Source organism: Sorangium sp. So ce834 (assembly GCF_051521425.1).
GTDB classification, from domain to species: Bacteria; Myxococcota_A; Polyangia; order Polyangiales; family Polyangiaceae; genus Sorangium; species Sorangium cellulosum_D.
Genome location: NZ_CP150351.1, coordinates 12,546,102 through 13,007,474, shown reverse-complemented (window position 1 = coordinate 13,007,474; position 461,373 = coordinate 12,546,102). Strand labels below are relative to the sequence as shown.

Genomic DNA, 461,373 nt, shown 5'->3' with positions numbered 1-461,373 from the left:
GGCGCTCGGCGTGATCGCGTCGATGCAGCCGACCCACGCGACGAGCGACATGCCGTGGGCGCCCGCGCGGCTCGGCGCCCACCGCCTGAAGGGCGCGTACGCATGGAGATCGTTGCTGGCGTCGGGCGCGCGCGTCGTGTTCGGCTCGGATTTCCCGGTGGAGGAGCCCTCGCCGCTGCTCGGCCTCTACGCGGCCGTGACCCGGCAGGATCTCTCGGGACAGCCCCCGGGCGGGTGGATGCCCGAGGAGCGGCTCGACCTCGACGAGGCGCTCCTGGCCTTCACCGCGGCGCCCGCGTACGCGGCCTGGGCCGAGGGCCAGAGGGGGCGGATCGCGCCTGGCTACGTGGCCGATCTGACGGTCCTCGGCCGGGATCTCTCGCCCGATCGCTCGCTCGTCGACACGCCGATCGAGATGGTGGTCGTGGGCGGCCGCGTGGCGCGCGCGCCGCGCGATCGGCGCGCGCCATGAGGGCGGCGCACGGACGCGGAGCGCGCCGCGGCCCCGCTGGCGGGGCGCCCAGGCGCGCCGTTGCGGCCCGCGACGGCGCTCGCCTACGCTCGCGCGAGAGGGAACCTGCGGGATGATCCAAGCCATCCTCTTCGATCTGGACAACTGCCTGAGCGCAGCGGACGAGGTGGGGAGAGAGCTCCTCGATCCGGTCTTCGCGGCGATCCGGCGGGCGAACCGGGGCAAGCTCTCCGAGGAGGCGCTCGAACAGGCATTCTCCGACTGCTGGCGCCACGCGCTGGATTTCGTCGCCCGGGAGCACGGCTTCTCCGCGGAGATGCTCGCGGCCGGCTGGGAGGCGTGCGCCCGGCTGGAGGTGAGGGCGCCGATGCGCGGCTACCCCGACCTCGGCGCGCTCGCGGAGCTGCCCGCCCTGCGCTTCCTGGTGACGTCCGGCTTTCGACGGCTCCAGGAGAGCAAGATCAGGGCGCTCGGGATCGAGCGGCTCTTCGCGGGGATCCACGTCGACGCGATCGACGAGCCGGGCAGGAAGGGGAAGCAGGGGATCTTCGAGGAGATCTTGCGGGCTCACCGCCTCGACCCTAGGGAGGCGCTCGTGGTCGGCGACAACCTGGAGTCGGAGATCGAGGCCGGAAACCGGCTCGGGATCAGGACGGCGCAGATCCTGCGGCCGGGCGTGCCTCGCGGCGAGGGCGCGACGTACACCGTTCACGGCCTGGACGAGCTGAAGGCGCTCGTGGCGCGCGAGGACGGAGGGCGAGCCCCGTGAAGCGCGAGCGGGCTCTCCAGCGCATACGAGCGTAGGAGCGGGCGCATGATCGCACGTTACCAGATCGTCCGCGGGCGCCGCCGCGACGGCGATCCGTTGCCAGAGGGCAAACGGTACGATACGCGCAAACACACGCAGCACGTCCTGCGGCCCACCCAGGAGATCGTCGAAGCGTTCCTGTCCGACCCCTCGCAAGCGGGCTTCGAGCGGTTTCGCGCCGCCTACATCGCGGTGCTCGACGAGCGGTTTGCGGAGGAAGCGTGGCGCTTCGACGCGCTGGCGCAGGAGGCCCGGCAGGGCGACGTCTTCCTCGGCTGCAACTGCCCCACGGCGCGCCAACCCGACGTCCGGCGCTGTCACACGTGGCTGTCTCTGGAGTACCTCGCCCGCAAGTACCCGGACCTGGACGTGAGGTTCGGCGCGCGGTGAGGGGTCATCCGGCGCGGTTCAGCGCCGCAGCCGAGAGCAGCAGTCGTCGGCCTCGGGCGCGGTGAGCGCGGGCCGCGCGCCGCTCGAATCGGACAGATCCTCCTGCTCGTCGGGGTAGCGGATGCGCTCGTCGCCGGCCTTGGCGCCCTGCCCGGTGTTGCGCCCCTTGGGCTCTTCCCAGTCCTCCTGGCGCCCGAGCGCGGTCAGGTCGAGGAAGTAATACGAGCCGCCCGTCGACTCCGTACCGCGCCCGTAGGTCGAGTAGGTGTGGTACACGCGCTCGCCGTCGCGCAGGAAGCAGCTCAGCCCGTGCAGGTCGAAGGGCTGCTTGCCGCCCAGATAGAAAGCGGAGCCCGCCTGCTCGTGCTCGGCGGGCGTACGGTAGTTGTATTCCACCGGCGCGACCGACTCGTCCAGCGTGACGTGATAGTCGTAGTTGAAGCGGCTGCCTTCCGACGAGTACCAGGGCACCGGCCAGCCCATGCGCGCCTTGAACGGCGCGATCTTCTCCCACGGGGCGCGCGAGATGAACGCGAACGTCGTGTCGACCGCGTGCCAGTGCCGCAGGTGGCCCTTCGAGATCTGATCGGCGAAGCCCGAGCAGCTCGGGCAGCCGCGGTCCTTGGGTTTGCCGTCCTCGAACAGCCACATGAAGTGATACACGATGAGCTGCCGCCGGCCCTCGAACAGATCGAGCAGGCGCAGCCTCCCGTGCTGTCCCGAGAGCTCGTACGGCTCGGTCACCTCGACCATCGGCAGGCGCCTGCGATCCGCGTTGAGCTTGTCGCGCGCTCGCGTCAGCTCCTTCTCGCGGGTCAGCAGCGCCTTGCGCTCCTCCAGCCACTCGGCGCGCGAGACGACGCGCGGTAGTTCGATCCGGGTCATGGGTACGTCTCCAGGGTCATCGGGGATGGGCCTCGCCCGGTGCGGGCGCTGCCGGGGGACGGGTTCTGGGGATGGACTGCCGGAGCGCGCGGATCTCATCGGCGCATTCGTCGAAAATGCGTCGATGGGTCGCCATCGCGCATATGGCATGCCGATTGCGTGTCGCGCCGATGCGAGCCGTTCCGGTGAAAATCCGGGCTAGCTCGCCGCGCCTGATCTGGGCTAGGGTGCGAAGGATGGAGCTCGCCCGCGAGCCGACCCTACCCCTGTCCGGGGTGTTCGTCGTGCTCGCGCTGAGCGCGCCGCCCAGCGACCTGGGCCCGTGACAGCGGCCCTTGGAGTCTCGACCATGAACGAACTCTCCGACTACCAAAGCGCGAGGCGCCGTCCGGGCCCTCGCTCCTGGCCCGGCGCCGATCGCGTGTCCCGGCGCCCCGCGGGCCTCGGGCCTCGGCTCGCCCTTGCCTTGCTCGTGGGCGTGAGCCTCGGCTCGGCGGCCTGCGGCGGCGTCACCGCGTTCGAAGGGGGGCGGGCGTTCACCATCGCGGGCACGCCGCCCCCGCCCCCGCCCCCGCCTCCGCCCGAGAAGAAGCGCGTGGAGGTGACGGCGAAGCAGATCGTCATCAACGAGAAGATCCTCTTCGAGCACGACAAGGCGGTGATCCGGACGGAGTCGCACAGCCTGCTCAACGAGGTCGTGGACACGATCAAGAAGCACTCGCACATCAAGAAGATCGCCATCGAGGGGCACGCGAGCTCCGATGGCGCGGACGAGCACAACCTGAAGCTCTCGGATCGCCGCGCGAAGGCGGTGATGGAGTACCTCGTCCAGCACGGGATCCCTCAGGGGATGCTCACCGCCAAGGGCTTCGGCGAGACAAAGCCCATCGCGGACAACGAGACGGAGGAGGGGCGTGAGAAGAACCGCCGGGTCGAGTTCAACATCGTCGAGCAGGACACCGCGAAGGTCGCGGCGGAGGGGCAGTAGATGATGACCCGGGGTCGATCCACGAACGCTGCTCCCGGCAAGGAGGCGCGCATGAAGCATTGGCTCTTCGGTGTTTTCGTTTTGGCCTCGTCGGGCGCGTCCACGGGCTGCTCCTTCGCGCTGCGGAGCCCGGAGATGTACCGGGACGACACGGCCGCGCTGCTCGCGACGAGAGAGGAGCAGATCCGGGCGTGCTACGACGCGGAGCTCGCCCGGAATCCCGGCGCGGAGGGCAAGGTCACCGTCAGCTTCCTCGTGCTCGAGGACAGCGGCCGGCTCGTGGACATCGCCGTCGACCCGGAGGGCACCACCGCCTCGAAGGAGGTGACGAGCTGCGTCGTCGACTCGATCGATGGGCTCGTCCTGACGCCGGCGGATGAGAACAAGGGCAAGGGGAAGTTCGTCTGGGAGTTCACGCCCCGGGCGCCCAAGGCGTAGCGCGGTTTTCAGTACAGCGCCCTCCGTCTCTCGCCTCCGGCTTCCGCCCTCCGCCCTCCGCCCTCCGCCATCCGCCCTCCGCCATCCCTCTTCCCTCTTCCGTCATCTGCGCGACGTCGGCTGTAGCCATCGACCCGAGCCGAGATCACGACGCCGGGACCACGGGCCTCGCTCGGGCGTCCGCGAGGGGCTGGAGGCGACGCCGGACATGGTCTAGCCTGGCGAGTCGTCGCTCGACCAACCGCCGCACCACCGCGGCGCCGAGGGCCGCACCAGCGCCCCGACGGCCGCCCGCGAAGAGGTCCTCCCATGCGCGTCGCCCTGATCTCCGACATTCACGGCAATGAAGTGGCGCTCAGGGCCGTGCTGGCCAGCATCCAGGCGGCCGGCGTCGATCAGGTGATCTGCCTCGGGGACGTCGCGACGCTGGGGCCGCGACCCCGGGCCATCCTGGACATGCTGCGGGAGCTCGGGTGTCCGTGCATCCTCGGCAACCACGATGAGTTCATGCTGGATCCGGGGCTGATCCGCACCTACACCGAGGCGCCCATCGTGATCGACGCGGTGGACTGGTGCCGTGATCAGCTGTCCGCGGACGACCTCGACTTCCTGCGCACGTTCCAGGCGCGCCTCACGATCCCGCTCGACGACCGCGCGACGCTCCTCCTGTTTCACGGCTCGCCCCGGTCCCACATGGAGGATCTCCTCTCGAGCACGCCGGCCGAGGAGCTGGATCGCCGCCTCGACGGCCACGTGGCGACGGTGATGGCCGGGGGGCACACGCACCTCCAGATGCTCCGCCAGCACCGCGGCGCGCTCCTCGTGAACCCGGGGAGCGTCGGGCTCCCGTTCAAGGAGTACGCGAACGGCGGGCCGCCGACGCTGCTGCACCACGCCGAGTACGCGATCGTGGAGGCGCGCGGCGGCGAGGTGAGCGTCAGCCTGCACCGGGTGCCGGTCGACCGGGACGCCCTCCGCGCGGCCGTGAGCGCGTGGGACAACCCGATGCGCGGCGCGCTGCTCCAGCAATATGCCTGAGCGCGCGCGGCCCGAGGCGAGAGGGCGCCCTCGGGCGCCGAGGGGGCGGCAGGCGTCTTGCCAGGGGCGCGTGAGGCAAATACGCTGACGGCTCTCGACGGAGGGTTCTCGTGAGCTCAAGGCCGCGCATCTTCATGCTGGCGGCCGCCACGAAGATCGCGCCGGCCACGGAGCGGGCGGAGGCGAAGGGCCCTGCGCACGTCCTGGATCCGCGAGCGCTGGAGGGCGTCTGGTACAATCCGGAGTCCAGGAACACCTACTACATGAGATTTCACGGGGGCGAGCTCCGTGGCGTCTACTGCTATCGAGGCGATCTCAGCGGGCTCGCGGAGTATTACAATCTCAGGCTGGTCGGTGATGTGATCCTCGGCCGGTTCCGCTGGCTGAAGCGCCCGCGCACGGCGGGGTACGTCTACCTGAAGCTCGAATCGAAAGACCGCCTCGTCGGCGGCTGGTGCCTTCAAAGCTACGCGCCGCCAGAAGGGCTCGAGGCGCTCCCGCACCACCCTGAATACCTGGAGCAGATGACCTGGATCCGCCAGCTCCCCGCGCCGCCGCTGCCGGAGTGGGCCGAGCGCTACTTCGACGCGCTCGCCCACGGGTGAGCCGCCGGGCCAGTCCGTGTGATCTCGAGCGCCGGCCGCTGGGTCGCTGGGCGCGCCCGCGCTCGCATGTCGCGCCCAGCGACCCAGCGGCCTCGAGCGCGCAGCTGGACGCGACACGGCGAGTGAAGCGTGAGCACATCGCGCGGCGAGCTCCGGGCGGTCCCGGAGCCGCCGCCAACGTGGACGGTCGGCGAGATCCGACGCCGCGCCGACCGTCTGGCGCGCCGCGCCCTCGGATGACGCGGCGCCGGCGGGGCCGACAGCCCCGATCTGCGTGCGGCGGGGCGCGACGTTCTGGTAGCCTCGAGGGGGCGCGCCGGAGTGAGATGGAGTCCCGATGACGAAATACGAGCAGATCAAGCTGTCCTATGAGGCGTCGAAGGCGGCGATCGGCCAGGTCGCGGAGGAGCTCCTGCAGTGGATATACGAGCTGCGGGACCACATGGCCTGGCCGCGGGACAAGTGGGCGCTCAACCGGATCGCCGGCGACGTCCATACCAACGGGCTGCTGCAGCGGTTCGTCGTCGAGAATCATCCCGGCGTCGGCGAGGTGTTGAAGTGCCAGCTGTCGCTCACCGTCGACGAGGAGCTGCCGTTCACCGTCGACTTCTTCGCGGTGGGCAGGACCGACCGGGGCCTCCTCGTCGTCCTCGTCGGCGGCGAGCAGATCACCGTCAGCAAGGCCGCCCCCGAGCCGTTCTTCGAGAAGGCCGTGGAGCACATCCGGCAGCAGGCGAGGCGCGTGGCAAAGACGCGCCGCGTGGGGGCCGTCGCCGGCACCCCCCACCGGCCGGCCTAGCCCCAGGCGCGGGGCGCCCAGGCGAGCGCCGCCGCGGCGGAGCAACTGGCAGCGCCCCTATCCAGAGGCCTCCGTGGCGGCGCCAGGAAGAGGTTCCACGGCGGCGTCACCCCGGGGAGCAGCTTCGAGCGAGCGGGCGCGTCCAGACTTCACCGACGAAACCCGCCCCGGCCAAAACGAAAGCCGAAGCCCCTCGAAGCCTGCGCAAACTCACGATATCTCGTCAGGAAGCCCCTGGCCCAGCTCCTGCTTCTACAGGACAGCGAGCGCCTGAGGGACGGTTTTCCCCCCCCAACCGTCGGACAGGCGCTCTTTTTTTTTGTGCGCGTTGCGGCCTCGGTACCGCCGCGCGCGAGTGCGGTGCCGGAGCGCCGCGTCCCGGGCAGAGGGCAGGCCTCCGCGCCGCCTCCGGGCTCCACGGAGGCACGCGCGCAGGCGGCGCACCACCTCGCGCGGCGCCGAGGGCCTGTCGTTGACCACGACGCCCGTCACCACCTGCCGCCCGCCCACGCGCTGGACGCGGCCCTTCTCCGGGTGGATGGCGAAGCCCTCCTCCGTGACGATGTGACGGACGCGGGCGAGCAACATCGCGCGGCGCTCATTCGCGCCCGGATGCTACCCAGGCGGCTCCGAGCCGGTCATGCGGCGGCGCCTGATGACGCGATGAAGGGCCGCCGCCCAGACGGCCATCAGCGCCGCCAGAGCACCCGTCGGGGCGGTTCGGCCGGCCACTCCGCAGGCGCAGCCGCCGCCATCGCCTTCTTCGCCATCGCCGTTCCATGGGTTGGAGCCGCCGCTGGACGCGGATGATCCCGCGCCGCTACCGGCGCCAGCGGCCACGCACGTACAACCGTTCGGCTGGTCGGGAGGGACGCATCCCGTGGGGCAGCTCCCGGAACCGTCGCCGTCGCATTCTTCGGGAGCCTCGATCTCGCCATTACCGCACCGGCTCGTGGCCTCGCACGACTGACCCGGGCAGGAGCAGGTCTCGGAGCAGCCCCGGAAGCTGTTCCACATGCACTCGCCCATCTCTCGTTCACGATTGCCCCCGTCCTTGTTGCTCCCATCGAGCTCGGGCACCCTCCCCGAGCCGGAGACACAATCTCCGCTCCCGTCAGGACCGTAGTCGGAGCCGTACCGGCCCCCGACGGGCGCGCAGGGATCCGGCTGTGTCAAGGCGCCGTGGTTGACCCAGCGATCCGCATAGGAGAGTATAGCGTCCTTGTTGATCGGCCACGCCGCCGCGAGCGCGGGCATGAGCCGCATGAGCAGCGCCGAGTATTTCGTCGGTTTGGCCGTGTTGTCTTGATACCATCCGCCAGGCTCGAAGCCGCCGTCGATGTACCCATAGGGGTCTCGGATCGTCCGGGTCGATCGATCGGAGAAGTCGTTCCAGTACTCCTCCTCCGTACCGACGGGCTGCCCCCACAGGGCAATGCCATTCTTGCCGGCGTAATAGCTGGCCGTTTCGAAGAACCGGTCCGCGTCGACGGCCGAGAGATCGGCCAGCATCGCCGGGTCGGCCAGCATCGTGGCCGCGAAACCATAGGCGAAGAGCTTGCCGCCGCCATTGCCGCCGCCGCCTCGGAACAGGCTGGCGCCCATCTTGTCAACGCCCCATATATCGATGCCGTGCTGCACGTAGCCGACGAGCACGGGGAATTTGGCGGCGAGATCCTCCTCGGGCGTGCAGGGCGGTGCGCCGCAGACGTCGGCGAGGTGCAGCCATGCGTAGACGTCGGTGTCGCGCGCCCAGATGTCGGTCGACCACGGCCTGCCGTCGGGGAGCGCGTCCTCCGGCGGCATCAGGTCGCACGTGACCGAATCGCTCGTGTAATCGAGGCGAAGGTGACGCGTCCACGCCAGGGCCGTCTCGAGCGAGGGTGTGTCGGCACACGCAGCCTGCAGACGGGACAAGAGCTGCGTCTGCAGCTTGGAGGTCGAGAGCACGGGCTTGTTCGTGCCCACGAAAGGAGGACGAAAGCTCGTGCTCGGGTCGGCGGGCGGCGCGTCGATCACCGTGACCACCGCCGCAAAACGCCCGCACGACTTCTCACCGCCGCCGTCGCAATCGCCCGACGGGTTGTCGGACACGTACTTCACGACGGAGCTGCCGGGCGGCACGGCGTACGGCAGGGTGATGGGCGGTGCATAGTCGTCGAGTCGGTCGTCCCACCGCTGCGGCCCGTCGGGGGAAGGGTTCACATCCACGCCGTGACGGCCGCCGGCCGCCTCGGGCGTGATGGTCGTGACTCTAGCAACGCCGTCCTCGCTCACGACGAAGTACTCGCCCGTCGCATACTGGCCGCAGGCGTAGGCCTCGTCGAAGCGGAACGTGATATCGTTGCTCGGCCCCGATGGCGCCTCGTAGCGCAGGCAGGGGCCGCTCGAATCGGACGTAATGGTGCTCGGGATCCCTGAACAACCGCAGTCCGCCCTGGCCTGTGCGTCAAGGAAGACGACCGCCGCCGAAGCAGCGAGCGCGACGGTCAGCAGGTTGAGCTTCATCGTGTACACGACCTAACACGGCGGACGCGGCGCCGCGCCCCGCGGCGGTCACGGCGAGACGCAGGGCACGCCCGGCGCGGCGTCCGGCGAGAGCAGCGGCGGCAACCACCGCCGCAGCACCAGGGGCACCATCGCGTCGTGCGGCATGGGCTCGGTCGGCTGGAGGTGCTCCAGCTCGCGGAGCACGCCGGGCGCGGCAGGGTGCGCCTCGACGCCGCGCTGGAAGGCGCGGCGGAAGTCGGCGATGGGGCGCTTCGCCCAGCTCATCGTCTGCCACGACACGACCACGTGCGTGGCCGGAGGCGACTGCGCCAGCGGGAGCGCGATGTCGACGTCCATGCACGTGTCGATCACGAGCGCCGCGTGCACGGGGATGGACGCGCGCAGGGTGGTCGCGACGCCGCCCTCCCGGTTGCAACCGCCGCCGGAGTGGCCCGCGACGATGACGCGCGTGCGGTCGATCGTTGCGACGCCGCGCAGCCGGGCGGCGGTGGCGTCGAGGAACGCGTCCAGGTCGAAGGCAGGCCAGCTCGTCCGCGCCACGGCCACCGCCGCCGGGAGCACGGCGCTCGGCGCCGCGACGAGGATCGGCGGGATCTGGCCCGCCTCCATGAGCTGCGCCGCGATCCAGCGGACGTCGCCCTCCTGGCCGCCGCCCATCCAGCGGTATTTGATCTGCGCGGCGTTGATGCCGTGCAGGAACACGAGGAGCGGCAGCGGCCGCGCGGCCTCGGCCGCCGCCAGACGGTGCACGAACGCGCGGCCCAGCCAGCGCTGCTCCGGCGGCACCGCGCCCGCAGGAGCCCCGGCCTGCGCTGCGGCCTGCTCGGCCGCGCCGCTCGCCGGCGGGCGCTCGTAGTCGTAGCTCGCGCCGTCGAGCGGCCCCGCGCGCAGCCCCGGCGCCGCCGTCGCGGCGGCCACCGGCGCGGGCCTCGGCTGCGCGCCCGCGCGCACCGGGGAGGACGCGGCCGCGAGCCCGGCCGCGAGCGCGAGCGCCGCCCGCAGCGCGACTGCGCGCCCGCGGCGCCCGGCGGCCGTCACGGCCGCTCCTGCGCCGGCGCGTCGCGGCCCGCGTCGAGCCCCGACCCCTGCCCCGCCGCGGGCGAGGCGCTCGCGTCCCGCGGGATCGTGCGCTTCCGCTCGAAGGCGCGCGTCGGGTCGACCACCTTCACGTCGCCGAAGCGGCTCAGCATCGGGCCGATCACCTGCGCGTCGCCCACCGCGACGACCACGGCGTGCGCCGACCGCACGTGGTCGGCCGCGACCTTGCCGGCCAGGGCCGGCGTGATGTCCCGGAGCTCCTTGCGGTAGCCGTCGTGGTGGTCGTCCGGCAGATCGAGCACCGAGAGCCGCGCGATCTCGTCCGCGAGCCCCGCGGCCGCCTCGACGCCGAGCCCGAGCCCGCCCGCGAGCCGCCGCGCCGCCGCGTCGACCTCCTCCTGCGACGGCGCCGTGGTCGCGAGCCGCTCGATGTGCTCGAGCATCGCCTGCGCGGCGGCGCCCGCGCGCGCCGCCGGGACGCTCGCGTGGGCCAGCAGCGGGACCGGGCCGTGCGCGACGTCGAGCGTCGTCGCGGACGCCGCGCGCGCCGCGCCGCGCGGCTCGAGGAGGTCCTGCGAGAAGCGCCCCGAGGGGCCGCCGAGCACCTCGCTCGCGACCGCGAGCGCAGGCCACTCCGGGGCGCCGCGCTCGGGGCCGAGGACGCCGAGGAAGAGCTCGGCCTCCGCGCTCTTCGGGCGATCGACGACCGTGAGCTTGAGCGACCCCGGGGGCATGGGATCGGTGAACGAGAGCGCCGGCGGCTCGTCGGCCCTCCGGTCGGTGAACGCCTTCTCGACCGCGGCGCGCGCGGCCTCGGGCGTCGTGTCGCCCGCCACCACGACCACGGTGTTCTTCGGGACGTACCACGCCGTGTGGAACGCGCGGCAGTCGGCGGCGGTGATCTTCGCGAGCTCCGCCGCGGTCGCCCCGAACGAGGCGTACGGGTGCAGCTCGGTCGGGAGCGCGTAGAGGTCGCGGAAGAGGATCATCATCGCGCCCCAGCGGCCGTCCGCGTGCGCGCGGTCCCGCGCCGCCTCGGCCGCGCGGGCCTTCAGCTTGGCGAGCTCCGCGGCGTCGAGGCGCGGCCGCTGCACGAGAAGCCCGAGCAGCTCGATCGCCTCGGCGAGGCGATCGCTGGTCGTGCGCAGGCGGATCACCGTGGCGTCGAGGCCGGTGTCCACCGACACGGAGGCGCCGAGCGACTCGAGGCGCGCGAGCAGCTCGCGGCCGGGGAGGTGGCCGGCGCCGCCGCGCAGGAGGAGCTCGCCGGTGAGCGCGGCGAGCCCCGTGCGCTCGCCGTCGGCCGCGGACCCGCCGTGGACGACGACCCGGACCTCCACGAGCGGCAGCGCGCGGTTCACCGCCGTGGCGACGCTCAGGCCGCTCGGGAGCTCGGCCCACGCGATCGGGGGCATGCGCGCGGGCCGCGCGGGGCCGGACGGCGGGGGCTGCTCCCGGCGCGCGGCCTCGGGGGGCGGCGCCTCCGCCGCGCCCTTGGCCGGCGCGGCCGCCTGCGCGGGCGGGCGCGGGGGGCGCGCGGCGGGAGCGCAGCCGCACGCCACGGCCGCGGCGAGCGCCGCGGCCCAGGAGAGATAGGGGCGCGCCGTCCGTCGCGCGCGCCGTTCGCGTCGGTGGATTCCCTCGCTCATGCCGTCACTTCTTCCTGGGTTTCGCCGTCTTCGCCGGCTTCTTCTTCGGCGCGGGCCGGGCCGCCGCGCCGCGCGCCTTCGCCGGGCCCTTGGCCGGCGTGGCCTTGTCCTGGCCCTTGCCCGGCGCGGCCGGGGCCGCGGCCCGCGGCGCGCCGGCCGACGCGCGCGGCGGCGGGGCGGCTCCCGGCATCGCGGGCGGGTAGGTCTCCACGATGGTCCGGCGCGTCGGGCCGAGGTGGTCGCGCACGGCGCGCTGCACGTCCTCCCGGGTCACCGCGAAGCAGCGGGCGAGCTCCCCGTTCAGGCGGCTCGCGTCCCCGAAGAGGAGCTCGTGCTCGGCGAGCGCCCGCGCCCGCGCGCTCGCGCCCGCGAGGCCCGACACGAACGCCGACTGGAGCTGCCGGCGCGCCCGCGAGAGCTCGGCCGCCGGCGGCCCCGCCGTCGCGAGCGTCCGGAGCTCGCCCTCGATGAGCTTCTCGACGTCCCCGACGCGGGCGCCCTCGGCGAGCCGCACGTCGATGGAGAAGAGGTCGGGCCCGCGGTGGCGGTCCATCGCGACCCGCACCGACTGCGCGGCCGCCTTGTCCCCGACGAGGAGCGCCTCGAGGCGCGAGCTCTCGCCGCCGCCGAGCAGGAAGGCCGCGAGCGAGAGCGCGGGGTGATCCGGGTGCTCGAGCGGCGGCACGGCCCACCCGTAGAGGATGGCCGGCGCGCGGGCGGCGGCGTCCCTCACGACGCCGGTGCGCTGGCTCGTCTGCTCGGGGAACGGGACGTCCTTGAAGGGCGCGGCGGAGACCGCGGGGATGCCGTCGAAGTACCGGTGCACGAGCTCCATCGCCTCGCCGGCGTCGAAGCCGCCGGCGATCGCGAGCACCGCGCGGTTCGGCCCGTAGTGGGCGGCGTGGAAGTCGCGGGCCCAGGAGAGCTCGGCGCCGGCGAGGTCGTCCGCGCCGCCGAGCGCGGGGTGCTCGTGGGGCCAGTACCCCTGGAAGACGAGCTCGCGCAGCCGGGTGGCGCCCTGGCCGTAGGCGGCGCCGAGGATCGCGCCGCGGCGCTCCTGCGCGTCCCTGCGCTGCGCCTCGAAGGACTGCGCGCTCAGATCGAGCGACCTCATGCGATCGGCCTCGAGCCACAGGGCCAGCGCGAGCTCGTTCGCGGGCAGGGTCTCCGCGTAGATGGTGCGGTCGACCTCCGTCTCGGCGTGGAGCTCGCCGCCGCGCTCGGCGACGAGGCGCAGGTGCTCGCCGTCGGCCACGTTGCGGCTGCCGCGGGCCATCAATCCCATCACGAGGCGCGCGACGCCGCTCCTGCCGTTCGGCTCGTCGCGCGAGCCGGCGTCGTAGGTGACGGCCACCGCGACCGTGGGCGAGCTCTTGTCGGGGCTCATCACGACGCGCAGCCCGTTCTGGAGCGTGGCGCGCTCGACGGGGATCGCGAGCTCGATCGGCGCTTCCGAAGGCGGCGCCGCGGCGCCCTTCGGCGAGGCCGCGGCGGCGCGCGGCGGGCGCGCGGCGGCGGGCGCCGGCCTGTGGGCGGGCTTCGCCGCGGCGGCGGGCGCCGGCTTGTGGGCGGGCTTCGCCGCGGCGGCGGGCGCCGGCTTGTGGGCGGGCTTCGCCGCGGCGGCCGGCGCGGGCTTTCCGGACGGCGGCGCCGCGGCGGCGGGACACGGCGCGCCTGCGCTCAGCAGGCCGAGCGCCGCGAGCCCGGCCGTGAGGGCGCCGCGGAGCAGGGTTCGGCTCGCGGTCGTGGACACGGAAGGGCGATAGCACGTCGCCGGCCGGGCGCGGTCGCCGCGCGACGCGGCGACCGCGCTTCACGCTGCCGGCGGTCTCGCGTAGGCTCACGCCGCAGCTTCCGAGGTCGCGACCGCGCGCCGCCCCGCGCTCAGAGAGAACCGCCGATGCCCGACGCTCAAAACCTGATGAAAGCCATAGTCGGAACGCTCGTCTTCGTGGCCCTGGGGCTGGTCGTGTTCCTGCTGGCGTTCGTGCTGATCACGAAGCTGACCCCGTTCTCCATCCGCAAGGAGATCGAGGAGGACCAGAACACGGCGCTCGCGATCGTGATCGGCTCGGTGATCCTGGGCCTCGCCTGGATCATCTCCGCGGCCATCCACGGCTGACGCGCGGGTCTCGGCGTTGGCCACGGCCGGGCCCGACCTCCTCGGCGCGCTGCCGGCCGCGCCTCCCGCCGCGGCCCGCGGCGGCTTCCTGTGGGGCCGCGGCGTCGACCTCGCGGTCTTCGGCGGCTCCGCGGCGGTCGCGCTCGCCCTCGCGGCGCTCTCCTCGGGCGGCGCGCTCCCGGCCTGGGGCTTCCTGCTGTTCGTGGTCGGCGTCGACGTGGCCCACGTGCACACGACGCTCTTCCGCACCTACCTCGATCCCGAGGAGCTCCGCCGCCACCCCGCGCTCTACGCCGCCGTGCCGCTCGCCTGCTACGCCGCCGGCGTCGCGCTGCACTTCGCCTCCGAGCTCACGTTCTGGCGCGCGCTCGCCTACGCCGCCGTGATTCACTTCGTGCGCCAGCAGATCGGGTGGGTCGCGATCTACCGCGCGCTGGCGGGCGAGCGCTCGCGCGTCGATCGCCTCCTCGACGACGCCCTCGTCTACGCGGCGACCGGGTGGCCGCTCCTCTACTGGCATGCGCACCCGCCGCGCGCGTTCGCGTGGTTCGTGGACGGCGACTTCGTGAGCTCCCCGCGGCTCGCGGCCGCGGTAGGCCCGCTCGGCGCGGTGTACGCCGCGCTCGCCGTCGCGTACGTCGCCCGCGCGCTCCACCGGGCCTGCGTCGCCCGCGCGCCGGTGAACCTCGGCAAGCACGTGGTCGTGAGCACGACCGCGGCCACGTGGTACGTCGGCATCGTCGCCACGAACAGCGACTTCCAGTTCACGGTCGCGAACGTGATCGTCCACGGGGTGCCGTACATGGCGCTCGTGTTCGCGTACGCGCGGGAGCGCGCCCGCGAGGCGCCCCGCTCGCTGCTCGCGCGGGTCCTCGCCGGCGGGCTCCTCGCCTTCCTCGGGCTCGCGCTGGCGCTCGCGTTCGTCGAGGAGATGGTCTGGGATCGGCTGGTCTGGCACGACCGGCCGGAGCTCTTCGGCGGCGCCGTGGACGAGCCGCTGCTCGGCCCGCGCGCACGGGCGCTGCTCGTGCCGCTGCTCGCGCTCCCGCAGGCGACCCATTACGCGCTCGACGCGGTGATATGGCGCCGTCGCCACACGCGCCCCGCCCAGGCGCGCGCGCTCGGGTTCCGGTCCGGCTCCGTGGAGGGCGCGGGCGGCGGGGGCGAGCGCGGCGGGGGCAACGCGGGCAGCGGGGGCGGCGGCGCCGGCGAAAGCGGCGGCGCTGGCGGCGGCAGCGGGCACGGCGGCGCTGGCGGCGGCAGCGGGCACGGCGGCGCTGGCCAGAGCGGCGGCGCTGGCGGCGGCAGCGGGCGCGGCGGCGCCGGCCAAAGCGGCGCGGCGGGCGTCGTGTCGCTGCCGGCGAGCCGAGAAGCTTGACCCGCGGCGCAACTCCCGTAACCCTCGGCGCTTCGCATGGCTTCGCTCGCGGCGCCCGCGCTCCCGCCACGCCCCTTGCCCTCCGATGGGGCGTGGAGCCGGAGCCGCCTCGCGCAGCCCGGGACCATGGATCCGGAGAAGATCCGAAGATGCTGACACCATGCAATGCGTGCGCGGCATGCGCCTGCTATCGCTTCGACATGCTCGCGCAGCCTGGGAGAGGTGACAGAAATGAGTGAACCACGGCCAACCGACGGGCCCGGCGCGACGCGCCTGACGCCGATTCCCCCGAATCCGCGCGCCCCCGTCCTCCTGGTCGACGACGACGCCGAGCTCCGCGAGATGCTCCGCGAGATGCTCGAAGCCTCGGGCTACGATGTCTACTGCGCCAGCAACGGCAGGGAGGCGCTCGATCTGCTGCACGAGGCAGATCCGCCGCCCGGGCTCATCCTGCTCGATTTGATGATGCCGGTGATGACCGGCGAGGAGATGCTCGCCGCGTTGAAGCAGGTGCACGCGCTCGCGGCCATCCCGGTGACCATCGTCTCCGGCCACGACGGCCCGCCCGAGGGCACGGCCTACCTGAAGAAGCCCGTCGACTTCGGGGCGCTGCTCGCCATCGTCCAGAAGACCTGCGGCTAGCCCGCGCGGCAGCCGAGCGCACCCAGCAGCCGAACGCCCACAGCCGAGCGCACGCGGCAGTCACGCCCTCGCAGCAGCCGAGCGCACGCGGCGGCGCGCTTCCCTCGCGACAGCCGAGCTCGCACGGTGGCACGCCTCCCTCGCAGCAGCCGAGCTCGCGCGGCGCCGTGCTCCTCCCGCGCGGCGGTCGAGCTCGACGCCGCGCCCGCGCGCGCCTCAGGCGGCCCGTGAAGCGTCGCCGTGCAGGAGGGGCGCGACGCAGACCCGATCGCCGAGCAGCGCGGCATCGGCGCCGTCCCGCTCGCCGCGCAGCGCGGGCGACGCCGGCGACCGCGGGCTCATCGCCGCGAAGGCCAGGAGGCCCACCACGGTCAGCAGCAGCGCGAGCGCGAACGCCGCTGCGAGGAACAAGATGCCGAGCGACGCGCGGTCCGTTCCGCCTTCGCCCGCGCCCTGCTCCGGGTCCTCGTCGCGTCGCTCCGGCTCATCCACGCTTCAGCCTCCAGTCGGTGGTTGTGCTTACCGCCTTGCGCCGCACGGCGCAACGGACGCAGCGAGCCCTCGCGGCTCTCGCGCGCTCGCCCGGGGGCAGCAGCGTCCCCGGCGGACCTGCTGGTCAGGACATTGTCTGTCCGGTGGACCCATCGCCGTCCGCCTCCGGCGGCGATAGGTTCGCCTCCTCGGAGGGAGTGCGAATGGCAGAGAGCCGCACCAGCGACGCTGTGGAGAAGAGCGGACAGGCGAGCTCGGATCGACTGTGGATCCTCGTCAACACAAGTTATCGTGAGTCAGCTCCAGAACGCGTGAGCGGCCGACATCCGCGCGAGACCGTGGTGGTGCGCGACGGCGACACTCTGCTCGTCAGCGTCGATGTCGGCATGGGCTCGTCGCTCGCGGTGCCCTTCGACAAGGTAGAGCTCGCCAGTCCGGAGGCGACGCTCATCGTGCGGCTCGCGGCGAGCTCCACGCCGTGCGCCCGATGCATCGACGAGCGCCTCGCCAGGGCGGCTCGGGAGCTCGGCGGGCTCGACGCGGAGAGCGTCTTCCGCGCGGTCCGCGCCGCGATCGCCGGCTGCGCGGAGCGCGCGCACGGCGAGCGGCGCGCAGGCCAGGCCAACGCCGGCGGGGCTCCGCCCGAGGCGGGGCCGCGGTCGTGCGGCGCGCTCCGCCTGGCGCCGGCCAACGCGCCTCACGTGCCGGCGGGGGCGGCGCTCCCGGGCGACGGCGATATCGATGTCATCCTGATCATCTGAGGCCGCTCTGCTGAGCTCGTGACGACGGTGCGCTCCTGCGCGACCGCATCTCGCGGCAGCAGGTCAGGATCGCGATCCTCGACATCACGGGCGTCCCGCTGGCTGGCCGCCCACTGGCGCGTTCGTCTACCGGAGCGGGCCGAACGCCGAGCAGCCCCCGGCATTGCCGCAAAAGGAGATCCAGTTGTTGCACGCCCAGGCGGCGTCACCCTGCGTATGGCCCCATCAGATGGAGACCGTGCCCACCGGGATGAGCCCCCAGACGCACTCCCATCGGGTCGTGGGTGTGATTGCAGCCGCTTGCTGCGCGGCCCCGACGGCCTCTGCCTCCCCGGGCGCGACCGCCTCTTCCGTCTCGGGATCGATCGACGCCTCCGCCTCGAGCTGGGCCTCATCATCGCCTTCGATGGGCTCCGCGCCAACACAACCGCCGAGAACGACTGCGGCCCCGATGAGCGTCAACGGAAGGACCATTCTGATGTTCAGATTCATTTTCTCTCTCCCTAGGAATTTGCTGAGACGGTTCGCGTCTCGCTCCCTCTCGATTGCTGGACACACCGCTTCGCCTCCTCTGGGCCTCGTCCGCGGCAGCCCGGCTGCCGGAGCGCTATCGCAAACGGCATGCCGCCCAGCCCCGCAAAGGCCCTTCCGGCGAAAGCGGGCGGCGCGACGAACCGAGCGCGGCGAACGAGCGGCTGCCGCGCAATCGAGCTCGCCCGCGGGCGCAACGCGCGCATGGCAGTCCTTGCCCTGCTGGCAAGGATTGCCAGCCATGAGAGGCAGAGGCACGGCAAAGATTGCCGTCGCGCCACACGCCCGCGCCCCGGACAGCGGACCGCGTGGTTGGCGAGGAAGTAGAAATGCCCCGGCGCCGGCGCCTCAGCCGCGGGTATGGGCGAGCGCGTAGGCCATGCCGCTCTGCAGCGTGCCGAGCGTCAGCAGGCCGTCGAGCCCGGCGGCGTCGCGGACGAGCAGCTGGGCCGTCTCGGGCCGCACCCCGGTGAGGATCGCCTGGGCGCCGACCAGGCGCAGCGCGCTCGCGGCCCGGACGAGGATCGCCGCCGGGGCGGCATCGAGCTGGCGCACGCCGGTGATGTCGAGGATCACCACCTGCGCGCGCGTGCGGACCGAGCCCTCGAGGGCCGTCGCCAGCACCTGCGACGCGCGGGCGTCGTCGAGCACCCCGATCAGCGGCATCACCACGATCCTCTCCGTGATGGGCAGCAGCGGCGCCGCCATGTCCGCCAGGCGCTCCTCCTGGACGCGCAAGATCTCCGCCTGCGCCGCCGACCGCTCGCGCTCGGCCCGCTCGCGCTCGCCGATCTCGCGGCGCGTCTGCGCGTGAGCCTCACGCAGCGCCTCGCCCTGGCGCACCAGGTCGGCGTTGACCGCCTGGAGCTGCTCGAGCGCGGTCTGTAGCTCGTGTGTGCGCGCCTCGACCTGCTGCTCGAGCTGCTCGCGGGCCTGGTGCACGCTGGCGTACAGCCGGGCGTTCTCGATCGCCACCGCCGCCTGCGCCGACAGCAGCTGCAGCAGCTCGACGCGCTCGGGCGCGAAGGCGTCGCGGATCGCGTTGTTCTCGACGTAGAGGATCCCCGACAGCCGGCCCTGGTGGAGCAGCGGCAGGCACAGCACCGAACGCGGGCGCTGGCTGGCGACGTAGGGGTCGCGGGCGAAGCGGGGCTCGGCGCCGGCGTCGCCGAGCAGCACGCCCTCGCGGCTGCGGGCGACGAAGCGGACCACCGAGGTCGCCAGGGCGGCGTCGTCGCGCATCGGCTGGTCGAGGCCGACGCGGACCTCGTCGGGCGCGGTGCGCATCTCGGCGGCGATCGACAGGTCCTCGCCCTGCGGCACGAGCAGGAAGCCGCGCTGGGCGCCGGCGCGGAGCATGACGATCCGCATCAGGCGGTCGAGCAGCCGGTCGAGCTCCAGCTCGCCGGCGACCGCCTGGGCGGCGCGCATCAGGCCCTCGAGGTCGAGCGAGCCGCCGAGCATGCGGGTGGTGGTCGTCGAGCGGCTCGTGCTGTGCCCGGCGCGCGCGGGCGCGGGCGGGGCGAGCAGGTCGGCGCGGGTGAGCAGCAGCTGGCTCGCCTTGGCGGCCGCGCCCCAGCGGGCGAAGCCGACGTGGGCGTCCTGCAGGTAGGCGCCGGCCAGGGCGCGACGGTTGCGGCGCAGGTGCAGCCGCGCCGCGCACTCGCTCGCCAGCGCCGCGTGGAGCACGAACCCGCGCGCCTGCGCCTCGGCGATCGCCTGCTCGTAGCCCGCGATCGCCTCGGCGTCGCGGCCGGCCAGGCGCGCCGCCTCGGCGTCGAGCAGGTGCTGGAGCGCCACGAACTGCGACGGGTTGCTCGTCGACCACGGCCGCAGGGCCGCGCGCTCGCGCTCGAGCCGTTGCGCCAGCGCCTCGCGCTCCGCCTCGCCGGCCGCGTCCCAGCGGGCCGCGGCGACCAGGCCCGAATAGGAGTACTGCTCGGGCGAGTACATGTGCCCGGCCCCGGCCCCGCTCTCGTGCAGCTCGCGGGCGCGGGCGGCGAGCTCGAGCCCGCGCTTGTACTCGCCGTACAGGTAGGCGAGGCGCAGCTTGCTGACCGCGTAGAGCCACGGCACGAGCCCCCCGGGCGGCATGTGGGCGACGAACGCGTCCTCATCGAAGCCGTCACCGCCGAGGGCGCTCGTCGCCGACTCGCCCATCAAGTTGACGGCCACGCGGCGCATGAACTCGACCACCGCCGTCGACGCGACGTCGCGGGTCTTCCGCAGGAGCGCCGTGACGTCGTCGATGCGGGCCTCGGCGCCGCGGATGTCGGCGTCGGCGATCAGCGCCAGCGCGGCCGATTGCAGGCAGTAGAACGACACGTAGGCGAAGTTGCCGACCTCGAGCGCGACGCGCCGCGCCGAATCGCGGTGCTCCTCGCCGGCCGAGTACGGCTGGCGGTAGAACACGATCGACGTGCCGAACAAAAAGTGCACCATGCAGCGGGTGCGCAGGTTGCCGGTGCGCTCGTTGAGCTTGACCCCGAGCTCGCCGAACTCGTAGGCCTTGCCGAGCTCGCCGGCGACGCCGGCGAGCAGGATGCTGTACACCGCGTAGCTGTAGTCCGACCCGTCGACGTTGCCGTGGCGCAGAGACAGGTTGACCATGTGCAGCACGATCAGGGGGAACAGCGCCGGCCTGCCGACGAACACCGGCCCCGACATCGACGCCAGGAGCCGCATCACGACCTCGACGTCCGGGTCGCGCGCCGGCGGGGCGTCGAGCAGGGCGCCGATCCGCCGCTCGCCGAGGTTCTCGTGGGCCGCCGCGAACGCGGCCGCGACGGCCTCCTGCAGCGCCGGGCCCTCATCGGGCAGGCCGAAGCCGTACATCGCCAGCGCCGCGCGCCCGGCCGCGACCACCGCCGCGAAGTCGCCCATCGCCGCGTGGAGGAGGACGCGGAGGTCGTAGACCTGCGCCCGCTCCTCGCGCGAGCGCGCCCGCGCGAGCGCCTCCTCGAACAGCGCGTCGGCCTCGGCGAACGCCCCGCACAGGTACGCGCACTCGGCCAGCTCGACGCGCAGCGCGAACCCGAGCTCGAACCAGCGCGCCCACGGGTCGGCGCCGAGGCACTCGCAGCCGGCCTGGAAGTACTGCCGCGCCGCGTGGTAGGCCGTCGCCGCGCGCGCCCGCCGGCCCGCGCGGAGGTTGAGCCGCGAAAGCTCGAGCCGCTCGTCGCCGCCGATCCGCGGCAGCGCCAGGTCGAGGTGGCCGACGACCTCGAACAGCGCCTCGTCGGGCACGCCCGCCGGGTACGCGTCGCGCAGCAGCCGGCCGACGCGCAGGTGCGTCGCCTCCCGCACCTCGCTCGCCAGCAGCGAGTCGGCGGCCTGCTGCACGCGGTCGTGGAGGAAGCGGTGGAGATCGTCGCCCTCGCCGCCGGCGAGCGGCACCACCAGGCCCTCGCGGACCAGCTCGCCGAGCGCCGCGGTCGTGTCGTCACCGTCGTCGCTGCCGACGGCCGCGAGCACGCGCCACGAGAAGCGATAGCCGACGCACGCGGCCCGCTGCAGCAGCCGCTGGGCCGCGGGGGTCAGGCGGCGGATCTTGCTGGTGACGAGGGTGACGACGTTGTCGGTGACGTCGCGCGCCTGCACCTGCGCGTCGTCCCACACCCACCGGCACGCGGCGGGGTCCCAGCGCAGGAGGCCGTCCTCGGCGAGCAGCAGCAGGAACTGGCCGATGAAGAACGGGTTGCAGTGGGTCTTCTCGCCGACGATCCGCGCCAGCGCGGCGACCTGCGGCCGCTCCATCACCAGCGTGTCCGCCAGCAGCTCCTCGACGTCGGCGACCGCCAGCGGACCGAGCGGCACGTCGCCGACCTCGACCCCCGCCGCGCGCAGATCGGCGAGCGCGGCCGGCAGCGGGTGCCCGGGGCCGACCTCGTCGTCGCGGTAAGCGCCGAGCACCAGCAGGTACCTGCATTCGGCGTCGAGCAGCATCTCTTGCAAGAGGCGCAGCGACGCCGGGTCGGCCCACTGCAGATCGTCGAACACGAGCACGAGCGGGTGGTCGGCGGCGGCGAAGACCCGCAGCAGGGCGGTGAAGATCAGGTTGAAGCGGTTCTGCGACTCGGCCGGGCCGAGCCGCGGGACCTCGGGCTGCGGGCCGACGATGAGCTCGAGCTCGGGGATCAGATCGGTGAGGAGCTTGCCGCTGCTGCCGAGGGCGGACGCGAGGGCGCGCCGCCACGCCTCGAGGACCTCGGGCGCGGCCGTCAGCAGGGTGCGGCACAGCTCGCGCAGCGCCGCGGCGATCGGGGCGTACGGCGCGCCGCGGTCGTATTGATCGCACTTGGCGGCGACGAAGAACCCGCCGCGGCGGGCGACCGGCGCCGCCAGCGTCTGGACCAGCGCCGACTTGCCGGCGCCGCCGGGCCCGCGCACGAGCAGCAGCGTGCGCGCGCCGTCGGCGACGCCGGTGGAGGTCGCGAGAAGGACGTCGATCTCCCGCTGCCGGCCGTACAGGCGCGGCGGGATCCGCGGGGTCGACGGCCGGTCGGCGCTGCCGAGCGCGAACGGCTCGATCGTCCCCGTCGCCGCCCACGCGGCGGCGCAGCGCTGCAGGTCGGCCCGCAGCCCGGCCGCGCTCTGGTAGCGATCCTCGGCCGCCTTGGCGAGCAGCTTCATGATGATGTCCGACAGCACCGGCGGCACCTTCGGCATCAGCGCCGCCGGGGCGACCGGCACGCGCGCGAGCTGGCTGTGGACCAGCGCCATCGCGTCGCCGGCCTCGAACGGCACCACCCCGGTCACCAGCTCGTAGAGCGTCACGCCGAGCGAGTACAGGTCCGAGCGCGCGTCGACCGGCCGGTTCATCCGCCCGGTCTGCTCGGGCGACATGTACGCCAGCGTGCCCGCCATCCCCGCGCCCGCATCGACGCGCGGCGCCTCGTCCTCGCCGCCGGCGAGCGCCAGGCTGAAGTCGATCAGCGTCACCTGCCCGGTCGCCGGGTCGTAGACGATGTTGTGCGGCTTGACGTCGCGGTGCAGCAGCGGATAGCGGTGCAGCAGGTCGAGCGTGCCCGCCACCTCGACGCCGATCGCCAGCACCGCCGCGAGGTCGAGGGCGCCGGCGTGGAACAGCACGTCGAGCGAGCGGCCGCCGCAGTCCTCGAGCACCAGCGCGAGCTCGTCGCCGATCGTCTCGAGCTCGTGCGCCTTGATCACCCCCGGCAGGTCGAGCGATCGCAGCACCGCGAACTCCCGCCGCAGCGCGCCGTGGATCGCCGGCGCGAGCGGCCCGCCCTTGCCGATCTTGACGACCACGCGGGCGCCGTCGCGGGCGCGGACGGCCCGATGGATCACCACGCCCGCGCTCTCGTGCAGCTTCGCGGTGAACGTGTACGCGCCCTGTTCTGCCATGATTGTGCCTCGTTACCCGTCGATCGTCGCGCCCGGCCGCCGCGCGCATCCTCGATCGCGCACCGCTTCCGAGCGTACGAGACGCGACGCGACCGGGTAAAGCATCCACGTCAGCGCATCGCCGCCTCGCCGACCGCGGCGGCGACCCGAGGCTCGCGGAGTTCGCGGACTGTACGCAGCAACACGCGCCGGCATTCACCGCGAGGACCCCCCGCGCCGGCGGACAATCACCGCACCGCGGGGTTGCGCTCGAATTCGCGTGCACCCCTGCATTCGCGCACCTCACTCGGCATGATCAGGCCTCTCCACCGCGGAGACGGGTGCCACCCGTCTTTTCTTGGAGGCACGTCCACCCGGAGACGGGTGCCACCCATCTTTTTCCTGGAGGCACGTCCACCCGGACACGGGTGCCACCCATCTTTTCCTGGCGGCACGTCCACCCGGACACGGGTACCACCCATCTTTTTCCTGGAGGCACGTCCACCGGGACACGGGTGCCACCCATCTTTTCCTGGAGGCACGTCCACCCGGAGACGGGTGCCACCCAGCCTCGTCGCACGGGTCGCCATCGCATCTCCTGCGCTCGAGGCGCCCGTGGCGAGCGCCAGGGCTGAGCGGCAGCGCCGGCGTCGAGGGCGGGCAAGGCACCTCCGTTCCGAAATTTGGCCCTCCCGCCCCCCGCATGCGAACCCGGGGCCTGGAGACCTCTGCAAGGATGACCAGCCCTCGCTCCCACGCCGAGCTCGTCACGCTGCGCAAGCTCGCGCAGGACCTCGCCGCCCAGCGCAAGGAGCGCCTGTCGAGCGTGCACCTCCTCGCCGCCATCGCCCTGAGCGGAGGCCCCGCCGCGGACCTGCTCCGCGATCGGCGGCTCGACGACGAGGCCCTGCTCAAGGCGACCCGATCGGTCGACGACGAGGGCCCCGACCCGATCGGCCGGGCCATGGGCGGCGCGCGCGACGTCGCCAAGCGCGCGACGGCCAAGGAGCCCGCGGCGCTCCACCTGCTGCTCGCGCTCCTGTCCGACCGCAGCTCCGCCGCGCACCGGGCCCTCACGCAGTCGGGCGTCGACCTCGCGCGGCTCAGGACCGCCGCGCTCCAGATCGCCCTCGGCGTGGTGCAGGCGCGGCGGACGCCCATCCGGGTGGTCCACGACGGCGGCGCGCCGGAGAAGCCGGCCGCGCCGGCCAAGGTCGCGCCGGCGCGCCGCGCCCGCGGCGAGGGCGAAGGTCCCGAGCGCACGCCGCGCCCCTCGGCCGAGCTGCGGCCGTCGAAGGCCACCGGCATCGCCGTGCCGGACCTCAGGCCCTCGAAGGGCACCGCCGTCGCCCTGCCGGACCTCAGGCCCTCGAAGGGCACCGCCATCGCCGTGCCGGAACCGCGGCCCTCGAAGGGCGCCGGCCCGGGCGTCACCGTGCCGCTGTTCCCGCCGCCGCGCCGGCCCGTCGCGGCCCCGGGCGCCGGCGAGGCCCCCCTCCCCGCCGAGCCGGCCGCCCTCGCGCTCGCGCCCCGGCGCGCCCTCACGGCGGACGACGCGGCCGCCTCGCCCGTCCCGCCCTCCGTGGCGCGGCCGCTCGCGGGGCTCTCGGCCGCCGCGAGCTCCGTCGCGGCGCGCTTCACCCTCGACCGCGCGCGCTTCCCGGCCCTCGCCTCGCTCGGCCACAACCTCTCGCTCGCCGCGGCCCAGGGCGAGCTCGAGCCGATCGTCGGGCGCGAGCACGAGATCGAGCAGGCGCTCGACGTCCTCGCCAAGCGCCACGCGAACAACCCCTGCCTCCTCGGCCCGGCGGGCGTGGGGAAGACCTCCGTCGCGCGCGGCATCGCGCACCGGCTCGCGTTCGAGGAGCGGGAGCCCCGCATCGTCGTCGAGCTCGTGCCGTCGGAGCTGCTCGCCGGCACGGGCGCCCGCGGCGCGCTGAGCGAGCGCCTGTCCGCGCTGCGGGCGGAGCTCCGCGAGGCGGGCGGACGGGTGATCCTGTTCATCGACGGCATGTCGGAGCTCTTCGGCAGCGGCGCGCTCGACGAGGCGATGGCCGAGCTCAAGCTCGCGCTCGCCCGCGGCGAGCTCACGCTCATCGGCACCGCCACGCCCGAGGAGTACCGGAAGAGCATCGAGGTCGACCCGGCGCTCGCGCGGCGCTTCACCGTCGTCGAGATCGACGAGCCCGCGGAGGACGAGGCGTTCCTGCTGCTCCAGAGCGTCGCCGTCGGGCTCGGCGCGCACCACGGGCTCGCGTTCACCGACGAGGCGCTCGCCTCGGCCGTCGCCTGGTCGGTGCGCTACCTGCCCGGCCGCGCGCTGCCCGACAAGGCGCTCTCGATCCTCGACCTCGCGGGCGCCCGCACGCGCCGGCGCGCGCGCCCGCCCGAGGGCGCCCGCGCCGAGCTCCGCGAGCCCGCGCGGCAGGTCGGGCCCGCCGAGGTCGCCGAGGTGGTCGCCGAGCTCGCCGACCTGCCGGTCGAGCGGCTGCTCGAGACCGACCGCGAGCGGATGCTCGCGCTGGAGACGCTGCTCGCCGACCGCGTCGTCGGCCACGGCGAGGCGCTCGCGCGCATCGCCCGGGTGCTGCGCCGGAACGCGGCCGGCCTGCGCGCGCGCCGCCCGATCGGATCGTTCCTCCTGCTCGGCCCGACCGGCGTCGGCAAGACCGAGACGGCGAAGGCGATCGCCGAGGCGCTGTTCCACTCGCCGGACGCGATGACGCGGCTCGATTTCTCCGAGTACGCCGAGTCGCACGCGGTCGCGCGCTTGGTCGGCGCGCCGCCCGGCTACGTCGGCCACGAGGCGGGCGGCCAGCTCACCGAGGCGGTGCGGCGGCGGCCGTACCAGGTGGTGCTGCTCGACGAGATCGAGAAGGCGCACCGCGACGTGCTCGAGGCGTTCCTGCAGGTGTTCGACGAGGGCCGCTTGACCGACGGCCGAGGCCGGCGGGTCGACTTCACCAACACCGTCCTCGTGATGACCTCGAACCTCGGCGCGGCCGAGGCCGGCGCGCTCCGGGCCGAGCGCGCCGTCGGCTTCGCGCGCGCCTCCGGGGCCGTGTCGCCCGAGCGCCTCGGCGAGGCGATGCTCTCCGCCGCCCGCGCCGCGCTGCCGCCCGAGCTCTACAACCGCATCGACGAGGTCCTCTGCTTCTCGCCGCTCACGCGGGCGGACGTCGCCGAGATCACGCGCCGCCTGCTGGGCGGCCTCGAGCGCGAGCTCGAGGCGCGCGGCGTGGAGCTCGAGGTCGAGCCGGCGGCGATCGACGCGCTGCTCGACGCGGGCGGGTTCGACCCCGAGCTCGGCGCCCGGCCGATGAAGCGCACGATCGCGCGGCTCATCGAGGCGCCGCTCGCGGAGCTCATCCTGCGCGGCCAGCTGGAGGAGGGGTCCGCGGCGCTCGTGGGCGTCGAGCAGGGCGAGATCGTGGTGGACGCGATCGCGCGGGCCGGCGAGCGGCGCTACGCCGCGTGCTCGAGCTGAAGCAGAGATCCGGTGGAGATCCGCGCGTCGGAGCGCCGCGCGGAGCACGCTCCGCGCGCGCGAAAGGGTCTCCTCCGGCCGGATCGCTCGTGTAAGCTGCCCCTCGATGAGCAGCGCGGGAGGCGGCCCCCACCGACCGGGCTCGCTGCGGGGGATCCCGAGACCCGGTGAGATCGTCGGGGGCAAGTACCGCGTCGAGCACGTCATCGGCCAGGGCGGCATGGGGGTCGTCGTCGCGGCGCGCCACACCACCCTGAAGCGGCGCGTCGCGCTGAAGTTCCTGCTCCCCGAGGAGAACCGCGATGCGCAGGACGTGGCGCGCTTCCTCCGCGAGGCGCAGGCGGCGGCCGCCATCGCGAGCCAGCACGTCGCCCACGTCATCGACGTCGGCACGACCGAGGCGGGCGTGCCGTACTTCGTCATGGAGCTCCTCCGCGGGATCACCCTCGCCGAGCTCATCGAGCGGCGCGGGCCGCTCTCGATCGAGGACGCCGTGGGCTACGTCCTCGAGGTGTGCGAGGCGATCGCCGAGGCGCACGCGCTCGGGATCGTCCACCGCGACCTGAAGCCGAGCAACATCTTCCTCGCCGAGCGGGACGACGGCTCGAGCCAGATCAAGGTGATCGACTTCGGGATCTCGAAGGCGCTGGACGCGGGCGCGCTCGGCGCGGACGGCAAGCTGACCGCGACGAGGATGGTCCTCGGCTCTCCGCCGTACATGTCGCCCGAGCACGTCCGCAGCGCGCGGAACGTCGACACCCGGACCGACATCTGGGCCATCGGCGTGATCCTCTACGAGATGCTCACGGCCAGGCGGCCGTTCGAGGCCGAGGCGGCCTCCGCGATCTTCGCGAGCATCGTGGCCGATCCGCCCGCGCCGCCGCGCAGCCACCGCGCGGACATCCCGGACGAGCTGGAGCGCGTCATCCTGAGCTGCCTGGAGAAGCGCCCGTACCTGCGCCCTCAGACCGTCGCCGATCTCGCGCGGTCGCTCGCGCCCCTCGCGCCGGAGCGCGCCCGCGCGCCCCTGGAGCGGATCCTCTGCAGCGGCCCGGGCGTGGCGACCGCCCGGACGGCCCCCGCCGGGGCCCACGAGCCCGCCAACGTCGAGGGCCCCACGCTCACGATGGAGCTCGCCGGGCGACGGGACGCGGCGGCCAGGAGCCCCGCGCCCTCGGCGCCGCGTTCGGAGCCGGGGGCCGAGCCGGCGCGCGACGCGGCGGAGCCGGACCCGCCGCGGGGGGCCGCCGCGGGGGGCGCGCCGGCGCTGCGAGCCGCGACGACGGTGAGCACGGCGAAGCTCTGGGAGAGCGCGACGCGAGCGCGGCGCGCGCCCGAGGACCAAGGCGGCGACGAGGAGCGGGCGAGCGCGACGACGCGGGGCAGGCGCCCGCGCTGGGGCGCGCGCCATGTCCTCCTCGGAGCCGCCGCCGTCGCGCTCGCGGGGCTCGGCGTCCTCGCGCTCCGGAGGCCGGGGGAGCGCGCGCCGGACCCGAAGAGCGAGCAGCACCACCGGGAGCAGCAGCGCCAGCTGGTCAGCGAGGCGTGCAAGCAGAGCCGCGTACGCCTCCAGAGCGGCGCGGCGCTCGGCCCGCTGGAAGGCGTCGGCTGGGAGGTCGATCTCTGGCTCGCCCGCGGCGGCGAGCCGGGCGCCGAGGAGCGTCCCTCGCCGGACGGCGCTGCGGAGGCGCTGGCGCGCGAGCTCGCCGGCGATGCCGCCCCGGCGGCCGGCGCGAACGCCCCGCCGCTCTCCGCCGCGTCGCTGGGCGACATCGCGGCCGGCCGGCGGCTCACGCCCGCGCTCGACGCGGCGCTGAGCCGCGTGACCGACGGGACCGTCACGGTCAAGGAGGGCGGCCCCCCGAGCTCCCGCGCCTTCAGCCACATCACGGTGACCTTCGGCGAGGGCTATGGCCGCGCCTTCTTCGACGCGCAGGTCCGGCCCAGGTTCGTCGCCGTCGCCGAGCGGCTCTATCAAACCGCCGGCGCGGAGCTCGGCGCGCTCTACGCCCGCTGCGCCGCGCTCGAGGTGCCGGACCTGGGCGTCTGGTTCCGCGGCCGCGACGCGAGCGGCGCCGCCGCCGCGCTGCTCTATCACATGGAGGTGCGCGCCGAGCCGGCGCCCCCGGCGTTCGCCGCCCTCGCCCCGCTGGACGCCGCGGGGCGGGTCCGCGCGCTCCGGGCCAGGGTGGGCGGCGCCGGTCTCGACGACAAGGCGCTCCAGGCGCTCCTCGATCGGCTGGGCGCCCATGTCGCGCCGTCGCAGACGGGGACCGCCGTGACGTTCCCGGCCGAGGCGCCGCTCCGCGCGAGGATCGTGAGCCGCGAGCTCTCGGATGCGCTCGCCTCCGCCGAGCGCCGCGCGCCCTGAGCTCCCGCGCCCGCGGCCTGCTCCGCCCGCTCCCAGGCCTCGCCCGGGGGGCCGGTATCCCTCGGCCGGGCTCGTGTATCATGCCGCGCATGGGGGAGCTCACGCGCGCAGGAGAGGAGCGGGGACGCGCGTCCTCCGGGCGGCGAGCGGGGCTTTTGTCCAGGGTCGCGCTGCGCCTCGGCGTCCTCTTCGTCGCCTTCCCGCTCGTCGTCGCCGGGGCGACGTACCATCAGGCGCGGCAGGCGGAGGCGGCCGCGCTGGCGCGGCACGGGGACGCCATCGCCGACCTCCTCAACTACAGCGCGCGGGCGCTCCTGGAGCAGGGGGCGCCGCACGCGATGCAGCGCGTGCTGGCGAACTGCGCGCTCGTCACCAGCGTGCGCCGGGTGCGCCTCACCGACCTCTCCGGCAAGATCCGCGCGAGCAGCTATCGCCCCGAGGTCGGCACGTCGAGCGCCTCTCCGCTGCTGCGCAGCTTCCTCGACGAGGGCGCCAGCAGGCCGATGGTCCAGCTGCTGGACGAGCGGAGCGAGCTGACGATCGTCCGGCCCATGTACCATAGCCCGGCGGGGGGCATCACCGCCCAGCACGTGGTCGGGGCCATCGAGCTCGTCATGCAGCGGCGGGACGTCGACGCGATCGCGACCGCCGCCGCGCTCCGGATGCTCGCGATCGCCGGCGTCGCGTCGCTCGGCCTGTTCGCGGCCGTGCTCCTCGTGCTGCGCGCCACGCTCGCGCGCCCCTCGAGCCCGCTCCTCGCCCCGGCGCGCTCGCGCGGCGGGGACCGCCTCCGGCGCCTCGCCTGCCTCGCCCTGCTCGCGCTCCTCGCGGAGGCGTGCAGCGAGCCAGCGCCCGCGCCGCTCCGCGTGGGGCTGCTCGTCTGGGTGGGATACTCGCCGCTCTACATCGCGGCCGAGCACGAGATGAACGCGCCCGTCGAGGCGGAGATCATCACCTTCAGCACCGGCGTGGACATGGAGCGCGCGTTCATCGACGGGAAGCTCGACATCGTCGCGTCGACCTTGTTCGGCGCCCTGCGGCTGGCAGACCAGGGGATCGATCTGCAGGCGGTCATGGCGCTCGACACCTCGGACGGCGCCGACGGCATCGTCGCCCGCGACGGGATCGCGAGCATGCGCGACCTGAAGGGCAAGCGCGTGGCGGCCGACCTGGCCACCATCAGCCATCTCGTGCTGATCCGGGCGCTGGACAGGGCGGGGATGTCGACGTCCGACGTGGAGATCGTCAACCTCACGCTCGAGCAGACCACCGACGCGCTCCGGACGGGAAACGTCGAAGCCGCCGTCAGCTGGGAGCCGTTCCTTTCCCAGGCCGTCGCCGACGGGGCCAAGAAGATCTTCTCGAGCGCCGAGCTCCCGAACGAGATCACGGACGTGCTCCTCATGACCAGGGAGGCCGCCGCGCGGCGCGGACAGGACACCGTCGCATTCCTGCGCGGATGGGATCGTGCGCTCGAGCTCTGGCGGGCCCGGCCGTCGGAGGCGCTCGGCCTCATGGCGCGCGCCCAGGGGATGAAGGTCGATGAGCTCGAGAGCAGCATGACGGGCCTGAGCATCCTCGACGTCGCGCGCAATCGGCAGCTCTTCGACCGATCCGCCGGGGGGCCGTCGCTCTGGGCGGCCTACGACGCGACGGCCCAGGCGATGAACAAGGCGAAGATGCTCGAGAACACCCCGGCTCCGGCGGAGGCGCGGCTGAACCCGGGGCTCGTCGCCGCCGCGCTCCAGAAGTGACGCCCTGCCGCGGAGTGACGCCCTGCCGCGGAGCGACGCCCTGCCGCCGCGCCCAGCGGCCCGATCTCGCCGGCGAGCGGGGCGGCCCCGGCCGGCGATTTCCCCCGCGCGCGGCCGGGGCCATGGCATTCCGCGGCGCGCTCCCGCGGAAGCGAGGCGTTATGCCGCGCGCCCCAGCTGGAGCCCGAGGGCCCTCGGATCGAAGTACGCCTTGAACCGTTTGATGAGACCGGCCGGGTGCTCGATGACGCTCACGCCCTCGTACGAGAACACCGCTCCATGGGCCAGCGTCCCGTGGCTCTTCCACTCGATCAGGCAGGCCCTGTCGGACTCGGCGATGCACCGGAACTCGGATCGCACCTCGCCGAAGGTGTGGCGGTAGCCGCGCCAGAACTCGCGGGCTCCGTCGGTGCCGTGGAGCGGCCTCGAGATCGTCGGGTTGCTGAGCTCGGCCTCGGGCGCGAACAGCCGCGCCATGGGCTCGACATCGCCGCTCTCCTCGAGTCGGCGCAGGGCTTCGATGAATTCGGTCGCCTTGGACATGATGCCTCCTGCAGCGCGAGCGCTTGCAAGGGGCGGACCTCGGCCCGCTCGACGAGCAGCGCTCCCGCCGCCGCCACGGCGGTACCGCCTCGATCGCCCGCTACGGCGGCCCCGCCTCGATCGCGCGCCGGTACCGCTCCCGCCGGTGCGGCTCGCGCAGGATCTCGTAGGCCTCGTCGAGCACCTCGATGACCAGCCGCACGTCGTCGAGCAGGTCCACGGTCGCGGCCGTCAGCAGGGTCGACGGCTCGAACGCCTTCCGGAGCGCGAGGTACGCACGGCGGATCTCGTAGTTCGTCGCGTCGCGCGGGATGCCGAGGATCGAGAAGTAGTCCCCGTCCTCCACCAGCGCGAGCCGCGCCCGGACGCGCTGCCGGATCGCCTCCTCGTCGAGCGGATCCTCGACCGGCGGGGGCGGCGCCTCGGTGATCGACGGCGGGATGAGGACGTCGAGCACCTCCAGGCAGACGAGCGCGTAGAGCACGCTGGCGTTCTCGGGCTCCGCCGCGTTCACGAGCTCGCCGACGCTCCGGCCGCGCGCGGTGCGCACGAGCTCCTCCTCCTCGCGCCGGAGCGCGCACTCGCCGAGCAGGTTGCGCCGGGCCCCGTCGTCGAGGCGCGCGCCGGGGCCGCCCAGGCGGCGCAGGGCGACCTCGGGGGCGATCACGCGGCGGATCGTCTCGACGAAGACCTCGGCGCCGGTCGCGCCGCCGAAGACGTTCGGCTCGGCCTTGAGGCGGCCCGGCGGCTCGGCCTCCAGATCGCACGTGCCGGCCTCGACGAGCACGACGTGGCCGATGACCCACTCGGCGTGCGCGCGCAGGACCGGCCAGAGGTCGTCCTGGCCGAGGTGGCCGTGCGCGATGAGCGCCGCGCCGGCGTGCCGGCCCGACGCGGGGAGCTTGCCCGCGAGCCGCGCGGCGACCTCGCGCTCGAGGTCGCCTCGCCCGACCAGGAAGGCGAGCAGCGTCTCCTCCGGGACGCTCGAGCCGGCCGTGACGAGATCGCCCTCGTGCAGGACGATCCGCCGCGCGCCCTCCTCGGTCGTGATCGCGAGGGAGCCGGAGGCGCGGCTGCCCACCGCGCGGGCGAGCGCGCGCGGCGCGTCGCCCGGGCCGAGCACGGTGGTCGACGAGGCGTCGCTCGAGATCGGCGCCTCGTCGACGATCTGCGGCGGCGGCGCGTGGCCGAGCGCGCCCGTGCTGACCGTGGCGGGCGCGGAGGGCACGGGCGGCATCGGCGGCGAGGGCGCGGGCGGCATCGGCGGCGCGGGCCCGCGGAAGCCCGCGCCGGAGATCGCCACGGAGGGCGGCGCCGGCAGCGGCATGCGGCCGAGCGCGCCCGGCGTGCTCGGCGGGATCGGCGGGAGGAGGCCGCGCCCGAGCGTCCCCGCGCCCGTCGTGGCGGGCCCGCCCGGGGGCGTCGGCGCGCGCGCCGCCACGGCGGCGCGGACCGGCGCGGGCGCGGGCGGCAGCGGCTCGGGCTCGGTCCCGTCGCCCGGCGGCAGCAGCGCGGTCCTCACCTCGACCGAGGGCGGCGACACGAACGCGACGCCTGGCGCAGGAGGAGGCGGCGGCGGAAAGCCGGGCGCGCGCGGGTCGCGGGCGCCGCGCGACCGGGTCGGCGGCGGCTCGGTGTAACGCTGGCGCACGCTCGGCTCGAGGCGCGCCGACGGGGCGCGCCAGTCGAGGTCCTCGCCGCGCGCGGCGGACGGCAGCGCGCGGTCCCACGCGGGCTCCTCGCGCGGCGCGGGCGAGGGCGAGCGCTCCCACGGGGCCTCGGCGCGCGGCGGCGGCGACCCGAAGCCGTGGGGCCGGCCCGCCTCGCGCGGGGTCGGCGGCGCGGCGTCGCGCCCGCCGCTCCGGCGCGCCGGGGCGCCGGGGTCGCGCTCCTCCCGCCCCGGCAGGTCGATCGAGAACGCCGCGAGCTCGAGCCCGGCGCGCTTCGTCGCGAACGGCGCGTCGAGCGACGGATCGGCGTGGAGCTCGCCGTCGCGCTCGTCCTCGCCCGGCTCGGCGAGCTCGGCGAGGAAGTCGCCGGGCCCGGTGTTCTCGGCGCGCGTGGCCGGCGGGTGCAGGGCGGCCGCGGCGCCGTGCGGATCGGAGCTGGTCCTCGGCTGCGACGCCGCGCCGGCGCCGAGCGGCGCCTGGCCCGCGCTCGCGCCGGTGTGCGGCTCGTCCTCCTCCGGATCGAGCGGCTCGTCGAGCGCCGAGAGCAGCTCCGGCGACAGCATCAGGTCGACGTCCTCCTCGGCCGCCGGGACGCTCGACGGGTGCGCCTTCGCCGTGACCCGCTGCTCGGCGGCGACGAGGATCTCCTCGAGCTCCGGGCTGATCCGCGCCGGCAGGAGCCGCGGGCCGACCGCCTCGCCGTCCTCGGGCGGCGGCAGCACCGAGCCGACGTCGAGGGGGTCGAGATCGCTGGCGAAGTCCGGGTTCGACGGGACCTCGTCGTCGATCGGGCCCGAGTAGCCCGACGGCATGCGCGCCGCGGCGGCCTGATCCCCGCGGAAGCGCCCCGGCTCCGCGACCGCGCTGACGTGCGCGGCGAGCTCGGCGATGTCGACCGGCCGCTCGAACACCTGCCCGAACAGCTGCGGATCGAGCTCCGCCGAGCGGACCGGATCGCCGACGAGGAGCACGGACGCGGCGACGCCGCCCGCGCGGAGGTAGAGGCGCTCGAGCGCCTCGATCGCGCCGGGCTCGTCGATGTCGACGATCACGACGCGCGGCGCGTCGATCGCGAGGCGCGCCTCGAGCGCGTCGATCGGCGCCGCGATCACCTCGAAGCCCCGGGCGCGCAGCGCCGCGCCGATCGCCGCCCCTTCCGCCGAGGCGTCGGCCAGGAGGATGGCGCCCGCGCGCAGGCGCGCCTGCACGGCTTCGTGGTCGTCGCGGAGCTCGGACACGGCGGTCATCTCGTGGCGGCGGCCCAGCGGAGCAGCACCCAGGCCCCCGTATCGCTTGGACTCTCAACGGTCGCAGGCGGGCTGTCAAACGGGTTCGCGGCGCCTCGGGGGTTCCCGCCGCGCAGCGGCTCTTCCGCCGCGGATCGCCGCCGCGCCGCGGGCGCGCGCTCGCGGCGCGTGGGCGCGGGCGCGCTGGCGCTCGGCCCGTCGCTCGCGGCGCGTGGGCGCGGCCCCGCCGAGCGCCGCGGGCGCCGCTCCGGCCCCGCGGCGCGCGCAGCGTGGTAGACCTCGCCACATGGTGCTCGGCGCTTCCCAGAACGAGATCGCCCTGACGGCCTTCCTGCTCATCGTGGTGCTGCTCGCCGCGAAGATCGGCCGCATCGGCGAGGCCATCGGCGCGCTGTTCGAGCGGAACGCGCCCGCGGCGGACGGAGACGCGCCCGAGGACGGCGCGGATCGCGCGGATCATCAGGAAGAGCGCCAGGAAAGCTGAGCGCGCCGCCGCGCCGGCGCCCCCGCCTGCGCTTGCGTTCTGTTTTTTTGAAATTCATAGTTTTTGATGGCTGTGAACGAGCCGGCTCCGCCGCGGCGGCCGCGGCGCGCGGCGATCGCGGCGCGGATCCCGCGCGGGTATTCCCCGGCGCTCCACCTCGCGGCGCCCACGGCGCTCGGCGCGCTCGTGCTCGCGGCGGCGGTGTGGCTCCTCGACGCCGTCGAGGCCGTCGAGCTCCTCGCGGTGCCGGCGACGCTGCTGCTCGCCTTCGCCTTCGAGTGGTGGGCGCACCGGTCGGTGCTGCACCGTCGGGCGCCGCTGCTCGGCGTCCTGTGCGAGCGGCACGAGCGCGAGCACCACCTCGCCTTCACCGCCGACGACATGGCGCTGCGGAGCGCGCGCGAGCTCTGGCTGGTGCTGACGCCGCCCTACTCGGCGCTCCTGGTCCTCGCCCTGCTGCTGCCGCTCGCCGCGGGCGCGGCGCTCCTGTTCTCGCGGGACGCGGCGCTGCTCGGGCTCGCGACGGCGATGGCGTTCTTCGTCGGCTACGAGTGGCTGCACCTCGCGTATCACCTGCCGGCGGAGAGCCCGGTGTACCGCGTCCCGGGGCTCGCGCGGCTCCGCGAGCACCACCGGCGGCACCACGATCCGCGGCTCATGAAGCGCTGGAATTTCAACGTGACCGTGCCCGTGTTCGACATCGTCCACGGGACGCGCTGGTCGCCGCCGCCGCGCACCGGGGCGTAGGCGCCGCGCGCGGCCGCCGCGCACGGGGCGCCCGCCGCGACCGTGTGCTAACGGGTCGCGCGTGCAGACGCGGACCAGAGACGGCCTCGTGCTCCTGCTCGTCGGGGTCCTCCTCGGCGGCGGGCTCGCCTGGCTGCTCGGCCGGCGGCGGGAGAGCCCCCCCGCCGCGCCCCGCGCGCTCGACGCCGTGCCGGCGGGCGCGCTGCTCGTCGCCACGCTCGATCTGCCGGCGCTGCGCGCCTCTCCCGCGTTCGCCCCGTTCCTGCGCGAGGAGCGCGAGATCCCGGGGCTCGGCAAGGTGCGCGACGTGTGCGGCTTCGACCCGGTGGCCGCGTTGACCGAGGTCGCCATCGCCATCCCGGCCGCGGGCGAGGGCGGCGACTTCGGGCTGGTCGCGGCCGGCGCCATTCAGGACCAGGCGCTGCTCGCGTGCGCCTCGAAGGTCATCGAGGCCCGCGGCGGCAAGCCCGTCGTCGCCGGGCTCGGCGGCTTCCGCGCGGTGCGGGACTCGAGCGCCGAGGGCCGCGGCGAGATCGCCGTGCGCCCCGGCGGGCCGATCCTGCTCGGCGGCGGCGCGTACCTGCGCGCCATGGTCGACGCCGTCGAGGGGCGCGCGGCGACGGTCGGCGCGAGCGCCGCGCACGACGACATCGCCCGCGCGGTCGGCGAGGGCGCGGCGCGGGTCACGGTGGTCCTCACGCCCGAGCAGCGCGCCGAGCTCGGGCGCGAGCTCGCGCTGGGCGGCGCCGGCCGGGCGCCCGCGGCGTCGATCGTCGCCGGCGGCGCCGCGGTCGCGCTCGGCCCCGAGATCGCCGTCCACGCCGCCGTCCTCTGCGACGCCGAGGCCCCCTGCGCCGAGCTCGGCGCGCAGCTGCGCGCCGCCCGCGACGCGCGCGCGGGCGACCTCGCGACGCGGCTCCTCGGCCTCGGGGGCGTGCTCGAGCGCGTCGCGATCGCCGCCGACGGCAAGGCGCTCCACGCCCGCGTCAAGCTGTCGGCCGAGGAGGCGGGCGCCCTCGTCGAGCGGCTCGCCTCGCTGCGCGGCCTCCGCCAGCCGTCGCTCGCGCCGAGGGAGCCGCCCGCGCCGGCAGAGCCGCCCGCGCTCGGGGACGCCGCCGCGCCGCGCGGGGACGCCGGTGCGCCGCCGCCCGACGCGATCATCGCGCCCCGGCAGCGGCCCAGGCCGGACGACGCCGGCGCGCCGTGACGCCGGCAGCGCGCGCGCAGATGCACCCAGATTGCAGGACAGCGGCCGCCGCGCCGCGCTGCGGCGGGGCGGTTCCGTGGTCCGCCTGACGAGCGCGCCGTTTCCGTGGCGGAGCCGCGCGGCGCGGCCGAACGCGGGCCGCACGCGCTGTCCCGAACTCCTGTACGCTGATCTCTGCCTTCGGGCGGGATCGGCGCTCCGGCCCATCCCGCCGTCCAGCAGGTGGGTGGGGGGCTTATCGCATGCAGCTGGTCGGGATCTCCGCCTTCGTGGTCGTCGGGACCCTCCTTGGGGTCGCCCTCTGGGCGCTCCGCCGGCGGCTCCTCGCCTGCGAGGGCGCCCTCGAGCGCAAGGCGCAGGAGCTCGAGGTCAGCCGGGCCGCGGAGCAGCGGCTCGGCGAGGAGCTCGTCGAGGCGCGGCGGGCCGAGGAGGAGGCGCGCAGGGCGCGAGCGGAGGCCGAGGCCGCGAGCCGGGCGAAGAGCGCGTTCCTCGCCAACATGAGCCACGAGCTCAGGACGCCGCTCAACTCGATCCTCGGCTTCGCGCAGCTCATGGAGCGCGACCTCTCGCTCGGCCACCGCCACCGCGAGAACCTCATGGTCATCTGCAAGAGCGGCGAGCACCTGCTCGGCCTCGTGAACGACATCCTCGAGATGGCGAAGATCGAGGCCGGCCGGATGACGCTCGTCGACGCCGACTTCGACCTGCACGCCCTGCTCTCGGGGCTGTCGGAGATGTTCTCGGTCGAGGCGCAGAAGCGGGGGCTCACGCTCGCGATCGAGCGGGAGCAGGACGTGCCGCAGCACGTCCACGGCGACGAGGGGAAGCTCCGGCAGGTGCTGATCAACCTGCTCGGCAACGCGCTCAAGTTCACGCCCCGGGGGTCGGTGACGCTGCGCGCCTGGGCGCGGCGCTCTACAGGAGTGCGTGAGGGCGGCGCGCACGACGGCGCGGCGGCGCGGGTGCGGGTGTCGTTCGAGGTGGTCGACACCGGCCGGGGCATGGCCAAGGAGGAGATCGAGGAGCTCTTCGAGGCGTTCGGGCAGACCGCGACCGGGCGGAGGTCCGGCGAGGGCACCGGCCTCGGCCTGCACATCAGCCGGCGCATCGTGCGGATGATGGGGGGCGACATGCAGGTCGAGAGCCAGCCCGGCCGCGGGACGACGCTCCGCTTCGACGTGCGCCTCACGCTGGCCGACGAGGGCGACGCGCGCGCGGGCGGCGAGGCGCCGCGCGCGCGGCGGGTCGTGGCGCTCTCGCCGGGGCAGCCGAGGTACCGCGTGCTCGTGGTCGACGACCGGTGGGACGTGCGCCACTGCCTGCTCAAGCTGCTCGACTCGGTGGGCGTCGAGGTGCGCAGCGCGACCAACGGCCTCGGCGCGGTGGCGCAGTGGGAGACGTGGTCGCCGCACCTCGTCCTGCTCGATCTCCGCATGCCGCTGCTCGACGGCTACGAGGCGGCGACCCGCATCAAGTCGAGCCCGCGCGGGCGGGAGACCGTCGTCGTCGCGATGACCGCGAGCGCGTTCGAGCAGAACCGGTCGCTCGCGGCCGAGGCCGGGTGCGACGATTTCCTGACCAAGCCGTTCCGCGACGCCGACATCTTCAATCTCCTGACGAAGCACCTCGGGGCCCGCTTCGAGGTCGAGGAGGGCCCCGCGGAGCGTCGGCCGGCGGGGCCGCCGGCGGTCGACCTCGCGCGCGCGGCGGCGGGGCTGCCCGCGGCGCTGCGCAAGGACCTCCGGCGGGCGGCGACGCGGCTCGACGCCAAGGCCGTGCAGGCCGCGATCGACCGGTTCCGGCCGGAGGACGCCGAGCTCGCGGGCGCGGTGGCCGAGCTCGCGCGGGGGTATCGCTTCGACAGCATCTTGGCGCTATCGAGCGCCGACGAGGAGGAGCCGTCATGACGGACACGGACGCAAAGCCGCTCGCTCGCGGGGCGGCCTCGGGCGCGCGGCCGGAGCGCCCCCGGGAGGAGCCCGCGAACATCCTGATCGTGGACGACATGCCGGCGAACCTGTCGCTCCTCACGTCGATGCTGACGGCGCAGGGGTACGAGGTGCGGGCGGCGATCAGCGGCGCGATGGCGCTGATGTCGGCGGCGGCGGTGCCGCCGGACCTCATCCTGCTCGACGTGAGCATGCCCCACATGGACGGCTACGAGGTGTGCCGGCGGCTCAAGGTGGACGCCCGGACGGCGGACATCCCGGTCATCTTCCTGAGCGCGATGACCGGCATCGGCGACAAGGTGATGGCGTTCGACGCGGGCGGCGTCGACTACGTGACGAAGCCGTTCGAGCTGCGCGAGGTGCTGGCGCGGGTGGGGACGCAGCTGCTCCTGCACCGGCAGCGCCGGGAGCTGGAGCGGCAGCGCAAGGAGCTCGAGGAGCGCTACGCGCAGGTCCGCCAGATGCACGCGGCGCTGCGCGGGTACCTCTCGGACCGGGCGTGGGAGAGCATCGAGGAGAGCGTGTCGTCGAACCGGCCGAGCGCGCCGGCGCGCGAGGTGCTGACGGTGCTGGTCAGCGACATCGAGGAGTTCGTGCGGCTCTCAGAGCAGGAGGAGCCGGGGCCGCTGCTCGCGGATCTCAGCCTGTACATGGCGACGGTGGCGCAGGTCGTCTACGACCACGACGGCGAGGTCGACAAGTACGTGGGCGACGGCATGCTCGCGTTCTTCCGGAGCGCGCCGGACGCGCTCGCGGCGGCGCAGCGGATCCAGCGGAGCATCGCGGCCTTCAACGAACACCAGCGCTCGCGGGGCCGGCCCGCCTTCCCGACGCGGCTCGGGCTCGCGACAGGGCCGGTCCTGCTCGCCAGCATCGGGTCGAGCGGCAGGCGGGAGTTCACGATCATCGGCGATCGTGTGAACACCGCGTTTCGGATTCAGGCACAGGCGAAGGCGGGTGGCCTGCTGATGGATGAGGCGACGTTCGCCGCGGCCGGGAGCCCGACAGGGGCGATGCCCGCGCTCGTCCGGATCCGGGGCAAGCAGGGAGAGGAGAAGCTCTATGCGATGGCGCCGGAGGCGATCTTGGTGAACGTTAACACGGAGCGCACCGGCGGCCGGGACGACGGCGCCTGAGGGCTCTCGCTCGCTGGGAGCCGCGCAAAGGCCGGTACTTCAAGGGGTAATCACGCGTCGCCACGCGGGATCGATCCCGTGGATCGAGCGATCTGCAAATAGCGTTCGTTCTTGAACCACGCGACGCGCTCGTGCAATAGTCGCCGCGGAGGACAGAACCGACATGAAGCTTCGACATGGCATTATCTTGCTGGGCCTGCTCGTGACGTCTGGAGTTGGCGCAGGCGCGTGCTCGGATGACGATGGCGACGGGACGACGGCGACGACCTCGACCGGCAGCGGCACGGGCGGCGGCGCTACAGGCACGGGCGGCGGCGGCACGGGCGGCGGCGGCACCGGCGGCGGCGTGACGGGCACCGGCGGCGCCGGCGCGGGCGGCGAGGGAGGCAGCGACTCGGCCTGTGCCGACGGGGCGCTGCTCTGCGACGACTTCGAGTCGTACGAGGCCCAGAGCGAGCCGAGCGGCAAGTGGACGGTTTACAAGGCCATGGCGGGATCCGCGGTGACCGTCGACACGGCGATGGCGTACAGCGGCACCAAGTCCGTCAAGGTGACCACGCCCGAGAGCTCGGGACAGGACAACTACAAGTCCGCGATGATCCAGTTCAAGGACGCGGCGGCCCTGCCCGTCGACGGGAACGTCATCCATGGACGTATGATGTTCTTCCTCGAGTCCGCGCCTGACACGGACGTGCACTGGACCATCATCGATGGCGCGGGCACCGTTCCGGGGAAGGATTTCGAGGGGATGCCCTACACGGCCGTGTACCGCTACGGCGGCCAGCATCCGATCGCGAGCGGCAGCCAGCTCATGGCGAACTACGATACGCCCGGGCAGTGGAGCAATCCGCCGACCGCGCCGGCGACGGACTGCTGGCACCACGCCGAGGGGAAGGTGGTCCCGGTGGGCAAGTGGACGTGCGTCGAGTTCACCTTCGACGGGCCGAACAACGAGATGCGCTTCTCGCTGAACGGCGCGGAGATCCCCGAGCTCACGATGTCCGGGACCGGCCAGGGCTGCGCCAACAACATCGAGAACTACGAGTGGACCGCGCCGGAGTTCACCAGCATCGGCTTCGGCTGGGAGTCCTACCAGACCGACGCGCCCCGCGCGATGTGGATCGATGACGTCGTGATCGGCACCGGGCCCATCGGCTGCCCGGCCGAGAAGTGAGCACGAGCTCGCGCCGCTGAGCTCGCCGGAGGCGCGGAGGTGGACTCCGCGCCTCGTTCAATGTCAGCGCCGGGGCCGGCGTCGGGCGCGCCCTGAATCCTCGGGTCTACGCGGGGCCAGGGCGCCGGCGGCGGCGGACGATTGTTGGGCTCGCCGATTGATCGCTCGCCGGCTCCGGCCTACGAGACGGCGGAGGTCCAACGCCTCACGAACCTGGAGGTCTCCGCTGTGATGAAACCGGCCCATCGTCTCTCGCTGCTCGCCTCGTTCGTCCTGGTCGCTGCCGCTTGCGGCGGCTCGCCCGAGCCGGCCCCTGCGGTCCCCGACGTCCCCGCCCAGCCGCAGCCCGCGCCGGAGACGACCGCGGCGCCCGCGCCCGAGCCGGCGGCCCCCGAGGCCGCGGCCACCCCGGAGGGCGGCAGCGCGGCGCCTGCGCCCGCGGCGCCTACGACCGTCGAGGTGCCCATCGAGGCGCGGAGCAAGTCGAAGCTGAAGGGCTCCGCGACCTTCACCGAGGTCGAGGACGGCGTGAAGGTCGCCGTCCAGGTCTCGGGCGCGCCCAAGGGCAAGATCGCCGTGCATGTGCACGAGACCGGCGATTGCAGCGCGCCGGACGCGAAGAGCGCGGGCGCGCACTACAACCCCGAGAACCACCAGCACGGCCTGCCCGACGGCGCGCCGCGCCACCTCGGCGACCTCGGCAACATCGAGGTCAAGGCCGATGGGACCGGGACCCACGAGATCATCGTCAAGGGGGCGAACCTCAAGCAGGGCGCGCCGAACTCCTTCCTCGGCCGCGCCATCATCGTCCACGAGAAGCAGGACGACGGCAGCCAGCCCGCCGGGAACGCGGGTGGGCGCATCGGTTGCGGCGTCATCGGGCAGAGCAAGTGAGCCGCCGCCGCGGCGCGCTCGGGATGCATTGAGTCCACCTCGCCCGCAGCCGAGGCGCCAAGGACGTCGGGAGGACTCTCAACATCCTATTCTATCTCTGCCGCTTTGGCGTTCTAGCTAGAGCACCGAAGAGGCAGAGGACCAGCTTAGTTCGACGGGCCGCGGCGCCCACCGGATCCGCCGACGCGCAAGCTGGAAGAGCACGTCACGCAGCAAGAGGAGAGACCGCAAGGGCGCAAGAGGCGCAATGGGACAGAGATGGAATTGTACTCTCCTCTTCCCCTTGCGTCCCTTGCGGTCCTCTTCCCATAAGTCGATTTTCGCCGAATTTCAGCGTGATCGGCGCTCTAGTACGTTGTCGCCCAAGTTCGTCCCTGGTTCGTCGCGGAGGGGCCGGAGCGGAGGCGGGCCACAACGGGGGCCCGCTGGAGCGCAGGCCGCGGAGCGGCGAACCAGGGAAGTCCTTCGGCAACGATTTTGTGGTGCCGAACCGTGGCGATCCGTTGCTTCCGCCGCGGTTTTGGGGACCCCAGACAACCGATCGCACACCTTCGGAGGGCATGGACCCAACCTGGGCCCAAATGCCGAGCCCTGTACCCGGGTAGCTCGCGATGGTCGATCCGTCGGCTCGGGCCGCCGTGGTCGCCTCGCTCGCCGGCACTCTGAGCCGAGCCGTCACCCTCGGGGACGCGGAGGCAGCCCGGCGGACACCAGGCTGGCGGGGACCGAGCCCCTACGACTCTGCGTGCCAAGATGCGCCCACTGCGACCGAGCGAACGGACACTAGAGATGAGGTGCTACCGTTCCACCGTAAGCGGTGCCGCTGAGCACGGCAGCCAAGCGCCGGCGACCTCGACGGAGCCGGCCGAAGACGGTCCCGATCCGGAACCCTGAGACTCCGGGCGATCTCGCTGACCTGCTCGCCCTCGCACGAGGATGAGCACCTTCCGCTCCCGGGGCTCCACCAGCCAGAGCAGTTCCAGGAGGGAGCGCGCCGCGGTCTCTCAGCAGTACGCCCCTACTGCCTGGGCACGATCTGCTATCATCGCGTCCCCTGAATACGGGCGGACCATGCGAACCAAGTTCTTCGGCTTCCTAGCGACGCTGAGTGTGGCGATCTCCTGCGGCGGCGACTCGGCTACTACTAGCAGTACGACATCCACCGGCACCCACGACGACACGAACAGCGCGAGTTCCGGCGGTCCCATGGCCTGCGTGCCCGGCCAGCAAGTCGAATGTGCTTGCATCGGCGGCGCCACGGGCGTCCAGAAATGCCTTCCCGACGGCTCCGGCTTCGAAGATTGCCAGGGCTGCCCATCAGGTACTGGTGGTGCAGGCGGCACGGATTGTTCCGCGAGCAGTACAGGTGCCGCCGGCGCAGGCACAGGTGGCGCCGGAGGCGCTTTCTGCCCATGTACCCCCGGCACTGAATTGGCGTGTAACACCGCCTGTGGAACTGTTGGCAAGGTCATCTGCACTGCTGACTGCCAGATCCCGAACAACTGCGTTCCGCCAACCGAAACGTGCAACGGTCAAGACGACGATTGCAGGAACGGTGCAGACGACATCTTCGAGTGCATCCAGGGAGCGATCATTCCCTGCTCGACGGCCTGCGGCACCATCGGAACACACACCTGCTCTGCGGCATGCACGCTCCCCATAGCATGTAATCCTCCAGCTGAAACTTGCAATGCGATCGATGACGACTGCAGCGGAGTCGCAGACGACGGGCTCCCGCTCTTTGGCGAACCTTTCTCAATCGGAGGCGCCGACGCGCGTCGACCGAAGGCAGCATATTCCGGCTCGGCCTATGGAGTTTCCTACCTGGATATCACCCCGGACTCCTGGAAGGTGAAGCTTCAGCGTTTCGACAGCGCTGGTATGCTCCTTGGGTCAGCCATCGAGGTGGACGGCGTCACGGCTGGCATTCCGGACATCTCCTGGAATGGGTCGGCCTTCGGAATCGCATGGGCTGAAACCTACACCGGGAGCGGCGTCTACTTTCGCACTTACTCGGAAAGTGGTGTGGCACTATCGCCAATATTCAAGATCGCCTCATCGAATTCGCAGTCCGGAGTGACCATGGCAGCATCCGGCACAGATTTCCTGGTTGCCTTCGATGACTACACTGGCCTTGTCAGTTCGTCCTTCAAGGTGGTCAAAGTCAACACAAGTGGCCAAACCATAGCCTCACATGATCTAACACCGCCGTCGGCGCGTGTCATGCTTACCCGGCTCGTCCCGTCCGGCGCTGCATTCAAGCTGTTTTGGAGTGACAACCGATCAGGGAAATACGCTGTTTTTGCACGCGACCTTGACGTGAACGGTATGCCTACAGGACCAGAAGTTCCGGTCACGGACGGGACCGGCGATGCCGAGGCTTGGTCCGCCACCAAGGTTCCGCTGGGTTACGTCATCGGGTACAGCAGCTTCGAAGCATCAGGCGAGTCGTTCCTACTCACCACCGATGCGACAGGCATTCCGACCGGAGAACCGGTCAATATTGGTTCTTCTGGGCAATTCCCCGAAGTTAACTGGAACGGCACATTCCTCGCGGTGCTGAACGGTGACATGTTCCGCCTGTTTGACGCACAGTTGAGACTCGTGGCGGGACCTTTCACTTTTCACTCTCCGGCTACCAATAATATTAGATATTCGAACCTGCTTTGGGCCAATGGGCGTTACTTCGCAATGGCCGGCACGGACGGTGGGCCTTCCGATCCACCTGTGGCTCGCCTTTTTGGGCCGCTTGGGTGCAATGCTCCCTGAGCGTTCCGTGGAAACCCGCAAGCGGTGAGGTAAACGCGGCCCCTTCGACGCACGGGTAGATTGTTGATAGACTATCACTTTCCAGGAGAGAGGCGGATGGCGTCAGGTTTCTTCCGTCACCGGAGAGGCCCGGATGGCGGCGTCTACCGCAAACGACGCCGGCGCTTGAGCACGTGCGCGTGATGCTTGCGGTTCAGGCGGAGCCGCGAGAACGCGATTTCGATGGGTAGCTTTAAGATCCGGGCGACCTACGAGACCTGCTCACCCTCGCCGACTGGGAGTAGGACGATGCGCTCCCGGGCCTGAACAGCCGGAGCTGGGTCAGGAGGTCGCGCGCCTAGACGGGCCCATGGGGCGGTAACGCCTGCTGCTTGGCGACGCCGTGCGGGTCGGCCGGTGCGGGTCCGCGAAGACCGCTTCCCGGCGGCGATCGGGCCTGCGTGCTACCGGCGCGAGCGCGCTTGCCGCTCCGGTACCGCTGGCAGCGCAAGCAGACGGCCTATCGCCTCGTGAACGACCCCGGCCGCCTCCTCGTCCCCGAGGGCGACGGCGCGGATGAGCGTCTCGGCGAGCGAGGCGACGACGGCGGCCCGATGCGGCGGATCGACCATCGCGAATGCCTCGTTCCCGGAGCCTGCCGTTTGGGCCCGGGTTGGGTCCATGCGCTCCGGGGGGCTGCGATCGGTCGTCACGCCCCCCCGAAATGCCGGCGCATCCCACGGGTCGCACCGGTTCGCCACCGCAAATTCGTCCTTGGGCGACGCGGTACTGGTCCGCTCCTCCGCGTCATCGAGGAGGAGCGCTGACCGGTATCCCCTGTTGCCGCGGGGACGACCCCGAAACCGGAAGGCTCCGGCTCGCAGGAAGCCCCGGCACCGCCGCGGTGCGCCCCGAGGGGTCGCGAGCCATGCGCCCGATCGGATCCCGGAGCGCCTCGCGCTGGAGGTCCGCCACCGGCCCGGACGGAGGTGGCAGGGGCGCGGAGGATGCCACGGCGGACGGGAGGGCCTGACCCGCAGCATCGGCGCCGCGCGCCTCGTGCGCAGGGGCGACCGCGGGCGTCGCACCGGAAGCGCGAGGGCCCGGCGGGGGCTCCCCGGGATGAGCGCCGCTCACGAGCAGCGCGGCGACGATCACCGCCGCCAGCGCCGCCACGACGAAGCCCGCCCGGGAGGGCGAGCGCAACCGCCGCTCCCACATCGCCGAGGAGTCCCTGCCGCGCGCGCTCGCATCGACGAGCGCCATCTCGACGTCCTCGTCGACGTCGACCCGCGTCCCGGCCGGAGCGGTGACCGCCTCGCTCGGCGCCACGACGCCGGCCGCCTGCGCGCACGACGCGGCCGGCCCCGAGGCCGCCTCGCCCGCCGCCGCCGGCGCCGCCTCGCCCTCCCCCGCCAGCGCCGCCTCCGCCCGCGCGCGCGGCGTGTCCGGCAGGGTGGCGACCTCGCTCCGCTCCTCCGACTCGACCTCTCCCCCAGGCGCCGACGGCGGTGGGACCGGCGAAGGCAGCCCCTCCACGGGCAGCGCGAACGCCGCGCCGCCCGAAGGCGGGCCGGAGCCCGTGGCCGCGGAGATCGGGCCGCGCTCCCCAGCACCCTCCCCATCCACGCCGGCGCGCACGCCGGACAGCGAGTCGCGCAGGCCCCCGCGGAGGATGCGCTGGATGCGCTCGACCAGCGGCTCCGCCGCGGGCGGCGCGAACGGGCGGAGCGCCAGCGTGAGCTCCGCCAGATCGGGCCAGCGCCTGTCGCGATCCCGCTCGAGGCACCGCATGATGATCGGATCGATCTCCGGCGTGAGCCCGCGGCGGACCTGCGACGGCAGCGGCGGCACGAACTTGCCGCCGAGCACCAGCGAGACCGTCTGCACCGAGCGGGCGTGCATCGGATACCGGCCCGTGAGCAGGACGTACAGCAGCGACCCCACCGCCCAGATGTCCGCGCGCGCGTCGACGTCGCGCTGCCCGCGCATCTGCTCCGGAGGCATGTAGTGCGGTGTCCCGAGCATCTGACCCGTGCTCGTCCGCATCTCGGAGACGCCCAGCGACGCCGCCTCCGAGACCTTGGAGATCCCGAAGTCGAGCACCTTGATGCACGGCGCGCCCTCGCGGGTATGCGTCAAGAAGAGGTTGGCCGGCTTCACGTCGCGGTGCACGAGCCCCAGCGCGTGCGCCTCCGCGAGCGCGTCGCAGGCCTGGATCACGTAGAGCGTCGCCTCCTCGACCGGCAGCGGGCCCCGCTTCTTGCGGATGACCCGGAGATCGCGGCCGTCGAGGAACTCCATCACCATGAAGGGCAGCCCGCTCGGGAGCCGCCCGACGTCGTGCACCTTGACCGCATGCTCGCTCTTCAGCCGCGCCGCGATCCGCGCCTCCCGGAGGAAACGCTCGCACATCTCCGGATCGGCCGCGGTGGCCGGGAGCAGCAGCTTGATCGCCCGGAGCTCGCCGAGATCCATGTGGGTCGCGGCGATCACCGCGCCCATCGCGCCCTTGTCCAGCAGGCGATCCACGCGGTACTTGCCGGCGATCAGCGTGCCGATCTCCAGCCCTTGGATCTCTTCCAGGCCGCGCATGTCCGAAGCCTCCGACCGAGAGCGCCGCGCCGCAATGCCCAGCATACCGCAGTCGATCCGCGGCGCGGCGACCGATGGGCCGACGGCCTCAAATTCAGCGACGCCATAGAGCGACACCGCCGCCGCGGAGCGCCGGGAGCGACACCGCCGCGGAGCGCCGGGAGCGACACCGCCGCGGAGCGCCGGCAATTCACCTCCGCGCCGCCGCCGATTCGCGCGCCGCCGCCGATTCGCCGCGCCGCCGCCGCATTCGCCGCGACGCCATTGCGGCGCTCGTCGCAATGGCCCGCTCAGCCGCCCTTCCGCGCCCCGCTCGCCTTCGTGATCGCGATCGTCCGCCGCGCGCCGGCCGACTCGACCGTGAGCTCGACCGCGGCGCCCTCCGGCAGGTTCGACAGCGAATAACGCAACGCGTCGAAGTTGGCGAGCGGCCGGCCGTTGACGGCGACCACCACGTCGCCGACGCGGACGCCCGCGGCCTGGGCGGGGCTGCGCTCGTCCACGGCCACGACGACGGCGTCGCCGCTCGTCTTCAGCTCGCCTTCGAGCAAGGGGAAGAGGGGCGCCGCGGTCAGGCCGAACGCGCTCTCCGTGCGCCGGTAGCTCTGCACGGCCGCGTCGAAGCTCTCCTTGCGCATGCGGTAGCGCGCCACGGCCATCACGGCGCCGTCGCGCTCCTGGAAGCGCGCGTCGACGCGCTCGGGGGTGGCGAACGCGCCGACCTGCTTCAGGTAGCGGTTCGCCTCGGCCTCCGCCATCCCGGGCCGCCGCGCGCCGCCGCCGCGCGCCTCGAGGAAGGCGTACGCCTGCGACCCCGCCAGCGCGGGCACGACGTTGCTCGCGAGCCGGGAGATCGCGTCGGCGCGCGCGACCGACAGCGCCGCCTCGCGGGTCTCGCCGGCGCCCTCGCCGACCACGAAGATCGCGTCGCCCTCGGCGGCGAACGGCCGCTGCATCCAGGCAGGCGTCTCGTCGGCCGGCGGCGCCGGGCGCCACCTCGCGCTCGCCGCGGGCGCCGCGCCCGGGCCGGCGACCGGGCGCGGGCGGCCCCAGCCCAGGTACGCGTAGCCCACGCTGAGGACCAGCAGCGCCGCCGCCGCCCCGACCGCCGCGAACGCCCAGCGCGACCCGGGCCCGCCGGCCGCGGCAGCGGCCCGCGCCCGCCGGCGCGCCGTCGCCGCCTCCGACGACGGCACCCCTGACGCGCCCGCCCCGGATGCCCCTGCTGCCCCGGAAGCCGGCGCCCTCGCCGCCGGCGCCCCCGCTGCCCCGGAAGCCGGCGCCGCCGACGACGCCCCCGGCGCCGCCGCCTCCGCGGCCGACACCCCCGGCACCAGCGCCTCTGCCCCCGCTGCCCCGGAAGCCTGCACCCCCGTCACCGACCCCCCTGCCCCCGGCGCCCCCGCTGCCGTGGGCGCCATCCCCGCGGAGCGCCTCGTCGCGGCGGGCGCGGGCGTGCCGGAGGGCGCTCGCGCCGGCTCCAGCGCGGCGCCGAGCCGCTTCAGCACCGGCAGGAGCGCCGCGAACGAGAGCGGCGCGTTGCACCGCTTGCACGGCATGTACGGCTCCCGGTCCTCGATCGCCGCCTGGGCGGCCTCCCGCACGTCGAGCAGCGTCTGCCGGGGCGCGCTGCACCGCGCGCAGGCGCCGTCGACGAGCGCCGAGACCACCGCCGCCCCGAGCGAGGGGCTCGCCGCGGCGAGGTGCTCGAGCAGCGCGACCGGACAGCCCTCGATCTGGATCGACGTCACCTCGTCGCCCAGCGCGCGGAGCGAGAGCGTGAGCGCCTGCGCCCCCTCGGGCGTCACCCCCGCCGCCCCCGTGAGGTCGAGGACGAGATCCCCCTCGATCCCGTCGAGCGCGCGCTTCCACCGGACGTGCGCGTCGAGCCTCCCCCGCACGCGGATGCGCGTCCCGCGCTCGTCCACCGTCTTCTCGATCGCCTCGTGGGTCCCGGCGTCGAGCCGCGCGAGCTCGTCGAGCGCGGCCCGCACGTCCTCGGGCAGCTGGATCCCCGCGTGCGCGGCCGCGAACGCGAAGTAGCTCTCGGCGTCGTCGTCGAACACCGCCGCCCCGCCGCAGCGCGGGCACGGGCTCGCGGGCGGATCGTGCGTCCTGACGAGGTGCGCGTCCCGGTCGCAGTCGAACAGCCGCTCGAACGTGGCGCCGCAGCGCTCGCACCGGTACGGGCCGTAGAACGACACGATGCGCCCGTCGCCGAAGAAGCGGCGGATCATGCTGACCTGGTTCACGATCGGCTCGGTGCAGCGGCCGACGTAGATCTCGGTCGCGTTCAGCGACACCTCGGCCAGCATCGCCATCCACTCGCGCACGCCGAACGACGTGACCCGCTGCACCCCGCCCAGATCGAAGAGCACGCGGCCAGCGATGCCCCGCGCGACCGCGAGGCCATGGAGCTCCTCGGTCATCCGCCCGGACATCGAGACGATGAGCAGGCCGCCCAGCCGGCGCTTGGTCACGGTGAGGGCCCGGGGCCCGTGCCCGTGCGCCCCCTCGGGCTCGGCCCCGGGGCCGGCGTCCACGAGCGACGGGAGCCTCCTCGAGCGCGGCGGCGGCGGGTCCGGGTCGTGCGCGGCCTCGAGCCGCGACGCCGAGAACAGCGGCGCCGACAGCTTCGTCGCGATCCCGCCGGGGCGCTCGACGCTGAGCGCGCCGTGCGGCGCCCCGCCCACGACGTCGAGATCGCCCGCGGACGAGTCGTCGCTCCGGGTCGACTCCTGCCTCTGGACGATGTGCGACAGGAGCTCCGCCTCCGAGGCGAGCGCGCCCCGCCACGCCTCGACCCGCTGGCCGAACAGCTCCGCCATGAACGACGACAGCGCGAGCGACGAGGTGGCGAGCCGCTCCTGCCGGGCGAACGCCTCGAGGTCGATCTGGAGGTCCCGCGCGGTCGCGTACCGCTTCTCCCGGTCCCGCTCCAGGCACTTGAGCACGATCCGCTCGAGCTCCGGCGGGTAGTCGTCGCACACCTGGCTCGGCGGCATCACCGGATCCTCGACGATCGCCCGCATCAGCTCGAACTCGGTGGCGCCGCGCCGGAACAGCCGGCTGCCCGTCGACATCTCGTAGAGCAGGATGCCCACCGAGTAGATGTCGCTCCGGCGATCGAGCTGCTCGCTCGTGCACTGCTCGGGCGACATGTACGGGACCTTGCCCTTGAGCGCGCCGTCGCGCGTCTCGTTGACGCGGTTCGCCGCCTTCGCGATCCCGAAGTCGAGGATCTTCACGGCCCCGTCGTACGTGACGAACACGTTGTGCGGGGACACGTCGCGGTGGACGATGTCGAGCGGCTTGCCGTCGAAGCCGACCTTCTCGTGCGCGTAATGGAGCCCGGCCGCGACGGCGGCGGCGATGGTGATCGCGTGCTCGACCGGCATCCGCCGGTTCGCCGACCGGAGCGACTTCTTGATCGTCCTGAGGTCCTCGCCGTGGAGGTACTCCATGGCGATCACCGGCACGCCGTCGACCTCCTCGATGTCGTACATCTGGACCAGGTTGGGGTGGTCCAGCGTCGCGGCGATGCGCGCCTCGTCGAGGAACATCCGCACGAACTCGGGGCTGTCGACGAGGTGCGGGAGGATCCGCTTGACGACGCAGATCTTCCTCACGCCCGAGATGCCCGCGACGGAGGCCACCCAGATCTCGGCCATCCCGCCCATGCCGATCTTCTTGAGCAGGCGGTACTTGCCGAGCGAGGCAAGGCGGCGCGACGCGGCGCTCAGGGGGCCCGCGGCGGGGCGCTCGGTCATGCGCCCGCCTCCGCGGTGGTGGCCCAATTTGCCCCGGAGTGATTCACATGAAGGCGGGAAGGCAGGAAGATCATTGATCTTTTCTTCCCGCCTTCCCGCCTTCATGTTCAAATCCGGCCACCACCGCCTCCGCCGTGCGAGCCGGCACCGTCATTTCGGAGGGAGCGCGGCGGGCGATCAGGGTGCTCATCGAGGGCCTTCGGCGTGGGGCTTCGCGAAGCTGACGCTGCGGCGCTCACCGCGCGACTCGATCTGGAGGGCCATCGTACCACCGGGCGGGGTGCGCGCCCACGCGTCCGCCGCGGCCCTGCCGAAGGCCTCGACCGAGTGGACCGGGCGCTCGTCGACCGAGAGGACGACGTCCCCCGCGACAATGCCCGGATCCGCGCCGCGCTGCGGGCGCTCCACCGCGACGACGACGAGCTCGCCGGAGGTGCGCGCGCTCGCCTCGAGCAGCGGGAAGAAGCGCGCGACGGTGAGCCCCTGGAACGTGGCCGTCTGGCGGTAGCTCGCCGCGGCCGCCTCGAAGCTCGGCCGCGTCAGCCGGTAGCGCGCGAAGGCGAGGACGCGGCCGCCCTCGCGCCGCACCACGGCGTCGACGCGCTCGGGCGTCGCGAGCGACCCGACCTGGGCGAGGTACCGCCGGGCGACGCGCTCGACGACCTCCGCGCGCTGCTCCGGGGGCTCGGCCGGCGGGTGCGCGGCGAGCAGGTGGGCCACGGGGGAGCTCGCGAGCTCGGCGGCGAGGCCGGACGCGAGGCGCTCGATCGCGCTGCTGCGCGCCTCCGCGAGCGCGTCCGCGTCGCTGGCCGCGGGGCCGCCGCGGCCGACCACGAAGACGCTGTCGGCCTCGAGGACGAACGGCCGCTCCACCCACGCGGGCGGGAGATCGTCGACGGCAGACCAGCCCGCCCGCGCCCGCGCGCTGGCGGAGGGCGCCGGCGCGCGCGCGTCCGTCGCCGGCGCCGGGACCGCGGGCGCCGCCGGGGCCGCGGGCGCCGCCGAGGCCGCGGGCGCCGGGGCCGGCGCCCGCGGCGCCTCGGCGGGGCGCGCGCCGCTGCGCCAGACCGCGAAGCCGGCGGCCACGATCGCCACCCCGGCGAGCAGCGCGACGAAGGCGGCGCTGGCGCCCGCGCCGGGCTGCGCCGCCGCGGGGGCGGCCGGCCGCGGCGGCGAGGCGCTCGCCGGGGGCAGGGCGCCCGGCTGCGGCGAGGCGCTCGCCGGCGTCGGGGCCGAGGGCGGGCGCGACGCGCGGGCGCCGAGCAGCGAGAGCAGCGCGCGGGCGCCGTCGTCGAAGGCGAGCGGCGTGTTGCAGCGCTTGCAGGCGACGCGCGGATCGGGGCCGCCGCGGAGCAGGACATCGTGCTTGCCGACCTCGACGAGCGCGGTCCGGACCGCGCCGCAGGACGCGCAGCGGCCCTCGACGACCGCGGAGGCGAGCCGCGCGAGCTCGGGCCACGAGGGGCTCGCCATGCGCTCGGCGAGCAGCCGGGGACAGCCCTCGATGCGGACCGCCTCGACGGCGCCGTCGAGCTTGCGGAGCGCCGACTCGAAGCGGGCCGCGCCGTCGGCGGTGACCCCGGGGGCGCTGCTCAGGTCGAAGACGACCTGCCCCTCGAGGCCGTCGATGATGCGGCTCCAGCGGAGCGAGGCGGTCAGCTTGCTCCCCACCTTGACCCGCGTGACGCGCCCCTCGACGGACTTCTCCACCGCGTCGCCGGCGGCCGGCTCGTCGCCCTTCTCGAGCTCGAGGAGGATCTCCCGCACCTCCGGCGGGATGGCGCCGGCGCCGTGCTGGGCGACGAACCCGAAGTAGGTCGCCGCGTCGTCGTCGAAGGCGCCGGCGCCGCGGCAGCGCGGGCACACCGCCTCGGGGGCCTTGCCCTCGGCGAGCGAGGCCGCGTCGTGGGCGCAGTCGACGAGCCGCTCGAACTGGGCGCCGCACGACTCGCAGCAGTAGGGCGCGTAGAACGAGACGACCTGCCCGCTCCCGGCGAACCTGCGGATCATGCTGAGCTGGTTGACGACCGGCTCGGAGCAGCGCGCGAGGTAGAGAGCGCGGAGGCGGGGCTCGGCCGCCTGGATCATCTGGAGCCACTCGCGCACGCCGAACGACGTGATCCGCTCGACGCCGGCGAGGTCGAGCAGGACCTTGCCGTCGAGCTCCCGGGCGAGCGCCGCCCCCTTGAACGACTCGGTCATGCGCCCGGCGAGCCGGACGACGAGGACGTCGCCGATCCTCCGCCGGTCGAACGCGAGGCTGTCGAGGCGGCCGGCGGCGCCGGCGGGCGGTACGATCCGCGTCGGCGCGGCGCGCTGCGACCAGGAGGAGTGCGACGGCCGGTCCACCGTGGTGGGCAGGCGCCCCGACGAGACCGGCCCCGAGGGCCCCCCGGCGAGCAGCGGCCCGGCGAGCAGCGGCCCCGACGGCGGCCCGGGGATGCGCGGGCGCGCCGTCCGATGGCCGTTCGGCGGCACGCGGACGGTCGGCCGCACCTCGTCGCCGAGCGGCCGCGCCTCCCCGCCGAGCGACCGCGCCTCCTCGCCGAGCGGCCGCGCCTCCTCGCCGCCGTCGCGCGCCGCGCGCAGCGTCCCCGGCGCGGCGCCGTGGCTCCGCGGCACCGGGATGAGGGCCTCAGAGAGGACGGTGAGGGTCATGGTCTGGTTGTGCAGGTCGCAGTGGCCGGCGGCGTAGGGCGAGATCTCCCCGTACGAGTAGAACCCCGTCACCTGCGTGCCCCGCGGCAGCACGTCCAGCACCGCCTCGACCTCCTCCTCGGTCCGGTCGCCCAGCACGATCCGCCGACCCACGCAGCTGATCGCGATCGCCAGCGCCCCCTCGCCCGCCGCCGCCGCGACCCTGCCCGCCTCGCTCGCCGCCCGCGCCGCCTGCTCCGCGCCCCCGATCAGCCGCTCGAAGTCCGCCTTCATCAGCTGCACGAGGTGGCCCTCCGGCACGTCCCCCGCGAACGTCATCGACTGCTGCTCGTGGTCCACCGCCAGCACCGTGCGGACCAAGAACTTCTCGTCCCGCGCCGTCGCCCGCAGCGCCAGCGGGAACAGCAGCGCCGACGCAGGCAGCTCCGCCGCCTTGTCCCCGAGATACTCCTTGTACAGCGACAGCGCCGGCTTGCCGTCGACCTCGTACAGCACGTTCCCCGCCGAGCGCGTCACCACCCGCTCCGGCCCGAACTTGTCCCACCCCCCCTTGGACCCGTGCTGGATCACCACGTGCTCGCCGTACAGCCCCACCGCCGCCACCAGCCCGCTGCGCACCGTGTCCCCGACGCACACCCACGTCCGCTGAAACCGCGTCCCGTCCCCCGACAGCCCTCCGGTCACCACCACCGACTCGGGCAGCACCGCGTTCAGCCCCGCCACGAGCTGGCTGCCGTTCACCCCGAGCCCCTCCGACAGCACCAGCACCCCGCGCAGCCCCGGCCGGTCCAGCTTGCGCGCCAGCGCCTGCCCCGCCGCGAACGACCCCGACGCGCTCGCCACCTCCACCTGCGCCGCCGACAGCGTCGTGCGCTCGAACCGCGCCACCGCCACCGACAGCGTCCCGTCGCGCACCGCCGTGCCCGCGATCTCCCCCGCGCTCGAGCACCCCACCATGTGCGACCGCGGGTACGCCCGCCGCAGCTCCCGGATCGCACCCGGGTCGTCCAGGAACTCGGGCGCGCCGAACACAAGCACCAGCGTCCGGTCGCTGTCGAGCGCGGGCAGCGCCCGCACCGACCACTTGCCCGTCGCGCGCGAGAACGAGAACGTCGCGAGCCGCATCCCGGGCGCCGCGCTCGACGCTGTCGACGGCGCGTCGAAATGGGTGTCGGACGCGATCTCGAGCTCCTCGAACTCCGCCATCCCGCCCGCCGGCTGCGCCACCACGCGGGCCGCCACGGCCGGCGTCCCCTTCGCGGCGCGCGGCCTCCGCTCCCGCGGGCCCTCGCTCCGGATGAGCAGCGGGGTGAGGGCCTCGGAGAGGACGGTGAGGGTCATGGTCTGGTTGTGCAGGTCGCAGTGACCGGCGGCGTAGGGCGAGATCTCCCCGTACGAGTAGAACCCCGTCACCTGCGTGCCCCGCGGCAGCACGTCCAGCACCGCCTCGACCTCCTCCTCGGTCCGGTCGCCCAGCACGATCCGCCGACCCACGCAGCTGATCGCGATCGCCAGCGCCCCCTCGCCCGCCGCCGCCGCCGCCCTGCCCGCCTCGCTCGCCGCCCGCGCCGCCTGCTCCGCGCCCCCGATCAGCCGCTCGAAGTCCGCCTTCATCAGCTGCACGAGGTGGCCCTCCGGCACGTCCCCCGCGAACGTCATCGACTGCTGCTCGTGGTCCACCGCCAGCACCGTGCGGACCAAGAACTTCTCGTCCCGCGCCGTCGCCCGCAGCGCCAGCGGGAACAGCAGCGCCGACGCAGGCAGCTCCGCCGCCTTGTCCCCGAGGTACTCCTTGTACAGCGACAGCGCCGGCTTGCCGTCGACCTCGTACAGCACGTTCCCCGCCGAGCGCGTCACCACCCGCTCCGGCCCGAACTTGTCCCACCCCCCCTTGGACCCGTGCTGGATCACCACGTGCTCGCCGTACAGCCCCACCGCCGCCACCAGCCCGCTGCGCACCGTGTCCCCGACGCACACCCACGTCCGCTGAAACCGCGTCCCGTCCCCCGACAGCCCTCCGGTCACCACCACCGACTCGGGCAGCACCGCGTTCAGCCCCGCCACGAGCTGGCTGCCGTTCACCCCGAGCCCCTCCGACAGCACCAGCACTCCGCGCAGCCCCGGCCGGTCCAGCTCGCGCGCCAGCGCCTGCCCCGCCGCGAACGACCCCGATGCGCTCGCCACCTCCACCTGCGCCGCCGACAGCGTCGTGCGCTCGAACCGCGCCACCGCCACCGACAGCGTCCCATCGCGCACCGCCGTGCCCGCGATCTCCCCCGCGCTCGAGCACCCCACCATGTGCGACCGCGGGTACGCCCGCCGCAGCTCCCGGATCGCACCCGGGTCGTCCAGGAACTCGGGCGCGCCGAACACAAGCACCAGCGTCCGGTCGCTGTCGAGCACGGGCAGCACCCGGACCGACCACTTCTGGGTGTCCCGATCGTAGTGGAACGTCTCGAGGATCATGGGGCTCGTCGCCCCCAGGCTACAGCACGCGGGCCACGACGAGCGTCATGTCGTCGTCGAGGGATCGCTCGCCGCGGAACCTCGAGACCGCCGCGACGATCGCGTCCCGCGCCTCCTCGGGCGCGTACGTGGCGACGCTCTGGAACAGCGCGCGCAGCCGCTTCTCGGTGAACTGCTCGCTCGACGCGTTCTCGCACTCGGTCACGCCGTCGGTGAACCAGAGGAGGGCGTCGCCGCCCTCCAGCTGCACGGTGCTCGACGCGTACTCGGCCGAGCTCGCCGCCCCGAGCGGCGAGCCGTGCGCGGTGAGCTGGCGGACAGTGTTGTTCCTCACGAGGTACGGGAACGGGTGGCCGGCGTTCGCGAGGGTCAGCGTGCGCGCCCCCGGATCGAAGATGCACGCCGCGCAGGTCATCAAGAACTTCTGCTTCCCCGCCTCGAAGATCGAGCAGTTCATGAGCCGGAGCAGCTGCGCGGCGCCGAGCTCCTCCCGCACGAACGTGCGCGCGACGTCGCACGCGGCCTTCGCCGCCCCGGTGATGATCGCCGACGAGATGCCGTGCCCGGTCACGTCGCCGATGACCGTGAGCAGCTTGCCGTCCGGCAGGTCGTGGAAGGTCCACCAGTCGCCGCCGCACTCCGCCGCGGGCTGGAAGTGGCTGGCGAGCCGCAGCGAGGGCCGCTCGATCACGTCGTCGCTCGGCACGAGCATCTGCTGGACGGCGCGCGCCACCTCGAGCTGCTTCTTCAGCGACGCCCGCTCGGCGGTGTCGTGGAGCAGCTGCACCAGCCGGTCGCCGAGCGCGACGAGCTGGACGCGGACCTCGTGGATCGCCTCGTCCGCGTCGCTCGCCGGGGGCGCGCCCGGGGCCTCGCCGCCCGGCGCCGCGCCGCTCAGGGAGAGGAGGTTGCCGAGCTTGGCCGCGAAGCGCCGCTTGGCCATCGAGATGGTCGAGTCGACGTCGAGCGGCCGCGCCGGCTCGACCTGCGAGCTCGCGGCGTCGTGGAAGATGGTCAGCGCGTCCCCGATCGCGACGACGACGCTGCGGAGGCGGTCCCGCTCGGCGAGCAGCTTGCGGTGGAGCGCGCCCATCTCGTTCGTGGAGAGGTCGAGCGAGCGGGTGAGCAGGCTCCGGTCGTCGGCGACGTGGCGGTAGTGCTCGCTGATGCGCGCGACGACCTTGTGCCAGGTCTCCCGGTCGGGCGGCTCGCTCAGGTCCTCGAGGCCGAGGCGACGGAGCTGCCGCGCGAGGAGCGGATCGATCTCAGCCATGGCGTCCGCCTCGGCCGGGCTCTGCTGCGCGCGCGGCGGGCCGGCGCGCTACCACCCGGTCCGCTCCAGCGTCTCCGCCGCCGGGGTGGTGGAGCGCTCGAAGAAGTGGATGGACGCCGGCAGGGAGCGGAACTCGCGCGGGTTCACGTCGAGGTCCCAGAACGACGTGACCAGGGTCGAGGAGGTGGGCGAGACGTCGATGACCAGCACCGCGCCGGCCGCGTAGATCTTGAGCATGCCGAGCCCGGCGCCGCCGCGCGAGGTGTCGAGCACGGCGGCGCGCGCCGCGTCCGCGCCGCGGGCGCTCAGGCCGCGCGTGATGCCCTCGAAGACGTGGTGGCGCCGGAGGCCGCCGAACGGATCGTGGGCCTGGAGCGCAATGTGGGCGCCGTCGGAGCCGAGCCGCAGCGTGGGGATCTCGTTCTCTTCGAGCACGATGTCGGACCGCCGGTCGTGCGTGTAGCGCGGGCGGCCGCGGCCATCGACGGGCGCGTCGTACATCGCGTTCATGAGCAGCTCGTGGGCGAGGGCGGCGAGCCGCTCGGCGACGCGCGCGGGGGCGCCGGCGCGCTCGGCCCAGTGCGCCACCTCGCCGACGGTGCGGTCCCGGTCCTCGCTCGTGCGGGGGCGCCATTTCACGATGGTGGCGCCCCAGGAGAGCAGGTCGGCGAGGCGGGGCGGGAGCGCGAGCGGCTTGAGGATGCGGCGGACGGCGAGCGCGATCTCCCACGGCCGGGGCATGGAGGCGAAGCTCGGCCAGCCGACGATGCTGGAGAGCCGCGGCTCCTTGAGGGCGGCCTGGAGGACCGCGTCGGTGCTGCCGGAGGTCCACACGATGAGGTGCATGCTCGGGTAGCGCTCGGCCGCCCACTCGAGCGCGAGGTCGAGGTCGGCGGCGTCGCAGCCGAGCAGCAGGGGCCGCTCGGAGAGCCGCGCGCGCAGCTCGGCCGGATCGCCGGCGACGGGCACGTCCTGCATGCCGGCCGCGGCCGACATGACGCGCGCGATCCGCTGGCCGACGACCCGGTTCCGCTCGAGCACGGCGATGGTCGCTTTCGGGGCTGAGTCGCTCAAGGGGGGCACCGCGGGGTGGTGGCCGGATTTGAACATGAAGGCGGGAAGGCGGGAAGAAAGATCAATGATCTTCCTGCCTTCCCGCCTTCATGTGAATCACTCCGGGGCAAATTGGGCCACCACCCACCGCGGGGTGGCCCTGGCAGCGGGGGCTGCGAGGGGAGGAGCAGGGGGATTACACCACGGATCCCGGGCGCGGCGAGAGGCCGGTCAGGGGCGCCATCGGCCGAGCGGCGCCTCGCCGCAGCCCCCGCCGGCGATCGCCGCGCGGCGGCGCATCGACGTAAGCCATCTTTCTTTCGGCCCACGAGGCCGTCGAGGTCGACTCGAGCACGGGCCCTTGTGTGCGAGGCGCAAGGCGCGCCATCGCCCGCGGTGTCGTGGCGAGCTCCGGATCTCGGCAAATCCGCGGTCGCCATGAACAGGAATCAGTCGCCATGAACAGGAATGAGCGCCCGATAGCGCGATGGGATCTCGGGCGCTCGACGCCTGTCGCCGCCAGCGATCTGCGCGTGAGCCGCTCACCCGATGAGACGATCATGAAATCTCTTACTTGCCCGGCAACGCGGGCCCCCATCACGTTTGGATTCACCGCGTGACGCGAGGAGTTTGAAAGGGCTTGCCATGATGACACATCTCACCACGGTGTTCGTGCTCGTCGGAGCGGCGATTCCGCTCGGCGTGGCCGCGCTCTCTTGCAGCTCGGCCGGCCGGAGCGAAGGGACAGAGCACATCGCCTCCGCCGAGGACGATCTGCCCCGCCGCCCGCGGTTCAGCGACTTCGACGCCCTCACGGAGCGAAACACAGACCAGCTGCTCCGGCGGGGCCGGGAGACCTTTCGATTCGACACCTTCGGCGACGAGCAGTTCTGGGGCGGCAAGCTGCGGTTGCACGAGAGCATCGCCAACGTGACGCCGGCTCAGGCGCTGGCGCTCGGGCTCAAGGTCGACGTGGACGCGCTCCCGCCGAGGCTGCGGGGCCAGATCGAGCGCGGCCAGGTGGACCTCGACGACGCAGCCGTCACGCTGCGCCTCCTGCGGCTCGACGCGATCCTCGGGGTGACGGGCTTCTTCGACGGCCGCGGCAGGCTCACCTCGATCGGCCTCCAGTGCGCCTTCTGCCACTCCACGGTCAACGACTCCGTGGCGCCGGGCATCGGCAAGCGCCTCGACGGCTGGGCCAACCGCGATCTGAACGTCGGCGCCATCGTCGCATCGGCCCCGACGTTGCAGCCGCTCGTCGACCTGCTGCCGAGGGTGCCCGCGGGCGTCACCGAGGAGGGCGTGAGGAACGTCCTCCTCAGCTGGGGGCCGGGCAAGTACGACGCCGAGCTGATCCTCGATGGCAAGGCGTTCCGGCCTGACGGGAAGCCCGCGGCGACCCTGCTCCCCAACGCCTTCGACATGGGTGGAATCAACGAGCACACCTGGACCGGCAACTGGGGCTCGGTCCCCTACTGGAACGCGTACGTCGCCGTGACCCAGATGCATGGGAAGGGGAATTTCTTCGATCCACGGCTCAACGACCCCGAGAAGTACCCGAACGCGGCGGCCACCGGGATCTGGAACGTGATCGTCGAACCCGAGGACGATCTCGTCACGTCGAAGCTCCCCGCGCTGCACTTCTACCAGCTCGCGCTCCCGGCGCCGAGGCCGGTGCCCGGCGTCGATTTCGACGAGGAGGCCGCCGAGCACGGCAAGAGGCTGTTCGTCGGCAAGGCGAAGTGCACGGACTGCCACAACAAGCCGCTCTGGACCGACGCCGGCTGGAACCTGCACACGCCCGAAGAGATGAGGATCGACGATTTCCAGGCGAACCGAGCGCCCGGCAACTCGTACAAGACGATGAACCTGGCGGCCCTCTTCGTCCGGGAGCGAGGGCTGTTCATGAAGCCGGCGAACAAGGGTCGCTTCTACCACGATGGCCGCTTCGCGACGCTGCTGGACGTCGTGCGGAGCTACGACGAGCGATTCGCGCTCGGGCTCGATCCCGACGAGAAGCGCGATCTCGTGGAGTACCTGAAGTCGCTCTGATCGATCCGGCGAGGGTGAAGGGCCATCGCGGTGATCGCGGAGCGGACGACTACTGCTTTCACGACAGCTGTGGCCCCCTCGGGGCGGCTCAACAGCGGGCCGGCGGCGCCTCGCCCCGCCGGCGCCGCTCGCCTCGCGCTGCTCGCGCTACTCGCAGGACCCGGTCTCGATGGAGTGAGGGCGCACCGACGTGTTCTGGATGCTGTTCGGGTCGGTCACCGCCACCTCGCGGCCCCAGCCGGTGAGCCCCGCGAACGTCCCGTCGGTCGTCATGTCGAACGGCCCGTCGTCCTTGCAGTCGTTGTTCTTGACGGCGCCCCACGACCAGGCGAGCCACCCCACCTCGAGCTCGACGCTCTTGGCGAGGAGCGTCTTGTAATCGAACGGGTGCTGGCCGCACTCGTACACGGCGTGATGCGCGAACTCCCCGACCATCAGAGGCAGGTTCAGCGCCACGGACTCGTTCAGCTCCTTCGTGATCGTGGCCCCGCTCCCGTCCGTCCACCACATGTGCACGCTGAGCATGATGTTCGGATCGTGCGCGACGAGCGCGGGGCCGACGGCCTGGAGCTGGTCGATGTTCTGCCCCCACTTGGAGGCGTCGATGATGAGCGGCACCGTGATGCCGGCGTCGCGCATCCTCGTGATGGCCTGCTTGTAGCCCGCCTCCCACGCCGCGTTGTCCACCTGGTCCCCGACCTCGTTGCCGATGTTGACGAGCAGATTCTGCTCGTGCTTCTTGATCACGGCGACGGTCTCCGGTTCCGTCCAGTAGTCGACCAGGCTCGGCAGGAGCTCCCATTTGCCCGTGGCGTCGTGCAGCTCGACGATGGGGATGAGCTTCTGCGCGAGCGCGTTCGTGATGGCCGTATCCAGGCCCGCCACGGACGTTTCGGTGTTCCACACGATCCGCACCGTGTTGGCGCCCGTCTTCGCGATCTCCGCGAACTCCGGCAGGCCGTCGGGGCCCGACGGCAGCCATACGACCATCTCGTTGATGCCCCGGAGCAGCACCTTCTCGCCGCAGCGGTCGTAGAGGAAGCGGCCGCGCACCGAGAACCCGGTCGACGGCTCGCCCCCTCCCCCGCCCCCGGCGCCCGTGCCCGAGGTGGCGCCGCTGCTTGTCGAGGCGCCGTCGCTCGTCGAGGCGCCGCCGCCGCCGGACGTGGTCGCCCCCCCGCCCGCGCCCGTCGTGCCCCCGCCCGAGCCCGTCGCGTCCTGCCCGGAGCCCTGCGGGTCGCCCGAGTCGTCGCCGCACCCCACGGCGAGGCCGAGCGCCACGAGGGCGGCTCCGGCCCAACCAGCCATCGACCGATGATTCATGTACATCATGTTATGACTTCCTCTCTCCTGATTGCAGCTGGCGCCCCAGCGGGCTGACCGACGCCGAGCGGGCGATGCCATCGAGTCATCTCGGCCGGAGCTCGGTGAGGACGAGCAGGTATTCCGGCGGGTTGTTCGGCGTCAGCTTGGCGTACGGGTCCTCCTTGGTCGGGAACCCGGTGAAGCGCTTCGTGTTGTACTCGCCCCAGGACGGGTTCTTGAAGAGCGGGATCACCGGCGCCGCCTGCACGAAGATCATCTGCAGCTCGTCGATGATGCGCTTCTGCTCGGCCGGGTCGATCGCGGCCTCGAACTCACGGAACAGCGGGTCCGCCTCCTTCGCGCCGAAGCGGTGCCAGTTGCGGGCGGAGATCTCGCCCGCCGGCTTCACCAGCTCCGCGCTCATGAGATCGCGGTAGAAATTGTAGGGGGTGGGCTCGACGGTGGTCCAGCCCATCGACATGTCGAACGTGCCCTTCTGGAGCGCCTCGAAGAACGCGCTGAAGTCGTACGTCTTGAGGGTAGCGTCGATGCCCAGCTGCTTCAGGTTCTGCGCGATGATCTGGACCGCGCGGACCCAGTCCGACCAGCCCGTGACGACGTTGATCTCGAAGCGCATCGGCTTTCCGTCCTTCGCCCGGATCCCGTCCGCGCCCTTCGCGTAGCCGGCCTCGTCGAGGAGCTGGTTCGCCCTGGTCACGTCGAGCTTCACCCAGTCGCCCGCCGCCGCCGCCTTCTCGTTGCGGAAGCGGTTGTAGGAGTCGTCGAGGCCGGTCGCGTCCGCGGGCTGCGTGTAGTTGTTCGCCGCGATCTTGACGATCTGCGCCCGGTCGATGCCCATGCTGATCGCCTTGCGCACGCGCACGTCGTCGAACGGCTTCTTCGTCGTGTTCGGGTACAGCGTGGCCGTGCCGCCGACGAGCGGGAACCAGTAATGATGGTTCGCCGGATCCTTGGCGACGAAGACCTTGTCGATGTCGGGGACGAAGGCGCCTGCCCAGTCGATCTCCCCGTTCGTGAGCGCGAGGCTGATCGGGTCGTTGCCGGGGTAGGCCGGGAAGCGCAGCCCGTCGACCGCCGGCTTGCCCGCCTGCCAGTAGTTCGGGTTCTTGCCGAGCTCGTACACCTGGTTCTGGAAGACCTTCACCTCGGTGAACGGCCCTGTCGCCACGGGGTTCTCGTTCGCGTACGTGACCGGGTCGGCGACGTCCTTCCACGTGTGCTCCGGCACGATCGGCTGGTGCCCGATGTAGCTGAGCCCCGGCACGTAGGGCCGCTTCAGCGTGAACTCGACCGTCGCGCCGTCCTTCGCCGCCACGGCGTCGATGAACTTCCACACCCCCGAGAGATCGAGCGCCGGGTGCTTCTTCAGGAGCTCGAACGTGAACGCCACGTCCTTCGCGGAGAACGGCTGTCCGTCCGACCACTGGACCTTGGGGCGGATCGTGAACGTGAGCTTCTTGTTCCCGTCGCTCCACGCGTAGCTCGTCGCGAGCCACGGCGTGTACTCGCTCTTCATCGTGTTGTAGATGAGCATCGGCTCGTAGATGCCGGCGACGGTCGGGAACCGCACGTTCCCCTCGGCGAGCAGCGGGTTGAAGTTCCGCACCCAGGAAGCCTGCTGTTCCCGCGAGATCGTGACCATCGCGGCGCCCTTGGCCGCGGGCTTCGGCGCGGGCGCCGCTGACCCCTCCGGAGCGCCGCGAGCCGCCCCGGCGCCTTCCTTGTCCTTGGAAGAGCAGCCCGCGGCGGCGCTGGCGGACAGCATCAGCGCCGACAGGAAGAAGATGCGACGCGGCATCGGTCCAGCCTTCATGACAAGCCTCTCCGCGCGGGTGACCCCGGGTTCCCGCGACGATTCGTTCCCGTGACAGCACGCGGCGCCGTGACGCGGCATACAAGAAAGAAAGTGGATCGTACGAGATCCCGGATGCCGTGCTCGACGTCGCATGGATCGCTGTACCGGTTAAGTGGTTGGATGTCAACGGACAGGGCTGGCCGTCGTCGCGCGCTCCGTCGCCGCCGTCCGACGCGGGGCAGCGGGCGGGGCGCGCGCCCGCGCGCCCTCGCCGCGCGGGCCTGGATCAGGCTCAGCCGCGCGCTGGCCCGGCCGCGGCCCGCGGCGGGGCTCCGTGGCCTCCGGGAGCCCCCCGCCGCCGGGCCGACCGTCGCCGGGGTCGGCGGCGCTGCCGGGCCACCGTGAGGCGCCGCGAGCTCCGCGTGCGGGGGCGGCCGGGCTGCGGAAAGGCGAAGCGCTCCCCGCCGAGGGTCGTGGCCCGCGCGCGCCTTCGCGCCCGCGAGAGGCCATGGCGACGGGATGCACAGGATGCATGACAGACATGCATCCTTCGATTTGGAAAATGTGTTTACAATGATCCAGATGTCCGTCGAGTCTACGCTGGGCGCCGCGTGCCCGCGGGCGAGCCGGCTCGCCGCGATGGGCCGCTCACGCCATGCGCGCGGGGCCCAGCACCTCCGAGAAAGGCAGTATGTTGGACAACAGCATCTCGTCGACGCACGTCACGTCTCGCCGCGCTCGGGGCGCCGCCCGTCACGGCCACGCTCTGGCCCTCTTGCTCCTCGGCGCCCTCGGCCCCGCCGTCGGGTGCTCCGACGACGAGCTCGCGCTCGAGACCCCGGTCGAGGCCACCGCTCAGGAGCTCACGAGCATCCCCACGATCCCGGACGAAGCTCTCCAGAAGACCCTGGCGCCCCTCCGCGCCCTCGAGGTGCCTGGCAGGGTCTACATGAAGTCCGTCGAGGAGACCTTCACCGGCTCCGGGACCTTCTCGCAGGTCGTTCACGTCTATCAACCGGACGCGACCGGAGAGACGATCCGGTTCGAGCTCGCCGCGAAGACGAGCGCGGGGCAGGTGGACACGAGCCACAGGTTCGAGTCCGTCAAGGTCACCTCGCGCCCAGGCGAGCCGGACCAGACCCAGCAAACGCAGCCGAACGCCAGCGGCCAGCGCGTGTACGACGTCCCCGGCTCACGCCAGGGCTGGTATCGCTTCGAGCTCACGTACGTCGCCCCGAACGCGGGCCGCACCCTGAGCTTCAGGGCCTACGACGCCTCCGGGAACTCCTTGAAGATCGTGTGGGTCGACCCCCCGAGCGCCGCCGCGCAGGTCCGCGCCAGGGTCGCGGTCGACAGCTCGGCGTCCCCGGTGTTCCTCAAGGGAGGCGCCTACCGGAACACCGATCCCAGCCAGTTCGCCTATGCCGACAACGTGAAGGTGAACGGGAACCTGCTCTATCGCCGCGGGTTCGATCAGGGCCAGTACAACTTCCCGCTCGGGCAGCTGAACGCGGCGGAGCATACGCTCGAGTTCTCGCTGGCCGCCAGCGGCTACAACCCCGCCAAGTTCTGGTTCGGGGTCAGCGAGAAGGGCTTCGCACCGGCGGCCGCCAAGACGAGCTGGGACCGGGTCCAGTTCCTCTACCAGGGCGCGATGCGCACGGGCGACTACGACGCCTGGCGCGAGGGCGTGGCCTTCGCGCAGGGCGCCACGGTCACGAACGGCGTCCGCCCGCCGCCCGTCCGCCGCGGCACGACGTTCTCGGTGGCCGTCGAGGACTCGAGCCTGAACGGGACCCAGAACGCGACGGTGCGGATCATCTCGGACGCCACGGGCGCCGAGGTGCCCTGGGCCAAGTCGCTGCCGGCCGACGGCGACTACCGGGGCGGGATCTTCGCGAACGGCGCGTTCTCCAGCCGGAACCGCGAGCACTGGCGGATCACCGTTCCGAGCGACGCGCCCGTCGGACGCTACGTTGCGCGCGCCTTCTCCCCCTCGGGCGCCCGCATCGGGCAGGACGTCGTGTTTTACGTGATCCACAACCCCTACCCGCTCGTCGCCAGCGGCGCCATTTCCAAGGCTGAGCTCGAGACGTATGGCTACGACGAGGACGAGGACGGCGTCAACTTGAACGGTGGGTACGGCAGCGATCAAGACAACATCCGCGACCACTTCACGGTGCTCTACGAGTGGTCGCCGCCGTATGACGTGCAGCGGAAGCTCACCGCGGCGTTCCGCCGGACGACGGACGAGTCGAAGTTCTCGTTCCTCGATCACGCGGTGGCCGCGGCGCAGGGGACCACGAGCGAGTTCGAGACCATGCGCCGGCTGTATCGCCTCGTCACGCAGCGTTACCGGTACAGTCAGGCGACCAACCTGGGCGACGTGTCGACCATCTTCCTGAGCGACGGGCTGGATCCCGCCGAATCGCTCCAGTACGCGAAGCCGGGCTCCCAGCTCGGCTGGGAGGACGGGATCGGGGGCGTCCAGTGCTACGACTACGCGCCGGTCCTGGCGGCCATCGCCCGCAGCGCGGGTGTCCTCTCCCGGGTCGTGTCCAGCGACGGCAACCTCGGCGGCTGGGGGAACCATTTCTTCACGGAGGCGTACATCCCGAGCGTGCCCCTGCACGGCGGCAAGACGCAGAACAGCAGCTCGGCCCCGAACAGCGACACAGATCCCTGGTACGCCTTCGACGCCACCAACCCGGACGCGTCGGGCAGCACCCCGTATCAATACCTCTGGGAGCGCTACTCGGAGGGGATCGCGCCGCGGGCGCAGTACGGCAGGGCGGCGTTCGTGCTCTCGGGATACAAGCCCCGCGGCACGACGACGAACACCGTCACCTGGGATCCGCTGGGCCCCACGGACGACATCGGCGCGGACGACGTCCTCTCCCTGCAGGCCGCGTACGAGTCCGGGCCGGACTTCTGGCTGACGCAGAGCGGCGTCACGGGCTATCTCGGGCGCGGCGAGAAGGACGTCTATCGCATCAGCAAGGCGACCACCGGGGCGAGGGCGGTCTCCGTCAGCACGGTGCCGGGCGGCGGGAGCACCCTGCAGCCGGTGCTCTGCGTGGGGCCTTACGTCGATCCCAACGGCCCGCCCGCCGAGAACGAGCCCGGGATGCCGCCCAGGTGGAACGTGTCGGTGCCGGCGCGCTGCGAGGATCGGGCGACGACGTATCCCCTTCCCGAGGGGGAGTCGTACGTGGTCGTCTTCCACGACCACGGTCAGCCGGATGACGCGTATCCCGACTCGGAAAACAGGCTCAAGCTGGGAGATTCGGTCCAGTACGTGCTGGAGCTCCAGTACTGAACCTGCCGAAGCCCTCCGAGCGGAGGAGCTCGACCTAGCGGCCTCGCTGAGATCGTCGAACGAGAACGAGGGCTCCAAGATCATGGGGCGACGGTCACCTTGGGTCATGAATTTCATGAAAGGATTTGTTCTATGGGTCACATTCTCGGACGACTGGCGAGCCTGAGCGTCGCGGCGGTGTTCTTGGCCGGGTGCGGCGAGGCGGGAGAGAGCTCCGACGAGATCACCGTGGAGGATCTGGGGGAAGGAGTCCTGCGGCTGCACGGGATCGGGGAGTCCAGCCTGAGCTCGGAGATCCCCGACGGAACACCTGGCGAAGAAGCCGGCAAGGCAGGCGTCGCCGCCAGGGCGCGCGATTGCGTCTACGTGGAGTGGTGCAATGAGCCGGGCAGGCGCGGCACGATTTGCCGAGCGCGGCCGGAATGCGGCTGCAGCGGCGTGATCGAATGCAATGAGGAGGTGCGCGCCATCTGCGGCGGCTTCGTGGATCCCGCCTACTTCCTGTGCCCGGGTCAGCCCTGATCCGAGCCCAGGGCGTTGACCTGACGAAGCGGTGCCGCGCGCTGCCAGACGTCGCTCCCGTCGTGTACGGCAGCGTCACGGGCTTCCTCGCACGCGGCGAGTAAGGACGTGGATCCCATCAGCGAGGCGGCCACCGGGGCAACGTCGGTCTCCGTCAGGACGCTGCCAGGCGGCGGGAACGCCCTGCAGCCGGAGCTCTGGGTGGGGCCCTGCGTCGACCCCAGCGCCCCCGCCCGTCCTGCGCGAGCCCGGTTGGCCGCGCTGCGGCACCGGCCGGGGTGTGCGGCCGGCGGCCGGCGGCCGCTGTCGGGCCCGGGCGCGGGCGCTCGGGCGATCTCCGTGAGCGCGGGGCGGTCCGTGCTACCGCAGAGACGAGGTTCCGTGCAGCGCTCGCCGGGCTCATCAGCGTCTGCTTGACAGAATCCCCCCGCGGCCCCAGACAGATCTTCTCAGATGATGATGAAGACCAGCCTGCCCGTCGTGCTCTTGACAGCCCTCGCCTTCGCAACCGCCGGTTGCGATAGCGCCAGCAGCCGCGGGCCGTCCAAGGAGCGGTGGGCGACCACCGAGAACACGAACGTCGAGCTCGACTTCGATAAGGTCAACGAGGCCTACAAGACGGCCGAGGGGCCTGAGGACTTCGAGCGGCGCGTCAACGAGATCTACCAGGGGAGCGAGGTCATCAGCGTCGCCGTCCAGGACCTGGACGCCAAGACGCAGGTCGTCACCGGGTTCTTCGACAAGAACAGCGACGGCACCGTGCAGGACCCTGAGAAGGTGTTCACCATCCGCCGCGACGTCTCGGGCGAAGGGGCCGCGCAGATCCAGACGTCCGGGTTCGGCCACTACGCCTACTACAGCTCGCCGGTGATGAGCCTTGCGTCCGGCATGCTCCTCGGCGCCATGGTGTCGTCGGCGCTGCGCCCGAATTACGTGCCGGTGTACACGCAGCCGTACACCACGCCGCCGAACCGCGCGCCGGATCTGCGGTCCCACCGCGACACCTACCGCGCCTCGAACCCGTCCGGCGTCGACCACAGCAAGTCGTCGCAGACCGGTCGGCGCTACAACAACGTCGGCAGCAGCCGCTTCGGCAGCGGCAAGTCCGGCGCCGGATCACGCTTCGGCGTCCGCCGCGGCGAGCGCGGCCGCAGGCCCGAGCGCCTCGTCGCGTAGCCGCGCAGCAGCGCGCCGCCTGCCGCGATGCAGCCCCTGCGCAGCATCTCCGAGCTCCCGTTCCGCTGCCGTCCCGCGCTGGAGCTGCTGAACCTCGAGCAGCACCGCGACGAGCCGGACGTGGAGTCCACGCAGTTCGGCTGGTGCCGGGTGGACGCGCTCTGGCTGGACGGCCGCGCGGACCGGGCGCCGGTCCGCGTGACCGACGCGCTCGTCGTGGCGGTGCACGCCGCGGACGAGCCGGAGGAGCTGGCGGACGACGTGGAGCTCGAGTTCTTCGTCGAGGAGGTCGCCAAGGACTACTCGGTGACGGTGCTGCTGTCGGCGTTCCTCGAGCGCTGGCTGCCGACCGCGTTCTCGGGCGAGCGCGCCATCGTGCTCGCCATGTGCAACCCCCACGCCGCGCGCATCCGGCGGCCGGAGGCGGCGGGGCGCACCCCCGTGCATTACGCCCACGGCGACGTCGACGCGTGGCTCGACACCGACGCAGACGGGCGCCGGCACATCCGCCTCGAGGCGGAGGCCTGGCGCATCGCGGAGTGAGAGGCGGAGTCAGATGATGTTCGATGGACGCAGACAGCCGATCGTGTCGCGCGAGCAGAAGCTGGTCTATGCCGGCATCTACGTGCTGAAGAAGATGGACCTGAAGCCCGCCGACGGAGGCATGGAGTTTCCTCTCGTGCTGCCGTCGGCGCTGAGCCCGCTGGAGGACGTCCTGCAGGAGCTCGTGAATGCGGATCTCGTCGAGGTCAACCGCCGCAAGGCGCGGTTCGAGATCACGAAGAAGGGGCTGGCCTACCTCGGCGAGATCATCGACGAGGCGGAGGCGCTGGTCGACGAGTTCGACGACGAGTCGCTCGAGGACGCGGTGGCCGAGCTGCGTGGGCGAAACGTGGACGTGCTGCGGGCCCGGTTCCTGTGGGGCTGGTACGACGGCGAGCTGGACGACCTGGTGCTGTTCCAGCAGCGCCGGGGGGTGACGCCGGTGGAGCCGTGGTGGGCGGATTATCTGATGAGCGATGCGTTTTATGAGGCGCTGAGGAGCGATTACGAGTGAGCGGCTGCGCCGCCGCGGTGCCTGGGTTCTCGCAGGTCTCCACACCGCGCCTGCGCGAGCAGGCGAGACCCCGCACCTGCGCGAGCAGGCGAGACGTCTCGACGCCATGGCGCCGCTGCCGATCACGAGGTTGATAGAGGTTGGCGACCGACCGAGGTCGGGGCGGGGAGATGCCGCGACGACGGCTTCGAATGTCCTGGTCGCAGCGCTGCGTCTGTCGGCGGAGGACCGAGCCGCCGTGGCAGCCGCGCTGATCCAGAGCCTCGACGAGCCCGAGCAGACGACCGAGGAGGTCGAGGCTGCGTGGGCCGAGGAGATCCAGCAACGTCTCGCCGACGTCGATGCCGAGGTCGTCACGCCGGTCCCTTGGCCGGAAGCCCGGCGCCGCATCCTGGCGGCTGCGAACGGCCGTCGTGAAGCTCCTTGAGGTCCTGCCAGCCGCGCTCGCGGAAGCCGAGGAGGCTGCGTCGTGGTACGCGGAACGGGATCCACGCGTAGCGGCGCGGTTCGCCGAAGAGATCGAGGCGGCATTGAACCGAATCTCGGAGGCGCCGGACCGCTGGCCCTCTTACCGTCACGGTACGCGTCGGGTTCGTTTGACACGCTTTCCCTATCTCGTCGTGTACCGAGAGGAACCAACGCGCATTCTTGTGGTGGCCATCCCACACGCAGAACAGAAGCCGGACTACTGGAGTAAAGGGGTGATGGGAGTGCCACATGCTCTCCCATCAAGCTCCGCTCGTCGGACGTCCAGTGACGCTCCAACCCAGGTTGGGCACTCGACGTCGTAGCGACAGGCCGGCTGCCGCCGGGGCTCCACCAGCCCCCGCGGTTCGCGAGGCCGCGAGCCGCCTTGGCGCCGCCACCCGGGCCGTCCCTGTCCCTGATCAGCTCCGCGCGAGCGAGCTCGTCGCGCACGAGGCCGCAAGCGACGTCCCTGCGCGCGCCCGATAGCCGAACGCGGCGCCCCCTCGAGGTTTACGCGACGGCCCTCGCGATGAGGTCGGCGGCCACGGCCGTTCCATCCCCCGCCACGGTGCCCGCGATCGCGCCCGCGCGAGCAGCGACCTGCTCATCGAGGGCGCCCCCCAGCGCCGCCCGGAGCGACTCCGCGCTCAACGCCCCACGCGCCACCGACGTCCCGATCCCGAGCGCCCGCACGCGCGAAGCCCAATACGGCTGATCCGAGAACATCGGCACGATCACCTGCGGCACCCCCGCGCGCGCCGCGGTCGTGGTCGTCCCCGCCCCGCCGTGGTGCACCACCGCGGCGATCCTCGGGAACAGCGCCTGCTGGTTGACGTCGCCGATCGCGATGCAGTCGGCGGCGTCGTCGACCAGATCGAGCTCGGCCCACCCCTGCGACAGGACGACGCGGCGCCCCGCAGCCCGCACGGCCTCGACGACGCTCCGGCCGGTCTGCGGGTCCACAGGCATGCTGCCGAAGCCGACGTAGACGGGCGGCTCGCCCGCGGCGAGGAACGCTTCCAGCTCGGGGACCAGCGGCGTCTTGTCGAGAAGGAGCCAGGCTCCCATCTGCGCGACCTCCAGGCCGGGCGTCGCCGGCAGCGGCCCGAGGACCGGGTCCGCCGCGAGCCACGGATCCTTGCCCAGGATGTGGCTGAAGGCGTCGCTCAGCGGACCCAGCCCCAGTCGCTCCCGATGCTCGTTGAGCCGCTCGAGAACCCGCTCGTTCCAGCTCCGCGATTCGTCCTGCCAGCGTCGCAGGTTGGATTCCGGGTCGCCCCCAGTCACCCCGCCGGGCGCATGATCCGGCGACGGCAGGGCCACCGGCGCGTACAGGGCGACCACGGACGGGATGCCCAGCCGTTCCGCGATGGACCGCGCGGCGTACTGGTGCGCTCCGCCGGCCACGATCGCGTCGCATCCCTCGGCGGCTGCCGCGGTCGCGTCGAACTGGTCCCTCACGAGGTGCGCGACGAGCGCGCGGACCTGCTCCGGCGTCGGTATCGCGGCCTGCGCGGCGGCGGCCCCGCTCGGCGCACGCATCGCGATGCCGATCGGGCTCGCCGTGAAGCCCATGCCGGCCACCCAGTCGATGAAGTTCGGCGGAATGCACAGCCGCACGTCGTGCCCCCGACGACGCATCTCGGCGGCCAGGGCCACCACGGGTTGCACGTCACCGCGCGTCCCCACTCCCGTCAGCAATACCCGCATCGTCTCTCTCCCTTTCACCACGCGCGCCGCGTGGATGACGGAAGACGAAATGGCACCGCAGATGCGATTTTTCATCGTATTATCGCCCGAGCTCCGGTATACATGCTGAAGCGGGAGGCGGGGGAAGACGCCCGCGACGCGGGTCATCCGTTCAGGCCGAAACGGCCGGTGGATCTCGCGCGAACCAGTACGCTTCCCCTCGTTGGCGCGCTCTCGTCGGCTTCATGCACGGCGAGAGCGTTGAGGACCGTGGTAGGTTCTTCGAGTGGGCGTTGATTTCACCGCATTGCTCGACCACTCGCTCTCCTGGGACGAGCTCTATCACCTTCCGGAGCTGCTGGATGCGCGGCTCGGCTGTCCTGCAGCAGCGCTCGATGTCCACCTCGACCTGGATGACGCGCCTCGTCCGTGGCGCTGGGACCGAGACCCACTTTACAGCAACGTCGCCGAGGAGCTGTTCGAGGAAGGACACCTTTCGCTGTCTGGTCCCGGCGGCTTCTCCGCGACTGTCTTCCGGACGGGCCTCGAGCTCACGCATCCCGCGCGATGGTGGTCATTCGTGTTCGAACCCCACGTTCGCGAGGGTCTTCGCGCGGCTGCCCGCGCCATGGCGACGATCCTTCGGAGCACGACGATCATCTACGCTCCAGACAGCTCCCATCCGACATCTGAGGGCTCCGACCTCTTGTTCGACGGCGCCTCCTTTGGAGATGTGCTGCGCTGGTTCGCCGAGCGGATCGGCCCTCCAGCGTCGGGTCCACAGGAGCTGGCTGGCGCGGAGGAGGAGACGAGCGAGATGGGCTACCTCGTCGAGCGCGTGTCGGGCTAGCGCTTCCTGCGGGACGCGCGGACGCCCGAAAGCGCCCCCGTCAGCCGCTCCGCCAGGTCGCCCCTCGGCTCCGCCCGCACGTGCTCCAGCCCCAGCCACGCGGCCATCGTCCGCAGCTCGCCCGCCAGCCGCTCCGGCGTCTGCGCGCCCGCCGATGGCTCGGCGTGGCTCGCCTGCACCATCAGCACGCCCGCCTTGCGATCGGCCTTCAGGTCCACCCGCGCGGTGATCGCGTCGCCCTCGAGGAACGGCAGCACGTAGTAGCCGTGGGTCCGCTTCGCTGCAGGGGTGTAGATCTCGAGCCGCACCCGCACGCCGAACATCCGCTCGGTGCGCTCGCGGAACCAGATCAGGTTGTCGAACGGCGAGAGCAGCGCGCAGGCCTCGATCCGCCGCGGCCGCCGGGCGGCGGGATCGAGGAAGGCCGGCTCCCGCCAGCCCGTCACGCCCACGGGGAGCAGCTCACCGGCTTCGACGAGCTCGGCGACCCGCGCCTTCGTCTCGGCGACCCCCATGCGGAAATAGTCCCGCAGGTCCCGCTCGGTCGCCACGCCCATGGCCCGGGCGGCGATGCGGATCAGCGCGCGCTGGGCGTCCTCGCGCGCGGGCGTCGGCGCCTCGAGCACCGCCCTGGGCAGCACCTTCTCCGGCAGGCCGTACACCCTCTCGAAGGTCCCCCGCCGCGTGGCGGTCGTCAGCTCGCCGGTCCAGAACAGGCACTCGGCCGCCCGCTTGGCGTCGCTCCAGCCCCACCAGCCGCCCGCCCCCTTCGCGCCGACCTCGAGCTCGGAGGCCGCCAGCGGCCCGCGCTCGCGGATCTGCGCCAGCGCCCGGTCCACCACCGGCCGGTGCTCGCGCAGGAAGCGCGCCACGCCCTTCCAAACGCCCACCCCGTCGCGCGCATCGGCCATCCGCCAGCGCAGCAGCGGTTGGGTGGCGAGCGGCAGCAGCGAGGCCTCGTGCGCCCAGTACTCGAGCAGCGGCCGCTTCCTCGCCCAGGCGAGCTCCTCCAGCATCGGCCGCGGATAGGCCCCCAGCCGCGAGAAGGCCGGCAGGTAATGCGTGCGCGAGACCACGTTGACGCTGTCGATCTGCACCACGCCCAGCCGCTCGATCAGCCGGGTCAGCTGTTGCTTCGTCGCCGCCGGCCCGGGCCGCTCCGCCCGGAAGCGCTGCGCCGCCAGCGCGATGCGCCGGGCCTCCGCCGCCGACAAGGTATCCTTCATCCGCGCCTTCCGTCCGTTCGGGCCCGCACCATAGAGCCCGAGCAAAGAAAGTACAACGCTGCGGCGCGCGCAATGGCCGGCTTCTGTTATCAGCAGGACGGTGGCAAGTTGGGCCAAAGGCCGTCGGCGGCGCGCGAGGCGGAGCCGCGCGGCGTCTCGCGAACGGTTCAAGATGCCACGAAAAGTGCGGCCTACGGGAGGGCTGGTGCTGAACCCGCCTGCGGCGCGGCAGCGCACCGCCGAGCCGTCGGGCGAATCAACCACATCGAGGGGTTTCCAGCATGGGGATGTTTGACTGGTACACGCCGGCACCGCAGCTCGCTTGCCCCAGGTGTGGGACCACGCTCGACGGCTGGCAGGGAAAGGACGGTCCCTGCGGCCTGTTCGAATGGGTGCAGGGGATGCGTTCACCACCACGGCAACACGTCGACGAGGAGTGTGCCATTCCGGCTTGCGACCGGGAGCGCTTCCGGTTGCCCGCGCGTTTCGAGATCTATACCGAGTGCGAGCGCTGCCGCGCTTGGATCGAAGCCGAGGGATCGTGTGAGGGGGACGTGTGGACTCGCATCGAGCTCGTCGAGCGCCCCGACTGACGTCGGGGTGGGCAAGCCACGGTGGGTTGTTCCAATGTGCTCCACCTCCTCCTCCCAGCTCGGCGTGCGTGTCGGCGGTGGCCGGCCCGGTGACCACGAGCTGGCTGTAGAAGCTGCAGCCCTGCGTGCCGAGGGTCAGCGTGCCCCGCAGCGCGCGGTCCATCGCCTCGTCCTCGCCGGGCAGGAGCGGCCGCGCGCAGCGCGGCAGATCGAGGCCAGCGGGACCGCGCGAAGGAATTGCAACCCCCCCCGGGATCGAGCCGGGGCGAGCCAGGTTGAGCCCCGGTCCTCCCGAGCCTATGGCCTGCCGCAGCCGCTCCGCACGCCCGGCCGGCTGGCGTATGCTCGGCGGATGGCACGTACCGCCCCGGTTCCGAACATCCCTGCCATCCCCGGCATGAACCCCGGCGTCTTCGTGATGGGGGGCGGCGGCAGTGGCGGGGGCTCCGGCGGTCGTGGCGGCAACGGCGCGGGCGACGGCCAGGGCGGCAACGGCAGCAGCGGAGGCAACGGCGCGGACGGCGGCGGCAAGGGCGCCGGCTCGTGCGGCACCGGCTCGACCGACGGCGGTGGATGCCCCAACCATCATGGCTCCGGCACGAGCGGCAGGATGTCGCGCGGTGATCCCGTCGACGTGGTGACCGGGCGCGTCTTCACCGTGCCGGCCGTCGACGTCGCCTTTCCCGGCCCTCTGCCGCTCGTCATCGAGCGCACGTACTCGAGCGGCGCGCGCGACCGCGATGTCGGCATCGGGTTCGGGTGGACCCACTCGCTCGCGTGGCAGCTCCTTCTCCGCCGCGGATCGGTCCGTATCCGCTCGTTCGACGGCATCGAGCACGACATCGGCAAGGTGCCCCCCGGGACGGGGATCATCGGCCCTCACGGCTGGATCGTCCACCGCGAAGGCACCGGGTTCCGGCTCGCTCTCCCCGATGGGCAGCACCTGATCTTCGGCGAGCGCGTCGCCTCCGACGAGGGCGAGCGGTACCTGGTGACGGTTATCGGCGACCGAGCACAGAACCGGATCGTCCTCGCCTACGATCGCGGTCTTCTCGTCGAGGCGACGGACGCCTCGGGGCGCGTCGTCCGCGTGCTGCGCGGGCGGGACGGCCGGATCGCCGCCTTTGAAGCAAAGAACACCGTCGTCCAGGGGAGGTGGGTCGCGTTCGCCCGATACACCTACGACCCACAAGGCAGGCTCATCCAGGTAGAGGACGCCGACGGACACGTCACGCGGTACACGTACGACCAGAACAATCGGCTGACGTCAACCACGGACCCAACTGAACTCATGTTCTCTTTTCGATACGATGGCGAAAGCCGATGCATCGAGACGTGGGGCGAGTACCCGGGCAAGGCAGATCCGAGCCTGACTGACGACGTCCCTGCGATGCTCGCCGATCACGTCACCAGGGCCAAGGGGATCCTGCACATCAAGCTCGAGTACTCAGGGGACGGCTACTGCGAGGTCGTCGACTCGGTGGCTCTACACCGGTACTTTGGCAACGCGCACGGGCTGGTTGACAAGGCGGTGACGCCGCTCGGCGTCTTCGACCGCACCTATGACCGGCGAGGCTTTCTCGCCTCGTTCACCGATCCCCTCGGGGCGCGGACGACCTGGAAGCGCGACGTCCTGGGGCGCGAGCTGGAGGTCGTGGACCCGCTTGGCCGTCGCACCGTGATCGAGCGCGACGCGACAGGCGAAATCACCGCGGTCATCGGACCGGACGGGGAGACTACCCGCGTCGATCGCGCCGGTGACACCCTGTTCCGGACCGATCCGATCAGCGCCACCTGCTCGGTTCGCTTCGATCCGCGAGGTCTGCCCATCGAGGTCCGCTGGCCCGATGGCAGGGGGCTCGTCTTCCGCCGCGACGCGCAGGGCAACGTCGTCGAGCACATCGATCAGGCTGGCGCGCAAACGCGGGCGCGCTACGACGCATGGGGCCGGTGCGTCGAGATCTGGGATGCGCGCGGCGGGCGGACGGCCTTCACCTACTCTGACGGCGGACGCCTCCTGTCCGTGACCTCTCCGGACGGTTCGGTCGAGCGCTACGCCTACGACGGCGCCGGCAACCTCGTGAGCATCACCGAGCCCGACGGTCAGATGACGCGAATGTACTATGGAGGGCTTCACAAGCCCGTTCGCATCGAGCGGCCGAACGGCGAAGTGACCGAGCTGAAGTACAACCGCGAAGGATGGCTCATGCGTATCACGAACGGCCGGGGCGAGCGGCACAGCTACGAGAGGAACCTCGCCGGGCTCATCGTCGGCGAGCGCACGTTCGACGGCCGCGTGCTGCAGTACGGCTACGACGCGTTGGGCAGGATGGTGTGGTCCAGGAACGGGCAAGGCGAGCGCAGCGAGTACGAACGTGATCTCGCGGGGCAGCTCACGAGACGCACCTTCGACGATGGGACAGAGGAATCCTTCGAGTACAATGGGCGCGGTGAGATCGTCTGCGCCGTAAACGCCGCGGGTCGCTTCACGTTCAACAGAAACGAACGAGGATGGATCGTCGCGGAGACACAGGACGTCGCGGGCGCTCCTGTCACGGTGCACGTCGATCATCGGATCACCGGGGAGATTGCCGCCCGCCGCACCTCGCTCGGCCATACGGCGCAGTGGTCGTACGACTTCGTGCGCCAGCAAGTCGCGCTCTTCCTCGACGGCCAGGCCGAGGCCGTGTCCGTCCGCGACTCTACGGGACGTGAGCTGACGCGCTCGCTCAAGGGTGGAGCGCGGATCGACATGGCGTACGACGCGTTCGGGCGCCTCGCTGAACGGCGGATCGTGGCGAGCGCGCCCGGCGCCGCAGGCAGGGACCTCTCCCTGGAGCCCGCCTGGATCGGGCGATTGCCGCCGGGGACGGTGTACGTCGAGGGGCGCCGGTACGCGCCGACCGGCCTCCTCCAGGAACATTGGACAGCACGCGGTGGAAGCATGCAGTACGCGTACGACCCGGTCGGCCAGCTCGCCCAGGTGCTCCGCGACAGGCGTGAGGTGGCCTCGTACCGGTATGACCTCGCGGGCAACCTACACGACGTCACGCCCGGGGCCCCCCCACGCTCGTACGCAACCGGCGGTCGGATTCAGCGCGCTGGGAGCGCCGAGTTCACGTGGGACGATGACGGTCGCCTCATCATGAGACGCAGGCGCTCGGCTTCAGGCGAGGAGGAGGTCACGAGGTATCGCTGGTCAGCGTCGGGCATGCTGGCGAGGGTCGAACGCCCCGACGGCCAGATCGTCGCATTCGAGTACGATCCGTTTGGCCGGCGCGTCGCCAAGCGGCTCCTGGCCCGCGCGGCGGACGGCTCCGAGCGGGAGCTAGAGGCGACGCGCTTCGTCTGGGATGGCGGGGCGCTCGTGCACGAGATTCGACGCAGAGCCGACGCCGCGGGCAACCCGATCGTCGACGAGCGAACGTACGTATTCGAGCACGGCAGGACCGTCCCTGTCGCGCACCGCGAAGCGCACGCCGAGGGCGGGACACGCACCGTGTCGGCGTGGTGGCATTACCTGAACGACGACTTGGGCGCGCCCGAGATACTCGTCGGATCGGATGGGCAGATCGGCTGCGAGCTCGCGCGCGACCCATGGGGCTCCGCGACGGCGCTGGAAGGCGCTCAGACGAGCACGCCGCTGCGCTTCCGGGGGCAATACGCGGACGAGGAGACCGGGCTCTCATACAACAGGTATCGCTATTACGATCCAGAGCTCGGCCGGTACATCAGCGCAGATCCTTTAGGGATCGAGGGCGGCCTCAACGTGTTCGCGTACGCGGCGAACTGCCCGACCTCGGCGGTCGACGTCGAGGGGCTGATGTACTCGGTCATCAAGGACAGAGCCGGCAACATCGTCGCCGATGGTCATAATCAGAACACGGGTCGGCCCCTTCCGCCGTCGCACAGCGCCGTTCCTGACGGCAAACCTTGCGCCGAGCGCTCGGCGCTCACCAACCTGGCGCATCGGCTAGGCCCTGGCGCCACCAAAGCGGACATCGCCAGGCTTTTCCAGGAGGAAGGCTACACGTTGGAGACGTACGAAGGCAACGCGGACAATTACAAGCGTGGAAAGCGAGTCGCAGCCAATCCCTGCCCTGCCTGCAAGGCGATGCTGAAAGAGATGGGGATCTTTCACACGTCTGTCCAGGGGCACCCTCCGACCAGACCTGGGAAAACCGCTCCCTGGAACGGGGAGTCGACCTACAATCCTGCAACGGCGAAGATTTTCAACGGATCACGATGAACACACGTACGTGCGCGGAGGGGGCGGAGAGGGCCGACGACTCGACTGGCGGTCCGGCGCTTGCTGCGAGGCGCGGTGCACTCGACTCCTTGCGCGGTCCGGAAGGAGGCTACGCGCGTTCGCATCGCGGGCTTGCCGCGTTCTGGCGGGTTATCGCGGAAGAGGTTCTCGTTCGACCGACGCCGCCGGAGATGCTCTCGTTGCTCACACAACTTGACGACTGGCTTGCCGGCGGGCCTGCCTGCGCCCTGGTGGTGAGCGCCGATCCGCGGGCACGTACGGCCCTCCTGGCGCGATGGGCCATATCGATCGTGGAGCGCAAGGCAGCCGAGGTGATCTTTGTCCCGGTAAGCCCGTGCTTTGGAACCGCAGTCGAACGCGATATGCTGAAGCTGTTCTTCGGCTTATTTCGGAGCTCAACAACGGCGGTCTTCAGTCGGCCGCGGAGCCCCGAAGAGCTGATGCTGTCGATCCGAATGGCACTGCGGGATGTCGACTCGGTCTCTTCGGTTCCCAGCGAGGAGTGTCCCCAGTTGCTCGTGATCGTGGACGGGCTCGAGCGGGCGGCAGATGGTTGGCCGCACAGGCGAATGCCCTTCCTGGGTGAAGCGTACGATGGTGCACACATCATCGCGTCCACCAGTCCGGAGAGCACTTCCGCGCGCGGTCTGGGGCTGTATGAACGCCTCGCCTGGTCTCCGGAGCAGACGAGCCTCTTCTTGCTTGCCGGCGAGATCGACTCTTCAGAAGGATCGACGCAGGCGCGGCGAACCATCGAGAGAGTTGGCGAGATTGAACCTTCGTTGGTCCGCTTCTTCGATGCACTTGGGACGGTGCTCGCTCCCGTATCGAAGGACGATCTCGTCTCGGCTATTGGCTTGGACGAGACCGGGCTTGAAGCTTTCAAGAACGGGCCACATTCTGCCCACATGCCCATCGTGCTGCGCGAAAATGAAAGATATTCCTTCCGCGATGATCCGACCCGTGCAAGCTGGACAATTGACGCGAACAAGGTAACGTCCATCGAAGACGCTATTATCGGGAGGGGGCAGGCGGCGCTCACGCGCGGAGCGGTCGTACCTGATGCGTGGCCATCCTATCTCGTAGAGTATCTGGGCGCCCACATGCAGCGGCGCTCTGTCTCGGTGTCTGAATTGATGAGCCTTGTTTCGCCCGAGTGGCTCCAGATCTGGACGAACCGCCCCGGAGGCTTGGTCGGGTTCACCACCGACGCTCGTCGCGCACGCTACGCCGCCGAGGACGCGCTTGTCTCGGCGTGCAGTCCAGAATGCACTGGAGTGGCCGAGCACGAAAGAGCAACGCTGCTCTGCGCCATTGTTCGATGCGCGCTGGTCGAAGGAGCTCTATTTGCAAAAGATGGTAGTCACGAAGAAGTAGATTATCGGACAGGCCCTTATGTTGAGTCACCGATTGATCTAAACAGGCCAGCTGGAGCTGCGCGCGAGCGTGCCGAGGCGTTGGTGACGCTAGCTTCCGTGTTGACAGGCTCGGAACAGCAGCTCGTTCAGCGGTGGGCAGCAGATGCGTGCGCAGGTCTTGGCGAGGTCTTTCCCCGACCTATCCCTTACGTGGCGACTGACCAGAGCGCAGCCGATCCCGAGCGCGCCCGTCGGATCCGCGCGGGCGCGAAGCACGAGGAGGTCGACGGGTATCTCGCGAGAGATCTGGTGATTCGGCCCACGAACCTCTCGCCCGAGGAGGCCTGGAGCCTGGCGGAGAGCCGGGAAGGGGAATCGCGGATGGTCGCCTTCGCGGGCATCCTGCCCGATCTTCCCGATGAGATGCGCGCGAAGGCCGTACGAGAGGTCATGGCCGCGTACTGGGCGCACGGTGACCGCCTGGCGCTGCGGATCCTGGCGGCGTGCGCGCCCTGGATGCCCCTTGCCGATGCAGCCAGGGTGCTCTGCAACGAGCTGGGAAACGACTGGACCGACGAATATCCCGGGATGCTGGTGGGCTTCGGCAGCCTCACCGAGCTCTCACCGCTGGTGCGACGATTGGGTGGCACAGCGGCGCTCGTGGGTGTCGCCCGCGCCATCGCCGACGTGGGCCGGTGGCTGCCCTAGTTGGCCCGTCCGCAGCCCCGGGATCACCGCGGCACGTCGCGCAGGGCTCTCGGCCCCCGGGAAGCCAGCTCCGCGAGGCGCGGGGCCTCGCCGGTCCGCTGGAGCGCATAGCCGATCCCGCGCTGGAGCGTCGCGTGGATCACGAGCCCGCCGAGATCGATGTCGAGGCTCACCAGGGCGCGAAACACCTGCGGGCGAACCCCGGTGATCACCACCTCCGCGCCGAGCAGCCGCAGCGCGGCCGCCGTCCGCAGGAGCGTCGCCGCGACGGCGCTGTCCACGACGCTCACGCCGGTGATGTCCAGGATGACCACCTGCGCCCCCGCGTCCGATACGCCACGCAGCGCCGTCTCGAGCGCCTGATTCGCGCGCTCCGCGTCGATGGTCCCGATGAACGGCATGGCCATGATGCGGTCGGTGATCGGGATGAGCGGACACGACATCTCCGCGAGCCGGTCGCGCTGAATGCGGATGAGATCGTCCTGGAGCTCGGCCCGCGCCTGCTCGACGCGCGCCCGCTCGGCGAGCTCCTCCTCCAGCCGCGCCTTCGCCGCGGAGAGCTCGGCCGTGCGCTCGGCGACCGCCGCCTCGAGCGCGTCCTTGTCGCGGCGGATGACGTCGCTCGTCGCCTGGACGCGCCCGTAGAGCAGCGCGTTCTCCAGCGCGACGGCCGCCTGCGAGGCGATGAGCTCGAGCAGATCGAGGCGGGCGGGGGAGAAGATGTCCGGCGCGGCGTTGTTCTCCGGGTACAGGATCCCCGTCAGGCGCCCCTGGCTCACCATGGGCAGGCCGAGCACGGACCTGGGCCTCCGCGCCGCGACATAGCCATCCCCCGCGAACCGCGCGTCCTGCGCGGCGTCCCCGACGAGGACGGAGCTCCTCGTCCTCGTGACGATGTCGATCACGCCGGGGGCGACAGCGCCGCTCTTGCTGACGAGCGCCGGCGGGCCCACGCGCACCTCGGCGCCGTCCTCGGCGACGGCCTCGACGCGCACCCACTCGCCGCGCTCCAGGATCAGCGCGCCCCGCTGCGCGCCGGAGCTCTCGACGGCGAAGCGCAAGAGCCGTACAGCTTCCGCCCCGGAGGTCGAACCACTGCAGAGGTCGGCTCACCGCATTACCGCAGAGGTCGCCTGCATCGCGAGCCCGTACACCGCATCGCCGGCGGCAACCCTTCTTTGGCACCGTGGGTGGAAGATTCGGTCGCTCTCGACAGTTCGTGAATTCATGCAATGTCTAGAGCCTCGCAGACGGAGCGGCCCCACCGCCTCACGGCGATTGCAAGAGATAGGAGCGAATCATCCGTGGAACATCGAGCTGTTCTGATCGCGGGTGCGAGCATCGCCGGCCCGGCGCTCGCCTTCTGGCTTGCGCGCCATGGCTTCCGACCCGTCGTCGTGGAGCGCGCCGGCGCGCTCCGGCTCGGCGGGCAGAACATCGACGTCCAGGGCGCGGCGCGGGAGGTCGTGCGCCGCATGGGGATCGAAGGCGACATCCGAGCCGCCAACACGGGGGAGCAGGGGCTCCGCTTCGTCGACGAGCGCGACGTGACCAAGGCCGAGTTCCCCGCGGCGAGCTCGGACGGCGGCGGGTTCACCCAGGAGCTCGAGATCCTTCGCGGCGACCTCGCCCAAATCCTCTACGACCGCACCCGAGACACGACGGAGTATATTTTTGGCAATCAGATCACGGGCCTCCGCGACCACGGCGACCGGGTGACGGTCTCCTTCGAGCGCGGCGCCGAGCGCGACTTCGACCTCGTGGTCGCCGCCGACGGCATCCGCTCACGAACCCGCACGCTCATCGTCGGCGATGAGCCCACGATCCGCCCGCTCGGCCTCTATGGCAGCTACTTCACGATCCCCCGCGGAGCGTCCGACACCGCGTGGGCTCGCTGGTACCACGCCCCCGGCAGCCGATCGATCCTCCTGCGTCCAGACAACGTGGGTACCACCCGGGCGTCGCTGTGGTTCCTGTCCCCCACGCGAGGCCATGAGCGGTTGAGCGCCGCCGAGCAAAAGGCGCTCATCGCGCGCGTCTTCGCCGACGCCGGCTGGGAATCGCCGCGGGTGCTCGCCGCGCTGGCCGACGCCGAGGACGTCTACTTCGACGCGGTCAGCCAGGTCATGGCCCCACGCTGGTCGCACGGTCGCGCCGCGCTCGTGGGCGACGCCGCGTACTGCCCGTCGCCGGTCAGCGGCATGGGCGCGACCCTCGCCCTCGTCGGCGCCTACGTGCTCGCGGGAGCGCTGTCGCGGCGCTCCGACCATCGAGACGCCTTCGCGGCCTATGAAAAGCGCATGCGCCCCTATGTCGACCTGGCCCAGAAGCTCCCCCCAGGCGTCCCCTGGATCGCGCACCCGAGATCGCGGCTCGGCGTTTCGCTCCTCCACACGGCCCTTCGGCTCGCGTCCAGCCCCCTGTTGCGGCGACGCGAGGGCTGGCTCGTCTCCTCGCCGGCCGGCAAGATCGAGCTCCCCGATTACCCGAACGGAGGCTGAAAGCCGCGTTCGGAGCTGCCGGGGCTCGCTCAGGCGGCGCCGGCTGCCTGGCGCGCGCAGGGCTCCGCGGCGCGACAGCGCGCCCAGGGCTGCTGGCACAGGCTGACACCACGGTCATGCGCGGCGCGCGCGGAGCCCGCGAGAACCTCGCGGCGATCGGGCGAGTCGCGGCCGGCACGACGACTGCACTCCGGCACATGCGTCCGCGCACGCCCTTGCGGAGCTGACCCGCGTCGGGCCGCTCGAGGAGGAACTTCGATGCCTTGTTCTCGTTTCGCCGCGTTGACCCTCGCCGTCATGGGAGGCCTGAGCGCTCTCTGTATCTCCCGTCCGAGCGCCGCCTGCTCGCCTCCGCCGGACGGGCGCTATGCGTCCTCGGTCCCGCGCGCCGTGCCGCTCGACGGGGTCATCGTGGCCCGGGTCAACTGCTACTACAACTGTCCGGAGAGCGCGCCCGTGCTCGTGGTCACGGACAAGGCCACGGGCGAGGTCCTCACGGGCGCCCAGGAGGAGGTCGCCGACGTGCCCGTGAGCGAGGGCGAGAGCCTGCTCGCCTTTCGCCCCGCGGCCCCGCTCGTCGACGGCCACACCTACCAGGTCACGGTGGAGCAACAGAGCATCGGCGCCGAGATCTGGGAGACCCAGGCCAGCGCCGCAGTCGATATGGACGTCGGCGCCGTCCCCGTCCAGGCCAACGTCGTCGTCGAGGAGCGCTGGCACGGCGAGACGAGCTGCTGTATCGACGATGGGTGGACCTGCGGTCCTGAAGAGGTCTGCGTGGCCAAGGAGGTGGAGCGTTACGTCAAGGTCTACCTCGATGTGAGCGGGGGGGTGGACCACGGCGTGGGCCAGTACGTGCAGACCTTCACCTTCTCGAGCCCCGACGGGGAGGAGCTCGGCAAGAAGACGGTCTGGGAAGGGTTCCTCGGCACGTCGTACGACGTCGCGGCCACGGAGTACTGTTACCAGCTCACGTACAGGAGCCTCGTCGACGGCACGACGATCGAGAAGGAGCGCACGTGCGTCCAGCACGGCGACGCGGGCGCGACGGGCGTCTTCCCGGCCGACGCGGCGACCATCGACGAGACCGTCGAGGGGTGCGCTGCTCCGCCCGAGGGCTTCGAGGAGGCCTGGTGCAGGGCGAGGGCGGCGCGCTGCGAGAGGCACCCCAGCGAATGCGCCGAGGACGACGTGAGCTCCTGCGAGGCTCCCGGCCCGGGCGCCGGCGGCGACCCTCCGGGGGACCCGGACGGCGATCACGTCAGCGTCGGCTGCTCGGCGAGCGCGGGCCGCGGCGCCTCGCGCGGCTGGGCGCTGCCCGCGATCGGGCTCGCGCTATCCCTCGCGAGCCGCGCGCGGCGGCGTCGCGACCGCCGCTGAACGATCCGAAGCGCACGTATCCGTCGCTCCGCCCGGCGCCCCACTCCCCGCCTGCCGCACAGCGCAAGCGAATGTATTTTAGTTCACCGAGCAACGCAGCACAAGATATCGACGTTCAATGGAGTTGCTTCGCGCGCCGACCGTGAGATAATTCTCGCGCCAAACTTCCTTTCTTACCGTCACCGCAACAAAACGACGGTACGACGATCATCCACGGGGCTTTCTTGCTTTGCCCGAATGGAGACGACGAGATGCGTTCTCTTGCCAAGAAACACCAAAAGAGCGACCTCGCGCTGGGGCGCCGCGTCTTCTTGAAGGCGCTCGGCGCCGGAATCGCGGCGCCGCTCGCCTTCCGGATGAGCAACCTGGCGCTGGCCGAGCCGAGCGCGGCGCCGGTCCGGCTGTTCATCTACTTCGTTCCCCATGGCATGCCCATGGAGTATGCCGAGCCGTACGGCTCCCCGGGCGCCGACTTCCTGAAGGGCTCAACGGTCCTGTCGGCGCTCGCGCCCTTCGGGAAATACGTCAATGTCTGCCGCGGGCTCGGCATCAACGGCTTCGGCAACCACGAGGCGGTCGCCGGCGTGCTCACCGGCGTGAAGGACGGCGCGGGGGCCGACTCGATCGACCATACCATCGCGCAGGCGCTCGGCGTCGAGGCCTACAACCTCGGGGCCAACCCGTACCCGAGGAACCAGGACGGGACGGGGTTCGACAAGAACTCCTACCTGATCAGGCACGGGGGCGTCTGGGTGCGCCCCATCGAGGACCCCGTGGCCGCGGCCGCGGAGATGCTCGGGGCCGTCGGCGGCGGGCAGCAGGGCGGAGGCGCGCCGGCGACGGACGAGGCGGCGTTCCGCAACGAGGCGCTCGGGCTCACCGAGCGGCAGCTCGAAAAGATGCAGCGCGCGCTCTCGGGCCTCACGAGCGAGCAGCGCAAGCTCGGGGTGCACCTCGAGTCGGTGCGCTCGCTCAAGGCCGCGGCCGACAGGCCGGTCGTGAACGCCTGCAGCGAGCGGCCGGCGCTGCCCGCGCTTGACGCGCTCTCGGGCAAGAGCGTCTTCGAGCAGGCGAACCTGCGGAGCGTCATCGACGCGCACCTCGAGGTCGCCGCCAACGCGATGGTGTGCGGCACCGCGCGCGTCGTCACGATGCAGAACCTGTGGGTCAACTGCGATCTCCCCATGAGCTTCACCGGCGGCCCCGGGAGCGCGAGCAACTATCACGGGGCGACGTCCCACTCCCGCGAGCCGCCCGGTCGCAAGGAGTTCGCGGCGGTCCAGGGCTGGTTCTTCGCGCGCCTCGCGGAGAAGCTGCTCACCGTCCTCGACCAGCCCGACCCGCTCGATCCCGGCAACACCGTCCTCCACAACTCGCTCGTCTACGTGTGCAGCGAGATCGGCGACGGCGCCGACCACAACTCCGACGTCCACGACGTCTACCTCGGGAACCAGATCGTCCACTCCTATCTCCCGGCGATCCTGATCGGCAACGCCGGCGGCCGCATCGCGAGCCGCGGCGTCGTCGACGTCGACACCGACCACGTCAACATGCTGGCCACGCTCGGCGATGCCATGGGCGTTTCCATCAAGCAGATCGGCGCGCGCAGCGCGCAGCCGATCCAGGAGCTGAAGTCATGACTCGCTGGCAAACGTGGGTGCTCGCCGGAGCGGCGTCATCGCTCCTCGCGTGCGTCGGTGACGCGGGCGGGGACGATCCCGAGAAGGGCCCTGTCGTCGACGGCAGCTCGTGCGAGCAGGCGCAGGTCGGCGCTCCGGTGCTGCGGCGGCTCTCCGCGCTGGAGCTGGAGAACAGCCTCCGCGACATCTTCCCCGAGCTCGGCGCGGCGGCGTGGTCGGGCGTCCGGCTGGGCACCGACCCGACATCGAAGCTCGGCTTCACCAACGACGCCGAGGCCCTGCAGGTCGGCGTCCAGACCGCGAAGGAGCTGCTGGGCACGGCGGAGGACGTCGCCGACATCGTGACCGCCGAGGCCGCGCTGGCCACCTCGCTCCCGTGCGCGGCGACGCAGCCTGGCCCCGAGTGCGCCGCCGAGTTCGTCACCCGGTACGGGCTGCGGCTGTTCCGCCGGCCGGTGAGCGAGGAGGAGAAGGGCGAGCTCCTGGCGCTCCACGCCTCGGTGAGCGGGAAGTCCGATTTCCGCGTCGGGCTCAAGTGGACGCTGGTCTCCATGATCCAGTCGCCCCATGCGTTCTACCGCTCGGAGATCGGCACCCCGAACGGCGGCCGCTACGAGCTGTCCCAGCACGAGCTCGCGACGGCGCTCGCCTACGACTACACAGGCACGACGCCCACGCCCGAGCTGCTCGACAAGGCGGCGCGCGGGGAGCTCGGCTCGCCGGAGGCGCTCGTCGAGGAGGCGCGCGCGCTCCTCCGCTCGCCGCGCGGCCACGAGGCGATGAGCCGCTTCCTGCAGCAGTGGCTCAGCTACGGGAAGGTGAACGGGATCGCGAAGGAGAAGCTCCCCGACTTCAGCACCTATGGGGGCTTCATGCAGGAAGAGACACGCCTCTTCCTCGAGGAGGTCCTCTACACCCGCGGCGCCGGCGTGGCCGAGCTCTTGACCGCGCCGTACACCTTCCTCAACGACCGGCTCTCGACGTTCTACGGGTACGGCAACGTCGCCGGCGCGGCCTTCCAGCGCGTGGATCGGCCGGCGGAGTGGGGCGTCGGGCTGCTCGCCCAGGGCTCCATCCTCGCGGGGAACTCGCGCATGGACGGCTCGTCACCGACCCACCGCGGACTGCTCGTCTTCGAGCGGCTCCTCTGCGGCGACGTCCCCCCGCCGCCGGAGAACATCCCGGCGATCACCAAGCCCGATCCGGGGAAGACGACGACGCGCGCGCGCTACGAGGAGATCCACATCTCCGCCGAAGCCTGCAATGGGTGCCACGCGTCGTTCGACCCGACGGGCTTCGCGCTCGAGCACTTCGACGAGACGGGGCGCTACCGCGCCGACGAGGGCGGCCTCGCCATCGACGACTCGGGCTACGTCGCCGTCGCGGGCGAGAAGCGGCCTGTCGTCGGCGCAACGGGCCTGGCCGAGACGCTCGCCGGCTCGCCCGAGGTGACCGAGTGCGTGAGCAAGCTCGGAGCGGCCTATGCCTACGGCGGGGCGCTCGGGGCCGAGTGCGCCATCAGCGAGGTCCAGCAGGGCCTCATGAACGGGCAGATCGGCCTCGTCGAATACTTCGCCCAGCTCGCGGGCACCGAGCACATGCGCGCCCGCGTCCGCCGGGAGTAGCCTGCGCGGCGCGGGCCCGCGCCGTGACGGCACGGACACGGGCCCCGGGCTATGCTGGCGCGACGCCAGCACGAGAGCTCATGACCAGCGCCACCCTCACGACCGCCTCAGCGCCGATGGGCCCCGGCGCGCCCGCCCTTCGCCCTTACCAGCGCGCCGCCATCGACGCGGTCCTCGCGGCCCGCAGGCGCGGCGTCCGACGCATGGTCGTGTGCCTCCCCACCGGCGCTGGCAAGACCGTCGTCTTCTCCCATCTCGCCCGCCTCGCCAGGCGGCAGGTCCTCGTCCTCGCCCACCGCGAAGAGCTCCTCTTCCAGGCCAAGGACAAGATCGAGCGCGCCCTCGGCGGGCAGGCCACGGTCGCCGTCGAGCAGGGCGAGCTCCGCGCCTCGGCGGACGCGCGCGTCATCGTCTGTTCGATACGCTCCCTCCACGAGAAGCGGCTCGAGCAGGTCACCCGTGGTCGCGATATCGGCCTCGTGATCTACGACGAATGCCACCACGCCCCCGCCGAGGACAACCGCCGCGTCCTCCGCCAGCTCGGCGCCTTCGACCCCGCGTGGACCGGCACCCTCCTCGGGTTCACCGCGACGACGGCCCGCGGCGACGGCAAAGGCCTCGACGACGTCTTCGAGGCGATCGTCTACAGCCGCACGCTCCCCGAGATGATCGCGGACGGCTACCTCGCCCCCCTCACCGGCTATCGCGTCGCCACCGCCACGGACCTCTCCCGCCTCGACGCGGGCGGCCTCGACTTCGCCACGGACGAGCTCGAGGAGGCCGTCGACCTGGAGGAGCGCAACGCGCTCGTCGCCCGATCCATTCAAGAGCTCGCCCGCGACCGGCGCACCATCGCGTTCTGCGTCACCGTGGCGCACGCCAGGAATCTCTCCAAGGCGCTCAACCACCTCGGCGTCCGGGCCGCCTACGTCCACGGCGACATGCCGTCCGACCTCCGCGGCCGGATCCTCGCCGATTTCCGGGAAGAGCGCGTCCAGGTGCTCACCAACGTCGCTGTCCTCACCGAGGGCTTCGACGACCCTGGCGTCTCCTGCGTCGCGATGGCCCGCCCCACCCGCTCGGAGGGGCTCTATGCCCAGTGCGTCGGGCGCGGCACCCGCCTCCATCCAGGCAAGAAGGATTGCCTCATCCTCGATTTCGTCGACCTCTCCTCGCTGAAGCTGTGCACGCTCCCCTCGCTCTTCGGCATGCCTCGCGACCTCGATCTCGAGGGCAGGGACGCCGCCGAGGCGAGCCGCTTCTACCGGCAGGTGACCTTCGATTACCCGGGGTTCGAGGTCGAGGCGGGCCGCATCACGCTGCGCGAGATCCAGGAGCGCGCCGCGCGCTTCGATCCGCTGAGCCTGCGCGTCGACCCCGAGGTGCTGGCCATCTCGCGCAATGCGTGGGTGTCGCTCGGCCGCTTCGGCCTCGCGCTCCATTTCGAGAGGAAGCCCGGAGCGATCAGCGAGGTCGCCGTCCTCGCCCGCGGCGGTCGCGGGAAGCGGTGGCACGTCCTGCTGGATGGCAAGCTCGTCGAGCGCTTCTCGACCCTCGAGGAGGCGGTGGCCGCCGTCGATTACGAGGTCGCGCGCCCCGGCCCCGCGGCCGGGGCGTCGGCGCGCCACGACGCGCCATGGCGCAGGGGAAAGCCCCCGGTGCCCCTGCCCGCCGAGCCCCCGAGGGGCCATCCCCCGCCGAGCACCATGGAACAGGCCATGATCCTCGCGGTGTGGGCGAGGGTCACCGCGCCGCGCGAGGGGCGATGAGCCGCTCGCCCCGGCGTGACGGGGCCGGCGGCGACGCGGCGGGGCGAGCCCTCGACGGACCCGCGCGCCACGTCTGCGCTTTCCAGCGTCGGGCCGCCCGGCTGTCCCGAGGTCAGCCGCGGTTCCGGCGCCGTCGCATCGCCAGGGCGGAGAGCCCCACGACGAGCGCCGCGGCCCACGAGCTCGCCGTGGCGCTGGCCCCGGCGACGGCGACCCCGCAACCTCCGTCGGAGGACCCCTCGTCCGGCGTCGTTCCGCCGCCCGCACCTCCCTCGCCCGGTGCGCCGCTGCCCACGGAGGAGGTGGCGGCCGGCGCCTCCCCGCCCGCGCCGCCCGCGGAGGAGGAGGTCGTCGTCCCCGCCCCGCCCGCGCCGCCCGCGGACGAGGAGGTCGCCGTCTCCGCCCCGCCCGCGCCGCTCGCGGAGGAGGAGGTCGTCGTCCCCGCCCCGCCCGCGCCGCCCCCGCCCGCGCCGGTGCCTGGCCCGGTGTCCTCATCGCGGGGCACAGCTCCGTTGAACCCGGTCTGCCCCTCCCGTGTCAGCGACAGCACCAGCGTGCCGTCCTTCACCGTCACGTTCCGCGGGTCGAAGTCGACGCGGTTACCGTCGAACGTCCAGTCCGCTTTGCCCCATCGCCCGCTGTCCACGGAGTCGAAATCGTCCTGCCACGCGAGCTCGAAGCTTCCATTGTTGTAACGATAGTACTTGATCCAGTTGACGAACTGGTGCTGCGGGAGGACGGAATCGTCGAACGGTCCGACCCACTCGGTGGCATCGGAGGACCACAGGTTGAAGCGCAAGGACTGGGGGTTCGTCAGGGCGGCCACCTGCGCGCCCGTCGCCTTCCGGATCTGCACCCCGTCGATGCTCCAGGAGACGTAGTCCGGCGTCCACTCCAGCGTGTAGGTGTGATAGGCGTCCGCGAGGGAGGCGGCCGCCGTGTGGACCTGCTCCGACGTCACCCTCGTGCCCATGCCGGTGATGATGTTGGACTGCCAGCTCCGGGCGTTGTCCTTTCCGAAGACCTCGATATCGATCTCCTCCCAGAACGCGCCGGACATCTCGGAGCCGTCCTTGTAGGTGAAGAAGGTCGACAGGATGCCGCTCCCGCGCGCCATGCGCATGCGCACCTCGATACGACCGTGGAGCTGGCCCTGGGTCGTGTAGAGCTCTCCTCCCTTGTAAGGCTTCGCGACCGCGGTCGAGCTCACCGCGAGCGCCAGCGAGGCAGCAGCGAGCATCGCACCCACACGGAATTTCATAAGCATGATGGAACCTCCATGAGAACGCTAACATAAGCCGGTTATGTGGGGGAAGCTGGCGCCTTGGCCGTGGTCCGTGCTAAGGTAGACCCGCCACAGGAGCTCCCCAGTCACCGCGTCGAGCGCGACCAAGCGGCCGCGTAACGCACAGCACGGATATCCGTCGTCCACCGCGGAGAGCGCCTCTCGCGAGGAGGCGCCCGCGTACACGCGGCCGCCGTCGGCAACATGCGCGAGGACACGCGCCTCGCCGCGGCGGGCAGCGACACGGTCCGGTGGTCGAGGCGGTGTTCCCGCGCTCGCCCAAGCTGCATGACGTGCTCGAGCAGCTCTACCCCGGCGCCTCGTCGTGGCCACCGCCGCGGCGGCATCCAGGCGCTGACACCGCGCCGCCCAGGACCGTCGACCCAGGAGCCGCCGGCGAGGGGTGAATGACAGTTCGTTAAAACATCTTACTATCGCGGCGATGTCCGGCGCCGCGCGAGGCGACGCTCGCAGTTGCCGTGGAGATTCAAAAAGCGCAGCGATAGTAAAGAAATTGGATGAACGAGTGAGTCATTGGAGGACAAAAGTGTTCGCGATCGATCCGTGGCGTGTGCCTGACCGGGCGGGCTCTGGTACGTTCTCCTCTCGTCGCTGTCGCGTCGCAGCGTCGTGAACCCGTGCCGGCGTCGACCCCTGTGGTCGGCGCTCGCATCAATTCGTGCCTTTCTTCGGACGCGGCGTGGAGGAGACGGTGAACCCCGAGCAACACACGCATCGCTTTCCTTTCGAGCTCACCGGCTCACGATTCAGGTACGCGGCTCCGCTCTTGCTCGCGCTCGTCGCGGCGTGCAACGGCCAGATCGGCGGGCCCGGTGAGGACACGGGGCCCGGCCCCGGGAGCGGCGGCGTGGGCGCGCCCGAGAGCGGCCAGCCCCCGGAGGACGTGCTGGCCTCGCCCTTCTGCCAGACGCCGCAGCCCGGCGCGGCGCCGCTCCGCCGCCTCAGCAACGACGAGTACACGAACACGCTGAAGGATCTCTTCGCCGGCGTCCCGGGCGTGGCCTCCACCATCGACGCGGCGGTCGCCACGTTCCCGAACGAGCCCGAGTCGCTCGGCTTCCGCAACAACGCGGGCTTCTTGACCGTCGGCTCGCTCGTCGCGCAGAAGTACCTCGACGCCGCCGAGCAGATCGCCGCCGTCGCGGCCAAGGCGCCGGGCCTGGTCTCCTGCGATCCGGCGGCGCTCGGTGAGCTCGAGTGCGCGCGCGACTTCATCCGCACCTTCGGCGCCAGGGCGTACCGGAGGCCGCTCACCGAGGCCGAGGTCCAGAGCTACGAGGAGCGCTTCACCGCGGGCGCGGACGGGTACACCTTCCAGGACGGCATCGAGTGGGTCGTCTTCAGCATGCTGCAGTCGCCCAACGTGCTCTACCGCGTCGAGCTCGGGAAGGAGAGCGCGGGGGACGTCACCGAGCCCACGCCGTACGAGATGGCCTCGCGGCTCTCGTACTTGCTCTGGCAATCGCAGCCTGACGAGGAGCTCACGCGCGCCGCGGCCGCGGACGAGCTCGGCACGCCGGACCAGATCGAGGCCCAGGTGCGGCGCATGCTGGCCGATCCAAAGGCCGATCGCCTGTTCGAGTACTTCGACCAGTGGCTCGACATCGACCTGCTGAGCGGCATGACCCGCGATCCCGCGGTGTATCCGGACCTCGTGTCCGGCCTACCCGCCCTGCTGCAAGAGGAGACGCGCACCTTCGTGATGAGCGTGTTCGCGGACCCGGGCGGCTCGTTCGGCGAGCTCCTCACCGCCGACCACAGCTTCGTGAACGGCGCGCTCGCGCGGCACTACGGCGTGGATGGGGTGAGCGGCGACGACTTCGTCAGGGTCGACATGCCCGGCCGCTCGGGCGTGCTGACCCAGGGCATGCTGCTCACGCGCGACAAGGCGACGCGCACCTCCATCGTCCGGCGCGGCCTCAAGGTGCGCACCGATCTCCTGTGCGGGCTCGTGCCGGCGCCGCCCAACAACGTGCAGCTCGATCTCGAGGGCCTCGGAGAGGGGCTCTCGCAGCGCGAGCGCCTCGAGCGCCACCGCACCGATCCGAGCTGCGCGGGGTGCCACCAGATGATGGATCCCATCGGCGTGGTGTTCGAGTCGTTCGACGCCGTGGGCCGCTTCCGCACCACGGACGAGGGCGGCAAGCCGGTCGACACCTCCAGCACCATCGCGTACACGCGCGACGTCAACGGCCCCGTCGCGAACGCCGCCGAGCTGGGCCAGCGCCTCGCAGAGAGCGAGGAGGCGCGCGCCTGCTACGTGCTGCAGAACTTCCGCTTCTTCTACGGCCGCGACCGGACCGACGCCGATCGCTGCTCGATGGCGGCGCTCTCGGTCGCCTTCCAGGAGAGCGGCTACAGCCTGTCCGAGCTCGTCGTCGCGCTCACGCGAACGGACGCCTTCCGCTACCGCCCCGTGATCCACCCGGAGAGACCATGAAACCGCTGAGCCGCCGTACCTTCCTGCGTGGCGCATCCGGAGTTGCGCTCGCGCTCCCGTTCCTCGATGCCATGCGGTCGAGCCGCGCGCGCGCCCAGCCGGCGCAGTCCCCGCGTCGCATCATGTTCGTCTTCCAGGCGAACGGCGACGAGACGGCGAAGCGCTTCAGCGCCGCCGGCGAGACGAGCTTCGAGCTCGGCGAGTTCCTCTCCCCGCTCGAGCCGTACCGCGAGGATCTCGTCTTCCTCAACAACCTGCACAAGCGCTTCTACGATCTGCCGGAGGACGCGCGGGCCGACAACCACCAGCAGGGCGGCAGCTCGCTCGCGCCGTGGAAGTCCGGCACCGGGTCGTTCCCGATCGGCGGCACCGAGAGCACCATCGGTTACGTGGAGGGGCCGAGCGCCGACCACGCGATCGGCGGCCGCGTGCTGGAAGCCGACGAGCGCGTCGCGCACCGGCACCTCGTGTTCCGCGTCGGGGACAAGTGGAACGACATCTGGAACACGCATTCTCACGCGGGGCCCGTGGGCAAGCAGACCCCGATCCCGCCGGAGACCGACCCGTACGCGGCCTACGCCCGCATCTTCGCCTTCACGTCCGACGACCAGGCCGCGCAGCAGGAGGTGCTGAGGCGCCTGGCGAAGCGGCAGTCGGCCCTCGATCTGGTGCGCGAGGAGGGCAATTCCCTGCTCACCCGGCTCGGCGCCGAGGACCGCGCCAAGATCCAGCAGCACCTCGAGTCGATCCGCGACGTCGAGCGCGCGCTCCAGACCGGCAACGGCGCGGCCGCGTGCGTGCAGACCCCGCTCGGCGAGAAGCTCAACCCCTACGCCGACGACAACCACGCGATCATCGGCGAGCTGTTCTTCAAGATCAGCGCCCTGGCGTTCGCCTGCGATCTGACGCGCGTGGTGAACTTCAACTGGAGCGGCAACACCAGCAACCGGGTCTACTCGAACCTGGGCCTCAGCGAGGGGCACCACGACATCTCGCACAACAGCGACGCCGCCGCGTTCGCCGACATCCGCAAGATCCACAAGCACCTCTGGCAGCAGAACACGAAGCTCTACGAGATCTTGAAGAGCACGAGCGACGGCGACGGCACGCTCTGGGATCACACGCTCGTCGTGCACTGGAACGAGCTCGGGCAGGGCGACACCCACAGCATCGAGGACAGCCTGGTCGTCCTCGCGGGCAAGGCGCACGACCACTTCCGGCGCGGGCGGCTGCTCGACTTCAAGGGCAAACGCTCCTTCGCCGACATGCTCGTGAGCTGCTTCCACTACATGGGCTTCGACGACATGACGAGCTTCGGCGAGGGCGTGCTGAACACCGGGGGCGCCCTGCCGCTCACCTGAGCCGGGGGACGTGTCATCTGGGGCGGCGCGTCTTCGCCGCCGCCTTCTTCACCGGTGCCTTCTTCGCCGCCGCCTTCTTCACCGGCGCCTTCTTCGTCACCGCCGTCTTCGCCGGCGCCTCGACCCGCTTTCGCCGCTCGCCCGGCACCTTCCCGATGCGCGGATCGCCCGCCCGGATGAGCGCGCACGCGCGCAGGGCGGCCTCCTCGAAATCGGGCGCGTCCGCCGGGAGCACCTGCCAGCCCGTCACCGCGCGCCCGAGCACCGCGATGCTCCGCATGTTCGGGAACTCCGCGCGCAAGGCGGCGTGGTGCTCCTCCGTCGTGGCGAGCCAGACGCCGTTGTCCTGCAACGGCGCGGGCTTGTCGCGCAGGGCGAAGACGATCTTGTCCTCGACATAGACCGCCACGCAGCCGAACATCGGCCGCGTCTCGGGCCCCAGCGGGGCCAGCGCCTCGAGCACGAACTCGTGCGGTACCGGCTTGCGCCTCCTCGCGGCGAACACCTCGTCCGCCGGCGCAGCTCGGCCGCTCCTGCTGGGCTTGATCATGGCGACCAGGATAGACGAAAGCGGCGGCCGCCCGCGGGCGGAAGCGTCTTCGTGATCGATGGCGAACGCGCGGCGAGCCCTGGGAGACGGCGTGCGCACCATCTCCTCTCACGAGCAATCATCCCCGGCTCCTTGACAAACGGAACATCGTTCCGTATTGATCTCGGCAGAAACGAAACGATGTTCCGTCTAGCTCAACCAAGACCCTCCTGCGCAACCGCGATCCTGCGGACTTGCGAGCGGGGAAGCCCACGGAGAGAGCCCATGCCCCTGAATCACTACGTCACCCTCGGCCGCTCAGGCCTCCGCGTCAGCCCCTTCTGCCTGGGCGCGATGACCTTCGGCGAAGACCTCGGCCCCGGCTTCGGCTCGAGCGTGAAGGAGTCGGAGCAGATCATCGACCGGTACCTCGAGCTCGGCGGCAACTTCATCGACACCGCCAACTTCTACACGCGCGGCCACTCCGAGAAGATCATCGGCGACCACCTGGCGCACGACCGGGAGAAGCGCGACCGGGTGGTCATCGCCACGAAGTTCAGCGGCAACCTCTACCCGGGCGACCCCAACGGCGGCGGCGCGAACCGAAAGGCGGTCGTCGCGGCCTGCGAGCAGTCCCTGCGCCGCCTGCGCACCGATTACATCGACCTCTACTACCTGCACATCTGGGACAAGCACACGCCCATCGAGGAGACCGCCGCCGCGATGCACGACCTCGTGCAGGCGGGGAAGGTCCGCTATCTCGGCATCTCGGATGCTCCGGCGTGGAAGGTCGCGCAGGCGCAGCTGCTCGCGCAGTTCCGCGGGTGGGCGCCGTTCATCGCGCTGCAGATCGAGTACTCGCTCGCCGAGCGCACCGTCGAGGGTGAGCTCATCCCCATGGCGCGGGAGCTGGGGCTGGGCGTCGTGCCGTGGTCGCCGCTGGCGAGCGGTCGGCTGAGCGGGAAGTACACCCGGGAGAACGCGGGCAAGGTGACCGGAGGCCGCGCCGCCATGGTCGCCGGACGGGTGCAGGAGAGGGACTACGAGATCGTCGATGTGCTCGCCCGCATCGCCAAGGAGCTGGACACCACGGTGCCCCGCGTGGCCCTGGCCTGGGTGCGCTCGCAGCCCGGCGTGGGGTCGACCATCATCGGAGGACGCACCATCGCGCACATCGAGGACAATTTGCAGGCGCTCGAGGTGACGCTGACGGCCGAGCAGGTCGCGGCGCTCGATGCGGCCTCCGCGCCGCAGCTGCCGTTCCCCATCCCTTTTCTGCGGCACGCGCCGGCGGTCTACGGCGGCGGGACCACGATCAATGGGGAGGCGTCGCAGCTCTCGCCGATCCTGCCGCAACGGCGCGGCGATCACTACTGAGCCGCTCCACGCGCAGGCCGGACCTCGGGAGTCGACCGTCGCGCGCGATCACGCGCGCGGCGCCCGGCGCGCCGCCGGCCAGAGCCGGACGAGGAGCGCGCCGGCCGCCGTCGACGAGGCGAGCGCCGTCACCGCGAGCCAGCCCCACTGGGCGAGGAGCGCGCTGCCCAGCGCGGCGCCGAGGGCCATGCCGACGAACATGCCGACGAAGAGCACGGCGTTGAGGCGGCTGCGCGCGCCGGGCTCGATGCCGTAAACGATGGTCTGATGCGCCACGAGCGCGGCCTGGATGCCGAAGTCGAAGGCGACGGCGCTGGCGCCGAGCAGCCACAGCCGCCCGTGCGCCGACAGCAAGGGCGACAGCGCCATGGCGGCGAAGGCCGCGACCGAGAGCGCGGCGCCCATGCGCGTCACCCGCTCGGGCCCGCGGCGGTCGGCGATGCGGCCGGCCAGCGGGGCCGCCACGGCGCCGGCCGCGCCGGCCAGGCCGAAGGCCCCCGCCGCCGCGCTGCCGAGGTGGAACGGCGCGCCGTGCAGCATCACGGCGAGCGTGGACCAGAACGCGCTGAACCCCACCGCCAGCAGCCCCTGGGCCAGCGCCGCGCGCCGCAACGCGCCGTGGCGCTTCCACAGCTCGGCCAAGGAGCCGAGCAGCGCGGCGTAGCTCAGCTGCGTGGTCGGCTGAAAGCGCGGCAGGCCGCGCCACATCGCCGCGCCGAGCAGGGCGATGCTGGCCGCGGCGGCGACGAACACCGTGCGCCAGCCGAAATGCTCCGCCACGAAGCCGCTGACCACGCGGGACAGCAGGATGCCCAGCAGCAGGCCGGTCATGACGGTGCCGACGACCTTGCCGCGGTCCGCCTCGGGGGCGACCGTCGCGGCGGCGGGCACGATGTCCTGCGCCAGGGTCGCGGTCAGGCCGGTGATCAGGCTGGCGACCAGCAGCGCGCCGATGCCGTGAGCGGCGCCGCCGAGCAGCAGCGCGGCCGCCAGCACGGCCGCCTTGGCCAGGATGATGCGCCGCCGATCGTAGCGGTCGCCGAGCGGCGCAAGCAGCAGGATGCCCAGCGCATAGCCCAGCTGGGCCAGCGTGGGCACGAGGCCGAGCGCGCGGCCGCCCGCGCCGAGGTCGGCCCCGAGCACGCCGAGCATGGGCTGGCTGTAGTAGAGCGAGGCCGCGGCCAGGCCCGCCCCGGTGGCCAGCAGCAGCACCAGGGCGGCGGGCAGGGGCGCCGCGGACGCGGCGGGCAGGGGCGCCGCGGACGCGGCGGGCAGGGGCGCCGCGGACGCGGCGGGCAGGGGCGCCGCGGACGCGGCGGGCAGGGGCGCCGCGGACGCGGCTGGCGCCGGCTGGAGCGCAGGGGTTGTATGCGTCAGCGGAATGGCTTGCATGGTGCACGCAGTATGGGAAGCGTCGTTCCGGCGCTGTAGTGGCGTGGGACGCACGATGGTTATACGCTCGACGCATGACCAGGCCGGCGCCGCCCTCCCCTTCGTCGATGGACCGCGTCGCCTTGCTGCAGACGTTCGTCAGGATCGTCGAGGCAGGGAGCCTGTCGGCCGCGGCCACCCAGCTGGGGACGACGCAGCCCACCGTGAGCCGCCGCCTGCAGGCGCTGGAGCGCTCGCTGGGCCTGCCGCTGCTGCAGCGCTCCACGCACACGATGAAGCTGACCGAGGACGGCGAGCGCTGCTTCGAGCGGGCCAAGGCGCTGCTGGCGAGCCTTGCGGCGCTCGAGTCGGACCTGCGGGGCGACCGCGACCAGCCCGACGGGACGCTGCGCGTGGTCGTGCCGCACGCCTTCGGCCAGCACCAGCTGGTCAAGCCGCTCGCCGACTACCTGCGCCGCTACCCGCGCGTCTCGGTCGAGTGGCTGCTGCGCAACGGGCAGCCGAGCTTCATCGCCGACGGCATCGACTGCGCGATCCTGGTCGGCGCGGTGGCCGATTCGGCGCTTGTGGCGATCCGCCTGGCCGAGGTGCCGCGCATCGTGGCCGCCGCGCCCTCGGTGCTGGGCCGAGCGGCGCCGCCGGCGCATCCATCGGCGCTGGCCGACATGCCTTGGCTCGCGCTGCGCACCTATTACCGCGACACGATCGCGCTGACCCATGCGTCGAGCGGCGAACGGATCGAGCTCGCGATCCGCCCGCGCATGAGCACCGACAGCCTGTACGCCCTGCACAGCGCCGCGCTGATGGGCCTCGGCGTCTGCGTGTCCTCGTCATGGCTGGTCGCCGACGACCTGGCAGCGCGGCGGCTTGTGCACCTCGCGCCGGCGTGGCAGGCGGATCCGCTGCCCGTCTACCTGGTCTACCCCCACGCGCGCTTCTATCCGGCCCGGCTGCGGCGCTTCATCGAGGCGATGCGGGCGTCCGTGCCGGCGGTGGTCGACGGCGCGGCGGCCCGGCGCGGCTGATCGGCCCGGCCCGCGCGGCGGTCGATGCGTCGTGGCGATGCACGACCCCGCGGGGTAGTCTCCGGTCCGGTCACGGCGATCGCGAAGCGTGGACTGCACGCCGAAACGTCACGAGATCCGAGCGGACCACGACGCGGAGACCTCCACTCCTTTATGCCCTCATTGACCTCACTCTGGTATCGCGTCCTCGCGGCTCTCGGCGTTCACAGGAGCACCGGAGACGTCGCGTTCGAGGAGGACCGCGTCATCTTGCGGGATCTCGAGCGCGCGAAGGTGTTCCCGCAGGAGCCGAGGGAGCCGGGCCGCAGGGAGATGGCGGCATGCGAGCGGTGCGACGGGCCGCTCCGTAAGGTCGTGTTCACGACCGCGGGCGGCGGTGATCAGGTCGAGATCTGGCGACAGTACCCGCTGGCCGTCGATGGATGGATGTGCCGACGGTGCGGGTGGTCGGCGATGCCGCGGTTCATCAGCGCCGAGGAGTCGGTGGACTACGGGCGGGTGGCGGCCGAGCACGCGTCGAGTGGGCAGTTCGACGACGCGGAGTTCTGGCTCCGACGAATCATCGGCTCATGGCCTGGCTACGCGCCTGGCTATGCCGATCTGGGCCAGCTCTCGTCGGCGCGCGCCGAGGCGGCCACCGGCCCGGAAGCGAAGGCGCGCCACCGGTCCGAGGCCGAGGGCTGGCTCCGGCGCGCGGTAGACGCCGACCCCGACCGCCGCCTCGCAGGGGTGCGCGTCCCTCTGGCGCGAGCCCTCGCGCTCACCGGCAAGGAGCGCGAGGCGTTCGAGGTGCTGGACGGGCTGCTCGGCGACCCGGCGCTTCCAGCGTCGGTCCGCGCCGAAGCGGAGGCGCTCGCGTCCGATCTCCGCGACGGGAGGGCGCTCTTCACCCGGGCTGCCGAGATGAGCGGACACCTCGCGCTCGAACCGCGGTCGAAGCCGCTGGCGGCGGCGGATCGAGACGCGCTGGAGCGAGCCCGGGCGCTGCTCCGGCAGGCCGCCGAGCGCAAGGGCGCGTTCGCGAACCTCTGGCTGCTCGGCAAGGTCGAGATGCGGCTCGGCGAGCTGGACGCGGCGCTCGCCGCCCTGCAGCACGCGCACGCGATCGATCCCGAGCAGGCGGACGGATGCCGCGAGCTCGGCGCCGTCTACCTGGAGCTCGATCGCGCGCGCGACGCCCTGCCGATCGCCCGGCGCGCGATCGAGCTTCGGCCCGAGGACGCCGGACTGCGCTGCAACCTGGCCGTGATCCTCCTGCTGACAGGAGACGTCGAGGGCGCGCTCGCCGAGGCGAACGCTGCGCTGTCCCTCGATCCCACCGACGCCATCACGCGCGGCGTGCTCGAGCTGATCGACGACGTCGTCACCGGTCGCCGCCAGCGACCGCGCTCGCTCGCGGAAGCGGAAGGCCGAAAGCGGTGAGGTGGCTGGTCCTGCCGCGCCGCAGAACACCGGCACATGAACACCTCCTCGCCGAGCGCGACCGGGCAGCGCGCGACGCATGCATTCGCGTCCGATAGGCTGCTGAGCGGCTGCGGACCGCGCAGGGGGCGCGCAGGAGGCGCGCAGCGCGCGCGTGCAACAAACGAGCAGAATCATTCCAACCCATTGGCAGGAGGTCCAGCCTGCTGGAGGCGACGCTGCACGTTGCTCTCCGGGCGCCCCCGCCGGCGTTCCGACAGCGCGCGAAGGAGGAGAGAGCATGGCATCGAGAGCGAAGAGGATCCTGGTCATCGGCAAGAGGGCCGATGTCCTCGAGCGGGGCGTGGCAGGGCTGAACCAGCAGGGGCACTCGGCCGTCGGCACGTTGAGCGAGTCGCCGGACGCGGAGTTCCACGCCGGCGACTTCGACCTCATCACCATCGGCGGCGGCGTGGACGCCGCCACCCGGGCGCGCCTCCACGCGCGCTTCAAGGAGCAGAACAAGGACGTGATGGTGCTGGACGTGTACGCCCCGATCGCGGGCCAGCAGATCGCCTGGGCGCTCAGGAGATCTTCCGTCGAGGGAGAGCTCGGGAGCGCCTTCTCGGTGACGGAGGGCGCGGGCGCGTTCGTCGCGCGCGCGACGATCGAGCGCGCATGCGCGCTGCGCCTCGAGATTTACAGCTACCCCGGCGCCGCCCTGGCGCCGAAGATCGCGCGCATCGTCGACACCTCGGTTATCCCGGGGACGCACGAGTTCAGGCTCGAGGAGGAGCTCGCGCGCAACGGGTTCATGGCGGTGCTGACCTTGAACGGCGAGGAGCACCACCTGCACCGCCTGCAGCAACGCCTGGGCTGAGCCGCGCGGCGCGGTCGAGGGCGCGGCGGCACAGCGCTGTGCGACACGACCCCCGAATCGCTTCCAAGGCTTGACATGCTGACACAAGAGCCGAGGTCAGCGCCCTCGGCGGACCGATGAAATCCATCAGCACTCGAGTCTTTCAACCGCATTCCGAAGGATGGCCACGCGTCGGTGGATTGGCGTTGACACCGGCCATGTGAACGCTCACATTGGGCCGCGGTAGCATTCTTTTGCTTTGTTCCCGCAGGCTGGCTGCGGTGTGACGGCGGTCGCGGCCACGAGCCCCGACACGCGCTCGCACATCTTCAGCATCGCCTCGGCTCCATGCCGCGTGTGGTCATCGACACAGGCATCGTGTGGCGGCTGCTCGACGGCGAAACCTTGCAGTTCGGCCGCTCCGGCCCTGGAGAACCTTCATGCGCATCACCTATTTGCTTAGCTGCATCTCCGCCTCTGTCGCGTGCTGTTCGCTCGCCTGCATCTCCGGGCTCTCTGACCACGAAGACAGCGGTTCCGTGGACTCCGCGTTGAAGAGCCCGGACGGCACGATGGAGGCGGGTCTCGCGCTGCAATCGCAGTGGGGAAGCGGGTACTGCGCGGACGTTACGGTGAAGAACACGAGCGCCAGCCCGGTCACCTCCTGGGGGGTCGTCGTCGGGCTCAACGGCTCGACGCTTGGCAACGCGTGGAACGCGCGCGTCACCGCGTCGGGCGGGCAGCTCCACGCCGCCAATGAGAACTACAACGGGACGCTGGGTCCAGGCGCCTCGGCGACGTGGGGGTTCTGCGCCAACGGCACCGGGATGCCCGCGCTCGCGTCGGTGAGCGGCAGCGGGGGCTCGGGCGCCAGCGCGAGCGCCTCCTCGAGCAGCAGCTCGAGCTCGTCCGCGAGCTCCTCGGCGAGCAGCGGCACAGGGTCGGGCGGAGGCGGGGGCGCCGGCGGCGGCGCTGGGTCGGGCGGATCCACGAGCACCGGCGCCGGCGCAGGGGGCGGCGGCGGCGCGGGGGGCAGCACGGGCTCTGGCTGCGGCGTGCCCACGAGCTTCGAATGGACGGCTTCGCCCCCGCTGATCACGCCGCCGAGCGGCTCCGTGTCGATCAAGGACCCGACCGTCCTCTACCACGACGGCAAGTGGCACGTGTACGCGACGCACTACGCCGGCGGCTACAACATGACGTATCTGAACTTCACCGACTGGAACCAGGCCGGGTCGGCGCCGAAGACGCTCTTGAGCACCAACCGCAACCTGACCGGCTACAAGTGCGCCCCGCAGCTCTTCTATTTCTCGCCGCAGAAGCTGTGGTACCTCGTCTACCAGACACAGCCGCCTGCCTACTCGACCAGCACGAACCCGAGCGACGTCAGGTCCTGGTCGGCGCCGAAGACGTTCATCGCGAGGGAGCCCGCGATCGTCACCGAGAACAAGGGCTCAGGGACATGGATCGATTTCTGGGTGATCTGCGACGATGCAAATTGCTACTTGTTCTTCTCGGATGACAACGGGCATCTCTATCGGAGCCAGACCAGCAAGTCGAGCTTCCCGAACGGCTTCGGCACGCCGGTCATCGCCCTGAGCGACTCCAGGTTCGCCTTGTTCGAGGCCGCCAACGTCTACAAGATCAAGGGCAGCAACAAGTACCTCCTGATCCACGAGGCCATCGGCGATGGCCGGTATTTCCGCTCCTGGACGGCGGACAGGCTCGACGGGGCGTGGACGCCGCTCGCGGCCACCCAGGCCAACCCCTTCGCGGGGAAGGCCAACGTCACCGGCGCCGGCTGGTCGAACGACGGGATCAGCCACGGCGAGATGCTCCGCGACAACCCCGACGAGACGATGACGATCGACACGTGCAACATGCGATATCTCTTCCAGGGCCGCACCCGGGCCGGGAGCAGCTACGACCTGAACGAGTACAGCCTCGGGTTGCTCACGGCCGTGCCGTGAGCGCGGATGCGCCCTCGAAGCCCTCATCGTGACGGGGCCGTAGAAGCCGTCGTCGGGGCCGGAGGGATGAGTCACCTCTTCCAGGAACGCGCGCTTGCGCAAAGCTGCGCTCCATGTACCTTGCTCTGATGTCCGACACGCAGTCGACGTCGCCGGGTGCCCCGGGACTGGCATTGCGGCTGTCCACCGCCGTCGGAGCGAGGCTCGTGTGCGAGGGGCGGGTGCGCCCGCTGAGCATCAACGATGTGATCGACATCTCCGAGGAGCGCCTCACGATCCATCAGGGGTGTGGGCGGCGGCCGCCCGCCGGCGTGGCGGTCGGCGCGAGGCGCCTCGAGCTGGACCACGCGACGGTCACCTGGGGCGTGCGCAGCGGTCACTGTCGGGTGTGGCGCTACGGGGACTCGAGCTTCGTCGAGGACATGAGCTCCGACAACGGGACCCACGTGCACCGCGACGGCCATTGGCGTCACATGACCCCTGGGATCCCGGCGGTCCTGGAGGTGGGGGACGAGCTGTCCGTGGGGCGCATCCGCTTCAGCGTCGTGGCCGCATGAACGAAGTATGATCCTCGAGCGAGCCCGCGCGCTCGGCCCCGGCGAGGTCGAGGACGCCTTGCTCGATCTCGACAGCGAGGCCCTTGTTCGCTGGCTCGCGGAGCCGATTCGCCCCTCGTGAGCTCCGAGCGCGGTCGGCGGGGCCATGAGCCCGCAGCGCGCGACCTGCCATCCTCACCCGAGCGACCGCCTCACCCGGCCGGCCACGCCGCTCACGGACGGCGACGAGGTCTGCCGATGGCCGGGGGACTTCCGCTCTCCGCCGGCGCGAGCCTCGCCAGCGCCGCGCACGCGAGGTCGGGCAGGGTCGCCTTCATCCACGCGGGGTCCACGGCGCCGGGCGCCGAGAAGTAGGCGCGGCAGGCCTGGTGCGCCGGGCCGAGCAGCACGACGTCGACCATCACCTCGGACGAGCGCGCCCCGGCGAGGACGCCGAGCTCCGCGAGGTGCGCCGTCATCTCCGCCTTGAGCCGCGCCTTCGTCTCCCGCAGCGCGGCGCGGTGATGCCCGTCGAGCTCCAGCGCGAGCGCCTGGTACATGAAGCGCGCCTCGGCCTCGTGGTCGAGCACCCAGGTCAAGTGCGCCGAGACCAGCGCCCGCACCGCCGAGCGCGCCGTCCTGGCAGAGCGCACGCGCGCGGTGACGTCCCCCAGCAGCCGCTCGAAGGTCCGCTCGAGCAGCGCCGCCACCAGCGCCGGGAAATCCTCGAAGAGGTGGTACACGCTCGATGGGCTCGCCCCCGCCTCCTTGCGGACGTCCTCGATGCCGGTGCGCAAGAGGCCCCGCTGCTCGAAGCAGCGGAGCGCCGCGTCGAGCAGCGCTTCCCGGCGGGCCACGCCGTTCTGTCGCGCCACGGCCACGGCCCCTCCCTACCGCAGCCCCGCGCCGCTGACCAGCGGCCCACCGCGGACTCGACTGGAAGATTCTTCCAACTTCATCGTGGAAGTTTCTTCCAGTTCGGTTACCCTCTCGTCGAAAGCGAGGTGGCGCATGAAGCTGGGGCTGGAGAACAGAGCCGCGCTGGTGACCGGCGGCTCGCAGGGGATCGGCAAGGAGGTGGCGTTGCAGCTCGCGGCCGAAGGGGCCCGCGTGGCGCTCACCTACAGGAGCGAGCGTGAGAAGGCCGCGGAGGTCGTCCAGGAGATCGAGCGGCGAGGCGGCGAGGCGCTCGCGCTGGAGCTCGATCTCGGGTCGCTCGAGTCGGTCAAGGCGGCGGTCGCGGCCACCGTGGCGCGCTTCGGGCAGATCGATGTCCTCGTCAACAACGCGGTCCGCTGGAGCGAGCGCCTGCCCTGGGAGGCGCCGCGGTTCGAGGACATCCCGCTCGAGGAGTGGCAGGGCACCCTCCACGACAACGTCGACGGCGCCTTCGCCGCCATCCAGGCCGCGGTGCCTTCCATGCGCGCCCGCGGCTGGGGCCGGATCGTCAACGTCTCCTCGGGCGTGGCGCTCGACGGCGTGGTGGGCGCCGGTCCTTACGCCGCCGCCAAGTCGGCGCTCCACGGGCTCACCGCGGTGCTGGCGCGCGAGCTCGGGCCGCACGGGATCTTGACCAACGTGGTGGTGCCGGGCTTGACCGTGACCGACCGGGTGAGCGCGCGGACGTCGCCGGAGATGCTGGCGCAGCGCGGGAAGGCGTATCCCGTGGGGCGGCTCTTGAGGCCCGAGGAGGTAGCGCCCATCATCGTCTTCCTGTGCTCGGCGGCGAACACCGCGGTCACGGGGGAGATCCTCCGCGCGAGCGGCGGCCGGCCGATGTGACGGGACTGGCGGGCTCCTCGCTCCTCTCTTCGTGCAGCGCCGCCTCGAACGCCGCGGCGAACACACGGAAACCCGGAAGGCCGGGACGCGCTCGCTTCCTCGGAGAGCCGCGCTGAACACCGCGGGAGGGGGCTCGACGTGCCCCCGGGTGACGTTAAACAACCCGTGCGGGCCGGGTGCTCGGAGCGGGATGACGCGCCGCGATCCGAGCCCGTGACCTGCGAGAGTCGGAGGGCGAGGTGACGGCATTCATCGGTATCAGCAGGGCGCTCCTCGGCGGATTCCTGGCGATCTCCTCGACGCGCGCCAGCGCCGCGCCGGAGACCGCGGACATCGGCGACGAGGGGGAGACCGCAAGCGTGTCGGACAACCCGGAGGGCGAGGTCGCCGAGGAGGCCAGGCGGGGCTCGATCAGGGTCATCGAGGCGACCTACGGGGCCAACTGCGGCATCTCGGCAGGGAACCAGACCTACAACCTGGTCCGCGCCTGCAACGGCCTCACCTACTGCGAGTACGCGATCGACCACCGTGTCATCGGAGATCCCGCGTACGGCTGCGCCAAGGAGTACTACGCCCGCTGGCAGTGTGGGCCCGGCGACTTTCGCAGCACGGCGGTCCCCGCCGAAGCGTCGGGCCGGACCGTGACGCTCCAGTGCCAGCGGTGACCGCCCTGCGACCCTCCGGCGGATCCGTCGCCACGCATCCCCGGAATCGCGCGCTTCCGGGGGCGCGCGGCGCCTCGCCGCCGCCCCCTCGCCTCATCGGGACGAGGGCTCAATTCCCCGCGCTCTGCTCCTTCGGCGCCGGCGGCAGCGGCGGCAGCCCCGGACGCGGCCGATACCCAGGCTTCCGGTACGACAGGATCGGGATCGCCTCGTTCTTGTACGGCGCGCTCTCCCCCGGCTTCGGGCACTGATCCCGCACCCAGTAGACGTCGAACGCGACGATCTCGTCGTCCGGCCGCCCGGTGCGCTCATGATACCTGAGCAGGTACTCCTGGAGGCCGGGCTTGCGGAACGGCTTGTTCCGGTCGAGCCGGATCCGGTTGAAATAGTCCTGCCGGATCTGCCCGAGCCCGAGCCCCCGCGCGTCGGAGAGGTCGAGATCGGGCGGGAGCCCCGTGAACGGATCGACGTGGCGCCCGTCGACGGTGATCGCGTCGACGCTGATCGACCCGTCCTCGGTGATCGGGTTCGGGGCGAACATGCCCCACCCCTGGAGCAGGCGCGGATACACGATCGTCGCCTGCACGATCTTCGGCTGAGCATGCTTGAGGACGGCAGGCACGCTCTTGTTCTCGTTGATGGCCTGGCTCACGGCGCAGAGCCCGAGGTACGCGACCAGCGCCTCCCGCGCGATCACCCGGCCGCGGGCGACCTTCTCCGCGAGCGGCGACGGGCCCTCCACCGCCAGAGCCCTCGCGCGCGGCGGCCGCGTCAGCCCGAAGAACCTGGCGATGGCGTCGCGCCGCCGCGACACGGCGGCGAGCAGCGCGCCGGGCGCGCCGAGGCAAAGCGCCCAGACCAGCGGGCGGGCAAAGCGACCTCCGGGGAGCGCCTGCAGGATCTCGCGCAGCGCCGCGGCGCCCCGGAACACCCGGCCATCCGACGGATCGCGCGCCTCGAAGAGCTCCGGCCGCGCCTCTACTCCCCCCACCGCCTCCCCTCCCCCCGCCGCCTCCGCCTCCGCCAAGGCCGCCGCGCGCGCCTCCTCGAACCGGAGCAGCTCGAGGTGATCGAGCCGGACCAGGAGCCGCATGATCGCGAAGGCGAGCGGCGAGCCCGCGTCGTAGACGACGACCCGGGGCGCCGCGCGGCGGCGATACCAGCGCGCGAGGGCGTCCCAGTGCTGCGATGTCGGCAGCAGGAACGACCAGCCGATCATGAACCACGAGAAGGGGCCGAGGCGCATCATCACCCCGAACGAGCCGTGCAAGGCCCACATCCCGAGCATCGCCAGCGCGCGCGTGAAGCGGCGGCCGTAGGGCGAGAGGATCCACATCACGAGCAGCGCCTCGACCATCAGGACGCCCCAGGTGAGCCCCCGCTTCGCCCAGTAAGGGATGTACTCCCGCGCGACGGCCGCGAGCCCCGTGACCATGCGGTCGAGGTGCAGCACGTAATGCACCGTCTCGCCGCGGCGCCAGATCAGGCCTGACTTGTTGACGACGTTGAAATAGTAGATGGTCGCCAGGTTGAGGATCGCGAGGAGCACGATCCCCGAGACGTACGGGCGCAGCGCCCACGCGGGGCGGCTCCGGTCCGCGAGATCCGCGGCCGTTCTCTCCTGCCGCTCGCGGTAGGAGCGGATCAGCGCGTCGACCGAGAAGCGCCTGCCGGTCGGCATGAACATCGCCCAGCAGGTGATGAGGTTCACGACGACATAGCCGCCGTTCTCGATCATGACGATCCGGTTGTCCCTGCTCGTCACGAGCAGGAAGGAGAGGATCGAGAACAGCCGCGTGTGCCAGCCGACGAAGAAGCAGAGGAAGCAGAAGAGCGAGAGCGCGAACGCGACGTGGACCTCTCCGATCGACGAGAACGCGTGATAGAGGCTGAAGTTGAATCCGCTGCTCGGGTGAAAGAGGTGGAAGTGGTTGGTGAGCACCCCGTCGTTGCTGTAGATCCAGCTCGCCTCGCCCCAGTGGCGCACGCAGTCGCTCGCCAGGAGGAAGCCGAGCACGAGCCTGAACAGGCCGAGCGTGCGGACGTCGATGGTGCAGTAATGCTCCTGGATCCATCGCCCCACGCGCCGGAGGCGCTCCCTCGCAGGCGGCCTCGGGGCTTTGGCGGCGGCTCGGAGCGGCGCGCCGTCGACGGGTGACGCGCCGTCGACGGGTGACGCGCCGTGCTCCGGCGCCGCCTCGCCAGCCCGCGCGCTCTCCTCCGGCGCCGCCTCCCCGGCCCGCGCGCTCTGCTCCGGCGCCGCCTCGCCAGCCCGCGCGCTCTCCTCCGGCGCGCCGCGATCGGCGGCGCTCGGGTCCTCGTCAGGCTCACGCATGCGAGCGCCTCAGTTCGGCTTGATCGGTCGGGCGAGGCCCGGCGCGAGGGGCGGCATGCGCTCGCCGAGCTTCCCCATGCCCCCTCGCGAGTGCGAGAACAGCTTCTCCCGCTCGAAGGCCGTGGGCGCGGGCTCGCCGGGCGCGGGGGTCGGCGCCGAGACCCAGTACGCGTCGTAGCCCGTCAGCGCCATCTCGCGCCCGCCCTCTCCCGAGAGGGGCCCGCCCTTCGCGAGGTAGTCGCGGAAGGCGCGCTGGAAATCGGACCACTCCGGCCGCCGGACGCGATCGAGGTAATCGGACCAGAGCTGGCCGAGCCTCGCCCCGGGGTGCCCGGCCGGCTGCAGCCGCGGCTCCTCCCCGGTCAGCGGATCGATCGGCTGCTGCGCGCGCGACTGGCCGTCGATCACGAGGAGCGCGTTGACCCGCGGCGGCTCGGGCGCCATCACGTCCCACCGCGCCAGCATGCGCGGCCACGTCGCCACGCCGGCCAGCACCGGCCCCTGCGGGATGGCGGCCGCGCCGGGCAACGGGTTCTCCTTCGCCGTCTGCGCCAGCATCGCGGCGAGCACCACGAGCACCGCCGCCTCGCGCAGCGACCCCAGCGCGAGGCGCGCCACCCGCACCGCCGGCGCGGGGCTCGGCGGCGCGGCGCCCTCGTCGTCGCCGTCCGCGTGGCTCTCGTCGAACAGCGGGATCCCGCACGCCTGCTTGCCGAGGAGCGTGCTGATGTGGTGCCGGCGCGTCGCGACCACCTCGTAGAGCGCGTCGAGGAGGTGCGAGATGCCCGGCAGCTTGAGCGGCCAGGCGAGCCAGCCGAACGGCAGCGCCAGGAGCGCCTCGGTCACCGCCGCGCCCTGCGTGTACACGCGCCCGTTCCGGTCGATCGCGAGCACCGTCCGCTCGACGAGCTCCGGCGTGACCTCCTTCGGCATCGGCACGCGCTCCGTGGCGCCCGTCTGGTTGCGGACGTAGAGCTCGTCGAGCGCGCCGTTGCCCTGGAAGGCCACGTGCCCGCGCAGATCGAGCCGCTTGATCAGGCGGCACAGCGTGAGGCACAGGCCGCAGTCGGCGTCGTACACGAGCGTGCGCGCCCGCCGCTCGTTCCAGGAGCGCTCGTACGCGTCCCAGAGCTCGCCGGGGATCACGAGCGGCGCGGCGGCGGCGAGCCCCCAGCCGAACAGCCCGAGATCGAAGAAGACCCCGAGGATCAGCCCGTGCACCACCATCAGCGCCGCGGCGGCCCCGCGCGTCCAGCGGAAGAGCGCGGGGACGACGATGAGCGCCGGGATCGCGAGCTGCATGGCCCACGTGCCGAACGTGAGCCCGCGCAGCGTGCCGAGCGGCAGGGCGTCGCGGAGCCAGGTGCCCGCGTCGCTCGCCAGGCGCTCGGCGTGGAGCGCGTAGTAGAACGCCGTGCCGTCGCGCCACGCCTCGCCGCGCTGCTGGAGCGCCGTACACAGGTAGATGAGCGCGAGCTGCAGCAGCACCGCCAGCGCGGCGAGCGACGTCGGCGACCACCCGGGCAGCCGCTCGGCCTCGATCTCGGCGTCCGAGGTCCGCGACCGGTCGTTCAGCTCCGTGTCGCGCTTCTCGTCCCGGAGCGCCAGCGAGGCGCGGAGGCTGTCGAGCGAGAGGCGGCCCCCGCAGGGCAGGAAGGCGGTGAACGCGAGCAGCGCGATCGCCGCGTAGTTGCCGGCGTTCTCGAGCAGGATGTTCCGCGACGTCAGGCTCACCAGCACGACGAGCGCGAGGACGTGAAAGACGCGCGTCCGGTAGCCGAGGAGGAACAGGGCGTAGACGACGAGCGCGAGCGAGAAGGCGAAGTGGGCCTCCCCCACCGTCGAGACGGCGTGGAACAGGCTGAAGACGTGCTGCTTGCCGCGGAGGTTGAAGAGGTGGTTGTGGTTCGGGAGGACGCCCTCGTTCGAGTAGAAGTCCCGCACCCACCGCCACCGCGCGAACAGGTCGGCGATGAGGACCAGCCCGAAGGTGATGCGAAACAACCCGAGCGAGCGGGCGTCGATGCGCAAGAAATGATCGCGAAGTGATTTCACGGAGAGTCCTCGACCCGGAATCCGTAATCCGATGCATGCTCGAGCTCGGGGACGCTCGGCTGTCGCAAGAGCAGGGACCGCACGGTCCAGAGATCGCCGAAGACGCGGTAGCGCAGCGCGGTCTGGTCGAGGTAGTCGACGCCCGCGGAGCCGCCCGTGCCGGTGCGCCGGCCGATCACCCGCTCGACCATCCGCGCGTGGCGCTGCCGCCAGATGAGCATGGCCTGCTCCATCTCCAGGATGCGGTCGAGCACCTCGCGCGGCCACGCGAGCCGGGGCAGATCGCGGTAGCTCTCGATGAAGACGATCGCCGCGCGGACGGCACGCCGCTTCTCGCGCGTGGCCGCGTCGGCGCCCGGGTCGTCCTCGGCGAGCAGGAACGCCTCGGCGTTCGCGTTCTCGGCCTCGTACCGCGCGCGGAGCCGCTCGACGTCCGCCGGGGTGAGCGCCTTGTCGATCGCGATCTGCACCCGGCGCTCGTTCTCGGCGCGCATCGAGCGCATGTAGTTGCGGAGGAAGCGCAGGACCGCCTCCGGCTCGCTCGAGCCGTCGAGCGGCGTCCGCGACAGCCACTCGTACAGGTAGTGCTTGAGGCTCGGCCCGCTCGCGAGCCGCGCCTCGAGCCGGCGCGTCGCGGACGACGCCGACCCGTCGGCGGTCTTGAGCGCCTCCCTGTAGCTGCCCTCGCGGCCGAGCGGGATCCGGAGCGCGTCGTCGAGCCCCAGCAGGACCTCGATCTCGCGCAGCTGCGCCGACTGGAAGCCGCTCGCGGGGATGAGGCGATCCCGAAAATCCAAGTAATCCCGCGTCGTTAGCGTCTCCATCACCCGGAAGTGCTGGATCGCCTGCTCGAAGATGGTGACGACCCGCCGGAACGAGCGCGCCGCGGAGGCGAGCTTCTGATCGGGCACGGGGTTCTGGCGGAAGAGCTCGCGCGCCGAGGTGAGCTCGCGGAGGATGAGCTTGAACCAGAGCTCGTAGATCTGGTGGACGACGATGAACAGGGCCTCGTCGTTGCTGACCTTCTGCTCGTCGTCGTCGAATCCACCCTGGAGGGCGAGCAGCTCCTCGACGTGGATGTAATCCCAGTAGTTCATGTCGGTGGCGATCGCGAGGCGGGCCGCCGGGGGAGCTCGCGCGGTGCGCCGGCTCCTCGAGCGGCGCCGGGAGTCTACTTCCCGCGACCCCGGAAACGGAAGTGCGCCGGCGCCGCGCGCACGGAAAGCGCGCCCGGTCCGGCGGGCGGTTTCACGGGCCCGCCGCGCCTTCCACCGGCGGGCCGCGCCGCGCGCTCACGGCGCGTTTTCCACCCCCGGCGCGCTCACCGCACGCCTGGCGCGCCAGGCGGCGGCTCGGCCGGCGCGCGCCGCAGGCCGTCGGGGCCCACGTCGACGGGCGGCGCGTAGCTCTTGAGCTCGGCCCGCTCGGAGCTCACGCCGCTCGCCGCCTCGATCGCCACCACGCCGACGTCCGGGCAGAACGTCGACACGAAGCGCGCCGGGCTGTCGCCGAGGCGCTCCTCGACCGTCTGCACGCACCCCGTGAACCGGCCCGCGGGCACCTCGATCGCGGCGTCGACCGCGGCGATCCGGGCGCGGCCGCCGTGCTCGCCGGTCCACGTCGTGCCGGGCGCGATCGGCTCCTTGAGCACGAAGACGCCCGTGTCGCTGCGGATCACGCCCTCGGGGGTGAACTCGAAGCGCTTCACCCCGGAGGGGAACCGGAGCTCGCCGCGGCGCTCGTCCGCGCGGTGCACGCGCGCGACGAGGAGCCCCTGCTCACCGCCCTCGCTCAGGGTCGCGTAGTGGTAGATGTGCCCGTCGACGAGCGGGAAGTAGCGCTCGGCCCGCGTGCCCGAGGAGGCGCCCTGCTGCCCGTCGGGCGCCGCGTTCCACGCCGCCGGCCGGGCCGGGCCGGGCGCGCCCCCGCAGCCGAGCAGCGCGAGCGAGAGCGCGGCGAGCCGCCGCGCGCGAGGGCGGCCGGGGGTGCGCTCGATCGCGGGGCTCACCGCCCTGCCTCCTCGGTCGTCACGGGCGGGGCCGTCGCGGGCGGGGTCGTCACGGAGACACGTGGCTGTGGGACCAGTACCAGAGCGACAGGATCGCGAGCAGCGCCGCGGCCGCGAGGAGCAGGGCGACGGCGAGCGGGTCGGGATCGATCCGGCGCAGCAGCGCCCGCGCGGCTCGGCGGACGTCCTCGCGCTCGGCCTCCTTGGCGAGCCGCCCTGCGTCCGCCCGGACGAGCGCGTAGTCGCCCCGCTCGAACGCCTCCACGAGCCGCGTGAGCTCGGGATCGCGCGGCAGGCCCTCTGCGCCGCCCTCCGCGGCCGCGGCTGCGTCGGCGCCGCGCCGCTTGGCGCGCTTCTTCGGCCGGCGCCGCGGCTCGGCGTCGGCCGCCTCGCCCGGCGGGGAGGTCGCCTCCGGCCCGGCCGGCTCGGGCCGGTCGGCGGCCGCCGGCTCCGGGCCGTCGATGTCGGCCGGCGCCCTGTCCGTCACGTGCAGCTCTCGGTGGTGATGAAGGCCATGGCCGAACCCCTGGGCGGATGATCGAGACGCGGCAGGCTACCTCGAACCCGGGCCCACGTGCCCCCCAAAAAGCCCGGAAAACCCGGGATCGGCCGCCGCGGCGCGGCCTACTGCAGGCCCCGGCCCCGGTCGACGTCCATGGGCTCGGGCCGGTCTCTCCAGGGGACGGCCGCCTCGCCCTCGCCGCTCACCACGCAGCGGAGCGCCTCGCACGCGGCCCGGTAGTACGCCTTGCGGCCGCAGCCGACGGCCTTGAACTGGCCGCCGAGCTGCTCCTCGACGCGGACGTCCTTGTCGGGGCAGTCGAGGTCGGAGGTGGCGCGCGCGCGGACCATCGGCATCGCGTTCGACGGCACGTTGGCCACGCTGCACGCGGGCGAGAGCGCGCCGGCCAGGAGGGCGGCGAAGGGGACGAGGGCAGCGGCACGGGACGGGCGCACGGCACGAGCGTAATGCACCGCTCCTCCTGAGATCCCCAGAAATGAACCTACGGCGCGGCGATCCCGGCGCCCGGGCTCCCCCCGTGGTCGAGCCCTCCCGCCTGCCCGGCGCCCGGCTCAGAACTGGAAGTACACGAACGGCACCGCGGCCGCGCTCGCCGCCTCGTGCAGCGAGACCGCGACCAGGAACAGCAGCGCGCCCTGGAGCGGCGCCGGCGCCGCGATGAAGGCGCCGCGGGCGCGCTCGTACAGGCGCTCGGGCACGTAGTGGGACAGGAGCGCGACCGCGAGGAGCGCGACAAGCACCGGCGGCAGGTTCGGGTGGAACGTCGTCAGCGTGCCGATCTGCCGCAGGATGAGCACGGCCTGCGAGAAGGTCGGCACGCGGAAGAAGATCCACGCGAGGCAGACGTAGTGGAACGTCAGCAGCACGCACAGCGCGCGGATCGGGAAGCCGGCCAGGGATGAGCGCGCGGCCCTCCCCGCGCCCTCGCCCTCCGGACGCCGGCGCTTCATGGCGCGCTGGAAGGCGCGCGTCACGGCGAGGCCGAGGCCGTGGAGGAAGCCCCAGAAGACGAAGTTCCACGACGCCCCGTGCCAGAGGCCGCCGAGCAGCATCGTGATCATCAGGTTGCGGTACGTCGCGAGCTCCGAGCCGCGGTTGCCGCCGAGCGGGATGTACAGGTAGTCGCGGAGCCACGTGGAGAGCGAGATGTGCCAGCGGCGCCAGAAATCGGCGAGGTTCTGCGCCTTGTACGGCGCGTCGAAGTTCTTCGGGAACCGCACGCCGAGCAGCAGCGCCGAGCCGATCGCGATGTCGGTGTAGCCCGAGAAGTCGCAGTAGATCTGCGCGGCGTAGCCGTAGACGCCCGCGAGGACCTCCAGCGCCGAGTAGTTCTCCGGGCGCTCGAAGACGCGGTCGACGAGGTTGAGCGCGAGCTGATCCGAGAGGACGACCTTCTTGACGAGGCCGATCGCGACGAGGAACAGCGCCTCGCCGCCCTCCTCGCGGGTGAGGCTCGGGGCGCGCTCGAACTGCGGGAGCAGGTCGCGCGGGCGCACGATGGGGCCGGCGACGAGGTGCGGGAAGAAGGCGACGAAGAGCAGGTAGCGGAGGTAGCTCCTGTGGGGCGGGAGCTCGCCCCGGTAGACGTCGATGACGTAGCTCATCGACTCGAACGTGAAGAACGAGATGCCCACCGGCGGCAGGAGCACCCGGAGCGCGTGCCCCACGCTCGCCGGCTCGCCCGTGAGCAGGGCGCGCAGCGCGGCCACGTTCTCGAGGGCGAAGTTCCAGTACTTGAAGAAGCCGAGGAACCCGAGGTTCAGCGCCACGGTGGCGATGAGCATCGCGCGCCGCGCCCGGGGCCTCGTCTCGCGGGCGATCGCGCGGGCGAGCAGGAAGTCGACGGTGGACGAGGCGAAGATGAGCGGCAGGTAGCGCCAGTCCCAGGCCGCGTAGAACCCGTAGCTCACGAGGAGCAGGAACACGACGCGCGCGCGGATGCCGGCGAACCGCACGAGCGCCCACGATCCGACGAAGACGGCGGCGAAGAACTCGGCGTAACGGAGGGTGTTGAAGAGCACGGCCGGTGGGAGCCCGGGGCAGGCTTGCGGCGAGGGGGGCGCGACGGCCGGGAGGGCCGAACGCGCGGGCTACCCGGGCGGTGGGCGCCGTCTACCACGGCGAGCGCCGCGCGGCGCAGCTGGTGGCAGCGCGGCGCCATGTTGAACGGCGCCCCGCGTCGTGCCAAGGATGGATCTGATGCTGGGTCGCCTGATCCTCGGGATTGTGAAGGGGCTCATCGTGGGGGGCTTGCTCGGGTTCGGGCTGGCGAAGCTCGGCTACGCGGCGCCCATCGCGATCGTCGCCTACGTGGCCGCGGCGCTCGCCGGGGTCCTCGTGGGGCTCGTCGCGGGCAAGCCCATCTGGGCCAAGGACGCGAAGATCGAGGCGGGGATGAAGGCCTTCGTGGGCGCGCTGCTCGGCGCGGGCCTGATGTACGCCGCGCGGCGCTGGCTGACCATGGAGGTGCCGGCGCCGCTCGGCGAGCTCGGCGGCGCGAACCTGTCGCTCGGCGAGGCCGCGGGGAGCGCGGGGACGTTCGGCGGCCTCGCGATCACGTCGCTCGCCGCGATCGCCGCCCTGCTCGGCGGCTTCTACGAGGCCGACAACGACCCCTCGGACGAGGAGAAGCCGGGCGCGAAGCCGGCGGTGAAGGCGGCGGCCGGGGGCAACAAGCGCATCGCGGCGTCCGCCGCGGCGGACGAGCTCGACGACGACCTCGAGGTCGAGCCCGAAAAGAAGCGCGCGAAGAAGTAGGCCGTGCCGGTCGCGCGAGCGCTCCTCTACGCGGCCTCGCTCGGCGCGCTCGCGCTGGTCGCGCGGTCCTTGCTCGTCGCGCCGGTGCCCTTCGCGGTCGCCGGCGCGGCGATCGTCGGGTACCTCGCGCTCGTCCTGTGCGGGGTCTTCTTCCTCGGGCTCGGCATGTTCGTGGACGTGGTGAAGCGCGGCCCGCCCGGCGCGCGGGGCGTCGCGCTGACGTTCGACGACGGGCCCAGCCCGGAGCACACGCCGCGGGTCCTCGATCTCCTCGACCAGGCGGGCGCGAAGGCGACGTTCTTCGTCATCGGCCGCAAGGCCGAGATCCACCCGGAGCTCGTCCGCGAGATCGCGGCGCGGGGCCACGCCATCGGGCTGCACAGCCACGCGCACGACCGGCTCTTTTCGCTGCGCTCGGCCCGCGCCGTCGAGCGCGATCTCCGGCGGGGCCTCGACGTCCTCGAGCGGATCACCGGCGCCCGCCCGACGCTGTTCAGGCCGCCGGTCGGCCACACGAGCCCCCGCATCGCCCGCGCCGTCGACGCGCTCGACCTCGACGTAATCGGCTGGTCGGCGCGGGGGTTCGACGGGCTCGCCGGGGCGAGCCCCGAGCGGGTGGCGGCCCGGGTCGTCCCGGGGCTCCGCGACGGGGCCATCGTGCTGCTGCACGACGCGGCCGAGCGCGACGACCACGCGCCCGCGGGGGTCGCGGCGCTCCCGCGGATCCTCGCGGCGATGAGCCAGCGCAACCTGGTCGGGGTCCGCCTCGACGCGTGGCTCGACGAAGACGGCCGGGACGACGCCCTGGCCTAGACCATTTCTCGCAGGTGGCGCTACGCTCCGTCCGATGGCTGCGCCGGTGAGTCTGACGCTCTTTGCGCATATCGCGGCGAGACCGGAGGACGAGCTCGACCTCGCCGAGGCGGCGCTCCTCATCGACGACGCCGCGTACCCGGGCCTCGACATCCCGCACTACCTCGGCGTGCTCGACCAGCTCGGCGGCGAGGCGCGCCGCGCGATCGAGCGCCCCCTGCGCGCCCCGGAGGCGACGCCCGGCAGCGGCCCGATCGAGCAGCTGCTGCGCTGGTTCTACGGCGATCTCGGGTTCCACGGGAACGCGGGCGACTACTACGACCCGAAGAACAGCTACCTGCACGAGGTCCTCGATCGCCGGACGGGCATCCCCATCACGCTGGCGGTCGTGCTCCTCGAGGTGTGCCGGCGCGCCGGCCTGGAGGCGCAGGGCGTGTCGTTCCCGGGGCATTTCCTGGTGAGGACGCCGGTCCGCGGCGGCGTGCTGCTCATCGATCCGTTCGAGGGCCGGCTGCTCGGCCGGGACGACCTGCGCGCGCTGCACACCCGCGCGACCGGCGCCACGCGCGACCCGGACCCGCGGCTCCTCGTGCCGGCGCAGAAGCGACAGATCCTGGTGCGCATGCTGAACAACCTGCGCTCGATCTACTCGAGCCGCTCGGACGCGGCGCGGCTGCGCAGCGTGCTCGAGCGGATGCAGGTGCTCGCGCCGACCGACGAGCTGCGGAAGGAGCTCGACCAGCTCGGCGGGGAGCGGCCGTGGCCGCCGCTGGGGCGCGGGCTGAACTGACGTAGCCCGATCGCCGCTCGCGCGCTGCGCGCGATGGGATACCCTCGTCGGCATGGGTCAACCTGCCGCGGCCCCCCTGACCTTCGAGGAGCTCTACCAGCGCATCCGCGCCCTTCCCGAGCACCTGACGGGCGAGATCCTGGAGCCCGGCGTCCTCCGCACGATGTCGCGGCCCGGGAAGCGCCACCGCCGCGCGGCCAGGCTCTGTCTGCACGGCCTCGTCCCGTTCGACGCGAACGTCGGCGGCGCCGGCTGGTGGATCGAGCCCGAGACCGAGATCCGCTTCCCCGGCGGCCGGCTCGTCGTGCCGGATCTGTGCGGATTCCGCGTCGAGCGGGTCCCCGAGCTGCCGGACGAGAACCCGCTGACGATCCTCCCCGACTGGTGCTGCGAGGTCCTGTCGCCCGGGACCGCGCGCGACGACCTGGCGGTGAAGCTGCCGCTCTACGCGCGCTCCGGCGTCGGCTGGAGCTGGATCGTGGACCCGATGCGCCGGCTGGTCGAGGTGTTCGAGACGGTCGGCGGAAGGCCGGCGCTCACGGCGACGGCGCAGGACGACGAGCGCGTCGTGCTGCCCCCGTTCAACGGAGAGCTCGCGGTCGCGTCGTGGTGGCTTCCCGGGACCGTCGAGGAGTGAGAGGAGCGTGAGGGCGGCGGTGCGCGCGCGATCCGTTCACTGGCTCGACCACGCCCACGCCGTCCTGTCCCGCCGCCGCCGGCTCTTCGCGGCCGGCTGGGGCGACGAGGGCGTCCTCGAGCGGGTCCCGACCATCGCGCGGTTCTCGGAGCCCCCGCGCGCCGCGGCCGTCACCTGGGGGCGGCCGCGGGCGGACGGGCCCGTCGACGTGACCGACGGCTCCTTCGCCGCCGCGCTCCCGGGCCTGCCGCCCTGCGCGGGCACGGCCTTCGTGCGCCGCATCGCGCCCAGGGCGCCCGAGCGGGGCCGCCGCCGGCCGGTCTACGTCGCGCTGGCCGCCTCCGGCGACGAGGGCTTCGCCGCGCGGACGCGGCTCTTCTGGCCGCTCGCCGCCCGCGAGGGCATCGAGGTCATCCTCCTCGAGAACGCGATGTACGGCCTCCGCCGGCCCCCCGGGCAGCGCGCCACCGCGATCCGCACCGTGGCCGAGCACCTCTTGATGAACCTCTCCACCGTCGAGGAGACGCGCGCGCTCGTCGAGCACCTCGCCCGCGAGGGACACGAGCGCATCGGCGTCGTCGGCTTCAGCATGGGCGGGACGTCGGCGGCGCTGGCCGCGGCGTTGACGGCGCGCCCGCTCGCGGTCGCGGTCTTCGGCGCGGGCCGCAGCGCCGTGCCGGTGTTCACCGAGGGGATGCTGTCCGTCAGCGTCGAGTTCGAGGCGCTCGGCGGGCCCGCGGCGGCGCGGGCGCGGCTCGGCGCCCTCTTCGGCGCCGCCGACCTCGACCGCCACCCGGCGCCGCGGCGGCTCGACGCGACCGTCCTCGTCGGCGGGCGCCGCGACGGATACGTGTTCGCCGAGCAGGTCGAGGCGCTCCACGCGCACTGGAGGCCGAGCGAGCTCCGGTGGCTCGACACCGGGCACGCCGGCGCGATCGTCTACCAGGCCGAGGCGCTCCGGCGCGCCGCCGTCGACGCGATGGCGCGGCTCGGCGCGTAGCGAGGGCGAGGCCCCTCACCCCGCGGCGCCCGGCAGCTGCACCACGAACCGCGCCCCGCCCTCGGCCCCGGCCTCGACCCCGATCGCGCCGCCCGCCGCCTCGACGAGCCCGCGGCACACCGCGAGCCCGAGCCCCGTCCCCTCGCCGACCTCCTTCGTCGTGATGAACGGCTCGAACAGCGTCTCGCGGACCGCCTCGGCGATCCCCGGCCCGTTGTCCTCGACCTCGATCCGCGCGCCCCCGCCCGCGGCCCGCGACGCGCGCACCCAGACGCGCCCGCCGGCGCGCGGCACCGCGTCGGCCGCGTTCAGGAGGAGGTTCAGGAGCACCTGCACCAGGCGGCCGTGCGACAGCTGGACGGGCGGCACGTCGGGCGCGACGTCCCGCACGAGCTCGACCGCGCGGAACGCCTTCTGCGGCGAGACCAGCGAGACGACGTCCGCGAGCGCCTCCGCGACCGAGCCGGAGGGCTCCTCCCCGGCGTCGCCCGCGCCGCGCGCCGCCGGCCGCGCGAAGTCGAGCAGGTCGCGCAAGATCTTGTGGATGCGCTCGGTCTCGCGCTTCATCCGCTCGAGGAACTCGCGCTCCTCGTCGGGCGTGAGCCCCCCGGCGAGCAGGAGCTCCTGGAAGCCGAGGATCGCCGCGATGGGGTTGCCGATCTCGTGCGCGAGCCCCGCCGCGAGCCGCCCCACGGACGCGAGGCGCTCGGAGCCGACCAGCCGCTCCTGCGCGCTCTTCAGGTCCGCCGCGTAGCGCTCGACCTCGGCGATCTTCGCCCGCAGCGACTCCTCGTCGGCCCGGAGGCGGCCCGTCATGTGCGCGAGGCTCGCCCCGAGCTCCGCGAGCTCCCGCGCGCCGGCGCGCGGCGCCTCGAGGTCGCGCGCCCCGCCGGCCACGCGGCGGGCGGCCTGCGACAGCGCGTCGACGGGCCGCACCACGAGGCGCGTCATCGCGATGTACGCGAACACGAGCAGCGCCAGCGCCACGACCCCCGTGTAGAGCGCCACGATCCGGACGAGCGGCGCGGAGGGCACCGTCGACGGGTCGGTCGGCACCAGCACGGCCACGGAGCCGACCTGCGGCGGCCGCGCGCGCGCCGCCTCCGCGCGCGCCGTGTCGGGCGCCGCCTCCGCGCGCGGCGCCGCGTCCCGCGCGTGCTCCGGGACGACGACCAGGAGCGCGCCGCCCCGCGCGGTGCGCACCGCCCTCAGCACCTCCGCGCCCGCCTCCAACGAGGCCGGCAGCGCCGCCGCCACCTCCGGCTCCCCGGCGCGGTCGACGAGCGCGCCCGCCGCGTCGTAGACGCCGATCGCCGACGCCCCGTCCGGCCCGAGCTGCGCCTCGAGCAGCGGCGAGAGCTCCGGCGCCGACCGGCTCGCCCGCGCCGCGGCGACGTGCCCGGCGATCGCGCGGCCGATCGCGCGGGCGCTCGACGCGCGCGCGCCGACCATCGTGGCCCGCGTGAGGTTCGCGACGGCGAAGAAGAGCGGCACGAACGCCAGCACGAGCAGCGCGCCGAGCGCGAACAAGAGCTGAAGCCGGATCCCGAGCCGCACGGCGTGTCCCTGCCCCTCGACGCCATCCTCGCCCAGGTCGCCCCCGATCGCACGCGGCAGACGGCGGATCCGCCGCCCGCGCGCGCCGCCAGGCGGGCCGGCGCGGCGCCGCTCGAGGGGGCTGGGCCGTCGATCGGCCCCGCCGCGACGGAGCCCCGGCGCAGGACCGGCCGTGCGCCGAGGGGAGCCGCGCGCAGGCTCGGGAGCCGTGGACCCAGCGGCGCGCTGCGGCAGCCATGCTAGCCTGACACGTGGGCTGTCCGGCGAGCGACGCGCAGGGCCAGACGGGGAGCGCACCGGGCTCAGGCCGACAGAGCCCGGCGCGCGCCGAGGACGAGCGCGACACGCCGGCCGAGGACGCGTGGGCGCCGGCGCTCCTCGGCGCGCTGGACGCGCTGATGTGGGAGGTCTCCGGCGACGCGCTCGAGCTGTCGGCGGTGCGCGCGCCGGCGAGGGAGCTGTTCGGGCACGCCGCAGAGCGCTGGGCTGCCGATGACGGCCTCTTCTGGCGGCACCAGCACCCGGAGGACCGGTCGCGGCTGCTCGCCTTGGCGCGCAAGGTCCTCGCGGAGGGGTCGACCGAGCGCATCGAGCACCGCTTCTTCGCCGCGGACGGCCGCACGGTGTGGCTGAGCAGCGAGCTCGCCCGCCGCGTGGACCCCGCCGGCAGGGGGCCCGTCGCCCGCGGCCTCTCCATGGACGTCACGCGCGCCAAGGTCGCGGAGGAGGCGCTCCGCGAGAGCGAGGAGCGGGCGCAGGCGCTGCTCGAGTCGACGGAGCAAGGGATCTACGGGCTCGATGGCGCGTGCCGGTGCACGTTCGCCAACCGGGCCTGCGCGCGGCTGCTCGGCTACCGCGACGAGGCGGAGCTCGTCGGCCGCGCGATGCACCAGCTCATCCACCACACGCGCGAGGGCGGCGCGCCGCTGCCCGAGTCGGAGTGCGGGATCTGCCGCACGGCCCGGAGCGGGGAGGCCGCGCACCTCGACGGCGAGCTGCTCTTTCGCGCGGACGGGACGAGCTTCCCCGTCGAGTACTGGTCCCGCCCCGTCCGCAGGCAAGGCGAGGTCGTCGGCGCCATCGTCACGTTCGTGGACATCACCGAGCGGAGGCAGAGCGAGCAGCTGCTCGCCGCGCAGGCGCTCATGGGCGCGCTCCGGGCCGAGGTGAGCGCGGCGCTGTCCCACCCCGGGACGATGCGCGAGCTCCTGCAGCGCTGCGCCGAGGCGATCCGGGCGCACCTCGACGCGGCGTTCGCCCGCATCTGGCTGCTCGACGAGCGCGCGCAGGTCCTGGAGCTCCGCGCGAGCGCGGGGATGTACACGCACCTCGACGGGCCCCACAGCCGCGTCCCCGTGGGCAGCTACAAGATCGGCCGCATCGCGAAGGAGCTCCGGCCGCACCTCACGAACGACGTCCTCCGCGATCCCCAGGTGAGCGAGAAGGGCTGGGCGCAGCGCGAGGGCATGGTGTCGTTCGCCGGCTACCCCCTGCTCGTCGAGGATCGGCTCATCGGCGTCATGGCGATGTTCGCGCGGCGGCCCCTGCACGAGGAGGTGCTCGACGCGCTCGGGACGATCGCGGTCACGGTGGCCCAGGGGATCGAGCGCAAGCGCGCCGAGGACGCGCTCCGGGAGAGCGAGGCGAGGCGCGCCGCCGAGCACGCGGTCCTGCGGCGCATCATCGGGCAGAGCGGCGACGGGATCGTCATGGTGGACGAGCACGGCGTCGTCCGCCTGATGAACCCGGAGGCCGAGCGGCAGCTCGGGCCGGCCACGGAGCTCACGATCGACGCGTGGGCGCGCGCGACGGGCGCCGCCCCGGCGGACGGCGCCTCGGCGCCCGCCGCGGAGACGCCGCTCCACCGCGCCCTGCGCGGGGAGAAGGTGGAGAGCGTCTGCTGGCAGGTCCAGCGGCCGGACGGCTCGGCGCGCGTCCTCTCCGCGAGCGCGTCCCCGCTGCGCCGCGCGGACGGCGCGCCCGCGGGCGCGGTGATGAACACCCGCGACGAGACCGAGCGGCTCCGGCTGGAGCAGGAGCGCGAGCGGCTCCTCCGGAGCCTCGAGGAGGCGGTCGAGGTGCGCGACGAGTTCCTCTCCATCGCGTCGCACGAGCTCAAGACGCCGCTCACGGCGCTCCTCCTCCAGGTGGAGAGCCTGCGCCGGGCGATCCGGCTCGGTCAGGCCACCCAGGACGCGGCGCGGCTCGACGCCAAGCTCTCCACCATCCACCGGAGCGTCTTCCGGCTGAGCGACCTCGTGAACGAGCTGCTCGACGTCTCCCGGATCTCGGCGCGGGGCCTGTCGCTCCGCGTCGAGGAGTTCGACCTCGTCGCGCTGCTCCGCGAGAGCGTCGAGCGGTTCGAGGAGGGGCCGCGCCGGGGCTCGTCGATCCGGCTGCTCGGGAGCGAGGAGGTCCTCGTGCGCTGGGATCGCGCCCGCATGGAGCAGGTGATCACGAACCTCCTGTCGAACGCCGTGAAATACGGCGCCGGCGCGCCCATCGACGTGCGCGTCGAGGCCGACGCCGAGCGGGTCCGGTTCGCCGTGGAGGACCGCGGCATCGGCATCGCGCCCGGCGACCAGGCGCGCATCTTCGAGCGGTTCCAGCGCGCGGCGTCGGTGATGCACTACGGCGGGTTCGGCCTCGGCCTGTGGATCGTGCGGCTCATCGTGGAGCAGCACGGGGGCGCCGTGCGGGTGGAGAGCGCGCCGGGGCGCGGCGCGACCTTCTCGGTCGAGCTGCCGCGCGCCGTCGGCGCGGGCGGCGCCCCGGCGTCAGAGGGCGGCCCGCCGGCGGCGCCCGCCGCGAGGTAGGACGCGCGCTCGTCCTCGCGCCCGGCCGCGAGCCGCCGCGCATCGAGGCGCCGCCCCCGCGTTGTCGCATCCTCACCCACCTCGCCGGCCGATCGCGCGCAGCCGAGAACTGGGCCCGGAAGATCGACCTCTGGTAGCGGCATGCGAGCCCATGGCCAACCTGGTGCTCGCCGTGCTCACCGCCCGCCGTATCGCGCGCAACGCGGCGCCGCTCGCCTGCGCGCTGGCCCTCGGGGGGCTCGTCGTCCTCGACGCGGCCGAGCCCCTGCCGAGGCTCGCGGCCGCCGCGGCGCTGATCGTGCTGGTCGCGGCGCTCGTCCAGCGGGCGCGGCGGCGCGCCGCCGCCATCGAGGCGAGCGCGCTGCTCGACCTCGAGGTCGGCGCCCTCCTCGTCGTCGCGACGTTCGCCGCGGTCCTCCGCCTCGACGGCTCGCTCGACGGCGACGCCCACGCCGCCCTCTACGTCGTCATCGCCCTCGTGAGCGCGTTCGCCCGCCCCGGGGCCTCGCTCCTCGTCGCGCTCGCCGCCGCCGCCCTCGAGCTCGCCGTCCGCTCGGCCATGGCCAAGCGCGGCGCGCCGATCGCGTGGAGCGCCGCCGCGCCGCACATCGGCTTCATGGCCGTCTTCTCGGTGCTGAACGCGGCCATCCTCCGCGCCGAGATCAGCCGCGTCCGGAAGGCCTCCAACACCCGGCTGAAGGCCGAGATCGAGCGGCTCCGCGACGATGCGCGCAGCTACCGCCTGCTCTCCGCCCCGGCCCAGGCGCGCGGCGCCGCCCAGAAGGGCGACGACGAGCGGCTCGCCCGCTCCGGCGTCGAGGAGATCCACCAGTCGGTGCTCTTCGCGCTCCGCCTCCTGCGCGAGTCGCTCGATCTCTACACCGCGATGCTCCTCTGGCAGAACGACGCCGGCACGCACCTGCGCATCAGCGAGCTCGCGAGCGACGCCCCGAACCTCTCCGAGGGCCCGTTCCTCTCGGGCGACGGCGTCTTCGGCGCGGCGATCACGCAGCGCGCGCCGGTCGTCATCGGCGGCCTCAAGCCCGGCTACAAGCTCCCCTACTACGTCGGCCCCTCCCCGGTGCGCGCCGTGTGCGCGCTGCCGGTGTTCGAGCACGGCCAGCTCCGCGGCGTGCTCGTCGTCGATCGCGTCGAGGACCGGCCGTTCTCGCCGCGGGAGCTCGAGCTCATCGACGAGGCGTGCCGCTACGCCGTGCGCGCCATCCAGAACGAGCGCGTCTTCGTCCAGCTGGAGCGCGCCAAGATCGAGCAGGGCAAGCTCTACCGCGCCGCCGAGGCGCTCGGCGCCGCCACGACCGAGCCGGGCGTCATCGAGGCGGGGGTCACGAGCGCCCGCGAGATCACGTCGGTCGATTTCGCGGCGGTCACGCTCTACGACGAGGCCCAGAAGGTCCACGAGATCCGCGCCGTGAGCGGCGACGGCGTCGGCGAGCTGACCGGGCAGCGGTTCCGCCACAACGCCGGGCTCGTCTCGATGGTGCTCCAGAACCGGCACCCGCTGCCGTACCGCGGCGAGTACGACGAGAAGCGGCAGATCGTCTTCACCCGCCGCGTCACGCCGCCGTCGATGCCGTCGATCATCGTGCTCCCGCTCGTCGTCCACGACCGGCCGCTCGGGACGCTGGTCCTCGGCTCGCGGCGGCGCGCGGCCTTCACCGACTCGGTGCGCAGCACGCTCGAGGTCCTCGCGAGCCACATGGCCGTGTCGCTCTCGAACGCGCGGATGATGCGGCGCCTGGAGGAGCTCGCGACCATGGACGGGCTCACCGGGCTGCTCAACAAGCGGGCGATGCTCGAGGTGGCCGACCAGAAGATCACGGCGGCGCGCAGGTTCTCGCGGCGGCTCTCGGTGCTCGTGACCGACATCGACCACTTCAAGAAGGTGAACGACACGTACGGCCACGACGTGGGCGACGTGATCATCAAGGGGCTCGGCGACGTGCTCCGGCGCGCCAAGCGCACGACGGACGCGGTCGCGCGCTTCGGCGGCGAGGAGTTCGTGGTGATCTGCGAGGAGACGGACGCGCGCGGCGCGATGCTGCTGGCCGAGCGCGTGCGCGAGGAGCTCGGCCGGACGACGTTCCACGCGGCCGGGAGCAGCGGCCCGGTGCAGTGCCAGGTCACCTGCTCGATCGGGATCGCCACGTACCCCGAGGCTGGCAGCACGTGGGAGGAGCTCTTCAAGGCCGCGGACGAGTCGCTCTACGTCTCGAAGCGGTCGGGCCGGAACCGCTCCACGGCGTGGTCGCCGTCGATGCGGTCCGGCAGCGGCCACCCGCCCGCGCTGGAGGCGAGCGCGCCGGCGAAGCCCGCGTCGGAGCCGCCCGCGCCGGCGAGGTCCGCGTCGGCGAAGCCCGCGTCGGAGCCGCCCGCGCCGGCGAGGTCCGCGTCGGCGAAGGCCGCGTCGGAGCCGCCCGCGCCGGCGAGGTCCGCGTCGGCCCGGCCCGCCGCGGCGGCGCCCGCGCCGCAGCGCAGGCCGCCCGCGGCGGGCGGCGGCCCGTCGCCCGCGGGGCACGACGGCGCGCCGTCCGGCGGCAAGCGCGCCGCGGCGCCCTCGCTGTCGCCGGCGCAGGGCAGGGCCGCCGGCGAGGCCGAGCCCCGGAGCAAGCCGAGGCGCCCGCCGGAGGTCGATCCGACGAGCAAGCCGAAGACCGCGGCCTGAGGGCGGCGCGCCGCGTGAGGCGCGCGGGACGTGAGGCGCGTGTGGCGGCGCGCGCCGCTTGCGGCGCCCGCGCGGCGGGAACATAAGCCACCTCGGCGAGGCGAAGCCAAGGAGGCGCGATGAGCTCGGATCCGGATCGCGACGACCCGAAGGAGGACCTCAAGCAGGGGCTGAGCCTGCTCTGGCGCGCGGCGCGCAAGACGGCGGTGGACCTGCGCAAGGACCTCGATCGCACGAGCGTCGGCAAGGCGATCGACGACGCCGGGCGCGAGCTCGTGCGGGCGGCGACCAACGTGGTCGGCCGGATCGGCGCCGAGCTGAGCAAGGGGCCGCCGGCGGCGCCGCCGCGCGAGGAGCGCCCGGACGGCAGCGCGGGGGCCGAGGCGCCCGAGGCGCGGCCCACGGGGCCCACGCCGGAGGACCCGGGGTTCCGCATCGCGGTCGACCCGGAGGACAAGGGCGAGAAGCCGCGCTGAGGGCGGGCTTCACGGCGGGCCGGCCGGACCATGGAGGCTCCGCTGAGGGCTTCACGGCGGGCCGGCCGGACCACGGGGGGCCCGCTGAGGGCCGGCTTCACGGGGATCGGCCGGGGGCCAGAGGGGTGTCCCGCTGAGGGCCGGCTTCACGGCGGGCCGGCCGGGGTCGCGGAGCGCCCTGGGCGCCGCGCGGCGATCGCCGCGGCGGTGAGCCCGTCGGCCTGCACGACGCACGCCTGCACCGGCCGGCCCAGCGAGGCGCGCCCCGCCACGGCCCCGCGCTGCGCGTCGAGGAACGCGATCCCGCCGCGCGCGTCGCACAGCGCGAAGCCGCCGGCGTAGGCCGCCCCGCCGAGGAAGTCGGCCTCTCCTGCGTGGGCCCACGCGAGCTCGCCCGAGCGCGCGTCGCGGCCGACGGCGGCCTGGTAGTACGTCGCCACGAAGCGCTCCGCCTCGACGCCGGGCGGCCCGGAGGCGCGGGGGCGGGCGTAGAGGCGCGCCCTGTCCTCGGCCGAGGCGACGGGCGCGAGCACCTCGGTCCCGTCGCTAAGCCAGATCGGCGCCCCGGGCAGCTCGCGCGCCGGCAGCCGCGCGGTCGACGCGCGCCCGGCCGGGCCGAGGCCGATGGCCGCGTCGAAGCGCGTCGCCGCCGAGCCGCCGCCAAAGAAGACGGCGCCGCCGAGCAGGAAGGCGCGGCTCACCTCGGTGCGGAGCAGCGCCCGCGCCGCCTCGCGGCCCGTCTGCAGGTCGAAGACCGTGACGTACCGCCCCTGCCACGGCAGGAACGCGTAGCGCCCCACGACGGCGGGCACGCCGATGTCGGCGTCGTCCTCGATCTGTCGCTGCACCATCCCGTCGTGGCCGATGGCGAGCACCACGCTCATGGTGCCGGTGGTCGACACGAGCGACACCACGGTGGTCTCGCCGTCGTCGCCCGCGCCGCGGAGCCTGCCGCCGGCCCTCCGCGTCCAGAGCAGCCGGCCGGTGCGCGCGTCGAGCGCGAACAGCTCGCCCTGGCCGAGCCCCACGACGACGCTCCCCGCGACGGCTGGCCGCGCGTCGAGCGGGTGCTCGAAGGTCCACGCGGGGCCGCCGCCGAGCGGCACCCCGACGAGCTCGCGCGCCCCCGTGCCGGCCACGACGCCGACGGCCACGTCGGCGCCGTGGGGGATGGGTCTCCCGGCGAAGCGCCGCTGGAAGGCCGCGATGCCGGCGCCGCCGTCGTCCTTCCAGCGCGGGTCGAAGGCCTCGCCCTGCGTCTGTCCGCCGCCGCAGGCGGCGGAGAGCGCCGCGAGCGCGCCGGCAGCCGCGAGGACGAGCGCGCGGGCGGCGGCGCGGGGCGGGCGCGGGGGTCGCATGCGAGGGGTCCTGCGGCGGTCGTAGCGCGGCTCCGGCTGGCCGAGCAAGGAAGCGTCGGGGCGGCGGGGGCGGCGCGAGCGAGGCGGGCGGCGGAGCGGAGGTGCGTGGCCTCGCGCGGCGGCGCGCGCCGCCGTCGGAGGGGGATGGGCTGGGCGTGTTCGTGGCGAAGGTGGGATTCAACCCTGATCGGTGAGCCGGTCGCCCGTGGATGATCACCGCCGCGCCCCCCCCCGCGGGACGCCATCCGCTACTCATTCGATTTATTGCGATTCTTCCTTCTATCAATGGCCAGAGCCACGATTCCAGCCGCAAGCATCACGACACCTCCCAAGACCAGCGGCGCACACAGCGCCACGCCGAGCACAATCATCTGCTTGCTCTTGACTCGGCCACCAGCAAGGACGATCGCAATACCGGCCACAGCCAGCACAGAGAACAACTTGATCCACCACTCTGGACTCGTGAGCCTATCTCGCAACATAAACCTTCAATCACCCATACCAGAGAACGCCACGAAAGGCGCAGCGGCAGCGCCATAGATGAGCAGATCAGGCCCATAAACCGCCGCATAAGGGACGAGGATCGAACCTGTCTGCGTGAACGCACCGGTGGTCATGCTGATGACACCAGGGGCTGTGAACCGCACCCCACCAGCGGCTTTCATGGCCGAATAGATGCCGATCGGGAACACCCTCTGGAAGGCCCCTGCGGCCGAGCCGGGGATCTGAACCACTCTCGCCGTCTTTGCAGGCGACAGCCCCGTGAGCAGCGCATGCGTGACAGGGCTCCTGGAAGCAGCCGATTCAGGCAGCGCAAAGACTCCGTGCTTACCGATCAGCTCTCCTGATGATTTGATCCCTGCCTCGCCAGCTTCGCTCGTAAAATGAATGAGCCCGCCTTCCCCGCTAGCGGCCGCCTTGGCTGCGAGCTTACGCGCGACCGTGCCGCGGAGAGCTTTGATTCCGAGCTTCGCCAACGAGTATCCCGCACCTCCGATGCCCACCGCATCGATCGGATCGAGGAGCGGCGCCTCGAGCGGCCTGTCTTCCTTCGCAACCTGCGCTTGGTGGAAAGCGAGCCGCTCCGCGGGACCGCCATCTACGCAGACGCCAGAGGTGCACATCGCGTCATCCGGATCGATGCTCTGTTCCGGGCTGTCCAGCGACCCCACGTAGGACTGACAACCCCCATCGACGCACTCCTCGGCCAGCCCGGTGGGGTCGACGAACCTCAGCGGGTTGTTCCGTGTGTACGTATACAGCCCCAGGTGGATTGGGCTGTAGACACCGCCGTTCGGCGCCCCCCGCATGTACTGGTCGAGGATCGGATCCGGGCTGAGCCACACCCCGAGCCGCGGCTCATAGCTCCGCGCCCCGTAGTGATAGAGCCCCGTCGACAGGTCGAGCTCCTTGCCGTTGAACAGGTACGGCTGCCGGTTCTGGAACCGCGAGTCGGTCTGGTCGGTCCACAGCTCCCCGCTGGGCAGGTACTCGACGTGCTGGCTCAGCTGCTGGTCCTGATCGGTGACGTACTGCGTGCTGCCGAGGTGGTCGGGGTGGTAGTACAACACCGGCGGCTCCTGGAACCAGTCGGCGTCGATCTTGCTCGCGATCCGCGTCTCGCCCGCGAAGATGTGCTTCGTCGCCGTCACCCCGTTGCGCACCACGAGGTGCTGGTCGACGTACGCCGTCTCCTCCTCGCCGGCCACCCCGGCGTGTACCGCTGCCGCTCGTTTTCCTGGCTCCTCCAAGCTCCAGGTCCGTGCCACCGGTTGACAGCGACATCACGTTCCTCGCGCCGATCGCTAAGGTTCCATCTGCGATGCAAGAGAATGCGCCTTCGATAGGCGTTGGATGTATTTTGTACCGCCGTCGACCCTAGTAATTTCGTCCAGCCGAAGCAGTGTCTTGTACTTGTCGAGCGTACGCACGGATCCCCATTGCCGCAAAACGACAAAATCATCATCGAGCTCCTCGGGCTCTCCGCAGAAGGCCATACTCGAATCCAAGGACTCGACGTACACCGTCGCCGCTCCATAGCGACGATGAAGAACCGTCAACGCCGCCGACAGCTCAATCAAGCAAACATCATCGAATGGCGGCGCAATCTCATGCGAATCTAGCATTTTTCCGATCATTAGAAGCTCTCGGTCCTGAGCGCGAACGCGAGTAATATCACCAGGGCGAACAGCAGTAACACCGTCGTGCTCGCACTGATCGTCAATTCGGCTCATCAGAACCACGTGTTCCGAAAAACCAACAATTCTACCCATCAACCCTTCCTTGCAGAGCCTCTCCCTGTAGACATCAACAACCAAGCGCGTCTCTGCAAATTGTTGCAACTGATCCATGAGCAACGACATCTCAGTATTCCCTTCTTTTGTCGACTTTTTCTCCGAACTGGTCGCGCCCACGTCGCGTGTCGCCCTCTTGGTGCTTCTGACGTGTGGAACCTCGAGCTCCCGACTTATGACCACCCTTGAGTTCACCTCCCGCACGATCAGCGCGGGTATCAGCGGACCCCTGTTGAACGCTTGACTTAAGCTGGTTTTCAAAATTTGCCAGCTCTTTCTTCGTGGGCTTCCTTCCGAGCTTTTCTGTGAGAATATCGGAAGGAGTCTTCGGCTTCCTCGGCGGTTCCGCCTGCGCGGGTGCAGGAGGCTTCGGAGGCTCCTTCGCCCCGCCCCCGCCCGCCGCCGGCGGCGGCGATGGCGCTGAGGTTCCCGTGGGCGTGTCCTCGGGTATGGGGAACGACTCCGGGGGCTTGGGCGGGTCTCCATTCGCGGCAGCATCATAGATCAGGTAACCCGCATAACCTATGGATCCTACGACGACAGCACCAGCAAGAAGGATCTCTCCGGCAGGCGTCGGCTCGACGAGCGCGACCGTGGTGAGCGTCGCAAGAAACTTCCGAGTCGCATCGTCGAATCTCCCGGTCGGGTCGACGAGGACCACAGGGTTGTTGGACGCATACGTGTACAGCCCCAAGTTGATCGGCCTGTACACCCCGCCGTTGATCCTGCCGGCCATGTACTCGGCAAGCACCGGATCCGGGCTGAGCCACACCCCGAGCCGCGGCTCGTAGCTCCGCGCCCCGTAGTAGTAGAGCCCCGTCGACAGGTCGAGCTCCTTGCCGTTGAACAGGTACGGCTGCCGATTCTGGAACCGCGAGTCCGTCTGGTCAGTCCACAGCTCCCCGCTCGGCAGGTACTCGACGTGCTGGCTCAGCTGCTGGTCTTGGTCGGTGACGTACTGCGTGCTGCCGAGGTGGTCGGGGTGGTAGTACAAGACCGGCGGCTCCTGGAACCAGTCCGCGTCGATCTTGCTCGCGATCCGCGTCTCACCCGCGAAGATGTGCTTCGTCGCCGTCACCCCGTTGCGCACCACGAGGTGCTGGTCGACGTACGCCGTCTCCTCCTCGCCGGCCACCCGGTGCAGGTGCACGCGCCGCTCCCCGGCGCCGTCGTACAGCGCCCGCGACAGCTCCTGCCCGTTCTCCCGCACCGACACCAGCCGGTTGTCCTCGTCCCAGCTCAGGACCCGCTGCGGGCTGCCGCGGTACTTCCACTCCTTGTGGTTGCCGTTCGCGTCGTGGAACAGCTCCCGCAGCCGCGGCTGCGACTCCGCCGGCACGAACTCGTCCACCTGATTCGCCGCGTGCGGCCTCGGCCCCGTGTAGCGGTACTCGTTGCGGTACGTCCTCTCCCGGATCGGCTGGTCGAACCGCCATTGCCCGGGGCCATTCGGCACGTAGCGCGCGACCTCCTGCCCCTTCTTCTTCACGTTCCCGAGGACGTCGTACCGGTTATGAACGTGGTGTGACCGCCGCCCCGCATTCGCTCGCGGTACATCGGTGTGCAGAAGCGGCTGTGGTGGGGACGAGCGTCGCGCGACCGGAAGCGCAGCGGCTCGGGTGGTGGTCAAGGCGGAGGAGAGCGAGCGCGCGGCTGGCAGGCTGCGCCGACTGCGGGCAACGTCTGCCGCGCGCCGGCGTCCTCGACCTACCAAACGGGGGATCCAGAGCACGTCTACCACGGCAAGATCGCAAAGCAGGGCGAGGGTCAGGCGCGCTGGATGCTGGTGCAAGCCGCCCAGCACGTCGGCACCCACCCAGGACCGCTCGACAACTTCTTTCGTCGGCTCACCAAGCGCAAGAACCGCAACGTGGCGGTGGTGGCCACCGCGCGCAAGCTGGTGACCATCGCCTATCACATGCTCAAGAACAACGAACCGTATCGCTATGCCGTGCCGCGCTCGACCGACACCAAGCTGGCCCGGATGCGGGTCAAGGCCACCGGCGAGCGGTGCCGGACCGGGCTGCCCAAGGGACAGCCGCGCCCCAAGGCGTACGGCTCGGGCGAGCGCAGCGCCCGCACCGTGCCCGCGCTCGACACGATCGGCACCCGCCCGGCGAGCGCCGGTGACAACGCCGCGGGCCATGTCCACGCAGACCCTTCGTCCCGGCCGGAGGTCGACGTGAATCGTTGTCCCGAGCTTGACACGTTCATAGGTGGTCGTAGCGCACCCGCTGGAACGCCCTCGGCAGCCGCCCCATCTGTTGCATCTGACGATGCTCGGCGATGCGGTCTTCACGCCCACGTGGAAGATCGGGCCCAGCATCGCTCGGGACGCGCCGGCTCGCCGGCGGGCCGGCGAAGAGTCTTCAGTCTGACTCGCCATCGAAACATCGTTCGATTTTCTTACCGCCGAGAGTCTTCCAGCAGCTCCATGCACAACCACTTCCCTCGATTATTGCAAATGTGAAACCGTTGCGCGGCATTCACGGATGGCAATTAGCCATTTGCGACTTCCTTTCTGGCTTTGACAAGTAGCTCCGAATAGTTTGGCGCCAGTGGCTGAACAAGTGTCCTCTCCAAGACGGCCTCCAGCTTCCACAACACCTTTTGTTCTGCGGGATCATCGTACCGCAGCGCTTCGGCATTCTCGTTTCGTGTGAGCCACTCGAACAGAACGATGGCCTCCGCCTCGGTGAGCTGTATGTGTATGCTCTTACTTGCCATGACTGAGTTTCCGGTTCTTGTCAAAATAGGCGACCAGTCGTGACGACGCGCTCAAGCTGCTCGGACGATAGGCGCCACCCGCTTACAAAATTACCCGACATGTCCTCGATCACATTAAGGCCAGTGCGCAGATCAAGGTGATGAGTCACCTCCTTCCCGAGATACCGTCCATTGATGTGTCGCACTCCTGAGCTATTGACATGTTGATGAATCACACGACTGGCATCCGCCGCGCGGCCAGGATTCCATTTCCCGGTGAGTCCGAAGTCCGCACCGTGTTTATCGAAAAATTTCTGAAGGTTCCGAGGTGTACGGAGCAAAACTTTGCTCGCTTTGCCTGCTCCTCCTGCGGCCAAGGCTTCCGCTGTTACCGCGGCTTTCCTCGCAGCCAGCTTGGCGAGCGCCTTGCCTCCGGCCTTCACCAGGGACGCGGCTGTGCCGCCGATGCCCACCGCATCGATCGGGTCGATCATCGATGTTTCTAGCGGCAGGTCTTCTCTCGCGACCTGCGCTTGGTGGAATGCAAGCCGCTCCGCGGGGCCTCCGTCCACGCAGACTCCAGAGGTACACATCGTCTTATCCGGATCGATGCTCTGTTCCGGGCTGTCCAACGGCCCCACGAACGACTGACACCCGCCATCAACGCATTCCTCGGCCAACCCGGTCGGATCGACGAACCTCAGCGGGTTGTTCCGCGTGTATGTGTACACCCCCAGATGGATCGGGTCGTACACCCCGCCGTTCGGCGCCCCCCGCAGGTACTGGTCGAGGATAGGATCCGGGCTGAGCCACACCCCGAGCCGCGGCTCGTAGCTCCGCGCCCCGTAGTAGTAGAGCCCCGTCGACAGGTCGAGCTCCTTGCCGTTGAACAGGTACGGCTGCCGATTCTGGAACCGCGAGTCCGTCTGGTCAGTCCACAGCTCCCCGCTCGGCAGGTACTCGACGTGCTGGCTCAGCTGCTGGTCTTGGTCGGTGACGTACTGCGTGCTGCCGAGGTGGTCGGGGTGGTAGTACAAGACCGGCGGCTCCTGGAACCAGTCCGCGTCGATCTTGCTCGCGATCCGCGTCTCACCCGCGAAGATGTGCTTCGTCGCCGTCACCCCGTTGCGCACCACGAGGTGCTGGTCGACGTACGCCGTCTCCTCCTCGCCGGCCACCCGGTGCAGGTGCACGCGCCGCTCCCCGGCGCCGTCGTACAGCGCCCGCGACAGCTCCTGCCCGTTCTCCCGCACCGACACCAGCCGGTTGTCCTCGTCCCAGCTCAGGACCCGCTGCGGGCTGCCGCGGTACTTCCACTCCTTGTGGTTGCCGTTCGCGTCGTGGAACAGCTCCCGCAGCCGCGGCTGCGACTCCGCCGGCACGAACTCGTCCACCTGATTCGCCGCGTGCGGCCTCGGCCCCGTGTAGCGGTACTCGTTGCGGTACGTCCTCTCCCGGATCGGCTGGTCGAACCGCCATTGCCCGGGGCCATTCGGCACGTAGCGCGCGACCTCCTGTCCCTTCTTCTTCACGTTCCCGAGGACGTCGTACGTGATGTCCAGCGTGTACCGCTGCTGCTCGTGCCCCCGCTCCTGGTAGGTCCCCGACGCCGCGGTCAGCTGGTTCAGGTCGTCGTACGCGAACCGCTGCTGCGTCGTCGCGACCATCACCGCCCCGCCCAGCGACTCGTCGAACGGCGCCACGTTGTCGAGCGCGAGCACATTGCCCACGAGGTCGTAGTCGTAGCGCAGCCGCTGGAACGCCCTCGGCGGACGGCCCATCTGCTGCATCTGCGGCGTCCGGTGATCCGCGTCCACCTCCGACAGCCGCCGCGTCGATTGGTTGTAACGGTACTTCGTCTCGACCCCGTTGCCCGCCACGACCCGCACCCGCTGGCCGAACGCGTCGTACCCGATGTGCCTCAGGTACTCCGTCGTCATCGGCTCGTCCGGGTGCTGCGGATTGACCTTCTGGTTCTCCCCGAGCGCCGACACCAAGAGGCCGCCGCGGTCGTAGCCGTAGCGCACGATCTCCTCGCCGGAGCCGGGGAAGTGGATCTCCTGCATCCGCCCCAGAGAATCGAACACGTAGCTCAGCGTTGCCTGGTACGGCCCCCGGTGCGGCTCGCGCAGCCGCGGGAACTCCGCCACGAGCTCGGCCACGTTCCCGAAGCGATCGTAGCGATAGCTCCGCGTCCCCGCCGCGCTCGTCTCCTGCGTCAGCCGCCCCGCGCGGTTGCCCTTCGCGTCGCCCGCCTCATCGGCGGCGCCGTACGTGTACACCACGTCCTGCGTCACCGGATAGTCGATCTTCGACAGCCGGTTGTAGCTGTACTCGTACCGGATCAGCTGACCGCGCAGCCCGAGCTCCGCCGTCTGCTTCGCGCGGAGGTTCCCGGCCAGGTCATACCGCCACTCCGTGCGCCCCGCGTCGGGGCTCACCAGCTCCACCATCCGGCCAACCGAGTCGTACGTCGCCGTGGTCGCGTTGTTGCGCGCGTCCGTCACCCGCACCAGCTCGCCCAGCGGGTTGTGCTCGTACCGCGTCACGATCTGCCGCGGAGCTCCGTCGACTGTGTTCCACTCCTCCACCGCCGCGATCCGCCCGCCCACGTCCCGGTAGCTGCTCCGCGACTTGCCGTTCGCGTCGATCACCGTCTCCTGGAAGAGCAGCCGCCCGTCGAACTGCACCACGTCGTACTCGATCAGCGTTCGCGCATGGCCGTCCGTCTCCGTGGCCTTCGGGTCGGGCGCCTCGACCCGCCGCGTCCGCGACAGCACGTCGTAGTGAACGTGCGTGGGCCTCAGGAGCCCCACGGCCACGAACGTCGTGTCCGGCTCCACGCTGAACACCGGCTGCCCCTGCTCTTTCACCCGGCCCAGCGCGTCGAACGCCACCGCGCCGCTCACCGTCATCCCAACCTCGGTGCCCGTGCCCGTGTCGCGCTCCAGGTCCTTCTTGGTCTGGATCACCCGCCCGAGCCCATCGGCGAACGTCACCGTCACGATCGGATCGCCCGGGTGCTCCGCGTCCTTGTGGCTCGTTTTCGCCCAGGCTGGCGGCGCCGTCGACTGATCGGGCTGGAGCGCATACTCGAACCCGACCGCTGGCTCGCCCTCTCCGTCGAGGTCTTCCTCGCTCCAGATCTTGCTCGGCGTGCATCCGACCGGAAGTGCCTGCGGCTCGGTGAGGTCGTTCGGCCCCCAGACCCCGATCAGCCGGCCGAAGGCGTCGTACCGATGGGCGATCGTGTGCCCGTTGACGTCCGTCTCCTGCGCGACCGTGCCGAACAGGGGGTTGGGCACGCTGATCGAGCGGTACCCGAAGCTGTCGGTCACGCACGTGCGGTAGCTCTGCGTCAGCGCATCGTAGCCGTAGGTCAGCTTGTAGCCGGTCGGATCGGTGAAGGTCACGAGGTTGCCGACCTCATCGTGCTCGAGGCGCCAGGTCGCCTGGTCGCCCGCATACGGCGAGCCGTCCGGCCGCTTGCCCCCGGAGATGACGTTCGTGAGCGTCTCGACCGCGCCTGTGCCCGGCCCGTACGTCGCCGTGCGCTCGCGCAGCACGCGCCCCTCCGCGTCCATCGTCTGCACCAGCCTCGGCTTCACGAAGTAGGGCGCGTCGTCCTGCTCGTACTTGATGTGGTGGTGCACGTCGTCGGCCGAGGTCCCCTCCTCGCCGTAGGAGGACACGTCGGTGAGATTGCCGTCCCCATCATAGAACCGCGTCTCCCGCGTGTGCTTGTGAACCGCCGCCGGGTCGCCCGTGGTCCCCTCATAGAACGCGCTCCTCCGCTCCGTCTCCCTCGGGAAGAACCACCCGTTCGCCGCGACCTGCTCCAGATCGGGCGCCAGGTGCTCGACCTCCTCGACCGTGTAGAGCATCCCCTCGCCGTCGCGCAGCGTCGAGCGCGCCGCGAGCCCGCGCCGGTAGACGTCCTCGTTCCGGTAATCGACCTCCTCGACCGACATCGCGGAGACCCCATCCTCATCCTGGCCCAGCGTCGTCGTCGTGACACGCCGGTACCCGAGGTCCAGCCGCTCATCGCGGTGGTACACCCCGTCCCCGTACGTGCCGATCTGCGTCCAGTACGTGTGCACCCCGTGCGCGCCGCTCACGCCCTCCACGCCGTCGCGCACGACCACGTCGCTCAGCACCCACTGGCTCGACGGCATGTCGACCACCGCCGTCCTATCGTCGATCGCCGTGCGCGCGTCATCCGCGGGCAGCCCGCTCTCGTCCACCGGCCCGTTCGTCAGGACCTCCCTCGGCACCACCAGATTGCCCTCGCGCCGGTAGTCGAGCTCCACGCTCCCGCCGAGCGGCCGGTGCACGCGCCAGAGCAGGTTCGCCTTGCCGATGGCATTTTTGCGCGCCCGCACCGCGCTGTCGCCGTCCCGCTTCAGCACGTGGTCGGCCAGCCCGTCGCCGTCGATGTCCTCGAACCCGAGCTGCGCCCCCCCGCTGCCCTCGGAGTAGTAGACCGACCCGCCAATGCAGACGAAGTAACAGACCTGGAGCGACACGCTGCCGTCGAGGCTCTCCGAGCGCCGGAAGCCCACCGCATCGCCGCTGCCCATGAACGTGTACTCCTGTGGGTCGAGGTTCACGCCCCAGGCGCCGGCCGGCCACTCTTCCTCCGCGGCGAACCGGTCGCCGAGGTTCAGCTGCACCCGGAACGACGTCTCCTCCGGATCCTTCATCACCTTGTCGGGCAGCCCGTCGCCGTTCATGTCGACGAAGTCCACGATCGTGCGCGCCGTCGTGCGCGTGTAGCCGATCCCGGCGCCCACGCTCGCGCTCACCGCGCCGCTGGAGCCGCCCGCGCTCGCCCCGAACCCGACGCTCTGCGCGCCCGTGTCCTCCAGCCGCACCGCCTCCACGCCCGCCGCGTCCGAGAAGAAGCCCAGCACCTCGCCGAGCGCGTTGTTCAGCTCGCCGGCGTCGAAGCTGGCCTTGGTGAACCCGTCCCGCTGCCACGGCACCGGCGCGGTGAACCGGTAGCCGAGGTTCAGGGCCGCCGTCATCTGCCCGCTCACGGGGTTCTGCATCACCTGGTCGACCAGCCCGTCGCCGTTGATATCGAGCAGCTCCACGTGCGCCGCCGACAGTCCGTAGCTCGTCCCGGCGCTGAAGCTCGTGCGCAGGTATCCTTGCGAGCGCCCCCGGCTGTCGGTCTTGTTGAGCGTCTGCTCCTCCTCGTCTCCCGCGCTGAACGTGAGCGACGCGAGGTCGCCCGTCAGCCGCACCGTCCGGTGCTCCACCCGCCGCAGCGCCTCCGGCAGCGAGAACGACGCGCTCGGCCCGAACCCCTTGCCCGTATTGAGCACCGCGCCCTCGCGCGTCACGCGGTCCGGGTAGCGGTCGCCGTTCAGATCGATCAGCTCCAGGTCCGTCGTCGTGCTGCCGAAGCTATAGCCTCCTCCCACGGGGCCCGCGCCCGCCGTGAGCTCCGCATTCCACGTCTCCGCGTACCGCACGCTGCCCCGGTGGCGCTGCCCCGACAGCCGCCCCACCACCGACGGCAAGACCCGATCGCCGCCCACGAACGCCTCCGACGCCGCCGCGCCCCAGATCCGCGTGCCGTCCTCCTGCGAGAGCGGCACCGCGAGCGTGAAGCCGCGCTCGGGGTCGCGCGTCGGAAACAGGATGTCCGCCTCGGAGAACGCGCGGTCTCCGTTCATGAAGCCGATCGACCAGCCGTGGAATCCACCCGCCGTCGGGTCCTGCGGCGCCCCGTCGACGAGCGCCTCGGACGCCGGATCCGGCACGAGGACGGTGAACCACACCGGCGCCCCATCGATGCTCGCGCCGATGATCGCTCCGTTGCTGTCGGCTGCGTTCGTCTGGAAGAGCGTGACGTAGATCGGCTCGCCGGCCTGGACCTCCAGGTCCACCGCCATGGTCACCGCGCTTCCGGCGCTGCTCGCAGGCACGTACAGCTGCTTGTGGAGCAGCCGGTGCACGCCTTGCACCAGCAGCGTCAGCGACGTGTTCCCCGGTACGACCACCGTCCCCTCGAGCCGCACCGTGCCCGTCTCGGTCGCGATCCAGGGCGAGCGGCGCGCCCCCGGCCTCCACCGCTGCACCGGCATCGCCACGTACGGCTGCTGCTGGATCAGCGCCATCGGAAGCGGCGCGTCCTCGGCCGTGTCGCTGTCCAGCTTGCAGCCGGCGCGGCCGTTCGGCTGGATCGCGCACTGCACCGGCCCGCACCGCCGCTCGCCCGTCTGCCGATCGGCCCGGCAGTAGGTCCGGTAGTCGACCGTCGGCGTCCACGAGACGCGCGCCGGGTCGTCCGGCACGTCCGACTTCACCCGGAACCACAGCCGATCGCCCTCCTTCACCCGCACCAGGCCGTTCTCATCGCCGTGAATGCGTCCCGCGAGCGCCAGCACCCCTGCGTCCGCGCTCACCACCTCCTCATCCATCACGCTGTGGAACGTGCCCTCGCTCTCCCGCGCGATCGAGACCCGCAGCTGATCGCTCGTCGACTCTTTCACCAGATCGCCGGTGATGCTCACGAGGCCATCGGACGACGCGACCCACGGCACCTCGGGCCGCCCCCCGAGGCGATGGTCCTGCGCGTACTCGAATCGGTGGATGGGCCGGCCGTCCGGCCCCACCTGCCCGAGCAGCTCCTCGCTGACCTCGTAGGTGATCGTCGGGCTCCACGACAGAAGGTCGGACGCCGTGTTCACCACCCGCTCCGGGTCGATCTCGGGCGCCGCGCTCACCCGGAAATAGAGACGATCGCCCGCGAGCACGTGGACCGAGAGCGGCGCGCCCCCGCAATCGCCCGCGCCGATCGCGCACGGTCCGAGCTCGTCCGGACCGAACACGTGGCCGAACAGCGGCGGCAGCTCCCCGTTGCGCACCAGCTCCACGCGCAGCCCGTCGCCGCCCGCCTCCTGTTTTTGCAGCACGCCCCCGATGCGCACGTCCCCCTCGAACGGCGCGATCCACCGCAGCATCGGGTCGGCCGGAAAGAAGTCGGCGCGCGACGCCAGCGCGAAGTCCGGGCGGCCCGACGGCGCGCTGCCGTCGACGGCCCCCCAGTCCTTCGCGCCCAGGAACCCGCCGCGCCGATCGTTGAGCGCGACCTGGAGCTGCCCGAGGTCCCCGACCGACACGAGATCGGGGAACCCGTCGCCGTTGAGATCCGAGACGACCCGCTCGTCTTCCGCCCGGCTGCGCGTGTACGCCGCCGACGCGCTGAGCGCATCGCCCACGTTGATGCCCGCGTGAACGCTCCATCCCGAGGTGTCCATCAGCCCGAGATCCTCCGGGGAGAGCCCGCTGAGGTGGAACGGATCGAAGTGATTGTTGTCGGGAAGGCGCAGCAGGTTGCGCAGCGCGTCCCCGCCGTCGCCGGCGAAGTCGGGCAATCCGTCCCCGTTCAGGTCGAGCAGGCTGGCGCGCGTCGTCTGGTCGCCGCTGTACCCGCCGCCGCCCACGCTGACGATGCCGAGGAGCCCCACCGACACGCTGCCGCCGAAGGCCGAGTCCTCCGTGCGCGACAGGCCTTTTCGAGGCCACGCCTGCCCCCAATTCTCGGCCTCGGCCGCGAACGCACCGGGCTGCCCCGACGCGGTGCGCGGCGCGCGGAAATACTCGAACGTGTGTCGATAGAGCTCCTCGCTCGTGAGCGTCCCCTCGCCGTCGCGGGTCCCCTTGCCAGAGACCGCGATCGCCTGGAGCAAGCTCTTGCCGAAGTCCCCTTCGGCGTACTCGAGCGCGTAGCTGCGGATGATCGTCTCGCCGAACCGCACGTCCACGCGCCGGAGCCGCTCGCTGGTCTGCTCCAAGAAGCCCGGCCTGCCGTTCAGCGTCACGTCGTTCCGGCCGCCCTCCGAGAGGAAGTCGACGGCATACGCCGCCTCGACGCCCTGCGACGTGTTGGCCGTGTACTCGATGCGCTCGGGGTGCACCTCGATGTGCGGCGCCGGGCCCGAGGGCTCGACCCGATGCGCGTAATGGAAGAACATCTGGTTGCCGAACGGGTCGCGGACCTCCTCCAGGTACCAGCGGAACACGTTGCTCGGCCGGTCCGGATCCGGCTCGGCGAGCCGCGCGTTTTCGCTGCGGCCGTACACATACGTCGTCCCGTCCTTGTCCGTGACCTCCCAGTGATAGCTGTCCGGTCCGGTCCCGTGGCGCCGGATCCGCGCAAAGCGCCCCTCCACCCGCTGCCGGTAGACCTGCGGCTCGACCGACACGTCGCCAGTCCGCACGAGCTCGCTTCCGTCGAGCGCATACCGCTCCTCGCCCGTCGCGTACGTCGGGACCCCGAAGCGCGTGTCGATCTCCACCCGCGACAGCCGCAGATCCCAGCCCACGCCGAGCCACCCGTTGCGGTGCTCGCTGTCGTAGCCGATGGCGAGCGACGGCTGGATTCCGTTGCGCCCCGGCGGGACCTCGATCGGGTGGCTCAGCTGCGCCGCGCCGCTCGAAGTCGCCTCCGGCGGCGCGATCAGCGCCACGCCGGCGAGCGGGCTGCCGAGCGCGAGCCCCTTGATGCTGCTCGGATCGAACGAGCGCGCCCCGGGCGCGTCGGGCATCGCCAGCGTCGCGTTGATGAAATCGGTGAAGTGATCGGTCAGGCTCGCCAGCTTGCCCTTCGCGGCCTCACCATCCCGCTCGACGCGCTGCCAGGTGCCGAGCGCCTCGTCGAAATAGAAGCCCATCACGTGCTGCGCCGTCATCCCCGGAGGAATCGCGTGCTCGTCAATCGGCAGCGTCAGCCGCACCGGCTTCTTGAACCTGAGGCCGTGCGGCCCGAAGCGGTAGGCCTTTCCGCCGGGCGTGACGTTGACCATCGCACGCCCCATCGGCCGCACCTCGCCCGCTGGCAGCGGCCGGATCGTGATCCGCACCGGCTCGTCCACCGCGCCCTGCGGGATCTCCAGGACAGCCCCCTCGAACGCCACCACCCGGGCCTGGTCGGGGAGCACCATTTCTCCATGGGGCGCCCCCACGTCCTCGACCAGCGGCGCGTCGAGACGAGGCCCCAAGAGCAGCCCCCCTGTGCCGTCGCTCGGCAGCCGCAATGGAATCGCCGAGAGCGCCACCCCGCCGCCCGGAGGCGATAAGGGCAAAAGCCGCGGCTCCGGCGGCCCGGCCAGCGCGAGGCCCTCGTGCCCCCGCCCGAGCAAGAGCACCACGGCACAAAATACCACGAGACGATACGACCAGCCCGCGTGTCGCATTCGAGATCCCCCGACGCAAGGTCCGTTGGTTGGCGCACAGGGATCCACGACAGAATGCACCGTGTCAATCTGCTCTTCGCGAAAGCAACAAATGGGCGCCGACGTCGTCTCCGAGCCCCAGCCGCCTCTTCATGAAAGCTACACACATGCCTTCCGCGATCAGCCCAAGATCGCGGCCAGGTTCGTATCGCGCTACCGGACCAGCCTGCGGCGGCGCTCCCGCGAAAAGGCCAAGCCCATCGAGCCCGTCACCGCCCCGGCGTCGAGCCCGGAGCTGACCCCGGAAGCGTAACGTCGCCCGCGGAACGCGTTCCTCTCACGCCCGCACCCGATCCTCTCACGCCCACACCCGATCCTCTCACGCCCGCGCCCGATCCTCTCAGGCCCGCGCCCGATCCTCTCCCTCCCCCACCCGATCCTCGAAGAGGCCGTGTTAGAAGGCCGCGTGCACTTCACCATCTGTCACGAGCTCGACGCCCCCCTCGACGCCGTCGAGCTCGCCGTGCTGTCGCCGGAGCTCGGCCCGCGGCTGGCCACCAAGGTCGCCTCCCTCGAGAGCGTCGTGTCCGTCGAGCACGCGCTCCGCGACGGCGAGCTCCTCCGCATCCTCCGCTTCCAGGCGAGCGCGCCGCTGCCGATCTTCAAGGACTACCCCGTCGCCAAGGACGCCATGTCCTGGGAGGAGCGCTCGACCTACCGGCTCTCCGATCACGCCTCCACGTGGCAGGTCAGCCCGAAGGAGCAGTGGCGCAGCTACTTCCGCTCCGCAGGCACCTACCGGCTCGAGCGCCTGCCCCAGGGACGCACCCGCCGCCGCGTCGACGGCGACATCGAGATCCGGCTGCGCCTGCTCGGCCCCCTCGTCGAACGCCTCGCCCTCGCCGAGGTCCAGCGGACGTACGACGCCGAAGCGGATACGCTCCGGGAGCTCGTCACCGCATGAACGACCTACCCCGCCCCGAGACCCCCGCCCGCCGCGCCCGCTTCGCCCGCCCCGCCGCCGCGCTCCTCGGCCTGTGCGCGCTCGCCGCCCACGCCGCCGCGCACGCCGCGCCGACCGACAGCCCCGCGCAGCCGATCCCCGACCCGGGCAAGCCCGTCGCCAGCAGCGACGACACCTCGGCCATCGCGGTGAACCCCGCGAACCTCTCCTTCCTGCCTGGCACGGAGCTCCGGTGGACCTGGGTCTCCACCGGCTCGGCCTCGCCGCTGCCCGCGCGCGGCCACGCGTTCGCGCTCGGCGTGCCGCTCTGGTTCGTGTCGACCGGCCTGCGCTTCGACTTCATCGACCCGCCCGGGGCCGCGCCGGCGCCGTTCGACAGCCCCTCGCGGTGGGTCCGCTGGGGGCTCGCGCTCGACACCGGCCCGGGCTTCGCGTTCGGCACGACGCTCGGCTGGGGCAGCTCCGACGCGCCGGCGCTCGACGGCTACTTCTCCCTCACGAGCGGCATCACCCTCCGGCCCTTCACCTGGCTCTCCCTCTCGGCCGTCGCGCGCGACTGGAACCGCCCCGAGAACCGCCTCGGCGAGGCCCTCGAGCGCAGCTACGATTTCGGCGTCGCGGTGCGGCCCATCTCCGGCAGGCGCGCGCTCGAGATCGGGCTCGAGACCGCCTACGCCGAGAACAGCGACCCCGACCGGAGCGGCACCTTCACGCCGCGCGCGACGCTCGGCCTGCGCGTGCCCTACGTGGGCACCCTCCGGGGCGACGTGACGCTGCGCGACCTCGCCAGAGAGGACGGCCCCGAGGTCGCCGCCATGGCCGGCCTCGACATCAACGTCGGCGAGCTCCAGGTCTCCGGCGGCGGCGTCTTCGGGAACGCCGTCACCAAGAGCGGCACCGGCTTCTACACCAGCGTCGCGCTCCGCAGCTTCTCCGAGCCGGGCGTCCGGCGGCTGCCCCGCGTCGTCCGCGTCCGACTCGACTCGACCCCGGGCGTCCGCAGGCACACGCGGCTCCTGCAGCAGCTCTGGCGCCTCGCCGAGGCCCCGGAGGTCTCCGGGGTCGCGCTCGTGCTCCGCGCCGAGCCGGCCAGCTCGCTCGCCCACGCCGAGGAGGTCGCCGACGCGATCCGCAACCTCCGGAGCCACGGCAAGAAGGTCCTCTGCCACCTCGAGGACGCCGGCGGCCGCTCGCTCCACGTGTGCTCGCACGCCGACGCCATCGCGATGAACCCCGCGGGCGGGCTGCGCTTCTCCGGCATCTCGTCGAGCTACTTCTACTTCGGCGGGCTCCTCAAGAAGCTCGGCGTGCAGGCAGATCTCGTCCGCATCGGCCCGCACAAGCTCGCCGCCGAGCAGTTCGCGCGCGAGGGCAGCACCCAGGTCGGCAAGGACGACCACCAGGCGCTGCTCGATCAGCTGAGCGGCGCCTTCCTCGACGCGGTGAGCGCCGGGCGCCGCATCCCCGTCGAGGAGCTCAAGCGGCGGCTCGCGCGCGGCCCGTTCCTCGCGCAGGAGGCGCGGCAGAGCGGCCTCGTCGACGTGCTCGCCTACGACGACGAGCTCGGCCGCGTCATCGACGAGGTGATGGGGCGCGCCTCCCGCGTCGTCGACGACGACCCGGGCGACGAGGCGCCGGAGCGCTGGGGCTACTCGCCCAAGGTCGCCCTCGTCTACCTCGACGGCGACATGATCGACGGCGAGAGCCGGTCGATCCCGCTCCTCGGCGTCAAGCTCGCGGGCTCGTACACGGTCGCCGGCGCGCTGCGCCGCGCGCGCGAGGACGGCAACGTCCGCGCCGTCGTGCTCCGCGTGGAGACCGGCGGCGGCTCGACGCTCGCGTCGGACGTCATCCTCCGCGAGGCGATCCTCACCGCGCGCGTGAAGCCGCTCATCGTCTCGATGGGCTCGCAGGCCGCGAGCGGCGGCTACTACGCCTCCGTCGCCGGCGGCCAGATCTTCGCGAACCGCTCCACCGTCACCGGCTCCATCGGCATCTTCTACGGGAAGGTCGACGTCACCGGGCTGCTCCAGAAGCTCGGCGTCGGCATCGAGACGTTCCGCTCGTCGCCGCGCGCCGACGCCGAGTCGATCTACCGGCCGTTCACCGACGACGAGCGCGAGCAGCTCGGCGTCAAGGTCAAGCAGCTCTACGACCGGTTCGTCGCCCGCGTCGCCGAGGGCCGGCGCATGCGGCCCGACGAGGTCGACGCCATCGCGCGCGGGCGCGTCTGGACCGGCGCCCAGGCCCTGGAGCGCCGGCTCGTCGATCGCGTCGGCGGGCTGCGGGAGGCGCTCGCCGAGGCGCGCCGGCTCGGCCAGCTGCCCGACGACGCGCCCGTCCTGTCCCTCCCCGAGGAGGACACGTCGCTCCTCGGCTACGCGCTCAGCCTGGTCGGCCTCTCGGCGCAGGCCCAGGGCGAGCTCGCGACGGCGACCATCCCGCCCGTCATGCTCGACGCCGCGCGCGCCCTCACGCCCTTCCTCGTGTTCGGCGCCGACAGGCCGCTCGCGCGCAGCGAGTTCGCCGGCGAGATCTCGTTCGGCGCCCCCGCCACGGCGCGCGAGGACGAGCCCGCGCCGCCGTCGCTCGAGGAGCGCTGAGCCCATGGGGGACGCCGAGGTCGCGGGCCCGCCGCTCTTCGACGCCCGCGCCGCGCGCATCGCCGTCGACGACGTCGTCGCGATCGAGGCGCTCACCGCGGCGTCGCGCGGCGACCGCGTGCTCTGCGCCGGCGACACCGGCGCGCTCTTCGCGGCGCTCACGGGCATCCCGCTGTCGGCCGTCCGCTCCGCCTCGCCGGGCGCCGCGGCGGACGACGCGCTCGACGCGGCGCCCGGCGAGGCGCGCGTCGTCGCCGGCCGGCTCGCGATCGCGGGCCGCGACGTCGCGCGCTCGGCGCACCGGGCCGCGAGCGGGGCGGCGCCGCTCGATCCGCCGCTGCCGCTCGCGTGGACCGTGGACGCCTACGTCGCCTGGGGCGCGCGGCTCGCCGGGGCCTCGCCGCGCGCGGCCGCCGAGATGGTGCCCGCCGCCCTGGCCCGGGTCGGCCTCGCGGCCGCCCAGAAGCGCGCGCTCCGGACGCTCGCGCTGCCCGAGCGCCGCGCGCTCGTCCTCGCCCAGGCGATCGCGACGGCGCCGCCCGTGCTGATCGCCGAGGATCCGCTCGTCGGCCTCGACGACGGCGCGGCCGGCTTCGTCCTCGCCGCGCTCGCGGGCGCCACCGAGGGCCGCGGCGCGCTGCTCACGGCGGCGCGGCTCGACGTCGAGGGCCCGCGGGGCGTCCTGGTCCGCGGCGCCACCGACGTGCTCGTGCTCGCCGGCGGCGAGCTCGCCTTCTCGGGCACGTTCGCGGAGGTCGCCGCCGGCGGGCGCCTCTACACGCTCACCGTCCGCAGCAACGCGGAGCTCCTCCGCGAGGAGCTCGCCGCCCGCGGCATCGCGCTGCGGGGAGGGCCGGCGCGCTTCTCGGCCGCGCTGCCCGAGGGCGCGACCCCCCGCGACGTCGTCCTGGCCGCCGCGCGCTGCCGCGCCGCGATCGTCGAGCTCACGCCCCTCTTCTGAGCGCCCTGGGTCGAGCGTCCGCCTGAGCGCAGGGCGAGCAGCGGCTGTCGCGCTCGGCGCAGCAGCCGCTCCGCGGGCGACGGTTCCGGGGCGAGACGGCGCAGCAGCCGCTCCGCGGGCGACGAGCCCGGGGCGAGACGGCGCGGCAGCCGCTCCGCGGGCGACGAGCCCGGGGCGAGACGGCGCAGCAGCCGCTCCGCGGGCGACGAGCCCGGGGCGAGACGGCGCAGCAGCCGCTCCGCGGGCGACGAGCCCGGGGCGAGACGGCGCTCGGGCCGTCAGAAAGGCGAGATCCGGCGGCGCCGGCGCCGCCGAACGCTTCGGAACGGCTGCGCCCGCGGCGACGCCCGAGGGGAACGGCTCGGAACGCGCCTCGCCGCGGGATCATCGCGTTTCTCGGCCGTGCCAGCGCGACTTCGCCGTGGCAGCGCGATGTGGGCGGCGTGGGCGCCCCTTTCAGGCTCGGCCGGCGTCAGCCGCCTTCGAGCGGAGGAGCAGGCTCGGGCGAGGCGGGCGCCTCGGGGGGCAGCGCGTCGTCCTCCTCGGCCGCGGTCCGGCCGGGCCTGCGGCCGGACGGGCGCACCTTGGCGGCCAGATCCTCGAGGCCGGCGAACGTGAAGCTCGCGGCGAGCAGCGCGGCGCCCCGGCCGAAGCTCTTGTCGCTCTTGCGCATGGCGCTCTGCTTCGCGCGCAGCGTCGCCTCCTTCTCGCGCTCCTCGGTCGCGACCTTCGCGAGCGCCTTCTTCAGCGCCGGCAGCTCGGCCGCGATCTCGTCGGCGAGCGCGGCGCGATCGAGCTTCATCGACGCGCGCCTCGGCTTCGGGAGCTTGATCTCCGCGTCCCGCAGGGCGCTCACGACCCGCTCGCCGGTCGTCGCGAGCACGGAGGGGTCCTCGGGAACGGCCCCGTCCAGCAGCAGCTTGCGCAGGCCCGCCGGCCCGAACGCCGCGTCGACGGCGGCGCGCCCGTCGACGAGCACCGAGCGCAACCGGGTGGCGGCCTCGTCGCGCGCGTCGCGGGGCGCCCCATCGTCGGAGAGCTCGCGCTCATGCGCGTCGTCGGCCGCCACGAGCGCGGCCGTGTCCGCGGCGAGCCGGCGCGCGACGAGGCGCACGAGCAACGCCACGTCGGGCATCTTCTCGCCGGACCTCAGGCAGGGCGCGAGCTCGGCCGCGATCCCCTTCGCGATCTCGTCGGCGTGCGTCTCGGCCGACGCGGCCACGGCGCGGCTGGACTTGTCCCTGTCGGTCACCAATTTCGACGCCATCTACCCCTCCTTCTCGGGGAACGCGGCCGGAACGGCCGCGACATGGCCCGGCAGGCTCGTCGACGTGCGAGCGCATCGCAAGACGCCGGCACGTTCACCGCGGGCCGGCAGCGCCCCACCGAGCCCCCCTCGCCGCGCGGGCGGGGCGCACGCAGCCCTCCGCCCGGTGAAGCACCGAGGGGCCGCGGCGCGTCGCTCGGCTTGAGCACGATGGAGGTGCGTGTCGGCCGGGCACAAATGCCCTGACGAATGCCTTGAGCTCATCATCGGCAAGGGGCATCGACTCCAGAACGGCGATTGACTCGGGCCGCAGCGCCATGGCCTCCTCGGCGTGACGGAGGCTGCGATGGCGCTCGCTTCGCGATGTGTGCCCCGGGCGATCATCCCGCTGTTGATGTTCCTCGCTTGCGTGCTCGCGCAGGGGGGGTGCCAGTGCATCTCCGGAGACCCGCCCCTGGATCCGCGTCAGGGCGTCATCGCCTGCCGGACCCAGAGCGCACACGGCCCTGTCGCGGCTCGCCCCGCGCCGGAAGTCGAGACCGTCGCCGCCGGCACCATCCCGGGGGCGTTCTCCATCACGAGCACCGGGGAGGCCGTGTACACCATGGCGCTGGCCTCCCCGCCCTCGCGCGCGGGCATGGGACCTCGGATCGAGCTCGTCTATCGCAGCGACGGCGGCGACGGCGTGCTCGGCGCCGGCTTCTCGATCGCCGGGCTGTCCGCGATCGCGCGATGTCCGAAGAGCCTCGCGCAGGACGGGGAGATCCGCGGCGTGCGGTACGACGGCGACGACGCGCTCTGCCTCGACGGCCAGCGCCTCGTCCCGGTGCGAGAGGGGCCGGGAACCATCGAGTACCGGACGTTCCCGGAGTCCTTCGTCAAGGTGGTCGGTCACTACGGTCCGGAAGGCGGTGCGCCCGCCGAAGCGCTCTTCTTCGAGGCAACCCTGCCCACCGGCCGCGTCGTCGAGTACGGGCGCACCGAGGGCAGCAAGCCGCTCGCGCGGGGCGGCGTCCCGCGCGCGTGGCTCGCGAACAAGGCCCGCGACGGCCGCGGCAACGCCATGACGTACGCGTATTGCCTCGCCGAGGCGGAGGACGGCCATGCCGCCGAGTACGCGGTGGACGAGATCCGCTACACGGCATTCGAGGGAACGCCGTCGCGCGAGCCTTCGCGTGCGGTGCGCTTCGTGTACGCGACGAAGGATCCGGCCGCCATTCGGACCGGCTACTCGGGCGGCATGGCGCTCCAGCGCTCGCTTCGCCTCGAAGAGATCCAGATGCTCGGTCCCGGCGACGCGCTGGTCCGGAGCTACGGGTTCCGCTATGAGCTCAGCCCGACGACGAGCCGTACCCTCCTGACCGAGGTCGAGGAATGCGCGAGCGACAGGGTCTGCAAGCCCCCCACGCGCTTTCAGTACAGCCACGCGAGGCCCGGATTCGAGCGGGTGACGACGGACATCGACGAGCCGGTCTCCGAGAGGGCGAGCCCGATGGTGTTCGACCTCGACGCCGACGGGCGCGACGACCTCGTGATTCCGGACATGGTCGCGGGGCTCAGCACGCCGATGAATCCGATCACCGCGTGGCGGGTGGCGCGAAACGTCGGCCCGCGCGCCTCGCCGTCCTATCTCGCTCCGGCGGAGCTCGCCTTCCTCGAAGAGTGGCCCACGGTCGCCGATCCGGTGGGACCCTCCGATCCGGCCCTCATTCAGCCCGAGCTCGGGACGGTCCTGGACTACGACGACGATGGGCGGGCGGACGTGCTGCTCCACGACGTCTACGGCGCCAAGGTCACGTGGCAGGTGCTCCTGTCCCGACCGGACTGGACCTTCGCGCTGCATGACACGGGCATCCGCAGGCCGTTCCCGCTCGGGGTCACGCCCGCGCCGCCGAGCTTGAGCAGCCCCGGCGCGTCGATGCACCTCGCCGATCTGGACGGCGACGGCGTGCCGGATCTGATCCAGTGCGAGGACCACGACCGCGAGGGGCAGGCTCCGCTCCCGCTCGCTGCCGTGTGGGCCGTCCACCCCTGGCGACCTGCGCGCGGCGCGACGCCCGCGGGCTTCGACCCCGCGGGCGAATCGATCGAGCTGCTCACCGGCTATCCCTGCGATACGGAGCTTCAACCGCTCGACATCGACGCCGACGGCAAGGTCGATCTCGTCGTGCCGTCCCTGCGGCGGTTCGGCGACGGGACGGCCCTCGTCGGATCGAGCTACGACGCGATCATGCGCCGGGGCGAGGGGCGCTGGGAGGTGATCGACACCGAGCTGCCCGTCGTGTGGCCCGGGGGCCGCGTCGTCTTTCTCGACGTGAACGGCGACGGCTTGCCCGATGCCGTCGAATCCGGCCCGGGGGACCACCAGCTCTATACCTTCTTTAACACGGGGCCGACCTTCGTGGCCTCGCCGTTTCGGACCGTGGACGCGTTCAGTTTTGGGGATCTGTTCGGTTTTCCCGATCAGGACGCGTTCTTCCGGTTCGCCGTACCGCTCGACGTCAACGGCGATGGGCGGCAGGATCTCCTCACGCCGGTTCCACCAGGCATGCTGCTGGGCGGCTCCGACGTGCTCCCGTCATGGGCCGTCCTGCTGGCGACCGGCGACCGTGCGGGGCCGCCCTTCAGGCTGGTCGACCCGGAGCTGCCGTTCGAGGCAAGCCTCGGCGAGGCGGTCACCCTCGCCGATCCGCGCGGCGCGCGCACCGGCGACGTCGACGGCGACGGCGCGCAGGACGTGATCCTGTCGCTCGGCGGCGTGTTCAACGTGTTCCGGAACCTCTCGGCCGATCAAGATCTCCTGGTCGCGGTCTCCGAGGGGATGAACGCACACGACCCGACCGAGCCGGGCTTCGTGCCCAATGTGAGCATCTCGTACGGGCATATGACGGACGCGTCGGTGGCGACGGGCGACGGCGTGGAGGATCCAGCGCGGGAGGGCCCGCTGTACGTCGCGCGTTCCGGCGCGGCGGACGACTGCGGATATCCGCGGCGCTGCGTGGTGGGGCCTCGTCGGGTGGTCAGCGCGTACGCCCTCAACAACGGGGCGGACAGACCGCGGCGCTTCGAGGTCAGCTACCGCGACGGGCGCTACCACCGGCTGGGCCGGGGATTTCTCGGCTTCGGTGAGCGGCTCGTCACCGACCTGGATACGGGCGCCGCGGCGCTCGACGCGTACGATCACGTCACCTTTGACGACGAGCTCCAGGTCTTTCCCTTCGCGGGGAGCATCCAGCGGACATGGCGCTGGGCGCCTGGGCTGGCGAGCCAGCCCAGACCGGAGCAGATCGAGCTCTCGTTCGTCGACGTGAAGCGAACGCTCGTACCGACGAACGACGGCGCGACGTACTTCACGCTACCCACCGAGCGCCGCGTGAGGCGAGCGCAAGGCGTCTATCGGACCCCAAACGGCGCGACGACAGCCATCGACGCGTACGTGCGGGAGATCGAGCGCGGCGGCGACGGCGCGATGCTGCTGCGCGACTCGGTGTCGACGGTGACGGACTTCGACACCTTCGGCAACGTGCGCGCCGAGGAGGTCGCGACGAGCAGCGTCGACCTCACGTTCAAGGTCACGCGAACGTTCAAGAACGACACCGAGCGTTGGGTCCTCGGCCAGCTCGAGACGCAGAAGGAGTGCAGCGCGGCGGCGGGGATGTCGCAGTGCCGGACCCTCAAACGAACGAATACGACCTACGGCGAGGTGGAGACCGAGTCCACCGAGAGCGACGACGGCCTGCCGGACACGAAGCTGACGATCGCCTACGTGCGCGACGACTTCGGGAACGTCACCGGCGTCACGGCGGAGGACGCCTTCGGAAACCAGCGGACATCCAGCACGGACTTCGACGACGAGGGCATGTTCCCCGAGAAGTACGTGAACGCGGCCGGGCACTCCATGCTCGTGGAGTTCGACAGCGCGCTCGGCGTGCTCCTCGAGCGGGTCGATCCGAATCAGCTCGTGACGACGTGGGCGTACGACGGCTTCGGGCGCCTCGGCGTCGAGACGCGCCCGGATGGTACGACGACGACGATCGCGCTCTCCCGCACCAAGGACGGCGGCCCAGAGCAGGACGCCTGGCGGTTGAGGCAGCGGCACACGACGACGGGCGGGGCCGACGATACGGTCGAGCTCGATGGCCTCGGCCGCCCGATCCGGTGGTGGTGGTACGGGCCCGAGCCGGAGCCGGAGCCGGCGCAGCGGGCGGGCGGTGCGAAGCGCATCCTGCAGGAGATTGGCTACGACGTACTGGGCGAGCACATCGCGCGGCGCTCGGTGCCGGTCCGCGAAGATACCCCCGAGCGCGAGAGGCTGTACGATCGCTTCGAGTACGACGCGGTAGGCCGCGAGGTGCGGCATACCGCGCCGTGGAATGCGGTCACGACGACCGAGTACGACGGCTCGCGCGTGCGCGTCACCGATGCACACGATCACGTGACCGTGACCGAGCGGGATCCGCTGGGGCGAACCGAGTCGATCACCGACGCCGCCGACGGGATCACCCGCTACAGTTACGGTCCGTTCGGCATGCTGCACACGGTCACGGATCCAGGCGGGGCGGTGACGCGCACGACGCGCGACGCGTTCGGCCGCGTCCGGCAGCTCGATGACCCCGACCGGGGCACCACGGTCTCGATCCATGACGGCTTCGGCGAGCTGGTTTCTTCGACCGATGCACTCGGGCGAGAAACCACGTGGGCGTACGACGCGCTCGGGCGACCGCGCACGCGCGTGGACCGGGACGGCGCCGAGCGCGTGACGACCACGTGGACCTGGGACACCGCGGCGCACGGGATCGGAAAGCTCCACGCGCTCGCGAGCCCTGATGCGGAGAAGACGTACGGGTACACCGATCGCGGCCAGCTCGACACGCTCTCGCTCCGCATCGACGGCGAGCGCGCTCCCCTGGAGGCGAGGCTGCGCTACGACGAGCTCGGTCGCGTCGAGGCGGTCACGTATCCGTCGCCGGCCGGCGCGGCGCCGTTCGCCGTGACCTACGACCACGACGCGCATGGCCATGTGATCGCGGTGCGCGACCGCGGAACGGGCTCCGCCTACTGGCGCTTGACGGACGTGGACGACGCGGGGCGCTTCCGGGAGGAGGTGTTCGGCAACGGCGTCGTCACCGAGCGGAGCTATTTCGCCGACAAGCAGCGCCTGAGGCACGTGGCGACGCGGAGCGGCGCGGGTGAGGTGCAGGATCTCGACTACGGGTTCGACGAACTCCTCAATCTCACGCGCCGCACCGATGCGCTCCAGCCCGAGAACACGACGGAGCGCTTCCGCTTCGATCCGCTCCAGCGGCTGACGTGCGCGTACTTCGGCGACGTCGAGAGCGCGTCGGCGCCCTGCGCGCTCCGCTACGACTACCACCCGAACGGCAATCTCACCTTCAAGTCGGATATCGGAACGCTCTCGTACGATGACCCGCTGCACCCGCACGCGGCCACCGGCGCGGGTGCGGGCACGGGCAGCTTCGCCTACGACGCCGTCGGCAATCAGATCGCGCGGCCCGGCGGCACGACCGTGCGCTATACGCCGTTCGACCTGCCGGAGCGCATCACGCAGGGCGCGACCACCATCACGTTCAGCTACGACGGCGACCAGCAGCGGATCCGCAAGACTACCCCGGAGAAGGAGACGCTCTACTTCGGCGATCTGTACGAGCGGGTGACCGAGGCGGCGTCGGGCACCGTGGAGCATCGCTATCACGTCCACTCGCCGGAGCGCGTTGTGGCGATCGTGACCCGCGGAGGCTCGGACGCCGGCACGCGGTACGTGCATGTCGATCACCTCGGCTCGGTCGATGCGCTCACCGACGAGGACGGCGACGTGATCGAGCGGCGGAGCTACGACCCGTTCGGCCAGCGCAGGAACCCCGTGTGGGGAGAGCGCCCGCCCGCGTCTTTCCCGAGCGAGACGACGCAGGGGTTCACCGGGCACGAGAGCGACGACGAGCTCGGCCTCGTGAACATGAAGGGCAGGCTGTACGATCCCAAGATCGGGCGGTTCTTGACCACGGACCCGATCGTTTCGATCCCGTCCTTCGGGCAGAGCTGGAATCCGTACAGCTACGTGCTGAACAACCCCCTCGCGTACGTCGACCCCGGCGGCTTTCAAGAAGCGCCCCCGGAGGACGGGGCTCACTCACCGCTGCCGGCCGGCGCGGAGCTCAGGTGGGAAGTGCTCGACCTGGCGCCGATCGGACTCGAGCTGCGCGTCGTCCCGTCCCCGGAGCATGAGGCGCGCGCCGACGCCGATACCAACACCACGGCTGCCAAGACGGGCGGCGCCACGCCGCCGATCGACGTCAGCGTGCTCGGGACCAGCGCGGGCTTCGTGCCCGAGCCGACGCTGTCGTCGGCGGAGGCCACGAGCCCCGCCAGCCTGGTCGGCGACACCTTGCTCGGCGCCGCCGAGGGGACGGGCGACCTGGCACTCGGCCTCGCGCAATCGCTGGTCCTGAATGCGATGACGCTCGGCGGTTACGGCGCCTACCAGCACGGCCGCGCGATGTGGGACGCCTACCAGCAAGACGGCTTCCTCGGCGCGCTCAATGCCCTCAACCCGCTCTATGAGATTGGGCGCAACGGGGCGGACACAGCCCTCGCCATCGACCGGGAGGATTATCGGGCGGCGGGCTCGGCGGGGGTGAAGGCGATCCTCCTCGGCGCGGCAACGGTGTACGGTGCGGGGAGGGGGCTGGGCGTAGCGGCGGAGGGCTCGGCGGCGGCCGGAGTCGTTAGAGGACCAACGGCGACACGCGCACTGGCGCAGCAAGTCGCGAACGTCGAGCGCGCGCCGATGAACTTCAGCCGGACGGTCACTGTCCTAGAAACCGCAGAAGGGCCAACACTCGTTGCAGGGGGCGCAAGTGATCTGTCAGCCGCTCAGATTGCGGAGGCCCATCGGCTAGGGCTGATCCCCGCGCCCCCGATGCCAGGCTTTCACGCTGAGAAGACGGCGATTGCTGGTGCTGGAGAGCTGGGCTTGACTCCGACGAGGGGAGCCACGTCCACCATCATCTGCAGTGGTCCGGGAGGGTGCGCCGACTTTCTCCGTGGGTTAGGCGCTACAGTCGGAAAGTATAGCTATGAGTTCTGAGGTCAACATCTCGATGAGCCAAGACGAGCTTATCCACGCCTTAAAACAGCGCGTCAAGGACGTGAGGACGCGCACGGACTACGCGGACCGGGACTGTCCTGAGCTAGCGCCCCCAGCATCGCCATACGCCGTGGCCCAGGCTGAGTCCGTGCTGGGCTTCCCGCTGCATCCACTCCACAGGCGGTTGCTGATCGACGTCGGTAACGGTGGCTTCGGTCCTGGTGATGGTCTCATTGGCCTTCCCGGCGGACGTTTGGATGACAATGGTCGGTCCATCGTGGAGCTTCGACACGTTCTATGGAGTGGCCCGGAGAGCGCAGGATTACCAGAAAATGTACTCGCTTTGTGCGACTGGGGCGACTCCATTTGGTCTTGCATCGACGAGGAGACAGGTACCGTGCTCACATTGGACGAAAGCGGCCTTACTGAGACACCCTGGCGCTTGCATACGTGGCTGATCGATTGGCTCCACGGGGAAAAATTGTTTGGGAAGATGTTCACATTTCACGAACGTACGATAACCAATCCGTTCACAAAGCAGCCGATGTTGGTAAGGACACCGACTGGTGCCATTGGTGCCCCATACAAGCGCGTCAAGTTCGATTGATGCATTGCCTGTCCGGTCGCACCGGGCTCACATGGAGCGGTCCATCGACCGGCGCCGTCGGCAATCAGATCGCGCAGATCGCGTGCCCGGGTGGCATGGCGGTGCGCTACACCCCATTCGTTCTGCCGGAGCGCATCACGCAGGGCGCGAGCACCATCACGTTCGGCTACGACGGCGACCAGCAGCGGATCCGCAAGACTACGCCGGAGAAGGAGACGCTCTACTTCGGCGATCTGTACGAGCGGGTCACCGATCGGGCGTCGGGCACCGTGGAGCATCGGCACCACGTCCACTCGCCGGAGCGCGTTGTCGCGATCGTGACCCGCGGAGGCTCGGACGCCGGCACCCGTTATGTGCATGTCGATCACCTCGGCTCGGTCGATGCGCTCACCGACGAGGACGGCGACGTGATCGAGCGGCGGAGCTACGACCCGTTCGGCCAGCGCAGGAACCCCGTGTGGGGAGAGACCGCGCCGGCGTCGTTCTCCAGCGAGGCGACGCAGGGGTTCACCGGGCACGAGAGCGACGACGAGATCGGGCTCGTGAACATGAAGGGTAGGCTCTACGATCCCAAGATCGGGCGGTTCTTGACCACGGACCCGATCGTTTCGATCCCGTCCTTCGGGCAGAGCTGGAATCCGTACAGCTACGTGCTGAACAACCCGCTCGCCTACGTCGACCCGGGCGGCTTTCAAGAAGCGCTCCCGGAGGACGGGGCTCGCTCACCGCAGCCGCCCGGCGCGGAGTTCCGTTGGGAAGTGCTCGACCTGTCGCCGATCAGACTCAAGCTGAGCGTCGTCCCATCCTCGGAGCACGAGGCGCGCGCCGACACCGCTACCAGCACCGTGGCTGCCGAGACGGGCGGCGCCGTGCCGCCGATCGACGTCAGCACGACCGGGAGCGCGTCCGGGCATGTGCCGCAGCCGGTGACCACGGCGCCGATCGACTGGTCGCGGAACCCGTATGTCCAGCTCGAGGAAGGGTTCATCGCCGGGCTGTTGCTCGGGGCGGTTCCCTTCGCCGGCGTGGGGCATGGGCTGCCGGACGCGGCGGGCGTGCTGGCCCATGGGACGCCGGAGGCCAGGATGGGCCTGGCCATCGGACAGCTCGTGGGAGGGAGGTCGGCGGACCGGGCCCTCATCTCCGGTCTGGCATCGGCATACAGAGATCGCCGTCGCGACGCCCTTCTCGCGGCGCGGCTACCATGACTCCCATTCCGTGGGCCCGCCCTTGCGATCAAGCGCCTTGCGCATCTTTTCGAGGAGCACATCGACGGCCTCCGGATCGCGGATCGGCTCGTCCTCGGAGGCCCTCCCGATCCTCTCCGCATGCTGGTCATCGATGAGCTTGTAGACGCAGTCGAGCGCGCCGCGCGGAGCGCGCTCGACGGCCTGCAGGAAGAGCGTGCTCGCAGACGGCACGGCGAGCGCGACGTCGAAGAGCGCGAGGAGCGCGAAGCAGCCGATGACTTGATCCTTCACGAGCTGCTCCTCGTCCCAGAGCCAGCACACGATCGGCTCGTTCACGGGTGAATCGTCGGCGGCCATCCGCACCAGCACGCCGTAGGCGGGCCGATGGCGCAGGCCTCCGAGCGCCATCGCCGTGTAGGCCCGCTCGCTCGGGCCGGCGGAGCCGAGCGCCTGGATCAGCGCTGGACCCGCGACCTCGCCCACGTCGTCGACGAGGTGCGCGACGTCGAAGGGAGTGCGCGGCGGCACCAGCTCGGAGAGCCGCCGCGCGATCGTGCGTCGGAGCTGGGGCGGGAGGCGCCCGCCGGCGACCTCGGCGCATCGGCTGGCGAGCAGCGTGGCGACCGGCGCCTCACCCCGATCCGCTTCGAGGAGCTCCCGGATGAACGCGGCCGCGTCCACCTCCGGTATGCCCGCCGCGTGAACGATGGTCTCATGGGACCACGGGTCGCCTCGCGCTTCGATGAGGGCGTCGAGCGCGCCGATCCTGACGTGATCGACCGCGTTCAGGTACGCTTGGTAGGAGAGGTCCGCGAACGAGAAGGCCCCGGGGCGTCGCTCGATCAGCAACCCCTGGTGCCCGCGGATCTCTTCGATGACGCGCTCGACCATCCCGTCGATGTCCTGCGCGAGCTCTCCGAGCTCACGGGCATCGCCGGCCGCTCCGCGCTCGAGCGGGCCGCCCTGGGGATCGCGGTCGCCGTCGCCGTCTTCATCCTCATCCATGTCTTCTTCGTCGTCTTCCTCGTCCGCCCTGCAGAGGACGAGGCGCGGCCCCTCGACCCAGCGGGCGCCGTCCAGCCGCCATCGCAGGAGCTCGGCCAGCGGCTCCACGGGGAGCTCGACGAGCCGGTCGCAGTGCATGAGCCAGGCGATCGAGCTGAAGAGGAGCCGCCGGTCGCGCAGATCGAGCGACTTCAGGATCGCGCCGGGCCTGAGCTCTTCGGCGGCGTAGCGCTCGAGCAGCGCGTCGACGGCGGAGGCGATCAAGGACGTGCGGCGCCCCGGATCCCGTCGCGCCAAGAAGTGATGCGCCGCGACCACGCGGGTGCCGGGCTGCGGCAAGAGGGTCGCGGTCACGAATCCGCGCAGCTCCACGCGAGCATAGCCCGGGATCCCCGCGCGACGCGGGCGCGTCGTGACCACCATCGGATTGCCCGGATGGGCCGCGGCGAACGCCTCGACCGACTCGGAGAGCCTCCTCGCGCCGGATCCCGCCTCATCGAGCCCGTCGACGAGCACGAGCGCGCGGCGCTCCTCGAGCGCACGGCGAAGGAGCACGACCCCGCCGATCGGCGAGAGCTTCGCGATGGCGCGTTCGTCCAAGCGAGGGTCGTCGAGGAGCGACACGAGGACGACGAACGGCACGAGCGTCCGCGTGCCCTGACGGTGGTCCGCTGCGGCCCGCGCGGCGAGCCGCGCGATGAGCGCCGTCTTCCCCGAGCCTCGCCCGCCGACGACGAGCACGCGCTCGTGGCGGGCGAGGAGCTCGGGCACGGTGCACCGCGACGGCGCATCGACCCGGCGCGGCAAGACCTCCATGTCCATCGGAACCTGCTCGTTCCGGATCAGGGCGCGAACATGGATCTGGCCGTGCTCGCTCCAGACCGAGTCCACGTGATCCCGCTCCGCGGACGAGAGGACCCCGGTCGGATCGTTCGGCGCGCTCACGGTCGCGTCGGTCCACAACCATCTGCGCAGGTCGTCGCCATCCATGGCGTGACCATGCATGGATGCGGCTGCGGGGACCATGCGGCCGCGTCGCCATCTCGCAGCCTCAACCATGGGCGGCGGCCTGGGCGTGATGTGGCTCCGCCGCTCGAGCGCGGCCCAAGGGGCGCTCGATGAACGCAGCAGCCGCTCCGCGGGCGACGATCCCGCGGCGAGGCGGCGCAGCAGCCGCTCCGCGCGCGACGATCCCGCGGCGAGGCGGCGCTGGAGCCGCTCCGCGCGCGACGATCCCGCGGCGAGGCGGCGCAGCAGCCGCTCCGCGCGCGACGATCCCGCGGCGAGGCGGCGCTGGAGCCGTCCGAAAGGCGAGATCCGACGGCGCCGGCGCCGCCGAGCGCTTCGGAACCGCCGCGCCCGCGGCGATGGCCGAGGGGAACGGCTCGGAACGCGGCTCGCCGCGGGACCATCGCGTTTCCCGGCCGTGGCAGCGCGATCCGCGGGAGCGTGGCGGGGCGCCTCCGGGCTCGCCCTCGCCCTTTCGCCGCCTCCCCTCCCCGCCGTCTCCGCCGCCCTCGCCTCGTCTCTCTCCGCCCCGCGCCGCCGTCGCCACTGTTCGCCACCCGGCGGGCGCCGTAGTACCGTGCGCCCGATGTCATCCGACGCCGCCGCGAACAAGCCGTCCGCCGCTCAGGTCACCCCGGGCGGCCCGCCTCCCGGAGGTCGACTCGCCGTGCTCACCGCGTTCGCGGTGGGCGCCTCGTGGCTCCCGGTCCCGGTCCTCCCCGATCGGATGCTCCTGCGCATCCGCGGGGCGATCGCCCAGGACACGGTGGCCCGCCACGGCCTCAGCCTCACCACCGACGCGCGCGCCCTGCTCGCCCAGCCCGGCGCGGAGCAGACCCCGCTCCGCAAGGCCGCGCAGCTCGTCACGAAGGAGGTCCTGCGGCGGCTCAACCCGGCCCTCGCGCTCGCGGCGGCCGCGCGCGGCCTCGAGGTCTACGCGCTCGGCCACCTCCTGAACCGCTACATCACGCGCTTCCGCCGGAGCAGCGCCGTCCGCATCCACGCCGACGAGGCGCGGTGGATCCGCGACGCCGTCGATCGCGCGGTGCGGCGCTCGCTGTCCCCCTCGCTCCACGCGAGCGTCACCATCCTGCCGAGCGGCGCGGAGGACCTGCGCGACGAGTTCACGCGCTGGATCGATGCGTTCCTGCTCGCCGGCGCCGCCGTCCCCGAGTACATCGAGCGCCGCCTGGACGCGGCCTTCGACGAGATCGCCGCGGCCGGCCTGCCCCATGACTGACCACGAGGAACGCACCGCCGCGAAGGGCGCCGCGGGCCGCCACGCGGAAGGCCCCGCGCCCGAGATCGATCCCGACGGCGCGCGCGCCGCGCTCAAGCGCTGCCGCCGCATCATCGTCAAGATCGGCTCGAAGAGCCTGTCCGGCGACGCCTGGGACCGGCTGGCCGTCGAGGTGGCCGCGCTCCGCGCCCGCTCCGGCCGGAACCTCGTCATCGTGTCGAGCGGCGCCATCGCCCTCGGGGTGGCCAAGCTCGGCCTCAAGGCGCGGCCGAAGGACATGGCCTGGCTCCAGGCCGCGGCCGCGGCCGGCCAGAGCGTGCTGATGCAGCGCTACGAGGAGGCCTTCGGCAAGGTCGGCCTGCTCGTAGCGCAGGTGCTCCTCACGCACGCCGATCTCGCGGACCGCACCCGCACCAACAACGCGAGGAACGCCCTCGCCGCGCTGCTCGAGGCGGGCGCCATCCCGATCATCAACGAGAACGACGCCGTCGCGGTCGAGGAGATCAAGTTCGGCGACAACGACCAGCTCGCGGCGATGGTGACCCCGCTCTGCGAGGCCGATCTCCTGATCCTCCTCTCGGACGTCGAGGGCCTGCTCGACGGCGAGGGGCGCCGCGTGCCGTTCGTGCGCAGCGTCGCCCGCGAGGCGCGGCACCTCGCCGGCGGCTCGACCTCCGGCGTCGGCACCGGCGGCATGGCCAGCAAGGTGGAGGCCGCGCGGCGCGCCACGCTCGCGGGCTCGCACGTGGTCATCGCCGCCGCGCGCGAGCCGGGCATCATCACGAGCATCCTCTCGGGCGAGGACGTCGGCACCCTCTTCGCCGCCGTTCCGCAGCGGCTCAGCGCGCGCAAGCACTGGATCGCGTACACGCTGCGCCCGCGCGGCGCGATCCTCGTCGACCGCGGCGCCGCCGAGGCGATCGCCTCGAAGAACCGGAGCATCCTCGCGGTCGGCGTCCTCGGCGTGCGCGGCACCTTCCTCCCGGGCGACGCCGTGGCCGTCTTCGACCCGGAGGGCACCGAGATCGCGCGCGGGCTCGCGCGGATGTCCGCCGGCGACGCCGCGCGCATCGCGCGGAAGAAGCGCGACGACGCCGGCGAGGACGTCGTCGTCCACCGCGACGACCTCGTGGTGCTCCCGAGCGAGTGACCCCGCCGCCGCCCAGACGCACCCTGTAGGCGCGAAGGCCACCCGACCGCGCGTTCTTCGGTGCTCGCGGGAACCTTCGCGCCGCCCGGCTGTCACTCCTCTCCATCAGCTCCTGGAGGTCGGGTGATGCGCTTCGGGTTGTTCGTCGCCAACGGCTTGGTTCTCGCGGGGGTCGCCTGGACGGTCGGGCTCGGGCCGAGCGTCCAGGCGTCGCAGCTGTTGCCGCCGCGCGCCGCGGCAGGGCTGGGTGAGCTCGCCGCGCTCGAGGCCCGCTACGCCGAGGGCCGGACGCGCGAGAGCGTCACCGCGCTCGCCGCGGCCTACCTCGATCGCGATCAGCCGGGCCTCGCCTCCTCCGCGCTCGAGGCCGCGCCCCGCGAGGTGCGCGAGCTCCCGGAGGCGGCGCACCTCTCGGCGCGCGCGCTGCTGCGCCGCGGTCGCGCCCGCGACGCGCTCGCCGCGGCCGAGCAGGCCTCGGCCGCCTGCGCCGCGGGCGGCTGTCCCGCGTGGCTCGCGGCGAAGTCCGAGCGGCAGCGCGCCTTCCTCGAGCAGCTCGTCGCCGCGGGCGTCGACGATCCGCAGGTCGACGCGACGGCCGTGCGCGCCGCCTACGAGCGCAGCGCGAGCGAGGTGCGCCTCGTTGCGATGCGCTGAACGCGGCGCGCCCAGCGCGCGTCAGGGACGATCGAGGCGCGCCGAGATCGTGCGCGCGCGCCGGAAGAGATCTGGCCAGAGCCAATCTCTTCGATCTGGCTGGACAGGAGGGGAGCTCGCCAGGAGGATCATGCGACAGCGCGGCGACGCGACCTCAGGGCCGCGGCGGGGTCGCCGATCGTCGAGGTCGTATCCAAGCTTGGAAACCCTGTCGTTGTCGAATGACGGTTACCGACTTCTGTCGTAGCCTTGGGTCTTGCTCGGCGCGTCCACACCGGGGGCGCTGTCCGATTGAACAACCGGTTGCGCTTGGGAGGGTCTCCCTCAGGTGGAACAGCCGCAAGCTCGCACGCTGGGCGCCCTGGCGACTGCCTTGACAGGGTTGTACCGACGCGCCGTCGTGGTCGCTGCAGCGCTCGGCCTCACCGCCGCCGCGGGCTGCGCGCCGCCGATCACCAACGCAGGGCTGGCGATCCCCGCCGCGAAGCCGGGCCAGGAGCAGCGCCCGGTCCGGCTGCGACCGCCGTTCGAGCTGGCGACGAACGAGGACGCGATCGTCCGGATCGTCACCGACGTGACCTGCACGGGGACGCTCATCACCGAGGATCTGGTGCTCACCGCGCACCACTGCGTCGCGGCGCGCGACGAGAACGGCAGGACGCTGCGCCGCGATCAGGATCCCGAGGCCATCTCGATCGAGCTCGGGGGCGACCACCTGCCCTGGGGCGACGTGACGGTCCGCGCGGTGGTGTCGCCGGACTGCGGGTACACGTCGGGCGAGGGCGACATCGCGATCCTCGTGCTGTCGCGCCGCCTGATCGGGATCCCGACCCTCGCGCCGCGGATCGAGGGCGAGCCCGCGCTCAAGGAGACGGTGACCCCGTACGGCTTCGGCCGCTGCGCGCTCTCGCGCGATCCGATCCACCTCGTGCCGCGGCTGGGCGGCACGATCGATCGGCTGGCCCCGGGGCACTTCGTCGCGGTCGCCTCGATCTGCCCGGGGGACTCGGGGGGGCCGGCGCGGAGCGACGCGTGGGGCGACGTCGTCGGCGTGATCTCCTCGAGCGTGATGGACGGCGACGAGCACACGACCGGCACCTCGTACTTCAGCCGCCTCGACGTGTGGCCCGAGCTCTTCTCCGCGGCCCGCGAGATCGCGGCGGGCGCGAGCCCGAGCGAGCTGCCGCCGTACCGGAGCTGCCTGCGTTGACGGGGGCGCGGCGTCCGCGGGCCTGCGTTACCCGCCGCCCGCGGCCGCCGCTGCGCTAGGCTGCGGGGCCGCGATGCGGAAGCTGTTCAACGGGCTGCTCTGGATCCTCGGGACCTTGCTGGTGATCGGCGTCGTGCTCCGCGCGCTCGTCCTCGACGTGTGGGCGGTGCCGGACGACCCGAGCCTCGGCGCCTCGATCGCGCCGAGCCTCGCCCCGGGCGATGTGGTCGTCGTGCTGACGCGGGGCACGCCCGGCTTCGGCGAGCTGGTGCGGTGCCCGGATCCCGAGGTCCCCGGCAGCCACATCGTCGGCCGGATCGCGGGCGTGCCGGGCGACACGGTCGAGGTCGACCACAGCGCCCTGGTCGTGAACGGGCAGCGCTACGAGGCCGAGGTCGCGTGCACCGAGCCGAAGCTGAGCATCGTCGACCCCGCCACGAACAACGCGGTCCAGGTCGCGTGCGACATGGTGAGGATGGGCCCCGGGCTCCACCTGCGGGCGACGGGGCGCAGGCCGCCGCTCGAGCGCCGCCACCGCGTGGAGGTGCAGCCCGACACGGTGTTCCTGCTGAGCGACAACCGGAGCTACCACGACGACTCGCGCGATTTCGGCCTCCAGCCGCGCGCCGCGTGCACCCAGCGGATCGTGTTCCGGCTCTGGGGCGCCGGGGGCTGGAGCGACGACCAGCGCCGCTTCACCTTCGTGCGCTGACACCGCCGGCGGCCCGAGGTAGCGCCAGCGGCGACGGCGGCGCCGACGGCCACGTCAGCTCGTGCTTGACCCCTCCGCTCTTCGACGTCTAGAACCGTGGTTCTCTCCACCCGGGTCGGGGATCCAGCGCGAGCAGCGGGCAGGGTCCTCCGCCACCGGGCTCGCTTCATCGGTCGGAGGTCCGCCCAGGCGGCCTTCCGCTGGCGCGGGTCGGAGAACCGCGGTCCGCGGTCCTCCAATGCACCGAGGAGACGTTTGCACACCGAGCAGCACGAGATTGGCATCGTCTGTGGCCAGTGCGACCTGTGGAGCCCGATGGGCACCGCGCGTTGTCCTGAGTGCGCGAACGACTTGGCCCTGTTCACGCCGCGCCGGGGGAACGCGCCGGCCGCGTCGGCCCGGCGCTCTCCGACGCCCGCCGCCGGCAGCCTGGGCGCGAGGGCGGAGCCCCGGCTCGACCCGACGAGCTCGCGCGGCGCGGGGCGGAGCCCCAAGACCACCTCGTCCAAGAGCGAATTTGCCGAACTCTCCCAGGAGGAGCTGATGGAGCAAGCCCGTAACTACGTCTGCCGTTCCTGCTCGAGCGGTGTTCCCTCGGGCCACAAGTTCTGCGGGAGGTGCGGAACGGCGGTCCCGCCCGAGATCCTCAACGCGCAGACGCTGTTCTTCGGGGACATGCAGAACCCGGCGAAGGCGAAGCTGATCCTCATCCGCGGCGAGGGCATGGACGGCCTCTCCTTCCACCTGAAGGCCGAGCAGCACATCGTCGGCCGCAACGGGCAGCTCGTCTTCCCGGACGATCCGTTCGTCTCGCCGAAGCACGCGAACTTCTTCTACCGCGACGGCAAGCTGGTCGTGCGCGACGAGGGCTCGCTGAACGGCGTGTACATCCGCGTGCGCGGCACGATCGACATCACGCCGGGCGACACGTTCCTCGCGGGCGAGCAGCTCTTCCGGCTCGATCCGACGCCGCGCGCCTCCGACGGCCAGGATCCGGACGGGACCTTCTTCTACTCCTCGCCCAAGCACCCGAGCCCGTTCCGCCTCACCCAGGTGCTCCAGGGCGGCGCGGTCGGCATGACCGTGTGCGCGCGCGGCAGCTCGCTGCAGATCGGGCGCGAGGGCGGCGACCTGAACTTCCCCGTCGACCTGTACATGTCGGGCTCGCACTGCCGGCTCGAGGAGCACAACGGCAAGTTCACGCTCACCGATCTCAACAGCCGCAACGGCACCTACGTGCGCATCAAGAGCGAGCGCGAGCTCGCCCACGGCGACTACCTCTTCATCGGCCGCAAGCTGCTGCGCGTCGAGCTCAACACAAACTGAGCGCCGGCCGGCCGCGCGCGGCCGAGCCGGCGCCGTCTCCGCCGGAGGAGCGATCGCCCATGACCGCCGCTCGCTGGCCGCTCGACGTCCTCCGCGCCGGACCGGTCGCCGCGGGCGCGAGGCTGTGGCGCAGCCGCGGCCAGCTCCACGTGACGCTCGTCGCGAAGGCCACCTTCGCGATGGTCGCCGGCGGCGAGGCGCGGCGGATCGAGCCGATGGAGGTGATCCGGAGCGAGGTCTACGTGCGCGGCCACCCGATGAGGCCGCTGCTCGCCGCGAGCGATCTCGCGCCCTGGCTGGAGCGCGCCGAGGTGGTGCTCACGGGGCACGCGTGGGCGCCGGGCGGGGTGCCGGTCCGGCGGATGCCGGCGCGGCTCGCGATCGTGCGCGGGGCGGCGGCGCTGGTCGACAAGCGCCTCGAGGTCGTCGGCGATCGAGCGGCCTCCGCGGCATTGCCGGATCCCGAGCCGGAGCCGTTCGTGAAGATGCCGATCGAGTACCAGCGCGCCTGGGGCGGCGCCGACGAGCCGGAGAACCCCTTCGGCGTCGGCGCGCTCGCGGACGCGGGCGGCAAGATCTCGCTGCCCAACGTGCTGCCGCCGGGCGGGAGGCGCGCGCCGATCGGCCTCGGGCCGGTCCCGGCGATCGCGCCGGCCCGGGCGCGCCTGCTCCGCGGGCTCGCGCGCAGCGAGCTGGAGGGGGTCGCGTCGATCCCGGAGGATTTCGACTGGTCGTACTTCCAGTCCGCACCGCTGGATCAGCGCTTCGACCAGGTGCTCGGCGGCGAGCAGATCGCGCTGGAGGGCCTGAGCCCGCATCACCCCGCGCTGGCCACGCGCCTGCCGGCGCTGCGGGCGCTCGCGACGATCTACCTGCCGAACGGCGCGCAGCGGTGGCTGTCGCTCTCGGGCGACACGCTGATCGTGCACGCCGACGCCGAGCGCTGCGCGGTGGTCTTCCGCGGGAGCTTCCAGGTGGCCTCGGAGGAGGCGCTCTCGGCGCTGCGCGTGGCGGTGGGCGTCGAGGTCGGGGGCGAGCCGGTGCCGTGGCCGGACCTCGCCGAGGTGCTCGCCAGGGCGCCGCTCGCGGAGGCGGCGCCGGAGACCGTGAAGCTGACGGACTGGAGCACGACGGTGACCCTCGACGACGAGGACGTCGTCGAGGCGCCGGAGAGCGCCGCGGCCGGGCGGGCGCATCCGCTCGCGGGCACGTTCCCGCTCGCGGGCACGAATCCGCTCGCGGGCACGTTCTCGCTCGACGACACGCTGCCGCCGACGGGGAGCGAGGCGCGGTCCCGCGAGGCGCAGGCCGCGCTGCCGCCCCCCGCGCGGCTCCGAGGCGAGGGTCACGACGCGGTGCACGCGCCGTTTCCGATCGCGCCTGCGGGCGTGCGCGGCGAGCGGGAGAGCGGCGAGCCCCTGGGCGCGCCGTGGTCGGCGGGCCGCGCGGCGGCGATCCCGGTGCCCGCGTCGCCGCTGGAGGGCACGGTCGAGCTGCGCGAGCCAGACGCCGCGCCGGCGCCTGAGGCCACGCCTGCGGCGGATGCCGCGCTGGAGCCGGACGCCGCGCCGTCGCCGGCGCCTGCGCTGGGGGCCGCGCCTGCGCCTGCGCTGGGTGCCGCGCCGGCGCCTGCGCTGGGTGCCGAGCCTGCGCCCGCCGCCGATGTGCCGCCCGCGCCGGAGCGCGGCCCGCAGGTCGAGCATTCGCCCGCGCCGCGTGCGCCGGCCCCGGCGCCGCCCGCGCCGAAGCAAGGGCGGCCCAGCCTCCTTGGCAGCCTGTACAAGCGCTTCCGCAAGGACTGAGCCGGAAAGAGGGGGATAATGGCCGGATCTCACCATGAAGACGGGAAGAGACGACCTGGATCTTCCCGTCTTCATGTACCCCTCTCCGGGGCAGCTCCGGCCAGCACCACAGCGAGGTTGGAGGGACCATCATGTCGGAGGTAGCCGTGGTTCGGGAGCGCGCGCCGTCCGTGCGCGTCGAGGAGTACCTGGGGCCTGCGCACGTGCTGGAGGCCCGCGGGCACGCGGTGGTGATCGAGCTGCCCGAGGGGGAGCGCGCGGAGGCGACGATGGCGCTGGCGATCCCGTACGCGCCGGCGGTGGGCGACGTGCTCCTGGTGATCGGCCGCGGCGCGCGCTTCTATGTCATCGGCGTCCTGCACGGGACGGGCAAGGTGACGCTGGAGCTCCAGGGCGACGTCGACGTCCGGGCGGCGGGCGGGGCGCTGCGGCTGTCCGGCGACCGGGGGGTGGAGCTCCGGGGGCCGGAGGTGGACCTCCACGGCGACAAGGTGCGGGTGTTCGCGGGGGCGCTGGTGCAGAAGGCGGCGTCGCTCGTGCAGCGCGTGACCGACCTGTTCAGCCTGCACGCGCGCGAGAGCCACACGGTGGTGGACGGGTCCGCGACGACGAAGGCGCACCGGGCGACGGTGCTGACCGAGGAGACGATGACGATCAACGGGAAGGAGATCCACCTGGGGTAGCTCGAGGGCATCAAGCCGTCGAGTCACCGAGGGCCTCAAGGGCTGCAGCCAGGGATCTCACTAGTAGGGAGGACCCTTCGGCCCTTTCGTCCAATCGTAGTCGTTGCCGTGCCGCTTGTTGGCCACGTCAATCACGTACGGCGTAACCGTGCCATCCGGCTCCTGGCGGTATTCGAACAGGATGCCCCCCGATCCGCCGGTAATGTGGCGGTGATACCTCATCCCTGCGCTGATGCCCTTGATGTGCTCATCTCGGAGGCAACCGTCCTCCAGGTTCTTCAGGACCAGCTCATTGCCCGGGCTCTTGGGGATATCGGCTTCGCTGAGGCCTTCCGCGAATCGTACCGGGTTGATTGTCCAGGTGTCGCGGTTGTGCCGGTCGAAGCGCGCGAGCCTGTCTCGTACCGCGTTCAGGCGTGCTTGAGCGTCATGCTCCTGTTGGCCAAGCTCGATCTGCAGCCTCTGGAGGTCCGCCCTTGTCCTCGCCTGGAAACGCCCCCAGAAGAAGTAGTCCGAGTCTACGGCTGGTCTGAGCTTTCCGAGCCTCTCCTTCGCCCAGCGGCTCAGAGCGTGGTCAGGAGAGCTCGATGCAGCCGTGAGCGCATTGATCAGTTGATGGCCCATCGCGACCAGAGCGTCATGCTCGATTTCTTCCGCCGTGCGAGCGGGCGGTGGTGGCGGCGGCGGTTGCGGCGGCAGCGGCGGTTGCGGCGGCGGCTGTGGCTGCGGTTGCGGCTGTGGCTGCGGTTGCGGCGGCGGTTGCGGCGGCGGTTGCGGCGGCGGCTGCGGCTGCGGCTGCGGCTGCGGTTGTGGCTGCGGCTGCGGCTGCGGCTGCGGCTGCGGCTGCGGCTGCGGCTGCGGCTGCGGCTGCGGCTGCGGCTGCGGAGCCTGGGAGGCTCCCCCACCCCAGTACCATCGCGCCAATGCTCCTGCGACGCCGCCTACCACCATGCCTACGCCCGCGCCGATGGGGCCGCCGACCATTGCCCCGGCGGCCGCCAGGACGGTCGCGGGGGTAGCCACGGTTGCCGCCGTCTGCGCCGAAGGGAGGTGAGCGGCGACCGAATTGACAATGGTGGGAGCGGTCCCTCTACCGGCCGTCGCTCCATGGAGCGGTATCGATGTACTGCCGGGGCTGTTTTTCTTTCTACGCTTCACCGCTCCCCCCCGCGGTGCCCACATCGCGCTCCGGTCCCACGCCCACCCCCTGCACCTCCGCCCCACCTGGCAGCGTCACCCGCACCGCCGCCGCCATCCGCGCGCCCCCCTCACCGGCGCACAGCGCCAGTCCCACCCCCTTGCCGTGGGTCCGCTCCCCCGCGATCACCGCCCGCCCGTGCGCCTTCAGGCACCCCGCGAACAGCTCCGCCGCCGACGCCGTCCCGCGGTTCACCAGGATCGTCACCGGCACCCCATACGGCGTCTCCTGCCCTGACCGATAGACCGTCTCGTCCCCGTCGCCGTCCGTCACCGTCGCCACGACGCTCCCCGCCGGCAGGAAATCCCCCGCCAGCTCCACGAACGCCCGCAGCTCGCCCCCAGGGTTGTCGCGCAGGTCGATCACGAGCTCGCGCATCCCCTCCGCCTCGAGCGCCCGCATCGCCCGGTACACCAGCGCCGGCACGTCCAGCGAGAACGCCCGGATCCGGATCACCCCGATCTCGTCGCCCAGCAGCGCGTGCGCGACGTTCTCCGGGCCCGGGAGCACCTCCTCCGGCGCCGCCGCGCACGTGTAGAACACGTTCACCGCGCTCGGCACCAGCACCGCGCCCACCGCGTTGTTCCCAGCGTTCCCGGTCGTCGGACAGGTGAGGTTGATCGCCGGCAGCCCCTCGATGATCACCTTGGAATTGCCGCTCACGTAGGCCCCGACATCCATGTAGAGCGGGTGCGCCACCCCGGGCTCCATCCCGAAGGTCATCGGGATGGTCGTGCCGAGGTTCAGCGCGTTCATCATCGATACCTTCACCTTCACCGAGAAATTCACCGCCATCGCGTTGAGCGCGAAGTTGGGATACGGAATCGGCACCACCACCGGCCCCACCGGCGTCAGGCACACGTCCGGAAACCCGATGCTCATCCCGGCGCCGTTGTTGCTCGCAGGCAGCATTCGTCCGCTCCTTCCCCCGCTGCTATCGCGGCGGCCGCGGGGGCGTGTACGCCTCCGCCTCCAGCCGATCGACGTCCGTCCGGCGCGCGCCGAGGAGGCTCGCGCCGGAGAAGCGCGCGCCCGCGTCGTGCAGGGCGTGCAGGTTGGCGCCGCCGAGATCCGCCTCGCTGAAGTCGGCGTCCTCGACCCGCGCGTGCGACAGGTTGGCGCGCTCGAGGCGCGCCGAGAGGAAGAGCGCGCCCCGCGCCGCCGCGTGGTCGAGCATGGCGTCCCGCAGATCGGCGGCGGCGAGGTTCGCGCGCTCGAGGTCCGCCCGCGTGAACGTGGCGTACCGGAGCATCGCCCGCGAGAGCTTCGCCCCGCGCAGCGAGGCGCCGCCGAAATAGGCCGCCTTCGCCGCGACCCCGGGCAGGCTCGCGCCGTCCAGCGCGGCCTCGCGGAGCCTGGCCTGCGTCAGGATGGATCCCTCGAAATCGGCGCCGCGCAGGTTCGCCCTCGAGAAATCGCTGCCCATGAAGTCACAGCCGCGCAGGCTCATCCGCTCGAGGTTCGCCTCCATGAAGGCGCAGCGGTGCACCGTGAGGCCGGAGAAGGAGACGGCGCGCAGATCCACGCCGGTGAAATCGACGCGATCGAAGATCGTCTTGTCGAGCACGGCGCCCTCCAGCGCGGCCCCGCGGAGGAGCGCCTGCTGGACCACCGCGCGCGTGAGGTTCGCGCGCGAGAGCCGCGCCCCGTCGAGGATGCACCGGACGAGGCGCGCGGCCGTGAGATCGGCCCCCTCGAGGTCGGCGTCGATGAGGATCACCGACTCCAGATCGCGGCCCGAGAGGTCCACGCCGCGGAGGATCGAGCGCGAGAGGTCGCAGCCGAGGAGGCTCGCGCCCCGGAGGTCCGCGCCGGTGAGATCGCAGTCCGAGAGGATCGAGCGCTCGAGGCGGGCGCCGCGGAGGGTCGCGCCGCGCAGGTCGGCGCCGCGCAGCGAGCAGAGCGAGAGATCCGCGCCCGCGAGATCGAGCCCGGAGAGATCCGCGCCCGCGAGGTCGGTCCCGGCGAGGTCCTTGCCCGCGAGCTCGGGCCGGCCGAGCCTCGCCTCGTCGAGGACCACGCCGCGCATGCGCCTCGGGAAGCGCGCGCCGCGGAGATCCGCCCGGACGAAGACCGCGCGATCGAGCTCCGCGCCATCGAGGTCCGCGCCGCCGAGATCGGCCCCGACGAAGGCGCAGGCCTCGACGCGGGCGCGGGCGAGGCGCGCGCCGCGGAGGTTCGCGCGGGTGAAGGAGGCGCGGGCGACGCGAGCCTCCGTGAGATCCGCGCCCTCGAGGTTCGCGAGGTCGAAGCGCGAGCCCGAGAGGGTCGCGCCGGCGAGCCGCGCGCCGGACCAGTCCGAGCCGACCGCCTCGACCTCGGTGATCGTCGCGCCGGAGAGATCGGCGCGGGCGAGGCGCTGGTAAGACAGCTTCGCCCCGGCGAGCCGCGCGCCGGCGAGCCGCGCGCCCTCGAGGTTCGAGCCGAGCACGAGCGCGCCGTCCAGCGCGCAGCCCTCGAGGTCCGCCTCCCGCAGGTCGCACTCGACGAGGTGCGCGCCCGAGAGGACGCTGCCCGCGAGCCGCGCGCCGCGCAGGTCGGCGCGGAGGAGCTTGACGCGGGAGAGGTCGAGGCCCGCGAGATCCCGGCCCGCTAGGTCGAGCCCGTCGAGCCGGGCGCCCTGGAGCGGCGCGCCGGCGCGGATGCGCTCGAAGAGCTCCGCGACCGTGGTCACGCGCGCTCCAGGCTGGAGCGCCGCAGGTTCGCCCCCGCGAAGTCGCAGCCCGCGGCGCTCGCGCCGTCGAGCCGGGCGCCGTACAGGCTGGCGCCGGCGAACGAGGCGCCGTCGAGGCGGGCCTTGCAGAGGTCGGCGCCGAAGAGGTCGGCCTGCGCGAGATCGGCGCGCTCGAGCGACGCCCGGTAGAACCGGCCCTCGCGCAGCACCGCGCAGGCGAGGCGCGCGCCCCGGGCCGAGACCCCGGAGAGGTGCGCCCAGGGGAGCGAGGCGTACCGGAGATCGGCGCCGTCGAGCTTCGCCCGGAGCAGCGCGGCGCCCTCGCCCCGCGCCTCCACGAGCGTCGCGCGCTCCAGATCGGCGTCGGCGAAGCTCGTGCGCGGCAGGGACGCGCCCGTGAGATCCGCCCCCTTCGCGGACGCGCCGGCGCACATGCACCCGACGAGCGCCGCGCCCCGCAACGAGGCGCGGTCGAGCTTCGCCGCCTGGAGGACGGCGCCCTCGAGGTGGAGCCCGTCCCCCTCGACGTCGCAGAGGTCGGCCTCGTCGAGCAGCGTCCCGCGCCCGCGCGCCCTGGCCAGGCGGGCGCGGGCGAGCGCGGCGCGGGTGAGGATCGCCTGGTCGAGCGTGGCGCCGCGGAGATCGGCGCCGGCGGCGCGCGCGCCGGTGAGGTTGGCCTGCGACAGGTCGGCGCCGGAGAGATCGGCGCCCGAGAGGTTCGCCTCGAACAGCACGGCCCGCGAGAGATCGGCGCCCGAGAGCTTGGCCCCCGAGAGGTCGGTCCCCGAGAGGAGCGCGCCGGACAGCTTCGCCCCGGAGAGATCGCGGCCGGAGAGGTCCTGCCCGGAGAGGTCCTGCCCCGAGAGATCGACGCCGGGGCCGGGCTCGGGGGGCGGCGCCGCGGCCTCGCCGGGGGGCCGGTAGCCGGGGACGATCTCGCGCAGGCGGGGGTCGCCGAGCAGGGCGTCGAGGCGCTCGACGCCCTCGAGCTGCGTCCCGCGCGCGGCCGCGTCCCGCTTGAGCTTCTCGACGCGCTCGACGAGCGCGGCGAGCGCGCCGCCCATCGGGACCCGCGGCGTCCCCGCGGGCGTGGCCGGGAGGTACGCGGCCTGCCGCTGGGCGGGCAGCCGCGCGAGCGCCTGGGCGACGCTGCGCTCGAGGTCGACGCCCTCGGGGGTGCGCAGCGTCCGGAGCTTCGCGACCAGCTGTCGCACGCGCTCCTGCTCGGGCGCGTGCAGGCCGCCGAGCCGCTCCGCGAGGAGGCGGCCCACCGGATCCGCCTCGCCCGCCGGCGCCGGCCGCGGCGCGCCGTCGCGGACGAGATCGTAGGCCTCGCGGACGTCCGGCGGGAGATCCTCGAGGCCGCGCGGATCGCGCGCGAGCTGCGCGAGCTCCTCCCGGTAGCGCTCGAGCGGCAGCGGCGCGGCCGAGAGCGGCTCGGCGCCGACGACGGCGGCGCGGAGGTCGGCGAGGTCGTCCTCGGCCACCTCGGCGTGGCCGCGCCAGGTGAGGGTCACGAGGCCGGCGTCCGGCTCGACGAGCAGCGTGTCGAGGCTCATGGCGGCGTCCTGCACGCGGCCGCGCGCGTCCTCGACGACCACGCGGATGCGCAGGCCCGGCAGGCGGAACGAGGCGGCGTCTGCGGCGGGGTGGAGGCGGAGGAGCGTGACCTCCTCGTCGCCGCGCAGGTAGCCGGGGAGGCGTTGATCCGGCGGGGCGGCCTGGAAATAGGTCCAGTCGAAGTCCTCGGCGGTCCACGGGGCGCGGGTCTTGCGGTACGAGGGGCCGTACTCCTTGCCGAGCTTCCTGCGGCGCTCGGGCGCGTCGGGGTGGAGCGGACCGAAGGGCGCGGGGATCGGCCGGCCGTCGCGCGACGCCGGGACCATCTGCGATTTCGACCACGCGCCGACCGCGAAGCCCACGGGGTGCTCGCGCTGCAGATCGCCCTCGGGCGGGCGGCATACGCCGCGGAGGAGCAGATCGGCGGCCGGCTTCCAGTCGGCGAAATCGCCGGGATAGGTGCATTCGCCCTCGCGCTCGCCGCCTTCGCCGTCGAAGGTCTCGGCCGTGAGCGCGCCCTGGGCGAGCGGGCCTTCCACCGGCGCGAGCGGCTCGCCCAGGCGGAGCGAGAAGCGGCCGCGGACGATGAGGACCGCCTCGGGCTGCGGCGGCCTGCGCGAGCAGACCTTGGTGCCGAAGAGGAACGGCGTGAGGTTCCGGGTCTGCATCAGAACAGGTTGATGACGCCGGACATCAGGTTGTACGCCCCGGTGCTCACCGACTCGGCCGACGAGACGCTGGCGCAGATGTTCTTCACGTTGGTGCGGAACTGCGAGAGCTCCTGCCGGTTCGTCAGGTTGAGCTCGGCCTTGGGGCCCATGTTGATCGACACCCCCGCGGTGAGCGAGACCTCGAGCAGGGCCGCGATGGTCAGCTCGACGAGGCCGCCTATCGTGATCTCCTCGGTGGCGCCGACGGTGATCGACGTCGCATTGCCGACGGTGACGTCGCTGGTGCTGCCGATGGTCACCGACTGGACATCTCCGATGGTGGTATCGCTGATCGTGCTCGCCGTGGTGGTGCTCGAGACGGTGCTCGCCGTGGTCTCGTCGCTGACCTCCGTGGCGGTCGTCTTGCTGGCGATGGTCTGCGCGGTGGTCTCGTCGGAGATCGAGGTCGCGGTCGTCTTGCTGGCGATCGTGACGGCCCACGTCTCGTCGAGGATCTGCGGCACCGGGCAGGCGGCGGAGCCGGTATACGACTCGAGCCGCTGCGCCCAGGTCGAGCTCAGGCAGACGGGGTTCGGGCGCTCGGCCGTGGGGGCCTCGGAGCCGGTGATGCTGGTCTGTTTGTTCCCGTAGAACCGATCGAACGTATCGCCGTGGTAGGTCGTGTCGACGTCGCCCTTCTCGGTCTTCTCGGTGACCTTCCACGTGCCGTTGTAGTTCTGGACCCATTCGATGGTGGTCGCGGCGGTCCAGAGGTCGGTGGCGTCCTGGATATGGCCGCCGGAGACGTCCCAGCCGGCGGTGTCTTCCTGCCGGCCGAGGACGAGCATGCGGTAATTGCCCTTGATGACCTCGACTTTGTCGCCGCGCGTGGTGGTGATGCGATTGCCGTCGGAGTGGTCGCGCCAGCCGCCCTTGGTGTGCAGCTTCGCGGTCTCGGCCTGGCGCTCGGCCTCGGGGATGAAGTCGGGGCAGCCGTCGCGCTTGCGGGTGTCGTCGATGAACGAGGTGACCCGGGCGGCGAGGTCCTCGCCGCTCGCCTTCGGCGCGCCCGGGTTGGCGGCGAGGCTCGGGTCCTTCACCGCGCCGAGGCGCAGATAGGAGCCCATCGCTTCGGCATCGGCCCCGGCGTTGTTGAAATTCGGGACCTCGATGAGGAGGTATTTCCCGCTGACACCTTCACCCTCGCGCGTACCCATGCGCCCTCCGCATCGGGTACGGTAACAGGCGAGCCGCGGAGGAGGCGCAAGGATGAACGGGGAGCCGACCGAAACCCTGACGTGCAGCGAGCCGAGCGCCGGCCGGCGGTGCGGCGAGCCGCTGGCCGCGACAGCGCACCGCGCGCCCAGCGCGCCGCAGGTGGGCGCGGCGTCGACCGCCGCCCGCATCCGCGAGGCGCCCGACACAGGGCCGCCGTGCACGGAGCCGAGCGCACCCGCATCGTGCCGTGCAAACGCGAGAGAGGCGCCCGCGCCGGCGGCGGAAGAATCCGCCGCCGCGCCACCTGCGAGCAACGGAGGCGTCGACGCGGCTCCGGCCCGCGCGAGCGTCGCGGGGCCGGGCGAGGTCTCGCCATCGCCGTCGAGGGCCCGCGCCGCGGGGCCGCGGGAAATTGCGCCATCCCCGAGGACGAGCGCCGCGGGGCCGGGCGAGGCCTCGCCATCGCTCGAGGCGAGCGCCTCGGGGCCGCGGGAGCTCCGGCCCTCCTCCGGCGACTGGCCGGCGCCGGATCGCCTGCCGTTCCCGGAGGTGGATGCGGTGGAGCCGGCGCTCCGCGCGGGGCGCCTCCGGCCGCCGCTCGAGCCGCTGGAGCAGGCGAAGGCCGCGCTCCGGGACCGGACACGGCAGCTCCCCGTCCTGCGCCTCGACTCCCCGGATTTCGATTGCGCCCACGTCCGGGTGCGCGAGGTGCGCGGCACCGAGGCCATCGGCCAGCTCTTCTCGTTCGACATCGACGTCGTGTGCAGCGACGGCGCCGAGCTCTCGATCGAGCAGGTGCTCGGGGCGACCGCATCGCTCGTGTTCGAGGTCGAGGGCGCGGACGAGCGGACCGTGCACGGCCTGATCGCCGCGGTGGAGGACCGGCACGAGACGGAGACCGCCCACCGCTCCTACCGGCTCCGGCTCGCGCCGCGGGCGTTCCGCGCGACGCTGGTGGAGCTCCAGCAGGTCTTCCTCGACGTCAGCGTGCCGGAGCTCATCCAGCAGAAGCTCGCGATGGTGGGGCTCGGGCCCGACGACGTGACGATGCGCCTCTACCGCGATCACCCCGCGCGGGAGATGATCGTCCAGTACAAGGAGACCGATCTGGCCTTCATCTCGCGGCTCGCCGAGCACCTCGGCATCTCCTTCTTCTTCGAGCACGAGTCCGGGCGCGACGTGATGGTGTTCACCGACGAGCAGGTGGGCTTTTCGCCGCTGCCGGGGGGCGACGCGGTGGTGTTCCGGCCGCGGGGCGAGCGGCGCGACGTGTTCGAGCTCAAGGAGCAGGCCATCGCCTTTCCCGCGACGTACGTCATGCAGGAATACAACTACCGGACGCCGAGGGTCGATCTCACGGCGACCCACGAGTCGGCGGCGGGCCTCGGGGGCGGCGTCGTCGAGTACGGCGCCCACCACAAGACGCCGGACGAGGGGCAGCAGCTGGCGCGGATCCGCGCGGAGGAGCGGGCCTCGGCGAGCCGCTACTTCGAGTGCCGGAGCGACGAGCTCCGGCTGCTCCCGGGGGCCGTCCTCGCGATCGAGGGCCACCCGCGGCTCGATGGGCAGCGGTTTCTGATCGTCGAGGTGGAGCACCGCGCGGTGCAGCCGGTGGCCATCGAGGGCGAGGGCGGGCGCGAGCAGGAGTACGTCAATCGCGCGCGGCTGGCGCGCGCCGAGCAGGCCTACCGCCCCCCGCGGGCGACGCCGCGGCCGAAGATCCACGGGGTGGTGTCGGCGCTCGTCGAGCCGCTCCCGGACGGAGAGATCGGCAAGACGTCGCCGATCGACGAGCAGGGGCGCTACAGGGTGCGCTTCCATTTCGACGCGGGGGATCCCGCCTCGCGCGCGTTTCCCTCGCGGCTCGTGCGGATGATCCAGCCGCACGCCGGGCCGAATTACGGCATCCATTTCCCGCTCAAGCCCGGGATCGAGGTGCTCCTGGTCTTCGTGGACGGAGACCCCGATCGGCCGATGATCGTGGGCGCCGCGCCCAACCCGATCACGCCGTCACCGGTGACCCGGGAGGTGAACCTGATGCACCGGATCGAGACGTCGACCGGCATCCTCATCGAGATGAGGGACTGCCCGCCGCGGAGCTGACGGCGCCTCCGCCCCCTGCGCGGCTGAGCGGCGCTCCCCGCACAGGAGACGGGCCCAGATCGGCGTTTTCGGCGCGCAGGCGCACGAAAGGGCGCTGAGCACCGAAAACGTCGAGGTGGGCCCGTCTCCGAAGCGGGGAGCGCCGCTCAGCGCTTGCGGCTGGCGCGGCTGCTCAGGCGGCTGATCGCGTCGCCGGCGGCCCAGGCGACGCGGGCGGCCGCGTTGAGGGAGCGGACCACCGCCTCGGGCACCTGCGCGATCAGCCGCTCGAGATCGACGGGGCCGTCGATCGACGGCAAGAGCTGCTCCATCAGCTCGGCGAACAGGTCGTACTTGCGCGACAGGTCGTCGAGCCGCGCGCGCATCGCGTCGGCCTCCGGGCCCTCGGCGTCGCCGAGCAGCGCGAGCGCGCGCCGCGCGAGCGCGCGCTTGTCCTGCACCACGCGGCGCAGGCGGCCGAGGTAGGCGCCGACGATGACGTCGGGGTACTTGCCGCGCAGCGCGAACGAGTCGTGCCGCGCCCCCGACTCCCGCCGGCGCTCGATGATCCCGGCCGCCTCGAGGCCGCGCAGGTTCGCGAAGATGTTGCTCTTGGAGCGGCCGAGCTCCTGGCTGAGCTCATCCATCGAGCGCGGCACATCCGCCAGGTAGAGGGCCGCGACAACCTGCCCCCCGAGCCGCGTGATGCCGGGGAACGAGGCGGCGATCTCGGCGCCGACCCCCTCGAGCAGCGCCTGCCGCGCGGCCGCGACCCGCTCGTCCGAGGCCCGCCCGTCGCCCCCCTCGCTCGCTGCGGGCGGCTGCGGCGGGTGCGCTGTCGACAACGTGGGCCTGCGGGCGGTCATGATGGGTGACTCACATAACGATCTTTCGGGAAAGCGCCAAGCGGCCAGCGCGCCCCGCGCCCCCGCCGCGCTCCTCCCTTCGCGCCCGGAACGCGCCCCCTGTACGCCCGGAGCGCGCTCGCAGCGCGCTCGCAGCGCGCTCGCAGCGCGTCTCCCTGCGCCGCTTTCCGGTGCCGCGCCGGAGCCCGCTCAGGAGTCGTCGGTGCAGAGGCCGGCGAAACCGCCGCGCGGCTGCCCCTTGTAGATCTCGACCGGGCACCCGCCCCAGCGCGAGACCATCTCGCCCACGTCGATGGCCAGGCTGCTCGACCAGTCCCGCGCCCCGTCGAAGCGGGCCCGGATGATCCCGTTCGGATCGATGATCCACGTCTCCGGGTAGAGCTGCGTGCCGTACTGGTCCAGCACGACCTTGGACTCGGGGTCGAAGAGCACCGGGAACGGCGGATCCCCGTTCAGGGCCACCTTGAGCGCGTCCCGCACGTCGTCCGGCCCCTCGTCGGTCGAGATCGTGAGGACGACGAAGTCCTTCCGCGACTGGGCGATCCGGCCGAGCTCCGCGAGCGCCGGCATCTCCTGCAGGCACGGCGCGCAGGTCTTGGTCCAGAAGTTCAAGAAGACCGTCTTGCCCCGGAACGACGACAGCCGGACCGGCTTGCCGTTCATGTCCGGCAGCTCGAAATCCGGCGCGAGCCGGTTGCGGCCGGCGTACGCGGGGCGCAGCGCGCACATGGCCTTGCAGCCGGTGCTGCGCTGGTCGTTCTGCGCCGCGTGCACGAAGCCGTACACGGCGACGGCCGCGACGAGGATGAAGAGGATCTGCGCGATGGTCGTCCACTTCACGGGAGTGGGCATAGCCTAGCGCGGCGCGGGGCGAAAGCGGGGCGAAGCGTCCCGGCGCCGCCGAAGATCACTCCTGTCGCTCCGGCCCGGCGAGCAGCCGCTCGAGCCGCCGCTCGTCGACGCGGTATTTCATGATCTTCCGCCCATCCAGCTCGACGACGGGGACCTCCCAGTCGTACAGCGCCCGCTTCTCCGGCCCGGCCTCGCGGTCCAGGTCGACCACGGCGAGCTCGAACGGGAGGCGGGCGCGCACGCGCTCGAGCGCCGCGTGGGCGTCCTCGCACAGGTGGCAGCGCTCGCGCGTGAACAGGGTCACCGTCTTCATCCGCTCCTCCGGGACGCGCGGCCCCTCCCTCACCCCGCCGCGAGCAGCGGCAGGCTCTTTTGACGCGGCGGCTCCGGGCGCTTGATCCTCTCGAACGCGCGCTCGTAATCGCGGAACGAGCCGCCCGCGTGCACCGCCTGCAGCACCGCGCGCCCCTCGGCCTCGCCGCCGGCGGCGAGCACCGCCTCGACCCACGCCCAGCGCGCGCTCGTGGCGCGCACGTCGGCGCGGCCGCGCAGCCCGCGGCGGAGCCGGTCGAGCCGCTTGTTCACGACGTCGATCCCCGCGAAGCGCGCGCCGTGGAGCGGCGTGTTGCGCTTCGGGCAGAAGGGCGCGATCCCGAGCGCGACCGGCACGATCCGGGAGAGCTCCGTGACGAACGCGACGCACTCGTCGACGTCGGCGTCGGTCTCGCCGGGGACGCCGACCATGAGGTACAGCTTGAGCCGGTTCATCCCGTGCTGCCGCGCGAGCTCGGCCGCCCGCTGGAGGTGCCTCGGCCGCGCGCGCCGCTCGAGCGTCTCCCGGACGCGCTCGCTCGTGCCATCCATCGCCGTCGTGAGCGTCTTGTAGCCCGCGAGCCGCAGCGCGCCGACGAACTCGTCGGTGAGCCGGTCCGGCCGGAGGCTGCTCAGCCCGACCTCGCAGCCCCGCTCGGCGAGCGTCCGGACCACCTCGACGATCTTCGGGTGATCGCTGACCGCGGCGCCGACAAGGCCGACGCGCCTCGCGTCCTCGGGGACGAGCCCGAGGAGGCGGTCCTTCGGGACGATGCGCATGCCGCCGTTGGTCGAGCGGCGCATCACGCAGTAGGTGCACCCGCGCGAGCAGCCCCGCTCCGCCTCGATGAGGAACATGTTCGAGAGCTCGGTCTCCTCGGCGCGGATCGGCGACCAGGCGGGCAGCAGCGCGTCGTCGCACTGGGCGACCGGGGGCATCTCCGCGCCGTGGCGCGCGGGGACGAAGACGTGGGGGACGCCCGCCAGCGCGTCGAGCGCCGCCTCGCGCGAGGGGGCGTCCCGCAGCAGGCGGAGCACCTCCACGGCCAGCGTGTCGGCCTCGCCCATGAGGATCGCGTCGGCGAACGGCGCGAGCGGCAGCGGGTTGGAGAACGTGAGCGGACCGCCCGCGAGGACGAACGGGTGGCGGCCGTCGCGCTCCTCCCGGAGCGCCGGCAGCCCGGCGAGCTCGAGCAGGCGGACGACCCCGGCGATCTCGAGCTCGTACGCCACCGAGAGCGCGATGACCGGAAAGTCGGAGAGGGGACGGAGCCCCTCGTACGTGACCGGAGCGCCCTCGGCGCCCACGCCCTCGTCGTCCGGCAGGAAGGCGCGCTCGCACGCCATGCCGGGCTCGGCCTGGATCAGCTTGTAGATCTGGAGAAAGCCGAGCGAGCTCATGCCAGCCCGGTACGGGGACGGGTAAGACAGCGCGACGCGGAAGGGCGCCTGCTTGTCGATACGACCGATCTCGCTCGCGAGCCGGCGGCGGATCGTGGTCGTCATCGCGCTACGAGACATCGCCGGAGCGTCCCTCAGGGGGCGTCCAGGCGCAAGGACACGGGCGGCGAACGGCGCCGTCCGGAGCCCGGGGCCGGGCTCGGCGGCCGGCCCGGGCGGGACCAGAGGACGCGCTCGCCGTCGGTCTCCCAGACCAGGGCGCCGCCGCGGTCCATGCGCGAGATCGCCACGCCCCGGGCCGACAGGCGGGAGAGCACCTCGGGGCTCGGGTGCCCGAAGCGGTTGCGGACGCCGCAGGACACGGCGGCGACCGAGGGGTCGACGGCCGCGAGGAGCGCCGCGCCGGTCGAGGTCCGGCTGCCGTGGTGCCCCACCTTGAGCAGATCGGCGCGGAGCGCGGCGCCGTGGCGCGAGACGAGCGCGTCCTCGGCCTCGTGCTCCGCGTCGCCCACGAGCAGCGCGGAGCGAGCCCCGTAGGTGATGCGCAGGACGAAGGAGTTGTCGTTGGCGCCCCGGTCGGGGTGGAGCTCGGGGCACGGCGCGAGCACCTCGATCGTCGCCCCCGAGAGCACCCGCGGCGTGCCGCACAGCGACGCGGGCCGCACGATGGGCACGCCGCGCCGGCGCAGGTCCGAGAGCAGCCTCGCGTAGACCGGGCCCGCGCCCTCGGCCTCGCCCTGGCCGGTGTCCCAGAGCTCGCCGACCTCCACGCCCTCGACCACGGCGGGCAGGCCGCCGAAGTGGTCCGGGTGCGGGTGCGACAGGACGATCGCGTCGAGGCGCGCGCGGCGGCGCGATCGCAGGAGCGGCCGGATGACGCGCGCCCCGGGATCGACCGGGCTGCCCACGAAGCCGCCCGCGTCGACGAGCATCGCGCCGCCCTCCGGCAGGTCGATGAGGATGGCGTCGCCCTGCCCCACGTCGAGGACGTTGACGCGCAGCACGCCGCGCGGCGCGCCAGCGCGCACGGCGACGACCTCGAGCGCGAGCCACGCGGCGGCGCCGGCCGCGAGCGCGGCGAGCCGGCGGCCGCGGCGCTCCGCGGCCCACGCGAGCGCGATCGCGGCGGCGAGCGCGGCCAGCTGGGCGGGCGACGGCTCGGGCAGGCGCAGCACCACGCCGGTCTCCGCCGAGGCGCGGGCGACGGCGCGCACCGCGAGCAGCGCGCCCGACCCGACGAGCGCGCACCCGCGCTCGACCGGCGGCGCCCACGCGAGCACGGCGTGCGCGAGGCAGAACGGGAGCGCCGCCAGCTCGCCGATCGGCGCGGCCACCACGTTCGCCGCCACGCCGAGCAGCGGGAACGTCTCGCCGTTCATGAGCAGCAGCGGCGTACACCCGAACATGGCGGCGAGCGTCGTCGCCAGCGGCTCGAGGACCTTGCGCGCGAGCGCGCGCGGCGACGCGTCGAGCGGCGCGCGCTCCACGCAGCCGCCGCCGTCGCCGCCGCCCTCCCCTCGCCCGCCGGGGACGAGCAGCGCGGCGAGCGGCCGCTGCAGCCAGAGCAGCCCGGCGGTCGCCGCCGCGGAGAGGCCGAACGAGAGATCGCACGCGATCAGCGGATCGACGGCGGCGGCGCCCGCGAGCGACAGGGCGAAGTTGCGGACGCCCACCGGGCGGAGGCCCAGGAGCCGGGCGCCCATGGCGCAGCTGAGCATCGCCGCCGCGCGCATCGCCGATCCGCCGCCGCCGGCGAAGTCGGCGTAGAGCCACGCGGCCGGCACGCACAGCGCCGCGGTGATGCGGCCCGCGTCCCACCGGGCAGCGATCGGGCCGACGCGGACGAGGAGCGCGCGCAGGACCGCGGCGAAGCCCGCCACCGCGAGGATCAGGTGCGTCCCCGAGACCGCGAGCAGGTGGGCGAGGCCGCTCTCGCGGAAGGCGTCCTGGTCCTCGGGCGTGAGGTCGGTCTCGCCGAGCACGAGCGCGCGTCCGAGCGCGGCCGCGTCGGGGTGGAACGTGGCCTCGATGCGCGCCCGCACCGCGGCCCGCGCGCGGTCGACCGCCGCCCCGATCGAGCGCCCCTCCAGCGTCCGCCGCGCGTCGACGATCGTCCCGCTCGCGACGATCCCGCTCCGCGCGATCGCGGCGGTCGCGTCCCGGAGCCCCTCGTTGCGGAACAGGTGGATCGGCGCGAGGTCGACGACGACCTCGATCCGGTCGCCCCGCGCGAGATCCAGCGGCGCTCCGTAGAGGCGCGCCCGGAGCGGCCCCGGCAGCGCTCGCCCGCCGCACGCCCCGCCGGTGAGCTCCACGTCGACGCGCGCGCTCGGCGCCTCGCCGGCCTCGTCGGAGCGCCGCTGCGCCGTCCCGACCACGACCGGCGAGCCGACGACCGCGGCCGTCACCTCGCAGCGCGCCGGCGGATGCAGCAGATCGGCGGCGCCATCGTAGAGGCCGCTCGCTCCGTCGAGCAGCGCGCGGGCGCGGAGGCCGCTGACGGCGAGCGCGACCGCGGCGGCGGCGAGCGCCGCGCGGCCGGCCCGGCGGCGGAGCGCCGCCGCGGCGAGCGCCGCGCCGAGCGCGGTGGGGATCGGGGAGAGGGCGAGCGGGGCGCCCGCGGCGAGCGCGAGCCCGAAGAGCAGGACCGGATCGATCACGGCCGCACCGCCCCGCAACACCCGGGCCGCGCGCGTTTCCGCGGCTTTTCACGATGGATACGGCCGCCAGGTCCCTGGCGCCGCCATGGCGGATCCGGGGGACGTCGGTACCTTGAGGACCCTGCAAGAGCTCCGGGACGGTCTCTCGATGTAGTGCATGCAACGAGTCGAGTCGTTCAACGCGCGTGGCGCGCGTGCATGACCGCACATTCCCCTCTAGAATCATCGGCTCGGCGCGTCGCCTCACGGCTCGCACCTACATTGCAGTACTTGGAGGCTAGCGATGTCGTTTTGGTCGCCCAGAGTCACCTTGATTCTTGCCTTGGGACTCGCTGCTACGGCGTGCAGCTCGGCCCTGGAGGAGCTCCCCGATGAGACCGGAGAGGCGCGAGATGCCATCCAGGACGGTTATCTGGACGACGGCGACAGGGCCGTCGTGGGCATCTACAACGATGAGATCGGCGCGATCTGCACCGGCAGCCTGATCGCCCCGAACGTGGTGCTGACGGCCCGGCACTGCGTATCGGACATGGCCAATGAGCTGGACGGCCAGATCACCTGCCGGAGCACGAGGTTCACGGACACGCACCTGGCGCGGCGGATCTTCGTGACGACCGACGCGGAGATCGGCAGGTCCTCGCGCTACTACAGCGGCAGCGAGATCGTGCTGCTCCCCGGCACCGGGGCGGACAGATTCTGCGGCAACGACCAGGCGATCCTGATCCTGGACGAGCTGATCCCGGAGAGCGAAGCCGTGCCGCTCGTCCCGCGCGTCGACGTGCCCCTGGAGAGGGGCGAGGAGTACTACGCCATCGGCTTCGGCGCGACGAACGACCTGAGCACCGGCGCGGGCCTGCGGCGGCGCCGCGACAACCTCTTCATCGACTGCGTGGCCGACGGCTGCCCGGCGTCCGTGGTGAAGCCGACCGAGTGGGTCGGGGACACGGGCATCTGCGAGGGGGACTCGGGCGGCCCCAGCCTCGACCTGATGCACCGCGTGATCGGCGTGACCTCGCGCGGGGCCGAGGGCTGCGAGTATCCGATTTACGGCTATGTGTACGGCTGGGCGGAATGGATTAAGGAGGCGACCCTGCATGCCGCCGACGTCGGAGGTTACACGGCGCCCCGCTGGGCGACCGGCTTCCCCACCGATCCGATCTACTCGGCGGAGATCGGGGGCGCCTGCGAGCAGCCGGAGCAGTGCTCGACGAACGCGTGCCTCGACGGCTACTGCACCCGCCCCTGCACCGAGATCGCGACGTGCCCGAGCGGCTACAGCTGCAACGACGATCTCGGCTTCTGCGCGAAGCTCCCGGAGCCGCCGCCCGAGGACGACGTCGAAGCGGACGGGGAGGACGAGGCGCCTGCCGGGTCGTGCAGCATCCAGCCACGGCCTGACCCGACGAAGCCGGTCCCCTGGCTGCTCGGCGCGGCCGGCCTGGGCGCCGTGGCGAGCCTGCGGCGGCGCCGCAGCCGGGATCGGCTTGGCTGAAGGGCGGCGCTCATCGATGCCGCGCGCCGCGCTCCCGCACGGAGCCGCGCTCCCGCACGGAGCCGCGCTCCCGCGGCGGGCCGCGCTCGCGGCGCTCGCGGCGGTCGCGCTCGCGGCGTGCGGGCGCCGGGCCCCGGCGGCGCAGGGCGGAGCGCGCGTCGTCTCCCTCTCGCCCAGCACCACCGAGGCGGTCTGCGCGATCGGCGCCGGCGCGGCGCTCGTCGGCCGCTCCCGCCACTGCGACTACCCGCCCGAGGTGCTCCGCCTGCCCAGCGTCGGCGGCTACGCCGATCCGAGCATCGAGGCGATCATCGCGCTCTCGCCGACCCTCGTCGTCGGCGCCCGCGGCCCCGCGGGGCCGGCGCTGGAAGAGGCGCTCCGCGGGCACGGGATCGCGACGTGCTTCCCCGAGACCGAGTCGCTCGCCCAGATCGAGGAGATGCTCGCGGAGCTCGGCCGGCGGCTCGACGCGGCCCCCGGCGCCGAGCAGGCGATCGCCCGGATCCGCGCCCGCCGCCAGGAGGTCGAGCAGGCCGTGAAGGGGCGACCGCGCGTCCGGGTCGCCCTGCTGTTCGACACCTCGCCCATCTTCGCCGCGGGTCCCGGCAGCTTCGCCGATGAGCTCATCCGGCTCGCCGGCGGCGAGAACGCGATCGCCCGCGGCGGCGCCTATCCGTCGATCAGCGTCGAGCACCTGCTCGCGCTGGATCCCGACGTGCTGCTCGACGGCACGGCCGGCGTCGACGGCGCCGACGGCGTCGACCCGCCGCGCGCGCAAGGCGCCCCCAGGCTGGCGATGCTCCGGGACGCGCCCGGCTGGAGATCCCTGCGCGCCGTGCGCGAGGGGCGCGTGCGCCCGCTCCGCACCGACGTCGTGCTGCGCCCGGGGCCGCGCATCGGCGACGGGCTCGCCGCGGTCGCCCGGGCGCTCCACGGCGACGCGCTCTCGCTCTCCGACGCGGCGGCTGCCCCCGCCCCGGGCGGCGGCGGGGGCCTCGCTCCCCCTTCGCCGGCGGGGGCGCCGTGACCCGCGTCCGCGCCGACGCGCTGCTCGTCGCCCGCAAGCTCGCCGCCTCGCGCACCGAGGCGCAGGCGCTGATCATGGCCGGCAAGGTCACCTCCGGGCCGCGCCGCATCGACAAGCCGGGCACGCTGCTCCCGGAGGACGCCGAGGTCCACGTCGCGTCGGGCCCCCGGTTCGTCTCGCGCGGCGGTGACAAGCTCGAGCACGCGCTCGCCGCGTTCGCGGCGCAGCACGGCCTCGACGTCGCCGGGAAGACGTGCGTCGACGTGGGCGCCTCGACCGGCGGCTTCACCGACTGCCTGCTCCAGCGCGGCGCGGCGCGGGTGTTCGCGGTCGACGTCGGCTACGGCCAGCTCGCCAGCAAGCTCCGCGCCGATCCCCGCGTCGAGGTGCGCGATCGGGTCAACGCGCGCGAGCTCCGGCGCGAGGACTTCGACTGCCCCATCGATCTCGTGGTGGTCGACGCGTCCTTCATCAGCATCTCTCGGCTCATCGAGGCGATCGCCCGCCTGCTCCGCCCCTCCGGCGATCTCGTCGCGCTGATCAAGCCGCAGTTCGAGGCGGGCCGCGAGGCCGCCGCCCGCGGGCGCGGCGTCATCCGCGACGAGGCGACCCGCCTCGCGGCGATCGCCGAGGCGCGCCAGGCCATCGAGGCCGCGGGCTTCTCCGTGGTCGGGGAGGTCGACAGCGCGGTGCGCGGGCCGAAGGGGAACGTCGAGCACTTCGTCCACGCGCGCCGCGCCGGCTAGCCGCGCCGGCTGCGCTGCGCCGGCTGCCTGCAGCGGCCCCGCGGGGCGCGGCGCCCCGGCTGGTGGGCTGCGCGCTACGCGGCGCGCCGCGGCAGCCGGCCGCGTTAGCCCCGACGCCGCGCGGGCCGGCGGCGGGCTCGACCGGCGAAATCCATGGAGAATCGAACACTTAAGAGGGCCGGCGCCGAGCGCGTCGCGGCCAGAGATAGCTGACGTGCCGCGTAGACAATGGTAGACGCGATGAGTACACGCGCTCAGGGCCGCTGCGTGGGCGGCCATGGCCACCGGCGGGCGGACCCCCACGCGAGGCGGCCCGGCGACAGGGAGGACGACAGCATGCTCGGACGACGGGGTTTGGTGAGGATGATCGCCGGGGCGCTCGCGCTGAGCGCGATGGCGCTCGGGTGCGGCAAGAAGAGCGAGGGCTCGGGCGGCGACCCGGCCAAGCACGCCAAGGACGACCCCGAGTGGAAGGTCGGCGCCTACTTCAGCCTCTCGGGCGAAGAGACGGCGTTCGGCGTCGACTCGAAGGAGGGCGTCGACCTCGCCATCGACGAGATCAACAAAGCGGGCGGGGTCAAGGGCAAGCCGATCAACGTCCTCTACGAGGACAACAAGTCGAAGCCCGAGGAGGCGACCAACAAGGTCCTGCAGCTGATCGACCGGGATCACGTGCTCGCCCTCCTCGGCGAGGTCGCCTCGTCCCGGTCGCGCGCGGGCGGCATCGTCGCGAACAAGAAGAAGGTGCCGATGATCTCGCCGTCGTCCACGAACCCGGACGTGACGAAGGTCGGCCCCTTCGTGTTCCGCGCCTGCTTCACGGACGACGTGCAGGGCCAGATGGGCGCGAAGTTCATCGTGAACACGCTCGGCAAGAAGAAGGTCGGCCTCCTCTTCGCCTCCGACGATCTCTACTCCTCGGGCCTCGCCAACGAGTTCCGCGCCGAGATGAAGCGCCTCGGCGGGGAGATCGTCATGGAGAAGAGCTTCCTCAAGAAGGAGACCAATTTCACGACGTACATCAACGAGCTCAAGTCGGCGAGCCCGGAGATGATCTACGCGCCGATCTATTACACCTCGATGGCCCCGATCGCGCGGCAGGCGAAGGCCGCGGGCGTGCCGGGCAGCATGTTCGTCGGCACCGACGGGTGGGACGCGAACGAGCTCTTGCGCGACGCCGCGGAGGAGCTCGACGGCGCGTACTTCACGAACCACTACGCGCCGGACGTCCCCTGGCCCAACTCGCAGGCGTTCGTGAAGAAGTACCAGGAGCGGTACAAGCGCACGCCGTCGAGCATGGCCGCCCAGGCCTACGACGCGGCCAGGCTGCTCGCCGACGCGATGGGCCGCGCCAAGGAGATGACGCCGGACGACATCCGCCAGGCCATCCAGGACACCAAGGGGTTCCAGGGCGCGACGGGGGTCATCACCATCGATGAGAACCGCAACGCCGACAAGCCGGTCGTGATTGTCCGGATCAAGGACAAGCAGTTTACCTACTACGCGACGGTCAACGAGAAGGCCGCGAAGCAGTAGTGGTCGTGCCGCGCGCGCGGGCTCCGCCCCGCGCGCGTGGTGAAGGGGTCTCCATGGAGAAGATCGTGAATGCCCTGATCACGGGGCTCGCCCAGGGGTCGATGATCGCCCTCGTCGCCCTCGGCTACACGATGGTTTACGGCATCCTCAAGCTCATCAACTTCGCTCATAGCGAGGTGTTCATGATGGGCGCCTTCGCCGGGCTGTTCGGGATCGCGGCGTTCGGAGGCCAGGACGCGCCGCTGTTCGCGGGCGTGGCCGGCACCCTCTGCGCGATGGCGTTCGCGGGCGTGCTCGGGGTCCTGGTCGAGCGGGTGGCGTACGCGCCGCTGCGATCCCGGGGGCGCGGCCTCGCCAACACCCGGATCACGCCGCTGGTCACGGCGCTCGGGATGAGCGTCCTCCTCCAGAACCTGGCGCAGCTCCTCTTCACCGCGCGCTACCGCGGCTATCCGCAGCTCTTGCCGATCGAGCACACGCGCAAGGTGATCTTCATCACCTCGATCGTCGTGATGATCGGCCTGGAGCTGCTCGTGCGGCGCACCTGGACGGGCAAGGCGATGCGCGCGCTCAGCGTGAACGTCGAGGCCGCCCGGCTGATGGGCATCCGCACGAACCGCATCATCGCGCTGACCTTCGTCACGGGCTCGATGCTCGCGGCGGTGGGCGCGGTGCTCTACTGCCTGGATCAGTCGCAGGTGTATCCCACGATGGGCGTGGTGATCGGCAACCGGGCCTTCGTGGCGGCGGTCATCGGCGGCATCGGCAACATCACGGGCGCGATGCTCGGGGGCATGCTGATCGGGGTCATCGGCGAGATGACGAAGCTCACGCCCTACTCGGGCTTGCAGGACGTCCTCGTGTTCGCGGTGCTGATCGGGGTGCTCCTCGTGAAGCCGACGGGGCTGCTCGGCACGACGAGAACCGAGAAGGTGTAGCGCTCGGCGAGACGGCGCCGTCGCGCCCGGCCGACGCGCCGCCGTGGCGCGCCGGCCGACAACGCCGCGCGCCGCTGCGGTATGCTCGGCGCATGCGACGCCTCGCTCTCGTCGTGCCGCTCGCGCTGCTCGCGGCGTGCACCGCGGCGCCCCCGGCCAACTGGGCCCGCGGCGGCGCGCTGCTCGACATCCCGCGCGCGCGCTGGGTGCACGGAAACCTCGCGGTCGACGTCCTGCCCGACGGCAAGATCCTCGTGAACGGCGAGCACCAGCTCAACGTGGATCGCGGCGGGCGGGTGTTCGGCCTGGAGGCCGAGCCGCTGGCGTTGCTCGAGCCGGACGGCCGGGTCATCGGCCCGAACGACGACCCGCTGGGCCAGATCGGCGTGCTGCACGCGTCGCTGCCGGGCGAGGCGAGCGCGTGGCTCACGGTCGCCCAGAGCGGCGCGGTGATCCGCTACGTCGAGGAGGGCGAGCGGGAGCCGTTCGGCGTCTGGCTGGGGTGCGGCGTGACGCCGCGCGCGCACCAGACCTGCACGCTGATCACGCACCTGCTCGGGCTGCGCATCCGCAAGCTGGAGCGGCAGACCACGACCGAGCCGGTGGGGCTGGGGTTCGGGAGCGGGCTCGGGCTCGGGTTCGGGGCGGGGACGCCGTTTCCCTGATCCCGCTCGGACATCGGCTCTCCGTGCGCCGCGCGGCGGCTCCGAGGGCCTATCGCGGGTCAGGGGATCAGGGGCGGCGTCGGATCAACGAGCTCGCGATCTCACTTCAACAACCACCCAAACAGCATTCGTTTGGTGGTGTCGCGGGCGACCGTCGCGAGCGAGTCGACCAGCGGGATCTCCTTCGGGCACACCTCGACGCAGTTCTGCGATTTGCCGCAATCGGTGATCCCGCCCTCGCCCATCACCGACTCCAGGCGCTCGCCCGCGTGCATCGCCCCGGAAGGGTGCATGTTGTAGAGCCGCACCAGGTTGATCGCGAAGGCGCCGACGAACTTCGTCCCATCATTGTACTGCGGGCACGCCTCGACGCAGCAGCCGCACGTCATGCAGCGGGAGAGCGGATACCGCTCCTCCTGCCGCTCCGGCGACTCGCGCGGACCCGGGCCGAGCTCGTGCGTGCCGTCGATGTCGATCCACGCGCGGACCCGCTTCATGTCCTCGAACATCCGGCTCCGGTCCACGAGCAGGTCGCGCACCAGCGGGAACTTGGACATCGGCTCCAGCGTGATCACCTCGCCCTTCGGCGCGATCTGATCGACGAGCGCCGAGCAGGCCTGTCGGACCCGGCCGTTGATCACCATCGTGCACGAGCCGCACACCTCCTCCAGGCACACCGCCTCCCAGACGACCGGCGCCACCTCCTTGCCGTCCACGGTCCGCGGATCCCGCTGGATCTGCTGGAGCGCGCTGATGACGTTCATCTGCGGCAGGTACGGGACCTTGAACTCCTCCCAGCGCCGCGTCTCCGGACGATCCGCGGTGTCCTGCCGCCGCACGCGCAGGTGCACCAGCCGGCCCTCGCCCCGCGCCTCGGCCGGCGCCGCCGCCCCGTTCGCCTTGTCTCCGCTCGCCTTGGCCATCCTACACGCTCTTCTGCGACAGCTTCCCCGTCGCCTGCGCGCTCGCCGCGCCCGCCTGCTCGTACTTGCGCTCCCGCGGCGCCACCAGCGACGTGTCCACCGCGTCGGTCACGTGGATCGACTGGCCGGCGCACGCGTAGTCGAACGCGCGGATGAACCTCACGGCGCCCTTCTCCTCGTGGCGCGCCAGCGTCGTGCGCTGCCACTCGGCGTCGTTCCGCGCCGGGAACTCCGGCTTGTAGTGCGCCCCGCGCGACTCGTCGCGGTTCCTCGCCCCCTGCGCAATGACCCGCGCGAGCACCAGCATGTTCTCGAGGTGCCGCACGAACTGCGCCCCCTGGTTCACCCGCGGGGCCGTGTCCGTGCTCTTGATCCGCCCCGCCCGCTCCTCGAGCTCGCCGAGCTTCTCGAGCACCCGGTCGAGCGTGGCGTTGTCGCGCTCGATCGTGCAGTCGCGCAGCATCGTCTCGCCGAGCTCCTGGTGCAGCCGGTACGCGTTCTCCGGCTGCTTCGCGTCCTGGTTCTGCGTCAGGATGCGCTGGTAGTCGGCCTCGGCGCGCTTCTCGGCCTTGTCGAAGATCGAGCGCGGCAGGTCCAGGGCGCTCCGCTTGATGCTCTTCTGATACGTCGCGACCGCAGGACCGCACACCATGCCGCCGTAGATGCACGAGAGCAGCGAGTTGGCGCCGAGCCGGTTGGCCCCGTGGTACTGGTATTCCACCTCGCCCACCGCGTAGAGGCCCGGGATGCTCGTCGCGTGGTTGCGCGGCGACCCCGCCTTGAGCGATCCCCGCGCGTCCGCCTCGTAGTCGACCCACAGGCCGCCCATCGAGTAATGGACCGCCGGGAAGACCTTCATCGGGTTCTTGTACGGGTCGGTGCCCGCGAACTTCTCGTAGATCTCGAGGATGCCCGCGAGCTTCGCCCGGAGGAACTTCTCGTCCTTGTGGGTCAGGTCGAGGTAGACCTCGTTCTCGTTCCGGCCCGTCGCGGCGCTCCAGATGCCGCGCCCCTCGTGGAAGCACGTCCGGAAGATCGCGCGCGACGCGATGTCCCGCGGGACGAGGTTGCCGTAGCCGGGGTACATCCGCTCGAGGAAGTAGTCGCGCTCCCTCTCGGGGATGTCCCGCGCGCTCCGCGTCTCGCCCTTGTCCTTCGGCACCCAGACGCGGCCGCCCTCGCCGCGCGCGCTCTCCGAGATGAGCCGCAGCTTGTCCGCGCCCGGGATCGCCGTCGGGTGCACCTGGATGAACTCGCCGTTCGCGTACACCGCGCCCTGCTGGTAGACCGCCGACGCGGCCGTCCCCGTGCAGATGACGCTCAGCGTGGAGCGGCCGAAGACGATGCCGCAGCCGCCCGTCGCGAGCACGACCGCGTCGCCGGTGAACGCGCGGATCTGCATCGTCTTCAGGTCCTGCGCGACGCAGCCGACGCACGTGCCGGAGTCGTCGAGGATCGCCTCGATGAAGTCCCAGAACTCGTGCTTCCGGACCATCTTCTCGCCCGGGATCGCCACGCCGTGCTCGTCGGTCACGTCGGCGAGCTCGAACCGCCGCACCTGCTCGTCGAGCGCGTAGAGCAGCTGCTGCCCCGTCGTCGCGCCCGCGAACGCCGTGCGGTGGTACAGCGTGCCGCCGAACCGGCGGAAGTCGAGCAGGCCCTCGGGCGTCCGGTTGAACGGCACGCCCATGCGATCGAGCATGTACACGATGCCGGGCGCGGCCTCGGCCATCCCCTTGATCGGCGGCTGGTTCGCGAGGAAATCGCCGCCGTAGGCGGTCTCCTCGAGGTGCACCTGGGGGCTGTCCCCCTCGCCCTTCGTGTTCACCGAGGCGTTGATGCCGCCCTGCGCGCACACCGAGTGCGAGCGCTTCACCGGCACGAGGGAGATCAGGTCGACCGGGACCTTCGCCTCGCACAGCTTGATCACCGTCATCAGGCCGGCGAGGCCGCCCCCGACGACGATCACGCGCCGAACCTTCCCCCCCTCGCTCCTCGTCGTGCTCTTCGCGGCCATGTTCGATCCCGATGCTCCCGCGCCGCTCCCACCCGGGCGCGGCCGATACGATGGTCAGTGCGAGGCCGGCGCGGCCAGCGCGGCGCGCCCGGGCCCGGCGGCGATCTCCGCGCACGTGCGCGCGCCCTCCGCGGCCGGGCTCGGCGTGCCGGGGAACGGCGCGCCGGTCGCGAAGTAGATCACGGTGTTGGCGCCGAGCACGAAGACCGCGAGGCCGACCGCGCCGAAGACCACCGCGGCCATCCGCTGCGCCCGGCGCGACACGGTGACCCCCCACGAGAAGCAGAAGCCCCAGAGGCCGTTGGCGAAGTGGAACACGCTCGCCGCGATGCCGAAGATGTAGACGAGCGCGATCACCGGGACGCCGCCCACGGTCGACGCCATGTCGGCGCACAGCCGCGGGTAGAACTCCTCGGGCGCCATCCGGCCCAGCCACTTCTGCGCCCAGTACTGCCAGAGGTGGAACGCGATGAACGCGAACGCGAGCACCCCCGTGACCCGCTGCATCGTGTACATCCAGTTGCGCGAGAACGTGTAGCTGCCGACGTTCGGCTTGCCCTCGAGCACCAGCTTGACCCCGTAGAGGGCGTGGAACGCGAGCGGCAGCACGACGAGCCCGATCTCGAGCACCGGCAGGTACGGCATGTGCGAGATCTCGGAGACCGCCGCGTCGAACCGCTCCTGCCCCTGGAGCGCCTTCGCGTTCGTCCAGAAGTGGAAGAGCAGGAAACCGCCCACGGGGAGGGCGCCGGTGAGAGAATGCAGCTTGCGCAGGAGAAAGGACCGGCGGCTCTTGTGGAAGAGCGATCTCGCGGGGGTTGCCTCGGACACGCTGACCTCGATGGAAGGCGGGCGCGGCGGGTGTATGGGATGCCCCGGGTGACGTCAAGGTGAACGCAGTCGACAATTCTGGCCGGTTTTCCGCTGCCTTCGGCGCGTCGACCGGCGGCGCGCCCGGGCGGCGCGCCGCGCGGCGACGGCGGCGGCTCCTCGCCGGTGTGCCGGCGATCGCTGGCGCGGCGCTGATCGCGCTCGGCGCGGCGATCGCCGGCGCCGGCTGCGGCGCGCAGGACGGCGCCGAGGCGGTGAGCCCGGCGCTCGGCGGGTCGCCCGAGGCCCAGGCCGAGCTGCGCCGCATCCTCTCGCGCTTCGCGAGCGGCGCGCGCGCCGAGCGCATCGCGCTCGAGCCGGAGCTGCTCGCCTTCCGCGGCCGCCACGCGGGCGACGGCCTCGCGCGCCTCGCGACCGCCCACCTCGCGTGGATCGCGCTGGAGCGAGGCGACCTCCGCCGCGCCGAGGCGCTCGCGGCCGAGGTCGAAGCCGAGGGGCCGGGCGCGACCGGGGACCTCGCGCGCGTGCTCCGCGGCGCGGCGCTCCGGCGCGACGGCAAGCCGAAGCCGGCCTTCGGGGTGCTGCGCCCGCTGGTGAGCAAGGTCATCGACGCGTACGTCCGCTCGCTCCTCAACGAGGAGGTCACGACCGCCGCGATGGAGGCGGGCGCGTGGACGCAGGCGATCGAGCTGATGGGCGTGTGGCTGCGCGAGGCGGACGACGACGACCGCGCCGCGATCCGGGCGCAGATCGGGGCGCTCCTGCGCAAGGTGCCGCTCGCCCACCTCGTCGCCGCGATGCGCGCCGGCGAGGCGGCCGGCGAGGTCGTGGACCCGCAGGTCGACCTGCGCTCGCTGGTCGCCGAGCGCCTCGCGATCGTCGCCCGCGAGCGGCGCGACGTGGCGCTCGCGAAGGAGCTGCTCGACCGGGCCGGCGCGCTGCTCGGCAACCAGGGCGACGCGATCTCGGAGCTCGCGGCCGGCGCGGGGACGGCGCGCGTCGAGCCGCCCACGGTGGGCCTCCTCTTGTCGACGCGCACGTCCGAGTCGCGCCGGCGGGGCGTCGAGATGGCGGCCGGCGTGGCGCACGGGCTCGGGCTGCTGAGGCCCGGGTCGGACGCGCGGCTCGTGAGCCGCGACGACGGCGGCCAGGGCAGCGTCGACGAGGCGCTGAGCAGCCTCACCGCCGAGGGCGCCGCGGTGCTGATCGCCGGCTCCGATCGCGAGCAGGCGACCGCGGTGGCGAAGTTCGCGCGGGCGAACGCGATCCCGGTGCTGCTCGTCCACCCGCCGGAGCCGGCGGCGCTCGACGGCGCGTTCGTGTTCGTCGTGGGCGAGGAGCCCGCGCGGGGCGTCGAGGTGCTGGCCGCCGCGCTCGCGGAGCGGGGCGCGAGGCCGGTGGCGCTCGTGGGCGGCGCCGCCGGCGCGCCGGCCCCGGCGCTGGCCGAGCGCGGCGTCGCGCTCGCGCTCCCGTGCGACGCGGCCTTCGATCCGCGCGCCCTCCGGCCGCCGGCGGTCCGGGGGATCATCCTGGCCGGGGACGCGCCGTGCGCGGAGCAAGCGATCCGCGCCGCGCCGCGCGCGGTGACGCTCGCGCTCGGCTTCGAGACGGCCGTGCCGCCGCCGCCCGGATCGCTCGTCGCGACGGCGGGGCTCTTCCCGCTCGTCGCGGCGCCCGCGGGCGCGCAGCGTCCGCCGGGCGCTGGCGACGCGAGCGCGCCCGCGGGCGCGCCGGGCGCGAGCGCCGCGCTCGCGGTGTGGCTCGCCACCCACCCGTCGCCGCCGAGCTTCTGGGCGGCGCTCGGGCGCGACGCCGGCGTCCTCGCCTGGGCCGGCGTGCAGCGGCTGCCGAAGACGGGCACCGAGGACCCGGCCGAGGTGAAGGCGCGGCGCCTCGCGGCGGCGAGCGCCCTGAGCAGCGCGACGGTGGAGCTCTGGACGACGTCGGCGACCGGCTTCGGCGGAAAGCGCGTGCTGCCGAGGGTGGTCGGCTACCGCGAGATCGAGAAGGCGCGATGAGCGGGGCGAGCCGCCGGACGAGCGCGCGGCCGCCGCGCGGGGCCGCGCGCCTGGCCGGCGCCTGGCCGGCGCCTGGTCGCCGCGCGTGGCGGCCCGCCTCGCCGGCGCCTTGCCGCCGTGCGGGCCGCGTGCGTGGCGTGGAGAGCGTGCCGCCGCGTCGTCCCGGGGCTGCTCCGGCGCCGCGGGGGGCGTAGCATGCGCCGCATGATCCGCCGAGCCCTCTCCTGTGCCGCCGCCGCCGCGCTGACGGCGATCGCCCCGGCCGCGCTCGCCGATCGCGTGGCGGTGCTCCCCGCGCGCGGCGGCACCGACGAGGCCGCCCGGAGCGCCGCGCAGGCCGAGGTCGCGGCCGGGCTCGCCGCCCTCGGCCACACCGCGGTGCCGGACGGCGCGGTCGCGGCCGCGCTCAAGGGCGTGGCCGACGGCGTCGCCGACACCACGGACGAGTACCGCGCCGTGAGCGCGCAAACGGGCGCGGACTGGGTCCTGAGCGGCACCGTCGAGCCGGCGGTCACGACCGCCAGGGTCGAGCTCACCGCGTACCTCGCCTCGACCGGCCGGGTCGAGTCGGTCGCGCGGGAGGTCGACCGGGACCGGTCGGCCCAGCAGACGCAGGAGATGCTTGCGGTGCTCCTCCGCCCCGAGGGCGTCGGCGTCGGCGAGCTCCCCTGGGAGCGCCCCGCGGGCGCCGCGCCGCCGCCCGCGCCCTCGTCCGCCGGCGCCACGGTGCTGCCGCCGGTGCCTGCGCCGCCGCCGGCGCCGCCCGCGGACGAGGTGCAGATGGCGTACCCGCTCGGGCCCGAGCGGGTCTGGCCTGCGTACTCGGGCGGGCGCCGCTTCGCCCTGTCCGCGTCGCTCGGGGCCGCCGTCGCGGCGGCGCGCCTCCCGGGCGCGAGCGGCAGCGCGGCCTCGCTGGTCGGGGCGGCGCGCGCGGCCTACGCGGTCGGCGATCGCGGGCTCGAGCTGTTCGCCGGCGGCGGCGGCAACCTGGTCGGGCCGTTCGCCGGCTGGATCGAGGGCGGCGCGCGCCTGATGCTGACGCCCAGCCGGACGCCCGAGGGCGGCGCGTGGCGCGCCTTCCCGCTCCACGTCGGCCCCGCGCTCCACGCCGGCGCGTTCTTCCGGTCGGGCGCGGGCGCCGTGGGCCCGGGCGGCGCGACGTACCGCGGCGACCTCGAGGTGCACCCGCTGATCGGGGCGTCGCTCGACGTCGCGCTCGCGTTGAGCCCCTCGGTGCAGCTCGAGGCGCAGCTCGGCAACCTCCGGTGGGTTCCCACGGGGGACGGCTCCCTGCTCCTGCTCGGCGCGACGCTCGGCGCGGGGGCGCGGTTCTGACGCATGCGCGTCGAGCTGCCGAGCCGCCGCAGCACCATCCGCCTCGCGCGCGCGCTCGCCGACCGCCTCGCGGGCGGCGATCTGGTGGTCCTCGCCGGCGACCTCGGCGCCGGGAAGACGTTCTTCGCCCGCGCCCTGTGCCGGGCGCTCGGCGTGCCGCCGGAGCTGCCGATCACGAGCCCGACGTTCACGCTGGTCCACGAGCACGAGGGCCGCGTCCCGATCGCGCACGCCGACGCCTACCGCCTCGGCGGCGCCTCCCCTGCGGAGGGCGCGCCCAGCGGCGCGGCCGCGGAGCTCGCTCAGCTCGGGCTGCGCGAGCGCCGCGCGGAGGGGGCGCTCGTCATCGTGGAGTGGGGCGAGCCGTTCGTGGAGGCGCTCGGCGGCGACGCGCTCCTGATCCACCTCGCCGCGCCCGAGGACGCCGCGGCGCCCGGCCGCGCCGCCGACATCCGGGCGACCGGCGCGCGGAGCGGCGAGGTGCTCGCGGCGCTCGAGGCCGCGCTGCGACGCTCCGTCGGATCGCGAGGATCCGGCCCGAGCGCTGCGTGAGGGGCGCCGAGCGGCCGGAGGCTGGAGGGAGCGGGCGGCGGCCGCTGTATCCCCGGGCGAGCTCGACGGGCGGCGCGCCGGCGCGAGCGGCGCTACGCAGCGCGGGCGAGCGGGCGCACCGGGTCAACGCGAGCCCGACCCCGTGCGCGGCGGCGTTGCGTGATACAAGAGCGCACGGTGAAGGAAGGCGCTGAGACCAGCCGGAGCGAGCTGCTCACCAAGGCGCTGGAGCCGGCCCTCGCGTTCTTCGACAACATCGGCAACATCGTCACGCTGACGTTCCAGACGCTCGTCTGGCTCGTGCGCCCGCCGTTTCGCCCCGCGCAGTTCCTGGCGGCGATGGACTTCATGGGCGCGCAGTCGGTCTTCATCGTCGGCCTGACCGGCGTCTTCAGCGGCATGGTCGTGACGCTGCAGACGTCCTACGCGCTGCGCGCGTTCAGCGCCGAGGGCCGCGTCGGCGGCCTCGTCGCGGTCTCGCTGGCCCGCGAGCTCGCGCCGGTCTTCTCGGCGATCATGGTCACCGCCCGCGCCGGCAGCGCCATGGCCGCCGAGCTCGGCAACATGCGCGTCACCGAGCAGATCGACGCGATCGCGACGATGGGCGTGAGCCCCGTGCAGTACCTGCTCTCGCCCCGCCTCTTCGCCGCGACGGTGATGCTCCCGCTCCTGTGCATCCTCTACACGAGCGTCGGCATGTGCGGCTCGTACCTCGTCGCCGTGCTCTGGCTCGGCGGCGACGAGGGCGCGTTCTTCCAGAGCATCCGCGACTTCGCCTTGCCCAAGGACATCTCGATGGGGCTCATCAAGGCGTGCGTCTTCGGCTTCATCGTCTCGTCGATCTCGTGCCGCCACGGCTTCTTCGCCTCGGGCGGCGCGCGCGGCGTCGGCGTCGCGACCACGCGCGCCGTCGTCGAGAGCTGCGTCACCGTGCTCGTCACGAACTACATCCTGACGCAGCTGCTGCTCGACATGTGAGCCGCGCGGCCCGCCCCTCCCTCACCGCGCGCTGCGCGCTCGGGGAGAGGACCCCGCTACGCTCGCCGAGCCCGGCGAGTCGATCGACGACACCGAGGCGACCGAGCCGGAGCAATCTGGCACACCGACAAGGGCTTCCGGCGCGCATCCGAGACCTTCCGGCGCGCTCCGGAAGCTTCCGTCGCCGAAACGAAGCCTTCCGGCGCGTTCGTGAGCACGACATTTCGCGCACTTGGGAGTGCCGGCCCTGCTCGCGGCGCCGTCCGGCATTCGCCGGAGCACCAATTTCCGGCGAATTTCGCGTCCCGCCCCGCGTCGGAAGCCTCCGGCCCGCGACGGAAGCCTTCGTTCCCGTGACGGAAGCCTTCGTTCCCGTGACGGAAGCCTTCGTTCCCGTGACGGAAGCCTTCGTTCCCGTGACGTTGCCTCTCCCGTGTCCACCGTAGGCCCCCGGCGAGGGTGTTCTCGGCGCGGGGCAGGGGGGTGGGGATGGGCCGATGTTTGAGCCCGAGATGTGAGCCATCCGGCTTGCCGGATGGCTCACATCTCGGGCGAGTCCGGCGGGGCCCCACCCCCCTGCCCCGCGCCGAGAACACCCTCGCCGGGGGCCGGGCCTACCGCAGCGTGCTCGGCGGATCAGGCTCCCGCAGCGCGATCAGCGCCGGCGAGAGCTGCACCGGGTACCGCGCCGGCGCCCGCAGGTGCGCCACCGCGTGCGGCAGCAGCTGCCGCGCCGCGATCGAGCGCTCGCGCCCCGCGCTCGGCGGCTCGGGCGCCTCCAGGGCGTGCCCGCCGCGCATCACCGCGCGCGCGAGCGGCGCGAGCCGCGCGGCCCCGAGCGAGCGCGGCGCCAGCATCCGCTCGTGCGCCAGGTGGATCACGTCGCAGGCCGCGCGCCCCGCCTCGTCGTAGTAGCGCGCCACCATCTTGCGCCCCGCGATCACGTCGCCGCGATCGCTCGTCCCCTGCCGCAGCGCCCACGCGCCCGCCTCCTCGAGCGCCACGAGCTCGTACCGCGCCGCGGGCGGCGCGCCCTCGGGCTCCGCGAGCCCCGTCGCGATCCAGCCGCCGGCCGTCGTCCCCACGCGCCGCGCCTCGAGGAGCAGCGCCTCCTCCTCGCGGCCCCCGAGGTCGACCATCCGATCGGCGTACCAGGGCCAGCTGCCTTCGAGCGGCGACGGCGGCGGCGCGAGCTCGCCGAGCTCGATCCCCGCCTCGCCGCGGAACGGGATCCCGAGCGCCGTGGCCGCGAGCGCGCTCGTCGTCGCCGCCGCCCCGCCCACGTGCGCCGCGCGGGCGAGCGCCAGCGCCTCCTCGGCGAACGGCACCCGCGCCGACGACCCGTCGACGATCGCGCCGCCGTCCGCCGCGATGTGGAGCCGCGCCGCCCGCGTCGCCGCGGCCGTGCCCCGGCGGAGCGCCGGCACGAGCAGCGCGCCCGCGAGGAGCGCCTCGATGAACGGCCCCTCCACCGTGACGACCGGCGTGCCCGGGAAGGCGATCGTCCCGTCGGGCATCGCGTCGATGTCGACCGAGATCGGCGCGCCGGCGAGCCGCTCCACGAGCGCGTCGCTCAGGCCGCAGGCCGCGCGCGCCGCGAAGACCGCCCCCGCGTCGAGGCGCGCGTCGTCCACCGCGAGCGCGTCGAGCGCCGCCTCGACGCCCGCGACCACGAGGAAGCCCGTGTGGGGCGGCATCGCCGTGAAGGCGAGCTCGAAGCTCGCGCGCCGGTCGGCGACCCCCGCGTGGAGCAGGCGATCGGCGTCGAGCAGCGCGCGTCCGTCGGTGAGCAGCGGGCTCGCTCGCAGCATGGCCGCCGGCATCGGCGTCGCTCAGAGCCGCGCGGCCAGCGTCCGGGTGCCGGCGACCGTCGAGGCCTCGTCGAAGAGGAACGGCAGGATCACGGTCGGCAGGTCGAGCTCGCGGCGCAGGCGGGCCAGGCTCTCGTGCTGCACCGACTCGCGCATCGCCCGCCGCGCGCCGGCCACGACGGCGCTCTCGGCGGTGTGCGCCGCGCGCGCCGGCGCCTCGATGTCGAGCCGCCCCGGATCGCCGAGGAGCGCCCGCCGCTCCTCGGGCGAGAACAGCGGCGGCAGCACGCCGTTGATGATCAGCCGGTGGACCGGCAGGCCGAGCTCGCCCCGCACCTCCGCCACGAGCTCGACGGTCTCGGTGGCCGGCATCTCCTCCGGGAGCGTCACCACGACGACCCCGCTCCGCGCGGGGTCCCTGAACATCGCCCACGCCGCCTCGGCGTCCCGGCGCAGGATGCCCGGCGGCGCCACGTCGAGGATCACCTTGGGCACGCGCAGCATGTCCACGCCGTGCCCGGTCGCGGGCGCGTCGAGCAGGACCACGTCGAAGCGGTGGGAGCCGTCCGGGAGCAGCTCGGTCGTGTGGAACCAGGCCTTGCCGAGCATCGCCCACTCGAACAGCCCCGGCACCGCGCGGAAGAAGGTGCGCGTGTACTTGTTGTCGAACACGAGATCGGCGGCGGCGCGCACCTTGAGGACCATCTCGCCGTACTCCCTGAGGGCCTTGTCCGGCGAGATGTTCACGGCCCACACGCGCTCGGCCACGTGGGTGACCTCCTGGCCGATCGGCTTCGTGCCGAGGATGGCCGAGAGCCGCTCCTTCGTGTTGCACATCGCGACGAGGACGCGCTTGCCGCGGGCGGCGAAGGCGAGGGCGAGCGCGCCGGAGATCGTCGTCTTCCCGACGCCTCCCTTGCCGGTCACGAACAGGAAGCGCCGGCCCTCGAGCTCCGGCAGATCCTGGCCGAGCCCGCCCGCTTCTGAGGCTAGATGGGCGCTGGTCATTTCCGCGGCAGCGGAGTTAGGCGCAAGCTCAGGCGAAGGCAACCCGGATCAAGGAAGCGGCCTCTGCTATGCATCGCGTATGCGCATCACCGAGCGACACCTCGAACCGCTGAACCGACGCTTCCAGGGCGCGTCGCCCGTCGAGCTCCTGAGCTTCGTCCGCGAGACCTTCGGCCCCCGCGCGGCCATCATGAGCAGCATGCAGCGGGCCGGGACCGCGCTGTGCCACGTGGCCGATCGGGCCGGGCTCTCCTTCGACGTCCTCTTCGTCGACACCGGCGTGCTCCACGCCGAGACGCTCGCCACGCGCGACGAGCTCGCGCGCACCCACCCGAACCTGCGCGTCGTCACGCTCTCGCCCGAGCGCACCTTCGCGCAGCAGACGCGCGACGAGGGGCTGCTCTACCTCTCGAAGGAGGGCCAGGAGCGGTGCTGCGACCTCCGCAAGTCGGCCCCGCTCCACGCCATCCGGGGCCGCTACGACGCGCTCGTCGCCGCGCTCCGCCGGGGCGAGGGCGGCGCCCGCGCCAAGGTCGCGCCGTTCGGCCTCGACCCCGCGAACAACGTCCTCCGCGTCCACCCGTTCGCGTCGCTGAGCGGCGAGGAGCTCGACGCGTACTTCGCGGCGCACCCGGACGCGATCGAGAACCCGCTGCACGCGATGGGCTTCCGCACCATCGGCTGCTTCCCGTGCACGACGCCCGTCTTGCCCGACGAGCCCGAGCGCGCCGGCCGCTGGCGCCACCTGGCGAGCGTCGAGTACTGCGGCATCAACCCGGTCGACCGGGGCGAGGCCGACGGCGGCGTCGACCTCGACGACCGGTACGAGCGCCTCTTCGCCGCGTGACGATCCGCCTGCGCCTCTTCGCCGCGTGACGATCCGCCTGCGAAACCCGGTTCGCGGCAGCTCGATCTTGACTCAAACGGCATGCAGGGAGATTTGCCCCGCATGCCGGCGAGCTACTTCGACGTAGACGGCACCCTGGTCACGACCAACCTCGTGCACCCGACGGTGTTCTACATGCTGAACCAGCCGACGCCGATGCACAGCCTGGCGAAGCTCGGCCGCGCCCTGGTGAAGGCGCCGTGGATGGCGATGGCGGAGCTCCAGGATCGGCGCCGCTTCAACGAGCTGCTCTTCACCTCGTTCGAGGGCGTCTCGGAGGATCGCCTGGTGGCGCTCGCCGAGGAGGCGTTCGCGAAGGTGCTCAAGCCGGCCATCTACGCCAAGGCGCGCGACCTCGTGAAGTGCAGCCTCGACAAGGGGCACGACGTCGTCCTGATCTCCGGCGCGCTGGATTTCCTGATGCAGCTGCTCGCCGATCACCTCGGCGCGACCGGCATCATCGCGAACCGCCTCGAGGTGAAGGATGGCTTCGCGACGGGCAAGCTCCTGCGCCCCGTGGTGGCCGGCCCCGAGAAGGCGCGGCTCATCCGCGAGCACGCCCACGCGCGCGGGCACAACCTCGACGAGTGCTTCGCCTACTCGGACAGCTACTCGGACGTCCCGATGCTCTCGGTCGTCGGCTACCCCGCGGCGGTGAACCCGGACCGCAAGCTCAAGCTGCTCGCGCAGGCCTACCACTGGCCGATCCTCGAACTCGCCGCATGATCTCGGCCCCTCCCGGACGGCGGCGGGAGACCCCCTTGCAGCCCAACACGCCGCACCACCTGCTCTGAAAGCCCCATGAGCCATCCTTGCGTCGTCACGCTAGACAGCCGCAGCGCCCCCCGGGTGCTCTTCTCAGGCGACCAGCTGGTCGAGGTCGACCTGCCCACCGGAACCCGGGTGCTCTACGCGAAGCCGCCCCTCGAGCCGCTGAAGGACGTCGACGCCGCGATCCGCTACGCGATCAACCACCCGTACAACTCGGAGCCGCTCTACGCGAAGCTCCGCCCGGGGATGAAGGTCACGATCGCGGTGGACGACATCTCGCTGCCGCTGCCCCCGATGAAGCGGCCCGACATCCGCGAGCGGGTGCTCACCATCGTGCTCGACCTGCTCTCGGACTACGGCGTCGACGACGTCGAGATCATCATCGCCACGAGCGTGCACCGGCGGATGAAGGACTGGGAGGTCCGCCACATCGTCGGCGACCGGATCTTCAACGCCTACTGGCCGAAGAAGCTCTACAACCACGACGCCGAGAACCTCGCCAACATGAAGTACATCGGCACGACCGACGTCGGCGAGGAGGTCGAGCTCAACAAGCGCGCGGTCGACAGCGACCTCGTGATCTACGTGAACCTGAACCTCGTGCCGATGGACGGCGGGCACAAGTCGGTCACGGTCGGCCTGTGCGGGTACCGGAGCCTGCGCGCGCACCACACCCCGCGGGTGATGCGCGACTGCTACTCGTACATGGACCCGAAGAGCTCCGCGCTGCACACGAGCGTCGAGCGCATGGGCCGGCTGGTCAACAAGAAGCTCAACGTCTTCACGATCGAGACGACGATCAACAACCGCATGTTCGATCGCCCGCTCGAGTTCCTCGCCCGGAACGAGGATGACCTGAGCGCGGGCGAGAAGAGCGCGCTGCGCGCCCTCCGCTTCACGCTGTCGAAGGTGCCGCAGCCCGCGCGCCAGGCGATCTTCCAGCGCGTCCCCTCGCCGTTCGGCGTGACCGGCGTGTTCGCCGGCGAGACCGAGGCGGTCCACGAGCACACGCTGAAGCGCAGCTTCGACCAGTACCTCGTCCCGGTCACGGGCCAGGCCGACATCCTGATCACGGGCATCCCGTACATCAGCCCGTACAACGTGAACTCGTTCCTGAACCCGCTGCTCGTGCAGGTGATGGCGAACGGCTACCTGTTCAACCTCTACCGGGGCGCGCCGATGCTCAAGAAGGGGGGGACGATGATCATCCTCCACCCCTGCACCGACCTGTTCGACAACGAGCACCACGCCCCGTACATCGAGTTCGTGCACCGGCTGCTGCCGGAGACGCGCGACGCGATGGAGCTGCACAAGCGGTACGAGAAGAAGTTCTCGGAGAACCCGGCCTACATCGAGATGTACCGCTTCGGGCACGCGTACCACCCGACCCACCCCTTCTTCATGTGGTACTGGGGCGAGGCGGGCCGGCAGCACATCGGCCGGATGATCGTGGTCGGCGCCGACAACGAGTACATCCCGCAGCTGCTCGGCTGGGAGACGGCGCGCACGATGGACGAGGCGCTCCGGATGGCGAAGCAGTCGGCCCCGCCCACGCCGGAGATCATGGCCCTGCACACGCCGCCGATCTTCATGGCCGACATGACGGCGTAGCGGGCGCGCGGCCCGCGGGAGGAGCCACCATGCGGTTGCACCTCATCGACGGCACCTACGAGCTCTTCCGCGCCCACTTCTCCAAGCGGCCCGAGCACCGCGCGCCCGGCGGCTGGGACGCGAAGGCCACGGTGGGCGTCGCGGCCTCGCTGCTCGCGCTGCTGCACCACGTGGACGAGGAGGTCACGCACCTCGCCGTCGCCTTCGACAACCCGATCCGCGCGCTGCTCTACCGCACGCTGGCGACGCTCCGGACCGACGTACCGCTCGCGGAGCGCCTCGACGACCTGCGCTTCCGCGGCGTGCCGCGCGGCCGCTTCGAGGCGTGGTGCGACGCGATGGACGTGCGCACGCTGAAGTCGCGGCCGACGCGCTGGTCAGAGGACGCCTGGCAGGAGAGCGGCCCGCGGGCCTCGGTCAGGGCTGCTTCTTCTCCTGCGCCTCGAGCTCGGCGAGCACGCGCTCGCGGATGAGCGGCAGCGGCGGCGACCCGTGCGCGAGGAGCGCGTCGTGGAATCGGCGCAGCGAGAACGCCGGGCCCAGGGCCGCCTTCGCCTCCTCGCGGAGCTTCAGGATCTGGAGCTTGCCGAGCGTGTAGGCGAAGTAGCCGGGGTCGAACGTCGCGCGCAGCGCCTGCTCCCGCGCCGTCGCGCGGTCCTGGGCGCAGTCGTCGACGAAGCGGCGCTCGGCCTCGTCGAGCCCCATGCCCTCGGCGTGCACGCCGAGCGACACGACCACCCTGCAGTTGCGCAGCAGCGCGTCCGCGAGCTGACCGAGCCGGCTCTGCGGGTCCTCCTTGCCGAACCCCTGCTCGATCATCATCTGCTCGGCGTAGTGGGCCCAGCCCTCGACGAACGAGTAGCTCTCGAACATCCGCTGCGCCTCGGTCGGCGCCCGGTTCACCCACAGGCCCTGGACGAAATGCCCCGGGTAGACCTCGTGCACGGTCGTCGAGAGCAGCGTCCCGCGCGGCATCACGTACTCCTCCTGCTCCCTCTTGGGCCAGGAGGGGTCGGGCTTCGTGATGTAGTAGAACGCCTCGAGCCCCTTCCGCTCGAACGGCCCCGGCGCGTCGAGGAACGCGGAGTTCCAGCGCATGTACGGCGGCGTCTCCTTCACGATCGCCCGCTCGTCGGACGGCAGGCTCACGATCTCCCGGTCCACGACGAACCTGCGCGACGCCTCCATCACCCGCGTCGCCTCGGCGAGGAGCTGCTCCGCCTTCGGCCGGGTGGGCTTCACCTTCCTGGCGAGCTCCTGGTAGGCCGCCTTGTTCGCCGCGAGGTCCTCCTCGCCCATCCTCTTGAACTCGGCGAGCGGCATCGAGAGCCCCTCCTGCGCGAGGAGGAGCCTCCTGTACCGCGCCTCCCCGAGCACGTGGCTCGCGTCGCCCTTCGGCAGCTCGACCTTGGCGAGGTGCTCGGCGAGCCGCTCCGCCGCGTCGGCGAGCGCGGCGTTCGTCGCCTCGAAATCGGCCTGGAACGCGGCGTCGCCCACGCCCTTCAGCAGCTTCACGACGTCGCCGCGCAGGTACTCGGCGTAGCCGCGGAAGATCTTCACGGCGACCTCGACCACCGGCTTCGGCAGCGGGCTCGCGAGGTTCTCGAGGACGCGCGGCACCTGCGCCAGCGCCGCCTTCTCGTGCTCGAGGAGGCGCCTCGCGCGCTCGGGCAGCGGCGCATACGCGCGATCGAGGTAGTGGTTCACGCCGAACAGCTCGCCGTAGAACTGCGGCCGCCGGCGCCACTCCTCGAGATCCCTGCCGTGGAAGAGCTTGAGGTCGATCTGCTGGAGCAGCAGCGCGCGGTCGAGCGCCTCGTCCGGCGAGAGCGCCGCGGCGTCGATGGCGGCGAGGGCCGCGCGATCGCGCTCGAGGCGCGCGAGCCTCCGCTCGATGGCCGCGGCGGAGTAGTCGCCGACCTTGCCGTCCTGCTCGTGCAGCCCGCGCGAGCGCGCGAACGCCGGCTCGTCCGCCGCCCACTCGCGCAGGATCCGATCGCGCAGCGCCGCGAACGGCTCCCGCGGCGCCTCCTCGGGCCGCGCGGGCGCCGCGGCCGCGGGAGGCGCCGCCGCGGGTGGGGCCGCGCCGGCGGACGGAGGCGGCGCCGAGGCGCCCCCGCTGCAGGCGACGAGCGGCGCGAGCGCCGCGGCGAGCGCCGCGAGGCGGCGCGACCGCGGGCGGCGGGCGGGCGTGGGGGCAGGTGCGGCCATGGCGGGCCGGAGCCTCTCAAACCGGCCTGGGCGGGTCAACGGCGCAGGCGGGTCACTGCTCGCGGATCGCTCGATCGATGATCGTGTCCACGTGCGAGAGCGCGTGGTCGAGGTCGAAGCAGCGCGCGAGCTCGTCCGGGGCGAGCAGCGCCGCGACGTCGGCGTCCTTGGCCAGGTTGTCGCGGAAGCGGCCCTCGCCCGCGATGGCGCGCATCGCGCAGCGCTGCACCATCTCGTAGGCCGCCTGCCGCGGCCGGCCCTTCTGCACGAGCGACAGCAGCACCGCCTCGCTGAAGAAGAGCTCGCCCGTGCGGTCGAGGTTCTCGCGCATCTTCTCGGGGTAGACGACCAGCCCGTCCACGAGCCCCGCGGCGCGATCGAGCATGAACCCGAGCGTCGACGTCGCGTCGGGGGCGATCATCCGCTCGACCGACGAGTGCGAGATGTCGCGCTCGTGCCACAGCGGCACGTTCTCGAGCGCGGGGATCACGGCCGCGCGCACGACGCGCGCGAGGCCGCACAGGTTCTCGCTGAGGATGGGGTTGCGCTTGTGGGGCATCGCGCTCGAGCCCTTCTGGCCCACGGAGAAGCGCTCCTCCGCCTCGCGGACCTCGGTGCGCTGCCAGTGCCGCACGTTGGTCGCGAGCCGCTCGATGCCCGCCGCGATGAGCGAGAGCGCGGCGAAGAACTCGGCGTGGCGGTCGCGCGCGACGATCTGCGTCGAGACCGTCTCGGGGCGCAGGCCCAGGGCGGCGAGCGCGCGCTCCTCGATGCGCGGCGACAGGTGCGCGTACGTCCCGACGGCGCCGGCGATCTTCCCGACCGCGATGGCCTGGCGCGCGGCGCGCAGGCGCGCCCGTCCGCGCTTCATCTCGGCGAGGTGGCCCGCGAGCGCCAGGCCGAACGTGATCGGCTCGGCGGCGATGCCGTGGCTCCTGCCGATCATCGGGGTGCGCCGGTGCTCGTCCGCGCGCCGCGCGAGCGCGTCGCAGAGCTTGTCGAGGCGCGCCGAGAGCAGGTCCGCCGCGCGGACGAGCAGGATCGCGAGGCTCGTGTCGAGCACGTCGCTCGAGGTCATCCCCCGGTGCAGCCACCGCGCCCCCTCGCCCGCCAGCTCCTCGACGTGGGTCAGGAAGGCGATGACGTCGTGCTTGACCGTGCGCTCGATCGACTCGATCCGCTCCGGATCCAGCGAGAGCTGCTTCGCCCGGATCCCTTTCGCGACGCCTGCGGGCACGAGGCCTTCGGCTTCCATCGCCTCGCAGGCGGCGAGCTCCACCTCGAGCCAGGTCGAGAATCGGGTGGCGGGCGACCAGAGCTCTTCGAATTCGGACGGGGTATAGCGGGGGATCATGGGCGGGACGCTGCGAAGGTCTGGAGGGTGCGTCAAGGATGGAGTGGCCCCGGACGCGCGCCGACGCTTGGAGCGCGCCGCGCGACGCTTGCGGTCGCGCGGCGCGCTCCAAACGTTGGCGCCCGATGCCTACCGAAGCACCGGCGCCCGCGCGCCCCGACCAGGGCAGGCCGATCGTCCGCCCGCCGTCCACCGAGAGCGATGCCGCGCCCGAGACCCTGCCCGCGGGGGCGAGCGAGCCGACCGGAGCCGCCAGGGCGCCGGCGGACCTCCCGCGCGAGCCCGGGCGGGGCGAGCCCGCGGGGCGCGCCGCCGCCGCCGCCCCCGCGAGCGAGCCGGCCCGCGCGAGCGCGCGCGCCGGCCGCCGCGTGAAGCCGTACATCGTCGTGGTCGCGATGGACCTGTCCGAGCCGGGCGGGCGGGCGTGGCGCTTCGCCTTCGATCTCGCGGCGCTCCGGGGCGAGACCGAGATCCACGCCGTCGTCGTCGGCCCGCGGCAGGTCGCCCCCGCCGTGCGCGACGTGACGGTCCCGGGCGCCCCGGGCGCGTCGTCGCCGCCCTCGCTCCGGGTGCTCCAGCACCGCTTCGCGGACGGCCAGGCCCGGCTCATGGCGATGCACTTCCGCACCGGCCGCCCCGACAAGGCCATCGTCTCGCTCGCCCGGGAGCTCGGCGCCGATCTCATCGTCGTGGCCACGCACCCGCAGTCGCCGCTCCAGCGGCTGTTCGGCGGCTCGACCGCCGATCGGATCGCGCGGAACGCGCCGTGCCCCGTCGTAATCGTTCGCCCCAAGGAGGGCGACGACGCCGACGCGGCCGAGTACGACCCCAGGCTGCGCTGACGGCCGGCGCACGGCCCGCCCTGCGCCGCTCTTCCCCTGGCGCGACCTGCCGCGCGCTGGACGCCCGCGCCCGACCTACCGCGCGCCGGAGGCCGGCGGCGCACTGGCCTCCGCCGCCGGGCCGAGCTTGTCGGGCGCGCTGACGCCCTCGGCCGTGCCCCCCTCGCGCGTATCGGCGTACCCCCACGCCACGCCCGCGGCGTCGACGAGGATGTTGTTCGCGTCGCCGATCGGCATCGGGTCCCGCACGACGGCGTGCCCCCGCCGCGCGAGGTCGTCGAGCGCGGCCTGCGGCGGCGGCGTCAGCCGCTCGACGCGCACCCGGTCCGGCATCCACTGGTGGTGGATGCGCGCGTGCCGGACCGCCTCGTCGATGGTCATCCCGTGATCGACCAGGTTGCGGAGCACCTGGGCCACGGTGTTCGGGATCGTGTCGCCGCCGGGCGAGCCGAGGAGGAGCGCGATCTTGCCGTCCCGGCTCACGAGCGTGGGCGTCATCGAGCTCGCCATGCGCTTGCCCGGCGCGACCGCGTTGATGCCCGTCTCCGAGAACGCGCCCATCGCGTTGCCGAGCAGGATGCCCGTCCCGGGGATCACGATCTTCGCGCCGAAGCTCGCCGACTGCGTGGTCGTGCACGAGACCGCGTTGCCCGCCGCGTCGATCACCGAGAAGTGCGTCGTCTGCGGGGACTCCGGCGCGAGGGCGTCCGGCGCGCCCGCGATGTCGCCCGCCGGCGTGGCGCGCTCCGGCTCGACGGGCGGGCTGCGGCGCATCAGGGTGCTCCCGTCGAGGAGCTTGGCGAGCAGCTGCCCCGTCGCGGGCGGGACGAAATCCGGATCGGCGCCCACCTTGCGCCGATCCGCGTACGCTCGCTTCGCCGCCTCGACGAACAGGTGCAGCGACAGCCCGGAGTCGACGGGGGCCTCGTGCGCCTTCACCCGCTCCAGCGTGAGCATGATCTCCGCGAGCGCGACGCCGCCCATCGACGGGGGCGGCATCGTGTCGACGGTGAAGCCGCGGTACGAGAACCGGAGCGGCGCGCGCCATTTCGCCTGGTACGCCCGCAGATCGTCCTCGGTGATGTGGCCGCCGCGCTCGCGCATCGCCCCGGCGATCTTCCGGGCGATCGCGCCCTCGTAGAACGCGCGAGGCCCCTCGGCGGCGAGCGTCTCCAGGGTGCGGGCGAGATCGAGCTGGCGCACCAGCTCGCCCTGGGCGAGCGGCCCCTTGCCCCGCCCCCAGATGGCGCTCGCGGCGCGGTCGGCCTTCAGCCGCGGCCACGCCCAGCGCAGCGTCAGCGCCTGCCGCGCGCCGAGGCGGTGCCCCTTGCGCGCCAGGGAGATCGCGGGCGCCAGGAGCTCGGCGAACGGCCGCGTGCCGAACCGCTCGTGCGCCAGGGCGAGGCCGGCGACCGAGCCCGGCACGCCGGCGGACGCGTAGCCGTGCGCGCCGGCGCGCACCATGGCCATGTTCGACGCGGTGGTCACCGACGCGGGCGCGGCCTCGCGGAAGTCGATCGCCTGCGTCTCGCCGTTCGCGAGGCGGACCATCATGAAGCCGCCGCCGCCGATGTTGCCCGCGCTCGGGTGGGTGACCGCCAGCGCGAACGCGACGGCCACCGCCGCGTCGATCGCGTTTCCCCCGCGCCGCAGCACGTCCGCGCCGGCGCGCGTCGCGTGCTCCTCGACCGAGGTCACGAGCCCCGCGTCGCCGCGCACCGCCCGCGCGCCGCCCGAGGCGAGCGCGATCGGCGGATCCGGGGATGGCGGCTCCGGCGCCGCCGCGGCGGCCGCAGGCTGCGCCGCGGCGCTCGCGGCCTTGGCCGCCGCGGCGGCGCTTCCGGGGGCCGGCGCGCTGGAGGTCGCGGGCGCCGCCGCGGGCGGGGCGGGCGGCGTGCGGGCCTCGCAGCCGGCGAGCAGCGCGAGGGCGAGCACCCAGCGCGGCCTCGAACGACGATGCAGGGTCATCAGGGTGGGCGCGAATCTACTACGGTGCCGGAGAAAGCCAGGCCGGGCCGCGCAGGGCGACCCGGCCCGGGGATCGGTTCATGGCTCGAGGCGCGCTCCCCGGCGGCGCGCGACGGGCCGCGGAGGAGCCTCGCCTGGAGGCGCCTCCGCGGCAGCGCCTGCGCCGTCGGGGGCGCCGGGCCCCGCTCAGGACCGCTTGCGACGGCGCGCGGCGGCCACGCCCGCGCCCGCGACGAGCGCCGCGAGCCCGGTGCCCGCGAACGGCGCGGACGAGGACGACCCCGGCGCGGCGGCGCAGGAGACGCTGGCCTCGGCCTCGGCGTGCGCGTCGACCTGGATCTCCAGCGTGCTCAGGTAGTCGAGGCAGTCCTGCAGGCTCCCCACGACATCGACGTACTGGCCGTTGCAGAACAGGGCGCCTTCCGGCTGGGAGCACTTCGTCTTGCACCCGCCCTCGAGATCGACCGTGCAACTCGCGTTGCAGTCGACGTTGCAATCGAAGTTCGCCTCGGCCTTGCACTGCCCCGAGCAGCTCGCGTCGCACTTCGCTTCGCAATCGGCGCTCGGCGGCGTCACCTCGCAGCTCGCGCTGCACTCGCCGTCGCAGCTCGCCTCGCACGCCCCCTTGCACTCCGCCTGCGCGCTGCCCCCGCCGGCCTCCGCCGCGCACTTGCCGCTGCAGTCCGCCTTGCAGCTCGCCGAGCAGCTCGCCCTGCAGTCGAAGCGCCCGGGGTCGACTTCACACTTGGCGGAGCAATCCGCGGAGCAGTCGACGTTGCACTCGGCGGTCACGTTGGCGTTGCACCGGCCCTCGCACTTCCCGGCGCACGCCGCCGTGAGGTTGATCGGCTTGCAGCTCGTCTCGCACCCGCCCGAGGTGCGGAACTCACATGCCGCGCTCGCAGCTAGCTGGATATTTCCACAAGCCTCCGGGCCGGGCGCGGCCGACGCGGAGGAAGCAATGGCGAAAGGAAGAGCAAAAGTGAATGCGCTTACAAAAAGCTGAGCAATGGTCCGTCGCATGTCAATTCTCCTGGGTTGAGAGCGCGGGTTCCGCGTGTGGCCTCTGCGGGTGTTGCAATCGGACGACCAGCACTACCCCTTGAAGCATTTCCCTAGAAAAAAATCTCGACGGTCGTGCTCGCTCCGCCGTGGCGTGTCGAGGAGTTCACGGCGCGATGGCGCGACATGCCACACTGATCGCATGTCCGGACAGGTGAGAGATCCTGCGGTCCGGTGATCAGCGGCTCACAGTGTCGGCGATCAGCCCTTTCCCGTAGCGCGCCACCACGCCCTTGCGCGCCCTGCCCGGGGTCGGTTGGCTGAGGAAGTCGCCGCCGACCGCCCAGAAGGCCCCTTCCCCGTCGGCCCAGACGGCGTGCAGGTCGGCATACGGCTCTTCCGTGAACTCGTCGATCCAGGCCCCATCGACGAGGCGCTGCTTGAGGCCTCCATAGCCGACGATCGCGACCTCGCCCGGGCGGCCGCAGGCGACGCCGTTCACGTCGTTGGTGAGCTCGATGTCGAGGCGGCGCCACGCCTCGCCGTCCGAGCGGAGCACGTCTCTCCCGCCGACCGCGTACACCTCTTCACGGCCGCAGCCGGCGGCCGTGAACAGGGTGCCCTGCGCGATCGGCGGTTCGGACTGCAATTCCCAGGTCGGGCCCGCGCGGTGCCAGATCACGCCGAATTCACCGACGGCATAGAGGTCGTCGGACGACTCCCCCCAAACCTTGTAGAGCGCGCGGCCGGGCGCCTCGGGCAGCGGCTCTCTCGACCATGCGCTGCCGTCCCAGTGAAGGACGATATCCTTCTCCACCCCCGCGCCGCTGCCGGGCGTGCCGCCGACGGCCCAGGCGTCGTCGGGAGCGAACGCGATTACGCCCCACAGCGTAGCGTCCGTCCCGGTCTCGTGCTCGGTAAACGCTGCTCCGTCCCAGCGCGCGGCGCGACCGCGCTCGCCGACCATCCAGACGTCCTTCGGCCCGGAGCCGGACACCCACCAGAACGTCTCCTCCCCGCCGGCAGGGAGCTCGCGCCACGTCGACCCATCGTAATGCAGCGCGAGCGACGCGCGCCCGGTGTTGCCGAGCGGCCCCCCGACGGCGAACACGTCGTCCGGCGCCGACCCCCAGATCGACAGGACCGCGCGATCGAGGTCGCCCTCGTCGAGCAGCACGCGCCACGCCGGCGGTCCCTCATCGGACGGCGGCGTCGCAGGATCGCCGGGGCAGCCGGCGAGGGCGGCCGCCCCGAGCGCCATCGCGGCAACGGGATGCAAGCAGGTGCGCATCGGGGTGAAGACCAGCCTGGAGGGATCCTGTCGGCGCGCGCGGCGCGCGCCTGTCCGGGGGCTCAGTTGCAGAACACGTCGTCCTGCTTCGGATAGTAGTAGACGAAGATGTTGCAGTGCTCGTTCTTCTCGACGATCGGGCCGAACGTGTAGCAGCAATCGAGCTGCTCCTCGGAGGTCCCGTTCTTGGTCACGTCGTACTCGTCGAGGCCGCTGCAGCCCACGGAGGGGTCCGGCGGCTGCCACTCGTAGGTGCAGCCGTACCAGACGCCGCCGTTCTTCGGGAGCTCCAGGTCGAGCTGCGGTGCGATGAGCATCGGCGGGTCGTCCCACGCATTCGAGGTGTAGAAGCGATCCGAGGCCGGGGGCGTGCCGATGGATGTGCCGTCCCACGCGTACATGTCGAACTGCGTGCCCCGGCTGTGGAAATGGCCGTTGGCGCCGATGACCCGCACGGGAGAGGGGCTGTTGATCTGGCACGAGCCCTCGAACGTGGGCCGCGGATTCGACTGGCAGACGCGGATCGATTGCTTTGTCGCGAAGACGGTGCCCATCTCGGCCGTCACCTGCTCGTCGGGCAGCGACCAGAAGTTCACCCGGACGCGGCCGACCGCCTGGGGGGTCTTCTGCGACGTCGCGTTCACGTAATGCGTCTGCAGCATGAGCCACTCGTCGGGCTGGAGGACGTTCGCGACGCCCTCGGGGAACTCCCAGTCGAGCCGGCCGTTCTGCTGCGAGTTCGCGATGAGCGGCCAGTCCGCCCAGTTGGGGCTCTTGAAGCACTCGCCCACGCCGTTCTGGTTCTTCTGGATGAGCCCGCCCTCCGGCCCCAGCCCCTTGATGGTCCGCACCCGGAAGATGTTCATGTGGTGCGAGCCGTCGCGCTGCGCGATCTGCACGCGGTGGAGGTTCACGGGCGCCCGCGGGTCGAGCCCGTTCGACGCGGCGAGCTCGCTGACCTTGAAGAAGTAGCAGTCCTGCTGCTCGACCCCCGGGGGCACCTCGATGTCCTCCGTCTGCATCTGGAAGCCGTCGCCCACCGGAGGCGGATCGAGCAGCGACTCGTCCACCGTCGGCCCCGGACCGGAGCCCGTCGAGCCCGGTCCAGGGCCCGGGCGGTCGTCAATGCAGGCAGCGGCACCCAGCACAAGGGCAAGCAAACCGAACGTCAGCCGTCGAGCAGCCATGAGGTCCTCCAGGCAATGCAGCAGCAATGATGGAGATATACACCCTCGGGCAATTTCAGGACCATCATGTCACGCGGCCGGCAGGGATCCGGCGCGAGCCGGGCCGTCGTGGCCGAACGGGGGTAGGAGCTGCTAGGATGTGGGAGAGGTTCAACCATGGCGGCGTCCAAGAAATGCGGTCCACACACGGAGCTCGCCTCGAATGAGGCGACGCGCGTCACCCGGTGCGGGTGCGGTACCGTCCACGTGACACTCCTCGGCCCCGGCGTGACGTTTCGCATGCCGGCGGACGCGTTCCGTGGCGTCGCCTCCGGGCTCAAGGCGGCGGCCGAGCGGCTTGACGACGACGCCCGCTTCGGCACGACCTCCATCAATTAGCTTGCGCGCCCGCCGCGGTGCGGCCTACCAGTTGCTTCGCCGCTGAGCATCCCGCTCCTCGGATGGCGCGGGTCGAACGAGGGCGCCTTTCGTGTACGACGACGACGCGGAGCACTGGGTCGGCAAGACGTTCGCAGGAACGTGGTGGATCGAGCGCGTGCTCGGCACCGGCGGCATGGGGAGCGTGCTGCTCGGGCGGGCGGCGGACGGCTCGCAGGTCGCGCTGAAGGTGCTGCACCCGGAGCTCAACGCGATCGCGGAGGTGCGGAAGCGCTTCCTGCGCGAGGGGTTCATCGGCAACTCGCTCGGGGGAGCGGACGCGGTGCCCGGCGTGGTGCGCGTGCTCGGCTCGGGCGAGACGGCGGAGGGGCTCGCGTACCTGACGATGGAGGTGCTCCAGGGCGAGACGCTCTTCGATCGGATGGCGCGCACCGGGACGATGCCTCCCGGCGAGGTGCTCGCGCTCGCGGATCAGGTCCTCGAGACGCTGGCGATCGCGCACGCGCGCGGCGTCGTGCACCGCGATCTGAAGCCCGAGAACATCCACCTCGGGATGGACGGCCGCGTTCGCATGCTCGATTTCGGCATCGCGCGCGTCGTCGACGGGCTCACGGGCCTGCCCGAGAAGACCGCGACGAAGACCGGCATGATCATGGGCACGGCGACGTACATGGCGCCGGAGCAGGCGACAGGCCTCATCCACGACATCGACGGCCGCACGGATCTCTTCGGGCTCGGGGCGACGATGTTCCGTCTGCTCTCGGGCCGGCAGGTGCACGGCGACGTGACGGAGGCGATGGAGGTCATCGCCGCGGCGACCGAGCAGGCCCCGCCGCTCACCTCGGTCGCGCCCGGGATCTCGCCCGCGGTCGCGGCCGTGGTCGATCGCTCGCTCGCGTTCATCAAGTTCCATCGCTACCCCAACGCGGAGACCATGCGCGCGGACGTCCGCGCCGTGCGCGCGGGCGGGCTCCCCCCGTACGCGCAGGCCGTCCTCGACGGGCGGATCCGCGCCGGCCAGCCGCTGTCGCAGCCGGCGCCGCCGCTCGCGCCGCCGCCGATGACACCGTCCCCCGGCGGCGTGTCGCCGAGCGCTCGGCCGCAGCCGACCGTGCTGGAGCACGCCGCCGCGCCGAGCCACTCGATGAGCCGGCCGGAGCGCACGCTCGACGACAGCGCGACGCTGCCGCCCGGCTCCGGCGCGCCGCTCACGCAATGGTCGACGGGCAAGCTGCTCCTGCTCGTCGGCGGCGCCTCGCTCGCCACGGGCGTCATCGTGGCGGTGATCGTCGTTCTGCTGCTGCTGAGCTGCTGACGGGCGGCGCGGCTCCGGCGCCGCCGGCAGACGCGGTGTGGAGGACAGGGGCTGACGGCGGGGCCGAGGGGCCCCGCCGCGGTCAGGAGCGATCCTCGAGCGGCGTGTAGGCGATGGCGTTCTCGCCCGTGTAGATCTGCCGCGGGCGGCCGATCTTGCCGCTCGGATCGTCGTTCATCTCCTTCCAGTGGGCGATCCAGCCGGGGAGGCGACCGAGCGCGAACATGACGGTGAACATGTTCGTGGGGAAGCCGAGCGCGCGATAGATGATGCCGCTGTAGAAGTCGACGTTCGGGTAGAGCTTCCGCTCGACGAAGTACGGATCCTTCAGCGCGGTCTCCTCGAGGCGCTGCGCGATGTCGAGCAGCGGATCCTTGATGCCGAGCTTCGCCAGGATCTTGTCGGCGGCCGCCTTGATGAGCACCGCGCGCGGGTCGTAGTTCTTGTAGACGCGGTGGCCGAAGCCCATCAGGCGGAAGCCCGAGGTCTTGTCCTTCGCGAGCTTGACGAACTTCGAGACGTCGCCGCCGTCGGCGCGGATCGCCTCGAGCATCGTCACGACCTCCTGGTTGGCGCCGCCGTGCAGCGGGCCCCACAGCGCGCAGATGCCCGCGGCGATCGAGGCGAAGAGGTTCGTCTTCGCGCTGCCGACGAGGCGCACCGTCGACGTCGAGCAGTTCTGCTCGTGGTCGGCGTGCAGGATGAGCAGCAGGTTGAGGACCTTCACGATGTCCTCGTCGATCTCGTACGGCTCCGCCGGGACCGAGAACATCATGTTCAGGAAGTTCGCGCAGTACGAGAGCGAGTTATGCGGGTAGACGAACGGCTGGCCGATCGACTTCTTGTACGAGAACGCGGCGATCGTGCGCACCTTCGAGAGCAGCCGCGCGATGGTGATGTCGAGGAGATCGGTGTTCTTCACGTCGATCGCCTCGGGGTAGTAGCTCGACAGCGAGAGCACCATCGCGGACAGGATCGCCATCGGGTGCGCCGTCGACGGGTAGCCGTCGAAGAAGCGCTTCATGTCCTCGTGGATCAGCGAGTGCCGGGTGAGCAGCGTGGAGAACCGCGACAGCTCGCTCTTGTTCGGCAGCTTGCCGTAGATCAAGAGGTACGAGGTCTCCACGAAGGTCGACTTCTCGCCGAGCTGCTCGATCGGGATGCCGCGATAGCGGAGGACGCCCTTCTCCCCATCGAGGAACGTGATGGAGCTCGTGGTCGAGGCCGTGTTGACGAACGCCGGGTCGATGCAGACGTACCCGGTCTTCGCGCGTAGGGACGCGACGTCGATCGCCTTCTCCCCCTCGGTGCCCGTGATCACCGGAAGCTCGATCGTCTGCTCCACACCGTTCTTGTTCAGCGTTAACTTCGCGGTCTCCTGCACGCCTCCTCCTTCCGCCGCAGCGCGGCGTAAGCTATCACGAGCTGAGGGAAGATTGCTTCCCCAAGAAATTGAGGTGATGCGTTTGAGCGAGCCGGTCGTGCGGGGGGAGCTGGCCCACCACCCGGAGGCGCTTCGGCTGGCGGCCGAGGTGCGCCGGGTCCACGGGCGTTACGCAGACGAGGTCGTCGCTCGGTATCGCCTGTGCCCGTTCATGCGCGACGCCGCAACCGGTTTCGGACGCTTTTACGTCCTGCTCGACCGCGAGCCCGTCCTGGAGACGGCGCTGGCGGCCGTGGCGGAGGCGGAGTCCGCCGTGGTGCACCTGATTTTCCCGTGCATCCACACTCCGTCGCCCCAGTTCGAGCGGTTCTCGTCGCGCCTGGGTGAACAGCTGCGGCGGCTGCGCAACCCCGCGCCGGTCCTCGCCGCGTTCCACCCCGAGATGGCCGGGGACGAGACGAACTCGCACCGGCTCGTCGGCCTCCTCCGGCACGCGCCGGATCCGTTCATTCAAACGATTCCAGAAGGGTTGAACCATTCGGGGACTGTCCTGGCCGGGGCGGGCATCGAGCCCGCCGCGGACCCGGCCGAGGACAATTACCGGCGCCTTCAAGGGGCTGGGATCGCCGAGGTCAAGGCCAGGCTCGCCGAGATCATGGCGGATCGCGACGCGAGCTATGCCCCCTCCCTGGCGCGGCTCGGGCTCACCCGCCCCGGCCCGCGCTTCGGCCCCGCTCCGGCGCGCTAGCGCTCGGGCGGCCGGCCCGGCGCGCTCGCCCCGCCGGACCCGGCCCTGGCCTCGCGCTCGGCCATCAGCGGCATCAGGTACGGGAAGCCCGCCGCCATGGTGTCGAGGTTGGGATCGATCTGGGCGGCCAGCCAGAAGAGCAGCACGCAGGCGCGCTCGACGTAGAACCAGTCCTCGGGGTACTCGAACGAGCGCATCAGCTCCTGGAGCTCGCCGCGCTCCAGCTCGGGATCGGCCAGCTTCTCCAGCTGCTCGGGGCGGGCGCGCATCAGCGCCGCGGGCGTGCGATCCCGGATCTTGAGCAGCTTCGCGAAATAGGCCTTCACGGTCCGCTCGAGGAGCGCGTCGTTGCCCCCTGGCGCGACGAACCCCATCCGCCGGAAGCCGCGCACCACCGCGGCGTCGTCCTGCGCGAAGATGCCCTTCAGGATATCGAGCAGCCCGTCGATGAGCTCGTCGCGGGCCTCGCAGCTCGCGCCGAAGTCGAGGACGACCAGGCGAAAACCGCCGCCCTCCTCCGCGCCCCGCGGGGCGACGAGGAAGTTCCCCGGGTGCGGATCGGCGTGAAAGAAGCGATCCAGAAAGAGCATCTTGTAGAAGGCCTGCACGAGCTTGAGCGCGACGTCCGAGGGCAGGACCCCCGCGCTCTGCAGCGCGTCGAGGCGGGTGATCTTGATGCCCTCCATGAACGTCATCGTGAGGACGTCGCGCGTCGTGAGCTCGTGGATGACCTCCGGGAACGCGATGCCCGCGTCCCCCTCGAAGTTGTGCGCCATCCGCTCCATGCACGCGGCCTCGTGCAGGTAGTCGGTCTCGCGGCGGAGCAGGTCGACCAGCGACTCGTGCACCCGCTCGATGCGCCCGACCGGCACGAACCGCTTGTAGACGAGGATCGCGAGGCGCAGGACGCGCAGATCGACGGCGATGATCCCGCGGATGCCCGGGTAGAGGAACTTCACCGCGACCTTGCGGCCGTCGCGCAGGCGCGCGACGTGCACCTGCCCCAGCGACGCGGCCGCGAGCGGCGCGCGCTCGATCGACGCGAACAGCTCGGTCGCCGAGCGGCCGAAGCTCGCGCGCAGCGCGGCCTCGAGATCGCTGAAGGGGTGGGGCGGCACCTGGTCCTGGAGCTGCTCGAGCTCCTTGCCGTAGGCCCGCGGCAGGAAGCCGCCCATGATGGACAGCACCTGGCCGAGCTTGATGAAGACGCCCCGCAGCTTGAGCATGGCCCGCAGCAGGCGTCGGGCGTTGTTCTGATCGACGCGGGCGCGGCGCGCGACGAGCCAGCCGGGCAGCTCACGCGCGGCGCCGCCGCTCCCGAGGCGCCTCGCGAACACCCGCCCGAGCCCCAGCTGGATCAGGTAGCTCGTCAGGATGACCGAGAACGCAAACAGCGCGCGGAGGAGTCGGACGGCGAGCGTCATGTGCGGCAGAGCAGCCGCACCATGCTACCGCAGGGGCTGCGCGGGGCCAGCCATGCTCGCTCCCCGGGGACGATCAAGGTCCCGGAGAGGGGGCCGCCGCGGGCCTTCGCCGCGCCCAGGAGCCCTCCGGCGAGCCGGGTAGGCTCAGGAGAGCGCGTCCTTGATCGCCTTGATCGGGCGAGCGCGGACCGACTTGCTGGCCGGCTTGGCCGCGAACGTCATCGGCTGCTTCGTGAACGGGTTGATCCCCTCGCGCGCCTTGGTGGCCGGCTTCTTGACGACGCGGAACTTCGCGAACCCGGGCATCGTGAAGATGCCGTTCTTCTTCAGCTCCTTGTACGCGATGTCGGTCAGCGCCTCGAGGATCGCCTTGACCTGCTTGCGCGAGATCTCGTTCTCGTTCGCCTCGACCACCGCGTTGATCAGCGCGCTCTTGCTGAGCGACGTGCTCTTCTTCCCGTCCGTTTTCTTCGCCGCCATGTTCATTCCTCCTGAGGTTTGTGCCCTCTTGCGCGCCAAAGGAAACACAACGGCCGCCGCAGATCCAGTGTCGAATCGTCGATCGGAGCTACAAAAAAAGGGGTTTCATGCCCCGGGGGGCGCGTCGCGCCGCCGGAAGGACCGCCGGGGGGGCCTGACGCGGGTCGCCAAAACCCCGGGAAAACGGCCGAAATCGGCCCTTCTTGAGGCCTCACGCGCCCGCCTCGAGGGCGGGCCGACGCCGGGCGCTCGGGGTAGGAGATCGCCCGATCCCCTTCCGTTGAAGGCGATCTGGGCCGCGCGCGCCCTCCTCGGGTCGAGCCTCCTCGGCCGACGGCCCTCCCCCGCCCCGCGCGCGCGATCGCGCCGCGCCGACCCGCTCGATCCAGCGCCGCGCGCGCGCGACGCGCCTCGCCCCCGCGCCCCGCGAGGCGGTCGAGCGGCGCAGCTCCCGCGCCCAGCAGCGGCGGATCGCGGCCTCGCAGCGGCGGATCGCGGCCTCGCGGCGGCGGATTCGCGGCCTCGCGGAGGCGGGCTCGTCGCGAGCCTCCCGGGACCTTTCGGCGGCTCGTCGCGAGCCTAGCGGCGGCTGACCGCCGAGCCCGCGCCCCACTTCCGCTTGGCCGAGAGGCCCAGGATGGTCAGCGACTGCGGCGCTTGCGTGAACTCCATCACGTCACCGAAACCGACGTTCACCGAGTGGATCGGCCCGTCGAAGAAGAGCTTCGCGTCGTGCGTCTTGCTCCGCACGACGAGCGAGGAGCCCGGCTGGATCAGCGCGTGGCGGAAGCGGTACTCCTCGCCGTGGGGGGTGTAGGGCTCGCGCACGACGAGCTGGAGGCGCGTCGAGGTGAGCGGCAGGACGCGCCCGCCGGCGGAGCGCTGCGCGGCCGTGGAGCCGGCCGCCGGGCCGATCCAGAAGCCGCTCGACTTCTGCTCCTCCTCGACCTTGCCCAGCCGGATCACGTAACGCGACGTGGCCGCCGGGGAGACATGACAGAAGAGCGCGTCGTTCAGGACGCGCGCGGTGGCGAGCCTGTCGTTCACCGTGACCTGCATGCGGGTGAGCACCGTGCGGCGGAGCGAGCCGCGCAGCGCCTTCGCGATCGCGTCGGCCGCGTCGCCGCTCGTCGCGCCGCAGAAGAAGCCGACCGAGTGGCCGGGGGCGCTGTTGATGCCGAGGATCGGCACGTCGCCGACGTTGTGCGAGGCGCTGAGGAGCGTCCCGTCGCCGCCGACCGTGATCACGAGGTCGAGCTCGCCCGCGTCGAACGACTGCGCCGCGCCGGCGAGGATCTCGACGCGGGCGCCGAGGTCGTCGAGCGCCGCCTTGACCTCGCGCACGGTCTGCTCGTGCGCCTCGTGCGACGCCTTGAGGCGCGCGATGGCGGCGTCGCCGGCCTCGATGAGCCGCGTGATGCGTGGGTCCTTCCGCTCGTCGCGGTAGATCCTCCAGGCAGTGCGCTTGACGACGAGCGCGACGCGGGGCGGACGCCGCTGCGCGGGCGCGAGGGGTTGTTCCGCCATCAGAGCTCCGCGAGGCGCCGGAGCGCCACCTCCGTCTTCGCGTCCTCGATCACGCCGCGGCGGGTGAGCTCGATCGCCTCGTCGAGCGGGACCGCCACGATGACGGCGTGCCGCTCGAGCGGGGAGCCGTCCTCGAGGGGCGCCCCCTGGCGCGCGGGATCGACCTCGACGTGGAAATAGAAGTGCCGCTCGCCCACCATGCCGGGCGCCGGGAACATCGACGGGCCGAGCGGCTCCAGCTCGGACGGGGGCACGTCGAACCCCACCTCCTCGAGCAGCTCGCGCGCGGCCGAGCGCTTCAGGCCCTCGGGGCTCCGTTCGTCGAGCTCCACGAGCCCGGCCGGCAGCTCCCAGAGCGCGCCGAGCGTCGGCGCCTCCGGGAACGGGCACACCTCGGGCGCGCGGGTCGCGGCCGGAGGCCGCAGCGCCGAGCGGAGGTAGACATGACGGCGCCCGTCCGCGCCGCGGTAATGCGGGGCGATCACCACCGCGTCGAGGCGATCGCGATCGACGCTGTCGTAGGTGAACGGGTCGCTCAGCGAGCCGTCCGGGAACTCGACGCGGAACACTTGGCGCCGCACGTTGAGGAAACCAGGGCCGTCCAGCGAGGGGATCGTCTGGACCAGCCTGAGCGCGAGCTTCGGGAAGGGAGGTAGCCGCATGCGTCGAGGCGCGAAGCATAGCGCCAAATGGCCGCCGATCGCGATTGCGCCCTCGCCGATGGCGAGGCGCGCCGGCCGCGCGCCCCCAGGGCGGCGCGGCGCGCGGACCGCGGCGGCCCGGTGAAGGACCACCGGCGCGCCCATGACGGGGGCGTGGCACGCGGGGCGCCCTGCCCCGCCCTCGCGGGCTTGGCCTCCGGGCTCAGCGGAGCACGAGGACCCAGACGTCGTAGAGCGCGTGGGTCCAGACCGCCGGCGCGAAGCCGCGGAAGACGTAAATCCCCGTGAGCACAAGCCCGCACACCATGCGGAACACGAACGAGGGGAGGTTCCAGGGGTCGCCCATCGAGCCGACGTAGTGCCAGCCGGAGAAGACGGCCGCGGCCACGACCGCCCACCCGACGAGCAGCACCACCCCCTGGGCCCCTCGGCCGAAGAAGAGCTTGATCCCGAGCGCGCCGAGCCCGTAGAGGCCGACGCGGAACGCGATCTCCTCGTAAAAGCCGGCGCCGAGCGACATCACGACCCCGGTGAAGATGTCGTTCGACGAGACGGGCGGGCCGAGCCGGAGCGATCCGACCACGTATGCGCCGGCGAAGCGCATGAGGATGGCGTAGAGCGCGCCCTCGGTGGCGAGCAGCGCGAAGCGCCGCGTCTTCAGGGCGTGGCCGCGGCCGAGGACGGAGAGGATGATGACGAACGCGGCGCCGACGGCGAACGTGAGGCCCGCGTAGAGCGGGAGGCTGTGCTTCGCGAGCGCGCGGAGCTCGGCGGTGACCGGATCCGCCGCGTTGCGGATGGGGAGGAAGGCGACGCCGAGGTGGTAGAGGACGAAGATCGGCATCGTCAGCGCCAGATCGGTCAGCGCGTCGCTCTTCGCGGTCGGCTTGTCGCCGGGAGGAGCCGCCCCCGGCCGGGCGAGCTCCGGCCCGGCGCCGAGCATCAGGACGGCCTCAGGCGGTACACGATGACCAGCACCTCCGCGGACCACAGGACGAGGTTCAGCACGAAGGGGGTGTCCCGGAGGATCTCCTGGGTGGGGCTCTCGGCCTTCGCGCTGCCGGCCACGAGCTGGAGGAACCGGATCACCCCGAAGAGCGGGTGGATCGTCGTCAGCCAGAGGTGCGGGTTCTGGAAGAAGCGCTGCGTGTCGTGATCGAGCGTGTACGCGAGGTAGGTGCCGATGGTGGCGACGCCGGTCACGGCGAGCGCCGCCGTCAGGGCGCCGGGCGTGTAGGCGTCCAGCGCCGCGCGCTGCTTCGAGGCGTTGGCGCACGCGAGCTCGTGGCGGCGCTTGCCGAAGCCGAGGAAGAGCGCGAGCAGGGCGGTGCAGGCGATCATGAAGCCGGAGAGCGGCGTCTTCGTCGCGAAGCCGCCGGCGAGCACGCGCAGCACGAAGAAGACCGCGATGCAGCCGACGTCGAGGTACGCGATCTTCTTGAGCCGGAACGAGTAGGCGACGTTGAGGACGTAGTAGCTGGCGGCGACCACCGCGAAGAGCGGCGGGCCGAGCAGGCTGGCGCCGAGCGCGATGACCGCGAGGCCGACCGCCATCGCCTTGGCGACCGGGATCGGCACGCGCCCCGAGGCGATCGGCCGGAAGCGCTTGACCGGGTGGACGCGATCGGCCTCGACGTCGACGATGTCGTTCAGGATGTAGACGGCGCCGGCGAGCAGGCAGAAGATCGCGAAGGCCCCGACCGCGCTCATGATGATCGAGGGGTGGGTCAGGTGCTTGGCGAACACCACCGGGGCGAGGACGAAGAGGTTCTTCACCCACTGGTGGGGGCGCATCGCCCGGACCATCCCGCGCACGCGCCAGAGCAGCGTCCCCTTGGGCGAGTCGGGCAGGATGGGCGGCTGCGCGATCAGGCCGCCCGAGGGGGGGCCGCTCTCCGGCGGACGCGAGCTCGGCACGCCGCTCCGCGGCGGCGACGAGGGAGGCTTGCCGGCGGGGACGGAGCTCATCGCGGCGGGTGAGCCGCCCTGCTCGGCCGGCGCAGGGTTGTCCAGCGCGCCGGCGTCCGGGCGAGCATCGGCGCCCGGCGCCTCCTGGGCAGGCAAGGCGGGGGCGCTGTGGCGAAAGAGAGGACCCGAGGCGGTCACGGCGGCCGGAGCATACCCGGGAGCCCTGGTCACGGCCATTCCGCGGCAGGCAAAAGAGCAGGAGCGTGGACGCTCGGGACTGTCGGAACCGAGCGGCGGCGGCAGGCCGAGCGCCCCGGGGCCCTGCCGACGAGCCTGGGAGAACGTGGCGCAACGCACCCGGGCCCGCGGTCCGGCGGCGCGCGTCGCGAATCCGCGTTCGCACCGGCCGCCCCGGCTTGTGGAACGCAAAATGCGCATCCCCGCAGGCTGGCCGTAACCTCGTGCTACCATCGCCCGTGATGACATCAGCGCTCTCGGTCGCGCGTGAAGCTTCGCCACTTCTTCTGAAGCTTCGCTCTGCCGTGGAGCAGGCCCTTGAAGGGAAGCCAGAGGCGGTCGAGCTGGCGCTCATCGCGCTGCTCGCCCGGGGCCATGTCCTCATCGAGGACGTGCCCGGCGTCGGCAAGACGACGCTGGCGCGAGCGCTGGCGAAGGCCGTAGGGGGCGAGCTCCGTCGCGTTCAGTTCACCAGCGATCTCCTGCCGAGCGACGTCCTCGGGGTGAGCGTCTTCGACCAGCGGATCGGGCAGTTCGTGTTCCGCCAGGGGCCGATCTTCGCGAACGTCCTGCTCGCCGACGAGATCAACCGGGCGAGCCCGCGGACCCAGTCGGCGCTGCTCGAGGCGATGAACGAGGGGCAGGTGTCCATCGAGGGGACGGCGACGCCGCTGCCGGAGCCGTTCTTCGTGCTCGCGACCCAGAACCCGCAGGATTTCGCGGGCACCTTTCCGCTGCCGGAGTCGCAGCTCGACCGGTTCATGGTGCGGATCCGGATCGGGTACCCGCCGCCCCAGGTGGAGATGCGGCTGCTCCTCCAGGGCGGCGAGCCCGATCGCGCGCGGAACGTGCCGCAGATCATCGATCCGGCGCAGCTCGTGGCGCTGCAGCGCGAGGTCGATCGCGTCGAGCTCGACTCGTCGCTCGCGACCTACCTGCAGGCGGTGCTCGCGGCCACGCGCTCGAGCCCGACCCTCTCGCTGGGCGCCTCGCCGCGCGCCGGCATGAACCTGGCGCGCGCGGCCCGGGGGCGCGCCGTCCTCTACGGCCGCTCGTACTGTATCGCGGACGACATCCATGACCTCGCGGTCGCCGTGCTGGCGCACCGGGTCCGGCTCTCGGCCCACGCGGAGGGCTACATGCCGACCCGCGACGAGTGCGAGGCCGCGGTGCGCGACCTCGTGGCGCGGGTGCCGGTCCCGCTCTAGAGGGGGCGATGGGCACAGAGGACCGGGAGCGGGGATCTCTCAGCGGCAGCTCCCGCGGCGCCGAGCGCGAAGGCGGCGCGGCGCGCAGCGCCATCCGGCCGAGCCGTCCGAGGCGCGAGCGGCCCCCGATCGAGCAGCGGCCGCTCTTGCCGTCGCGCGGGGAGCAGGCGTCGTCGTGGACGAAGGTCCTGCTGGCGCTGAGGCCGCCCCGGAAGCTCAAGTTCACCCGGGAGGGGAAGTACTACCTCGGGATCACGCTGGGCGTCGGCTTCGCGGCGATCAACACGGGCAACAACCTCCTCTACCTGCTGCTCGGGATGCTGCTGTCGCTGATCGTCGTCTCCGGCGTGATGAGCGACCTGTCGCTCCGACACCTCACCGTGACCCGGCGGCTCCCGGCCCGCGCCCAGGTGGGCCGGGCGCACCTCGTCGAGATCGAGGTCTACAACCACAAGAAGCGCGTGCCGTCGTACGCGATCGAGGTCGAGGACCTGCGCGCAGGCCAGCCGGCCGACAAGCGCTGCTTCTTCCTGAAGATCAGCCCCTCCAGCGCGCAGGTGGCCGCCTACCGGCGGACGCCGGCGAAGCGCGGCCGCGACCGGCACACCGGGTTCCGCATCGCGACCCGCTTCCCCTTCGGGCTGTTCGAGAAATCGCGCGAGGTCGAGGCCGAGGGGGATCTCATCATCTATCCCGCCGTCGATCCGGTGCGGCTCCCGGTCGAGGACGCGGGGCGGCGCGAGGGCGGCGCGAGCCTCAGCGGGCGCGGGGGCGGCGACGAGACGTTCGGGCTGCGGCCGATGCGCGACGGCGACGATCCGCGCGACATCTACTGGAAGAAGAGCACGATGCGCGACCAGCTGGTGCTGCGCGAGCGCACCCGGGAGACGCGGCCCGACGTGCGGATCGTCGTCGACACGGTGCGCCCCGCCGGCGAAGGCGACGGGTTCGCGCAGACCTTCGAGCGCAGGATCCGCGAGGCGGCCTCGCGCGCGGTCGCCCACATCAAGCGCGGCGACGCGGTGGTCGTCGCGACGACGCTGGGCGACCGGGTGCGCGGCGACCGCAACATCGGCTCCGACGCGATCCTCCGGTTCCTGGCGCTGATCGAGGCGGTGGACGAGGGGCGATTGCCGGAGCTCGGCGAAGGGCGCGCCGCCCGGGCGCCCGCGCGGCAGGTCTCCAGCCCTGGCCCCACGAGCGGCGAGCGCCGCACCAGCACGCCGAGGACCGCTTCATGAGATTCGGGATGGTGCATCGGGTCATGACCGACGCGCTCGCGGCGCTCGGCGTCATCGCCCTCGTCGCCAGCGGGCAGTTCAACCGCTACGTGAGCTGGGCCATCCTCATCGGCCTCGCGCTCGCGCTCGTCGTGCGCGAGTCCTGGCAGCGGCACCCGGCGCTCCGCCACCTCGACACCGGCGTCCTCCTGGTCGTCATCGCCGTCCAGGTGGTCCGCATCGTCGCGACCGACGCGAGCGTGCTCGACGTGCTCGTGGAGTTCGCCGCGGCGCTGCAGATCATCCGGCTCGCGACGCGCAAGGGCGCGGCGCACGACCAGCAGGTCATCGTGCTCGCGCTCCTGCACCTCATCGCCGGGACCGTCCTCGGCGGCGGCCTCGGCTACGGGCTGTGCTTCCTCGGCGTGCTCGTCGTCGCGCCCGGCGCCCTCGTGCTCAGCCACCTCAGGCGCGAGGTCGAGGGCAACTACCGGCAGGGGGCGCGCGACCGGACCGGGCTGCCCGTGGATGTGCCGCGCATCCTGCGCTCCAGGCGGGTCGTCGGGCGCTCGTTCCTCGCCGTCACCTGCCTGCTCTCGATCCCGATCTTCGTCTTCACCGCGCTCCTGTTCGTCATCTTCCCGCGCGTCGGCCTCTCGCTGCTCCTCCTGAACCGCGGCCACACGGGGCGGATGATCGGCTTCTCGGGCAAGGTCGACCTGGGCGCGGTCGGCGTGCTGCGCAGCGATCCAAAGCTGGCGATGCGGGTCGAGATCCCCGATCTCCCGGAGCCGCCGCCGCCGCGCCTCACCATGCACCTGCGCGGCACCGCGCTCGACGCGTACGACGGCCGCACCTGGACGCAGAGCGAGACGTTCAAGCGCCCGACGGAGAGCGACGGGGGGCTCGTGCCGATCGAGCGGTACCCGGATCCGTCGGTCGATCCGGTGATGCGCATCGACCTCGAGCCCATCGATCCGCCCGTGATCTTCATCCCGCCGAACGCGACGGGGCTCCGGTTCAAGAGCCGCGGGCAGCTCGGGGTCGACGCGAACACGATGGCCCACCGCGGGCCGGAGGGGGAGTTCCGGTACCAGCCCCTCGACGACCGCGGGCTCGTCTACGACGTCTTCCTGTCGCGGAAGCGGTCGCCGACGTTCCAGCGCCTCCCGGCGGGCGAGCGGCGGCGCTACCTGGAGCTGCCGAAGGATCTGCCGCCGCGCGTCGTCGAGCTCGCGCAGCAATGGACGCAGGGCCTGGAGCGCCCAGCCGACCGAGCGCGGGCGGTCCAGGATCGCCTGCGCTCGGAGTACCGGTACGACCTCGCGTCGCCGTCGGGGGCGGACCCGCAGCCGCTCGATCACTTCCTGTTCGAGTCGAAGCGCGGGCACTGCGAGTTCTACTCGACGGCGATGGCGATCCTGCTGCGCGTGGTGGACGTGCCGACCCGCAACGTGACCGGCTTCGTCGGCGGCACCTACAACCGCTTCGGCCGGTTCTACGCCGTGCGCCAGGGCGACGCCCACTCGTGGGTCGAGGTGTTCCTCGACGGCGAGGGGTGGCAGACGTTCGATCCGACGCCGCCGGCCGACGCGGCGCCGAAGAGCGAGCTGGTCGGGGTCTGGGCGTACCTCCGCGACTTCATCGAGGCGACGAGCCAGCGCTGGGACAGGCACATCGTCGGCTACGACCTGAACCAGCAGGTGAGCCTGCTCCAGACGCTCACGTCGCGCTACCGGAGGTCCGGCTCGAGCGGCGACGTCGCGCTGTCGCGCCCGCGGATCCTCGCCGTCGCCGCCGTCGCGCTCGCGCTGGGCGGCGGCCTGCTCTACTGGCGCTTCCGCCGCGCGCGCCGCGGGCGCGAGGAGTCGCGCGCCGACGGGGGGCGCACCCCGAGCGCGATCCTGGCGACCGCGCTCTACGAGAGCCTGGAGGCCGCCATGCTCGCGCAGGGCGTGCCGCGCCCGCCCAGCATGCCGCCGCTGCGCCACGCCGAGGCGCTGGAGCACGCGGACCACCCGCTGGCGCGCGAGATCCTGCAGCTCACGCAGGTCTACCTGCGCGCCCGCTTCGGCGGGGCGCAGCTCACCGAGGGCGACAGCCGCGACTTCGAGCGACGCGTCAAGGCGCTGCGCTCGGCCGATCGCCGCGCGCTCGCGGCGAGCGACGTCGGGCTCCACGCGTCGCCCTGATCGCGGCCGGGGCGGCGCGCGGCGCGCTCCGCGCAGCGCCGCTCGGCCGCGCGCGCCGCCTGCTCAGCGGCGCCGCACGGGGCGCTTCGCGATGAACGCCTGGCGGATGCCGGTGACGGCGCGGCGGGTCGGGCCGCCGGAGACGAACGGGTCCTGGGCCGCGAGCTCGCCCAGCCGGTCCACGAACGACTGCGCCACGACGCGCTCGCCCAGCAGGCTGACGACGTTCGACTGGCCTCGCATCGTGGACGCGAGGACCGTCGCCGTCGATGTGTCCGGCACCGCGGCGGCCGAGAGCGCCTCCAGCACGCGCTTGATCGGCACGATCGACTGCGCGGTCGCCAGCTTGCGATCCGAGGGGCCGAGCGGCTGCGGGGCGTACTCGAGCCAGATCCCGGCGACGTTCAGGTGGCCGAGGAGCCTCTTCGACCAGCGCGGATCGAGCTCCACGTAGAGGGGCCGGACGTCGGCCAGCGTGGAGAGCGCGAACTCGGTGGGCTCGCCCGCGAGCGCGAGGTCGCGCAGGAGCGGCGCGAGCTTGCGCTCCTCGGCGAGCAGGCTCGCCGCGACGTGGCCGCGATCGAGCAGCGGGATCGGGACCACGAGGACGTCCGGCCGCTCGCCGCGCGTGATCCGCGCCGCCCAGACCCGCCACGCGATCGCCGGCGAGCGCACGAGGATGGCGGAGCTCGGGTCGAGGCTGCCGTACGCCTGGTCGGTCCAGACCTCGGCGGCCGCCTGCTCGCTCCGGTCGGCGGCGAAGCCGGCCTCCTCGCTCGTCAGCGCGACCAGCGTCAGCTGGAAGACGACGAGCAGCACCGCGCCGCTCCGCGAGAACGGCACGCGCGTGTCGAGCAGCGCCCGGACCGCCGCGTGCGCCCCGAGCGCCGAGCCGACGGCGATCGCCGCGACCGCGAGCGACCGCAGCGGGGTGAGCGGATCCGCGGAGAGCACGCCGGCCGCGCGCGCGGGCAGGAGGGTGTCGAGCGCGAGCAGCACGAGGAACGGCGCGACGAGCCACCGCGCGCGCGGGCGCAGGAGCGAGAGCGCGAGGCCGGCCGCGGCGATGAGCAGGGAGACGACGCCGATCTCGCGGCTCCACGCGGCGAGCGCCGTGGTGCGCGCGCTCGCGACGTCGAGGGCGGCGAGGCTCCCCGCCGTGAGCGCGCGGCCGATGTCGGCCCACGCGCGCGGCGCGAGCGGCCGGAGCGCGAGCGGCGCGAGGAGGAGCGCGGCCGTGAGCGCGCCCGCGCCCGCGGCGGCGCCGAGCAGGCGCCGGGGCGGGCCCGCGGCCGCCGCCTCCCCGCCGAGGCCCCGGCGGGCGAGGATCATCGCGAGCGACGCCGCCATCGCCGCGAGGCCGGCGTGAGGGCTCTCGGCGAACGTGGCCCCGAGGACCGCGCCGAGCGCGATCCACGCGCGCCCCGCGTGCCGCGCCTGCTCGGCGCAGATCGACGCGAGCGCGAGGGCGACGAGCGCGCAGCAGGTGGCGAGCATGGCGCCGCCGCCGACCGTCGCCTCCCGCTGCCAGGTCGGCGACAGCGCCGCCGTGAGGACGGCGATCGCCGACAGCGCGGCGGCGAGCCGCGGGCTCGCGTCGCCGCCGGGCGCGGCCTGCGCGGGCCGCGCCGCGGCCGGGATCGCCTCGGCGGCGCCGCCGAGGAGCTTGCGGAGGAGCGAGAGCCCGGGGAGGGGCGCCGGCCGCGCGGACTCCAGGAGGAGCCGGCGGACCATCTCGTAGAGCAGGCGCGACGCGAGCGCGAGCGCGAGCGCCGAGCCGAGGGCGGTGCGGAAGGTGCGCGAGCCCAGCGGGAGCAGGCTCAGCGCCTGTGAGACCGCGGTCGAGAGGCCGCCGCCGACCCCGACCGCGACGAGGCCGAGGTCCCGGACGGCCGTGAGATCCTCTCGCCATTGCCCTGACGAGGCGGCGCGGGCCAGCGAGAGCCCGAAGGGCAGCGCGGCCGACAGGAAGGCGAGCGACCGATCGAGCCAGCAGCGTTTCTCTCCGGAGCTCACCGGCCGGCCATGCCAGATCGGCCGCGGGCGGGCCAAGTTCCGGCGCGTGGCCCGGGCGCGCCCCGGCGGCGGCGCGCGGGCCCGATCCGCCGCCTCGGCGGCGGTGCGCGCCCCGATCCGCGCCCCCGGCGGCGGCGCGCGGGGCGCGATCATCCGGAGAGGCGGTGAGCGGCGACCTGGGCTAGAGTCGCCCCTCCCACGGAAATTCGGAGGTCGGCTCGTGTCCCGTTTCATCGATGAGCTCAAGAGGACGCACCGCTGCGGCGATCTGCGCGAGGCGGACATTGGCAAGGAGGTCGTGCTGTTCGGCTGGGTCGCGCGACGCCGCGATCACGGCGGCTGCATCTTCATCGACCTCCGCGACCGCACCGGCGTGACGCAGATCGTCTTCGATCGCAGCTACCTCGGGGCGATCACGAAATACGGCGTGAAGGCGGAGGAGAAGGACCTCCTCGACGCCCACGCCGCCGCCGAGCGGGCCCGGTCCGAGTGGGTCGTCGGCGTCCGGGGCGTCGTGGTGAGCCGTGAAGGCAACGTGAACGACAAGATCGACACGGGCGCCATCGAGGTCTGGGTCGCCGAGGCGACGATCTTCAACAGGGCCGAGACGCCGCCGTTCGAGATCTCGGACGAGATCGAGACGCGGGAGGAGATCCGCCTCCAGCACCGGTACCTCGACCTGCGCCGGACCCCGCTCCAGCGGACGCTGCGGATGCGCCACGAGATCAACCGGACGACGCGGAACTACCTGTCGGACCAGGGCTGCATCGAGCTCGAGACGCCGTTCCTCGTGAAGTACACGCCGGGCGGCGCGCGCAACTTCCTCGTCCCGTCGCGGATCTCGGCCGGCAAGTTCTACGCGCTCGCCGAGAGCCCGCAGCTCTACAAGCAGCTCTTCATGGTCGCGGGCTTCGACCGGTACTTCCAGATCGTGAAGTGCTTCCGGGACGAGGACCTGCGCATCGACCGGCAGCCGGAGTTCACCCAGATCGACGTCGAGCTGTCGTTCGTGAACCAGGACGACGTCTTCGGGCTGATGGAGGGGCTCGTCTTCGCGGTGTTCAAGGCCGCCCTCGGCAAGGACCTCACCGAGCTCTACCCGACCGGCCGCTTCCCGCGCATGCCGTACGCCGAGTCGATGCGCCGCTTCGGCAACGACAAGCCCGACCTCCGCTTCGGGATCGAGCACACCGACCTCACGGACATCATCATCGAGCACGGCGGCGGCGGGGTGCCGTTCTGGGTCGAGCTCGCCGAGAAGTACCGCTCCGGCAAGCTGCGGCGCGACCTGCCGGCCGAGATCGTGAAGGGGCTCGTGATCCCGGCGAGCGCCAACCTGTCGCGCCAGCAGACCGAGGACCTCGAGCGCGGGCTCCGCGACGTGAAGGGCTTCCGGGGGCTCGCGCGCGCCAAGCTCGCCGAGGACGGCTCCTGGACGCAGTCGCCCCTCACGAAGTCGATCACGCCGGAGCTCCGGCAGAAGCTGAACGAGGTGCTCGGCGCCAAGCCGGGCGACATCCTCTGCTTCCAGTTCGGCAAGGAGGCCGTGGTGCACACCGTCATGGCGAAGCTCCGCGTCGACGTCGCCAAGAAGATGGGGCTCATCCCGGAGTACGGGCATGGCGACCAGTGGCGGTTCCTCTGGGTGACGAACCCACCCCTGTTCGAGTTCGACGAGGACACGGGGCGCTGGGCCGCCGCGCACCACGCGTTCACGCGGCCGATCGACGAGCACGTGCAGCTCCTCGAGAGCGATCCGGCGCGCGTCGAGTGCTACCGTTACGATCTCGTGCTGAACGGGTTCGAGATCGGCGGCGGCTCGATCCGGCTGCACGATCCGGAGGTGCAGGCGCGCGTCTTCAAGACGCTGGGCATCGACGAGAGCGACGCGCGCGACAAGTTCGGGTTCCTCCTGGACGCGCTCCGCAGCGGCGCGCCGCCGCACGGCGGCATCGCGCTCGGCATGGACCGGCTCTCGATGCTGCTCAGCGGCGCGCCGACGCTGCGCGACGTCATCCCGTTCCCGAAGACAAACCAGGGCACGGACCAGATGACCGGCGCGCCCGTGGCCGTCGACGCCGCGCAGCTCGCCGAGCTGCACGTGAAGCCGGTCGCGCCCGCCGACACCCGACCGGGCGCGGCGGGCACCGGCAGCGCCGGCGCCTGATGCCGGACCGGGGGGCGCGCGCGCGATCGCGATCGGACGGCTCGACCGCGGCGCCCCAGCGCTCCAGCGCCGTGGGGCGCCGCCGCCACCGCGCGCGCTGTGCCCTGCCTCGCCGCGCGCGGCCGCGCCCCTCGGCCTTTATGTTTGCAGGCCGCGCACTTCTGGTAGGGTAGGGCCTGTATCCTTCGCCATGGCCTCCCCGGCGCGAGTCCTCGTTGTGGATGACAGCCCGACCATCCTGAAGGTCGTCAGCGCCATCCTCGCTCGCAATGGGTTCGATCCGACGGTGGCGCGCGACGGGCTCGCCGGGATCGAGCTCATCAAGAAGGGGCCGAAGTACGACCTCGTCCTCCTCGACTTCGTGATGCCGAGGATGAACGGCTACGCCTTCTGCCGGGAGCTGCGGTCGAACCCGTCGCACCGCACGGTCCCCGTCGTCCTGATGAGCGCCAAGGGCGACAAGATCCGGGGGCAGTTCGTCCAGCAGACGGGCGCCGTCGACGCGATCACGAAGCCGTTCGACGCGCGGGCGCTGGTCGCGGTGATCGAGGGCGCGCTCGCGAAGACGGCCGAGGGGCGCGCGCGGCCCGTGCCGGAGGGCGCGAAGATGCCCGACGAGGACACGATCGCCGAGAGCGTGCGGCCGAGCCTCCTCGCCCGGAACATGCGCCAGCGCGCCGGGGTCGACTTCGCGCAGCAGCTGGCGACGGTGATGACGCCCGCGATCATGAGCCTGTCGCCCGAGGCGCGGACGAACGAGGCGGCCGTGATGCAGGCGGTCGCCCGCGTGATGACGAGCGAGGTGGTCTCGAAGCTGACCCTGACGCTCCGCGATCTCGACGCGCCCCCGGACGCGAAGGAGGTGATGAGCGGCGACGTCTCGGCGATCCCGCTCGCCGAGATCCTCCAGTTGCTCCAGATGCAGCGGCAGACGGGCGTGCTCCGGGTGACCACGAACCGCGCGTCGGTCACGATCTCCCTCCGCCAGGGGCTCATCGATCTCGTGCAGGCGCGCAACTCGTCGGACGAGTTCAAGCTCGGGCGCTACTTCATCGAGCGCGGGCTCGTGACGCGGGAGCGGCTCGAGGCGCTGCTCCGCGCGAAGGCGCCGCAGACGCTGCTCGGCCAGGTGCTCGTCGAGGCGGGCGTCGCGACGAACGACGATCTCATCGCCGTGCTGGAGCGCCAGTCGAGCGAGCTGATCTACGAGGTGCTGCGCTGGCCGTACGGGCGCTTCTCGTTCACGCGCGAGCCGTTCCGCCCCGAGGTCGAGCAGGCGCGCCTCGGCCTCGCCGTGTCCGCGCTGGTGCTCGAGGGGTTCCGGCGCGTCGACGAGTGGCGGCTCATGGAGGGGACGATCAACTTCGACCAGGTGGTGGTCGTGGATCAGGTCGCCCTCGACGGCGTGGGCTCGGGCAAGCTGACGCGCATCGAGGAGCTCGTGCTCGGCGCGGTCAACGGCTCGCGCACGGTGAACGAGGTGATCAAGGAGAGCGCGGTCGGCTCGTTCGACGCGATCAAGACGATCTACCAGTTCCTGCAGTCGCGCGTGCTGAGGACCAGGGCCGCCTGAGGCGCGCGCCGGCGGCGATCCGCGCGCGGGAAGGCGAAGCCACACGCGCGAGCGCGCGCGCAGCACGCCGGACGCCGCGCATGCGGCATCGGCGCGTGCGCGCGACGTCCGCCGCCGCTACGTTGTCCACACGCGGGGCTCAGGCCGCCTCACCAAGGGCGTAGCGCTGAGCGCGATCGCGGCGGAGAGGGCGGGATTCGAACCCGCGGATCAGTTTCCCGATCGCACGCTTAGCAAGCGTGTGCCTTCAGCCACTCGGCCACCTCTCCTGGTCTCCAGGAGGATCCGCCCGGCCCATGCTCGGCGCAGGGCCCCATGCGGATCTCGAAGCTTCGACAGTAAAAAGAGCGTTGACTCGACAGACGCTCGGCGCGGTCCGTCGAGGGAGCGGCAACATACCAAAGAGGCTGTCGCTGTGCACAGAAGATCGTGCGGGGAAGCGCGGGGAAGGTCGAGGGGCCTCCAGGGGACGGCGGCGAGAGGCAGCGGGCTGGCCGGCTCTACCCTGGAGCTCGGCTCGGGCGGCGAGGGCGATCGCCCCCGCGCGGGGAGGGCGTCACGAAGACACAACTATCGGATTTTCGTTGGCTTTTTATCGCGCCCCACCCGGACCCGTCCCCCCCGGCCGGCGGCGCAGGCGGCCGGGCGGCGGCGCCTTCGTGGAGGGTCACTGCGGCACGCCGTAGGCCAGGGCGAACAGCACCGCGCTGAGCGCCGCGCAGACCGCCCACGCCCGGGCCGCGCTGCGGGCCAGGAAGGTGACGCACATCGCCGCCACCCAGAGCGGCGCCGCGAGCGCGAAGGCGAGGACGCTCCGCGTGTCCCCGGAGAGCGGCGCAAACCGCGCGACGCACGCGCTGGCCAGGACGGCGACCGGGAGCGTGCCGATCAGCGCCGCCAGCGGGCGCAGGGTCGCGCCGAGCCGGGTGAGCCGGCCGCTATCCATGGCACGCTCCTGCGAGCGACAGCGCGACGACCGCGGGAGGACACAGGAGCGCGAGGCCCCACGCGGCGCGCGGCCAGAGGGGCGCGAGCAGGACGAACAGGCTCGCGGCGCAGAGGAGCGCGGCGAAGGGGACGAGGTACGCCGCGGGGCCGGCCTCGATCCGGCGCCACAGCCACACCGACTGCGCGAAGGACACGGCGGCCAGCGACCGGGCCGCGATGCGCCACGCGCGCTTCCCGCGCAGCCAGGGCGCGACGCCGAAGGGAACGCGCTCCGGCCGCGCCGCGTGGAGCAAGGCGAAGGCGAGGTACGCCGAGAGGAGCGACGCGATCTCAACCATGGGAAGCCGACGCGATCTCAACCATGGGAAGCCGTCTGGCCCCTGGCCATGAGCCCCGCCCCGCCGTGGGCCAGCGACGCCGGCGGCTCGTCCTGCGCCGCCTGCGGCGGCGCCATGCGCCTCGAGGCCGCGCGGCGGAGCGCCCAGGCCGAGGCGCAGAGCGCCGCCGCCGCCGCGAGGAGGGCGGCGTCGACCGCGACGACCGCGCCGAGCCTCGGCCCCGCGCCGAAGAGCCCGGCGCCGGACCAGCGCGCCGCGAGCGCGGGGACGGGCAGCAGCAGGAGCCCCGCGAGCCCGATCTGCCGCCACCACAGGCTCGCGCCGTCGCGCGCGGCGAGCGCCCACGCGACGCAGAGCCCGAGCGCAGCGAGGAACGTGAGCTCCTCGGCGGCCATGCGGCCCGCCCAGTCGAGCGGGAGCGCGCGGCTCGCCAGGAAGAGCGCCGCGATCGCGACGAGCGTCCCCGCGCCGAAGCCGACGGTGAGCCGCGCGAGGAGTCGGTTGCCGAGGCTCTCGCGCCGCGCCTCGCGCCGCGCGAGCCAGATCCAGTTGCCGGTGAGGACCGTGGCGCACGTCGCCACGGCGAGCACGAAGAACAGGACGCGGAGGGCGACGCCGCCGAAGTCGGCGAAGTGGAGGCCGTAGATCCAGCGCATCACGCCGCTGCGAGCGCCCTCCGCGCCCGGCACGTCGGCCGAGAGGACCGCGCCGTCGGCCGCCCGCAGGCGCACGAGGCCGCGCCCGAACGGAGCCCCCTCGACCGAGCCGCGGATATCGACGGTGCCGCTGTCGAGGCCGAGATGCCGGACACGGTACCTCTCGGGCACGAACCGGGGCGCGATCGCGCGCGCGCGCGCCGTGAGCTCGTCCAGGGTGAGGCCGCGCGCGGGCGCCCCTCTCGCGGGCTCGTCGACGTACGAGGCCCCCCAGGCCGCCCGGTCCGCCCGGCCGGCGTCCCCGCCGAACACGGGGCCCGTGAACGCCGGCACCAGCACGCCCAGGAACACGATGAACGCGCCAGTGTACGCGTACAGGACCTGGAACGGCAGGCCCATCACGCCGAGCACCTTGTGCATGTCCGACCAGAGGACGCGGGGCTTTGCGTCCGGCCGGAACCGATGGAACTGCCGGACGAGGTCCTTCAGGTGGATGAGCACGCCGGTCGCGAGCGCGAGCAGCAGCGCTACGCACAGGAGACCGGCGACGTAGTACAGCCACACGCCGGTCGCCCGGTGCCAGAGGTAGTGCAGGTCGTAGAGAAAGCTGGAGAGCCCCTCGCGCTCGGGCACGAGCCCCTCGTGGACCCACGACGAGAACCGCTCGCCCTGCGCGTAGTAGCCGAGCCGCGCGGCGCCCAGCCCGTCGGCCGGCGGGTCCAGCCAGAGCTCCTCGGGCGTCGTGCCCGCGGCGGCGAGCCCCTGATCGAGCGTGGCCTGGAGCCCCCCCTGCTCGATGACCGAGCGCCGCTGGGTCAGGGGCTCCTCCCACACCGCGAGCTGCCGCCGGAAGAGCGTGATCCCCCCCGACAGGAACATCACGTAAAGCAGGAGCCCACCGACCACGCCGGCCCAGGCGTGCACGTCCCAGAAGGTCGTGAAGGCATGGCGGGAGAGCTTCTTGGCCATGTCGGGATCTCCTGTCTCGCGTGAGCGCGCGTCCTTTACCGTACCTTCGATTACCGTACCTTCGATACGCCGTGCAGGAATCCCGGCACCGTCATGGCGCGCTTCGGGCCCCCTTCGGCCGTGAGCTCGATGAGCGTGCTCTCGGCGTAGTCGTCCGCCGTCTCGGTCCCGAAGACCCGGCCATCGACCTGGAACCAGAGGACGTCCGAGGTCATCGGGCTCAGCTCGTCGATGCGCGCCGCTTCGCCCGTCGCGGTGTCCCAGCGCCACCACTGCCACACTTTCTGGCTCGTGAGATCCCAGGTCACGCTGTCGGCTTCGATCGTGGCGGCGCCCTCGTCGAACACCCGGAGGAAGACGCTGTCGCCGCCGCCCGGGATGGGCTCGCCCGCGATCGCGCCGTCGGTCAGCTCGCCCAGGGCCATGAGGTAGTCCTTGTCGAAGGCGTCCGCGCCCTTTTGCACGCGCAGCGCGCACGGCTCGGTCGGCAGCCGCTCGAGCCGGTGGGCCGCCCCCGCGAGCGCCGAGCTCACGAAGTAGGCATCGCCCGAGGCCGTCTCGACGGGCTGCGTGATCCCGCCGCAGCGCTCGTCGACGTCGACCCGCACGAGGGTGTCCGTCGTGGTGTCGATCACGACGAGCCCCGTCTCCTCGAGGATCGTGTCGTTCTGCTCCCAGTCGAACCACCCGACCGAGAAGAGGAGGCTGTCGCCGCGCAGGATCGACCCGTAGCTGTACAGCGCCAGGTAGCCTTGACGGGCGGTCTCCGGCAGCTCGATGGTCCCCTCGACCTTCATCGCCGCGGGGTTCAAGACGATGAGCTGCTCGTTGTGGCGATCCGGGTAGTACGCCTTCGTCGGAGAGACGAAGTACAGGGTGGGCCAGAGATCCTGCACGCCGAGGGGCTGCAGGTTGACGCTCGTCCCCTCTTCGAGCGCGCCTCGCTCGTCGAGCGTGTAGCGCGAGATCGTCGGCGCGTCGCCGCCGCCGATGGCGAGCCAGCCGAGGTCCTCGAACCCGTAGAGCTTGGCCGAGCCCGGGACCTCGAGCGCCTCGGACAGGTCGACCTCCGTGCCTTGATCGAGCGACGGGACCGCGTGGAAATAAGCCGTCGTCGCGGTGTCGTCCCAGACGCGTGTCCCCACCACGAACGCCGGCCGGCCCGCGCCGCCGCCGCCGCTCCCGCCCGGGTTCGGCGCATCGTCCGCGCAGCCGCCGCTCCCGAGCGCCATGACCAGGAGCCCGAGCGCGCCGAGCGCGGTGCTCGCGCGCCTCGATGTCAGCGTGCTGTTCCAGATCGTTCTCATGGGTTCTCCTGGCTCTCCATCACATCTCCAGCATTGCCTTGGAAAAGAAGGCCCGTCCGGGCCGCTGGACCCCGTAGAAATCGAAGGCGGGCTCGTCGGTGAGGTTGTGGGCTTCGACGGTGAAGCTCAGGGTGCGCGGCGCGAGGCGCGCGATGTAGGTGAGCGCGAGCGAGTGCAGGAGCTGCGAGGGGACGCGCGCCTTGTCGTCGCGCCGCCCGTTGCGCTCCCAGCCGAGGAAGTACCCGTGCACGTAACGCGTGTCCCAGGTGAGCGCGAGCTCGTCGCGCGGCGCGGCGACCTCGCGGAGCTGCACGCGCGCCGACCCGTTGGCGAAGAGCCAGGGCCGGTTCGGCATCCGCTGCCCCGCATAGCGGCCGAAGGTCCCTTCCTCGGACGTGTTGCGGAAGTCCTCGTAGGTGACGTTGCCGTCGAGGACGACGTGCTCGCCAGGCGACGTCCAGCGAGCCGAGGCCTCGACCCCCAGCGCCCGCGCCGAAAAGACGTTGTCGTACTGGGAGATCTTCCCGTCGCCGAGCAGCACGATGAGGTCCTCGGCCGCGCGGAGGTAGCCGTTCGCCTCGAGCCGCCACGCGCCCGCGGCGGTGCCGGGGGCGTCGATCGTGACACCGAGGTTGCCGTTGTGGCTCGTCTCGGGCGAGAGATCGAGCTTGGCGCGGATCAGCGCCCCGTCGCCGAACACCTCGTCGGGGCGCGGGAGCCGCCTCGCCCACTCGTAAGACGCCTTGGCATAGAGCCACTCGCTGAATCGATAGCGCAGGCCGTCGCCGACGCCGAGGCGATGGGTGTCGCGATCCCGCCGGCGGAAGCGATCGGCGAGCCCCTGGAGGCTCTCCTCCGAGCGCAGGAGCTGCACATACTGCTTGACGAAGAGGACGTTCTCCACGCGGTCGTCGAGCAGGTTGAGCTGGTGCTCGGCGCCGTGGACCCAGTTGACGAGCTCGCGGTCGGCCGTGAGCGGGTCGCGGCCCTCGGGGTTCGCCTGCCTGCGCTCGTCTCCCGTGCGCGTGACGAACATCGGAGAGACGGAGAGCTGCAGCGCGTGCTCAGGGTGGGGCCGAAAGCGGAGGTTCAGCCGTCCATAGCCGCTGTGCTCCCAGAACACCTGATCCCGCGGCTTTGTGTCGTCCTCACCCGGCTTGCCGCCGGGATTGCAGTGACCATACCAGTCGTAGGTGCACTCGCTCACGTCGAGGAAGGTGGCGCGCCCGTACGCGTAGCCGCCGATCGCCTCGAGGGCCACGCCGCGGCCGAGCGGCTGCTCGTACCGGAGCGTCACGCCCGCCGTGGTCTCACCGCTCGTGACCTCGCCGTAAGGCACCTTCATGACGCCGAGCTTGTGCTGATGCTCCTTGTCGTACGCCGTTAGAAAGACGCGCAGGAGCAGCCGCCGCGCCCAGGGCCGGTTCACGAAGCCGAGCTCGACGCCGCCGCCCGCCGCGCGATAGGCGTCGTGAAAGCGGTAGACACGTTCGGGGTGCTCGACGAGGTCGTCGTCCGGCACGTCGACCGTCACGCGATAATCGTTCCGCGCGTAGTCGAGGAAGCCGTTGACGCGGGCGAGGAAGCCGCTCGGCTCGTGCAGGTGCCGCGCCGTGGCGGCGAGTCGATGGGTGTCGAAGGACCCGATCTCGTAGGACGCGGCGCCGTGGGTGCCGCGCACGTCCTGGTCGGTGACCAGGTTGACGGCGCCGCCCAGCGCGTCGGCGCCGAGGCGCACCGGGACCACGCCGCGGTAGATCTCGACGCGGTCGACCAGGTTGACGGGCACGTTCGCGATGCCGAACGGGAACCCGGCGAAATCGAGCGGCACGCCGTCGAGAAAGAAGCGGATCTGGTCGTTCGAGAGGCCGTTGAGCGAGAAGCGCGCCGAGGACCCGAGCCCGCCGCCGCGCCGCACGCCCACGCCCTCGGTGCGGGCGAGGACCTCGCCCATGTCGGCGGTCCTGCGCTTCGCCTGCTCGGTCTCGATGACCTTGATCGCCTGCGCGGACTGCCGGAGGCGCTCGGCCATGGCGGCGCCGCGCACGGTCACCTCGACGGGCGCGGCGTCGGCCGCCGGGGCAGCGCCGGCCACCGGGGCGGGCGCGGCGCCCGCCGCCGGGGCAGCGCCGGTCGCAGGGCCGGGCCCCCGGGTCGGCCCAGGCGTGATCTCGGCGGAGCGCGCGGCCGCAACCCCGGTCGGGGGCCCGGCCGCAACCCCGGTCGGGGGCCCGGCCGCAACCCCGGTCGGGGGCCCGGCCGCAACCCCGGTCGGGGGCGGCTCGGCCGGAGGCTCCGCCGGCGGGCGGAACTCGTACGCGTAGAGGATCCGTGACGCGACCGGCGTGCCGTCCCGGCGCGCCGGCGTGAAGAGGAACCGGAACGCCGCAGCGCGGGCCGCCTCGTCGAAGCCGGGGCCCATCGGCTCCACGACCTCGGCCTCGGTCACGCGCCCCGCCGCGTCGATCCGGAGCTTCAGCACGACCTTGCCCTCGCGTCGCGCCGCCCGCGCCTCCGGCGGAACCTCGGCCTCGGCGCCCTCGACGAGCTGCGGCGGCTCGATCCGCGCCTCCCCGGCGCCCTGCGGCGAGCGCTCTCCCCTCACCGCGCCGGCCGCAGGCGCGCCCGCTCCGCCATCGCCGTCCGCGCGCCCTCGGCCCTCGGGCTCGCCGTCGCCCTGAGCGCGCGCCGGCGCAGGCACGACCGGCAACAGCAAGGTCAACGCGCCCGCAAGCAGGACCCGGAGCGAGCGAGAGCGCCGCGTCACCGCACCCCCCCTCGGCCTGGAGCGCGCGTCGGCGCAGGAACGGAAGGGGAAACCGAGCAGACGGCCATGTCCAGACGACGTCGCTACTCGAGCTGAAAACCAAAATCAATTTCATCTTCACAGAACGGAACCGGCGTTCAGGGCACCATTTTTCTCTTGACTCGCCATGGATCGGTGTTCCATACAACCGCCTCGCTGATCTTGATCATCATTTTCATTTTCAATTGTATACCAACAAGCGCACGCTGCGGGTGCTGACGGCGCCCTGGGGCGCCTCGCGCCCATAGCGCGTTGCGTCATCAGGCTCAGAGCCCGGGCCTGGTGAGCGGGAGCGCTTTGTCGTCGGGCTGTCTTTTTCGACCGGAGCTGAGGTGGCGATGGAGTCGAACCGATCACAGACGCGTGCGATCAGCGATCGCGACGCGGCCGAGCCCGCGACGCTCGTCGCGCTGCTCCGGCGTCGCGCGGAGCAGCGCCCGTCCGCGCACGCCTATACCTTCCTGCTCGACGGGGAGACGGACGCTCGCTCGACGACCTACGGCGAGCTGGACCGGCGGGCGCGCGCGCTCGCCGCGGAGCTCCAGCCCGGCGCGCGGGCGGGCGAGCGCGCGCTGCTCCTGGTGCCGCCGGGGCTCGACTTCATCGCGGCGTTCTTCGCCTGCCTCTACGCGGGGCTCGTCGCGGTGCCGGTGCCGCTGCCGCAGCGGAAGCGAGGGCTGCTCCGCGTGCTGGCCATCGTGCGCGACTGCCGCCCGAGCGTCGCGCTCACCACCGAGGCGTTCCTGGGCGCCGCGGCGCTCCTCCGCGAGGATCCGAGCCTCGCCGAGCTGAGCCAGCTGCGCTGCGTGGCCGTCGACGCGGCCAGGGACGGCCAGGGAGACGCGTGGCGGCCGCCGCGCGTGACCGCCGAGACCGTGGCGTTCCTCCAGTACACCTCGGGGTCGACCGGGACGCCCAAGGGCGTCGTGCTCACGCACGGGAACCTGCTGCGCAACGAGCGCATGATCCAGCGCGCGTTCGCGCACACCGAGGAGAGCGTGATCGTCGGGTGGCTGCCGCCGCACCACGATATGGGGCTCATCGGCAACATCCTGCAGCCGCTCCACGTGGGCGTGCCGTGCATCCAGCTCTCGCCCGACCACTTCCTGATGCGGCCGCGGCGCTGGCTGGACGCGATCTCGCGCTACCGGGCCACGACGAGCGGCGGACCGAACTTCGCCTACGAGCTGTGCGTCAGCAAGATCCCCCCGGAGCAGCGCGACGGGCTCGATCTCGCCTCGTGGAAGGTGGCGTTCAACGGGGCCGAGCCGGTGCGCGCGGCGACGCTCGATCGCTTCGCCGAGGCGTTCGCGCCGGCGGGGTTCCGGCGCGCGGCGTTCTACCCCTGCTACGGGCTCGCCGAGGCGACGCTGCTCGTCAGCGGCGGCGCGGCGGACGCGCCGCCGGTCGTGCGCGCGGTCGACCGCGCAGCGCTGGAGCAAGGGCGCGCGGCGTTCGATCCGCGCGATCCAGAGGCCGCCGTCGCCCTCGTGGGCTGCGGGCGATCGCCGGACGGCGACGAGGTGCGGATCGTCGATCCCGAGACGCGGAGGCCCTGCGAGGACGAGCGCGTCGGCGAGATCTGGGTGGCCGGCGCGAGCGTGGCCCAGGGCTACTGGGAGCGGCCGGAGGACACGGCGGCGACGTTCGAGGCCCGGCTGGCCACGGGAGGAGGGCCGTTCCTCCGGACCGGCGATCTCGGGTTCCTGTCGCGCGGCGAGCTCTACGTGACCGGCCGGCTCAAGGACCTGATCATCGTCCGCGGGCGCAACGTCTACCCGCAAGATCTCGAGCTCACCGCGGAGGAGAGCCACCCGTGCCTCCGCGCCGGCGGGGGCGCGGCGTTCTCGGTGGACGTGGACGGCGAGGAGCGCGTCGTTTTGGTTCAGGAGCTCGGAAGGGGCGCCGCCGCGTCGGCGGATCCGGCGGAGCTCGGCGCGGCGATCCAGCGCGCCGTGGCCGATCGGCACGAGGTCGCGATCCACGCGGTGGCGCTGATCAAGCCGGGGAGCCTGCCGCGGACCACGAGCGGCAAGGTGCAGCGGAGGGCGTGCCGCGCGCGGTTCCTGGACGGCTCGCTGGACGCGGTCTGGCGATCGGCGCTCGAGCCGCCGGCCGGCTCGGGCGCGCGCGCCGAGCGCGAGGACCCGCCGCGGACGGCGCTGGAGGGCGCGCTGGCCCGGATCTGGGCGGAGGTGCTGGGGCGCGCGCGGATCGGCCGGGACGAGGAGTTCCTGAGCCTGGGCGGCGACTCGCTGCGGGCCATGCAGGTGAGCGGCCGGGTGAGCGAGGCCCTCGGCGTCGAGGTGGGGCCGGCGCAGCTCTTCGCGACGACGACGATCGCGGCGCTGGCGGCCTGGATCGAGGGCCGGCAGGGCAGCGCGCCCGCGGGCGGATCGGCGGGCGGCGCCGCGCCGCTCGCGCCGGAGGAGCGGCCGGAGCGACCGCCGCTGTCCCTCGTGCAAGAGCGCCTGTGGTTCCTGGAGCAGCTGGCCGCCGGGGCGCCCGTCTATCACATCGCGGCGGCCCTGCGGCTCTCCGGAGCGCTCGACACGGGCGCCCTGGAGCAGGCGGTGACGGCGCTCGCGGCCCGCCACGAGGCGCTGCGCACGAGCTTTCCGTCGGCGTCCGGGCAGCCGGTCCAGAGGATCGCGCCGCCCGCGAAGGTCGCGCTACCGATCGAGGACCTCCGCGCGCTCGCCGAGGAGGACCGGGAGCCGGCGCTGCAAGCGCGCCTGCGGGAGGAGGCGCGGCGCGCGTTCGATCTCGCCGAGGCGCCGCCCGTGCGCTGGACGCTCCTCCGCAAGGGCGAGCGGGAGCACGTGCTGGCGGTCACCTGCCACCACCTCATCGCGGACGGCTGGTCGATGAACGTGCTCTTGCGGGAGCTCGCGCTGATCTACGGCGCGCTCTCGGCGGGGCGCGCTCCGGAGCTCGCGCCGCTGCCGATCCAGCCGGCGGATCACGCGCTGTGGCAGCGCCGGACCGAGCAGGCGACGGCACGCGAACGGGAGCTCGCGTACTTTCGCGAGCGGCTGAGGGGGCCTGTGCCGCCCCTCTCGCTCCCCACGGATCGACCGCGGCCCTCGGTGCAGAGCTACGCGGGCGCGCGCGAGGAGCTCGCGTTGCCGCCGGAGCTCGTGGCGCGGCTCACCGCGCTCGGGCGGGGGGCGGGCGCGACGCTGTTCACGACGGTGGCAGCGGGGCTGTTCGCGCTGCTGCACCGGTACACGGGCCAGAGCGACGTCTGCATCGGCACGCCGGTCGCCGCGCGGCCGCGGGCGGCGCTGGAGGGCGCCGTCGGCTGCTTCCTCAACACGCTGGCGCTGCGCGTCGACCTCGCGGGCGATCCGCGCGTCGCGGAGCTGATCGCCCGCGTCCGGTCGGCGGTCACGGAGGGGCAGGCGCACCAGGAGGCGCCGTTCGAGCGGGTGCTGGAGGCGCTGTCCCTCGAGCGGAGCCTCAGCCACTCCCCCCTGTTCAACGTGATGCTCGCCATGGATCCGGCGCCCGAGCGGGCGCCGGAGATCCCCGGCCTGTCGATCGAGGTGCAGCGGGTGGACACCGGGACAGCGCAGTTCGATCTGGCGCTCAACCTGACCCTGGACGGCCAGGGAGCGCGCGGCGCCTGGGAATACAACACCGATCTGTTCGACCGGGCCACGGTGGCGCGCATGGCGCGGCACCTCGTCGCGATCCTCGAGGGGTTCGTCGCCGCGCCGGAGGCCCGGCTGTCCGATCTGCCGATGATGGACGCGGGCGAACGGAGGCAGGTCCTCGCCGGCTGGAACGCGACGGAGCGCGGCTATCCGGAGGACCTGCGCGTGCACGAGCTGTTCGAGGCGCAGGCCGAGCGGACGCCGGACGCGACGGCCGTGATCTTCGAGGACCACCGCCTCAGCTATCGAGAGCTCGACGCGCGCGCCAACCAGGTGGCCCACGCCCTGCGCCGGCGCGGCGTCGGGCCCGATGGGCTCGTCGCCATCGCGGCAGAGCGCTCGGTCGAGCTGGTCGTCGCCCTGCTCGCCGTCCTCAAGGCCGGCGCCGCCTACGTCCCCATCGACCCCGATTACCCCGCCGAGCGCATCGCCTTCATGCTCGACGACGCCGCCGCTCCCGTGCTCCTCACCCAGTGGCCGGTCGCCTCGCGCCTGCCGCCCCACCGCGCACGGCTGCTGTGCCTCGACGCCGATCGCGCAGAGCTCGACGGCGAACCGACGACCACTCCCGCGGTGGCCGTCTCGCCGGACAACCTCGCTTATACCATCTACACGTCGGGCTCGACCGGCCGGCCCAAGGGCGCGGGCAACACCCACCGTGGCCTGCTCAACCGACTGCAGTGGATGCAGGAGCGCTACGCGCTGACCGCCGAAGACCGGGTGTTGCAAAAGACCCCCTTCAGCTTCGATGTCTCGGTCTGGGAGTTCTTCTGGCCGCTCATCACCGGCGCGGGCCTCGTCGTCGCCCGTCCAGGCGACCACCGCGACGGCGAGCGGCTCATCGAGCTCATCGAGCGCCACGGCGTCACCACCGTCCACTTCGTCCCTCCGATGCTCCAGGCCTTCCTGGAGACCCCCGGCGCCTCGTCGTGCGCGTCGCTGCGCCGGGTGCTCTGCAGCGGCGAGGCGCTGCCGGCCGAGCTCGCGCGGCGATGCTTCGAGCGGCTCCCTCACGCCGAGCTGCACAATCTGTATGGGCCCACCGAGGCGTCCATCGATGTCACCGCCTGGGCCTGCCAGCCACACGACACGTCCGCCTCGGTGCCCATCGGTACCCCCATTGCCAATACCCAGATCTACCTCCTGGATCGCCACGGCCATCCGGTCCCGGTGGGCGTGGCCGGGGAGCTCCACATCGGCGGCGTCGGGCTCGCGCGCGGATATCACAAGAGACCCGCGCTCACCGCAGAGCGCTTCGTGCCCGATCCGTTCGGCGCCACGCCCGGAGGGCGGCTGTACAGGACTGGCGATCTGGCACGGTATCGCCCCGACGGAGCCATCGAGTTCCTGGGACGGCTCGATCATCAAGTGAAGCTCCGCGGCCTGCGCGTCGAGCTCGGCGAGATCGAGGCGCGGCTGCTCCTGCACCCCAGCGTGGGCGAGGCCGTCGTCGTCGCCCGCGATGAGGCGCACGGCGGAAAGCGGCTCGTCGCCTACGTCACCGGGCGAGACGGCGCCACGCCGCAGCCGGAAGCGCTGCGCGCCTGGCTCGCCGACGCGCTCCCGGCCTACATGGTGCCCGCCCCGATCCTCGCGCTCCCGCGGCTGCCGCTGTCGCCCAATGGAAAGGTCGACCGCCGCGCGCTGCCCGCGCCCGAGCAGGTGGATGCGCCGACCAGGGCCACGACGCCGCCACGGACCGACCTCGAGCGCGCCATCGCGGCGATCTGGAGAGACGTCCTCTCGATTCCGCAGGTGGGCGTCCACGACAACTTCTTCGATCTGGGCGGACACTCGCTCTTGCTGGCCAAGGTCCACAGCCGCCTGCGCGAGGGGGTGGATCGCGCGCTGCCGATGCTGGTCCTGTTTCAACACCCCACCATCGCGTCGCTCGCAGCGGCCTTGAGCCGGGAAACCAGCGAGCCGCCGCCCGAGGAGGGAGAGCGGAGCGGGGAGCGGGCGAGCGCCGCGCAAGAGCGGCGCGGGGAGCTCTTCGCGCGGCGGCGCGGCGGGCGCGGCGCGCTGGAGACAAAGAAATGACGACACCGAGCAGCAGCGAGCCCCGCGTGGGCCTGGAGCTCGCGATCGTCGGCATGGCCGGGCGGTTCCCCGGCGCGCGCGACGTGGCGACGTTCTGGCAAAACCTCTGCGCAGGCGTCGAGTCCGTCGCGATCCTCACCGACGAGGAGCTCCTCGCCGCGGGCGTGGATCCGGCGCTGATCGCGCGGCCCGACTACGTGCGGGCGCGCGCGGTGCTCGACGACATCGACCTGTTCGACGCCGAGCTCTTCGGGTTCACGCCGCGCGAGGCGGCCGCGCTCGACCCGCAGCACCGGCTGTTCCTGGAGTGCGCGTGGGAGGCGTTCGAGAACGCCGGGATCGACCCGGAGCGCGCGGGCGGGCCGGTCGGCGTCTATGCCGGATCGAGCCTGAGCGGGTACCTGACGCACCTCTTCCCGGGCGGGCCGCGGCTGCAGTCGGCGGCCGACGTCGCGGCGCTCCTCGCGCTCGACAAGGACTTCCTCACGACCCGCGTGTCGTACAAGCTCAACCTGGAGGGGCCGAGCATCGCGGTGCAGACGGCCTGCTCCACGTCGCTCGTCGCCGTGCACCTGGCCTGCCAGGGGCTGCTCACCGGCGAGTGCGACCTCGCGCTGGCCGGGGGCGCCTCGATCGGCGTCCCGCAGAAGGTCGGGTACCTCTACCAGGAAGGCGCGATCGCGTCGCCCGACGGCCACTGCCGCGCCTTCGACGCGGGGGCCCGCGGCACCGTCGGCGGCAGCGGCGTGGGCGTGGTCCTCCTCAAGCGGCTCGACGACGCGATCGCCGATCGGGACGCGATCATCGCGGTGATCAAGGGCTCCGCCGTCAACAACGACGGCCGGGCCAAGGTGGGCTACACCGCGCCGCGCATCGAGGGACAGGCCCGCGTGATCCGCGCCGCCCACGCGGCCGCGGGCGTCGACGCGGGCTCCATCGACTACGTGGAGGCGCACGGCACCGGGACGCCGCTCGGCGATCCGATCGAGATCGCCGCGCTGACCCGGGCCTTCCGGGCGACGACCGACCGGAAGGGCTTCTGCGCGATCGGATCGGCGAAGACAAACGTCGGGCACCTGGACGCGGCCGCGGGCGTCGCCGGGTTGATCAAGGCGGCGCTCGCCGTGGCGCACGGGCGCATCCCGCCCAGCCTGCACTTCCGCGCTCCCAACCCCGCGCTCGATCTCGAGAACAGCCCGTTCTACGTGGCCGCCGAGCTCGCGGCGTGGACGCCCGAGGGGGCGCCGCGCCGCGCCGGCGTGAGCGCCTTCGGGCTCGGCGGGACCAACGCGCACGTGGTCCTCGAGCAGGCGCCGCCCCCGCCGGAGATGGACCCGCCGCGGCCGTGCGAGCTCCTCGTGCTCTCGGCTCGGTCGGGCGCGTCGCTCGAGCGGCTGACCGACGCGCTCGCGGAGCACCTCGAGGCGCACGCGGAGCTCGCGCTCGGCGACGTGGCGCACACGCAGCAGCTCGGCCGCCGGGCGTTCGCGCACCGCCGCGCGGTGGTGTGCCGCTCGCGGGAGGAGGCGGCGCTCTCGCTGCGCGATCGCGGCGGGGCGCTGCGCACGGGCGGGCCCGTGGCCGGGCCGCGGCCGGTCGCGTTCCTGTTCCCGGGGCAGGGCGCCCACCGGCCCAACATGGGGCGCGATCTCTACGAGACCGAGCCCGTGTTCCGGGCCGAGGTCGACGCCTGCGCGTCGCGGCTCGAGCGCCACCTGGGCTTGGACATCCGGGCGCTGCTGTTCCCGGCGCACGCGGAGCTCGAGGACGCCGCGCGGCGCCTCGACCGCACGTCGATGACGCAGCCGGCCCTGTTCGTCGTCGAGTACGCGCTCGCCCGGCTGTGGATGGCCTGGGGCCTGACCCCCGACGCGATGCTCGGGCACAGCGTGGGCGAGGTCGTGGCCGCGTGCGTGGCCGGGTGCCTGTCGCTCGACGACGCCCTCGCGCTTGTCGCGGCGCGGGGGCGGCTGATGGAGGCGACGCCGGAGGGCGCGATGCTCGCGGTGTCGGCGTCCGAGGCGGAGGTGGCGGGGTGGCTCGGCGAGGAGGTCGCGCTGGCCGCGGTGAATGGGCCGCGGCAGTGCGTGCTGTCGGGGCGGACGGCGGCGATCCAGCGGGTCGAGCGCGAGGCGGCGGGTCGCGGGGTGGAGGCGCGCCGCCTGCGGGTGTCGCGCGCCTTCCACTCCCACCTGATGGAGGGCGCGCTCGACGGGTTCCGAGAGGCGGTGGGCAGGGTCACGCTGCGCGCGCCGCGGATCCCGTGGGTCTCGAACGTCACCGGGACCTGGATCACCGAGGCCGAGGCGCAGGATCCGGGTTACTGGGTCCGGCACCTGCGGAGCACGGTGCGCTTCGCCGGCGGCGTGACGGCGCTGCGGGAGCAGCCGGAGCGGATCTTTCTAGAGGTTGGGCCGGGGCAGACGCTCACGGCGCTGTGCCGGCAGGTCGCGGCGGAGTCGCTCGCGCTGGCGTCGCTGCCCGCGGTCCGCGAGGCGGGCGCGGGGGGCGCGGCGCTGCTCGACGCGGTCGGGCAGCTCTGGGTGGCCGGCGCTCCGGTGGACTGGGCAGGCCTGCAAGCGGGACGGCGCCGGCGGCGCGTCGCGCTGCCGGCAACCCCGTTCGAGCGGAAGCGGTACTGGCTGGAGCGCCCGGAGGCGATCGGGGCGACCTCAACCTCGGTCGGGTCCACCTCAACCTCGGTCGGGTCCACCTCAACCCCGGTCGGGTCCACCTCAACCCCGGTCGGGTCCACCTCAACCCCGGTCGGGTCCACCTCAACCCCGGTCGGGTCCACCTCAACCTCGGTCGGGTCCACCTCAACCTCGGTCGGGTCCACCTCAACCTCGGTCGGCTCAACCTCAACCTCGGTCGGGCCCACCTCAACCCCGGTCGGCTCGACGTCGACCCCAGAATCTAGCCTGGGTGGATTTTTCTACATCCCCTCGTGGAAGCGCGCCCCGCTGGAGCCGCTCCCGCCCGGGGACGACGGGGCACACTGGGTCGTCTTCGCGGACGAGGCGGAGATCGCCCCCCGGATCGTGGAACGCCTCGAGCGCGCCGGCCGGCGGGTCACCCGCGTCAGGAGCGGCGAGCGCTTCGCGCGCCCGGCGGAGCGCGCCTTCACGCTTCGCCCGGATCAGCCCGAGGACTACGCCGCGCTGGCCCGGGAGCTCGGCTCGGACGCCGGGCCGCCCGCGCGGATCCTCCACGCCTTCAGCCTCGACGGCGCGCGCCAGGCGCACCTCGGGCCCGGCGCGTTCCAGGATGCGCAGCGCCGGGGCTCGATGAGCCTGCTCTGGCTGGCGCGCACGCTGAGCACGCTGCCGGCAGGCGCCCACCTGTTCGCGCTCGCCTGCGGCCTGCACGACCTGACCGGTCGAGAAGCCCTGCGCCCGGAGCACGCCACGCTGCTCGGCATCTGCCGGAGCATCCCGCTGGAGTACCCGCACCTCCGCTGCCGCGTGATCGACCTCGAGGCCGCCAGCCCGGACGCCGCAGAGGTCGATCCGCTCGCCGAGCGGATCCTCGCAGAAGCGCGCTCCGACACCGGCGCCCCCGTCGTCGCCTACCGCGGCCCCCATCGCTGGGTGCCTGCCGTCGAGCCGGTCCCGCTGAAGCCGGCCCAGGGCGCTCCCGCCCTGCTGCGCGAGCGCGGCGTCTACCTCATCACCGGCGGGCTGGGCGGCGTCGGGCTGTGGCTCTCCGACTACCTCGCGCGCACCGTGCGCGCGCGGCTGATCCTCACCGGTCGCTCGGCGCCCACCGACGAGCAGCGCCTGCGGCTCACAGCGCTCGAACAGGCCGGCGCCGAGGTCGTGACGGTGCGCGCCGACGTCACCGACGCGGCGCAGATGCGCGCCGCCGCGCGCGAGGCGCTGGCTCGGTTCGGCGCCCTGCACGGCGTGATCCACGCGGCCGGGGTCGCAGGCGGCGGGCTCATCGAGCGGCTCTCGGCGGACGCGCTCCACGCGGAGCTCGCCCCCAAGGCGCTCGGCGCGATGGCGCTCGACGAGATCGCCCGCTCCTTCCGGCCCGACTTCGTCCTGCTCTGCTCCTCGGTCACCGCGCTGAGCGGCGGCCTCGCGCGGGCGGGGTACGCGGCCGCAAACGCGTTCCTCGACGCGTTCGCGCAAGCCTGCGCGCGCCGCGCAGGACCGTACACGGTCTCCGTCAACCTCGATCGCTGGCGCAACGTCGGCATGGCGGCCCGCGCCGAGGCGCGCCTCCTCGCCCTGGGGCTCGACGACGTGATCCTCGACGGGATGAGCCCGGAGGAAGGCCAGCAGGCGTTCCACCGCGTCCTCAGCCAGACGGCGCTGCCGCAGGTGATCGCCTCGGCGCGCCCGCTCCAGGGCCTGCCCAGCGACGACGAGGGCGCCGCCTTGGCCCGGCGGCTCGGCGCCGGCGCCGCCGCCGCCGGCGCCGCCGAGCGCCTCTCGCCCGAGGCGGTGACGGCGCAGGTGACGGCGATCTGGGCGCGCGCGTTCGGCCTGGATCCCATCGATCCCACGAAGGACTTCTTCGAGCTCGGCGGCGAGTCGCTCCTCGCCTTGCAGATCCTCAACCGCGTCCGCGAGACGTTCCAGGTGGAGCTGTCGCTCCGCGACTTCTTCGAGCGGCCGACCGTGGCCGCCGTCGCGCAGCGCATCCAGGCCGCGCGAGGCCAGGCGCCCGCGAGCCCCGAGCCGGCGCTGGTCGCCCTGCCCCGGACCGCGCGGCGGCTCCCCGCCGCAGGAGGCCCGCAGGCGCCGCCGCGCCCGAGCGGCGAGCCGGACGCCTCGAAGGAGCCGGCAGACCCGAAGGAGAAGCGGCGATGAGCGCGCTCGGCTTCCTCGTGCGCCGCGCCCGCCGGCCCCTCCTGATCGCCGTCGCCGCCGGCGCGATCAGCGGGCTCGCCGGCGCCGGCGTCATCTCCCTCGTCCAGGAGGCGCTCTCGGGCGACGGCCGCCCCGCGGCGCAGCTCGCGTGGGGCTTCGCGGGGCTCGCCGCCGTCGGCGTGCTGAGCAGGGCCGTGTCCCAGGTGCTCCTGACCCGCCTCGGACAGGCCATGATCGCGGAGCTGCGCATGCAGCTCAGCCGGCGCATCCTCGACGCGCCGCTGCGCCACGTCGAGCAGCTCGGCGCCCACCGGCTGCTGGCGGCGCTCAACGACGATCCGGCCGTCATCACGCAGGCCTACGTCGTCCTGCCCCTCCTCTGCGTCAACGTGGCCACCGTCCTCGGCTGCCTGGCGTACATCGGACAGATCTCGTGGTCGGCGCTGGCCATCGTGCTGGCCGCGATGGGGATCGGCGCCGCGCTCTTCCGGTGGCACGCGCGGCGCGCGATCGGCGCCTTCACGCGCGCCCGCGAGACGAGCGACGCCCTGTTCCAGCACTTCCGCGGGCTGACCGGCGGGATCAAGGAGCTCAAGATGCACGGCCGGCGCGGGCGGTCGTTCCTGTCCGACGTCCTCGGCGGCAGCGTCGCGACGTACCAGCGCGAGTTCGTGGCGGGCACGACCGAGTACGCGGTCGCGATGAGCTGGGGCGCGCTGCTCTTCTACGCCGTCCTCGGACTCGCCCTGTTCGCGCTCCCGGCCTGGGCAGGCCTCGCGCCGCCGGCGGTGTCCGGCGTGGTGCTGGCGATGCTCTTCCTGATGACGCCCTTCGCGCAGACGGTCGAGTTCCTGCCGGCCGTCGGGCGCGCCAGCGTCGCGCTCTCGAAGGCGAGCGCGCTCGGGCTCGCGCTGACGCCGGAGCAGGGACCGACGCCGGCGCTCGACGCGCCCACGAGCGAAGGCCGCGCGGAGGGCCCGCGCGCGTTCGAGCGCATCGCGCTCTCCGGCGTCACGCACCGGTATCACCGGGAGAAGGAAGACGGCAGCTTCCAGCTCGGGCCCATCGATCTGACCTTCCGGCCCGGCGAGCTCGTGTTCCTCGTGGGCGGCAACGGCAGCGGCAAGACGACGCTGTCCCTCCTGCTCCTCGGCCTCTATGCGCCGGAGTCCGGCGAGATCCGGCTCGACGGCGCGCCGGTCGACGACGCGAACCGCGAGCGGTATCGGCAGCTCTTCTCGGTCGTCTTCGCGGATTACCACCTCTTCGAGCACCTGCTCGGCCTGGACGACCCCGGCCTCGACGAGCGCGCCCGGCGCTACCTCGAGCGGCTGCAGCTCGATCACCGGGTGCGCGTCGAGGAGGGCGCGCTGCGCGTGAGCGGCCTCTCGCAGGGTCAGCGCAAGCGCCTCGCCCTGCTGACTGCCTATCTCGAGGACCGGCCGTTTTACGTCTTCGACGAGTGGGCGTCCGACCAGGACCCGCAGTTTCGAAGGGTCTTTTACGCCGAGCTCCTGCCGGAGCTCCGCGCGAGGGGCAAGACCGCCCTCGTCATCACGCATGACGACCAGTACTTCGCGCTCGCGGATCGCTGCCTCCGGCTCGACTTCGGCCGCCTGACCGAGCTGCCCGCGGCCCCCGCCGCGCCCGGCGCAGCGCCGCGATCGACGCAGGAGGAGCGCGCCGCGAGCGCCCGCGTCGACGAGCCGGGCCGGGTCAGGTCCGCGGAGGCCCTCCGCCTGCACGTCGATCCGCAACAGGCCGCGCTGGAGCCCGGCGCCCGCGGCCACGAGGCCCTCACGGCCGCAAAGCAGGAGCTCTGATGCGCAACGTCCGCTCACTCCACCTCTCGGCCCTCCTCTCGCTGGCGATCGCCGGCTGCGCGGAGGGAAACCAGGCCAATGTCCGCGCCCCGGCGCCGAGCGCCGGCAGCGCGACGACCGTGTCCGGCCTCGAGGGCGCGGCGACGATCGCGGTCGACGGCCTCGGGATCCCCGCGATCCGCGCCGCCTCGCGGCTGGACGCCCTCCGGGCCCTCGGCGTCGCCACGGCGCGCGACCGGCTGTTCCAGCTGGATCTGCTCCGCCGGAGCAGCGGAGGACGCCTCGCCGAGGTCCTCGGGCGCGATCTGCTGGAGGCCGACACCCGGCAGCGGCTCTACGGCTTCCCGCAGGCCGCGCGGGCGATCCTGGCGCGCCTGCCCGAGCCCCAGCGCGCCGCGCTCGACGCGTACGCCGAGGGCGTCAACGCCTATCTCCGGAGCGCGGAGACGCTGCCTGTCGAGTTCCGGCAGCTGGGCTATCGGCCCGAGCCGTGGCGCCCCGAGGACAGCGTCCTCGTCGTGCTGGGGATGTTCAACGCCCTCAGCGTCACCGAGGACGCGGAGCGGACGCGCACGGTCCTGACGCGCACCCTCCCGGAGCGCGTGACGTCCTTCCTGTTCGAGGACACGGACCCTTACACGAAGGCGCTGCTCGGCGCGCACGCGCCCGCGACGCCGCCGCTGCCGGGCGAGGAGCTGCGGGCGCTCGTGGCAGAGAGCCGGGAGCGCGCGTGGGCCGCGGCGGTGCTCAGCGACGACGCCGGCGAGGCGCCGGTCGGCTCGAACGGGTGGGCGGTGGCCGGGCAAAGGACGCGGGACGGCCGCGCCATCCTCGCGAACGACATGCACCTCGAGCTCGGCGTACCCAACATCTTTTATCGAGCGGAGCTCCGCTACGGCGACCGCGAGATCGCGGGCGTCGTGCTGCCCGGCGTGCCCATGGTCATCGCGGGGACCAACGGCCATGTCGCCTGGGGGATGACCAACCTCGACGGCGACGCGATGGATCTCGTCCAGATCGAGACCCACCCCGAGCGCCCCGACGAGTACCGGACGCCCGCCGGGTGGAGGCGGTTCGACGTCGCGCAGGAGACGATCAAGGTGCGCGGCGAGCCCGACGTCGCCGTCACGGTCCGCGGCACGATCTGGGGGCGCATCGCGCCGCGGCCGCTCCTCGGAGCAGCGGTCGCGGTCCGCTGGACGGCGCTCGATCCCGAGGGGGTCGACCTCGGGCTCCTCGAGATGGATCACGCCCGCAGCATCGAGGAGGCGGCCGCGGTGATGAACGCCGCCGGCGGGCCCGGGTGCAACGTCCTCCTGGCCGACCGGCGCGGCCGCGTCGCGTGGACCGTCACCGGGCGCGTGCCGCGGCGCCGCGGCTTCGACGGCTCGGTCAGCGTCTCGTGGGCGGACGGGCGCGCGGGCTGGGACGGCTACGTGCCCCCCGCCGCGCTGCCGCGCGTGGTCGATCCGCCGTCGGGGTTCGTCGTCAACGCCAACCACCGCATGCCGCTCGGCGAGGGCGCGCCGGCGCTCGGCCGCGACTACGCGAACGGCTACCGCGCCTACCGCATCACCGAGCGCCTGCGCGAGGCGCGCCCGGTCACCGAGGCGGACCTGTTCGCGCTGCAGCTCGACACCGAGGCGAGGTTCTTCGACGTCTACCGCGACCTCGCGCTGCGCGCGCTCGACGACGCGGCGCTGTCCCGCCGGCCGGCGCTCGCCGAGGCGCGGCGCGCGATCGCGGCGTGGGACGGCCGGGCGGACGTGCCTGGCGTCGGACTGCCGCTCTTGATGCGGTTCCGGCGCGCCCTCGCCGACGCGGTGTTCGCCGCGTGGCTCGGCGCGGGCCGCGCCGCGGAGCCGACCCTCTCGCTCGCGCTGCCGGACATCGACACGCCGCTCCAGCGCGCGCTCGGCGAGCGGTCGCCCGACCTCGTGCCGGCGCCGGAGGGCGGCTGGGACGCCTTCGTCCTCGCGGCGCTGGAGAAGGCCGTGACCGCGGTCCACGAGGAGCACGGCGGGCGACCCCTCGACCAGATCCCCTGGGGCGCGGTGAGCCGGGTGCGGATCGCGCACCCGCTCGGCCGGACACCGGAGCTCGCCGCGCGCCTCAACATGCCCGACGAGCCGCTCCCGGGCTGCGGCTTCTGCGTGCGCCTCGCGACCCGCACGCTCGGCGCCAGCGAGCGGCTCGTCGTCGCGCCGGGCCACGAGCCCGACGGCATCCTGCACATGCCGGCCGGTCAGTCGGGAGATCCGCTGTCGCCCCACTACCGCGATCAGCAGCGCGCCTGGGTCGACGGGCGCCCGCTGCCGCTCCTGTCAGGCCCGGCCGCGCACACGCTCACGCTCGTTCCCGAGCGCCGATGACATCGAACACCACATCTCGAACGGAGGAGCCCATGGCCAGCGAAGAGCATGAAGACAACACCATTTACAAAGTCGTCGTGAACCACGAGGAGCAGTACTCGATATGGCCCGAGTACCGGGAAAACCCGCTCGGATGGCGCGACGCGGGCAAGACCGGCACCAAGGCGGAGTGCCTCGATCACATCAAGGAGGTCTGGACCGACATGCGGCCGCTCAGCCTGCGCAAGCAGATGGACGCGCAGGAGGGCCGGTCGTCGTGACGGAGCTCCGCGCCGTGTCGCCGGCGGCGCCGCGGGGCGAGGCGGACGGCCTCGCGCGGTCCTGCTTCCCCGGCGCCGCGCTCCCCCTGATCGCGAGCCCGCTCCGGCGCGGCGACGCCTCCGCCGTCCCCGCGCTCGCCGCGGCCATCCGGGCGTGCGCGGACGAGGCGCTGACCTCGCACGGAGCGGTGCTGTTCCGCGGGTTCCCGGCGCGCGCGCTCGCGGACTTCGAGGCCTTCGTCAAGCTCGTGACGCCGGAGCTGCTCGACTACACGTTCGGATCGACGCCGCGCTCCCACCTGCAGAGTCGCATCTACACGTCGACGGAGTACCCGGCCCACCAGCACATCCCGCTCCACAACGAGCAGTCGTACACGCTCGAGTGGCCCCTCAAGATCTGGTTCCACTGCGCCCAGGCCGCCGCCGAGGGGGGCAGCACCCCGCTCGCGGACAGCCGCGAGGTCTTCCGCCGCGTCCCCGCCCGGATCCGCGAGCGCTTCACCGCGAGGAAGGTGATGTACGTGCGCAATTACGGCAGCGGCCTGGACGTCCCCTGGCAGCAGGTCTTCGGCACGACCGACCGGGCCGCGGTCGAGCGCTTCTGCCATGAGCACGGCATCGCGTGCGAGTGGAAGCCGGGCGGCGAGCTGCGCACGCGGCAGGTCTGCCAGGCCGTGGCCACCCACCCGCGCACCGGAGAGCGCGTGTGGTTCAACCAGGCTCACCTGTTCCACGTCTCCAACCTGGAGCCGGCGGTGCTCGAGGCGCTCCTCGCGGTCTTCCCCGAGGACGACCTGCCCCGCAACGCTCGTTACGGCGACGGGTCTCCCATCGAGAGCTCGGTCCTCGACGAGATACGCGACGTCTACAGGCAGGTCGCCGTGGAGTTCCCCTGGCAGGAAGGGGACGTGCTGCTCGTGGACAACATGCTCGTCGCCCACGGACGCACGCCATTCCGGGGCCCGCGCAAGATCCATGTCGCCATGGCCGAGCCCTTCCGGGCCAAGGCCCTCTGAGGTTCTTCCATGCAAGAGGACGTCTTCGTTTTCCCGATGAGCTTCGCCCAGGAGCGGCTCTGGTTCCTGGCCCAGCTCGAGCCCGAGAGCGCCTCCTACAACCTGGCCGCCGCCGTGCGGCTCACCGGATCGCTCGACGCCGGCGTGGTGGAGCGGTGCGTGGCCGAGATCGTGCGGCGCCACGAGATCCTGCGCACGACGTTCGGCGTCGTCGACGGCCAGCCGGTCCAGGTGATCCGGCCGGAGGGCGCGCCGCGCGTGCCGCGGATCGATCTGAGCGGCCTGCCCGAGCCCCAGCGCGACGCGGAGGCCCGGCGCCTGATCGAGCGCGAGGCGCGGCGCCCCTTCGACCTCGAGCGCGGCCCGCTGCTGCGGCTCGCGCTCCTCGGGCTGCGGGAGGACGAGCACGTCCTCGTCTGGGTCGTTCACCACATCGCCTTCGACGGGTGGTCCACGGGCCTCGTCCTGCAGGAGTTCGCCGCGCTCTACGCGGCGTTCGCGGCGGGCCGGCCCTCCCCGCTGCCGGACCTGCCGCTGCAGTACGCGGACTTCGCCCACTGGCAGCGCGAGCGGCTCGCGTCGGGCGCGCTCCGGTCCCAGCTCGACTTCTGGACCCGGCGCCTCGCCGGCCAGGACGCGCTGCTGGAGCTGCCGACGGACCGGCCCCGACCGGCGATCCAGCGGTACCGCGGGGCGCGGTACTTCTTCCGGCTGCCGGCCGCGCTCGCCGGCGCGCTGCGCGCCCTGGCGCGGCGGGAGGAGACGACCCTCTACGCCGTGCTGGTCGCGGGGTTCAAGGCGCTCCTCGCGCGCGTCACGGGCTCGCTCGACGTCCGCGTGGGCACGCCGGTGACGAACCGGAGCCGGGCCGATCTGGAAGGGCTCGTGGGCTGCTTCGCCAACACGGTCGTGCTCCGCACCGATCTCGCCGGCGATCCGACGTTCGCCGCGCTGATCGCGCGGGTGAACGAGACGGTGCGGGAGGTCCAGGCGCACCAGGAGGTGCCGTTCGACCAGGTCGTGGAGGCGCTGCGCCCGGCCCGGGACCTGAGCCACGCGCCGCTCTGCCAGGTGCTCTTCGCGCTGCAGCCCGCGCTGCGGCGGGCCCCCGAGATCCCGGGGCTCGAGGCGCGCCTCGTGGATCTCGACGCCGGCGGCGCCCAGCTCGATCTGTCGCTGGAGATGGCCGCCGACGAGGGCGGCCTCGCCGGGGCGATCGAGTACGACACGGACCTGTTCGACGAGGCCTCGATCGAGCGCCTGGCCGGGCACCTCGAGCGGCTGCTCGCGGGCGCCGCGGCGAGCCCGGAGGCACGCCTGTCCGAGCTGCCCCTGCTCGCGCCGGAGGAGCAAGCGCGCGTGCTCGCGTGGGGCACGGCCGCGGCGCCGGAGCGCGCGCCGCGCGCCTTGCACCGGAGCTTCGAGGCGCGGGCCGCGCTCGCGCCGTCGGCCGTGGCCGTCGTCCACGAGGGGCGCTCGATCGCGTACGGCGAGCTCGATCGGCGCGCGAACCAGCTCGCGCAGCGGCTGCGGCGGCGCGGCGTCGGGCCCGAGGCGCGCGTGGGCGTGTGCCTGCCGCGCTCGATCGAGATGGTCGTCGCCGTGCTCGGGGTGCTCAAGGCCGGCGGCGCCTACGTGCCGATCGATCCGACCACGCCGCGGGATCGGATCGCCGCGATGGTCGCCGACGCCGGCGTCCGCGTGGCGGTGACCGGCGCGGAGGCGGCCGACGGGCTGTCCGGCGTCCCGGCGCTGATCCGCCTCGATCCCGGCTGGACCGAGATCCGCGGCGAGCCGGCGGCGCCGCCTCCGGGCGACCCGTCGCCCGAGCAGGCCGCGTACCTCCTGTACACGTCCGGATCGACGGGCGTGCCGAAGGGCGTCGTCGTCCCGCACCGGGCGATCGCGGGCTTCGTGGAGGCCGCGGCGGCGCTCTACGAGATCGCGCCCTCGGACCGCGTGCTGCAGTTCGCGTCGCTGAGCTTCGACGCCAGCGCCGAGGAGATCTTCCCCTGCCTCCTGCGAGGCGCCGCGCTGGTGCTGCGCACCGAGGCGATGCTGGAGTCGCCGGCCGCCTTCCTCGAGGCGTGCGCGGCGCAGGGCGTGACGGTGCTGGATCTGCCGACCATGTACTGGCACCGCATGGCCGCGGAGCTCGCGCACGGAGGGCGCCTGCCCCTGCCGCCCGGCCTGCGGCTCTGCATCATCGGCGGCGAGGCGGCCCTGCCCGAGCGCGTGAGCGCCTGGCGCGCGTCGGCGGCCGCGCGGATGCGCCTCATCAACACCTACGGGCCGACCGAGGCCACGGTCGTGGCGACCGCCTGCGATCTCACGGCCCGAGGCGCGGGCCCCGCGTCCGCCGTGCCCATCGGCAGGCCCATCGCGGGCGCGCGGGCCTACGTGCTCGACGCGGCGGGGCGGCTCGCGCCCGTGGGCGTCATGGGCGAGCTGTACCTCGGCGGCCAGGGGCTCGCGCGCGGCTACTGGGCGCGCCCCGGGCTGACCGCGGAGCGCTTCGTGCCCGATCCGTTCGCGGGGCGGCCGGGCGAGCGGATGTACCGGACCGGCGACCGCGCGCGGTGGCGGGCGGACGGGCAGCTCGAGTTCGCCGGGCGCGTGGACCATCAGGTGAAGCTGCGCGGCTTCCGGATCGAGCTCGGCGAGATCGAGGCGCGGCTCGCCGAGCACCCCGGCGTGCGCGGCGCGGTCGCGATCGTGCGCGAGGATCGGCCGGAGGATCGCCGGCTGGTCGCCTACGTCGCCGCCGCCGAGGGCGTCTCGCCGGAGCAGCTCCGGCGGGCGCTGCGGGAGCAGGTGCCCGACTACATGGTGCCGTCGGCCTTCGTCGTGCTGGACGAGCTGCCGCGCACGCCCCACGGCAAGATCGACCGGCGCGCGCTGCCGGCGCCCGCCGCGGAGGGCGCGGGCGAGGCCGCGGCCCCGCGGACGCAGGCCGAGGCGGCCCTCGCGGGGATCTGGGCGGAGCTCCTCGGCCGGAGCGCGGTCGGCGTCGGCGAGAACTTCTTCGAGCTGGGCGGCGACTCGATCCTGGCGCTCCAGGTGGTGGCGCGCGCGCGCGCGGCGGGCCTCTCGATCGCGCCCCGGCAGATCTTCCAGCACCAGACCGTCGCCGAGCTGGCCGCGGTGGCCGAGGCCGCCCCCGCGGCGAGCGCGGCCGCCGAGCCGCTCGACGGCGACGTGCCGCTCACGCCCATCCAGCGCTGGTTCTTCGATCACCTCGGGGAGCATCCGCACCACTGGAACCAGTCCGTGCTGCTGGAGCTGCGGGCGCCCGTGGGGGTGGAGGCGCTCGAGGCCGCGGTCCTGGCCGTGGCGGAGCACCACGAGGCGCTGCGGCTGCGGTTCACCTGCGAGGGCGGCGTGTGGCGGCAGCGCCACGGGAGCGCGGCCGGCGCGGCGGTCGCGCGCGTGGACCTCTCGGGGGTGCCGGACGCCGAGCGAGCGGCGGCGCTCTCGCGCGCGGCGGGGCCATGGCAGGCGCGGCTCCACCTGAGCGAGGGGCCGCTGCTCCGCGCGGTCCTGTTCGACCTGGGCCCGGCGCGCCGCGGCCGGCTGCTGCTCGTCGCGCATCACCTCGTCGTGGACGCGGTCTCGTGGCGGATCCTGCTCGAGGATCTGGCGACCGCGGTCCAGCAGCGGGCGACCGGCGAGGAGATCCGGCTCCCCGCGAGGTCCACCGCCTTCGGGTCCTGGGCGCGGCGCCTCGTGGCGCGCGCCCAGTCCGAGGAGGTCGCGCGGCAGGCCGACGCGTGGATCGCCGCTGCGCGGGGGACGGCGCCGCTGCCGGCGGACGATCCGGCCGGCGCCGGGCTCGAGGGCGCCACGGTCCGCCGCACCGACCGGCTGGACGAGGGCGAGACCCGCGCGCTGCTCGCGGCGACGTCGGCGTACCGGGCGCGGGTCGACGATCTGCTGCTCACCGCGCTCGGCGGAGCGCTCGCGCGGTGGACGGGGGATCCCGCGGTGCTCGTCGAGGTGGAAGGGCACGGGCGCGACGCGCTGGACGACGCGGATGTCTCGCGCACGGTCGGGTGGTTCACGACGCTCTATCCCGTGCGGCTCGAGGTCCCGCCCGACGCGGCGTGCGAGCAGGCGCTCAAGGCGGTGAAGGAGCAGCTCCGCGGCGCGTCGCGCCGCGGGGGCACGTACGGCCTGCTCCGCTACTTGAGCGAGCGCGGCGCGGCGCTCGCGGGGCGGCCCGCGCCCGCGGTGAGCTTCAACTACCTGGGGCAGTGGGACGATCTGTTCGCGGCGAGCCCGCTCTTCGCGCTCGCCGAGGAGGACGCCGGGGCCGAGCGCGATCCGCGGGCGCCGCGGGGCTACGAGCTGGAGGTCGACGCCGCCGTCGTCGGCGGGCGCCTCCGGGTCACGTGGAGCGCGAGCGGCGCGCGTTACCGGCCGGAGACGATCCAGCGGCTCCGCGAGGACTTCGCGGCGCGGCTGCGCGCCCTCGTCGCCCGCTGCCTCGAGCCGGGCGCGGGCGGGTGCACGCCGTCGGACTTCCCGCTGGCGCGGCTCGATCAGCCCGCGCTCGACCGCCTGCTCGGGCCTGGCCGCGACGTGGAGGACGTGATGCCGCTCAGCGCGCTCCAGCAGGGGCTGCTGTTCCACAGCCTGTGGGAGCCCGGCGACGGGGCCTACGTCGAGCAGGTGACGTGCCGGCTGCTGGGGGCGCTCGACGCCGGCGCCTTCCGCCGGGCCTGGGAGGCCGTGGTGCAGCACCACGGCGTCCTGCGCACGACCTTCGCCTGGGAGGGCGCCGACGAGCCGCTCCAGATCGTGCGGCGGCCGGGCGCGGCGGTCGCGCTGGAGATCGAGGTCGAGGACTGGCGGGGCGCGGGCGCGGAGGAGCAGCGGGCGCGGGTGGCGGCGCGCCTCGAGTCCGACCGCGCGCGGGGCTTCGATCTGGCGCGGGGTCCGCTGATGCGCCTCGCGCTCCTGCGCGTGGACGACGAGGCCCACGTCGTGCTGTGGAGCCATCACCACCTGCTCCTCGACGGGTGGTCGGCGGCCCTGGTGCTGCAGGACGCGTTCTCCGCGTACGACGCCCTGCGCGCCGGCCGCGCGGTCGCGCTGCCGGCGCGCCGGCGCTACCGCGAGTACATCGCCTGGCTGCGCGGGCGCGACGCGCGCGGCGAGGAGCCGTTCTTCCGGCGGGCGCTCGCGGGGTTCGGCGCGGCGACGCCGCTGCCCCTGGAGCGGGCGGCGCCGGCCGAGGGGGCGAGCGGGTACGGGACCGCGGCCGTCTCGCTGCCGGAGCCGGTCACGGCGCGCCTCCAGCGCTTCGCGCAGCAGCACCACGTGACGTCGAGCACGCTCGTCCAGGCCGCCTGGGCGCTGCTGCTCGGCCGGACCGCGCGGACCGACGACGTGCTGTTCGGCGTCACCGTCGCCGGGCGGTCGGCGCCGCTTCCGGGGATCGAGTCCATGGTGGGGCTCTTCATCAACACGCTCCCGCTGCGCGTGGCCGTGCCGCCGGCCGCCACCGTCGCGGAGTGGCTGCGCGATCTCCTGCGGGCGACGACCGAGCTCGGGCCGCACGAGCACACGCCGCTCGCAGAGGCGCGGGCCTTCAGCGAGATCCCGGCGGGACAGCCGCTGTTCGAGAGCCTCCTCGTCGTCGAGAACTATCCGAGAGACCCCCGGGTGCAGCAGGGGTTGCCCGGGCTCGGGGTCCGCGACGTCGCGTTCGAGGATCAGACCAACTACCCGCTCACCTTGACCGTCCTGCCGGGACAGCGGCTGACGCTGCGCCTCTCGTACGATCGGCGGCGCTTCGACGCCGAGGGCGCCTCTCGCCTGCTCGGCCTCGTGGAGGCGGCGCTCCGGCAGATCATCGGCCGTCCCGAGGCGCGGGTCGGCGATCTTCCGCTGCTCGGAGATCTGGAGTCCCGGCGCGCGGTGGCCGGCTGGAACGCGACGGAGCGCGGCTATCCGGGAGACCTGCGCGTGCACGAGCTGTTCGAGGCGCAGGCCGAGCGGACGCCGGACGCGACGGCCGTGATCTTCGAGGACCACCGCCTCAGCTATCGAGAGCTCGACGCGCGCGCCAACCAGGTGGCCCACGCCCTGCGCCGGCGCGGCGTCGGGCCCGATGGGCTCGTCGCCATCGCGGCAGAGCGCTCGGTCGAGCTGGTCGTCGCCCTGCTCGCCGTCCTCAAGGCCGGCGCCGCCTACGTCCCCATCGACCCCGATTACCCCGCCGAGCGCATCGCCTTCATGCTCGACGACGCCGCCGCTCCCGTGCTCCTCACCCAGTGGCCGGTCGCCTCGCGCCTGCCGCCCCACCGCGCGCAGCTGCTGTGCCTCGACGCCGATCGCGCAGAGCTCGACGGCGAATCGACGGCCACTCCCGCGGTGGCCGTCTCGCCGGACAACCTCGCTTACACCATCTACACCTCGGGCTCGACCGGCCGGCCCAAGGGCGCGGGCAACACCCACCGTGGCCTGCTCAACCGACTGCAGTGGATGCAGGAGCGCTACGGCCTGACCGCCGAAGACCGGGTGTTGCAAAAGACCCCCTTCAGCTTCGATGTCTCGGTCTGGGAGTTCTTCTGGCCGCTCATCACCGGCGCGGGCCTGGTCGTCGCCCGTCCAGGCGACCACCGCGACGGCGAGCGGCTCATCGAGCTCATCGCCCGCCACGGCGTCACCACCGTCCACTTCGTCCCTCCGATGCTCCAGGCCTTCCTGGAGACCCCCGGCGCCTCGTCGTGCGCGTCGCTGCGCCGGGTGCTCTGCAGCGGCGAGGCGCTGCCGGCCGAGCTCGCGCGGCGATGCTTCGAGCGGCTCCCTCACGCCGAGCTGCACAACCTCTACGGGCCCACCGAGGCGTCCATCGATGTCACCGCATGGGCCTGCCAGCCACACGACACGTCCGCCTCGGTGCCCATCGGCACCCCCATCGCCAATACGCAGATCTACCTGCTCGACCATCATGGCCAGCCGGTCCCGGTGGGCGTGGCCGGCGAGCTCCACATCGGCGGCGTCGGGCTCGCGCGCGGATATCACAAAAGGCCCGCGCTCACCGCAGAGCGCTTCGTGCCCGATCCGTTCGGCGCCACGCCCGGAGGGCGGCTGTACAGGACAGGCGATCTGGCCCGGTATCGCCCCGACGGAGCCATCGAGTTCCTGGGACGGCTCGATCATCAAGTGAAGCTCCGCGGCCTGCGCGTCGAGCTCGGCGAGATCGAGGCGCGGCTGCTCCTGCACCCCAGCGTGGGCGAGGCCGTCGTCGTCGCCCGCGACGAGCCCCACGGCGGAAAGCGGCTCGTCGCCTACGTCACCGGGCGAGACGGCGCCACGCCGGAGCCAGAGACGCTGCGCGCCTGGCTCGCCGACGTGCTCCCGGCCTACATGGTGCCCGCGCCCATCCTCGCGCTCCCGCGGCTGCCGCTGTCGCCCAATGGAAAGGTCGACCGCCGCGCGCTGCCCGCGCCCGAGGCGGCGGCGCCGGTCCAGCGCCCCTATGTCCCGCCGCGGACCGAGGCGGAGCGGATCCTCGTCGAGGTCTTGGCGGAGGTGCTCCACCGCGAGCAGGTGGGCATTCACGACAACTTCTTCGAGCTGGGCGGCGACTCGATCGTCACCCTGCAGGTCATCGCGCGCGCCGCCCAGCGAGGGCTGCGGCTCTCGCCCAAGCAGCTCTTCGAGAGCCCGACCGTGGCCGAGGCCGCGGCGCTCCTCGCCGTGTCGGCCCCGCCGCCGGCCGCACCGCCGGCGGCCGCGCCGCCGCGCTCCCCCGAAACCCCCGCCGACGGCCTCTCCCCGGAGGAGTGGCGCGATCTCTTGGAAGAGCTCGACAGGTGAACCGTGTCCAAGACTGACCCCTCCGCCAACATCGACAGCGTTTATCCCCTCTCGCCCATGCAGGAGGGGATGCTGTTCCACACGCTGCTCCGCCCGTCCTCGGGCATCTACCTCATGCAGAACCGCTATCGCCTCGAGGGCGACGTGCGGATCGACGCGTTCGTCCGAGGCTGGCAGCTGGTCGTGGCGCGGCACTCCATCCTGCGCACCTCCTTCGTCTGGAAGACCCAGAAGCGCCCGCTCCAGGTCGTCCACAAGGCGGTGGAGGTGCCGTTCGACGTGCTCGACCTCCGCGGCCTCCCCGGCGAGGCCCAGGAGGCCCGCCTCCGCGAGCTGCTGCGCGCCGAGCTCGATGCGGGGTTCGACTTCGGCAAGGCGCCGCTCATGCACCTCCGCCTCGTCCGGCTGGGCGACCAGGCCTACGAGCTCGTGCACAGCTTCCACCACATCCTCCTCGACGAGTGGTGCACGTCGGTCCTGATGATGGAGTTCCTCGCCTGTTACGAGGCGCTCGTCCGGGGCGAGACACCCGATCTGCCACCCGCGCGCCCGTACCGCAATTACATCGACTGGCTCGGCCGGCAGGATCTCCCGGCCGCGGAGGCGTTCTGGCGGTCCGCGCTCGAGGGCTTCTCGGCGCCGACGCCGCTCGGGTTCGAGGAGCGCTCCGCGCCGGCGCCGGAGGACGAGGGGCGCGTCGACGATCTCGTGTTCCGGATCGGCGCGGCGCCCACGGCCGCCCTGCGCGCGCTCGCCCAGCGCCACCGCCTCACCCTCAACACGATCGTGCAGGGCGCGTGGGCCCTGCTCCTCAGCCATTACAGCGGCGAGCCCGAGGTGCTCTTCGGCGTCACCGTCGCCGGGCGCCCGCCGGAGCTGCCAGAGGTCGAGTCCATCGTGGGGCTCTTCATCAACACGCTCCCGCTGCGCGTCTCGGTCCCCGCCGATCAGCCGCTCCTGCCGTGGCTCTCGGCGCTCCTCGACCAGAACCTCCGGCTCCGGCAGCACGAGCACACGCCGCTCGTGGACATCCAGCGCTGGAGCGAGATCGAGCGCGGACAACCGCTGTTCCACAGCCTCTTCGTGTTCGAGAACGCGCCGATCGATCCCGCGCTCCGCGAGGGGCGCATCGTCTTCAAGGTCCAGGACGTGCGGGACCGCGTGCACACGAATTACCCGATCACGATCATGTCGTGGCCGGACACGGAGCTGCCCCTCAAGATCTCGTACGACCGGTCGCGCGTCCGGCCGGAGCTCGCCGCGCGGCTGCTCAGGCACCTCGGCGCGCTGCTCGAGGGCATGGCGGAGAATCCCGACGCGCGCCTCGGCGATCTGCCGCTCCTCACGCCGGCCGAGCGGCAATGGGCGCTCGCGGCGCCCGGCGCGCCGCCCGCGGAGAGGGCCGATTTCTCCTCGTTCGCGGCGCGCTTCCACGCCCAGGTGAAGCGGACGCCCGACGCCGTGGCGGTGTCGTGCGAGGGCCGGCGGCTCACCTACGCGGAGCTGAACCGCGAGGCGAACCGCGCGGCCCACGCGCTCATCGCGCGCGGCGTCGGCCCGGAAGAGCGGGTGGCGCTGCTCGACGAGCGCGGGATCGACCTGCTCATCATGATCCTCGCCGTGTTCAAGGCCGGCGGGGCCTACGTGCCGCTGGAGCCCGCCTATCCGGCCGAGCGCATCGGGCGGATCCTTAGGTCGAGCGAGCCCCGCGTGGTGCTGACGCGGGACCGGTACCGCGAGGCTTTGGAAGGAGTCTTTTCCTTGGTAGGCGCGCCGCGCCGGCCCGCCGTCGCGACCCTCGAGGACACACGGCGCATGCCCTGGCCCGACAGCGACCCGCCCGAGCGCGGCGGACCCGGGAACCTGGCCTACGTGATCTACACGAGCGGATCGACCGGAGCGCCCAAGGGCGCGATGGTCGAGCGCCGCGGGATGCTCAACAACATGCTGAGCAAGCTCCCGCGGCTCGAGCTCGCGGCCGGGGACGTCATCGCGCAGACGGCCTCGCCGTGCTTCGACATCTCGGTCTGGCAGCTCCTCACCGCCCTGCTCTTCGGCGGGGTGGTCGACATCGTGCCCGACGACGTCGCGCGCGACCCGGGCCGGCTGCTCGAGCACCTGGAGCGCCGGGGGATCGCCGTCGTCGAGGTCGTCCCCGCCGTGCTGCAAGGCATGCTGGACGCGGCGCGCGAGGACCCCGCGCCGCCCGCCCTGGAGCGGCTGCGCTGGATCCTGCCGACCGGCGAGGCGCTCCCCGCCGCGCTCGCGCGCGACTGGCTGACCCGCTACCCGGCGGTGCCCCTCATGAACGCGTACGGGCCGGCGGAGTGCTCGGACGACGTGGCGCTGCACCCGCTGACGGCGCCGCCCGCGGCGCACGAGGCGCAGGTGCCGATCGGCAAGGCGGTGGACCACCTGCGGCTCTACGTCCTCGATCACCTCCTCTCGCCGCTGCCCGTCGGCGTGCGCGGCGAGCTGTACGTGGGCGGGATCGGCGTGGGGCGCGGGTACCTGGGCGACCCGCGCCGCACCGCGGCCGCGTTCGTCCCCGACCCGTTCAGCCCGGAGCCGGGACAGCGGCTCTACCGGACGGGCGATCTCGGGCGGTACCGCGACGACGGCGCGATCGAGTTCGTCGGGCGGCGCGACCATCAGGTCAAGATCCGCGGCCACCGCATCGAGCTCGGCGAGATCGAGGCGCGGCTCGCCGAGCACGCCGGCGTGCAGGAGGCGGTCGTGCTGGCGCGCGAGGACCGGCCGGGCGCGAGGCGGCTCGTCGCCTACGTGGCCGCCACGGCGCCGGCGCCGGACGCCGAGGCGCTGCGCGCCTGGCTCGCGGCGCGCCTGCCCGAGTACATGGTCCCGCCGATCTACGTGCTCCTGCCGGCGCTCCCCCGCACGGCGAACGGCAAGGTGGACCGCGCCGCGCTGCCCGCCCCCGAGTCCGGCGACGCGCTGGGCTTCGTCGCGCCGCGCACGGTGCCCGAGGAGCTCCTCGCCGGCATCTGGGCCGAGGTGCTGGGCGTGGAGCGGGTCTCCGCGGAGGCCTCGTTCTTCGACCTCGGCGGCCACTCGCTGCAGCTGACGCAGATCCTCGCGCGCGTGCGCCGCGCGCTCGGCGTCGAGGTGCCGCTCCGGTCGCTCTTCGAGACGCCGACGGTCGCGGCCCAGGCGCGCGCGGTGGACGCGGCCCGGCGCCGACCGGAGGCCCCGCCGGCGCCGCCGCTCATCGCGGAGCCGCACGAGGGGCCGCTGCCGCTGTCCTTCGCGCAGGAGCGCCTGTGGTTCCTCGCGCAGCTCGAGCCGACCGCGGCCTCGTACAACGTGCCGGCGGCCGTGCGCCTGCGCGGCCCGCTCGACGCGGACCGGCTGGAGCGCTGCCTCGAGGCGGTGGTCCGCCGCCACGCGTCCCTGCGCACGACGTTCGCGGAGCGCGAGGGCCGGCCGGAGGCGGTCGTGCGCGCGTCGCAGCCCGTGAGGATCGCGATCGCGGATCTCCGCGCCCTGCCCGAGGAGGCGCGCGAGGCGGAGGCGCGGCGCTCGCTCGACCGGGAGGCCGGGAGGCCGTTCGATCTGACCGGAGGGCCGCTGTTCCGGGCGACGCTGCTGCGCCTCGGCGAGCGCGAGCACGTCCTGCTCGTCGTCCTGCACCACATCGTGTCCGACGGGTGGTCGCTGAACCTCCTGGTGGGCGAGGTGACGGAGCTCTACGCCGCCGAGGCCGAGGGGCGCGCCGCGGCGCTCCCGCCGCTGCCGGTCCAGTACGCCGATTACGCCCGCTGGCAGCGCGCGTGGCTCGACGGGCCCGCGCTCGATCGGCAGCTCGCGTACTGGCGGCGGCGGCTCGGCGCGGAGCCGCCGGTGCTGCGGCTGCCCACCGACAGGCCGCGGCCCGCGGCGCGCTCCTACCGGGGCGCTCGCCACGCGTTCGCGCTGCCGCGCGAGCTCTCCGTGAAGCTCGTCGCGCTCGCGCGCGGCCAGGGGGTCACCTCGTTCATGCTGCTGCTCGCGGCCTTCCAGGCGCTGCTCGCGCGCTACAGCGGCCAGACGGACCTCTGCGTCGGGACGCCGATCGCGGGCCGCACCCGCGTCGAGGTCGAGGGGCTCATCGGGTTCTTCGTGAACACGCTCGTGCTGCGGGCGGACCTCGGCGGGGACCCGCGCTTCACCGATCTCCTGGCGCAGGCGCGGGAGGAGGTGCTGGCCGCGCAGGCGCACCAGGATCTGCCGTTCGAGCGGCTCGTCCAGGCGCTCCGGCCCGCGCGCGACCTCGGCCACACGCCGCTCTTCCAGGTGATGTTCTCGCTCCAGGAGGCGGCGCCGCGCGCGCGGCCGATCGCCGGCCTCGAGCTCCTGCCGCTCGAGGTGGATCCGGGGAGCGCGCAGTTCGACCTCTCGCTCCACATGGCGTCGGCGCCGGAGGAGCTGAGCGGCGCGCTCGAGTACAGCACCGATCTCTTCGAGGAGCGCTCGATCCGCCGGATGGCGGACGATCTCCGCGCGCTCCTGGAAGGGATCGCGGCCCAGCCGGCCGCGCGCCTCGGCGAGCTGCCGCTGCCGGAGCCGCCCGCGCCGGCGCGCGAGGCGGCGCGCGAGGCGGCGCGCGAGGCGGCGCGCGAGGGCGGCGCGATCGGCGCGGGAGGAGCGCAGCCGGCCGGCGCGCAGGACGCCGCGCCCGCCACGGACGCCGAGGCGCAGCTCGCGCAGATCTGGGCCGCGGCGCTGGGCCGCGAGCGCGTCGGCCGCCACGACAACTTCTTCGAGCTGGGGGGCGACTCCATCCTCAGCCTGCAGGTCGTGGCCCAGGCGAAGCAGGCCGGCCTGCGCATCACCGCGCGCCAGATGTTCCAGCACCAGACCCTCGCGGCGCTGGCCGCCGCCGCGGTCGCCTCCGGGGACGCCGGCCTGGCGCCGGACGACGAGGGCGCGGCGGAGGGCGACGTCCCGCTGACGCCCATCCAGCGGCGGTTCTTCGGCCGCGATCTGCCGAACCCGCACCACTGGAACCAGGCGCTCCTGCTCACGGCGAAGGAGCCGCTCGTCTGGCCGGCCCTGGAGGCCGCGGCGCAGGCGCTCCTGCGCCACCACGACGCGCTCCGGCTGCGCTACGCGAAGGAGGGCTCGGGCTTCCGTCAGGCGTACGCGCCCGACGAGCCCGCCGCGGTCGTGCACCGGACGGACCTCTCCGGAGTGCCCGAGGCCGAGCAGCCGCGGGTGATCGAGGCGCACGCGTCCCGGTGGCAGGCCAGCCTGGATCTGACGACGGGGCCGCTGTTGCGGGTGATCGGGTTCGACCTCGGGGCCGGCCGGCCAGGGCGGCTGCTGCTGATCGCGCACCACCTGGTCGTCGACGGCGTGTCCTGGCGGATCCTGCTCGACGATCTCCAGACGGCCTACGACCAGGCGCGGCGCGGAGAGCCGGCGCAGCTGCCCGACAAGACCGCCTCGTTCAAGCGGTGGGCAGAGCGCCTGGAGGACGCCGCGCGCGACGCCGCGCTCCAGCGGGAAGCGGCCTTCTGGCTCGAGCTGCCCTGGGAGCGCGCGGCGCCGCCGCCGGCCGACGATCCGGCGGGCGATCGGTCGGCGCGGGCCATGGCCACGCTCACGGCGGGCCTGACCGAGCCGGAGACGCGATCGCTGCTGGAGTCCGTGTCGGACGCCTACCGGACGCGGATCGACGAGGTCTTGCTGGCCGCGCTGGCCTTGGCCCTCGGCCGATGGACAGGGCAGCGCGCCTCCGCGGTCGACGTCGAGGGCCACGGGCGCGGGGGGCTCGACGGGGATGACCCGGATCTATCGCGCACGGTCGGCTGGTTCACGAGCGTCTACCCGGTGGTGCTCGAGGTGGCGCCGGACGCGGGGCCGGGCGCCGCGCTCAAGGCGGTGAAGGAGCAGCTCCGCCGCGTCCCGCGGCGCGGCTTGCCCTACGGCGTGGTGCGGGAGCTCGGGACGGGCGAGCTCGCGGACCGGCTGCGCCGCCTGCCGGCGCCGCGCGTCGCCTTCAACTACCTGGGGCAGTGGGATCAGGTGATCGGCGCGGGCGCGCGGTTCTCCGCGGCCGCGGAGTCGCCAGGCGCCGAGCACGACCCGCGCAGCCCGCTCCCGTACGACCTCGAGATCGACGCGGCGGTGTACGACGGCCGGCTCGAGGCGACCTTCCGTTACAGCGCCGCGCGGCACCGGGAGGCGACGGTCGCGGCGGTCGGCGCGCTGTGGCGCGACGCGCTGAGAGAGCTGATCGCGCATTGCCTGTCACCCGACGCCGGCGGCTACACGCCCTCCGACTTCACCGACGTCGCGCTCGCGGCGGACGAGCTCGACTCCATCCTCGCACGACTGGACTGAGGCCATGGCAACCAAGAAGAAAGACGTTGAGTCGATTCACTATCTCTCCCCGCTCCAGCAGGGATTGCTCTTTCACGCGGTCTCGGACCGGTCCGCCGACCCGTACTTCGTCCAGACGGCCTTCCTCCTGGAGGGGCGGCTCGATCCGGACGCCTTCGAGCGCGCCTGGCAGGCGCTCGCGGAGCGGCACCCGATCCTGCGCACGGGCTTCGTCTGGGAGGGCGTCGCCAGGCCGGTGCAGGTCGTCCGCCCGCGGGTGACGATCCCGCTCGCGCGCCACGACCTCTCCGGGCTCGCCGAGGGCGAGCGCGAGGAGGCGCTGGCCGCGCTGATGGCCGAGGACCGGCGCGCCGGCTTCGACCTGCTGAAGGCCCCCCTCATGCGGCTCGCGCTGATCCGGATCGCGGAGGACGCCTATTGCTTCGTCAACAGCCATCATCACCTGCTGCTGGACGGGTGGAGCTTCGCCCTCCTGCTGAGGGAAGCGCTGCTCGCCTATCGGGCGCTCGCGCGGGGCACGATCCCCGAGCTGCCGCGGGCGCGCCCGTACCGGGACTACCTCGCGTGGGTGCAGGCCCAGGACGAAGGGGCGGCCGAGCGGTTCTTCCGCGAGGCGCTGGCCGGGTTCCGGGCGCCGACGCCGGTCCCCATGGAGGCCGGCCCGGGGCCGGCCGCGGCGCGCGGCGACGCGCCCCCGTTCGCCGAGCAGGCGCGGAGCTTCTCGCGGGCGGAGACGGAGGCGCTCGCGGCCTGCGCCCGCCGCCTGCGCGTCACGCTCAACACGCTCGTGCAGGGCGCGTGGGCCCTCCTGCTCGCCCGGCACAGCGGGGAGGCCGACGTGGTCTTCGGCGCCACGGTGTCGGGCCGGCCCCCGGAGCTCCCCGGCGCCGAGGCCATCGTGGGCGTGCTGATCAACACCCTGCCGGTGCGGGTCCGCGTGGACGAGCACGAGCCGCTCGCCGCCTGGCTCTCGCGGCTGCAGGACCGGAACAGCGAGCTGCGCCAGCACGAGTGGGCCCCCCTGTCCCAGGTTCAGCGCTGGAGCGAGGTGCCGGGCGGGCGCTCGCTCTTCGACACGCTCGTGGTGTTCGACAGCTACCCCGAGGAAGACGTGGCCGGCGGGTCCTCCGACGTGCGCGACGTGCGCGTCCGCCCCCTGCCCCGGCCCGGCGCGCGCGAGGGCGACGCCACGCTCACCGCCGGGCGCAACAACTACCCGCTGTCGCTCATCGTCGAGCCGTCGAGCGAGCTCCGGCTCATCGTGTGCTACGAGCGCCGCCGCCTCGCGCACGACGCCGCGGCGAGCCTGCTCGGGCAGCTCCGCGCGCTGCTCGAGGCGATGGCGGCGCGGCCGCACGCCCGCCTGGCCGAGCTGCCCCTCGTGAGCGGCGCGGAGCGGCGGCGCCTGCTCGAAGGCGGGAACGCGACGGCCGCGGGCTTCCCGGCGGCCTGCGTCCACGAGCTGTTCGAGGCGCACGCCGCCGCCCGGCCCGACGCGCTGGCGGTCGTCTGCGAGGAGACGGCGCTGACCTACCGGGAGCTCGACCGCAGGACGAACCAGCTGGCGCGCCGGCTGCGGGCGCTCGGCGTGCGGCCCGAGGACCGGGTCGCCCTGTGCGTCGAGCGCTCGGCGGAGATGGTCGTCGCGCTGCTCGGAGCGCTCAAGGCCGGCGCCGCGTACGTGCCCCTCGATCCGAAGTTCCCGCGCGAGCGGCTCCGCGCCGTGGTGGAGGACAGCGGCGCGCGGGTCGTGATCACGCAGGAGCGGTGGGCCGGCGCGTTCGACGCGCCGGGGCCGGCGCTGCTCTTCCTCGACCGCGACGAGGCCGCCCTGAACGCCCTGCCCGATGGGCCGCTCGGCCCCGCGGCCCGGCCCGAGAACCTCGCCTACCTCATCTACACCTCGGGCTCGACCGGCCGGCCGAAGGGCGTGGCCGTGGAGCACCGCCACCTCGCGAACTACGTGCGCGGCGTGCTCGCGCGGCTGCCCCTCCCCGAGGGCGGCGGCATGGCGCTCGTCTCGACCGTGGCGGCCGATCTCGGGCACACGTCGCTCTTCGGCGCGCTCTGCTCGGGCCGCGCGCTGCACGTCCTGTCGGACGACCGGACGTTCAACCCCGACGGCATGGCCGAGTACATGAGCCGCCATCGGGTGGATGCCCTGAAGATCGTCCCGAGCCACCTCGGCGCGCTCCTCTCGGCGGCGCAGCCCGAGCGCGTGCTCCCCCGGCGCTGCCTCGTGCTCGGCGGGGAGGCCTCGAGCGGGGAGCTCGTCGACAGGGTCCGCGCGATCGCCCCGGAGTGCACCGTCATCAATCATTACGGCCCCACCGAGACCACGGTCGGCGCGTTGACCTGGGAGGTCGGCGGCGCCGGGCCGGCGGGGACCCTGCCGATCGGTCGGCCCCTCGCCAACGTCCAGGCCTACGTCCTGGACCGGCACAGCGAGCCTGTGCCGCCCGGCGTGCCCGGGGAGCTCTACATCGGCGGCGCGGGCGTGGCGCGCGGGTACCACGGCCGCCCCGAGCTGACGGCGGAGCGCTTCGTCCCCGACCCCTTCGGCGCGTCGCCCGGCGGCCGCCTGTACCGGACCGGCGATCGGGCTCGCTACCGGCCGGACGGGGCGATCGAGTTCCTGGGGCGCACGGACCACCAGATCAAGCTGCGCGGCCACCGCGTCGAGCTCGGCGAGATCGAGGCCCACCTGCGCGAGCAACCCGGGGTGCAGCAGGCGGTCGTCGTGGCGCGGGAAGACGGTGGAACGAAGCGCCTCGTGGCCTACGCGGTGGGCCGGGACGCGGCGCCCCTCGACGCGGCCGCGCTCCTCGCGCGGCTCGCAGAGCGCCTGCCGGACTACATGGTGCCCAGCGCGATCGTGCCTTTGCCGGCGCTGCCGCTGACCGGGAACGGCAAGATCGACCGCGCGGCGCTGCCGGCGCCCGAGACGGACCGCGCGCAGCGCCGCGAGGGCCACGTCGCGCCGCGAAACGGCGTGGAGGCGACGCTCGCCCGGATCTGGGCCGAGGTGCTGCGCCGCGGGCCGGTCGGCGTCCACGACGACTTCTTCGCGATCGGCGGCGACTCCATCATGAGCCTGCAGATCATCGCGCGCGCCAACCGGGAAGGGCTGCACCTCTCGCCCAAGCAGATCTTCGCGCGCCGGACGATCGCCGCGCTCGCGGGCGATCTGGCCGAGACGCAGGCCTCGCCGGAGCCGCCGGCCCCGCCGCGGCCGCCCGAGATCGAGCCCTTCCGCCTCGCCCGGCTGGAGCAGGCGCAGCTCGACGCCCTGCTGCGCGCCGACGGCGACATCGAGGACGTGCTCCCCGCCTCCCCGGTGCAGCAAGGCATGCTCTTCCACGCGCTCCTGACGCCGGAGACGAGCCCGTATTTCAACCAGATCGTCTGCCGGTTCGCGCGAGGCCTGGACGTCGACGCCTTCGCGCAGGCCTTCGGGGTCCTCGGCGCGCGCCACGCGATCCTGCGAACGGGCTTCCTCGCCGGCGCCGCGGAGCCTCATCAGGTCGTGCGGCGGGCCGTGCGCCTGCCCATCGAGGTCCTCGACTGGCGGGAGCTCTCGGGCGCGGAGCAGGCGGCGGCGCTCGAGCGCTACCTCCGGGAAGATCGCCTGCGGGGGTTCCGGTTCGAGGAGCCCCCGCTCCTGCGCGTCGCGGTGATGCGCCTCTCGGAGCACGTCGACGAGGTCGTCTGGAGCGTTCACCACGCGCTGCTCGACGGTTGGTGCCAGGGGCTCGTCCTCAAGGAGTGGCTGACGTTCTACGAGGAGGCGCGGCGCGGCGCGCTCAGGGAGCGCGAAGCGGCGCCCCCCTACCGGAGCTACATCGCGTGGCTCGGGCGGCAGGACATGGCGGCCGCGGAGGCCTTCTTCCGGGCTCACCTGAAGGGGCTGACGGCGCCGACCCGGCTGCCGGAGCCCACCGCGGCCCCGCCGGCGCCCGGCGCCCGCCGCTTCCGCGAGCACCGCGCGCGGCTCGCGCCGGGCGCGACGACGGCGCTCGCGACGTTCGCCCAGGCGCAGGGCGTCACGCTCAACACCGTCGTGCAAGCCGCGTGGGCGCTGCTCCTCGCCCGCTACAGCGGCGAGCCGGACGTGCTCTTCGGCGTCACCGTCGCCGGCCGCCCCGCGGACCTGCCCGAGGCCGGCTCGATCATGGGCGCGTTCATCAACTCGCTCCCCCTGCGCCTGCGCGTCCCCCCGGCCTCGCGGCTCGCGGACTGGCTGCAGCAGATCCAGGCGCTCAACCTCGAGCTGCGGCAGTACGAGTACAGCCCGCTGGTGCAGGTGCAGCAGTGGAGCGAGGTGGAGCGCGGCGCGCCGCTCTTCGACTCGCTCCTCGTGTTCCAGAACTACCCCGTGGACCAGGCCGTCGACGAGCACCGGCGGGCGCTCGGGATCGAGGTGAGCACGGCGGAGGCCTGGACCAATTACCCGCTCACGATCTACGCGGTTCCCGGCAGCGAGCTCGCGCTGACGCTCTCGTTCGACGCGCAGCGCCTCGACGAGGACACGGTCGCCCGCATGGCGGCGGCCCTGTGCGCGCTGCTCGAGCGCATGGCGGACCAGCCCGAGGCGCGGCTCGCGGGGCTCGCGCCCCTCAGCGACCCGGAGCAGCAGCGGCTGGCCGCGGAGCAGCGCTCGTCCCGGCGGGACTACCGATCGCAGCCCTTCCTTCCGGCGATGCTCGCGGCGCAGGCGGCGCGGACGCCCGGCGCCGTCGCGGTGACGTGCGGGCGAGAGCGCCTGACCTACGGAGAGCTGGACGCCCGCGCCAATCGGCTCGCGCACGCCCTGCGGCGTCGGGGGGTCGGCCCGGAGACGCTGGTGGGGCTCTGCGTCGAGCGCTCGCTGGAGATGATGGTGGGCCTCCTGGGCATCCTGAAGTCGGGCGGCGCCTACGTCCCGCTCGACCCCGCCTATCCGCGCGAGCGGCTCCGCGCCATGCTGGAGGACTCGCGTCTGCCGCTGCTCGTCACGCAGGAGCGCCTGCTGCACGCCTTGCCCGACACCGGCGCGCGCGCGATCTGCCTCGATCGGGACTGGCCCTCCATCGCCGGCGAGCCGGATCGGGATCCGACGCCGCTCCTCGATGACGAGAGCCTGGCCTACGTCATCTACACGTCGGGATCCACGGGCCGGCCCAAGGGCGTCATGGTCCGCCACGGCGGCGTGACCAATTTCCTTCTATCCATGAAGGAGCACCTCTCGCCCCCGGGCGACGTCGTGGTGCTCGCCACCACGTCCATCTCCTTCGACATCGCCGTGCTGGAGCTGTTCCTGCCGCTGCTCGTGGGCGGGCGGGTGGAGCTCGCCCGCCGCGACGACGCGGCGGACGGCGAGCGCCTCTCGGCGCTGCTCCGCGCGTCCGGCGCGACGCTGATGCAGGCCACGCCGACGGGCTGGAAGGCGCTGCTGGAGAGCGGCCGTCCTCGGCTCGACGGCCTGGCCGTGCTGTGCGGGGGCGAGGCCTTCCCGCGGGAGCTCGCGCGCAAGCTCCTCGAGGCGGGCGTGGCCCCCTGGAACCTCTACGGACCGACGGAGACCACCGTCTGGTCGAGCATCCACCGCGTGACCTCGGACGAGCCGATCCCGCTGGGGCGCCCGATCGCCAACACCGAGCTCCACGTGCTCGACCGGCATCTCTACTCGGCGCCCCTCGGCGTGGCGGGCGAGCTCTGCATCGGAGGCGCCGGCCTCGCGCGGGGATACCTCGATCACCCCGACCTGACGGCCGATCGCTTCATCCCGGACCCGTTCAGCCAGGAGCCGGGCCGCCGCCTGTACAGGACCGGCGACATGGCGCGGTTCCGGCGCGACGGCACCCTCGAGTTCCTCGGGCGGATCGACCATCAGCTCAAGATCCGCGGCTTCCGGATCGAGCCGGGCGAGATCGAAGCGCAGCTGCGGGCATGCCCGGGCGTACGCGACGCGGTGGTCGTGGCCCGCGACGACGCGGGGACGCCGCGCCTCGCCGCGTACGTCATCCCGGAGCCGAGCGCGGCGCTCACCGCGGACGGGCTGCGCGCGTGGCTGAAGGACCGGCTGCCCGACTACATGGTGCCGTCGGCCTACGTCTGGCTCGACGAGCTGCCGCTGACCCCGAACGGCAAGGTGAACCGGAAGGCCCTGCCCGCGCCGGGGCTCGTCGCGCGCGAGCGACGCGCGCGGCCCCGCACCGCGACGGAGGAGATCGTGGCGTCGATCTGGGCCGAGGTGCTCGGCCTGGAGGCCGTCGGCGCGAACGAGGGCTTCTTCGAGCTCGGAGGACACTCGCTCCTGGCCACCCGCGCGATCTCCCGCGTCCGCGCCGCGTTCCAGGTGGAGCTGCCGCTCCGGTCGATCTTCGATCGTCCGACCGTGGCGCAGCTCGCCCGCGCCGTGGACGAGGCCGTCCGGCACCAGCGCGGCGCGATGGCGCCGTCGCCGATCGTCCGGCAGCCGAGGGATGGCGGGCTGCCGCTCTCGTTCGCCCAGCAGCGCCTGTGGTTCCTGGCCCAGCTCGAGCCCGACAGCGCCGGGTACAACATGACCTCGGCGGTGCGCGTCGCCGGCGCGCTGGAGCTCGCGCTGCTCCGGGAGAGCCTCGCCGCGCTCGCCCTGCGCCACGAGGCGCTGCGCACCACGTTCGCCGTGGTCGACGGCGAGCCGGTGCAGGTGATCGCCCCGGAGGCGGCGCCGGCCTTCGAGGTGGTGGACCTGTCGGCGACGCCCGCCGCGGAGCGCGAGGCGGCCGTCCAGGGCCTGGCCTCCGCCCGCGCCGAGCGGCCGTTCGATCTCGCCCGCGGGCCGCTCGTCCGGGTGACCGCGATCGAGCTGCGCGAGGACGAGCACGTGCTCGTCCTCGTCGCGCACCACATCGTGGCCGACGGCTGGACGATGAACGTGCTGGTGGCGGAGCTCGCCGAGCTCTACGTGGCGGCGAGGGCCGGGCGGCCGCCGGCGCTCCCGCCGCTGCCGGTGCAGTACGCGGACTTCGCCGTCTGGCAGCGGCAGCGGATGCGCGGCGCGGTCCGCGACGCGGAGCTCTCGTACTGGCGAGAGCGGCTCTCGGGGCACCCGCCGGCGCTCGATCTGCGCCCGGACCACCCGCGGCCGGCCGGCGGGAGCTACCGCGGCGCGCGGCGCACGATCGCGGTGGACCGCGCGCTGGCCGAGGCCCTGCGCGCCCTCGGCCGGCGCGAGGGCGCCACCCTCTTCATGACGCTGCTCGCCGCGTTCAAGGTCGTGCTCTTCGGGCGCACCGGCCAGGCCGATCTCCTGGTCGGGACCGACGTCGCGGGGCGCAACCGCGAGGAGATCGAGGGGCTGATCGGGTTCTTCGTCAACCTGCTGGTCCTGCGCACGGATCTCGGCGGCCAGCCCACGTTCCGGGAGCTCCTCCGGCGGGTCCGCGAGGTCACGCTGGGCGCGTACGCGCACCAGGATCTGCCGTTCGAGCAGGTCGTGGACGCGCTGCGACCGGCCCGCGAGCCCGGCCGCCACCCCGTGGTGCAGACGCTGTTCGTCCTGCAAAACACGCCGGCGATCGACCTCGCGCTGCCCGGGATCCGCTTCAGCGCCGTGGAGCTCGACCGCGAGGTGTCGCGGTTCGACCTCGGGGTGTTCGTCGAGGAGACGGACGAGGGGCTCACGTGCGCGTGGAAGTACCGCGCCGATCTGTTCGAGCCGTCGACGATCGAGGCGATGGCCGCCCACTTCATGGCCGTGCTGCGGGCCATCGTCGACGACCCCGACCGCCGCGTGACGGCGCTCGCGGCAGCAGAGAGGAAGGAGCGCATCATGGAAGGACGCGGGCGCGACGAGGGCCGGAGGAGCCTCAAGCGCATCACGCCGCGCAGGGTGGACGTCGGCCCGAGCGCGCTGGTCTCCACCGGCGCGCTCGGCGAAGGGCCGCTGCCGCTGGTCGTGAGCCCGGCGGTGGAGGACGTGGAGCTCGCGGCCTGGGCGCGCGAGGAGCGGGCGTTCGTCGAGGCGCAGCTCCTCCGGCACGGGGCCATCCTCTTCCGCGGCTTTCCGATCCGGTCGGTCCCGGAGTTCGAGCAGGTCGCGAAGGCCATCTGCGGCGAGCTGTTCGGCGAGTACGGCGATCTTCCGCGGGAGAAGGCCGGGCAGAACATCTACGGCTCGACGCCGTACCCCGCCGACAAGGCCATCCTGTTCCACAACGAGAGCTCGCACCTGCCGCGCTGGCCGCTCAAGCAGTGGTTCTTCTGCGTGCAGGCCGCCCCGTCCGGCGGCGCGACGCCGATCGTGGACTGCCGCCGGCTCTATGAGGCGCTGTCGCCCGAGCTCCGCGAGCGCTTCCGGCGCCTCGGTCTGCTCTACGTGCGGAACTTCACGCCGGGCTTCGACGTGGGCTGGCAGGACTTCTTCCACACGACGGATCCCGCGGTCGTGGAGGAGCGCTGCCGCGCGGGCGGCATGCGGTGCGCGTGGCTGGCGGGCGGCCGGCTGCGGATCAGCCAGCGCGGCCCGGCCGTGCTCGCGCACCCGAGGACGGGAGAGCAGGTGTTCTTCAACCAGGTCCAGCTGCACCACCCGGCGTACCTGGAGGCGCCGGTGCGCGACTCGCTCCTGTCCATGCTCGGAGAGGAGTGGCTGCCCCGCAACGTGTGCTACGGCGACGGCTCGCCGATCGACGTCGAGACGACGCGCGCCGTGGGCGAGGCCTACGAGCGCTGCGCCGTGCGGTTCTCGTGGCGCGAGGGCGACGTCCTCCTGCTCGACAACATGCTCGTGGCCCACGGCCGCGATCCGTTCTCCGGTCCACGGAAGATCGTCGTGGCCATGGGCGAGATGGTGACGGGCGAGACGGCGGCGCCGGGCGCCCGCGGCGAGGTGGCGTCGTGACGATGAAGGTCGCGGAGTCGACGCCGAGCGTCCAGGGCGTGCGCCTGTCGCCGCAGCAGCGGCACCTGTGGGCGCTCCATCAGCGCGGGGCCGCGGCGTGCGCGCGCGGGCTCCTCCGGCTGGAGGGAGATCTCGATCCCGCGCGGCTCTCGGGCGCCCTCGCCCGCGTCGTGGCGCGCCACGAGATCCTGAGGACGACGTTCCGCCGGGACGCGCGCCTCAGGTTTCCGCTGCAAGCCGTCGGCGAGGCGGCGCCCGCGTGGCGCCGCGTGGATCTGACCGGCCGCGCGGCCGGCGAGCAGGAGGCGCACGCCGAGGCGCTCTGGCGCGACGCCGCGCGGCTCGGGTTCGACCTCGAGCGCGGGCCGCTCCTCCACGTGTGGCTGGTGCGCCGCGCCGCGCGGCGGCACGATCTGCTCGTCGCCGCGCCCGCGCTGTGCGCCGACGCGTGGACGCTGCGCCTCCTGTTCGGCGAGCTGGCCGAGGCCTACGCCGCCGACGATCGAGGGGCGCTCGGGGCGGAGCCGGTGCAGTATGCCCAGTTCGCCGAGTGGCAGAACGATCTCGTCGGCGCGGCGCAGGGCGCCCGGGGTCCGGCGGCGGCGCCCCTCGTCCTCCCGTTCGAGGGCGCCGCCGAGGAGGGCGGCGCCTCCGAGGAGTCCGTCGCGATCGAGGTCGACGCGGCGCTGCTCGACCGGCTGAGCGCGCTGGCCCGCGGCGAGGGGACCCGGCTCTCCTCGGTCCTGCTCGCGGCCTGGCAGGTCCACCTCGCGCGCCTCGGCGGGTCGCGGGAGCTCGTCGTCGCCGTGGCCTCGGACGGGCGGAGGATGGAGGACGTCCAGGAGGTCATGGGCCCGGTGGCCAAGTGGCTCCCGGTGCCGTGCCGCGTGGACGACGCGCTCGGGTTCGCCGAGCTCTCGCGCCGGGCGCAGGCCGGCGTCGAGGAGGCGGCGGAGGAGCAGGAGTCCTTCGATCCCGGCTCGCCGGCCGACGGCGGATGGCACGCCAGCGCCGTCGGCTTCGAGCTCCTGTCGCTCCCGGAGCCCCGGGCCGCGGGGGGCCTCTCGTGGCGGCTCGAGCGAACGTGCACGGGCGCTGACGGGCTCAAGCTCGCGCTCTCGGCCCAGGAAGGGCAGGGCCGCGTGCGGCTCTCGCTCTGGTACGACGCGCGCCGGTGCGGGGCGGAGGGCGCCCTGGCGATGGCGGAGCAGTACCGGGCGCTGCTCGGGAGCGTGGCCGAGGCCTGGTCGGCGCCGGCCTCGAGCCTCGGCCTGCTCGGCCCGGCGGAGCGGGCGCGGCGGCTCGCGACGGGCCGGGGCGCGGCGCACGACGCGGCGCCGCCGCGGTGCCTGCACGCCGCGTTCGAGGAGCACGCCGCGCGGCAGCCCGACGCGCTGGCCGTGGTCGGGGGCGAGCGGCGGCTGACGTACGGCGCGCTGAACCGGCAGGCCAACCGGCTCGCGCACCACCTCCGCCGGCGGGGGGTCGGCGGCGGCAGCCCGGTCGGCCTCTGCTGCGAGCGCTCCGCGGACATGATCGCGGGCCTCCTCGGCATCCTCAAGGCCGGCGGGGCCTACGTGCCGCTCGACCCGCACGCGCCCGCGCAGCGGCTCGGCCAGCAGATCCGCCGCGCGGGCCTCTCGGTCCTCGTCACGAACGCGGCGGCCCGCGCCCGGCTGCCGGCCGCGGACTGCGCCGTGCTCTGCGTGGACGACGCGGCGCTGCTCGACGCCGAGCCCGCCGGCGACCCGGGCGTGCCGGTGCTGCTCGACGATCTCGCGTCCGTCGTCTTCACGTCGGGGTCCACGGGTGAGCCCAAGGGCGTCGCCGTCACGCACCGCGGCGTCGCCAGCTACACCCGGTCGGTGTGCGAGGCGCTCGGGATCGAGGCCGGGCTGCACTTCGCGACCGTCTCGACGCTGACCGCCGATCTCGGCAACACGAGCATCTTCGGCGCCCTCGCCACGGGCGGGTGCCTGCACGTGATCGGCTACGAGACGGCCACCGACGGGCGGCTCTTCTCGGAGTACACCCGGCGCTGGCCGATCGACGTGCTGAAGATCGTGCCGTCCCACCTGAGCGCGCTGCTCGACGCGGGCGCCGGGGTGGCGGTGCTGCCGCGACGGCTCCTCGTGCTGGGCGGCGAGGCGCTGCCGCTCGCGCTCGTCGACCGGATCGCGGCGCTCTCGAGCGGCTGCGCGGTGGTCAACCACTACGGGCCGACCGAGACGACGGTGGGCGCGCTGGTGCTGCCGCTCTGCGATCTGCGCGATCGGCGCGGGTGCGCCTCGGTGCCGATCGGCCGCCCGCTGGCCAACGCGGAGGCGTACGTCCTCGACGAGCGCCTGGAGCCAGCGGCGGCGGGCACGGTGGGCGAGCTGTACCTCGGCGGGGCCGGGCTTGCGCGCGGGTACCTCGGCCAGCCCGATCTGACCGCGGAACGGTTCGTGCCGCACCCCTTCGGCGCGGGCGCGCGCCTCTACCGGACGGGCGATCGGGCGCGCTACCGGCCCGACGGCGCCATCGAGTTCATGGGCCGGCGCGATCACCAGCTGAAGATCCGCGGTCATCGGGTCGAGCTCGGGGAGATCGAGGCGCGCGTCCGGGAGCATCCGGCGGTCGGGCAGGCGGTCGTCATCGCCGCGCGCCAGGACGGCGCGGTCGGGTCGACCATCGTCGCGTACGTCGTCCCCCGGGACGGCGCGATCGACGAGGCTGCGCTGCGCGGGTTTCTGAGGGAGCGGCTCCCCGAGCACATGCACCCGAGCGACGTCGTGCAGCTGCGCGCGCTCCCGCTGACCGCGAACGGAAAGGTGGATCGGCGCGCGCTGCCCAGCCCTGCGGCGCGGCGGCGGCGCGCGTACGTCGCGCCGCGGACGCCGGTCGAGGAGGCGCTCGCGAAGATCTGGGCCGACGTCCTCGGGCGCCCGCAGGTGGGCGTCGAGGACGACTTCTTCGACCTCGGCGGGCACTCGCTGCTGGCGATCCCGCTGATGCACCGGATCCAGCAGGCGCTCGGCGGCTCGCTGTCGCTGATGGCGATCTTCGAGGCGCCGACCGTGGCGGGCCTCGCGCGGCTGCTCGACGGCGAGCGTCCGGCGTCGAGCGTCGTGGCGCTCCGCGCGGCCGGGTCGCGCCCGCCGCTCTTCTGCGTGGATCCCACGGGCCGGCATGTCACGGCGTACGAGGGCCTCGCCGGCGCCCTCGGCGACGACCAGCCCGTGCTCGGGCTCGAGCTGGGCCCGGCGCTCGCGCGCGAGGCCGAGGCGGCGTCGATCCGGCGGATCGCCGAGCGGCTGTCGCGCGAGATCCGGGAGCGGCAGGCCCGCGGCCCCTATCTCCTGCTGGGGTGGTCGCTGGGCGGCGTGCTGGCGCTCGCCGTCGCTCGGGCGCTGGAGGAGCAGCGCGAGACGGTCGCCTTCGTCGGCCTCCTGGACACGCAGCCGCGCACGCGCGTCTACGCGTCGGGCGAGCCGGACGCCGTGGAGGAGCTCGCCGCGTACGTCGCGCTGGACCGCGGGGCGGCGTTGCTCGCGCTCCCGCCGGCGGAGCTCGACGCCTTGCGCGCGCGGCTCTCGGGGCTGGGCGAGGTCGACCGCGTGAACGAGGCCGTACGGTGGGCCCAGGCGCGCGGCTTCGTGCCGGGCGACGTGCCGGCCGCCGCCTTCCACCCCCGGTACGCGCTGCTCCGGGACGCGGCCGTGTACTTGAACGAGCTGCCGCCGCGCAGCCTCCGGGCGCCCATCCACGTGTGGTGGAGCGCCCAGACGATCGAGCGCCGCGGCGGCCCGCCCGTGGACTGGCAGCAGTACACGGCCGGCGCGGTGCGCGCGGAGATCGTGTCCGGCGATCACGTCGCCGCCGTGCAGGGGGCCCACGTGCATGCGCGCGTACGCGCGGCCCTGGAGACCTTGGACCTGGGGGAGCGCGCCCCGGAACGCCCGGAATCGACCAACCCGTCTCGCTAGGGAGTACCCGATGAGCCTATCTGCAGCTTCGAACGTGCCCGCCCTGGACCAGGTCCCTGTGGCGCTGAAACCGACCCTCCACGCGGGCCTCGTCGCCGAGCTGGCCGAGCGCCACCGGCGGCGCGCGCCGTACGATCTCGGGGATCATCCGCTGCTCGAGCGGCAGCGGCAGCGGGAGTCGAGCGCCCGCACGTACCCGCGGCGCCTGCCGCTGGCGCTGGCCCGCGCGCAGGGCGTCTATGTGGAGGACGTCGAGGGGCGCGTGTTCATCGATTGCCTGGCCGGGGCCGGCACCCTCGCGCTCGGCCACAACCACCCTGCGGTGATCGAGGTCATGGAGCGCACCCTGCGCTCGGGGCTGCCGCTCCACGGGCTCGATTTCACGACGCCCGTGAAGGACCGCTTCATGCAGGACGTGCTCGGCGCGCTGCCGGCCGATTTCGCCCGCCACGCGCGCATCCAGTTCTGCGGCCCCACCGGGGCGGACGCCGTCGAGGCCGCGCTGAAGCTGGCCAAGATCGCCACCGGGCGCGGCACGGTGCTCGCGTTCCACGGCGCGTATCACGGCATGACGCAGGGCGCGCTCACCTTGATGGGCAATCTCGGCCCCAAGGTGGCGCTCGGCCACAGCCTGCACGGCGTCCAGTTCTTGCCGTATCCGTACGAGTACCGGTGCCCGTTCGGGCTCGGCGGCGACGCCGGTATCGCGGCCTCGCTCGCCTACATCGAGAACCTGCTGTCCGACCCGGAGAGCGGCGTGCCCAAGCCGGCTGCCATCATCATCGAGGCCGTGCAGGGCGAGGGGGGCGTCATCCCGGCGCCCGTGGCCTGGCTGAAGGGGCTGCGGGGGCTGGCGACGCGCTACGGTATCCCGCTGATCCTCGATGAGGTGCAGTCGGGCTTCGGGCGGACCGGGCGCATGTTCGCGTTCGAGCACGCCGGCATCGAGCCGGACGTCGTGGTCCTGTCGAAGGCGCTGGGCGGCGGGCTGCCGCTCTCGGTGGTGGTCTACCACGAGCGCCTCGACACCTGGCGGCCGGGCGCCCACGCGGGCACGTTCCGCGGCAACCAGCTCGCGATGGCGGCGGGGTCGGCCACGCTCGCGGTCCTGCGCGCCGAGCGCCTCGACGCCGCGGCCGCGGAGCTCGGCGCGCGGCTCATGCAGCAGCTCGCCGCGCTCGGCGAGCGGTTCGCGTGCATCGGCGACGTGCGCGGCCGCGGCCTGATGGTCGGCGTGGAGCTCGTGGACGCCGCGGCCGTGCCGAACGCGCTCGGGGCCCGCCCCGCCCACCCGGAGCTCGCCGCGCGCGTGCAGCACGAGTGCTTGCGGCGCGGGCTGATCGTGGAGCGCGGCGGGCGCCACGGCGGCGTGATGCGGTTCCTCCCGCCGCTCGTCATCACGGCCGCCCAGATCGACGAGGTGGCGAGGATCTTCGGTCAGGCGCTCGCCGCGGCCAGCGTGTAGCCGAGGGGCTCGCTCCGGAAGGCGCGCTTCAGAAGGAGAACTCGACATGCTCAATCTAACGGCCATGGGCCTCCAGGTCAGCGAGATCGAACGGGTGGGCTCGCTGTCGGTCGAGGCGTTTCGACGGACGTACTACAAGACCAAGACCCCGGTCGTCATCGAGGGCGGCGCGTCCTCGTGGACGCGCCGGTGGAGCTTCGACTGGCTCGACGAGACGTACGGCTCGCAGGAGATCGCGTTCAGCACCGATCCCGTGGGCGCGGAGAAGGTCGGCCGCATCCGGCTGAGAGACTATCTCCGCAGCCTCGACGCGACGGAGGCGTACGGAGATCAGCTCGAGGCGAGCGATTTCCGCGGGATCTCGGACTACTACGAGGTACCGCCGTACGTCCCGATGCCGCGCCAGCTCACGGTGGCCTTGTGGGTGGGGCCGTCAGGGACGATCGCGCACTTTCACAAGGATTACTATTATCAGATACCATTTCTCCGCAACGAGAACTGCTTCGTGCAGATCTGCGGGAAGAAGCAATTCGTGCTGGTGCCGCCGGCATATGACGACTGCATGTGCACCGCCAGCTCCGACAGCACGAACGTCAAGAGCGAGATTCTCCTCGACGCCTGGGATCGCGCCAAGCATCCCAGGCTCGCGGAGGCCAGGATGATGCAGACGGTCGTGGGGCCTGGCGACATCCTGTATTTACCGAGGGATCATTGGCATTACGTCACGTCGCTCGAGAAGAGCATCTCGCTGAGCTTCTGGTGGTATCCGGAGAACCTCGTCGACAAGCTCATGACCTACCGGGCGCAGCTCGAGGCAGGGCGGGATCCGGGCCTTCCCGAGATCACGGCCCAGGATGTCGAAGAGTTCGGCGGGATGGATCGGGTGATGCACGCGTGCTCCATGCTGCCGCCCGGTTTTCGGCAGGTGCTCACCGCCGCCGTCGGCAGGGCGCGGTAGACTTCGCTCCTCGGGCGAGCGAATCGCCGGCAGATGTCTCCTGCTCTGGCGCGGTGCCCCGCGGGGGCCAGGCCGGGTGTCTCAGCGTCGCTGGCGTGCGAGGGATTGGGGCTGTCGGCAGGGCGCGGTCGCGCGCTCAGGAGCCGTTCGTGGCGAGGAGCTCGCGGGCGTCGCTGACGACCGCAGCGCGGCGGACCCACCGGTCCAGCTCGGCGATGTCGGTGCTCGCGAGCACGCGCTCTTGGACGTCGGCGGGGACCTCCAGCCCGCGGGCCTCGAGGAAGGCGAGCACGTCGTGCGCCTTGGTCTTCAGGGTGCCCTCGCGCACCCCTTCCTCCCGGCCCTTGGCCACGTAGCTACGCGCGAACTCGCTCTGGTACTGGTATCCGCTCTTCATCATCGCCTCCAATGTCCGCCTCGCCGCTGCGTTCAGCGAGGATAGCACCACGTCCGCGTACAGGGCCCGGCGCTCCTGATCGAGCCCGGCTGCCGCCGCCAGGAACGCCACCCCGATCGCCTCCCCTGCCTCCCCCTCCCCGTGCGCCATCGCCGACAGCACCACCACCTCCGGCGCCGCCTTCGCCTGCTCGGCGTCCGTGACGACCGGGACGCCCTCGGGCCCGAGCACCAGCGGCGTCAGCGTCCAGCCAGGGTGGCCCGTGTCGATCGGCCGCGCGCTCCACCGCGCCATCGCCGCGTCGATCGTCGCCACCAGCAGCCGCGTCGGACAGCGGTGCCGCGCCCTCGTCTGGGTCACGTACACCGGCCAGACGTACGGCTTGTCCGGATCCACGCCGAGCTGGACCTCGACCACGATCGCCATCGCCGGCCGCTGCTGCTCGCTCACCAGCAGCACGACGATGACGTCCGCCCGCCGCTCCGAGGGCACGACCTCGGCCAGGTCGGAGGACTCGACGCGCGCCTCCGTGAAGGCGGGAACCGGCTGGCCGAGCGCGTCTTGCAACATCTCGGCGGCCAGCCTCGGGCGGTTCTTGAACAGCTCGACCAGGGCTTCATGCGTGACTGAGGGCATCGGGTCATCTCTCGGGTGGTTGCAGCCATGCTGGATTTCCGGGCGGCGTGCCCGGCTCCTGCGGCAGCTCCCGCAGGCGCCAGAGCAGCCGCCTTCCACCTCGTAAATTCCGGCCAGCGTCCCGGATTCGTCACGCGATCCGACCTACCCTGCTGGGCGCCCCCTGCCGGACGCACGTCGCCTCGACACGGGGCGGCGTCTCCGATCGCCTTACAGCGCAGAGGGCCGATCGCTCACCGGGAAAGCACAGGAGTCACGCGACATGTCACGACCCGAAGGCTCCTCCGAATCCACCAAGCAATCCGCCCTGTGCCGGCAATATTCCCGCTGCGGGAGCTGCGGCGAGCACATCGCCAGCATCGACAGCGCAGGAAATTCAGCGCATTTTTACGGCGAGGCGGCGCAGGCGCACCACATACGCCCCATCCGATTCGGCGGGACGAGCAGCCTGGACAACTGCGTCATCCTCTGTCAATCGTGCCATTACTCCGTGCACGAGGGTGGAAGGTACCGCGCTGGAACCGTCATCGGCGACACAGAGGATTATCCCTACTACAACGGATAGACATCCAGCCATCCGCCGCCGCCCCGCTGGAGGGCGCCGCGCACCTTCCGGGAACGACCGAACAGGCCGAGCGCCAGCGAGCTGATCGGCGCCTTCGAGCCCGCCGCCTCACCCGACCGGTCCGCGGTGCCCCGCCCCGTGCCCGCAGCCTCGCCGCGGCTCCGGCTCGTCCTTCGCCGCTCTTGGCGGCACCGGGTCGCACGAGCAGTCGACGCACCCGTGCTCGGCGCAGGTCCCGCACGACGCGGTCACCTGCTTGCGGAGCGCCTCGCGCGCGCGGAAGAGGCGCACCGCCGCGTTGTTCGCGGTGATCGACGCCTCCTCGGCGAACGCCTGGACCGAGAGCCCGTCGACCTCCACGCGCTGGAGCGCGGCGGCGTACTCGGGCTTCAGCGTGCCGGCCAGCGCCCGGACGCACTGGCAGACGGCGCGCTGCTCCACCTGCGGCTCGGCCACCTCGTCGAGCTCGGTGGCCAGCGCGGCCATTGCCCGCTCCGACGCCCCCTTGCGCCGGAAATGGTCCACCACGGCATTCCGGAGGGTCCGATAGAACCACGCCGTGGCGGACTCATCGTTGCGCAGGCTGTCGATCCGGCCGATGCCCCGCACGAACGCGTCCTGCAGGATGTCTTCGGCGATCGCCCGATTGCCGACCTTGCGCTCCAGGAATCGCAGGAACTCCCGGTGGCTCTCGACCAGCGTCGCGACCACATCGGCCGAGCTCCCAGGCGCGGCGCCGTCCGCGCTCGCAGGCTCGGCGTCCTCCCTCGCACGCTCGGCGCCTTCCGGGGCTCGCTCGGTCTCGCTCATGACGCATGAGGCTAACCTCGGGGCCCGCCTGCCGCCACCCCGCCCCCGCTTCCGCCGCCCGGCTCCCGCTTCCGCCACCCCGTCTGCCGCCGCCCCGACGCAAGGGCCCCGGGAGCCACGACACAAGGAGCCACGCCACAAGGAGCCACGCCACAAAGGGATGGCCAGCGTGAAAGGGATGGCCAGCGTGACCGGCCGGGTCACAATGTCCGCGTCACCGACAACTGGGAGGCAGACGCGATGCTTCAAAGGGTGCTCGTCCTGGCCAGCGTGGGACTCGTGTCGGCCTGCTCCGGGGCAGACCCGGACGCCGCGCCGGGGCCGCCGCTGCTCTGCAAGGCCTCGCCGGATTGCGCCCCCGCCCCCGAAACGCCCCTGTGCGATCAGGCGCGCGGCGAGTGCGTCGCGCTCCCGCCCGGATCCCCGATCGGCGTGAAGGATGGCAGTCCGTCGTCGGTCGCGCTCGTGCCCGTCCACGAGCAGGACAGGCAGCGTGAGCCGACCGATCTCGCCTTCAACCCCGAGCGGCCCGAGGAGCTCTGGGTCGTCAACCGCCTGGACGACAGCGTGATCATCATCACGCGGCCCGGCGCGCCGGACAGCGCCTCGATCCGCCTCCGCGACCCGGCCGCAGCGCACTTCATGAACCGGCCGCCGGCGATCGACTTCGGCGACGCAGGCACGTTCGGGGTCTGCGGCGACAACGACAACGGCGGCAATGATTTCATGGGTCCGACGCTCTTCTCGTCGGACCTCGCGATCTTCGCCAAATCGACGCCCGACGGCCTCGGGTCGCACCTCGACATGCTCCACTCCAGCCCCTTCTGCAAGGGCATCGCGCACGAGGCGGGCAACGTCTACTGGGTCTTCAACGGCCACGACCTCGCGCTCGACCGGTACGACTTCGCCCACGATCACGGCCCCGGGAACGACGACCACGCCGACGGCGCGATCCTCCGCTATGCCGCCGGCGAGGTGCTCGGCAGCGACGACGCGCCGAGCCACGTCTTCTATCGCGCCGAGGACCGCCATCTCTACGTCGCCGACACCGGTCACGGCCGGCTGCTCAAGCTGGATACCGCGAGCGGCGCGCCCGGCGCGGGCTTCGACGGGCAAGAGCCGGTCAGGGCACGCAAGCACGTCGACGGGGCCACGCTGACCGAGCTCGTCCCCCCGGGGACGCTCCAGGCGCCGAGCGGGATCGAGGTCCACGACGGCATCGTCTACGCCACCGATCACGCCACCAGCCGATTCTATGCCTTCGACCTGACAGGACGGCTGGTCCGCACGTTGGATACCGGCCTGCCGGCGGGCTCGCTCGCCGGATTCACCTTCGGGCCGGACGGCAAGCTCTACTTCGTCGACCTGCGATCGAGCCGCGTCTACCGCATCGATCCCATCCTGTAAGCGCCGGGCGGTCCGACCTCGGCCGGCCCGCGGCGTTGCCTGGCCGCGCAGGGGGCGCCCGGAGCGCAGCGGCGCGGGCGCGGTGTAATGAAGCCGGGCGGCTGCGTCTTCGGAGGTGAGCGGCCGCTGGGCCGCCGAAAGGAAGACACCATGAAAGAGACTACCCTCCAGGTCGGCGGGATGAGCTGCCCGTCCTGCATTCGCCACATCGACGGCGCGCTGCGCGGGCTCGACGGCGTCGCCAGGGTCGACGTGCGCCTGCGCGAGGGCACCGTCGTCGTGCAGCACGACCCGGCCCGCGCGCCCGTGGAAGCGCTGGTCGAGGCCGTGCGCGGGGCCGGCTACGACGTGCGCTCCCGCGCCGCCTGAGCGGCCGCCAGCGGCGCGCCCGCACCGGCCGGCGGCCTGAGGCGGCGCTGGCTCTCCGGCGGCGTTGGCTCTCCGGCGGCGCTGGCTCTCCGGCGGCGCTCGGCCGCCGGCGCCGCCGGCGCGCGCCTCACTCGCCGCCCGCCGCCGCGCTCGCTTCGGGCGCGGCGAGCAGCGCGTCGAGCTCGGCCTCGCCCCTGTCCTCCGCCCGCCTGCCCCGGCGGCGGCGGAGCCACTCGGCCGCGTCGTCGAAGAGCGAGTAGGCCACCGGCACCGCGAGCAGCGTGAGGACCAGGGAGAGCGACTGGCCGCCGAGCACGATGGCCCCGGTCGTCCGGTTCTGGCCCGAGCCGACGCCGTGCGACAGCACGAGCGGGATCATGCCGGCGACGAAGGCGATCGTCGTCATCAAGATCGGCCGGAGCCGGTCCTTGTTCGCCTGGAGGATCGCCTGGAGCCGCGGCATCCCCTCGGCCCGCAGGTGGTTCGTGTGGTCGATCTGGAGGATCGCGTTCTTCTTCACCACGCCGAAGAGGACGAGGAGGCCGAGCCCCGAGAAGAGGTTCAGCGACTGGCCGAAGAGCTTCAGCGACAGCAGCGCGAACGGGACCGTGAGCGGCAGCGAGAGCAGGATCGTGATCGGGTGGAGCCACGACTCGAACTGCGCCGCGAGGATCAGGTACATGAACACGAACGCGAGGCCGATGACCACGGCGAAGCTCGTCGCCGTGCTCGCCGTGTTCTTCGAGCTCCCCACCGCCTGCGTGGAGTAGCCCGCCGGCATCTTCTGCTCGGCGATGATCCGGTCGAGCGCCGCCTGCACCGCCGTGTCGCCGACGCCGGGCGCGGCGTTCGCGCTGATCGTGATCTGCCGGCGCCGGCCGAGGCGGCCGATCGACGAGGGCCCGCTGTCGGGCTCCAGCGCGACCACGCTGTCGAGCGGGACGGCGCCGTGCTTGGACGAGGGGACCGAGAGGAACGAGAGGCCCTGCGCGTCCGCCCGGTGCTTCGCGTCGGCGCGCATGCGGACGTCGTACTGCTCGCCGGCCTCCGAGTACGTCGAGACCTTGAGCCCGCCGACGAAGAGCTGGAGCGCGCCGGCCACGTCGGCCACCTGGACGCCGAGATCGGCGGCGCGATCGCGATCGATGATCGCGCGGAGCTCGGGCTTGCCCACGACGAGGCTGTTGTCGACGTCCACCGCGCCGGGGACCTTCCGCAGCTCCTCGGTGATGCGCGTCGCGTACTCGGCCAGCCGGTCGAGATCCGGCCCCTGGAGCGCCACCTGGATCCGCCCCGACGACTGGCCGCCGGACGAGATCGCCTGCACCTCGCCGGCCGTGACGCGCAGCTCGGGCGGCAGCTTCGCGAGGATCTCGCCGCGCGCCCTCTGCATGATCTCGAGCTGCCCGAGCGCGCGCTGCTCCGGATCGACGAGCATCACGTAGATCTTGGCGATGTTCGAGGCCTGCTGCTCCCCCTCGCCGACCGTCATGAGCGTGCTGACGACGCCCGGGAGCCGGCGCACGTCGTCGGCGATCCGCTCGGCGATGAGGCGGGTCGAGGTGAGGCTCGTCCCCTCCGGCGCGCGCAGGCTGATCTCGAACTGCGCCTGATCGTCCTCCGGGAGGAACCCGGCGGGCAGCGTCTTGGCGATGGGGCCGCACGAGCCGAGCGCGGCCACGGACGCGACGACGATCACCCAGCGGCGCTTCATCACCCACGCGAGCGCGGCCATGTAGGCGCGCTCGATCGGCCGGTAGAACACGTCGACGGCGCGCTCGAGGATCGAGGGCTTCGCGTGCGCGCCCTCTCGCCTGTGCCCCGAGAGCCACCGCGCGGCGAGCGAGGGCGTGAGCGAGAAGCTCACGATGAGCGAGACCCCGATGGCGAAGGCCATCGTGAGGCCGAAGCTCTTGAGGAAGCGCCCCACCATGCCGGGCATGAACGCGACCGGGATGAAGACCGCCATGAGCGAGAGCGTGGTCGCGAGCACCGCGAGGCCGATCTCCTTCGTCGCCAGGACGGCCGCCGGGAACGGCTTCATGCCCTTCTCATCGATGTAGCGGACGATGTTCTCGAGCACGACGATCGCGTCGTCGATCACGATGCCGACGGCGAGCGCGAGCGCGAGGAGCGTGAGGAAGTTGAGCGTGAAGCCGGCGATCCACATGACCGCGAACGTCCCGATGACCGAGATCGGGATGGCGAGCGCCGCGATCAGGGTGCTGCGGGCGTTGCCGAGGAACAGGAGCACCACCGCCGCGGCGAGGAGGGCGCCGAGCACGAGGTGCTCCTTCACGGCGGCGATGCCCGTGCGGATCACCCGCGAGCCGTCGCGCACGACCTCGATCTTCGTCCCCTCGGGCAGCGAGCGCTGCACCTCGGCGAGGCGCGCCCTCACGGCGTCGACGACGGCGACGGTGTTCTGGCCCGACTGCTTGACGATCGACAGGAGGACGGTGCGCCCCCGGTCGAGCTGGGCCCACGTCTTCTCCTCGGCGCGGCCGTCCTCGACGCGGGCGACGTCCGCGACGCGCACGGCGCGGCCGTCCCGCTGCCGGAGGACGATGCGGCCGAGCGCCTCGGGCGAGTCGACGCGCCCCATCACGCGGAGGGTGAGGTCCTCGGGCCCGGTCTCGACGCTGCCGCCGGGGGTCATCAGGTTCTGCGCCGCGATCGCGCGCTGCACCTCGGCCGCGGTGATCCCCTGGGCCCTGAGGGCGATCGGGTCGAGCCAGACGTTGATCTGCCGGCTCTGCGCGCCGATCACGTTGACCTGACCGACCCCGGAGATGCCCTCGATCTGCCGGCGCACCTGCTTGTCGGCGATCTCGCTGAGCTCGCGGATCGGCCGGTCCGACTCCACGGAGACGAGCAGCACCGGGGCCGCGCCGAGGTCGATCCTGCTCACGATCGGCGGATCGATGCCCTTGGGCAGGCTGGGTAGGACGGCGCTGATCTTGTCGCGCACCTCCTGGGCGGCGACGTCGGCGTCCTTCTCCAGCACGAAGCCGACGACCACCTGGCTCACGCCCTGGGTCGACGTCGACCGGAGGTCCTCGATGCCGCTGATGGTGTTCACCGCGCCCTCGATCCGGTCGGAGATCTCGGTCTCGACCTCCTCGGGCGCCGCGCCGTCGAGGCGCGTCGTGACGACGACGTACGGGACGTCGATGTCGGGGAACTGGTCGAGGCCGAGCCGGGTGTAGCCGGCGGCGCCGAGGACCACGATGACCAGCATGAGGACCGACGCGAAGACGGGCCTCTTGACGCAGACACGGGCGAGCCACTGCATGACGACCTCACTCCACGGCTTGGCCGTTCTCGAGCCCCTGGGGCGGCTTCATCACGATCGCGTCGCCCGCGCGGACGCCGCGGAGGACGGCGACCAGGTCGCCCTTCTCCGCGCCGGTCTGCACGACGCGCTCCTCGACCCGGCGATCGACCACGGCGAAGAGGTGCGCGCGCCCCTCCTTCTCGACGATGGCGGACCGCGGCACCACCGGGCTCGGCGCCTCCCCGGTGGCGAGCGCGATCGACGCGAACATCCCCGGCCGCAGCGCGCCGTCCGGGTCCTCGACCTCGGCCTCGGCCACGAGGTCGCGCGTGGCCTCGCGGACCGCGGCGCCGATCCAGCGCACGGCGCCCGTGAACGAGCGCCCCGGGTACGCCGGGACGGTGAACGTGAGCGCGCCGCCGGTCTTCACGACGGCGAGGCTCGCCTCGGGCACGGCGAACTCGAGGCGCAGCGCGCCCTTCGAGACGAGCGCGACGACCCTGGAGTCCTGGCGGACGTACTCGCCGACGTCGACGAAGCGCTCGGTGACCATCGCGTCGAACGGCGCCCGGATCTGGCCGTCGCCGACGCTCTGCGCGGCGGCGCGCGCGCGGGCGGTGGCGGCCGCGACCGAGAGCGGGGCGCTCCGGCACTGGTCGGCGATCCTGTCGTGCTCGGCCCGGGAGATCGCGCCGCCGTCGAGCAGCGCCCGGTAGCGGTCGCACTCGCGCCTCGCCGTCTCCTCCTGCGCGCGGGTCAGCGCGGCGTTGGCCTGCGCCTCGGCGGCGGTGAGCGCGGCGGCGCGGACGTCGAGGCGCGCGAGCAGATCGCCCTTCTTCACCGCGTCGCCGCGCTCGACGAAGGTCTCGAGCACGCGGCCCACCGCGTTGGCGGCGAGGTCGGTCTGCCGGTCGCCGCGCAGCGTGCCGGTGAGCGCGAGGCTGCGCGGCATCGGCGCCTCGCGCACCTCGGTGGTCTCGACCCGGATCGGCGGCGCGGCCGCCTGGGTCGCGCTCTCGGCGCTGGCCTTGGACGCGCAGCCCGCCGCCGAGGCGGTGAGCGCGGCGAGGAGGAGGAAGCTTTCGGCGCGGCGTTTCGTCGTGGCGTGGTTCAAGGATTCCTCGCGGCGGGGTCGGTCACGAGCGGCCTCGCGTCCGGGCGGAGCGCGACCTCGCGGCCGGCGGCGCGCCGCGCCCCCGCCCGTTCCGCCGTCGCCCAGCCCTCCGCCGCGCCCCTCGAGCGCGGCGCTACGATCATCGCAACCGATGGTTGCGATGGGTATAACACGGCCGCGGTCGACCGCAACAATTAGTTGCGGTCATCGCAACAAACCGACGCGATGGCGCGACGCGCCGCGAGATTGCGCTGGCGTGTGCCGCGCGGCGGAACTTGAATGACGGGTCGATGCAGCAGGCGACGACGGCGAAGCGGACGGCGAGGCGGGGCTCCGCGAAGAAGCGCGCGCTCGTGCGCGGCGAGCCGGTGGTGCGCGGCATCCTCGCGGCGACGCTGGAGGAGCTCGCGAGCGCGGGCTACCGCGCGCTCCGGATCGAGGACGTGGCGACGCGCGCGGGGGTGAACAAGACCACCGTCTACCGGCGCTGGCCCACGAAGGAGGACCTCGTGCGCGCCGCGCTCCTGTCGGTCACGGACGAGAAGATCGTCCCGCCGAACACGGGCTCGCTCCGCGGGGATCTCATCGCGCTCGGGCGGGCGATCGTCGAGATCCAGATGTCACCGGTGGGGCAGAGCATCGTGCACGTGTTCCTCGCCGAGGGGCTCGACTCGGAGCTCATGGCCATCGCCCGCTCGCTGCGCGCGGTCCAGGAGAGCGGGCTGCGGGCCATCGTCGAGGGCGCCGTCGCGCGGGGCGAGCTCGCGCCGAGCGACGATCCGATGCTCCCGTTCGAGCTGCTCGCGGCCTACCTCAAGAACAAGATGATCGAGCATCGCGCGAGCGTCGACGAGGCGCAGCTCGCGCGCGTCGTCGACGTGATCCTCCTCGGGGTGCTGCGCCCGGGCCTGCGGGAGCAGGCCTGAGCGCGGCGCGGGGCGGCGCGCGGGGCCGGGTCAGACGGCGAGGGTCTTCCAGCGGCCCCGCGCGAAGGCGACGGCGAGCAGGACGCTGCGGCAGATCCAGTCGGCGGTGCTGCCCATCCAGACGCCGACGAGCCCGTGGCCGAGGGTCACCGCGAACAGCCACGTGCCGCCGAGCCGGACGAGCAGCGAGCAGACGAGCGTCACGGCGAGCACGGTCCGGGTGTCGCCGGCGCCGCGGAGCCCCATCCCCATGACGGTGGCGAACGCCATGAACGGCTGCGCGACGGCGGCCATGCGGAGCGCGCGCTCGCCCACGGCGAGGAGCTCGGGGTCGCCGGAGAACGCGAGCAGGAGCGGGCGCGGGGCGAGCGCGAACAGGACGCCGAACGCGGAGAGGGCGAGGATGGCCATGAGGGCCGCGACGAGCCCGACCCGCGCGGCGTCGCGGGGGCTGCGCGCGCCGAGGCGCTGCGCCATGAGCGCCCCGGCGGCGATGCCGAACCCCTCGGCGGAGAGGAAGCAGACCGACTCGACGGCGATGAGCGCCTGGTTGGCGGCCATCGCGGTGGCGCCGAGAAGCCCGATGATGGCGACGAACCCCATGTAGCCGGCGTGGTAGACGGATCGCTCGGCGAACGCCGGCAGCGCGACGCGCAGGACCCGCGCGAGCGCCGGGGCGCTCGCCTGCGGGGCGGCGGCAGCTGCCGCGGGCCGGAGGGGCAGCGGGCTCGAGCGCGACAGCAGCGCCGCGGTCAACAGCAGCGCCTCGGTCGCCATCGTGCACGCCACGCCCACGGCCGCGCCGCGCACGCCGAGCGCGGGCAGCCCGAGGTGGCCGAAGATCAGGACCGCGCTGACCGCCACGTTGACGAGGTTGCCGATCGTGGCCACGGCGAGCGGCGTCCTCGTGTCGCCGACGCCCTGCAGCGCGGCCGCCGCGACGGCCTCGACGAACGCCAGCGGGAGCACCGGCAGCACGATGCCGAGGTACGCCGCCGCCTGCTCGACGACCGCCGCGCCGGCGTTCGGGAACAGCGCGCGGAGCAGCGGGCCGCAGGCGGCGAGCAGCGGCAGCGCGACCGCCGCCCCGAGCGCGAGCGCGAAGACCAGCGACGCGCGCGTCGCGGCCGCGGCGGCGGCGCGGTCGCCGGCGCCAACGCTGCGCGCCACCACGGCGAGCGTGCCGGCGGAGGTCGCGCTGAAGACCGAGACGATGGTCCACGTGAGCGTCCCGGAGATCTGCATCGAGGCGAGCGCGGTTGTGGAGTAGCGCCCGACCATGCCGCGGCCGACGAGGAAGACCAGCGTCAGCAGCAGCATGTGCGCGATCGCGGGCCAGGCGAGCTGCCACACCTGGCCCGCCAGCGCCGCGCCTGAATGTTCGCGCTTCACGAGAAGTCGGATCCTCCGGGCTCAGCCGCGCCCCGCCGCGTCGGGTGATACCACCTGCCGACGTACGCTCCGCCAGGAGAGGGAGCGAGGTGGACGAGGCCCGGCGCGCCGCGCCGGGCGGCCTGAGCTGCGCGCGGCGACCTGAGCGCCGTGCGCCTCGACCCGAGCTGCGCGCGGCGACCGGGGCGGTCTCGGGCGGCCGCTCCGCGACGCCCCGCATCGCGCGCGAGGCGCCCGGCGCGCGCGCCAGAGACCATTTGATTGCAAATGCAATTTAGTTTCATTATGTAGGACTGCGCCAGACCGAGAGAGGACCTCGACGTGACCCGAAGACTCCCTGTGACCGTGCTGTCCGGCTTCCTTGGCGCCGGCAAGACCACGCTGCTCAACCACGTCCTCGCGAACCGCGACGCGCTGCGCGTCGCCGTGATCGTCAACGACATGAGCGAGGTCAACGTCGACGCCGCGCTCGTGCGGGGCGGGGGCGCGGCGCTCTCCCGCGTCGAGGAGAAGCTCGTCGAGATGTCGAACGGCTGCATCTGCTGCACGCTCCGGGAGGATCTCCTCGTCGAGGTGGCCCGCCTGGCGGCGGAGGGGCGCTTCGACTACCTGCTGATCGAGTCGACGGGCATCTCCGAGCCGCTGCCGGTCGCCGAGACGTTCACCTTCGCCGATCCTTCGACGGGCGAGAGCCTCTCCGAGGTCGCCCGGCTCGACACGCTCGTCACCGTCGTCGACGCGCAGCGGTTCCTCGCGGACTGGACGAGCGCCGACGACCTGCGCGCGCGCGAGGCCGCGCTGGACGCCGACGACGAGCGCACGGTCGCGGATCTGCTCGTCGAGCAGGTCGAGTTCGCGAACGTGCTCGTGCTCAACAAGGCGGATCTCGTGAGCGATGACGAGGTCGAGCGGCTCACGGCGATGCTCCGGCACCTGAACCCCGGCGCCCGGATCATCAAGGCCCGCCGCGGCCGGGTCGATCCTCGCGAGATCCTCGGCACGGGACGCTTCGATTTCGAGGAGGCGGCGCGCTCGCCCGGCTGGATGCGGGAGCTGCGCGGAGAGCACGTGCCCGAGACCGAGGAGTACGGGATCGAGAGCTTCGTCTACCGCGCAGCGCGCCCGATGCATCCGGAGCGGCTCTGGGCCTTCATCCACGGCGCGACCGCCTGGGGTGGAGTGCTCCGCTCGAAGGGGTTCTTCTGGCTCGCGACGCGCATGGACGTCACGGGGGCCTGGTCGCAGGCCGGGGGCGCCGCCTCGTTCGAGGCGGCGGGCCGCTGGGCTGCGTCGTTGCCCGAGGAGCAGCGGCCGGAGGACGACGAGATGAGCGCCGCGTGGCACCCGGTCTGGGGCGACCGGCGGCAGGAGCTCGTCTTTATCGGCGTCGACATGGCCCGAGAGGAGCTCATGCGCGGCCTCGACGCCTGCTTGCTGACACCGGAAGAGATGGCCGCGGGGCCCTCCGGCTGGAGCCGGCTCGAGGATCCGTTCCCGGCGTGGCAGGGAGAGAGCGCGCCGGAGACCGAGGCAGAACCGGCACCGCTTCTGCTGTCCTGAGGCGATCCACGTGGGCGCCCCGCGTGCTCCACGCGGCTTCATCGCGACATGGCGGCGCGCGCCGCGGCGCTCCACGGAACGCGGGGCAGACATCATGAAGGCACGACCGAGGAGGCTCGCGAGGATCTCGTGTGTCCGGGCGCGGCGCCTCTCGGTGCGACGCTCGTCGTGACGGAGCTCGTCGAACTGTAGAGCTCGCGGCGCCCGGGGCGAGCATGGGCGCGCCGCGGATAGACCTCGATCCCGAACTGAGCACAATCGGGCCGTTCACGGAATCGAGTCAGGGATTGTCCTGATCACGTGCAGAAATCACGGACTCTTCCCTATCCAATCGAATCGCTCGGCCTGCGCGCGCGGCGCGCCGGCGATCACGTTCAAGCTCGGCGGGCATTCTCCGGTCGAGGGGTAAAGGAATCGCACCCCGGAGGCGCCCGCGCACCAAACGTTATTGGCTCTGCGCTTCAGGCCTTGACTTGAGGCTGTCCGGCGCGAAATCTCACCCGGCGAGCCCGTGAAGCGGCGCGCGAGACGCATGCGTCTGCGCCAGCGAACAACGTCGTTCACAACACCGAAACAGGAGGTCCCCGATGCGCTACGAAAGGCCTGAGTTCGTCGAGATCAAGATGGACGCGGAGATCGGCTCGTACCAGAACGACTTCGACCCTGTTCCGATCAATTTCGCGCGCCCGGCCCCGGCGGAGCGAGAGGGCGCCGCGGTCGAGGCGGAATAAGAGCCTCCGAGCGAGCACCGGAATGCGCCTCTGCGTCCTGGGTTCGTCCGCCGGCGGCGGCCTCCCGCAATGGAACTGCGCCTGCCCGAACTGCGTCGAGGCGCGCCGCGGCTCGGCGCGCATCCGCCCTCGCACCCAGGACGCGCTCGCGCTCGAGGTGAGCGAGCGCAGCTGGTTTCTCGTCAATGCCTCCCCCGACGTCCACCGGCAGATCGAGGCTTTTTCACCGCTGCAGCCGCGGGCCGGCAGGGCCTCGCCCATCGCGGGCGTCATCCTCACGAACGGCGATCTCGATCATACGCTGGGGCTCTTCTCCCTGCGCGAGAACACGCCGCTCGTGATCTACGCCACCGATGCCGTCTACCGCGGCCTCACCGAGGGCAACACCATCTTCCGGACGCTCCTGCGCTTCCCCGGGCAGACCACGTGGCGGCGCCTCGAGCTGGAGAAGCCCGCGGAGCTCACCGGGCCGGACGGCGCGAAGACCGGGGTGACGGTGGTCCCGGTCGCGCTGCCGGGCAAGGTGCCGAAGCACCTCGAGGGCCTCGCCCCGCCGTCTCCGGAGGACAACATCGGCCTCTGGGTCCGCGACGCGGCGAGCGGCCGCCTAGCCGCCGTCGCGACGGCCGTCGGGGCGGCCGGCGGCTACGTGCCGCGCCTCGACGGCGCGGACGTCTGCTTCTTCGACGGCACCTTCTGGTCGAGCGACGAGCTCGTGCGCCTCGGGCTCGGCAAGGCCCGCGCCGAGGACATGGCGCACCTGCCCATCGGCGGCGACGGCGGGAGCCTGAGGCTGCTCGCGGGCGTCGCCGCGCGGCGGAAGATCTACACGCACATCAACAACACCAACCCGATCCTCGTCGAGGGCTCGCCCGAGCGGCGCGCCGTGGAGGAGGCGGGCTGGGAGGTGGCCGCGGACGGCCTTGTGATCGACCTATGAACGACGAGCCGCTCTCCCGGGAGGCGTTCGTCGCGCGGCTGCGCGACGAGGGCGCCCGGCGCTATCACGACAACCACAGGTTCCACCAGCGAATGCACCGCGGCGAGCTCTCGCGCCGCGAGATCCAGGGCTGGGTGCTCAACCGTTACTATTACCAGACGCGGATCCCCATCAAGGACGCGCTCATCCTCTCGAAGAGCGAGGGTCCGGCGTTCCGGCGGCTCTGGATCCACCGCATCGTCGATCACGACGGCGCGCGTGAGGGCGAGGGCGGCCTCGCGCTGTGGCTGCGGCTCGCGGACGGCGTGGGGCTCGACCGCGACGAGGTCGCGGGCCTGACCAGGGTGCTGCCCGCGGTGCGCTTCGCCTGCGACGCGTACGTGACGCTGGTGCGCGAGCGCAGCCTGCTCGAGGCGGTCGCCTCGTCGCTCACCGAGTTCTTCGCGCCGGATCTCATGTCCCGGCGCATCGTCGCCTGGGAGCAGCACTATCCCTGGGTCGACCAGGCCACGCTCGATTACTTCCGCGGGCGGGTGACGCGCGCCAGGGCCGACTCCACCGAGGCGATCGATTACGTGACGGCGCGCGCGACGACGCGCGCCGCCCAGGAGGCGTGCATCGCCGCGCTCATCACGAAGTGCGACATCCTCTGGGCGATGCTCGACGCCATCGCGGCGGCCTACGGGCCCGAGGCGTGACGCAGACATGCCCCTCGCGCCCGGCGATCGGCTCATCCTCGCGAGCAAGGCGCGGCTCGCGCGAGATCGCGCCTCGGGGCGCGAGATCCTGCTCTATCCGGAGCGCGGCCTCGCGCTGAACCCGGTGGCCGCGGCGGTCGCCGCGCGCCTCGACGGCGCGCGCACGGTGGCCGAGATCGCCGCCGAGATCGCGGCTTCCTTCGCCTCCACGCCGCCGGACGCGGTGGAGCGCGACGTGCTCGCCTTCCTGGAGGAGCTCGCCGCGCGCGGCCTGCTCGAGGAGCGACGCGCCGCCCAGGCCGTCGGGGCCGCCGCCGCGCGCGGCGCGCCGACCACGCAAGGCCCCGCGCTCGCCCTCGAGGGCGGGGCCGCGGCAGACGCCGCGTCGCACCGCCCCTATACGCTCATCGCGGAGCTCACCTACCGCTGCCCGCTGCGCTGCCCGTATTGCTCGAACCCGATGGAGCTCGAGGGCGCCGCCGGGGAGCTCTCGACGGAGACGTGGTGCCGCGTCTTCGCCGAGGCCGCCGAGCTCGGGGTGATGCAGCTCCACCTCACGGGCGGCGAGCCCCTCGCCCGGCGCGACCTCGAGACGCTCGTCCGCGCGGCGCGCGGCGCCGGGCTGTACACGAACCTCATCACGTCCGGGGTCCCGCTCGCGCGCGAGCGCCTCGCGGCGCTGCGGGCGGCGGGGCTCGACAACGTGCAGCTCAGCGTCCAGGACGCCGACCCCGAGCGCGCCGACCGGATCGCCGGCTACGCGGCGTTCGACCACAAGCTCGCGGTGGCCGCGTGGGTCAAGGTTGAGGGCCTGCCGCTCACGGTGAACGTGGTGTTGCACCGGGAGAACATCGACCATGTGCCGGCGATCGTCGCGCTCGCCGAGCGGCTCGGGGCCGACCGGCTCGAGCTCGCCAACACGCAGTACCTCGGCTGGGCGCTCGCGAACCGCGACGCGCTCCTGCCCACGAGGGATCAGCTCGAGCGCGCGTTCGCCGTCGCCTCGGCGGCGCGCGAGCGGCTGCTCGGCCGGATGGAGATGGTCTTCGTCACGCCGGACTACTATGCCGCCTGGCCGCGGGCGTGCATGGACGGCTGGGCGCGCCGCTACCTGCACATCGCGCCGGACGGCCTGGTGCTGCCGTGCCATGCGGCGCACACGATCCCGGGGCTGCGCTTCGAGAGCGTGCGCGAGCGGCCGCTCGCCTGGATCTGGCGCGAGGCGCCGAGCATGAACCGCTTCCGCGGCGACGCGTGGATGGCGGAGCCCTGCCGGGGCTGCGACCGCCGCGAGGCCGATTTCGGGGGCTGCCGCTGCCAGGCCTACCACCTCACCGGCGACGCCGCCGCGACGGACCCGGCCTGCTCGCGTTCGCCGGCGCACGGCGTCGTCGAGGAGGCCCGGCTCCGCGCCGCCGCGGCGCGACCGGCTCAGCCTCGCTATCTCCACCGCGGCGCGCCCCGTTGAGCGCCCCCGCGATCAGGCCCTACGCCGTGCTCGGCGTGGTCGCCGTCGGCACCTGGATGTCCGCGCTCGGCAGCAGCCTCATCAACGTCGCGGTGCCGCTCGTCCGCCGGGATCTCGGGGTCGACATCGGCGCCGCGAGCTGGGTGCTCGCCGCCTACTCGCTCTCGGTGAGCGCGCTGCTCCTGCCGTTCGGCCGCCTCGGCGATCGTCACGGCAAGGGGCGCGTGTACGCCGCGGGGTTCGGCGTCTTCGGCGTGGGCTCGGCGCTCTCCGCGCTCGCGCCCACGCTCGCGTCGCTCGTCGCGGCGCGCGCCCTCCAGGGCGCGGGCGCGGCCATGCTGATGGCGAACGGCCCGGCGCTCACCACCGCCGCGTTCCCGCCCGCGCAGCGCGGCCGCGCGCTCGGCTTGCAAGCGACGGCGACGTACCTCGGGCTGTCGCTGGGGCCGTCGATCGGCGGCTGGCTCGCGCAGCGCGCCGGCTGGCACGCGGCCTTCTGGATCAACGTGCCCATCGCCGTTCTGGGAGGGCTCCTCGCCCGGTCGCTCGTCTGGGGTGGATCGGCCGGCGCGACGCCGGCGATCGCCCGCGGCGCAGACCCGGGCGCGACGGCGGCAGCCTCGGACGCGGCGTCGGCTCCGCCTGCGCGGGGCGCGCCGCTCGGCGCGCGCGGGCGGCCCTTTCCGTGGGCGAGCGCGCTCCTCTTCGGCCCGGCGATCACCGCGCTCCTCGTCGCCGTCACGCGCGGCCAGCGCTGGGGCTTTCAGAGCCCCAGGGTCGTCGGGCTCCTCGCCGCCTTCGCTGCGCTCGCGGCGGCGTTCGTGCGGGCGGAGCGGCGGAGCCCAGCGCCGCTGATCTCGGGCGCGCTCCTCCTGCAACCGGCGCTCGGGCGCGGGCTCGTCGCCGCGTTTCTCCAGTACGCGGCGGTGTACATGATGCTGTTCTTGCTGCCGTTCTACTTGCAGGGTCAGCTCGCGATGAGCGCGGCGGACGCGGGCCTGGTGATGACGGTGCAGCCGGCGGTGATGGCGGTGATCACCGCGACGAGCGGCTGGCTCTCGGACCGCATCGGCGCGCGAGGGCCGGCCGTCGCGGGGATGACGGCGCTGGCGCTCGGCCTCGCGAGCATGGCCATGCTCGGCCCCCGGCCCGAGCGCGCGAGCCTGCTCGCCGCGCTCGCGCTGGTGGGGGTCGGCTCCGGACTGTTCACCTCGCCGAACAACAGCCGCATCATGGGCGCGGCGCCGCGCGATCAGCAGGGCACCGCCGCGGGCCTGCTCGCCGAGGCGCGCAACGTGGGGATGCTCTGCGGCGTGGCGGCCTCCGGGGCGATGTTCGCGGCGCTCGGCGGCGGGCAGCCGGCCGCGGCGGCGGAGAGCGGCGCGCTCGGCGAGGCGTTCCAGGGGACGATGCTCGTCGCGTCGGCCCTCGCGGCCGTGGGCGCGGGCGTGAGCGCGGCGCGGAGGACCCCGGGTGCGCAGCCCGGCTCGGGCGGCGGGCGCGGCTCGGCCGCGGTTCGAGGCGAGGCGGGCGGCCCCGTCCCCGGGTAAAAGCACATGCCGACGCCCTTCCCGGCCGACTTCAAGGAGCGCCTCTGGGCCGCTGCCGACCAGCGCCGGATCACCGCTGCGCTCCATCCGTCCGAGCACGCGACGCCGGTCTCGCGCTGATTACCCGCCACAGAGGACACCCCTCGCCTCGCGCAGCTCTCTCCCGAGCGAGCGGCCAAAGCCTACGGGTGAGGCGGCCACAAAGTTTCGAGCTCACCGAATCCCTTCGTCGACCGCACCTCGCCCTCAAGGCCTGAAGATCGAAGGCTTTCTCTTTGATCCAGCGATGAAGAAAGCTATACTTCCTCTCACGCAACCTTCATCGTGACCCATGAAAATTCAACTCTCAAGCTTCGTCGCGGCAGCAATCGTCGCCATCCTGTCACCTCTTTCAGGCTGCTCCGATGCGCCGGAGGATCCTGACGACACCAGCACCAGCAGCTCGGCAGCCGGAAGCACGAGCGGCACCTCGAGCGGGTCTGGGACCGGCGGCTCGGACTCGAGCTCGGGAAGCGTTACCAGCAGCGCGAGCACTGGAGGAACCGGTGGTGGCGACCCAGGGGTCGCACCGACGTTCGAGACGATGAAGTACGTGATTGAAAACGCTTCTTGTTTCGGGGCGGGTTGCCACAACGACGAGATGAACCCCCTGAACTTGAAGGTCGACGCAGAGCTGCGCACGAGGCTGACCACGCACGTGTCCAAGAACTGCGGCAATATCCCGGTCGTCAATCCCGGCAAGCCGGAAGAGAGCGCTCTCATCAAGATCCTCAAGGGGCCGTGCGGCGAGACTCAGCGGATGCCCCTCGAGTGCGTCAACGATGGGGATGCCAAGTGCGTACCCCCCGACTACATCGAAGCGCTCTCGCAGTGGATCGCCGACGGCGCGCTGGAGTAGCAGGGCCTGGCGAGTAGCCCCCGACGGGTCGCGGCGCCCCACGGGCGCAGGTTTGCCGTGCGGCTTGGGATGGTCTACTCCTTCACAAGCGCGGCTGCCGGGTATGCGGCGTGCTCGGGTCCGGGCGTGTCCACGGTGTTCGTCTCGAAAGTCCAGCTGCCACCCGGCGGAATCTGGACTGTGCCGCTGCCGATCGCCACGCCGAGCGGACGCCCCACGCGATTGACGGAGAAGACCGTGGCGGAGGGCTCGCTCACCGCTACGTCGAGCCCGTTGTAGAACGTGCCCGTGTACGCCGTCCCGTCGCCACGGGTTACGGCCTTCACTTGGCTGATGGTGAGGCCATCGATCGGAGCGACGTCGAGGGCAAAGTAAGGGCACCGGTACACGACGTAGCCGACGTCCTCGATCACGATGTCTGAGGGCAGGCCCGTCACCGCGGCCATGGTCACATCGCCTGGACCCACGCACGCGGCGATGGCGCCCGAGCCATCCGTGAGCCGATAGAAATGCTGAGTGAGCAACCCGTTGATCCCGACTGCCAGGGACCGCTGGGTCCTGTCATAGAGCTCGACTGAAACGGCGGCGCTGCAGGCCGGAATATCCCCGTCGTTCCTCAAGGCGGCGTAGAGCTCGGTATTGGTCGGTCCTTTGCGAAGGGTCAGCGCGATCACGTTGAGCACGCCGTTTCCGCCGGGGAGCGCCATGACGGTGAGGTCTTCCGGGACGATGAGCGCGTCGTCGCCGATGTCCCCACCCACCCCGGCACCATCGCTCGCTTCGCTCGAGCAGGCCAGGGGGAGGAGCACAGCGGCAGGGATGAGGAGACGCCTCGCCAACATGAACATGAGAAGAGATCCTCAGCCTATCGCTGTCCGCCATCGCCGGCCAGCGCGGAGCCGCGAGGTGAGGCACACCATGAAGAGCGCCAATTTCGCGGCGTCCGCGGTCACCGGCACGCACAAACGCAAAGACCTCTTCGGCGAGAAGAGGTCTCTGCACACGAGCTCGTCCGAGTGTTCAGGGCGTCGCCCCGAGGGCGCTCAGGCCTTGAGCTCCGCGAACCCGCCCGGATTGTGGATCGACGCCTCGCGTGCGCCCTTGCCGCCGATGAACTCTTCCGTCTTGTCGGAATAGCCGAAGTGGGTCACTTCCGCGGAGCCACCCTTCGCAGGGAAGCCATCCGCGCCCGCCTTCACGCCCAGGGCGTTCATGATGTTGCAGAAGTACTTGTTGATCGGCGCGTTGCCGATCTTCGGATCGGTCCCGGTGCCCTGATTGACACCGTTGACCTGGCCGGTGCCATTGGCGCACTGCGACATGCTGTTGCCGGCCGTCGGGGTCGACGCGGGGTCGACGTTGATGATCTGACCGGTCTTGAAGTAGCCGCCGGCGCTACCGGCCTGAATGATCGGAGCGTTGTTGAGGTTGTGCGCGTTGCCGTCCGACATCTCGTTGAACCAGATGGCGGCGACGCTGTCGAGGACCGTCCCGCTCCCCGAGGGGATGCTGTCGAGCATCTTGACGAGGTTCGCGAACTTCTGCGCGTAGTAGGCGTCGACCTTCAGGAGCATCTCGATCGCGTTGGGCAAGCAGCTGCCCTGCATGCCCGCGTTGTCGAGGCGATGCGAGAGGGAGTGCGACTCCATCGTGATGCCGAGCCCCTTGAAATTGTAATTTCCGGGGTACTTCATGAAAATCACGGGGTTCGCGTTGCAGGCGGCCGCGAGCGCCGCGATGGCCGAATAGATGTCCGCGCCATCCAGGTCGCCGGCGACCTTGGTCGTGAGGACGTCGGTGCCGAAGCCGCCCGACGCCGCCTTGGAGGCGTTCGCCGACGTCGCGCCGAGCATCTCGCCGAGCTCCGCGTTGCACTGCGCGGAGACCATCACGGTTCCTGTCGAGTTGACGAGCTCCTTCCAGGCCGCGAGCTTCTGCTTGTCGGCGCTGCTCATGTCGAACCGCTCGAGCGTCTGCAGATCGTCCCTCACGAGGTCGAGGACGCTCTTGCCGCGAATCGCCGCGTAGCTGTCCGGAGACATCGGCTGCCCCGACTGGAAGAGGCCCGTGAGGCTGCTGAAGGCCTGCGACGCGTTGAGGCCGCTGAAGAGGGTCTCGGCGGCTTTGTAGGAGATCGCCGACTGAGCGCCGTCATTCTGACCCGCCGTGTTCAAGAGCAACGGAGTGCCTTGCGGGCTGAGCTGCTGGGCGATGACGTGATCCAGCGAAGGACCGACCGCCTTCGCGTTGAACTTCGTCGCCTGGTTGAAGCTGAACGGGTCGTTGCTGTTGGGCGTGACCGGCTGGCAGGTGAAGAAGGACCCGACGATCTGCGTGTGGGAGTCGTTCCCCTGTCCACGCGTCATGTTGGCGGTCCACTCGTTCATCGAGCGGATGCCGCGCGGCATGAGGAGCTTCTTCGCATAGGGGGCGAGGGCCGCGAGGCTCGTCGGCTCGAGGTCGGCAGCCGTGAGCTCGCCCTGGGTCTTCGTGGGGAACCACTTGTTCGTGATGACCCCGTAGTGCGTGAACATCACGATGAGCGCCTTCCCAGGCGCAGGGGTGTCGCCCCTCGCGGTGCGTTCCCACACAGAGCTGAGGAACGGCGCAGCCAAGGCTGCTCCACCCATGCCACGGAGGAAGATTCTGCGGTTCAGTTTCGTGCTCATGGTCAACATTCCTCAGCTTTCACTGCGTTTCACGGATTCGCACGCGGAACGAATCCGCTTGAGTGAGATCGGCCATCAGATCGAGAACGCTGTACCCGCTCTCAGACAACTTGGCCTGGAGCATATCGACGACGCACTTGTCTTTCCCGTTCGGGAGCCGCCCAAAGGCGTAGGAGACCCACGCCTGAGCGTAGAGCTCCTTGGCCTTCTGAACCTGAGCGATCTCCTGCATGAGCTCGAACGGCGAGGTGATCTCCTTCACGTTGCCGTCGCCGAAGTCGATGGTGTTCGTCGTGACGCTCGCGTCGATCACACCACCGCGAGGATCCGTCGTCTGCATCTTTCCGATGCCGTCGAAGCCCTCCATCACGAATCCCGGCGGATTGACGACCGCGTGGCAGCCCTTGCAGCTCTCGGGCTTCGTCAGAGCTTCGACGTACGCGCGCTGCGTGTCGAACTGGCCGTCGACGGTCAGCATGGTGGCGCCGGGGAGGGGCGGACCCGGATTGACACCGAGCAGGTACGTCGCGATGAACGCGCCTCGCAGGATCGGGCTCGTGGCGTTGTAGCTCGAGTAGGAGCTCAAGAACCCGACGCGCGTCAGGAAGCCCGGCCGCTCGTTGGCGTCCAGCTCCACCTTGGTCAGCTCGGCGCCGTACGACGCAGGATCGAGCCCGTAGATCGCCGCGTTTTCCTTGTTGACGAAGGCGACGTTGCTGAGGAGGAGGTCCTTGAACGAACCGCCCCCGAACGCCACCTCTTCGAAGAAGGCGTCGAGCTCGGCCTGCCAGCTGGGCTTGGCGGATGCATTGTACAACGGATACGTCTCGGTGTCGTGGTCCCCCTTCCACCAGTGGGCGAGATCGTTGTCCATCTGCGCCCAGTTCCGGTGGAACGCTGCCACGAGGGGCCCGGTCTTCTCGCGCACGTCGATCATGCGCTGCGCCTGGGCGAGAATTTGCTCTTTGGTCTGGAGCTCGTCGTTGTCGGCCGCCGCGTTCAGCGTGTCGTCCGGCGCGGAGCCCCAGAGCAAGTACGAGAGCCTCGTCGCCACTTCGTAGCTGGAGAGCTGGATGCCGTCACCGGACGAAGCCGGAGTGGTCGTCAGCTCGGGGAGCATGAGGAACGAGGGCGACACGAGGAAGGCGTACAACGTTGTCTCGGCAACCTCGGCGGGCGTTCCTGCCGGCGTCGTCTGGCCCAGCTTTTCGAACCGGGCCACCTCCTCGGCGGTCAGCGGGCGACGGAACGCCTTGCGGCCGAAGGTCTGGATGGTCTGCGTCAAGCAACCGCTCGCCGCAGGATCGCAGCTGATGAACTTGGACTTGTTCGGCCCAGCCATCACGTCTTTGGCGATCGCCGCGGCAACCTCTTGATAGATGCGCCACGCGTCCGGGGTCATCGGGCCGTCGAAGTCGCTGACGAGCAGCTCGGACGGCGGCTTCCCCTCGGCGCCCACGCGGGTGACCCCGAGGAGGTCCCGCACCGTGTTGTCGTACTGCCGGTTCAGCAGGCGGGGGAGCTGGCTCGTCGCCGGGAGGCCGGGGATGCAGACATCCGGGGGCCCATTGTCGATGCCGCCCCCGGTGCCGGTCGAACCGCTGCCGCCGGTGGGGTTGTCGTCTTCGCCACCGTTATCCGCAATGTTCCCTGTGCAGGAAGCGAGGAAGGCTGTTGAGGTCAAAAAAATTGTCGTACCGATGTACGATAGTTGACGCAACGTTCGCATAGCCCAATATTCCCCTGTCGCGCCGAAGTGATCACCGGAGCGGATCAGAAGACGTGGATGAGCCCGAAGCTCTCCGTCGACGAGATCACCGGCGTCTCGCCGAGCGTTTTCCTTTGGAGGCGGGATAGTGAAGCGCTGGCATACGAAGGTCGCGCAGACGCCGCTTCGCTCTAGCTGCTGCCCGTTTCGATCGGAGGGCCGTGCCTTCGCCGAGCGAGGCGGAGACGTGCACGAGGCGTTCGGCGCTCCACCACGATCACAGGGTAGACTCGGGGTTTAGGATGCCTCGCCCCGTCCGCTCGCCAGCACGGACGGCTGCTCTCCGAGACATCCTGCGATCTACCCGCGCAGCTGGGCATGCGGTCAGAGCAGCGACTGTCCACTGCTGAGCTTCGATTGGTTCGTGGACGACGCGTCGCACGATCGTGGACGACGCGTTGCACGGCCGGATGACGCGCTGCACGACCTGAGGGGCCATACGGAGCCATGTCTCCATACGGCCGCGGTTGGCCGTCAGCTGCGTTCACTGCGCCGACGGCTGCGGCGGCTGCCGGTCCTGAACCCGCCTCGCCACCTCCGCGATGATCCTCGCGAGGAGGGGGACCCAGGAGGGTGAACGTTAACACTCGACTGTCGCCCCATGAGTCTGGCGATTGGCATTCACGGCTGCCGCCGGCGCGCAGGCCACCCGCGGGCCGCGAGAGCCGCCTCGCGCGCCGCCCTCCACGCCGTCACCCCTCGCCCGCCGGGTGAACCGCCGCCGCAAGCGCGAGCGCCCATCCCGTGTCGATCCACCGCGTCGCGGCCCGCGGCGTCCCCTCGAGATAGCGCAGCCGGTTGACCCGCTGCTCGTCCAGCGGCCCGCCGTTCTTCCCGACGTCGTCGCGCGCGACGATCACCCACGCGAGATCGGTCAGCGACACCGTCCGCTCCGCGAAGCCGCCCGGGCCACCGTCGATGCGCAGCCCGCCGCCGTCGGCCCGGCCGACGATCCTGCAGCGCCTGCCGTCGCGCTCCACGAAGGCGCCCGCGGCGGGGCGCTGGAGCAGCTCCTCCACGAGCGCCCGCGCGCGCTCGCGGCTCCCCGCCGGGAGCGACCTGGACGCCCCGCGGCCTGAGCCCAGGGCGCGGTAGGCGGCATGGTCGATCCCGGGACAGGCCCAGAGCCCCTCCTCATCGAGGTAACGGGCCACGCCCAGGGTTCGCCAGGTGGGCTCGCCGGGCGGCCGCACGAGCACGAACGCCGTCTCCCCGGGGCGGCGCTCCTGGGCCGGCAGCGGCGAGCGAATGCGATCGGGCGCGACCAGCGGCCCGGGCGCCTCCAGACAGAAGAAGAGGTGACCGCCGACACGGCCGGTCCGCGGCGGCTCCTCCAGCCCGAACGCACGGGCCGCGGCGTCGTCGTCCTCGAAGCGCTCGCCGGGGCTCGGGCCGATGTCCTCGGGGCGGACCACCTCGACCAGGATCGCGACAGGCACCGTCTCGGCCGTGGCCTCGTACGACGGCGCGTCCGGGTTGTCCGAGCGGAGCCACCATCGCGACCGATCGCGCACGAGCCGCTTGATCTGGTAGGCATACCCGAGATCGCGATCGGGTATCTGAAGCAGCGCCACCTTGCCGTCCAGCGCATCGTACGAGGCGCCGCGTGCAAACTTCATGATCAGCCAGTCCCCGTCGCGGATAGGACGCTTCCCGCCATCCATCGAGTTGCCCGCAGCGCGCACCGCGAAGAGCCCATCGCCGCGCGCGGCCGCGATCGGGAGCCGCACCGTCTCGGCCTCGGGAGAGAGCTCCGTCGGTGCGGCGGCGGCGCCGGCCGCCGCCCGCAGATCGGGGAGAGCGACGAGCGCGCCGCGCGGCGCCGTGGAGGCGCCCTCGGGGCTCTCCGGCTCGGCCCATAGCCCATCGGGCGAGCGGACGAAGCGGACGACAGCGCGGTAATCGGTCTCGTCCCTGAGGCCGAGATACGCAAAGGGGACGAGCAGATTCCGCTCGATGCCAGCGCCGATGTCCGCCCGGTAGGCGACGTGATCATCGAACAACACGGCAACGTCCGCGCCGTCGGCGCGCTCGGGCGTGGCGGTGAGGCCGAGCAAGAAGCCCGGATCGAGGCGGTCCAGGATGGCGCGGTAGCTCGGCGCGGTGCCGTGGTGGACCTCGTCGACGATGGCGTAGTCGAAGCTCCCCGGGGCGAGGCGCGCGAGGTGCTCGGGGCGGGACAGCTTCTGCACCGAGGCGAAGACCACGTCGCCGGCGAGGTCACCGGCGCTCCCGGCGCACCAGCCGAAGCGCGCGGCGCGGCCCCGCAGGAGGCGGCGGAATGTCCGGGCGGCCTGGACGAGGAGCTCCTCGCGGTGGGCGAGCACGAGGACGCACGGGCGGCAGCCGTGGTGCTCGGACCAGGCCTCGACGTCGAGCGCGGCGAGGTACGTCTCGCCCAGGCCGGTGGCGAGCACCACGAGCGCGCGGCGGCGGCCCTCGTCCGCGCGGCTCCGCGGCAGCGCGGCGAGCGCCTCGCGCTGGATGGGGTGCGGCGGAGGCGGCGGCTCGAGAGGCTCGGCGTCCTCCTCGCCGGGCGGCAGGCCCACCGCGGCCTGCCGCGCGCGCTGGGCGTAGCGCTCGACCCAGTCGGCGGTGAGCGGCCGGGCGCGCGACCACCAGCGCTCGAAGGCGCTGGCGGCGGCCCGGTAGGCGTCCGGATCGCGGTGGCGGTCGACGCGGAGGTTCCACTCGATGCCGGGTCCGAGCGCAGCGCGGGAGATGTTGCTCGATTCCGACGAACGCGGCGCCGAAGCCCGGGCCCTCGAAGCGCCACGACTTGGGGTGGAACGAGCGGATCGTGCCGGGAAGCGCGTCGACCTCGACCACGCGCGTCTCGAAGCTGCCCCGGGCGCCTCCGGCGCCCGAAAGCGCGGCGTTGCCGCCGGCCCAGTCGAGCAGCTCGGCGAGCGCCGTGGCCTGGGTGATGTGGAGGTAATCGCCGGTGACGAGCCGGACGCGCGCGCCGCGCGCGAGGGCCGCGAACACGTCGCTCTCCAGGACGTCGAGGCCGCTCTCCTGGACGAAGGCCGAGAGGATGGCCACGTCGGTCGCGCGCGCGAAGACCGGCGCGAGGTGGCGCAAGAAGGGGTCCTCGGCGCCGCCGGTCGCGAGCGGCGGGGGTCTGCCGGCGAGGTAGTTCCCTCGGCCCGGGATGACGTGGCGCACGCCGCCGCGCGGGTCGTCCACGTCGCCGCGGAAGCGCAGGATCACGTGCACGTGCAGGTGCATGACGGTCTGCCCTGCGGCCTCGCCGGCGTTGATCCCGACGTTGTAGCCGTCCGGGTGGAGCTCGGCGTCGAGGAGTCGCTTGACCGTGTCGACCAGCTCGAACATCGCGGCGCGCTCGTCGGCGGTGGCGTCGAACCAGGTCGGGACGAGGCGGCGCGGGACGACGAGCGTGTGGCCGGGGCTGACCGGGAAGCGGTCGCGCAGCGCGAACGCTAGCGCGTTGCTGGCCACCCAGGCGGACTCGGGGGTCTCGAGGAACGGGGACGTCACCGGCAGGCGGATGGTACGCCGGAGCGGGCGCGAGGCGTCGGCGCAGGTGCCGGCCACCCAGCTCTACCGCCTGCGGCACCTCTTCAGCCCGAGCGCTTCAAGGACGGGGCCTCGGCTCCGACGCGCAGCAGCTCGCCGGCCGCCTGCACCTCTCGGTCTCCCAGCGCCACGCGCACACGAGCGACAACCTGAAGGACGACGCGGTGCAGGTCTTCACCCGGCGGCCGGCGTAGCCCCGGCGTCGCCGTGTGAACGGCCTGGGATTGGACCCGCGAGGCTCACCAGAGGGCGCCCAGGCTCCTCGACGAGATCCTCAATCATTTCAGCGGAGGAGAAGGGATTCGAACCCCTGGTTGACCGAGCCTGTCCGGTGATAGCGCTCCGCCGAGGCCGCGCCGCGCACCAGCTCCCCGAGCCAGATGGCGTCCTTCTTCGGCTCGAGCTGCGTCGGCTTGTTGCTCGCGCTCCAGTCCACGAAGAGTAGGCGTCGAACAAGGTCATCGCACCGGCTCCAGGGTCAGGTCCAGGCGCGTCGCGCTCGTCCACGAGCCCGCGCTGTAGCTTGTTTCGGTCTGCCGCCCTCGAGCTTGTGTCCGGCCGCCTCTTCCCCGAGCCGATCGACGCGAAGCCGGGTGGAGAGCCGGCCGGGCAGGGCGCGCAGCCGCGGCTCGAGCTTGGCGGGGAGGACCAGCCTGCGATCCCCGCCGATCAGCAGGCGCCTCCGCGAGCACGCGTGCCGTACAAGATTACACCAGGGCTGCATGGCGAACCGACGCCGCGCACGAACGCGCCCGCGCAGGAACGCGTGAAGGACGGCGGAGCTTGCCAGCATACAGGGGGAGAACCGCCCCTCACTCGCTGGACCGGCGGCTCCAGCAAGGGCGCGTCCACGCCGAGAGATCTAGTGCATGCTCCGCAGACCGTCCTTGCAACGGAGTTGGCCGCCTGCTCCTCGTCGGCCCCACCGCGTCCCGCGCCGTCGCCCGCCGACCCGGAGCGACGGACCCCCCGTGCGCGGCGCGTGGCGGTGAGTGAAAGGCCGGCGCTCGCGAGCACGGCACATCGCGCCCGGCGCACCGGCGGGCCGACCTCGCCGGCGCCGCGCTTCCATCCGCCAGAGCTGCCAGAAACCCACGGCGTTGCCGGCGACCAGGCGCTCCGACGCGATCGCCAGACCTCTGCCGCGACACTGCCTCAAGGGATCTGTCGATTCATAAAAGCGAAACAACATAGAAACGAGCTGAGTGCCGAGGCGTAGGCATCTCCGGTGCGCGCCTGGCGCACACCGATTGGGTCCCGCCCGAGACAGAATCATTTTTTTCGTAAGCGTCAGGACGATCCTGCTTGTGAAGTACGTTGCCCGTGGTAATTTAAACTCGAAATCGGCTTGACGTGTTTCGTGAAGTTTGAAGGCAATCAGCAAATTGTGCCACGCAGCGGCGGAGCATTGGTGATGGCGCCCCTCGCCCATCGACTCCGTGATTCCTGTTGAGCACGAGCTGAAGCTGCAACGAACTGCGTTTACGCGACGAGCCGACTGCCCATCCGATCGGGAGGGGAGGTCCATCAATGAATGCAGATCATGACTCGAGCGAGGCGAAGTTGTCAGCCTTGGAACGCCGGACAAAATCGGGCCGAGCCGACCGACGAGGCGCGAGCTGGCCAAGGCGCGAGGACGAAAGCGGGCTGATGTCCGCTGAAGCCCGAGCAACGCCGGCCGGCGAAGCGGGTCTGCCGGCCGGCGACGAGCGAGGGCGCGAGAGATCCGCGATGGATCGGTACGTCAGCGGCCAGGTCGCCGCTTTTCGCGAGCTCTATGAAGAGCTCGCCCCCCGCCTTTTTCGCTATCTCTTGCGGCGGACGCGCGACGCGGCGCTCGCCGAGGATCTTCTCCAGCAGACGATGTTGCAGATTCATGCGACGCGGCACCGGTTCGTCGCCGGGAGCAACGTCTCGCCGTGGGCATACTCGCTCGCGCGCCGCGTCGTCATCAATCACTCCCGCAAGAAGGCCGAGTCCCTCGTGGACCCGAGCTCATTCGACGATGTCGCGTCGACGGCGCAGTCGACCGACGAGTCCCTCGATGCTTCACGGCGCTCGCGGGCGCTCGAGTATGCCCTCGCGACGCTCCCCGAGACCCAGCGCGTCATCGTCACGTTGATCAAAGACGACGACTCGTCCATTCGCGGCGTCGCCGAGGTGCTCGGCATCAGCGTGAACGCCGCGAAGCTCCGCCGCCACCGCGCGTGCCTCGCGCTCCGCGCCGCGATCTCGGCCGAGCACGGCGTCGAGGTGGCCCCGCTCGACGAGAGCCTCCTCGACGCGTAGTCCTGGGCGGCTTCAGCTCGACGGCGGCCGCCACGCCGCGACACGGGTGCGGCGCTGCGGGAGTCGATTCGCGGCGTCATGGTCAAGCGGCGATGGGCTTCGTCGCGCGCGGGTTCTTCTTGCGGATGACGAGGGGGAGCCCGCCGCTCGGCGCGAGCGTCACGCCGCGGCGGATGATCTTGATGTTGTCTGTCGCGAGCTCCATCGAGAGGCGCGAGAACGCCGTCGCGAGGACCATCTTCATCTCGTAAATCGAGAACGCGGCGCCGATGCACTTCCTCAGGCCTCCGCCGAACGGGAGAAACTCCCACGGCTTCGGGTTGAAGGTGACATAGCGGTCCGGGTCGAAGCGCGTCGGATTCGGATAGAGCGACGGGCGGTGGTGCACGAGCTGGACGCACGGCGCGACCATGATGTCCGCCGGGAGCTCGCGGCCCTGGATCGTGAGCGGTTGCTTGAGGACGCGCGCGACGACCGGCCCGATCGGCTGGAGGCGCAGCGCTTCCTTCACGACGCGATCGAGGAGCTCGCTCTTCGCGATCTTCACGGGATCGTCCGCCACTTCGGCGGCTTCTTCGGCGACGCGCCGCGTGAGCGCGGCGTCGCGGAGGAGCCACCGCAGCGCCCAGCAGAGCGCCGTCGCCGTGGTCTCGTGGCCGGCGACGAGGAGCGTCATGAGCTCGCCGTGGATCTCGTCCTCGGTCAAGAGCTCGCCGTTCTCGTCCTTCGCGTCGATGATCATCGCGAGCACGTCGGTGCGGCCCGCCGTGCCTTTCTCGCGTGCGCGGCGGATCTCATGGATCATGATCTCTTTTCCACGGGCCGAGCGGCGCTTGAACTTGCCCCACGGGCTCCACGGCCCGAGGTCCTTTCGAAAGAGCTCGAAGTGCATCGCCGGCGCCGCCGCGGCGTCGATGACTTGCGGGTAGAGCGCCTCGAGCTCGGCGAGGAGCGGCCCATCGGTCATGCCGACGACCGTGCGGAGGATCACTTGGAGCGTGATCGCCTGCATCGGCGCGTGGACCGCGAACGGGCTGCCGACGGGCCACGTGTCGATCGACGCGTGCGCGGCGTCGATCATCGCGTGCCCGTAGGCCTGCATGCGCTCGCCATGGAAGGCGGGCATCATCATCTTCCTCTGCCGCATGTGCTCCTCCCCGTCGAGCACGAGCAGCGAGTACTTGCCGAGGAACGGCTTCAGGATGTTGTTGGCCTCGCCCGCGTGGCCGGCGTTCGAGTCGAGGGCGAACACCTCCTTGACGGCCTCGGGGTGCTGGACGACGACGACGGGCCATTGCGTCGGGAGCTTCAGCGTGAACATGTCGCCGTAGCGCGCGCCGCAGGCCTCGAGGAACGGCACCGGGTTCTTGAGCCACTGCAACGTCTGGAGCGCCGTCGGCGACCGGGGGCCCGGGGGCAGGAGCTCATGCTTGGATTTCGAAATGGAGATCATGTGTGCTTTCTACGCTCCGCGCATCCGCGAGGCGAGGGAGCTCGCTCGACGCTAAGGTCCTATATCGAGCACGGTGCTCGTTGGTGTCGGTCGATCGATCCGCGCCGCGCGCTCACTTGCGCGCGGCGACCAGGACGCACTCCTGGATGTTGACGAGCCGGCTCACGATGAAGGACGCCCAGAAGCGCTCCACGGCCGTGAACGCCTGGGCTCCGTTCGCCTGCGGCTCGGCCCCGGGGGCGCGCCCGCGGAAGAAGTCGAACGCCCCCGCGACCGCCGCGCACAGCGGGTAAATCTGCTGGCGGCTCGAGACGTCGATCGCGACCGACTCGGGCGAGAAGCCCGCGGCGACGTACGCGCGGCGGTACTCGTCGACGGAGCTCACGTGATTCTCCGGCGGAAAGACCTCGGGATCCAGGCCGTGGCCCGTGCGGAACAGGATGTCGGACATCACGAGGACGCCGCTCGGCCTCAGCATCCTGCGCGCTTCGGCGAGGAACTGCGCGCGGCTCTGGAAGTGGAACGCCGACTCGATGCAGAGGATCGCGTCGAACGATTCGCTCGGGAAATCAGGCTTCGCCGCGTCCATCACGCGGAGATCGCAGGTGACGCCCCGCTCGCGCGCGATTTGAACCTGGTCGGCGTCGATGTTGATTCCGGCGACGTTCTCCGCACCGTAGCGCTCTTCGAGCCGCTTCGTCGAGACGCCCTTTCCGAACGCGACGTCGAGGACTCTCCCTCGCTCCGGGAGCTTCGCGAACAGCGTGTCGACGAGGTGGTGGCACGCCTCGGCGGGGCTCTTCGTGGCGCTCGTCCAGAGGCCGTAGTTCACGTAGCCGCCCGCGAATTGTTCGTACGCGGGATCTCTCATGACGTGGCCGTAGGCTTTTGCGATTTGGCTCATTTGGACTCTCCAGATCGTGGGACCGTGATGGGGCGGATGGGACGGCGATGGGGGCGCATGTGAATCGCGTCGTGGTTCGCTACGCGGGGCGCGAGAGGAGCCACTCGTGGACGGCGCGCGCCGTGCTCTCGGCGTGCGTCACGAGCATCGTCGAGTGGCTCCCGGGGACTTCGACGACCGCCTCGGGGGCGCGCCAGTGCGGCGGCCACACGTCCGTCGCCGACAGCGTCGCGGGGCGCACGAGGAGGATCGGCGCGGCGATCTGCGCGGGTGTCTCGGCCTGCGGGAGCTTCACATAGTGGCCGAGGGCGCTCATCTCGACGTCGTCGCGGGCAGGGACCGGGAAGTCGACCCACTCGCGCCAGATCTGGTGCCCGAGCTCTCGCGGGATGCTCTGATCCACGTGGTCGAGGAGCACCAGCGCGCGCGGAGAGCAGCCTTTGCTCTCGAGGCAGCTCGCCGTCGCGTACGCGAGCCACCCGCTCGACGAGTACGCGACGATCGCGAACGGCGAGCCCGCCGTGGATCGCACGATCGCCGCGGCCTGGTGCTCGATCAGCGCCGGCATGTCGGGCGCGAGGTGCTCGCCGCGCGCGTAGCCGGGCGGCGGGAGGAGCCATACGTCGCGCTCGCCGCGGAGCGCCGCCGCGAAGCGCGTGTAGACCGAGACCGGCGGATAGAACGACGGGAGGCACACGAGGCCTGGCCCGAGCGGGCCGCGCGCGAGGCGCGCTGGCTCGAGGACCTTCGGGGCGGTGCGCGCCGCGCGCTCGTGGCGGTAGCGGATCTCTCCGGCGGCGAGCAGCAGGCTGTGCGCGAGATCGGGCTCGTCCGCGTGGATCGCCTGCTTGAAGAGGCTGAAGAGCGCGGTGTCGCGGCGCTCGTCCGCGTCGCCCGAGGGCTCCGCCGCGGGCGCGTCGTGCGTGTCGTCCTGCTCGAGCCGCGCGAGGAGCGCGCGCGTCACGGCGTCGAGCGTCGTGTGATCGACGAGGAACGCGGAAGCCAGGCGCAGGCCCGTGGCTGAGGCGAGCTTGGCGCGGAGCTCGACGGCCATGAGCGAGTCGAGGCCGAGCTCGAGGAAGGGGCGGTGCGCCTCGATGGCGCTCGCGGCCGTGTGGCCGAGGACGCTCGCGATCTCGGCGCGTACGACGTCGGCGAGCGCGCGCTCGCGCTCGGCCCGCGGCAGCGCGCGGAGGCGCGGGCCTCTGGGGGTCGCGCGCTCGGCGTGCGGGAAAACGAGCTTGCGAAAGAGCGCGGGGAGGTCGCGCGGCGCGTCGGCGTGGAGCGCGGCGAGGTCGAACGACGCCGGCACGAGCGCGGCGTCGGCGCGTCCGAGGGCGAGGTCGAAGAGCGCGAGGCCTTCGTCGGTCGCGAGCGCGCGGAGGCCACCGCGCGCCATGCGGCGGAGGTCGGCCCCGGTGAGGTGCCCCGTCAGGCCGGAGGCCTGCGCCCAGTACCCCCAGTCGAGGGCGACCGCTGCGAGGCCGTGCGCGCCGCGGTGGTGCGCGAGCGCGTCGAGGAAGCTGTTGGCTGCCGCGTAGTTTCCTTGCCCCGGGGCGCCGACGACGCCCGCGACCGACGAGAACATGACGAACGCCGTGAGGTCGAGCGCGCGCGTGACGTCGTGCAAGTGGAGCGCGGCGTCGACCTTCGCGCGCAAGACGGCGTGGAGGCGCTCGGCGGTCATCGACCTGAGGAGGCCGTCGTCGAGGACGCCCGCGGCGTGGACGACCGCCGTGAGCGGGTGCTCGCGGTCGATGGAGGCGACGAGGCGCGCGAGCGCGTCGCGGTCGGCGGCGTCGCACGCGGCGATCGTCACCGAGGCGCCGGCGGCCTCGAGGTCGCGCTGCAGCGCCGCGGAGCCGTCGGCCGCCGAGCCGCGTCGCGATGTGAGGACGAGGTGCCGCACGCCGTGGCGTTCGACGAGGTGGCGCGCGATCGCGCCGCCGAGCGTCCCGGTGCCGCCCGTGACGAGGACCGTGCCGCCTTCGGGCAGCGGGCGCGCCGCGCGCGCCGTGTCTTGCGCCACCCGCGCGAGGCGCGGCGCGAGGCAGCGCCCGTCGCGGAGCGCGAGCGCGGGCTCGAGCGAGGTGCGCGCGGTCGCGATGGCGCCCGCGAGCGCGCGGCGCGACGCGCCCGTGCCGTCGACGTCGAGGAGGAGGATCGCGCGGTCGGAGTGCTCGGCCTGCGCCGAGCGTACGAGCCCCGAGAGCGCCGCGTGCGCGAGGTCCTCGATGTCTTCGCCGGGGCACGTCGCGACCGCGCGCCGCGTGAGCGCGACGAGGGCGCACGACGCGAAGCGCTCGTCGGCGAGCCATGCCTTGAAGAGCGCGAGCGCGCGCGCCGTGGCGTCATGCACGGCAGAGGCCGCGGCCATGGAGGAAACGTGCATCGTTTCCCTGGTTTCATCGGGGGAGACGAACGAAACGACGGCGACGTCGGGCGGCGTCGCGCCGCCCGCGACCGCGTCGGTCATCGCCGCGAGGTCGCCGTAGGCGACCACGGCCTCGGCGGCGCCAGCATCGAAGGGCGTCGCTGGATCGCCGCCGACGAACGCGACGCGGCCGAGCGCCTCGGCCCGCGACGGGACGGGGAGCTCCACCCATTCGACGCGGAAGAGCGCGTCGTGCGCAGGCTTCGCGCCGTCGCCGTCGCGCGCCGAGGCGCGCGGGCCGAGGGACGCGGGGGCGTCGAGCCAGAAGCGGTCGCGCTGGAAGGCGTAGGTGGGAAGGGGGACGCGGCGAGGGGCGAAGGGGGCGAAGAGGGCGCGCCAGTCGAGGGTGAGCCCGCGGGTGTACAGAGCGCCGAGGGCGGCGGCGAAGGCGTCGTCGTCGGCGCGCTCGGCGCGGAGGGCGGGCACGAAGGCGGCGCCCTCGGGGGGCGGTCGGTCCTCCTGGAGCGCGGCGCTCCCGAGGGCGCAGAGCACGCCGTGCGGGCCGAGCTCGAGGAAGGTGGACACGCCGTCGGCGCGCAGCGCTTGCACGCCGTCGGCGAAGCGAACGGCACCACGGACGTGGCGGACCCAGTAGTCGGGGGAGGTCAGCTCGCCTTCTTCGGCACGAGCGCCCGTGACGTTGGAGACGATGGGGATGCGCGGCGGATGGAACGTGAGCCCCTCGGCCACGCGCCGGAACGCCGCGAGCAGCGGGTCCATGTGATGCGAGTGGAACGCGTGGCTGACGCGCAGCCGCGAGGTCTTTCTCCCCCGCGCCTGGAACGACGCGGCCACCGCGAGCACGGCGTCCTCGTCGCCGGAGACCACCACGGAGGCCGGGCCGTTGACCGCGGCGATGCCCACGCCCGCGGGCTGGGCGGACAGCGCCTCGAGCACCTCGCGTTCGCTGGCGTGCAGGGCGACCATGGCCGCCTCGCGCGGCGGCAACGCATGCATCAGCCGCGCGCGCGCGGCCACCAGCGTGCAGGCGTCCTCGAGCGAGAGCACGCCGGCAACGTGGGCGGCCACGAGCTCGCCGATCGAGTGCCCGAGCAGCGCGTCTGGCCGCACGCCGCACGCTTCCACGAGGCGAAAGAGGGCGACCTCGAGGGCGAACAGGGCCGGCTGGGTGAACAGCGTGTCGTCGAGCAGAGCGGCGAGCTCGGAGCCACCGGGGGCGAACAGCACGTCGAGGAGCGGGCGATCGAGCTCGCGATCGAAGTGGCTCGCGACGGCATCCAGCGCGTCGCGGAAGGCGGGGAACGCGTCGTAGAGGCCGCGTCCCATCGCCGGTCGCTGGCTGCCCTGCCCGGTGAAGAGCAAGGCGAGCCTGGTGGGGGCTCTCCGCGCGACCGAGGCCGGCGCGTCGGTCGCGCCGCGCGCGAAGGCGTCGAGGGCGGGCAGCAGGGCGTCGCGGTCGCGCGCCACGAAGGCGGCGCGGTGGTCGAAGTGGGCACGCGTGGTGGCGAGCGAGGCGGCCACGTCGACCAGCGAGGCGCCCGGGTCGCCGGCGAGGTGGGCGTGCAGGCGAGCGGCCTGCGCGCGCAGCGCGTCCTCGGTCTTCGCGGACAGGAGCACCGGCAGCGCCTGGTCGCGCCCGCTCGGCGCCGGGCTCGCCTCGTCCCGGTCGGGGCGCGGCGCCTCTTCGACGATCACGTGCGCGTTGGTGCCGGAGAGGCCGAACGACGAGACCGCCGCGCGGCGCACCCGTCCGTTCCTCGTCCACGGAACCGCGTCCGCGAGCAGCCGCAGGCCGCCCGCGGCCCAATCGACGTGTGGCGACGGAGCGTGGGCGTGCAGCGTCCTGGGCAGCAGCCCGTTTCGCAGGGCGAGGACGGTCTTGATGATCCCGCCGACGCCCGCGGCGGCCTGCGTGTGCCCGAGGTTGGACTTGAGGCTGCCGAGCCACAGCGGTCGCTCGGCAGGGCGGCCGAGCCCGTAGGTGGCCAGCAGCGCGTTCGCCTCGATCGGATCGCCGAGGGGCGTGCCGGTGCCGTGGGCTTCCACCGCGTCGATGTCGTGCGTCTCCAGGCGCGCGGCGGCGAGCGCCTGGCGAATGACCCGCTCCTGCGCGGGCCCGTTGGGCGCGGTGAGGCCTTGGCTCTTGCCGTCCTGGTTGACCGCCGAGCCGCGGATGACGGCGAGGATCGGGTGGCCGTTGCGCTGCGCGTCGGACAGGCGCTCGAGCAGGACCATGCCCGCGCCTTCCGACCAGCCGGCGCCGTTGGCGTCGGCGGAGAAGGACTTGCAGCGACCGTCCGGCGCTCCCGCTCCCAGGAAGGCGAGCCCGTCGAACGCGCCGCGCGACGCCATCACCGTGACGCCGCCGGCGAGGGCGAGGGCGCACTCGCCGCTTCGCAAGGCCTGGCACGCGAGGTGGAGCGCGACGAGCGACGAGCTGCATGCCGTGTCGACCGTGAGCGTGGGGCCTTGCAAGCCGAGCGTGTAGGCGATCCGCCCGGACGCGATGCTCGCCGAGCTGCAGAGGCCGACGTAGCCTTCGCGGTCGTCCCCCACGAGGACGCGCGCGGAGTAGTTGTTGTACATGACGCCGACGAAGACGCCGGTCGGCGAGCCTTGGAGCGACGCCGGCTCGATCGCCGCACGCTCGATCGCCTCCCACGCGACCTCGAGCAAGATCCGCTGCTGCGGGTCCATGTCGAGCGCCTCGCGCGGGCTGATCGAGAAGAAGCCCGGATCGAACCTGTCGGCGTCGAGGAGGAAGCCGCCTTCGCGCGCGGGGCTCGCCGCGGAGGGAGCGATCGGGGCGCGCGCGTCGAGGTCCCAGCCCCGGTTCGTCGGAAAGCCCGAGATCGCGTCGCGTCCGGCTTCGAGGAGCTGCCAGAGCTCTTCGGGGGTGCGGACGCCGCCGGGGTAGCGGCAGCTCATCGCGACGATCGCGATGGCGTCGTCGTTACCCCGCGCGGCCGCCGGAGCGGGCGCCGCGGGGAGGGCGGCGTCGTGGCCGAAGAGCGTGCCCGCGAGGAAGCGCGCGAGCGCGGAGGCCGTCGGGTGATCGAAGATCAGCGTCGCGGGGAGGCGCACGCCGGCGAGGGCCGCGAGCCGGTTTCGCAGCTCCACGGCGACGAGCGAGTCGAGCCCGAGCTCCTGGAGCGGGCGGCTCGTGTCGAGCGCGCTCGCGGCGAGGCCGAGCGCGGACGCGACCTCGGCCCGAACGACGTCAGAGAGGGCGCGCTCGCGTTCGGGCGCGGCGAGCCCCGCGAGCCTGTCGGTCAGCGTCGATGCGCGCGCGTCGGGCCTCTCGGAGCGGGCGAGGGCGCGCTTCGCCTCGGGCAAGTCGCGGAGGAGCGGGCGCGGGCGCGCGGACGCGAACGACGGCGCGAAACGCGCCCAGTCGACGTCCGCGACGGTGACGTTCGCGTCGTCGTGACGAAGCGCGCGCGCGAGCGCGGCGAGGGCGCGCGCTGGCGCCATCGGCGCGATCCCTCGGCGGCGCAAGTGCCGCGCGGTGGCCGCGTCGCTCGCGACCATGCCGCCTCCGGCCCAGGCGCCCCAGGCGATCGACGTCGCCGTGAGTCCGCGCGCTCGGCGGCTCTCCGCGAGCGCGTCGAGGAACGCGTTCGCCGCGGCGTACGCGCCCTGGCGCGCGCCGCCCCACACCCCCGCGCCGGACGCGAAGAGGACGAACGCATCGAGCGCGCGGTCCCCGAGCAGCTCGTCGAGGTGCCGCGCGCCCTGGACCTTCCCGCGGATCGCGGCGGACAGGTCGCCGACGCCGGTCGCGGCGAGGGGCGCCTCGGGCATCGCACCGCCGGCGTGGAAGACGGCGCGGATCGGCGCCTCGCCTTCGTCGAGCCGCGCCACGAGCGACGCGAGGGCCGCGCGATCGGCAACATCACACGCGGTGATCGTGACGCGCGCGCCGAGCGCCGTGAGCTCGGCGGCGAGCGTGTCGGCGCCCGGGGCGTCGGGCCCGCGGCGGCTCGTGAGCACGATGGAATCGGCGCCGCTCTTCGCGAGCCATCGCGCGACATGCGCGCCGAGGGCGCCCGTGCCGCCGGTGACGAGCGCCGTGCCGCGCGGCGCGAGCGCGCGCGCCTCGGCGGCCTCGCTCCGCGGGGCACGGACGAGCCTCCGCGCGTAGAGCCCCGACGGACGTACGGCGAGCTGATCCTCGTCGTCGCGCGTCGCGAGCGCCGCGAGGACGCGATCGAGCGCGTCCGCCGGATCCAGCGCGTCTTTCCCTAGATCGATGAGCCCGCCCCAGCGCGCTGGGTGCTCGAGCGCGACGACGCGCCCGAGGCCCCACGTCATCGCCTGCGCGGGGCTCGCGATTGGATCGGTCGCGCTTGTCGAGACGGCGCCCTCGGTGAAGAGCCACAGCGGCGCATCGCCCGCGACGTCGCCGAGCGCTTGCACGAGGGCGAGCGTGACCGCGAGCCCTCGCGGGATCGCGGCGTCCGCGGCGAGCGGCGTCTCGTCGAGGGACGCGAACGAGAGCACGCCGCGAAGCGCCTCGCGGCCGGCGAGCGCGCCGCGCATGCGCGCGTCTAGGTGATCGCGCGTCGCGTCGCCGTCGCCGACGGCGAGCTCGACGATCTCCGCGCCGCGCGCCGAGAGCGCGCGACCGACGGCGCGCGCGAGCCGCGGGCTTTCGCCGTGCTCGGGCGCGACGACCAGCCACGCCCCGCGGAGATCGCGCGCCGCCGCGAGCTCGGACGGAGCGATAGATTTCCACGCGACGCGGTAGCGCAGGCGATCGACGTCCTCGTCGCCGTGGATCTGCTTCTCGGAGGCGGGCCGCCCGTGCAGGCCCTCGATCGTCGCGACCGGCTCGCCGGCCGCGTCGGCGAGCGTGAGCGCGAGCCCGCGCCTGTCGCGCGTCGCGCCGAAATGCACGCGCAGCGTCGCGACCCCGCGCCGCACGAGGGACACGCCGGTCCACGAGAACGGCAGCGTGACGTCGCCCGTGTCGTCGGCGCGCTTTCGGAGGAGCGCGTGGAACGCGGCGTCGAGGAGCGCCGGGTGGAGCTCGAAACGCGCCGCGTCGAGGGCGATCTCGGCCGGGAGCCTGACCTCGGCGAAGACGTCATCGCCGCGCGTATAGACGGCGCGCAGGCCTCGGAAGGCGTCCCCGTAAGCGAGGCCCGCGTCGGCGAGGCGCGCGTAGAGCCCGTCGATGGATTGCGGCGCGGCGCCGGGCGGGGGCCACGCGCGGAGGTCGCTCGCGGAGGCGTCGAGGTCGCGGAGCGGCGCGAGCAGCCCGGTGGCGTGCCGCGTCCACGGGGCGCCCTCGTCGGCCTCGGGACGTGCATGGACGGCGATTGCGCGGACGCCGCGCGCGTCGGGAGGCGCGACGTGGAGCTGGAGGAGCAGCCCGCCGCCGGCGAGGGCGAGCGGGGCTTCGAGGGTGAGCTCGTCGACGCGCGCGAGTCCGAGGTGGCGCGCAGCGGCGAGGGCGAGATCGAGGAACGCGGTCGCCGGCAGGATGGGGGCGCCGAAGACGGAGTGGCCTTCGAGCCATGGGTGTTCGGTGAGGGAGATGCGCCCCGTGAAGAGGACGGCGTCTTCGCCCGCGACCGGAGTGACGGCGGCGAGAAGCGGGTGGCCTGCGGGGGCGAGCCCCGCAGAGGCGACGTCGGCGGTGAGGGACGCGGGGGCGTCGAGCCAGAAGCGGTCGCGCTGGAAGGCGTAGGTGGGAAGGGGGACGCGGCGAGGGGCGAAGGGGGCGAAGAGGGCGCGCCAGTCGAGGGTGAGCCCGCGGGTGTACAGAGCGCCGAGGGCGGCGGCGAAGGCGTCGTCGTCGGCGCGCTCGGCGCGGAGGGCGGGCACGAAGGCGGCGCCCTCGGGGGGCGGTCGGTCCTCCTGGAGCGCGGCGCTCCCGAGGGCGCAGAGCACGCCGTGCGGGCCGAGCTCGAGGAAGGTGGACACGCCGTCGGCGCGCAGCGCTTGCACGCCGTCGGCGAAGCGAACGGCACCACGGACGTGGCGGACCCAGTAGTCGGGGGAGGTCAGCTCGCCTTCTTCGGCACGAGCGCCCGTGACGTTGGAGACGATGGGGATGCGCGGCGGATGGAACGTGAGCCCCTCGGCCACGCGCCGGAACGCCGCGAGCAGCGGGTCCATGTGATGCGAGTGGAACGCGTGGCTGACGCGCAGCCGCGAGGTCTTTCTCCCCCGCGCCTGGAACGACGCGGCCACCGCGAGCACGGCGTCCTCGTCGCCGGAGACCACCACGGAGGCCGGGCCGTTGACCGCGGCGATGCCCACGCCCGCGGGCTGGGCGGACAGCGCCTCGAGCACCTCGCGTTCGCTGGCGTTGAGGGCGACCATCGCGGCGTCGCGCGGCGGCAACGCGTGCATCAGCCGCGCGCGCGCGGCCACCAGCGTGCAGGCGTCCTCGAGCGAGAGCACGCCGGCAACGTGGGCGGCCACGAGCTCGCCGATCGAGTGCCCGAGCAGCGCGTCTGGCCGCACGCCGCACGCTTCCACGAGGCGAAAGAGGGCGACCTCGAGGGCGAACAGGGCCGGCTGGGTGAACAGCGTGTCGTCGAGCAGAGCGGCGAGCTCGGAGCCACCGGGGGCGAACAGCACGTCGCGCACCGGGCGCCCGAGGTGGCGATCCAGATGGCTGCAAGCTGCATCCAGCGCGTCGCGGAAGGCGGGGAACGCGTCGTACAGGCCGCGCCCCATCGCCGGTCGCTGGCTGCCCTGCCCGGTGAAGAGCACGGCGAGCCTGGTGGGGGCTCTCCGCGCGACCGCGGCCGGCGCGTCGATCGCGCCGCGCGCGAAGGCGTCGAGGGCGGGCAGCAGGGCGTCGCGGTCGCGCGCCACGAAGGCGGCGCGGTGGTCGAAGTGGGCACGCGTGGTGGCGAGCGAGGCGGCCACGTCAACCAGCGAGGCGCCCGGGTCGCCGGCGAGGTGGGCGTGCAGGCGAGCGGCCTGCGCGCGCAGCGCGTCCTCGGTCTTCGCGGACAGGAGCACCGGCAGCGCCTGGTCGCGCCCGCTCGGCGCCGGGCTCGCCTCGTCCCGGTCGGGGCGCGGCGCCTCTTCGACGATCACGTGCGCGTTGGTGCCGGAGAGGCCGAACGACGAGACCGCCGCGCGGCGCACCCGTCCGTTCCTCGTCCACGGAACCGCGTCCGCGAGCAGCCGCAGGCCGCCCGCGGCCCAATCGACGTGTGGCGACGGAGCGTGGGCGTGCAGCGTCCTGGGCAGCAGCCCGTTTCGCAGGGCGAGGACGGTCTTGATGATCCCGCCGACGCCCGCGGCGGCCTGCGTGTGCCCGAGGTTGGACTTGAGGCTGCCGAGCCACAGCGGTCGCTCGGCAGGGCGGCCGAGCCCGTAGGTGGCCAGCAGCGCGTTCGCCTCGATCGGATCGCCGAGGGGCGTGCCGGTGCCGTGGGCTTCCACCGCGTCGATGTCGTGCGTCTCCAGGCGCGCGGCGGCGAGCGCCTGGCGAATGACCCGCTCCTGCGCGGGCCCGTTGGGCGCGGTGAGGCCTTGGCTCTTGCCGTCCTGGTTGACCGCCGAGCCGCGGATGACGGCGAGGATCGGGTGGCCGTTGCGCTGCGCGTCGGACAGGCGCTCGAGCAGGACCATGCCCGCGCCCTCGGACCAGCCGGCGCCGTTGGCGTCGGCGGAGAAGGACTTGCAGCGACCGTCGGGAGAGCCGGCGAAGGACAGCGCGTCGAACGCCTCGCGCGTGGCCATCACCGTGACGCCACCGGCGAGGGCGAGGGCGCACTCGCCGCCTCGCAACGCCTGGCACGCGAGATGAACGGCGACGAGCGACGAGCTGCACGCCGTGTCGACCGTGACCGTGGGCCCGTGGAAGCCGAAGGTGTACGCGATCCTGCCCGACGCGACGCTCGCGGAGCTCGCGAAGCTCGCGTACCCCTCGACGTCCGCGTCGGGCTCGAAGAGGCGCGTCGCGTAGTTGTTGTACATGACGCCGACGAAGACGCCGGTCTGCGAGCCCTGGAGCGACGCGGGGTCGATCTCCGCCCGCTCGATCGCTTCCCACGTCGCCTCGAGCAAGAGCCGCTGCTGCGGATCCATCTCGAGCGAATCCCGCGGGCTGATCCCGAAGAACGCGGGATCGAAGGCGCCTGCGTCCGCGAGGAAGCCGCCTTCGCGCGCGCGAACTCGCCCGTCGCTGGCGTCGCGATCCACGCGCGGCTCGACGTTCCAGCCGCGGTCCTCGGGGAAGCCGGAGACGGCGTCGCGTCCGGCTTCGAGGAGCTGCCAGAGATCCTCGGGCGAGCGCACGCCGCCGGGGAAGCGGCAGCTCATCGCCACGATCGCGATCGGCTCGCGCGACGCGCGAACGAGCTCCCTGTTGCGCTGTTTGAGGCGCTCAACGTCGGTCAGCGACGCGCGCAGCGCCTCGACGAGCTCCTGGTTCGAGCTACTCATCGAGATCCTCGTCGTGGCCGCCCGCGACACGAGGCGCCTTCGCCTTGTCGAGGGCCATCCGGACCAAGTCGTTCACATCCATCGACGCGATCGCGTCGATCGCCGCCGCCGTCGTGGCTTCGGGCTTCGTTTCTGCGTCCGCGGAGGCCGCGTCGCGCGGGCGGGCGATGCGCATGAGCGCGCTCACCAGCCCGGCCTCGCGGAGCCGGTCGAGCGGGATCGACGCGATCGCGTCGCGGAGCTCGGCGTCGCTCGCGGGCGCGGGGGAGCCGTCGCTCGCGGGCGCGGGGGAGCCGGCGCTCGGGAGATCGATCATCTTCGAGAGCACGTGATCGGTGAGGGCGCCGACCGTGGGGTGATTGAAGAGGAGCGTCGCGCTCAGCCTGAGCCCTGTGGCGGCCGCGAGCCTGTTTCTGAGCTCGATGGCCATGAGGGAGTCGAGGCCGAGCTCCTGGAGAGGTCGTCCGGGCTCGATGTCGAGGGGAGAGGCGACGCCGAGGACGGTCGCGACGTCGGCCCGCACGACGTCGAGGAGCATCCGGTGGCGCTCCGGGGGGGCGAGCGAGGCGAGCCGGAGCTTCAGCGCGGAGGCGTCGCCGGCGCCGCTCGCGCGCTGCGCGCGGGCGCGGGGGCCGGTGACGAGGCCTCGGAGCAGCGCGGAGAGCGCGTCGCCGCTCTTCCGGAGCGCGTCGGCGTCGAACGCTGCGGGCACCAGGCACGGCGCGTCCTGGGCGAGCGCCAGGTCGAACAGCGCCAGCGCTTCGTCCGAGGCGAGGGGCTTGAGGCCGCCGCGCGCGATACGACGGAGGTCGGCCTGCTCCAGGTGCTTCGTGAGCCCGGAGGTCTGTGCCCAGTACCCCCAGTCGAGCGCGACCGCGGGCAGACCGCGCGCGGCCCGCCGGTGGGCGAGCGCGTCAAGGAAGGCGTTGGCGGCGGCGTAGTTGGACTGGGCGGGGCTCCCGAGCACCCCGGAGAGCGACGAGAACAGGACGAAGGCGCGCAGCGGGCTGTGGCGCGTCTGCTCGTCGAGGTTGACGGCCGCGTCGACCTTGGCCCGGAGCACGGCGCTCAGGCGCGCCGGCGTCATCGAGGAGAGCACGCCGTCGTCGAGTGTGCCTGCGGCGTGCACGACGGCGGTCAGCGGCCTGTCATGCGGGATGGCGAGCAGCACCCGCTCGAGGGCGACGCGATCGGCAGCGTCCGCGGCGGCGAGGACGACGGAGGCGCCGCGCGCCTGGAGCTCCGCGGCGAGGTCGGATGCGCCGGGAGCTTCCGCGCCCCGGCGCGAGAGCAGCACCAGGTGCTTGACGCCGTGGCGGTCGACGAGGCGACGCGCGACCAGAGCGCCGAGGGTGCCGGTGCCTCCGGTGACGAGCACGGTGCCTTCCGGATCGAGCGCGCGCGGCGTGGCGCTCGTGCTGGTGGCGGCGCTCGGGGTCGCGGGAGTCGCGGCGCTGGAGGTCGCGGGGGTGGGTGCGGCGACGCGGGCGAGGCGCGGAGCGAGGCGGCGTCCGTCGCGCAGCGCGAGCTGCGGCTCCGCGTCGTCGAGCGCGCCTCCGACCGCGTAGGGCAAGGCGCGTCGCGAGGCGTCGGAGCCGTCGAGGTCGACGAGCAAGATGGCGCGGTCGCGGTTTTCAGCCTGCGCGGAGCGGACGAGCCCCCACAGCGCAGCGGACGCGAGGTCGAGCACATCCTCGCCGGCGCAGGTTGCGACCGCGCGCTGGGTGAGCAGCACGAGCGTCGAGGAGGCCAGGCGCTCGTCCGCCAGCCAGGCGTTGAGCAAGGCGAGGGCGCGGGCGGCGGCGGTGTGGACCGAGGAAATGAGGTCGGTGTCGGAGGGACCGAGCGCGACCGCGAGGCAGACGGCGACCGTGGCTGGGCACGACGCGCCGCGGCCCAGGGCATCGCGCAAGGCGTCGACGTCGGCGTAGGTATCGACGGGGATGCCGCCGGTCGCGACGCCGAGGGAGTCCTCTCCGAGCAGAGCCCACCTGCCGCGGGGCGAGCGCGAGGTGGTGGGCTGCTCGGGCCAGGTCAGGGCGTAGAGGTTGCGGGCGGGCAGCTCGGGGAGGAACTTGTCGGCGGGGGCTCTACGGAACGCGAGGCCGTCGATCGTGGCGATGGGGGTACCCTCGCGCGACGCTCCTTCACTCGACGCCTCTTCACGTGACCAGAGCGTGATGTCGCCGCCGTAGCCGTCGGCGTCGCGCGTGCCGGCGTCGCGGAGCACGAACTCGGCCCAGCAGGGCGTCTCGGCGCGTCCGTACCAGACGAGGCGCTCGATCGAGAAAGGCAGCGGCGGGGCCTTGCTCGCGGTGCCTTCGGCCTCGCGCGCGCGCGCGGCCTCCTCCGGCGGGCTCGTCGCGCTCACGACGGCGAACGCGTTGTCCATGAGCCCGCCGGGGAGCGGCGCGTCGTCCGTGGGAACGCCGGCGGGTGCCTCGAGGTAGCCGAGCCCCGTGCGCGCGCGCACGTGCGTCGCGTGGCGCAGCCAGCGCCACTGCGGGCCCCAGCCGATCTGGAACGACTCGAACGACTCGATCAGGTGCCCGACGACCCCCGGGTCGCCGCTCCGCGACAGCGCCTCGGGTGGCACGCGCCGCGCGAGCGCGCTCGGGGCAACCGGGGCGAGCGACGCCGTCGCGTGCGTCGTCCACACGTCGGCCGCGCGCGTCGAGAGCGTCGCCGTGAAGCCCGCGCCCTCGCTCCGCGACGGCGTGAGGTGGACGTGGACGGCGACGACGTCCGATGCATGCTGGAAGCTGAGCGCGCGGACGAACTCGACATCGCGCAGCTCGAGGGGGCTATCGGGCCAGTGCGACTCGGCGACCGCGAGGAAGATCGCCACGTAGAACGCGCCCGGGACGACGATGCGCCCGTAAACGGAGTGATCGGCGAGGTAGGGCTGCGCGCCGGGACCGATGTCGAGCGTGTGGACAGCAGAGCCGTCCGGCAGATCCAGCCGCGTGCCGGCGAGGGGGTAGCGGCCGGCGCTGTCGGCGGCGGCCACGCGCGAGCTCTTCGCCTTGGGCATGTCGAGCCAGAAGCGCTCGCGCTGGAAGGCGTAGGTGGGCAGGGCGACGCGGCCCGCGTTGAACGGGGCGAAGAAGGCGTCCCAGTCGACGTGATGGCCACGGGCGTGGAGCGCGCCGAGCGCCGCGGTGAGGGTATCGACGTCGTCGCGGCCGTCGCGCAGGGCGGGCAGGAAGGCGACCGCCTCGCTCCCGAGCGTCTCGTGCCCGAGCGCGCAGAGCACCGCGTGGGGCCCGAGCTCCAGGAAGGTGGAAACCCCGTCGGCGCGGAGCGCCTCCAGTCCGTCCGCGAAGCGGACCGTGCCGCGTGCGTGGCGCACCCAGTAGTCGGCCGAGCAGAGGTCGTCGTTCGACGCCCGCGCGCCGGTGACGTTCGAGACGATCGGGATGCGCGGCGGCTGGAACCTCACCCCTTCGGCCACGCGGCGGAACGCTTCCAGCATCGGGTCGAGGTGGTGCGAATGAAACGCGTGGCTGACGCGCAGGCGCGAGGTCTTCCGGCCGAGGGCCTCGAAGCGGGCGGCCACCCCGAGCACGGCCTCTCGGTCCCCGGCCACCACGGTGGAGGACGGCGCGTTGACGGCCGCGATCGACGCGCGCCCGTCGAGCCCGTCGAGCGCGTCCAGGACCTCGCGCTCGCAGGCGTGGACGGCGACCATGGCGGCCTCGCGCCGCGGCAAGGCGTGCATCAGGCGCGCGCGCGCCGCGACGAGGGTGCAGGCGTCCTCCAGCGAGAGCACGCCCGCGACGTGAGCCGCCACCAGCTCGCCGATCGAGTGGCCCAGCAGGACGTGGGGGGTGACTCCCCAGGCCTCGACCAGGCGGAAGAGCGCGACCTCGAGGGCGAAGAGCGCGGTCTGCGTGTAGAGCGTCTCGTCGAGCAGCACGGCCAGGTCGGCGCCGCGCGGGGCGAAGACCACGTCGCGCAGGGGGTGTTCGAGCTCGCGATCGAGGTAGCTGCACGCCGCGTCGAAGGCGTCGCGGAAGACGGAAAACGCGCCGTACAGGCCCCGACCCATCGCGGCGCGCTGCCCGCCCTGGCCCGTGAAGAGGAGCGCCAGCTTGCCCCCGGCCACGGCGCGCCCGACGAGCACGCGTGGCGCGGAGCGCCCCTCTGCGACGGCCGCGAGCGCGTCGCGGAGCGCGTCGCGATCACCGGCCACGATGGCCGCGCGGTGCTCGAAGTGCGAGCGCGTCGTGGCGAGCGACGCGGCGATGTCGGCGAGCGCGGCGCCGGCGTGCACGTCGAGGTGCGCGCCGAGGCGTTCGGCTTGCGCGCGAAGAGCTGCCTCGGTCTTCGCCGAGAGGAGGACCGGTACGGGCCCTCCGTCGCGCGGCGCGGCGCCGTCCGCTCCCGTCGCGGTCGCGCAGGGCTTGGCCGCGCGCGCGAGCGGCGCCTCCTCGACGATGACGTGGGCGTTCGTGCCCGAGAGGCCGAACGCGGAGACTCCGGCGCGCCTCGGGGTTTCCTCGTCGCGCCGCCGCCACGGGCGCGTCGCGCCCACAACGGACACGGGGAGCGACGCCCAGTGGATGTGCGGGTTGAGAGGCGTCGTGCCGCGCGTCGCGGGGAGCGTCGCATGCTGCATCGCCGCGACGATCTTGGCGACGCCGGCGAGGCCGGAAGCGGCCTCGAGGTGGCCGATGTTGGTCTTCACGGCGCCGAGCAGGAGCGGCCGCTCGGGGGCGCGCCCCTCGCCGTACACGGCCGCGAGGGCCTGGACCTCGATCGGATCGCCCAGCGCCGTGCCGGTGCCGTGGCACTCGACGACGTCCACGTCGGCCGGCGCGAGGCCCGCGTCCCCGAGCGCTGCACGGAGCACCTTCTGCTGCGAGGTGCCGTTCGGCGCCGTGATGCCGCTCGACGCCCCGTCGTGGTTGACCGCCGTCCCGCGGACGACCGCAAGCACCCGGTGGCCTCTCGCCTCCGCGTCCCGCAGCCGCTCGAGCGCCAGCACCACCACGCCCTCGCCGCGCCCGTAGCCGTCGGCGTGCGCCGAGAACGTCTTCGACCGACCGTCGGCCGCGAGCGCCCGCGTGCGCGAGAGGAGGATGAACACGTCGGGCGAGGCCGTCACTTGCGACCCGGCGGCGAGCGCGAGGTCGCACTCCCCGCGCCTCAGCGACTGGCACGCGAGGTGGAGCGCGACGAGCGACGACGAGCAGGCCGTGTCGATCGCGAGCGCCGGCCCCTGGAGCCCCAGCGTGAACGCCAGGCGCCCCGCGGTGAACGAGAACGCGGTGCCCATCGCGGCGTACGCCTCGGCGTCGCTCGGCGTGCCCTGCAAGAAGGCGTAGTCGCTCGCGCCCGCGCCGACGAAGACGCCGGTGCTCGTGTCCTTGAGCGACGCGGGGACGATCCCGGCGTCCTCGAGGGCTTGCCACGCGGTCTCGAGCAAGAGGCGGTGCTGCGGGTCGATCTGCTTCGCCTCGCGCGGGCTGATGCCGAAGAACGCCGCGTCGAACAGATCGACCCTGTCGATCAGCGCCGCGTCGCGGACGTAGCTCTTCCCCTTCGCCTCGGGGTCGGGATCGTAAATTGCGTCGGCGTCCCAGCGCTCCTTCGGGATCGGTCCGACCGCGTCGCGGCCCTCCTCGAGCAGGCGGAAGAGCGCGTCCATGTCGCCGACGCCACCGGGTAGACGAAGACCGAGGCCGACGATCGCGATCGGCTCGTCGCTCGGAGAAGGCGCGCGCGCGGACGCGACCGCGCGAACGTCGTCGCGGCCAGCGCCATCGAGCGGGAGCGCGAGCGCGTCGCAGAGGTGCGCCGCCAGATCGTGCGGGCACGGGTGGTCGAACGTGACCGTCGCCGGCAGCGTGACGCCGGTGGCGCGCTGGAGGCGCACACGCAAGTCGACGGCCATCAGCGAGTCGAGGCCCGAGTCGAAGAAGCCGCGCCGAGGCTCGACGCGGGCGACATCGGTGTGCCCGAGGACGAGCGCCGTCTCCTTGACGACGAGCGCAACGAGGTGCCGGAGGCGGTCTCCCGCCGGAAGAGGCCGCAGCGTCGAGAGGAGCTCGGGCTCGCCGTCGCGGCCCTGCGCCGCCTCCGGCCGGGCGTCGAGCGCGCGCTTCGCCTCGCTCAGATCGTGGAGCAGCGGCCGCGAGCGCGCGGACGCGAGCGACGGCGCGAAGCGCGCCCAGTCGACGTCGGCGATCGTGACGTTCGTGTCGTCGTGATCGAGCGCGCGCGCGAGCGCGGCGATCGCGAGCTCCGGGGCCATCGGCGGGAGGCCTCGGCGGCGGAGGTGCTCCTCGGCGGCCGGGTCTTCGGCGAGCATCCCGCCGCCCGCCCACGCGCCCCAGGCGATCGAGGTCGCCGTGAGGCCGCGCGCGCGGCGGCTCTCTGCGAGCGCGTCGAGGAACGCGTTCGCCGCGGCGTATGCCCCTTGGTGCCCGCCGCCCCAGACGCCCGCGCCGGACGCGAAGAGCACGAACGCGTCGAGGGCGCGTTCACCGGTGAGCTCGTCGAGGTTCCGCGCGCCCGCGGCCTTACCTGCGATGGCGCGGGTGAGATCGTCGAGCGACGTCGCGTCGAGAGGCGTGCCCTGCGCGGCGCCGCCGGCGTGCACGACGGCGCGCAGCGGCGAGCCTTGCGCCTCGAGATCGCGGAGCAGGGCGCCGAACGCGTCGCGATCGGCGACGTCGCACGCCGCGATCGTGACACGCGCGCCGAGCGCCGTGAGCTCGGCCTGGAGCGCCTCGGCGCCGGGCGCGCTCCTTCCGCGCCGGCTCGTGAGCACGAGGTGCTCGGCCCCGCTCTTCGCGAGCCACCGCGCGACGTGCGCTCCGAGCGCGCCCGTCCCGCCCGTGACGAGCACGGTCCCCGCGGGGGCGAACGCGCGAGCCGGCGCGGCGTCGCCGATCTTCGCGCGGACGAGCCTCCGTGCGTAGAGACCCGCCGGGCGAAGGGCGAGCTGGTCCTCGCCGTCGCGCGTGGCGAGCGCTGCGACGAGGCGCTCGAGCGCCCTCGCGTCGAGCGCAGCAGCGGGATCGCCAGCCGCGAGGTCGATCGCGCCGCCCCATCGCGCGGGGTGCTCGAGCGCGACGACGCGCCCGAGGCCCCACGACATCGCCTGGACGGGGCTCGCGATCGGGTCGGAGCGACCGATCGACACGGCCCCCCGCGTGACGAGCCACAGCGGCGCGTCGATCGCGAGATCGCCGAGCGCTTGCACGAGCGCCAGCGTCGCGCCGAGCCCCGCCGGGACCGCCGGGTGCGCGGCGAGCGGGCGTTCGTCGAGCGCCGTCAGCGCGAGCACGCCGCGGATCGCAGGCGAGTCGGCGGACGCGGCACGCACGCGCGCGGCGAGCGCTTCGCGATCGACGCCCTCGAGGCCGGCGGCGATCTCGATCTCGACGACGGCGGCGCCTCGCGCTGAGAGGGCGCGCGCGAGCGGTCGCGCGACGTCGCTAGCGACGCCGGGGATCACGACGAGCCACGTGCCTTCGACGCTGGCGCCAGGCGCGATCGTGCACGGCCGCCACACGACGCGGTAGCGCCACGCGTCGAGCGTGGCCTGTGCGCGCCGCTCGCGGCGCCACGCCGCGAGCGTCGGGACCAGCGTGGCCCACGCTGCGCGATGATCCGCGTCGTCGACGCGAAGCTCGGCGGAGATCGCGTCGACGTCGCCGCGATCGATCGCGCGCCAGAGCGCCGTCTCCTCGGCCGCGCGGGGCTCGGCGGGCTGCGCGCTCGCCGCCTCGAGCCAGAAGCGGTCGCGCTGGAAGGCGTAGGTGGGAAGGGGGACGCGGCGAGGGGCGAAGGGGGCGAAGAGGGCGCGCCAGTCGAGGGTGAGCCCGCGGGTGTACAGAGCGCCGAGGGCGGCGGCGAAGGCGTCGTCGTCGGCGCGCTCGGCGCGGAGGGCGGGCACGAAGGCGGCGCCCTCGGGGGGCGGTCGGTCCTCCTGGAGCGCGGCGCTCCCGAGGGCGCAGAGCACGCCGTGCGGGCCGAGCTCGAGGAAGGTGGACACGCCGTCGGCGCGCAGCGCTTGCACGCCGTCGGCGAAGCGAACGGCACCACGGACGTGGCGGACCCAGTAGTCGGGGGAGGTCAGCTCGCCTTCTTCGGCACGAGCGCCCGTGACGTTGGAGACGATGGGGATGCGCGGCGGATGGAACGTGAGCCCCTCGGCCACGCGCCGGAACGCCGCGAGCAGCGGGTCCATGTGATGCGAGTGGAACGCGTGGCTGACGCGCAGCCGCGAGGTCTTTCTCCCCCGCGCCTGGAACGACGCGGCCACCGCGAGCACGGCGTCCTCGTCGCCGGAGACCACCACGGAGGCCGGGCCGTTGACCGCGGCGATGCCCACGCCCGCGGGCTGGGCGGACAGCGCCTCGAGCACCTCGCGTTCGCTGGCGTGCAGGGCGACCATGGCCGCCTCGCGCGGCGGCAACGCATGCATCAGCCGCGCGCGCGCGGCCACCAGCGTGCAGGCGTCCTCGAGCGAGAGCACGCCGGCAACGTGGGCGGCCACGAGCTCGCCGATCGAGTGCCCGAGCAGCGCGTCTGGCCGCACGCCGCACGCTTCCACGAGGCGAAAGAGGGCGACCTCGAGGGCGAACAGGGCCGGCTGGGTGAACAGCGTGTCGTCGAGCAGAGCGGCGAGCTCGGAGCCACCGGGGGCGAACAGCACGTCGAGGAGCGGGCGATCGAGCTCGCGATCGAAGTGGCTCGCGACGGCATCCAGCGCGTCGCGGAAGGCGGGGAACGCGTCGTAGAGGCCGCGTCCCATCGCCGGTCGCTGGCTGCCCTGCCCGGTGAAGAGCAAGGCGAGCCTGGTGGGGGCTCTCCGCGCGACCGAGGCCGGCGCGTCGGTCGCGCCGCGCGCGAAGGCGTCGAGGGCGGGCAGCAGGGCGTCGCGGTCGCGCGCCACGAAGGCGGCGCGGTGGTCGAAGTGGGCACGCGTGGTGGCGAGCGAGGCGGCCACGTCGACCAGCGAGGCGCCCGGGTCGCCGGCGAGGTGGGCGTGCAGGCGAGCGGCCTGCGCGCGCAGCGCGTCCTCGGTCTTCGCGGACAGGAGCACCGGCAGCGCCTGGTCGCGCCCGCTCGGCGCCGGGCTCGCCTCGTCCCGGTCGGGGCGCGGCGCCTCTTCGACGATCACGTGCGCGTTGGTGCCGGAGAGGCCGAACGACGAGACCGCCGCGCGGCGCACCCGTCCGTTCCTCGTCCACGGAACCGCGTCCGCGAGCAGCCGCAGGCCGCCCGCGGCCCAATCGACGTGTGGCGACGGAGCGTGGGCGTGCAGCGTCCTGGGCAGCAGCCCGTTTCGCAGGGCGAGGACGGTCTTGATGATCCCGCCGACGCCCGCGGCGGCCTGCGTGTGCCCGAGGTTGGACTTGAGGCTGCCGAGCCACAGCGGTCGCTCGGCAGGGCGGCCGAGCCCGTAGGTGGCCAGCAGCGCGTTCGCTTCGATCGGATCGCCGAGGGGCGTGCCCGTGCCGTGGGCTTCCACCGCGTCGATGTCGTGCGTCTCCAGGCGCGCGGCGGCGAGCGCCTGGCGAATGACCCGCTCCTGCGCGGGCCCGTTGGGTGCGGTGAGCCCCTGGCTCTTGCCGTCCTGGTTGACCGCCGAGCCGCGGATGACGGCGAGGATCGGGTGGCCGCTGCGCTGCGCGTCGGACAGGCGCTCGAGCAGGACCATGCCCGCGCCTTCCGACCAGCCGGCGCCGTTGGCGTCGGCGGAGAAGGACTTGCAGCGGCCGTCGGGAGAGCCGGCGAACGAGAGCGCGTCGAACGCCTCGCGCGTGGCCATGACGGTGACGCCGCCGGCGAGGGCGAGGGCGCACTCGCCGCCTCGCAACGCCTGGCACGCGAGATGAACGGCGACGAGCGACGAGCTGCACGCCGTGTCGACCGTGACCGTGGGCCCGTGGAAGCCGAAGGTGTACGCGATCCTGCCCGACGCGACGCTCGCGGAGCTCGCGAAGCTCACGTACCCCGACGCGTCGCCGTCGCCGCCAAGGTGATGGCTCGCGTAGTTGTTGTACATGACGCCGACGAAGACGCCGGTCTGCGAGCCCTGGAGCGACGCGGGGTCGATCTCCGCCCGCTCGATCGCCTCCCACGTCGTCTCGAGCAAGAGCCGCTGCTGCGGATCCATCTCGAGCGCCTCGCGCGGGCTCACCCCGAAGAACGCCGCGTCGAAGAGCTCCGCGCCTTCGAGGAAGCCCCCTTCGAGCGCGGGCGTTTTCCCCGTCACGTCGGCGCGCGGGTCGACACGCGGCTCGACGCTCCATCCGCGGCTCGCGGGGAAGCCGGAGACGGCGTCGCGTCCACCTTCGAGGAGCTGCCAGAGATCCTCGGGCGAGCGCGCGCCGCCGGGGAAGCGGCAGCTCATCGCCACGATCGCGATCGGCTCGTATGCCTTGCTCTCGGCCGCGTGCAGGCGCGTCTGGCTCCGCTGAAGGTCGAGCGTGAGCTGCTTCAGGTAGTCGCGGAGCTTCGCTTCGGTTCCAGGCGGCGCGCTCATGTAGCGGCCTCCGCGCGGACATGGTCGATCATGCGGAACAGCTCGTCGTCGTTCGCGGTGTCGAGGCGGCTCGCGAGCCCGTCGTCGGGCGAAGGCTCACGGGCGGCCATCCACTTCGAGAGGATCGCCTTCATGCGCACCGTGAGCTCGTCGCGGATCGCTTCGTTTGCGTACGCGCTCGCGAGGGCGCCCTCGAGCCGGTCGATCTCCGCCGCGCTCGTGCTCGGCGGGGCGGCCTCGTCGTGGAGCAGCTTGCCGGAGACGAGCTTCGCGAGCGCCTCCGGCGTGGGGTGATCGAAGAGGAGCGTCGCGCTCAGCCTGAGCCCTGTGGCGACCGCGAGCCTGTTTCTGAGCTCGATGGCCATGAGGGAGTCGAGGCCGAGCTCCTGGAGAGGTCGTCCGGGCTCGATGTCGAGGGGAGAGGCGACGCCGAGGACGGTCGCGACGTCGGCCCGCACGACGTCGAGGAGCATCCGGTGGCGCTCCAGGGGAGCGAGCGAGGCGAGCCGGAGCTTCAGCGCGGAGGCGTCGCCGGCGCCGCTCGCGCGCTGCGCGCGGGCGCGGGGGCCGGTGACGAGGCCTCGGAGCAGCGCGGAGAGCGCGTCGCCGCTCTTTCGGAGCGCGTCGGCGTCGAACGCTGCGGGCACCAGGCACGGCGCGTCCTGGGCGAGCGCCAGGTCGAACAGCGCCAGCGCTTCGTCCGAGGCGAGAGGCTTGAGGCCGCCGCGCGCGATACGACGGAGGTCGGCCTGCTCCAGGTGCTTCGTGAGCCCGGAGGTCTGTGCCCAGTACCCCCAGTCGAGCGCGACCGCGGGCAGACCGCGCGCGGCCCGCCGGTGGGCGAGCGCGTCAAGGAAGGCGTTGGCGGCGGCGTAGTTGGACTGGGCGGGGCTCCCGAGCACCCCGGAGAGCGACGAGAACAGGACGAAGGCGCGCAGCGGGCTGTGGCGCGTCTGCTCGTCGAGGTTGACGGCCGCGTCGACCTTGGCCCGGAGCACGGCGCTCAGGCGCGCCGGCGTCATCGAGGAGAGCACGCCGTCGTCGAGTGTGCCTGCGGCGTGCACGACGGCGGTCAGCGGCCTGTCATGCGGGATGGCGAGCAGCACGCGCGCGAGGGCGGCCGGCTCGGCAGCGTCCGCGGCGGCGAGGACGACGGAGGCGCCGCGTGCCTGGAGCTCCGCGGCGAGGTCGGATGCGCCGGGAGCATCCGGGCCCCGGCGCGAGAGCAGCACCAGGTGCTTGACGCCGTGCCGCTCGACGAGGCGACGCGCGACCAGAGCGCCGAGGGTGCCGGTGCCTCCGGTGACGAGCACGGTGCCTTCCGGATCGAGCGCGCGCGGCGTGGCGCTCGTGCTGGTGGCGGCGTTGGCCGTCGCGGCGGTGGGTGCGGCGACGCGGGCGAGGCGCGGAGCGAGGCGGCGTCCGTCGCGCAGCGCGAGCTGCGGCTCGGCGTCGTCGAGCGCGCCTCCGACCGCGTAGGGCAAGGCGCGTCGCGAGGCGTCGGAGCCGTCGAGGTCGACGAGCAAGATGGCGCGGTCGCGGTTTTCAGCCTGCGCGGAGCGGACGAGCCCCCACAGCGCAGCGGACGCGAGGTCGAGCACATCCTCGCCGGCGCAGGTTGCGACCGCGCGCTGGGTGAGCAGCACGAGCGTCGAGGAGGCGAAGCGCTCGTCGGACAGCCAGGCGTTGAGCAAGGCGAGGGCGCGGGCGGCGGCGGTGTGGACCGAGGAAACGAGCTCGGTTTCGTCGGTGTCGGAGGGGCCGTGCGCGGTCGCCAGGCAGACGGCCACTGTGTCGGGGCACGGCGCGCCGCGGCCCAGGGCGTCGCGCAAGGCGTCGACGTCGGGGTAGGCGTCGGCGGCGATGCCCGTCGCGATGCCGAGCGAGTCCTCTCCGAGAAGAGCCCACCTGCCGCGCGGCGGGCGCGAGGCGGCGGGCTGCTCGGGCCAGGTGAGGGCGTAGAGGTTGCGGGCCGGCAGCTCGGGGAGGAACTTGTCGGCGGGGGCTCTGCGGAACGCGAGGCCCTCGATCGTCGCGATGGGCGTGCCCTCGCGCGACGCGCCTTCACTCGACGCGCCTTCACGTGACCAGAGCGTGATGTCGCCGATGTAGCGGTCGGCGTCCGGCGTGATCTCGCCGCGCATGACGAAGTCGGCCCAGCAGGGCGTCTCGGCGCGTCCGTACCAGACGAGGCGCTCGATCGAGAAGGGCAGCGGCGGGACGTTGCTCGTCGAGCGATTGTCGTGGGCGGGCAGCCCCGTGACGGCGCTGCCGACGACGGCGAACGCGTTGTCCACGAGGCCGCCGGGGAGCGGCGCGTCGTCGGTCGGGACGCCGTCGGGCGCGGCGAGGTAGCCGACGCCCGTCCGGTCGCCGGCGTGCGTCGTCTGCCGGAGCCAGCGCCACTTCGGGCCCCACGCGACGTTGAACGCCTCGAACGATGCCATCAGGCGAGCGACGGCGCGCGACGGCTCGTCACCCGCGAGAGGCTCGTGCGCCGCGCGGGGGTGCCGTGCGAGCGCGCTCGGCGGCGCCGCGCCGAGCGTCGCGGTCGCGTGCGTGGTCCACGCGCCTTCGGTCTGCGTCGCGACCGTGGCGTGGAAGCCTTTGCCATCACCGCCTGCCGGCGTGAGGTGCACGCGCACCGCGACGGTCTCCGAGGGCTCTTCGAACGTGAGCGCGCGGACGAACTCGACGTCGCGCAGCTCGAGGGGGCTATCGGGCCAGTGCGACTCGGCGACCGCGAGGAGGACGGCCAGGTGGAACGCGCCCGGGACGACGATGCGCCCGTAAACGGAGTGATCCGCGAGGTAGGGCTGCGCGCCGGGACCGATGTCGAGCGTGTGGACGGCAGAGCCGTCCGGCAGATCCAGCCGCGTGCCGGCGAGGGGGTAGCGGCCGGCGCTGTCGGCGGCGGCCGCGCGCGAGCTCTTCGCCTTGGGCATGTCGAGCCAGAAGCGCTCGCGCTGGAAGGCGTAGGTGGGCAGGGCGACGCGGCCCGCGTTGAACGGGGCGAAGAAGGCGTCCCAGTCGACGTGGTGGCCACGGGCGTGGAGCGCGCCGAGCGCCGCGGTGAGGGTGTCGACGTCATCGCGGCCGTCGCGCAGGGCGGGCAGGAAGGCGACCGCCTCGCTCCCGAGCGCCTCGTGCCCGAGCGCGCAGAGCACCGCGTGGGGCCCGAGCTCCAGGAAGGTGGAAACCCCGTCGGCGCGGAGCGCCTCCAGTCCGTCCGCGAAGCGGACCGCGCAGCGTGCGTGGCGCACCCAGTAGTCGGCCGAGCAGAGGTCGTCGTTCGACGCCCGCGCCCCGGTGACGTTGGAGACGATGGGGATGCGCGGCGGCTCGAACCTCAGCCCTTCGGCGACGCGGCGGAACGCTTCCAGCATCGGGTCGAGGTGGTGCGAATGGAACGCGTGGCTGACGCGCAGGCGCGAGGTCTTCCGGCCGAGGGCCTCGAAGCGGGCGGCCACCGCGAGCACGGCCTCTCGGTCCCCGGCCACCACGGTGGAGGACGGCGCGTTGACGGCCGCGATCGACGCGCGCCCGTCGAGCGCGTCCATCGCGTCGAGCGCGTCCAGGACCTCGCGCTCGCAGGCGTGGACGGCGACCATGGCGGCGTCGCGCCGCGGCAAGGCATGCATCAGGCGCGCGCGCGCCGCGACGAGGGTGCAGGCGTCCTCCAGCGAGAGCACGCCCGCGACGTGGGCCGCCACCAGCTCGCCGATCGAGTGGCCCAGCAGGACGTGGGGGGTGACTCCCCAGGCCTCGACCAGGCGGAAGAGCGCGACCTCGAGGGCGAACAGCGAGGTCTGCGTGTACAGCGTCTCGTCGAGCAGCGCGGCCAGCTCGGAGCCGCGCGGGGCGAAGACCACGTCGCGCAGGGGGTGTTCGAGCTCGCGATCGAGGTAGCTGCACGCTGCGTCGAAGGCGTCGCGGAAGACTGAAAACGCGCCGTACAGGCCCCGACCCATCGCGGCGCGCTGCCCGCCCTGGCCCGTGAACAGGAGCGCGAGCTTGCCGCCCGTGGTCCGTGAGACGACGGTGCCCGCCGGCGAACGTCCTTCGGCGAGTCCGGCGAGGGCGTCCTCGAGGGCGCCGAGATCGCGCGCGACGATCGCCGCGCGGTGCTCGAAGTGCGAGCGCGTTGTGGCGAGCGACGCGGCGACGTCGACGAGCGCGTCGCCAGGGCGCCCCGTGACATGCGCGCGGAGGCGCTCGGCTTGCGCGCGCAGGGCGCGCTCGCTCTTCGCAGAGAGCACCACGGGCACGGCCGGCGGGGGCTCGTCCGCGGCGGCGGCGCCTCGACGCGCGCGCGGCGCCTCTTCGATGATGGCGTGGGCGTTCGTGCCCGAGAGGCCGAACGCGGAGACTCCGGCGCGCCTCGGGGTCTCCTCGTCGCGGCGAGCCCACAGCTCGGCCGCGTCGACGACGCGGACGTGGAGCGCGTCCCAGTCGACGTGCGGGTTGCGCGGGCGCGAGTGGATGGTCGCGGGGAGCGCGCCATGCTCGAGCGCCGTCACGATCTTGGCGACGCCGGCGAGGCCGGAGGCGGCTTCGAGGTGGCCGATGTTGCTCTTCACGGCGCCGAGCAGGAGCGGCCGCTCTGCCGCGCGCCCCTCGCCGTACACGGCCGCGAGGGCCTGGACCTCGATCGGATCGCCCAGCGCCGTGCCGGTGCCGTGGCACTCGACGACGTCCACGTCGGCCGGCGCGAGGCCCGCGTCCCCGAGCGCTGCACGGAGCACCTTCTGCTGCGAGGTGCCGTTCGGCGCCGTGATGCCGCTCGACGCGCCGTCGTGGTTGACCGCCGTCCCGCGGACGACCGCAAGCACCCGGTGGCCTCTCGCCTCCGCGTCCCGCAGCCGCTCGAGCGCCAGCACCACCACGCCCTCGCCGCGCCCGTAGCCGTCGGCGTGCGCCGAGAACGTCTTCGACCGACCGTCGGCCGCGAGCGCCCGCGTGCGCGAGAGGAGCACGAACGGCTCGGCGAGCGTCATCACCTGGACGCCGCCCGCGAGCGCGAGATCGCACTCGCCTTTCCGCAGCGACTGGCACGCGAGGTGGAGCGCGACGAGCGACGACGAGCAGGCCGTGTCGATCGAGAGCGCGGGGCCTTGCAGGCCGAGCGTGAACGCCAGGCGCCCCGCCGCGAACGACGAGAGCGTGCCCATCGCGGCGTATGCGTCGGTCTCTTCGGCGCTGCCTTGCATGAGGGCGTAGTCGCTCAAGCCGATCCCGACGAAGACGCCGGTGCTCGTGTCCTTGAGCGACGCGGGGACGATCGTCGCCTCTTCGAGCGCTTGCCACGCGGTCTCGAGCAGGAGGCGGTGCTGCGGATCGACCTGCTTCGCTTCACGCGGGCTGATGCCGAAGAACGCCGCGTCGAAGAGGTCGACGCGATCGAGCAGCGCGGCCTCGCGCACATAGCTCTTTCCCTTGGCCTCGGGATCCGGATCGTAGATCGCGTCCGCGTCCCAGCGGTCCTTCGGGATCGGGCCGACGCCGTCGCGCCCTTGCTCGAGGAACGACCAGAGGCCCTCGCGATCCTCGACGCCGCCGGGGAGGCGGAGCCCGAGGCCGACGATCGCGATCGGCTCGTCGATCGCGGCGTGCGCGCTCGACGAGCGCGCTGTCGTCGCGTCGGCCGGCGCGAGGGGCGCGTCGAGCGGCAGCGCCTCGCGCACGTACGTCGCGAGGCGGTGCGGGGATGGGTGATCGAACGTGACCGTCGCGGGGAGCTCGACGCCGGTGCGCGCGCGGAGCTTGCGGAGGAGCTCGACGGCGACGAGCGAGTCGAGGCCGAGATCGAAGAAGCCCTTATGAGGATCGATCGCCGACGCGTCGGCGTGCCCGAGGACGGCGGCGGTCTCGGCGACGACGAGCTCCACGAGGTGGCGCGCGCGGTCGGCCTCGGAGAGCGGCCGCAGCGCCTCGACGAGCGCACGGTCCGCGCTCGCGCCGTCAGCCCCGGCGGGCGCCGACGGGGCCTCGATTGCGCGCTGCGCCTCGGGGAGATCGAGGAGGAGCGGGCGCGGCCTCGCGGAGGCGAACGCGGGGGCGAAGCGCGCCCAATCGACGCTGGCGACCGTGACCGCGGTCTCGCCGTGATCGAGGGCCTGCGCGAGCGCGGCGATCGCGAGCGCCGGGGCCAGCGGCACGAGGCCGCGCTTCCGGAGCTCGACCTCGGCGTCGGCGTCGGCGTGATCGGCGAGCATCCCGGCGCCCGCCCAGGCGCCCCACGCGATCGACGTCGCCGTGAGACCGGCGGCGCGGCGCACCTCGGCGAGCGCGTCGAGGAACGCGTTGCCGGCGGCGTACGCGCCTTGCTGCCCGCTGCCCCAGACGCCCGCGCCGGAGGCGAAGAGGACGAAGGCGTCGAGCTCGCGGTCTCCGAGGAGCTCGTGCAGATGGAGCGCGCCGAGGACCTTTGCGGCGACGACGGCCTGGACACCGTCGAGATCGGTGGACGCGAGGGCCGCCTGCGCGACGACGCCGCCCGCGTGGACGACGGCGCGGACGGGGTCGCCTTGCGCGTCGAGGCGGGCGAGCAGAGCTGCGACCGAGGCGCGATCGGCGACGTCGCAGGCGGCGAGCGTCACGCGCGCGCCGAGCGCCTCGAGCTCAGCGCGGAGCGCGCCGGCGCCCGGGGCGTCTTCGCCCCGGCGGCTCACGAGGACGAGGTGCTCTGCGCCGCGCCCGGCGAGGAAACGCGCGACGTGCGCGCCGAGGGCGCCGGTTCCGCCGGTGACGAGGGAGGTGCCGCGCGGCGTGAAGGTGCGCGCGGGCGGAGCGTCGCCGAGGGGCGCACGGACGAGCCTCCGCGCGAAGATGCCTGTCGGGCGGAGCGCGAGCTGGTCCTCGCCGTCGCGGGACGCGAGGAGCGTCACGAGGCGGTCGAGCGCCCTCGCGTCGATCGTGTCGCCGTCGGCGACGTCGACGAGCCCGCCCCAGCGCTCGGGGTGCTCGAGCCCAACGACGCGGCCGAGACCCCACGTCATCGATTGCGCCGCGCTCGCCAGCCGATCGGAGCGCCCCGTCGACACCGCGCCGCGCGTGACGAGCCACAGCGGCGCCTCGATGCCCATGTCCCCGAGCGCCTGCACGAGGCGGAGCGTCAGCGCGAGCCCCGCGGGCAGCGCCGTGTGCGTCGCGAGCGTGGTCTCGTCGAGCGCGGCGAAGGACACGATGCCGCGGAGCTCGCCCGCGTCCGCGAGAGCTCCCTGCACGCGCACGGCGAGGCGCACGCGATCGGCCTCTGCCGGCGCGATCGGCATCGTGATCACCTCGGCGCCGCGCGCGGTCAGGGCCCTCTCGAGCTCACGCGCGAGCGCGTCCTCGGCTCCCGCGAGCGTGACGAGGAGCCACGTCCCCGCGACGTCGCGCGCCGCGGTCGGAGTGAGCGGCTTCCACACGACGCGGTAGCGGAGCGCGTCGACGAGGCTCCGCTCGTCGCGGGCGCGCCGCCACGCCGACAGCGCGGGGAGCAGCGTCGCGAGGGCCGAGAGGTGGTCCTCGCCCGAGGCGTTCAGCGTCGCGCCGAGCGCGCCCACGTCCCCCGCGTCAACCGCGCGCCAGAACGCGGCGTCTTCGGGCGCGGCGGGCGCGGCTTCGTCGCGCGTCGCTCCCGCGGGGGCGTCGAGCCAGAAGCGGTCGCGCTGGAACGCGTAGGTCGGGAGCGCGACCGTCTGGGGGTCGAACGGGCCGAAGAACGCCGCCCAATCGACGCGATGTCCGCGCACGTGGAGCGACGAGAGAGCCGCCGTGAGCGCGTCGACGTCGGCGCGGCCGTCGCGGAGCGCGGGGACGAAGGCGACCTCGCGCTGCGCGTTCGCCAGCGCGCTCTCGCCGAGCGCCGAGAGGACGCCGTGCGGCCCGAGCTCGAAGAACGAAGAAACGCCGTCGGCTTCCAGCGTATTGATGCCGTCGGCGAAGCGGACGGCGCTTCGCACGTGGCGGACCCAGTAGTCGGGCGACCGGATCTCGTCCGCCGCGAGCCTCCCCGTGACGTTGGAGACGATGGGGATGCGCGGCGGATGGAACGTGAGCCCTTCTGCGACGCGGCGGAACGCGTCGAGCATGGGGTCCATGTGGTGTGAGTGGAACGCGTGGCTCACGCGGAGGCGGGTCGCCTTACGCCCGCGCGCTTCGAAGTGGGCGGCGACGCGCAGCACGGCGTCGACGTCGCCGGCGATCACCGTCGAGGACGGCGCGTTGATCGCGGCGATCTCGGCGCGTCCGTCCCGCCCCTCGAGCGCGGCGAGCACCTCGGCCTCCGTCGCGTGCACCGTGACCATCGCGCCGTCGCGCGCGGGCAGGGCCTGCATGAGGCGCGCGCGCGCGGCGACGAGCGTGCACGCGTCGGCGAGCGAGAGGACGCCCGCGACGTGCGCGGCGGCGAGCTCGCCGACGGAGTGCCCCAGGAGCACGTCGGGCGTGACGCCCCACGCCTCGACGAGTCGGAAGAGCGCGACTTCGAGGGCGAAGAGCGCCGGCTGCGTGAACTCGGTCCGGTCGAGGAGGCTCGCGAGCTCCGAGCCCTTCGGCGCGAAGAGGACGTCGCGGAGCGGGCGATCGAGCTCGCGATCGAGGTGGCTCGCGACGGCATCCAGCGCGTCGCGGAAGACGGGGAACGCGTCGTACAGGCCGCGCCCCATCGCAGCGCGCTGCGCGCCCTGGCCCGTGAAGAGGAAGGCGAGCTTGTCGGCGGCGCCCTTGGCGACGAACGTGCCTGGCGCCGCGACGCCCGCGGCGAGGCCCTCGAGCGCCGCGACCAGCGTCCCGTGATCGCTCGCGGCGATCGCGGCGCGGTGGTCAAATTGCGAGCGCGTCGTGGCGAGCGCCGCGGCGACGTCGACGAGCGCCGCGTCGGGTGTCCTCGCGAGCTGATCGCGGAGCGCCGCGGCTTGCGCGCGGAGGGCCGCGTCGCTCTTGGCCGAAAGCACGAAGGGGAGCGCGCCCGAGAGGGGCAGCGCGCCGCGCGCGGGCTTCGGGGCGTCGGGTTCGGGCGCCTCTTCGACGATGACGTGCGCGTTCGTGCCGGAGAGCCCGAACGCGGAGACCCCCGCGCGCCTCGGAGATCCGTCGGCGCTCCGCTCCCACGGCTCGGCCGCGTCGACGACGCGGACGGGGAGCGCGTCCCAGTCGATGTGCGGGTTGCGCGGGTTGGTGTGGATCGTCGCGGGGAGCGTCCCGTGGCGGAGCGACGCCACGATCTTGACGACGCCGGCGAGGCCCGACGCGAACTCGAGGTGGCCGATGTTGGTCTTCACCGCGCCGAGGCGGAGCGGGCGCTCGGGGGCGCGCCCTTCGCCGTAGACGGCCGCGAGGGCCTGGACCTCGATGGGATCGCCGAGGGAGGTGCCGGTGCCGTGGCACTCGACGACGTCGACGTCGGTGGGAGCGAGGCGGGCGTCGTCGAGGGCGGCGCGGAGGACCTTCTGCTGCGAGGAGCCGTTCGGCGCGGTGATGCCGCTCGACGCGCCGTCATGGTTGACCGCGGTGCCGCGGACGACGGCGAGGACCGGGTGGCCGTTGGCGCGCGCGTCCCGGAGGCGCTCGAGGGCGAGGACGACGACGCCTTCGCCGCGGCCGAACCCGTCGGCGTTGGCCGAGAACGTCTTCGATCGCCCGTCCGGAGCGAGGGCGCGCGTGCGCGAGAGGATCACGAAGACCTCGGGCGAGGCCATCACCTGGACGCCGGCGGCGAGCGCGAGGTCGCACTCGCCTTGCCGCAGCGACTGGCACGCGAGGTGGAGCGCGACGAGCGACGACGAGCACGCGGTGTCGATCGAGAGCGCGGGCCCTTGGAGGCCGAGCGTGAACGCCAGCCGACCTGCCGCGAACGAGGCGGCGGTGCCCATCGCGGCGTAGGCCTCGGCGTCCTCGGCGCTGCTCTGGAGCACGGCGTAGTCGCTCGCGCCCGCGCCGACGAAGACGCCGGTGGTCGAGTCGCGGAGCGACGCGGGGACGATCGTCGCCGCCTCGAGCGCTTGCCACGCGGTCTCGAGCAAGAGGCGGTGCTGCGGGTCGACGTGCCTCGCCTCGCGCGGGCTGATGCCGAAGAAGCCCGCGTCGAAGAGGTCGACGCGGTCGAGCATCGCCGCGTGGCGGACGTACGTCTTCCCCTTCGCTTCGGGGTCCGGATCGAACACGGCGCCGACGTCCCAGCGGCTCGCCGGGATCGGAGCGACCGCGTCGCGCTCGTCCTCGAGCAGGCGGAAGAGCGCGTCGACGTCGTCGACCCCGCCTGGGAGGCGCAGGCCGACGCCGACGATCGCGATGGGCTCGTCGCCCGCGTCCGCGCGGGCGGCGCGCGGGCGGGCATCGGTGCTCGGGGCGGCCCCGCCGAGGGGGAGCGCGTCGAGAAGGAAGCCAGCGAGTCGGTGCGGCGACGGGCGATCGAACGTGATGGTCGCCGGGAGCTTGACGCCGGTCGCCTTCTGGAGGCGCCGACGAAGCTCGACGGCCATGAGCGAGTCGAGCCCGAGGTCGAAGAAGCCTCGCTGCGGGTCGAGGCGCGACCGATCGGCGTGGCCGAGCACCGCCGCCGTCTGCGCGAGGACGAGGGAGACGAGGTGGCGGAGGCGAGCTTCGCCCGAGAGCGCGCGCAGGGTCGCGACGAGCGCGGTCTCGTCGTGCTCGGTCGACGCGCTCGGCTGCGCGTCGAGCGCGCGGCGCGCGTCCGGCAGATCGGCGATGAGCGGGCGCTGGCGCGCCGAGGCGTACGACGGCGCGAAGCGCGCCCAGTCGATCGACGCGATGGTCACGTGGGTCTCGTCGCGATCGAGCGCGCTGGCGAGCGCCGCGACGGCGATCTCGGGCTCCATCGCCGCGAAACCTCCGCGGCGGAGGCCCTGCGCGACGTCGAAGGTGAGCATCCCGGCTCCGGCCCACGCGCCCCACGCGACGGACGTCGCGCGGAGCCCGAGCGCGCGGCGCTCCTCCGCGAGCGCGTCCAGGAAGGCGTTCGCGGCGGCGTAGCTCGCCTGGCCCGCGTTCCCGAAGACGCCCGCCGCCGACGAGAAGAGGACGAACGCCGCGAGGTCGCGCGTCTTCGTGAGCTCGTGCAGCGTCCGCGCGGCGTCGGCCTTGCCGTGGAGGACGGTCTCGAGGCGCTCCGGCGTGAGCGATCCCAGGACGCCATCGTCGATCACGCCCGCCGTGTGGAAGATGGCCGTGAGCGGCTCTTCGGCCGGGAGAGCCGCGAAGAGCTCTTCGATCGCCGCGCGGTCCGCGACGTCGCACGCCGCGATCGTCACGCGGGCGCCGAGCTCCGTGAGCTCCGCGCGGAGCGCCTCGGCGCCCGGGGCGTCGGCTCCGCGGCGGCTCGCGAGCACGAGGTGCGCGGCGCCGTGACGCGCGAGCCATCGCGCCACGTGCGCGCCGAGCGCTCCCGTGCCGCCCGTGACGAGGACGGTCCCGCGCGGCTCGAAGCGCTGCGCGGGAGCGTCGCCGAGAGGCGCGCGCGCGAGCCTCCGTGCGAAGAGGCCCGTCGGGCGGAGCGCGAGCTCGTCCTCGCCCTCGCGGCTCCCGAGCGCGGCGACGAGGCGCTCGATGGCCGTCGCATCCAGCGCGCCGTCGGCGTGCGCGCGGGGGAGATCGACGAGCCCGCCCCAGCGCTCCGGCTGCTCGAGCGAGACGACGCGCCCGAGGCCCCACGCCATCGCTTGCACGGGGCTCTCGATCCGGTCGGATCGGCCGATCGCGACCGCGCCGCGAGTGACGATCCAGATGGGCGCTTCGATGGCGAGCTCGGCGAGCGCCTGGACGAGGGCGAGCGAGCGCGCGAGACCCGCGGGCACCGCCGGCCGGCCGTCGAGCGGCGCGGTGTCGAGCGGCGTGAGGGTGAGGACGCCGCGGATCGCCGGCCGGCCCGCGATCGCGTCACGGAGGCGCGACGCGGCGTCGTGTGCGGTGATGTCGCTCGCCTCGAGCGCGAGCGGGACGACGTCGGCGCCGCGCTCGGTGAGCGCCGCCGCGAGGGCGCTCGCGAGATCGCTGGCGACGCCGGCCGGGGCCACGACGAGCCACGTCCCCGCGACGTCGCCGCGTGACGCGGCGCTCACGGGTCTCCATTCGACGCGGTAGCGCCACGCGCCCACGGTGCTCTGCTCTCGGCGGCTCCGCCGCCACGCCGACAGGGCCGGCATGAGGCTCTCGAGGGCCGAGCGCCGCCCGCTGTCGGCGACGTGGAGCGCGTCCGAGAGCGCCGCGACGTCGCCGCGCTCGATGGCTCGCCAGAACGCGGTCTCCTCGGCGGACGCTCCCGGCGCCGCGTCCTCATCGTCCGACGCGTCGCCTGCGTCGAGCCAGAACCGCTCGCGCTGGAACGCGTACGTCGGCAACGTCACGCGGCGCGCCCCGAGCGGAGCGAAGAACGCACCCCAGTCGATGGCGTGCCCGCGCGCGTGGAGCTCGCCTGCCGAGAGGAGGAAGCGCTCGAGGTCGCCTTCGTCGCGGCGGAGCGAGGACACCACGGCCGCATCGCCGCCGAGCGACGAGAGCGTCTCATCGAGCGCGAGGGCGAGCACGGGGTGCGGGCTCACCTCGACGAAGAAGCGGTGGCCGTCGTCGTGGAGCGCGCGCGTGGCGTCCTCGAAGCGGACGGTCGAGCGCAGGTTCCGGAACCAATGCGCGGCGTCGAGGCGGCTCCCGTCGAGCTTCGCGCCCGTCACCGCGGAGTAGAGCGGCACAGCGCCCGCGCGCGGCTCGATCCCCGCGAGATCCGCGAGGAGCTCGCGCTCGATCGCCTCGACGTGCGCCGAGTGCGACGCGTAGTCGACACGCACCTTCCGCGCGAAGATCTGCGCGGCCTCGAGGTCGCGGACGAGCGCGTCGATCGCGTCCGTGTCGCCCGCGACGAGCGTGGCGCGCGGGCTGTTGATCGCCGCGATCGCGATGGCGTCGCCGAACGGCGCGAGGCGCGCCTCGGTGTCGCGTGCGCCGAGCTCGACGGCGGCCATCGCCCCGCGCCCCGCGATCTTCGTGAGCGCTCGTGCGCGCAGCGCGACGACCTTGGCGGCGTCTTCGAGCGAGAGGGCGCCGGCGACGTAGGCGGCGGCGATCTCGCCTTGGCTGTGCCCGACGACGGCGTCGGGCGTGACGCCGATCGAGCGCCAGAGCGCGGCGAGGGCGACCATGACGGCGAAGAGGACCGGCTGCACGACGTCGACGCGGCCGAGGAGCGTCGCCTCGTCGCCGTCGCCCCGGAGAACGGCGCCGAGCGACCAGGCGACGTGCGGCGCGAGCGCGCGCTCGCAGGCCGCGATCTCGTCGCGGAAGACCACCGACGACGCGAGGAGCGCGCGCGCCATCCCGACCCACTGCGAGCCTTGGCCGGGGAACACGAACACGACCCTGCCGGCGGGGATCGCGCTCGCGACGACCGACCCCGGGCCTGCCTCGCCGCGCGCGAGCGCGTCGAGCGCGCCGAGGAGCTCGTCGCGATCCGCCGCGACGACGGCCGCGCGTCGATCGAAGTGCGTGCGCGTCGTCGCGAGCGACGCGGCGATGTCGACGAGCCGCGCGTCGGGGCGCCCCGCGAGGTGCGCGTGGAGGCGCGCTGCCTGCGCGCGCAGCGCCTCGTCGGTCTTGCCCGAGAGGAGAACGGGCACGGCCGGAAGCGCGGGCGCGGCGTCGGGCGTCGTGGGCTCGGGCTCGGCGGGCGCCTCCTCGACGATCACATGCGCGTTGGTGCCGGAGAGGCCGATCGCCGTGACGCCGGCGCGCCGGGGGGCGCCGTCGTCGCGGCGCGTCCACGGGCGCGCGGCGTCGACGACGCGCACGGGGAGCGCGTCCCAGTCGACGAGCGGGTTGAGCGGGCTCGTGTGCAGCGTCGCGGGGAGGGTCGCGTGGCGCATGGAGGCGACCATCTTCGCGACGCCGGCGAGGCCCGACGCGAACTCGAGGTGCCCGATGTTGGTCTTCAGCGCGCCCAGGAACAGCGGGCGATCCTTGGGGCGCCCCTCGCCGTAGACGGCGGCGAGCGCGTTCACTTCGATGGGATCGCCGATGGAGGTCCCCGTGCCGTGGCACTCGACGACGTCGACGTCGGCGGGGACGAGCCGCGCGTCGTCGAGCGCGGCGCGGAGCACCTTCTGCTGCGCGGGCCCGTTCGGGACCGTGATCCCGCTCGACGTGCCGTCGTGGTTCACCGCGCTGCCGCGGATCACCGCGAGGATCGGGCGCCCTTTCGCGCGCGCGTCGCGGAGGCGCTCGACGGCCAGGACGACGACGCCTTCGCCGCGGCCATAGCCGTCGGCGTTCGCCGAGAACGTCTTCGATCGCCCGTCGCTCGCGAGCGCGCGCGTGCGCGAGAGCAGCACGAACACCTCCGGCGACGACATGACCTGCACACCCGCGACGAGCGCGAGGTCGCACTCGCCTTGACGCAGCGACTGGCACGCGAGGTGGAGCGCGACGAGCGACGAAGAGCACGCCGTGTCGATCGATAGCGCGGGGCCTTGGAGCCCGAGCGTGAACGCGAGGCGGCCCGCCGCGAACGACGAGATCATCCCCATGAACGCGTACGCTTCCGAGGCGTCGCGATCGCTCTGGAGGAACGCGTAGTCGCTCGCGCCCGTGCCGACGAAGACGCCGGTCTTCGAGTCTCGCAGCGACGCCGGCACAATCCCCGCGTCCTCGAGCGCTTGCCACGACGTCTCGAGCAAGAGGCGGTGCTGCGGGTCGACGTACTTCGCCTCGCGCGGGCTGATCCCGAAGAAATCGGCGTCGAAGAGGTCGACGCGATCGAGCATGGCGGCGTCGCGCACGTAGCTCTTGCCGACGGCGTCCGGATCGGGGTCGTACGTCGCGTCCGCGTTCCAGCGGCTCGCGGGGATCGGCGCGATGGCGTCGCGGCCCTCCTCGAGGAACGTCCAGAGCGTGTCGCGGTCGTGGATCCCGCCCGGGAGGCGGAGCCCGAGGCCGACGATGGCGATCGGCTCATGTCGCCTCTCTTCCGTCGCACGCAGGCGCGTCTCGCTCCTGTGGAGCTCTTGAGTGAGGCGCCGCAAGTACTCCGTGAGCGTGTCGTTAGTAACGGTCGACATCGATGCGATCTCCGAGCTTCTGATCGATCAGGCGAATGAGTTCGTCGGCGCTCGCGGAGCCGAGCTTCTCGGCGAACGCGGCGTCGTCGGGGCGTTCGGTGCGGACCGCGCGCTTGTCCAGGAAGGCGCGGAGGCGCGCCGTGAGGTCGTCGCGGAGCGCTTCGTCCGCGTAGATCGCCGAGAGCATCCCCTCGAGGCGCTCGAGCTCCGCGGCGGGCGAGGCGCGCGGGGTCGCGTCGTGGAGGACGATCGCGGCGAGCACCTTGCTCGCGAGCGCGCTCGGCGTCGGGTGGTCGAACGCGAGCGTCGCCGGGAGCTTGATGCCGGTCGCGCGCTGGACGCGCCTGCGGAGCTCGACGGACATGAGCGAGTCGAGCCCGAGGTCAAAGAACCCGCGGTTCGGCTCGACGCGCGACGCGTCCGCGTGCCCGAGCACCGCCGCCGTCTCCGTCCGCACGAGCGCGAGGAGGTGGCGGTGGCGCTCGCCGTCCGGGAGCGCCGCGAGCGTGGCCCTCAGCGTGCTTGCGGGCTCGGGACCGGCGGCCGTGCGCACGTCGTCCGGTGGCTCGCGCAGCGCGTCGAGCGCCGATCGCGCCTCCGCGAGCTCGTCGAGGAGCGGGCGAGGACGCGCCGAGGCGAACGACGGGGCGAAGCGCGCCCAGTCGACGTCAGCGACGGCGAGGCACGTCTCGGCGTGATCGAGCGCGTGCGCGAGGGCCGCGACGGCGAGCTCCGGATCCATCGGCGCGACGCCGCGATGCTTCAAGCGCCGCTCGGCGTCGGTCGCGAGCATCCCGCCGCCCGCCCACGCGCCCCACGCGATCGAGGTCGCCGCGAGGCCGTCCGCGCGACGCGCCTCGGCGAGCGCGTCGAGGAACGCGTTCGCCGCGGCGTACGCGCCTTGCCGCCCACCGCCCCACACACCCGCTCCCGACGAGAAGAGGACGAACGCGTCGAGCGGGCGCTGCGCGAAGACGTCGTGGAGGTGCTGCGCGCCGCGGGCCTTCGCGGCGATCGCGTCGGCGAGCTCCTCGACACGCATGGCGGCGACCGGCGCCTCGTGCATCGCACCGCCCGCGTGAAACACGGCGCGCACCGTCGCGCCGCCGGCCTCGACGTCGCGCACGAGCGCCGCGACCGCCTCACGATCGGCGACGTCGCACGCAGCCAGCGTCACGCGCGCGCCGAGCGCCGAGAGCTCCTCGGCGAGCGCGGCCGCGCCGGGGGCCGCGGCTCCGCGGCGGCTCGCGAGCACGATGTGCTCGGCGCCGATCCGCGCGAGCCAGCGGGCAACGTGCGCGCCGAGCGCGCCGGTCCCGCCCGTGACGAGCGCCGCCCCACGCGGCGCGAACGCGGGGGCGCGCGCGCCGTCGTGCGGGGCGCGGACGAGGCGCCGCACGTAGGTCCCCGCGGCGCGCAACGCGAGCTGGTCCTCGTCGTCACGGCGCGCCACGAGGTTGGCGAGCCGATCGTGCACGTTCGCGTCGCGCGCGCCGTTCGCGTCGGGCGCGCTCTCCTCGCCGAGATCGACGAGCCCGCCCCAGCGCTCGGGGTGCTCGAGGGCGACGACGCGCCCGAGGCCCCACGTCATCGCCTGGAGCGGGCGCGTGACGCGCTCGGATGCCCCGACCGCGACGGCCCCGCGCGTGACGAGCCAGAGCGGCGCGTCGATCGCCGCGTCGCCGAGCGCCTGCACGAGGCCGAGCGAGACGGCGAGCCCGAGGGGCACGGAGGGCTCGAGCGGCGCCGGGCGCTCGTCGAGCGCCGCGAACGAGATCACCCCGCGGATCGCCTCGCCGCCCGCGGCAGCACGGAGGCGCCCCGCGAGCGGCGTACGCGCCGCATCCTCGGCGTCGACGGGCACGAGCACGCCGCGCGCCCCGCGTGCCTCGAGCGCGCGTGCGACGCCGTCCGCGAGCGCGCCGGCGACCTCGGGCGCGACCACGAGCCACGTCCCGGCGACGTCACCCTTCGGCGGCGCGGTGAGGGCTCTCCACGCGACGCGGTAGCGCCACGCGTCGATCGTGCTCTGCGCGCGGCGCGCGCGCCGCCACGTCGCGAGCGTCGGGAGGAGGGTCGCGAGCGCCGCGCGGCGCTCGTCGTCGCCGACGTCGAGCGCGTCGGTCACGGTCGCCACGTCGCCGTCCTCCACCGCGCTCCAGAAGCGCGCCTCCGCCGGCGACGCAGCGGCGCCGCTCGCTTTCGGAGCATCGAGCCAGAAGCGCTCGCGCTGGAACGCGTAGGTCGGGAGCGCGACGGTGCGCGGCGCGAAGGGGACGAAGAAGGCGCGCCAGTCGACGGCGAGGCCTCGCGTGTGGAGCTCGGCGAGCGAGAGGTTGAAGCGCGCGAGGTCTCCTTCGTCGCGCCGAAGGGACGCGCACGCGACCGCGTCGTGTCCCGAGGCGTCGATGGTGTCGCGCAGGGCGACGGTGAGCACGGGGTGAGGGCTGACCTCGACGAAGAAGCGGTGGCCGTCGTCGAGCAGGGCGCGCGTGGCGTGCTCGAAGCGGACGGTGTGGCGCAGGTTTCGGTACCAGTGGGCGGCGCCGAGGGCCTCGCCATCAAGCCTCTCGCCCGTCACCGCGGAGTAGAGCGGCACGGTCGCCGGGCGCGGCGCGATGCCGTCGAGCGCCTCCAGCAGCGTCCGCTCGATGGCCTCCACGTGGGCGGAGTGGGAGGCGTAGTCGACGCGGACCTTGCGGGCGAAGAGCTGCGCCCCGCTCAGGTCGGCGACGAGCTCGTCGATGGCGTCGGGGTCTCCGGAGACGAGGGCCGCGTGAGGGCTGTTGATCGCCGCTATCGCGAGGCGTCCGCCGAAGGGCGCAAGGCGCGCCTCGAGGTCGGCGGCGGTGAGCTCGACGGCGGCCATGGCGCCGCGTCCCGCGAGCTTCGTGATGGCGCGCGAGCGGAGCGCGACGACCCTGGCGGCGTCTTCGAGCGAGAGCGCGCCCGCGACGTACGCGGCCGCGATCTCGCCCTGGCTGTGGCCGACGACGGCGTCGGGCGTGACTCCGGCGGCGCGCCAGGTGGCGGCGAGGGCGACCATGACGGCGAACAGCACGGGCTGCACCACGTCGACGCGCTCGAGCATGGGCGCGGCGTGCGCTTCGTCGCCGCCGAGCACGGCGAGGAGCGACCAGTCGACGTGCGGCGCCAGGGCGCGCTCGCACGCCTCGATCTCGGCCCGAAAGGCGGGCGAGGAGGCGAGCAGAGCGCGCGCCATCGATGGCCACTGCGAGCCCTGGCCGGGGAAGACGAAGGCGACCTTGCCCGGCGGGAGCGCCTCGCCCGCGACCGTTCCTGCCCCCGCGCGCCCCTCGGCGAGCGCCGCGAGCGCCGAGAGCAGCGCGGCGCGATCGTCTGCCACGACGGCGGCGCGACGCTCGAAATGCGACCGCGTGGTCGCGAGCGACGCCGCGACGTCGACGAGGGCGACGTCCTCGTGCTCGGCGAGGTGCGCGTGGAGCTTGCCCGCCTGAGCGCGGAGCGCCGCGTCGCTCTTCGCCGAGAGGAGCACCGGCACCGGCGGCGCGAGGGGCGCGCGGGCGGGCTCCGCGGCCTGGTCGTCGCCGGCCGCCGCGCGCGGCGCTTCCTCGAGGACCACGTGCGCGTTGGTGCCGGAGATCCCGAACGACGACACCGCCGCGCGCCGAGGAGACCCGCCTGGCTTCCACGGTACCTCCTCGGTCAAGAGGCGGATCGCGCCGGACGACCAATCGATGTGCTGCGACGGGCTCGCGGCGTGGAGCGTCCTCGGGAGGACGCCGCTCTGCAGCGCGAGCACCATCTTGATGACGCCGCCGATCCCCGCGGCGGCCTGCGTGTGCCCGAGGTTCGACTTGAGGCTCCCGAGCCACAGCGGGCGATCCTTCACGTGCGCCGCGCCGTACGTCGCGAAGAGCGCGCGCGCCTCGATGGGATCGCCGAGCGTCGTGCCGGTGCCGTGCGCCTCGACGGCGTCGACGTCCGCGGGGGCGAGCCCCGCGCTCGCGAGCGCGTCCCGGATCACGCGCTCTTGCGCGGGGCCGTTCGGCGCCGTGAGCCCTTGGCTCTTGCCGTCCTGGTTGACGGCCGATCCGCGCACGATCGCGAGCACGGGGTGCCCGTTCTTCCGGGCGTCCGACAGGCGCTCGAGGAGCACTATCCCAGCGCCTTCCGACCAGCCCGCGCCGTTCGCGTCCGCCGAGAACGACTTGCACCGCCCGTCCGGCGCGCCCGCGTGCTGCGCGCTGAACTCGCCGAAGATCCCGGGGGTCGCCATCACGGTCACGCCGCCGGCGAGCGCGAGCGAGCACTCGCCTCGACGGATGGCGTGGCAGGCGAGGTGGAGCGCGACGAGCGACGAGCTGCACGCCGTGTCGACGCTGATCGCCGGGCCTTCGAGGCCGAGGGCGTACGCGATACGCCCCGACGCGACGCTCGAGGCGCTCCCGGTGCCGATGTACCCGCGCAGCGACTCCATCGCCTGCGCGCCGCTCGGGCCGTGGAGGAGGCGCGCGACGTAGTCGCTCCCGAAGACGCCGACGAAGACGCCGCTCTTCGAGCCGTGGAGCGACGCGGGGATGATACCGGCGCGCTCGAGCGCCTCCCACGTCATCTCGAGGAGGAGGCGCTGCTGCGGGTCGAGCGCGAGCGTCTCGCGCGGGCTGATCCCGAAGAACTCCGCGTCGAAGAGATCGGCGTCGTGGAGGAAGCCTCCCTGGCGGGCCGCGCCGTCCGAGAGCGCGTCGAGATCCCAGCCACGGTTCTCGGGGAACGCGGAGATCGCGTCGCCCCCCTCGCGGAGGAGCCGCAAGAGGTCCTCGGGCGTGAGGACGCCGCCCGGGAAGCGGCAGGCCATGGCGACGATCGCGATCGCGTCGTCGGACGCGCCTGCGGAAGCTGCGCGTGCCGCGCTCGGTGCGGCGGCCGCGTCGCCTCGCCCCACGAGCGCCGTCGCGAGGAAGCGCGCGAGCGCCGTCGGCGTCGGGTAATCGAAGAGCAGCGTGGCGGGCAGGCGCGTCCCCACGATCGCGGCGAGGCGGTTTCGCAGCTCGACCGCCATGAGCGAGTCGAGCCCGAGCTCCTTCAGCGGGCGGTCGCCGTCGAGGTGACGCGACGGGGGCAGGCCGAGGACGACGCCGATCTCCGGGCGGACGACGTCGTTCATCGCGCGCTCTCGCTCCTTCGGCGCGAGGCCGGCGAGGCGCTGCGCGAGGGGCGCCGCGGACGCCGCGTTGTTCGCGAGCTTGCGCCGCGCGGCGCCGGCGCGCACGAGGCCGCGGAGGATCGGCGCGACCGCGTGGGCGCGGAGCGCGATGGGGTCGAACGGCGCCGCGACGAGCGCGGCGTCGACGTGCGCGAGCGCGGCGTCGAAGAGCGCGAGCCCGTCGTCGGTCGTGAGGGGACGGAGCCCACCGCGCGCCATGCGCTGGAGATCCGTGTCTCCGAGGTGCGCCGTGAGCCCGGTCCTCTCGGCCCAGTACCCCCAGTCGAGCGACACCGCGGGCAGGCCGCGCGACCGCCGCTGGTGCGCGAGCGCGTCGAGGAACGTGTTCGCCGCGGCGTAGTTCGCCTGCCCTGGGCTCCCGAGCACGCCCGAGAGCGACGCGAAGAGGACGAAGGCGGACAGATCGAGCGGGCGGGTGAGCTCGTCGAGGTGCGCGGCGGCGTCGACCTTCGCGCTCATGACGGAGCGCAGGCGCTCTGGGGTGAGCGAGGTGAGGACGCCGTCGTCGAGGGTCCCGGCGGCGTGGACGACGGCGGTGAGGGGGCGGTCGGCGGGGATGCCGGCGAGCAGGCGCTCGAGCGCCAGGCGATCGCCCGCGTCGCAGGCCACAATCGCGACCGAGGCGCCTGCGGCTTCGAGCTCGCGGCGGAGGTCGTCCGCGCCGGGCGCGGCCGGGCCTCGTCGCGAAGAGAGCACCAGGCTGCGCACGCCGTGCCGCTGGACGAGGTGGCGCGCCACCAGCGCGCCGAGGGTGCCGGTGCCTCCCGTGACGAGGACGGAGCCGCGCGGGTCGAGGGCGCGCGGGATGGTCAGCACCACCTTGCCCACGAGGCGGGCCTGGGCCAGGGCGCGGAAGGCCTGCGGCGCCCGGCGGAGGTCGCACGGGGTGATGGGCGGCACGCGCAGAACACCGCGCTCGAACAGGGCGACCAGCTCGGCGAGCATCGCCTGGATGCGCTCGGGGCCCGCCTCGGCGAGGTCGAACGCGCGGTACGCGACGCTCGGGTGCGACGCGGCCACGGCCAGAGGGTCGCGGACGTCGCTCTTGCCCATCTCGACGAAGCGCCCGTCGGGCGCGAGGGCGACCAGGCGCAGCGAGGCATCGACCAGCTCGCGGGCGAGCGAATCGAGCACCACGTCGACCCCGCGCCCGCCGCTGGTGCGGCGAAAGTGCGCTTCGAAGTCGGCCGAGCGCGAGGAGGCGATGTGGTCGTCGTCCAGGCCGAGGGCGCGGAGGGTGGCCCACTTGGGCGGGCTCGCGGTGGCGAAGACCTCTGCGCCGAGGTGGCGGGCGAGCTGGACGGCGGCGATGCCGACCCCGCCGGCGGCGGCATGAACCAGCACGCGCTCGCCGGGGCGGAGGCGGCCGAGATCGACCAGGCCGTAGTACGCGGTCAGAAAGACGACCGGGATGCTCGCCGCCTCGACGAACGACAGCCCCGCGGGGATGCGGCTCACCATGCGGTGATCGGCGAGCGCGATGGGCCCGAACGCCGCGCTGAGCAGGCCCATCACGCGGTCGCCTGGGGCGAGCTCCGTCACGCCCGGGCCGACCTCGAGGACGACGCCTGCCCCCTCGGCGCCGAGGGGCCCGGGGTCGCCGGGGTACATGCCGAGCGCGTCGAGCGCGTCGCGGAAATTGAGCCCCGCCGCCCGCACCGCGACGCGGATCTGCCCCTCGGCGAGCGGCCTCGTCGCCTCCTCGTACGGCACCAGCGCGAGGCTCTCGATCGTGCCCTTGGCCGCGACGTGGAGCCGGTACGCCCCCGCGCTCGGCGGCACGAGCGCGTCGTCGCCGCGCAGCCGACCCAGGCGCGGAACCAGGCGCCGCCCCTCGCGCAGCGCGAGCTGCGGCTCGCTCGCGTCGGCGGCGCGCGCGACCGCGGCGGCGACGAGCGCGGGGAGCGCGGGGAGCGAAGCGTCGTCGGCGTCGACGTCGACGAGGATCAACGCGCGATCCGGGTTCTCGACCTGCGCCGCGCGCACAAGGCCCCACACCGGCGCGTGGACGAGATCGAGCACGTCTTCGTCGGGCCGCGTGGCCACGGCGCGCTCGGTCAGCACCACGAGCGCGCACGACGCGAGGCGCTCTTCGGCGAGCCACGCCTGGAGCGCTGCGAGCGCGTCCGCCGCGGCGCCGTGCGTGGCCGCGAGGGCGCCGCTCGGCGCATCAGGGCGCGTCGTGCACGCGAGGACGGCGACCACCTCCGGAACCCCGCCGCCGCCGATTGCATCGATCCACGCGCCAGGGTCGCGGTGCCGCGTGACGTGAGCTCCGGCCGCCTCGAGCGCGCTCGCGAGGCGCGCGTCGCTCCCCAGGATCGCCCACGCCCGAGGCGCCGCGCCCTCCGGGCCGCTCGGCAGCTCGATCCAATCGACGCGGAGGAGCGCGTCGTGCACCGGCCCCGTTCGCGGCTTCGCCCCGCGCACGCGGGTAGCCGACGCGGGGCGCAGCGCGAGCGCGTCGACGCTCGCCACCTTCTGCCCGGCAGCGTCGGCGATCGCGAGCGCCACGGTGTCGCCGCCCTTACGCGCGATCCGCACGTGCAGCGTCGACGCGCCGACGGCGTGGAGCGACACGCCGCTCCACGAGAACGGCATCGCCACGTGCGCCTTCTCGCCGCCGTCCAGAACCTCTGCGGCGAGCGCGTGGAGCGCGGCGTCGAGCGCGGCGGGGTGTAGCCCGAACCGGGCGGCGTCGCGCGCCGTCGCCTCCGGGAGCACGACCTCGGCGAAGAGCTCGTCGCCGCGCTTCCACACCGCGCGGAGCCCCTGGAAATCCGTGCCGTACGCGAGCCCGGCGCGCGCGAGGCGATCGTAGAGCCCGGACGTCGCGAGCGGCGTGGCGTCTCCGGGCGGAAACGCGCCGACGTCGAGCGACGCGCCCGCGGCGCGCGGCCCGAGCGCGCCCGTCGCGTGCCGCGTCCACGCCGCGTCGTCGCCCGCGTCGTCCGGCCGCGCGTGCACGGTGAGCGATCGCCGCCCGTCGTCGTCGGTGGCCCCGAGCGCCATCTGCACGACCACGCCGCCGGTCGCGGGGAGCGCGAGGGGGGCTTCGAGGGTGAGCTCGTCGACGGCATCGAGGCCGACGCGGTGTGCGGCCGCGAGCGCGAGGTCGAGGAAGGCGGTGCCTGGGAGGATGGGTTCGCCGAAGACCGCGTGCCCCGCCAGCCACGGGTGCTCGGCCAGCGAGAGGCGTCCGGTGAACAGGTACCCGTCGGAGCCCGCCAGCGCGACCGAGGCCTTGAGCAGCGGATGCTCGGCGGATGCGAGCCCGGCGGCGGCGACGTCGGCGCGGGCGCGAGGGGCATCGAGCCAGAAGCGCTCGCGCTGGAACGCGTACGTGGGCAGCGGGACGCGGCGGGGTCGATGGGCGTCGAACAGGGCGCTCCACACCACGCGGTGCCCCCGCGCGTGCAGCTCGGCGAGCGAGAGCAGAAAGCGCGCGCGGTGCCCTTCGTCGCGCCGGAGCGTGGGCACGACGGCGGCCGAAAGGCCGGCGTCGTCGATGGTCTCGCGCACGGCGAGGGAGAGCACGGGGTGTGGGCTGACCTCGACGAAGAAGCGGTGCTGGTCGGCGAGCAGAGCGCGCGTGGCGTCTTCGAAGCGGACGGTCTGGCGTAGGTTTCGGTACCAGTGCGCCGCGTCGAGCGCCTGGCCATCGAGCTTCTCGCCGGTGACGGCGGAGTAGATGGGCAGGGCGCTGGCGCGCGGGCTGATGCCGTGCAGGTCGCCGAGCAGCTCCTGCTCGATGGCGGCCACGTGCTCGGAGTGCGAGGCGTAGTCGACGCGCACCTTGCGGGCGAAGATCTGGGCGGCGGAGAGGGTGCCGACGAGCGCGTCCACGGCGGCGACGTCTCCGGCGACGAGCGTGGTGCGCGGGCTGTTGATGGCGGCGATGCCGACGCGGCCGTCGAGCCCATCCAGGTGGCGGTCGAGCTCGCTGGCGGGCAGCTCGATGGCCGCCATGGCCCCGCGTCCGGCGAGCCTGGTGATGGCGCGGGCGCGGAGCGCCACGACCTTGGCGGCGTCTTCGAGCGAGAGCGCGCCCGCGACGTACGCGGCGGCGATCTCGCCCTGGCTGTGTCCGACAACGGCGTCGGGCTCGACGCCCATCGCGCGCCACATGGCGGCGAGGGCCACCATGACCGCGAACAGCACGGGCTGGACCACGTCGACGCGGTCGAGGGATGCGTCGCCGTCGCGACCGTGGCGCAGGACGGTGAGCAGCGACCAGTCGACGTGCGGGGCGAGGGCGCCCTCGCAGGCGAGGAGCTGATCGCGGAAGACGGGCTCGGAGTCGAGCAGGGCGGAGGCCATCTCGGGCCACTGCGAGCCCTGTCCGGGGAAGACGAAGGCGAGCTTCCCGGGTGAAACCGTGGAGGCAGCGACGGTCTCGGGCGCGGGCTCTCCACGCGCGAGGGCGTCGAGCCCGCGAAGCAGCCCGTCGCGCTCGGACGCGACGACGGCGGCGCGCTCGTCGAAATGCGACCGCGTGGTCGCAAGGGAAAACGCCAGGTCGGCGAGGGCGAGCTCGCCGCTCGCGGCGACGTGGGCGTGGAGGCGTCTGGCCTGCGTCTGGAGCGCCGCCTTCGTCTTCGCCGACAGCACGAACGGCAGCTCGCGCCCGGCAGACGCCTCCGCCGTCGCCGCGCTCGCGGACGCGTCCGCGTCGCCCGGCGCCTCCTCGATGATGACGTGCGCGTTCGTGCCCGAGAGCCCGAATGCGGAGACTCCTGCGCGTCGTGGAGTGTCCTCCGCCCGCCGCAGCCACGGGCACGCGCCGTCGATGACGCGCACGGGTAGCTCGTCCCACGCCAGGTGCGGGTTCAACGGGCTCGTGTGCAGCGTCGCGGGCAGCGCGCCGTTGCGAAGCGCCGCGACCACCTTCGCGACACCCGCGAGCCCGGCCGCCGCCTCCAGGTGGCCGATGTTCGTCTTGATCGCCCCGACGAGGAGCGGGCGATCTGCCGGGCGCCCCTCGCCGTAGACGGCGGCGAGCGCGTTCACCTCGATCGGGTCGCCGAGAGCCGTGCCGGTGCCGTGGCACTCGACGACGTCGATCTCCGCGGGGGCGAGGCCGGCGTCGTCCAGCGCGCCGCGCAGGACCTTTTGCTGCGCCGTCCCGTTTGGGACAGTGATCCCGCTCGACGCGCCGTCGTGGTTCATCGCCGAGCCGCGGACGACCGCGAGCACCGACCGGCCGTTCGCGCGCGCGTCGCTGAGGCGCTCGAGCGCGAGGACGACGACGCCCTCTCCGCGGCCGAACCCGTCGGCGTTCGCGGAGAACGTCTTCGATCGCCCGTCGGGCGCGAGGGCGCGCGTGCGCGAGAGCAGGACGAACGCCTCCGGCGACGCCATCACCTGCGCGCCCGCCGCGAGCGCGAGGTCGCACTCGCCCTGGCGCAGCGACTGGCACGCGAGGTGGAGCGCGACGAGCGACGAAGAGCACGCCGTGTCGACCGACAGCGCCGGCCCCTCGAGCCCGAGGGTGAACGCGAGCCGCCCCGCCGCGAACGCGGACGCGGTCCCCATCGCCGCGTACGCGTCGTCTTCGTCGGAGTCGCGTTGCAGGAGCGCGTAGTCGCTCGCTCCGGCGCCGACGAAGACGCCCGTCTTCGAGCCCTTCAGCGACGCGGGGACGACCCCCGCCTCCTCGAGGGCTTGCCACGCGGCCTCGAGCAGGAGGCGGTGCTGCGGATCGACGTGCTTCGCCTCGCGCGGGCTGATGCCGAAGAAGGCGGCGTCGAAGAGGTCGACGCGGTCGAGGAGCGCCGCGCTCCGCACGTAGCTCTTTCCCTTCGCGTCCGGATCTGGGTCGTACGCGGCGCCCGCGTCCCAGCGGCTCGCGGGGATCGGGCCGACCGCATCGACGCCGCGCTCGAGCAGGTCCCAGAGCCCCGCGAGATCGCCGGTGCCGCCCGGCAAGCGGAGGCTGAGGCCGACGATCGCGACCGGCTCGCCGTCGTGGCGCGTCCGCGCGACGAGCGCCGCGTCCACGTCTCCGCGCTCGCCGAGCGTGCGCGCGAGCGCGTCGCGCAAGAACGTCGCGACGCGCTCGGGCGACGGCTGATCGAACATGATGGTCGACGGCAGGCGGATGCCCGTCGCCTTTTGCAGGCGCAGGCGAAGCTCGACCGCCATGAGCGAGTCGAGGCCGAGATCGAAGAACCCCTTGTGCGCGTCGACGCGCGATGCGTCCGCGTGTCCGAGCACGGCCGCGGTCTCGCCGAGCACGAGGCCGACGAGGTGGCGGAGGCGATCGTCGTCGCTCTGCGCGCGGAGCGCCGTGAGCAGCGCGCTCTCGTCCGGGCGCGCCGGGTTCGCGGCGAGCGCGCCCTGCGCGCGCTTCGCCTCGGGGAGCTCGGAGACGAACGGGCGCTCGCGGACGGAGGCGAACGACGGCGCGAAGCGCGCCCAGTCGATGTCGGCGATCGTCACGACGTCGTCGTCGTGGTCGAGCGCGTGCGCGAGCGCCGCGGTGGCGACCTCGGGCCGCATCGGCGAGAGGCCCGAGCGCCGGAGGTCCGACGCGACCGCGTCTTCGAGCATCCCGCCGCCTGCCCACGCGCCCCACGCGATCGACGTCGCCGTGACGCCGCGTGCGCGCCGCGCCTCCGCGAGCGCGTCGAGGTACGCGTTCGCCGCGGCGTAGCTGCCTTGCCCGGCGCTGCCGAAGACGCCCGACGCCGACGAGAACAGGACGAACGCGTCGAGATCGCGCGACCGCGTGAGCTCGTCGAGGTGGCGCGCGGCGAGCGCCTTCGCGCGGAAGACCGCGTCGAGCCGCTCCGGCGTCAGCGCGTCGAGCACGCCGTCGTCGAGCACGCCCGCGGCGTGCACGACCGTCGAGAGCGGCGCGTCCGCCGGCATCGCCGCGAAGAGCTCCTCGAGCGCCGCTCGATCGCCGACGTCGCACGCGGCGATCGTCACGCGCGCACCGAGCGCGGTGAGCTCGTCGTGGAGCGCGCGCGCGGAGGGCGCGTCGGGCCCTCGCCGGCTCGTGAGGACGAGGTGCTTCGCGCCCCGCTGCGCGAAGAGCCGCGCGACGTGTGCTCCGAGCGCCCCCGTGCCTCCCGTGACAAGGACGGTGCCTCGAGGCGCGCGCGGCCGCGGCGCCTCGCCGAGGGGAGCGCGCACGAGGCGTCGCGCGAAGAGCCCCTCCGGGCGCAGGGCGAGCTCGTCCTCGCCCGCGAGCGCGCCGCCGAGCGCGGCGACGAGGTGGTCGATCGCCGCTGCGTCCAGCGCTCCGGACGCGCCGAGGCTCGACGCGAGGTCGACCGCCCCGCCGAGGCGCTCCGGGTGCTCGAGCGACACCACGCGCGCGAGCCCCCACGTCGCCGCCTGCGCCGGGCTCACGATCGCGTCGGCCCGGGAGACGGAGACCGCGCCGCGCGAGAAGAGCCACACGCGCGCGTCGAGCGCCGAGTCGCCGAGCGCCTGCACGAGCGTGAGCGTGCGCGCGAGCCCCGCGGGCACCGCCGGCTGCGACGTCGAGGGCCCGTCGTCGAGCCCCACGAACGAGAGCACGCCGCGGAGCGCCCCGCGCCCTGCGACGGCCTCCCGCAGGCGCGCCGCGAGCTCCGCGCGCGCGCACGCGTCGGCCCCCAGGCCCAACGTGACGACGTCGCCGCCGCGCCCCTCGAGCGCGCGCACGACGCTCTCGACGACGCCGTCGTACGCGCCCGCCGCGCGGACGACGAGCCACGTCCCGGAGGCATCGCCGCGCGACGTGGCCGCGATCGGCCTCCACGCGACGCGGTAGCGCCACGTGTCGACGAGGCCGAGCACCTGTCCCTTTCGCCGCCACGCGGAGAGCGCCGGGAGCAGCGTGGAGAGCGCCGCACGCTCCTCCCCCTCGGACGCGACGCCGAGCGCGTCGCGCAGCATGTCGACGTTGCTCTCCTCGATCGCGCGCCAGAAGCGCGCCTCGGCCGGCGCGGGCTGCGCAGCCTCGCGGGGCTCGGGCGGGGCGTCGTCGACCCAGAAGCGCTCGCGCTGGAACGCGTACGTCGGTAGCGGCACGCGGCGCGCGCCGACGGGCGCGAAGAACGCCCTCCAGTCGACCCGGTGACCGCGCGCGTGGAGCGCGCCGAGCGCCGTGACGAGCGCGTCTCCGTCGTCTCGATCGGCGCGGAGCGTGGGCACGAAGAGCGCGCGGCTCGGCGCGTCGGCCTCGAGCGCGCTCTGCCCGAGCGCCGAGAGGACGCCGTGCGGCCCGAGCTCGAGGAACGTGGAGACCCGCTCGGTGTGCAGGGTTCCCAGGCCGTCGGCGAAGCGGACGGCGCTCCGCGCGTGTCGGACCCAGTAGTCGGCCGAGCAGAGCTCCCCGTCGCCAGCGCGCTGGCCGGTCACGTTCAACACGATCGGGATCCGCGGCGGGTGGAACGTGAGCCCCTCGGCGACGCGGCGGAAGGCGTCGAGCATCCCGTCCATGTGGTGCGAGTGGAACGCGTGGCTCACGCGGAGGCGCGACGTCTTGCGCCCGAGCGCTTCGAAGCGGGCGGCGACGTCGAGGACGGCGTCTCGGTCACCCGCGACCACCGTCGACGACGGACCGTTGATCGCAGCGATCGTCGCGCGCGCCCCGCCTTCTCCGCGCGCGGCGATCACCGCCGCGACCTCGCCCTCGGAGGCGGCGATCGCGACCATCGCCGCGTCGCGCGCGGGCAAGGCTTGCATGAGGCGCGCGCGCGCCGACACGAGGGTGCACGCATCTTCGAGCGAGAGCACGCCCGCGACGTGCGCGGCGGTGATCTCGCCGACGGAGTGGCCCAGGAGCGCGTCGGGCGCGACGCCCCACGCCTCGACGAGCCGGAAGAGCGCAACCTCGAGCGCGAAGAGCGCGGTCTGCGTGAAGACGGTCTCGTCGAGGAGCCTCGCGAGCTCCGAGCCCTTCGGCGCGAAGAGGACCTCGCGGAGCGGGCGATCGAGATCGCGATCGAGGTGTGCGCAGACTGCATCGAGCGCGTCTCGGAACACCGGGAACGCCTGGTAGAGCCCGTGTCCCATCGCCGCGCGCTGCCCGCCTTGCCCCGTGAACAGGATGGCGAGCCTCCCCTTCGGCGCGTCCCCGCCCACGAGCGTGCCCGGTGGCGGGCTCGCGTTCGCCCCTCGCGCAAGGCCATCGAGCGCCGTGAGGACCGCCTCGCGGTCGTGCGCGACGACGACCGCGCGATGCTCGAAGTGCGAGCGCGTCGTCGCGAGCGACGCGGCGATGTCGGCGAGCGCGAGCTCGGGGCGCGCGGCGAGGTGCGCGTGGAGCCTCGCCGCCTGCCCGCGGAGCGCGCCCTCCGTCTTCGCCGAGATCACGACGGGGAGCGGCGACGCGTGGGCGCACGCGCGCTCGGCCTCGGGCGCCGTCGCGCCTTCGGGCGCCGGCGCTTCCTCGACGATGACGTGCGCGTTCGTGCCCGAGAAGCCGAACGCTGAGACCCCGGCGCGCCGTGGCGCTCCGTCGGCGCGGCGGTCCCAGCGCTGCGCCGCATCGACGACGCGAAGCGGGAGCGTCTCCCACGCGACGTGCGGGTTCGGCGGGTGCGTGTGGAGCGTCGGCGGGAGCGTTGCGCGTCGCAGCGCAGCGACGACCTTCGCGACGCCAGCGAGCCCGGCGGCGGCCTCGAGGTGGCCGATGTTCGTCTTCACGGCGCCGAGGAGGAGCGGACGCTCGGCGGGGCGATCCTCGCCGTACACGGCCGCGACCGCGTGGACCTCGACGGGGTCCCCGAGCGACGTGCCCGTGCCGTGGCACTCGACGACGTCGACGTCGGTCGGAGCGAGCCCGGCGTCTTCGAGAGCCGCGCGGAGGACCTTCTGCTGCGAGCTGCCGTTGGGCGCGGTGATTCCGCTCGACGTGCCGTCGTGGTTGATCGCGCTGCCACGGATCACGGCGAGGACCGGGTGCCCGTTCGCGCGCGCGTCACGGAGGCGCTCGAGCGCGAGGACGACGACGCCCTCGCCGCGCCCGTAGCCGTCGGCGCTCGCGGAGAACGTCTTCGAGCGGCCGTCGGGCGCGAGCGCGCGCGTGCGCGAGATGAGCACGAACGGCTCGGGCGACGCCATCACCTGCACGCCGGCGGCGAGGGCGAGGTCGCACTCGTCGCGCCGCAGCGACTGGCAGGCGAGGTGGAGCGCGACGAGCGACGACGAGCACGCCGTGTCGACCGAGAGCGCAGGCCCCTGCACGCCGAGCGTGAACGCCAGCCGGCCCGCCGCGAAGGACGTCGACGTGCCCATCGTCGCGTACGCGTCGGCCTTCTCCGCGTCGCCCCGCAGCGTCGCGTACTCGCTCACGCCCGCGCCGACGAAGACGCCCGTCTTCGTGTCCTTCAGCGAAGCGGGGACGATCCCCGCCTCCTCGAGGGCTTGCCACGCGGTCTCGAGCAAGAGGCGGTGCTGCGGATCGACGTGCTTCGCCTCGCGCGGGCTGATGCCGAAGAAGGCGGCGTCGAAGAGGTCGACGCGGTCGAGGAGCGCCGCGCTTCGCACGTAGCTCTTGCCGATGGCGTTCGGGTCGGGGTCGTAGATCGCGTCCGCGTCCCAGCGGCTCGCAGGGATCGGCGCCACAGCGTCGACGCCGCGCTCGAGGAAGCTCCCGAGGCTCTCGGGATCGACCGCGCCGCCGGGGAGGCGGAGCCCGAGGCCGACGATGGCGATCGGCTCGCGTTGCTTGCCCTCGATGTCCGAAAGCCGCCGGCGAGCTTGGCGGAGCGACGTGGTGAGCCCCTCGAGATACGCACGCAGATTCTTCTCGCCGGTCATCGATGGTCCCATCGAATGTCGGGCTCGACCGGAGCCCGCGGAGCCGTGAGCCACGGGGCCCACGCCGAAAAAGAGGCCAACACGCGCCGCGCGAACGCGAAGCGCGCGCGAGCGACAAGGTCGCGAAGTCGCCGCGGCTCGCGCGAGCGGTCCCGGTGATCCAGTAGCGGCGAAGGAAGCAAATGGTGTCGCGCGGCCCGTGCGGGGCGGGGGCCCAGCCCCCACACCCCGCCGCGCGCGCAGGCCCCTGGCCCGTGACCCCTCGCCTGGCGCGGCCTGTTCACCTCCTTGCCCATCCGATGCCGTTGCAGCGCGAGAGCGCCCTCCACCGCGGCGGCCTCCTCGCGCTCTGCGCTGGCGCGCCTCAGATCAAGGCCGCGCGAGGTTCTCCGTCGAGCTCGCGCTCGATCACCGCGAGCAGCTCGTCGTCGCTGATCGCGCCGAGATCTTCGGCCTCGACCTCGTCCGTCCCGGCCTCGGCGCTCGTCCAGCGCGACACGAGCCCGCGCAGGCGCGCGCCCACCGCGGCGCGCCGCGGGTCGTCTCGGGTGATCGCCGCCAGGCGCCACGCGAGCGTGTCGAGCGCGGCGAAGACCGCGTCCTCGGCTCCTCCGTCGCGCGCGAGCTCCGCGTCGAGGTGCCGCGCGAGCGCGTCCGGGGTCGGGTGGTCGAATGCGAGCGTCGCAGGGAGCTTGACGCCGGTGCGCGCGTGGAGCCGCCGGACGAGCTCGACGGCGACGAGCGAGTCGAGGCCGAGATCGAAGAAGCCCTTGTGAGGATCGATCGCCGACGCGTCGGCGTGCCCGAGGACGGCGGCGGTCTCGGCGACGACGAGCGCGACGAGGCGGTGCGCGCGCTCGGCGTCCGAGAGAAGCCTCAGCGCGTCGCGGAGCGCCCTGTCTTCGCCTGCGGCCCGTGCGCCGGCGGGTTCGGACGTGGGCTCCAGCGCGTCGCGCGCGTCGGGCAGATCGAAGAGGAGCGGGCGCGACCTCGCGGAGGCGAACGCGGGGGCGAAGCGCGCCCAGTCGATGTCGGCGACGGTGATGGTGGTCTCGTCGTGATCGAGGGCCCCCGCGAGCGCGACGACCGCGAGCGCTGGGGCCATCGGCGCGAGGCCGCGCCGCCGGAGGTGCTCCTCGGCGTCGGCGTGATCGGCGAGCATCCCGCCGCCCGCCCAGGCGCCCCACGCGATCGACGTCGCCGTGAGACCGGCGGCGCGGCGCACCTCGGCGAGCGCGTCGAGGAACGCGTTGCCGGCGGCGTACGCGCCTTGCTGCCCGCTGCCCCAGACGCCCGCGCCGGAGGCGAAGAGGACGAAGGCGTCGAGCTCGCGGTCCCCGAGCAGCTCGTGCAGGTGGAGCGCGCCGAGGACCTTTGCGGCGATGACCGCGCGGACGCCGTCCATATCGGTGGACGCGAGGGCCGCCTGCGCGACGACGCCGCCCGCGTGGACGACGGCGCGGACGGGGTCGCCTTGCGCGTCGAGGCGGGCGAGCAGAGCTGCGACCGAGGCGCGATCGGCGACGTCGCAGGCGGCGAGCGTCACGCGCGCGCCGAGCGCCTCGAGCTCGGCGCGGAGCGCGCCGGCGCCCGGGGCGTCTTCGCCCCGGCGGCTCACGAGGACGAGGTGCTCTGCGCCGCGCCCGACGAGGAAGCGCGCGACGTGCGCGCCGAGGGCGCCGGTTCCGCCGGTGACGAGGGCGGTGCCGCGCGCCGTGTAGGTGCGCGCGGGCGGAGTGTCGCCGAGGGGCGCACGGACGAGCCTCCGCGCGAAGATGCCTGTCGGGCGGACCGCGAGCTGGTCCTCGCCGTCGCGGGACGCGAGGAACGGCGCGAGGCGGTCGAGCGCGGTCGCGTCGACGCCGCTGGCGAGGTCGACGAGCCCGCCCCAGCGCTCGGGGTGCTCGAGCCCCACGACGCGGCCGAGGCCCCAGATCATCGCGTCCGTCGCGCGTCCGAGCAGGTCCGCGCGCCCCGTCGAGACCGCGCCGCGCGTGACGAGCCACAGAGGCGCAGCGACGCCGACGTCGCCCAAGGCCTGCACGAGGCCGAGGGTGAGCGCGAGCCCCGCGGGCAGCGACGCGTCCCGCCAGCGCGTCCCGTCGTCGAGCGCGGCGAGGGACAGCACGCCGCGGACCGCGCCGGCATCCCCGATCGCCTCGCGGATGCGCGCGGCGGTGCGCTCGCGCCTCGCGTCATCGCCGCCGAGGCGCAGGTGAACAACCTCGGCGCCGCGCGCTTCAAGGAGGCGCGCGAGGCTCGCCGCGACGTCTTCTGCCACGCCGGCGCGCGCCACGATGAGCCACCGCCCGGCGACGTCGCCGGCGGGCGGCGCTTCGAGCGTCCTCCAGACGACGCGGTAGCGCCACGCGTCCACCGTACCCTGCTCGTGACGCTCGCGCCGCCACGCCGCGAGCGCCGGGAGCAGCGCCGCGAGCGATGCCCGACCCTCACCGTCGACGCGGAGCGCCGCCGCGAGCGCCTCGACGTCGCGCTGCTCGACCGCCTGCCAGAAGCGTGTCTCTTCGGAGGTGACGGGGGCAGCGGCGGAGGCGCGCGCAGCGTCGAGCCAGAAGCGCTCGCGCTGAAAGGCGTACGTCGGCAGCCGGACGCGACGCGGCCGGAACGGCGCGAAGAACGCCGCCCAGTCGACGCGTTGCCCGCGGACGAAGAGCGCGGCGAGCGCGTTCGCGATGGCGTCGACGTCGGGGCGGTCGGCGCGGAGCGACGGGACGAACGCGTGCTCGTCGCCGGCATCGGCCGCGCGCGCGCTTTGCCCGAGCGCGGAGAGGACGCCGTGCGGGCCGACCTCGAGGAACGTGGAAACCCCCATGCTCCGGAGAGCTCCCAGCCCATCGGCGAAGCGCACCGCGTCTCGCGCGTGGCGGACCCAGTAGCTCGGCGAGCAGATATCCTCGTCGCGCGCGCGCTCTCCTGTCACGTTCGAGACGATCGGGATGCGCGGCGGGTGGAAGCGGAGCCCTTCGGCGACGCGGCGGAACGCGTCGAGCATCGGATCCATGTGGTGCGAGTGGAACGCGTGGCTCACGCGGAGGCGCGTCGTCTTGCGCCCGAGCGCCTCGAAGCGCGCCGTCACGGCGAGCACCGCGCGGGCGTCGCCCGAGAGGACGACGGACGCCGGCGCGTTGATCGCGGCGATCGCGACGCCGCCCGGGCCCGCGGCGATCTCGGCGCGCGCTTCGTCCTCGGACGCGTGCACGGTGACCATCGCGGCGTCGCGCGCCGGCAGGTCTTGCATGAGGCGCGCGCGCGCGGCGACGAGCGCGCACGCGTCCTCGAGCGACAGGACGCCGGCGACGTGCGCCGCGACGAGCTCGCCGACGGAGTGGCCGAGGAGCGCGTGGGGCGTGATCCCCCACGCCTCGAGAAGGCGGAAGAGCGCCACCTCGACGGCGAAGAGCGCCGTCTGCGTGTAGAGGGTCTCGTCGAGCAGCCGGGCGAGCTCCGTCTCTCGCGGCGCGAAGACGACGTCGCGGACCCGCCGTTCGAGGGCGCGATCGAGGTGGCTGCAGGCTGCGTCGAATGCGTCGCGGAACGCGGGGAACGCGGCGTAGAGGCCGCGGCCCATCTCGGCGCGCTGGCTTCCTTGCCCCGTGAAGAGGACGGCGAGCTTCCCGCCGAGCGCGCCGCGACCCAGGGCGGCGCCGGGGGTCGAGCGCCCGTGCGCGAGCGCGTCGAGCGCGCCGAGGAGCGTCGCGCGGTCGTGCGCGACGAAAGCCGCTCGATGGTCGAGCTGCGCGCGCGTCGTGGCGAGCGAGAACGCGAGGTCGACGAGCGGGACGTCGGGCGCGGCCGCCAGGTGCGCGTAGAGCTTGGCCGCTTGCCCGCGGAGCGCCGCGTCGCTCTTCGCGGACAGCACGAAGGGGAGCGCGCCGGGGGCGCGCGGCGCCGGCTCGACCGCCGCGGCGGCGGACGCCGCGGGCGCGGGCGCCTCTTCGACGATGACGTGCGCGTTGGTGCCCGAGATGCCGAACGACGAGACCGCCGCGCGGCGCGGTCGCTCGCCGCGAGGCCACGGGGCGGCATCCGTCAGCAGGCGGACGGCCCCCGCGGACCAATCGACGTGCGGCGAGGGCGCGCTCACGTGGAGCGTCTTCGGCAGGAGCCCGTGCTCGAGCGCGAGCACCATCTTGAGGATCCCGGCGATCCCTGCCGCCGCCTGCGTGTGTCCGATGTTCGACTTGAGGCTCCCGAGCCACACCGGGCCGCCCTCCGCGCGGGCCTTGCCGTACGTCGCGAGGAGCGCCTGCGCCTCGATCGGGTCGCCGAGGCTCGTCCCCGTCCCGTGCGCCTCGACGGCGTCGATCTCGTGCGCCGAGACGCGCGCGCTCGCGAGCGCCGACCGGATGACGCGCTCTTGCGCGAGGCCGTTCGGCGCGGTGAGCCCTTGGCTCTTCCCGTCCTGGTTGATCGCCGACCCGCGCAGGACGGCCAAGATCGGGCGCCCGTTCTTCTGCGCGTCGGAGAGGCGCTCGAGGAGCACCATGCCCGCGCCCTCCGCCCAGCCAGCGCCGTTCGCGTCGGCCGAGAACGATCTGCAGCGGCCGTCGGGAGAGCCCGCGTGCTGCGGCCCGAACTCATGGAAGAGCCCGGGCGTCGCCATCACGGTGACGCCGCCGGCGAGCGCGAGCGCGCACTCGCCCTGACGCAAGGCGTGGCAGGCGAGGTGCACGGCGACGAGCGACGAGCTGCACGCCGTGTCGATGCTGATCGCGGGGCCTTCGAGGCCGAGCACGTACGCGATCCGGCCGGACGCGACGCTCGGCGCGGTGCCCGTCACGACGTAGCCGTCGCGATCGTCGGGCGCGTGGAGGTGCTGCGCGGCGTAGCTGTTGTACATCACGCCGGCGAAGACGCCGGTCTGCGTGCCGTGGAGGGTCGTCGGGTCGATCCCCGCGCGCTCGATGGCTTCCCACGCGATCTCGAGGAGCACGCGCTGCTGCGGATCGAGCGCCAGCGTCTCGCGCGGGCTCAGCCCGAAGAAGCTCGCGTCGAACCTGTCGGCGTCGCGGAGGAACCCGCCTCCGCGCGCGCACGCGTTCCCGGCTCGCGCGCGCGCGTGGAGCGCGCCGAGATCCCAGCCGCGGTCGTCCGGGAACGGGGAGATCGCGTCGTGCCCCCCCTCGAGGAGCCGCCAGAGATCTTCGGGCGTCGCGACGCCGCCCGGGAAGCGGCAGCTCATCGCGACGATCGCGATCGGCTCGTGCGCCTTCTCGGTCGCGAGCGCGAGGCTCTGACGGCGCTGGTTCAGCTCGACGATCGCTTGCTCGAGGCGCTTCCGGAGCTCGGCTTCCATGGTGGTCATGAGGCGGTCCCTGCGTTGGTCGTGAACTCTCGGTCGAACATGCTCAGGAGCTCGTCGTCGCTCGCCGCGCGCACGCGGTCCGCGAGGTCGCCGGCCGCCGCGGCGTCGCGCTCGCGGTCCCACGTCGAGAGGAGCGCTTGGAGGCGCGCCGTGAGGCGATCGCGGATCGCCGCATTCGCGTGGGCCGCGGAGAGCGCGTCTTCGAGGCGATCGATCTCGTCGCCCGCGGCGGGCGGCGGAGCCTTCGCGTGCGCGGCGATCTCGGCGAGGAGGACGCGCACGAGCGCGGCGGGCGTCGGGTGGTTGAAGAGGAGGGTCGCGGGGAGCGTCCGCTGCGAGGCGGCGGCGAGCCTCCTTCGGAGCTCGAGGGCCATGAGCGAGTCGAGCCCGATTTCACGGAGCGGACGGTCCATGTCGAGCTCGCTCGGCGTGCGGTAGCCGAGGACGGCGGCGATCTCGCCGCGCACCACGTCGGCGACTGCACGTTCGCGCTCGGCCTCGGAGAGGCCGGCGATCCGCTCCGGCGCGAGCGCGGCCTGCGCCGCCCCCGCGCCGCCGGAGCGACGCGCGGCCCTCGGGCGCGCGAGCCCGCGGAGGAGCGGCGACAGCGCGTCCGTCCCGTCGGCGATCGCCGCGAAGCGCGCGGGGACGAGCGAGGCGTCCGGGTGCGAGAGCGCGACGTCGAAGAGGGCGAGCCCGTCCTCCGCCGAGAGCGCGCGGAGACCGCCACGTCCCATGCGCGCGCGCAGCGCTGGGCCCACGCGCGCGCTCATCCCGGTGCTCTGATCCCAGTAGCCCCAGGCGAGCGACGACGCGGGCAGGCCGAGCGCTCGCCGCCGCTGCGCGAGCGCGTCGAGGAACGTGTTCGCCGCCGCGTAGTTCGCCATCCCAGGGCCGCCGATCACGCCCGAGGCCGACGAGAACAGGACGAACGCCGCGAGATCGCGCTCGCGCGTGATCTCGTGGAGATGAAGCGCGCCGTCGACCTTCGCGCGGAATACGACCGCGAGCTCATCGCGCGTGAGGGCGCCGATGACACCGTCCGCGGTCGCGCCGGCGGCGTGGACGATCGCCGTGAGCGGGTGCTCGCGCGGAATCGACCCGACGAGCGCGTCGAGCGCGGGGCGGCTCGCGACGTCGCACGCGGCGATCGTCACGCGCGCGCCTCGGGCCTCGAGGTCGCGCCGGAGCGCCTCGGCGCCAGGGGCGTCCGGCCCCGTCCGCGAGGTGAGGAGCAGGTTCGTGATCCCGTGCCCTTCGACGAGGTGGCGCGCGACGAGCGCGCCGAGCGTGCCGGTTCCGCCCGTGACGAGCACCGTCCCGTTCGGGTCGAGCGCGCGCGGCGGGGGGGCGGCGGCCGTCGTGGCGCGCGCGAGGCGAGGGGCGAGCCTCCGTCCGCCGCGGAGCGCGAGCTGCGGCTCCGCCCCGTCGAGGGCCGTCGCGAGCGCGCGGTGCGACGCGCCTTCGCCGTCGGTGTCGACGACGAAGATCGCGCGGTCCGGGCGCTCGGCCTGCGCCGCGCGGACGAGCCCCCAGAGAGGCGCGTGCGCGAGGTCGCGGACGTCCTCGTCGGGGCGCGTGGCGATCGCGCGCGTCGTGAGCACGACGAGCGCGCACGGCGCCAAGCGCTCGTCGGCGAGCCACGCCTCGAGGAGCGCGAGCGCGCTCGCGGCGGCCTCGTGCGAGCGCGCCGCGGAGCCACCCGCGTCGGAGCTCGCGTACGGCGCGACGACGACGCTCGGCGGCGCGGCGCCGCGGGCGAGCGCGCCGGTCATCGAGGCCACGTCACGGTGCGCTTCGACGGCGATCCCCGCGCTCGCGAAGGCGCGCGCGAGCGCGTCGTCGCCGCCGAGGATCGCCCACGGGCCTGCGCCGCGCGCGCCCGTGGGGGAGGGCAGCTCGGTCCAGTCGACGCGGAAGAGCGCCTCGCGCGCGATCGCGTCGCGCCCCACGCCGACCGCGGCGCGGACCTGCTCTGGCGACGTCGCGCGCATCGCGAGCCCGTCGATCGACGCGACCGGCGCGCCCGCCGCGTCGGCGATCGCGATCGCGACGGTCTCGTCGTCGCGCCGCGTGAGGCGCACGCGAGCCGCGCTCGCGCCGACGGCGTGGAGCGTCACGCCGGACCACGCGAACGGCATCGCCACGCGCGCGGAGCCCGCGGGGATCTCGATCACGAGGGCCTGCAGCGCGGCGTCGAGCAGCGCGGGGTGGAGCCCGAAGCGATGCGCGTCGCCCTCCGCTTCTTCTGGCAGCGCGACCTCGGCGAAGACGTCGTCGCCGCCGCGGTACGCCGCGCGCAGCCCGCGAAACTCCCCGCCGTACACGATACCCGCATCCGTGATGCGGTCGTAGAAGCCGTCGGTCGTGATCGGGGTGGCGAGGGGAGGCGGCCACGCGCGCAGATCGAACGCGGCCTGCTCGGCCTTCGGCGCGAGGGTCCCGCTCGCGTGCCGCGTCCACGCGCCGTCGTGCGGCGCGCGCTCGTCTGGACCGGCGTCGGGCCGCGCATGAATCGTCATGCTCCGCCGCCCCGCTTCGTCGGGAGCGCCGATCGCGATCTGCACCGCGACGCCGCCCTTCGGAGGCAGCGCGAGCGGCGCTTCGAGCGTGAGCTCCTCGACGCGCTCGAGCCCGGCGCGATGGGCCGCCGCGATCGCAAGCTCGAGGAACGCGGTACCCGGCAAGACGCGCGCGCCGAAGACCTCGTGGCCCCCGAGCCAAGGCTGCTCCGCGAGCGCGAGGCGACCCGTGAAGAGGAACCCGTCCGCGTCGGCGAGGGCGACGCTGGCCCTGAGGAGCGGATGATCCGCGGGTGTGAGCCCGGCCGACGCGACGTCGGCGGCGCGCGCCACCGTCGGCTCGAGCCAGAAGCGCTCGCGCTGGAACGCGTACGTCGGCAGCGCGACGCGGCGGGCGCCGAGAGGCTCGAAGAACGCCTCCCAGGCGTGCTCGCGCCCGCGGGCGTGGAGCTCGGCGAGCGCGAGGAGGAGGCGCGCGCGATCACCTTCGTCGCGCCGGAGCGTGCCGACGACGGCGGCGCTCGCGCCGACCGCTTCGCTCGTCTCTCCGAGCGCGAGGCCGAGCACGGGGTGCGGGCTCACCTCGACGAAGAATCGGTGCTGGTCGGCGAGCAGCGCCCGCGTCGCGTCTTCGAAGCGCACCGTCTGCCGGAGGTTTCGGTACCAGTAGGCCGCGTCGAGCGCGGTCCCGTCGAGCTTCGCGCCCGTGACGGCGGAGTAGAGCGGCACGACGCACGCGCGTGGCGTGATCCCCGCGAGCTCGGTCGCGAGGTCGGCCTCGATGGCCTCGACGTGCGCGGAGTGCGACGCGTAGTCGACGCGCACCTTGCGCGCGAAGATCTGCGCGGCGCCGAGGTCGCCGACGAGCGCGTCGATCGCGTCGACGTCGCCGGCTACGAGCGTCGCGCGCGGGCTGTTGATCGCGGCGATCGAGACCCGTCCGTCGAAGGCGGCGAGGCGCGCTTCGAGCTCGTCGGCGCTCAGCTCGACCGCGGCCATCGCGCCGCGCCCGGCGATCTTGGTGATGGCGCGCGCGCGGAGGGCGACGACCTTCGCGGCGTCTTCGAGCGAGAGCGCGCCCGCGACGTACGCGGCGGCGATCTCGCCCTGGCTGTGTCCGACGACGGCGTCGGGCTCGACGCCCATGGCGCGCCACGACGCGGCGAGCGCGACCATGACGGCGAAGAGGACGGGCTGGACGACGTCGACCCGGTCGAGCGGCGCGGCGGTCTCGCCCCCGACGGCCTCTCCGCGGAGCACCGCGCCGAGGGACCACGCGACGTGCGGCGCGAGCGCGCGCTCGCACGCCTCGATCTGCTCGCGGAAGACCGCGTCGGTCTCGAGGAGGGACGCGGCCATCTCGGGCCACTGCGAGCCCTGGCCGGGGAAGACGAAGGCGACCTTTCCGCTGCAAGCTGCGTCGCCGGTTCGAGCATCCGGGGCCGGAGCGCCGCGCGCGAGCGCGTCGAGGGCCGTGAGCAGGGCGTCGCGGTCCTTCGCGACTATCGCGGCGCGGCGTTCGAAGTGCGAGCGCGTCGTCGCGAGAGACAGCGCGACGTCGGCGAGCGCGAGGTCGGGGGCGGCGGCGAGGTGCGCGCGAAGGCGATCCGCTTGCGCGCGCAGCGCGTCGTCGGTCTTCGCCGACAGAAGGAACAGCAGCGCCGAATCGCCCGCGCCGGCGTTGCCCTGCGCGTCCACCTCGGGCTCCGCGGGCGACGGCGCCTCTTCGAGTATCACGTGCGCGTTGGTTCCCGAGAGCCCGATCGCCGTGACACCGGCGCGGCGCGGGCGCCCGCGCGGCGGCCACGGGCGCGCCTTGTCGGCCACCTGGATCGGGATCGCGTCCCAGTCGATGTGCGGGTTCGGCGGGCTCGCGTGCGGCGTCGCCGGGACCACCCCGTGCGTCAGCGCGGCCACCATCTTCGCCACGCCGGCGAGCCCGGCCGCGAACTCGAGGTGCCCGAGGGTCGTCTTCAGCGCGCCGACGAGGAGCGGGCTCTCGGCCGGCCGCCCTTCGGCGTACACCGCCGCGAGCGCGTTCACCTCGATCGGATCGCCGAGCGACGTCCCCGTGCCGTGGCACTCGACGACGTCGACGTCCGCCGGCGTGAGCCGCGCGTCGGAGAGCGCGGCGCGGATCACCTTCTGCTGCGCCGTCCCGTTCGGCGTCGTGATCCCGCTCGACGCGCCGTCGTGGTTGACGGCGCTCCCGCGCACGACCGCGAGCACCGGATGCCGGCGCGCGCGCGCGTCGCTGAGGCGCTCGAGCGCGAGCACGACGGCGCCTTCGCCGCGGCCGTAGCCGTCGGCGTTCGCCGAGAACGTCTTCGAGCGGCCGTCGGGCGCGAGCGCGCGCGTCCGTGAGAGGAGCACGAACGGCTCGGCGTGCGCCATCACCTGGACCCCCGCGGCGAGCGCGAGATCGCACTCGCCGCGGCGCAGCGACTGGCACGAAAGGTGGAGCGCGACGAGCGACGACGAGCACGCGGTGTCGACAGAGAGCGCCGGCCCTTGGAGGCCGAGCGTGAAGGCGAGGCGCCCCGCGGCGAACGACGAGATCGTCCCCATGAAGTCGTACGCCTCGGCCTCCTCGAGGGCGCCGCGGAGCGCGGCGTAGTCGCTCGCGCCCGCTCCGACGAAGACGCCGGTCTGCGTGTCTCGCAGCGATCCCGGCACGATCCCCGCGGCCTCGAGCGCCTGCCACGCCGTCTCCAGCAAGATGCGGTGCTGAGGATCGATGTGCTTCGCCTCGCGCGGGCTGATGCCGAAGAAAGCCGCGTCGAAGAGATCGACGCGATCGAGGAGCGCTGCGCGCCGGACGTAGCTCTTTCCGGGCGCGTTCGGGTCGGGATCGTACGCCGCGTCCGCGTCCCAGCGCGCCGCGGGGATCGGGCCCACGGCGTCGCGCTCCTCTTCGAGGAACCGGAAGAGCCCGTCCGTGTCAGCCACGCCGCCGGGGAGGCGCAGGCCGATCCCGACGATCGCGATCGGCTCGTCGAGGGGCGCGCGCGCCCTCTCGGGCGCGCCGGCGTCGCGCTCGGGGCGCACCTCGCCGAGCGCGTGGGCCAGCGTGTCGCGCAAGAACATCGCGACGCGGCGGGGCGACGGGTGGTCGAACGTGACCGTCGCGGGGAGCGCTACGCCGGTCGCTCGTCGAAGGCGGCGGCGCAGCTCGACGGACATGAGCGAGTCGAGCCCGAGATCGAAGAAGCCGCGATGAGGCTCGATCCGCGAGGCGTCCGCGTGCCCGAGAACGGCGGCCGTCTCCGCGAGCACGAGCGCCACGAGGTGCGGGAGGCGATCGACCTCGTCGAGCGCGCGGAGGGCCGCAAGCAGCGGAGGCTCGCCGTGCGGCGCCGCCGCCGGCTCCGCGAGCGCGTCGAGGGCGCGACGGGCCTCGGCGATCTCACCGATGAGGGGACGCGGGCGCGCCGACGCGAACGACGGGGCGAAGCGCGCCCAGTCGATGTCCGCGACGGCGACGCTCGTCTCATCGTGCTCGAGGGCGCGCGCGAGCGCGGCGACGGCGAGCGGCGGCGCCATCGGCGAAAAGCCCATGCGGCGGAGGCGCGCGTCCGCCTCGGCGTTCTCCGCGAGCATGCCTCCGCCGGCCCAGGCGCCCCACGCGACGGACGTCGCCGCGAGCCCGCGCGCGCGCCGCTCTTCTGCGAGCGCGTCCAGGAACGCGTTCGCGGCCGCGTACGCGCCCTGCTGCCCGCCACCCCAGACGCCCGCGCCCGACGAGAACAGCACGAACGCGTCGAGCGCGCGATCGCCGAAGAGCTCGTCGAGGTGCCGAGCCCCCGCGGCCTTTCCGGCGACCGCGTCGGCGAGATCGGCGATGTCGGTCGCCGCGATCGCCGCCTGCGGGCCGACGCCGCCGGCGTGGAAGACGGCCGTCACGGGCCCCTCGGCCTCGACGTCGCGCACGAGCGCCGCGATCGCCTCACGGTCGGCGACGTCGCACGCAGCGATCGTCACGCGCGCGCCGCGCGCGGTGAGCTCGTCGCGCAGCGCCTCGGCTCCCGGGGCGGCGGCGCCGCGCCGGCTCGTGAGGACGACGTGCTCGGCGCCGTGCTCGGCGAGCCAGCGCGCGACGTGCGCGCCGATCGCGCCGGTGCCGCCCGTCACGAGGATGGCCCCACGCGGCGCGAGCTTGCGGATCGCCGGGGCCTCGCCGAGCGGCGCGCGCACGAGCCGCCGCGCGAAGAGACCAGCGGGACGGAGCGCGACCTGGTCCTCGTCGCCGCGCTGCGCGATCCACGCGACGAGGTGCGCGAGCCCCCTCGCGCCGAGCGCGCTCCCCGCGCCGAGCGCCTCTCCGACGTCGACAAGGCCGCCCCAGCGCTCGGGGTGCTCGAGGCCGACGACGCGCCCGAGGCCCCACGTCATCGCCTGCGCAGGACGCGTGAGCCGGTCGGCGCTCCCGATCGAGACGGCGCCGCGCGTGAACAGCCACAGCGGCGCGGTGATCCCTGCGTCGCCGAGCGCCTGCGCCAGGGCGAGCGTGAGCGCGAGCCCGGTCGGCACCGCCGCGTGCGTGGGCAGCGGCGTCTCGTCGAGCGCCGCGAACGACAGGACGCCTCGCACAGTGACGCCGTCGGCGATCGCCGCGCGCAGGCGCGTCGCGAGGCGACCGCGAGCGGCGTCGTCGTGCGCCACGTCGACGGTGACGACCGCCGCGCCGCGAGCGGCGAGCGCGACGGCCACGGCGCGGGCGAGCTCGCCTCCGGCCGCCGGCGTGAGCGCGAGCCACGTCCCTTCGACGCTGGCGTCTCGCGGCGCGCTCGTCGATTTCCACACGACGCGGTACCGCCACGCGTCGGCCGTGCTCTGGGCGTGTCGCCGCTGCCGCCACGTCGAGAGCGCCGGAGCGACGGCGGTGATCGCGGCGCGCGCCTCGTCTCCCTGGACGCCGAGCGTCTCGGCGAGCGCGTCGACGTCGCAGCGGTCGATCGCCTGCCAGAGCGCGTCGTCGGCGGCGCTCGCCGCCGAGCGTGTCGCGTCGCCGGGGCGCGCCTCGGGCGCATCGAGCCAGAAGCGCTCGCGCTGGAACGCGTAGGTCGGGAGCGCGACGGTGCGCGGCGCGAAGGGGGCGAAGAAGGCGCGCCAGTCGACGGCGAGGCCTCGCGTGTGGAGCTCGGCGAGCGAGAGGTTGAAGCGCGCGAGGTCTCCTTCGTCGCGCCGAAGGGACGCGCACGCGACCGCGTCGTGTCCCGAGGCGTCGATGGTGTCGCGCAGGGCGACGGTGAGCACGGGGTGAGGGCTGACCTCGACGAAGAAGCGGTGGCCGTCGTCGAGCAGGGCGCGCGTGGCGTGCTCGAAGCGGACGGTGTGGCGCAGGTTTCGGTACCAGTGGGCGGCGCCGAGGGCCTCGCCATCAAGCCTCTCGCCCGTCACCGCGGAGTAGAGCGGCACGGTCGCCGGGCGCGGCGCGATGCCGTCGAGCGCCTCCAGCAGCGTCCGCTCGATGGCCTCCACGTGGGCGGAGTGGGAGGCGTAGTCGACGCGGACCTTGCGGGCGAAGAGCTGCGCCCCGCTCAGGTCGGCGACGAGCTCGTCGATGGCGTCGGGGTCTCCGGAGACGAGGGCCGCGTGAGGGCTGTTGATCGCCGCTATCGCGAGGCGTCCGCCGAAGGGCGCAAGGCGCGCCTCGAGGTCGGCGGTGGTGAGCTCGACGGCGGCCATGGCGCCGCGTCCCGCGAGCTTCGTGATGGCGCGCGAGCGGAGCGCGACGACCCTGGCGGCGTCTGCGAGCGAGAGCGCGCCCGCGACGTACGCGGCCGCGATCTCGCCCTGGCTGTGGCCGACGACGGCGTCGGGCGTGACTCCGGCGGCGCGCCAGGTGGCGGCGAGGGCGACCATGACGGCGAACAGCACGGGCTGCACCACGTCGACGCGCTCGAGCATGGGCGCGGCGTGCGCTTCGTCGCCGCCGAGCACGGCGAGGAGCGACCAGTCGACGTGCGGCGCCAGGGCGCGCTCGCACGCCTCGATCTCGGCCCGAAAGGCGGGCGAGGAGGCGAGCAGAGCGCGCGCCATCGATGGCCACTGCGAGCCCTGGCCGGGGAAGACGAAGGCGACCTTGCCCGACGGGAGCGCCTCGCCCGCGACCGTTCCTGCCCCCGCGCGCCCCTCGGCGAGCGCCGCGAGCGCCGAGAGCAGCGCGGCGCGATCGTCTGCCACGACGGCGGCGCGACGCTCGAAATGCGACCGCGTGGTCGCGAGCGACGCCGCGACGTCGACGAGGGCGACGTCGGGATCGCGCGCGACGTGCGCGTGGAGGCGCGTTGCTTGCGCTCGCAGCGCGGCTTCGGTCTTCGCCGAGAGCAGGAAGGGCAGAGCGCCGGCATGGGGGCGCGCGTCCGGGGCCGGAGGCGCCTCATCCGCCGGTGCCTCTTCGAGGATGACGTGGGCGTTGGTGCCCGAGATGCCGAACGACGAGACGCCTGCGCGCCGAGGAGACCCGTTCGGCTCCCACGGCACCGAGTCGGTCAGGAGGCGCACCGTCCCCGGCGACCAGTCGACGTGCGGCGACGGGCTCGCGGCGTGCAGCGTCTTCGGCAGGAGACCGTGGCGCAGCGCGAGCACCATCTTGATGACGCCGCCGATCCCCGCGGCGGCCTGCGTGTGCCCGACGTTCGACTTGAGGCTTCCGAGCCAGAGCGGATGTTCCTTCGAGCGCGCCTGGCCGTACGTCGCGAGGAGCGCCTGCGCCTCGATCGGATCACCGAGCGTCGTGCCGGTGCCGTGCGCCTCGACGGCGTGTACGTCGCTCGCCGCGAGGCGCGCGCTCGCGAGCGCCGCGCGAATGACGCGCTCCTGCGCAGGGCCGTTCGGCGCGGTGAGCCCCTGGCTCTTGCCGTCCTGGTTGATCGCCGAGCCTCGGAGCACGGCGAGGACGGGGTGGCCGTTCTTGCGCGCGTCCGAGAGGCGCTCGAGGAGCAGCATCCCGGCGCCTTCCGCCCAGCCCGCGCCGTCCGCTCCGGCCGCGAATGATTTGCATCGCCCGTCGGGCGCGCCGGCGTGCTGCGTTCCGAGCTCGACGAAGACGTCTGGCGTCGCCATGATCGTGACGCCGCCGGCGAGCGCGAGAGAGCACTCGTCTTCGCGGAGGGCGCGCGCGGCGAGGTGGAGGGTGACGAGCGACGAGCTGCACGCCGTGTCGACGCTGATCGCCGGCCCGCCGAGGCCGAGCGTGTACGCGATCCGCCCGGACGCGACGCTGGCGACCCGCCCCGTGACGGCGTACCCGTCGTGACCGCGCGTCGCGCGCGGCGCCGAGCTCCCGTAGTCGCCCTGCATCACCCCGACGAAGACGCCGGCGTTCGTGCCGCTCAGCGATGCGGGATCGATCCCCGCGCGCTCGATCGTCTCCCACGCGATCTCGAGCAGCACGCGCTGCTGCGGATCCATGTCGCGCGCCTCGCGCGGGCTGATCGAGAAGAACGCCGGATCGAAGAGGTCGGCGTCCTCCACGAAGCCGCCCTCGCGCGCCGCGCCGCCGCCGGCGAGCACGTCGAGGTTCCACCCGCGGCTCTCGGGGAACGGCGAGATCGCGTCCTTGCCGTCCACGAGGAGCGCCCAGAGATCCTCGGGCGATCGAACGCCTCCCGGGAATCGGCAGCCCATCGCGACGATCGCGATCGGCTCGCTCTTGCTCTCTTCGACGACGCGCAGACGCTCGTGCGTCTGGCGCAGCTCGCCCATCGCCTGTTTGAGGTACGCACGCAGCTTCTCTTCGGTCGTGCTCATTGGCTCGGTCCCCCGAATCCAGCGTCGAACTGGGCGAAGAGCTCCTCATCGGTCGCAGTCTCGAAATCCTTCGAGACTGCGCTCGTTCCGTTGCCGTGTGTCCCGACGCTCCATCGCGCGAGGAGCGATCGCAGGCGCGTCGCGACGAGGGCGCGCGTCCCGTCGTCCCCTTCGGGCGTCCCGAGCGCGTGCTCGAGGCGATCGAGCTCCACGACGAGCGGGGGAGGCGACGCGGGCACGTCGTCCACGAGCTTTGCGAGGAGCATCGCCGCGAGCGCGTCGAGCGTCGGGTAATCGAAGAGGAGCGTGGCGGGCAGGCGGATCCCCGCGAGCGCGGCGAGGCGGTTTCGCAGCTCGACGGCCGTCAGCGAGTCGAGCCCGAGCTCCTTGAGGGGGCGCTGCGGCGCGACGGCCTTCGACGCGGGCAGCGCGAGGACGACGCCCACCTCGGCGCGCACGGTGTCCACGAGCGCGCGCATGCGATCCGCGGGCGCCAGCGCGCGGACGCGCTGGGCGAGCGTGGCCTCCGAGGCAGCGTTGGTCGCGGCCTTGAGCCGCGGCGCTGCGGCCCGCGCGAGGCCGCGGAGGATCGGCGCGACCGCGTGGGCGCGCTGCGCGATGGGGTCGAACGGCGCCGCGACGAGCGCGGCGTCGACATGCGCGAGCGCGGCGTCGAAGAGCGCGAGCCCCACGTCCGACGCCATCGGGCGAAGCCCGATGCGCTCCATCCGCGCGACGTCGGTCTCGGCGAGATGCGCCGTGAGCCCGGTCCTCTCGGCCCAGTACCCCCAGTCGAGCGACACCGCGGGCAGGCCGCGCGACCGCCGCTGGTGCGCGAGCGCGTCGAGGAACGTGTTCGCCGCGGCGTAGTTCGCCTGCCCCGGCGTCCCGAGCACGCCGGCGACCGACGCGAAGAGGACGAAGGCGGACAGATCGAGCGGGCGGGTGAGCTCGTCGAGGTGCGCGGCGGCGTCGACCTTCGCGCTCATGACGGAGCGCAGGCGCTCTGGGGTGAGCGAGGTGAGGACGCCGTCGTCGAGGGTCCCGGCGGCGTGGACGACGGCGGTGAGGGGGCGGTCGGCGGGGATGCCGGCGAGCAGGCGCTCGAGCGCCAGGCGATCGCCCGCGTCGCAGGCCACAATCGCGACCGAGGCGCCTGCGGCTTCGAGCTCGCGGCGGAGGTCGTCCGCGCCGGGCGCGGCCGGGCCTCGTCGCGAAGAGAGCACCAGGCTGCGCACGCCGTGCCGCTGGACGAGGTGGCGCGCCACCAGCGCGCCGAGGGTGCCGGTGCCTCCCGTGACGAGGACGGAGCCGCGCGGGTCGAGGGCGCGCGGGATGGTCAGCACCACCTTGCCCACGAGGCGGGCCTGGGCCAGGGCGCGGAAGGCCTGCGGCGCCCGGCGGAGGTCGCACGGGGTGATGGGCGGCACGCGCAGAACACCGCGCTCGAACAGGGCGACCAGCTCGGCGAGCATCGCCTGGATGCGCTCGGGGCCCGCCTCGGCGAGGTCGAACGCGCGGTACGCGACGCTCGGGTGCGACGCGGCCACGGCCAGAGGGTCGCGGACGTCGCTCTTGCCCATCTCGACGAAGCGCCCGTCGGGCGCGAGGGCGACCAGGCGCAGCGAGGCATCGACCAGCTCGCGGGCGAGCGAATCGAGCACCACGTCGACCCCGCGCCCGCCGCTGGTGCGGCGAAAGTGCGCTTCGAAGTCGGCCGAGCGCGAGGAGGCGATGTGGTCGTCGTCCAGGCCGAGGGCGCGGAGGGTGGCCCACTTGGGCGGGCTCGCGGTGGCGAAGACCTCTGCGCCGAGGTGGCGGGCGAGCTGGACGGCGGCGATGCCGACCCCACCGGCGGCGGCATGAACCAGCACGCGCTCGCCGGGGCGGAGGCGGCCGAGATCGACCAGGCCGTAGTACGCGGTCAGAAAGACGACCGGGATGCTCGCCGCCTCGACGAACGACAGCCCCGCGGGGATGCGGCTCACCATGCGGTGATCGGCGAGCGCGATGGGCCCGAACGCCGCGCTGAGCAGGCCCATCACGCGGTCGCCTGGGGCGAGCTCCGTCACGCCCGGGCCGACCTCGAGGACGACGCCTGCCCCCTCGGCGCCGAGGGGCCCGGGGTCGCCGGGGTACATGCCGAGCGCGTCGAGCGCGTCGCGGAAGTTCAGCCCCGCCGCCCGCACCGCGACGCGAATCTGCCCCTCGGCGAGCGGCCTCGTCGCCTCCTCGTGGGGCACCAGCGCGAGGCTCTCGATCGTGCCCTTGGCCGCGACGTGGAGCCGGTACGCCGCCGCGCTCGGCGGCACGAGCGCGTCGTCGCCGCCCAGCCGACCCAGGCGCGGAACCAGCCGCCGCCCCTCGCGCAGCGCGAGCTGCGGCTCGCTCACGTCGAGCGCCGTCGCGAGGGCGGAGAGCGACGCGTCGCCGCCATCGATGTCCACGAGCACGATCGCGCGATCGGGATGCTCCGTCTGCGCCGCGCGCACGAGCCCCCACACAGGCGCGTGCGCGAGGTCTTTGACGTCCTCGTCGGCGGACGTCGCGACGGCGTGGCGCGTGACGATGACGAGCGCCGACGTCGCGAGGCGCGGCTCCGCGAGCCACGCGTGAAGGAGCGCGAGCGCGCGCGCCGTGGCCACGTGCGCGGCCTCGACGATGCCGCGCGCGTCCGCGTTCGCCGCGTCGTCGGCGCACGGCGCGATCACGACGGCGGGCGCGGGTCGCGTGGAGGGCGCGCCCGCGATCGCGCCGACGTCGTCGTAGCTCGTCGCGTCCGAGCCGACCGCGCCAGCGAGCGCCCGCGCGAACGCGCGGCCGTCGTCGAGAATCGCCCAAGGTGCCCCCGGCGCGAAGCCCGCGCCGCGCTCGTCGGCCGCGCGCGCGAGCTCGGTCCACGCGACGTGGAAGAGCGCGTCTTCGCGCGCGCCGCGCCGCGCCGCCGCTCCCTTCGAGACGGCGCGGACGGCGAGCGCCTCGATCGTCGCGACCGCCGCGCCCGCCGCATCGGCGACGTCGATCGATATCGTCGCGTTCGCGCCTTCGTCCGCGCTCGCGCCGTCCCCGCCGCCGCGTCGCGCGAGACGCACGCGCAGCGTCGACGCGCCGACCGCGTGAAGTACGGCGCCGCTCCACGCGAACGGCATGACGACCCCCGTGGCGTCGCCGACCTGGAGGAGCAGCGGGTGGAGCGCGGCGTCGAGGAGCGCCGGATGGACGCCGAACCGCGCGGCGTCACGCGCCGTCGCCTCCGGGAGCACGACCTCGGCGAAGAGCTCGTCGCCGCGCCGCCAGACGCGGCACAATCCGCGGAAATCCGGCCCATACGCGAGCCCGGCGCGCGCGAGGCGATCGTACAGCGCATCGATTGCGACCGAGACGGCCCCCGGCGGCGGCCACGCACGGAGGTCATACGCTGTCGCCGCATCGGCGCGCGCGCTTCGCGATCCGACCTGACCGCGCGCATGGAGCGTCCACGCCGCGTCGTCGCCCGCGTCGTCCGGCCGCGCGTGCACGGTGAGCGAGCGCCGCCCGTCGTCGTCGGTGGCCCCGAGCGCCATCTGCACGACCACGCCGCCGGTCGCGGGGAGCGCGAGGGGGGCTTCGAGGGTGAGCTCGTCGACGGCATCGAGGCCGACGCGGTGTGCGGCCGCGAGCGCGAGGTCGAGGAAGGCGGTGCCTGGGAGGATGGGTTCGCCGAAGACCGCGTGCCCCGCCAGCCACGGGTGCTCGGCCAGCGAGAGGCGTCCGGTGAACAGGTACCCGTCGGAGCCCGCCAGCGCGACCGAGGCCTTGAGCAGCGGATGCTCGGCGGACGCGAGCCCGGCGGCGGCGACGTCGGCGCGGGCGCGAGGGGCATCAAGCCAGAAGCGCTCGCGCTGGAACGCGTACGTGGGCAGCGGGACGCGGCGGGGTCGATGGGCGTCGAACAGGGCGCTCCACACCACGCGGTGCCCCCGCGCGTGCAGCTCGGCGAGCGAGAGCAGAAAGCGCGCGCGGTGCCCTTCGTCGCGCCGGAGCGTGGGCACGACGGCGGCCGAAAGGCCGGCGTCGTCGATGGTCTCGCGCACGGCGAGGGAGAGCACGGGGTGTGGGCTGACCTCGACGAAGAAGCGGTGCTGGTCGGCGAGCAGAGCGCGCGTGGCGTCTTCGAAGCGGACGGTCTGGCGTAGGTTTCGGTACCAGTGCGCCGCGTCGAGCGCCTGGCCATCGAGCTTCTCGCCGGTGACGGCGGAGTAGATGGGCAGGGCGCTGGCGCGCGGGCTGATGCCGTGCAGGTCGCCGAGCAGCTCCTGCTCGATGGCGGCCACGTGCTCGGAGTGCGAGGCGTAGTCGACGCGCACCTTGCGGGCGAAGATCTGGGCGGCGGAGAGGGTGCCGACGAGCGCGTCCACGGCGGCGACGTCTCCGGCGACGAGCGTGGTGCGCGGGCTGTTGATGGCGGCGATGCCGACGCGGCCGTCGAGCCCATCCAGGTGGCGGTCGAGCTCGCTGGCGGGCAGCTCGATGGCCGCCATGGCCCCGCGTCCGGCGAGCCTGGTGATGGCGCGGGCGCGGAGCGCCACGACCTTGGCGGCGTCTTCGAGCGAGAGCGCGCCCGCGACGTACGCGGCGGCGATCTCGCCCTGGCTGTGTCCGACAACGGCGTCGGGCTCGACACCCGTCGCGCGCCACATGGCGGCGAGGGCCACCATGACCGCGAACAGCACGGGCTGGACCACGTCGACGCGGTCGAGGGATGCGTCGCCGTCGCGGCCGTGACGCAAGACGGTGAGCAGCGACCAGTCGACGTGCGGGGCGAGGGCGCCCTCGCAGGCGAGGAGCTGCTCGCGGAAGACGGGCTCGGAGTCGAGCAGGGCGGAGGCCATCTCGGGCCACTGCGAGCCCTGTCCGGGGAAGACGAAGACGAGCTTCCCCGAGGAAACTGTCGACGCAGCGACGGTCTCGGGCGCGGGCTCTCCGCGCGCGAGGGCGTCGAGCCCGTGAAGCAGCGCGTCGCGGTCGGATGCGACGACGGCGGCGCGCTCGTCGAAATGCGACCGCGTGGTCGCAAGGGAAAACCCCAGGTCGGCGAGCGAAAGCTCGCCGTTCGCGGCGACGTGGGCGTGGAGGCGTCTGGCCTGCGCGCGGAGCGCCGCCTCCGTCTTCGCCGACAGCACGAACGGCAGCTCGCGCCCGGGAGCCGCCTCCGCCGTCGGCGCGCTTGCGGAGGCGTCCGCGTCCCCCGGCGCCTCCTCGATGATGACATGCGCGTTCGTGCCCGAAATCCCGAACGACGACACCCCCGCGCGCCGAGGAACCCCGTTCGGCCTCCACGGCGCCGCCTCGGTCAGGAGGCGAACTGTCCCCGCCGACCAGTCGACGTGCGGCGACGGTCGCGCCGCGTGGAGCGTCTTCGGGAGCTCGCCGTGCTCGAGCGCGAGCACCATCTTGATGACGCCGGCCACGCCCGCGGCCGCCTGCGTGTGGCCGATGTTCGACTTGAGGCTCCCGAGCAAGAGCGGCCGGTCGCTCGGGCGTCCCTCCCCGTAGGTCGCCATGATCGCCCGCGCCTCGATCGGATCGCCGAGCGTCGTGCCCGTGCCGTGCGCCTCCACGGCGTCGACGTCGCGCGGCGCGAGCCCCGCTTGCGCGAGCGCCATCCGAATGACGCGCTCCTGCGCCGGCCCGTTCGGCGCCGTGAGCCCCTGGCTCTTGCCGTCTTGGTTGACCGCCGAGCCGCTCAGCACGGCGAGCACGGGATGCCCGTTTCGTCGGGCGTCCGAGAGGCGTTCGAGGAACAGCATGCCCGCGCCTTCGCTCCACCCGGCGCCGTTCGCGTCGGCCGAGAAGGACTTGCATCTCCCATCGGGCGCGACGGCGCGCAGCCGGCTGAACTCGATGAATGTTGCCGGCGTCGCCATCACCGTCACGCCGCCCGCGAGGGCGAGCGCGCACTCGCCCTGAAGGAGCGCCTTGCACGCGAGGTGGAGCGCAACCAGCGACGAGCTGCACGCCGTGTCGACGGTGACCGCGGGCCCCTCGAGCCCGAGCGTGTACGCGATCCGGCCCGATGCGACGCTCGCCGCGCTGCCCGTGACGACGTAACCTTCGAGCTCGCACGGCGCCTGCGCGAGGCGCCCGCCGTAGTCGCCGTACATCACGCCGACGAAGACGCCCGTGTCCGTCCCGTGGAGCGACGCGGGCGTGATCCCGGCGCGCTCGATCGCCTCCCAGGCGGTCTCGACGAGCATGCGCTGCTGGGGATCGATCGCGAGAGCCTCGCGCGGGCTCACCCCGAAGAACCCAGGGTCGAAGCAGTCCGCGTCGTAGAGGAAGCCCCCTTGCCGCGTGTAGCTCTTCCCGAGCGCGTCAGGGTCCGGATCGTACAGCGTGCCCGTGTCCCAGCCGCGCCCTTCGGGGAAGCTGGCGATCGCGTCGCGCCCGTCGCGCAGGAGCGCCCAGAGATCCTCCGGCGTGTACACGCCGCCGGGGAAGCGGCAGCTCATCGACACGATGGCGATCGCGTCGCCGGTCGACGGCGCGCGCGCGCGCGACACGTCGCGCGCCTCGCCGCCCCCGAGGAGCTCGCCCGCGAGGAAGCGCGCGAGCGCGGCCGGCGTGGGATGATCGAAGAGGAGCGTCGTCGGGAGGCGCAGCCCCGCGGCCGCCGCGAGCCGATTTCGCAGCTCCACGGCCATGAGCGAGTCGAGCCCGAGCTCGCGGAGCGGCCGGTGCACGTCGAGGTCCCGCGACGCCCCGAGCCCGAGGACAACGCCGATCTCCGGGCGCACGACGTCGAGGAGCGCGCGCTCGCGATCCTCGGGCGAGAGCCGCGCGACGCGCTGCGCGAGCGTCGCTGCGGTCTTCGCGTTCGCCGCGACGGGACGAGCGTCCTTCGCGCCGGCGAGGCTCCGGAGGAGCGGCCCGCCCCCCCGCGCGCGGAGCGCGGCCACGTCGAACGACGCGGGCACGAGGGCGGCCTCCGCGCGGCCGAGGGCGGCGTCGAAGAGCGCGAGCCCTTCGTCCCTCGCGAGCGGCCGGAGCCCGCCGCGCGCGAGCCGCGCGAGGTCCGCGTCGCCGAGGTGCGCGGTGAGCCCGGTCCGCTCGGCCCAGTAGCCCCAGTCGAGCGCGAGCGCGGCGAGGCCTCGCGCCTTGCGGTGGTGGGCGAGCGCGTCGAGGAACGCGTTGGCCGCGGCGTAGCTCGCCTGTCCTGGCGTCCCGAGTACGCCCGCGACCGACGAAAAAAGGACGAACTCTGCGAGATCCATCTCGCGCGTCAGCTCGTGGAGGTGAACCGCCGCGTCGACCTTGGCGCGCAAGACGGACGCGAGCCGCGGCGCGGTGAGGGACGTCACGACGCCGTCGTCGAGCGCGCCCGCTGCGTGCACGACCGCGGCGAGCGGCCGCTCGCGCGGGATCGACGCGAGGAGCTCCGCGAGCGCGGCGCGATCGGCGACGTCGCACGCGGCGATCGTCACCGAGGCGCCCTCCGCCTCGAGCTCGCGCGCAAGCGCGTCGGCCCCGGGGGCGGCGCGACCGCTCCGCGACGTGAGGAGCAGATGCGCGGCCCCGTGCTCCCGCACGAGGTGACGCGCGAAGAGCGCGCCGAGCGTGCCCGTCCCGCCGGTGACGAGGACGGTCCCGTCCGCGGGGAGCGCGCGGCGAGCCGCGACCTCCCCGCGGCCCGCGCGTGCGAGGCTCGGCGTGAGGCGCCGGCCCTCGCGGAGCGCGATCTGCGGCTCGCCCGCGGCCAGGGCCGCGTCGAGCGCCCCGGCGAGAGCGCCGCGCGACGCGATCGTATCGTCGACGTCGACGAGCACGAGCGCGTGGTCCGGGTTCTCGGTCTGCGCCGTTCGGAGGAGCCCCCAGAGCGGCGCGTGCGCGAGGTCCGCGACGTCCTCGCCGGCGCGCGTCGCGATGGCGCTCTCGGTGACGACGGCGAGCGCGCACGTCGCGAGGCGCTCGTCGGCGAGCCACGCCGTGACGAGCGCGAGGGCGCGCGCCGTCGCGTCGTGCGCCGCTGCGGCGACGTCGCGCGTCGTGTCGTGCGAAGCGCAGCGGACGACGATGGCGACCGGCGGCTGGGCGCCGCCCGCGAGCGCGTCGGCGAGCGTCGCCCAATCGGCGTACGTCGTCACGTGCGCGCGCGATCCGAGCGCCTCCGCGAGCGCGACGTCGCTCCCCACGAGCGCCCACGCGCCGCGCGGATCGGTGACGCCGGCGTCGCCCGGCGCCGCGGTCCACGTCACGCAGTAGAGCGTCTCGGCGTGCGCGCGCAGCGCAGAGCGGAGCGCCCCTTCCGACGCGGCGCGCATCGCGAGCGCGTCGATCGACGCGAGCGGGTTCCCTTCGGCGTCCGCGATCGCGAGCGACACGCTGTCGTCCGCTCGTGGCGCGAAGCGCACGCGGAGCGACGAGGCGTGCACTGCGTCGAGCGACGCGCCCGACCACGAGAGCGGCATCCGCACGCGCGCGTCGCCTCTCGACGCGTCCTCGGCGAAGAGCGCGTGGAGCGCCGCATCGAGGAGCGCCGGGTGGAGCGCGAAGCGAGGCGCCTCGCGCGCCGCCGCGTCGGGGAGGGCGACGTCGGCGAAGAGCTCGGCACCGCGCCTCCACACGCCGCGCAGCCCTCGAAAATCAGGCCCATACGCGAGCCCCGCCTCGGCGAGGCGATCGTAGAGCCCGTCGATCGCGATCGGCTCGGCCCCGGGCGGCGGCCACTCGCCGAGGTCGACCGCGGGCGCGGCAGCGCGCGCGCCGAGGATCCCGCGCGCGTTTCGCGTCCAGGGCGCGTCGGGCGCGGCGGCGTCGTCGCGCGCGTGCAACGCGAACGACCGCGCGCCGCGCGCGTCGGGCGGTCCGACGTGGATCTGCACGGCGACGCCTCCGGTCGCGGGCAGCGCGAGCGGCGCCTCGAGGGTGAGCTCCTCGACGCGGTCGAGCCCCACGCCGTGCGCGGCGACGAGCGCAAGCTCGAGGAACGCGGTGCCCGGGAGGATCGGCGCGCCGAACACCGCGTGCCCGGCGAGGAAGGGGTGAGCCCCGAGCGACAAGCGCCCCGTCAACAGGTACGCACCCGAGTCGGCGACCGCGACGGCCGCGCCGAGCAGCGGGTGATCGGCGGCCGAGAGCCCGGCCGCCTTGACGTCGGCGTCGGGGCCGCGCGGCGCGTCGAGCCAGCAGCGCTCGCGCTGAAAGGCGTACGTGGGCAGGGGTACGCGGCGCGCCCCGCCGAAGAGCGCCTTCGCGCCGAGAGCGCGCCCGCGCGTGGCGAGCTCCGCGAGCGACAGGACCATGCGCGCGACGGTCCCCTCGTCGCGGCGGAGCGTCGCGACGACGGCGGCCGAGGCGCCGGACGCGTCGATGGTCTCCTGGAGAGCGAGGGTGAGCACCGGGTGCGGGCTGACCTCCACGAAGAAGCGATGGCCATCGGCGAGGAGCGCGCGTGTCGCCGCCTCGAAGCGGACGGTCTCGCGGAGGTTCCGGTACCAGTGCGCGGCGTCGAGGGCCGCGCCGTCGAGCCTCGCGCCCGAGACGGCGGAGTAGAGCGGCACGACGCTCGCGCGCGGCGCGATGTCGGCGAGCCCCGCGACGAGCGTGCCCTCGATCGCCTCGACGTGGGCGGAGTGCGACGCGTAGTCGACGCGGATCTTGCGCGCGAAGATCTGCGCCGCCGAGAGCCCGCGTACGAGCGCGTCGACGGCGTCGTTGTCGCCCGCGACGAGCGTCGCGCGCGGGCCGTTGATCGCGGCGATCGACACGCGGCCGACGAGCCCCTCGAGGCGCGCCTCGACCTCGCTCACCCCGAGCTCGATCGCCGCCATCGCCCCGCGGCCCGCGAGCCGCGTGAGGGCACGCGCGCGCAGCGCGACGACCTTCGCGGCGTCCCCGAGCGAGAGCGCACCCGCGACGTAAGCCGCGGCGATCTCTCCCTGGCTGTGACCGACGACGGCAGCGGGCTCGACGCCCATCGAGCGCCACGTCGCGGCGAGCGCCACCATGACGGCGAAGAGCACCGGCTGGACGACGTCGACGCGCTCGAGGAGCGCCGCGGCCTCGCCCTCGCCGCGGAGCACCGCGAGGAGCGAGAAGTCCACATGCGGCGCGAGGGCGCGCTCACACGCGTCGATCTCGGCGCGGAAGACGGCCGACGTGTCGAGGAGCGCCGCCGCCATCTTCGCCCATTGCGAGCCCTGCCCCGGGAAGACGAAGACGATCCCGCCTTCGGGGACAGCGGAACCCACGACGGTATCGCGGGTCCCCGATCCTTCGGCGAGCGCCTCGAGCCCCGCGAGCAGCGTGGCGCGATCGTCCGCGACGACCGCCGCGCGCCGGTCGAAGCCGGTCCGCGTCGTCGCGAGCGAGTACGCGAGGTCCGGGAGCGCGAGGTCGCGCGAGGTGAGCACGTGGGCGTGGAGCCGCGCCGCCTGCGCGCGCAGCGCCGCGTCGCTCTTCGCTGAGAGCACGAACGGGATCGGCGCGGGCGGCCTGTCAGGCGCCCCACGGTCCGCGCCGAGCGGCGCGCCAAGGACGTCGGCGAGCGCGCGTTCCGCTGCGGGGGCCAGCGCGTCGGCCTCGCCGCGCCCGAGCGCCGCGCCCCACGCCGGCTGGAAGCCGAGCGCGAAGAGCGCCGCCAGGCAGGCGTAGAGGCCCTCGCGTTCGTCCTCGCCGCGAAAGCACAACGGGAGCGCTCGAGCGCTCGCGCCGCACGCCTGCACCGTGCGCTCGATGGACTTGACGAGCACCGGGTGCGGGCTCGGCTCGACGAACACCGTCGGCGCCTCGCGCGCGATGGCCTCGATCCCTCGTCGGAAGAGCACGGGAGCGCGCAGGTTCTGCGCCCAGTGGTCGGCGCCGCACTCGGGGCCCGCGAGCCATGCGTCGCGCGTCGTCGAGCGGAGCGGCACGCGCGCGGGGCGCGGCGAGACCGCGTCGAGGCACGCCCGCAGCGGCGCGACGAGCGGATCCATCTGCGGACTGTGCGACGCGTAGCTGACCTTCACGCGATCGACCCGCACGCCGCCGCGCGCGAGCTCCGCCTCGGCCTGGGCGATCGCCGAGCGCGTGCCCGAGAGCACGATCGACCCCGGGCCGTTGTAGACGCCGATCGACAGCCCCTCGATCTGCGCGACGACCGCGTCGATCGCCGCGTCATCCGCGCCGGTCACGGCGAGCATCGCGCCGCCGTCGGCCCCAGCGTCGCGCACGAGGCGCGATCTCTCGGCGAGCACGAGGAGCGCGTCCTCGCGCGAGAGGACGCCGGCGAGGTACGCGGCGGTGATCTCGCCGAAGCTGTGCCCGATGAGCACCTCGGGCGCGACGCCCCACGCGCCGAGGAGCGCCGCGAGGGCGACCTCGACGGCGAACAGCGCGAGCTGGATGACGTCGAGGTCCTCGATCCGCGAGGCGCCCTCGTCCGCGAGCAGCTCCGTCACGATCGAGATACCGCGGTGCGTCAGGACGACGCGGTCGCACGCCTCGATCTCCGCGCGGAAAATCGGCTCCTCCGCGAGGAGCGTGCGCGCCATGCCGATCCACTGCGAGCCGTGCCCGGGCAGCACGAACGCGAGGCGCGGCCTCGGCGACGTGATCGGGAGAGGCGAGGCCTCCGTCGCGAGCGCCTCCTCGAGCTTTCGGGTGAGCTCGCCGGCCGAGCGCGCGACGATCGCGACGCGACACGCGCCGCCGCTACCCCAGCAGCGCGCCACGAGGCGGCACATCGCCGCGGCCTCGCGCGGGCCGCGGAGGCGCCGCGCCACGGGGACGATCGCCGCGACGCGCGCGCGCAGCTCCTCGGCGCTCTCGGCGCCGATGGGCAAGAGGAGCGCGCGGCTCCCGGGCGCCTCCTCGACCACGACGTGGCAGTTGGTCCCGCCGAAGCCGAACGAGCTGATCCCCGCGCGCGCGGGCCCGCCTGACGACGGCCAAGCGTCGAGCTGCGTCTGCACCGCGAGGCGCCACGCGTCGAACGCGATGTGCGGGTTCGGCGCTTCGTAGTTCAAGCTCGCGGGCAAGAGGCCGTGATGCAGCGACAGCGCGACCTTGAGGAGCCCCGCGATCCCCGCCGCGGGCTCGAGGTGGCCGAGGTTCGTCTTCACCGACCCGATGCGAAGCGGGCGATCGGCCGAGTGGCTCGGCCCGAGCACGGCGCCGAGCGCGCCGGCCTCGATGGGATCGCCGAGGATCGTCCCAGGCCCGTGGGCTTCGACGTAGTCGATCGAGCCGGGCTCCACGCCCGCGTTTTCGTACGCGCGCGCAAGCATCTCCTCTTGTGCCTTCGGGTTCGGCGCCGTGAGCCCGTTCGAGAAGCCGTCGTTGTTCGACGCGCTCCCGCGGATGACGCAATAGACGCGGTCGCCGTCGGCGAGCGCCGCGCGGAGCGGCTTGAGGACGACGATGCCGCCGCCTTCGCCGCGTACGTACCCGTTCGCCGACGCGTCGAACGCGCGGCACTGGCCCGCCGGGTTCATCGCGCCGAACTTCGTCATCCCGACGGTGCCGTGCGGCGACAAGACGAGGTGCACGCCGCCCGCGAGCGCCATCGTGCTCTCGCCCGAGCGGAGGCTCTGGCACGCGAGGTGGACCGCGACGAGCGACGAGGAGCACGCCGTGTTCACGGTTACGCTCGTGCCTTGCAAGCCGAGCTGGTAGCTCACGCGCCCCGAGAGGATCGACGTGTCGACGCCCGGCGCCGTGTGCTGATCGATGAGGCGCGGCTCCGTCGCGGTGAGCTTCGCGTAGTCGCTGCCCATCGCGCCGACGAAGACTCCGACGTCGCGACCTCGGAGGCGGACCGGATCGACGCGCGCGTCTTCGATCGCCTCCCACGCAAGCTCGAGGACGAGGCGCTGCTGGGGGTCGATCTGCTGCACTTCGCGCGGCGACATCCCGAAAAATCCAGGATCGAAGCCGTCGACCCGGTCGAGGAAGCCGCCCCACCGCGTCGTCATCTTTCCGGGCGCCGCGACGTCGTCGTGGACGAAGGCCTCGACGTCCCAGCGCTCGGCGGGGACCTCGCGGATCCCGTGGCGGCCTTCGCAGAGGAGCTCCCAGAACGCCGCCGGCGACGTCGCGCCGCCGGGCAAACGGCAGCTCATTCCCACCACGGCGATGGGCTCGTTCGCGGCGGGCGCGCTCGTGCCGCGCGAGCGCGCCTTCGCCCCGTCGGCCGCGTGCGGGTGTTCATCGAGCGTCGCGCCTTCGAGGTGCCGCGCGAGGGCGCTCGGGGTCGGGTGCTGCCAAGGCAACGTCGGCGCGAGCGTGCGTCCGAGGTGCGCCGACAGCCGGGCGACGAGCGTCGTGACCTGGAGAGAGGCGAGCCCGAGCTCACGAAAGCGAACGCCGAAATCGACCTCGGCCGGCGGCACCCCGAGGAGCTCGCCGAGCGTCGCGCGCAGCCAGTCGTGAATCGAGCCCTCGTTCGGCCGCGCCGGCGCGCCGCCCGTGTCCGTGGTGTGCGACATGAAAGATCCGTGCGTTCGAAGTTCCATGGGCAAGCGCGCGAGGGCGCGCGAGGGCGCGAGTCAGCGCGCCGCGTAGGCGCGACGGATCCGACGCTTGTCGTGCGCAAGCGAGGCGCGCTCGTGAGGCAGGAGAGCGCCGCGCTCGGCGAACGTCGCTCATCCGTGGTGTCGGCTCAGATCCCGCGCGTCAGGCAGGATGACTCCGCCGGCGGTGAGGCGCACTTCTCGCTCGTGCACACCTGGCAGGCGGGGCAATCGGAGTCGACCGCGCATGCCGTCCCGACGCACTCGTGCGCTTCCACGTTGCACGATCCCGACGCGCAGTCCGCATCGGCCTGGCACGCCGGGACGTGCTCCTGCGTCCTCTTGTCGCTCGCCCCGGTCTGCCGCGGCGCCTTCGTGATGTATGCGTAGATCGCCTCGAGATCGTCGCGCGTCATGTTGCGGAACGCGTTCCAGCGCATCGGGTAGCCGACGACGGGCGCCCCAGGCTGATCGACTTGCTTCCCCTCCGTCATCACCGAGAAGAACGTCTCGAACGGAGCCTTGTAGCCGTTCTCTTCACCGATGAGGTTCGCGCCCATCGTGCGGCGGACGCCGTACGTCGCGTCCAGCCCGTCGCCGATGAAGAAGACGCGCCCGCCGGCGAGGTAGTTCGCCGTGTCGAGCTTGTTGCCGGGCGGGGTCGCGACCGCGCCGGAGTTGCCGTGGCACGTGTTGCAGCCGGCGACGGCGTTCACGAGGTAGCTGCCGCGCCCGTACTGACGCCGCGCTTCCTCGGTCATGTCGCGCAGGCCCGCGGGCTCCGCGAGGGGCTGAATTGCGAACCCACGCGCGCTGCCGTCTCTGTCAGGCTCTGAGTCGGGCGGGAGCGGCCTCTCGACGTCGCCCATGTCGTACTTCGCGGGCACCGGGAGCGGCGTGCTCTTCGTTTTCTGGTCCGCGCCGACGACGCTCTCGAGCGGCGGGATGCGCGTCAAGTACGCGTACATCGCCTTGAGGTCCTCGGTCGTCATCCAGCGGTACGCCGTGCGCCAGGGCATGAAATACATCGTTTCCCCGGTCGACTTCTCCTTGCCTGTGCGCATCGCTTCGACGAACTCGTCCTCGGTGTAGTCCATGCCGTTCGTCGGATCGGGCGTCAGGTTCGTCGCGAAGACGACGGTGCCGTACAGCTCCTGCTCCGCCGGCGGGAACGGGAGCGGCAGGCCGCCGCCCAGGAAGTATCTTGGGCTCGAGTAGTACGCGACGTCATAGGCGCCCGTCGGCGTGAACTTGACGTGGCACGAGTTGCAGTCTGCGACCGCGTTGACGAGGTAGCTGCCGTAGCCGACCTGCTCGCGCTGGGCGGGGGTGAGGCCTTCGGTCGACACGGTGACGGGCGACACTCTGAACCCGTGCTCGGCCTTCGCGGCGCGCGACTCGGCGCCGGGGTCGGCCGGCTCCACCGCATCCTCCGAACCGCAACCGCCCATCGTGCCGAGCACGCCCACGAGCGCCGCGGCGCAAGCGAGAAGGAGCGAGCCCCGCCGCATCTTCGGGCGCAGGCCCACCGCGTCCAGCCGCGTTCGCGGCATCGCGTAAGCGTCGTCGCCGTTGTCGCTCATAGGGTCTCCTCAGGGAGTTGCAGATCGCTTTCGGCCCGCACGGACGCTACTAACGCTGCGCTGTCCCGTCGGTGTCGCCGCGACGCGGACCGCGAGCGCACGCCCCACGCGAGCCACCCGCGGGTCGAAATCCGACGCGCGACGCGACACCCTTCGACGCTCTCCCTCGTAGTAGTGGATCAGCGGCGACGAACGCCGCGAAGAGCCATCGAACATGTTCAAGCTAATCCGTGCGCCGGCGCCGCCCGCCGTGGCGAGCGCCTTGGTGGCCGTGTGCACGCTGGTGAGCGCGCCCACGTGCGTGCGTTCCGCCGAAGACCCGGGCGCCGACCCGAGCGCGGACGCGGGCGTGGGAGACGCGGACGCGAGCGGGGAGGACACGGAGACGTGCGCCGTCGCCACGTCGTGCCCCATCTTCGAGACGGTCACGCTCGAGGACCCGCCATGCAGAGCGTGTGATACCTGCATCGCGACGCGCTGCTGCGCGGAGATGACGGAGTGCTTCGCGTCTTCGAACGAGGGGCCGTCCGACTGCGAGCTCCTCTTCACGTGTATCATCGGCATCGGCCCCGACACGTGCGCGAGCACCGGGGCGTGCGCCGCATGCGAGCGCGCGCACCCCGACTCCGTCGAGAAGTACCGCGCGCTGGCGAGCTGCATCGCGCTCGAGCCGGACACGGGCGACGGCGCCTGCAAGCGTGTCTGCCGCAATTTGTAGCCGAGCGGCGCGCGCCGCGCACGTTCGCGGCCGAACGCGCCGCAATCAACGCAATGGAGCTCTCGTGGATTCAGCCCAGTTCAAAGCGTCGCAAGCGCAGTGGCGTAAGTGGTACAATTTCCTCTCCGGAAGCGAAAAGTGGCTCAACATCCGTGGGCACGAGATCTCCGGACGAGACATGCTCGACTGGCGCTTCCTGAACCACGGCTACGAGCCGATCGCGGCCGACGATGTCGCCCCCGTGCTACGGCCGGAGGACGAAGCGGGCCGTTCGTCGCTCCAGCTCTATCACCACCTCGCGACCAAGGCGCCGCTCGAGGGGAAGGATGTCCTCGAGGTCGGCAGCGGGCGCGGTGGCGGCAGTTGGTACGTCGCGCGCTACCACCGCCCAAGGCGCATGATCGGGATGGACCTCGCCGAGAACGCGGTCGAGTTCGCGCGCCGTGCGCACAAAGCTCCGGGCCTTAGCTACCAGGTCGGTGACGCGCTCAACCTCCCGTTCGCCGACCGCAGCTTCGACGCCGTGCTCAATGTCGAGTCGTCGCATTGCTACGACTCGATCGACACGTTCGCGTCCGAGTTGAAGCGTGTTCTACGGCCGGGCGGCGTCGTCCTCCTCACGGACTTGCGCCCCGCGCAAGACATGCCCGAGCTCGGGCGAACGTTCGAGGCGGCGGGCTTCCGCATCGCGAGCACGCAAGACATCACGGCGAACGTCGTGCGGGCGATCGATCGTCGCTCGCAGGACGCAACGAACATCAACGCGTTCTTGAAGTCGAAGGCGCTCCTCTCCGCGTGGCAGATGCTCGTGACCGAAGAGACTGCCGAGACGTTCGAGGGCACCGCCGAGGACTTCTTCGTGACGCCGAGCTCGAAGACATACCGGTGCCTCGTCGAGCGCGAGATCTTGTACTGGACGTTCGTCATGTCGGCCCCTGCGTAGCGGCGACATCAACTCACGATTCGACGATTTACAGTTTGACGCTCGCGCACCGCGCGGGCAGAGGCCATTGTGGTTGCTGCATCGTCCTCGATCGCCGCACGCCCGGAGCCGTCGCTCTGGCTCCCCGCGTACCGCGCGTTACCGTCGCCGCGCGTCCGTCTCGTCTGCTGCCCCTACGCCGGGGCGAGCGCGACGCTGTTTCACGCCTGGCCGTCGGGTCTCCCCGCCGACGTCGAGGTCCGGGCCGTGCAGCTCCCCGCGCGTCAGTCGCGCCTGCGCGAGCCTCCGCTCACGCACATCGCGCCGATCGTCGACGCTATTGTCGCGGCGCTCGGTGCGCTTCCCCCAGCGCCGCTCGCGCTCTACGGCCACAGCTTCGGATCGCTCGTCGCCTTCGAGCTCGCGCGGCGCCTCTCCGCGTTGGGCGCGCCGCCGATCGCGCTCGTCGTCGCCGCGCGTCGCCCACCACACCTGCCGCACGTGCACACGAACTTGTACGCGCTGCCCGAGCCCGAGCTCCTCGCCGCATTGCACCAGCAATACGGGACACCGTGGTCCCTCCTAAGTGATCGCGATCTCATGGAGCTCGCGCTTCCACCCATGCGCGCCGACATGGAAGCGATCGAGACGCACGTCCACGTCGACGGCGAGCCCCTCGACCTGCCGGTCACGGTCCTTCGCGCGCTCCGCGACGCGGCCCTTCCCGCGGGCGAGGCGGCGAAGTGGAGCGAGCTCGTACGCGGCGGCGCCCCCGTCCGCGAGATCGACGCGGGGCACTTCTTCATGGATACCCACCGCGCCTGGGTGCTCGCGCGCGTCGCCGACGCCATCGCGGACGGAGAGGCGCGCCGAAGGCGGTAGCGTCGTACGTCGGCGGACCTGCCGGTGGGTGTCAAGGTAGTTGTCCGTTGATTCGGTGACATCGTCGTGAGTGCTTGAGCCTCGTGCGTGTGTGGGTTGAGGGTCACGGTGCCGAAGCGCGTCCAGTTGCGGGTCTGGCCGGTCCAGCGCCAGGGCGTCCTGCGGCGGGCCCGCTGGTAGAGGGCGTGGCGGGCGGCGAGCAGCGCGCCGTCGCGACCGCGATGGCGGTCGTCGGGCGTGACGAAGCGGATGCTGCCGTGCAGGTGCTCGCCGTTGTACCAGGCGACGGAGCGCTCGACCCAGTGGCGTGCGTGCTCCGTGGCGGCAAACGGGCGGCTTGGGTACTCGGGCCGGTACTTGAGGGTACGGAAGAGGGAGGTCCGCCTCGGCATGGTTGAACGCGTGCAGGAGCGCCGCCGTAAAAAAGCCGTTCATCACGTTGGGGCTCTCGCGCGAGAGCGTCTCGGCGCTGGTGGCGAAGAGCATCCGCATTCCGGGATGCGCTTCCGACAGCACCCGGAGCCAGGTGAGGTCTTCGTCTATGCCTCCAGGGCCGGCGACGTCGGCCGGCGACACGAAGCGCCCATATGCCGCCGCGTGACAGGTGTGCTCGCTGATGGTGTCGAGGAAGTCGGTGCGGTCGGGCATGGATCGGTCTCCGCAGTACCTGCGTGCGAGCGTACCAGCCCTGGCCGCGAGAGCCCTGCGCGTCCCGCCACGAGGGCCCGTGCATCAAGTCTCCGTTCTTACAGACCGGGTGGGAGGCCTGAGCCTCGACGGCCTTGTCCTGCGACCGCGGGATAACATCCACGCCGCTGCTTTCCCGGGCGGACGACGCGGCCGAACATCGTGGGAGGCTGGAGCGCCGAACACGTCCCCTTACGATCGGGCACGGGTTCTGGTACGGCAAGCGAGGGGATCGATGGGCAGGAGCGCCGCGTACGCTCGCCGCCGAACTCGCAGGGGTCCGACTCGATCGGCTCAGGCACGGGCACGGGGCACCGTCGGCCCCGCCCCCCGTCACCCGCGGCCAGCACGCCGACCTCGTCGTCACGCCGCATTCCCTCGCTACCTACGACGCCCTGAAGAAGGACTCGACGCCATGACCGACCTGACGCCCACCGAGACCAAAGACCGCCTCAAGAGCCTCGGCCTCTTTGGCCTGCTCGCCTGCTGGGAGCAGCTCGCCGACAAGCCCTGGCTTCGCGAGGTGCTGGCCATCGAGGAGCGCGAGCGCCACAAGCGCAGCCTCGAACGCCGCCTGAAGAACTCGCGCGTTGCGGCCTTCAAGCCCATGACCGACTTCGACTGGTCCTGGCCCAAGAAGATCGACCGCGAGGCCGTCGATGAGCTCTTCGGCCTGGGCTGCCTCGCCACCGGCCACAACGCCGTGCTCGTCGGCCCCAACGGTGTCGGCAAGACCATGATCCTCAAGAGCCTCGCCCACCAGGCCGTCGTCCGCGGCCACACGGTCCGCTTCTCGACCGCGAGCGACATGCTCGCCGACCTCGCCGCGCAAGAGTCCTCGGCCGCGCTCGCGCGAAGGTTGCGCCGCTACAAGTCGATCCGCTTCCTTCGCGCTATAAGAAGGCTGATGAGGCGGCATTCAAGATCGTCGGCAACACGCTCAAAAAGGAGCTCGGGCTCGCACCACTGAAAAGCCTCGAGGCCCGCGATTCGCGCTTGACGCCTGGCATTCAGTTGGCTGACCTGCTCCTGGGTGCCACGATGGCCGACTGGCAGAACAACGCAACGTCGCCATACAAGCAAGAGGTTCGAAAAACGTTAGCCGAGCACCTGGGATGGTCGGATCTGCGCGCGGACACTCGCCGGAGCGAATGGAAGTTCAATGTCTGGTACTTCTTCGACCCAAGCGCTGGCTTTCCTAGGGAAATCCAGACGCGGCCAGTAACACTGAAAGTGCCAATGGGACCGCTTCGGCTTCGTCGCCGTCCGAAGGTGGAGACCGAAGGTGCCCTCAGTAGCCTACGTTCGTCAGCTAGTCCTCATTATGCTCGAGGAAGCTCTCCATCGAGCGTCCGCAAATAGCCACGCGCAACACGACTACGCTCCGTGTGGACCGTACGCCGGGTTCCCGGGTCATACCGTGGAGAGTCAGATGGGGCGGAGCCGCCTGATGACTTGAGCCAGAGGGCGCTCATCGCACACTCTCGCGTCGCGCATCTGCTCCAGATTTGCGTGAACCGTTTGTCCTCAGCGACCTCGCCACTCGATCCGCTCCCCCTCCATCGCGCAGCGCCCGGACTGCCTCAGGAGCTCGATCCCAACGGCGATCCGCTCGCTGACCTTCGCCCCCGCTCGCTGGATTCCGAACAGACGCGCGGTCTCCCGGATCAGGTCGTCACGGGTGGTGGAGAGGCTACGCGAGAGCAGCCAGGCGGCAGCTGCTGCTATCTCCTCGGGCGGCACGACCTCCGCAGGGCGCGGCTCTCCAGTGCTCGCAGGTCCTCGAAACGTGGACCACGTGTCGTATGCCTGATCAGCGCGCCATACGAAATCGCCCCGCATCACAGCCATGCCCGGGATGCCACGGATGTGCTCGATAAGGTGGTTCCGCAGGCGATCGGTGATCCGTGTGCCTCCGAAGCATGCAGCGATCCGCCGCGAGAGCTCGTCGAGGTGGATAGGCGCCTCAACCGCGAGGATGCCGAGTAGGCGCGCGCGCAGCTCCCGAGCTCCAGCTCCGCTATAGATCGCGTCCACACCGAATGGAGCAGGCGTGAGCTCCGCCTTCACGTAGGGTGTGACCGGCGGAGGCTTCGGTGTCAGGTTGGGACTCGTGTTGACGCTCGCAACAGGCGGCGTGGGTGTCCGCGCCTCCTGGAGAGGCGCTGCGGCAATGGCTACCGGTGGACGTGGGACCGGCGCCCTGCTGCCTTCTTCCAGAGCGCGCCGTACCGCCTCTTCGAGCCGATCGAGCTCGCGAGAGCGCTGGAACCACCAGTCGGAAGACCAGACCCGATGCAGCTTCCATCCGAGCCCTTCCAGCACTTGCTGCCGGAGCCGATCGCGATCGCGTGCGGTCGCCGCCGAATGGTAGCTGGCGCCGTCGCACTCGATGCCAAGCAGGTAGACGCCCGGCCGCTCGGGATGCACCACCGCGAGATCGATGCGGTACGAGCCGCACCCGACCTGGCAGTCCACCCGATACCCCTTGGCGAGCAGAGCCTCATACACCTCGCGCTCGAAGTCGCTGTCGAAGTCGCCGCTGCGCAGCACCGGGCGCTGCTGCGTCGAGCTGCCGCGCTCCGCGACATAGCGAAGAAATGCCTTCAGATGCCGCGCGCCGGTCGCGTTCGTCCGCGTGAGGTCGATCTGCTCATGCGTCAGCGTGGAGAACACGCGCAGCTTCATCCGCGCGCGCGTGATGGCGACGTTCAGACGGCGCTCGCCGCCGCTGCGGTTGAGGGGGCCGAAGTTCATCCAGACGCGCCCGGACTCATCCGGGCCGTACCCTACGCTGAACAGGATCTCGTCTCGCTCGTCGCCCTGCACGTTCTCCAGGTTCTTGATGAAGACTGGCTCCGTGAGGCTGCTCGCGAAGTGCGCCTCGATGTCGGCGCTTTTCCCGCGCGCCTCGTCGAGCAGATCCTGGATGAGGAGCTGTTGCGCCAGGCTGAAGGTAACGATCCCGAAGCTCCGCTCGCCCGGCGGCGTGCCGCGGAGGGCGCTCACGAGATTGGCGACCAGCGCCTCGGCCTCCGCACGGTTCGTACGCGACTTGCTCTTGTCGTACACACCACCGGGTACGGGGTGCCACTCGACACCGAGCTCGGGCACACGGCCGTGCGCCGCCGGGAACACGTTCAGGTGCCCCTCGTAGTAGTGCTGATTGCTGAAATCGATGAGCGCTTCATGCCGGCTGCGGTAATGCCAGCCGAGCATCTGCTGTGGCAATCCGGCGGCGACGGCCTCGTCGAGGATGCTCTCGAGCTCCTCGACGTCGTTGTCGTCCACTGGGGCGTCGTCGGCGACCCCGCGCTGGAAGAAGTTCGTCGGCGGTAGCTGCCGCGAGTCGCCCACGATCACCACCTGCCTACCCCGGGCGATGGCGCCGATCGCGTCGTGGGTGCAGATCTGCGACGCCTCGTCGAACACCACAAGATCGAAACGTCGCCCGTCCGCCGGGAGGTACTGCGCCACGGAAAGCGGGCTCATGAGAAAGCAGGGCTTGAGGCGCGTCGACAGGTTCGGCATCTCGCCAAGAAGCCGCCGGATCGGCAGGTGTCGGGCCTTCTTGCGCAGCTCGCGCTGGAGCCTGCCCGTCTCCGACGCCTCCGAGAGAGCGCCGTCAACCTGCGGCAGCCGCGCCTGGAGGATCTCGGCGACGCGCTGACGGCCGAGCTGGATGTGCTCCTCGTCGGCGCCCCGGAAGCGCTCTACCAGCCGGTGGCGGTTCGGCCCGTCGAACGTCCGGAGCGCGGGCTCGGCGTCGCGAACCGCGTCCACCCAGGCCTGCAAGAACGAACGCTCGGTGCACGCGACCACATCGCCCGAGCGGAGCGTGCCGGCCTGGTGTGCCGCGACGATGGGCCCGGCACCCCACTGCGTGAACTGCGCCGCCTGCTTCCGGTAAAGACAAAAGGACCGGAACGCGCCAAAACCCTGATGCCAGCGAGACAGGAGCTCGTGCGCTATGTGCAGGTAGCCCGGGCGGGTGTCATCGGGCCACACACCGCCGAAGGGGGCGATCCCCGCAACTACGGCCTGCACGTGCGTGCGCAGCGTGGCGATCGCGCCGGATAAGGCCTGGGCCTGCGCGGCAACGACGTTGCGGCGCTCCGGGGAGAGCGCGGGGTCGGTGAGCGCGACGACCCGGTCGAGCGGAGCCGAGGAGGAGGCACGGTACCGGCGAAGCGCCGCGCGGAAAGCATCGGCCCGCGCAAGCACAGGCGCAGGATCATCGTGGTCGTTCCCCGTCCAGCAGCCGCCGAAGGCGTGGACCAGCCCCGCCCGGTCGCGCTCGATCTGCTCCGCGTTGCCCAGCGCAGCGCGCGCGAGGGTGAGATCGCTGGAGATCTCTTGATTGGGCGGCAGCACGCCGCGCGCCACCGGCTTGAGCCGCGAGCGTGCGCCCCACAGGAACAGGAGCGCGAACAGGAAGAAGCTCTGCGCCCAGCGCTTGAACAGGGCCTCGAGAGCCGCGAGGTCCAGCTGGTAGACGGAGTCCTGCCAGCGCTTCCCGAGCCGCAACCGCCACTCCGCGAGCGTCCGCGTCCGCCCGATCCACTCTTGCATCCGCCGACGCAGATCTGCGCTGCCCGCTTCGTCGATAAGCAAAGGGGGCACAGGGCCGCTCGCGGCCGCGGCCCCGAGCTGCACAAGCTCGTCGATCCCGGTGAGCGACTCCGCCATGGGAACGCCGAGGAGGGATGCAAGCTGCCGCGCGGTCGCGTCAACCGCCCCAACGGCCCGGATCGCGCCTTCCACCTCTGCGCGTAGGGCCTGCTCGCCTTGCGCCGACCATTCCATGAGCCGTGCGTCCCGGTACGGATGCGCGGTGATCGGGTCCACATCGCGGGATGCTACCGCGTAGGCGTTCGCCGCTTCGAGCAGCCCACGGAGCTGTACGTCGGTCGCGGACGTGATGTTGGCGAAGGCGACGGGGATCTTCGGCGCGCTGGCCAGGGCGAGGAGGCGCGCGCTCGCCTGGTAGAAGCTGCGTCCGAGCGGGCGTGGCGCGTGGAGCGCGCGCGTGTAGGCGTTGAGCTCTGCTCGCAATTTCCCGAGCTCTGCCGAGCGCTGCTCCCAGGCCGACGGCGCTGTCATTGCAGCGCGTGATAGGCTCTTCCCGAACGACTCGATGACCTGCTTCTTCTGCGCCTTGTGGCTATGCAGTTCGAGGCAGAAGTCGCCGAGGCCCGCCTGATCGAGGCGCCGCTTCACCACGTCGAGCGCGGCCATCTTCTCCGAGACGAAGAGCACGGTGCGGCCCTCCGCCATCGCCGCGGCGATGAGGTTGGTGATCGTCTGCGACTTGCCGGTCCCCGGCGGACCCTGGAGCACGAAGCAGCGCCCGGCGAGCGCCGAGGTGATCGCGGCCATCTGCGTCGAGTCGGCGTCCACGACGACGGGCAGGCGCGCCGGCGGCACGGCGTCGTCGAGCGCGCGCGGATCCATCGCGGGCGCGGCGTTGGGGAAAGCCGTCTGCGCGCCGGAAGCGATGTGGCGCACGACGGGATTTTCCAGGACCGCCGCGGCGTTGTCCCCCAGATCGCGCCACATCAGGAATTTGGTGAACGTGAAGAGCCCGAGGTGGACCTCCTCGCTCACCTCCCAGCGCGGCATCCGCTGGATGGCCTGGCGCACGGCGCGAAACATCGCCGGGACGTCGCGCCCGTGCTCATCCGCGTCAAGGTTCGCGAGAGCGCCGAAATCGACGGCGAAATCACGATGTAGCTTCTCGGCGAGCGTGACGTTCGGTACTGCCTCCTCCGGCAGGCCGCGCAGGCGGAGGCGCCTCGTCGTCCGCTGGTATTCGAGCCCCACCGGCACGAGCAGGAGCGGCGCGAAGCGAGGCTTGTCGCTGGATTCGGACTCGTACCAGCGCAGGAACCCGATCGCAGCGTAAAGCGTGTTGGCGCCGCCCTCCTCCAGATCCGTTCGCGCGCTGCGATCGAGGTGAACGGCCCGGGCCCGAAGCTCTACCTCCGACAGCGGGCTATGCACGATGCCCTTCTTCAGGTCCTCGCACAGGCGCGCGTGGAGCTCCGCGTCGTCGGAGCGCACCTTGGCGAGCTTGGCGTCGCGCGCGTCCCGGCCGTCGGACGGCCGCGGGAACAGGTCGAAGGCCTTCTCTTCGGCCAGCGCGTCCTCAAAGGCCGCCGCGTCCGGAACCTCGAGCGGGATCGATCCCTTGATATCGGCCCGGAAGTTCAAGAGCCGGTTGCGGAGCGAGAGATCGAGCAGGCGGTCGCGCCACTGCTTGAGTCGTGCGCTGACGGGATCGGCTGGACGCGGAGCAACGACAGGTGCGGGTTCCTCGAGCGGCATCTGCGCCGCCTCGAGCAGCAAGGTCCGGGCTTCCTCGGTAACTCGACCCGGGGCCGCCGCGACGGCAGGTTGCGCCGAGGCGGTGCGCATGAGGTCGCGGAGAGGGAGCGGCCGGTAGCGATCCATGCGGGCGACTCGGACGTCGACGGCAAAGACGAATTCCTCGTCGCGTGACAGGTAGTCGGTCGCGACCGCCTTTGCGCGCTCGAAACGGGGTGCCGGTGAGTGGATGATGGTGCTCGAGTCGAAAAAGAGGAGCTGCTCGAGCGCCACGGTCGTGCGCAGCCGGGCCGCGTCGTTCACCACGCATTCCGGGAAGCGGTCATCCACGAGCCACACGCCCGGGAAGGCGTGACCGTGGACGGTGACGATCAACGGCCGGAGGCCCATCTGCTCGAGGCACGCCACGGCGAGCAGCGTCATATCGAGGCAGTTCGCGAGCTGGTCCTCCAGGATGCGATCGGGGAAGCGGACCTTCTGCCCCACCTCCTCGAAGCTCGCTGGCATCTCGGCATACGAGATGCCGAAGCTCTGGAGCGTCTCGTAGAGCGCGGTGACCATGGCCGTGACGCGGGCTGTGGAGCGGCTCTGGTAGCCGTCGAGCGCGTTGTTGCCCGTGGCCCGGCCGAGTCGGTCGCGAACCTGGCGGAGCAGGAGCATGACGACTGGATGGTTCGGCGTGACGAACATCGCGAGCAGCGCCGGAGGCGCGCGCAGCCCGGGCCACTCGTTGTACGCGAGTACGTCGATGGCGCCGGAGCCTCCAGCGAGAGCCTGTCCCCCGGCGACCAGCTTCCATGCGATCCGGGCACGTTCGGCTTCGGTGACGGCGCGCAGTCGCTCCGGTGGCAAGGGGAGATCCACGATTCCGAGGTCGATGGACTCGCCGCCGTGCACAGTCGGCACTGGGACCTGCACCGGCACGCCGAGCTCCGGGGCGAGCTCAATGGTGAGCACCGCACCTTCGAGGGGCGCCGAGCCGCTGTTCCGGATCTGCACGGAAGAGACGACGGGCACTCCCGCCTGCTCGAGGGCGAACGTCAAGGTCCGGGTATGCTCGAGCTCGACAGTGACCGTCGACTGCTCTTGGATTGCCATGCCTGCCTCAAAGCGTGTGCACGACGAGCCGCTCGGAGCCGAGCGCCCGCCTCGCTGTCTCGACCATGTGCTCGTGGTGGGTGAAGTAGAGCACTTGCGTGCGTTCCGCGAGGTCGCCGAGGATGCGGAGGGCTGCCTCGGATCGAGGGTCGTCGAAGTGAATCAAGATGTCGTCCGCGACGAAGGGGAGGCGCTCATTCCGGCTGACATACTGCTCGACGACGGCCAGCCGAAGCGCGAAGAAGAGCTGATCCCGAGTGCCATCGCTCATTCCCTCGACACCCACGCTCTTGCCATCCGCTCGAACGCCGAGGAGGACCGGCTCGTCGTCCTTCCCGAACTCGACGACCAGGCGCGCGAACGATCTCAGCGTCAGGCGCTCGAAGAGGACGCTAGCACGGCCGAGGATCGGTCCCTGGTTCTTCTCTCGATAGCGCTCGATCCCGCGCTGGAGCAGCGCGCTCGCGAGCGTCAGCCGGATCCATTGCTCCGCCCCCTCGTGGATCTTCGTGATCTCGGCCTGGGCGCTCTGGGCGGCCAGCGCGGCCTGGTCGCCGCCGCTCATCGCGTCGAACCGGGTGCGCAGCTCACCCTCCTTGCGCGCGAGTTCCGTCTTCTCGGCGTCGAGCTGCTTTGCCTCCTCCTCCCGCTCCTGGATCAGCCCAGGCAGCGTGTCGCCGTTCGCGCCCGCGGCCTCGGCGGCGAGATCTTGGAGCGAGCGCCCCCCGCCCCCGGCGAGGAGGTGCCGCTCGACACTGCCAAGCCGGCGCTCCACGTCGCGCCGCTGCTGCCACGTGCGCTCGATCGCGCGGAGGTCGTCGAGCGTGGAGCAGCACGCGCTCCGGCAGAGCTCCTCGAGCTTCGCGGTGTGGCGCGCGATGGCCGCGCGGCACTCGTCGACGATGCGCTCGTGGTGTGCGATCTCGGCCTCCAGGCCCGCGCGCCGCTCCTCGTCGCCCCGCGCCGAGGCGAGCACCTTCGCGAGGCGATCGGCCGCGGCTACGGCGTCTAGCCCCGTGATCTCGGGGGCGGCGGCCGTGATGCATGCGCCCACGGCTCGCTCGAACGCAATCCTGTCCTCCCCGATACGCCGGATGCGATGCTCGAGCGTGTCCGCGTCATCGAGCTTGCGGGTTGTCTCATCGCAGAGATCCAGGATCGCCTCCATCTCCGCGGGCATCACGGTGAGGCCGCGTCCGAACCTGTTCGCAAACAGTCCCCACCGCTCACGCCACCCTTCGAGCTGCGCCTCCTTGTAGGCGTAGCTTTGCCGCGCGGCGTCGCGCTTGGAGCGCAGGCTGTCGATCGTCTGGATCAGCGACTTTCGCTCGCTCCGCTCTGCAGCGCTCTGCTCGACGAGGCGCTGCGCGCGCGCAAGAAGCGCGGCGAGGTCCTCGTCGCCGCCCGCGCCTTCCTCGCCGATGAGCATGAGCGCTCGGCCGATGGACCGCCGTGCGCTCGAGTGTGCCTCCTCCAGCTCGCGGAGCGCGTCCTGTCGCGCGCGCGAGGTGGCACGGCGCTCGAGGATGCGCGTGCGTTGCGCGAGCCACTTGAGCATCTCGTCCGGCGGTTGCGGCGCGAAGCCGAGCGACGGCCAGAGCGCGCGCCATTCCTCCTCAGTCCGTGTCGCGCTTGCCTCAACGGCCCGGAGCTCGCCTTCCTGCGCTGCGACCAGATCGCGCCGGCGCGCGACCTCCGCGACGAGCGAGCGATGGCGCTCCACGCGCGCTGCCTCGGCGCGCAGCGTATCGGCTAGCTCGTCGGTGGCCGCGACGCTGTCCTCGTACGCGTCGGCGAGCGGCAGGCCGGGCGCGAAGGCCGCAGCCTCCGCGGCGATGTCCTCCCGGCCGTCGATGAACCCGCGGCGCAGGAGTCGAAAGCCCCGGTCGCGGCGCCGGCGGGCGCTGCGCACGGCCTCCGCCGTCGGGATCTCGCCGGCAGGATCGAAGCGGGTCAGCTCGGCCTCGGCGCGCTCGAGCTCCCGGCGCGCGTCGTCGAGCGCGCCGCGCGCCCGTATCTTCTGCTCATGCGCGTCACGGAACGCGCAGGCGAAGCGGTCGATGATCGCGTCCGGAGGGACCTGGAGCGCCTCGAGCTCCACGTCGCCGGACGTCCAGAAGGCCAGCTTGCGCAGCGCCTGCGCGAGCGCCTCGCTGGCGGTCGCCGCCTCCGTCTGCGCGGCGCGGAGGCCCTTGCCGGGATCTCCGAGCTTCAGCGCCTCACCCACGGCGGCGGCGAGCGGCGCCGTGTCCCTCGGCTCGACCGAGCGCGCCAGGGCCCCCTCGGCCGTGCGCAGCTCGACCTCGTAGCCCTCGACCGTCTTGCGGGCCTGCTCGTGCTCTGCGCCGAGCCGCTGCTGCTCGCGGATCATCTCGCGAATGGCGGCGACCTCGGGGCGCCGGGGCAGGATCTCGCGCACCTCGGCGTCCTTCGCCTTGAAGCCCGCCTGCGCGAGCAGGCGTGTAATCTCCGTCCGTACCTGGCGCAGCTCGGCCTCTCGCTTCGGGAGATCGGCGAGCTTGCTCTCGATGTCGCCCCGCTGGCGCGCGAGCCGCTCGATCGCGTCAACCTGCCTCAGAACGGCCTCGCGTGGGGTGATCGCGTCGCGCTGCCCCGAGAGGCGCACGATCTCCTCCTCGGCCCCGGTAAGCCGCCGTCGGGCCTCCCCGAGCGACGACTCCGCCTCTTGCCGCTGCACCGGCGCGTCGTCGGGGAGATCGGGCGCGAGAGCGAGGGCCGTAAGCTCCGCGAGCAGCGCACTCCGCTCCGAGAGCGGCAGCAGGTTGCGCTGGATCCGGTGTAGCCTCTCCCGTTCCGCCCAGAGCTCCTGCACGCGCTTGCTGACGTTCTCGAGCTGCACCCGGACACCTGTGAGCTCGTCGCGGACCGTCCGCCACTCGTCGCCCGAGAGCGCGCGCAGCTTGAGCTCCTTGCGCACCTCGGCGAGCCGCTTCAGCGCCTCGTTGATGAGCTGGTTCTGGCCTCGGGGGCGGAACAGCTTGCCCGCGTCGCCCTCGATTTCCTCCACCACCTTGCGCATGCCGGCGAGCCCCGCGCCCGCCTCGAAGAGGCCGAGCCCTGCGTCCCCACCGTCCTTGAGCAGCGCTTCGCCGCCCTCGCGGAGCTGCTCGTGGTCGAGGCCGAAGATCCGCTCGAAGAAGGGGCGCTCCAGGGCGCCGAGGAACGGCTTCAGGGCGCCGTCGTCGAGGACCCCCTCCTCGGGGTCGAGGAGCGTCTTCACGCGTCCTTTGCGGCGGAGGAAACGGAGCGTGGTGCCGGAGTCGCTCTCGATGGCGACCCCCACGCGGAGCGTCCGCTCGTCGTGCAGGAATGCGGCCGGCGAGAGGTGTGGGAACCCGAAGAGCAGATCGCCGAGCGCGCGAAGTGTCGAGGTCTTTCCGGCCTCGTTCCGGCCGTACACCACGTGCACGACGCCTGCCTTGTCACCGAAGGTCAGCGTCCGCTCGGTGAACGGGCCGAACGCCTTGAGCTGGAGCTCGATGAGCCTCACGGCGCCGCGCCCCAGGCATCGATGCGCGCGAGGAGCAGCTGCTCGGCATCGTCGATCAGCATGCGGGCTTGCTCGGGGTCACGCAGGTCGGACAGCGCCATCGCCTCGCGCACTTCATGGGGCAGTTTGCTCAGGAGCTTGTCGATCTCCTCGACCAGCGCGCCGATTGCGCCCGGGTCTTCAACGACCTCGCGAACCGAGCGCAGGAGCTCGCCGATGGCGTCGTCACGCCTTCGGACCTCGTCGAGGTCGCGGAGCGGCTGGGTAGCAGTCTCCACTTTCTCAACCCACACGTCGTCCTGGCCCGCCTCGACCCCGGCGGCGCGAACCTGGTGCTTCCACAGGTCCGGGTGCCGCAGGACGGCGTCATGTGCGTCGCAGCGGCCCTCGATCCGTATCCGGGCCGCGAGAAAGCGCCCATCGGCCTCCTCGCGCTCGCGACGGATCGCGTCACGGACGCGGTCGAGCACGTCCTCCGGCGTCCCCGCGCCGGAGGCGTCGACGATCACACAGGCCCAGCGGAGCACGTCGACCGCGCGGTGCTCCGTGATGACCTGGCCGTCATCGACGCTCACGACCGTGCACCCCTTGGCCCCCGACTCGCGCACATGGCGACCCTGCACGTTGCCGGGGAAGACCACCCACGGATCCTCGCAGAGCACCTCGCGCTTGTGAACGTGGCCGAGCGCCCAGTAGTCGTAGCCGCGGGCGCGCAGGTGATCGAGCGCGCAGGGCGCATAGCCCGAGTGTCCCTCGCGTCCATCGAGCGCGGTGTGGAGCACTCCTATATTGAACCAGCCTTTTCTCGGCGTCGGGTAGCTCGCGGCGAGGTTCTCGAGCGTATCCCGCTTCGCGAAGCTCTGGCCGTGCAGCGCTACCTTGAGCCGCTCGATGGTGACCGTCTCCGCCTTCTTCCAGCCGAAGATATGGACGTTATCGGGCGGAGACAGTCTCTGGGTGATCTTGCTCTCTGCGTCGTGGTTGCCGCGTACCACGTACGCGGAGATGCCGCGCTGCCCGAGGCGCGCCATCTGCTTGGCGAAGTAGAGCCCCGTATTGAAATCGAGCCATTCGCCGTCGTAGAGGTCGCCAGCGATGACGAGGAAGTCCGCTTCTTCCTCGATGCACAGGTTGACCAGATTTTCAAACCCTCTGCGCGTGGCGCCGCGGAGCGATTCAACCGGCGCGCCGTCATAGGCGCTCAGCCCTCGCAGAGGGCTGTCGAGGTGAACGTCTGCACAATGAACGAACTTCAAAGTTGCCCCCCTCTCACGAAAAACAACCAGCAAGCAGCGGATTCACACGTTGGCCCGGTTCCAGATCGTTGACGTGCCGCCCTCATCGTGCCGGGGTGTGTTCAAGCCGCACGTTTGTAAATCACATGCCGCGCGCGCGTGTCATGCTGGCCGAAGGTTCAGTGATACGAGGACGGGCATTTACTTGTTCTAGCGCAGCTTTGTCCACACAGGCGCACCGCCCGCTCGCCGCGCACGCCGACGGACAGCTCCGGCAAGTACCTTGCCGTGCACGCGAGGCCGGCGCGGCCGGCCGCGGCGTCGAGCCGCTGGGACGACCGTTGAGCGCCTCGTGAGGACCGCCAGGATCTCTGTAGATCGTGCTCCTCGGCGGCTCACAGGCGATCGAGGCGAGCAGGTACCGGCCCGATTCCCCCGATGACCCGCGGCAGGCGTTGCGCAGGTGACTTCACGCGATTTGCTGGCTTCAGGTGGCACGTTACCGCGAGCACGCGTCACGAGATCCTGCACCTGAAGGCGCTCAGCTTGGCATACGAGCATTCCGGACCGAGCATCGAAGCTCAGGTCCAGGCGCTCGATATGCTTGAGCTGGCCGAGTTGCCCTGTGGCAGCCGGAGGAACTGCGTGACCGCAGGCGCCCAAAGAGTTCACGAGCCTGTCCTCACGGGACGGCAGGTGTAATGGAACGCTCGAAGGCGTCTGCCCGGTTGCAAACCGATCGTGGAGGAGCTCGTGCGAGCGTACCAGCCCTGGCCGCGAGAGCCCTGCGCGGTCTCGCCACGGCGGCCCGTGCATCGGGTATCCGTTCTTACAGACTGGCTGCGAGGCCTGAGCCTCGACGGAACTGCAGGGGCGGGGATGATGCCCGTGTTCGGCGAACTGAGTACGACGCCGCCGGTCGGAACGCGCGCCATGTGGAGGTCGAGCGACGTGACTCGCTCCGTACGGACCCGGTCATGCGGGCGTCGCACGCGCTCGAGCATCGGGCTGACGATCGCATTGACGGTCCGGAGCCCCCTTCCTGATGACGTCCACCGCTTCGCGGACGAGCTTCGCGCGTTCCTCGCTCGGTGGCATCGCGCCGAGGGCTCTGATCATCGCGTTCGCGCCCGAGATCACGCGGGCGATGACCTTGCTCTGGCGTAGGTCCTCCGTCTCGTACTCGTAGGTGACCTCCACAAGCTCACCGGAGGGGCTTCGCGCCAACCTCCCGCGGTGGTTGCAGGAGTTCAGTCCGGGGGCGCCACACGGCCAGCACCGTTCGGGGATCTTCGTCACGGTGCGCATGACGACGGCGACGCCCGTGGGTCGGTGCGGTAGAACCCCCGCCACGGCCGGCGCCTGGCTCGACTGCACCGACACCTTCCCCCTGCCGTGTGGCTTCTCCACAGCTTCCGCCACAGTCGCGGCGTCATCGCGTGCTTCTCCTTCGGCAGCCGCGCGAGCGCGAGCAGCGCCCTCTTCTTGTTCTCGAGCGACGTGCCCTTCACGACGCGCTTGGCCTCCGGGGTCAGCTTCGCGACCTGGACGTCCTCCTGAGGTGGTTAGGCCGCTCTGGCGAATCCTTTCGCCTGATTGAGGTGATCGCCGACAGGACGAAGCGTCCGACGCTACACTGGATTGCTTCGCGGCTCGCAGAGGTCGTCAAGCTCGGCCCCGTTCAGGTGGAGGCACAGCCCGCGCCCGTGGCGGTCGCCGGTTCAAGAGAGGGAGGCGACTGCGGGATAACATCCACGCCGCTGCTTTCCCGGGGGGACGAAGCGGCCGAAACTGGTGGGAGGCTGGAGCGCCGAACACGTCCCCTTACGATCGGGCACGGGTTACTGGTACGGCAAGCGAGGGGACCGTTGGGCAGGAGCGCCGCGTACATTCGCCGTCGAACTCGCAGGGGGTCCGGTTCAAGCGGCTCAGGCACAGGAACGGTCCCGGAGCGGGCGCCGGACAAGGGGGCGCCCTGCCAAAAGTTTGCCAGATCTCGGGTCTCCTCCTGTCCGCCGTGGTCCTCTCTCGGCCCACCCCACGACCGCAGCAAATGCCGGAACTCACAGCAGATTTCAGCGGAGGAGAAGGGATTCGAACCCCTGGTTGAGTTGCCCCAACGGCGGTTTTCAAAACCGCTGCCTTCGACCGCTCGGCCACTCCTCCAAATACTCAGAACGACTTGCTTTTGTGCCCGTTCCCGAGCCGCCTGTCAACGCCCGCCCTCGCGCCGCACCGGCCGTCCGTGGGGCGCCCCTGAGCTCGACCAGCACGCATCCGGCAGAGCTCCACCTCCACATCGGCGTCTCTCTCCCCTCCCCGCCCTTCTCGAGCGCTCCCCCTACTTCCGTCCCCCGTTCCCCGCCGCCGCTCCCCCCGTCGCGCCCGCCGCCTTCTCCCCTACCCCGCCCTTCAGCACCTCCGCCAGCCACGTCTTCGCGCCCGCGCAGGTCCCCGCCGCGCGGACCTCCCCTCCCCCGCGCCGCTCGTACGGCCCTGCGACGATCGCCACGTCGCTCCCGCGCGCCGTCCACGCGAGCGGCCCGAGCGACGCGCGCTGCTGGCACGCCTTCCCGAAGCGGCGCTCGAGCACCTTCCCCGCCTCCGCCGCGTCGGCCGCGCGGTCGAACCGCAGCCGCCACGCGAGCGCGAACGCTCGCCGCGTCGGGTCCTGCGGATCGTCCCGCTGGACCACCGCGTACCGATCCCCGCCCCACCCGGCCGCCGCGCCGATGGCCGCCTCGCGGTGCCCGTAGGCCGCGAACGTGATGCGCAGCGCCTGCTCGCCCATCACGTCGTCGAAGACGACGCGGAACCCTGGACCGAGCGCCGCGGCGGTCGGGACAGCCACCTCGACGGCGGGCTCGCGCGCGGCGAGCTTCTCGGGGTGCAGCAGCTGCTCGGTGGTCTCCGGCAGCGCGCGCCAGACCGCGTCCACGGAGGCCCAGCCGCCGTCCCGGCGCAGCGCCTGCACGAACGCGAAGCCGTCCGTGTAAGGCGCGCCCAGCGACTCCTGCAGCACGAGCGGCGTGTCGCCCACGGACGACAGCGCCGTCGACATCGCCACGAGCTTCCGGAGCGTCGACTCGTCCATCTGGAACGCCGAGCCGACCAGCACATCGAACATCGCGCTCATCGCCTCGCCCTCGACGAGCGCGTGCGTGGCCGCGAGGCGATCGCTGTCGCCCGCCTTGAAGCGCAGCAGCTTCCCGAGCGAGAAGCTCTGGTCCTGGAGCGCGTGGACGAGCTCGTGCGCCAGCGTCTCCTCGGCCTCGGTCTCGCTGAGATCGTCGACGAGGTACATCGTCGCGTCCTCCGGCTCGTAGAAGCCCGCGATGCGGCCCTCGAGCAGGCGGTACATCCCGGCGGTGAAGTCGTAATCGGCCGGGATGAGATCGAGCGCCGCGAGCACCTCGCGCTGGTGATCCAGCACGCCGTCGGGGATCTCGCGCTCCACGTGCGCGCGCACCCGCGCCAGGATCTCGCCGCGGGTGAGCACGCGGCTCCGCACCTCGCGGAGCACCGGCAGGCCGCGCGCCTTCGCCACGCGGGCGAGCACGCGCGCGACCTCGTCCTGGGTCAGCCGGGCCGCGTCGTCGTCGAGCTCGCCCTGGCCGACCGGATCTGCGCCGCCGGCGGGCGGAGGCGCGCCAGGCGGCGCAGGGCGCGCCGCGTCCGAGGCCTGCGCGCGCGGCGGCGCCGCAGGTGCAGCCGGCTGCGCGCAGCCAGCCAGCGCGGCCGTCCCGACGAGCGCCGCCCCGATGACCGCCGCCGCCGCGCGCCCCGCCGCGCGCCCCGCCGCGGGCCCCCGCGCCGCCGCCGCTCGGGCATTGGGCTGGGTCACAGCTGCTCCGCGGCGGGCGCGCGGAGCGCCCGGATCGCCTCGGCGTACCGCGCCACGCGCGCGTCGAACGACAGCTCCTCGCCCGGCGCCGCGGCGCCGAACACGGCCGAGCCGGCGACGAGCGCCCTCGCCCCGGCCGCGACGACCTGCCCCGACGTCGACGGAGCGATGCCGCCGTCGACCTCGAGCGTGATGTCGAGGCCCGCCTGATCGATCGCCTGGCGCAGGCTCCGCAGCTTGGAGAGCGCCCCCGGGATGAACCGCTGGCCGCCGAACCCGGGGTTGACGCTCATCACCAGCACCAGATCCAGATCGGGCAGCACGTGCCGGATCGACTCTTCCGGGGTGTGAGGGTTCAGCACGACGCCGGGGCGCGCGCCAGCTTCCCGGATCTGATGGACCGTCCGGTGCAGGTGCGGCGACGCCTCGACGTGGACCGAGATCCGATCGGCGCCGGCGGCCGCAAACTCGTCCACGTAGCGCTCGGGCTCCACGATCATCAGGTGCACGTCGAGCGGAAGACGCGTCGCGGCGCGAACCGCGCGAACGACCAGCGGTCCGATCGTAATGTTTGGCACAAACCGGCCATCCATCACGTCGACGTGGATCCAGTCGGCGCCGGCGGCCTCGGCGGCCCGCACTTCCTCCGCGAGACGACCGAAGTCAGCCGACAGGATCGACGGAGCGACGATGATTTTGTCGTGACGCACGGGGTAGCGCTAGCAGGCGTGACGCGCGGCGGCTAGCGGGGCATCCACGAGCGTGCTTACGAGGAGGCCGGCGCGGCTGCTAGGCTGCGCAGGTCTGCGCGAGTCGCTCGTGCCCTGCGCGGCGGCGCTGCAGACCGAAGGCAGGATCCCGAACCGTTCGAGTGAGGTGATGCATGGAGACACGGCCGCTGACGAAGCCCGACTACGACCGGATCGTGGGCGAGATCGATCGGTGGTGGGCAGGCCCGACCAGCGCGCTCGCGCACCCGATCTTCTTCTACGAGCTCGGGCGGCTTGCCCGCGTCGTCGAGGATCGCGGGTTGCTTGTCGGCTTCCTGCTCGGGTTCAGGTGCCCGGACGCGGCGGTCGGGTACGTGCACCTCGTCGGCATTCACCCCGACTACCGCCGGCGCGGCGTCGGCAGGATGCTCTATGCAGCGTTCGAGGAGGACTGCCGCCGCGAGGGCTGCCGGCAGCTCAAGGCGATCACGACCCTGGGCAACGAGGGCTCCGTGCGCTTCCACGCGGCGGTCGGCTGGTCGGCGGCCGAGGTCGAGGACTACGCCGGGCCTGGGCGCCCACGGATCGTGTTCACCAAGGATCTCTGATGCGGCTCGCGCCAGGCGCGCTCGGCGGCAGCGCAGCTTCGGGGCCGAGCGCGCCGCGAGGCGGCTCGACGAGCGCGCCGCGAGGGCGAGCGTTGACGTCCACAGGTTGCGGCGTACGCTCTAGGCGCGATACATCGGCTCGGAGCCGCGAGGTGGAGCGATGCGAGAAGGCGGAGACGGTCGCGAGGTGGTGGCAGGCGTTGTCGGGTCGGCCGACGTGGTGGTCGCCGCAGGCGCCCTCGGTGCATCCCCGTGAGCCGCGACGCTGAGCTGGTCGCGCAGCTGCGCGAGATCGGCCTGTTCGGCGGCCTGGGCGATCACGTCCTCCACGGGCTCGCCGACACGCTGGAGCTGCTCGAGCTGCAGCCGGGGGCCGTCGCCTTCCGCGAAGGCGACAGCGGCCGCGAGATGTTCGTGCTGCTCGCGGGGGAGATGGAAGTGCTCAAGCGCTCGAAGCGCGACGTCGAGGCGAGGGTCGCGGTCCTTGGGCCGAGCGACTGGTTCGGCGAGATGTCGATCCTCGACGTGATGCCCCGCTCGGCGACCGTGCGAGCCATCGCCCCGTCGCGCTTGATGCGCGTCACCGCCCACGATCTCGACGCGCTCTACCGGCGCGACCTCAAGTCGTACACCCTCCTCGTGCTGAACATCGCCCGCGAGATGTCGCGCCGCCTTCGCGTGGCGGACAGCCTGCTCGCCGAGCTCGTCGCGAACATGCTCGACGAGTACACGCGGCCGCGCCGACCCGGGATCTGAGCCGCGCGCTCACGGCGTCGCAGGGCGGAGCTGCGGGCGCGGGCAGCCGCTGCCGTCGGCGCGTGACGCCGGCTACCGGCGCGAATGCGGCGGCTGCGACGGCTGCGGGCGCCAGCTGCCGCCGCGGTCGGCGCGCGACTGCAGAAGCTGCCCGCGCGCCGCAGCTACGCTGTCGCGTGCGGGAAGGCGTTCAGGAACCGTCTCCCGGGCGTACCCCGGAGACCAGCGCCGCCGTCGGGCTACGAGGCAGCGTCGAGCGCTCGGCGTGAGGGCGCCTGGCCCATCGGTCGCCTCACGCGCCGCCCTGGCCGAGCGCGCCGCCGGTGCCGCCCGCGCCGCCCGCGCCAGCTTCGCCGCCAGCGCCGCCCGCGCCGCCTGTACCAGCTGCGCCGCCGGTGCCCGCGCCGCCTTCGCCACCGGTGCCGCCCGCACCACCGGTGCCGCCCGCGCCGCCTGCGCCACCGGTGCCGACGGGGTTATCCGAGCTTGTCGTGCCGCCGGTCCCGGTCCCACCCGTGCTGCCAGCGCCGGCCGAGGCAGCGTTGCCCGGGCCGGCCTCGCCGGGGGTGAGGCCGCCGCCGCCCCTGCCGTCATCCCCATCGGTTTCGGTCGTGTCGTTGCCCCCTCCGGCCCCGGCCGCGACGACGCCCTCGCAGTCAGCGCACCCGATACCCGAGAGGGGCGGCTCGGGTTGTGGGTTGAAGCCACAGCCCGCGAGCACCAGCCCCATCAGAAGGACGACAAGCTTGCGCATAAGCTCTCCCCTCAATAGCACCCTGCGCAATCCCCTGCCGCTTGCGCAGCGCCCTCTCGTCCGCGGGAGCGCGGCGTCGAGCGCGATGAGCCGCCTGCTTTCGCTCGCGTCTGCACGGCGCGGGCGCCGCCGTCAAGGTCGGGCTGCGCGCTTGCTCAGCCGCAGTCCACACCTCCAGCGCCACCGTCGCCGCAGGGCTCGCCGCCCTGGCCGCCACCGGCGCCGCCCTCACCACCGGCGCCGCCGGCACCGCCCTGGCCGCCCGCACCACCAGCGCCGCCCTCGCCGCCCTCGCCGCCGGTCCCGCCAGCGCCGCCCTCGCCGCCCTCACCGCCGGCGCCGCCCCCGCCGCCGGCATCACCGCTGCCCGTGCTCGTGGCGCTGCCCGTCTCGCCGGCGCCGCCCCCGCCCCCGCTGCCCGATGCTGGATCCGGAGCGCCGGCCCCAGCGCCGGCTCCGGCGCCACCTGCACCCGTGCTGCCGGCCCCGGTGGCGGTCGCCCCCGGCGGCGAGGGATCCTCGTCCTGGAACGGCGGTTCGGGCTGCGGGTTGAACGTGCATCCAACCGCGAGGAGCAGGGCAAGCAACAGCAGGCTTCGCATGGCGGGTACGCGGAGTATGGCAATCCACATGCCACGCGTAAAGCATCGAAATCAAAGGGATTGACCAGCGATCGTCGCGGTCCTCAGGCACACTCTGGCACGCCGCCCGGGCGATGGGATCCGGCATGGCGCGCCGGCGTCCGCCGCGGCCCGCGCTGCCGCTTCCGGCGCGGTGGCGCGCCCTCGTGTCCGCGGCGGCGGCTCGCGGTATCGTGCGGCGTGATTTCTGAAGACCTGGAGAACATCGCGCCGCGGCTCGAAGAGGTGCGGCGACGGATCGCGAGCGCCGCGGCGCGCGCCGGGCGCGCGCCCGGTGAGGTCCGGCTCATCGCCGTGTCCAAGGGGAAGCCCGCGGAGGCCGTCCGCGCCGCCTACGCGGCCGGGCAGCGCGATTTCGGCGAGAGCTACGCGCAGGAGCTGGTCGAGAAGGCCGAGGCGCTCGCCGACCTCGACGGGCTCGTGTGGCACGCCATCGGCCGGCTCCAGCGGAACAAGGCGAAGCTCGTCGCGCGCGTCGCGCAGGTCGTGCACTCCGTGGATCGCGACGAGCTCGCCGTGGAGCTCGATCGGCGCGCCGCCGCGCTCGGCCGCACCCTCGACGTCCTCGTCGAGGTGAACGTCGGCGGCGAGGCGTCGAAGGGTGGCTGCGCGCCCGGCGATCTGGCGCCGCTCGCCGCCGCGGTCGCCCGGTGCGCGCACCTCCGGCCGATCGGCCTCATGACGATCGCGCCGTTCCTCGAGGACCCGGCCGACGTCCTCCCGTTCTTCGCGCAGCTGCGCGCCCTGCGGGACGCGCACGGGGGCCAGGAGGTGCTGCCCGAGCTCTCGATGGGCATGTCGCACGATTTCGAGGCAGCCATCGCCGAAGGCGCCACGCTCGTCCGCGTCGGCACCGCCATCTTCGGGGCCCGCGGGTAACGCCGGCGCCTCGCGCGCGGCGCGCTCCCGGCACTCCGGCGCGGCTGCCGATCCATCGAGCCGGTCTCCGCGCCGGCCGCGGCGGCCGCTCCTTCCGCCGGCCGCGCGCTCTTTTTCGCCCTGCGCCCCTCGGACATGGCGCGCCGGGACGTTAAACTCCCCGCGTGCTCCAGGCGAAGGCGGAGAACAAGCCCTCCTCGGTCAGCGTCGTCAGCGGGGGCCGCGCGACGCCCGCGGCGACGGCGCGCTCCGCCCTGCCGCGCCTCGGCGCGGCCGTCCGCGCCGGCGCCCTCGCGAGCGCCGCGGCCTGCGCGACGCTCTCGCTCGGGTGCGGGCCGGGCGCGATGCCTGCCTCGGTGCGCCACCCGCTCGTGGGCAGCGCCGCGCCGGAGTTCCACGCGGAGTCGACGGCGGCGGTCACCGTGGGCGTGCCCGGCACCCGGAGGACGCGGGTCACCGTGATCGACTTCTGGGCGTCCTGGTGCGCGTCGTGCAGCCGGACCCTGCCGGCGCTCGACGAGCTCTGGCGCGACCGCAAGGCCGACGGGGTGGCCGTGATCGGCGTGAACGTCGACGACTCGGAGGCCGCCGCCGAGGCCGCCGCGTACGAGCTCGGCGCGACGTTCCCCATCGTCGCGGATCTCGGCCAGCGGCTCACCGGGACCTACGGCGTCGCGCAGGTCCCCCTCACGTTCGTCGTCGACGGCGCGGGCACCGTGCGGTGGGTCGGGCGCGATCCGGCGATCGCGCGCCGCGCCGTGGAGGTCCTGCTCTCGGAGCGCGCCGGCGCGAGGTCGGTCTTCGAATGAGCGCGGCGCGCGGCGGCGGCGGCGGCGCGCGGCGGCGGCCCGCGGGCGACGAGCCGACCCTCTTCGACGCCGCCCGGCAGCGCGAGCCGGAGCTCCGGGCCGCGGTGCCCCTCGCCGAGCGCATGCGCCCGCGCTCGCTCGCCGACATGATCGGCCAGGGCCACCTCCTCGGCGAGGGCAAGCTGCTCGCGCGCGCGATCGCGGCCGACCGGATCCCCTCGATGATCCTCTGGGGCCCGCCGGGCGCCGGCAAGACGACGCTGGCGCGCGTCGTCGCGCACACGACGAACGCCCGCTTCGTCCCCTTCAACGCCGTGCTCGGCGGCGTGCCGGAGCTCCGCGAGATCCTCGCCCAGGCGCGCGCCGCGCGCTCGTACGAGGGCAAGCGCACCATCCTGTTCGTCGACGAGATCCACCGCTTCAACAAGGCCCAGCAGGACGCGTTCCTCCCGCACGTCGAGGACGGGACGATCACCCTCATCGGCGCGACCACCGAGAACCCGTCGTTCGCGGTGAACGCGCCGCTCCTCTCCCGGTGCAAGGTCTTCCGCCTCCAGGGCCTCGACGCCGCGGAGCTCGTCGAGCTCCTGCGCCGCGCCCTCGAGTCACAGGCCGGGCTCGCCGGCGCGGTCTCGGCCGACGACGACGCGCTCGCGGCGATCGCGGCGCTCGCGCAGGGCGACGCCCGCAGGGCGCTCACCACGCTGGAGATCGCCGCGGACGAGGCCGCGCGCGCGGGCGCGACCACCATCACGCGCGAGCTCATCGCCGGCGCGAGCGAGCACAAGACGCTGCTCTACGACAAGGCGGGCGAGGAGCACTACAACGTCATCAGCGCCTTCATCAAGTCGATGCGCGGCTCCGATCCCGACGCCGCCGTCTACTGGCTGATGCGCATGGTCGAGGCCGGCGACGACCCGCTCTTCCTGCTGCGCCGGATGATGATCTTCGCCTCCGAGGACATCGGAAACGCCGACCCGCGCGCCCTGGAGGTCGCCGTCGCGGCGGACGCCGCGTTCCGGCGCATGGGCATGCCGGAGGGGCTCTACCCGCTCACGCAGGCGGCGCTGTACCTCGCCACGGCCCCGAAATCGAACGCGTGCAAAGCGGCCTGGCAGACGGCGCAGGCGGCCGTGCGCGAGCACGGCGCGCTGCCGGTCCCGCTCACGCTGCGCAACGCCGTCACGCGGCTGATGCGCGACGAGGGCTACGGCGAGGGCTACCGCTACGCGCACGACGAGCCCGGCGGCGTCGCGATGGGCGAGGCCTACCTGCCCGAGCCGCTCGTCGGCAGCCGGTTCTACGAGCCGACGGACCGCGGCTACGAGCGGACGATCGGCGAGCGCCTCCGCCGGATCCGCGGCGAGGGCGGGGGAGAGGGCGGCTGAGGCGCGGCGCCGGGCGCGCCGCGCGTCGCCCTCACCGCGTCACGCGTCGTCGTCGCCCGCGCCGGCGAGCGCCTGCTGGAGCTCGCTCAGCGCGTGCTGATCTCCCTTGCCGCGCGCGACCCCGATGCCGTCGCTGAGCCAGGCGCGCCCCTCGTCGAGGCGGCCGGCCTTCACCAGCATCGTCCCGCACATCAGGTACATCGGCACGTAGCCCGGGTCCATCGCCCGGAGCGCGGTGAACGTGGCGAGCGCGTCGTCCTGGCGGCCCTGCCCGGAGTACTCCAGCGCGAGCGCGTACCAGTGGAACGGGTCCTTCGACCCGTCCCGGGTCATCTTCTCGAGCATCAGCAGCCGCTTGCTCACGTCGCCTCCACAACGCCGATGAACGGCAGGTTCCGATAGCGCTCGGCCCAGTCGAGCCCGTAGCCGACGACGAACTTGTCCTCGATCGTGAAGCCCAGGTAGTCGATCGGCACCTCGACCCGCGCGCGGGCGGGCTTGTGCAGGAGCGCGCAGACCTTCACGCTGCTCGGCATCCTCGTGCGGAAGAGCTGGAGCAGGTGCGAGATCGTGAGGCCGGTGTCGACGATGTCCTCGACGAGGAGGATGTCCTCGCCCTCGATCGGGCGCGTCAGGTCCTGCGTGATCTGGACGACGCCGGTCGAGTCCGTGCCCTCGCCGTAGCTGCGCACGCCGAGGAACTCGATGCGCACCGGCAGGTCGATGTGGCGCGCGAGGTCGGCGGTGAAGACGAAGCTCCCCTTGAGCACGGAGACGAGCACGAGCCGCCGCTCCGCGTAATCCTTGGTGATCTGCGCGCCGAGGTCGCGCACGCGGGCGCCGATCTGCTCGGCGGACAGCAGCGTCCGGACATTCGCCATGGCGCCGCGCTAGCATCGCGGCGCCCCCGCCACCAGCGCCGAGGCACGTCCTCGCCCCCGCGCGCCGCCGGCCGCCTCGGAGCGCGGATGCCAGGTCGCGCGGCCGCTCCGCCCGCCGGGTCGAAAGTGGGTTAGTCTCCGCGCCGCTCGCGATGCAGCCCCTTCCTCCGCCCGACGCGCCCCCGCACCTCACCTCGCGCACCCCGCTGACCGTCCGCTTCTGCGAGACGGATCTGATGGGCATCGTCCACCACGCGAACTACGTCGTCTACCTGGAGGCCGGCCGCATCGACTGGCTGAAGCGCCGCGGGGTCTCCTACGAGGAGATGGTGCGGCGCGACCTCCATCTCGCGGTCGCGGAGCTGCGGATCAAGTACCGCAAGGCGGCGCGCTTCGGCGACGACCTCATGGTCGAGACGACCTGCCGCGAGGTCCAGCGGGTGACCGCGCGGTTCAGCTACCGCATCCTCCGGGGCGAGGACGTGATCTGCGACGGCGACATCCTCCTCGCGTGCCTCGGCTCGAACCTCACGCTGACGCGGATCCCGGACGACATCGCCAGGCTCCTGTCGAGCCCCGAGACGGCGCCCGGCGGCTAGCGCCGCCCGCCGCGCCCGCTCGGCCGCCTCCCGCCGCGCCGCTCAGTCGCCGTCCGCCGCGCCCGCGTCGGCGCCGCTGCGCACGAGGCGCGCCGGCATCTCGACCGTCTGCGGCGGGTCGATGCTCTCGCCGAGGAACGTGCGCCACTGGACGACGTAGCGCCCGCGCTGGGGGCCGGCGACGTAGCGCTCGCTCATCGGAGGCACCCCGACCGCGGGGATGCCGTCGACGAGCAGGTAGTACAGCGCGTCCGTCTGGTTGACCGCGACGAAGCCCTCGCCGGGCGCGCCCGGGTCGACGCTCGCGGGCAGCGGGAGCGGCTCGGTCCGGATGGCCGCGAGCTCATCACGCGTCAGGAAGACGCCGCCCTGCGCCGACGGGAGCCCCGCGGCGGCGTACGCCGAGCTCGGGGGCGGCATGAGCAGGTCGGTCGACAGCAGATCGGTGCGCCGGACGGCCGACGTGACCTCGAACGCGACGCCGCCGCCGCTCTGCCAGGCATAGCTCGCGTAGAGCGGCACCTCGCCGGCCACGCACTCGGGCGACTTCGGATCGACGCCGAGGATCTCGAAGAGCGCCCGGCAGAGCAGGGGCCCCCCGTCGCCGGCCTCCGGCATCCTGCCGAGCTCTAGGTACAGCGCGCCGAGGCTCGCGTGCACCTCGACCTTGCGGACGTCGACCTCGAGCCGCTTGCCTTCGCCGACCGGGCGCGCCGAGCCGGCCGACAGCGGCGTCACGTCGACGCGCCGCTCGCCGAGCAGCGTGCGGAGCGCGCCCGGCGGCAAGACCCGGTACTGGGCCGAGGCCGGCCAGAGCAGGATCTCCCCGTAGACGTCGTGGCGGGCGCGGAGCTCGGAGCCGGGCGGCAGCGGCAGCGCGCGCGACGTGAACTGGACCCGCATGCGGCCCGTCTCCGTGAGATCGACCTTCCACGACAGGTCGGTGAGCCGCTGCGCCGCGTGGACCCCGGCGGCCGCCACCTCGGGCGCCTTGGGGGGCTGCGGCACGTCGCGCCAGCGGAAGGCCGCCTCGAGCGTGACGCCGGAGAGCTCGCGGGGCGAGAGCGCATCGTCGGGCAGGGGGGTCGCCGGCGAGAGCGGCTGCGGCGACTGCTGGCTCGCCTCGGACATGATCAGCCGGCCGTAGTCGTCGGACACGAGCTTCGCGCTGGCCTCGACCGTGGAGGCGTCGAGCAGGTCCGGCGCCTCGTTCGCGAGCGGCGCGGGGAGGATCCTCGCGTTCGGGCTCGCCCCGGCCTCCACCAGGCCGGCGGGCTGCTGGCGCGACGGCTCGCAGCCGGCGGCGGCGAGCAGCAGGGCGATGGCGGCGATGCGGGCGCGGATCACGGCTCCCGCTCGAAGGTGTGGATCACCTGCACCCGCGGGTCGAGCGGCGGCGGGTCGGGCGCGCACTGCGTGTCCAGGAAGACCGCGGTGCAGCGGGGATGGCAGTCCACGAGCAGGTTGCAGTTCGCCGCCTCGTTGTCGAACGCCGCGATCACGCGCCCGAGCCGCGAGAGCTGCGGGGCGACGCTCCGCTTGAACTCGGTGTCGGGCATCTCGAACCGCGGCTTCACGACGAGCTCCGTGCCGATGACCCCGATGGGAAAGCCGAGGTCGCGCAGGCTCGCGAACGAGCCGAGCGCCATGTTCGGGAGGTCGCGCCCGGTGAGGTACACGAGCGTCGCCCCCGCCGCATGGCACTCGCGCGCGTACCGGCTCGCGCCGGGCACCTCGACGTCGTGCCGGATGTGCGGATCGTTGAAGAAGCGGGCCTTCCAGAACTCGAACGCGTGCAGGTGGAGCGACTCGTCGTCGACGCCGAGCCGGCGCAGGTTGTCCTGGAACCCGTACACGATGCCCTCGGGCGACGCGCGCTCGAGGAGGGCGGCGACGTGCGGGTGCTTGCGGCGCCACTCCTCCGCGAGCTCGTGGAGGATCGCGACCACCCGCGGCCGGTTGTCCATGAGGGTGCCGTCGAGATCGAAGACGATCACGGGCGGCCCCTCGGATCGGTCGGCCGCCCGCTCGACGATGGAGTCCAGGAGCCGCGTCCGCTCGAGGGGGACGAGGCGCTTCTCGTAGAACAGCGTGCTCAAGGTCGTCGCGCCGTGAGGGAGCGCGCCCCGCGCCGCTCCTCGGGAGGAACCCTATAGCGCGAACTCACCCGCCCCAGAAGCCGCGGTGTCCGCCCCCGAAGCCCGGCCCACGAGTCGGTAAGTGTGCAGAAACATCCCACATTGTTGACCATTGTGTTCCATTCTTCGTAGGATTTTCCACACCGGGGGCGCTCGAGCTCCTGAAGGAAGGCCCATGCAGAACCGCATCATGACCGCTCTGGCCCTGGCGATGGCGCTGACCGCCGTGTCGGGCTGCTCGAAGACCCCTCGCGATCGCCTTCAGGGGCGCTGGTACGGCGAGTCCATCGAGAACGCGCCCGTGGAGCAGCTCACGAAGGCGACCGGGTGGGTCAAGGGGACGGCGCTCGAGTTCAACGGCGCCAAGGTGACGGTGACCCTGCCAGCGGAGACGCCGCGCAGCGGCACCTTCAAGGTGACCAAGGCCGAGGGCGATCAGGTGACCGTCGCGTTCCTCCGCCCCGAGGGCGGGCTCGACGAGGCGCAGTTCCGCTTCGCCACGGATCAGACGCTGCGCTGGGAGATCGGCGACGGCCGCGCGATCGTGCTGGCCAAGGCGAAGAACTGAGCTCGGGCGGCGCCCGCAGTCCCCGCGCGCCCGCCGGGGGCCGCCGCCGGGCGCACCGGCCGGGCGAGGGCCCGGCCGCCTACCGCCGCACCCGCTCCCGCCGCACCCGCGTGAGCCACCGCGCCTCGCCGCGCTCGCCGTCGCGCGCGAGCAGCACCACCACGTCCTCCGAGAGCGGCCCGGTGAGCCGCCGCCGCGCCTCCTCGATGGAGCGCACCTCGACGCCGTTCACGGACAGGAGCCGATCGCCGGGCTCGATGCCGGCCTCCTCCGCCTCGCTCGCCGGGGGCACCGACACCACGGTCACGGTCCGGCGCTCCTCGCCGAGCGTCACCGCCAGGCTCCCGGCGCCCTTCGGGTCCTGCCGCGCGCCGTCGCCCGGCAGCGCGATCCGGACGCGCTCGGTCGTCCTGCCGGCCCGCACCTGCACCGGCTGCGACTCGGCGCGCCCGAGATCCGCGCTGTACGCCTCGAGCACCGCCGTGCCCTCGGGCAGGCCGCCGAGCTGGAACCGCCCGTCCCGGTCGGTGAGCACGACGCCCGGCGGCAGCGGGCCGAGCGGCAGGTACGTCGGCACGCGGTCGCGCGCCACGCGGGCCCCGGCGACCGGATCGCCGCGCGGATCGACGACCTGGCCGGCGACCTCTCCGGCCTCGAACAGGTCGATGCGCCCGAGGTCCGTCGGGCGATCGCGGTCGCCGGCGAGGGTGACCCGCAGCGTGGCCGGCGCGAACCCGTCGCGGGTCACCGTCATGCGGAGCTGCCCCGGCGCGAGGTCCCCGAGCGTGAAGGCGCCCTCCGCGTCGCTCGTGGCGCGGCGCGGCCCGGTCGGAGAAAACAAGGTGATCCGCGCGCCCTCGAGCCGCTCGCGCCCGCCGCGCCCGGTCACGGTGCCGGTGGCCTTGAGCGCGGCGCGCATCTCGAGCCGCAGCTCCTTCGGCGCGGCGTCGACCTGCTCGACGCGCGGGGCCCTGCCGGAGCGCACGAGGCTGATCCGGAGCGGGAGGCCGGCGGCGTCGGGCAGCAGCGCGTCGCCGCCGTCGTCCGTGAAGAGCGTCTTCCGGAGCGGGACGGCGACGTCGAGCGAGAGGACGCGCACCTCGGCGCGGTCGAGCGGGTAGCCGCGATCGTCGGTGACGCGGATGGCCACGGCCTCGCGCACCTTCGGGAGGACGACCTCGATCTCCTTGCGATCGCGCTCCGGGACCTCGACGACGAGCCGCGCCACGACGTCCCCGGGCGACTCGGGCCGGGACACCGAGACGAGCACCTCGTCGGGGACCGCGGCGAACGCGAACGTGCCGTCGTCGGCGGAGTACGTCACCCGCTCGAGCGAGCCCGCGGTCGCGGCCAGCTCGACGCGCGCGCCGGCGACCGGCCTGCGGTCCTCCTCGAGGACGCGGCCCTCGAGCAGGCCGCCCTGGCGCATCACCACGCGCACGCGGGCCTCGCCGCCCGGCGGGAGCGTCACGACCTCGCTGGGCGTCTCCACGTACTCCGGGTGCCGGACGATCGCGTGCACGCGCCCCGGGGTGACGGGCTCGGCCCGGAAGGTGCCGTCGGCGCGCGTGACCCACGGGTCGCCCGACCGCGCCGCCGCGACCGGGAGGATCGCGTCGCCGCGCGGCAGGTCCGGGATGGGGCCGGGCATCACCCCGAGCTCTCCCGCCGGGATCAGCGGCGCCGGGCCGGGCAGGGCGCGCTCGAAGTGCTCGTCCCTGAACTCGGACATCGCGGTGGTCTCGTCGATGGGCATCCCCTCGGCGTCGGCCCCGACGATCTCGATGGTCGCGCCCGGGACCGGGTAGCCGCGATCGTCGACGACCTCGCCCACGAGCGCGCCGCCGCGGAGCAGCGGGATGCGGACCTCGGAGGCGCCGGCCTCGACCTGCACCGCGTTCCTCGGCACGAAGCCGGCCGCGAGGGCCGACGCGCTCGCGTAGCCCGGCGCGATGGGCCCGAGCGACACGGACCCGTCGTCGCCCGTGCGCCCGTGCAGCGGGAACGCCGACAGCCCCTGCTCGACGAGCACGACGTTCGCGCCCTTCACGGGCGGCGCGCCCTCGCCGTCGCCGTCGGTCACGAGGATCCGCACGTGGCGGCCGGGCCCGAGGACGAGCTTCACCTCCTTGCCCTCGCCGCGCTTCACGGGCACGGCGAGCGCGGTCGCGCTCACGGCGGCGCCGCGCCGCGCCTTGAGGTCGTACACCCCGTCGCGGAGCCCGGCGATCCTCGCGGCGCCGGTCGCGTCGGTGGTCGTGCTGCGCGCCGGCCACAGGCCGGTGCCGGCGGCGAGCACGGTCGCGCCGTCGACGGGCTGCCCCTCCGCGTCCACCACGCGGACCGTCAGCGCGCCGAGCCGATCCATCCGGAGCCGGAGCGGCACCGGCCCCGGCACGATACCCGTCCGCACGGTGTCCTCGAAGCCGAGCGCCGACGCGCGGACGACGTAGGGCGCCGCTCCGAGCCGCTCGAACCGCGCGCGCCCCCCCTCGGCGGTCGTCGCCACGAAGGGGAGGGGATCGGCGGTCGCGACCGTGACCTCGGCGCCGTCGATCGGGCGCTCGGCCTCGTCGACGACGAGCACGTCCAGCACCTTCGCGGGCCGCAGCGCGAGGTCGACGGCGCGGGGGCCCGGCTCGAGGGCGAGGCGCGCCGAGGCGCGGGCCCGCTCCGCGCCGTACGCGAGGACCCACGTCTCCCCGGACGGCAGGCCGGCGAAGCGCGCCTCGCCGGCCGGATCGGTCTTCTGCTCGCCGGCGAAGTAGGCGCGGTCCTCGCGCAGGGCGAAGACGCGCACCGTGGCGTCCTTCAGCGGGCGCCCCTGCTCGTCGCGCACGGTGGCGGTGAGATCGGCGGCGCGCCCTTCGACCCAGGCGGGCACCGGCGGCGCGGGGATCGGCGCCTGCGGCAGGAATCGCGGGCCCAGATCGCGCAGCGTGGTCGCGGCGAGGAAGCAGACCAGCGCGGCGATCGCGGCCAGGACGGTATCGAGGCGCGACCGGCGCTCGGGCCGGTCGGCTTCCGCTGCGGGTTGCTTGTCCTGCTCGGCCACGGCGTGGATCTCTACTCCGGATCCGCCGAAACGCCGAACGCCCGGGGGCCGTTCCCGGCCGGAGGGGTGTGCTCCGGCCGGCCTGGAACGGCCCCGGCCGGCGGCGCGGGGTCAGGCCTGACGGCCGCGGTGCTGCTCGATCACGGCCAGGATCTCCTCCTCGCAGAGGATGTGGTCGGTGGCCTTGGCCCTGGCCAGGATGGCGTCGACGAGCTCCTTCGAGGGCTCGATCTTCCGCTGCCTGAGCCAGTAGTTCACGTTGGAGGCGCCGGACATGTAGCCCACGCAGATCTCCTGCTTGCGGCCGAACATGCCGGCGGGGACGCCGGAATAGATCCGGTCGGCCATCCAGGCGTCGCCCTTCGCCTCGGCCTTGATGATGGCGGCCGCGTGCACGCCGGTGGCCGTGCGGAAGGCGTCCCGTCCGACCAGGGGATAATTGATGGGGACCTCCCAGCCGACCGCCTGCGCGGCCGTCGTGCAGTACTCGAGGAGGTGGGTGAGGTCCTGGTGCTCGAGGAGGCCGAGGAGCTTCATGTTGAGCAGGATGAGCTCCATGGCGGCGTTGCCGACGCGCTCGCCGATGCCGAGGGCGGTGCCGTGCACCCGGTCCGCGCCGAACTGGAGCGCCCAGATCGCGTTCTCGAGCGCGAGCCCGCGGTCGTTGTGGCCGTGCCAGTCGATGCCGACCGACGCCCCGGCCCCCGCGACGATGGCGCGCGTGAAGTTGATGAGGTTGCGCACCCCGTCGGGCGTCGCGTGCCCGACGGTGTCGCACAGGCACAGCCGGGACGCGCCGTGGTCGATGGCGACCTTGAAGAGCGTCGCCAGCACCTCGGGGCGCGAGCGCGTCGTGTCTTCCGTGACGTAGGCGACCGGCAGCCCGGCCTTCACGCCCGCGTCGATCGCGGCGGCGCTGCGCTGGGCGATGAGGTCGACGTCCCACGCCTCCGCCAGCTGGCGGATCGGGCTCGAGCCGATGAAGGCGTAGATCTCGACCGGGATCCCCGCGCGCTGGGAGATCTCGATCATCGGCGTGATGTCCGAGACGACCGTGCGGCCTGCGCAGGCGACGCGGAGCGGCAGGCGGTTGTCCGCCACCTCTTTGCACATCCGGAGCACGTCCTCGAAGGCCCGCGGCGAGCTGCCGGGCAGGCCGATATCGGCGACGTGGATGCCGATCTTGGCCATGAGGTGGAGCAGCTTGAGCTTGCTCTCGATGTTCGGGTCGGCGACGGAGGGGTTCTGCAGGCCGTCGCGCAGGGTCTCGTCGAAGAAGCCGATCTCCTTCGGGATGACCCGCCCGACGCGGCCCACCTCGTTCCAGTCGTAGATGAGATCGGTCGGGCGGCCAGCGTCGGCAGCGATCGCCATGCTCTGAGTATAGTGCGCCGTTCTCAACGCCGAGGCTGAAACGAAGCGCTTCTTGGGCGCTCGACATGACGCACGGCGCAGGCGAAGGCGCGAGCGACGACGGCGGTGACACCGTAATGCATGCTCCGTCACATCGGGGTCACGCCGACAGGATCCGGGCGCGGGCTGGCGGCGAGCGCATGGGCGTCAGCGGCGAATGCGCGCATCGGGGCCGGCGGCGAGCGCGTGGGTGTCGACGGCGAGCGCGGACCGGGGCCGGCGGCAGGGTGCAGCCCCGTCAGAAAAAGCGCCGGGGCCAGGACGGGGCAGACGGCCGCGAGCGCCGCGCGCGCAGCGGCGCGGTTCAGCGGCAGCGGGGGCCGAGTCGGCGGGCGCGGTGCGCTGGCCCCGCGCGCCGGGCAAGCCTAAGCTTGCGGCCACGACGATGTGGCAATCCCTTCCTGAGTTCGGGACCGGCGTCCTCTACGCCATTCTGGTCACCGCGGCCTATACCTTCGCGGTGGCGCTCGCGTCGGCGCGCGGGCGGCCGCGGCTGCTCCAAGCGGCGCGGCTCGGCGCGTACGGCACCATCGCGCTGGTCGGGCTCGGCGTGCTGGTGCTGGCGTACGCCTTCGTCAGCCACGATTTCCGCATCGCCTACGTCGCCCAGTACAGCGACCGGTCGATGACCACGCCGTACCTCATCGCGGCGCTCTGGGGCGGGCAGGACGGCTCGCTGCTCTGGTGGATGTTCCTGACCGCGTTGTTCTCCGGCGGCTGCGTCTACTGGCTGCGGCGCCGGTACCTGGAGCTCCAGCCGTACGTCATCGCGACGCTGATGAGCGTCCTCCTCTTCTTCGCGGCGCTGATGATCTTCGCGGTGAACCCGTTCCGCACGAGCATCGCGGGCGCCCCGATCGACGGCAACGGGCTGAATTACCAGCTGCGCAACTTCTACATGATCATCCACCCGCCGAGCCTCTACATCGGCTTCACGAGCGCGGCGGTCCCGTTCGCCTTCGCGATCGCCGCGCTCGCCACGGGCCGGCTCGACAGCGAGTGGATCGTGGCGACGCGGAAGTGGATGCTCTTCTCCTGGCTGTTCCTCTCGATCGGCAACGTGCTCGGGATGCTCTGGGCGTACGAGGAGCTCGGCTGGGGCGGCCCGTGGGCGTGGGATCCGGTCGAGAACGCCGCGTTCCTCCCGTGGCTCACGGCGAGCGCCTACGTGCACTCGACGATGATCCAGGAGCGCCGCGGCATGCTGAAGGTGTGGAACGTGTCGCTCATCTGCGGGACGTTCTTCCTGACCATCTTCGGCACCTGGCTCACGCGGTCGGGCCTCATCGCGAGCGTGCACTCCTTCGCCCAGTCCGGCATCGGCATCTGGTTCGTCGGCTTCATGGCCGTGATCCTGGCGACGTGCACCGCGCTCATCGTCTACCGCCTGCCGCGGCTGCGCAGCGACGGTCAGTTCGAGTCGCTCCTGTCGCGCGAGGCCGCGTTCCTCTTCAACAACTGGGGCCTCTTCAGCATCATGATCTTCATCGCGGTCGCGACCGTGTGGCCGCGCATCAGCGAGTGGCTGCTCGACCAGAAGTCGACGCTCGGGCCCACGTTCTACAACATGTGGCTCCCGCCGGTCGCGCTCGTGGTCTTCCTCCTGATGGGCGTCGCGCCGCTGCTCGGGTGGCGGAAGACGTCGCCGGAGCTGTTCCGGAAGAGCTTCCGCTGGCCGGTGCTGGCCACGGTCGTCACCGCGGCGCTCCACCTCGCGCTCGGGAAGAAGGTCGGCTTCGCCCCGTTCGTCGCCGTCGACCCGATCTATCCCGGCCAGCTCGGCGACGCGCTCGCGAAGCTCGCGTCGACCTACCCGTTCTTCACGGTCGCGATCGCCGCGTTCAACGTCGCCGTCGTCATCCAGGAGTTCGCCCGCGGCATCGCGGCGCGGCAGAAGCGCGGGGGCGAGTCGCTCTTCGCCTCGTTCTACAACCTGGTCGCCAGGTCGCGGCGCCGCTACGGCGGCTACATCGTGCACGTCGGCATCGCCGTGATGTTCATCGGGTTCGCCGGCCGCGCGTGGGGCGTCGACAAGGAGATCAGCCTCCGCCCGGGCGAGGCCGTGCAGATCGAGGAGTACCGCCTCGTCTACGCCGGCCCGCGCATGGAGGTCGACAGCGAGAAGCGGATGGTCTTCGCCGACCTCGACGTCGAGCGCCACGGCGCGCCGGTCGGCCGGATCAGCCCGGCGAAGTTCATCTACAAGGCCACCCCGGAGGCGCCGTCGACCGAGGTCGCCCGGCACATCACGCTCAAGAACGACCTCTACGTGATCATCGGGATGGCGAACCCCCAGACGAAGGTCGCCTCCTTCCAGATGCACGTGAACAACCTGATCTCGTTCATGTGGTTCGGCGCGGGGATCCTCGTCCTCGGCGCGCTCATCGCGATGTGGCCCGACATCGCCCTCGAGGAGGCCGGCGCGTTCGGCTATGTCCGGGCGGCGGGCTCGGTCGCGGCGTCGGTCGTGTTCGCCTTCCTGCTCGCCGGCGGCCCGTCGCAGGCCTACGGACACCCCATCCAGGAGCGGCTCGGGCCGCCGATCCTGAGCGCGCCGGGGGGCGCGGACGGCGAGGCCGGCGCCCCTGCGTCCGGCGCGTCCGTTGATCCCGGGCGGGCGCCCGCGATCGGTGCAATGCTCCCGACCCCTGCCGTGCCGAGGCAGCCAGCCTTCGAATGAGCCGCACACGACACCTCATCCACGGGATCACCCTCCTCGCCGCGGGCCTCATCGCCCTCGTCGTCCTGCTGCGTTCGCCGGAGTTCGCCCACGGCCAGCAGCTCGGGGAGGGGATGCAGCGCTCGGGCACCGTCGGCATCCAGAACGAGACCGAGCGCAAGCTCTTCTGGAGCCTGATCTGCACGTGCGGCTGCCCGCGCGAGACCCTCGGGACGTGCACCTGCGGCACCGCGCACGAGCGCCGCGACCAGCTCCGCGCGGCGCTCGCGTCGGGGCTGTCGATCGAGGCCATCCAGTCCGCCTACGCCGAGCGCTTCGGGGCGGAGGCGCTGGCCGTGCCGCCGAACAAGGGCAGCCAGCGGCTGCTCTACCTCTTCCCGCTCGCCGCCATCATGGCCGGCGCCGGCATCGTCATCGTCACGCTGCGCCGATGGAAGCGGCGCAGCGACGAGGCGCGCGCCGCCGGCGAGCGCTCCGCGAAGGGCGTTGTCCCCGGCGGGCGCGACGATTACGACGACAAGCTCGACGAGGAGCTCAAGCACCTCGACCGCGAAGACCGCGAATGAGCGCCGAAACGCCCGCCAAAAGCGCCGCCTCGGCCACGGCCCACGAGGCCGTGAACCGGGGCTCTGGCTCGCCGCTCGAGCGGCAGATCGTTCACTACGCCCGCTTCGGGGTGCCGCTCGCGGCGCTCGTGGGCGCCGGCGTCGCGGGGCTCGTCGCGGGTCCGCCCGCGGCGATCCTCGTGCTCGCGGGCGGCGCGCTCGTCGCGGTGATCGCCATCTTCTGGGCGAGCCTCCGCGTGCTGCTCGGGGAGACCCCGCTGAGCGGCGCCGACGCGTACGCGATCGGCGCGCCGCGCGCCGAGGAGGAGCAGAAGCAGGCCGTCCTGCGCGCGCTCAAGGACCTGGAGTTCGAGCGGAGCGTCGGCAAGATCAGCGACGAGGACTACGCCGATCTCGTCGCGAAGTACCGCGCCGAGGCGAAGCGGCTGCTCCGCCTGCTGGACGCCGACGCGCAGCCGCGGCGCGAGCAGGTCGCCGCGCTCGTGGCGAGGCACCTCCGGCGCGCCGGGCTCCAGGACGACGGCGGCGTGGAGGCGGCGGAGCAGGGCGAGGACGCCGCCGCGGGCGAGGCGGAGGGCGCCGCCTCGGAGGCGGGGCCGGCGAAGGGGAGGCGCGCCAGGGCCAAGCAGCCGGAGCAGGAGCGCGCCCCGGAGCCGGCGGAGGGCGAGCGCGCCGAGGCCGAGGCGACGGCGGAGCGCGACGCGGCGCAGGCGCTCGCGTGCGCGGCCTGCGGCACGCGGAACGACGAGGACGCGGTGTTTTGCAAGAAGTGTGGGACGAAGTGCGCGCCCGGCGCGCCTCTGGCCGAGCAGGCTGCGGCGGAGGAGGCCGCGGCCGGCGTCGACGAGGACGACAGCAGGAGGGCGTCGTGATGCGCTGGACCAGGTACACCGCGCTGGCCGCGATCGCCTCGCTGAGCATGACCGCGGCGCCGGCGGCGCAGGCGCAGCCCGCGGCCCCGGCGCAACCCGCGGCGGCCCCCGCGGCCCCGGCGCAGCTCGCGACCCCCAAGGCGGCTCCCGCGCAGCCCGCGGCGCCGAAGCAGGACGCGAAGACGGCGGCGCCGAGCGCGACGAAGCCGCCGGCCGGGGCCGCCGCTGCCGGCAGCGCGAGCCCCGCCGCGGCCTCGACGGCAGCGGCGGACGCGGGCGCGCCCGGCGCCCCTGGCGCGCTCCCGCCGGGTCATCCCGAGGTCGAGCAGCAGCTGCCTTCCGGCCACCCTCCCGTGGGCAAGTCGCCCGCGGGAGGAGCGGCATCCCGGCGCGCTGCCGAGGAGCTGACCGGCCTGTTCGAGGCGCCCGACGACACCGCCCAGGAAGATGCCGGCCTTCCGCCCGGCGTCATCGCGCTCACCGTGCAGGACGCGGACGGGCAGCCCATCCCTCGCATCGCCGTCGACATCGACATCATGCAGAGTTCGGTGACGAAGGGCGAATCGCGCGAGCGCGTGACGCGAGAGACGGACGACGCGGGCACCGTCCGGCTCGAGAACCTCACCATCGGCGGCGGCACGAGCTACGGCATCTCGGTCACGCGCAACGGCGGGACGTTCTCGCTCCCGCATTTCGGGCTCAGCGCCGAGGCCGGAAAGCGCGCCGTGCTCCACGTCTACGAGGCCACGCCGGACGTGAACAGCCTGCTGGTCGGGTCGCAGGGCATCGTCTACCTCCAGCTCCGGCAGGACTCGATCCAGGTCGAGCAGCTGTTCCAGGTCTTCAACCTGGGACGCGTCGCGTGGCTCCCCGACGAGACGTTCGCCCTCCCGCCGGACTACAAGGCGTTCAACAAGAGCGAGGGCATGGACGAGGTGCGCTTCGAGGAGGTGAAGGGCACCGGCGTGGCGCTGCGCGGCACGGTGAGCCCTGGCCGACACGAAGGGCAGTTCCGCTGGCAGGTCCCGCTCAACGGGGAAGAGCGCCAGACGATCCGCATCGAGCTGCCGCCGCGCATGGCCCAGCTGCGGGTGATGGCCGAGGCGTCGAAGTCCATGACGCTCAACGTCGCCGGCTTTCCTGCGGCGCAGCGCACCCAGAACCGGGACGGCAAGAAGATCCTGATCACCGAGAAGGCGGGCAACCGCGCGGAGGGCGGGATGAGGACCATCGAGATCACGCTGGGCGGGCTGCCGACGCCCGGCGTGGGCCGCTGGATCGCGCTCGTCCTCGCCGGCGCGGCCGTGATCGGCGGGGCCGCGCTGAACTTCGTCCGCCGGCGCGAGGGCGACCGCGGGCCCGACGACGAGGAGCGGCGAGAGCTGCTCGAGGCGCGCGACGCGCTGCTCGACGAGTTCGTCGAGCTCGAGCGCGCGCGGAAGCGGGGCGACGTCGGCCCGAAGACGTACGACCGGGTCCGGACGGCGCTCCTCGACGCGCTCGCGCGCATCGTGAACATGATCGAGTCCACGCCGGCGCGCGGGAAGACCGCCGGCGCGCGCGAGCCGTCCGGCGCGCGGCGGAAGGCGGACGCTGCCGCATCGCCGCCGCCCTGAGGTGGGGGCAGCGCCGAGCGCCGGACGGAGGCTCGGCTGGAAGGCCGGCCTCTGCGCGGGCGCGGCCCTCCTGATCGTCGGCATCACGGCGCTCGCTCGCCACCGCGCCGGCCCGCCGGCGCGCTGCGCGCCGGGGATGGTCGCGCTCGGCCCGCGATGTTGCGGCGAAGGCCAGCGCCTCGACGCCGGCCTCTGCGCGGGCGCGCCGCGCCGATGCGGCCCGGGCCTCTCGGCGACCCCCGCCGGCTGCGTCGCGCCGGCCGCGACCGTGCGCGTCGCCGCCGGGACGCTGCGGCTCGGGCCGAGCGACTGGGAGGCGCAGGGCATCGTCGAGGCGCGCGAGGTGTTCGTCCCGGCGTTCTCGCTCGACGCGTTCGAGGTCACCGAGCAGCGTTACGCGGCCTGCGTCGCGGCCGGCGCGTGCGCGACGGTGCCGCTGCGCGGCGAGCCCGGGGTCCCGGTGACGGGCGTCACCCTGGAAGAGTCCGCCCGGTACTGCGCCTTCGCGGGCGGATCGCTCCCCTCGCGCAACCAGCTGGCGTTCGCTGCGGCGGGCCCGTCGAGCCGGCGGTACCCGTGGGGGGACACCGGCGCGGTCTGCCGTCGCGTCGCCTTCGGCCTGCGCGCCGGCCCGTGCGGATGGGGCGCGACGGGCCCTGAGCTCGCAGGCTCGCGCCCTGACGGCGCCGCCGTGCACGCGGACGGGCGCGTGTTCGACCTGGCCGGCAATGTCGCCGAGTGGGCGGCGCCCGATCGACCCGACGACGGGATATCGGGAACTCACGGCGGGTCGTGGTCCGACGAGGCGGCCTCGGCGCTTCGCACCTGGAATCGGCGGCTCGTCCCGGTATCCACCCGTTCGCCCGATCTCGGATTCCGGTGCGCCTATCCGCCGTGAGCGCGCGCCGCGCCGCTCACGGCCGCGCGCCGGAAGGGAGGGGGAGAGGGAGAGGGAGGGGGAGAGGGTGGCGGAGAGGGAGCCGGAGGGAAGCAAGCGGAAGGGAACAATCGCGCCAAAACGACCGCAAAACAGTCCGGAAACGCGCTCCGTCGGCGCCGGATTGGGTTACAGTCCCCCTTCCCAATGACTGTCGCGCTTCTCTCGATCGGGACCGAGCTCACCCGGGGCGAGATCCTCAACACCAACGCGGCCTGGCTCGCTGCCGAGCTCACCGCGGCGGGCTTCACGGTCAGCGAATCCATCACCGTCGACGACGACGTCAATCACATCGTCGCCGCCGTCCAGAAGCTCGCGAGCGCGCACCGGCTGGTGATCGCCACCGGCGGCCTGGGCCCGACGACCGACGACCTCACCCCGCTCGCCGCCGCGCGCGCGACGGGCACCGACCTCGTGCGCGACGAGAGCACGCTGCTCGCCATCCGCCGCCGCGTCGAGAGCCGTGGCAAGACGATGAACGCGGGCCACGAGAAGCAGGCCGAGGTCCCTGCCGGGTCGGAGATCCTGCCGAACTCCTCCGGCACCGCGCCCGGCTTCGCGATCCAGCTCGGCGAGTCCACGGTCTTCTTCCTCCCGGGCGTGCCGCGGGAGATGAAGGGCATGTTCACCGAGCAGGTCTTGCCGCGCGTGCGGCCGGCGGCTCCGAACAACACCTTCCAGGTCCGCCTCCGCACCTACGGCCTGCCCGAGTCCACGGCGGGCGAGCTCCTGAAGGGCGTTGAGGAGGCCTATCCCGGCATCACGCTCGGCTATCGCGTCCACTACCCGGAGGTGGACGTGAAGGTCCACGCCCGCGCCGCCACGCAGTCGATGGCGCACGAGCTGGCCTTGAAGGCGACGGCCGACGTCCGCGAGCGGCTCGGCACGGCCGTGTACGGGGAGGGGGCCGACGCCTTCCCGGAGATGGTCGGGCGCTCCGTGCGCGCCCGGGGCTGGCGGCTCGCCGTGTCGGAGTCGTGCACCGGCGGGCTGATCTCCCACCTGCTCACCAGCTACCCGGCGAGCGACTACCTGGTCGGCGCCGCGGTCACCTACGCGAACAGCGCCAAGACGCGGCTGCTCGGCGTCGCGGAGGACACCCTGCGCGGCCACGGCGCGGTGTCGGCCGAGGTCGCCGCCGAGATGGCCCAGGGCGTCCGCCGCCTCTGCGAGGTCGACGTCGCCATCTCGGTCACGGGCATCGCCGGCCCGACGGGCGGCACGGCGACGAAGCCGGTCGGCCTGTGCTACTGGGCCGTGTCGCACCCTGGCGGCCTCGTCGTGCGCGACCGCGTGTTCTCGGGGGATCGCGAGGAGGTCCAGCTCGGCGCCGCCTACGCCGTCCTGGACCTCCTCCGCCGCATCGCCGGCAACCTCCCCGAGCGCTGACGCGGGCGCGCGGGCTGGCGATCGTCAGTTCGGCGCGGCGCGCGTGAACGTGAGCGCGCCGCCCGCGCGGTCGATCTGCACCGTGTCGCCCTGCTTGAACTCCCCGCCGAGGATCCGCTTCGCGAGCTCGTCCTCGATGCTCCGCTGGATGGCGCGCTTCAGCGGCCTCGCGCCGTACTGCGGATCCCACCCCTGCTCGATGAGGTAGCCCTTCGCGTCGGGCGTGATCGTGAACAGGAGCCCGCGTCGATCCAGGCGCTTTCGCAGCAGATCGAGCTGGATGTCCACGATCTTCTCCATCTGCTCGCGCGCCAGCCGCCGGAACACGATGAGGTCGTCCAGGCGATTCAGGAACTCCGGGCGGAAGTGCTTCCGCACCTCCTCGATGACGGCCCTCCTCACGAGCTCGGCCTTCTCGTCCGCCGGCAGGTTCGCCCGCTCCTCGATCGCCGCGGCCGCGGGCGTCCCGAGGTTGGATGTCAGGATGATGATCGTGTTCTTGAAATCGACCGTGTGCCCCTGTCCATCCGTCAGGCGCCCGTCGTCGAGCACCTGGAGGAGCGTGTTCCAGATGTCCGGGTGCGCCTTCTCGATCTCATCGAACAGCACCACGCTGTACGGCCGCCGGCGCACCGGCTCCGTGAGCTGGCCGCCCTCCTCGTAGCCGACGTACCCGGGCGGCGCGCCGATCAGGCGAGCCACCGCGTGCCGCTCCCCGTACTCGCTCATGTCGAGCCGCACCATGGCCCGCTCGTCGTCGAAGAGGATCTCGGCGAGCGCGCGCGCGAGCTCGGTCTTGCCGACGCCGGTCGGCCCGAGGAACAGGAACGACCCGATCGGCCGCCGCTCGTCGCCGAGGCCGGCCCTCGAGCGCCGGATGGCGTTCGACACCGCGCGGAGCGCGTCCTCTTGCCCGACGACGCGCCGCCGCAGCTCCTCCTCGAGGCGCAGGAGCTTCTGCATCTCGCTCTCGAGCATCTTGGACACCGGGATACCGGTCCACTTCGAGACGACCGCGGCGATGTCCTCGTCGGTGACCTCCTCCTTCAGGTAGCTTTGCTTCGACTGCACCTGGGCGAGGGTCGCGCGGATCGCCTCGAGCTTCTTCTCGATCTCCGGGATCTTGCCGTAATGGATCTCCGCGGCGCGCCCGAGATCGCCGGCGCGCTTCAGGCGCTCCTCCTCGAGCTTGAGCTCCTCGATCTGCGGCTTGAGCTGGCGCAGCTCGGAGATGAGCTCCTTCTCCCGCATCCACTGCGCCCGCATCGCATCGCGCTGCCCCTGGAGCTCGGCGATCTCGCGCCGCACCTCGTCGAGGCGCGCCTTGCTCGCCTTGTCGCTCTCGCGCTTGAGCGCCTGCTCTTCCATCTGCAGCTTGAGCAGATCGCGCTCCACCTGGTCGATCGGCGTGGGCAGGCTGTCGATCTCCATGCGGATCTTCGACGCCGCCTCGTCGATGAGGTCGATCGCCTTGTCGGGCAGGAACCGCTCGGTGATGTACCGGTTCGACAGGACCGCGGCGCCCACGAGCGCGGCGTCCTGGATGCGGATCCCGTGGTGGACCTCGTACTTCTCCTTCAGGCCTCGCAGGATCGCGATCGTGTCCTCGACGCTCGGCTGCGAGACGAGCACCTGCTGGAAGCGCCGCTCCAGCGCCGCGTCCTTCTCGATCCGCTTCCGGTACTCGTCGAGGGTGGTCGCGCCGATGCACCGCAGCTCGCCGCGCGCGAGCGCGGGCTTCAGCATGTTGGCCGCGTCCATCGCGCCCTCGGCCGCGCCGGCGCCGACCAGCGTGTGGAGCTCGTCGATGAACAGGATGATGCGCCCGTTCGAGCCCTCGATCTCCTTGAGCACCGCCTTGAGCCGATCCTCGAACTCGCCGCGGAACTTCGAGCCTGCGACCATGGCGGCGAGGTCGAGCGCGGCGATGGTCTTGTCCTTGAGCGACTCGGGCACGTCGCCCGCCACGATGCGGTGCGCGATGCCCTCGACGATGGCCGTCTTGCCGACGCCGGGCTCACCGATGAGCACCGGGTTGTTCTTTGTGCGGCGCGAGAGCACCTGGATCACGCGCCGGATCTCCTCGTCTCGGCCGATCACCGGATCGATCTTGCCCTGTCGCGCGAGCTTCGTGAGATCGCGGGTGTACTTCTCGAGCGCCTGGAACTTCCCCTCGGGGTCCCGGTCCGTCACGCGCTGATTGCCGCGCACGGCCGCGAGCGACGCGAGGAGCTTGTCGTACGACAGCCCTGCTCGTTCGAAGATCGACTGGATCTCCTTGTCGGTCTTGGTCCCCGCGAGCAGGACGTGCTCTGTCGAGATGTACTCGTCCTTGAGCGCCTTCGCCTCGTCTTCGGCCTTCTGCAGGACCGAGAGCGCGCGCCTCGACAGGTTCGGCTCGGCGCCGCCGCTCACGCGAGGGTAGGTGTCGATCTTCGCGTCGAGCAGGCGCAAGAGCGCCGCGGGATCGGCGCCTGCCTTCTGCACCAGCGGAGCGCCGACGCCGCCGTCCTGGCCGACGATCGCCCGCACGATGTGCTCGGGATAGAGTTCGGGATTTCCCCGGCGGCTGCCGAAATCGACAGCCTCTCGTATGGCCTCCTGGGCCTTCGTCGTCATTCGCTCGATTCTCATGGCACCTCGAAGCTAAGGCGCTCGCCTGGGCTAGCAAGGGGCCGGCCAAGCAAGCGATTTGCCAGAGATACCGAGCGAACACGGCCGTCGGTGATGCGCCGTCAGCGCCGCGTCAACCCCCACCGCGCGCGGTGGGGGACGCGGGCTCCATCGTCCGCCGCGCGCCCCGGACGCAGGCTCAGATGTCGAGGTTCTTCACGTTGAGGGCGTTCTGCTCGATGAAGTTGCGCCGCGGCTCGACCTGATCCCCCATGAGGATCGTGAAGAGCTCGTCCGTCTTCACCGCGTCGTCGATGCGGACCTGGAGGAGGGTCCGCGCGTCCGGGTTCATCGTCGTTTCCCAGAGCTCGTCGGCGTTCATCTCGCCGAGACCCTTGTAACGGCTGATCGCGATACCCTTCTTGCCCCGCTCTTCGATGTAGTCGACGAGCGCCTCGCCGTTCTCGATGGTCTCCTCGCCGCTCGAGCTGCGGGCCCGGTACGGCGGCGCGCCGATGGATCGCAGGTCCTGCTCGATCGACCAGGCCTCCTGGTACTCCGGCGAGCCCACCAGATCCCAGTCGATGACGCTCCTCCGCGCGCTCGCGCCCGGGCGCGGCACGACCTCGATCCGGCTCGTCCCGTGCTCGGTGTCCCGGGGCGTCGCCAGCGTGAGCGGGAAGAGGTCCGGGTAGCGCTGCTTCAGGTAGGCCCGGAGCTCGTCGGCGGCCGCGGCGACCTTCTTGGTCTCCCGCAGGTCGTCGCGCCCGAGCCCGCTCGACCGGAGCACCGCCGCCACGATGCGCGCGTCACAGCGCTTGTCGATGTTGGACAGCACGGCGCGGAACCGCTTCAGCCGCTGCGCGAGGCGGTAGAGCGGCTGCCCCGCGATGCCCGTCTGCGCGCCGCTCGCGACGATCTCGAGCCCGTCCACGGCGTTGCCCACGAGGAACTCGTCGAGCGCGGCCTGGTCCTTCAGGTACAGGTCCCGCTTGCCCTTGCGCACGCGGTAGAGCGGCGGCTGCGCGATGAACAGATACCCCTTCTCCATGATCTCGGGCATCTGCCGGAAGAAGAAGGTCAAGAGCAGCGTGCGGATGTGGGAGCCGTCGACGTCGGCGTCCGTCATCAGGATGATCTTGTGGTAGCGGAGCTTGTCGATCTCGAAGCCACCGGCGTCGTTGATCCCGCAGCCGAGGGCGGTGATCAGCGTGCCGACCTCGGCGGAGCTCAGCATCCGGTCGAGCCGCGCCCGCTCCACGTTCAGGATCTTGCCCTTCAGCGGGAGGATCGCCTGGAAGTGCCGGTCGCGCCCCATCTTGGCGCTGCCGCCGGCGCTCTCGCCCTCGACGATGTAGATCTCGCTCTTCTCCGGGTCCTTGGACTGGCAGTCGGCGAGCTTGCCGGAGAGCGACGTCACGTCGAGCGAGCCCTTGCGGATCACCTCGCGGGCCTTGCGGGCCGCCTCGCGCGCCTTCGCCGCGACGACCGCCTTCTCGATGATCTTCTTCGCGCTCTGCGGGTTCTCCTCGAAGTACTGCGCGAGCTTGTCGCTGACGACCGCCTCGACGATGCCCTTGACCTCGCTGGAGACGAGCTTGGATTTTGTCTGCGAGTCGAACGACGGGTCCGGGTGCTTGATGCTGAGCACGCACGTCAGGCCCTCGCGCGCGTCCTCGCCCTGCAGGCCCTGCTTCAGCTCCTTGAAGAGGTTGTGCGCGCTCCCGTAGGTGTTGATCGTCTTCGTGAGCGCGGCGCGGAGCCCGGTGAGGTGCGTGCCGCCGTCCTTGTTGTGGACGTTGTTCGTGTAACAGAAGATCGCCTCCGTGTAGGAGCCGTTCCACTGCAGCGCGACCTCCACGCCGACCGGCGGCGGCGCCGAGCTGCCGCGGCCGTTCCCGGCCTCGCCCCCCGCGCCGATCTCGTGGTGCGACACGAAGCTGATCACGTCGTCGTGAATCGGCTCCTTGGTCTTGTTGAGGAGCGACACGAACTCCGAGATGCCCCCCTTGTACTCGTAGATTTCGGCCCTCCCGCCGGGCCGCTGGTCGTCGAGGTGGATGATGAGCCCGGCGTTCAGGAACGCGAGCTCGCGCAGGCGGCTCGCGAGGATGTCGAAGCTGAACTCGACCGCGCTGAAGATGATCGGATCGGGCTTGAAGGTGAGCCTCGTCCCCGTCTTGTCCGTCACGCCGATCGCCTTGAGCGGCGCCCTCGGCACGCCCCGGGCGTACTCCTGGAACCAGAGCTTTCCTTCGCGCTTGATCTCGAGCTTCAGCCACTCGGAGACGGCGTTCACGGCGCTCACGCCGACGCCGTGCAGGCCCGCAGAGACCTTGTAGCTGGAGTTGTCGAACTTTCCGCCGGCGTGGAGGACGGTCATGACGACCTCGGCGGCGCTCACGCCCTTCGCGTGCATCCCGACCGGGATCCCGCGGCCGTTGTCCTCGATCGACACCGAGCCGTCGAAGTGGACGGTGACCCTGATCTCCGTGCAGGCGCCGGCGAGGTGCTCGTCGACGGCGTTGTCCACGGCCTCCCAGACCAGGTGGTGCAGCCCCGATCCGTCGTGCACATCGCCGATGTACATGCCGGGGCGCTTTCGCACCGCTTCGAGGCCTTCGAGCGCCGTGATGCTGTGGGCGTCGTACGACGCCTTGGTGGGGTCGGTCGGCTGGCTCAGGGTGGGTTCCGTCATCTCGGTCCTGGTGGGCGCGCCCGCCGCCTCTCACCGGGGGGCGCAGAGCGGCGGAGACCGCTCGGATTGCCGGAGTTCTTGCAGTGGAGGGGCCGGCTCGATGGCAGCTCGTCTGGTGGGATCCGGGCGCCGCAGCCGCGGCGCCGGATCGATTCCGAGGGCACGAGCGATCATGCGCGGACCGCTCGTCGATGCCCCGTAAAGACTGCGGAAATGTAGCCGAAATCAGCCGCTCGGGCAAGCGTTTCGCCGAGTCCGGAAGCCTCGTAACACCGTATTTTCAGCGCCTGGCGCGGGCGCGTCCGGAGCATCCCAACTCGTGGCCTGCGGGGGGCGATCAACGCGTCTCGGGGCGGTCCCGGCGGGCCTCGCCCCGCGCCGGCCGCCCCGCGTCCGCCCCCGCGGCGCACGTCAGCTGAGCGCGCCGCCTTCGACGTGAAAATCGCGCCGCTCCGACGCGGGTACGCCCGGCGTGACGATGAGATCGCGCCGCGTGGTCGTCAGGAACACCTGTCCGCGCGCCATTCCGAGGAACGTGAACAGCGCGGCCGTCCGATCGGGGTCGAGCTCGCTCGACACGTCGTCGAGCAGGAGAATGGGTTCTACACCTCGGACGGACGCAATGGCGGCGGTCTCGGCCGCCTTGAGCGAGAGGGTGAGGGCCCTGTGCTGCCCCTGGGAGGCGACCACGCGGGCGGGGTGGCCGTCGAGCTCGAGCACCAGGTCGTCCCGGTGGGGGCCGAAGCCTGCGCTCGGCCGGTGGGCGTCGCGCCGGCGGTGCTCGCGCAGCGCCTCGCGCGCCTGCGCGGCGTCGCTGGCGCCGCCCGGCGCGTAGCGCGCGGCGAGGGTCAGGTCGGGCGCGGCGATGCGGGCGAAGGCGCGCGCGAGCTCCGGCCCGAGCGCCTCGACGGCGGCCGCGCGGGCGCGGGTCAGCGCCGCGCCGTGGAGGGCGCAGAGCTCCTCGAACGCGTCGAGCTCGGCGCCCGCCTGCGCCGACGCGCCCCCGCCGCGGTGGAGCAGCTCGTGCCGCGCGCGGAGCGCCTGCGCGTAGCGGGCGCGGTGGTCGGCGCTCTGCGGATCCATGAAGAGCGCCAGCCGATCCAGCAGCGTGCGCCGCGCGCTCGCGGGCCCGGTCGAGAGCGCGAGCTCCTCGGTGTGGAAGGCGACCACCGGCGAGCGCGTCGCGAAGCTCGACAGGCTCGGGGGCCGGTTGCCGTCGATCCGCACCACGCACCGCTTCTGCTCCACGGCGGCGGTCTGCTCGCGCGCGAGGGGCGGCAGCGCGCCCCGGCGCTCGACGAAGCGCGCGCGCGCGCTCGTGACGGCCGCGCCGTGGCGCACGAGCTCCGCCACGCGGTGGGTGCGGAAGCTCCTCGACGTGGCCGCGAAGTAGATCGCCTCGAGGAGGCTCGTCTTGCCTTGGCCGTTGTTGCCGGCGATCACGTTGAGGCGCGGCGCGGGCTCGACGTCGACGCGCCCGAGGTTCCGGAACTCGCGCACGTGGAGCCGCTCGAGCAGGAGGCTCGGGAGGTGTTCCTGTCGCTCGTCGTGGGGCGCGCTCAAATCCGCATCGGCATGATGACGGCGACGTAGCTCTGCTGGTTCGACTCGCTGCCGGGCCGGATCACGGCGGGGTCGAGCTCCCCGGAGATGCCGAGGACGACCTCCTCGTCGTCGATGGAGCCGAGCACGTCGAGGAAGTACTTGGCGTTGAAGCCGATCGTGACCTCGGGCCCGTTGTAGTCGGCGGCCACCTCGTCGAAGCCGGCGCCGGTGTCCGGGCTCTCGCTGGTGATCCGGAGGGTCCCCGGCGCGATCGACAGCTTGACGCCGCCGGTGCGGTCGTTGGCGGCGAGCGCGATGGCGCGGAGGGCCTCGGCGAACTGGACGCGGGGCGCGCGGACCGAGCGCTCGGTGACGGACGGGATGACCTGCTGGTAGGGGGGGAACTGCGCGTCGACGAGCTTCACCGAGAACTGCATCCCGGCGATGTTGAAGAAGGCGTTGGGCCCGCTCTGGGTGATGGCGACCATCGGGGTCTCCTTCTCGGCGCGCGCCTCCTCGGCGAGGCGGCGGAGCTCGGTGATCGCCTTGAGGGGTATGAGCATGGTGGCGGTGGCGGAGCTGCCGGAGACGGTCGCCTCCATCTTGGACAGGCGGTGGCCGTCGGTGGTGACCATCCGGACGCGATCGCCGGCCCACTCGAACAGGGCGCTGTTGACATGGGCGCGCGTCTCATCGGTCGAGATCGAGAAGTGCGTCCTGGCGATGAGGAGCGCGAGCTGCTCGACGGGGAGCTCCAGCGAGGGCGCGTCGTGCGACGGCGCGGGCAGCTGCGGGAACTCCGAGCCGGGGAGGCCGGGGAGGGTGTAGCGCCGGGGCGATCCCACGGCCTTGAGCGACGTGTGCGCGCCCTCGGTGGTGGTGATCTGGATCGGGCCATCGGGCATGGCCTTCACGCGCTCGAGCAGGTCCCTGGCGGGGACCGCGACGGTGCCGCCGGTCTTGATGTCCGCGTGGGTCTGGCCGGTGACCCCGAGGTACAGGTCGGTCGCGGCGACGCGGACGGCGTTGCCCTCGGCGGCGAGCAGGACGTTGGCGAGCGCCGGCATGGCGCTCTTCTTGTCCGCCACGCCTTGGCAGCGCGCGACGAGGCGAAGCAGATCTTTCTTGGGGATCACAAGGTCCATAGCCGACTCCGGAGCCGCTCCCTTTAGCAGGGTTATTGCCCGGGCGTGGGCGGGAAATGAGCGCTCGCGTGACCTTGCGGGACGCCTCTTCTTTCCATGAAATAGATAGATAAAGACATCGTCTTCGTCGTAGGCGCTGTGGAGGGCGGGGATAACTCAGATTGCTCAATGAATCCGAGCAGTTGGAAGCGAGCGCCCTGGGGTAAATGGACCGTGCTCAGGGGTAGGAGGACGGGGGAGAGCTGGCGGGCGGCGTGTCTCCCCCGTTTTGCCCCCAGGGTTGTCGAGGGGGTTATCCCCAAGATCCACCAGGGGGTGCGCGGGAATGTAGAACCGAGCGCGGCCGGGCACGCTCTGACCTGATGGGCTGTGCAGTTCCGAGCGGCGCCTGGATGGAGTATTTCAAAATGTACGGACTTGAGTTCGGTGCGGTGCATCCACTGCGGTAGCCACCACGAGGTTGCGGCGATCGTGTGCCCGTCGACCGGTCTCGTCATCGCTTCGAGCGAGCCTCCCTCGTCGTCACGTGGGGGCCGGCGCGCCGGGGCGGTTCCGCTGCAGCCGGTCCCCCCCCGGCCCGCTGCGCCGCAGCTGCCGCCGCGAGGAGCGCCGCCGTCATCGAGGGCAGCGCCGCCGTCGCCGCCGTCGCCGAGATCAGCGCCGCCACCGCCGAGATCAGCGCCGCCATCGCCGCGAGGCTCGCCTGGCGTGGGACCGAGCTCGGCGACGCGCAGCGCGCCGCCGCCGCGTCCGGAGCCGCGATCCGCATCGCGCGCGCCGTTGTCCGGTCGCGGCGACGCGCGGATCGACGCGTGGCCGAGGGGGGACGCGGCGAGCGCCTGGTCGGGGCGTTCGCTGCTCGGGCATGTGATCGGCGACAAGTACGGGGTCACCGCGATCATCGGGGAGGGGGGCATGGGCGCGGTGTACGAGGCCGAGCACCTCCAGATCGGGCGGCTTGTCGCTGTCAAGGTGATGCACCCGCGGGAGACGCAGCAGCGCGAGGCGATCTCGAGGCTGGAGCACGAGGCGCGGGTCGCAGGGCGGATCGGTCATCCGAACATCTGCGAGGTCTACGACATGGGGTGGCTCCCTGACGGCAGCCCCTACCTTGTCATGGAGCGCCTCCACGGTGAGACGCTGGCGCAGCGGATCGAGCGCTACGGGGTCATGCCGCCGAGCGAGCTCGTGGACATCATGCTGCAGGTCCTCTCCGCGCTGGTGACCGCGCACGAGCGGGGGATCGTGCACCGCGACCTGAAGCCGGAGAACATCTTCCTCTCGGAGCGCGCCGGCATGTTGCCGGTTGCCAAGCTGCTCGATTTCGGCATCTCCCAGGCGTCCGACATGGATGGGACGTTGGATCTGACCCGCACCGGCATGGTGATGGGCACGCCGTACTACATGGCGCCCGAGCAGGCTCGGGGCGACATCGAGCTTGACCACCGGCTCGATCTGTGGGCGGTAGGCGTGATCCTCTACGAGGCGCTGACCGGCCAGCGTCCGTTCGTCGCGCGCAACTACAACGCGCTGCTCGTCCAGATCCTGACGCTCTGGCACCGCCCGGTGACGGAGCTCGATCCCACGATTCCGCCCGGGCTCTCGCGCCTGGTGGATCGCGCCCTGGCGAAGGAGCGCGACGAGCGCTTCCAGAGCGCTCGGGAGTTCCAGGAGGCGCTGCGGCGGTTCAAGAACCAGGTACCGATGTCGCAGAAGCGCCGGGTGGATCGCGTCGCCGTGCAGAGCCTCATCGAGGATCGAAACGACGACGGAACGATGATGTTCGCGCGGGTGGGAGGCGAGCAGGACGCCGGCGAGCCCGGTCGCGTCGTCGTCGCGAGCGGCCGCTCGGCGCCGGAGGTGGCGAGGAAGGGTTCTTGGATCGCCGACGGCGGCACGGGGCTTCCGCTGCGTCACAGCGCGTGGTCGACGCGGGCTCCGGTGGCCGCGAGCGACGCGGGGGCGGTGCGCAGGCGGAGCGAGCCGGTCGCCGAGGTGGTGGACGGGCCGTCTCGGGATGACGAGGCGGAGGATCGGCCGACGATCCCTTCGTTGAGCCCGCTAGGGAGGGGGGCGGAGCTCTCGGACGACAATGAGGCGACGGTGGTTGATCCGCCTGCGTTCCCGGAGGACATGACGACGGTCGTCCGCGGTGAGGGTCGCGCGCGAGGCGGCGACCAGAGCTGACACGGGTGTGAGCGCAGGAGCGAGGTGAGCGCAGTGGATGCGATCGAGCGCGTGGTGGCGCGTGGCGTCGTGAAGACGTACGGAACGACGGCGGCGCTGCGGGGCGTGAGCGCGACCATCGAATCGGGCCGGTTGACGCTCATCGAAGGGGCGAACGGCTCGGGCAAGTCGACGCTGCTCGGGATCCTGGGCACCGTGATCCGCCCGACGTCGGGCGACGTCAGCTACGAGCCGCTCGGGGACGACCCCGGGCTGATTCGAGGCACCATCGGCTGGCTGTCTCACGAGTCGCTGGCGTACCCGGACCTCTCTGGCCGGCAGAACGTCGAGCTGGCGGCCAGCTTCCACGGGCTCGATGCCCAGGAAGCGTGGCGCCGAGCGGAGGAGCGCTTCGAGCTCGGGAGCTTCGCGGTGCGCCCGCTGCGCACGTGCTCGCGTGGCCAGCGGCAGCGCATCGCGCTCGCGCGAGCGCTCGTGCACGAGCCCTCCCTGGTGTTGCTGGACGAGCCCACGACCGGCCTGGACCGGTCTGGTGTCGCGCGGCTGCTCACGGTGGTGGAAGCCGAGGTGGCGCGGGGCGCCGCCGTGGTTGTGGTCTCGCATGAGCCGGAGGTCTTCCGGCATCGAGCCGCCGCGCGTGTCGTGCTGGATCGCGGTCGCGTCGTCGCCGACGCGAGCTGAGCCATCTCGGGAGCGAGACGCGAGCACAGATAGGTGACCACCGTGCGTGGCCTGCTGCACGCCTGCGGACACAAGCTCGCGACCTGCACCACCGAGGGGTTCATCGCGCTGCTGAACGCGGCCGCCCTGCCGGCCGAGACCCGTCAGCTGGTCGGACCCTTGGTGACCGCGCCGGAGGTGCTCAACCCGCAGATTGCGCTGCTCGATGCCGCGATCGACCAGCTGTGCGCCCACGAGCCGGTGATCACGGGGCTGACCACGGCGCCCGGCGTGGGGCTGGGTCTTCGCCGCCGGTCGTGGATGAAGCCAAGCGCTTCCGCCACGCTCACCAGCTCGCCTCGTACCTCGGCCTGCTTCCCTTGGAGGACACCTCCGGGGAACGCGATAAGCGACGGCTGGGCGCGATCACAAAGCAAAGCAACGCGTACATGCGCCTCAGGATTGATCACATTTTTCCGCCTCCTTCGCGGCGCTCCAGCCCTGGGCGAGGATGAGGAGCTGCTCGTAGCCGCGTCCCAAGGTCTGCCAGCCGGGCTCGCCGTTCCTCCGGAGGTGTCCGCCGAGCGCGGCGATTGCCAGGAAGGCATCGCGGGCGGTGGTGTTCTCGGGCAACGGCTTGCGGGCGAAGGCCCGTAGCACCTCGAGCTGGGTGGGCGTGAGCACGGCGCTCGCGGGCTGTTCCGGTGCGCGCCGGGCCTCGCTGCGCAGCAACAGTGGATGCCACGCGATGGGGGCGAAGAGCGCCAGCACGTTGCGCAAGCCGTGCAGGTCCTCGATCTGGCGCTTCTCGTAGGCGCATCCGGTCTTCAGGGCCTCGAAGAACTCCTCCACCATCCAGCGCGCCCGGTACCAGTCGACCAGCTGCGTCAGCTGCTCGTCGGACTCGAGCGGCTCGTTCGTGAGCAGCACCCACTCGACCGGCGCCTCGCCCGGCGGCGGAGCGAGCTCCCAGACGCGTACGACCTGAAGCGAGAGCGTCGCAGGCATCTCACGCGGCTGCGATCTCGGTCGTCGCAGCGTCACGCGCGTGCTTCCAACGGCGAGCTTCGCCAGGCGCATTGCCCGTGGGGTGGTCGTCGCGCACGTGCGTGCTCCGGGGTGAGTACGCCGAGCGGGCGGCGCGCTCCATCGGCACTGAGCGCCAGGGTGAAGTGGGCGAAGAAGTCTGCCCGGAGGAGTGCAGCCGACCGAGCCCCTGTCGCTGGCCGTCGGTGCGGAAAGAGAGGGTCGTGGTGTCATGGACGGCGAGCACGACCGGCTCGGCCGCCATGCGCGCGAGGGTGGTGCGCACGTGGGGAGCCAGGATTGCCGGCGGCGTGACGGCCTCGTTGCCGAAGAAGCGGTACGCCGCCTCCAGCTCGCTGTCGGACAGCAGCGAGGGGAAGCTCTTGTCCGGCGCCTGCGCCAGCTTCTGCACCAGCTTGGTCTGGCGCTTCGAAAGCCGCGCGTCGCCGAAGTGGGCCTCGCTCATCTCTTCGGCGAGTGAGGCCGCGTGCTCTGCTGCAGGTGAACCCATCCGCTGCGAAGGAGCTGCCGCGCTGCGCATCCTCGCTGTCGGCGGCACGGCCTGCACCAACACATTCGTTTGCCCAGCTGGCCGAGCGTACACGCCTGCGCCTGCATGCCCCGGCGGCAGGTGTGTGATTTACCGGCGCAAGATAACAGGCCGCCATCGCCGTCGGCCGTGCGTCCTGACGTGGTACGCGCTCGGGGGCCGCAGGGGCGAGGTGCTGTGCTGGTCAGCACCGGCCGAAGTTTGGCGCCGAGGACCGTCGAGCACGAAGGCGAGTGCTGGTCGCTCGAGAGCACCTCCCGTGATGCCAGGGATAGAGGCGAGCTCGGCACCGAGCAGCCGCGCTCCGGGAGAGAGCGCGGCGTCGAGCCAGCCGCTCGGTTCACCTGCTCCTCTACGCGGTCGCGATGCTCTGGTACACCCGGAGCGCTGCAATGTCGGCTGGGCGAGGCCGATCACAGCGCCCTGGTGCTCGCTCAAGCGCTCGCCCTCCAAGGCCCTGGGCAGCCCTCTCCTCTCTCTCGCAGGCTCGTGACGAACACGGGAGGGGGAGAGAGCGCAGCGGCAGCACGCCGCGGGCGCCTCGTAAAGGATGTCCGGGTGGTCGAGCCCCACCAGCACGACGTCATCAGGAGCGTGCGCGCTCAACCAGATCCGCGTTCGTCAGTCCCGTCCCGAGGGGGGAGGGGAGGGGAGCGCGCCGGCGCTCTCGACGATCACCCCGGGCGCCTTTTGCGTCCCGACACAAGACGCCACGACGTCCGGCGAGATGGCGCTGGCGCAGCGGCGTGCCGCCCGGTGCGGCGAGACCGACTCCGGGAAGCGGTACGGCGCCGGCTCGGGCTGAACCGAGCTGACAGTGACCATCTGATCGGCTTCGCTCACCGAGAGACCGTCCACGCCCGGCTCGATCGGCTTCAGTTCGCAGACTTTGTCGCCGCGAGCTGCCAGCGCAGCGACGAGCGCGACCGCCGTGTGCGTCTTGCCGACGCCGGTGCCGGTTCCGACCACCGCGACCCGGAGCTGACCTGTTTCACGTGAAACAGCACCGCCTCTCATCGCAGCGCCTCGCACAATCCTGCGAGGGCACGCTTGGGATCGACCCCGACGCTGGAACCAGACGGAACATGCGTCGGGTCGGTCGAAGCTGGCGGCAGATCCGGTCGCGTTCGGACGCGACCTGGCCCGGCTTCTGGCGGGCGGAACTAGGTGCGGAGTCGCGCCAGAACGAGCTCGGCTGCGGCGAGCGACGCCGGCGCTGTGGGCTCCGCACGCGGCATCTCCACGGCGCCCGTGGTGATGCCGAGCGCTTCGAGCTCCCCCGCGTTGGTTCCGGTCGAAGCATCGGGAGCTGCCGGCGCGTTCAGCACCACCTGCGCCGGCGGCACACCAGGGGCGAGAGCGCGCAGGGCCAGCACGGCGCTGGCCACCTCGTGAAGAATGCCCAGCCGGTCGAGGCCCACCAGCACGACGGCATCAGGAGCGAGCGCGCGCACGAGGTCTGCGTTCGTCAGCCCCGGCGCGAGAGGCGAGAGGAGCGCGCCGGCGCTCTCGATGATCACCCAGGGCGCCTTTTGCTTCCCGACCCACGCCGTCACGACGTCCAGGGAGATGGCGCTGGCGCAGCGGCGTGCCGCCAGGTGCGGCGAGACCGGCTCCGCGAAGCGGTACGGCGCCGGCTCGGGCTGAACCGAGCTGACAGCGGCCAGCTGATCGGCGTCGCTCACCGAGAGGCCGTCCACGCCCGACTCGATCGGCTTCAGACCGCAGACTTTGTCACCGCGAGCTGCCAGCGCAGCGACGAGCGCGACCGTCGCGTGCGTCTTGCCGACGCCGGTCCCGGTTCCAACCACCGCGACCCGGAGCTGACCTGTTTCACGTGAAACAGGACGGCCTCTCATCGCAGCGCCTCGCGGAATCCTGAAAGGGCACGCTCCACGTCGGCCTCCGAGAGCGACGCGCTGGTCGTGATGCGGAGCCGAGACGTGCCCGCCGGGACCGTCGGCGGGCGGATCGCCTGGACGAGGATCCCCTCTCGTGCGAGGCGCTGGGACATCTCCACGGCGGCACCCGGCGACTTCAAGATCCAGGGGAGGATGGGGCCCGATGAACCCGGGAGCAGGGGGGCCCCCAGCGCGTGCAGGCCAGCCCGGAGCTGGCGCGTGACCATGGTCAGTCGTGACCGACCTGCATCGTCGGCAGCGGCACGACGGACGCGGTCCACCGACGCGAGCGCCACCATGGGGCTGATGCCGGTCGAGAACACGAAGCTCCTCGCGCGGTTCCACAGGTAAGTCCGCAAGGTCGAGGAGCCCGCGACGAAGGCGCCGTGGAGCCCGATCGACTTGCCGAGCGTGCCGATGAGCACGTCGGGGCGAACGCCGACCTCGGAGCACAGGCCAGCACCGCGCGGACCATGGATGCCAAGGGCATGCGCCTCGTCCACCACCAGCGCGGCGTCATGACGGTCGCACAGCTCGCGGAGGTAGCGCAGGTCGGGGCTGTCGCCATCCATGCTGAAGAGCGATTCGGTCACGACCCACCGGCGGCGAGCGCCCCGGCCGCGTACGAGAGCGCTCTCGACCGCCTCCACGTCAACGTGGCGGACCACCTCGATGGCCGCTCCCGAGAGACGGCAGCCGTCGATGAGCGAGGCGTGGTTCAGGGCATCCGAGACGATGACATCCCCCGGCCTGGCCAGCGCGGCGACCGTGCCGACGTTGGCCGCGTACCCCGAGGAGAACAGGAGCGCCGCCTCCATGCCCAGCCACGCGGCGATCTCGCGCTCGGCCAGGAGATGGGCTTCGTGCGTCCCGCTCACGAGACGGGACGCGCCCGCACCGCTCGCAGCTCCGCCCTCCGACATCCAGGGGAGGGCGGCGTACCCGAGATAGTCGTTCGAACACAGCACTAGCATCCCCGGACCAGCCGCGGTCGCCGGAGGGGTGCGCAGCAGGCCCGCACGCTCAAGCTCGGAGAGCTCGTCCTGCAGGTGACGAAGGGCGTTCACCCCTTCGGGCGTCGACGTGGGCGGGCGGGGAGCTTCATCCATGGGTGCAGGCATGCCATCTCCGTCGGCAGCCGGGCCAGTCCGTAGGACCGCACGGCGCATGGGGATTCACGCTCAGGGCGTGCTGCCGTTCGCTTCGCCCGAAGACGGCGAGTCCGGGCCGACGCCGAGCACCGCGTCGACCCGCTGCAGGATCCGGCCGAACGCATCCCGCGCGCGGCCGGCGATCGTGGCCGTCCGGGTCCGCTCCTGCTCCAGGTCGTGGGCGAGCGCGATCGCCGCCAGCAACATGGCCTGCGGCGTCACAGCACGGCCGGCGGGCACAACCGTGGCGAGCTTCTGGTCGACGACAGCCGCGAGCCGCTGGAGCTCTTCATCGCTCGCGGAAGTCACCACGCGGTAGGTCTGACCCCCCACCCGTAGCTGCACGGTGCGGCGCGCCATAGCCCCCGGACGCTACCATGAACCCCGCCGGGCGCGCAGAGCGGCCTGCACCGTGCGAACGGAGTGACTCGCCGGTGACAAACGGGGCCAGCGAGCGCGCCGAGACCCGGAGACGCGCTCCGCGATCCGGTCGGAGAGGCACGCTCGCGACGGCTCGCAGAATTCCAGCGCGCCCGCCGGCAGCGCCCTGTAGCATCGCCCCATCATGCCTACGGCGGGCCGCCCAGCTGCCTCGGTTGCCGCCCTCCTGGGGGTCGTTCTCGCGCACGGCACGGCCCGCGCCGAGCCCCAGACGAGCGTCGGCGTCACCCTGGGCGTCGCCGGCGCCGGCCTCGAGCGGCGGTGGTGGGATGCCACCGCCTTTCACGCGGGGCTGCGAGGCGACGTCCTGTTCGGCCGCGGCGCCAATGACGACTTCGGCATCGGCCCGTACGCCGAGGTGCTCACCCACGGGTTCGACGAGCTCCAGGCCGGCGCGGGCATCTCGGCGCTCGCGCCCGTCCTCGACCTGTTTCCGCTGATCGTCTCCACCGGGCTCTACGGCCGGTGGAGCGACGACGCCGACGCGCTGGAGCCGGGGATCGCCGCCGCCGTCTTCTGGGGGGCCCGCAGCTACAACTTCCACTCGCCCTACGTCATGAGCACAGGGCTGCTCGCCCAGATGCGGCTCGGGCTCGGCGCCTCCAGAGAGACCGCGATCGTCCTCGCTGCCCAGCTCGACGTCGCGCTGCTGGGCCTCCCGTTCGTTTATCTCTTCAATGTGCTGACAGGACCGTCACCGGAAGCGGCCCCGGTGCGGCGCGCTGAATCGGCGCGGTGACGGCGCCCTGGGCCAGCGCCCAGGGCGGGCGCCCCGGGCCAGCGCCCAGGGCGGGCGCCCCGAGCCAGCGCCCGGGTGCCCCGGGCCGCAGCCCGGGTGCCCCGGGCCGCAGCCCGGGTGCCCCGGGCCGCAGCCCGGGTGCCCCGGGCCGCAAGAGAGCCCTGGAGGGGGCCCTGGCGCGGGCTACAGGCCGAAGCTGTTGATGTAGTCGGCGCAGGTCCGACCGAGGTTGCGGCAGTCCTGCGGACCCCGCTGGCCGGGGCAGGTCGCCTCGACCTCATCGTTGTCCTCGCACGCCTCGCTCGCGGAGCTGGAGCAGCAGGTGTCCGGGGACACGTCGACGCAACGGCTGCACGCGAAGCAGACCCGGATCGGGTAGGACCACTCGGAGGTCTCGACCTCCTGGCCACCCAGCGTCCTGCCCCGCACCACCACCGTCGCCACCACCTGGACGTCGCGGCCGAGAGTCGCGGCCCGGCGGCGCAGGCTGTCCATCGTGGCGCCGTCGAGCAGGAGCACCTCGGCGCAGTTGTAGCCGGCGTCGCTGCCCGTTCCGGGATCGACCATGCCCGTGATCGGAACCACGTAGCCCTCCGTCACGGCATTGCCCTCGATGTCGTCGACGCGGACCTCCGCCTCGTAGAGGTGGACGCGCGACGTCTCGGTGCGGAGCACGTCCGGGTCGCCGCGCTGCACGATCTGGTTGCCCACGAGGAGCGTCGCGCTGTGGCTACCCGAGTACGCAGCGTCGACCGCGTCCTCGGTCCAGAACGGCTCGTCAGGGCTGCAGGTCACGGTGCAGTCCCCCGTCCGCGCCATGCGCATCCGGACGAACAGGCTGCTCTCGTTATCGGCGCATGCAGACGCGAGCAGGCCGCCAGACACCGCGAGCAGCGCGAGCGCACAGAGCCTCCTCGCGAGGCCGGACGTCGCGGCCACCGA

265 protein-coding genes, 2 tRNA genes and 5 pseudogenes (2 of these 272 running past the window's edge) are annotated in these 461,373 nt (G+C 72.9%); 144 read left to right on the top strand and 128 right to left on the bottom strand.

Going from position 1 to position 461,373, the window contains the following annotated elements:
• The 3 genes from WMF20_RS47570 to WMF20_RS47560 all read left to right on the top strand — a co-directional run.
• Nucleotides 1–472, top strand: the 3' portion of a protein-coding gene (locus tag WMF20_RS47570) for an amidohydrolase (protein WP_437608409.1). Its footprint begins 1,250 nt before the window's first position; 472 of the gene's 1,722 nt are visible here — the last part of the coding sequence; its start codon lies beyond the left edge, outside the window; it ends in the stop codon at nt 470–472.
• Between the two features lie 112 nt (nt 473–584).
• Nucleotides 585–1,241, top strand: a complete 657-nt coding sequence (locus tag WMF20_RS47565) for an HAD family hydrolase (RefSeq protein ID WP_437608407.1) — start codon at nt 585–587, stop codon at nt 1,239–1,241.
• Nucleotides 1,242–1,286: 45 nt separating this feature from the next.
• Nucleotides 1,287–1,670, top strand: a complete 384-nt coding sequence (locus tag WMF20_RS47560; RefSeq protein ID WP_129580448.1) for a hypothetical protein — start codon at nt 1,287–1,289, stop codon at nt 1,668–1,670.
• 18 nt (nt 1,671–1,688) lie between these two features.
• Here WMF20_RS47560 and WMF20_RS47555 read toward each other — a convergent pair whose 3' ends face one another.
• The gene (locus WMF20_RS47555; RefSeq protein WP_437608405.1) at nt 1,689–2,555 is read right to left on the bottom strand and encodes a DUF899 domain-containing protein; all 867 of its coding nucleotides are present in this window, start codon (nt 2,553–2,555) and stop codon (nt 1,689–1,691) included.
• 349 nt (nt 2,556–2,904) lie between these two features.
• Here WMF20_RS47555 and WMF20_RS47550 point away from each other — a divergent pair, with 349 nt between their 5' ends.
• The 5 genes from WMF20_RS47550 to WMF20_RS47530 all read left to right on the top strand — a co-directional run bounded on the left by WMF20_RS47550 (nt 2,905) and on the right by WMF20_RS47530 (nt 6,423).
• Nucleotides 2,905–3,543: an OmpA family protein gene (locus WMF20_RS47550; protein ID WP_129580446.1), complete on the top strand. Its 639-nt coding sequence runs from the start codon at nt 2,905–2,907 to the stop codon at nt 3,541–3,543.
• Between the two features lie 51 nt (nt 3,544–3,594).
• The gene (locus WMF20_RS47545; RefSeq protein WP_237244763.1) at nt 3,595–3,981 is read left to right on the top strand and encodes an AgmX/PglI C-terminal domain-containing protein; all 387 of its coding nucleotides are present in this window, start codon (nt 3,595–3,597) and stop codon (nt 3,979–3,981) included.
• A gap of 309 nt (nt 3,982–4,290) precedes the next feature.
• A complete protein-coding gene (locus WMF20_RS47540; protein ID WP_437608402.1) occupies nt 4,291–5,019 on the top strand; it encodes a metallophosphoesterase family protein in 729 nt (242 codons plus the stop codon).
• 110 nt (nt 5,020–5,129) lie between these two features.
• On the top strand, nt 5,130–5,624 hold the full coding sequence (locus WMF20_RS47535) for a hypothetical protein (protein ID WP_437608400.1): 495 nt from the start codon (nt 5,130–5,132) through the stop codon (nt 5,622–5,624).
• A gap of 337 nt (nt 5,625–5,961) precedes the next feature.
• On the top strand, nt 5,962–6,423 hold the full coding sequence (locus tag WMF20_RS47530; protein WP_129580441.1) for a hypothetical protein: 462 nt from the start codon (nt 5,962–5,964) through the stop codon (nt 6,421–6,423).
• A 252-nt stretch (nt 6,424–6,675) separates the two neighbouring features.
• On the opposite strand, the gene WMF20_RS47525 is transcribed toward WMF20_RS47530, so the two are convergent.
• The 5 genes from WMF20_RS47525 to WMF20_RS47505 are packed head-to-tail and all read right to left on the bottom strand — an operon-like array spanning nt 6,676 to nt 13,374.
• Nucleotides 6,676–7,011 carry a hypothetical protein gene (locus WMF20_RS47525; RefSeq protein WP_437608398.1) on the bottom strand — a complete coding sequence of 112 codons (336 nt, stop codon included), beginning with the start codon at nt 7,009–7,011 and terminating at the stop codon, nt 6,676–6,678.
• A gap of 27 nt (nt 7,012–7,038) precedes the next feature.
• Entirely contained in the window at nt 7,039–8,931 is a 1,893-nt protein-coding gene (locus WMF20_RS47520; RefSeq protein WP_437608396.1) for an MYXO-CTERM sorting domain-containing protein, read from the bottom strand.
• Nucleotides 8,932–8,979: 48 nt separating this feature from the next.
• Nucleotides 8,980–9,972, bottom strand: a complete 993-nt coding sequence (locus WMF20_RS47515) for a hypothetical protein (protein WP_437608394.1) — start codon at nt 9,970–9,972, stop codon at nt 8,980–8,982.
• Nucleotides 9,969–11,621 carry a M16 family metallopeptidase gene (locus WMF20_RS47510; RefSeq protein WP_437608392.1) on the bottom strand — a complete coding sequence of 551 codons (1,653 nt, stop codon included), beginning with the start codon at nt 11,619–11,621 and terminating at the stop codon, nt 9,969–9,971. Before WMF20_RS47510 ends, WMF20_RS47515 begins: the two co-directional genes overlap by 4 nt.
• A gap of 4 nt (nt 11,622–11,625) precedes the next feature.
• A complete protein-coding gene (locus WMF20_RS47505) occupies nt 11,626–13,374 on the bottom strand; it encodes a M16 family metallopeptidase (protein WP_437608390.1) in 1,749 nt (582 codons plus the stop codon).
• Between the two features lie 168 nt (nt 13,375–13,542).
• Here WMF20_RS47505 and WMF20_RS47500 point away from each other — a divergent pair, with 168 nt between their 5' ends.
• The 3 genes from WMF20_RS47500 to WMF20_RS47490 all read left to right on the top strand — a co-directional run bounded on the left by WMF20_RS47500 (nt 13,543) and on the right by WMF20_RS47490 (nt 15,763).
• Nucleotides 13,543–13,743: a DUF350 domain-containing protein gene (locus WMF20_RS47500; RefSeq protein WP_129580437.1), complete on the top strand. Its 201-nt coding sequence runs from the start codon at nt 13,543–13,545 to the stop codon at nt 13,741–13,743.
• A 16-nt stretch (nt 13,744–13,759) separates the two neighbouring features.
• Complete coding sequence (locus WMF20_RS47495) at nt 13,760–15,121, top strand: hypothetical protein (protein ID WP_437608388.1); 1,362 nt, start codon at nt 13,760–13,762, stop codon at nt 15,119–15,121.
• A 231-nt stretch (nt 15,122–15,352) separates the two neighbouring features.
• Entirely contained in the window at nt 15,353–15,763 is a 411-nt protein-coding gene (locus WMF20_RS47490) for a response regulator (RefSeq protein ID WP_437608386.1), read from the top strand.
• Between the two features lie 216 nt (nt 15,764–15,979).
• Here the strand turns inward: WMF20_RS47490 and WMF20_RS47485 are convergent, their stop codons facing one another.
• Complete coding sequence (locus WMF20_RS47485; RefSeq protein ID WP_437608384.1) at nt 15,980–16,255, bottom strand: hypothetical protein; 276 nt, start codon at nt 16,253–16,255, stop codon at nt 15,980–15,982.
• Nucleotides 16,256–16,458: 203 nt separating this feature from the next.
• Here WMF20_RS47485 and WMF20_RS47480 point away from each other — a divergent pair, with 203 nt between their 5' ends.
• On the top strand, nt 16,459–17,016 hold the full coding sequence (locus WMF20_RS47480) for a hypothetical protein (protein WP_437608382.1): 558 nt from the start codon (nt 16,459–16,461) through the stop codon (nt 17,014–17,016).
• A 225-nt stretch (nt 17,017–17,241) separates the two neighbouring features.
• Here WMF20_RS47480 and WMF20_RS47475 read toward each other — a convergent pair whose 3' ends face one another.
• On the bottom strand, nt 17,242–17,574 hold the full coding sequence (locus WMF20_RS47475; protein ID WP_437608380.1) for a hypothetical protein: 333 nt from the start codon (nt 17,572–17,574) through the stop codon (nt 17,242–17,244).
• 321 nt (nt 17,575–17,895) lie between these two features.
• A complete protein-coding gene (locus WMF20_RS47470; protein WP_437608378.1) occupies nt 17,896–22,914 on the bottom strand; it encodes an AAA family ATPase in 5,019 nt (1,672 codons plus the stop codon).
• 715 nt (nt 22,915–23,629) lie between these two features.
• Between WMF20_RS47470 and WMF20_RS47465 the strand changes: the two genes are divergently transcribed.
• From WMF20_RS47465 to WMF20_RS47455, 3 genes are all read left to right on the top strand, one after another.
• Nucleotides 23,630–26,380, top strand: coding sequence for an AAA family ATPase (locus WMF20_RS47465; protein WP_437608376.1), 2,751 nt, complete (start codon nt 23,630–23,632; stop codon nt 26,378–26,380).
• A 106-nt stretch (nt 26,381–26,486) separates the two neighbouring features.
• The gene (locus WMF20_RS47460; protein ID WP_437608374.1) at nt 26,487–28,751 is read left to right on the top strand and encodes a serine/threonine-protein kinase; all 2,265 of its coding nucleotides are present in this window, start codon (nt 26,487–26,489) and stop codon (nt 28,749–28,751) included.
• 155 nt (nt 28,752–28,906) lie between these two features.
• Nucleotides 28,907–30,505, top strand: a complete 1,599-nt coding sequence (locus tag WMF20_RS47455) for an ABC transporter substrate-binding protein (protein ID WP_437608372.1) — start codon at nt 28,907–28,909, stop codon at nt 30,503–30,505.
• A 159-nt stretch (nt 30,506–30,664) separates the two neighbouring features.
• On the opposite strand, the gene WMF20_RS47450 is transcribed toward WMF20_RS47455, so the two are convergent.
• Together WMF20_RS47450 and WMF20_RS47445 are read right to left on the bottom strand one after the other, a co-directional pair.
• Nucleotides 30,665–31,048 (bottom strand): nuclear transport factor 2 family protein, encoded by a 384-nt coding sequence (locus tag WMF20_RS47450; RefSeq protein ID WP_129580429.1) that lies wholly within the window; start codon nt 31,046–31,048, stop codon nt 30,665–30,667.
• 100 nt (nt 31,049–31,148) lie between these two features.
• On the bottom strand, nt 31,149–33,956 hold the full coding sequence (locus WMF20_RS47445) for a hypothetical protein (protein ID WP_437608370.1): 2,808 nt from the start codon (nt 33,954–33,956) through the stop codon (nt 31,149–31,151).
• Nucleotides 33,957–34,251: 295 nt separating this feature from the next.
• Here WMF20_RS47445 and WMF20_RS47440 point away from each other — a divergent pair, with 295 nt between their 5' ends.
• From WMF20_RS47440 to WMF20_RS47405, 8 genes are all read left to right on the top strand, one after another.
• The gene (locus WMF20_RS47440; protein ID WP_437608368.1) at nt 34,252–34,449 is read left to right on the top strand and encodes a hypothetical protein; all 198 of its coding nucleotides are present in this window, start codon (nt 34,252–34,254) and stop codon (nt 34,447–34,449) included.
• A gap of 66 nt (nt 34,450–34,515) precedes the next feature.
• On the top strand, nt 34,516–35,196 hold the full coding sequence (locus WMF20_RS47435) for a sterol desaturase family protein (RefSeq protein WP_437608366.1): 681 nt from the start codon (nt 34,516–34,518) through the stop codon (nt 35,194–35,196).
• Nucleotides 35,197–35,257: 61 nt separating this feature from the next.
• Entirely contained in the window at nt 35,258–36,403 is a 1,146-nt protein-coding gene (locus WMF20_RS47430; RefSeq protein WP_437608364.1) for a hypothetical protein, read from the top strand.
• 242 nt (nt 36,404–36,645) lie between these two features.
• A complete protein-coding gene (locus tag WMF20_RS47425) occupies nt 36,646–38,310 on the top strand; it encodes an ATP-binding protein (protein ID WP_437608362.1) in 1,665 nt (554 codons plus the stop codon).
• Nucleotides 38,307–39,488 carry a response regulator gene (locus tag WMF20_RS47420; RefSeq protein WP_437608360.1) on the top strand — a complete coding sequence of 394 codons (1,182 nt, stop codon included), beginning with the start codon at nt 38,307–38,309 and terminating at the stop codon, nt 39,486–39,488. The genes WMF20_RS47425 and WMF20_RS47420 overlap by 4 nt, the downstream gene beginning before the upstream one ends.
• Nucleotides 39,489–39,651: 163 nt before the next feature.
• Entirely contained in the window at nt 39,652–40,662 is a 1,011-nt protein-coding gene (locus tag WMF20_RS47415; RefSeq protein WP_237244758.1) for a hypothetical protein, read from the top strand.
• Between the two features lie 231 nt (nt 40,663–40,893).
• Nucleotides 40,894–41,556 carry a superoxide dismutase family protein gene (locus WMF20_RS47410; RefSeq protein ID WP_437608357.1) on the top strand — a complete coding sequence of 221 codons (663 nt, stop codon included), beginning with the start codon at nt 40,894–40,896 and terminating at the stop codon, nt 41,554–41,556.
• Nucleotides 41,557–42,627: 1,071 nt separating this feature from the next.
• A complete protein-coding gene (locus WMF20_RS47405; RefSeq protein WP_437608355.1) occupies nt 42,628–44,325 on the top strand; it encodes a hypothetical protein in 1,698 nt (565 codons plus the stop codon).
• A 443-nt stretch (nt 44,326–44,768) separates the two neighbouring features.
• Here WMF20_RS47405 and WMF20_RS47400 read toward each other — a convergent pair whose 3' ends face one another.
• The 6 genes from WMF20_RS47400 to WMF20_RS47375 all read right to left on the bottom strand — a co-directional run bounded on the left by WMF20_RS47400 (nt 44,769) and on the right by WMF20_RS47375 (nt 58,140).
• Nucleotides 44,769–44,936, bottom strand: a complete 168-nt coding sequence (locus WMF20_RS47400) for a hypothetical protein (protein ID WP_437608353.1) — start codon at nt 44,934–44,936, stop codon at nt 44,769–44,771.
• Nucleotides 44,937–45,111: 175 nt separating this feature from the next.
• The gene (locus WMF20_RS47395; protein ID WP_437608351.1) at nt 45,112–46,899 is read right to left on the bottom strand and encodes a protein kinase domain-containing protein; all 1,788 of its coding nucleotides are present in this window, start codon (nt 46,897–46,899) and stop codon (nt 45,112–45,114) included.
• A gap of 290 nt (nt 46,900–47,189) precedes the next feature.
• On the bottom strand, nt 47,190–50,669 hold the full coding sequence (locus tag WMF20_RS47390) for a protein kinase domain-containing protein (protein ID WP_437608349.1): 3,480 nt from the start codon (nt 50,667–50,669) through the stop codon (nt 47,190–47,192).
• Nucleotides 50,670–50,855: 186 nt separating this feature from the next.
• Nucleotides 50,856–55,793, bottom strand: a complete 4,938-nt coding sequence (locus tag WMF20_RS47385) for an FIST N-terminal domain-containing protein (protein WP_437608347.1) — start codon at nt 55,791–55,793, stop codon at nt 50,856–50,858.
• A gap of 19 nt (nt 55,794–55,812) precedes the next feature.
• On the bottom strand, nt 55,813–57,066 hold the full coding sequence (locus WMF20_RS47380; protein WP_437608345.1) for a PP2C family protein-serine/threonine phosphatase: 1,254 nt from the start codon (nt 57,064–57,066) through the stop codon (nt 55,813–55,815).
• 48 nt (nt 57,067–57,114) lie between these two features.
• A complete protein-coding gene (locus tag WMF20_RS47375; protein ID WP_437608343.1) occupies nt 57,115–58,140 on the bottom strand; it encodes a hypothetical protein in 1,026 nt (341 codons plus the stop codon).
• Between the two features lie 624 nt (nt 58,141–58,764).
• Here WMF20_RS47375 and WMF20_RS47370 point away from each other — a divergent pair.
• Nucleotides 58,765–60,174 carry a hypothetical protein gene (locus WMF20_RS47370; protein ID WP_437608341.1) on the top strand — a complete coding sequence of 470 codons (1,410 nt, stop codon included), beginning with the start codon at nt 58,765–58,767 and terminating at the stop codon, nt 60,172–60,174.
• 147 nt (nt 60,175–60,321) lie between these two features.
• On the opposite strand, the gene WMF20_RS47365 is transcribed toward WMF20_RS47370, so the two are convergent.
• Together WMF20_RS47365 and WMF20_RS47360 are read right to left on the bottom strand one after the other, a co-directional pair.
• Entirely contained in the window at nt 60,322–61,482 is a 1,161-nt protein-coding gene (locus tag WMF20_RS47365; protein ID WP_437608339.1) for a cellulase family glycosylhydrolase, read from the bottom strand.
• Nucleotides 61,483–61,582: 100 nt separating this feature from the next.
• Nucleotides 61,583–63,298: an ABC transporter substrate-binding protein gene (locus tag WMF20_RS47360; RefSeq protein ID WP_437608337.1), complete on the bottom strand. Its 1,716-nt coding sequence runs from the start codon at nt 63,296–63,298 to the stop codon at nt 61,583–61,585.
• A gap of 688 nt (nt 63,299–63,986) precedes the next feature.
• Here WMF20_RS47360 and WMF20_RS47355 point away from each other — a divergent pair.
• The 7 genes from WMF20_RS47355 (at nt 63,987) to WMF20_RS47325 (ending at nt 70,160) form a co-directional block, all read left to right on the top strand.
• Nucleotides 63,987–66,614: a transglutaminase-like domain-containing protein gene (locus WMF20_RS47355; RefSeq protein ID WP_437608335.1), complete on the top strand. Its 2,628-nt coding sequence runs from the start codon at nt 63,987–63,989 to the stop codon at nt 66,612–66,614.
• Nucleotides 66,615–66,746: 132 nt separating this feature from the next.
• Nucleotides 66,747–67,136 carry a hypothetical protein gene (locus WMF20_RS47350; RefSeq protein ID WP_437608333.1) on the top strand — a complete coding sequence of 130 codons (390 nt, stop codon included), beginning with the start codon at nt 66,747–66,749 and terminating at the stop codon, nt 67,134–67,136.
• 453 nt (nt 67,137–67,589) lie between these two features.
• On the top strand, nt 67,590–68,312 hold the full coding sequence (locus WMF20_RS47345) for a hypothetical protein (protein WP_437608331.1): 723 nt from the start codon (nt 67,590–67,592) through the stop codon (nt 68,310–68,312).
• 27 nt (nt 68,313–68,339) lie between these two features.
• Nucleotides 68,340–68,855, top strand: a complete 516-nt coding sequence (locus tag WMF20_RS47340) for a hypothetical protein (protein ID WP_437608329.1) — start codon at nt 68,340–68,342, stop codon at nt 68,853–68,855.
• A 13-nt stretch (nt 68,856–68,868) separates the two neighbouring features.
• Entirely contained in the window at nt 68,869–69,369 is a 501-nt protein-coding gene (locus WMF20_RS47335) for a hypothetical protein (protein ID WP_237244753.1), read from the top strand.
• 106 nt (nt 69,370–69,475) lie between these two features.
• Nucleotides 69,476–69,796, top strand: coding sequence for an addiction module protein (locus tag WMF20_RS47330; RefSeq protein ID WP_437608327.1), 321 nt, complete (start codon nt 69,476–69,478; stop codon nt 69,794–69,796).
• Nucleotides 69,711–70,160: a type II toxin-antitoxin system RelE/ParE family toxin gene (locus tag WMF20_RS47325; protein WP_437608325.1), complete on the top strand. Its 450-nt coding sequence runs from the start codon at nt 69,711–69,713 to the stop codon at nt 70,158–70,160. The genes WMF20_RS47330 and WMF20_RS47325 overlap by 86 nt, the downstream gene beginning before the upstream one ends.
• A gap of 187 nt (nt 70,161–70,347) precedes the next feature.
• Here WMF20_RS47325 and WMF20_RS47320 read toward each other — a convergent pair whose 3' ends face one another.
• Nucleotides 70,348–71,547: a glycosyltransferase gene (locus WMF20_RS47320; RefSeq protein ID WP_437617241.1), complete on the bottom strand. Its 1,200-nt coding sequence runs from the start codon at nt 71,545–71,547 to the stop codon at nt 70,348–70,350.
• Nucleotides 71,548–71,812: 265 nt separating this feature from the next.
• Between WMF20_RS47320 and WMF20_RS47315 the strand changes: the two genes are divergently transcribed.
• A complete protein-coding gene (locus tag WMF20_RS47315) occupies nt 71,813–72,376 on the top strand; it encodes a hypothetical protein (protein WP_437608323.1) in 564 nt (187 codons plus the stop codon).
• On the opposite strand, the gene WMF20_RS47310 is transcribed toward WMF20_RS47315, so the two are convergent.
• Nucleotides 72,373–73,602: a winged helix-turn-helix domain-containing protein gene (locus WMF20_RS47310; protein WP_437608321.1), complete on the bottom strand. Its 1,230-nt coding sequence runs from the start codon at nt 73,600–73,602 to the stop codon at nt 72,373–72,375. The two genes, WMF20_RS47315 and WMF20_RS47310, sit on opposite strands and share 4 nt — an antisense overlap.
• Before the next feature lie 281 nt (nt 73,603–73,883).
• Here WMF20_RS47310 and WMF20_RS47305 point away from each other — a divergent pair, with 281 nt between their 5' ends.
• The 3 genes from WMF20_RS47305 to WMF20_RS47295 all read left to right on the top strand — a co-directional run bounded on the left by WMF20_RS47305 (nt 73,884) and on the right by WMF20_RS47295 (nt 80,531).
• Entirely contained in the window at nt 73,884–74,195 is a 312-nt protein-coding gene (locus WMF20_RS47305) for a hypothetical protein (protein WP_437608319.1), read from the top strand.
• Nucleotides 74,196–74,547: 352 nt separating this feature from the next.
• Complete coding sequence (locus WMF20_RS47300; protein WP_437608317.1) at nt 74,548–78,444, top strand: RHS repeat-associated core domain-containing protein; 3,897 nt, start codon at nt 74,548–74,550, stop codon at nt 78,442–78,444.
• Nucleotides 78,445–78,635: 191 nt separating this feature from the next.
• Nucleotides 78,636–80,531: a hypothetical protein gene (locus WMF20_RS47295; RefSeq protein WP_437608315.1), complete on the top strand. Its 1,896-nt coding sequence runs from the start codon at nt 78,636–78,638 to the stop codon at nt 80,529–80,531.
• 23 nt (nt 80,532–80,554) lie between these two features.
• Here the strand turns inward: WMF20_RS47295 and WMF20_RS47290 are convergent, their stop codons facing one another.
• Nucleotides 80,555–81,592 (bottom strand): STAS domain-containing protein, encoded by a 1,038-nt coding sequence (locus WMF20_RS47290; protein WP_437608313.1) that lies wholly within the window; start codon nt 81,590–81,592, stop codon nt 80,555–80,557.
• A 243-nt stretch (nt 81,593–81,835) separates the two neighbouring features.
• Between WMF20_RS47290 and WMF20_RS47285 the strand changes: the two genes are divergently transcribed.
• The 5 genes from WMF20_RS47285 (at nt 81,836) to WMF20_RS47265 (ending at nt 89,446) form a co-directional block, all read left to right on the top strand.
• Nucleotides 81,836–83,032 carry an FAD-dependent monooxygenase gene (locus tag WMF20_RS47285; protein ID WP_437608311.1) on the top strand — a complete coding sequence of 399 codons (1,197 nt, stop codon included), beginning with the start codon at nt 81,836–81,838 and terminating at the stop codon, nt 83,030–83,032.
• Between the two features lie 258 nt (nt 83,033–83,290).
• Complete coding sequence (locus WMF20_RS47280) at nt 83,291–84,412, top strand: hypothetical protein (protein WP_437608309.1); 1,122 nt, start codon at nt 83,291–83,293, stop codon at nt 84,410–84,412.
• Between the two features lie 251 nt (nt 84,413–84,663).
• A complete protein-coding gene (locus tag WMF20_RS47275) occupies nt 84,664–86,052 on the top strand; it encodes a DUF1552 domain-containing protein (protein ID WP_437608307.1) in 1,389 nt (462 codons plus the stop codon).
• The gene (locus WMF20_RS47270; protein ID WP_437608305.1) at nt 86,049–87,677 is read left to right on the top strand and encodes a DUF1592 domain-containing protein; all 1,629 of its coding nucleotides are present in this window, start codon (nt 86,049–86,051) and stop codon (nt 87,675–87,677) included. The genes WMF20_RS47275 and WMF20_RS47270 overlap by 4 nt, the downstream gene beginning before the upstream one ends.
• Before the next feature lie 80 nt (nt 87,678–87,757).
• On the top strand, nt 87,758–89,446 hold the full coding sequence (locus tag WMF20_RS47265) for a DEAD/DEAH box helicase (protein ID WP_437608303.1): 1,689 nt from the start codon (nt 87,758–87,760) through the stop codon (nt 89,444–89,446).
• Between the two features lie 112 nt (nt 89,447–89,558).
• Here the strand turns inward: WMF20_RS47265 and WMF20_RS47260 are convergent, their stop codons facing one another.
• Nucleotides 89,559–90,713 (bottom strand): family 16 glycosylhydrolase, encoded by a 1,155-nt coding sequence (locus WMF20_RS47260; protein ID WP_437608301.1) that lies wholly within the window; start codon nt 90,711–90,713, stop codon nt 89,559–89,561.
• Between the two features lie 697 nt (nt 90,714–91,410).
• Between WMF20_RS47260 and WMF20_RS47255 the strand changes: the two genes are divergently transcribed.
• Both WMF20_RS47255 and WMF20_RS47250 read left to right on the top strand, forming a co-directional pair.
• Nucleotides 91,411–93,192, top strand: a complete 1,782-nt coding sequence (locus tag WMF20_RS47255; protein WP_437608299.1) for a DUF1592 domain-containing protein — start codon at nt 91,411–91,413, stop codon at nt 93,190–93,192.
• Nucleotides 93,189–94,553: a DUF1552 domain-containing protein gene (locus WMF20_RS47250; RefSeq protein ID WP_129580398.1), complete on the top strand. Its 1,365-nt coding sequence runs from the start codon at nt 93,189–93,191 to the stop codon at nt 94,551–94,553. The genes WMF20_RS47255 and WMF20_RS47250 overlap by 4 nt, the downstream gene beginning before the upstream one ends.
• A 13-nt stretch (nt 94,554–94,566) precedes the next feature.
• On the opposite strand, the gene WMF20_RS47245 is transcribed toward WMF20_RS47250, so the two are convergent.
• Nucleotides 94,567–95,103, bottom strand: coding sequence for a hypothetical protein (locus WMF20_RS47245; RefSeq protein ID WP_437608297.1), 537 nt, complete (start codon nt 95,101–95,103; stop codon nt 94,567–94,569).
• Nucleotides 95,104–95,367: 264 nt separating this feature from the next.
• On the opposite strand from WMF20_RS47245, the gene WMF20_RS47240 reads away from it, so the two are divergent.
• Nucleotides 95,368–96,459, top strand: coding sequence for an aldo/keto reductase (locus tag WMF20_RS47240; protein WP_437608295.1), 1,092 nt, complete (start codon nt 95,368–95,370; stop codon nt 96,457–96,459).
• A gap of 48 nt (nt 96,460–96,507) precedes the next feature.
• Here WMF20_RS47240 and WMF20_RS47235 read toward each other — a convergent pair whose 3' ends face one another.
• A complete protein-coding gene (locus WMF20_RS47235) occupies nt 96,508–97,851 on the bottom strand; it encodes an MFS transporter (protein ID WP_437608293.1) in 1,344 nt (447 codons plus the stop codon).
• Between WMF20_RS47235 and WMF20_RS47230 the strand changes: the two genes are divergently transcribed.
• From WMF20_RS47230 to WMF20_RS47210, 5 genes are all read left to right on the top strand, one after another.
• Nucleotides 97,824–98,876: a LysR family transcriptional regulator gene (locus WMF20_RS47230; protein WP_437608291.1), complete on the top strand. Its 1,053-nt coding sequence runs from the start codon at nt 97,824–97,826 to the stop codon at nt 98,874–98,876. The two genes, WMF20_RS47235 and WMF20_RS47230, sit on opposite strands and share 28 nt — an antisense overlap.
• A gap of 162 nt (nt 98,877–99,038) precedes the next feature.
• Nucleotides 99,039–100,298 (top strand): hypothetical protein, encoded by a 1,260-nt coding sequence (locus tag WMF20_RS47225; protein WP_437608289.1) that lies wholly within the window; start codon nt 99,039–99,041, stop codon nt 100,296–100,298.
• A 280-nt stretch (nt 100,299–100,578) separates the two neighbouring features.
• Nucleotides 100,579–101,157 (top strand): hypothetical protein, encoded by a 579-nt coding sequence (locus tag WMF20_RS47220; protein WP_129580392.1) that lies wholly within the window; start codon nt 100,579–100,581, stop codon nt 101,155–101,157.
• 518 nt (nt 101,158–101,675) lie between these two features.
• Nucleotides 101,676–103,106 (top strand): non-reducing end alpha-L-arabinofuranosidase family hydrolase, encoded by a 1,431-nt coding sequence (locus WMF20_RS47215; RefSeq protein ID WP_437608287.1) that lies wholly within the window; start codon nt 101,676–101,678, stop codon nt 103,104–103,106.
• Between the two features lie 113 nt (nt 103,107–103,219).
• Nucleotides 103,220–103,663, top strand: a complete 444-nt coding sequence (locus tag WMF20_RS47210) for an FHA domain-containing protein (protein WP_437608285.1) — start codon at nt 103,220–103,222, stop codon at nt 103,661–103,663.
• A gap of 212 nt (nt 103,664–103,875) precedes the next feature.
• Here the strand turns inward: WMF20_RS47210 and WMF20_RS47205 are convergent, their stop codons facing one another.
• Nucleotides 103,876–104,523, bottom strand: a complete 648-nt coding sequence (locus WMF20_RS47205) for a TetR/AcrR family transcriptional regulator (protein WP_437608283.1) — start codon at nt 104,521–104,523, stop codon at nt 103,876–103,878.
• 130 nt (nt 104,524–104,653) lie between these two features.
• Here WMF20_RS47205 and WMF20_RS47200 point away from each other — a divergent pair, with 130 nt between their 5' ends.
• Together WMF20_RS47200 and WMF20_RS47195 are read left to right on the top strand one after the other, a co-directional pair.
• Nucleotides 104,654–105,424 (top strand): SDR family NAD(P)-dependent oxidoreductase, encoded by a 771-nt coding sequence (locus tag WMF20_RS47200; protein WP_437608281.1) that lies wholly within the window; start codon nt 104,654–104,656, stop codon nt 105,422–105,424.
• A 239-nt stretch (nt 105,425–105,663) separates the two neighbouring features.
• Entirely contained in the window at nt 105,664–106,089 is a 426-nt protein-coding gene (locus tag WMF20_RS47195; protein WP_437608279.1) for a hypothetical protein, read from the top strand.
• A gap of 109 nt (nt 106,090–106,198) precedes the next feature.
• On the opposite strand, the gene WMF20_RS47190 is transcribed toward WMF20_RS47195, so the two are convergent.
• The 7 genes from WMF20_RS47190 to WMF20_RS47160 form a co-directional block, all read right to left on the bottom strand.
• Nucleotides 106,199–108,424, bottom strand: coding sequence for a hypothetical protein (locus tag WMF20_RS47190; RefSeq protein ID WP_437608277.1), 2,226 nt, complete (start codon nt 108,422–108,424; stop codon nt 106,199–106,201).
• Nucleotides 108,425–108,433: 9 nt separating this feature from the next.
• Entirely contained in the window at nt 108,434–110,479 is a 2,046-nt protein-coding gene (locus WMF20_RS47185) for a DCC1-like thiol-disulfide oxidoreductase family protein (RefSeq protein ID WP_437608275.1), read from the bottom strand.
• Nucleotides 110,476–111,576, bottom strand: a complete 1,101-nt coding sequence (locus tag WMF20_RS47180; RefSeq protein ID WP_437608273.1) for a tryptophan 2,3-dioxygenase family protein — start codon at nt 111,574–111,576, stop codon at nt 110,476–110,478. The genes WMF20_RS47185 and WMF20_RS47180 overlap by 4 nt, the downstream gene beginning before the upstream one ends.
• Nucleotides 111,577–111,800: 224 nt before the next feature.
• Nucleotides 111,801–112,487: a hypothetical protein gene (locus tag WMF20_RS47175; protein WP_437608271.1), complete on the bottom strand. Its 687-nt coding sequence runs from the start codon at nt 112,485–112,487 to the stop codon at nt 111,801–111,803.
• Nucleotides 112,488–112,536: 49 nt separating this feature from the next.
• On the bottom strand, nt 112,537–112,974 hold the full coding sequence (locus WMF20_RS47170) for a hypothetical protein (protein ID WP_129580383.1): 438 nt from the start codon (nt 112,972–112,974) through the stop codon (nt 112,537–112,539).
• Between the two features lie 137 nt (nt 112,975–113,111).
• Nucleotides 113,112–113,444 (bottom strand): hypothetical protein, encoded by a 333-nt coding sequence (locus WMF20_RS47165; protein WP_129580382.1) that lies wholly within the window; start codon nt 113,442–113,444, stop codon nt 113,112–113,114.
• Nucleotides 113,445–113,561: 117 nt separating this feature from the next.
• On the bottom strand, nt 113,562–115,031 hold the full coding sequence (locus tag WMF20_RS47160; RefSeq protein WP_437608268.1) for an MBOAT family O-acyltransferase: 1,470 nt from the start codon (nt 115,029–115,031) through the stop codon (nt 113,562–113,564).
• Between the two features lie 178 nt (nt 115,032–115,209).
• Between WMF20_RS47160 and WMF20_RS47155 the strand changes: the two genes are divergently transcribed.
• Genes WMF20_RS47155 through WMF20_RS47135 form a run of 5 tightly spaced genes read left to right on the top strand, consistent with a single transcriptional unit; the run spans nt 115,210 to nt 119,007 of the window.
• The gene (locus tag WMF20_RS47155; RefSeq protein ID WP_129580380.1) at nt 115,210–115,767 is read left to right on the top strand and encodes a hypothetical protein; all 558 of its coding nucleotides are present in this window, start codon (nt 115,210–115,212) and stop codon (nt 115,765–115,767) included.
• A 3-nt stretch (nt 115,768–115,770) separates the two neighbouring features.
• Nucleotides 115,771–116,580, top strand: coding sequence for a polysaccharide deacetylase family protein (locus tag WMF20_RS47150; RefSeq protein WP_437608266.1), 810 nt, complete (start codon nt 115,771–115,773; stop codon nt 116,578–116,580).
• Between the two features lie 46 nt (nt 116,581–116,626).
• Nucleotides 116,627–117,370, top strand: coding sequence for a SirB1 family protein (locus WMF20_RS47145; protein ID WP_237244745.1), 744 nt, complete (start codon nt 116,627–116,629; stop codon nt 117,368–117,370).
• Nucleotides 117,371–117,422: 52 nt separating this feature from the next.
• A complete protein-coding gene (locus WMF20_RS47140; protein WP_437608264.1) occupies nt 117,423–118,007 on the top strand; it encodes a Uma2 family endonuclease in 585 nt (194 codons plus the stop codon).
• 19 nt (nt 118,008–118,026) lie between these two features.
• Nucleotides 118,027–119,007 carry an alpha/beta hydrolase family protein gene (locus tag WMF20_RS47135; RefSeq protein ID WP_437608262.1) on the top strand — a complete coding sequence of 327 codons (981 nt, stop codon included), beginning with the start codon at nt 118,027–118,029 and terminating at the stop codon, nt 119,005–119,007.
• 15 nt (nt 119,008–119,022) lie between these two features.
• Here WMF20_RS47135 and WMF20_RS47130 read toward each other — a convergent pair whose 3' ends face one another.
• Nucleotides 119,023–120,564 carry an ATP-binding protein gene (locus tag WMF20_RS47130; protein ID WP_437608260.1) on the bottom strand — a complete coding sequence of 514 codons (1,542 nt, stop codon included), beginning with the start codon at nt 120,562–120,564 and terminating at the stop codon, nt 119,023–119,025.
• A gap of 251 nt (nt 120,565–120,815) precedes the next feature.
• Here WMF20_RS47130 and WMF20_RS47125 point away from each other — a divergent pair, with 251 nt between their 5' ends.
• From WMF20_RS47125 to WMF20_RS47115, 3 genes are all read left to right on the top strand, one after another.
• Entirely contained in the window at nt 120,816–123,380 is a 2,565-nt protein-coding gene (locus WMF20_RS47125; RefSeq protein WP_437608258.1) for a PAS domain S-box protein, read from the top strand.
• Between the two features lie 151 nt (nt 123,381–123,531).
• Nucleotides 123,532–126,063 carry a diguanylate cyclase gene (locus WMF20_RS47120; RefSeq protein ID WP_437608256.1) on the top strand — a complete coding sequence of 844 codons (2,532 nt, stop codon included), beginning with the start codon at nt 123,532–123,534 and terminating at the stop codon, nt 126,061–126,063.
• Nucleotides 126,064–126,182: 119 nt separating this feature from the next.
• Nucleotides 126,183–126,539, top strand: coding sequence for a hypothetical protein (locus WMF20_RS47115; protein WP_437608254.1), 357 nt, complete (start codon nt 126,183–126,185; stop codon nt 126,537–126,539).
• Between the two features lie 146 nt (nt 126,540–126,685).
• Here WMF20_RS47115 and WMF20_RS47110 read toward each other — a convergent pair whose 3' ends face one another.
• The 5 genes from WMF20_RS47110 to WMF20_RS47090 all read right to left on the bottom strand — a co-directional run bounded on the left by WMF20_RS47110 (nt 126,686) and on the right by WMF20_RS47090 (nt 131,680).
• Nucleotides 126,686–127,897 carry an outer membrane protein assembly factor BamB family protein gene (locus tag WMF20_RS47110; protein ID WP_437608252.1) on the bottom strand — a complete coding sequence of 404 codons (1,212 nt, stop codon included), beginning with the start codon at nt 127,895–127,897 and terminating at the stop codon, nt 126,686–126,688.
• A 248-nt stretch (nt 127,898–128,145) separates the two neighbouring features.
• Complete coding sequence (locus WMF20_RS47105; protein ID WP_437608250.1) at nt 128,146–128,337, bottom strand: hypothetical protein; 192 nt, start codon at nt 128,335–128,337, stop codon at nt 128,146–128,148.
• Between the two features lie 48 nt (nt 128,338–128,385).
• Complete coding sequence (locus WMF20_RS47100) at nt 128,386–129,606, bottom strand: RHS repeat domain-containing protein (RefSeq protein WP_437608249.1); 1,221 nt, start codon at nt 129,604–129,606, stop codon at nt 128,386–128,388.
• Nucleotides 129,607–129,702: 96 nt separating this feature from the next.
• Nucleotides 129,703–130,248, bottom strand: coding sequence for a hypothetical protein (locus WMF20_RS47095; protein WP_437608248.1), 546 nt, complete (start codon nt 130,246–130,248; stop codon nt 129,703–129,705).
• Between the two features lie 13 nt (nt 130,249–130,261).
• The gene (locus WMF20_RS47090) at nt 130,262–131,680 is read right to left on the bottom strand and encodes an RHS repeat domain-containing protein (protein ID WP_437608247.1); all 1,419 of its coding nucleotides are present in this window, start codon (nt 131,678–131,680) and stop codon (nt 130,262–130,264) included.
• Nucleotides 131,681–131,752: 72 nt separating this feature from the next.
• Between WMF20_RS47090 and WMF20_RS47085 the strand changes: the two genes are divergently transcribed.
• Nucleotides 131,753–132,661, top strand: coding sequence for a hypothetical protein (locus WMF20_RS47085; protein WP_437608246.1), 909 nt, complete (start codon nt 131,753–131,755; stop codon nt 132,659–132,661).
• A gap of 29 nt (nt 132,662–132,690) precedes the next feature.
• Here WMF20_RS47085 and WMF20_RS47080 read toward each other — a convergent pair whose 3' ends face one another.
• Both WMF20_RS47080 and WMF20_RS47075 read right to left on the bottom strand, forming a co-directional pair.
• The gene (locus tag WMF20_RS47080; RefSeq protein WP_437608245.1) at nt 132,691–132,918 is read right to left on the bottom strand and encodes a hypothetical protein; all 228 of its coding nucleotides are present in this window, start codon (nt 132,916–132,918) and stop codon (nt 132,691–132,693) included.
• A 20-nt stretch (nt 132,919–132,938) separates the two neighbouring features.
• Nucleotides 132,939–142,061, bottom strand: coding sequence for a SpvB/TcaC N-terminal domain-containing protein (locus tag WMF20_RS47075; protein WP_437608244.1), 9,123 nt, complete (start codon nt 142,059–142,061; stop codon nt 132,939–132,941).
• Between the two features lie 136 nt (nt 142,062–142,197).
• On the opposite strand from WMF20_RS47075, the gene WMF20_RS47070 reads away from it, so the two are divergent.
• The 4 genes from WMF20_RS47070 to WMF20_RS47055 all read left to right on the top strand — a co-directional run bounded on the left by WMF20_RS47070 (nt 142,198) and on the right by WMF20_RS47055 (nt 146,613).
• Complete coding sequence (locus tag WMF20_RS47070) at nt 142,198–142,398, top strand: hypothetical protein (RefSeq protein WP_129580365.1); 201 nt, start codon at nt 142,198–142,200, stop codon at nt 142,396–142,398.
• Nucleotides 142,399–142,551: 153 nt separating this feature from the next.
• Nucleotides 142,552–143,049: a DUF2505 domain-containing protein gene (locus WMF20_RS47065; RefSeq protein WP_129580364.1), complete on the top strand. Its 498-nt coding sequence runs from the start codon at nt 142,552–142,554 to the stop codon at nt 143,047–143,049.
• Nucleotides 143,046–145,652, top strand: a complete 2,607-nt coding sequence (gene sppA / locus WMF20_RS47060; protein WP_437608243.1) for a signal peptide peptidase SppA — start codon at nt 143,046–143,048, stop codon at nt 145,650–145,652. The genes WMF20_RS47065 and sppA overlap by 4 nt, the downstream gene beginning before the upstream one ends.
• A 4-nt stretch (nt 145,653–145,656) precedes the next feature.
• Nucleotides 145,657–146,613: an ABC transporter ATP-binding protein gene (locus WMF20_RS47055; RefSeq protein ID WP_437608242.1), complete on the top strand. Its 957-nt coding sequence runs from the start codon at nt 145,657–145,659 to the stop codon at nt 146,611–146,613.
• 472 nt (nt 146,614–147,085) lie between these two features.
• Here the strand turns inward: WMF20_RS47055 and WMF20_RS47050 are convergent, their stop codons facing one another.
• Entirely contained in the window at nt 147,086–147,880 is a 795-nt protein-coding gene (locus tag WMF20_RS47050; protein ID WP_437608241.1) for a hypothetical protein, read from the bottom strand.
• 394 nt (nt 147,881–148,274) lie between these two features.
• Here WMF20_RS47050 and WMF20_RS47045 point away from each other — a divergent pair, with 394 nt between their 5' ends.
• The 3 genes from WMF20_RS47045 to WMF20_RS47035 are packed head-to-tail and all read left to right on the top strand — an operon-like array spanning nt 148,275 to nt 156,800.
• Nucleotides 148,275–154,985 carry an RHS repeat-associated core domain-containing protein gene (locus tag WMF20_RS47045; protein ID WP_437608240.1) on the top strand — a complete coding sequence of 2,237 codons (6,711 nt, stop codon included), beginning with the start codon at nt 148,275–148,277 and terminating at the stop codon, nt 154,983–154,985.
• Nucleotides 154,975–155,592, top strand: coding sequence for a hypothetical protein (locus WMF20_RS47040; protein WP_437608239.1), 618 nt, complete (start codon nt 154,975–154,977; stop codon nt 155,590–155,592). The genes WMF20_RS47045 and WMF20_RS47040 overlap by 11 nt, the downstream gene beginning before the upstream one ends.
• Nucleotides 155,592–156,800 (top strand): RHS repeat domain-containing protein, encoded by a 1,209-nt coding sequence (locus tag WMF20_RS47035; RefSeq protein WP_437608238.1) that lies wholly within the window; start codon nt 155,592–155,594, stop codon nt 156,798–156,800. The genes WMF20_RS47040 and WMF20_RS47035 overlap by 1 nt, the downstream gene beginning before the upstream one ends.
• On the opposite strand, the gene WMF20_RS47030 is transcribed toward WMF20_RS47035, so the two are convergent.
• Entirely contained in the window at nt 156,792–158,777 is a 1,986-nt protein-coding gene (locus WMF20_RS47030; RefSeq protein WP_437608237.1) for an NACHT domain-containing protein, read from the bottom strand. The two genes, WMF20_RS47035 and WMF20_RS47030, sit on opposite strands and share 9 nt — an antisense overlap.
• A 604-nt stretch (nt 158,778–159,381) precedes the next feature.
• On the opposite strand from WMF20_RS47030, the gene WMF20_RS47025 reads away from it, so the two are divergent.
• The 8 genes from WMF20_RS47025 to WMF20_RS46990 all read left to right on the top strand — a co-directional run bounded on the left by WMF20_RS47025 (nt 159,382) and on the right by WMF20_RS46990 (nt 167,572).
• Nucleotides 159,382–160,035 (top strand): hypothetical protein, encoded by a 654-nt coding sequence (locus WMF20_RS47025; protein WP_437608236.1) that lies wholly within the window; start codon nt 159,382–159,384, stop codon nt 160,033–160,035.
• Nucleotides 160,028–161,185 (top strand): glutamate 5-kinase, encoded by a 1,158-nt coding sequence (gene proB, locus WMF20_RS47020; RefSeq protein ID WP_129580349.1) that lies wholly within the window; start codon nt 160,028–160,030, stop codon nt 161,183–161,185. Before WMF20_RS47025 ends, proB begins: the two co-directional genes overlap by 8 nt.
• A 126-nt stretch (nt 161,186–161,311) precedes the next feature.
• Nucleotides 161,312–161,839 (top strand): hypothetical protein, encoded by a 528-nt coding sequence (locus WMF20_RS47015; RefSeq protein WP_437608235.1) that lies wholly within the window; start codon nt 161,312–161,314, stop codon nt 161,837–161,839.
• Nucleotides 161,840–162,239: 400 nt separating this feature from the next.
• On the top strand, nt 162,240–163,049 hold the full coding sequence (locus WMF20_RS47010) for a trypsin-like serine peptidase (RefSeq protein WP_129580347.1): 810 nt from the start codon (nt 162,240–162,242) through the stop codon (nt 163,047–163,049).
• A 73-nt stretch (nt 163,050–163,122) separates the two neighbouring features.
• Complete coding sequence (gene lepB / locus WMF20_RS47005) at nt 163,123–163,761, top strand: signal peptidase I (RefSeq protein ID WP_437608234.1); 639 nt, start codon at nt 163,123–163,125, stop codon at nt 163,759–163,761.
• 543 nt (nt 163,762–164,304) lie between these two features.
• Nucleotides 164,305–165,087 (top strand): FHA domain-containing protein, encoded by a 783-nt coding sequence (locus WMF20_RS47000; protein WP_165374547.1) that lies wholly within the window; start codon nt 164,305–164,307, stop codon nt 165,085–165,087.
• Between the two features lie 59 nt (nt 165,088–165,146).
• Nucleotides 165,147–166,889, top strand: coding sequence for a DUF2169 family type VI secretion system accessory protein (locus tag WMF20_RS46995; RefSeq protein ID WP_437608233.1), 1,743 nt, complete (start codon nt 165,147–165,149; stop codon nt 166,887–166,889).
• Nucleotides 166,890–167,020: 131 nt separating this feature from the next.
• Nucleotides 167,021–167,572 carry a DUF3540 domain-containing protein gene (locus tag WMF20_RS46990; RefSeq protein WP_437608232.1) on the top strand — a complete coding sequence of 184 codons (552 nt, stop codon included), beginning with the start codon at nt 167,021–167,023 and terminating at the stop codon, nt 167,570–167,572.
• A gap of 60 nt (nt 167,573–167,632) precedes the next feature.
• Here the strand turns inward: WMF20_RS46990 and WMF20_RS46985 are convergent, their stop codons facing one another.
• The 5 genes from WMF20_RS46985 to WMF20_RS46965 form a co-directional block, all read right to left on the bottom strand.
• Complete coding sequence (locus WMF20_RS46985; RefSeq protein WP_437608231.1) at nt 167,633–168,595, bottom strand: hypothetical protein; 963 nt, start codon at nt 168,593–168,595, stop codon at nt 167,633–167,635.
• Between the two features lie 124 nt (nt 168,596–168,719).
• On the bottom strand, nt 168,720–169,682 hold the full coding sequence (locus WMF20_RS46980) for a S41 family peptidase (RefSeq protein WP_437608230.1): 963 nt from the start codon (nt 169,680–169,682) through the stop codon (nt 168,720–168,722).
• A 22-nt stretch (nt 169,683–169,704) separates the two neighbouring features.
• Nucleotides 169,705–171,444 carry a pentapeptide repeat-containing protein gene (locus tag WMF20_RS46975; RefSeq protein ID WP_437608229.1) on the bottom strand — a complete coding sequence of 580 codons (1,740 nt, stop codon included), beginning with the start codon at nt 171,442–171,444 and terminating at the stop codon, nt 169,705–169,707.
• Nucleotides 171,441–173,672, bottom strand: a complete 2,232-nt coding sequence (locus WMF20_RS46970) for a DUF2169 family type VI secretion system accessory protein (protein ID WP_437608228.1) — start codon at nt 173,670–173,672, stop codon at nt 171,441–171,443. The genes WMF20_RS46975 and WMF20_RS46970 overlap by 4 nt, the downstream gene beginning before the upstream one ends.
• The gene (locus WMF20_RS46965) at nt 173,672–174,871 is read right to left on the bottom strand and encodes a hypothetical protein (protein ID WP_437608227.1); all 1,200 of its coding nucleotides are present in this window, start codon (nt 174,869–174,871) and stop codon (nt 173,672–173,674) included. The genes WMF20_RS46970 and WMF20_RS46965 overlap by 1 nt, the downstream gene beginning before the upstream one ends.
• A gap of 52 nt (nt 174,872–174,923) precedes the next feature.
• Between WMF20_RS46965 and tssI the strand changes: the two genes are divergently transcribed.
• Nucleotides 174,924–176,975 carry a type VI secretion system tip protein TssI/VgrG gene (tssI, locus tag WMF20_RS46960; RefSeq protein WP_437608226.1) on the top strand — a complete coding sequence of 684 codons (2,052 nt, stop codon included), beginning with the start codon at nt 174,924–174,926 and terminating at the stop codon, nt 176,973–176,975.
• A 146-nt stretch (nt 176,976–177,121) separates the two neighbouring features.
• On the opposite strand, the gene WMF20_RS46955 is transcribed toward tssI, so the two are convergent.
• From WMF20_RS46955 to WMF20_RS46935, 5 genes are all read right to left on the bottom strand, one after another.
• Nucleotides 177,122–177,820, bottom strand: a complete 699-nt coding sequence (locus WMF20_RS46955) for a GbsR/MarR family transcriptional regulator (protein ID WP_129580343.1) — start codon at nt 177,818–177,820, stop codon at nt 177,122–177,124.
• A gap of 189 nt (nt 177,821–178,009) precedes the next feature.
• On the bottom strand, nt 178,010–178,660 hold the full coding sequence (locus tag WMF20_RS46950; RefSeq protein ID WP_236644295.1) for a TlpA family protein disulfide reductase: 651 nt from the start codon (nt 178,658–178,660) through the stop codon (nt 178,010–178,012).
• A gap of 67 nt (nt 178,661–178,727) precedes the next feature.
• Entirely contained in the window at nt 178,728–178,985 is a 258-nt protein-coding gene (locus WMF20_RS46945) for a glutaredoxin family protein (protein ID WP_129580342.1), read from the bottom strand.
• Between the two features lie 29 nt (nt 178,986–179,014).
• Nucleotides 179,015–180,490: a B12-binding domain-containing radical SAM protein gene (locus WMF20_RS46940; RefSeq protein ID WP_437608225.1), complete on the bottom strand. Its 1,476-nt coding sequence runs from the start codon at nt 180,488–180,490 to the stop codon at nt 179,015–179,017.
• A gap of 29 nt (nt 180,491–180,519) precedes the next feature.
• Entirely contained in the window at nt 180,520–183,045 is a 2,526-nt protein-coding gene (locus tag WMF20_RS46935; protein WP_437608224.1) for a DNA internalization-related competence protein ComEC/Rec2, read from the bottom strand.
• Between the two features lie 322 nt (nt 183,046–183,367).
• On the opposite strand from WMF20_RS46935, the gene WMF20_RS46930 reads away from it, so the two are divergent.
• The 6 genes from WMF20_RS46930 (at nt 183,368) to WMF20_RS46905 (ending at nt 189,449) form a co-directional block, all read left to right on the top strand.
• Nucleotides 183,368–184,537: a trypsin-like serine peptidase gene (locus WMF20_RS46930; protein WP_237244737.1), complete on the top strand. Its 1,170-nt coding sequence runs from the start codon at nt 183,368–183,370 to the stop codon at nt 184,535–184,537.
• 16 nt (nt 184,538–184,553) lie between these two features.
• Nucleotides 184,554–185,564, top strand: a complete 1,011-nt coding sequence (locus WMF20_RS46925) for an ABC transporter substrate-binding protein (RefSeq protein ID WP_437608223.1) — start codon at nt 184,554–184,556, stop codon at nt 185,562–185,564.
• Nucleotides 185,561–186,310 carry a TlyA family RNA methyltransferase gene (locus WMF20_RS46920; protein ID WP_129580338.1) on the top strand — a complete coding sequence of 250 codons (750 nt, stop codon included), beginning with the start codon at nt 185,561–185,563 and terminating at the stop codon, nt 186,308–186,310. Before WMF20_RS46925 ends, WMF20_RS46920 begins: the two co-directional genes overlap by 4 nt.
• Before the next feature lie 336 nt (nt 186,311–186,646).
• A complete protein-coding gene (locus WMF20_RS46915; RefSeq protein ID WP_165374546.1) occupies nt 186,647–187,846 on the top strand; it encodes an ABC transporter substrate-binding protein in 1,200 nt (399 codons plus the stop codon).
• Between the two features lie 53 nt (nt 187,847–187,899).
• Entirely contained in the window at nt 187,900–188,784 is an 885-nt protein-coding gene (locus tag WMF20_RS46910; protein WP_437608222.1) for a branched-chain amino acid ABC transporter permease, read from the top strand.
• A gap of 92 nt (nt 188,785–188,876) precedes the next feature.
• On the top strand, nt 188,877–189,449 hold the full coding sequence (locus WMF20_RS46905) for a hypothetical protein (RefSeq protein WP_437608221.1): 573 nt from the start codon (nt 188,877–188,879) through the stop codon (nt 189,447–189,449).
• A 101-nt stretch (nt 189,450–189,550) separates the two neighbouring features.
• On the opposite strand, the gene sdhB is transcribed toward WMF20_RS46905, so the two are convergent.
• The 3 genes from sdhB to WMF20_RS46890 are packed head-to-tail and all read right to left on the bottom strand — an operon-like array spanning nt 189,551 to nt 193,220.
• Nucleotides 189,551–190,372 carry a succinate dehydrogenase iron-sulfur subunit gene (gene sdhB / locus WMF20_RS46900; RefSeq protein WP_129580335.1) on the bottom strand — a complete coding sequence of 274 codons (822 nt, stop codon included), beginning with the start codon at nt 190,370–190,372 and terminating at the stop codon, nt 189,551–189,553.
• Nucleotide 190,373: 1 nt separating this feature from the next.
• The gene (gene sdhA, locus WMF20_RS46895) at nt 190,374–192,389 is read right to left on the bottom strand and encodes a succinate dehydrogenase flavoprotein subunit (protein ID WP_437608220.1); all 2,016 of its coding nucleotides are present in this window, start codon (nt 192,387–192,389) and stop codon (nt 190,374–190,376) included.
• A gap of 54 nt (nt 192,390–192,443) precedes the next feature.
• Nucleotides 192,444–193,220 carry a succinate dehydrogenase gene (locus tag WMF20_RS46890; protein WP_129580333.1) on the bottom strand — a complete coding sequence of 259 codons (777 nt, stop codon included), beginning with the start codon at nt 193,218–193,220 and terminating at the stop codon, nt 192,444–192,446.
• A gap of 167 nt (nt 193,221–193,387) precedes the next feature.
• On the opposite strand from WMF20_RS46890, the gene WMF20_RS46885 reads away from it, so the two are divergent.
• The 4 genes from WMF20_RS46885 to WMF20_RS46870 all read left to right on the top strand — a co-directional run bounded on the left by WMF20_RS46885 (nt 193,388) and on the right by WMF20_RS46870 (nt 198,103).
• Nucleotides 193,388–195,238, top strand: a complete 1,851-nt coding sequence (locus WMF20_RS46885) for an ABC transporter substrate-binding protein (RefSeq protein WP_437608219.1) — start codon at nt 193,388–193,390, stop codon at nt 195,236–195,238.
• Nucleotides 195,239–195,442: 204 nt separating this feature from the next.
• Nucleotides 195,443–196,573 (top strand): hypothetical protein, encoded by a 1,131-nt coding sequence (locus WMF20_RS46880; RefSeq protein ID WP_437608218.1) that lies wholly within the window; start codon nt 195,443–195,445, stop codon nt 196,571–196,573.
• A 3-nt stretch (nt 196,574–196,576) separates the two neighbouring features.
• Nucleotides 196,577–197,125, top strand: coding sequence for a tRNA (adenosine(37)-N6)-threonylcarbamoyltransferase complex ATPase subunit type 1 TsaE (tsaE, locus tag WMF20_RS46875; protein WP_437608217.1), 549 nt, complete (start codon nt 196,577–196,579; stop codon nt 197,123–197,125).
• Between the two features lie 177 nt (nt 197,126–197,302).
• Nucleotides 197,303–198,103: an MlaE family ABC transporter permease gene (locus WMF20_RS46870; protein ID WP_437608216.1), complete on the top strand. Its 801-nt coding sequence runs from the start codon at nt 197,303–197,305 to the stop codon at nt 198,101–198,103.
• Between the two features lie 614 nt (nt 198,104–198,717).
• Here the strand turns inward: WMF20_RS46870 and WMF20_RS46865 are convergent.
• Complete coding sequence (locus WMF20_RS46865; RefSeq protein ID WP_437608215.1) at nt 198,718–199,914, bottom strand: hypothetical protein; 1,197 nt, start codon at nt 199,912–199,914, stop codon at nt 198,718–198,720.
• A gap of 21 nt (nt 199,915–199,935) precedes the next feature.
• The gene (locus WMF20_RS46860) at nt 199,936–200,922 is read right to left on the bottom strand and encodes an ArsA family ATPase (RefSeq protein WP_437608214.1); all 987 of its coding nucleotides are present in this window, start codon (nt 200,920–200,922) and stop codon (nt 199,936–199,938) included.
• 79 nt (nt 200,923–201,001) lie between these two features.
• Here WMF20_RS46860 and WMF20_RS46855 point away from each other — a divergent pair, with 79 nt between their 5' ends.
• From WMF20_RS46855 to WMF20_RS46840, 4 genes and pseudogenes are all read left to right on the top strand, one after another.
• Nucleotides 201,002–201,769, top strand: coding sequence for a phosphoadenylyl-sulfate reductase (locus WMF20_RS46855; protein WP_129580323.1), 768 nt, complete (start codon nt 201,002–201,004; stop codon nt 201,767–201,769).
• Between the two features lie 102 nt (nt 201,770–201,871).
• A complete protein-coding gene (locus WMF20_RS46850) occupies nt 201,872–202,534 on the top strand; it encodes an HAD family hydrolase (protein ID WP_437608213.1) in 663 nt (220 codons plus the stop codon).
• A gap of 75 nt (nt 202,535–202,609) precedes the next feature.
• Nucleotides 202,610–204,190 carry a lactate racemase domain-containing protein gene (locus WMF20_RS46845; protein ID WP_129580321.1) on the top strand — a complete coding sequence of 527 codons (1,581 nt, stop codon included), beginning with the start codon at nt 202,610–202,612 and terminating at the stop codon, nt 204,188–204,190.
• 29 nt (nt 204,191–204,219) lie between these two features.
• Nucleotides 204,220–204,414: pseudogene (locus WMF20_RS46840) on the top strand (flap endonuclease); the annotation flags it as partial.
• A gap of 193 nt (nt 204,415–204,607) precedes the next feature.
• Here WMF20_RS46840 and WMF20_RS46835 read toward each other — a convergent pair.
• Both WMF20_RS46835 and purB read right to left on the bottom strand, forming a co-directional pair.
• A complete protein-coding gene (locus WMF20_RS46835) occupies nt 204,608–206,401 on the bottom strand; it encodes a DUF885 domain-containing protein (protein ID WP_437608212.1) in 1,794 nt (597 codons plus the stop codon).
• A gap of 52 nt (nt 206,402–206,453) precedes the next feature.
• Nucleotides 206,454–207,755 carry an adenylosuccinate lyase gene (gene purB / locus WMF20_RS46830; RefSeq protein ID WP_129580316.1) on the bottom strand — a complete coding sequence of 434 codons (1,302 nt, stop codon included), beginning with the start codon at nt 207,753–207,755 and terminating at the stop codon, nt 206,454–206,456.
• 125 nt (nt 207,756–207,880) lie between these two features.
• Here purB and WMF20_RS46825 point away from each other — a divergent pair, with 125 nt between their 5' ends.
• Nucleotides 207,881–208,597 carry a universal stress protein gene (locus WMF20_RS46825; protein ID WP_129580315.1) on the top strand — a complete coding sequence of 239 codons (717 nt, stop codon included), beginning with the start codon at nt 207,881–207,883 and terminating at the stop codon, nt 208,595–208,597.
• Nucleotides 208,598–208,672: 75 nt separating this feature from the next.
• Here WMF20_RS46825 and ggt read toward each other — a convergent pair whose 3' ends face one another.
• From ggt to WMF20_RS46805, 4 genes are all read right to left on the bottom strand, one after another.
• Nucleotides 208,673–210,565, bottom strand: coding sequence for a gamma-glutamyltransferase (ggt, locus tag WMF20_RS46820; protein ID WP_437608211.1), 1,893 nt, complete (start codon nt 210,563–210,565; stop codon nt 208,673–208,675).
• Between the two features lie 186 nt (nt 210,566–210,751).
• Entirely contained in the window at nt 210,752–211,357 is a 606-nt protein-coding gene (locus WMF20_RS46815) for a hypothetical protein (RefSeq protein ID WP_437608210.1), read from the bottom strand.
• A 448-nt stretch (nt 211,358–211,805) separates the two neighbouring features.
• Nucleotides 211,806–212,846, bottom strand: coding sequence for a WD40/YVTN/BNR-like repeat-containing protein (locus WMF20_RS46810; protein WP_437608209.1), 1,041 nt, complete (start codon nt 212,844–212,846; stop codon nt 211,806–211,808).
• A gap of 74 nt (nt 212,847–212,920) precedes the next feature.
• Nucleotides 212,921–214,045, bottom strand: a complete 1,125-nt coding sequence (locus WMF20_RS46805) for a hypothetical protein (protein WP_437608208.1) — start codon at nt 214,043–214,045, stop codon at nt 212,921–212,923.
• Nucleotides 214,046–214,201: 156 nt separating this feature from the next.
• Between WMF20_RS46805 and WMF20_RS46800 the strand changes: the two genes are divergently transcribed.
• Nucleotides 214,202–214,423, top strand: coding sequence for a hypothetical protein (locus WMF20_RS46800; protein ID WP_061624710.1), 222 nt, complete (start codon nt 214,202–214,204; stop codon nt 214,421–214,423).
• Nucleotides 214,424–214,514: 91 nt separating this feature from the next.
• Entirely contained in the window at nt 214,515–215,738 is a 1,224-nt protein-coding gene (locus tag WMF20_RS46795; protein ID WP_437608207.1) for a serine/threonine-protein kinase, read from the top strand.
• Nucleotides 215,739–215,820: 82 nt separating this feature from the next.
• Here WMF20_RS46795 and WMF20_RS46790 read toward each other — a convergent pair whose 3' ends face one another.
• A complete protein-coding gene (locus tag WMF20_RS46790; protein ID WP_165374710.1) occupies nt 215,821–217,098 on the bottom strand; it encodes a citrate synthase in 1,278 nt (425 codons plus the stop codon).
• A 100-nt stretch (nt 217,099–217,198) separates the two neighbouring features.
• On the opposite strand from WMF20_RS46790, the gene WMF20_RS46785 reads away from it, so the two are divergent.
• Nucleotides 217,199–217,870, top strand: a complete 672-nt coding sequence (locus tag WMF20_RS46785) for a hypothetical protein (RefSeq protein WP_437608206.1) — start codon at nt 217,199–217,201, stop codon at nt 217,868–217,870.
• Here WMF20_RS46785 and WMF20_RS46780 read toward each other — a convergent pair.
• The 6 genes from WMF20_RS46780 to WMF20_RS46755 all read right to left on the bottom strand — a co-directional run bounded on the left by WMF20_RS46780 (nt 217,867) and on the right by WMF20_RS46755 (nt 224,102).
• On the bottom strand, nt 217,867–219,294 hold the full coding sequence (locus WMF20_RS46780) for an ABC1 kinase family protein (RefSeq protein ID WP_437608205.1): 1,428 nt from the start codon (nt 219,292–219,294) through the stop codon (nt 217,867–217,869). The two genes, WMF20_RS46785 and WMF20_RS46780, sit on opposite strands and share 4 nt — an antisense overlap.
• A 144-nt stretch (nt 219,295–219,438) precedes the next feature.
• Entirely contained in the window at nt 219,439–219,774 is a 336-nt protein-coding gene (locus tag WMF20_RS46775) for an HU family DNA-binding protein (RefSeq protein WP_129580307.1), read from the bottom strand.
• A gap of 579 nt (nt 219,775–220,353) precedes the next feature.
• Nucleotides 220,354–221,301, bottom strand: a complete 948-nt coding sequence (locus tag WMF20_RS46770) for an NAD(+)/NADH kinase (protein ID WP_437608204.1) — start codon at nt 221,299–221,301, stop codon at nt 220,354–220,356.
• Nucleotides 221,301–221,963 carry an NUDIX hydrolase gene (locus tag WMF20_RS46765; RefSeq protein WP_129580305.1) on the bottom strand — a complete coding sequence of 221 codons (663 nt, stop codon included), beginning with the start codon at nt 221,961–221,963 and terminating at the stop codon, nt 221,301–221,303. Before WMF20_RS46765 ends, WMF20_RS46770 begins: the two co-directional genes overlap by 1 nt.
• A 202-nt stretch (nt 221,964–222,165) precedes the next feature.
• On the bottom strand, nt 222,166–222,906 hold the full coding sequence (locus WMF20_RS46760) for a CPBP family glutamic-type intramembrane protease (RefSeq protein ID WP_129580304.1): 741 nt from the start codon (nt 222,904–222,906) through the stop codon (nt 222,166–222,168).
• The gene (locus WMF20_RS46755) at nt 222,906–224,102 is read right to left on the bottom strand and encodes a decaprenyl-phosphate phosphoribosyltransferase (RefSeq protein WP_437608203.1); all 1,197 of its coding nucleotides are present in this window, start codon (nt 224,100–224,102) and stop codon (nt 222,906–222,908) included. Before WMF20_RS46755 ends, WMF20_RS46760 begins: the two co-directional genes overlap by 1 nt.
• Before the next feature lie 311 nt (nt 224,103–224,413).
• On the opposite strand from WMF20_RS46755, the gene WMF20_RS46750 reads away from it, so the two are divergent.
• The 3 genes from WMF20_RS46750 to WMF20_RS46740 are packed head-to-tail and all read left to right on the top strand — an operon-like array spanning nt 224,414 to nt 228,728.
• Complete coding sequence (locus WMF20_RS46750) at nt 224,414–225,316, top strand: AAA family ATPase (RefSeq protein ID WP_237244725.1); 903 nt, start codon at nt 224,414–224,416, stop codon at nt 225,314–225,316.
• 8 nt (nt 225,317–225,324) lie between these two features.
• Nucleotides 225,325–226,557: a DUF58 domain-containing protein gene (locus WMF20_RS46745; RefSeq protein ID WP_437608202.1), complete on the top strand. Its 1,233-nt coding sequence runs from the start codon at nt 225,325–225,327 to the stop codon at nt 226,555–226,557.
• The gene (locus WMF20_RS46740; protein WP_437608201.1) at nt 226,554–228,728 is read left to right on the top strand and encodes a transglutaminase TgpA family protein; all 2,175 of its coding nucleotides are present in this window, start codon (nt 226,554–226,556) and stop codon (nt 228,726–228,728) included. The genes WMF20_RS46745 and WMF20_RS46740 overlap by 4 nt, the downstream gene beginning before the upstream one ends.
• Nucleotides 228,729–228,791: 63 nt before the next feature.
• On the opposite strand, the gene WMF20_RS46735 is transcribed toward WMF20_RS46740, so the two are convergent.
• Entirely contained in the window at nt 228,792–230,897 is a 2,106-nt protein-coding gene (locus WMF20_RS46735) for a hypothetical protein (RefSeq protein ID WP_437608200.1), read from the bottom strand.
• Between the two features lie 67 nt (nt 230,898–230,964).
• On the opposite strand from WMF20_RS46735, the gene aspS reads away from it, so the two are divergent.
• Together aspS and WMF20_RS46725 are read left to right on the top strand one after the other, a co-directional pair.
• Nucleotides 230,965–232,911, top strand: coding sequence for an aspartate--tRNA ligase (gene aspS / locus WMF20_RS46730; protein WP_437608199.1), 1,947 nt, complete (start codon nt 230,965–230,967; stop codon nt 232,909–232,911).
• Between the two features lie 217 nt (nt 232,912–233,128).
• A complete protein-coding gene (locus WMF20_RS46725) occupies nt 233,129–234,484 on the top strand; it encodes a DUF4388 domain-containing protein (protein ID WP_437608198.1) in 1,356 nt (451 codons plus the stop codon).
• Nucleotides 234,485–234,666: 182 nt separating this feature from the next.
• Here WMF20_RS46725 and WMF20_RS46720 read toward each other — a convergent pair.
• From WMF20_RS46720 to mxcH, 6 genes are all read right to left on the bottom strand, one after another.
• Nucleotides 234,667–234,753: transfer RNA gene (locus WMF20_RS46720), tRNA-Ser, on the bottom strand.
• Nucleotides 234,754–235,151: 398 nt separating this feature from the next.
• Nucleotides 235,152–235,430: a hypothetical protein gene (locus WMF20_RS46715; protein WP_437608197.1), complete on the bottom strand. Its 279-nt coding sequence runs from the start codon at nt 235,428–235,430 to the stop codon at nt 235,152–235,154.
• On the bottom strand, nt 235,423–235,770 hold the full coding sequence (locus WMF20_RS46710; protein WP_437608196.1) for a hypothetical protein: 348 nt from the start codon (nt 235,768–235,770) through the stop codon (nt 235,423–235,425). The genes WMF20_RS46715 and WMF20_RS46710 overlap by 8 nt, the downstream gene beginning before the upstream one ends.
• A gap of 17 nt (nt 235,771–235,787) precedes the next feature.
• A complete protein-coding gene (locus tag WMF20_RS46705) occupies nt 235,788–237,395 on the bottom strand; it encodes a PepSY-associated TM helix domain-containing protein (RefSeq protein WP_437608195.1) in 1,608 nt (535 codons plus the stop codon).
• Nucleotides 237,396–237,445: 50 nt separating this feature from the next.
• Nucleotides 237,446–238,702: a hypothetical protein gene (locus WMF20_RS46700; RefSeq protein ID WP_437608194.1), complete on the bottom strand. Its 1,257-nt coding sequence runs from the start codon at nt 238,700–238,702 to the stop codon at nt 237,446–237,448.
• Between the two features lie 19 nt (nt 238,703–238,721).
• Nucleotides 238,722–241,424, bottom strand: a complete 2,703-nt coding sequence (gene mxcH / locus WMF20_RS46695) for a TonB-dependent siderophore myxochelin receptor MxcH (RefSeq protein WP_437608193.1) — start codon at nt 241,422–241,424, stop codon at nt 238,722–238,724.
• A 422-nt stretch (nt 241,425–241,846) separates the two neighbouring features.
• On the opposite strand from mxcH, the gene WMF20_RS46690 reads away from it, so the two are divergent.
• Genes WMF20_RS46690 through WMF20_RS46635 form a run of 12 tightly spaced genes read left to right on the top strand, consistent with a single transcriptional unit; the run spans nt 241,847 to nt 286,933 of the window.
• Nucleotides 241,847–247,207 carry an amino acid adenylation domain-containing protein gene (locus WMF20_RS46690; protein WP_437608192.1) on the top strand — a complete coding sequence of 1,787 codons (5,361 nt, stop codon included), beginning with the start codon at nt 241,847–241,849 and terminating at the stop codon, nt 247,205–247,207.
• On the top strand, nt 247,204–252,027 hold the full coding sequence (locus tag WMF20_RS46685; protein ID WP_437608191.1) for a type I polyketide synthase: 4,824 nt from the start codon (nt 247,204–247,206) through the stop codon (nt 252,025–252,027). The genes WMF20_RS46690 and WMF20_RS46685 overlap by 4 nt, the downstream gene beginning before the upstream one ends.
• A complete protein-coding gene (locus WMF20_RS46680) occupies nt 252,024–253,850 on the top strand; it encodes a cyclic peptide export ABC transporter (RefSeq protein ID WP_437608190.1) in 1,827 nt (608 codons plus the stop codon). Before WMF20_RS46685 ends, WMF20_RS46680 begins: the two co-directional genes overlap by 4 nt.
• Nucleotides 253,850–256,222, top strand: coding sequence for a penicillin acylase family protein (locus WMF20_RS46675; RefSeq protein WP_437608189.1), 2,373 nt, complete (start codon nt 253,850–253,852; stop codon nt 256,220–256,222). The genes WMF20_RS46680 and WMF20_RS46675 overlap by 1 nt, the downstream gene beginning before the upstream one ends.
• A gap of 32 nt (nt 256,223–256,254) precedes the next feature.
• Nucleotides 256,255–256,482, top strand: a complete 228-nt coding sequence (locus WMF20_RS46670; protein WP_129580290.1) for an MbtH family protein — start codon at nt 256,255–256,257, stop codon at nt 256,480–256,482.
• Nucleotides 256,479–257,498, top strand: coding sequence for a TauD/TfdA family dioxygenase (locus WMF20_RS46665; RefSeq protein ID WP_437608188.1), 1,020 nt, complete (start codon nt 256,479–256,481; stop codon nt 257,496–257,498). The genes WMF20_RS46670 and WMF20_RS46665 overlap by 4 nt, the downstream gene beginning before the upstream one ends.
• 9 nt (nt 257,499–257,507) lie before the next feature.
• Nucleotides 257,508–265,328, top strand: a complete 7,821-nt coding sequence (locus tag WMF20_RS46660; protein ID WP_437608187.1) for an amino acid adenylation domain-containing protein — start codon at nt 257,508–257,510, stop codon at nt 265,326–265,328.
• A gap of 3 nt (nt 265,329–265,331) precedes the next feature.
• Complete coding sequence (locus WMF20_RS46655) at nt 265,332–271,673, top strand: amino acid adenylation domain-containing protein (protein WP_437608186.1); 6,342 nt, start codon at nt 265,332–265,334, stop codon at nt 271,671–271,673.
• Between the two features lie 4 nt (nt 271,674–271,677).
• Nucleotides 271,678–280,542: an amino acid adenylation domain-containing protein gene (locus tag WMF20_RS46650; RefSeq protein WP_437608185.1), complete on the top strand. Its 8,865-nt coding sequence runs from the start codon at nt 271,678–271,680 to the stop codon at nt 280,540–280,542.
• A gap of 2 nt (nt 280,543–280,544) precedes the next feature.
• Complete coding sequence (locus WMF20_RS46645) at nt 280,545–284,510, top strand: non-ribosomal peptide synthetase (protein ID WP_437617240.1); 3,966 nt, start codon at nt 280,545–280,547, stop codon at nt 284,508–284,510.
• A 10-nt stretch (nt 284,511–284,520) separates the two neighbouring features.
• The gene (locus tag WMF20_RS46640) at nt 284,521–285,975 is read left to right on the top strand and encodes a diaminobutyrate--2-oxoglutarate transaminase (RefSeq protein WP_437608184.1); all 1,455 of its coding nucleotides are present in this window, start codon (nt 284,521–284,523) and stop codon (nt 285,973–285,975) included.
• 46 nt (nt 285,976–286,021) lie between these two features.
• Nucleotides 286,022–286,933: a cupin-like domain-containing protein gene (locus WMF20_RS46635; protein ID WP_437608183.1), complete on the top strand. Its 912-nt coding sequence runs from the start codon at nt 286,022–286,024 to the stop codon at nt 286,931–286,933.
• A gap of 136 nt (nt 286,934–287,069) precedes the next feature.
• Here the strand turns inward: WMF20_RS46635 and WMF20_RS46630 are convergent, their stop codons facing one another.
• Complete coding sequence (locus tag WMF20_RS46630) at nt 287,070–287,966, bottom strand: hypothetical protein (protein ID WP_437608182.1); 897 nt, start codon at nt 287,964–287,966, stop codon at nt 287,070–287,072.
• A 262-nt stretch (nt 287,967–288,228) separates the two neighbouring features.
• Here WMF20_RS46630 and WMF20_RS46625 point away from each other — a divergent pair, with 262 nt between their 5' ends.
• Nucleotides 288,229–288,531, top strand: coding sequence for an HNH endonuclease (locus WMF20_RS46625; RefSeq protein ID WP_437608181.1), 303 nt, complete (start codon nt 288,229–288,231; stop codon nt 288,529–288,531).
• 108 nt (nt 288,532–288,639) lie between these two features.
• Here the strand turns inward: WMF20_RS46625 and WMF20_RS46620 are convergent, their stop codons facing one another.
• On the bottom strand, nt 288,640–289,341 hold the full coding sequence (locus tag WMF20_RS46620; RefSeq protein WP_437608180.1) for an RNA polymerase sigma factor: 702 nt from the start codon (nt 289,339–289,341) through the stop codon (nt 288,640–288,642).
• A gap of 240 nt (nt 289,342–289,581) precedes the next feature.
• Here WMF20_RS46620 and WMF20_RS46615 point away from each other — a divergent pair, with 240 nt between their 5' ends.
• Both WMF20_RS46615 and WMF20_RS46610 read left to right on the top strand, forming a co-directional pair.
• The gene (locus WMF20_RS46615; protein WP_437608179.1) at nt 289,582–290,748 is read left to right on the top strand and encodes a hypothetical protein; all 1,167 of its coding nucleotides are present in this window, start codon (nt 289,582–289,584) and stop codon (nt 290,746–290,748) included.
• 150 nt (nt 290,749–290,898) lie between these two features.
• The gene (locus WMF20_RS46610; protein ID WP_437608178.1) at nt 290,899–291,117 is read left to right on the top strand and encodes a heavy-metal-associated domain-containing protein; all 219 of its coding nucleotides are present in this window, start codon (nt 290,899–290,901) and stop codon (nt 291,115–291,117) included.
• Between the two features lie 127 nt (nt 291,118–291,244).
• On the opposite strand, the gene WMF20_RS46605 is transcribed toward WMF20_RS46610, so the two are convergent.
• Nucleotides 291,245–294,412 carry an efflux RND transporter permease subunit gene (locus WMF20_RS46605; RefSeq protein ID WP_437608177.1) on the bottom strand — a complete coding sequence of 1,056 codons (3,168 nt, stop codon included), beginning with the start codon at nt 294,410–294,412 and terminating at the stop codon, nt 291,245–291,247.
• 7 nt (nt 294,413–294,419) lie between these two features.
• On the bottom strand, nt 294,420–295,508 hold the full coding sequence (locus WMF20_RS46600) for an efflux RND transporter periplasmic adaptor subunit (protein ID WP_437608176.1): 1,089 nt from the start codon (nt 295,506–295,508) through the stop codon (nt 294,420–294,422).
• A 290-nt stretch (nt 295,509–295,798) separates the two neighbouring features.
• On the opposite strand from WMF20_RS46600, the gene WMF20_RS46595 reads away from it, so the two are divergent.
• Nucleotides 295,799–296,434 (top strand): TetR/AcrR family transcriptional regulator, encoded by a 636-nt coding sequence (locus WMF20_RS46595; RefSeq protein WP_437608175.1) that lies wholly within the window; start codon nt 295,799–295,801, stop codon nt 296,432–296,434.
• Between the two features lie 30 nt (nt 296,435–296,464).
• Here the strand turns inward: WMF20_RS46595 and WMF20_RS46590 are convergent, their stop codons facing one another.
• The gene (locus WMF20_RS46590) at nt 296,465–297,826 is read right to left on the bottom strand and encodes an MATE family efflux transporter (RefSeq protein WP_437608174.1); all 1,362 of its coding nucleotides are present in this window, start codon (nt 297,824–297,826) and stop codon (nt 296,465–296,467) included.
• Nucleotides 297,827–298,147: 321 nt separating this feature from the next.
• Here WMF20_RS46590 and zigA point away from each other — a divergent pair, with 321 nt between their 5' ends.
• The 7 genes from zigA (at nt 298,148) to WMF20_RS46555 (ending at nt 305,671) form a co-directional block, all read left to right on the top strand.
• Nucleotides 298,148–299,386: a zinc metallochaperone GTPase ZigA gene (zigA, locus tag WMF20_RS46585; RefSeq protein WP_437608173.1), complete on the top strand. Its 1,239-nt coding sequence runs from the start codon at nt 298,148–298,150 to the stop codon at nt 299,384–299,386.
• Between the two features lie 587 nt (nt 299,387–299,973).
• The gene (locus WMF20_RS46580) at nt 299,974–300,117 is read left to right on the top strand and encodes a hypothetical protein (protein ID WP_437608172.1); all 144 of its coding nucleotides are present in this window, start codon (nt 299,974–299,976) and stop codon (nt 300,115–300,117) included.
• 22 nt (nt 300,118–300,139) lie between these two features.
• Entirely contained in the window at nt 300,140–301,057 is a 918-nt protein-coding gene (gene pqqB, locus WMF20_RS46575) for a pyrroloquinoline quinone biosynthesis protein PqqB (RefSeq protein ID WP_437608171.1), read from the top strand.
• Nucleotides 301,054–301,755, top strand: a complete 702-nt coding sequence (pqqC, locus tag WMF20_RS46570; protein WP_437608170.1) for a pyrroloquinoline-quinone synthase PqqC — start codon at nt 301,054–301,056, stop codon at nt 301,753–301,755. Before pqqB ends, pqqC begins: the two co-directional genes overlap by 4 nt.
• Before the next feature lie 7 nt (nt 301,756–301,762).
• Complete coding sequence (gene pqqE / locus WMF20_RS46565; protein ID WP_437608169.1) at nt 301,763–303,223, top strand: pyrroloquinoline quinone biosynthesis protein PqqE; 1,461 nt, start codon at nt 301,763–301,765, stop codon at nt 303,221–303,223.
• Nucleotides 303,220–304,773, top strand: a complete 1,554-nt coding sequence (locus tag WMF20_RS46560) for an MFS transporter (protein WP_437608168.1) — start codon at nt 303,220–303,222, stop codon at nt 304,771–304,773. The genes pqqE and WMF20_RS46560 overlap by 4 nt, the downstream gene beginning before the upstream one ends.
• Nucleotides 304,774–305,104: 331 nt before the next feature.
• Nucleotides 305,105–305,671 (top strand): hypothetical protein, encoded by a 567-nt coding sequence (locus tag WMF20_RS46555; RefSeq protein ID WP_437608167.1) that lies wholly within the window; start codon nt 305,105–305,107, stop codon nt 305,669–305,671.
• A gap of 74 nt (nt 305,672–305,745) precedes the next feature.
• Here the strand turns inward: WMF20_RS46555 and WMF20_RS46550 are convergent, their stop codons facing one another.
• The 7 genes and pseudogenes from WMF20_RS46550 to WMF20_RS46520 form a co-directional block, all read right to left on the bottom strand.
• The gene (locus WMF20_RS46550) at nt 305,746–306,519 is read right to left on the bottom strand and encodes a hypothetical protein (RefSeq protein WP_437608166.1); all 774 of its coding nucleotides are present in this window, start codon (nt 306,517–306,519) and stop codon (nt 305,746–305,748) included.
• 195 nt (nt 306,520–306,714) lie between these two features.
• Nucleotides 306,715–308,205 (bottom strand): DUF1552 domain-containing protein, encoded by a 1,491-nt coding sequence (locus WMF20_RS46545; RefSeq protein ID WP_437617239.1) that lies wholly within the window; start codon nt 308,203–308,205, stop codon nt 306,715–306,717.
• Between the two features lie 154 nt (nt 308,206–308,359).
• Nucleotides 308,360–310,024, bottom strand: a complete 1,665-nt coding sequence (locus WMF20_RS46540; protein ID WP_437608165.1) for a DUF1592 domain-containing protein — start codon at nt 310,022–310,024, stop codon at nt 308,360–308,362.
• 776 nt (nt 310,025–310,800) lie between these two features.
• Nucleotides 310,801–312,657, bottom strand: coding sequence for a DEAD/DEAH box helicase family protein (locus WMF20_RS46535; RefSeq protein ID WP_437608164.1), 1,857 nt, complete (start codon nt 312,655–312,657; stop codon nt 310,801–310,803).
• 709 nt (nt 312,658–313,366) lie between these two features.
• A pseudogene (locus WMF20_RS46530) lies at nt 313,367–313,570 on the bottom strand (HIT family protein); the annotation flags it as partial.
• Nucleotides 313,571–313,931: 361 nt separating this feature from the next.
• Nucleotides 313,932–314,084 (bottom strand): hypothetical protein, encoded by a 153-nt coding sequence (locus WMF20_RS46525; RefSeq protein ID WP_437608163.1) that lies wholly within the window; start codon nt 314,082–314,084, stop codon nt 313,932–313,934.
• Between the two features lie 1,130 nt (nt 314,085–315,214).
• Nucleotides 315,215–315,526 (bottom strand): hypothetical protein, encoded by a 312-nt coding sequence (locus WMF20_RS46520; RefSeq protein WP_437617268.1) that lies wholly within the window; start codon nt 315,524–315,526, stop codon nt 315,215–315,217.
• Between WMF20_RS46520 and WMF20_RS46515 the strand changes: the two genes are divergently transcribed.
• Entirely contained in the window at nt 315,461–315,937 is a 477-nt protein-coding gene (locus tag WMF20_RS46515) for an RNA polymerase sigma factor (RefSeq protein WP_437617238.1), read from the top strand. The two genes, WMF20_RS46520 and WMF20_RS46515, sit on opposite strands and share 66 nt — an antisense overlap.
• A gap of 82 nt (nt 315,938–316,019) precedes the next feature.
• Here WMF20_RS46515 and WMF20_RS46510 read toward each other — a convergent pair whose 3' ends face one another.
• The 11 genes and pseudogenes from WMF20_RS46510 to WMF20_RS46460 all read right to left on the bottom strand — a co-directional run bounded on the left by WMF20_RS46510 (nt 316,020) and on the right by WMF20_RS46460 (nt 401,292).
• The gene (locus WMF20_RS46510) at nt 316,020–317,390 is read right to left on the bottom strand and encodes a cytochrome P450 (protein ID WP_437608162.1); all 1,371 of its coding nucleotides are present in this window, start codon (nt 317,388–317,390) and stop codon (nt 316,020–316,022) included.
• 112 nt (nt 317,391–317,502) lie between these two features.
• Entirely contained in the window at nt 317,503–318,294 is a 792-nt protein-coding gene (locus tag WMF20_RS46505) for a class I SAM-dependent methyltransferase (RefSeq protein WP_437608161.1), read from the bottom strand.
• Between the two features lie 79 nt (nt 318,295–318,373).
• A pseudogene (locus WMF20_RS46500) lies at nt 318,374–319,432 on the bottom strand (thioesterase domain-containing protein); the annotation flags it as partial.
• 267 nt (nt 319,433–319,699) lie between these two features.
• Nucleotides 319,700–329,137, bottom strand: a pseudogene (locus WMF20_RS46495) (type I polyketide synthase); the annotation flags it as partial.
• Nucleotides 329,100–339,503: pseudogene (locus tag WMF20_RS46490) on the bottom strand (type I polyketide synthase); the annotation flags it as partial. The pseudogenes WMF20_RS46495 and WMF20_RS46490, both read right to left, overlap by 38 nt.
• 107 nt (nt 339,504–339,610) lie before the next feature.
• A complete protein-coding gene (locus WMF20_RS46485; RefSeq protein WP_437608160.1) occupies nt 339,611–354,664 on the bottom strand; it encodes a type I polyketide synthase in 15,054 nt (5,017 codons plus the stop codon).
• Nucleotides 354,648–370,634, bottom strand: a complete 15,987-nt coding sequence (locus WMF20_RS46480; RefSeq protein WP_437608159.1) for a type I polyketide synthase — start codon at nt 370,632–370,634, stop codon at nt 354,648–354,650. The genes WMF20_RS46485 and WMF20_RS46480 overlap by 17 nt, the downstream gene beginning before the upstream one ends.
• Nucleotides 370,635–370,998: 364 nt before the next feature.
• Nucleotides 370,999–375,906 (bottom strand): type I polyketide synthase, encoded by a 4,908-nt coding sequence (locus WMF20_RS46475; protein ID WP_437617237.1) that lies wholly within the window; start codon nt 375,904–375,906, stop codon nt 370,999–371,001.
• A 50-nt stretch (nt 375,907–375,956) separates the two neighbouring features.
• Nucleotides 375,957–386,162: a type I polyketide synthase gene (locus WMF20_RS46470; RefSeq protein ID WP_437617236.1), complete on the bottom strand. Its 10,206-nt coding sequence runs from the start codon at nt 386,160–386,162 to the stop codon at nt 375,957–375,959.
• A 71-nt stretch (nt 386,163–386,233) separates the two neighbouring features.
• Entirely contained in the window at nt 386,234–399,685 is a 13,452-nt protein-coding gene (locus WMF20_RS46465) for an SDR family NAD(P)-dependent oxidoreductase (RefSeq protein WP_437608158.1), read from the bottom strand.
• Between the two features lie 173 nt (nt 399,686–399,858).
• Nucleotides 399,859–401,292, bottom strand: a complete 1,434-nt coding sequence (locus WMF20_RS46460; RefSeq protein ID WP_437608157.1) for a cytochrome C — start codon at nt 401,290–401,292, stop codon at nt 399,859–399,861.
• 214 nt (nt 401,293–401,506) lie between these two features.
• Between WMF20_RS46460 and WMF20_RS46455 the strand changes: the two genes are divergently transcribed.
• The 4 genes from WMF20_RS46455 (at nt 401,507) to WMF20_RS46440 (ending at nt 405,471) form a co-directional block, all read left to right on the top strand.
• Entirely contained in the window at nt 401,507–402,010 is a 504-nt protein-coding gene (locus tag WMF20_RS46455; protein WP_437608156.1) for a hypothetical protein, read from the top strand.
• 64 nt (nt 402,011–402,074) lie between these two features.
• Nucleotides 402,075–402,953: a class I SAM-dependent methyltransferase gene (locus tag WMF20_RS46450; protein ID WP_437608155.1), complete on the top strand. Its 879-nt coding sequence runs from the start codon at nt 402,075–402,077 to the stop codon at nt 402,951–402,953.
• A 69-nt stretch (nt 402,954–403,022) separates the two neighbouring features.
• Nucleotides 403,023–403,814, top strand: a complete 792-nt coding sequence (locus WMF20_RS46445) for a thioesterase II family protein (RefSeq protein WP_437608154.1) — start codon at nt 403,023–403,025, stop codon at nt 403,812–403,814.
• A gap of 1,102 nt (nt 403,815–404,916) precedes the next feature.
• Complete coding sequence (locus tag WMF20_RS46440) at nt 404,917–405,471, top strand: ATP-binding protein (RefSeq protein WP_437608153.1); 555 nt, start codon at nt 404,917–404,919, stop codon at nt 405,469–405,471.
• A gap of 557 nt (nt 405,472–406,028) precedes the next feature.
• Here the strand turns inward: WMF20_RS46440 and WMF20_RS46435 are convergent.
• Nucleotides 406,029–411,101, bottom strand: coding sequence for a DUF3320 domain-containing protein (locus WMF20_RS46435; RefSeq protein WP_437608152.1), 5,073 nt, complete (start codon nt 411,099–411,101; stop codon nt 406,029–406,031).
• 84 nt (nt 411,102–411,185) lie between these two features.
• On the opposite strand from WMF20_RS46435, the gene WMF20_RS46430 reads away from it, so the two are divergent.
• Nucleotides 411,186–412,010: a hypothetical protein gene (locus WMF20_RS46430; protein WP_437608151.1), complete on the top strand. Its 825-nt coding sequence runs from the start codon at nt 411,186–411,188 to the stop codon at nt 412,008–412,010.
• On the opposite strand, the gene WMF20_RS46425 is transcribed toward WMF20_RS46430, so the two are convergent.
• From WMF20_RS46425 to rpe, 6 genes are all read right to left on the bottom strand, one after another.
• Complete coding sequence (locus tag WMF20_RS46425) at nt 411,934–415,437, bottom strand: AAA family ATPase (protein ID WP_437608150.1); 3,504 nt, start codon at nt 415,435–415,437, stop codon at nt 411,934–411,936. The two genes, WMF20_RS46430 and WMF20_RS46425, sit on opposite strands and share 77 nt — an antisense overlap.
• Nucleotides 415,434–416,693 (bottom strand): metallophosphoesterase family protein, encoded by a 1,260-nt coding sequence (locus tag WMF20_RS46420; RefSeq protein WP_437608149.1) that lies wholly within the window; start codon nt 416,691–416,693, stop codon nt 415,434–415,436. The genes WMF20_RS46425 and WMF20_RS46420 overlap by 4 nt, the downstream gene beginning before the upstream one ends.
• Nucleotides 416,694–417,647: 954 nt before the next feature.
• On the bottom strand, nt 417,648–418,094 hold the full coding sequence (locus tag WMF20_RS46415; protein ID WP_437608148.1) for a hypothetical protein: 447 nt from the start codon (nt 418,092–418,094) through the stop codon (nt 417,648–417,650).
• A gap of 657 nt (nt 418,095–418,751) precedes the next feature.
• Nucleotides 418,752–418,838, bottom strand: a tRNA-Ser gene (locus WMF20_RS46410).
• 175 nt (nt 418,839–419,013) lie between these two features.
• The gene (locus tag WMF20_RS46405) at nt 419,014–420,516 is read right to left on the bottom strand and encodes a hypothetical protein (protein WP_437608147.1); all 1,503 of its coding nucleotides are present in this window, start codon (nt 420,514–420,516) and stop codon (nt 419,014–419,016) included.
• On the bottom strand, nt 420,513–421,226 hold the full coding sequence (rpe, locus tag WMF20_RS46400; protein ID WP_129580210.1) for a ribulose-phosphate 3-epimerase: 714 nt from the start codon (nt 421,224–421,226) through the stop codon (nt 420,513–420,515). The genes WMF20_RS46405 and rpe overlap by 4 nt, the downstream gene beginning before the upstream one ends.
• 173 nt (nt 421,227–421,399) lie before the next feature.
• On the opposite strand from rpe, the gene WMF20_RS46395 reads away from it, so the two are divergent.
• Entirely contained in the window at nt 421,400–421,834 is a 435-nt protein-coding gene (locus tag WMF20_RS46395) for a GNAT family N-acetyltransferase (RefSeq protein ID WP_012240797.1), read from the top strand.
• Nucleotides 421,835–422,086: 252 nt separating this feature from the next.
• The gene (locus WMF20_RS46390) at nt 422,087–422,590 is read left to right on the top strand and encodes a cyclic nucleotide-binding domain-containing protein (RefSeq protein ID WP_129580209.1); all 504 of its coding nucleotides are present in this window, start codon (nt 422,087–422,089) and stop codon (nt 422,588–422,590) included.
• Between the two features lie 292 nt (nt 422,591–422,882).
• Here the strand turns inward: WMF20_RS46390 and WMF20_RS46385 are convergent, their stop codons facing one another.
• Both WMF20_RS46385 and WMF20_RS46380 read right to left on the bottom strand, forming a co-directional pair.
• Complete coding sequence (locus WMF20_RS46385; protein WP_437608146.1) at nt 422,883–423,344, bottom strand: hypothetical protein; 462 nt, start codon at nt 423,342–423,344, stop codon at nt 422,883–422,885.
• Nucleotides 423,345–423,499: 155 nt separating this feature from the next.
• Nucleotides 423,500–423,946, bottom strand: a complete 447-nt coding sequence (locus WMF20_RS46380; protein WP_437608145.1) for a hypothetical protein — start codon at nt 423,944–423,946, stop codon at nt 423,500–423,502.
• 219 nt (nt 423,947–424,165) lie between these two features.
• On the opposite strand from WMF20_RS46380, the gene WMF20_RS46375 reads away from it, so the two are divergent.
• The 3 genes from WMF20_RS46375 to WMF20_RS46365 all read left to right on the top strand — a co-directional run bounded on the left by WMF20_RS46375 (nt 424,166) and on the right by WMF20_RS46365 (nt 427,061).
• Nucleotides 424,166–424,864 (top strand): YggS family pyridoxal phosphate-dependent enzyme, encoded by a 699-nt coding sequence (locus WMF20_RS46375; RefSeq protein WP_437608144.1) that lies wholly within the window; start codon nt 424,166–424,168, stop codon nt 424,862–424,864.
• 164 nt (nt 424,865–425,028) lie between these two features.
• Complete coding sequence (locus WMF20_RS46370; RefSeq protein WP_437608143.1) at nt 425,029–425,673, top strand: TlpA family protein disulfide reductase; 645 nt, start codon at nt 425,029–425,031, stop codon at nt 425,671–425,673.
• On the top strand, nt 425,670–427,061 hold the full coding sequence (locus WMF20_RS46365) for a replication-associated recombination protein A (protein WP_437608142.1): 1,392 nt from the start codon (nt 425,670–425,672) through the stop codon (nt 427,059–427,061). Before WMF20_RS46370 ends, WMF20_RS46365 begins: the two co-directional genes overlap by 4 nt.
• 39 nt (nt 427,062–427,100) lie before the next feature.
• On the opposite strand, the gene WMF20_RS46360 is transcribed toward WMF20_RS46365, so the two are convergent.
• Nucleotides 427,101–427,424, bottom strand: coding sequence for a tetratricopeptide repeat protein (locus WMF20_RS46360; protein WP_129580205.1), 324 nt, complete (start codon nt 427,422–427,424; stop codon nt 427,101–427,103).
• The gene (gene hpt / locus WMF20_RS46355; protein WP_061622783.1) at nt 427,421–427,942 is read right to left on the bottom strand and encodes a hypoxanthine phosphoribosyltransferase; all 522 of its coding nucleotides are present in this window, start codon (nt 427,940–427,942) and stop codon (nt 427,421–427,423) included. The genes WMF20_RS46360 and hpt overlap by 4 nt, the downstream gene beginning before the upstream one ends.
• A gap of 152 nt (nt 427,943–428,094) precedes the next feature.
• Between hpt and WMF20_RS46350 the strand changes: the two genes are divergently transcribed.
• Entirely contained in the window at nt 428,095–428,541 is a 447-nt protein-coding gene (locus tag WMF20_RS46350; protein WP_437608141.1) for an acyl-CoA thioesterase, read from the top strand.
• Nucleotides 428,542–428,583: 42 nt separating this feature from the next.
• Here the strand turns inward: WMF20_RS46350 and WMF20_RS46345 are convergent, their stop codons facing one another.
• Together WMF20_RS46345 and WMF20_RS46340 are read right to left on the bottom strand one after the other, a co-directional pair.
• Nucleotides 428,584–429,888: a hypothetical protein gene (locus WMF20_RS46345; protein WP_437608140.1), complete on the bottom strand. Its 1,305-nt coding sequence runs from the start codon at nt 429,886–429,888 to the stop codon at nt 428,584–428,586.
• On the bottom strand, nt 429,885–430,640 hold the full coding sequence (locus WMF20_RS46340) for an HAD family hydrolase (protein ID WP_129580202.1): 756 nt from the start codon (nt 430,638–430,640) through the stop codon (nt 429,885–429,887). The genes WMF20_RS46345 and WMF20_RS46340 overlap by 4 nt, the downstream gene beginning before the upstream one ends.
• Before the next feature lie 214 nt (nt 430,641–430,854).
• Here WMF20_RS46340 and WMF20_RS46335 point away from each other — a divergent pair, with 214 nt between their 5' ends.
• Nucleotides 430,855–431,247, top strand: a complete 393-nt coding sequence (locus WMF20_RS46335) for a hypothetical protein (protein ID WP_061623681.1) — start codon at nt 430,855–430,857, stop codon at nt 431,245–431,247.
• A 79-nt stretch (nt 431,248–431,326) separates the two neighbouring features.
• Here the strand turns inward: WMF20_RS46335 and WMF20_RS46330 are convergent, their stop codons facing one another.
• Entirely contained in the window at nt 431,327–434,302 is a 2,976-nt protein-coding gene (locus WMF20_RS46330; RefSeq protein ID WP_437608139.1) for a carboxypeptidase regulatory-like domain-containing protein, read from the bottom strand.
• A 111-nt stretch (nt 434,303–434,413) separates the two neighbouring features.
• A complete protein-coding gene (locus tag WMF20_RS46325; RefSeq protein WP_129580199.1) occupies nt 434,414–435,676 on the bottom strand; it encodes a LeuA family protein in 1,263 nt (420 codons plus the stop codon).
• 424 nt (nt 435,677–436,100) lie between these two features.
• Here WMF20_RS46325 and WMF20_RS46320 point away from each other — a divergent pair, with 424 nt between their 5' ends.
• From WMF20_RS46320 to WMF20_RS46295, 6 genes are all read left to right on the top strand, one after another.
• On the top strand, nt 436,101–438,395 hold the full coding sequence (locus WMF20_RS46320; protein WP_437608138.1) for a heme lyase CcmF/NrfE family subunit: 2,295 nt from the start codon (nt 436,101–436,103) through the stop codon (nt 438,393–438,395).
• Nucleotides 438,392–438,961: a cytochrome c-type biogenesis protein CcmH gene (locus tag WMF20_RS46315; RefSeq protein ID WP_129580197.1), complete on the top strand. Its 570-nt coding sequence runs from the start codon at nt 438,392–438,394 to the stop codon at nt 438,959–438,961. The genes WMF20_RS46320 and WMF20_RS46315 overlap by 4 nt, the downstream gene beginning before the upstream one ends.
• On the top strand, nt 438,958–439,833 hold the full coding sequence (locus tag WMF20_RS46310; protein WP_437608137.1) for a hypothetical protein: 876 nt from the start codon (nt 438,958–438,960) through the stop codon (nt 439,831–439,833). Before WMF20_RS46315 ends, WMF20_RS46310 begins: the two co-directional genes overlap by 4 nt.
• Nucleotides 439,830–441,449 (top strand): carboxypeptidase-like regulatory domain-containing protein, encoded by a 1,620-nt coding sequence (locus WMF20_RS46305; protein WP_437608136.1) that lies wholly within the window; start codon nt 439,830–439,832, stop codon nt 441,447–441,449. Before WMF20_RS46310 ends, WMF20_RS46305 begins: the two co-directional genes overlap by 4 nt.
• 1 nt (nt 441,450) lies before the next feature.
• On the top strand, nt 441,451–442,347 hold the full coding sequence (locus tag WMF20_RS46300; RefSeq protein WP_437608135.1) for a formylglycine-generating enzyme family protein: 897 nt from the start codon (nt 441,451–441,453) through the stop codon (nt 442,345–442,347).
• Between the two features lie 186 nt (nt 442,348–442,533).
• Nucleotides 442,534–443,775 (top strand): CinA family nicotinamide mononucleotide deamidase-related protein, encoded by a 1,242-nt coding sequence (locus tag WMF20_RS46295; protein WP_129580193.1) that lies wholly within the window; start codon nt 442,534–442,536, stop codon nt 443,773–443,775.
• 24 nt (nt 443,776–443,799) lie between these two features.
• Here the strand turns inward: WMF20_RS46295 and clpB are convergent, their stop codons facing one another.
• From clpB to WMF20_RS46270, 5 genes are all read right to left on the bottom strand, one after another.
• On the bottom strand, nt 443,800–446,409 hold the full coding sequence (gene clpB / locus WMF20_RS46290; RefSeq protein ID WP_437608134.1) for an ATP-dependent chaperone ClpB: 2,610 nt from the start codon (nt 446,407–446,409) through the stop codon (nt 443,800–443,802).
• 178 nt (nt 446,410–446,587) lie between these two features.
• Nucleotides 446,588–449,086, bottom strand: a complete 2,499-nt coding sequence (gene gyrB, locus WMF20_RS46285) for a DNA topoisomerase (ATP-hydrolyzing) subunit B (protein ID WP_437608133.1) — start codon at nt 449,084–449,086, stop codon at nt 446,588–446,590.
• Nucleotides 449,087–449,497: 411 nt separating this feature from the next.
• Nucleotides 449,498–450,649: a DNA replication/repair protein RecF gene (gene recF, locus WMF20_RS46280; protein ID WP_437608132.1), complete on the bottom strand. Its 1,152-nt coding sequence runs from the start codon at nt 450,647–450,649 to the stop codon at nt 449,498–449,500.
• On the bottom strand, nt 450,646–451,776 hold the full coding sequence (gene dnaN / locus WMF20_RS46275; RefSeq protein WP_129580189.1) for a DNA polymerase III subunit beta: 1,131 nt from the start codon (nt 451,774–451,776) through the stop codon (nt 450,646–450,648). The genes recF and dnaN overlap by 4 nt, the downstream gene beginning before the upstream one ends.
• Nucleotides 451,777–452,269: 493 nt before the next feature.
• A complete protein-coding gene (locus tag WMF20_RS46270) occupies nt 452,270–452,545 on the bottom strand; it encodes a hypothetical protein (protein WP_437608131.1) in 276 nt (91 codons plus the stop codon).
• An 11-nt stretch (nt 452,546–452,556) separates the two neighbouring features.
• On the opposite strand from WMF20_RS46270, the gene WMF20_RS46265 reads away from it, so the two are divergent.
• The 3 genes from WMF20_RS46265 to WMF20_RS46255 all read left to right on the top strand — a co-directional run bounded on the left by WMF20_RS46265 (nt 452,557) and on the right by WMF20_RS46255 (nt 455,138).
• Nucleotides 452,557–453,963: a serine/threonine-protein kinase gene (locus tag WMF20_RS46265; protein WP_437608130.1), complete on the top strand. Its 1,407-nt coding sequence runs from the start codon at nt 452,557–452,559 to the stop codon at nt 453,961–453,963.
• Between the two features lie 24 nt (nt 453,964–453,987).
• The gene (locus WMF20_RS46260; protein WP_437608129.1) at nt 453,988–454,644 is read left to right on the top strand and encodes an ATP-binding cassette domain-containing protein; all 657 of its coding nucleotides are present in this window, start codon (nt 453,988–453,990) and stop codon (nt 454,642–454,644) included.
• A 224-nt stretch (nt 454,645–454,868) separates the two neighbouring features.
• A complete protein-coding gene (locus tag WMF20_RS46255) occupies nt 454,869–455,138 on the top strand; it encodes a transposase (RefSeq protein ID WP_437608128.1) in 270 nt (89 codons plus the stop codon).
• On the opposite strand, the gene WMF20_RS46250 is transcribed toward WMF20_RS46255, so the two are convergent.
• The 6 genes from WMF20_RS46250 to zapA all read right to left on the bottom strand — a co-directional run bounded on the left by WMF20_RS46250 (nt 455,080) and on the right by zapA (nt 459,611).
• Nucleotides 455,080–455,631 carry a transposase gene (locus WMF20_RS46250; protein WP_437608127.1) on the bottom strand — a complete coding sequence of 184 codons (552 nt, stop codon included), beginning with the start codon at nt 455,629–455,631 and terminating at the stop codon, nt 455,080–455,082. The genes WMF20_RS46255 and WMF20_RS46250 overlap by 59 nt on opposite strands.
• 1 nt (nt 455,632) lies before the next feature.
• Entirely contained in the window at nt 455,633–456,115 is a 483-nt protein-coding gene (locus WMF20_RS46245; RefSeq protein ID WP_437608126.1) for an IS4/Tn5 family transposase DNA-binding protein, read from the bottom strand.
• 705 nt (nt 456,116–456,820) lie between these two features.
• Complete coding sequence (locus tag WMF20_RS46240) at nt 456,821–457,216, bottom strand: dethiobiotin synthase (protein WP_437608125.1); 396 nt, start codon at nt 457,214–457,216, stop codon at nt 456,821–456,823.
• Nucleotides 457,217–457,362: 146 nt separating this feature from the next.
• Nucleotides 457,363–458,058: a dethiobiotin synthase gene (gene bioD, locus WMF20_RS46235; protein ID WP_437608124.1), complete on the bottom strand. Its 696-nt coding sequence runs from the start codon at nt 458,056–458,058 to the stop codon at nt 457,363–457,365.
• Nucleotides 458,055–459,209 (bottom strand): aminotransferase class I/II-fold pyridoxal phosphate-dependent enzyme, encoded by a 1,155-nt coding sequence (locus WMF20_RS46230; protein ID WP_437608123.1) that lies wholly within the window; start codon nt 459,207–459,209, stop codon nt 458,055–458,057. The genes bioD and WMF20_RS46230 overlap by 4 nt, the downstream gene beginning before the upstream one ends.
• Before the next feature lie 72 nt (nt 459,210–459,281).
• A complete protein-coding gene (gene zapA, locus WMF20_RS46225; RefSeq protein WP_437569757.1) occupies nt 459,282–459,611 on the bottom strand; it encodes a cell division protein ZapA in 330 nt (109 codons plus the stop codon).
• A 205-nt stretch (nt 459,612–459,816) separates the two neighbouring features.
• On the opposite strand from zapA, the gene WMF20_RS46220 reads away from it, so the two are divergent.
• Nucleotides 459,817–460,431, top strand: a complete 615-nt coding sequence (locus WMF20_RS46220) for a hypothetical protein (RefSeq protein ID WP_437608122.1) — start codon at nt 459,817–459,819, stop codon at nt 460,429–460,431.
• Between the two features lie 183 nt (nt 460,432–460,614).
• On the opposite strand, the gene WMF20_RS46215 is transcribed toward WMF20_RS46220, so the two are convergent.
• Nucleotides 460,615–461,373 carry the 3' portion of a hypothetical protein gene (locus WMF20_RS46215; protein WP_437608121.1) on the bottom strand. Its footprint extends 21 nt past the window's final position, so 759 of the gene's 780 nt are visible here — the last part of the coding sequence; its start codon lies off the right edge, out of view; the stop codon is at nt 460,615–460,617.

Excerpts from the sequence above, each read along its gene's own strand:
- WMF20_RS47540 (WP_437608402.1), top strand. The coding sequence starts at position 4,291 with ATGCGCGTCGCCCTGATCTCCGACATTCACGGCAATGAAGTGGCGCTC.
- WMF20_RS46710 (WP_437608196.1), bottom strand. The coding sequence starts at position 235,770 with ATGGTTGAGATCGCGTCGCTCCTCTCGGCGTACCTCGCCTTCGCCTTG.
- WMF20_RS46315 (WP_129580197.1), top strand. The coding sequence starts at position 438,392 with ATGAGCCGCACACGACACCTCATCCACGGGATCACCCTCCTCGCCGCG.
- WMF20_RS46925 (WP_437608223.1), top strand. The coding sequence starts at position 184,554 with ATGCCGCGCGCCGCGCTCCCGCACGGAGCCGCGCTCCCGCACGGAGCC.
- WMF20_RS46270 (WP_437608131.1), bottom strand. The coding sequence starts at position 452,545 with ATGCGGATCGCGGCTCCGGACGCGGCGGCGGCGCGCTGCGCGTCGCCG.
- WMF20_RS46910 (WP_437608222.1), top strand. The coding sequence starts at position 187,900 with ATGGAGAAGATCGTGAATGCCCTGATCACGGGGCTCGCCCAGGGGTCG.
- WMF20_RS46765 (WP_129580305.1), bottom strand. The coding sequence starts at position 221,963 with ATGCGGCTACCTCCCTTCCCGAAGCTCGCGCTCAGGCTGGTCCAGACG.
- WMF20_RS46965 (WP_437608227.1), bottom strand. The coding sequence starts at position 174,871 with ATGGGTACGCGCGAGGGTGAAGGTGTCAGCGGGAAATACCTCCTCATC.
- WMF20_RS46295 (WP_129580193.1), top strand. The coding sequence starts at position 442,534 with ATGACTGTCGCGCTTCTCTCGATCGGGACCGAGCTCACCCGGGGCGAG.
- WMF20_RS47025 (WP_437608236.1), top strand. The coding sequence starts at position 159,382 with ATGTCATCCGACGCCGCCGCGAACAAGCCGTCCGCCGCTCAGGTCACC.
- WMF20_RS47465 (WP_437608376.1), top strand. The coding sequence starts at position 23,630 with ATGACCAGCCCTCGCTCCCACGCCGAGCTCGTCACGCTGCGCAAGCTC.
- WMF20_RS46980 (WP_437608230.1), bottom strand. The coding sequence starts at position 169,682 with ATGCTGCCTGCGAGCAACAACGGCGCCGGGATGAGCATCGGGTTTCCG.
- sdhB (WP_129580335.1), bottom strand. The coding sequence starts at position 190,372 with ATGGCCAAGGCGAGCGGAGACAAGGCGAACGGGGCGGCGGCGCCGGCC.
- WMF20_RS47200 (WP_437608281.1), top strand. The coding sequence starts at position 104,654 with ATGAAGCTGGGGCTGGAGAACAGAGCCGCGCTGGTGACCGGCGGCTCG.
- WMF20_RS47040 (WP_437608239.1), top strand. The coding sequence starts at position 154,975 with ATGAGTTCTGAGGTCAACATCTCGATGAGCCAAGACGAGCTTATCCAC.
- tsaE (WP_437608217.1), top strand. The coding sequence starts at position 196,577 with ATGCGCGTCGAGCTGCCGAGCCGCCGCAGCACCATCCGCCTCGCGCGC.
- WMF20_RS46825 (WP_129580315.1), top strand. The coding sequence starts at position 207,881 with ATGCCTACCGAAGCACCGGCGCCCGCGCGCCCCGACCAGGGCAGGCCG.
- WMF20_RS46995 (WP_437608233.1), top strand. The coding sequence starts at position 165,147 with ATGACCGCCGCTCGCTGGCCGCTCGACGTCCTCCGCGCCGGACCGGTC.
- WMF20_RS47385 (WP_437608347.1), bottom strand. The coding sequence starts at position 55,793 with ATGATCCTCGAGACGTTCCACTACGATCGGGACACCCAGAAGTGGTCG.
- WMF20_RS47300 (WP_437608317.1), top strand. The coding sequence starts at position 74,548 with ATGGCACGTACCGCCCCGGTTCCGAACATCCCTGCCATCCCCGGCATG.
- WMF20_RS47115 (WP_437608254.1), top strand. The coding sequence starts at position 126,183 with ATGAGCTCGGATCCGGATCGCGACGACCCGAAGGAGGACCTCAAGCAG.
- WMF20_RS46685 (WP_437608191.1), top strand. The coding sequence starts at position 247,204 with ATGACGACACCGAGCAGCAGCGAGCCCCGCGTGGGCCTGGAGCTCGCG.
- sppA (WP_437608243.1), top strand. The coding sequence starts at position 143,046 with ATGAACGACCTACCCCGCCCCGAGACCCCCGCCCGCCGCGCCCGCTTC.
- WMF20_RS47055 (WP_437608242.1), top strand. The coding sequence starts at position 145,657 with ATGGGGGACGCCGAGGTCGCGGGCCCGCCGCTCTTCGACGCCCGCGCC.
- WMF20_RS47220 (WP_129580392.1), top strand. The coding sequence starts at position 100,579 with ATGGCATCGAGAGCGAAGAGGATCCTGGTCATCGGCAAGAGGGCCGAT.
- gyrB (WP_437608133.1), bottom strand. The coding sequence starts at position 449,086 with ATGACGGAACCCACCCTGAGCCAGCCGACCGACCCCACCAAGGCGTCG.
- WMF20_RS47180 (WP_437608273.1), bottom strand. The coding sequence starts at position 111,576 with ATGAACTACTGGGATTACATCCACGTCGAGGAGCTGCTCGCCCTCCAG.
- WMF20_RS46715 (WP_437608197.1), bottom strand. The coding sequence starts at position 235,430 with ATGGATAGCGGCCGGCTCACCCGGCTCGGCGCGACCCTGCGCCCGCTG.
- WMF20_RS46365 (WP_437608142.1), top strand. The coding sequence starts at position 425,670 with ATGAGCGCGGCGCGCGGCGGCGGCGGCGGCGCGCGGCGGCGGCCCGCG.
- WMF20_RS46350 (WP_437608141.1), top strand. The coding sequence starts at position 428,095 with ATGCAGCCCCTTCCTCCGCCCGACGCGCCCCCGCACCTCACCTCGCGC.
- WMF20_RS47395 (WP_437608351.1), bottom strand. The coding sequence starts at position 46,899 with ATGCGCGGCCTGGAAGAGATCCAAGGGCTGGAGATCGGCACGCTGATC.
- WMF20_RS47015 (WP_437608235.1), top strand. The coding sequence starts at position 161,312 with ATGCGCTTCGGGTTGTTCGTCGCCAACGGCTTGGTTCTCGCGGGGGTC.
- WMF20_RS46860 (WP_437608214.1), bottom strand. The coding sequence starts at position 200,922 with ATGACCAGCGCCCATCTAGCCTCAGAAGCGGGCGGGCTCGGCCAGGAT.
- WMF20_RS47435 (WP_437608366.1), top strand. The coding sequence starts at position 34,516 with ATGGCTGTGAACGAGCCGGCTCCGCCGCGGCGGCCGCGGCGCGCGGCG.
- WMF20_RS47270 (WP_437608305.1), top strand. The coding sequence starts at position 86,049 with ATGACTCGCTGGCAAACGTGGGTGCTCGCCGGAGCGGCGTCATCGCTC.
- WMF20_RS46635 (WP_437608183.1), top strand. The coding sequence starts at position 286,022 with ATGCTCAATCTAACGGCCATGGGCCTCCAGGTCAGCGAGATCGAACGG.
- WMF20_RS47240 (WP_437608295.1), top strand. The coding sequence starts at position 95,368 with ATGCCCCTGAATCACTACGTCACCCTCGGCCGCTCAGGCCTCCGCGTC.
- purB (WP_129580316.1), bottom strand. The coding sequence starts at position 207,755 with ATGATCCCCCGCTATACCCCGTCCGAATTCGAAGAGCTCTGGTCGCCC.
- WMF20_RS46335 (WP_061623681.1), top strand. The coding sequence starts at position 430,855 with ATGCAGAACCGCATCATGACCGCTCTGGCCCTGGCGATGGCGCTGACC.
- WMF20_RS47550 (WP_129580446.1), top strand. The coding sequence starts at position 2,905 with ATGAACGAACTCTCCGACTACCAAAGCGCGAGGCGCCGTCCGGGCCCT.
- WMF20_RS46970 (WP_437608228.1), bottom strand. The coding sequence starts at position 173,672 with ATGCAGACCCGGAACCTCACGCCGTTCCTCTTCGGCACCAAGGTCTGC.
- pqqC (WP_437608170.1), top strand. The coding sequence starts at position 301,054 with ATGAACGACGAGCCGCTCTCCCGGGAGGCGTTCGTCGCGCGGCTGCGC.
- clpB (WP_437608134.1), bottom strand. The coding sequence starts at position 446,409 with ATGAGAATCGAGCGAATGACGACGAAGGCCCAGGAGGCCATACGAGAG.
- WMF20_RS47415 (WP_237244758.1), top strand. The coding sequence starts at position 39,652 with ATGAAGCTTCGACATGGCATTATCTTGCTGGGCCTGCTCGTGACGTCT.
- WMF20_RS47530 (WP_129580441.1), top strand. The coding sequence starts at position 5,962 with ATGACGAAATACGAGCAGATCAAGCTGTCCTATGAGGCGTCGAAGGCG.
- WMF20_RS46485 (WP_437608160.1), bottom strand. The coding sequence starts at position 354,664 with ATGTCGACCGTTACTAACGACACGCTCACGGAGTACTTGCGGCGCCTC.
- WMF20_RS46735 (WP_437608200.1), bottom strand. The coding sequence starts at position 230,897 with ATGATCGCGCCCCGCGCGCCGCCGCCGGGGGCGCGGATCGGGGCGCGC.
- WMF20_RS46675 (WP_437608189.1), top strand. The coding sequence starts at position 253,850 with ATGCGCAACGTCCGCTCACTCCACCTCTCGGCCCTCCTCTCGCTGGCG.
- WMF20_RS47080 (WP_437608245.1), bottom strand. The coding sequence starts at position 132,918 with ATGGCAAGTAAGAGCATACACATACAGCTCACCGAGGCGGAGGCCATC.
- WMF20_RS46880 (WP_437608218.1), top strand. The coding sequence starts at position 195,443 with ATGATCCGCCGAGCCCTCTCCTGTGCCGCCGCCGCCGCGCTGACGGCG.
- WMF20_RS47365 (WP_437608339.1), bottom strand. The coding sequence starts at position 61,482 with ATGGCTGGTTGGGCCGGAGCCGCCCTCGTGGCGCTCGGCCTCGCCGTG.
- WMF20_RS46955 (WP_129580343.1), bottom strand. The coding sequence starts at position 177,820 with ATGACCGCCCGCAGGCCCACGTTGTCGACAGCGCACCCGCCGCAGCCG.
- WMF20_RS46580 (WP_437608172.1), top strand. The coding sequence starts at position 299,974 with ATGCGCTACGAAAGGCCTGAGTTCGTCGAGATCAAGATGGACGCGGAG.
- WMF20_RS47350 (WP_437608333.1), top strand. The coding sequence starts at position 66,747 with ATGGGTCACATTCTCGGACGACTGGCGAGCCTGAGCGTCGCGGCGGTG.
- WMF20_RS46865 (WP_437608215.1), bottom strand. The coding sequence starts at position 199,914 with ATGCTGCGAGCGAGCCCGCTGCTCACCGACGGACGCGCGCTGCTCGAC.
- WMF20_RS47280 (WP_437608309.1), top strand. The coding sequence starts at position 83,291 with ATGCCTTGTTCTCGTTTCGCCGCGTTGACCCTCGCCGTCATGGGAGGC.
- WMF20_RS46660 (WP_437608187.1), top strand. The coding sequence starts at position 257,508 with ATGCAAGAGGACGTCTTCGTTTTCCCGATGAGCTTCGCCCAGGAGCGG.
- WMF20_RS46845 (WP_129580321.1), top strand. The coding sequence starts at position 202,610 with ATGAGCCATCCTTGCGTCGTCACGCTAGACAGCCGCAGCGCCCCCCGG.
- WMF20_RS46230 (WP_437608123.1), bottom strand. The coding sequence starts at position 459,209 with ATGGATGAAGCTCCCCGCCCGCCCACGTCGACGCCCGAAGGGGTGAAC.
- WMF20_RS46465 (WP_437608158.1), bottom strand. The coding sequence starts at position 399,685 with ATGTCGCACACCACGGACACGGGCGGCGCGCCGGCGCGGCCGAACGAG.
- WMF20_RS47355 (WP_437608335.1), top strand. The coding sequence starts at position 63,987 with ATGTTGGACAACAGCATCTCGTCGACGCACGTCACGTCTCGCCGCGCT.
- pqqB (WP_437608171.1), top strand. The coding sequence starts at position 300,140 with ATGCGCCTCTGCGTCCTGGGTTCGTCCGCCGGCGGCGGCCTCCCGCAA.
- WMF20_RS46855 (WP_129580323.1), top strand. The coding sequence starts at position 201,002 with ATGCGCATCACCGAGCGACACCTCGAACCGCTGAACCGACGCTTCCAG.
- WMF20_RS47320 (WP_437617241.1), bottom strand. The coding sequence starts at position 71,547 with ATGCGGGTATTGCTGACGGGAGTGGGGACGCGCGGTGACGTGCAACCC.
- WMF20_RS46455 (WP_437608156.1), top strand. The coding sequence starts at position 401,507 with ATGTTCAAGCTAATCCGTGCGCCGGCGCCGCCCGCCGTGGCGAGCGCC.
- WMF20_RS46785 (WP_437608206.1), top strand. The coding sequence starts at position 217,199 with ATGCGTTTGAGCGAGCCGGTCGTGCGGGGGGAGCTGGCCCACCACCCG.
- WMF20_RS47155 (WP_129580380.1), top strand. The coding sequence starts at position 115,210 with ATGCTGGGTCGCCTGATCCTCGGGATTGTGAAGGGGCTCATCGTGGGG.
- WMF20_RS47520 (WP_437608396.1), bottom strand. The coding sequence starts at position 8,931 with ATGAAGCTCAACCTGCTGACCGTCGCGCTCGCTGCTTCGGCGGCGGTC.
- WMF20_RS47310 (WP_437608321.1), bottom strand. The coding sequence starts at position 73,602 with ATGAAGGATACCTTGTCGGCGGCGGAGGCCCGGCGCATCGCGCTGGCG.
- WMF20_RS47500 (WP_129580437.1), top strand. The coding sequence starts at position 13,543 with ATGAAAGCCATAGTCGGAACGCTCGTCTTCGTGGCCCTGGGGCTGGTC.
- WMF20_RS47250 (WP_129580398.1), top strand. The coding sequence starts at position 93,189 with ATGAAACCGCTGAGCCGCCGTACCTTCCTGCGTGGCGCATCCGGAGTT.
- WMF20_RS46245 (WP_437608126.1), bottom strand. The coding sequence starts at position 456,115 with ATGAGCGAGGCCCACTTCGGCGACGCGCGGCTTTCGAAGCGCCAGACC.
- WMF20_RS46780 (WP_437608205.1), bottom strand. The coding sequence starts at position 219,294 with ATGACGCTCGCCGTCCGACTCCTCCGCGCGCTGTTTGCGTTCTCGGTC.
- WMF20_RS47450 (WP_129580429.1), bottom strand. The coding sequence starts at position 31,048 with ATGTCCAAGGCGACCGAATTCATCGAAGCCCTGCGCCGACTCGAGGAG.
- WMF20_RS47030 (WP_437608237.1), bottom strand. The coding sequence starts at position 158,777 with ATGGATGGCGACGACCTGCGCAGATGGTTGTGGACCGACGCGACCGTG.
- WMF20_RS47510 (WP_437608392.1), bottom strand. The coding sequence starts at position 11,621 with ATGAGCGAGGGAATCCACCGACGCGAACGGCGCGCGCGACGGACGGCG.
- WMF20_RS47265 (WP_437608303.1), top strand. The coding sequence starts at position 87,758 with ATGACCAGCGCCACCCTCACGACCGCCTCAGCGCCGATGGGCCCCGGC.
- WMF20_RS47035 (WP_437608238.1), top strand. The coding sequence starts at position 155,592 with ATGCATTGCCTGTCCGGTCGCACCGGGCTCACATGGAGCGGTCCATCG.
- sdhA (WP_437608220.1), bottom strand. The coding sequence starts at position 192,389 with ATGGCCGCGAAGAGCACGACGAGGAGCGAGGGGGGGAAGGTTCGGCGC.
- WMF20_RS47480 (WP_437608382.1), top strand. The coding sequence starts at position 16,459 with ATGGCAGAGAGCCGCACCAGCGACGCTGTGGAGAAGAGCGGACAGGCG.
- WMF20_RS46670 (WP_129580290.1), top strand. The coding sequence starts at position 256,255 with ATGGCCAGCGAAGAGCATGAAGACAACACCATTTACAAAGTCGTCGTG.
- WMF20_RS46905 (WP_437608221.1), top strand. The coding sequence starts at position 188,877 with ATGCGACGCCTCGCTCTCGTCGTGCCGCTCGCGCTGCTCGCGGCGTGC.
- ggt (WP_437608211.1), bottom strand. The coding sequence starts at position 210,565 with ATGACCCTGCATCGTCGTTCGAGGCCGCGCTGGGTGCTCGCCCTCGCG.
- WMF20_RS46325 (WP_129580199.1), bottom strand. The coding sequence starts at position 435,676 with ATGGCGATCGCTGCCGACGCTGGCCGCCCGACCGATCTCATCTACGAC.
- WMF20_RS46775 (WP_129580307.1), bottom strand. The coding sequence starts at position 219,774 with ATGGCGGCGAAGAAAACGGACGGGAAGAAGAGCACGTCGCTCAGCAAG.
- WMF20_RS47045 (WP_437608240.1), top strand. The coding sequence starts at position 148,275 with ATGTTCCTCGCTTGCGTGCTCGCGCAGGGGGGGTGCCAGTGCATCTCC.
- WMF20_RS46645 (WP_437617240.1), top strand. The coding sequence starts at position 280,545 with ATGAAGGTCGCGGAGTCGACGCCGAGCGTCCAGGGCGTGCGCCTGTCG.
- WMF20_RS46740 (WP_437608201.1), top strand. The coding sequence starts at position 226,554 with ATGAGATTCGGGATGGTGCATCGGGTCATGACCGACGCGCTCGCGGCG.
- WMF20_RS47410 (WP_437608357.1), top strand. The coding sequence starts at position 40,894 with ATGAAACCGGCCCATCGTCTCTCGCTGCTCGCCTCGTTCGTCCTGGTC.
- WMF20_RS47400 (WP_437608353.1), bottom strand. The coding sequence starts at position 44,936 with ATGGTCGATCCGCCGCATCGGGCCGCCGTCGTCGCCTCGCTCGCCGAG.
- WMF20_RS46250 (WP_437608127.1), bottom strand. The coding sequence starts at position 455,631 with ATGCCTGCGACGCTCTCGCTTCAGGTCGTACGCGTCTGGGAGCTCGCT.
- WMF20_RS47000 (WP_165374547.1), top strand. The coding sequence starts at position 164,305 with ATGGAGCAAGCCCGTAACTACGTCTGCCGTTCCTGCTCGAGCGGTGTT.
- WMF20_RS47370 (WP_437608341.1), top strand. The coding sequence starts at position 58,765 with ATGATGACACATCTCACCACGGTGTTCGTGCTCGTCGGAGCGGCGATT.
- WMF20_RS47425 (WP_437608362.1), top strand. The coding sequence starts at position 36,646 with ATGCAGCTGGTCGGGATCTCCGCCTTCGTGGTCGTCGGGACCCTCCTT.
- WMF20_RS47305 (WP_437608319.1), top strand. The coding sequence starts at position 73,884 with ATGGGGATGTTTGACTGGTACACGCCGGCACCGCAGCTCGCTTGCCCC.
- WMF20_RS46915 (WP_165374546.1), top strand. The coding sequence starts at position 186,647 with ATGCTCGGACGACGGGGTTTGGTGAGGATGATCGCCGGGGCGCTCGCG.
- WMF20_RS46610 (WP_437608178.1), top strand. The coding sequence starts at position 290,899 with ATGAAAGAGACTACCCTCCAGGTCGGCGGGATGAGCTGCCCGTCCTGC.
- WMF20_RS47560 (WP_129580448.1), top strand. The coding sequence starts at position 1,287 with ATGATCGCACGTTACCAGATCGTCCGCGGGCGCCGCCGCGACGGCGAT.
- lepB (WP_437608234.1), top strand. The coding sequence starts at position 163,123 with ATGCGGAAGCTGTTCAACGGGCTGCTCTGGATCCTCGGGACCTTGCTG.
- WMF20_RS46510 (WP_437608162.1), bottom strand. The coding sequence starts at position 317,390 with ATGATCTCCATTTCGAAATCCAAGCATGAGCTCCTGCCCCCGGGCCCC.
- WMF20_RS47190 (WP_437608277.1), bottom strand. The coding sequence starts at position 108,424 with ATGCGTGAGCCTGACGAGGACCCGAGCGCCGCCGATCGCGGCGCGCCG.
- WMF20_RS46505 (WP_437608161.1), bottom strand. The coding sequence starts at position 318,294 with ATGAGCCAAATCGCAAAAGCCTACGGCCACGTCATGAGAGATCCCGCG.
- WMF20_RS47110 (WP_437608252.1), bottom strand. The coding sequence starts at position 127,897 with ATGCGACCCCCGCGCCCGCCCCGCGCCGCCGCCCGCGCGCTCGTCCTC.
- WMF20_RS46440 (WP_437608153.1), top strand. The coding sequence starts at position 404,917 with ATGACCGACCTGACGCCCACCGAGACCAAAGACCGCCTCAAGAGCCTC.
- WMF20_RS46990 (WP_437608232.1), top strand. The coding sequence starts at position 167,021 with ATGTCGGAGGTAGCCGTGGTTCGGGAGCGCGCGCCGTCCGTGCGCGTC.
- WMF20_RS46310 (WP_437608137.1), top strand. The coding sequence starts at position 438,958 with ATGAGCGCCGAAACGCCCGCCAAAAGCGCCGCCTCGGCCACGGCCCAC.
- WMF20_RS47210 (WP_437608285.1), top strand. The coding sequence starts at position 103,220 with ATGTACCTTGCTCTGATGTCCGACACGCAGTCGACGTCGCCGGGTGCC.
- WMF20_RS47555 (WP_437608405.1), bottom strand. The coding sequence starts at position 2,555 with ATGACCCGGATCGAACTACCGCGCGTCGTCTCGCGCGCCGAGTGGCTG.
- dnaN (WP_129580189.1), bottom strand. The coding sequence starts at position 451,776 with ATGGACCTTGTGATCCCCAAGAAAGATCTGCTTCGCCTCGTCGCGCGC.
- WMF20_RS46520 (WP_437617268.1), bottom strand. The coding sequence starts at position 315,526 with ATGAATCTGCAACATCGTCTGCTGGAGAAGATCCTCGGCGAGCGCCGC.
- WMF20_RS46770 (WP_437608204.1), bottom strand. The coding sequence starts at position 221,301 with ATGGCGGAACAACCCCTCGCGCCCGCGCAGCGGCGTCCGCCCCGCGTC.
- WMF20_RS46705 (WP_437608195.1), bottom strand. The coding sequence starts at position 237,395 with ATGGCCAAGAAGCTCTCCCGCCATGCCTTCACGACCTTCTGGGACGTG.
- WMF20_RS47405 (WP_437608355.1), top strand. The coding sequence starts at position 42,628 with ATGCGAACCAAGTTCTTCGGCTTCCTAGCGACGCTGAGTGTGGCGATC.
- WMF20_RS46805 (WP_437608208.1), bottom strand. The coding sequence starts at position 214,045 with ATGGCTGCTCGACGGCTGACGTTCGGTTTGCTTGCCCTTGTGCTGGGT.
- WMF20_RS47525 (WP_437608398.1), bottom strand. The coding sequence starts at position 7,011 with ATGTTGCTCGCCCGCGTCCGTCACATCGTCACGGAGGAGGGCTTCGCC.
- WMF20_RS46615 (WP_437608179.1), top strand. The coding sequence starts at position 289,582 with ATGCTTCAAAGGGTGCTCGTCCTGGCCAGCGTGGGACTCGTGTCGGCC.
- pqqE (WP_437608169.1), top strand. The coding sequence starts at position 301,763 with ATGCCCCTCGCGCCCGGCGATCGGCTCATCCTCGCGAGCAAGGCGCGG.
- WMF20_RS47565 (WP_437608407.1), top strand. The coding sequence starts at position 585 with ATGATCCAAGCCATCCTCTTCGATCTGGACAACTGCCTGAGCGCAGCG.
- WMF20_RS47490 (WP_437608386.1), top strand. The coding sequence starts at position 15,353 with ATGAGTGAACCACGGCCAACCGACGGGCCCGGCGCGACGCGCCTGACG.
- WMF20_RS46550 (WP_437608166.1), bottom strand. The coding sequence starts at position 306,519 with ATGTTCATGTTGGCGAGGCGTCTCCTCATCCCTGCCGCTGTGCTCCTC.
- WMF20_RS47470 (WP_437608378.1), bottom strand. The coding sequence starts at position 22,914 with ATGGCAGAACAGGGCGCGTACACGTTCACCGCGAAGCTGCACGAGAGC.
- WMF20_RS47420 (WP_437608360.1), top strand. The coding sequence starts at position 38,307 with ATGACGGACACGGACGCAAAGCCGCTCGCTCGCGGGGCGGCCTCGGGC.
- WMF20_RS47345 (WP_437608331.1), top strand. The coding sequence starts at position 67,590 with ATGATGATGAAGACCAGCCTGCCCGTCGTGCTCTTGACAGCCCTCGCC.
- WMF20_RS46745 (WP_437608202.1), top strand. The coding sequence starts at position 225,325 with ATGGGCACAGAGGACCGGGAGCGGGGATCTCTCAGCGGCAGCTCCCGC.
- WMF20_RS46385 (WP_437608146.1), bottom strand. The coding sequence starts at position 423,344 with ATGCGCAAGCTTGTCGTCCTTCTGATGGGGCTGGTGCTCGCGGGCTGT.
- WMF20_RS46760 (WP_129580304.1), bottom strand. The coding sequence starts at position 222,906 with ATGCTCGGCGCCGGGCCGGAGCTCGCCCGGCCGGGGGCGGCTCCTCCC.
- WMF20_RS46395 (WP_012240797.1), top strand. The coding sequence starts at position 421,400 with ATGGAGACACGGCCGCTGACGAAGCCCGACTACGACCGGATCGTGGGC.
- WMF20_RS46545 (WP_437617239.1), bottom strand. The coding sequence starts at position 308,205 with ATGTTCACGCACTACGGGGTCATCACGAACAAGTGGTTCCCCACGAAG.
- WMF20_RS47050 (WP_437608241.1), bottom strand. The coding sequence starts at position 147,880 with ATGGCGTCGAAATTGGTGACCGACAGGGACAAGTCCAGCCGCGCCGTG.
- WMF20_RS47140 (WP_437608264.1), top strand. The coding sequence starts at position 117,423 with ATGGGTCAACCTGCCGCGGCCCCCCTGACCTTCGAGGAGCTCTACCAG.
- WMF20_RS47070 (WP_129580365.1), top strand. The coding sequence starts at position 142,198 with ATGGGCGCCGACGTCGTCTCCGAGCCCCAGCCGCCTCTTCATGAAAGC.
- WMF20_RS46625 (WP_437608181.1), top strand. The coding sequence starts at position 288,229 with ATGTCACGACCCGAAGGCTCCTCCGAATCCACCAAGCAATCCGCCCTG.
- WMF20_RS47335 (WP_237244753.1), top strand. The coding sequence starts at position 68,869 with ATGATGTTCGATGGACGCAGACAGCCGATCGTGTCGCGCGAGCAGAAG.
- WMF20_RS46630 (WP_437608182.1), bottom strand. The coding sequence starts at position 287,966 with ATGCCCTCAGTCACGCATGAAGCCCTGGTCGAGCTGTTCAAGAACCGC.
- WMF20_RS47340 (WP_437608329.1), top strand. The coding sequence starts at position 68,340 with ATGCAGCCCCTGCGCAGCATCTCCGAGCTCCCGTTCCGCTGCCGTCCC.
- WMF20_RS47120 (WP_437608256.1), top strand. The coding sequence starts at position 123,532 with ATGGCCAACCTGGTGCTCGCCGTGCTCACCGCCCGCCGTATCGCGCGC.
- WMF20_RS46940 (WP_437608225.1), bottom strand. The coding sequence starts at position 180,490 with ATGACGACCACGATCCGCCGCCGGCTCGCGAGCGAGATCGGTCGTATC.
- WMF20_RS46240 (WP_437608125.1), bottom strand. The coding sequence starts at position 457,216 with ATGAGAGGCGGTGCTGTTTCACGTGAAACAGGTCAGCTCCGGGTCGCG.
- WMF20_RS46460 (WP_437608157.1), bottom strand. The coding sequence starts at position 401,292 with ATGAGCGACAACGGCGACGACGCTTACGCGATGCCGCGAACGCGGCTG.
- WMF20_RS46690 (WP_437608192.1), top strand. The coding sequence starts at position 241,847 with ATGGAGTCGAACCGATCACAGACGCGTGCGATCAGCGATCGCGACGCG.
- proB (WP_129580349.1), top strand. The coding sequence starts at position 160,028 with ATGACTGACCACGAGGAACGCACCGCCGCGAAGGGCGCCGCGGGCCGC.
- WMF20_RS46835 (WP_437608212.1), bottom strand. The coding sequence starts at position 206,401 with ATGGCCGCACCTGCCCCCACGCCCGCCCGCCGCCCGCGGTCGCGCCGC.
- WMF20_RS47360 (WP_437608337.1), bottom strand. The coding sequence starts at position 63,298 with ATGCCGCGTCGCATCTTCTTCCTGTCGGCGCTGATGCTGTCCGCCAGC.
- WMF20_RS46945 (WP_129580342.1), bottom strand. The coding sequence starts at position 178,985 with ATGAAGACGGTGACCCTGTTCACGCGCGAGCGCTGCCACCTGTGCGAG.
- WMF20_RS47390 (WP_437608349.1), bottom strand. The coding sequence starts at position 50,669 with ATGACCGAGCGCCCCGCCGCGGGCCCCCTGAGCGCCGCGTCGCGCCGC.
- bioD (WP_437608124.1), bottom strand. The coding sequence starts at position 458,058 with ATGAGAGGCCGTCCTGTTTCACGTGAAACAGGTCAGCTCCGGGTCGCG.
- WMF20_RS47260 (WP_437608301.1), bottom strand. The coding sequence starts at position 90,713 with ATGCTTATGAAATTCCGTGTGGGTGCGATGCTCGCTGCTGCCTCGCTG.
- WMF20_RS46640 (WP_437608184.1), top strand. The coding sequence starts at position 284,521 with ATGAGCCTATCTGCAGCTTCGAACGTGCCCGCCCTGGACCAGGTCCCT.
- WMF20_RS46380 (WP_437608145.1), bottom strand. The coding sequence starts at position 423,946 with ATGCGAAGCCTGCTGTTGCTTGCCCTGCTCCTCGCGGTTGGATGCACG.
- WMF20_RS47440 (WP_437608368.1), top strand. The coding sequence starts at position 34,252 with ATGGTGCTCGGCGCTTCCCAGAACGAGATCGCCCTGACGGCCTTCCTG.
- WMF20_RS47330 (WP_437608327.1), top strand. The coding sequence starts at position 69,476 with ATGGCGCCGCTGCCGATCACGAGGTTGATAGAGGTTGGCGACCGACCG.
- zapA (WP_437569757.1), bottom strand. The coding sequence starts at position 459,611 with ATGGCGCGCCGCACCGTGCAGCTACGGGTGGGGGGTCAGACCTACCGC.
- WMF20_RS46680 (WP_437608190.1), top strand. The coding sequence starts at position 252,024 with ATGAGCGCGCTCGGCTTCCTCGTGCGCCGCGCCCGCCGGCCCCTCCTG.
- WMF20_RS46220 (WP_437608122.1), top strand. The coding sequence starts at position 459,817 with ATGCCTACGGCGGGCCGCCCAGCTGCCTCGGTTGCCGCCCTCCTGGGG.
- WMF20_RS46620 (WP_437608180.1), bottom strand. The coding sequence starts at position 289,341 with ATGAGCGAGACCGAGCGAGCCCCGGAAGGCGCCGAGCGTGCGAGGGAG.
- WMF20_RS47245 (WP_437608297.1), bottom strand. The coding sequence starts at position 95,103 with ATGATCAAGCCCAGCAGGAGCGGCCGAGCTGCGCCGGCGGACGAGGTG.
- WMF20_RS46700 (WP_437608194.1), bottom strand. The coding sequence starts at position 238,702 with ATGAGAACGATCTGGAACAGCACGCTGACATCGAGGCGCGCGAGCACC.
- WMF20_RS46850 (WP_437608213.1), top strand. The coding sequence starts at position 201,872 with ATGCCGGCGAGCTACTTCGACGTAGACGGCACCCTGGTCACGACCAAC.
- WMF20_RS47235 (WP_437608293.1), bottom strand. The coding sequence starts at position 97,851 with ATGCAAGCCATTCCGCTGACGCATACAACCCCTGCGCTCCAGCCGGCG.
- WMF20_RS46595 (WP_437608175.1), top strand. The coding sequence starts at position 295,799 with ATGCAGCAGGCGACGACGGCGAAGCGGACGGCGAGGCGGGGCTCCGCG.
- tssI (WP_437608226.1), top strand. The coding sequence starts at position 174,924 with ATGAACGGGGAGCCGACCGAAACCCTGACGTGCAGCGAGCCGAGCGCC.
- WMF20_RS47295 (WP_437608315.1), top strand. The coding sequence starts at position 78,636 with ATGCTCTCGTTGCTCACACAACTTGACGACTGGCTTGCCGGCGGGCCT.
- WMF20_RS46800 (WP_061624710.1), top strand. The coding sequence starts at position 214,202 with ATGGCGGCGTCCAAGAAATGCGGTCCACACACGGAGCTCGCCTCGAAT.
- WMF20_RS47325 (WP_437608325.1), top strand. The coding sequence starts at position 69,711 with ATGCCGAGGTCGTCACGCCGGTCCCTTGGCCGGAAGCCCGGCGCCGCA.
- WMF20_RS46320 (WP_437608138.1), top strand. The coding sequence starts at position 436,101 with ATGTGGCAATCCCTTCCTGAGTTCGGGACCGGCGTCCTCTACGCCATT.
- WMF20_RS46480 (WP_437608159.1), bottom strand. The coding sequence starts at position 370,634 with ATGACCGGCGAGAAGAATCTGCGTGCGTATCTCGAGGGGCTCACCACG.
- WMF20_RS46650 (WP_437608185.1), top strand. The coding sequence starts at position 271,678 with ATGGCAACCAAGAAGAAAGACGTTGAGTCGATTCACTATCTCTCCCCG.
- WMF20_RS47460 (WP_437608374.1), top strand. The coding sequence starts at position 26,487 with ATGAGCAGCGCGGGAGGCGGCCCCCACCGACCGGGCTCGCTGCGGGGG.
- WMF20_RS47095 (WP_437608248.1), bottom strand. The coding sequence starts at position 130,248 with ATGGATCAGTTGCAACAATTTGCAGAGACGCGCTTGGTTGTTGATGTC.
- WMF20_RS47380 (WP_437608345.1), bottom strand. The coding sequence starts at position 57,066 with ATGGCTGAGATCGATCCGCTCCTCGCGCGGCAGCTCCGTCGCCTCGGC.
- WMF20_RS47275 (WP_437608307.1), top strand. The coding sequence starts at position 84,664 with ATGCGTTCTCTTGCCAAGAAACACCAAAAGAGCGACCTCGCGCTGGGG.
- WMF20_RS47545 (WP_237244763.1), top strand. The coding sequence starts at position 3,595 with ATGAAGCATTGGCTCTTCGGTGTTTTCGTTTTGGCCTCGTCGGGCGCG.
- WMF20_RS46605 (WP_437608177.1), bottom strand. The coding sequence starts at position 294,412 with ATGCAGTGGCTCGCCCGTGTCTGCGTCAAGAGGCCCGTCTTCGCGTCG.
- WMF20_RS46555 (WP_437608167.1), top strand. The coding sequence starts at position 305,105 with ATGAAAATTCAACTCTCAAGCTTCGTCGCGGCAGCAATCGTCGCCATC.
- hpt (WP_061622783.1), bottom strand. The coding sequence starts at position 427,942 with ATGGCGAATGTCCGGACGCTGCTGTCCGCCGAGCAGATCGGCGCCCGC.